General features: G+C 35.0%; 426 protein-coding genes, 47 pseudogenes, 1 riboswitch and 6 other annotated features (1 of these 480 only partly in view). Of the genes and pseudogenes, 128 read left to right on the forward strand and 345 right to left on the reverse strand.

The window, feature by feature from the left end:
* Positions 1–1,429 carry the 5' portion of an aminoacyl-histidine dipeptidase gene (locus MHH45_RS04070; RefSeq protein WP_088094652.1) on the reverse strand. The gene continues 38 nt to the left of window position 1, outside the view, so only the first 1,429 of its 1,467 coding nucleotides appear in the window; its start codon is at positions 1,427–1,429; the stop codon falls past the left edge of the window.
* A 304-nt stretch (positions 1,430–1,733) separates the two neighbouring features.
* On the opposite strand from MHH45_RS04070, the gene MHH45_RS04075 reads away from it, so the two are divergent.
* Entirely contained in the window at positions 1,734–2,024 is a 291-nt protein-coding gene (locus MHH45_RS04075) for a GNAT family N-acetyltransferase (protein WP_016114883.1), read from the forward strand.
* Positions 2,025–2,038: 14 nt separating this feature from the next.
* Here the strand turns inward: MHH45_RS04075 and spoIISB are convergent, their stop codons facing one another.
* The 11 genes and pseudogenes from spoIISB to MHH45_RS04130 all read right to left on the reverse strand — a co-directional run bounded on the left by spoIISB (position 2,039) and on the right by MHH45_RS04130 (position 9,315).
* On the reverse strand, positions 2,039–2,215 hold the full coding sequence (gene spoIISB, locus MHH45_RS04080; protein WP_016114882.1) for a stage II sporulation protein SB: 177 nt from the start codon (positions 2,213–2,215) through the stop codon (positions 2,039–2,041).
* A 78-nt stretch (positions 2,216–2,293) separates the two neighbouring features.
* On the reverse strand, positions 2,294–2,422 hold the full coding sequence (locus tag MHH45_RS04085; RefSeq protein ID WP_033671175.1) for a hypothetical protein: 129 nt from the start codon (positions 2,420–2,422) through the stop codon (positions 2,294–2,296).
* Between the two features lie 123 nt (positions 2,423–2,545).
* Entirely contained in the window at positions 2,546–3,286 is a 741-nt protein-coding gene (locus MHH45_RS04090) for a type II toxin-antitoxin system SpoIISA family toxin (RefSeq protein WP_016114880.1), read from the reverse strand.
* Positions 3,287–3,483: 197 nt separating this feature from the next.
* Entirely contained in the window at positions 3,484–4,218 is a 735-nt protein-coding gene (gene gpmA / locus MHH45_RS04095; RefSeq protein WP_088094651.1) for a 2,3-diphosphoglycerate-dependent phosphoglycerate mutase, read from the reverse strand.
* Positions 4,219–4,397: 179 nt separating this feature from the next.
* The gene (locus MHH45_RS04100) at positions 4,398–4,874 is read right to left on the reverse strand and encodes a MarR family winged helix-turn-helix transcriptional regulator (protein ID WP_016114878.1); all 477 of its coding nucleotides are present in this window, start codon (positions 4,872–4,874) and stop codon (positions 4,398–4,400) included.
* Between the two features lie 230 nt (positions 4,875–5,104).
* A complete protein-coding gene (locus MHH45_RS04105; RefSeq protein WP_016114877.1) occupies positions 5,105–6,211 on the reverse strand; it encodes an RNA-guided endonuclease TnpB family protein in 1,107 nt (368 codons plus the stop codon).
* Positions 6,212–6,222: 11 nt separating this feature from the next.
* Positions 6,223–6,621, reverse strand: a complete 399-nt coding sequence (tnpA, locus tag MHH45_RS04110) for an IS200/IS605 family transposase (protein ID WP_016114876.1) — start codon at positions 6,619–6,621, stop codon at positions 6,223–6,225.
* A gap of 245 nt (positions 6,622–6,866) precedes the next feature.
* The gene (locus MHH45_RS04115) at positions 6,867–7,277 is read right to left on the reverse strand and encodes a VOC family protein (protein ID WP_016114875.1); all 411 of its coding nucleotides are present in this window, start codon (positions 7,275–7,277) and stop codon (positions 6,867–6,869) included.
* A gap of 146 nt (positions 7,278–7,423) precedes the next feature.
* Positions 7,424–7,570 (reverse strand): annotated as a pseudogene (locus tag MHH45_RS04120) (MFS transporter); the annotation flags it as partial.
* 90 nt (positions 7,571–7,660) lie between these two features.
* On the reverse strand, positions 7,661–8,971 hold the full coding sequence (locus tag MHH45_RS04125) for a DEAD/DEAH box helicase (protein ID WP_016114874.1): 1,311 nt from the start codon (positions 8,969–8,971) through the stop codon (positions 7,661–7,663).
* A gap of 74 nt (positions 8,972–9,045) precedes the next feature.
* Positions 9,046–9,315, reverse strand: a pseudogene (locus tag MHH45_RS04130) (hypothetical protein).
* A 191-nt stretch (positions 9,316–9,506) separates the two neighbouring features.
* On the opposite strand from MHH45_RS04130, the gene MHH45_RS04135 reads away from it, so the two are divergent.
* Complete coding sequence (locus MHH45_RS04135) at positions 9,507–9,836, forward strand: YkvA family protein (RefSeq protein WP_016114873.1); 330 nt, start codon at positions 9,507–9,509, stop codon at positions 9,834–9,836.
* A gap of 44 nt (positions 9,837–9,880) precedes the next feature.
* Here MHH45_RS04135 and MHH45_RS04140 read toward each other — a convergent pair.
* A pseudogene (locus MHH45_RS04140) lies at positions 9,881–11,458 on the reverse strand (aminotransferase class V-fold PLP-dependent enzyme).
* A 13-nt stretch (positions 11,459–11,471) separates the two neighbouring features.
* Positions 11,472–11,684 (reverse strand): annotated as a pseudogene (locus tag MHH45_RS04145) (glycerol-3-phosphate 1-O-acyltransferase PlsY); the annotation flags it as partial.
* Positions 11,685–11,778: 94 nt separating this feature from the next.
* Between MHH45_RS04145 and MHH45_RS04150 the strand changes: the two are divergent.
* Entirely contained in the window at positions 11,779–13,215 is a 1,437-nt protein-coding gene (locus tag MHH45_RS04150) for an IS4 family transposase (RefSeq protein WP_088093672.1), read from the forward strand.
* Between the two features lie 130 nt (positions 13,216–13,345).
* On the opposite strand, the pseudogene MHH45_RS04155 reads toward MHH45_RS04150, so the two are convergent.
* From MHH45_RS04155 to MHH45_RS04170, 5 genes and pseudogenes are all read right to left on the reverse strand, one after another.
* Positions 13,346–13,651, reverse strand: a pseudogene (locus tag MHH45_RS04155) (glycerol-3-phosphate acyltransferase); the annotation flags it as partial.
* Between the two features lie 610 nt (positions 13,652–14,261).
* On the reverse strand, positions 14,262–14,528 hold the full coding sequence (locus MHH45_RS04160) for a hypothetical protein (RefSeq protein ID WP_016114868.1): 267 nt from the start codon (positions 14,526–14,528) through the stop codon (positions 14,262–14,264).
* Positions 14,529–14,757: 229 nt separating this feature from the next.
* Positions 14,758–14,928 carry a CPBP family glutamic-type intramembrane protease gene (locus MHH45_RS28000; protein WP_353778769.1) on the reverse strand — a complete coding sequence of 57 codons (171 nt, stop codon included), beginning with the start codon at positions 14,926–14,928 and terminating at the stop codon, positions 14,758–14,760.
* A gap of 119 nt (positions 14,929–15,047) precedes the next feature.
* Complete coding sequence (locus MHH45_RS04165) at positions 15,048–16,337, reverse strand: PTS sugar transporter subunit IIC (RefSeq protein WP_016114867.1); 1,290 nt, start codon at positions 16,335–16,337, stop codon at positions 15,048–15,050.
* Positions 16,338–16,350: 13 nt separating this feature from the next.
* Positions 16,351–16,656, reverse strand: coding sequence for a PTS sugar transporter subunit IIB (locus tag MHH45_RS04170; RefSeq protein ID WP_016114866.1), 306 nt, complete (start codon positions 16,654–16,656; stop codon positions 16,351–16,353).
* Between the two features lie 252 nt (positions 16,657–16,908).
* On the opposite strand from MHH45_RS04170, the gene MHH45_RS04175 reads away from it, so the two are divergent.
* Positions 16,909–18,468 carry a glycoside hydrolase family 10 protein gene (locus MHH45_RS04175; RefSeq protein ID WP_088094668.1) on the forward strand — a complete coding sequence of 520 codons (1,560 nt, stop codon included), beginning with the start codon at positions 16,909–16,911 and terminating at the stop codon, positions 18,466–18,468.
* A gap of 879 nt (positions 18,469–19,347) precedes the next feature.
* Here the strand turns inward: MHH45_RS04175 and MHH45_RS04180 are convergent.
* The 3 genes from MHH45_RS04180 to MHH45_RS04190 all read right to left on the reverse strand — a co-directional run bounded on the left by MHH45_RS04180 (position 19,348) and on the right by MHH45_RS04190 (position 22,592).
* Entirely contained in the window at positions 19,348–20,181 is an 834-nt protein-coding gene (locus MHH45_RS04180; RefSeq protein ID WP_016114864.1) for a DUF3974 domain-containing protein, read from the reverse strand.
* A gap of 24 nt (positions 20,182–20,205) precedes the next feature.
* On the reverse strand, positions 20,206–21,315 hold the full coding sequence (locus MHH45_RS04185) for a toxic anion resistance protein (protein WP_016114863.1): 1,110 nt from the start codon (positions 21,313–21,315) through the stop codon (positions 20,206–20,208).
* 686 nt (positions 21,316–22,001) lie between these two features.
* Positions 22,002–22,592: an O-methyltransferase gene (locus tag MHH45_RS04190; protein ID WP_029426826.1), complete on the reverse strand. Its 591-nt coding sequence runs from the start codon at positions 22,590–22,592 to the stop codon at positions 22,002–22,004.
* Between the two features lie 305 nt (positions 22,593–22,897).
* Between MHH45_RS04190 and MHH45_RS04195 the strand changes: the two genes are divergently transcribed.
* Positions 22,898–23,056: a hypothetical protein gene (locus tag MHH45_RS04195; RefSeq protein WP_016114861.1), complete on the forward strand. Its 159-nt coding sequence runs from the start codon at positions 22,898–22,900 to the stop codon at positions 23,054–23,056.
* Positions 23,057–23,110: 54 nt separating this feature from the next.
* Here the strand turns inward: MHH45_RS04195 and MHH45_RS04200 are convergent, their stop codons facing one another.
* The 4 genes from MHH45_RS04200 to MHH45_RS04215 form a co-directional block, all read right to left on the reverse strand.
* Positions 23,111–23,980: a sigma-70 family RNA polymerase sigma factor gene (locus MHH45_RS04200; RefSeq protein ID WP_088094669.1), complete on the reverse strand. Its 870-nt coding sequence runs from the start codon at positions 23,978–23,980 to the stop codon at positions 23,111–23,113.
* Between the two features lie 17 nt (positions 23,981–23,997).
* Positions 23,998–25,281, reverse strand: a complete 1,284-nt coding sequence (locus tag MHH45_RS04205; RefSeq protein WP_016114859.1) for a phytoene desaturase family protein — start codon at positions 25,279–25,281, stop codon at positions 23,998–24,000.
* 139 nt (positions 25,282–25,420) lie between these two features.
* Positions 25,421–27,061, reverse strand: coding sequence for a beta-amylase (spoII, locus tag MHH45_RS04210; RefSeq protein WP_016131409.1), 1,641 nt, complete (start codon positions 27,059–27,061; stop codon positions 25,421–25,423).
* Positions 27,062–27,509: 448 nt separating this feature from the next.
* On the reverse strand, positions 27,510–27,830 hold the full coding sequence (locus MHH45_RS04215; RefSeq protein ID WP_140386133.1) for a luciferase domain-containing protein: 321 nt from the start codon (positions 27,828–27,830) through the stop codon (positions 27,510–27,512).
* A 301-nt stretch (positions 27,831–28,131) separates the two neighbouring features.
* Here MHH45_RS04215 and MHH45_RS04220 point away from each other — a divergent pair.
* Together MHH45_RS04220 and MHH45_RS04225 are read left to right on the forward strand one after the other, a co-directional pair.
* A pseudogene (locus MHH45_RS04220) lies at positions 28,132–28,377 on the forward strand (cupin domain-containing protein); the annotation flags it as partial.
* 350 nt (positions 28,378–28,727) lie between these two features.
* The gene (locus MHH45_RS04225; protein ID WP_016114857.1) at positions 28,728–28,880 is read left to right on the forward strand and encodes a hypothetical protein; all 153 of its coding nucleotides are present in this window, start codon (positions 28,728–28,730) and stop codon (positions 28,878–28,880) included.
* Positions 28,881–29,332: 452 nt separating this feature from the next.
* Here MHH45_RS04225 and MHH45_RS04230 read toward each other — a convergent pair whose 3' ends face one another.
* A complete protein-coding gene (locus MHH45_RS04230) occupies positions 29,333–30,103 on the reverse strand; it encodes a PH domain-containing protein (protein WP_088094745.1) in 771 nt (256 codons plus the stop codon).
* A gap of 245 nt (positions 30,104–30,348) precedes the next feature.
* On the opposite strand from MHH45_RS04230, the gene MHH45_RS04235 reads away from it, so the two are divergent.
* A protein-coding gene (locus MHH45_RS04235) for an IS3 family transposase (RefSeq protein WP_088093830.1) occupies positions 30,349–31,478 on the forward strand; the annotation gives its coding sequence in 2 pieces (ribosomal slippage) (positions 30,349–30,604 and positions 30,604–31,478; 1,131 coding nt in all).
* Between the two features lie 19 nt (positions 31,479–31,497).
* On the opposite strand, the pseudogene MHH45_RS28005 reads toward MHH45_RS04235, so the two are convergent.
* A pseudogene (locus MHH45_RS28005) lies at positions 31,498–31,684 on the reverse strand (hypothetical protein); the annotation flags it as partial.
* Positions 31,685–32,511: 827 nt separating this feature from the next.
* Positions 32,512–33,396 carry a GNAT family N-acetyltransferase gene (locus tag MHH45_RS04240; RefSeq protein ID WP_016114855.1) on the reverse strand — a complete coding sequence of 295 codons (885 nt, stop codon included), beginning with the start codon at positions 33,394–33,396 and terminating at the stop codon, positions 32,512–32,514.
* A 513-nt stretch (positions 33,397–33,909) separates the two neighbouring features.
* Between MHH45_RS04240 and zwf the strand changes: the two genes are divergently transcribed.
* Together zwf and MHH45_RS04250 are read left to right on the forward strand one after the other, a co-directional pair.
* A complete protein-coding gene (gene zwf / locus MHH45_RS04245; protein WP_016114854.1) occupies positions 33,910–35,430 on the forward strand; it encodes a glucose-6-phosphate dehydrogenase in 1,521 nt (506 codons plus the stop codon).
* Positions 35,417–36,031 (forward strand): cyclase family protein, encoded by a 615-nt coding sequence (locus tag MHH45_RS04250; protein ID WP_016114853.1) that lies wholly within the window; start codon positions 35,417–35,419, stop codon positions 36,029–36,031. Before zwf ends, MHH45_RS04250 begins: the two co-directional genes overlap by 14 nt.
* A 79-nt stretch (positions 36,032–36,110) precedes the next feature.
* On the opposite strand, the gene gnd is transcribed toward MHH45_RS04250, so the two are convergent.
* The 3 genes and pseudogenes from gnd to MHH45_RS04265 form a co-directional block, all read right to left on the reverse strand.
* A complete protein-coding gene (gene gnd, locus MHH45_RS04255; RefSeq protein ID WP_016114852.1) occupies positions 36,111–37,013 on the reverse strand; it encodes a phosphogluconate dehydrogenase (NAD(+)-dependent, decarboxylating) in 903 nt (300 codons plus the stop codon).
* Positions 37,014–37,211: 198 nt separating this feature from the next.
* Positions 37,212–37,901: an MOSC domain-containing protein gene (locus MHH45_RS04260; RefSeq protein WP_016114851.1), complete on the reverse strand. Its 690-nt coding sequence runs from the start codon at positions 37,899–37,901 to the stop codon at positions 37,212–37,214.
* A pseudogene (locus MHH45_RS04265) lies at positions 37,901–38,155 on the reverse strand (aminotransferase class III-fold pyridoxal phosphate-dependent enzyme); the annotation flags it as partial. The pseudogene MHH45_RS04265 and the gene MHH45_RS04260, both read right to left, overlap by 1 nt.
* Positions 38,156–38,459: 304 nt before the next feature.
* Between MHH45_RS04265 and MHH45_RS04270 the strand changes: the two are divergent.
* The gene (locus MHH45_RS04270; protein ID WP_016114849.1) at positions 38,460–39,371 is read left to right on the forward strand and encodes a LysR family transcriptional regulator; all 912 of its coding nucleotides are present in this window, start codon (positions 38,460–38,462) and stop codon (positions 39,369–39,371) included.
* Positions 39,372–39,650: 279 nt separating this feature from the next.
* Here MHH45_RS04270 and MHH45_RS04275 read toward each other — a convergent pair whose 3' ends face one another.
* From MHH45_RS04275 to MHH45_RS04285, 3 genes are all read right to left on the reverse strand, one after another.
* Positions 39,651–40,847: an MFS transporter gene (locus MHH45_RS04275; RefSeq protein ID WP_016114848.1), complete on the reverse strand. Its 1,197-nt coding sequence runs from the start codon at positions 40,845–40,847 to the stop codon at positions 39,651–39,653.
* A gap of 152 nt (positions 40,848–40,999) precedes the next feature.
* Complete coding sequence (locus MHH45_RS04280) at positions 41,000–41,422, reverse strand: MarR family winged helix-turn-helix transcriptional regulator (RefSeq protein WP_016114847.1); 423 nt, start codon at positions 41,420–41,422, stop codon at positions 41,000–41,002.
* A gap of 133 nt (positions 41,423–41,555) precedes the next feature.
* Positions 41,556–42,161: a PRK06770 family protein gene (locus MHH45_RS04285; protein ID WP_016114846.1), complete on the reverse strand. Its 606-nt coding sequence runs from the start codon at positions 42,159–42,161 to the stop codon at positions 41,556–41,558.
* 393 nt (positions 42,162–42,554) lie between these two features.
* On the opposite strand from MHH45_RS04285, the pseudogene MHH45_RS04290 reads away from it, so the two are divergent.
* Positions 42,555–42,735 (forward strand): annotated as a pseudogene (locus tag MHH45_RS04290) (arginase family protein); the annotation flags it as partial.
* A gap of 112 nt (positions 42,736–42,847) precedes the next feature.
* Here MHH45_RS04290 and MHH45_RS04295 read toward each other — a convergent pair.
* Positions 42,848–43,768: a CPBP family intramembrane glutamic endopeptidase gene (locus MHH45_RS04295; protein WP_416076131.1), complete on the reverse strand. Its 921-nt coding sequence runs from the start codon at positions 43,766–43,768 to the stop codon at positions 42,848–42,850.
* 479 nt (positions 43,769–44,247) lie between these two features.
* Here MHH45_RS04295 and cspD point away from each other — a divergent pair, with 479 nt between their 5' ends.
* Both cspD and MHH45_RS04305 read left to right on the forward strand, forming a co-directional pair.
* Complete coding sequence (cspD, locus tag MHH45_RS04300) at positions 44,248–44,451, forward strand: cold-shock protein CspD (RefSeq protein ID WP_003203959.1); 204 nt, start codon at positions 44,248–44,250, stop codon at positions 44,449–44,451.
* 87 nt (positions 44,452–44,538) lie between these two features.
* Entirely contained in the window at positions 44,539–44,724 is a 186-nt protein-coding gene (locus tag MHH45_RS04305) for a cold-shock protein (RefSeq protein WP_000286203.1), read from the forward strand.
* Positions 44,725–44,808: 84 nt separating this feature from the next.
* On the opposite strand, the gene MHH45_RS04310 is transcribed toward MHH45_RS04305, so the two are convergent.
* The gene (locus tag MHH45_RS04310; protein WP_016132811.1) at positions 44,809–45,363 is read right to left on the reverse strand and encodes a GNAT family N-acetyltransferase; all 555 of its coding nucleotides are present in this window, start codon (positions 45,361–45,363) and stop codon (positions 44,809–44,811) included.
* An 812-nt stretch (positions 45,364–46,175) separates the two neighbouring features.
* Between MHH45_RS04310 and MHH45_RS04315 the strand changes: the two genes are divergently transcribed.
* Positions 46,176–46,496, forward strand: coding sequence for a hypothetical protein (locus MHH45_RS04315; protein ID WP_340861985.1), 321 nt, complete (start codon positions 46,176–46,178; stop codon positions 46,494–46,496).
* 319 nt (positions 46,497–46,815) lie between these two features.
* Positions 46,816–47,284: pseudogene (locus MHH45_RS04320) on the forward strand (hypothetical protein).
* 85 nt (positions 47,285–47,369) lie between these two features.
* Here the strand turns inward: MHH45_RS04320 and MHH45_RS04325 are convergent.
* From MHH45_RS04325 to MHH45_RS04335, 3 genes are all read right to left on the reverse strand, one after another.
* Positions 47,370–48,770: a protoporphyrinogen oxidase gene (locus MHH45_RS04325; protein WP_088094344.1), complete on the reverse strand. Its 1,401-nt coding sequence runs from the start codon at positions 48,768–48,770 to the stop codon at positions 47,370–47,372.
* Between the two features lie 750 nt (positions 48,771–49,520).
* Positions 49,521–49,670, reverse strand: a complete 150-nt coding sequence (locus tag MHH45_RS04330) for an aspartyl-phosphate phosphatase Spo0E family protein (protein ID WP_003203953.1) — start codon at positions 49,668–49,670, stop codon at positions 49,521–49,523.
* A 169-nt stretch (positions 49,671–49,839) separates the two neighbouring features.
* The gene (locus MHH45_RS04335; protein ID WP_016114842.1) at positions 49,840–50,349 is read right to left on the reverse strand and encodes a GNAT family N-acetyltransferase; all 510 of its coding nucleotides are present in this window, start codon (positions 50,347–50,349) and stop codon (positions 49,840–49,842) included.
* Between the two features lie 222 nt (positions 50,350–50,571).
* Between MHH45_RS04335 and MHH45_RS04340 the strand changes: the two genes are divergently transcribed.
* The gene (locus MHH45_RS04340; RefSeq protein ID WP_016114841.1) at positions 50,572–51,147 is read left to right on the forward strand and encodes a histidine phosphatase family protein; all 576 of its coding nucleotides are present in this window, start codon (positions 50,572–50,574) and stop codon (positions 51,145–51,147) included.
* Between the two features lies 1 nt (position 51,148).
* Here MHH45_RS04340 and MHH45_RS04345 read toward each other — a convergent pair.
* Positions 51,149–51,370, reverse strand: a pseudogene (locus MHH45_RS04345) (EamA family transporter); the annotation flags it as partial.
* A 217-nt stretch (positions 51,371–51,587) separates the two neighbouring features.
* On the opposite strand from MHH45_RS04345, the gene MHH45_RS04350 reads away from it, so the two are divergent.
* Positions 51,588–52,325, forward strand: a complete 738-nt coding sequence (locus MHH45_RS04350; RefSeq protein WP_016114840.1) for a ZIP family metal transporter — start codon at positions 51,588–51,590, stop codon at positions 52,323–52,325.
* A gap of 78 nt (positions 52,326–52,403) precedes the next feature.
* The gene (locus MHH45_RS04355) at positions 52,404–54,104 is read left to right on the forward strand and encodes a pyruvate oxidase (protein WP_016114839.1); all 1,701 of its coding nucleotides are present in this window, start codon (positions 52,404–52,406) and stop codon (positions 54,102–54,104) included.
* Positions 54,105–54,149: 45 nt separating this feature from the next.
* Here MHH45_RS04355 and MHH45_RS04360 read toward each other — a convergent pair whose 3' ends face one another.
* The 9 genes from MHH45_RS04360 to MHH45_RS04400 form a co-directional block, all read right to left on the reverse strand.
* Positions 54,150–55,151: an ABC transporter permease subunit gene (locus MHH45_RS04360; protein ID WP_016114838.1), complete on the reverse strand. Its 1,002-nt coding sequence runs from the start codon at positions 55,149–55,151 to the stop codon at positions 54,150–54,152.
* 1 nt (position 55,152) lies between these two features.
* Positions 55,153–56,019, reverse strand: coding sequence for an ABC transporter permease subunit (locus MHH45_RS04365; RefSeq protein ID WP_016114837.1), 867 nt, complete (start codon positions 56,017–56,019; stop codon positions 55,153–55,155).
* A gap of 386 nt (positions 56,020–56,405) precedes the next feature.
* Positions 56,406–56,987, reverse strand: coding sequence for a hypothetical protein (locus MHH45_RS04370; protein ID WP_016114836.1), 582 nt, complete (start codon positions 56,985–56,987; stop codon positions 56,406–56,408).
* A 210-nt stretch (positions 56,988–57,197) separates the two neighbouring features.
* Complete coding sequence (locus MHH45_RS04375) at positions 57,198–59,078, reverse strand: ABC transporter permease (RefSeq protein WP_016114835.1); 1,881 nt, start codon at positions 59,076–59,078, stop codon at positions 57,198–57,200.
* Positions 59,079–59,089: 11 nt separating this feature from the next.
* On the reverse strand, positions 59,090–59,857 hold the full coding sequence (locus tag MHH45_RS04380) for an ABC transporter ATP-binding protein (protein WP_016132809.1): 768 nt from the start codon (positions 59,855–59,857) through the stop codon (positions 59,090–59,092).
* Between the two features lie 402 nt (positions 59,858–60,259).
* On the reverse strand, positions 60,260–62,185 hold the full coding sequence (gene thrS, locus MHH45_RS04385) for a threonine--tRNA ligase (protein WP_088094345.1): 1,926 nt from the start codon (positions 62,183–62,185) through the stop codon (positions 60,260–60,262).
* A 46-nt stretch (positions 62,186–62,231) separates the two neighbouring features.
* Positions 62,232–62,459: a binding site (T-box leader), on the reverse strand.
* Between the two features lie 36 nt (positions 62,460–62,495).
* Positions 62,496–62,724 (reverse strand) — a binding site (T-box leader).
* A gap of 300 nt (positions 62,725–63,024) precedes the next feature.
* Complete coding sequence (rluF, locus tag MHH45_RS04390; RefSeq protein WP_016114832.1) at positions 63,025–63,732, reverse strand: 23S rRNA pseudouridine(2604) synthase RluF; 708 nt, start codon at positions 63,730–63,732, stop codon at positions 63,025–63,027.
* Between the two features lie 276 nt (positions 63,733–64,008).
* Entirely contained in the window at positions 64,009–64,635 is a 627-nt protein-coding gene (locus MHH45_RS04395; RefSeq protein ID WP_016114831.1) for a DUF4937 domain-containing protein, read from the reverse strand.
* A 67-nt stretch (positions 64,636–64,702) separates the two neighbouring features.
* Complete coding sequence (locus MHH45_RS04400) at positions 64,703–65,518, reverse strand: hypothetical protein (protein ID WP_016114830.1); 816 nt, start codon at positions 65,516–65,518, stop codon at positions 64,703–64,705.
* Between the two features lie 142 nt (positions 65,519–65,660).
* Between MHH45_RS04400 and MHH45_RS04405 the strand changes: the two genes are divergently transcribed.
* Complete coding sequence (locus MHH45_RS04405) at positions 65,661–65,933, forward strand: hypothetical protein (protein WP_242227119.1); 273 nt, start codon at positions 65,661–65,663, stop codon at positions 65,931–65,933.
* A complete protein-coding gene (locus MHH45_RS04410) occupies positions 65,899–66,444 on the forward strand; it encodes a hypothetical protein (protein ID WP_242227120.1) in 546 nt (181 codons plus the stop codon). Before MHH45_RS04405 ends, MHH45_RS04410 begins: the two co-directional genes overlap by 35 nt.
* 64 nt (positions 66,445–66,508) lie before the next feature.
* Here MHH45_RS04410 and MHH45_RS04415 read toward each other — a convergent pair.
* Positions 66,509–66,817: pseudogene (locus MHH45_RS04415) on the reverse strand (hypothetical protein).
* Between the two features lie 193 nt (positions 66,818–67,010).
* Here MHH45_RS04415 and MHH45_RS04420 point away from each other — a divergent pair.
* A complete protein-coding gene (locus tag MHH45_RS04420; RefSeq protein WP_016114827.1) occupies positions 67,011–67,595 on the forward strand; it encodes a hypothetical protein in 585 nt (194 codons plus the stop codon).
* Between the two features lie 270 nt (positions 67,596–67,865).
* A riboswitch (glycine riboswitch) is annotated at positions 67,866–67,987 on the forward strand.
* A gap of 106 nt (positions 67,988–68,093) precedes the next feature.
* Positions 68,094–69,461 carry an alanine/glycine:cation symporter family protein gene (locus tag MHH45_RS04425; RefSeq protein WP_088094346.1) on the forward strand — a complete coding sequence of 456 codons (1,368 nt, stop codon included), beginning with the start codon at positions 68,094–68,096 and terminating at the stop codon, positions 69,459–69,461.
* Between the two features lie 55 nt (positions 69,462–69,516).
* Here the strand turns inward: MHH45_RS04425 and MHH45_RS04430 are convergent, their stop codons facing one another.
* Entirely contained in the window at positions 69,517–70,464 is a 948-nt protein-coding gene (locus tag MHH45_RS04430; RefSeq protein ID WP_016114825.1) for an MBL fold metallo-hydrolase, read from the reverse strand.
* A 306-nt stretch (positions 70,465–70,770) separates the two neighbouring features.
* Between MHH45_RS04430 and MHH45_RS04435 the strand changes: the two genes are divergently transcribed.
* Complete coding sequence (locus tag MHH45_RS04435; RefSeq protein WP_016114824.1) at positions 70,771–71,043, forward strand: HU family DNA-binding protein; 273 nt, start codon at positions 70,771–70,773, stop codon at positions 71,041–71,043.
* 39 nt (positions 71,044–71,082) lie between these two features.
* Here MHH45_RS04435 and MHH45_RS04440 read toward each other — a convergent pair whose 3' ends face one another.
* The 13 genes from MHH45_RS04440 to MHH45_RS04500 form a co-directional block, all read right to left on the reverse strand.
* Entirely contained in the window at positions 71,083–71,631 is a 549-nt protein-coding gene (locus MHH45_RS04440; RefSeq protein ID WP_016114823.1) for a hypothetical protein, read from the reverse strand.
* 113 nt (positions 71,632–71,744) lie between these two features.
* Positions 71,745–72,509, reverse strand: a complete 765-nt coding sequence (locus tag MHH45_RS04445) for a 4'-phosphopantetheinyl transferase family protein (RefSeq protein ID WP_033671190.1) — start codon at positions 72,507–72,509, stop codon at positions 71,745–71,747.
* 172 nt (positions 72,510–72,681) lie between these two features.
* On the reverse strand, positions 72,682–74,136 hold the full coding sequence (locus tag MHH45_RS04450) for an MDR family MFS transporter (protein ID WP_016114821.1): 1,455 nt from the start codon (positions 74,134–74,136) through the stop codon (positions 72,682–72,684).
* Between the two features lie 2 nt (positions 74,137–74,138).
* Positions 74,139–74,360 carry an MbtH family protein gene (locus MHH45_RS04455; protein WP_016114820.1) on the reverse strand — a complete coding sequence of 74 codons (222 nt, stop codon included), beginning with the start codon at positions 74,358–74,360 and terminating at the stop codon, positions 74,139–74,141.
* Entirely contained in the window at positions 74,357–81,514 is a 7,158-nt protein-coding gene (locus MHH45_RS04460; protein ID WP_016114819.1) for an amino acid adenylation domain-containing protein, read from the reverse strand. Before MHH45_RS04460 ends, MHH45_RS04455 begins: the two co-directional genes overlap by 4 nt.
* A 14-nt stretch (positions 81,515–81,528) precedes the next feature.
* Positions 81,529–82,449 carry an isochorismatase gene (locus MHH45_RS04465; RefSeq protein WP_016114818.1) on the reverse strand — a complete coding sequence of 307 codons (921 nt, stop codon included), beginning with the start codon at positions 82,447–82,449 and terminating at the stop codon, positions 81,529–81,531.
* Positions 82,450–82,495: 46 nt separating this feature from the next.
* Positions 82,496–84,112, reverse strand: coding sequence for a (2,3-dihydroxybenzoyl)adenylate synthase (locus MHH45_RS04470; protein ID WP_016132805.1), 1,617 nt, complete (start codon positions 84,110–84,112; stop codon positions 82,496–82,498).
* Between the two features lie 18 nt (positions 84,113–84,130).
* Positions 84,131–85,348, reverse strand: a complete 1,218-nt coding sequence (dhbC, locus tag MHH45_RS04475; RefSeq protein ID WP_016114816.1) for an isochorismate synthase DhbC — start codon at positions 85,346–85,348, stop codon at positions 84,131–84,133.
* 24 nt (positions 85,349–85,372) lie between these two features.
* Positions 85,373–86,158, reverse strand: a complete 786-nt coding sequence (locus MHH45_RS04480) for a 2,3-dihydro-2,3-dihydroxybenzoate dehydrogenase (RefSeq protein ID WP_003197614.1) — start codon at positions 86,156–86,158, stop codon at positions 85,373–85,375.
* A 730-nt stretch (positions 86,159–86,888) separates the two neighbouring features.
* The gene (locus MHH45_RS04485) at positions 86,889–89,978 is read right to left on the reverse strand and encodes an AAA family ATPase (protein ID WP_088094519.1); all 3,090 of its coding nucleotides are present in this window, start codon (positions 89,976–89,978) and stop codon (positions 86,889–86,891) included.
* Positions 89,975–91,132, reverse strand: a complete 1,158-nt coding sequence (locus tag MHH45_RS04490) for an exonuclease SbcCD subunit D (protein ID WP_003197609.1) — start codon at positions 91,130–91,132, stop codon at positions 89,975–89,977. Before MHH45_RS04490 ends, MHH45_RS04485 begins: the two co-directional genes overlap by 4 nt.
* Positions 91,133–91,153: 21 nt before the next feature.
* Complete coding sequence (locus tag MHH45_RS04495) at positions 91,154–91,393, reverse strand: DUF2584 family protein (RefSeq protein ID WP_016114814.1); 240 nt, start codon at positions 91,391–91,393, stop codon at positions 91,154–91,156.
* A gap of 475 nt (positions 91,394–91,868) precedes the next feature.
* Positions 91,869–92,126: a hypothetical protein gene (locus MHH45_RS04500; protein WP_003197605.1), complete on the reverse strand. Its 258-nt coding sequence runs from the start codon at positions 92,124–92,126 to the stop codon at positions 91,869–91,871.
* Between the two features lie 458 nt (positions 92,127–92,584).
* Here MHH45_RS04500 and MHH45_RS04505 point away from each other — a divergent pair, with 458 nt between their 5' ends.
* Positions 92,585–93,637 (forward strand): enoyl-CoA hydratase/isomerase family protein, encoded by a 1,053-nt coding sequence (locus tag MHH45_RS04505; RefSeq protein WP_088094518.1) that lies wholly within the window; start codon positions 92,585–92,587, stop codon positions 93,635–93,637.
* Positions 93,638–93,720: 83 nt separating this feature from the next.
* Here the strand turns inward: MHH45_RS04505 and MHH45_RS04510 are convergent, their stop codons facing one another.
* Entirely contained in the window at positions 93,721–94,266 is a 546-nt protein-coding gene (locus MHH45_RS04510) for a helix-turn-helix domain-containing protein (protein ID WP_003197601.1), read from the reverse strand.
* Positions 94,267–94,397: 131 nt separating this feature from the next.
* On the opposite strand from MHH45_RS04510, the gene MHH45_RS04515 reads away from it, so the two are divergent.
* Complete coding sequence (locus tag MHH45_RS04515) at positions 94,398–95,030, forward strand: LysE family translocator (protein ID WP_033671189.1); 633 nt, start codon at positions 94,398–94,400, stop codon at positions 95,028–95,030.
* Between the two features lie 82 nt (positions 95,031–95,112).
* Here MHH45_RS04515 and MHH45_RS04520 read toward each other — a convergent pair whose 3' ends face one another.
* From MHH45_RS04520 to MHH45_RS04555, 8 genes and pseudogenes are all read right to left on the reverse strand, one after another.
* A complete protein-coding gene (locus MHH45_RS04520; RefSeq protein WP_016114811.1) occupies positions 95,113–96,573 on the reverse strand; it encodes a CoA-acylating methylmalonate-semialdehyde dehydrogenase in 1,461 nt (486 codons plus the stop codon).
* A gap of 75 nt (positions 96,574–96,648) precedes the next feature.
* Positions 96,649–97,539, reverse strand: coding sequence for an NAD(P)-dependent oxidoreductase (locus tag MHH45_RS04525; protein WP_003207149.1), 891 nt, complete (start codon positions 97,537–97,539; stop codon positions 96,649–96,651).
* 16 nt (positions 97,540–97,555) lie between these two features.
* Positions 97,556–99,271, reverse strand: a complete 1,716-nt coding sequence (locus MHH45_RS04530) for an acyl-CoA dehydrogenase family protein (RefSeq protein WP_088094517.1) — start codon at positions 99,269–99,271, stop codon at positions 97,556–97,558.
* 140 nt (positions 99,272–99,411) lie between these two features.
* A complete protein-coding gene (locus tag MHH45_RS04535) occupies positions 99,412–101,172 on the reverse strand; it encodes a sigma 54-interacting transcriptional regulator (protein ID WP_088094516.1) in 1,761 nt (586 codons plus the stop codon).
* A 112-nt stretch (positions 101,173–101,284) separates the two neighbouring features.
* A complete protein-coding gene (gene prpB / locus MHH45_RS04540) occupies positions 101,285–102,193 on the reverse strand; it encodes a methylisocitrate lyase (RefSeq protein ID WP_006094816.1) in 909 nt (302 codons plus the stop codon).
* A 17-nt stretch (positions 102,194–102,210) separates the two neighbouring features.
* On the reverse strand, positions 102,211–103,647 hold the full coding sequence (gene prpD / locus MHH45_RS04545) for a 2-methylcitrate dehydratase (RefSeq protein WP_016114807.1): 1,437 nt from the start codon (positions 103,645–103,647) through the stop codon (positions 102,211–102,213).
* A gap of 98 nt (positions 103,648–103,745) precedes the next feature.
* The gene (mmgD, locus tag MHH45_RS04550) at positions 103,746–104,864 is read right to left on the reverse strand and encodes a citrate synthase (protein WP_016114806.1); all 1,119 of its coding nucleotides are present in this window, start codon (positions 104,862–104,864) and stop codon (positions 103,746–103,748) included.
* Positions 104,865–105,284: 420 nt separating this feature from the next.
* Positions 105,285–105,486: pseudogene (locus MHH45_RS04555) on the reverse strand (HesB/YadR/YfhF family protein); the annotation flags it as partial.
* A 324-nt stretch (positions 105,487–105,810) separates the two neighbouring features.
* On the opposite strand from MHH45_RS04555, the gene MHH45_RS04560 reads away from it, so the two are divergent.
* Both MHH45_RS04560 and MHH45_RS04565 read left to right on the forward strand, forming a co-directional pair.
* Positions 105,811–106,248 (forward strand): hypothetical protein, encoded by a 438-nt coding sequence (locus MHH45_RS04560; RefSeq protein WP_033671187.1) that lies wholly within the window; start codon positions 105,811–105,813, stop codon positions 106,246–106,248.
* 165 nt (positions 106,249–106,413) lie between these two features.
* The gene (locus MHH45_RS04565) at positions 106,414–106,704 is read left to right on the forward strand and encodes a hypothetical protein (RefSeq protein ID WP_003197573.1); all 291 of its coding nucleotides are present in this window, start codon (positions 106,414–106,416) and stop codon (positions 106,702–106,704) included.
* 142 nt (positions 106,705–106,846) lie between these two features.
* On the opposite strand, the gene MHH45_RS04570 is transcribed toward MHH45_RS04565, so the two are convergent.
* Positions 106,847–109,336 (reverse strand): PBP1A family penicillin-binding protein, encoded by a 2,490-nt coding sequence (locus MHH45_RS04570; protein WP_016114804.1) that lies wholly within the window; start codon positions 109,334–109,336, stop codon positions 106,847–106,849.
* Positions 109,337–109,989: 653 nt separating this feature from the next.
* Between MHH45_RS04570 and MHH45_RS04575 the strand changes: the two genes are divergently transcribed.
* On the forward strand, positions 109,990–110,196 hold the full coding sequence (locus tag MHH45_RS04575) for a KTSC domain-containing protein (RefSeq protein WP_088094515.1): 207 nt from the start codon (positions 109,990–109,992) through the stop codon (positions 110,194–110,196).
* 199 nt (positions 110,197–110,395) lie between these two features.
* On the opposite strand, the gene MHH45_RS04580 is transcribed toward MHH45_RS04575, so the two are convergent.
* The 3 genes and pseudogenes from MHH45_RS04580 to MHH45_RS04590 form a co-directional block, all read right to left on the reverse strand.
* Complete coding sequence (locus tag MHH45_RS04580) at positions 110,396–111,400, reverse strand: GH25 family lysozyme (protein ID WP_016114802.1); 1,005 nt, start codon at positions 111,398–111,400, stop codon at positions 110,396–110,398.
* Between the two features lie 756 nt (positions 111,401–112,156).
* Positions 112,157–112,771, reverse strand: a complete 615-nt coding sequence (locus MHH45_RS04585) for a DedA family protein (RefSeq protein ID WP_016114801.1) — start codon at positions 112,769–112,771, stop codon at positions 112,157–112,159.
* A gap of 247 nt (positions 112,772–113,018) precedes the next feature.
* A pseudogene (locus tag MHH45_RS04590) lies at positions 113,019–113,105 on the reverse strand (GNAT family acetyltransferase); the annotation flags it as partial.
* Between the two features lie 102 nt (positions 113,106–113,207).
* Here MHH45_RS04590 and MHH45_RS04595 point away from each other — a divergent pair.
* Positions 113,208–113,321, forward strand: a pseudogene (locus MHH45_RS04595) (MerR family DNA-binding transcriptional regulator); the annotation flags it as partial.
* 376 nt (positions 113,322–113,697) lie between these two features.
* Here the strand turns inward: MHH45_RS04595 and MHH45_RS04600 are convergent.
* From MHH45_RS04600 to MHH45_RS04640, 10 genes and pseudogenes are all read right to left on the reverse strand, one after another.
* Complete coding sequence (locus MHH45_RS04600) at positions 113,698–114,423, reverse strand: thioesterase II family protein (RefSeq protein ID WP_016114799.1); 726 nt, start codon at positions 114,421–114,423, stop codon at positions 113,698–113,700.
* A gap of 15 nt (positions 114,424–114,438) precedes the next feature.
* Complete coding sequence (locus MHH45_RS04605; protein WP_368494266.1) at positions 114,439–115,122, reverse strand: 4'-phosphopantetheinyl transferase family protein; 684 nt, start codon at positions 115,120–115,122, stop codon at positions 114,439–114,441.
* A 220-nt stretch (positions 115,123–115,342) separates the two neighbouring features.
* Entirely contained in the window at positions 115,343–115,414 is a 72-nt protein-coding gene (locus MHH45_RS28010; protein WP_139350065.1) for a helix-turn-helix domain-containing protein, read from the reverse strand.
* Between the two features lie 93 nt (positions 115,415–115,507).
* Positions 115,508–130,375 carry a non-ribosomal peptide synthetase gene (locus tag MHH45_RS04610; protein WP_340862006.1) on the reverse strand — a complete coding sequence of 4,956 codons (14,868 nt, stop codon included), beginning with the start codon at positions 130,373–130,375 and terminating at the stop codon, positions 115,508–115,510.
* Positions 130,372–136,842 (reverse strand): non-ribosomal peptide synthetase, encoded by a 6,471-nt coding sequence (locus MHH45_RS04615; protein WP_077295544.1) that lies wholly within the window; start codon positions 136,840–136,842, stop codon positions 130,372–130,374. The genes MHH45_RS04610 and MHH45_RS04615 overlap by 4 nt, the downstream gene beginning before the upstream one ends.
* Before the next feature lie 2 nt (positions 136,843–136,844).
* Positions 136,845–141,404 (reverse strand): non-ribosomal peptide synthetase, encoded by a 4,560-nt coding sequence (locus tag MHH45_RS04620; protein ID WP_088094486.1) that lies wholly within the window; start codon positions 141,402–141,404, stop codon positions 136,845–136,847.
* 14 nt (positions 141,405–141,418) lie between these two features.
* Complete coding sequence (locus tag MHH45_RS04625; protein ID WP_088094487.1) at positions 141,419–142,681, reverse strand: MFS transporter; 1,263 nt, start codon at positions 142,679–142,681, stop codon at positions 141,419–141,421.
* 116 nt (positions 142,682–142,797) lie between these two features.
* Positions 142,798–142,956, reverse strand: a complete 159-nt coding sequence (locus tag MHH45_RS04630; protein ID WP_016114793.1) for a hypothetical protein — start codon at positions 142,954–142,956, stop codon at positions 142,798–142,800.
* A 985-nt stretch (positions 142,957–143,941) separates the two neighbouring features.
* Positions 143,942–144,245: pseudogene (locus tag MHH45_RS04635) on the reverse strand (hypothetical protein).
* Between the two features lie 51 nt (positions 144,246–144,296).
* The gene (locus MHH45_RS04640; protein WP_016114791.1) at positions 144,297–144,602 is read right to left on the reverse strand and encodes a monooxygenase; all 306 of its coding nucleotides are present in this window, start codon (positions 144,600–144,602) and stop codon (positions 144,297–144,299) included.
* 482 nt (positions 144,603–145,084) lie between these two features.
* Between MHH45_RS04640 and MHH45_RS04645 the strand changes: the two genes are divergently transcribed.
* The gene (locus MHH45_RS04645) at positions 145,085–145,381 is read left to right on the forward strand and encodes a hypothetical protein (RefSeq protein WP_016114790.1); all 297 of its coding nucleotides are present in this window, start codon (positions 145,085–145,087) and stop codon (positions 145,379–145,381) included.
* 172 nt (positions 145,382–145,553) lie between these two features.
* Here MHH45_RS04645 and MHH45_RS04650 read toward each other — a convergent pair whose 3' ends face one another.
* From MHH45_RS04650 to MHH45_RS04670, 5 genes and pseudogenes are all read right to left on the reverse strand, one after another.
* Positions 145,554–145,835: a hypothetical protein gene (locus MHH45_RS04650; protein WP_016114789.1), complete on the reverse strand. Its 282-nt coding sequence runs from the start codon at positions 145,833–145,835 to the stop codon at positions 145,554–145,556.
* Positions 145,836–146,134: 299 nt separating this feature from the next.
* Positions 146,135–146,524, reverse strand: a complete 390-nt coding sequence (locus MHH45_RS04655; protein WP_016114788.1) for a (deoxy)nucleoside triphosphate pyrophosphohydrolase — start codon at positions 146,522–146,524, stop codon at positions 146,135–146,137.
* 43 nt (positions 146,525–146,567) lie between these two features.
* Positions 146,568–146,690, reverse strand: a pseudogene (locus tag MHH45_RS04660) (HNH endonuclease); the annotation flags it as partial.
* A 54-nt stretch (positions 146,691–146,744) separates the two neighbouring features.
* A complete protein-coding gene (locus MHH45_RS04665; protein ID WP_016131402.1) occupies positions 146,745–147,089 on the reverse strand; it encodes a hypothetical protein in 345 nt (114 codons plus the stop codon).
* Between the two features lie 99 nt (positions 147,090–147,188).
* Positions 147,189–147,311, reverse strand: a complete 123-nt coding sequence (locus tag MHH45_RS04670; RefSeq protein ID WP_016114787.1) for a hypothetical protein — start codon at positions 147,309–147,311, stop codon at positions 147,189–147,191.
* A 271-nt stretch (positions 147,312–147,582) separates the two neighbouring features.
* On the opposite strand from MHH45_RS04670, the gene MHH45_RS04675 reads away from it, so the two are divergent.
* Both MHH45_RS04675 and MHH45_RS04680 read left to right on the forward strand, forming a co-directional pair.
* Positions 147,583–148,677: a response regulator aspartate phosphatase gene (locus MHH45_RS04675; protein ID WP_016114786.1), complete on the forward strand. Its 1,095-nt coding sequence runs from the start codon at positions 147,583–147,585 to the stop codon at positions 148,675–148,677.
* Positions 148,674–148,796 (forward strand): hypothetical protein, encoded by a 123-nt coding sequence (locus tag MHH45_RS04680; protein WP_016114785.1) that lies wholly within the window; start codon positions 148,674–148,676, stop codon positions 148,794–148,796. The genes MHH45_RS04675 and MHH45_RS04680 overlap by 4 nt, the downstream gene beginning before the upstream one ends.
* Before the next feature lie 89 nt (positions 148,797–148,885).
* Here MHH45_RS04680 and MHH45_RS04685 read toward each other — a convergent pair whose 3' ends face one another.
* Positions 148,886–150,121, reverse strand: a complete 1,236-nt coding sequence (locus MHH45_RS04685; protein ID WP_016114784.1) for a glycoside hydrolase family 5 protein — start codon at positions 150,119–150,121, stop codon at positions 148,886–148,888.
* A gap of 283 nt (positions 150,122–150,404) precedes the next feature.
* Between MHH45_RS04685 and MHH45_RS04690 the strand changes: the two genes are divergently transcribed.
* Entirely contained in the window at positions 150,405–151,751 is a 1,347-nt protein-coding gene (locus tag MHH45_RS04690) for an NAD(FAD)-utilizing dehydrogenase (RefSeq protein WP_016114783.1), read from the forward strand.
* A 271-nt stretch (positions 151,752–152,022) separates the two neighbouring features.
* On the opposite strand, the pseudogene MHH45_RS04695 reads toward MHH45_RS04690, so the two are convergent.
* From MHH45_RS04695 to MHH45_RS04720, 6 genes and pseudogenes are all read right to left on the reverse strand, one after another.
* Positions 152,023–152,376: pseudogene (locus tag MHH45_RS04695) on the reverse strand (ATP-binding cassette domain-containing protein); the annotation flags it as partial.
* Positions 152,372–152,680, reverse strand: a pseudogene (locus MHH45_RS04700) (transposase); the annotation flags it as partial. The pseudogenes MHH45_RS04700 and MHH45_RS04695, both read right to left, overlap by 5 nt.
* Before the next feature lie 32 nt (positions 152,681–152,712).
* Positions 152,713–153,030, reverse strand: a complete 318-nt coding sequence (locus MHH45_RS04705) for a hypothetical protein (protein ID WP_016114780.1) — start codon at positions 153,028–153,030, stop codon at positions 152,713–152,715.
* A 207-nt stretch (positions 153,031–153,237) separates the two neighbouring features.
* Complete coding sequence (locus MHH45_RS04710; RefSeq protein WP_016114779.1) at positions 153,238–153,891, reverse strand: DUF6944 family repetitive protein; 654 nt, start codon at positions 153,889–153,891, stop codon at positions 153,238–153,240.
* Between the two features lie 333 nt (positions 153,892–154,224).
* Positions 154,225–154,305 (reverse strand): annotated as a pseudogene (locus MHH45_RS04715) (cell division protein FtsK); the annotation flags it as partial.
* A gap of 257 nt (positions 154,306–154,562) precedes the next feature.
* The gene (locus MHH45_RS04720) at positions 154,563–154,751 is read right to left on the reverse strand and encodes a hypothetical protein (RefSeq protein WP_088094488.1); all 189 of its coding nucleotides are present in this window, start codon (positions 154,749–154,751) and stop codon (positions 154,563–154,565) included.
* 717 nt (positions 154,752–155,468) lie between these two features.
* Here MHH45_RS04720 and MHH45_RS04725 point away from each other — a divergent pair.
* Positions 155,469–155,654, forward strand: coding sequence for a hypothetical protein (locus MHH45_RS04725; protein WP_016114776.1), 186 nt, complete (start codon positions 155,469–155,471; stop codon positions 155,652–155,654).
* A gap of 333 nt (positions 155,655–155,987) precedes the next feature.
* Here MHH45_RS04725 and dut read toward each other — a convergent pair.
* Positions 155,988–156,335 (reverse strand): annotated as a pseudogene (gene dut / locus MHH45_RS04730) (dUTP diphosphatase); the annotation flags it as partial.
* Between the two features lie 153 nt (positions 156,336–156,488).
* The gene (locus MHH45_RS04735; protein ID WP_016114774.1) at positions 156,489–156,731 is read right to left on the reverse strand and encodes a DUF3947 family protein; all 243 of its coding nucleotides are present in this window, start codon (positions 156,729–156,731) and stop codon (positions 156,489–156,491) included.
* A 1,139-nt stretch (positions 156,732–157,870) separates the two neighbouring features.
* On the opposite strand from MHH45_RS04735, the pseudogene MHH45_RS28015 reads away from it, so the two are divergent.
* From MHH45_RS28015 to MHH45_RS04765, 7 genes and pseudogenes are all read left to right on the forward strand, one after another.
* Positions 157,871–158,089, forward strand: a pseudogene (locus MHH45_RS28015) (hypothetical protein); the annotation flags it as partial.
* Between the two features lie 129 nt (positions 158,090–158,218).
* Positions 158,219–158,329, forward strand: a pseudogene (locus tag MHH45_RS28020) (hypothetical protein); the annotation flags it as partial.
* A 29-nt stretch (positions 158,330–158,358) separates the two neighbouring features.
* Positions 158,359–158,937, forward strand: coding sequence for a suppressor of fused domain protein (locus MHH45_RS04745; RefSeq protein ID WP_088094489.1), 579 nt, complete (start codon positions 158,359–158,361; stop codon positions 158,935–158,937).
* 106 nt (positions 158,938–159,043) lie between these two features.
* Positions 159,044–159,133, forward strand: a pseudogene (locus MHH45_RS04750) (SMI1/KNR4 family protein); the annotation flags it as partial.
* Positions 159,134–159,317: 184 nt separating this feature from the next.
* A complete protein-coding gene (locus tag MHH45_RS04755) occupies positions 159,318–159,827 on the forward strand; it encodes a site-specific integrase (protein WP_016114772.1) in 510 nt (169 codons plus the stop codon).
* Between the two features lie 16 nt (positions 159,828–159,843).
* A pseudogene (locus MHH45_RS04760) lies at positions 159,844–160,005 on the forward strand (thioredoxin); the annotation flags it as partial.
* 510 nt (positions 160,006–160,515) lie between these two features.
* Positions 160,516–161,946, forward strand: coding sequence for an IS4 family transposase (locus MHH45_RS04765; protein WP_051124587.1), 1,431 nt, complete (start codon positions 160,516–160,518; stop codon positions 161,944–161,946).
* 296 nt (positions 161,947–162,242) lie between these two features.
* Here MHH45_RS04765 and MHH45_RS04770 read toward each other — a convergent pair whose 3' ends face one another.
* Positions 162,243–162,638: a hypothetical protein gene (locus MHH45_RS04770; protein WP_016114770.1), complete on the reverse strand. Its 396-nt coding sequence runs from the start codon at positions 162,636–162,638 to the stop codon at positions 162,243–162,245.
* Between the two features lie 450 nt (positions 162,639–163,088).
* Between MHH45_RS04770 and MHH45_RS04775 the strand changes: the two genes are divergently transcribed.
* A complete protein-coding gene (locus MHH45_RS04775; protein ID WP_016114769.1) occupies positions 163,089–163,703 on the forward strand; it encodes a hypothetical protein in 615 nt (204 codons plus the stop codon).
* Positions 163,704–163,754: 51 nt separating this feature from the next.
* Here the strand turns inward: MHH45_RS04775 and MHH45_RS04780 are convergent.
* Positions 163,755–164,324, reverse strand: a pseudogene (locus MHH45_RS04780) (FtsK/SpoIIIE domain-containing protein); the annotation flags it as partial.
* 186 nt (positions 164,325–164,510) lie between these two features.
* Here MHH45_RS04780 and MHH45_RS04785 point away from each other — a divergent pair.
* Complete coding sequence (locus tag MHH45_RS04785; RefSeq protein ID WP_016114767.1) at positions 164,511–164,795, forward strand: hypothetical protein; 285 nt, start codon at positions 164,511–164,513, stop codon at positions 164,793–164,795.
* 15 nt (positions 164,796–164,810) lie between these two features.
* On the forward strand, positions 164,811–165,119 hold the full coding sequence (locus MHH45_RS04790; protein WP_016114766.1) for a hypothetical protein: 309 nt from the start codon (positions 164,811–164,813) through the stop codon (positions 165,117–165,119).
* An 88-nt stretch (positions 165,120–165,207) separates the two neighbouring features.
* Here the strand turns inward: MHH45_RS04790 and MHH45_RS04795 are convergent.
* Positions 165,208–165,324, reverse strand: a pseudogene (locus tag MHH45_RS04795) (N-acetylmuramoyl-L-alanine amidase); the annotation flags it as partial.
* A 288-nt stretch (positions 165,325–165,612) separates the two neighbouring features.
* On the opposite strand from MHH45_RS04795, the gene MHH45_RS04800 reads away from it, so the two are divergent.
* The 7 genes and pseudogenes from MHH45_RS04800 to MHH45_RS04830 all read left to right on the forward strand — a co-directional run bounded on the left by MHH45_RS04800 (position 165,613) and on the right by MHH45_RS04830 (position 169,507).
* Positions 165,613–165,888, forward strand: a complete 276-nt coding sequence (locus MHH45_RS04800) for a TIGR04197 family type VII secretion effector (protein WP_077294315.1) — start codon at positions 165,613–165,615, stop codon at positions 165,886–165,888.
* A 166-nt stretch (positions 165,889–166,054) separates the two neighbouring features.
* Positions 166,055–166,534, forward strand: a complete 480-nt coding sequence (locus MHH45_RS04805; RefSeq protein ID WP_016114764.1) for a DUF2247 family protein — start codon at positions 166,055–166,057, stop codon at positions 166,532–166,534.
* Positions 166,535–166,672: 138 nt separating this feature from the next.
* Positions 166,673–166,729: pseudogene (locus MHH45_RS04810) on the forward strand (hypothetical protein); the annotation flags it as partial.
* Positions 166,730–166,753: 24 nt separating this feature from the next.
* Entirely contained in the window at positions 166,754–167,071 is a 318-nt protein-coding gene (locus tag MHH45_RS04815) for an N-terminal phage integrase SAM-like domain-containing protein (RefSeq protein WP_016114763.1), read from the forward strand.
* A gap of 75 nt (positions 167,072–167,146) precedes the next feature.
* Positions 167,147–167,627: pseudogene (locus MHH45_RS04820) on the forward strand (site-specific integrase).
* Positions 167,628–167,711: 84 nt separating this feature from the next.
* Complete coding sequence (locus tag MHH45_RS04825) at positions 167,712–168,026, forward strand: thioredoxin family protein (RefSeq protein WP_016114761.1); 315 nt, start codon at positions 167,712–167,714, stop codon at positions 168,024–168,026.
* 599 nt (positions 168,027–168,625) lie between these two features.
* Positions 168,626–169,507, forward strand: a complete 882-nt coding sequence (locus tag MHH45_RS04830; protein ID WP_016114759.1) for a cation diffusion facilitator family transporter — start codon at positions 168,626–168,628, stop codon at positions 169,505–169,507.
* Here MHH45_RS04830 and MHH45_RS04835 read toward each other — a convergent pair.
* The 5 genes from MHH45_RS04835 to MHH45_RS04855 form a co-directional block, all read right to left on the reverse strand.
* Positions 169,494–170,129 carry a phosphatase PAP2 family protein gene (locus tag MHH45_RS04835; protein ID WP_016114758.1) on the reverse strand — a complete coding sequence of 212 codons (636 nt, stop codon included), beginning with the start codon at positions 170,127–170,129 and terminating at the stop codon, positions 169,494–169,496. The genes MHH45_RS04830 and MHH45_RS04835 overlap by 14 nt on opposite strands.
* Positions 170,130–170,211: 82 nt before the next feature.
* The gene (locus tag MHH45_RS04840) at positions 170,212–170,967 is read right to left on the reverse strand and encodes a sporulation protein (protein ID WP_016114757.1); all 756 of its coding nucleotides are present in this window, start codon (positions 170,965–170,967) and stop codon (positions 170,212–170,214) included.
* Positions 170,949–171,770 carry a serine/threonine protein kinase gene (locus MHH45_RS04845; RefSeq protein ID WP_016132764.1) on the reverse strand — a complete coding sequence of 274 codons (822 nt, stop codon included), beginning with the start codon at positions 171,768–171,770 and terminating at the stop codon, positions 170,949–170,951. Before MHH45_RS04845 ends, MHH45_RS04840 begins: the two co-directional genes overlap by 19 nt.
* On the reverse strand, positions 171,770–171,961 hold the full coding sequence (locus MHH45_RS04850) for a hypothetical protein (RefSeq protein WP_016114755.1): 192 nt from the start codon (positions 171,959–171,961) through the stop codon (positions 171,770–171,772). Before MHH45_RS04850 ends, MHH45_RS04845 begins: the two co-directional genes overlap by 1 nt.
* A 124-nt stretch (positions 171,962–172,085) precedes the next feature.
* Entirely contained in the window at positions 172,086–172,265 is a 180-nt protein-coding gene (locus tag MHH45_RS04855) for a YozD family protein (protein ID WP_003197525.1), read from the reverse strand.
* A gap of 158 nt (positions 172,266–172,423) precedes the next feature.
* Between MHH45_RS04855 and MHH45_RS04860 the strand changes: the two genes are divergently transcribed.
* Positions 172,424–172,579 carry a DUF3930 family protein gene (locus tag MHH45_RS04860; RefSeq protein ID WP_016114754.1) on the forward strand — a complete coding sequence of 52 codons (156 nt, stop codon included), beginning with the start codon at positions 172,424–172,426 and terminating at the stop codon, positions 172,577–172,579.
* Here the strand turns inward: MHH45_RS04860 and MHH45_RS04865 are convergent, their stop codons facing one another.
* From MHH45_RS04865 to MHH45_RS04915, 11 genes and pseudogenes are all read right to left on the reverse strand, one after another.
* Positions 172,580–173,242: a hypothetical protein gene (locus tag MHH45_RS04865; protein ID WP_016114753.1), complete on the reverse strand. Its 663-nt coding sequence runs from the start codon at positions 173,240–173,242 to the stop codon at positions 172,580–172,582.
* Between the two features lie 164 nt (positions 173,243–173,406).
* Positions 173,407–173,622, reverse strand: a complete 216-nt coding sequence (locus MHH45_RS04870; protein ID WP_016114752.1) for a YozE family protein — start codon at positions 173,620–173,622, stop codon at positions 173,407–173,409.
* Positions 173,623–173,694: 72 nt separating this feature from the next.
* Complete coding sequence (locus tag MHH45_RS04875) at positions 173,695–173,967, reverse strand: YokU family protein (protein WP_016114751.1); 273 nt, start codon at positions 173,965–173,967, stop codon at positions 173,695–173,697.
* Positions 173,964–175,382, reverse strand: a complete 1,419-nt coding sequence (gene ablA, locus MHH45_RS04880; RefSeq protein WP_016114750.1) for a lysine 2,3-aminomutase — start codon at positions 175,380–175,382, stop codon at positions 173,964–173,966. The genes MHH45_RS04875 and ablA overlap by 4 nt, the downstream gene beginning before the upstream one ends.
* Positions 175,383–175,591: 209 nt before the next feature.
* Positions 175,592–176,983 carry a sigma-54 interaction domain-containing protein gene (locus tag MHH45_RS04885; RefSeq protein WP_016114748.1) on the reverse strand — a complete coding sequence of 464 codons (1,392 nt, stop codon included), beginning with the start codon at positions 176,981–176,983 and terminating at the stop codon, positions 175,592–175,594.
* Between the two features lie 220 nt (positions 176,984–177,203).
* The gene (gene ablB / locus MHH45_RS04890) at positions 177,204–178,058 is read right to left on the reverse strand and encodes a putative beta-lysine N-acetyltransferase (protein WP_077294324.1); all 855 of its coding nucleotides are present in this window, start codon (positions 178,056–178,058) and stop codon (positions 177,204–177,206) included.
* Complete coding sequence (locus tag MHH45_RS04895) at positions 178,055–179,323, reverse strand: peptidase (RefSeq protein ID WP_016114746.1); 1,269 nt, start codon at positions 179,321–179,323, stop codon at positions 178,055–178,057. Before MHH45_RS04895 ends, ablB begins: the two co-directional genes overlap by 4 nt.
* Positions 179,324–179,338: 15 nt before the next feature.
* Positions 179,339–180,001, reverse strand: a complete 663-nt coding sequence (locus MHH45_RS04900) for a CoA transferase subunit B (RefSeq protein ID WP_016114745.1) — start codon at positions 179,999–180,001, stop codon at positions 179,339–179,341.
* Positions 179,986–180,684, reverse strand: coding sequence for an acetate CoA-transferase subunit alpha (gene atoD / locus MHH45_RS04905; RefSeq protein ID WP_016114744.1), 699 nt, complete (start codon positions 180,682–180,684; stop codon positions 179,986–179,988). Before atoD ends, MHH45_RS04900 begins: the two co-directional genes overlap by 16 nt.
* The gene (locus tag MHH45_RS04910) at positions 180,681–181,991 is read right to left on the reverse strand and encodes an aspartate aminotransferase family protein (protein WP_016114743.1); all 1,311 of its coding nucleotides are present in this window, start codon (positions 181,989–181,991) and stop codon (positions 180,681–180,683) included. Before MHH45_RS04910 ends, atoD begins: the two co-directional genes overlap by 4 nt.
* Positions 181,992–182,562: 571 nt before the next feature.
* Positions 182,563–182,981, reverse strand: a pseudogene (locus tag MHH45_RS04915) (ROK family protein); the annotation flags it as partial.
* 417 nt (positions 182,982–183,398) lie between these two features.
* On the opposite strand from MHH45_RS04915, the gene MHH45_RS04920 reads away from it, so the two are divergent.
* Positions 183,399–184,262: a PucR family transcriptional regulator gene (locus MHH45_RS04920; RefSeq protein WP_016114742.1), complete on the forward strand. Its 864-nt coding sequence runs from the start codon at positions 183,399–183,401 to the stop codon at positions 184,260–184,262.
* Positions 184,263–184,365: 103 nt separating this feature from the next.
* The gene (locus tag MHH45_RS04925; protein WP_088094295.1) at positions 184,366–185,469 is read left to right on the forward strand and encodes an ABC transporter ATP-binding protein; all 1,104 of its coding nucleotides are present in this window, start codon (positions 184,366–184,368) and stop codon (positions 185,467–185,469) included.
* A 180-nt stretch (positions 185,470–185,649) separates the two neighbouring features.
* Here MHH45_RS04925 and MHH45_RS04930 read toward each other — a convergent pair whose 3' ends face one another.
* Positions 185,650–185,787, reverse strand: a complete 138-nt coding sequence (locus MHH45_RS04930; RefSeq protein WP_016114740.1) for a YjcZ family sporulation protein — start codon at positions 185,785–185,787, stop codon at positions 185,650–185,652.
* 434 nt (positions 185,788–186,221) lie between these two features.
* Here MHH45_RS04930 and MHH45_RS04935 point away from each other — a divergent pair, with 434 nt between their 5' ends.
* Positions 186,222–186,971 carry a DUF4397 domain-containing protein gene (locus MHH45_RS04935; protein ID WP_016114739.1) on the forward strand — a complete coding sequence of 250 codons (750 nt, stop codon included), beginning with the start codon at positions 186,222–186,224 and terminating at the stop codon, positions 186,969–186,971.
* A 39-nt stretch (positions 186,972–187,010) separates the two neighbouring features.
* On the opposite strand, the gene MHH45_RS04940 is transcribed toward MHH45_RS04935, so the two are convergent.
* Positions 187,011–188,144: a BA2291 family sporulation histidine kinase gene (locus MHH45_RS04940; protein WP_088094296.1), complete on the reverse strand. Its 1,134-nt coding sequence runs from the start codon at positions 188,142–188,144 to the stop codon at positions 187,011–187,013.
* A 178-nt stretch (positions 188,145–188,322) separates the two neighbouring features.
* Here MHH45_RS04940 and MHH45_RS04945 point away from each other — a divergent pair, with 178 nt between their 5' ends.
* On the forward strand, positions 188,323–188,715 hold the full coding sequence (locus MHH45_RS04945; protein WP_016132763.1) for a YueI family protein: 393 nt from the start codon (positions 188,323–188,325) through the stop codon (positions 188,713–188,715).
* Between the two features lie 152 nt (positions 188,716–188,867).
* On the opposite strand, the pseudogene MHH45_RS04950 reads toward MHH45_RS04945, so the two are convergent.
* Both MHH45_RS04950 and MHH45_RS04955 read right to left on the reverse strand, forming a co-directional pair.
* A pseudogene (locus MHH45_RS04950) lies at positions 188,868–189,016 on the reverse strand (aldehyde dehydrogenase family protein); the annotation flags it as partial.
* A gap of 372 nt (positions 189,017–189,388) precedes the next feature.
* Positions 189,389–190,723 carry a hemolysin family protein gene (locus tag MHH45_RS04955; protein WP_033671141.1) on the reverse strand — a complete coding sequence of 445 codons (1,335 nt, stop codon included), beginning with the start codon at positions 190,721–190,723 and terminating at the stop codon, positions 189,389–189,391.
* 385 nt (positions 190,724–191,108) lie between these two features.
* Between MHH45_RS04955 and MHH45_RS04960 the strand changes: the two genes are divergently transcribed.
* Both MHH45_RS04960 and MHH45_RS04965 read left to right on the forward strand, forming a co-directional pair.
* On the forward strand, positions 191,109–191,597 hold the full coding sequence (locus tag MHH45_RS04960; RefSeq protein ID WP_016114735.1) for a polar chromosome segregation protein: 489 nt from the start codon (positions 191,109–191,111) through the stop codon (positions 191,595–191,597).
* A gap of 190 nt (positions 191,598–191,787) precedes the next feature.
* A protein-coding gene (locus MHH45_RS04965) for an IS3 family transposase (RefSeq protein WP_340862021.1) occupies positions 191,788–193,121 on the forward strand; the annotation gives its coding sequence in 2 pieces (ribosomal slippage) (positions 191,788–192,172 and positions 192,172–193,121; 1,335 coding nt in all).
* 56 nt (positions 193,122–193,177) lie between these two features.
* Here MHH45_RS04965 and hcp read toward each other — a convergent pair.
* The 9 genes from hcp to MHH45_RS05010 form a co-directional block, all read right to left on the reverse strand.
* On the reverse strand, positions 193,178–194,464 hold the full coding sequence (gene hcp, locus MHH45_RS04970; protein WP_088093905.1) for a hydroxylamine reductase: 1,287 nt from the start codon (positions 194,462–194,464) through the stop codon (positions 193,178–193,180).
* A 105-nt stretch (positions 194,465–194,569) separates the two neighbouring features.
* Entirely contained in the window at positions 194,570–195,166 is a 597-nt protein-coding gene (locus MHH45_RS04975) for a hypothetical protein (protein ID WP_016114733.1), read from the reverse strand.
* A gap of 316 nt (positions 195,167–195,482) precedes the next feature.
* On the reverse strand, positions 195,483–197,333 hold the full coding sequence (locus MHH45_RS04980; RefSeq protein WP_077294330.1) for a hypothetical protein: 1,851 nt from the start codon (positions 197,331–197,333) through the stop codon (positions 195,483–195,485).
* Positions 197,323–199,134 (reverse strand): AAA family ATPase, encoded by a 1,812-nt coding sequence (locus MHH45_RS04985; RefSeq protein WP_077294333.1) that lies wholly within the window; start codon positions 199,132–199,134, stop codon positions 197,323–197,325. The genes MHH45_RS04980 and MHH45_RS04985 overlap by 11 nt, the downstream gene beginning before the upstream one ends.
* 109 nt (positions 199,135–199,243) lie before the next feature.
* The gene (locus MHH45_RS04990; protein WP_016114730.1) at positions 199,244–199,504 is read right to left on the reverse strand and encodes a hypothetical protein; all 261 of its coding nucleotides are present in this window, start codon (positions 199,502–199,504) and stop codon (positions 199,244–199,246) included.
* 94 nt (positions 199,505–199,598) lie between these two features.
* On the reverse strand, positions 199,599–201,026 hold the full coding sequence (gene arcD / locus MHH45_RS04995; protein WP_033671139.1) for an arginine-ornithine antiporter: 1,428 nt from the start codon (positions 201,024–201,026) through the stop codon (positions 199,599–199,601).
* Between the two features lie 219 nt (positions 201,027–201,245).
* Positions 201,246–202,757 carry an ABC transporter permease/substrate-binding protein gene (locus MHH45_RS05000; protein WP_016114728.1) on the reverse strand — a complete coding sequence of 504 codons (1,512 nt, stop codon included), beginning with the start codon at positions 202,755–202,757 and terminating at the stop codon, positions 201,246–201,248.
* A 3-nt stretch (positions 202,758–202,760) separates the two neighbouring features.
* Positions 202,761–203,714, reverse strand: a complete 954-nt coding sequence (locus MHH45_RS05005) for an ABC transporter ATP-binding protein (RefSeq protein WP_016114727.1) — start codon at positions 203,712–203,714, stop codon at positions 202,761–202,763.
* Between the two features lie 103 nt (positions 203,715–203,817).
* The gene (locus MHH45_RS05010; RefSeq protein WP_016114726.1) at positions 203,818–204,375 is read right to left on the reverse strand and encodes a YdcF family protein; all 558 of its coding nucleotides are present in this window, start codon (positions 204,373–204,375) and stop codon (positions 203,818–203,820) included.
* A 595-nt stretch (positions 204,376–204,970) separates the two neighbouring features.
* Between MHH45_RS05010 and MHH45_RS05015 the strand changes: the two genes are divergently transcribed.
* Both MHH45_RS05015 and MHH45_RS05020 read left to right on the forward strand, forming a co-directional pair.
* The gene (locus MHH45_RS05015) at positions 204,971–205,183 is read left to right on the forward strand and encodes a hypothetical protein (protein ID WP_016114725.1); all 213 of its coding nucleotides are present in this window, start codon (positions 204,971–204,973) and stop codon (positions 205,181–205,183) included.
* Positions 205,184–205,383: 200 nt separating this feature from the next.
* The gene (locus tag MHH45_RS05020; protein WP_016114724.1) at positions 205,384–205,806 is read left to right on the forward strand and encodes a DUF1801 domain-containing protein; all 423 of its coding nucleotides are present in this window, start codon (positions 205,384–205,386) and stop codon (positions 205,804–205,806) included.
* A gap of 152 nt (positions 205,807–205,958) precedes the next feature.
* Here the strand turns inward: MHH45_RS05020 and MHH45_RS05025 are convergent, their stop codons facing one another.
* The 5 genes from MHH45_RS05025 to MHH45_RS05045 form a co-directional block, all read right to left on the reverse strand.
* On the reverse strand, positions 205,959–206,753 hold the full coding sequence (locus MHH45_RS05025) for a VOC family protein (RefSeq protein ID WP_016114723.1): 795 nt from the start codon (positions 206,751–206,753) through the stop codon (positions 205,959–205,961).
* Between the two features lie 153 nt (positions 206,754–206,906).
* A complete protein-coding gene (locus MHH45_RS05030) occupies positions 206,907–207,443 on the reverse strand; it encodes an NADPH-dependent FMN reductase (RefSeq protein WP_016114722.1) in 537 nt (178 codons plus the stop codon).
* A 356-nt stretch (positions 207,444–207,799) separates the two neighbouring features.
* Positions 207,800–208,435 (reverse strand): response regulator, encoded by a 636-nt coding sequence (locus tag MHH45_RS05035; RefSeq protein ID WP_088093904.1) that lies wholly within the window; start codon positions 208,433–208,435, stop codon positions 207,800–207,802.
* 14 nt (positions 208,436–208,449) lie between these two features.
* Entirely contained in the window at positions 208,450–209,568 is a 1,119-nt protein-coding gene (locus tag MHH45_RS05040; protein WP_016131398.1) for a GAF domain-containing sensor histidine kinase, read from the reverse strand.
* A gap of 82 nt (positions 209,569–209,650) precedes the next feature.
* Positions 209,651–209,815 (reverse strand): Hsp20 family protein, encoded by a 165-nt coding sequence (locus MHH45_RS05045; RefSeq protein WP_077294336.1) that lies wholly within the window; start codon positions 209,813–209,815, stop codon positions 209,651–209,653.
* 125 nt (positions 209,816–209,940) lie between these two features.
* On the opposite strand from MHH45_RS05045, the gene MHH45_RS05050 reads away from it, so the two are divergent.
* A complete protein-coding gene (locus MHH45_RS05050) occupies positions 209,941–210,390 on the forward strand; it encodes an NUDIX hydrolase (protein WP_088093903.1) in 450 nt (149 codons plus the stop codon).
* A 373-nt stretch (positions 210,391–210,763) separates the two neighbouring features.
* On the opposite strand, the gene MHH45_RS05055 is transcribed toward MHH45_RS05050, so the two are convergent.
* The 9 genes from MHH45_RS05055 to asnB all read right to left on the reverse strand — a co-directional run bounded on the left by MHH45_RS05055 (position 210,764) and on the right by asnB (position 219,330).
* Positions 210,764–211,312, reverse strand: a complete 549-nt coding sequence (locus MHH45_RS05055; protein WP_088093911.1) for a cysteine hydrolase family protein — start codon at positions 211,310–211,312, stop codon at positions 210,764–210,766.
* A gap of 110 nt (positions 211,313–211,422) precedes the next feature.
* Positions 211,423–212,292 (reverse strand): AraC family transcriptional regulator, encoded by an 870-nt coding sequence (locus MHH45_RS05060; RefSeq protein ID WP_016114717.1) that lies wholly within the window; start codon positions 212,290–212,292, stop codon positions 211,423–211,425.
* 207 nt (positions 212,293–212,499) lie between these two features.
* Positions 212,500–212,988, reverse strand: coding sequence for a hypothetical protein (locus MHH45_RS05065; RefSeq protein WP_016131397.1), 489 nt, complete (start codon positions 212,986–212,988; stop codon positions 212,500–212,502).
* Positions 212,989–213,516: 528 nt separating this feature from the next.
* Positions 213,517–214,164 carry a nitroreductase family protein gene (locus MHH45_RS05070; RefSeq protein WP_033671151.1) on the reverse strand — a complete coding sequence of 216 codons (648 nt, stop codon included), beginning with the start codon at positions 214,162–214,164 and terminating at the stop codon, positions 213,517–213,519.
* Positions 214,165–214,266: 102 nt separating this feature from the next.
* Positions 214,267–215,145, reverse strand: a complete 879-nt coding sequence (gene dat / locus MHH45_RS05075; RefSeq protein ID WP_016131395.1) for a D-amino-acid transaminase — start codon at positions 215,143–215,145, stop codon at positions 214,267–214,269.
* Between the two features lie 298 nt (positions 215,146–215,443).
* Positions 215,444–216,439 (reverse strand): N-acetylmuramoyl-L-alanine amidase, encoded by a 996-nt coding sequence (locus MHH45_RS05080; protein ID WP_088093902.1) that lies wholly within the window; start codon positions 216,437–216,439, stop codon positions 215,444–215,446.
* A 100-nt stretch (positions 216,440–216,539) separates the two neighbouring features.
* A complete protein-coding gene (locus MHH45_RS05085) occupies positions 216,540–216,869 on the reverse strand; it encodes a hypothetical protein (RefSeq protein ID WP_016114711.1) in 330 nt (109 codons plus the stop codon).
* A gap of 56 nt (positions 216,870–216,925) precedes the next feature.
* A complete protein-coding gene (locus MHH45_RS05090) occupies positions 216,926–217,285 on the reverse strand; it encodes a GNAT family N-acetyltransferase (protein WP_016131393.1) in 360 nt (119 codons plus the stop codon).
* 143 nt (positions 217,286–217,428) lie between these two features.
* Positions 217,429–219,330: an asparagine synthase (glutamine-hydrolyzing) gene (gene asnB, locus MHH45_RS05095; RefSeq protein ID WP_003197399.1), complete on the reverse strand. Its 1,902-nt coding sequence runs from the start codon at positions 219,328–219,330 to the stop codon at positions 217,429–217,431.
* A gap of 217 nt (positions 219,331–219,547) precedes the next feature.
* Here asnB and MHH45_RS05100 point away from each other — a divergent pair, with 217 nt between their 5' ends.
* On the forward strand, positions 219,548–220,015 hold the full coding sequence (locus MHH45_RS05100; RefSeq protein WP_016114708.1) for an Hsp20/alpha crystallin family protein: 468 nt from the start codon (positions 219,548–219,550) through the stop codon (positions 220,013–220,015).
* 54 nt (positions 220,016–220,069) lie between these two features.
* Here MHH45_RS05100 and MHH45_RS05105 read toward each other — a convergent pair whose 3' ends face one another.
* Entirely contained in the window at positions 220,070–220,654 is a 585-nt protein-coding gene (locus tag MHH45_RS05105; RefSeq protein WP_016131392.1) for an SCO family protein, read from the reverse strand.
* Between the two features lie 344 nt (positions 220,655–220,998).
* On the opposite strand from MHH45_RS05105, the gene MHH45_RS05110 reads away from it, so the two are divergent.
* Positions 220,999–221,970, forward strand: coding sequence for an MBL fold metallo-hydrolase (locus tag MHH45_RS05110; protein WP_016131391.1), 972 nt, complete (start codon positions 220,999–221,001; stop codon positions 221,968–221,970).
* Between the two features lie 288 nt (positions 221,971–222,258).
* On the opposite strand, the gene MHH45_RS05115 is transcribed toward MHH45_RS05110, so the two are convergent.
* The 4 genes from MHH45_RS05115 to tatA form a co-directional block, all read right to left on the reverse strand.
* On the reverse strand, positions 222,259–223,101 hold the full coding sequence (locus MHH45_RS05115) for a DegV family protein (RefSeq protein WP_016131390.1): 843 nt from the start codon (positions 223,099–223,101) through the stop codon (positions 222,259–222,261).
* A 153-nt stretch (positions 223,102–223,254) separates the two neighbouring features.
* Positions 223,255–223,506: a DUF2535 family protein gene (locus tag MHH45_RS05120; protein WP_000605583.1), complete on the reverse strand. Its 252-nt coding sequence runs from the start codon at positions 223,504–223,506 to the stop codon at positions 223,255–223,257.
* A 154-nt stretch (positions 223,507–223,660) separates the two neighbouring features.
* Positions 223,661–224,389, reverse strand: a complete 729-nt coding sequence (tatC, locus tag MHH45_RS05125; protein WP_016114704.1) for a twin-arginine translocase subunit TatC — start codon at positions 224,387–224,389, stop codon at positions 223,661–223,663.
* Positions 224,390–224,463: 74 nt separating this feature from the next.
* Positions 224,464–224,628 carry a twin-arginine translocase TatA/TatE family subunit gene (tatA, locus tag MHH45_RS05130; protein ID WP_001132888.1) on the reverse strand — a complete coding sequence of 55 codons (165 nt, stop codon included), beginning with the start codon at positions 224,626–224,628 and terminating at the stop codon, positions 224,464–224,466.
* A gap of 192 nt (positions 224,629–224,820) precedes the next feature.
* Between tatA and trhA the strand changes: the two genes are divergently transcribed.
* On the forward strand, positions 224,821–225,477 hold the full coding sequence (gene trhA / locus MHH45_RS05135) for a PAQR family membrane homeostasis protein TrhA (RefSeq protein ID WP_016114703.1): 657 nt from the start codon (positions 224,821–224,823) through the stop codon (positions 225,475–225,477).
* A gap of 36 nt (positions 225,478–225,513) precedes the next feature.
* Here the strand turns inward: trhA and MHH45_RS05140 are convergent, their stop codons facing one another.
* From MHH45_RS05140 to MHH45_RS05160, 5 genes are all read right to left on the reverse strand, one after another.
* A complete protein-coding gene (locus tag MHH45_RS05140) occupies positions 225,514–226,233 on the reverse strand; it encodes a lysophospholipid acyltransferase family protein (RefSeq protein ID WP_016131388.1) in 720 nt (239 codons plus the stop codon).
* A 111-nt stretch (positions 226,234–226,344) separates the two neighbouring features.
* Positions 226,345–226,980 carry an FMN-dependent NADH-azoreductase gene (locus MHH45_RS05145; protein ID WP_016131387.1) on the reverse strand — a complete coding sequence of 212 codons (636 nt, stop codon included), beginning with the start codon at positions 226,978–226,980 and terminating at the stop codon, positions 226,345–226,347.
* Positions 226,981–227,217: 237 nt separating this feature from the next.
* Positions 227,218–229,203 (reverse strand): penicillin-binding transpeptidase domain-containing protein, encoded by a 1,986-nt coding sequence (locus tag MHH45_RS05150; RefSeq protein WP_016114700.1) that lies wholly within the window; start codon positions 229,201–229,203, stop codon positions 227,218–227,220.
* A gap of 185 nt (positions 229,204–229,388) precedes the next feature.
* The gene (locus tag MHH45_RS05155; protein ID WP_003197378.1) at positions 229,389–229,877 is read right to left on the reverse strand and encodes a dihydrofolate reductase; all 489 of its coding nucleotides are present in this window, start codon (positions 229,875–229,877) and stop codon (positions 229,389–229,391) included.
* A gap of 20 nt (positions 229,878–229,897) precedes the next feature.
* The gene (locus MHH45_RS05160; protein ID WP_016131386.1) at positions 229,898–230,854 is read right to left on the reverse strand and encodes a thymidylate synthase; all 957 of its coding nucleotides are present in this window, start codon (positions 230,852–230,854) and stop codon (positions 229,898–229,900) included.
* A 258-nt stretch (positions 230,855–231,112) separates the two neighbouring features.
* On the opposite strand from MHH45_RS05160, the gene MHH45_RS05165 reads away from it, so the two are divergent.
* The gene (locus MHH45_RS05165; RefSeq protein ID WP_016131385.1) at positions 231,113–232,570 is read left to right on the forward strand and encodes a serine hydrolase; all 1,458 of its coding nucleotides are present in this window, start codon (positions 231,113–231,115) and stop codon (positions 232,568–232,570) included.
* A 74-nt stretch (positions 232,571–232,644) separates the two neighbouring features.
* On the opposite strand, the pseudogene MHH45_RS05170 reads toward MHH45_RS05165, so the two are convergent.
* From MHH45_RS05170 to MHH45_RS05190, 5 genes and pseudogenes are all read right to left on the reverse strand, one after another.
* Positions 232,645–233,015, reverse strand: a pseudogene (locus MHH45_RS05170) (VOC family protein).
* 230 nt (positions 233,016–233,245) lie between these two features.
* The gene (locus tag MHH45_RS05175; RefSeq protein WP_088093901.1) at positions 233,246–233,878 is read right to left on the reverse strand and encodes an HAD family hydrolase; all 633 of its coding nucleotides are present in this window, start codon (positions 233,876–233,878) and stop codon (positions 233,246–233,248) included.
* Between the two features lie 132 nt (positions 233,879–234,010).
* Positions 234,011–234,589, reverse strand: coding sequence for a YpjP family protein (locus MHH45_RS05180; protein WP_003207109.1), 579 nt, complete (start codon positions 234,587–234,589; stop codon positions 234,011–234,013).
* Positions 234,590–234,869: 280 nt separating this feature from the next.
* A complete protein-coding gene (locus tag MHH45_RS05185) occupies positions 234,870–236,066 on the reverse strand; it encodes an ABC transporter permease (protein ID WP_044880807.1) in 1,197 nt (398 codons plus the stop codon).
* Positions 236,044–236,769: an ABC transporter ATP-binding protein gene (locus tag MHH45_RS05190; RefSeq protein WP_016114694.1), complete on the reverse strand. Its 726-nt coding sequence runs from the start codon at positions 236,767–236,769 to the stop codon at positions 236,044–236,046. Before MHH45_RS05190 ends, MHH45_RS05185 begins: the two co-directional genes overlap by 23 nt.
* A gap of 182 nt (positions 236,770–236,951) precedes the next feature.
* On the opposite strand from MHH45_RS05190, the gene MHH45_RS05195 reads away from it, so the two are divergent.
* The gene (locus tag MHH45_RS05195; protein WP_016131380.1) at positions 236,952–237,383 is read left to right on the forward strand and encodes a GNAT family N-acetyltransferase; all 432 of its coding nucleotides are present in this window, start codon (positions 236,952–236,954) and stop codon (positions 237,381–237,383) included.
* A gap of 26 nt (positions 237,384–237,409) precedes the next feature.
* Positions 237,410–237,949: an HAD-IIIA family hydrolase gene (locus tag MHH45_RS05200; RefSeq protein ID WP_088093900.1), complete on the forward strand. Its 540-nt coding sequence runs from the start codon at positions 237,410–237,412 to the stop codon at positions 237,947–237,949.
* Between the two features lie 189 nt (positions 237,950–238,138).
* Here MHH45_RS05200 and MHH45_RS05205 read toward each other — a convergent pair whose 3' ends face one another.
* The 8 genes from MHH45_RS05205 to MHH45_RS05240 all read right to left on the reverse strand — a co-directional run bounded on the left by MHH45_RS05205 (position 238,139) and on the right by MHH45_RS05240 (position 245,773).
* Positions 238,139–238,579, reverse strand: coding sequence for a GNAT family N-acetyltransferase (locus tag MHH45_RS05205; protein WP_016114691.1), 441 nt, complete (start codon positions 238,577–238,579; stop codon positions 238,139–238,141).
* Entirely contained in the window at positions 238,576–239,049 is a 474-nt protein-coding gene (locus tag MHH45_RS05210) for an SAM-dependent methyltransferase (protein ID WP_016131378.1), read from the reverse strand. The genes MHH45_RS05205 and MHH45_RS05210 overlap by 4 nt, the downstream gene beginning before the upstream one ends.
* A gap of 105 nt (positions 239,050–239,154) precedes the next feature.
* Positions 239,155–239,844, reverse strand: coding sequence for an aspartate/glutamate racemase family protein (locus MHH45_RS05215; RefSeq protein WP_016114689.1), 690 nt, complete (start codon positions 239,842–239,844; stop codon positions 239,155–239,157).
* 125 nt (positions 239,845–239,969) lie between these two features.
* A complete protein-coding gene (locus tag MHH45_RS05220; RefSeq protein ID WP_016131377.1) occupies positions 239,970–241,409 on the reverse strand; it encodes a GntP family permease in 1,440 nt (479 codons plus the stop codon).
* Positions 241,410–241,453: 44 nt separating this feature from the next.
* The gene (locus MHH45_RS05225; protein WP_016131376.1) at positions 241,454–242,668 is read right to left on the reverse strand and encodes an iron-containing alcohol dehydrogenase; all 1,215 of its coding nucleotides are present in this window, start codon (positions 242,666–242,668) and stop codon (positions 241,454–241,456) included.
* 110 nt (positions 242,669–242,778) lie between these two features.
* Entirely contained in the window at positions 242,779–244,218 is a 1,440-nt protein-coding gene (locus tag MHH45_RS05230) for a GntP family permease (RefSeq protein ID WP_016131375.1), read from the reverse strand.
* Between the two features lie 233 nt (positions 244,219–244,451).
* Positions 244,452–245,117, reverse strand: coding sequence for an HAD family hydrolase (locus MHH45_RS05235; RefSeq protein ID WP_016131374.1), 666 nt, complete (start codon positions 245,115–245,117; stop codon positions 244,452–244,454).
* Between the two features lie 14 nt (positions 245,118–245,131).
* Complete coding sequence (locus MHH45_RS05240; protein WP_016131373.1) at positions 245,132–245,773, reverse strand: class I SAM-dependent methyltransferase; 642 nt, start codon at positions 245,771–245,773, stop codon at positions 245,132–245,134.
* Between the two features lie 178 nt (positions 245,774–245,951).
* Between MHH45_RS05240 and MHH45_RS05245 the strand changes: the two genes are divergently transcribed.
* The gene (locus tag MHH45_RS05245) at positions 245,952–246,749 is read left to right on the forward strand and encodes a lipid II flippase Amj family protein (protein ID WP_088093899.1); all 798 of its coding nucleotides are present in this window, start codon (positions 245,952–245,954) and stop codon (positions 246,747–246,749) included.
* Positions 246,750–246,963: 214 nt separating this feature from the next.
* Positions 246,964–247,485, forward strand: coding sequence for a nucleotidyltransferase family protein (locus MHH45_RS05250; protein WP_229161609.1), 522 nt, complete (start codon positions 246,964–246,966; stop codon positions 247,483–247,485).
* Between the two features lie 50 nt (positions 247,486–247,535).
* Here the strand turns inward: MHH45_RS05250 and MHH45_RS05255 are convergent, their stop codons facing one another.
* A complete protein-coding gene (locus tag MHH45_RS05255; protein WP_088093898.1) occupies positions 247,536–248,450 on the reverse strand; it encodes an alpha/beta fold hydrolase in 915 nt (304 codons plus the stop codon).
* A gap of 144 nt (positions 248,451–248,594) precedes the next feature.
* On the reverse strand, positions 248,595–250,373 hold the full coding sequence (locus tag MHH45_RS05260) for a helix-turn-helix transcriptional regulator (protein ID WP_088093897.1): 1,779 nt from the start codon (positions 250,371–250,373) through the stop codon (positions 248,595–248,597).
* A gap of 172 nt (positions 250,374–250,545) precedes the next feature.
* Here MHH45_RS05260 and MHH45_RS05265 point away from each other — a divergent pair, with 172 nt between their 5' ends.
* Genes MHH45_RS05265 through MHH45_RS05275 form a run of 3 tightly spaced genes read left to right on the forward strand, consistent with a single transcriptional unit; the run spans position 250,546 to position 253,120 of the window.
* Positions 250,546–251,463: an ABC transporter ATP-binding protein gene (locus MHH45_RS05265; RefSeq protein WP_088093896.1), complete on the forward strand. Its 918-nt coding sequence runs from the start codon at positions 250,546–250,548 to the stop codon at positions 251,461–251,463.
* Complete coding sequence (locus tag MHH45_RS05270) at positions 251,456–252,388, forward strand: ABC transporter permease (protein WP_088093895.1); 933 nt, start codon at positions 251,456–251,458, stop codon at positions 252,386–252,388. Before MHH45_RS05265 ends, MHH45_RS05270 begins: the two co-directional genes overlap by 8 nt.
* 30 nt (positions 252,389–252,418) lie before the next feature.
* Entirely contained in the window at positions 252,419–253,120 is a 702-nt protein-coding gene (locus MHH45_RS05275; protein WP_016131365.1) for a DUF4097 family beta strand repeat-containing protein, read from the forward strand.
* A 105-nt stretch (positions 253,121–253,225) separates the two neighbouring features.
* Here MHH45_RS05275 and MHH45_RS05280 read toward each other — a convergent pair whose 3' ends face one another.
* Both MHH45_RS05280 and aspS read right to left on the reverse strand, forming a co-directional pair.
* Positions 253,226–254,566: a sodium-dependent transporter gene (locus MHH45_RS05280; protein ID WP_016131364.1), complete on the reverse strand. Its 1,341-nt coding sequence runs from the start codon at positions 254,564–254,566 to the stop codon at positions 253,226–253,228.
* 117 nt (positions 254,567–254,683) lie between these two features.
* Positions 254,684–254,933: a binding site (T-box leader), on the reverse strand.
* 474 nt (positions 254,934–255,407) lie between these two features.
* On the reverse strand, positions 255,408–256,706 hold the full coding sequence (gene aspS, locus MHH45_RS05285) for an aspartate--tRNA(Asn) ligase (RefSeq protein WP_016131363.1): 1,299 nt from the start codon (positions 256,704–256,706) through the stop codon (positions 255,408–255,410).
* Positions 256,707–256,811: 105 nt separating this feature from the next.
* Positions 256,812–257,023, reverse strand: a binding site (T-box leader).
* Positions 257,024–257,293: 270 nt separating this feature from the next.
* Between aspS and MHH45_RS05290 the strand changes: the two genes are divergently transcribed.
* Positions 257,294–257,773 (forward strand): hypothetical protein, encoded by a 480-nt coding sequence (locus tag MHH45_RS05290; RefSeq protein WP_016114678.1) that lies wholly within the window; start codon positions 257,294–257,296, stop codon positions 257,771–257,773.
* A 317-nt stretch (positions 257,774–258,090) separates the two neighbouring features.
* On the forward strand, positions 258,091–259,584 hold the full coding sequence (locus tag MHH45_RS05295; RefSeq protein ID WP_016114677.1) for an NAD(P)/FAD-dependent oxidoreductase: 1,494 nt from the start codon (positions 258,091–258,093) through the stop codon (positions 259,582–259,584).
* Positions 259,585–259,704: 120 nt separating this feature from the next.
* Here MHH45_RS05295 and MHH45_RS05300 read toward each other — a convergent pair whose 3' ends face one another.
* Positions 259,705–261,216 carry a M36 family metallopeptidase gene (locus MHH45_RS05300; RefSeq protein WP_016114676.1) on the reverse strand — a complete coding sequence of 504 codons (1,512 nt, stop codon included), beginning with the start codon at positions 261,214–261,216 and terminating at the stop codon, positions 259,705–259,707.
* Between the two features lie 389 nt (positions 261,217–261,605).
* Here MHH45_RS05300 and MHH45_RS05305 point away from each other — a divergent pair, with 389 nt between their 5' ends.
* Entirely contained in the window at positions 261,606–262,211 is a 606-nt protein-coding gene (locus MHH45_RS05305) for a TetR/AcrR family transcriptional regulator (RefSeq protein WP_016114675.1), read from the forward strand.
* Positions 262,187–262,717: pseudogene (locus MHH45_RS05310) on the forward strand (DUF418 domain-containing protein); the annotation flags it as partial. The gene MHH45_RS05305 and the pseudogene MHH45_RS05310, both read left to right, overlap by 25 nt.
* Before the next feature lie 22 nt (positions 262,718–262,739).
* Here MHH45_RS05310 and MHH45_RS05315 read toward each other — a convergent pair.
* From MHH45_RS05315 to MHH45_RS05330, 4 genes and pseudogenes are all read right to left on the reverse strand, one after another.
* A pseudogene (locus MHH45_RS05315) lies at positions 262,740–262,988 on the reverse strand (sensor histidine kinase); the annotation flags it as partial.
* Between the two features lie 177 nt (positions 262,989–263,165).
* On the reverse strand, positions 263,166–263,396 hold the full coding sequence (locus MHH45_RS05320; RefSeq protein ID WP_016114674.1) for a hypothetical protein: 231 nt from the start codon (positions 263,394–263,396) through the stop codon (positions 263,166–263,168).
* Between the two features lie 493 nt (positions 263,397–263,889).
* Entirely contained in the window at positions 263,890–266,991 is a 3,102-nt protein-coding gene (gene ileS, locus MHH45_RS05325) for an isoleucine--tRNA ligase (protein WP_016114673.1), read from the reverse strand.
* Between the two features lie 54 nt (positions 266,992–267,045).
* Positions 267,046–267,285 (reverse strand) — a binding site (T-box leader).
* A gap of 115 nt (positions 267,286–267,400) precedes the next feature.
* Positions 267,401–270,124, reverse strand: a pseudogene (locus tag MHH45_RS05330) (tetratricopeptide repeat protein); the annotation flags it as partial.
* 150 nt (positions 270,125–270,274) lie between these two features.
* Here MHH45_RS05330 and MHH45_RS05335 point away from each other — a divergent pair.
* Positions 270,275–271,192, forward strand: a complete 918-nt coding sequence (locus MHH45_RS05335) for an MFS transporter (protein WP_255255001.1) — start codon at positions 270,275–270,277, stop codon at positions 271,190–271,192.
* A gap of 93 nt (positions 271,193–271,285) precedes the next feature.
* On the opposite strand, the gene MHH45_RS05340 is transcribed toward MHH45_RS05335, so the two are convergent.
* The 11 genes from MHH45_RS05340 to MHH45_RS05390 form a co-directional block, all read right to left on the reverse strand.
* Positions 271,286–272,146 (reverse strand): MBL fold metallo-hydrolase, encoded by an 861-nt coding sequence (locus tag MHH45_RS05340; protein ID WP_088093893.1) that lies wholly within the window; start codon positions 272,144–272,146, stop codon positions 271,286–271,288.
* A gap of 250 nt (positions 272,147–272,396) precedes the next feature.
* The gene (locus MHH45_RS05345; RefSeq protein ID WP_016114668.1) at positions 272,397–273,224 is read right to left on the reverse strand and encodes a DegV family protein; all 828 of its coding nucleotides are present in this window, start codon (positions 273,222–273,224) and stop codon (positions 272,397–272,399) included.
* Positions 273,225–273,504: 280 nt separating this feature from the next.
* Entirely contained in the window at positions 273,505–274,386 is an 882-nt protein-coding gene (locus MHH45_RS05350) for a methyltransferase domain-containing protein (protein WP_016114667.1), read from the reverse strand.
* Positions 274,387–274,561: 175 nt separating this feature from the next.
* Positions 274,562–275,191 carry a Type 1 glutamine amidotransferase-like domain-containing protein gene (locus MHH45_RS05355; RefSeq protein ID WP_016114666.1) on the reverse strand — a complete coding sequence of 210 codons (630 nt, stop codon included), beginning with the start codon at positions 275,189–275,191 and terminating at the stop codon, positions 274,562–274,564.
* A gap of 287 nt (positions 275,192–275,478) precedes the next feature.
* Positions 275,479–277,167, reverse strand: coding sequence for an arginine--tRNA ligase (gene argS, locus MHH45_RS05360; protein WP_088093892.1), 1,689 nt, complete (start codon positions 277,165–277,167; stop codon positions 275,479–275,481).
* 45 nt (positions 277,168–277,212) lie between these two features.
* Positions 277,213–277,427 (reverse strand) — a binding site (T-box leader).
* A 40-nt stretch (positions 277,428–277,467) separates the two neighbouring features.
* Positions 277,468–278,244 (reverse strand): class I SAM-dependent methyltransferase, encoded by a 777-nt coding sequence (locus MHH45_RS05365; protein WP_016114664.1) that lies wholly within the window; start codon positions 278,242–278,244, stop codon positions 277,468–277,470.
* Between the two features lie 48 nt (positions 278,245–278,292).
* The gene (locus tag MHH45_RS05370) at positions 278,293–278,727 is read right to left on the reverse strand and encodes a BrxA/BrxB family bacilliredoxin (protein ID WP_016114663.1); all 435 of its coding nucleotides are present in this window, start codon (positions 278,725–278,727) and stop codon (positions 278,293–278,295) included.
* Positions 278,728–278,810: 83 nt separating this feature from the next.
* A complete protein-coding gene (locus MHH45_RS05375; RefSeq protein WP_016114662.1) occupies positions 278,811–279,194 on the reverse strand; it encodes a thiol-disulfide oxidoreductase DCC family protein in 384 nt (127 codons plus the stop codon).
* Positions 279,195–279,198: 4 nt separating this feature from the next.
* Positions 279,199–280,326: a conserved virulence factor C family protein gene (locus MHH45_RS05380; RefSeq protein WP_016114661.1), complete on the reverse strand. Its 1,128-nt coding sequence runs from the start codon at positions 280,324–280,326 to the stop codon at positions 279,199–279,201.
* A gap of 354 nt (positions 280,327–280,680) precedes the next feature.
* Positions 280,681–281,331: a PspA/IM30 family protein gene (locus tag MHH45_RS05385; protein ID WP_088093891.1), complete on the reverse strand. Its 651-nt coding sequence runs from the start codon at positions 281,329–281,331 to the stop codon at positions 280,681–280,683.
* A gap of 44 nt (positions 281,332–281,375) precedes the next feature.
* Positions 281,376–281,732 carry a lmo0954 family membrane protein gene (locus MHH45_RS05390; protein WP_003197275.1) on the reverse strand — a complete coding sequence of 119 codons (357 nt, stop codon included), beginning with the start codon at positions 281,730–281,732 and terminating at the stop codon, positions 281,376–281,378.
* A gap of 423 nt (positions 281,733–282,155) precedes the next feature.
* Between MHH45_RS05390 and MHH45_RS05395 the strand changes: the two genes are divergently transcribed.
* Positions 282,156–282,521, forward strand: coding sequence for a TetR/AcrR family transcriptional regulator (locus tag MHH45_RS05395; RefSeq protein ID WP_077294348.1), 366 nt, complete (start codon positions 282,156–282,158; stop codon positions 282,519–282,521).
* 200 nt (positions 282,522–282,721) lie between these two features.
* On the opposite strand, the gene MHH45_RS05400 is transcribed toward MHH45_RS05395, so the two are convergent.
* The 4 genes from MHH45_RS05400 to MHH45_RS05415 form a co-directional block, all read right to left on the reverse strand.
* Positions 282,722–283,060, reverse strand: a complete 339-nt coding sequence (locus MHH45_RS05400; RefSeq protein ID WP_016114658.1) for a single-stranded DNA-binding protein — start codon at positions 283,058–283,060, stop codon at positions 282,722–282,724.
* Between the two features lie 157 nt (positions 283,061–283,217).
* Positions 283,218–283,949 (reverse strand): Bax inhibitor-1/YccA family protein, encoded by a 732-nt coding sequence (locus MHH45_RS05405; RefSeq protein WP_016114657.1) that lies wholly within the window; start codon positions 283,947–283,949, stop codon positions 283,218–283,220.
* Between the two features lie 75 nt (positions 283,950–284,024).
* Positions 284,025–285,917, reverse strand: a complete 1,893-nt coding sequence (locus MHH45_RS05410; protein WP_016114656.1) for an ABC-F family ATP-binding cassette domain-containing protein — start codon at positions 285,915–285,917, stop codon at positions 284,025–284,027.
* Positions 285,914–286,561 carry an HD domain-containing protein gene (locus MHH45_RS05415; protein ID WP_016114655.1) on the reverse strand — a complete coding sequence of 216 codons (648 nt, stop codon included), beginning with the start codon at positions 286,559–286,561 and terminating at the stop codon, positions 285,914–285,916. Before MHH45_RS05415 ends, MHH45_RS05410 begins: the two co-directional genes overlap by 4 nt.
* 109 nt (positions 286,562–286,670) lie before the next feature.
* On the opposite strand from MHH45_RS05415, the gene MHH45_RS05420 reads away from it, so the two are divergent.
* Positions 286,671–287,315 (forward strand): hypothetical protein, encoded by a 645-nt coding sequence (locus tag MHH45_RS05420; protein ID WP_016114654.1) that lies wholly within the window; start codon positions 286,671–286,673, stop codon positions 287,313–287,315.
* 244 nt (positions 287,316–287,559) lie between these two features.
* On the opposite strand, the gene MHH45_RS05425 is transcribed toward MHH45_RS05420, so the two are convergent.
* Positions 287,560–287,931: a hypothetical protein gene (locus MHH45_RS05425; protein ID WP_088093890.1), complete on the reverse strand. Its 372-nt coding sequence runs from the start codon at positions 287,929–287,931 to the stop codon at positions 287,560–287,562.
* A 182-nt stretch (positions 287,932–288,113) separates the two neighbouring features.
* Here MHH45_RS05425 and MHH45_RS05430 point away from each other — a divergent pair, with 182 nt between their 5' ends.
* Together MHH45_RS05430 and MHH45_RS05435 are read left to right on the forward strand one after the other, a co-directional pair.
* A complete protein-coding gene (locus MHH45_RS05430) occupies positions 288,114–288,443 on the forward strand; it encodes a hypothetical protein (RefSeq protein WP_088093889.1) in 330 nt (109 codons plus the stop codon).
* Between the two features lie 14 nt (positions 288,444–288,457).
* Positions 288,458–288,988 carry an SMI1/KNR4 family protein gene (locus MHH45_RS05435; RefSeq protein ID WP_088093888.1) on the forward strand — a complete coding sequence of 177 codons (531 nt, stop codon included), beginning with the start codon at positions 288,458–288,460 and terminating at the stop codon, positions 288,986–288,988.
* A gap of 248 nt (positions 288,989–289,236) precedes the next feature.
* Here MHH45_RS05435 and MHH45_RS05440 read toward each other — a convergent pair whose 3' ends face one another.
* From MHH45_RS05440 to MHH45_RS05635, 40 genes are all read right to left on the reverse strand, one after another.
* Entirely contained in the window at positions 289,237–290,298 is a 1,062-nt protein-coding gene (locus tag MHH45_RS05440) for an N-acetylmuramoyl-L-alanine amidase (protein ID WP_088093887.1), read from the reverse strand.
* On the reverse strand, positions 290,295–290,534 hold the full coding sequence (locus MHH45_RS05445) for a holin (RefSeq protein ID WP_088093886.1): 240 nt from the start codon (positions 290,532–290,534) through the stop codon (positions 290,295–290,297). The genes MHH45_RS05440 and MHH45_RS05445 overlap by 4 nt, the downstream gene beginning before the upstream one ends.
* Positions 290,534–290,770, reverse strand: coding sequence for a hemolysin XhlA family protein (locus MHH45_RS05450; RefSeq protein WP_088093885.1), 237 nt, complete (start codon positions 290,768–290,770; stop codon positions 290,534–290,536). The genes MHH45_RS05445 and MHH45_RS05450 overlap by 1 nt, the downstream gene beginning before the upstream one ends.
* A gap of 93 nt (positions 290,771–290,863) precedes the next feature.
* Entirely contained in the window at positions 290,864–291,352 is a 489-nt protein-coding gene (locus MHH45_RS05455) for a hypothetical protein (protein WP_088093884.1), read from the reverse strand.
* A 124-nt stretch (positions 291,353–291,476) separates the two neighbouring features.
* Complete coding sequence (locus MHH45_RS05460) at positions 291,477–291,827, reverse strand: hypothetical protein (protein WP_249922700.1); 351 nt, start codon at positions 291,825–291,827, stop codon at positions 291,477–291,479.
* Between the two features lie 23 nt (positions 291,828–291,850).
* Positions 291,851–295,432, reverse strand: a complete 3,582-nt coding sequence (locus tag MHH45_RS05465; RefSeq protein ID WP_088093883.1) for a phage tail spike protein — start codon at positions 295,430–295,432, stop codon at positions 291,851–291,853.
* Positions 295,429–296,892: a distal tail protein Dit gene (locus MHH45_RS05470; RefSeq protein WP_088093882.1), complete on the reverse strand. Its 1,464-nt coding sequence runs from the start codon at positions 296,890–296,892 to the stop codon at positions 295,429–295,431. Before MHH45_RS05470 ends, MHH45_RS05465 begins: the two co-directional genes overlap by 4 nt.
* Positions 296,893–296,933: 41 nt before the next feature.
* On the reverse strand, positions 296,934–300,299 hold the full coding sequence (locus tag MHH45_RS05475) for a DUF2207 domain-containing protein (RefSeq protein WP_088093881.1): 3,366 nt from the start codon (positions 300,297–300,299) through the stop codon (positions 296,934–296,936).
* A 16-nt stretch (positions 300,300–300,315) separates the two neighbouring features.
* Positions 300,316–300,504: a hypothetical protein gene (locus MHH45_RS05480; protein ID WP_249922703.1), complete on the reverse strand. Its 189-nt coding sequence runs from the start codon at positions 300,502–300,504 to the stop codon at positions 300,316–300,318.
* Positions 300,505–300,530: 26 nt separating this feature from the next.
* On the reverse strand, positions 300,531–300,893 hold the full coding sequence (locus MHH45_RS05485) for a hypothetical protein (RefSeq protein WP_088093880.1): 363 nt from the start codon (positions 300,891–300,893) through the stop codon (positions 300,531–300,533).
* A 4-nt stretch (positions 300,894–300,897) separates the two neighbouring features.
* Positions 300,898–301,482: a major tail protein gene (locus tag MHH45_RS05490; RefSeq protein WP_088093879.1), complete on the reverse strand. Its 585-nt coding sequence runs from the start codon at positions 301,480–301,482 to the stop codon at positions 300,898–300,900.
* Positions 301,483–301,812, reverse strand: coding sequence for a hypothetical protein (locus tag MHH45_RS05495; protein ID WP_088093878.1), 330 nt, complete (start codon positions 301,810–301,812; stop codon positions 301,483–301,485).
* Complete coding sequence (locus MHH45_RS05500; protein WP_088093877.1) at positions 301,809–302,165, reverse strand: HK97 gp10 family phage protein; 357 nt, start codon at positions 302,163–302,165, stop codon at positions 301,809–301,811. Before MHH45_RS05500 ends, MHH45_RS05495 begins: the two co-directional genes overlap by 4 nt.
* Entirely contained in the window at positions 302,158–302,457 is a 300-nt protein-coding gene (locus tag MHH45_RS05505; RefSeq protein WP_088093876.1) for a phage head closure protein, read from the reverse strand. Before MHH45_RS05505 ends, MHH45_RS05500 begins: the two co-directional genes overlap by 8 nt.
* Positions 302,454–302,723, reverse strand: a complete 270-nt coding sequence (locus MHH45_RS05510; protein WP_088093875.1) for a head-tail connector protein — start codon at positions 302,721–302,723, stop codon at positions 302,454–302,456. The genes MHH45_RS05505 and MHH45_RS05510 overlap by 4 nt, the downstream gene beginning before the upstream one ends.
* Entirely contained in the window at positions 302,716–302,874 is a 159-nt protein-coding gene (locus MHH45_RS05515) for a hypothetical protein (protein WP_170927932.1), read from the reverse strand. Before MHH45_RS05515 ends, MHH45_RS05510 begins: the two co-directional genes overlap by 8 nt.
* Positions 302,875–302,888: 14 nt before the next feature.
* Positions 302,889–304,067 (reverse strand): phage major capsid protein, encoded by a 1,179-nt coding sequence (locus tag MHH45_RS05520; RefSeq protein ID WP_088093874.1) that lies wholly within the window; start codon positions 304,065–304,067, stop codon positions 302,889–302,891.
* A gap of 14 nt (positions 304,068–304,081) precedes the next feature.
* On the reverse strand, positions 304,082–304,666 hold the full coding sequence (locus MHH45_RS05525) for an HK97 family phage prohead protease (RefSeq protein ID WP_140385992.1): 585 nt from the start codon (positions 304,664–304,666) through the stop codon (positions 304,082–304,084).
* Positions 304,623–305,846 (reverse strand): phage portal protein, encoded by a 1,224-nt coding sequence (locus MHH45_RS05530; RefSeq protein WP_088093872.1) that lies wholly within the window; start codon positions 305,844–305,846, stop codon positions 304,623–304,625. Before MHH45_RS05530 ends, MHH45_RS05525 begins: the two co-directional genes overlap by 44 nt.
* Before the next feature lie 13 nt (positions 305,847–305,859).
* On the reverse strand, positions 305,860–307,560 hold the full coding sequence (locus MHH45_RS05535; RefSeq protein ID WP_088093871.1) for a terminase large subunit: 1,701 nt from the start codon (positions 307,558–307,560) through the stop codon (positions 305,860–305,862).
* Complete coding sequence (locus MHH45_RS05540; protein WP_088093870.1) at positions 307,557–307,919, reverse strand: hypothetical protein; 363 nt, start codon at positions 307,917–307,919, stop codon at positions 307,557–307,559. The genes MHH45_RS05535 and MHH45_RS05540 overlap by 4 nt, the downstream gene beginning before the upstream one ends.
* A gap of 99 nt (positions 307,920–308,018) precedes the next feature.
* Positions 308,019–308,249: a hypothetical protein gene (locus tag MHH45_RS05545; RefSeq protein WP_140385989.1), complete on the reverse strand. Its 231-nt coding sequence runs from the start codon at positions 308,247–308,249 to the stop codon at positions 308,019–308,021.
* Positions 308,250–308,254: 5 nt separating this feature from the next.
* Positions 308,255–308,557, reverse strand: coding sequence for an HNH endonuclease signature motif containing protein (locus MHH45_RS05550; RefSeq protein ID WP_088093868.1), 303 nt, complete (start codon positions 308,555–308,557; stop codon positions 308,255–308,257).
* 4 nt (positions 308,558–308,561) lie between these two features.
* Positions 308,562–308,717, reverse strand: a complete 156-nt coding sequence (locus MHH45_RS05555) for a hypothetical protein (RefSeq protein ID WP_170927929.1) — start codon at positions 308,715–308,717, stop codon at positions 308,562–308,564.
* Positions 308,710–308,877: a hypothetical protein gene (locus MHH45_RS05560; protein WP_088093867.1), complete on the reverse strand. Its 168-nt coding sequence runs from the start codon at positions 308,875–308,877 to the stop codon at positions 308,710–308,712. Before MHH45_RS05560 ends, MHH45_RS05555 begins: the two co-directional genes overlap by 8 nt.
* 151 nt (positions 308,878–309,028) lie before the next feature.
* Entirely contained in the window at positions 309,029–309,787 is a 759-nt protein-coding gene (locus MHH45_RS05565; protein ID WP_088093866.1) for a hypothetical protein, read from the reverse strand.
* Between the two features lie 552 nt (positions 309,788–310,339).
* The gene (locus tag MHH45_RS05570; protein ID WP_088093865.1) at positions 310,340–311,008 is read right to left on the reverse strand and encodes a hypothetical protein; all 669 of its coding nucleotides are present in this window, start codon (positions 311,006–311,008) and stop codon (positions 310,340–310,342) included.
* 199 nt (positions 311,009–311,207) lie between these two features.
* Positions 311,208–311,759, reverse strand: coding sequence for a site-specific integrase (locus tag MHH45_RS05575; RefSeq protein ID WP_088093864.1), 552 nt, complete (start codon positions 311,757–311,759; stop codon positions 311,208–311,210).
* On the reverse strand, positions 311,759–312,241 hold the full coding sequence (locus MHH45_RS05580; RefSeq protein WP_088093863.1) for an ArpU family phage packaging/lysis transcriptional regulator: 483 nt from the start codon (positions 312,239–312,241) through the stop codon (positions 311,759–311,761). Before MHH45_RS05580 ends, MHH45_RS05575 begins: the two co-directional genes overlap by 1 nt.
* 88 nt (positions 312,242–312,329) lie before the next feature.
* The gene (locus tag MHH45_RS05585; RefSeq protein ID WP_088093862.1) at positions 312,330–313,487 is read right to left on the reverse strand and encodes an XRE family transcriptional regulator; all 1,158 of its coding nucleotides are present in this window, start codon (positions 313,485–313,487) and stop codon (positions 312,330–312,332) included.
* Positions 313,465–314,130 (reverse strand): hypothetical protein, encoded by a 666-nt coding sequence (locus MHH45_RS05590; protein ID WP_088093861.1) that lies wholly within the window; start codon positions 314,128–314,130, stop codon positions 313,465–313,467. The genes MHH45_RS05585 and MHH45_RS05590 overlap by 23 nt, the downstream gene beginning before the upstream one ends.
* A gap of 65 nt (positions 314,131–314,195) precedes the next feature.
* Positions 314,196–314,399 (reverse strand): XtrA/YqaO family protein, encoded by a 204-nt coding sequence (locus MHH45_RS05595; protein ID WP_416076115.1) that lies wholly within the window; start codon positions 314,397–314,399, stop codon positions 314,196–314,198.
* A gap of 83 nt (positions 314,400–314,482) precedes the next feature.
* A complete protein-coding gene (locus MHH45_RS05600; RefSeq protein ID WP_088093860.1) occupies positions 314,483–314,845 on the reverse strand; it encodes a cell division protein SepF in 363 nt (120 codons plus the stop codon).
* Positions 314,845–315,057, reverse strand: a complete 213-nt coding sequence (locus MHH45_RS05605; RefSeq protein ID WP_088093859.1) for a hypothetical protein — start codon at positions 315,055–315,057, stop codon at positions 314,845–314,847. Before MHH45_RS05605 ends, MHH45_RS05600 begins: the two co-directional genes overlap by 1 nt.
* A gap of 5 nt (positions 315,058–315,062) precedes the next feature.
* Positions 315,063–316,070, reverse strand: a complete 1,008-nt coding sequence (locus MHH45_RS05610; RefSeq protein WP_088093858.1) for a DnaD domain-containing protein — start codon at positions 316,068–316,070, stop codon at positions 315,063–315,065.
* A 117-nt stretch (positions 316,071–316,187) separates the two neighbouring features.
* The gene (locus MHH45_RS05615) at positions 316,188–316,472 is read right to left on the reverse strand and encodes a hypothetical protein (RefSeq protein WP_088093857.1); all 285 of its coding nucleotides are present in this window, start codon (positions 316,470–316,472) and stop codon (positions 316,188–316,190) included.
* Between the two features lie 177 nt (positions 316,473–316,649).
* Positions 316,650–316,871, reverse strand: coding sequence for an RNA polymerase subunit sigma (locus MHH45_RS05620; RefSeq protein WP_088093856.1), 222 nt, complete (start codon positions 316,869–316,871; stop codon positions 316,650–316,652).
* Between the two features lie 28 nt (positions 316,872–316,899).
* Entirely contained in the window at positions 316,900–317,415 is a 516-nt protein-coding gene (locus MHH45_RS05625) for a helix-turn-helix transcriptional regulator (protein WP_088093855.1), read from the reverse strand.
* Between the two features lie 67 nt (positions 317,416–317,482).
* Positions 317,483–317,782, reverse strand: a complete 300-nt coding sequence (locus tag MHH45_RS05630) for a helix-turn-helix domain-containing protein (RefSeq protein WP_088093854.1) — start codon at positions 317,780–317,782, stop codon at positions 317,483–317,485.
* A gap of 40 nt (positions 317,783–317,822) precedes the next feature.
* Positions 317,823–318,008 (reverse strand): helix-turn-helix transcriptional regulator, encoded by a 186-nt coding sequence (locus MHH45_RS05635; protein ID WP_088093853.1) that lies wholly within the window; start codon positions 318,006–318,008, stop codon positions 317,823–317,825.
* Positions 318,009–318,169: 161 nt separating this feature from the next.
* Between MHH45_RS05635 and MHH45_RS05640 the strand changes: the two genes are divergently transcribed.
* Positions 318,170–318,538, forward strand: coding sequence for a helix-turn-helix domain-containing protein (locus MHH45_RS05640; protein ID WP_088093852.1), 369 nt, complete (start codon positions 318,170–318,172; stop codon positions 318,536–318,538).
* A 487-nt stretch (positions 318,539–319,025) separates the two neighbouring features.
* Here the strand turns inward: MHH45_RS05640 and MHH45_RS05645 are convergent, their stop codons facing one another.
* The 3 genes from MHH45_RS05645 to MHH45_RS05655 all read right to left on the reverse strand — a co-directional run bounded on the left by MHH45_RS05645 (position 319,026) and on the right by MHH45_RS05655 (position 321,643).
* Positions 319,026–320,120 (reverse strand): MAE_28990/MAE_18760 family HEPN-like nuclease, encoded by a 1,095-nt coding sequence (locus MHH45_RS05645; RefSeq protein WP_088093851.1) that lies wholly within the window; start codon positions 320,118–320,120, stop codon positions 319,026–319,028.
* On the reverse strand, positions 320,117–321,316 hold the full coding sequence (locus MHH45_RS05650; protein ID WP_249922699.1) for a DUF262 domain-containing protein: 1,200 nt from the start codon (positions 321,314–321,316) through the stop codon (positions 320,117–320,119). The genes MHH45_RS05645 and MHH45_RS05650 overlap by 4 nt, the downstream gene beginning before the upstream one ends.
* 195 nt (positions 321,317–321,511) lie before the next feature.
* Positions 321,512–321,643 carry a hypothetical protein gene (locus MHH45_RS05655; RefSeq protein WP_283936154.1) on the reverse strand — a complete coding sequence of 44 codons (132 nt, stop codon included), beginning with the start codon at positions 321,641–321,643 and terminating at the stop codon, positions 321,512–321,514.
* 794 nt (positions 321,644–322,437) lie between these two features.
* On the opposite strand from MHH45_RS05655, the gene MHH45_RS05660 reads away from it, so the two are divergent.
* From MHH45_RS05660 to MHH45_RS05670, 3 genes are all read left to right on the forward strand, one after another.
* Positions 322,438–322,950 carry an ImmA/IrrE family metallo-endopeptidase gene (locus MHH45_RS05660; RefSeq protein ID WP_088093850.1) on the forward strand — a complete coding sequence of 171 codons (513 nt, stop codon included), beginning with the start codon at positions 322,438–322,440 and terminating at the stop codon, positions 322,948–322,950.
* Positions 322,951–322,976: 26 nt separating this feature from the next.
* A complete protein-coding gene (locus MHH45_RS05665) occupies positions 322,977–324,116 on the forward strand; it encodes a site-specific integrase (protein WP_088093849.1) in 1,140 nt (379 codons plus the stop codon).
* Between the two features lie 589 nt (positions 324,117–324,705).
* Positions 324,706–325,710 carry a sunset domain-containing protein gene (locus tag MHH45_RS05670; RefSeq protein WP_016114653.1) on the forward strand — a complete coding sequence of 335 codons (1,005 nt, stop codon included), beginning with the start codon at positions 324,706–324,708 and terminating at the stop codon, positions 325,708–325,710.
* Positions 325,711–325,810: 100 nt separating this feature from the next.
* On the opposite strand, the gene MHH45_RS05675 is transcribed toward MHH45_RS05670, so the two are convergent.
* Positions 325,811–326,287, reverse strand: a complete 477-nt coding sequence (locus tag MHH45_RS05675; protein WP_016114652.1) for a glutathione peroxidase — start codon at positions 326,285–326,287, stop codon at positions 325,811–325,813.
* 224 nt (positions 326,288–326,511) lie between these two features.
* Between MHH45_RS05675 and MHH45_RS05680 the strand changes: the two genes are divergently transcribed.
* From MHH45_RS05680 to MHH45_RS05690, 3 genes and pseudogenes are all read left to right on the forward strand, one after another.
* Positions 326,512–326,721, forward strand: a complete 210-nt coding sequence (locus MHH45_RS05680) for a DUF3925 family protein (protein WP_006094670.1) — start codon at positions 326,512–326,514, stop codon at positions 326,719–326,721.
* A gap of 88 nt (positions 326,722–326,809) precedes the next feature.
* A complete protein-coding gene (locus MHH45_RS05685) occupies positions 326,810–327,781 on the forward strand; it encodes an MBL fold metallo-hydrolase (protein WP_016114651.1) in 972 nt (323 codons plus the stop codon).
* Positions 327,782–327,884: 103 nt separating this feature from the next.
* Positions 327,885–328,306, forward strand: a pseudogene (locus tag MHH45_RS05690) (hypothetical protein).
* 423 nt (positions 328,307–328,729) lie between these two features.
* On the opposite strand, the pseudogene MHH45_RS05695 reads toward MHH45_RS05690, so the two are convergent.
* A pseudogene (locus tag MHH45_RS05695) lies at positions 328,730–328,945 on the reverse strand (DUF3600 domain-containing protein); the annotation flags it as partial.
* A 197-nt stretch (positions 328,946–329,142) separates the two neighbouring features.
* On the opposite strand from MHH45_RS05695, the gene MHH45_RS05700 reads away from it, so the two are divergent.
* Together MHH45_RS05700 and MHH45_RS05705 are read left to right on the forward strand one after the other, a co-directional pair.
* Positions 329,143–330,120, forward strand: a complete 978-nt coding sequence (locus MHH45_RS05700) for a quinone oxidoreductase family protein (RefSeq protein ID WP_016114648.1) — start codon at positions 329,143–329,145, stop codon at positions 330,118–330,120.
* A gap of 11 nt (positions 330,121–330,131) precedes the next feature.
* A complete protein-coding gene (locus tag MHH45_RS05705; protein WP_016114647.1) occupies positions 330,132–330,743 on the forward strand; it encodes a zinc dependent phospholipase C family protein in 612 nt (203 codons plus the stop codon).
* A 102-nt stretch (positions 330,744–330,845) separates the two neighbouring features.
* Here the strand turns inward: MHH45_RS05705 and MHH45_RS05710 are convergent, their stop codons facing one another.
* The 4 genes from MHH45_RS05710 to MHH45_RS05725 all read right to left on the reverse strand — a co-directional run bounded on the left by MHH45_RS05710 (position 330,846) and on the right by MHH45_RS05725 (position 335,118).
* A complete protein-coding gene (locus tag MHH45_RS05710; protein ID WP_016114646.1) occupies positions 330,846–332,015 on the reverse strand; it encodes a DEAD/DEAH box helicase in 1,170 nt (389 codons plus the stop codon).
* A gap of 19 nt (positions 332,016–332,034) precedes the next feature.
* The gene (locus MHH45_RS05715; protein WP_016114645.1) at positions 332,035–332,562 is read right to left on the reverse strand and encodes a hypothetical protein; all 528 of its coding nucleotides are present in this window, start codon (positions 332,560–332,562) and stop codon (positions 332,035–332,037) included.
* A 90-nt stretch (positions 332,563–332,652) separates the two neighbouring features.
* Positions 332,653–334,341, reverse strand: coding sequence for a formate--tetrahydrofolate ligase (locus MHH45_RS05720; RefSeq protein WP_033671148.1), 1,689 nt, complete (start codon positions 334,339–334,341; stop codon positions 332,653–332,655).
* A 99-nt stretch (positions 334,342–334,440) separates the two neighbouring features.
* Entirely contained in the window at positions 334,441–335,118 is a 678-nt protein-coding gene (locus MHH45_RS05725; protein WP_016114643.1) for a class I SAM-dependent methyltransferase, read from the reverse strand.
* A gap of 205 nt (positions 335,119–335,323) precedes the next feature.
* Here MHH45_RS05725 and MHH45_RS05730 point away from each other — a divergent pair, with 205 nt between their 5' ends.
* Positions 335,324–335,662: a hypothetical protein gene (locus MHH45_RS05730; RefSeq protein ID WP_016114642.1), complete on the forward strand. Its 339-nt coding sequence runs from the start codon at positions 335,324–335,326 to the stop codon at positions 335,660–335,662.
* Between the two features lie 27 nt (positions 335,663–335,689).
* Here MHH45_RS05730 and MHH45_RS05735 read toward each other — a convergent pair whose 3' ends face one another.
* The 4 genes from MHH45_RS05735 to ytfJ all read right to left on the reverse strand — a co-directional run bounded on the left by MHH45_RS05735 (position 335,690) and on the right by ytfJ (position 337,706).
* Complete coding sequence (locus MHH45_RS05735) at positions 335,690–335,902, reverse strand: hypothetical protein (RefSeq protein WP_016114641.1); 213 nt, start codon at positions 335,900–335,902, stop codon at positions 335,690–335,692.
* A 69-nt stretch (positions 335,903–335,971) separates the two neighbouring features.
* Positions 335,972–336,292, reverse strand: coding sequence for a hypothetical protein (locus MHH45_RS05740; protein WP_016114640.1), 321 nt, complete (start codon positions 336,290–336,292; stop codon positions 335,972–335,974).
* A gap of 51 nt (positions 336,293–336,343) precedes the next feature.
* On the reverse strand, positions 336,344–337,120 hold the full coding sequence (locus tag MHH45_RS05745) for a hypothetical protein (protein ID WP_016114639.1): 777 nt from the start codon (positions 337,118–337,120) through the stop codon (positions 336,344–336,346).
* Positions 337,121–337,280: 160 nt separating this feature from the next.
* The gene (ytfJ, locus tag MHH45_RS05750) at positions 337,281–337,706 is read right to left on the reverse strand and encodes a GerW family sporulation protein (RefSeq protein WP_000349994.1); all 426 of its coding nucleotides are present in this window, start codon (positions 337,704–337,706) and stop codon (positions 337,281–337,283) included.
* A 132-nt stretch (positions 337,707–337,838) separates the two neighbouring features.
* On the opposite strand from ytfJ, the gene MHH45_RS05755 reads away from it, so the two are divergent.
* Complete coding sequence (locus MHH45_RS05755; protein WP_016114638.1) at positions 337,839–337,961, forward strand: hypothetical protein; 123 nt, start codon at positions 337,839–337,841, stop codon at positions 337,959–337,961.
* A gap of 62 nt (positions 337,962–338,023) precedes the next feature.
* Positions 338,024–338,536 (forward strand): annotated as a pseudogene (locus MHH45_RS05760) (GNAT family N-acetyltransferase); the annotation flags it as partial.
* Positions 338,537–338,643: 107 nt separating this feature from the next.
* Here MHH45_RS05760 and MHH45_RS05765 read toward each other — a convergent pair.
* Together MHH45_RS05765 and MHH45_RS05770 are read right to left on the reverse strand one after the other, a co-directional pair.
* A complete protein-coding gene (locus MHH45_RS05765) occupies positions 338,644–338,934 on the reverse strand; it encodes a YolD-like family protein (RefSeq protein ID WP_249922698.1) in 291 nt (96 codons plus the stop codon).
* A gap of 185 nt (positions 338,935–339,119) precedes the next feature.
* Positions 339,120–340,049 carry a hypothetical protein gene (locus MHH45_RS05770; protein WP_088093848.1) on the reverse strand — a complete coding sequence of 310 codons (930 nt, stop codon included), beginning with the start codon at positions 340,047–340,049 and terminating at the stop codon, positions 339,120–339,122.
* A 582-nt stretch (positions 340,050–340,631) separates the two neighbouring features.
* Here MHH45_RS05770 and MHH45_RS05775 point away from each other — a divergent pair.
* Entirely contained in the window at positions 340,632–342,080 is a 1,449-nt protein-coding gene (locus tag MHH45_RS05775) for a serine hydrolase domain-containing protein (protein WP_088093847.1), read from the forward strand.
* Positions 342,081–342,466: 386 nt separating this feature from the next.
* Here MHH45_RS05775 and MHH45_RS05780 read toward each other — a convergent pair whose 3' ends face one another.
* The 16 genes from MHH45_RS05780 to MHH45_RS05855 all read right to left on the reverse strand — a co-directional run bounded on the left by MHH45_RS05780 (position 342,467) and on the right by MHH45_RS05855 (position 360,065).
* Positions 342,467–344,167: a TniQ family protein gene (locus MHH45_RS05780; RefSeq protein ID WP_088093846.1), complete on the reverse strand. Its 1,701-nt coding sequence runs from the start codon at positions 344,165–344,167 to the stop codon at positions 342,467–342,469.
* A 4-nt stretch (positions 344,168–344,171) separates the two neighbouring features.
* Complete coding sequence (locus MHH45_RS05785) at positions 344,172–345,299, reverse strand: ATP-binding protein (RefSeq protein WP_088093845.1); 1,128 nt, start codon at positions 345,297–345,299, stop codon at positions 344,172–344,174.
* The gene (locus MHH45_RS05790; RefSeq protein WP_088093844.1) at positions 345,299–347,986 is read right to left on the reverse strand and encodes a TnsA endonuclease N-terminal domain-containing protein; all 2,688 of its coding nucleotides are present in this window, start codon (positions 347,984–347,986) and stop codon (positions 345,299–345,301) included. Before MHH45_RS05790 ends, MHH45_RS05785 begins: the two co-directional genes overlap by 1 nt.
* 781 nt (positions 347,987–348,767) lie before the next feature.
* Positions 348,768–349,190, reverse strand: coding sequence for a protein-tyrosine phosphatase family protein (locus tag MHH45_RS05795; protein WP_088093843.1), 423 nt, complete (start codon positions 349,188–349,190; stop codon positions 348,768–348,770).
* A gap of 26 nt (positions 349,191–349,216) precedes the next feature.
* Positions 349,217–349,498, reverse strand: coding sequence for a HesB/IscA family protein (locus MHH45_RS05800; protein WP_088093842.1), 282 nt, complete (start codon positions 349,496–349,498; stop codon positions 349,217–349,219).
* A gap of 38 nt (positions 349,499–349,536) precedes the next feature.
* Complete coding sequence (gene arsA / locus MHH45_RS05805) at positions 349,537–351,297, reverse strand: arsenical pump-driving ATPase (protein WP_088093841.1); 1,761 nt, start codon at positions 351,295–351,297, stop codon at positions 349,537–349,539.
* A gap of 18 nt (positions 351,298–351,315) precedes the next feature.
* The gene (gene arsD / locus MHH45_RS05810; RefSeq protein WP_088093840.1) at positions 351,316–351,675 is read right to left on the reverse strand and encodes an arsenite efflux transporter metallochaperone ArsD; all 360 of its coding nucleotides are present in this window, start codon (positions 351,673–351,675) and stop codon (positions 351,316–351,318) included.
* A 64-nt stretch (positions 351,676–351,739) separates the two neighbouring features.
* Positions 351,740–352,144: an arsenate reductase (thioredoxin) gene (arsC, locus tag MHH45_RS05815; RefSeq protein WP_088093839.1), complete on the reverse strand. Its 405-nt coding sequence runs from the start codon at positions 352,142–352,144 to the stop codon at positions 351,740–351,742.
* Between the two features lie 32 nt (positions 352,145–352,176).
* Positions 352,177–353,226, reverse strand: a complete 1,050-nt coding sequence (gene arsB, locus MHH45_RS05820) for an ACR3 family arsenite efflux transporter (protein ID WP_088093838.1) — start codon at positions 353,224–353,226, stop codon at positions 352,177–352,179.
* Between the two features lie 28 nt (positions 353,227–353,254).
* On the reverse strand, positions 353,255–353,602 hold the full coding sequence (locus tag MHH45_RS05825) for an ArsR/SmtB family transcription factor (RefSeq protein WP_088093837.1): 348 nt from the start codon (positions 353,600–353,602) through the stop codon (positions 353,255–353,257).
* 617 nt (positions 353,603–354,219) lie between these two features.
* Positions 354,220–354,714: an arsinothricin resistance N-acetyltransferase ArsN1 family A gene (locus MHH45_RS05830; protein ID WP_088093835.1), complete on the reverse strand. Its 495-nt coding sequence runs from the start codon at positions 354,712–354,714 to the stop codon at positions 354,220–354,222.
* Between the two features lie 59 nt (positions 354,715–354,773).
* Positions 354,774–354,977, reverse strand: a complete 204-nt coding sequence (locus MHH45_RS05835; protein ID WP_088093834.1) for a hypothetical protein — start codon at positions 354,975–354,977, stop codon at positions 354,774–354,776.
* A 79-nt stretch (positions 354,978–355,056) separates the two neighbouring features.
* Complete coding sequence (locus tag MHH45_RS05840) at positions 355,057–356,442, reverse strand: FAD-dependent oxidoreductase (RefSeq protein WP_088093833.1); 1,386 nt, start codon at positions 356,440–356,442, stop codon at positions 355,057–355,059.
* Between the two features lie 185 nt (positions 356,443–356,627).
* Positions 356,628–356,948: an ArsR/SmtB family transcription factor gene (locus tag MHH45_RS05845; RefSeq protein WP_088093832.1), complete on the reverse strand. Its 321-nt coding sequence runs from the start codon at positions 356,946–356,948 to the stop codon at positions 356,628–356,630.
* Between the two features lie 676 nt (positions 356,949–357,624).
* Positions 357,625–359,568: a UvrD-helicase domain-containing protein gene (locus tag MHH45_RS05850; protein ID WP_249922697.1), complete on the reverse strand. Its 1,944-nt coding sequence runs from the start codon at positions 359,566–359,568 to the stop codon at positions 357,625–357,627.
* On the reverse strand, positions 359,565–360,065 hold the full coding sequence (locus MHH45_RS05855) for a hypothetical protein (protein ID WP_088093831.1): 501 nt from the start codon (positions 360,063–360,065) through the stop codon (positions 359,565–359,567). The genes MHH45_RS05850 and MHH45_RS05855 overlap by 4 nt, the downstream gene beginning before the upstream one ends.
* A 267-nt stretch (positions 360,066–360,332) precedes the next feature.
* Here MHH45_RS05855 and MHH45_RS05860 point away from each other — a divergent pair.
* A protein-coding gene (locus MHH45_RS05860) for an IS3 family transposase (RefSeq protein WP_088093830.1) occupies positions 360,333–361,462 on the forward strand; the annotation gives its coding sequence in 2 pieces (ribosomal slippage) (positions 360,333–360,588 and positions 360,588–361,462; 1,131 coding nt in all).
* A gap of 171 nt (positions 361,463–361,633) precedes the next feature.
* Here the strand turns inward: MHH45_RS05860 and MHH45_RS05865 are convergent.
* From MHH45_RS05865 to MHH45_RS05885, 5 genes and pseudogenes are all read right to left on the reverse strand, one after another.
* The gene (locus tag MHH45_RS05865) at positions 361,634–362,140 is read right to left on the reverse strand and encodes a TIR domain-containing protein (RefSeq protein WP_088094737.1); all 507 of its coding nucleotides are present in this window, start codon (positions 362,138–362,140) and stop codon (positions 361,634–361,636) included.
* A gap of 13 nt (positions 362,141–362,153) precedes the next feature.
* On the reverse strand, positions 362,154–362,822 hold the full coding sequence (locus tag MHH45_RS05870) for a hypothetical protein (RefSeq protein WP_088094736.1): 669 nt from the start codon (positions 362,820–362,822) through the stop codon (positions 362,154–362,156).
* 302 nt (positions 362,823–363,124) lie between these two features.
* Positions 363,125–363,338: pseudogene (locus tag MHH45_RS05875) on the reverse strand (ArsR/SmtB family transcription factor); the annotation flags it as partial.
* A 143-nt stretch (positions 363,339–363,481) separates the two neighbouring features.
* Positions 363,482–363,574: pseudogene (locus MHH45_RS05880) on the reverse strand (YolD-like family protein); the annotation flags it as partial.
* A gap of 171 nt (positions 363,575–363,745) precedes the next feature.
* Positions 363,746–363,922: pseudogene (locus MHH45_RS05885) on the reverse strand (DNA repair protein); the annotation flags it as partial.
* A 280-nt stretch (positions 363,923–364,202) separates the two neighbouring features.
* Here MHH45_RS05885 and MHH45_RS05890 point away from each other — a divergent pair.
* Positions 364,203–364,841, forward strand: coding sequence for a hypothetical protein (locus tag MHH45_RS05890; protein ID WP_016114635.1), 639 nt, complete (start codon positions 364,203–364,205; stop codon positions 364,839–364,841).
* A gap of 488 nt (positions 364,842–365,329) precedes the next feature.
* On the opposite strand, the gene MHH45_RS05895 is transcribed toward MHH45_RS05890, so the two are convergent.
* The 5 genes from MHH45_RS05895 to MHH45_RS05915 are packed head-to-tail and all read right to left on the reverse strand — an operon-like array spanning position 365,330 to position 367,779.
* Positions 365,330–365,767 carry a GNAT family N-acetyltransferase gene (locus MHH45_RS05895; protein WP_016114634.1) on the reverse strand — a complete coding sequence of 146 codons (438 nt, stop codon included), beginning with the start codon at positions 365,765–365,767 and terminating at the stop codon, positions 365,330–365,332.
* A 4-nt stretch (positions 365,768–365,771) separates the two neighbouring features.
* Positions 365,772–366,152 (reverse strand): hypothetical protein, encoded by a 381-nt coding sequence (locus MHH45_RS05900; protein WP_016114633.1) that lies wholly within the window; start codon positions 366,150–366,152, stop codon positions 365,772–365,774.
* Positions 366,153–366,175: 23 nt separating this feature from the next.
* The gene (locus MHH45_RS05905; RefSeq protein ID WP_016114632.1) at positions 366,176–366,661 is read right to left on the reverse strand and encodes a GNAT family N-acetyltransferase; all 486 of its coding nucleotides are present in this window, start codon (positions 366,659–366,661) and stop codon (positions 366,176–366,178) included.
* The gene (locus MHH45_RS05910; protein ID WP_016114631.1) at positions 366,658–367,206 is read right to left on the reverse strand and encodes a 2'-5' RNA ligase family protein; all 549 of its coding nucleotides are present in this window, start codon (positions 367,204–367,206) and stop codon (positions 366,658–366,660) included. The genes MHH45_RS05905 and MHH45_RS05910 overlap by 4 nt, the downstream gene beginning before the upstream one ends.
* A gap of 6 nt (positions 367,207–367,212) precedes the next feature.
* Entirely contained in the window at positions 367,213–367,779 is a 567-nt protein-coding gene (locus MHH45_RS05915; protein WP_016114630.1) for a GNAT family N-acetyltransferase, read from the reverse strand.
* A 139-nt stretch (positions 367,780–367,918) separates the two neighbouring features.
* Here MHH45_RS05915 and MHH45_RS05920 point away from each other — a divergent pair, with 139 nt between their 5' ends.
* Positions 367,919–368,821 carry an ABC transporter permease subunit gene (locus MHH45_RS05920; RefSeq protein ID WP_016114629.1) on the forward strand — a complete coding sequence of 301 codons (903 nt, stop codon included), beginning with the start codon at positions 367,919–367,921 and terminating at the stop codon, positions 368,819–368,821.
* On the forward strand, positions 368,818–369,858 hold the full coding sequence (locus MHH45_RS05925) for an ABC transporter permease (protein ID WP_016114628.1): 1,041 nt from the start codon (positions 368,818–368,820) through the stop codon (positions 369,856–369,858). Before MHH45_RS05920 ends, MHH45_RS05925 begins: the two co-directional genes overlap by 4 nt.
* A gap of 657 nt (positions 369,859–370,515) precedes the next feature.
* On the opposite strand, the pseudogene MHH45_RS05930 reads toward MHH45_RS05925, so the two are convergent.
* The 3 genes and pseudogenes from MHH45_RS05930 to MHH45_RS05940 all read right to left on the reverse strand — a co-directional run.
* Positions 370,516–370,623 (reverse strand): annotated as a pseudogene (locus MHH45_RS05930) (GNAT family N-acetyltransferase); the annotation flags it as partial.
* Positions 370,610–371,739 (reverse strand): IS3 family transposase gene (locus tag MHH45_RS05935; protein ID WP_088093830.1). Its coding sequence is split into 2 segments (ribosomal slippage): positions 370,610–371,484 and positions 371,484–371,739, totalling 1,131 coding nucleotides; the frame shifts between segments, so codons are not numbered across the junction. The pseudogene MHH45_RS05930 and the gene MHH45_RS05935, both read right to left, overlap by 14 nt.
* A 79-nt stretch (positions 371,740–371,818) precedes the next feature.
* Positions 371,819–372,169, reverse strand: a pseudogene (locus tag MHH45_RS05940) (GNAT family N-acetyltransferase); the annotation flags it as partial.
* 130 nt (positions 372,170–372,299) lie between these two features.
* Here MHH45_RS05940 and pdxR point away from each other — a divergent pair.
* A complete protein-coding gene (gene pdxR, locus MHH45_RS05945; protein WP_016114626.1) occupies positions 372,300–373,721 on the forward strand; it encodes a MocR-like pyridoxine biosynthesis transcription factor PdxR in 1,422 nt (473 codons plus the stop codon).
* A gap of 26 nt (positions 373,722–373,747) precedes the next feature.
* Here the strand turns inward: pdxR and MHH45_RS05950 are convergent, their stop codons facing one another.
* Positions 373,748–374,605 carry a YitT family protein gene (locus MHH45_RS05950; protein ID WP_003197206.1) on the reverse strand — a complete coding sequence of 286 codons (858 nt, stop codon included), beginning with the start codon at positions 374,603–374,605 and terminating at the stop codon, positions 373,748–373,750.
* Between the two features lie 177 nt (positions 374,606–374,782).
* Here MHH45_RS05950 and MHH45_RS05955 point away from each other — a divergent pair, with 177 nt between their 5' ends.
* Together MHH45_RS05955 and MHH45_RS05960 are read left to right on the forward strand one after the other, a co-directional pair.
* Positions 374,783–374,968, forward strand: coding sequence for a hypothetical protein (locus tag MHH45_RS05955; protein WP_016114625.1), 186 nt, complete (start codon positions 374,783–374,785; stop codon positions 374,966–374,968).
* Between the two features lie 55 nt (positions 374,969–375,023).
* Positions 375,024–375,893 carry a GNAT family N-acetyltransferase gene (locus MHH45_RS05960; RefSeq protein WP_016114624.1) on the forward strand — a complete coding sequence of 290 codons (870 nt, stop codon included), beginning with the start codon at positions 375,024–375,026 and terminating at the stop codon, positions 375,891–375,893.
* A gap of 38 nt (positions 375,894–375,931) precedes the next feature.
* Here MHH45_RS05960 and alr read toward each other — a convergent pair whose 3' ends face one another.
* The gene (gene alr / locus MHH45_RS05965) at positions 375,932–377,107 is read right to left on the reverse strand and encodes an alanine racemase (RefSeq protein ID WP_016114623.1); all 1,176 of its coding nucleotides are present in this window, start codon (positions 377,105–377,107) and stop codon (positions 375,932–375,934) included.
* 472 nt (positions 377,108–377,579) lie between these two features.
* Between alr and MHH45_RS05970 the strand changes: the two genes are divergently transcribed.
* Positions 377,580–379,042 (forward strand): IS1182 family transposase gene (locus MHH45_RS05970; protein ID WP_340862107.1). Its coding sequence is split into 2 segments (ribosomal slippage): positions 377,580–378,147 and positions 378,147–379,042, totalling 1,464 coding nucleotides; the frame shifts between segments, so codons are not numbered across the junction.
* Between the two features lie 47 nt (positions 379,043–379,089).
* Here the strand turns inward: MHH45_RS05970 and MHH45_RS05975 are convergent.
* The 15 genes from MHH45_RS05975 to MHH45_RS06045 all read right to left on the reverse strand — a co-directional run bounded on the left by MHH45_RS05975 (position 379,090) and on the right by MHH45_RS06045 (position 392,419).
* Positions 379,090–379,290 carry a 4-oxalocrotonate tautomerase gene (locus MHH45_RS05975; RefSeq protein WP_255255003.1) on the reverse strand — a complete coding sequence of 67 codons (201 nt, stop codon included), beginning with the start codon at positions 379,288–379,290 and terminating at the stop codon, positions 379,090–379,092.
* Between the two features lie 15 nt (positions 379,291–379,305).
* Entirely contained in the window at positions 379,306–380,094 is a 789-nt protein-coding gene (locus tag MHH45_RS05980; RefSeq protein WP_016114619.1) for a 2-keto-4-pentenoate hydratase, read from the reverse strand.
* A gap of 3 nt (positions 380,095–380,097) precedes the next feature.
* Positions 380,098–381,123 carry a 4-hydroxy-2-oxovalerate aldolase gene (dmpG, locus tag MHH45_RS05985; RefSeq protein WP_016114618.1) on the reverse strand — a complete coding sequence of 342 codons (1,026 nt, stop codon included), beginning with the start codon at positions 381,121–381,123 and terminating at the stop codon, positions 380,098–380,100.
* Entirely contained in the window at positions 381,110–382,009 is a 900-nt protein-coding gene (locus tag MHH45_RS05990) for an acetaldehyde dehydrogenase (acetylating) (RefSeq protein ID WP_016114617.1), read from the reverse strand. Before MHH45_RS05990 ends, dmpG begins: the two co-directional genes overlap by 14 nt.
* A 32-nt stretch (positions 382,010–382,041) precedes the next feature.
* A complete protein-coding gene (locus tag MHH45_RS05995; RefSeq protein WP_016114616.1) occupies positions 382,042–382,821 on the reverse strand; it encodes a 2-keto-4-pentenoate hydratase in 780 nt (259 codons plus the stop codon).
* A 76-nt stretch (positions 382,822–382,897) separates the two neighbouring features.
* Positions 382,898–384,367: an aldehyde dehydrogenase gene (locus MHH45_RS06000; RefSeq protein WP_077294363.1), complete on the reverse strand. Its 1,470-nt coding sequence runs from the start codon at positions 384,365–384,367 to the stop codon at positions 382,898–382,900.
* Between the two features lie 12 nt (positions 384,368–384,379).
* Complete coding sequence (locus MHH45_RS06005; RefSeq protein ID WP_077294366.1) at positions 384,380–384,838, reverse strand: RidA family protein; 459 nt, start codon at positions 384,836–384,838, stop codon at positions 384,380–384,382.
* A complete protein-coding gene (locus MHH45_RS06010) occupies positions 384,810–385,853 on the reverse strand; it encodes an amidohydrolase family protein (RefSeq protein WP_077294369.1) in 1,044 nt (347 codons plus the stop codon). The genes MHH45_RS06005 and MHH45_RS06010 overlap by 29 nt, the downstream gene beginning before the upstream one ends.
* Positions 385,838–386,377 (reverse strand): 3-hydroxyanthranilate 3,4-dioxygenase, encoded by a 540-nt coding sequence (gene nbaC, locus MHH45_RS06015; protein ID WP_006094629.1) that lies wholly within the window; start codon positions 386,375–386,377, stop codon positions 385,838–385,840. The genes MHH45_RS06010 and nbaC overlap by 16 nt, the downstream gene beginning before the upstream one ends.
* Positions 386,378–386,404: 27 nt before the next feature.
* Complete coding sequence (locus tag MHH45_RS06020; protein WP_088094329.1) at positions 386,405–386,953, reverse strand: FAD synthetase family protein; 549 nt, start codon at positions 386,951–386,953, stop codon at positions 386,405–386,407.
* Between the two features lie 19 nt (positions 386,954–386,972).
* Positions 386,973–387,719 carry an IclR family transcriptional regulator gene (locus tag MHH45_RS06025; protein ID WP_016114611.1) on the reverse strand — a complete coding sequence of 249 codons (747 nt, stop codon included), beginning with the start codon at positions 387,717–387,719 and terminating at the stop codon, positions 386,973–386,975.
* A 153-nt stretch (positions 387,720–387,872) separates the two neighbouring features.
* Positions 387,873–389,345, reverse strand: coding sequence for a 4-hydroxyphenylacetate 3-hydroxylase family protein (locus MHH45_RS06030; RefSeq protein ID WP_088094328.1), 1,473 nt, complete (start codon positions 389,343–389,345; stop codon positions 387,873–387,875).
* A gap of 200 nt (positions 389,346–389,545) precedes the next feature.
* On the reverse strand, positions 389,546–390,676 hold the full coding sequence (gene spoIIP, locus MHH45_RS06035) for a stage II sporulation protein P (RefSeq protein WP_088094327.1): 1,131 nt from the start codon (positions 390,674–390,676) through the stop codon (positions 389,546–389,548).
* Positions 390,677–391,019: 343 nt separating this feature from the next.
* On the reverse strand, positions 391,020–391,988 hold the full coding sequence (locus MHH45_RS06040) for an SPFH domain-containing protein (protein ID WP_088094326.1): 969 nt from the start codon (positions 391,986–391,988) through the stop codon (positions 391,020–391,022).
* A gap of 2 nt (positions 391,989–391,990) precedes the next feature.
* Positions 391,991–392,419, reverse strand: a complete 429-nt coding sequence (locus tag MHH45_RS06045; RefSeq protein ID WP_088094325.1) for an NfeD family protein — start codon at positions 392,417–392,419, stop codon at positions 391,991–391,993.
* Between the two features lie 317 nt (positions 392,420–392,736).
* Here MHH45_RS06045 and MHH45_RS06050 point away from each other — a divergent pair.
* Positions 392,737–393,480: pseudogene (locus MHH45_RS06050) on the forward strand (MFS transporter); the annotation flags it as partial.
* A gap of 71 nt (positions 393,481–393,551) precedes the next feature.
* On the opposite strand, the gene MHH45_RS06055 reads toward MHH45_RS06050, so the two are convergent.
* From MHH45_RS06055 to spoIIP (MHH45_RS06070), 4 genes are all read right to left on the reverse strand, one after another.
* Complete coding sequence (locus MHH45_RS06055) at positions 393,552–393,998, reverse strand: NUDIX hydrolase (protein ID WP_077294375.1); 447 nt, start codon at positions 393,996–393,998, stop codon at positions 393,552–393,554.
* Between the two features lie 23 nt (positions 393,999–394,021).
* Positions 394,022–394,762, reverse strand: a complete 741-nt coding sequence (locus MHH45_RS06060; protein WP_077294378.1) for a M15 family metallopeptidase — start codon at positions 394,760–394,762, stop codon at positions 394,022–394,024.
* An 11-nt stretch (positions 394,763–394,773) separates the two neighbouring features.
* On the reverse strand, positions 394,774–395,271 hold the full coding sequence (locus MHH45_RS06065; protein WP_077294381.1) for a GNAT family N-acetyltransferase: 498 nt from the start codon (positions 395,269–395,271) through the stop codon (positions 394,774–394,776).
* A 315-nt stretch (positions 395,272–395,586) separates the two neighbouring features.
* Positions 395,587–396,741: a stage II sporulation protein P gene (gene spoIIP / locus MHH45_RS06070; RefSeq protein ID WP_077294384.1), complete on the reverse strand. Its 1,155-nt coding sequence runs from the start codon at positions 396,739–396,741 to the stop codon at positions 395,587–395,589.
* Positions 396,742–396,830: 89 nt separating this feature from the next.
* Between spoIIP (MHH45_RS06070) and MHH45_RS06075 the strand changes: the two genes are divergently transcribed.
* Positions 396,831–397,124 carry a hypothetical protein gene (locus MHH45_RS06075; RefSeq protein WP_088094324.1) on the forward strand — a complete coding sequence of 98 codons (294 nt, stop codon included), beginning with the start codon at positions 396,831–396,833 and terminating at the stop codon, positions 397,122–397,124.
* A gap of 26 nt (positions 397,125–397,150) precedes the next feature.
* Positions 397,151–397,447 carry a permease gene (locus tag MHH45_RS06080; RefSeq protein ID WP_242227070.1) on the forward strand — a complete coding sequence of 99 codons (297 nt, stop codon included), beginning with the start codon at positions 397,151–397,153 and terminating at the stop codon, positions 397,445–397,447.
* On the opposite strand, the gene MHH45_RS06085 is transcribed toward MHH45_RS06080, so the two are convergent.
* The 4 genes and pseudogenes from MHH45_RS06085 to cbpA form a co-directional block, all read right to left on the reverse strand.
* Positions 397,438–397,953, reverse strand: coding sequence for a DUF1572 domain-containing protein (locus tag MHH45_RS06085; RefSeq protein ID WP_077294387.1), 516 nt, complete (start codon positions 397,951–397,953; stop codon positions 397,438–397,440). The genes MHH45_RS06080 and MHH45_RS06085 overlap by 10 nt on opposite strands.
* Before the next feature lie 18 nt (positions 397,954–397,971).
* A pseudogene (gene csaA / locus MHH45_RS06090) lies at positions 397,972–398,300 on the reverse strand (chaperone CsaA).
* Positions 398,301–398,367: 67 nt separating this feature from the next.
* Positions 398,368–399,705, reverse strand: coding sequence for a branched-chain amino acid transport system II carrier protein BrnQ4 (gene brnQ4, locus MHH45_RS06095; protein ID WP_077294390.1), 1,338 nt, complete (start codon positions 399,703–399,705; stop codon positions 398,368–398,370).
* Positions 399,706–400,164: 459 nt separating this feature from the next.
* Complete coding sequence (gene cbpA, locus MHH45_RS06100) at positions 400,165–400,812, reverse strand: cyclic di-AMP binding protein CbpA (protein WP_003197146.1); 648 nt, start codon at positions 400,810–400,812, stop codon at positions 400,165–400,167.
* A 348-nt stretch (positions 400,813–401,160) separates the two neighbouring features.
* On the opposite strand from cbpA, the gene MHH45_RS06105 reads away from it, so the two are divergent.
* The 3 genes from MHH45_RS06105 to MHH45_RS06115 all read left to right on the forward strand — a co-directional run bounded on the left by MHH45_RS06105 (position 401,161) and on the right by MHH45_RS06115 (position 404,052).
* Positions 401,161–402,048 (forward strand): hypothetical protein, encoded by an 888-nt coding sequence (locus MHH45_RS06105; protein ID WP_016114603.1) that lies wholly within the window; start codon positions 401,161–401,163, stop codon positions 402,046–402,048.
* A 212-nt stretch (positions 402,049–402,260) separates the two neighbouring features.
* Positions 402,261–403,568, forward strand: coding sequence for a hemolysin family protein (locus MHH45_RS06110; RefSeq protein WP_016114602.1), 1,308 nt, complete (start codon positions 402,261–402,263; stop codon positions 403,566–403,568).
* 1 nt (position 403,569) lies between these two features.
* Positions 403,570–404,052 carry a DUF456 domain-containing protein gene (locus MHH45_RS06115; RefSeq protein ID WP_003197140.1) on the forward strand — a complete coding sequence of 161 codons (483 nt, stop codon included), beginning with the start codon at positions 403,570–403,572 and terminating at the stop codon, positions 404,050–404,052.
* A gap of 25 nt (positions 404,053–404,077) precedes the next feature.
* Here MHH45_RS06115 and MHH45_RS06120 read toward each other — a convergent pair whose 3' ends face one another.
* Entirely contained in the window at positions 404,078–404,698 is a 621-nt protein-coding gene (locus MHH45_RS06120) for an NAD(P)-dependent oxidoreductase (RefSeq protein WP_016114601.1), read from the reverse strand.
* Between the two features lie 299 nt (positions 404,699–404,997).
* The gene (locus tag MHH45_RS06125) at positions 404,998–405,177 is read right to left on the reverse strand and encodes a hypothetical protein (protein ID WP_016114600.1); all 180 of its coding nucleotides are present in this window, start codon (positions 405,175–405,177) and stop codon (positions 404,998–405,000) included.
* Between the two features lie 187 nt (positions 405,178–405,364).
* Between MHH45_RS06125 and MHH45_RS06130 the strand changes: the two genes are divergently transcribed.
* Positions 405,365–406,150, forward strand: coding sequence for an SDR family oxidoreductase (locus tag MHH45_RS06130; protein WP_003197135.1), 786 nt, complete (start codon positions 405,365–405,367; stop codon positions 406,148–406,150).
* 49 nt (positions 406,151–406,199) lie between these two features.
* Here the strand turns inward: MHH45_RS06130 and MHH45_RS06135 are convergent, their stop codons facing one another.
* Together MHH45_RS06135 and cls are read right to left on the reverse strand one after the other, a co-directional pair.
* Positions 406,200–406,658, reverse strand: a complete 459-nt coding sequence (locus MHH45_RS06135) for a spore coat protein (RefSeq protein ID WP_016114599.1) — start codon at positions 406,656–406,658, stop codon at positions 406,200–406,202.
* A gap of 32 nt (positions 406,659–406,690) precedes the next feature.
* Complete coding sequence (gene cls / locus MHH45_RS06140; protein WP_098116879.1) at positions 406,691–407,875, reverse strand: cardiolipin synthase; 1,185 nt, start codon at positions 407,873–407,875, stop codon at positions 406,691–406,693.
* 160 nt (positions 407,876–408,035) lie between these two features.
* Between cls and MHH45_RS06145 the strand changes: the two genes are divergently transcribed.
* Positions 408,036–408,122 (forward strand): YjcZ family sporulation protein, encoded by an 87-nt coding sequence (locus tag MHH45_RS06145; RefSeq protein ID WP_000505094.1) that lies wholly within the window; start codon positions 408,036–408,038, stop codon positions 408,120–408,122.
* An 85-nt stretch (positions 408,123–408,207) separates the two neighbouring features.
* On the opposite strand, the gene MHH45_RS06150 is transcribed toward MHH45_RS06145, so the two are convergent.
* The 8 genes from MHH45_RS06150 to cotH all read right to left on the reverse strand — a co-directional run bounded on the left by MHH45_RS06150 (position 408,208) and on the right by cotH (position 416,956).
* A complete protein-coding gene (locus MHH45_RS06150) occupies positions 408,208–408,714 on the reverse strand; it encodes an acyl-CoA thioesterase (RefSeq protein ID WP_016114597.1) in 507 nt (168 codons plus the stop codon).
* A 233-nt stretch (positions 408,715–408,947) separates the two neighbouring features.
* Complete coding sequence (locus MHH45_RS06155) at positions 408,948–409,817, reverse strand: TIGR03943 family putative permease subunit (RefSeq protein WP_016114596.1); 870 nt, start codon at positions 409,815–409,817, stop codon at positions 408,948–408,950.
* A 3-nt stretch (positions 409,818–409,820) separates the two neighbouring features.
* On the reverse strand, positions 409,821–410,717 hold the full coding sequence (locus tag MHH45_RS06160) for a permease (protein ID WP_016114595.1): 897 nt from the start codon (positions 410,715–410,717) through the stop codon (positions 409,821–409,823).
* Between the two features lie 200 nt (positions 410,718–410,917).
* Positions 410,918–411,859 (reverse strand): magnesium transporter CorA family protein, encoded by a 942-nt coding sequence (locus MHH45_RS06165; RefSeq protein WP_016114594.1) that lies wholly within the window; start codon positions 411,857–411,859, stop codon positions 410,918–410,920.
* Positions 411,860–412,043: 184 nt separating this feature from the next.
* Positions 412,044–413,423 carry a putative polysaccharide biosynthesis protein gene (locus MHH45_RS06170; RefSeq protein WP_016114593.1) on the reverse strand — a complete coding sequence of 460 codons (1,380 nt, stop codon included), beginning with the start codon at positions 413,421–413,423 and terminating at the stop codon, positions 412,044–412,046.
* A 96-nt stretch (positions 413,424–413,519) separates the two neighbouring features.
* Positions 413,520–414,122 carry a DedA family protein gene (locus MHH45_RS06175; RefSeq protein WP_016114592.1) on the reverse strand — a complete coding sequence of 201 codons (603 nt, stop codon included), beginning with the start codon at positions 414,120–414,122 and terminating at the stop codon, positions 413,520–413,522.
* 251 nt (positions 414,123–414,373) lie between these two features.
* On the reverse strand, positions 414,374–414,991 hold the full coding sequence (locus MHH45_RS06180; protein WP_016114591.1) for an NUDIX hydrolase: 618 nt from the start codon (positions 414,989–414,991) through the stop codon (positions 414,374–414,376).
* 888 nt (positions 414,992–415,879) lie between these two features.
* Positions 415,880–416,956: a spore coat protein CotH gene (gene cotH, locus MHH45_RS06185; RefSeq protein WP_016114589.1), complete on the reverse strand. Its 1,077-nt coding sequence runs from the start codon at positions 416,954–416,956 to the stop codon at positions 415,880–415,882.
* 190 nt (positions 416,957–417,146) lie between these two features.
* On the opposite strand from cotH, the gene MHH45_RS06190 reads away from it, so the two are divergent.
* A complete protein-coding gene (locus tag MHH45_RS06190; protein ID WP_016131336.1) occupies positions 417,147–417,776 on the forward strand; it encodes a CotG/ExsB N-terminal domain-containing protein in 630 nt (209 codons plus the stop codon).
* Between the two features lie 57 nt (positions 417,777–417,833).
* Here MHH45_RS06190 and MHH45_RS06195 read toward each other — a convergent pair whose 3' ends face one another.
* The 6 genes from MHH45_RS06195 to MHH45_RS06220 form a co-directional block, all read right to left on the reverse strand.
* Positions 417,834–418,451, reverse strand: coding sequence for a phosphoserine phosphatase 1 (locus MHH45_RS06195; RefSeq protein WP_088094323.1), 618 nt, complete (start codon positions 418,449–418,451; stop codon positions 417,834–417,836).
* A 17-nt stretch (positions 418,452–418,468) separates the two neighbouring features.
* Positions 418,469–419,011 carry a short-chain dehydrogenase gene (locus MHH45_RS06200; RefSeq protein WP_016114586.1) on the reverse strand — a complete coding sequence of 181 codons (543 nt, stop codon included), beginning with the start codon at positions 419,009–419,011 and terminating at the stop codon, positions 418,469–418,471.
* A 25-nt stretch (positions 419,012–419,036) separates the two neighbouring features.
* The gene (gene fosB / locus MHH45_RS06205) at positions 419,037–419,453 is read right to left on the reverse strand and encodes a metallothiol transferase FosB (RefSeq protein WP_033671126.1); all 417 of its coding nucleotides are present in this window, start codon (positions 419,451–419,453) and stop codon (positions 419,037–419,039) included.
* 57 nt (positions 419,454–419,510) lie between these two features.
* Positions 419,511–421,172: a peptide ABC transporter substrate-binding protein gene (locus tag MHH45_RS06210; RefSeq protein WP_016114584.1), complete on the reverse strand. Its 1,662-nt coding sequence runs from the start codon at positions 421,170–421,172 to the stop codon at positions 419,511–419,513.
* A 147-nt stretch (positions 421,173–421,319) separates the two neighbouring features.
* Positions 421,320–422,264, reverse strand: a complete 945-nt coding sequence (locus MHH45_RS06215) for a DUF2628 domain-containing protein (protein ID WP_016131334.1) — start codon at positions 422,262–422,264, stop codon at positions 421,320–421,322.
* Positions 422,265–422,483: 219 nt separating this feature from the next.
* Complete coding sequence (locus tag MHH45_RS06220) at positions 422,484–422,936, reverse strand: methylated-DNA--[protein]-cysteine S-methyltransferase (protein ID WP_016114582.1); 453 nt, start codon at positions 422,934–422,936, stop codon at positions 422,484–422,486.
* Between the two features lie 133 nt (positions 422,937–423,069).
* On the opposite strand from MHH45_RS06220, the gene namA reads away from it, so the two are divergent.
* Complete coding sequence (namA, locus tag MHH45_RS06225; RefSeq protein WP_016114581.1) at positions 423,070–424,110, forward strand: NADPH dehydrogenase NamA; 1,041 nt, start codon at positions 423,070–423,072, stop codon at positions 424,108–424,110.
* Positions 424,111–424,153: 43 nt separating this feature from the next.
* Here namA and MHH45_RS06230 read toward each other — a convergent pair whose 3' ends face one another.
* Positions 424,154–424,813: an oxidoreductase gene (locus MHH45_RS06230; RefSeq protein ID WP_016114580.1), complete on the reverse strand. Its 660-nt coding sequence runs from the start codon at positions 424,811–424,813 to the stop codon at positions 424,154–424,156.
* Positions 424,814–425,359: 546 nt separating this feature from the next.
* Here MHH45_RS06230 and MHH45_RS06235 point away from each other — a divergent pair.
* The 3 genes from MHH45_RS06235 (at position 425,360) to MHH45_RS06245 (ending at position 428,049) form a co-directional block, all read left to right on the forward strand.
* Entirely contained in the window at positions 425,360–426,310 is a 951-nt protein-coding gene (locus tag MHH45_RS06235) for a metal ABC transporter substrate-binding protein (protein ID WP_016114578.1), read from the forward strand.
* 140 nt (positions 426,311–426,450) lie between these two features.
* The gene (locus tag MHH45_RS06240) at positions 426,451–426,921 is read left to right on the forward strand and encodes a GNAT family N-acetyltransferase (RefSeq protein WP_016114577.1); all 471 of its coding nucleotides are present in this window, start codon (positions 426,451–426,453) and stop codon (positions 426,919–426,921) included.
* A 273-nt stretch (positions 426,922–427,194) separates the two neighbouring features.
* On the forward strand, positions 427,195–428,049 hold the full coding sequence (locus MHH45_RS06245) for an alpha/beta hydrolase (RefSeq protein WP_016114576.1): 855 nt from the start codon (positions 427,195–427,197) through the stop codon (positions 428,047–428,049).
* A 31-nt stretch (positions 428,050–428,080) separates the two neighbouring features.
* On the opposite strand, the gene MHH45_RS06250 is transcribed toward MHH45_RS06245, so the two are convergent.
* Entirely contained in the window at positions 428,081–429,031 is a 951-nt protein-coding gene (locus tag MHH45_RS06250) for a CobW family GTP-binding protein (protein ID WP_088094330.1), read from the reverse strand.
* 320 nt (positions 429,032–429,351) lie between these two features.
* Here MHH45_RS06250 and MHH45_RS06255 point away from each other — a divergent pair, with 320 nt between their 5' ends.
* Positions 429,352–430,254 (forward strand): aldo/keto reductase, encoded by a 903-nt coding sequence (locus tag MHH45_RS06255; protein ID WP_016114574.1) that lies wholly within the window; start codon positions 429,352–429,354, stop codon positions 430,252–430,254.
* Between the two features lie 33 nt (positions 430,255–430,287).
* Here the strand turns inward: MHH45_RS06255 and MHH45_RS06260 are convergent, their stop codons facing one another.
* Both MHH45_RS06260 and MHH45_RS06265 read right to left on the reverse strand, forming a co-directional pair.
* Positions 430,288–430,872, reverse strand: coding sequence for a GNAT family N-acetyltransferase (locus tag MHH45_RS06260; protein WP_016114573.1), 585 nt, complete (start codon positions 430,870–430,872; stop codon positions 430,288–430,290).
* Between the two features lie 321 nt (positions 430,873–431,193).
* Positions 431,194–432,666: a flavin monoamine oxidase family protein gene (locus MHH45_RS06265; protein WP_033671834.1), complete on the reverse strand. Its 1,473-nt coding sequence runs from the start codon at positions 432,664–432,666 to the stop codon at positions 431,194–431,196.
* Positions 432,667–432,849: 183 nt separating this feature from the next.
* Here MHH45_RS06265 and MHH45_RS06270 point away from each other — a divergent pair, with 183 nt between their 5' ends.
* Both MHH45_RS06270 and MHH45_RS06275 read left to right on the forward strand, forming a co-directional pair.
* The gene (locus tag MHH45_RS06270) at positions 432,850–433,053 is read left to right on the forward strand and encodes a DUF3896 family protein (RefSeq protein ID WP_003197079.1); all 204 of its coding nucleotides are present in this window, start codon (positions 432,850–432,852) and stop codon (positions 433,051–433,053) included.
* A 92-nt stretch (positions 433,054–433,145) separates the two neighbouring features.
* Complete coding sequence (locus MHH45_RS06275) at positions 433,146–434,147, forward strand: LLM class flavin-dependent oxidoreductase (protein ID WP_088094322.1); 1,002 nt, start codon at positions 433,146–433,148, stop codon at positions 434,145–434,147.
* Positions 434,148–434,201: 54 nt separating this feature from the next.
* Here MHH45_RS06275 and MHH45_RS06280 read toward each other — a convergent pair whose 3' ends face one another.
* From MHH45_RS06280 to MHH45_RS06290, 3 genes are all read right to left on the reverse strand, one after another.
* Complete coding sequence (locus MHH45_RS06280; protein WP_016114569.1) at positions 434,202–435,152, reverse strand: alpha/beta hydrolase; 951 nt, start codon at positions 435,150–435,152, stop codon at positions 434,202–434,204.
* A gap of 302 nt (positions 435,153–435,454) precedes the next feature.
* Positions 435,455–435,910 carry a DUF3939 domain-containing protein gene (locus MHH45_RS06285; RefSeq protein ID WP_016114568.1) on the reverse strand — a complete coding sequence of 152 codons (456 nt, stop codon included), beginning with the start codon at positions 435,908–435,910 and terminating at the stop codon, positions 435,455–435,457.
* 95 nt (positions 435,911–436,005) lie between these two features.
* Positions 436,006–436,449, reverse strand: a complete 444-nt coding sequence (locus MHH45_RS06290) for a Dps family protein (RefSeq protein ID WP_016114567.1) — start codon at positions 436,447–436,449, stop codon at positions 436,006–436,008.
* Between the two features lie 240 nt (positions 436,450–436,689).
* On the opposite strand from MHH45_RS06290, the gene MHH45_RS06295 reads away from it, so the two are divergent.
* The gene (locus MHH45_RS06295; protein WP_016114566.1) at positions 436,690–437,730 is read left to right on the forward strand and encodes a YkvI family membrane protein; all 1,041 of its coding nucleotides are present in this window, start codon (positions 436,690–436,692) and stop codon (positions 437,728–437,730) included.
* Between the two features lie 116 nt (positions 437,731–437,846).
* Positions 437,847–439,180 (forward strand): IS3 family transposase gene (locus tag MHH45_RS06300; RefSeq protein ID WP_340862129.1). Its coding sequence is split into 2 segments (ribosomal slippage): positions 437,847–438,234 and positions 438,234–439,180, totalling 1,335 coding nucleotides; the frame shifts between segments, so codons are not numbered across the junction.
* 54 nt (positions 439,181–439,234) lie between these two features.
* Here MHH45_RS06300 and MHH45_RS06305 read toward each other — a convergent pair.
* From MHH45_RS06305 to MHH45_RS06320, 4 genes and pseudogenes are all read right to left on the reverse strand, one after another.
* Positions 439,235–439,603: a DUF3979 family protein gene (locus tag MHH45_RS06305; protein WP_016114565.1), complete on the reverse strand. Its 369-nt coding sequence runs from the start codon at positions 439,601–439,603 to the stop codon at positions 439,235–439,237.
* Between the two features lie 332 nt (positions 439,604–439,935).
* On the reverse strand, positions 439,936–440,250 hold the full coding sequence (locus tag MHH45_RS06310) for a hypothetical protein (RefSeq protein ID WP_016114564.1): 315 nt from the start codon (positions 440,248–440,250) through the stop codon (positions 439,936–439,938).
* A gap of 149 nt (positions 440,251–440,399) precedes the next feature.
* Complete coding sequence (gene rsgA / locus MHH45_RS06315; RefSeq protein WP_016114563.1) at positions 440,400–441,449, reverse strand: ribosome small subunit-dependent GTPase A; 1,050 nt, start codon at positions 441,447–441,449, stop codon at positions 440,400–440,402.
* A gap of 179 nt (positions 441,450–441,628) precedes the next feature.
* Positions 441,629–442,155: pseudogene (locus tag MHH45_RS06320) on the reverse strand (DinB family protein).
* A gap of 199 nt (positions 442,156–442,354) precedes the next feature.
* Between MHH45_RS06320 and MHH45_RS06325 the strand changes: the two are divergent.
* Both MHH45_RS06325 and MHH45_RS06330 read left to right on the forward strand, forming a co-directional pair.
* Positions 442,355–442,702: a DUF4257 domain-containing protein gene (locus MHH45_RS06325; protein WP_016114561.1), complete on the forward strand. Its 348-nt coding sequence runs from the start codon at positions 442,355–442,357 to the stop codon at positions 442,700–442,702.
* A gap of 85 nt (positions 442,703–442,787) precedes the next feature.
* On the forward strand, positions 442,788–443,012 hold the full coding sequence (locus MHH45_RS06330; protein ID WP_016114560.1) for a hypothetical protein: 225 nt from the start codon (positions 442,788–442,790) through the stop codon (positions 443,010–443,012).
* A 61-nt stretch (positions 443,013–443,073) separates the two neighbouring features.
* Here the strand turns inward: MHH45_RS06330 and MHH45_RS06335 are convergent.
* A pseudogene (locus tag MHH45_RS06335) lies at positions 443,074–443,358 on the reverse strand (MFS transporter); the annotation flags it as partial.
* A 578-nt stretch (positions 443,359–443,936) separates the two neighbouring features.
* On the opposite strand from MHH45_RS06335, the gene MHH45_RS06340 reads away from it, so the two are divergent.
* On the forward strand, positions 443,937–445,415 hold the full coding sequence (locus MHH45_RS06340; protein ID WP_016114558.1) for an Lsa family ABC-F type ribosomal protection protein: 1,479 nt from the start codon (positions 443,937–443,939) through the stop codon (positions 445,413–445,415).
* A gap of 564 nt (positions 445,416–445,979) precedes the next feature.
* On the opposite strand, the gene MHH45_RS06345 is transcribed toward MHH45_RS06340, so the two are convergent.
* From MHH45_RS06345 to MHH45_RS06355, 3 genes are all read right to left on the reverse strand, one after another.
* Positions 445,980–446,930, reverse strand: coding sequence for a S8 family peptidase (locus tag MHH45_RS06345; protein WP_033671119.1), 951 nt, complete (start codon positions 446,928–446,930; stop codon positions 445,980–445,982).
* A gap of 165 nt (positions 446,931–447,095) precedes the next feature.
* The gene (locus MHH45_RS06350) at positions 447,096–449,237 is read right to left on the reverse strand and encodes an MMPL family transporter (RefSeq protein ID WP_088094497.1); all 2,142 of its coding nucleotides are present in this window, start codon (positions 449,235–449,237) and stop codon (positions 447,096–447,098) included.
* A 265-nt stretch (positions 449,238–449,502) separates the two neighbouring features.
* The gene (locus MHH45_RS06355) at positions 449,503–451,383 is read right to left on the reverse strand and encodes an FtsX-like permease family protein (protein ID WP_016114555.1); all 1,881 of its coding nucleotides are present in this window, start codon (positions 451,381–451,383) and stop codon (positions 449,503–449,505) included.
* A 269-nt stretch (positions 451,384–451,652) separates the two neighbouring features.
* Here MHH45_RS06355 and nadE point away from each other — a divergent pair, with 269 nt between their 5' ends.
* Positions 451,653–452,471, forward strand: coding sequence for an ammonia-dependent NAD(+) synthetase (nadE, locus tag MHH45_RS06360; RefSeq protein ID WP_016114554.1), 819 nt, complete (start codon positions 451,653–451,655; stop codon positions 452,469–452,471).
* Positions 452,472–452,541: 70 nt separating this feature from the next.
* Here the strand turns inward: nadE and MHH45_RS06365 are convergent, their stop codons facing one another.
* The 4 genes from MHH45_RS06365 to MHH45_RS06380 all read right to left on the reverse strand — a co-directional run bounded on the left by MHH45_RS06365 (position 452,542) and on the right by MHH45_RS06380 (position 455,661).
* Entirely contained in the window at positions 452,542–453,003 is a 462-nt protein-coding gene (locus tag MHH45_RS06365; RefSeq protein WP_016114553.1) for an NUDIX hydrolase, read from the reverse strand.
* A 40-nt stretch (positions 453,004–453,043) separates the two neighbouring features.
* Positions 453,044–453,241 (reverse strand): DUF4083 domain-containing protein, encoded by a 198-nt coding sequence (locus MHH45_RS06370; protein WP_077294406.1) that lies wholly within the window; start codon positions 453,239–453,241, stop codon positions 453,044–453,046.
* Positions 453,242–453,556: 315 nt separating this feature from the next.
* Positions 453,557–454,717 (reverse strand): transglutaminase domain-containing protein, encoded by a 1,161-nt coding sequence (locus tag MHH45_RS06375; RefSeq protein ID WP_016114552.1) that lies wholly within the window; start codon positions 454,715–454,717, stop codon positions 453,557–453,559.
* Positions 454,718–454,923: 206 nt separating this feature from the next.
* The gene (locus MHH45_RS06380; protein ID WP_016114551.1) at positions 454,924–455,661 is read right to left on the reverse strand and encodes a YwqG family protein; all 738 of its coding nucleotides are present in this window, start codon (positions 455,659–455,661) and stop codon (positions 454,924–454,926) included.
* Positions 455,662–455,900: 239 nt separating this feature from the next.
* Between MHH45_RS06380 and MHH45_RS06385 the strand changes: the two genes are divergently transcribed.
* Both MHH45_RS06385 and MHH45_RS06390 read left to right on the forward strand, forming a co-directional pair.
* Positions 455,901–456,110 (forward strand): YjcZ family sporulation protein, encoded by a 210-nt coding sequence (locus tag MHH45_RS06385; RefSeq protein WP_088094498.1) that lies wholly within the window; start codon positions 455,901–455,903, stop codon positions 456,108–456,110.
* 88 nt (positions 456,111–456,198) lie between these two features.
* Positions 456,199–457,128: a patatin-like phospholipase family protein gene (locus tag MHH45_RS06390; RefSeq protein WP_016114549.1), complete on the forward strand. Its 930-nt coding sequence runs from the start codon at positions 456,199–456,201 to the stop codon at positions 457,126–457,128.
* Positions 457,129–457,552: 424 nt separating this feature from the next.
* Here MHH45_RS06390 and MHH45_RS06395 read toward each other — a convergent pair whose 3' ends face one another.
* Positions 457,553–458,386, reverse strand: coding sequence for a VanW family protein (locus MHH45_RS06395; protein ID WP_016114548.1), 834 nt, complete (start codon positions 458,384–458,386; stop codon positions 457,553–457,555).
* Between the two features lie 226 nt (positions 458,387–458,612).
* A complete protein-coding gene (locus MHH45_RS06400; protein ID WP_003197025.1) occupies positions 458,613–458,780 on the reverse strand; it encodes a DUF3933 family protein in 168 nt (55 codons plus the stop codon).
* A 305-nt stretch (positions 458,781–459,085) separates the two neighbouring features.
* Between MHH45_RS06400 and MHH45_RS06405 the strand changes: the two genes are divergently transcribed.
* Entirely contained in the window at positions 459,086–459,697 is a 612-nt protein-coding gene (locus tag MHH45_RS06405) for a LysE/ArgO family amino acid transporter (RefSeq protein ID WP_016114547.1), read from the forward strand.
* Positions 459,698–459,996: 299 nt separating this feature from the next.
* On the opposite strand, the gene MHH45_RS06410 is transcribed toward MHH45_RS06405, so the two are convergent.
* Positions 459,997–461,226, reverse strand: coding sequence for an MFS transporter (locus tag MHH45_RS06410; protein WP_016114546.1), 1,230 nt, complete (start codon positions 461,224–461,226; stop codon positions 459,997–459,999).
* Positions 461,227–461,373 lie beyond the last annotated feature (147 nt).

A 461,373-nucleotide genomic window follows, 5' to 3' on the forward strand; every position in this document is an offset into this window, starting at 1 on the left:
AGTATCCCCAGTTATTTATAACTGATGAAATACTAATATGTTCATCTGGCGTATGAACATTGAAAATATCTGGTCCGAATGAGATGGCATCCAATTCAGGCATTTTTTGAACAAATACACTACATTCGATACCAGCGTGTACTGCAAAGATTTCAGCATCTTTGTTATATTTTTCTTTATGCACTTTTTCAAACAAATCACGAATTGGTGAATTCGGGTTGTACGGCCATTCTGGATACTCAGATTCCTTTTCAAATTGTGCTCCAACTAATTCTGCAATATGCTTAATTTCATTCGTAATATGCTGTTTTAAACTACTTACAGAACTTCTCACTTCGTTTCGCAATTTAATTTCATTATGTAATGTTTCAATAACACCTAAATTTGTTGAGCTTTCTACAAGTCCTTTAATATCCATGCTCATGCTTTGAATGCCGTTTGGAATCAAGAATAAAGAAGAAATAAGTTGTTTCTGTGTTTCTGTTGCAAATACTTTTTCTACTTTTTCTTCTAATTTTGTAAGAGAAACATGTACATCAGGATCTACAGCACGTAGCTCGTCTTGGAAAATACGTGTCCATTCTGCTACTTTCTCTTCTACCTTTTGCACGTCGTTTACAGATAATAAAATTGTTGCTACGCTTTCACGCGGAATTGCATTTGTTTTTAACCCACCATGAATTCCACTCATGTTAAATGAAATTTCATTCGATAAATCATGGAGAACGCGTCCTAAAACTTTATTGGCATTTCCTCTTTGTTTATCAATCTCCATACCAGAGTGGCCACCTTTTAAGCCTCCAACATATAAACGGTATGCTTCTAGTTCAGCAGGTACTTCTTCCCAAACAACAGGAATCGTTTCAACTGCCTTTGCTCCGCCTGCACTGCTCACTAGTAATTTATGATCTTCTTCAGAGTCGATATTAATAAATATTTTCCCATCAAAGTGCTTCGCATCAACCGCAAAGGCTCCACCCATTGTTGTCTCTTCTTCTGTTGTAATCACAACCTCCAGAGCTGGATGTGGAATATCAGTTGAATCTAATAGTGCTAATGCATATGCAACCGCAATACCATTATCAGCACCTAAAGTCGTTTGATTTGCATACAGCATGTCCCCAACGATTCGTAATTGAATTGGATCCTTTTTAAAATCATGAACGGTTGCTTGGTTCTTCTCGCAAACCATGTCCATATGGCCCTGAATAATAATTGCAGGAACATTTTCATAACCATCCGTTGCTGTCTTTTTAATGACTACATTTAATGCTTCATCTTGTACAACATCTAAATTACGATCTTTTGCAAATTCAACTAAATAATCACTAATTTCTTTTTCATTTCCAGATCCTCTTGGAATCTTTGAAATTTCTGCAAAATGATAAAATACAGGGTGCTTTGCTAATTGTTCTAAATTAGAATACATTTTGAAGCTCCTCTCTTAAATAAAACTGATTAGATAAATCTTTGAATTTCAAATTATTCTTTTCTTTACCATTATACCATGCTTCATCATTTTACTTTTTATTAAAGATGTAGATCTATCACTTCTATTTATCAAAAACTATCCCATATCCATTTCACAGAATATTAGTATGATTTTATACTACATTTAAAAAATTAAGGAGAATGCATATGTATTTTACAGAAACCTTCCTTGTCCTGAACATATTTTCGATTTATACGATTCCGTCGGTTGGAATGATTATTTAAAGCTTTTAAAAGAGCAAATGCATAATACCCTCACTCAAAGTACTTTTATTATAAGCGCTTATGACAACGGTCAATTAATTGCAACAGGGCGTATCATTTCAGATGGGGTAATTAACGCTTATCTATGTGGATTGGTCGTTCATCCATCATTTCAAAATCGAGGGATTGGAAAGGAAATCGTTCAAAAATTAATAGTGAAATGTCAAAAACAGAACCTACACCTACGATTACTTTGTACAAAGGAAAATATCCCATTCTATGAGAAATTAAATTTTGAGGAGTTTGGGGTGGGAATGAAGAAGAAATAAAAAAGAAAATGCTTCTATGCATTTTCTTTCAATTTTTTCCCTTGCATATATTTTGATGCATCACCATTCATAAGCTTTTCTAGTCTATTAATATTTTCCGTTAATGCACCTTTTACAAGAGAGAAATCTGTATTTGATGCTTCTTTTTCTTTCTTAAAAAAAGCAAGTTTTTGTTGTTTCATTTCTTGCATTTTCTCCTCCCCCTTTTGTAAAAAAGATACAATCTTTGTCTATCTTTATTATATATGAAATATGGACAGGTTGCACTTCTATCCTTTTCTTTTTAATTCTTCTTCTAACTCTTCTACTTGCTGCATTGTATCTCCTTTTATTAAAGAAAAATCTGTTGTATCCTCAGTCTCTTCTTTAAAAAATTCATTACTATATTCTTTTTCCACTACAATCACCTCTACCTGCTAGTGTAGGGATGATTGTCCAATTTTATTCATTTTTTGTCCGATTTCCTCAGAATTTGTTCTAAATTATGTATAGGAGAAAAGGACAGAATTGATATTCTGTCCTTACTTATTAAAATAACTATGATGAATCGTTAAATTATATACATTTTCAAAGTCACGATCTTGAAGATTGTTCTTTTGACCATCAATAACAATGCAAACATCTTTTACGATTTTCGCTGGTATGATGCCGACATTTTCAACTTGCACCGCCTTTTGTTCATTTAACTGCTCTATATACTCTAAAGGTACTGTAATACTAAATTGAGAGCGGATGCCACGGAAATTTGTATTTAATTCATCTTCTGTCACAAATACCACAATCTTCGCCCCAATTTTTTCTGCATACGTATCAAGAAATACATTTAAACTTTGTGCATATTCTGTTTCAGTTTGCCACTCCATCGTACCAAATGCTGCTGGGTTTACATTTTGAATAATTGTTGTGTAGATCTCACCTCGTGCTTTCGAAGCAATTAATGATCGTTTAATAGATTGAACGGTCTTTCCGATATCACTAAATTTTGCACCCCATATTTCAGAAATGTTTGGAGTTAAAATAAATGCAATATCAACAAATACCACCATTGCAACGAACATCAAAATATTTTTCCAGAGGGTTAAATCAATACCTTTCATCATGAAATAAATTGTGACTGATGTAATAAACACACCATACCATGTTTTTCGAATAAATTGCTTTTTCTCTTCGTACAATTCTTCATTTCTCCAGTAAAAGAAAATAAGAAATAAAAAGACTAGTACGAGAAAAAACAAACCAATTCGAATGTTAGAGACTGTCAATCACATCACCCTCCATTCAAAAACTTCTCACGATATCATTACATGCTCAACTTTCTCTCATTATGACAAAAGACATGGACAACCTTCTAAAGTTAGCTGCATTGCATATACATGAGAAGGAAGCCACATCTTTTATAATGAATCTACATTTTATATGTAGACAAGCATACATTTCAAATTTTCACAAATATTTTTTATCAGGATATATGTTTCGGAATCACACCTTCCAGAACTTCACCATCCATACTTAAATAGTAATGACGAATTGGGCGTAAATTTTCATCTAGTTCATATACGAGTGGTATACTCGTCGGAATATTTAATGATACAACACCATCATCCGATAGATTATCTAAATATTTTACAAGAGAGCGAATCGTATTTCCATGCGATGAGATAATTACCTTTTGTCCAGATTGTAACATCGGTGCAATTTCATTATGCCAAAAGTCCAATACTCTTTGTTCCGTATCCTCTAAGCACTCAGTAAGTGGAAACTCCCCTTTTTTCAACAACTTATATCTTGGATCATCAGCTTCATACCTTGGATCATCTTCAGTAAGTGCTGGCGGTCTTACATCAGTACTTCTTCTCCATATATGAACTTGCTCATCACCATATTTCTTTGCTGTCTCATCCTTATTTAATCCTTGCAATGCTCCATAATGTCTTTCATTTAACTTCCATGATTTATGTACAGGAACCCATGCAAGATCCATTTCATGTAGAATAATCCACAACGTTCGAATTGCCCGTTTTAAAACAGACGTATACGCAAAATCAAACGTATATCCATTGTTTTTTAAAATTGCACCTGCTTCTCTTGCTTCATTTAATCCATTTTTTGATAAGTCTACATCTGTCCATCCTGTAAATCTGTTTTCAAGATTCCATAAACTTTGTCCGTGACGAATGAGTACAAGTTTTATCATAATAATCCCCTTCCGGAAATGAAAATTTAAATTTTGCAATGCGTACACGTAATAAAGTATCTGGTAATGTTAATTTTTTATCCATTTATTCTATGATTTATCCATAGTTGCCAAAATACATGGATAAAATCGGTTCTTTTTCAAACTCTAAAAACAGACGAATGATTTATTTACTCATTTTAATCAACTGGTTCTTCACGCTTAGATAACCATGCATCAAAACCTAAACGGCTATTTGCTAGTTCGGTCATCACTTGATGCCAGTTTTCTTCACATGTTTCACCAAATGTTGAAAAAATACTTCCCATTTGTTTTCTTTGCACATCGCTTAACTTTCTCTCTAGTTCTGCTCCTTCTTTTGTTAGGACAAGCTGTTTCACACGACGATCGTGTTCTGCTTCATTGCTTTCAATAAGCCCTTTTTCAAGAAGCTGACGGAGTGGTCCGTGAAGAGCTTGTTTACTTATTTCTAACAGAGATAACAATTCATTTATACTAAGCCCTGGAAAACGAGCAATAAAAAATAAGATTCGATGATGCACTCGCTGTATACCATACTCTTTTATAATTTCATCTGGTTTTTCTGTAAATGTTTTATATGCAAAATAAAACAATGCAAGTGCTTGGTTCATTTGTTCTTCTTTATGTTGTGTCATCTACTTTCCCCCTATATGTAAATTATACCACAATTTATATCTAGAATATGAAATCAACCGCTTTGACTTAATAAAGGAGACCTTACGTGAACTACCCGCCACTTAACGCTCTTACGAGCTGTTTGAAGTGGGGGCTTCTCGGTTAGTCGTTACTTTTATTAGCTAACGAATTAGTCGTAAGACCACGAGCTATCTCCCATGTTCCATAGGTTCTTTGATATGATTTATGATCATGCTAACAAGCGTATCGCTTCATTTTTGATGTTGATTGCAGCATTATAATCTCTATCTATTGACGTACCACAATCACAAACATACTCTCGTTCAGATAGTGCTAAATCCTTTACGTTTCCACAACTACTGCATGTTTTTGTAGAAGGAAACCATTTATCAATCTTCACAAGTTGTTTGCCTTGTTCTTGTAACTTATAGGCTAAAAAAGTCGTGAACATCCCCCACCCATTATCAGCAACACTTTTACCAAAGTTAAGTGCTCGTGACATCCCTTTCATGTTCAAGTCTTCAATTGCTACAACATCAAAGTTATCGACTAATTCTTTTGACTTATGATGAAGGAAGTTCTTACGTTGGTTTGCTACTTTTTCATGCAACTTAGCTACCCGAATACGTTGCTTATTCCAACGCTCTGAACCTTTTGTGCGTCTTGATAATACTCGTTGGGCCTTTGCTAATCTTTCTAATACTTGACGATAGAAGTGAGGATAATTGGCTTTCTCATTCTCACTACTAACATATAATTCAGACATAGCAAAGTCTAATCCAACAACAGTTTCCACTTCTTTTTGCACGATTTCTTTTTCATACTCAGTCAAGATAGACACATAGTATTTCCCAGTCGGTGTCATGGAAATCGTACATGACTTAATCACATGGTCTTGGGGTATTTCTCTATGTTGTTTGATCTTTACAAGCTTCAATTTCGGTAATTTAATATGACCATTCAGCAACATAATATTTCCGTTGACCATATTCATTGTATAAGATTTTCTATCCTTTTTGCTTTTGAACGTCGGGAAGTCATTTTGACCACTAAAGAAATTTTTATACGCAGTTTGCAAGTTTAATTGAGCATTCGCTAATGCTAATGAATCCACTTCTTTTAACCATTCAAACTCTGTCTTGTACTTTGCAGGAGTAGGAAATTCTTGTTTCTTTAGTTCTTCCTTATTCCCTCTGTGTTTCTCATACACTTCTTTTCGTTCAGCCAACATCTTATTGTATACAAATCGCACACACCCAAAAGTTTTACGTATAAGATGGGCTTGTTGTTCTTTTGGATACAAACGAAATTTGTACGCTTTATTATGTATTGTCATATCATTTCACCTCACTTTTCACCTTGACTTTCGATATACTTTTTTACTATTTCTATTGGTGAACCACCAGTAGTGAGTAAGCAAAAACTTTTTGACCAAAACATCTCTTTCCAAAGTTTCTTTTTCACTTGTGGAAAGTCTCTCTTGATGAGTCGGGAACTGGCACTTTTATACGCATTGATGAACTTTGTTATTTCTGTATTCGGATGTGCTTTGAATAAAATATGAACATGGTCATTGTCATGATTCCACTCAACTAAAGTTATGTTATAGCTTTCTGAAATCCTTATAAACATATCTTTTGCATAGTCAGACATATCATCATCAAATACATTTCTTCTGTATTTCACAACTAATATAAGATGATAATAAAGCGAGAATACTGAATGATTATTACTATCTAAATTCATTGATATACCAACCTTTATACTTTATAAGACTGATTATATCAAAGCTAAAATAAAAATAATAGCAAGTACTTTTTGGCTAACGTCAAACCGAAATTCATCTCCCACCTACCGTTGGGCTATCGCCCTGCACACGCTTGAGGAAGGAGAATTCTTTCGGATAAAGCGTTAAACTTACTAGTAAAGTTGCGAATAAAAAACGTATTGCTCATTAGATTGAGAATACGCTTTTATTCACTAATATAGGCCTAGTTTCCAGAAAGAGTTAGCTGCCACGAAACACCAAACTTATCTTTTAACCAACCGAACTTCTTACTGAATGGATAAGCTGCTAGTGGCATTAAAACTTCCCCTTCTTCTGCTAGCTTATGAAAAACTTCATCAATTTCCGCTTCTGTATCGCAATTTACATATAGCGACATTGAAGGAGTAAATGTAAAGTCATGCTTCACATTACTATCAATACACATAAACTGTTGGCCATTTAATGTGAATGTTGCATGCATGACAGTTCCTTCTTTGCCTGGTCCATTTGCATCATAACGAGAAATAGCTATAATTTCCGATTGATCAAATAAGGAGGTATATAAAGTCATCGCTTCCTCAGCATTACCATCAAACATTAAGAAAGTAGTGATTTTTTGTTTTGAATTATCCAATTAGAAACATCTCCTTTATATAGATACACATGAATTTGTTGGCTTCCCACAAACAAGAACATAAGTTCTTATGATTTTATTTTCCTCAAAAGAGATTGAATTGTCAACCTATAATAAGTTCTAAGTTTTGAAAGAAGAACAAATTGAAATATAATACAACTTATCACAACAAGGGTTTTTAAGCCTACAATACTATATAGCATTCCGCCCAAAACAGGAGCTGCTACATTTGACAATGCTTGAACACCATTCACAATACCATTTGCTTGCTCCAGTTTCTTTTCCGTAATTACATTATCCTGCCACTTTAAAGCACAAAGATAAAAAAGTCGTTTTCCTTCTAGAAAGGAAAACGACTTTTCATTCTTAACACATACTCAGCATTAACGCCCTCGTCTTTGCTGTCCTTGCTTTGTACTGCTTTTCTTTTTACTTGGTTTATGAAATGATTGCTGCTTGCCATTTTGGGATCCTTCGCGATTATCTCTTTGACGATATTGACCTGTTTTCTTTGGTTTCTTTGCGTGCTCTTTTTTCTTTTGTTCATCTTTTTCAGTTGCTTGATGTGCAGGTAGTTCCAACTCTTGTCTCTGCAATGTTGCACCAATACCTTTTTCAATCTCTTTTAAATACATTTCATCTTTTGGAGCAACAAATGTAATCGCAAGGCCTGATCCACCAGCGCGTCCAGTTCGGCCAATTCGGTGAATGTAACTTTCTACATCTTCTGGAATGTCATAGTTAAATACATGCGTTACACCTTCTACATCCAATCCACGAGCTGCCACATCTGTCGCAATTAAATATTGAATTTTCGCATCACGGAAACTCTTCATTACTCGTTCACGTTTCCCTTGTGATAAATCACCATGAAGTTCATCACAATTATAGCCATACCCTTTTAAATCATCATATAACTTACTGGCTCTCCGCTTTGTACGACAAAAAATAACTGCTAAAAACGGCTGATCACGGTCCATCACATGACGCAACGCATCTTGCTTTGCACGGTCTGTCGTTTCAATCACACGTTGCTTAATATTATTCACCGTTACTTCCGCACTTTGAATTTGAATCATCTCAGGTTCTTTCATGTAACGCTTCGCAAGTTTTTTAATATCTTTTGGCATTGTCGCTGAAAATAACATCGTCTGTTTACTCTCAGGTGTTTCTTCTAAAATGTCTTCTATATCATATAAAAAGCCGAAATGAAGCATTTGATCTGCTTCATCTAATACAAGCATAGAAACATTGGATAATACAATCGTTTCGCGGCGTAAATGGTCTAATAAACGTCCTGGTGTTGCCACAACAATGTGCGTATTTCCTTTTAACTTTCTCATTTGCTGCGCAACATCTTGACCACCATATATCGCAAGAACATTGATATTTTCTTGATGAACAAGCATTTTTTCAATTTCAGTTGTAATTTGTAGTGCTAATTCTCTAGTTGGTGCAACAATTAAAGCTTGTACATCACTTGAAGTAGGATCAACTTTTTCTAAAATTGGTAAGACAAATGCAAGTGTCTTACCTGTACCAGTTTTGGCTTGCCCAATTATATCTTTTCCAGCCATAACAACTGGAATTGCTTGCTCTTGAATTGGCGTCGCTTCAGCAATCCCGTTCTCACGTAATGTATGATTAAATGTTTCACTAATTCCTAACTCTAAAAAGTTTTTCAAACAGATCACTTCTTTTCCTTATTTTTCACATTAAGCTCTCATTGTACCATTTGTTACGCTAAATATAAAAAATAAGATAATTCTTATCTCCTTTTTTCATACTCACTATGAATGATTGGGATTAGTTCTTTCTGTTTCTCTTTTGATTTTGTTAGCAATTTCATATTTGAAGGTGACAAAATCAGCCTCTTGATTTTCCGATTATTCCAAATGAGCCATGTATACCTTGTATCTTCATGTACATCTCAGAACCATTCTTGTTCACTTAGCTGCGCAATATGATATTTTAATTTCGCGTCAGTCCTCGGATAGAACAGAATAATATCGGCTATTACATCAAACAAAAGCCATATGTTTTCTCCCCCCCAATATTCTTGTTGTTCATACTCATATGAGTATGAACAACAAGAAAGAAATGATAAAAAGGGTTATTTTGTCGATTGTTTGTCTATCCTTTTAAAAAATCTATATTTTCAAGCGCATTTACATAATGTTAAATATACTTTTACAAAATTAATGAAAAAACGAAATAAGGAGTGATTATATGGAGAAACAGAAACTATGGAAAAAATTAAATGAAGGTGCAACAAAATTAGGAAAATCCGGTGTGTATGAGAGCATTATTTTATATTACACTTTAAAAAAGAACGGACTGCCTACTAAAGCCAAGATAATTATATTAGCTGCGCTTTCCTATTATGTATGGTCAATCGATTTCATCCCAGATTTAGCAGCTATTATTGGAATCGGCCTGTTAGATGATGCTATCGCAATTGCTTGGGCACATAGATATATCATGGTACATACAAATGCAGAAATTCGAGAAAAAGGAAAAGTAAAGATGGAATCCTTATTTGGAGCGACACATGCATAATGCATCAAACAAGAAAGACGGTCTTCATAACCGTCTTTTCTGAACTATACATGTACTTGTTCTATCTGCATTTGTAAGCAATCCAACATTTTTTTCATTTCACGTTCTTTATAATGATTTAAGCAAGCCATTTGAATCCAGTTATTTTGTTGTAAATAGGTTGATTCATAATGGGTAATAAACCCTTGCAATGCTAATGAATCTCCTACTTTCTTAGAAGAAAGTTTTTTATCTAATACAATTGTAAGAATGATAAATGAAGCATGCTCTTTTGGAGATACGAGTTGTAATCCCATATCGGTAACAGCTTCTTCCATAAAAGCATATGTTTGATATATCTTCTTATACTCATCTTCATCTTCAAATTTCTTTAGCGCTTCTTGTAATGCATATATTAAATTCCAAGATTGTGAATACGATACACTTCCATTCTCCTCATACATTCCTATGTCCATGTAGGTAGGTAATGTTTCGTTTGCAGTCACAATATGATTGTAAAATACAAAAGAAAGTCCAGTGTATGCCCCAATCGCTTTTCCACTAACCCCGCTGGCAAAATATATATCTTCTAGAGATAATGGTATTGCTCCAATAGAACTAATACAATCTACACATAATTTAACATCGTACCTTTTGCTTATTCTAATTAACTCGTCTAAATTATTTAGCATACCCGTAGATGTTTCATGATGAACAAACCATAGCGATTCCTATTTTTGATTTTTCACTAATTCCTCTATTTCATTGTATAAAAATGGTCTTCCTGTTTCTCTTTCATATGTATCAAACGATAAGTTTGCTCGAATCGCCTGCTTGACTAAACGATTTCCAAACTCACCATTTGTTAGAACTAATCCACATCCCTTTAATAACTTTAGCTGTAAAGCGATTGAATCATTTGCTAATGTACCCATCCCAAGCATAATTTGCACTTGCTTAGCTTTTGTCATTTGCAATAGTCGTTTTTTCACGTTCTCCATTGCAGTTTTAAATTGATTGGAACGATGTGAAATTGGATTAGAAGCAAATGCTTGCTGAACGTTTTCCCCAATCTCAACAGGGCCTGGTAAAAATGTGTATTCTTTTGTTATCACATTTATAATACTAGATTGTTCAAACATTTTTGGAGTAATATACATTGGCTGGAATGCTGCTTGCTTTGTCCCAACTAATGTATAAAAAGGGCGAAAACCTATTTGTTCATAAAGTGCTAACTCACGCGTTGTTGCTGAAATGAGCGCTAAATCATACCCATTTAGAAGTAAATAGCGATGCAAAAGTCGAATCAATCCGAGTAAAGCTCTTCCGTTTCGATATTCTCTCTCCACAGCTAATAAACGAATTTCATATACACGATCACCACATTTTGGTAACCACTCATCTAAATGAGGTATTTTTTTATCTAAAGAGAATGGCCGCTTTCTTCGCACCGCAACCATTCCTACTAATTTTTGACCATCTAAACATATTAAATACGTATTTTCTTCATGAAACGAATCTATACGTTTGCGCTCTTCTGTTTGTTCATGTTGCGGAATCTCCTCTACGAATGTTTTATAGTTTAGTTTATGAATACTTTCAAATTCCCAAGTTTGATCAGCAATTTTATACATTAACCCCATGTTTTAATCCCCTTTATTTTCTATGTGCATACAAAATCAATATAACCATGCAAACACTTAATACAATCGCTCCCATAGAATAAGAGTATGCAATCATACAAAGTGGTAAGCAAGCGATTGTAATTAAACCAGCCTTTGTGAAACTCTTAAAAATGGAATAACACAAAATAAATACAATCACCAGAGTAAGTGCTATCAAATAATTGAACACAACCATTCCGCCAACATGCCCATCAACTTAAGAGATTTTAATACCCCTAATTACAAAAAAAACGTTATTCTTTCTAAACAAGCTAGATTAGAAAGGATGACGTTTTTTTATGAATCTTTTGATTAAAGATGAACTACAATCATTTGTGGAAGAATTACAGCGATATGTTACACCTGTATTTTTAGAAGAACTGGCAAGAGAAATTGGCTTTATAAAGCGAAAACGCAAGTTTTCTGGTTCAGACTTAGCTACCATTTGTATTTGGATCAGTCAAAGAGTGGCAAGCGATCCTTTAGTCCGATTATGCAGTAGACTTCATGCAACCGCAGGCACTTTACTCAGCCCTGAGGGCTTAAACAAACGGCTAAATCGAAAAGCAGTTTTGTTTTTACAGCATATTTTCTCTTTACTGTTACAACAAAAAATATGTGAACAAACACAAATCTCTAACCAACTTTTCTCGTATTTTGAGCGAATTCGTATCCTAGATGCCACTGTATTTCAAGTACCAAATGTTTTAGAGAATGTATATCCAGGCTCTGGAGGCTGCGCCCAAAAAGCTGGAATCAAAATTCAATTAGAATATGATTTACATAGTGGGCAATTTCTTAATTTCCAAGTGGGACCCGGAAAAAATAATGATAAAACATTTGGTACGGAGTGTTTAGATACCTTACGACCAGGAGATTTATGTATTCGTGATTTGGGTTATTTTTCATTGGAGGACTTAGATCAAATGGATCAACGAGGTACATACTATATTTCTCGTTTAAAACTAAATACGAATGTATATGTGAAAAATCCAAACCCCGAATACTTTAAAAACGGTGCAATAAAGAAACAATCGGAATACATACAAATCGATGTGAAACAGATTTTGAAACAACTACAGCCTGGAGAAACATTTGAATTAAAACATGTGTATATTGGCGATAAACAACAACTGTTTGCACGCGTTATTTTTAATCGATTAACAGATAGGCAACTTCAAAAACGACGAGCGAAGATCGCGGAAAAAGAAAAATCTAAAAATAGAACGTACTCAGAGAAAAGTAAAATGATAGCGGGATTAAACGTGTACGTGACGAATATACCTTGGGAATGGGTTCCGATGGAACAGGTACATGAGTTATATACTTTACGTTGGCAAATAGAGATTGTCTTTAAAACATGGAAATCACTCTTCAAAATAGACCATTATCGTAATGTAAAACAAGAGCGATTAGAGTGCCAACTATATGGAAAGCTAATCGCTATTTTCCTATGTTCCTCTACAATGTTTAAAATGCGTCAACTTCTTTTACAAAAGAAGAAAAAAGAGTTAAGTGAATATAAAGCGATTGGTATGATTCAGGATCATCTATCTCTTTTGTATCAAGCCATACAGAGAAACACCCACGAAATAACAAAGGTCCTAATCCGCCTGTTCCACCTCCTACAGAAGAATGGGCGCAAATCTCACAGATATGAGAAGAAGACTGTCTTTGATATCATGGGTGTTGTCTATGAGTATAATGAATTGAAAAAACAAAAGAAAGTTGCATAATTTAAAAAATGAAGCCCGTTAGGGTTTATTTGTGATGCGTATTTTTAAGAGTATGCTTTTATTTTAGGAATGTTTTGATCCGATGAGCCGAAAGCTCAGGTTGTGCTCACTCTTAAGTTGATGGGCATGCCATTCCGCCAATAAATGTCGAAATTCCCTTTCCACCTTTATATTTAAAGAAAATTGGATATATATGCCCTACCACAATTGCTAGTAACGAGAGTAATAGAAGTATAGAATCCCCAAATAAGATTCTTGCTATATAAACAATAATTGCCCCTTTTAGCGCATCTCCCAAAAATGTTGCAATAAAATATCCTTTCCCATATAAACGCCCCATATTCCGTGCACCAGGATTCCCACTACCAACCTCTCGAATATCCATCCCGTATTTCCATTTTATAATCATATATGCTGTTAATATGTTCCCAACCATATAAGCACCTATTACATACAAAAATTGGCTGATATGAATCATATAATCATTCACTTTCTATTTACTATTTTCAATACACTCTTCAAGCATAAGTGGCATAGAAGTAAGCCATACAATAAAATATGAAACTTGCTACCGTTGTAATTCCTATCAATTCCCATGCAATAACACGTACGGATTTAATATATTGTAAAATATATCCTATTGACCAGACTATAAACAAACTTACAAGTATTATAACTTGCGGCTTATGCACCGGAACCTTATCGATTCCTATAATGGCTATACTATTCATACATACGATAAGCAAGAAGATCGGAAATGAAATTCTAAATAAAAAAATCCATATCTTAATCCCAAAATCCATATAACACCTCCTTTTTTTTGTAAATAATACCAAATATTCATTTTTAAAACGAGACTGCTATATTGAAAACTGTATTTAAAATAAAGTAGGGTTTTTTGTAGTTAAAAAACAAGTTCCTTTGCTGATGAAATTTCACTTTGAACAAAATTTATTTTATTCATATACTTTTCGCAACATCTATCCCATCTAAAGATGTACCAGACATTAAGCCAACAATATACATAGTATCACCTCTACATTTCTTTAAAAGACAATCATATACGTAAGCAACGTACACCCAACTAGAAAAGATACAAATCTAACAATTAGTTGTACTTTTGATGAATACGTACCATCTATAAAAGATACAACAATTGTCAGCATCATACTTGCCGAAATACTCGTCACAATCCATATACTATGCATTTGTGATATATCTAACATTCTTAAAAGAGGCGCAAACAGAAGGTTTGAACAAACCACTACAAATAGAAGTATAAACACACCTTTATAACTGAATTTTATCCGCATTTCATTTCACCCTCTTCTATTGATAAAATGAATTATTAAACCATCAACACGTAAAAAATTTTTTATAAAGTGAAACTTTAATCAGTTGGCGGTCTTACTACCTATTAAGGCGGGATAAAGAAATCTCATCCCTTCTTTTCCAAAAATAAAACGCTATAATTATATAAACGATAGCTACCCCTATACCAAATTCCGTTGTAAATAATTTCGTATATTGTTTGTTACTCGTTCAAGGATCAAATAAAAGTTGAAGAAAGCAGTTATGTGCCGCATGAATCATAACGCCAGTCCATAAACTTCCTGATTTCATCCTTAACCAGGTTGTAATCAAACATACGGAAAATATACTTACTGTAAAAAAGAAAGGATAGGAATATCGAAACGCCACTATTATAATCACTAAAAAACAGTAGCGGATAATGATATAACCCTCAAACAACCCCAATCATGAAAGAAGTGATAGACTAGTTGCCTATCACTCAAATCCATATCTGTATGATTTCTTCGTATTTCTCATTCTTACGCATTCACAGAATCTTGCTCGCCATCACCGCTCTTTTCAACCTCAATCATATTTTTATCGTACATTTTAAAGAATGGTAGATAAATAAGGAATGAGATTGCTATATTAATGAAGACTAATACAACAGCTCTCCAGTCCCCACCCGTAGCTAAATACGCACCAATTGGGGCTGGCAATGTCCACGGCGGCATAATATAAGTCGCAGTCACAAGTCCCATTGCAGTTGCAGTATAAGCAATGGTTGCAGTCACTAGCGGTGTAATGATAAAAGGAATAATTAAGATCGGATTTAATACAATCGGAAGTCCAAATATAACTGGCTCGTTAATATTAAAAATACCAGGTACAATACACGTTCTTGAAAGCGCTTTAGAATATTTCGATCTACCGAAGACGATCATAGCTAATACGAGCCCTAGTGTAGCTCCGGAACCGCCAATCCATATAAACCATTGGTATAATGGTTCTGGTGCAATAAATGGTATACTGTTCGCTCCATCTGCAACTGCAGCAGAGTTTTTACCAAGATAAACCTCCCATAAAGGACGGGCAACTGTACCAACAACGGAAACACCGTGAATTCCAAAAGACCAAAAAAATGTAATTAGAAATACTGGTAAAATAACTCCAAAATAACTATCACCAGCTTTTACTAATGGTGCAGCTAGCTTATCAACTAAATGATGTAAATCAATGCTAAAAACAACAGTAATAATACTCATAATAATAATAACGAAAGCAGCAGGTATAAGTGCTTCAAAAGAACGAGATACAGACGGTGGTACTTGCTCTGGCATCTTAATCATTACATTTTTCGTCTTACAGAATCTCAAAATCTCAACCGATAAAATAGAAACAATCATTGTAACAAATAACCCATGTCCCCCAAGGTTTGTCATTGGGAGCATAAATCCTTTCTTATCAATTAATTCAGGGGTCAATGTAAGGAGCAAGGAACAAACTGCAAGCTGCGCTCCTGATAAGGCATCTAATTTGTAACTTTTCGCCAAATTATATCCAATACCAAAGGCGATATAGAGCGACATAATAAACATCGTTAACCGATACGGTATTAAAATACTCGTTTGATGCTTAGCCGCCCATAGTGAAATAAAACTATCCTTTGGAAGAGGTGGAAATGCTACTATTAGAAAGAAACTTCCTACAATAATAAACGGTAACGCTGAAATAACACCATCACGAATTGCTTGTAAATGTCTTTGCTCAGAAAGCCTTGCCATCGGACTAGATAAGTTATTCTCAAGAAATGAGATAAACTTATTCATACTACTCTCCCTCCTAATGAATGAGTTCTTGCACTACTTTTAATAACGTCGGACCACCAAGTGGTGTATAAGCCTGCGGCGGAATCACACCACAAGGAACAGACTGCTCATCTGCTATTTTTTTCACTGCATCAAATCTATGCCTTATTTGCGGAGCAACCATTACTACGTCCCAACCATTTTTCACCTCTTCTTCCACTTCACTTGTTCCAATTGCGTGTACATCCATACTAATTCCTTTTTTCTCCGCTTCTTTTTTTAAAGCGTTTACAACAATTGAACTGGACATTCCTCCAGAACATACAAATAGAACCTTCATTTCATAATCCTCCTATATGCTTTAAGTAATTTTCATCCTTTTCCAAGGACTGTCAAACCATCAATGAAAGGAAGCTTCACGTTATTAAAAATCATATGAGGTATGTAGACAAATTAGTTCTGACGAAATGAAATTTCAGTAAAAATATTTTTTATTTTAAATAAAAGTTTCAGCTCTCTATTTTCTCAATTGTGAATCTTACATTCACATGATATAGTAGTCTCAATAATAGAATATGTAAGGAGGCGTACGATGATTTTTAGAAAATTATTGATGAGTTGTTGTAGCGTCATCTTGATTATTCTCTTCCTGTTCATAAGCTCTAAGTCCACACAAGCTGAAGTACCTACTACGTATCAAAAACATGAATTACGTGCCGCATGGATTGCATCTGTACTCAACATTGATTGGCCCTCTAAGCCAGAATTACCTATCGAAAAGCAGAAACAAGAATTTATCAAACTACTAGATGATATAAAAAATCTAGGCATGAACGCAGTTGTTGTTCAAATTAAACCAACCGCAGACGCTTTTTACCCTTCCCGATACGGTCCTTGGTCCGAATATCTTACAGGCGTACAAGGTAAAGACCCTGGCTATGATCCGCTTGCATTTATGGTTGAAGAAGCCCATAAAAAAAACCTTGAATTTCACGCATGGTTTAATCCTTATCGAATAACCATGAACCACACAAATTTAAATCAATTAATAGAAAATCACGCCGCTAAGCAACATCCCGATTGGGTTGTATCTTATGGAGGAAAACTATACTATAATCCCGGTATTCCAGAAGTGAAAAACTTTATAATCGAAGGAATATTAGAAGTCGTACAAAATTACGACATTGATGCCGTTCATATGGATGATTATTTTTATCCCTATAAGGTAGCTGGGGAGGAATTCCCAGACCAGGATACCTATGAAGTTTACAATAATGGAAAATTCACTAACATTGGAGACTGGCGTCGCGATAATGTCAACCAACTTGTAAGTGGTTTAAATACCGCTATTAAACAAGAAAAATCTTATGTCAAATTTGGAATTAGTCCATTTGGTGTATGGCGGAATATAGCTGACGATCCAACCGGTTCTAATACAACTGCTGGACAAAGAAATTATGATGACCTATATGCTGACACACGAGAATGGATCCAAAAAGGGTATATTGACTATATTACACCGCAAATCTATTGGAATATCGGTTTTGCACCTGCAGCATATGACGTTTTACTAGATTGGTGGGTAAAAGAAACAGAAAACAAACCAATTCACTTATACATTGGACAAGCTGCATACAAAATTAATAATAACTCAGTCCCCGCTTGGTCAAACCCTGAAGAATATCCAAGACAAATTGCATTAAATCATCAATTTTCACAAATAAAAGGTAGCATGCATTTCAGCTTAAAAGATATTAATAGTAATCCATTAGGAATAAAAAATCGACTACAAAAAGACATTTATAAACACCCTGCATTAATCCCGCCAATGCCTTGGCTAGATCATGATCCACCTAAACACCCCACTTTAAAAGGTGCTATTGTAAGAGATGAAGGTATCGTTTTAGGCATTATTGATGATAGAAACAACGACTCTGCCTATTACGCCATCTACCGAGTAAACGGAAAGAATGAAGTCGATATTCAAAATCCTGAGAATTTACTTACTACTGTACGAAAAACAAAACCTGGAGAAATTTATGTAGATAAGACGGCAGTGTCTGGTAAGACGTATACGTATGTGGTGACTGCTTTGGATCGGTTGCATAACGAGAGTATCCCTTCTAGCAAAACTACTATACAAGCGAAGTAATCATAAAATCCCTCACTCTATATATGAGGGATTTTACCTTACGCATATTCAAAAAACAAACTCCCCAGGCTTAGGAAGGGTATGCATTAACTATATTTGATCTGTTCATCCATTTTTTCATGTTATATGGTTCTAATAGGGTTAAAGGTAGTATCCGGCGATATTGCTATCATGTACCTTTAAACGTTTTTTCATTAACATATGAATCTTTCAGCCTGTGGATTCCACTCTCTTGCGCAAAAAAACATATGTACTAGTTCCCTTCAACGATTTTAATTTTAATTTTTTATATTATGCAATACAGTAGATTTTTATGTCAAGAGATGTTTTGAAAAACAAAGAAGACTGCATATTTAATTTTTATTGATAAATGGAAATTATCGGGGTTTATTAAAATACAACACCATTCTTGGAAAATTGCACGCTAAGGACTAGAAAACGTTGATATAGTTTTCTGAACAAATATCTCTTAACGTACAACAAAAGATGTATTTTGTGTTAAAACGTATAATTTTCTCGAAAGAATATAGTACTTCATAAGTACTCTGTATATCAAACTGCTTTTTTCAAATATTTTAAGTAGCAATCCTTTCAATTTCCCCTTATCATTATGCTACTGATAATGATATGTTATATTCTCCAAAAGTATTTAAGATGTTATAGAGTGAAATATAATAAAAATTTTAAACTATAGAAAATGTGCTTGTTTAGTACACAATAAAAGTGATTTCTATGCATATTTGGTACTGCAAAATTTAATAATCTATCAGATTTGCATGATTTTTTTATATCTATATGCTGCAATTCCAACTAAGGGTAGAATGAATATATGTTAAAACAACAAAAACCTCTTGAGTACATGACTCAAGAGGCTTTCTTTTACTTATTCTTAAACTTCTCCTTCGCCGCTCTCATCTTCACATTCAAATCATGATCAATGGAGTCACGAATATCACGCTCTACTACTTCCATTTCTTTTTGGAAGTTTTGTAAGTAAACTTGTAATTCTTCTTCTTTTTCAGGACGTTGTGATGGTGGCAACTGTGCTACAAGTGATAACATATCAATTAAGTCTTTCATCAAGAACGTTTCCAGTTTATGTTGTTGTTCAAACATGCGTTGTTCTTGGTAGTACGGAAGTGCATTTAATACGGAAATTGTAATGTCATCAACTGTTCTTTGTAGTGACGGATTAATTGAACGTTTATATGCCTGAATGGTATTCAATGCATCAGGATAACGATCATAAAAATACAGTTTATAAAACGATAGATCTGTTGGCTTGGATGATTGCTGTGATTCTTGCCTTAAGAAATCTTTTACTTTCATCACTGCTACATCAATATCTTCATTTGTCACTTTTTTCGTTGTTTTTGCCATCACATGCACTTTCTTTTGTTTATCTTTCGGTAACATAGAGAAAACTTGTTCTCTTGTACGCTGACCTGAAACGCAGAAAAGGGTATTCAATGCTTTTTGTTCCTTTTTCCCTTCTGTACGAATCCAGCGATAAAAAAGTGGATGTTGCGTAAACTCTTGTAAAAACGGCGTTGATTTATTTGATAGCTTTTCAACCGATTCATGCGCTCGTTTATACGGCTTCGCCCATGACAAGTAAAATTTCCGACCGAAGTAAACAAGTAAAACAACAACTGTAAACCCTAATAAAAGCAAAATCCCACCAATCATTAAAACAAATTCGAAGAAACCCATTTTTTCACCTCCTCTAATGCCTCTTTATTTCTTCGGGCGCTGAATGAGCTTCTGCTTCATTTCATTATTAAATGTGTCAAGTTCAATAACAAACTTCTTACTAGATTCAATAATGCGCTCCGATGATTTCTCAGATGCTTCAATAGCCGCAAATACATTTTGAAATGATTCGCGCAATTTATCCATGCTGATTGCTGGATTTTCAAGCAGCTTCGTCGTTTCTTCTGTGTTTTGCTTTAAAGCCTGTGAATTACTTAATACCATCGATTCAATTGCTTCATTCGTTGCGTTAACTGCATCAATCGTTTTCCGTTGATTTGTTAATGCGAGTTGAATTGCTGCGGAAACCGTAATAACGTTTTGTGTCATTGTAATCGCATTACGAATTGCTTCTGTTAACTTTTCATTATTTTTCTTAATGATGTCTACAGATGCGATAGATTGCAGTAATACGCTCTTTGCTTGCTGCATATTGCGTGTACGCACAAGAATTTTTTCTAATGCATCATTAATTAATGGAATATCCTTTTGACGATCTGGATTTTGCTTTTCAGCCTCAAGCATCCCGGCAAGCTTACGCCCTAGATACACTTGTTTATCAAGGGCATGGATTTTATCATGTGATTGCTCTTTTAACATTTCTAAACCAACTGTATCCTCTTGTAAATTGTCACGTCCAATAAGCAGCGCTCTTATTATTTCTTCAATTTGTTTATCTATGGATTGATATTTATGCACATATGTTTCAAGTGGATTTTTCTTAAAAACTTTAAACATAAATTTCTTCATACCTGATGCTTTCAATGAATTAGGGTCGAGTTCTGATACCACTTTACGCAATTCTAATAACGTATTTGGAATTTCTTCATTCTTTCCATTCATCATTGCAGTTACAGGACGTTTTAGTGCTGATAATGTTTGCCCTGCTGCTTGCTGTTCTTTATCCCCTAAATCTCCAAGCTGTGATAATACTTTCGAAAGATCTGTATTTTGTTCACTATTTAACTTCTGTACATATAAATCAGCTTCTTTATTCAATTCAACAAGTTCTTCATCTTTAATAACTGTATCAACAACTACTTGCATATTGTCTTTCACTACTGATACAGGTTCTTTTTTCTCTAATTCAGTCAACAAAATCGCTCCTTTATTTATATGTGCGAATTTATTTGCACTATATTTCATCTAAGATATCGTGTTCAACATGTATGGTACTGGTTTGAAATCGATTTTCAATAAACTCCTGCTTATGCAGTCATTCCCTGTTTCTTATCATAAGTATACCTGTTCTCTACATTATTTTCCTCAGACTTAAGACCTAGAAGGTCAGGTGCTGAAGGCGGATTCTTCACGTGTTACACGGTTTATTGTTTAGTAATTCCGCTTTCAATTTCATTTTGTCTACCTTCCCATTCAGTTTCTTCGGTAATTGTGATAATACAGTCCAATGACTTTTATCAAAGCCTTTCAGTGTACCTGTTGAACCTGAATTATAACCAAAGAAATATATAAATCATCAGGTCTACTCACATATCTAAAAGGAAAATCAATATTGTTCTGCTCAATCGTTTGACATACAGTCTCTTTAGATGTGATAATCCAATTAAGCTCCGTTCTATTTATAATCGCTTCCATTCAACTCCTGTAACTTCTGGATGAACTGGCATTATAATTCCACCAATTTCTGAAACTGCAAGCGCATCTCGAATCCATTCCATACAATTTTCTAATTTCATAATAAAAACACGCCCTGGTATCGCTCCATCTTGTGTAAAAGCTGATGCACGTGTAGAGACACAATTCGTTATGGCTATATCCCTTCATTTTTTTCGTGCTACAAACGCTCCTTTTTGAAAGGCTAGTAATACAGTTTCAAACGTATCATCTTCTTCAATCATCTGAATAAATTCTGCTAACTCTTCTGCATGCGAAGTCGCATTATCAATGACAAGAAATCCTTGTGGTTCTAATATGCGTTTTATATTTTCCCACCACCACATATATTGCGTACGCTCTGAATCTAGAAAAATAAAATCAAATGAACGATTTACTTGTACATCTAGAAACGCTCCTGCTTCTTGATTATGAATATCAATCCGATATCTAAGATTTGCCTTTTCAAAATTCATAAGTGCCTCTGCGACCCTTTCTGAAGAAAGCTCAACAGTTGTAACATTTCCTTTTGTTTCTTCAGCCGCATTTGCCAGCCATAATGTTGAATATCCATTTGAAGTACCAATTTCTAAAATTTTTTGTGCACTACACCCTTTTATTAAAATAGATAAAAATTGTCCCATCTCACGAGAAACATTTCTTAACTTTTCTTCTCGCTTTTCTTTTTTGCTATCATGCTCTTCCCCGTACTTTTCAAGTTCTAACAACAATAATTCTAATGAATTCATGCTATTCATCGCCTTTCTAACAAATTTAATGATTAAAAATTGATGAGAAAGTTAATTATGTTTGTCTATTTTTCATTATATGCGAAACGAAAATCTTTTTCCTGTTATAAGACAAAGAATTGAATTTTTTTGTAGCGTATTGTTTCATTTTTTGGTAAAGTTAATTTCTACGTGTAATTATTCCATTCACATTATTTTACAATCAAAATGCAATTATAAAATCATTTTTAATCGGTATTTCACATTAAAGAAGCGCCCTTTTCGGACGCATTTTCTTTTGTTTATAACTGTATGTAAGAAAGGATGCTTTGAACATGAACGTGATTAATTTAGAGGCTGCTAGAAAACGTAAGCAGCACAAAAAGCGAATGATAACTATACCGATTATTAAGCGTATTTACGAAGAGGACGGAGAAATTAAGTGCGAGGTATTAGGCGAAAAAGATGTTCCTCTTGAAATGTTAGAGAAGTAATTTACATGATTTTAAATCGAAGACGCATCTCTGTTGAGATGCGTCTTTTTCATTCTATGCATTCTCATTTAAATGCATAAGCTTTTCTGGATTCATCATCATATAAATAGATGCTATTTTCTCTTCTTGAAATTCAAACGAAAGCACATACGTAGCGCGATTATTTATATTTACAATAATACCTGGTGTACCATTTACCATTCTAAATGTAATGGAATATTCTTCTGGTAACTTTTTGGTAATCCCTAAGAATAAACGAACAATCCTTTCAGATGTGTAAATTGGTTTAAGAGCCGTTGTAACCTTCCCTCCACCATCTGATTTGAATATCGCATCTGTTTTTAAAATTTCTAGCATTGCCTGTACGTCTCCTCGCTGCAAAGATGCGACAAATTGTTCCACATATGCAGCCATCTGCTTTGTACTTAATTTTGAAGCTTTCGGTTTATCCACAATACTCTTTCTAGCACGATGAAAGATTTGCCGACAATTCGCACTGTTTTTATCAACAATTGATGCAATTTCATCATAATCGTAACCAAAAACTTCTCGTAATATAAACACTGCCCGTTCAACTTCAGATAACTGTTGTAAAAGCAAAAGATACGCTGTAGAAATAGACTCCTTCATTATATATGTCATTGAGGGATCATCATTTTCTTCAACAAGTGGTTCAGGTAACCACATGCCAATATAAACATTTCGTTTATGAGCTGCTGAACGTAATTTATCGATTGTACGATTCGTAACCATCTTACATAAATACGCTTTTACATTATCAACAGACTCTAGCTCTTCTATTTGATTTAATGAAAGAAATGTATCATGAACAATATCTTCAGCGTCCATAACACTCCCGAGCATACGATAGGCTAAAGAAAACAATAATGGTTTATACGCTTGATACAATTGTTCCATTTCCACACTCACATGACCCTCTTTCAATTTGTGACTTTACTTTGTTCTAAAATTTGTAGTGCTGCTCGTTTACCGCTAGAAACCGCAGCATCAGCTAATAATTCATCATGTCCAGCCCAATCTCCTGCAACATATATCCCTGGCATTTCAGGAACAGTAGGCCCTGGATTTTCAGTACGCCCAATATGAGGAAAATCATAGACAACTGTTATTTTAGGTAAATATTGCTTTTCAACTAACTCCTGTTGCCACTTCGGGTGTAGTAAATCCATTGTATGTTCTAACAAAATTTTATCATCATTAAAGTTACTAGATTGTAATGTAGGATTATGATATTTTATCAATCCCACTACTACCGTTCCATCTGCGCTCAGCTTAGCAGCTCTCGATTGATTCGTAAAAAATACAGGTTGATCTAACCCTAAAGCAAATTGATGTAATGAATTAGGCAATCTTCTCAAGCCAAGATCTAATGAAGCAACTGTTACTGGCACTGATTGGTCTTCCCATATATGCAGCGTGGTGTCTTTTGCTCCCTTTACAATTTTACAAGCTTCTTTTGGTGGTATAGTAACAACAACCGTAGGAACTTCAAAAAATTCGTCACCAGAACAACGAATTCTTTGAATATGACCACAGTGCTCAATTTCAACTACGTTTTTACTCGCTATAAAATGAACTCCAGCATTTGTAGCTTCGTCTCTTAGCTTTGTTATAATTGTCTCCCAACCACCATCTACATAAAAAACTCCTTCTTTCATTGATCGTTGTATTTGTTTTAGTACAGAGGATGCTAACTGTAATGTAGGAGCATATGTGTAAGTTGATGTTCGGCATAGTGCATAAAACATATTTCTTACCATCGGATCTTTAATTTCTTTTTCTGCCCATACACTCAAACTCATTTTAGGAAGTGTATTTAAATCTAATTTTCCGAGCTTTAACATCAAATGAGAGAATTGTATTTTAGCAGGCCATGAAAGTAATAGTGTAGATAAGATTGACCGAAAATCTGTCGGTATTGTATACACATCATTTTTCCATATACCATGTGCGCTAGTTGAAGGTATGTCTCCTGGAATGTTGATTCCAAGTTCCTCAAAAGTTGATAGTGCTTCTCCCCCGCGATATAAAGCGTGCGTCCCAAGATTCATAAGGATGCCGTTTTTATTCGTTGTTATTGCTCTTCCACCAAAGCGACTTGATTTCTCTAATACAACAACTTTTTTACCTTCCCTAGCTAAATAAATCGAAGCTGTTAATCCAGCAAGTCCCCCGCCTATAATTGCCACATTAAAATTCTCCATATATATTCCCTCCTTATTGTTCTACACACAAGACGGATGAAGAAAGAAGAATGTGACATCTTTTAAGATTTATTTTTCCTTCAAAAACAAAAAGATCCTTTATCACATACTAAAGGATCTTTTTGTTTACATAATATAATTACCACCAACTTGTATGAGAGGTAGTCTTTAGTGGCACTGGATTCCAACTTTGTTGTATTGTTTGCCATGATTTAACCGTTCCATCTTTACTTTTAATAAATGCTTTAAATTCTATATTTCTTTCAGCTGGCAACACAACATTTCCTCTCCAATCATTACTATGAGAATCATAATATAATTGAATTGGATACTGTTTTGTGTCCCAACTTCCTAATTCCGCACGATTCCCAGTAATATAAACAGTATCTCCTATTGTTGTAGGAACATTTTTTACTACAATCGTTTGCATAACAGGGGTTACACCTAATAAATCTTTAAATTTCCCCATTAATGAATTGTTATACATTACATCTTGATAACGAAGTAACGTAAATCCAGCAAAATTATAATTGAAAGCCATTTCTGCAACTCGTTTATACTCTTCTTCATTTCCGATACTTAAAGCATTTTCACCGTTTAATACAATTCCCTTTTCATTGGCTAATGTTGCAATATTTTGTACCAATGTTTTTGGCATTGAATATTCCGGATAACTACCTTTATCTGTCATTTCTAAACAAGTAAATGTTACATCTAGCTTTGCACTTTTGAAAGCATCAAGTAAATGGCTATAATCATTATACCCTGCAGGCTTTTCAGCTCCATGAGGTATTGTTGGGTTATTATATTGCCAATGTACGCCTGCAATTTTTGCACCAATTGGTACTTGGAAAGTTGTGTCAAATGCATTATGTGCTAATTCACCAATTAATTTTGTATGATTTTCCAAGATGCCCTGATACCATTCTAAATAGTCTTTTCCATACATAGAAAGATATCCATTCATTAAAAATTGTTCCCCATCGCTTGGTGGTAAAATTGCTAACTCTGAAATCAGTTTCGTGCCCCATGCTTTATTCACTTCATTTAGAGAACCATATTTATTTAATACCCATAAACGAAATTTAGATTTTGCAAACTCTGTATACGCTTGAAACTTTCCACGTGAGGGATATCCTGTCCCATCGGAAGTTGTATATGAAGGATATCTTAGTTCACCAGCTGGTCCTCCAGATAAATATATTTTTGCGATTACATCTTTATATGGTTTCATAGCTGCTGCGAATGCTGTATAGAGTTCACCATATTCCTTTCGAATTACATCTGAAGCAAGTGGATTTAATGTTTCTTTATTGACAGTTCCTGTTTCAGACTTAAAATAAAGGCTATCATCGGATTTTTGATTCCAAACCCATGGAGGAATTGGTACATTGCAATCATCTCCAACATTTCCACCGCACTGATGTGTGGAAATAATAGGAATCATTTTCATACCTGCGTTTTTTACCGATTGAGCAAAGCGCTGTGCGTATGAAAAATCAAATTGCTGATCTCCGTTCTTTTCCATATCCCCCCACCAAAAATCAACTGTAATAGCATAAAAACCATTTTGTTTTGCCCATCGTAAATCATTTTCAAATGTCTCCCAATTTGTTACTTCCGGTATCTTTTTTAATGGCGCCATTAAATATGCTTTGTAATCTGGATTCATTCCTTTTCCATTTACAGCTGCAGAACTCGCTTGTGGAATTAATAATGATACAAATAACATCACTACAGACAAAATGACAATACAACAATATTGAAACTGATTTTTCATTGCTTCTCTCCTCTTTAATTTACAAATTTAATGTATCCGCTTTCATTATAAACGGAAAGACGCAATCGTTTGCATGCAATAATGCATAATATTAAAATAAACAAGCTAGATTAATCAGCTTGTTTATTTTAAACTCCAATTTCATACTATCTACTTTCACATACAAATATCATTTCTTATTTTACTGGACTTGTTACACTACTTTTATCAAATTTATTAACATATCACGAAACCCTTTTGTATAAATCTAATATTTTTATCCTTTTATAACTTTCAAAAACATTATTAATTTACTACCTTATTTTTATATTAATAATATTTTATCCAGAATATTAGGTATGTACGGGTCATATTTATTTTCCAAAGAATTAATCAAAATCCCTCTGTAATTTACAAAATAACTAGGTATAAATACCTAGTTATTTTGTGTTTAAATGAAATACCAACTTTATCTTTTCTCTAATTTTTTTGTAAATCTATCATATTGCATCCGAAAAAATTCAATGACAATCGGAAGATCCTCTTCGCTTTTTATATGATAACTAATCCATCCTGATTCAGGTAATACATGATGGGGCTGCGCTAACCCTTGGTTAACCAATTCATCCCGTTTTAATTTTGGAAATGGAAGATCAGCTAATGTATCTCCGTGAAGGTGACCCAATTCTTTCTTTTTATAATTTAATTCAATACCACCAAATCGATTTGGTTTTTCAGAAACCCCTTCCCAGATCAGCACTTCTTTTCTAATCATTTCACTATATGACATGGCCATTCACTCCTTTATCATTCTGAATGGAAGAATACGATACCTTTTTTCTTTAAAGGTTACATCACTCAAAGGTATCAATGTATTTACGAAAATAGTTTGATATTTGCAAGGTAAATGAAGCCCATGCTTTTTCAAAAAAACCATCATTTATTCGCTCTAATTCTATTTTATATTTGATTCAAAAATACATTCATTGTATACGAATAGGTACAATCAATACTTCATACTAAAATAACTAGACTCATATCCTAATTCGTATACTTAATCCCATTCCAAAACAGAAAGGCAGGAAGAATAAATGACTTCTTATATAGATTACACCTCTCCCTCTGTCCGTTTCACTCATGATCTAAGTACGAGTAATTTTTTTAAAAAAGATGAGCAAAATTATATAAATGTACTGGGAATTAAACAATTAAATACATTAGACAATACATCGTTATTAGATATTTTTTTAAGCACTGGTAACGTCGTTGAACCTCATGTACATCAAAATGCAGCTGAACTTGTTTACTGTATTTCTGGAGCAGCCACCTTCATACTACCAACAACAGTTTCCATTTCATCCATATTGGGGGTATTAATAGGAGGAGTTATCATTAAATTTTATAAATATATGAAAATCCCAAAGCTATTCTTTATCCAGTAAATTAGAGTTTAAGTATCTTTCACTTAAGACCCTATAGAAATTACATTGAATTTTACTTGAGTTAATAAGTTGAAAAATGGGTTCTAAAAAGATGTTTACTTACTCTGTAAACATCTTTTTAGAACTGTAAAAATCTTGTATGTACGAATCATATTTTCATCTTGTTTCATTACCTTAAACTACCGTAACGATTACTAGAGTTTTCACATATACTATTTATATATCAAACTGGAGGTGATGGTATCATGAATAAAGAGTACGATTCTAACAAAGATTCTTCTAACAATAAAGATATCCGCACTTCATCTTCACAATCTTCCAATTACCAATCATCACAAAACCTATATCGCCAAGGATATGTAAAGAAAAAAGGATGTAATTGCGGTAAAAACAAATAGAATTTTCACTTTGTTTAGAATTGAATTTACTGTGTAATATATACACATCAAAAAAGAGCATCCATAACAGATGCTCTTTCTCTTATAAAATAAGTAAATGATTATTCATTTTGAAAGAACACTTATATAGAAGACTCTTGCTCAAAACAAGGTTACTCTATTAAACGATATTCTTATGTGAATGGAAAATCCCTTCAGTTCTTCTGAAGAGATTTTTAAAGGTTTTGCGATACTTTGATTTTATGTTAACAAAAGGTGCTTTCATGTACAGAAAACACCTTTTCAGTCTACAACTATTTTTTAACATTCTAATACTTTTTTCTATAGTCTAAAACATTTTTCTAATAGGACAGGTCTTTTTGTATATCCTATTCCAATACTTTTATTGGCACTTAACCGTTCAAAACGGATTACTACTGCTTATAAGACATTAGCAATTAACTAAATTTTGTTTATATATTTAGCAACTGTTTCTTCTTAGCGTTAAATTCATCTTCTGTAATTACACCCATATCACATAGTTCTTTAAATTTCATCAACTCATCTGCCGCCGAGGTAGCAGCAGTTATTGATATCGGTTGCGTTTCAATATTGTTACTCTTTAATGTATCCAGTACCTGATGGATACTATTATTAATAGATGTTGCTGAAGCTTTATCTAAAGCTACTTTAAATTTTTCTTGTGGTGTATCGATCGTTAAAACACCAAATACAATTCCTGTTTCAAATGTAATATCATTTATTTTTTCATGAGCTACTGCTTTAAATTTTTCACCACTTAAAGTTTTTTGTCCAAATAAGATGCGTTTATTGGTAATCACATAGGCAAAATTACTATCGTGTTTTGTCGCTGATTTGTAATTATGTATTCCAATAAAGGTCATAAGAACTGTTTCACCTTGCATTAAATTCTTTTCGAGTATGCCAAAGTGTTTTAAGCCCCATTTTTTATTAAACCCTGAACCGAATTTATTATCTAGGCAGTACTGATACATTCCTTCAGCACTTGACATTGGATCATCACTCAGTTTGTTTGCCTTTGCATCGATTGTAGCTTTAATTTCTTCAATCGTAATTTTATGTACAGGCACAACACCAACACCACCAGCCTCTTTCAAACAATCTGGGCAAACCCAGGCGTTAGATTTTTTCACTTTGTACCTATGTAATCCAACTTCACTTTCACAAACACCACATACCTCTTTCCGACTAAAAAATCCCATGATTAACCCCCATTTCGATTTCGTTCATTTTTTTCTACAAATGAATTAACGTAACCTTAGAAATCCTATTCCCCTTAAATTAAATAACAATTTAATAAATAGTTACATTAATATATTAACTATAATACTATTAATCTCCTATAACTTGTTCTAAGAAATTTATTTTATTGGATAGGCTACACTGAACTAGACAAAAAAATTAAGGTTAAGTAGACTACAACTAATATATTTGAGGAGAATCTACTATGACGAACAATAAAAGAGAAAGAAGAACCTTTACAGCGGAATTTAAGCACCAAATGGTTCAACTGTATCAGAATGGTAAACCAAGGAAAGACATCATTAAGGAATATGGATTAACACCATCATCATTGGATCGATGGATCAATCAAAATCATACGTCTGGCTCGTTTAAAGAGAAAGATAATAAGACCGCTGAACAACTAGAGTTGGAAGCGTTGAGAAAACAAAACAAACAACTTCTTATGGAAAATGATATTTTAAAGCAAGCAGCGCTGATACTAGGACGAAAGTAAAAGTAGTGAAGAATAACCTACATAAATACTCAATATCAGCAATGTGCAATGTCCTACAATTATCAAGAGCAACGTATTATTATGAAGCCAAACAAGCACAAGATACAGTAGATGAATTGTCACCACTCGTGAAAGAAATCTTCCGAGAGAGCCGTCAGAACTATGGAACACGAAAGATAAAAGTAGAACTAAAAAAGGTAGGATATGTGATTTCACGTCGCCGTATTGGGCGAATCATGCAGAACCAAGGTTTAGTATCGAACTATACGATTGCACAATTTAAGCCGAAGAGAGTTAGCTGTAACGAAGAAAACATTTCAAACGAACTCAATCGTCAGTTCAACCAACAAGAAGAGCTGGCTGTAGTCGTAAGTGATTTAACATACGTCCGTGTGAACAAAAAGTGGAATTACGTATGTTTATTAGTCGATCTCTTTAATCGAGAAATCATAGGCCATAGCGCAGGCCAAAAGAAAGATGCCGAGCTTGTTTCACAAGCTTTCGCAACGGTGAAAACAAACTTAAATCGGATTACCTTATTTCATACAGATCGAGGAAATGAGTTCAAAAACAAGCTGATCCATGACACGTTAGAGACCTTCAAAATCCAGCGTTCATTAAGTGCGAAAGGCTGTCCATATGATAATGCGGTAGCGGAAGCAACCTACAAAATCTTTAAAACAGAGTTCGTTCGCGATCGTCATTTCACAAGTTTAGAAGAATTGATTTTAGAATTGAACGACTACGTAAACTGGTTTAACAATGTTAGAATCCATGGCACATTAGGCTATTTGAGCCCTGTTCAGTACAGGCAGGAACACCTTAAAAAAATTGTCTAGTCTCGTGTTGACATACCATATTTATCTTTTGTAAAAACACATCTACTGTTTCATTATCTAACACTCTTATTCCACTTCGTTCATCATCTTCATAATTCCCTTCAATGGTTACACCTATATTTCTATACGCATTATCTAATTTATTATAATCTAAAAAACCATAATTCTTTATCTGTTACATACCATCTAAACTGTTTGTTATATAAATTAAATTCCTTTTAAAATGCCTTGTTAAAATAATATAAATTCCATATTCTATGTGCCTCATCAATAATAAATTAATACCAAATATCCTATTTATAATTTATCTAATGATTTTTATAGTTTTCAAGAAAAAAGCACTTCTGGATTTGTTCAGAAGTGCTTTTACTATTACTCTTCTTCAATAACTCCCTTTTTATTTTCAGCCAATTTCTTCAAGTAATCAACGAATTTATTAATTATTTCCACTGCCATCATCCTTTCAATTCAAATGTCCATTTTGTTCAATAAAATAGAGTACCCGCCATTAGGTACTCTTTTGCGAAAGGAGTATGGAGCACCAAGTATCATCTCAATTATGATAACTCGTCCCACACTTCATAATATGCTTGTCTCATCAAGTTGTTTACTAGTCCATTGTGTAATTTCTATATAACAAAGAAAATAAGGTATAATCATTCTCTATCTCCAGCATAGCTTCATACATTGGTTTATCATATCCAACGCCTTTAGCATAAACTAAAGATTTAATAAATGCCTTAATGATCCTCTTACTCTCAGGAGATAAGACTTTTATCACAAAACTTTATGGACGCTTATTTAACTCTATTTCAAGACAATAACAAAAAGCCGCATTCCTTCATAATAGAATGCGGATAATTTTAATTATGTATACTCAATTGTAAAATCCAAAAATTCTGTTTCAAATCCATTATCTTTTGATGGACTACAGGTATAATTTCTTAAACATTCCATAATTCACTTATCTATCATTTCCTATAATCCATTCAAAAAGTATCTGTTAATAGTTACTTCTAGATTAAGATTCTATTTAAAATTCAGTCAAAACTGGAAATTTATATCCTTTAAAATCAATCTTTTTACCACCGCGAATCATCAAATATGTTTCAGATTGAAACTCTTTGCACGCTACCTCTTCAAGCCCTAACTCATCAGGGTAAAAGTAAAATTCAATCTCTGTAAATGGCTCAGATATTTCAGCACATATATCATCTAAAATCGGAAATATTTGTGCGAAAATACCAAATAGTTTCAGTACTTGATTTTTCACTTCAAATACAATAAGCGCATCTAGTTTCTTTGAATAATATAGTTTTTCATTCCATTTCGCATCGTACATATTAAAATAGAAAGAAGACCGATAGTTTAATGTTGAAAATTCCATTGAAAGCTGTTGAGCGTTTTCTATTATTTCCTTTATAAGTTCCATATCTTTTTCATCATAAAAGTTTAATTTTCGAAGTGAAGACGAACGAGGTAGAATATTTTCATACGACAATGTCATCAGATATTCTTGTACGACTCGAAAACCAAATGGTTCGTATAATTCCGGTTTCTCTGTAAATAATATTGCACATTCATACTTTGTATCTATTTCTTGTAATACTTTACATAACAGCTGCTTCATCAAGCCTTTTCTCCGATATTCTGGATGTGTCATGACAGATTGAATACCAGCTGCATAAATCCGCTCTCCATTTACAAACATTGGTAGCGAAAACATAGACACATTTGCTATTACTTGACCTTCTTGTAAATATGAAAAAGGTTTGTATGTAGTGTCCCAAAATCCATTGGCCTCAAAATTTTGTAACGTTTGAACAGGAATACGAAACACTTCTTCAAATAATTGAAATAACGGTTCCTTTTTCGATTCCTCCACAAAAAAGTTTTCAAAAAGAATAAGATTCCCCATATTGTCCTCCATAAGTTCATTCTTATCAATGTAATCGTTTTCTATTGTGTTTAAATCAAGTAAGTCTTCTTACAACTCAACGCATCATCACAAAATATACCAAAATAAGTTAAGATTTTCAAGATAACTCCGAATACTAATCCACCTGTTTTTTTTCCTTTATGATTCAGACAAGTTCTTTTCAGCAAAACTCTAAGGAATTATTTTTTTAGTATTACAACACTTTTATAATTTTTATATTTAACAGCTAACCGATATATGTCAGATAAAGTGAAACTTTAATCAGTGTGGGTTTTCTTCATCCCCCACTGATTACTAGCCCTCACCAATCGGGCTTTTACGGGCAGTTTATCTCCGACTCAATTCCTGTACTTTCGCTGAATTTTGAGGTGGGGGTCTTACTGCTCACGAATAGCGGAATAAAAATTATTTTATCTTACGCTTACATGTATTGTTCAATAATCAACATACTAAGTGAGAGCTAATTTCGTAAAAAGTGAGGGCTATTTAACTATGGAAAATTATACTCCCCCTAAATGTATTATCGTTATTTTTGGTGCGACAGGTGATTTAGCAAAGCGCAAATTATTCCCGTCTCTTTTCAGGCTCTTTCGACAAGGGAAAATCTCCGAAAACTTTGCCGTTATTGGTGTGGCAAGACGACCATTATCTAATGAAAAGTTCCGTGAAAATGTTAAACAATCTATTCACAATTTACAAGAAGAAAACATGACTCATGATACATTCGCTTCCCATTTTTATTATCATCCTTTTGATGTAACGAATTTATCTTCTTATCAGGAGCTAAAAAGTTTATTAATCACTCTAGATGGAAGGTATTTTACCGAAGGGAATCGTATGTTTTATTTAGCAATGGCCCCTGATTTTTTCGGCACAATTGCCACGAATTTAAAATCAGAAGGATTAACTTCAACAGAAGGTTGGATTCGTTTAGTAATTGAAAAACCATTTGGACATGATTATGAATCAGCACAAGCATTAAATGATCAAATTCGCCACGCCTTCACAGAAGATGAAATTTATCGTATTGACCACTATTTAGGTAAAGAAATGGTTCAAAACATTAAAGTCATTCGATTTGCGAATGCAATTTTCGAACCCCTTTGGAATAATCAATATATAGCTAACATCCAAATTACTTCAAGTGAAACTTTAGGAGTAGAAGAGCGAGGCCGCTATTACGAAGATTCAGGTGCACTACGTGATATGGTCCAAAATCATATATTACAAATGGTGGCACTCCTTGCAATGGAACCACCAATAAAGCTAACCGCAAATGAAATCCGAAGTGAAAAAGTCAAAGTACTACGTGCTTTACAGCCACTTTCAGAAGAAACAGTAGAACATAGTTTTGTACGAGGACAGTATGGACCAGGTATGATAGACGAGCAAAAAGTAATTAGCTACCGTGAAGAGAACGCGGTAGATTCAGAATCGAACACAGAAACATTCGTTTCTGGTAAATTAATGATTGAAGATTTTAGGTGGTCAGGAGTTCCTTTCTATATTCGAACTGGGAAACGTATGCAAGAAAAATCAACTGAAATTGTCATACAATTTAAAGACTTACCAATGAATCTATATTTTAATAAAGAAAAAAAAGTTCATCCTAATTTATTGGTCATTCATATTCAACCGGAAGAAGGAATTACCCTCCATTTAAATGCGCAAAAAACCGATAGCGGTACTACTTCGACACCCATCCATTTAAGTTATTGTAATAACTGTATGGACAAAATGAATACACCTGAAGCATATCAAGTTCTTCTATACGATTGTATGCGTGGTGATTCAACTAACTTTACACATTGGGACGAAGTATGTCTTTCTTGGAAATTCGTTGATACAATCTCGAGTGTTTGGCGTAATAAACCGGCTAAACATTTTCCTAACTATGAGTCTGGGTCAATGGGCCCTAAAGAATCTGATGCTTTATTAGAAAGAGATTGCTTCCATTGGTGGCCAACGATAACCTCTCATTTGAAAGGAGAAAGTTACAATGAAAATATATGATATTACAGCACCTATATTTGAAGGGATGACTGTTTACAAAAATAAGCCTGAAAAACAACCACAATTTTCAAGAACAACAAATGCGCATGTCACGGAGTCACGTATTACATTAGACGTCCATACAGGTACGCATATTGATGCACCATTACATATGATTAACGAAGGAGCAACCTTTGAAAGTATTCCATTAGAAAAATTAGTGGGACCTGTTAAAGTTTTTGATTTAACAACTGTTGAAGATGGAATTACAAAAACTGATTTACAACACCTCGATATTCAAGAGAATGACTTTATCTTATTTAAAACTCGTAATTCTTTTGAAGACGAGTTTAATTATGAATTTATTTTTTTAAAAGAAGACGGTGCCCATTATCTAGCGGAGCGAAACATTAGAGGAGTTGGTATTGATGCTCTCGGGGTGGAACGTAGCCAACCAGGACACCCAACTCATAAGGCATTATTCGATGCAAATATTATCGTCATTGAAGGATTACGTTTAAAAAACGTGCCGGCAGATCAGTATTTTATGGTAGCTGCACCATTAAAACTAGTTGGAACTGATGCCTCTCCAGCACGTGTTCTTCTTTTTAAAGATATATAAATAATAAACAACCCCGTTTTTTTAAGAACGAGGTTGTTTTTATGTAGAAAACGTTTTTCAATTACATTAAGATAACGACTCATTTTTTGTCACTTTTTTCTACCGCATGTCCACCAAATTCGTTACGGAGCGCTGCAACAACTTTACCTGTAAATGTATCATTTTCTAATGAACGATACCTCATTAATAAGGACAGGGCAATAACAGGTGTCGCTGTTTGTAAATCAAGAGCCGTTTCAACTGTCCATTTTCCTTCTCCTGAAGAATGCATGATTCCTTTAATGTCATCTAACTTTGCATCCTTTGAAAATGCGCGTTCCGTTAAATCCATGAGCCATGAACGAATAACTGAACCATTATTCCATACTCTTGCTACTTTTTCATAGTTATAATCAAACTCACTTTTCTCTAACACTTCAAATCCCTCACCAACAGCAGCCATCATACCATATTCAATCCCATTATGAACCATTTTTAAAAAATGACCACTTCCTGCTTTTCCTGCATATAAATATCCATTTTCTACAGCCGTATCTCGAAATACAGTCTCAACAGTTTCCCACGCTTCCGGGTCTCCTCCAATCATATAACAAGCACCATTACGAGCACCTTCTGTTCCACCAGACGTTCCTGCATCCATAAAATGTACACCAGCTTTTTTAAACTCATCATAACGACGAATGGATTCCTTATAATAGGAATTACCCGCTTCAATCACAATATCTCCTTGACTTAAAAGCGGTGTAATTTCATTAATAACAGTATCAACAACAGCATGTGGCACCATAATCCACAGAATTCTTGGTTTTTCGAGAGATTGAATAAGTTCAGATAGACTAGATGTACCCATAGCTCCATATTCTTTTATTTCTTTTATAGCATCTGTATTTACATCATACGCCACTACTTCATGATTCTTATCAATTAAATTTTGACCTAAATTTAATCCCATTTTCCCTAGACCGATTAACCCTATTTTCATCTTTAACTCCTCCTAAAAATACCTAAGTGAGATTCGCTAATCCTTTGTTTATCTTTCTTCATTTGAACAATCAATATTTATCCAAATTTTTTCACTACGGATATATTTTGCACGAATCAGCTCTGGTAGATGCATAGGAGTCACTTAATATTTATACTTTAACATTACAGTATAAAAAACATTCCAGTTCCTATCCCGTTATTCACTAATCCCTTCTAATCTCTCCTTCGTACTTCCTTCTTCTCCTTTCAAACGTTTTTCAAATGTTTTTCTCCAACTTGCTGAAAGGGCCTCTACTCCTAAAATCCTTCGTACTCCCTCAAAGTTACGTTTTTCTTTATGCATTATATGGTTTGCAAAAGCGATTGAAATACCTTTACGATCAGACTCAAGTTGCTTAAGAGAATCTGTTGGTGATACCCCCCCCTCTTTTAGAACACGAAAATAAAATCCCGTATACCCTGTGTTTTGGAAGTAAAGTGGTAATTGCGGTATATCATACTTTTTTGCTAATTTAAAACAAGGTTGCCTTGGTTGACTTACTTGTACCACCGCTTCGCCAATTTGAAATATATCACCTATACAAACATCTTCCTCAAGCATGTCTTGCACTGTCATATTCTCTCCAAAAGCACCGTATACAAGCTTTCGATTCAATTCCTTTTCCCAATATGGATAATGGTTATAGGAATAAACACAAACTGCTTTATCTATTCCTCCGTGATGGACTAAATCAGCTTGCCCATCTCCATTAAATTTTAGTGATGATAAAAAAACAGGCTCACTTACCCGTGATTTATTAATACCCGTTTGAATTAATTTCCCACCATATGACACTTCTTTTGGCATACCTACATTAAGAGACCTCAAGTCATACGACCTTGGCATCATTCCCCACTCCTTTTACTATTTTGACAAAGCGCTTCAAAAGCTTGATTTATTATCTCAAACCCCTTATCAATTTCTTCATTCGAAATTACAAGTGGTGGTAAAAATCGAAGAACATTATCATGTATACCCGCCCCAAGGCTTATAAGCCCATTTTTCCAAAACTCCTTAATTAACTGCGCTGTTAATTCTTTTGCGGGTTCTTTCGTTACACGATCGGTCACTAGCTCCATTGCCACCATTGCACCAATTCCACCCGCAAAATCAATAAAGTTATTTCCATCTACATCTGTTATCATTGCTCCTTTTGCCGATTGTACGTACAAAGGTGGTGAATTATATACCCCTATTGGTACAGCTTGTTGATATCGCTTATGAAGTTTTTGAGAATAATTACCTGGTAATGTGTTAGATTTTAATGCTTGTATCATTTCATCACCTCATCTATTTTTTACAATGATTACTTTGCTGTTCTACTAATGTGAGTATAATTTCAAGATGATCATTGTTCAATTCAATTATTTATATGATAATGATAGGTAAAACCTATCATTAGAGGTGATTCCCATCGAGTTAAGACAATTAGAATACTTTGTAGCTGTTTCAAACGAATTACATTTTACAAAAGCAGCTGAAAAATTAAACATTTCACAACCTTCACTGAGTCAACAGATTCGTGCACTTGAACATGAAATTGGTATGCCTCTTTTTGATCGAATTGGCAAAAAAATCTCTTTAACAGAAGCGGGAAGAATTTTGCTTTCACATAGTAAAAAAGTCTTTCACGAAGTAGAACAAGCGCATGCTGCAATTCAAGATTTAAACGGGCTTCAGCAAGGAAAGTTAACCATTGGTGCTCTATTGACGACCGTAAACTACTTATTACCACCAGCCATTTTGAATTTTAATGAGTTATATCCCAATATTGAACTTTCCGTATTAGGTCTTCGTACTGGGGAAATTCGTGAAAAATTGTTACAAAATGAATTAGATATTGGCATTACATTTCTTCCTGTTCAAGACAAAGAAATCATATCTATTCCGCTTTATCAAAATGAACTTACTTTAGTAGTGCCAACTAATCACGAATTAACACAACACACTACTGTAACGATGGGAGTGTTACAGAAATATCCTATTATCCTTCTTCCCAAAAATTTCTTTTTAACACAGCTTATTCGTTCGCATTGTCAAAACTTTAACTTTACACCAAAACCAATTTTAGAAATAAGTACAATGGAATCATTAATTCACATGGTGTCAAAAGGAATGGGAATTACAGTGTTGCCCAAACCATATATAGACTTTCTACAGAGTAACTCTATTCAAGCTATTAAAATCAAAAATCCTACTGCAACAATAGAAATTGGAATTATTTATAGAAAGGATAAATATATGTGTGCCACTACACGAATGTTTATTGAGCAGTTACAAAAGATTGTAGCTTCTTTTCAAAAAATAGAAATTTAAATATAAAAAGAGAGTTATCGTTTATAGATTCATTTCATTTGAAACAGAAAAAATCGTAATAAACGCCATTCTTTCTGTATTGGAGTGAACCCTAAGAATGAATGGATATCTCCCGTACTACAATCTTTCCTTATTCTATTGGGAGAACACATAGGTGAAACAACAAAGGTAAAGTAAACAAAGAAAAAGAGTTGATTGTCTCTGCTGAAGGACACCAACTCTTTTTGGAGTTTCATTCATTTCTCACCTATAACGTATACCTTCTTTTCCCTTCCCATTTTATATACCAATTTGTTTTTTCTTAGTTGTAGCCTTCTCTTGAACAAGAAAATATATGCTCGGAAGGACGAGTAAACTAGCAATTGCACAAATTATTCCTAAGACAAAGAACGGTAAACCTTTACTCAAAGCAAACGATGCAACACTTGAAGCAATCGTCATTCCGATATACATTGCAGAACTATTTAATGCCATAACTGTCCCTCGTATAGCTGGATTTAATTCTGAGATCAAGGCAGTGAGTGAAGCCTGACCAAACCCAATACATATACTCCAGATCATATGTGCGGTAATCGCGTATTTTACATTTCCAATATATACAGAAAATAAAATCACACTTATAGAAGCAAATATACTTGCGATTGAAACCACTACTTTCTTACCTATTTTATCCGCCAATTTCCCACCAGCTACATTACCAATTACACTTCCTAAACCAGCAAAGAAAATAACAATTCCAATCTGTCCAATTGTAAACCCAAAATTTCTTCCATAATACACACCTATGTATGAGAACATACCATGTAGTCCTACAGTCCATAAAAACGTTGCTAATAACGCAAAGAAAACAGAGAAATTTGTAAATACGATTTTACAAGATCTAATCATTGCTCTGGGTGCAGAAATTGATAACTGGTTTTTCGGAATCTCTTTTTGTAACAATCGACTTGTAATTAACGTAACAAGCAAAGCCAGTAATCCAATAATATAAAATGTCCATTGCCAGTTTCCTACCTCAGATAAAAACGCACCGATAGGGACACCTAATACCGTCGATCCAACCATGGCTCCCATAATCATCCCCATCGCTTTTCCTCGTGACTGGTACGGTACTTTATCTCCTACTAATGCAAATACACTTGGCATGATCAGAGCTCCGGATAAACCAGTCAGTCCACGAAACAATAAGAGTATTTCAAAATGATTCGTAAGCCCGGTACAAAATGTAGCGGCTGAAAAAATGATAAGACCTGTGACAATCATTTGCTTTCTCCCCACCTTATCAGACAACGGTCCAAAAAATGGAGCTGTTATCCCATAGCATAGTGCGTATGCTGTAATTAAAAGCCCTCCCTTTTCAGCAGGCATTCCTGTTGTCTGTGAAATCGCAGGCAATAATGGTGAAACAATTAAAGAATCTAAACCGATAAAAAACGCGATAACTGCTAAAATACGTAACTTTGATTTTACTTGCAACTTGTATTCCCCTTTTTTACTTCATATATGAAATAATTATTTAAATTCCTCCTCACACCTCCGATTTTATATACGTTATTTTATTTCATATATGAATCATTTATATAAAGAAAAATGTAACAGAATGTTACACTTTTTCTTATATATCACAATTAAACTATGCGATGCTTCCATTTTAATAATAGTTCTTGTAGCCTCTGTTCTTCTTCATCAGTAAAACAACTACAATTTTCTTCTAAAAAACCTGCATATTTTACATCGACTTTTTCCCTAGCTATTTCTCCCTTTTCAGTTAAATACACAAGTGTTTCACGTTGATCATTTGGATTTTTCTCTGTCGCAACGTAACCATCTCGTTTCATCCTTTGGATCATCGTTGTCATATTACTTGGAACACACCCCATATTTTCAATTAGCTTAGACATAGAAACCTTTCCAGACTTCGCAAGTACTTGTATCACACCAAATTGAACATAACTTATATCGTGCTCTTCTATCGCTTTATCCAAATTTCTTTGCAGTTGATGATAGACATCTCGAATATTTCCATATAATTCTCTTTTTTTCATATCCATTCGAAAAAGCCTTCCTTTTTTATTTCATATATGAATCTTATTCCCATTTATTTCATATGTCAAATAAAGCGAATACGCAGCGGAACTTTTATATTTCGCTGCGTATTTATCCTTATCTATCAAATTTTCAAAACTATTTTTTAATTTGTTCACCACCTGCTATTAACATGCTTCCTGAGAATGTCTCCTTTTGCATGAAGACTTTATTAACCAACTCTTTCTGCTCATTTTGTGACATTACACCCTTACCTTCACCAAGATTACCGCTTTGTAATTTCCAAATCGTATTATGATCCGCATCAACTTTCTCGTATTTCCCTTGTTTCCATCTTTCTAAAATATCTATATATGTATTTTTATGATTCATATCACTACTCTTAACAATCCCCAATAAACTTTCAATTCGTTCTTGCGTTATAAAAATATAACCCCACTTTTGATCCGCTTTTACTTTTTGATGTGCCATTTCATGTAATGCGATTTGTAATTTTTCATCAGTCCACTTAAAGCCTTTATTAAAGTCACTATTTGGCAATGAATAATTACCATTATCTAACAGCTTTGCGTTCTCTGCTTTTACTTTACTATCGGCTAACACTTCCACTGCCGGAGCCGCAGTTGGTGTTTTTTTAGCGGTTGGTTTACTATGATTGAGATAATATAAAATTCCGTAAGTAAGTGCCACACCGATTACTACCATTCCAGCAATTATCCCTAGTATTTTTAATAGTGTTTTCATTGTACATATTTCCTCCCCCCAACATTCCATCACTCATTTTCTTCCTACCTATTTCGTTTTTCAAAAATAACTCGTTATAAATTATTCTTTAAAAATGCTTTTTCTTAAAAATTCTCCATCCATTCTCTCCCCCAAAATAACATTTGATCAAAATCTTTCATAGGTTTCCTTTTATTGTATTTCTATTCAGTTTCATATTGCAAGATTATTCTGTAAAAGGATTATGATTTTCTAAAATTCATATAAGAATTTTTCCATACACCATCTCTGCTCGGCAAAATACGGTTAGCTTTATCCAGACTATACCCTTTGAAATCAGTTGAATTAAGAAAGCATTTTATTTTTAAGTCATTTAAATTTGTGCTAGATTAGTATGTAAAGAAGATGACTGAAATGAGTTTATTACATAAAGGTATAACATTCCTTCATTTTGACGAAACGTATGAATTACAAAATAAACTTCATTCTTATCCACATGAAGATATTGATTTTAGACATCTAGAACACTCAAATTTATATTGTAAAAAATGCCCTGTATCATATCAAAGAACAGTTGCATAATAAAAAAATCAAATATGCTAATCTTAGAAACCTTCTATCAAACATCTAAACGTTATAGTCATACTCATTACTTTTCACATTATGCACGATGTTGTTCTAATCACAATCTAACTATCCCCCATAAATTACCCAATATTATGTTGTTTCAATTTTCTTCCCCACAATTGTCTCCATAATACAATGCAGGCAACAGCAAGCATAATTGTTGTGATTACACTTCCTTCAATCCCAAAAGTTCCTCCATGTAACGATTTCGGGCCGCTTGTTGTTGATTTAAACAGAGGTGTAGAGTATATTGTTGTACCACTTACCGCAAAACCATATATATTATATTGAGCCCAGTTCCATATAGAATGCCAAGCACATATACCCCAAAGACTATTTTCCTTTAATACATAAAACGCTGCGAATACACCAACTAATATGATATTTGATATAGAAAGAACTGTAATGCCTGGATTCAGTAGATGGAGAAATCCAAATAGTAATGAAGTAACAGCAACTCCAATCCATACCCGACTTCTAACTGAAATAACTGGAAATAACCAACCACGTACAACGATTTCTTCTGTGGCACCTTGTACTAAAAATGCTATTAAAGAACCTACCATTCCCAATATGACTGTACTTGAAATCCGTTGTATATGTAAGGTAACAGAACCACTTAAAACTAAAATTAAAACGGGTATTGTTATAAATATAAGCCCAATGAATGCTCCGCGTAAGTATTTTTTTAAAGCTTTATCTTTCCAAAAACCAATTGATGAAAATGGACGTTTTTCCACAAAACGAACCCATAAAAATACAAATAAAATTGCTCCGCCAAATGTTAATAACATCCTTAAGTTATCATAAATCCCTTTCATCAATGTCGTTTCTGTTTTTGGTAAAAACAACATAAATAGCATGAATAACTCACCAAGTGTTAAAAATACAATCGATAATATTACTGCTAAAATTGGATGTACTTTTTTTCGACCTTCCTTTGCTGCTTCAATTGTTTTAAATCGACTATTATTCAAAACTACTCCTCCCTTTCCTTTCATCACTTACAAATACTTCCTATTTTACACTGAATTTATTATTTTTTATACTTTTATATCCTCATTTAAAATTCATATCCATAAATAAAAAAATATAACAAGGGATGCCACTCGTAATCATCTGGAGTATTTTCACATATTTTCGAGCCAGGAATAATACATAAAAGTGAATATCTTTTATCTTGTTAATAAAAAAATTAGCTACATGAAATACGATCAACTCCCTATACCAATAGCATTATTGAAGCGCTCGCCCTTGAAAATATCCCATTTCCTTACAACACTTGCTATTTCTCACCATTTGTTGTAAGATAGGTCTTAAGGCCAAATTTATAAAAGCTTAACTTTACATATTATCAAGCATCTATTAAGAATAATAAGTATTCCTAATGGTTTTTTGATAATATGTGAATTTTTATTTTCGTTGAAATAAGACGGATCATATTGTAATTTATTTTTCTTATTTTTAGGAGGCATTTACCATGACATTAACAGGTAAAGTAAAATGGTTTAACAGCGAAAAAGGTTTCGGTTTCATCGAAGTTGAAGACGGTAGCGATGTATTCGTTCACTTCTCAGCTATCACTGGCGAAGGTTTCAAATCTCTTGACGAAGGTCAAGAAGTTAGCTTCGAAGTTGAAGAAGGCAACCGCGGACCTCAAGCTAAAAACGTTGTAAAGCTATAATTTAAACAATAAAAAGGTTGTTACCATCGCACGGTTAACAACCTTTTTAATATATAATTAAAATTTTTACATAAAAGGAGTGGTCACATGTATCGCAATCGAAAGAACGATGTAGCAGAAGTACCACCAGAACAAACCCCTGTTTGGGAATGTGAATCAGAGGATTGTTTAGGATGGATGAGAAAGAACTTTTCATTTGAAGAAGAGCCAAAATGCCCTTTATGTAAAAGTAGCATGAAAAGCGGAGAACGTTTATTACCTAAATTAGGTTGATTGCTTCATTCCCCTCTTATCTTTTGATAAGAGGGGTTCGTTATTTTTCATTACTATCTAATTATAATAGAAAAACCATGCGTACTATATCTCATGGTTCTTTTCTAAATCTGTTCGTATAATAGAATATATATATACATCTCGTTGTTGATCTCCTTGATGAATATACCCTCTTAATAGTCCTTCTTTCTGAAATCCTATTTTGGACAACATCTTACAAGATGCTACATTTTCAGGATATGTAATTGCACCGATTCTGAATATCCCTAGCTCCTGAAAACTATAAGTAATGATTTTTTGCACAACTTCCGTTGCATAGCCTTTTCTCCAGTAAGAAGGATGTAAATCATAACCAATCTCAGAACGTTTACTCCAAAGTTGTAAATTATTTAATCCAATTGTACCAATTAAAATACCTGTTTCCTTCAATACAATTCCCCATCGAATTGCACGTTTTTCAAAAAAATTTTTTGAAAAAGATTCAATCATACGCGAAGCCTGACCAAATTCTGTAAAGGAATTCATTCCATAATAACGCGTTACTTCTTCAAGCGAAAAGATTTCATATATTTTTTGACAATAAGATTGATCAATTTCAACTAAACGTAACCGTTCTGTTTCTAAAACAGGAAATGCCATTGAAATCCTCCTTTTCTTTTTACTGATTTATTATATCAGAAAAAGCTTCTCCAATCGGAAGTTTCATCATAAATAAAAGCCTGTTTTCTAAATAGATGAAACAGGCTTCCCCCATGGTTTTCTTAATTTATTCGGTTTATACACAATATTTAATTCGTTTTAAATCTAACAGAATTAATACTCTAAATTATTATCTTTCAGGTATTTTAACATATGTGAATTTTCTTTACAAACAAAAAATACTATATAAATATTTTATATCCTTTTCCCCTTTTTGATGATTTTTCCAGCTCCATGCTATAATCAATATAAGTGGGCATAGCCAAATAAATCGTGACTTCCATTAGTAAAATTTATTCAACCTTCACGAATCAGGATTTGACGATTAGAAAAAAATTACGTCATATAAATAAGTATTTTCATTAATACATACGCCAAAATACCAAATTTCTATGCCGGACTCTTCCCATTTTTCAGTGCCATCATTTGTATTATTTATTCTATTTACCGTACTACTTTTTGTTATGAAAGCTACTCGTGAAACAAATTTTCAAATTCTCATTGTACTTTTACTTAGTAGTATCCTTACTACAGTAGCGGTTCTCGCTTTAATGATTACAAAATTAAAGTTTCGTCTTCAATTACCAAAGTACATTTACTTTTTTTCATTCACACAAGGAATGACTGTTAGTTTCTACTTACTTTAAGGAACCTTTTTTGCGTTATCTCAAAACAGTAGTACTTTCATGATTTACGGTATTTATCTACCGTATGGAATAGGTGTCATTTTATCCTTATTTATAGGGAACAGCATGATTAATCGTTTCAGTCGTTATCACCCATTAACTGTAATCAATATGGGCTCTGTTTTAGGGCTATTATTTACTACAACACCATGGACAATTACGATTAGTGGCTTGTTAGTAGGCTTTTTCTCATCAATTCAAGCTAGAAAATTAAATCGCCTTGCTTATGATGCCACTGAATCATTTAAAGATTCTAGCCTCCTATTACGTAATCGTTGTTCTAAACTAGGCAGTATTATCAGCCAAATTTGTTTAGTTCTATTCATTTTATTAAGTAGTTTTATCAATCACATACCAATGAATCAAGTATTCCTAACACTTACCTGAAAAGAAATTCAAAACCAAAATCTGATGTTTACTGATTTAATAGTAACTGCAATCATTATGATTACCATAATCGGATTCCTACTATTATTTGGAACACGGAAAATGGAATTAACAAATAAAAATAAAAACTAATGTTTCTTCATTTAAAGAGGTGATTAATATAACAAGCATCTCTTTAAAAATGAACTATATACATTTGTTTCTCGAAAGCTTCCCTATATCCAATATTAATTGGATATTTATGTTAAAATATTAGTGAACAATACATCACGTTATTATTCGGAGATAAGAGTTGTATTAACGGAGGTGATTGAAAATCATGTATATTTTTATAGGCATTGTCCTCTTATTCATTTCACTTGTTTTTTTATTCGCACAGCGATTCGCACCAAACTCGGCGATGATGACAAGTTTCAAAGGAAACAGCTTGAAAAAATTTATAATTGGGCTTGTAATCGCCTCGGTATTATCACTTACATATGGATTTTATCACGCAGCCACTTATCAACCTTCCTTGCTAGACATTAAAATAAACAATACACAATATATCGTTTCAGGTGATATTGGTGAATTTGGTTATTTCTCAGAACAAATAATCAAAAAAGAAAAAGAAACCGAATATTTCCCTAATAAAAAATACATCCACAAAAGAAATAAAAGAAAAATATAACATAAAAGAGATTTATCAACTCTCCCCTTATTCATTTAAAGAAGCTGGTAACGTCACATTAACAATTACAGAAAATAAAACGAAACGTGCAGAAACTCTAATCAAAATTAAAAAGTAAACGATAGATACAATTTTTAGTAAAAAACAGACGAAATCCCACTCTTATACTAGAGAGGGATTTCGTCAAAAATATAAAGACTACATTATTCAAAGTGATTATTCAATGTTTTTATAATCTTCTCTGCCGTTTTCTTTCCATTTCCTATACAAGCTCCAATACCTACACCATAATATGAAGCCCCAGCTAGATACATATTTGGAAAAACAGCTAATAATTTCTCATTTAAAGATTGAACTGCATGGTTATGTTCTAAATGATAATTTGGCATTAAATCTTTCCAGTCCGTAACTTCAACAATTTGCGGTTCTCCCTGAATTCTAAGGCTTTTCTCAATATCAGATAAGGCAACTTGAATCAATTCTTCCTTACTTTTATGTTTCATTTTTTCATAAGCAGGATTCGAACTTTTATAAAACAATCTCACCAATAAATTTTGTTTATCTGATGTATGCTTCCATTTCCTGCTTGTCCACGTGCATGCATCACAAAGTAAATCACTATTTTCTGAAACAATGAAACCAGTTCCATCTACCGGTAATTGTTCATCAGCTATTTCAAACCCTAAATAAATGCTAATTAGCGAAGAATTTTTTAGTTTATTGAAATCATCATCTAATTCATTAGAACTTAATAATGTTTGTGCAACATCATGTGGAGTAGCTATAACAACGTAATCAGCTTTTATTGTCTCTTGATTTGAAAAAGAAACTTCATATTCATCATCAACTCTATTTACCTTCGTCGTTGTTACTCCTTTTCGTATATCTGTCTCAGCTAATTCCTCTTCTAAACGATTAATAATCGTAGAAAGTCCATTTTTAAATGATAAAAACTTCTTATTCCCAGCAGCCTGAAATTGTTTTTTATTTACTTCAAAACCTTTTATAATACTGCCATATGTATTTTTGTAATCAAGTAAATATGGTAGTGTAGAAGCCATTGTAAGCTCATTCAATTTACCAGAATACACTCCTGAAAGAACGGGGGAAATCTGTTTTTCAACCAACTCTTTTCCTAAAAAACTTTCTAAAAATACAGCGAGTGATGTATCTTTCGTAAAATCTTTATTCTTTGTAATAAAGTCTTTCAGTGCAATGATTTTCCCTTTCGTTGAAACTAACGTACTACTAAATAACGACTCTACACTCATCGGTATACCAAATACTGTTTCAGCAGGAATCGGATGTAACGTATCATTTGAGTAAATATAAGAAATACCTGTTTCGTTATATACCATTTCATCTTCTAAATTCAGTTCTTTTACAAATGGCATAACATTTTCATTTCGTGCAACGATTGAATCGGCTCCTGTTTCCAGGATGAAATCTTTTTCTTTCACACTGTGAATTTTCCCGCCCAAATATTCATTCTGTTCTACAAGGATTAATTCCAAATCTATATCGTAATCCTTTTTTAATCTTTCTAAATAATACATAGTAGAAAGTCCTGTAATACCTCCACCTATGACAACAACTGTTTTCATACCTGCTACGCTCCTAACCGATACTATAAATAAATTCCTTTATTATTATACCCAAAAATCAGCTTTTTCGACTAGCAACTTTCAAAGTTCTTGAAAAGGTATACAATGTATGTGAATACATTTCAGATTGATCATTATGCACTAAATGATTAAGCAAAAGGAAACATAGCAATATGAATCTCAGAATTTAGTTGTTTAAAAGATATAGCAGCTGAAGACTCATCCTCCGAACTCCCTCCAGCAATACATAATGCAGGCACTTAAAGATTAAAAACATCACTAGTTCCACAAAAAGGATAACGATTCGTTTCATTTCATAATTGAATGAAAGTTCTCCAAGCACTATTCTCATGAATTCCATTCATATACGAAACTACTTCTTCATTTTCAAACATTTTTTATGATGCACAGATTCTTGTTGTAAGGTTTCTTCTCAATTCTATGGTTGAACTGGAAAAACATCAACAAAAGTTAATGATTTCATTTTACTTGGTGGTCTTTTCATAAACAAAAATATCGCTAATCTATTTACTTTCTTTCATTAAAATATTTAAATAAAACATACTTCATATTACAGTAGTGTTTATAACATGATGAGATTCTAAAATGAGGTTCGTAACGCTTAATGATGTTAGAAGATATATTTAAATAAGGAAATAATTATACTTTTTAATATTTACAGCTAATAAACTAACAATTAAAATAACCAACTATCACTTAATCATTATTTCTGTATAAAGTGACCGCTCTTTATTTTAATAACATAAAATAATTTATTAACTTGTCTAATTCCTGGCTCATTTCAAGAACTTTTTGGTGTTGAAATCCATAATTTGAAACAAGTGCAAAAAGTTCTTCTTTTTTCACTTCAATGATATGTTCTAATTTTCTCAGCTCCATGTTTTATTTACTCGCTCCAATTTAAAAATATATGTACTCTAGTATAGACTACTTACATAATAAGTAAAAGTGTTATGTTTATGTAAATCTTACATCTTTAAGAAAAAGCTACTCCCCATTACAAGAAAAAGAATGCTTTACAAAAAAAGCATTCTTTTTCTTGTAATTTTTAATTATGTACAATTAAACCATTGGGCCGAAGACGACTCATCATAATTTCATCAATGAACTTACCATGAGCTTTTAGATTCCCCTTTTTTATACCTTCTTCCCTAAATCCAAATTTTTCATATAGTACTTTTGCACCAGGATTTATTTCCAAAACACCAAGTTCTACTCTCTCTAGCATTAACCAATTATCTGTAAGATCCAGCATTTTCGTCATCAAAGCTTTCCCAATGCCTTTATTATGATATTCACTATCTACACCGATAAATAAATCTCCCGAATGTGACCTTCGTCCTTGCCCTTGCGTTAAACCAATAAACCCAACGACTTTTCCATCATACTCAGCAACAAATTCAAATTGATTCGGCGCTAGATTTCGAATCCTATTTTCCATCGCATCCACTCGCATACTAGGCAAGAAAACCATATATGGTAAAACATCATTTTGTATGCATATACGATGAATTGCTCTAGCATCTTGTATCTCCACTGCACGAATCGTAACTTCCATTACATTACCTCCTTTTCAACTAATACAATATAGATTCTTTATACTACGCAAAACTCCTACTTGCATTTATCTTTAAATCTCCTAATTCATCTGTTTGCATAACAATATTTTTAAAACTTTTATATAGAAAATATAAAGTTTCCTTTTCTTATTTCCTGAATTATCATATAATAACGGAATGATTTTTTATTTTTCTAAAAACTATAGTTTGGAGGTTTTCATATGACTACACTCGGTATTATCCGCCATGGCAGCACACATTGGAATAAAGAAGGTAGAGCACAAGGAAATTCAAATATTCCACTTGATCAAGCTGGATTATCTGAAGCTTATAAACTTGCAGAACGTTTAGCTACAGAAAATTGGGATTTAATCTATTCTAGCGATTTATTAAGAGCGAAACAAACTGCTGAGGCAATAGAAAAAAACATTGAAAATATAGAAATCTATTTAGACCCTAGACTTCGCGAAGTAAGCGGTGGACAAATTGAAGGAACAACCGAAGATGAACGAATTTCGAAGTGGGGAGATAATTGGAGAGCACTTGATTTAGGAATAGAAAGTAGTGACAGTGTTAAAGCAAGAGCTATACCTTTTATTGAAGAAATTACATATAAATACCCTAACAAAAACATCTTAATCGTTAGTCATGGCTCATTCATTAAGCACCTTCTCAAAGAACTAGTACCTCATTTGAGCATGATAGAATCTCCTAAAAATACATCAATAACTAAAATTATAAAAATAGAGCACGGATGGGATTCAGAATTATATAATTGCACGGTACATTTAGATTAGATGTTTGTGCGGAATAATTGAAGAAGGATGCTTTCTGACTGAAAGCAAACATTCCTAAAAATAATGTACTGCTCCCATAACTAATAACTGAATATGGAACTAGAGAGAGCTTTTTACGAACATGCTGACCGAAAAAGAAATAAGCCGTTATGATACCAGCTGCAATAAAGGCTAATATATCGCCAAACAACGCCTGACCACTAATTTGAAAATCTTGCCATCCATTATCTTATATTTTTATTTTCATATCCTGATAAATTCCACTTCGCCTGCTAATCAATACCTCTTTTCTTTTTATCTCATAATATTAATATATGAATTAAAACAAATTAACAGACACCTTTTTACTTTCTCTACAATTACTTCAAAATAATTTGGACTAATCTCCCCTTTCACACAGTAAGCTGAAAATGAAGGCTATAAAAATGGAGTGTGATTCTATGGAACGATTATGGATTCCGATGATCGTTACGTTTTTTTCGTTTGGTGGATTACTATTAGGTGGTGCTGTCGGGCTGGCAACGCGGCAACTTATTGAAGAAAAAATGCACCGTTTATACGCATTATGTGGTGGCATTTTATTTGGATTATTATCACTAGAAATCATTCCAGAAACTTTTTCAAGCTATGAAATTATTGGTCCTCTGCTTGGAATTTCCATTGGTATATTAATTATGAGTTTACTAGATAATTATTGCCATCACCCTATCATACATAAAAAAGACCAGCAAGCATGGCAAACTTTTTTATTTCTCTCCTTCGCTATTTTTATGCACAATATGCCGAGCGGATTTGCATTGGGTACTGCCTTTACAAGTCATAACGAAACTGCAATTCCGTTCTTATTTGCGATTGTCATACACCATATTCCAGAAGGGTTAGCCTTAATCATTCCTTTTCTATTTACACAGCATAAATATATTTCATTTCTATTAACAATTTTGTTATTATCAATTATCCTCGGCACTGGTACACTCTTTGGGATTATGATGAACGGGAAAGCAATTCACTTACAAGGACTCATAATGGGGAGTGCAATCGGTTCTTTAGGTTATGTCACAATACATGAGATGTTATGGAAAGCTAAAAAACACCTTTCTCTTTTCCCCTTCCTTTCTTGGTCTATTAGTGGATTTTTACTCATAACCGTTTTTACTCTTTTCGCTGACCATCATTAAAATAAGGATTCGTTTTTTGTATATTTTACCTATTTATCCAAAACATAATAGTATCTCAATGCACAAGGAGGATCTATTATGTTTCGTAAAACAGCGGGTGAAGCGCTTGTTGATTTGCTTATCGAATGGGGCGTTGATCACATTTACGGTATGCCTGGGGATTCAATCAACTCAATTATTGAGCCACTTCGAAAAAAACAAGACCAAATTAAATTCATTCAAGTTCGCCATGAAGAAGCCGGTGCATTAGCGGCTGCATCTTATGCAAAATTAACAGGAAAACTCGGCGTTTGTATGGCGATTTCTGGTCCTGGAGCTATTCATTTATTAAATGGATTATATGATGCGAAACTAGATCAAGCACCGGTACTCGCAATTACAGGGCAAGTTGAATCAGACTTACTTGGAACTGGATTCTTCCAAGAAGTAAACTTAGAAAGAATGTTTGATGATGTAGCTGTTTATAATCAACGAATTATGTCAGCTGAACAACTCCCTGCGGTTGTAAATCAAGCGATTCGTATGGCATATACAAAGAAAGGTGTATCTGTTCTTACCATACCAGATGATGTTCCGAAATTTGAAGTGGAAGCTGGTGCACGTATAACAAGTTCTTCTTTTACATTACCCGAACTCTTTCCGCAAGAGGACGATCTAAAGTTAGCAAAACTAGCATTAAATGACGCAAAAAAACCTGTTATTTTAGCTGGAAAAGGAGCAAAACATGCGAAGGAATCTTTACTTGCATTTGCAGAACATATTGGTGCCCCAATCGTTTTAACACTTCCAGCAAAAGGGATTATTCCTGATGAACATCCTCTTTGTATAGGTGGATTAGGGTTAATTGGGACAAAACCGTCTTACGAAGCAATGAAGAATGCGGATACATTAATTATGGTTGGTACTTCTTATCCTTTCACTGGCTTTTTACCTGAAAAAGCCAAAACGCTTCACATTGATACGGACCCTGCGCAAATTGGAAAACGTTATGCGACAGATATCGGATTAGCTGGTGACGCAGATAAAACATTGAAATGGTTTTTAGAAAATGTGAAGAAGCATACGGATCATTCATTCCTAGAATATCATCAAGAACTGATGAAGAAATGGGAAGAAAAATTGCATAATCAAGAAGAGGACTCTTCTACTCCAATTAAACCACAAAGAGTGATGCATGCCTTACAACATGTTGCTCATGATGATGCAATTTTATCAGTAGACGTTGGAAATGTCACAGTATGGGCTGCTCGTCATTTTCGGATGACGAATCAGCAGTTTATCATCTCTAGTTGGCTCGCTACACTTGGATGTGGTCTACCTGGCGCAATTGCTGGCAAAATTGCTTATCCAGATAAACAAGTCTTTGCAATTTGTGGTGATGGTGGATTTGGAATGACGATGAATGATTTTGTCACTGCCGTTAAGTATAAATTACCAATTATTGTTGTTGTATTAAATAACCATAAAATCGCTATGATTAAATTTGAGCAAGAAGTAATGGGAAATATTGAGTTTGGTACAGATTTAACAAACCCTAATTTTGCAAAATATGCAGAAATATGTGGCGGAGTTGGATACCGAGTAGAACATATTGATGAATTGCTTCCTGCTTTTGAAAATGCTGTTAAGCAAAATAAGCCTTGTATTATTGATGTAGTAGTAGACGTAAATGAAGCACCAATGCCTGCAAAAATTACATTTGGGCAAGCGGCTGGATATACGAAGCATATGCTAAAAGAGTTATTCGAAGAAGGAAAAATCGATTTACCTCCCTTGTAAAATGAAAAAAAGATAGATGAGAACAGTTTGCCCTCATCTATCTTTTTATTTAGACACTTCTTGGTGAAAAGAAAAATCTTTTCTTTCACTTTTCATCTGTTTTTCAACTTTTTCTTCTTTCTTTTCTACTTTCTTTCTTCTCAGATTTCCTATTCCAATCGCCCCTTGTAGACTATTACTTATAAGATTTCCTGCCAAAATTGTCAGGCTATAGAAAAAGACCGGTACAAGAACGATCCAAGTATGTGTGGTCAAATGACGGAAATTTTGTCCAATCAGTCCTGTCCACTCCTTCGTCACACTATCTGCATCACCGCTATATGATATAGTTCCTCCAAAAAACAAATGGAGTAAACCAAGATGTAAAAATAGTAATAACATACTAACAAATTGCTGCACAACCAGTAAGAAAAAAGATGGCAAAAGATGCGGCCAGACATGCCGACATAATTGATGCCATTTACTTCCACCAAGAACTGTTGCTGCCATCATAAACTCTTCCCCTTTTACACGTTGCACCTCTTGCGCCGTATACAGCATGACAGTCGGCACAGCCAAGCATGTGAGAATACTAATTTGAAATAGAACTCGCATTGTGAAAGGAACTGGAATAGTACCATTTTCAAAGAATAAAACCTCTCTTAACATAAAATACGAAATCATGATCATTGGAACTATACTAAATGGATCAAAAAATGAGGAAATAACCGGAAAAGAACGTTTACTATACATACCAAGAAGTAAACCTAACCCTCCTCCAATGATAACTCGCAGAATTGCAACAAGTAAACTTGCACCAATTGTCCATTTTGCACCTTCTATTATTAACTGGAATAAATCACGCCCTTTACTATCACTCCCAAACCAAAACTGAGATGATGGAGGAAAAGGCGCTGCTTCTACTTGTCCTTTTTCGTTGTACAACATCGTTATTTCTCGAATTTCTCCATCGAAAAATAGAGTATTTCCGATACTGACAAGCATAAGCCCGCTTAAAAAAATAACACCAACCCAAAATCTCATGTCATGTTTTAACGTTTGCCACATATTACACACGCTCCTTTATCACATTTTGCATGAGCGTATGTAACAAGCGAAATAAGAAGAAAATTGGGACATATAATAAAACTAAGCACACTGTAAACACTTCTATTTTCGAATTTTCTTTTACGAATACAAACATGCCATATGTATTAAAGAGCCATTCAATGATATAAAGATTTGATAACATGAATAAAATATTCGTTTTTGCATAGTAAACCGTAGTAAGTAACACATTTCTTGAAATATGATGTGTTAATATATACCGTAAACTTAATCCCTTACTTTTCGCAAATAAACTATAGTCTTTTTCTAACTCCTCTCTAAAGCGAAGTAATAATAATTTAATAAATAATAACGTCGTGGGCAATGTAAGGCATAAAATCGGTAAAAGACGCACCCTTTCTCCCGAAATCCCTGCAAACTTCACTGGCATCCATCCTGTTTTTTGAAACACCACCACTACCAAAAGTTGTGATAATAAAATGAGTAAAATATCCGGAATACTTTCAAGTATAAGGAAAATCCCGCTCCATATGCGTTGCCTAGTATGGGACCGCTGCAGTACCCATACAACAAGAAGATATGCTATTAATAAAGAGAGTAGAAACGACGAAACAAATACTAGCATCGTCTCCATATAATGCATCCAAATTTGCGGAAATAACATTCGTGAGTCACGAAACCCATACGTAATCTCCCTTGGATGAAGCAATTTATCACCAAGATATACAATTGCTTTTCCATATCCAACAAGATCTATTTGTAATCCTTTAAATAAACGCGGGAGTGCCCCTAAACAAAGAATACATCCCAGTGCAGCAAATAGTTGCAAAAAAGTAATCCCCCACCACTTTCCAACTCGAAGTAACATCACATTCTTCCTCTCTAAATCATAATACCATTTTACAAAAAATTCAAAAAATGTAAAATATATTTTTTGAGATTGAAATTGTAGTTTAGTCAAAGATTGTTTAACAAATATAGAAAGCGCTTTGTAACTTACGTTATAAAAACTATTTAAAAGACAGTTTATCCTTCTAGGAGCTAACAGACGCATAAGAATGGTGGCGGTGTTCCTCAACTATATATCAATCGTTATACAAGCAAAGGTTGCGAATATCTATACATTTTTTGAAAACATATATATACAGCTATCCCTATATGACACACTATTCTTGAGAGAACCCTCTAATATATAGGTGGTTTTCCAATCTAAAAAATACACCTATAAAGGTGTATTTTTTATGTTTTCTATTACTAACGACTGAGTTGATTTACAGCGTTTGCTGCTTCCTGTGACGCACTTGCCGCATCTCTTGATGCACTTGCTGCTTCTTTTGTCACACGTATCTGTTTTTTCAAAAGAATATTTTGCTCTTCTAACAAAGTTCGCTGTGCTTCACTCGTTTCAGTAACTTGCCATACCGCTAAAGCTTCTTTTAAATCATCTGCTGCTCCGCTCTCTAGTGCGGCAATACATCCATCAATTTTTTTGACTGTAAAATACTTAATTGGAATCGGTACACTCCTTTGAAATTTTTGATCATATTCCTGAATCTGAGGATCATATTTAGAGGCTGTAACTTTCCTAAATATACTTATCATAGATGGCCACACAGCAACGAGTACAATCAGGGAAGCCCACATTATAAACATACTACTTGTATCATTATACCTAAATAGCCACCCTGGCAAGATGATTAATAATACGAATGCAACCAGTACCCCAGGTATGCGACTAGGACGCTTGTGTATCTTGTTCATAATACTTTCATAAGAAGATACATAATAACGCCCTTCTCTTAATCTTTGAATCCATTCTTCCTTTTGCATACACATGACACCCTCCTTTTGTCAATTCTATTACTACCTAATTATATAATTTAAAACAAAATATAAATAGAAAATTCAGAATAAAAAACATAATATTTTCTAAGATATTCCATATTATATTTTCCGCTGTGTATCGTCAAAAGTAAAAATAAAAAAAACGCACTTATCCTTCATAAGCGCGTTTTTCATTCTGCCAGCAAATTACCTCATTCGGTATTACTTTGCAACTTGTTCTTTTGGAAGAACCATACTCTTATACAATTGAACTGTAATCCAGTAATATACAACATAAATAATAAGAAAGATTCCAATCGGCATCCAAACTTTTACAAACGGATCAACTAAGAAGAGACGGAATAAGTTAAGTCCTACTAAAATATGTGAAATACCAATGATAGCCGGGAAGATAAAGAGATATGAAATTTCTTTATAGATACTACGCGACAACATACTACGGCGCACTCCAATTTTTCGAAGCATTTCATAGCGACGTACATCACGAGAAGCTCCTGTTAAAATTTTAAACATAAGAGAGCTCGCCATCATAGCTAAGAATGCAATTCCAAGGAAGAATCCCATAAACATCGTACCGCTCATGAAACTATTCATAAATTGATAAGTTGTCATTTTTGTATATAATTCTACTTTTCCGCCTTTTGCTTTTTCTACTAACTCTTTTTGTCGTTGATCAATATCTATTAACAACGGTTTATATTTTTGTAAGTCATCCACTTGCACTAGCGTGACACTATGTTCCGTTCCTTGAATGTTTTTATAATGGTCCTTATCTGCAATTCGAACAGGTTTCCCGTTGAATTGATTGTGTGTAACTTGAACTTCCCTTATGATTGCATCATTCCAATCACTTGGCATATGTGGAAGTTTACTTGCTGCCTCAGGTGCTTCCATAGATGTATAAAGAGGTTCCGTTAATGGTTCTTTTACACGTTTACGTACAGGCTCTTTGACATTCTTTGTATCTTGATGATCAGAAATGAGTGGTGGCTTTGCAGTTAAATCTTCTCGTAAATAATAGACTGCTTCCCCGTCCACTTTATATTTATAAGTTCGTTGCTCTACAATTTTCATTTGTTTTAATGCCGCTATATCTTTTTCATTCGGATCATGAATTGTCGCATCATAGACTCGAGAAAAATCCGTCATAATACCAACATTTTTTTGAAAAGCCATTCCAGCTGTCATCGCCCCTGCACCAAGCGCAATTAGCATCGCGACAGTCCCAAGTACCCGAGATAAACTATTTATTCGAAAACGAAGCTGAGCATATGTAAAACTATTTAAACCTGTTTCATTTCGTTTTTTGTTGCTTTTTAACTTTGTTACAAACAATGGTAACAATGAACTAAAAATAAAATATGTCCCTATCGTTGTAGCACCCGTTGCTAGTATAAATCCTATTTCACGTAACTTGTCTATATGCAGTATAGAATAGTATCCTGTCCCTAACAGTAACACTCCCATTACAGTAAAAATGATAACATGACGTTTACTCTTTTCTATTGCATCTTGTGTTTCATCTTCACGAAGTAGCTCAAGTTCAGTTTTACGCAATAACCGTATACTATTGATAAATCCAGTAATAATAAATAAGATCAAGAAGAAACCACATGTAACAAGAACTGCAGGTAAATAAAATGGTGCATAGCCTTTCGCCGAAATTTCTAAGCCATTCATTAAAAAATTCCCCGCTGCACTTGCTAGTAATATTCCTACAATAATCCCAATAATAATGCTGATAATTCCCATACCGAATGTTTCGATAAATAATAACTGAGCTACTTTTTTCTTCTTTGCACCGAGCATCATATACATACCAAGCTCTTTCCTGCGCAATGTAAGTAAAAAGGAATTCGCATATACGATATAAAAGACCGTAATGAAGGAAAGTAAGACAGCACCAACCCAAAATACAAGGCGAATACTGTTAATCATACTATTATCTTTTGTAAATTGACTGTTAATCGCCATCGTTTGAAACATATAGAAGATACTTATACTAATGACGAGACCAACAAGCAAAACAAGATAGTCCTTTAACATTTTTTTCATACTATGACGTGATAATTTCAATAACATGATCTCGCCCCCTATTTGGATTCAGTCGCTGAGCCCATATGAGCAAGCACACCTAAAATATCTTGATAGAAATCCTCTCGTGTCCCTTGGCGTTTCAATTCTTTATAAAGTAGCCCATCTTGAATAAATAGAATCCGCTCACAATAACTCGCACTAAATGCATCATGCGTTACCATTAATATACTTACTCCATGATTTTCATGTAAGTCTTGCATCGCTTCTAGTAAACTCTTCGCATTTTTGCTATCAAGTGCACCTGTTGGTTCATCTGCTAATACAATAGCAGGATTATGTACTAAAGCCCGCGCTGCAGCTGTTCTCTGTTTTTGTCCACCAGAAACAGCTGATGGATATTTCGTTAAAATTTCTACAATATCTAATTTCTGTGCAACCTCATTTACTTTCCCGCTTATCTCACTTGAAGGCACTCCTTGTAGTGAAAGTGGCAAAGCAATATTCTCATAGATCGAGAGATTTTCAAGCAAATTAAAATCTTGGAAAATAAACCCCAGTTTTTGAGAACGGAAATCTGATAAAGCGTTCCCCTTCATTGAAGTAATATCTGTGCCTGCTATCGTCACACTTCCTCCTGTCGCATGATCAAGTGTACTAATTACATTTAGTAGTGTCGTTTTTCCAGATCCAGAAGGTCCCATAATCCCAACGAATTCCCCTTCTTGTATCGTAAGCGATACCCCTCTTAATGCTTTTGACTGGCTTTCATTTCTTTTGCCATATGTTTTCTCTACACTTTCTACTGTCACTACATTTGTTGCCATTCCCATCACTCCATCCCATTTTGTATATCATTACTTTGCCATACGTTTCTTAGATTTCTCCTACATAAATTCTTAAGATTTTTTTAATTTCACATCTTTTATAACGAATTTGATAAGAAAAATCTTATATCCCTAACTTCCTTTCTTAATATTCTCATTTTTACCTACAATCTTCCTGCGATTTATCTTACATTCACCTTACATTTTTGTAAGGTACAAAAATAGCAAATTGAAATCCCCCACCTACACTTCGTTTAGAGGAGGGAGTCTTCTCGGTTAAAATGATAAACAGGTTAAAAATGATTTTTAACGACGAATAACTTCGAATAATTTCTTTATGATAGTAAAAAACACACTACTTACTTAAAGTAGTGTGTTTCAACCTGATTGATTTATGATTTATTACTTAGATCCTTTATTATAAACTTCCTTCCGTATACTTTCCATAAATGCAGATAGCAAAACCACTTCAGATTTTTCTTCACCATATTTACGCACATTTACAGATCCATTCTCCATTTCTTTATCCCCAATAACAAGAATGTATGGTATCTTTTGGAGCTGTGCCTCTCGTATTTTATACCCTAATTTTTCACTACGAGCATCTCGTTCGGCGCGAAGGCCAACGCTCTTTAACTTTTCTTCAATTTCTTTTGTATATTGTTCATGTACTAGAGTAGAAACAGGAATTACTTTTACTTGAACTGGAGCTAACCATGTTGGGAATGCCCCTCCGAAATGTTCAATTAGTATTCCTAGGAAACGATCAAAAGAGCCTAATACAGCACGGTGAATAACAACCGGTCTTCTTTTCTCATTTCTTTCATCAATATAATTCAAATCAAATTTCTCTGGCATTTGAAAATCAAGTTGAACTGTTCCGCATTGATGACTTCTTTGTAAAGCATCTTTAATATGAAAATCAATTTTTGGTCCGTAAAATGCCCCATCTCCTTCGTTCACTCTATATTTATAATTTAATGATTTCAGTACATTTTCAAGGGCCTCTTCTGCTTGCTTCCATAGCTCATCATCACCCATTGAATCTTCAGGCCTTGTTGAAAGCTCCACTTCATATTCAAAACCGAATGTTCTATAGACATAGTCAATTTGTTTTAACACTGACTTTATTTCACTTTCTATTTGCTCAGGTGTCACAAATAAATGTGCATCATCCTGACAAAATGTACGAACTCTTAATAATCCATTTAATGCACCGCTGAATTCGTGGCGATGTACTTGACCAAATTCACACATCCGAATTGGTAAATCACGGTATGAGCGTAGTTTATGTTTAAATATAAGCATATGTCCGGGACAATTCATCGGCTTTAATGCAAAGCTTTTATTGTCTACTTCTGAAAAATACATATTATCTTTATAATGATCCCAGTGCCCTGATTCTTCCCATAGGCCTTGATTCATCATAATAGGAGTACGAACTTCTTGATAATCATATTTTTGTTGTATTTCTCTTAAAAAGGACTCTAATTCATTACGAACGATTTGTCCTTTTGGTAAATAAAAGGGCATTCCTGGTGATTCTTCTGAAAACATAAATAATTCAAGTTCGCTTCCTAACTTACGATGATTTCTCTTTGCTGCTTCTTCTAAAAACTGCAAATAATTTTCTAATTCTTTTTGAGAAGAAAATGCAACGCCATATATACGCTGAAGCACTTGATTGTTACTATCTCCTCGCCAATATGCACCGGAAACATGAGTTAATTGAAATGCTTTCAAGTAACCAGTTGACGGTAAATGCGGACCACGGCATAAATCAACAAATTCTCCTTGTTTATAAATTGTTACAAGTTCATTTTCAGGGATTGCTTCTAAAAGCTCTAACTTTAAGTGATCATTTATATCTTGAAAAAGTTTTTTCGCTTCCTCCCTAGTAATTTCAACTCGTTCCATCTTCAAGTTTTCATTTATAATATTTTGCATTTCATTTTCAATTTTAGGTAAGTCTTCTACAGCTATACTATTAGCAAGATCCATATCGTAATAAAATCCATTTTCAATAACAGGTCCTACACCCAGTTTTACATCGCCATATATTCTTTTGACAGCCTGCGCTAATATATGTGCAGCAGTATGTCTCGCAACTTCTACTCCTTCATCTGAATCCATAGTTATAATTTGAATTTTGGCATCTTGTTCGATATTTCGATGTAAATCAAATAATCGGTCATTCACCTTTCCTGCGACTGCTTTCTTTTTTAAACTCGGACTAATTGATGCTGCAATCTCTTCTAGAGTAATTCCTTTTACATATTCTTTGGCACTACCATCTGGAAAAATAATGTTAATCATCTGTTCTCTCATTTTAATCGCTCCATTTCATAAATAAAAAAGCACACTCATCCCTAATAATAGGGACGAGCGTGCTTTTACCCGTGGTTCCACCCAGATTCCCATCATACTAAACATACAATGGCTTCTTTTACGGTAACGTCGCTTACACGGCACTAGATACTCTAATTTCCCCAGTGCAGCTCTAAGGTGGTAAGTTATTCTACTTGCGTTAGGAAGTTCTCAGCACTCCTTCCCTCTCTGTACAACCGTTAAAAATAACTCGTGTCCTTTTCTTCGCTTATTATGAAATTAAAAATAAAAAAGCATACTCATCCCTAATAATAGGGACGAATATGCTTATATTCGTGGTTCCACCCAGATTCCCATCATATTAAACATACAATGGCTTCTTTTGCGGTAACGTCGCTTACACGGCACTAGATACTTTTATTTTCCCTAGTGCAGCTCTAAGGTGGTAAGTTATTCTACTTGCGTTAGGAAGTTCTCAGCGTTCCTTCCTTCTCTGTACAACCGTTAAAAATAACTCGTGTCCTTTTCTTTGCTTTTAAAACAACATCCATTAATTGTTATTTAATATATCCTATTCCATTTATTTTGGCAAGTGTTTTAAAAATAAAAATAAAAAAAGATTTCCAAACATAAAGTGAAACTTTAATCAGTGGGGGCTTTTCTCATCCCCACTGATTATCATCCCTCACCAATCGGGCTTTTACGAGCAGTTGATTTCCCAACTATCTTCCTCGTTTTTCTCTGAATCTTGAGGTGGGGGTCTTACTGCCCATTAATGCGGGATAAAAAAAGAGAGAATAAACCAAAACAATTCACTGTTTCGGGTTACCCTCTCTTTTTTACCAATCTTGTGGTTCGTAGTTTAAGTCTGCAAATAATCTTTTTTTCTCTTTCTTCGTTAAATCTCTCCACTGTCCAACTGGTAAATTATTCAACTCGATATTCATAATTCGCGTACGTTTTAATGTGTATACTTGATAACCTAAAGCTTCACACATACGACGAATTTGGCGATTCAATCCTTGTGTTAAAATAATTTGGAATTCATATTTTGATAACTGTGTTATTTCACAAGGAAGTGTTTTTGTTCCTAAAATTTTAACACCCGCTGCCATTTGTTTTAAAAATTCAGGCGTAATCGGTTTATCTACTGAAACAATATATTCTTTTTCATGTTTATTTTCAGCACGTAAAATTTCATTAATAATATCGCCATCATTCGTTAACAAAATTAAACCGTCTGAATCTTTATCAAGACGTCCAACGTGATTAATTCGTAAAGGATGATTCACTAAATCGATAATGTTACCTTTAACTGCCTTTTCACTTGTACATGTAATACCTACTGGTTTATTTAAAGCGATATACACATGGTCTCGAGCAATTCGAAGCTGCTCTCCATTTACTCGCACGTCATCACCTGGTTGTACTTGGTCACCTATTTTTGCAACCTTTCCGTTAATAATTACTCTTCTTTCATTAATTAACTTATCTGCTCCGCGTCTCGATGCTTTTCCAGATTCACTAATAAATTTATTTATACGCAAGTTAGGCACATCCTTTTCTTTAAAAATTTCAAGCTCACACTGCTTCTACCGTACAATACAAAAGGGTAAGCCTCCTATTATAACTTAAATATATTAACATGAAAGGGTATATGACGTCTTCTATAATTTTCATGTTTAAAAGAAAAGAATTCGTCTCATTGAACGACATACCAATTATACATTCACTGCACACCTTCTACTTTTGAACTAACCCTTCATACAACTATAACTACTAAAAGCATTTACCCTAGATATAACATCATTTATTCACTTTTTTCACAATTCATATACAGACCATTCTTTTATACACGCAACTTGCTTCCCATTTATATTTTCAACATCCTCCGTTACATGAGCTAATTCATATAATCCAGGAAAAATTTCTTTCACATAACGCCGATGTGACATTTCATTTTCCCAAAAAGAAATGACTACATAACGATGGGAGTTTTTAAGAGTCCTTCCCACAACGCCGCCTAACATTCCTTCTGATTTTTCCATTCCTTTATTCCAAATTGTTTCTTGTATATGCAAAAAGTGCTCTTCCCTTCCTCTTTTCACATCACAAACTGCAGCGCTGACAAATAGATTTTTTGCAAGTACATTCGTAAACGGAGTAGCTTTCATTTCAAATAACGTTTGAAATAACTCTATTTCACAAGATACATACGTATCCTTTTGATTACTATTATGAAAAATTGGATCATGCATTTCATTCATAAATGTTTGATATGTATTCATGTTTTCCCAAACAGTAAATACACAGGCCTCATCTTCATCCCAGCCCCCGAACTGTCCATGAAATCCCTCTAAGTTTTGTAAATCTCTCCATTTCTCTTGCGCCTCTGAAAACAAACCCTTTTTCTCTTTTTCTACCTGACAAAATATCGTTTTTAATAACATGCTGCTCCCCCTTACTATAACTAAAAAAATGGCACTATTTGTTTACATAATAAAATTATGTTTTGCTTCATTCACTATTATTTAAATAATAATTCGCTTCTTTTATCATCCAACTCCCAAAGTTATCTAAATATGCTGTAATTTCCATTATGTCGTCTATAGGATTAACTGCATATTGCAGCGCTTTCCTCATATTTTGTTCTTGCTCTGGAAAATGCTTACTAAACAACTCATACGCTGGATAAAGGTCTCTAGAATAAAGTCCTTCTTTATCAATTGTTAATGCTAATCCTGCTCTAACTATGATTTTCATAATCCAGCGGCAACAATCTAATATATCTTCCCTACCTTTATTATGAATTAATTCTTTACATGCTTGTTCAATTTGTGGCTGTAAATGTATAAGATGTTCACGTGCTAATTCTCGACTTACTTTGTATTTAGGTAGCTGTGATCTTATATCTTCACCGAGTATACATACTCCATGTGTTTGAATCATAAAGCTTATAAACGAAAAACGACTGGAATGTAACACTTCTTCAACATCATAAAAACTTAATTCCACCCCAGATATACAACCAAATTTTTGAAGCAATTGTTGCTCTATACTTTCGATCCATTCCAGGTCTATTGCCTTCGGATCTTTTCGAACTAATATAATTGTGTCTATATCTGCAATTCCCTCTATTCCAATTCCTCTTGGAACAGATCCTCTTATATAAATGCTATGAAGGTCATCCTGTAGCAAATGAAAACATATATCCTTTACTTCTTGTATAACCTTCAAAAAGACTGGTTGAATGTTATTGATATGTGAATCATTAATAATGTATCCTGTGTCATCTACGGGACAAAAACGACCTATTTTCTTAATAATTGACAATCAATCAGCTCATTTCTATATAAAGTGTTATATGCAAATTAATTATAAGACAAAAGATTCAGAATAAAAACAAAAAGAAACTTTATCATGGTATGCTTATAATATATTTACTAAATAATCCAATAAAAGGAGTATGTTTACAATGAAACTCGCATTCTCAGTAACCGATTCAACTCATATTCAAGAGATTGAAGCAGAAGGTTTGAAACTACTAAACGAATTACAAAGCTTCATACCTTTATTGCAAGAAAAGGTTACAATCCTCTCACCACCAAAAGGAATCGTATTTCACGATTTAGAATCTGCAACACAAGTTTATTCAAATATTCCTATGCCAGCTTATACTTCACGTGATTTGATTCATATTACACCACTTATTGATGTATGGAAAAAATATCTACTTATCTGTAACTGACGGAAAAGAACTTAAAAAAGCTCAGCAATATTATAAGCAACTTAATATACTCGACATCGCAACTATTGCTGCACATGAATTTGTACATCACGCTAAAGAATTCCATAGTGATTTTGATGAAATTGATGAAGAATCGATGTGGTTTGAAGAAGGCATATGCTTTTATTTACCAAGAAAACTAATGATGTCACATGAACAATTTAAAACAATTATGCAGGTAGAAGATGAATTAATTAGCATATATCAAGCTGAATTTAGTAATTACCCTTTAAATGAGTTCGGCAAGTCTGCGGAAAGTGGATCATATGCGGGAGCTTTTTATGATTATTGGCGAAGTACGAAATTGATTCGTATACTAGTAGAACAATATTTTAATAATGATATTCAAACATTATTTTCCTGTTATCACGAATGGGTTAAAATCAAAGAACAAATCTCACTTCATGCATTCTTCGTTCAGAAATTAAGTCTTTCTCCACTAGATGCAAAGGAACTCGGATTGTTATCTTAAATAATAAATAGGACATAGACAAAGTAATCATCCTGTTTATGTCCTATTCCACTGATATCTTAAACTATTCTTCAAACAAATAATAAGTATTTTCTCCTGGATAGCGTAATACAATCACCTTCCTATCTCCTTTTTGAAATACTACAGTATGCCCATCTTCTCCAAGGTTCTCCCATCCCTTTACTTTTGAAATAGGCATTAGACTTATATATTGGTAATCTGCTTAATTGTCATCTTCAATATGAATAGCTAACATAGGAACTGGAAAACCTTTAATCTTTGATTCTTTCGTCATGAATATTAGCACTAATAGTCCACCTAAAACTACTACCATAATTATATTTGAGTATATTTTCCGTCTCTTTTTCTCCATCGAAAACCTCATCCTTATATGTTATTAAAAGTAATATCATTTAATATTTTACTAATTCTTACTGTATAATCCCATTATTATTTATTTCTTCAATCCCTTCCTTTTTTCGACAAAATACAACAACTTCTAACTATGTAACTTGTTATTATAGATTAATACAGCTTATGTTTTGCATATTAGGAGGAAATACCAAATGAAAAAATCGTTCTATAAAAAATGGTGGTTTTGGCTTTTTAGCATAATGATTATTATGAGCATGGGAGTGATTATTTTGTCACACTACGCTAATGAGTCAACAATAAAAACTTCTAAGGAACCTGTCGATAAAAAAATCTATCAACAAGAATTAAAATCCCGAATTGATTTACTTACTACAAACTACGATAATATCGTGGAACAAGATTGGTTACCAACATGGACTAAACTAAATTCAAATCCAGATAACATAAATACAGTTGAACTATTAGATAAAATGAGTCATATAGCAAACCAATTCAACGAGATTTCTAAAAACACGGAGATATTTAAAGCTGAAGAAAAAATGAAAGACCCCGCACTGAAGCAGAAAATCAGTCATTTTAAAACCACGTTTATAGCCGCTTCAAATTGTATGGAAAATGCCGCATTATCTGTTACGCAAGGATTAAATAATGAGAAACCCTTAAAAGATAGTTTAGAAAATGCTGCGCAATCTTTAGGTCTTGCTGATCAAAATATTGTCATAGCCTTATCTACGTTAGCTGAACTAGAAGGTATATTAGGAATAACCAAAAAATAAATTCACTCTATAATCTCCTCCCATTTCAGGAGATAAAATTTTTGTTAAAAAGTATCTTCCAATAAAAAATGATTGCAATTCATTTATAAGGAACCTATAATGTTGTTTATTGATTATGTATAAACCATTTCATATCAATATAATTAAGTTTTTAATCACATAATTCGGATGAACCATTCAGGAGAAGATCAATTGATCTACCGACGGGGCAAAAAGTTGATGACTCAACTTTGAAACTCTCAGGTCTTGGTTACAAGTAGAACTGCATGGGGACGAATCTCTGGAGAGACTCCCTCTCGCCTATCATATAGTGCAGAGGAAACAGAGCACCGAAGGAGCAAATCCGCTGTATTAGTGGATAATCTCTCAGGTAAAAGGACAGAGACAAGAGAAAGAAAACGCCGATTTGTATCGGTTTATTTTTCTATTCCTTGTTTCTCCAGAGACCATTTCATTTATGTGAAGTGGTTTTTTATTTTTTCTAAAAGGAGAATAAAGATGGAGACAGTAAGTAAAGTATTAGAACAAATCAATCACTACGTATGGGGATTACCAACCTTATTCCTTCTAGTCGGGACTGGAATCATTCTCACAGTTCGTCTAAAAGGTTTGCAGTTTAGTAAACTTTTATACGCTCACCAACTAGCATTTCGAAAATCAGAAGATACATCTTCTTCGGGGGATATTAGTCATTTCCAAGCACTCATGACAGCAATGGCCGCGACCATCGGGATGGGAAATATAGCTGGTGTCGCAACAGCTGTTACAATCGGTGGGCCAGGGGCAATATTTTGGATGTGGATTACTGCCTTGTTCGGTATGGCCACGAAATATGCAGAAGCAATCCTCGCGGTAAAATATCGTATTAGTAATGAAAACGGCGAATATTCCGGTGGTCCAATGTATTACTTAGAACGTGGTTTAGGGAAAAAATGGCTTGCAATTTTATTTGCCATTTTCGGAACAACCGCTTCTTTTGGAATCGGAAATATGGTGCAATCGAATTCCGTTGCAGAAGCTATGAGAATAAACTTTTCGTTTCCCCCTGCTTTAACTGGTATATTAATGGCTTTCTTAATTGCGATTGTTATTTTAGGTGGCGTAAAAAAAATCGGGAAAGTCACTGGATTTTTCGTTCCACTTAAAGCTTTCTTTTATGTAATTTCTGGTCTCATTATTATTTTTTATCATTTTGATCAAGTTCCAGAAGCATTTTCACTTATTTTTTCTGGTGCATTTCAAGGTACTGCAGCGGCTGGTGGTTTTATCGGTGCAACAATTGCTTCCGCTATTCAAATTGGGATGGCACGCGGAGTATTTGCCAATGAAGCAGGCTTAGGAAGCGCTCCAATTGCTGCTGCTGCTGCAAAAACAGATTCACCTGCTAAACAAGCGCTTGTGTCAATGACAGGAACTTTCCTTGATACATTTATTGTTTGTACAATTACTGGTTTAGTGTTAATTACAACAGGCGCCTGGAAATCTGGAAAAACTGGTGTTGAAGCAACAACACTCGCTTTCCAATCTGTATTTGGCGATACTGGTAGTATGATACTTGGTATTGCAATCATATTATTTGCCTACTCCACTATTTTAGGATGGTCTTATTATGGTGAAAAATGTGTAGCTTATTTATTCGGACAAGGTGCTGTGAAATACTATAAAGCCATCTTCATTGTAATGATTGCAATTGGTGCCAACTTAAAACTCGGAATCGTTTGGACGTTCGCTGATATCGCAAACGGACTTATGGCTATTCCAAACTTAATCGGTCTAATTGGATTAAGTGGTGTTGTGGTAGCAGAAACAAATCGTTTCTTACAAGCTGAAAAACTCAAACCATCAAATAAAAAAATAGCAAGTTAATCAACATTTAATGCCAAGGGTATCCCATATAGAAATGGGATACCCTTTATTTGTATTATTTCATAACATTACTTTGCAAAATTGATAATTTCATTACCTTCTTTAAATACTTTAAATTTGATGTAAAAACCTCAGGAGCATGCCAATTTTTATAAGCACTCGGACATTTGACCTCATCAATACTTGTATTCTCTCTAACTAAAACTGTTAATTCTTCAATGTATTCTATTACTTTTCTCAAGTCTGTTTTTACACCTACAGGGCCATGTCCTGGTACTGCTTTATCAATTTCAAATTCCTCAATCATTTCTAACATACGCTTCCATTCTTGAAGATTAGATTCTTCAAAAAAAGTAGGATGTGATTTCACAAATAACAAATCACCCATAAAACAAACCTTCTCTTTAGGTAAGTAAAGAATCGTATCACAAACGGAATGGCCCCCGCCTAACGTAATCAATTTTGCAGTTCTCTTTGAACCATGTATAGTAAATTCATTTTGGAAAGAATATTGAGGTAATACAAGTTGCAGTGTAGGTAATGAAACCGCTAACTGATTTAAGAATGAAATCTGTTTTCGTAAGCCTTCATCATTTGTTTGAGTGAATTGATCTTGTAGGGATTGTATATATGTATGTAAACCTTCTATGTCTTGTTTCTGTTTATCAATTCTGAAAGGATGAATTTCTGCCATTTGCTCGTATGTTTTATGACTAGATATGATATTACAATTTTCAAAAACTTGATTTCCACGAATATGGTCTCCGTGCCAATGACTATTAATAACCCATGATATAGAATGACCTGTTATTTCTTCTGCTATCTCTTTTAAATCTGCAGCTGCTTGTTGTGTGTTAAACGTATCAAAAATAATCGTTTGATCTCCTATATCAACAAAACCGGCATTGGCTAAGGAGCCTCCTCCTTCCTTTGCAATCGCAGCATAAATACCGTCTTCTATATTCTCAACATCAAAATGTTCACTAAAATATTCTTTCTGCATATACCTATTCCCTCCTCATATAGCTTTACCTATTCATACAAATATTCAGCTTCGATTTCCTCTGTTGAAATGCCTTTTTTAATAAATACTTTCATGCGAGTTATGTTTTTTTATTATTTTCTATACAAATCCTTCTTTCTAAAGAGGTGAAAAAAATAAATTCATCAATACTTTGCAGGGATTCCGCTTCTTTCACCGAACTTAAGATAACAATGTGATTCTATCAATCTTTTCAACAATATCTCTACATTCTATCACTCATTACAAAAACAAACCTAGACAAAAAAATTAATATGAGGTGAAAAAATGAACAAAACTGAATTAATTAAAAATGTGGCCCAAACAGCCGATATCTCACAAAAAGAAGCTTCAGCAGCTGTCCAATCTGTATTTGACACAATTACGGATGCTTTACAAACTGGCGACAAAGTACAACTTATTGGTTTCGGAACATTTGAGGTACGCGAAAGAGCTGCGCGTACAGGTCGCAACCCGCAAACAGGTGAAGAAATTCAAATTGCAGCGGGGAAAGTTCCAGCCTTTAAGGCAGGAAAAGAATTAAAAGAAGCTGTAAAATAAAAATAACCCAGCCTAGGCTGGGTTATTTTATACTGTGATTTATCTCATTACTTCATATATATTATCCGCATGATATACTTCACAAATATAAAATAAGCATCTACAGTTACTTACGATTTGATATTTTCTCGTAGGGTATATACTAGATTGTAATAAGCAGCCATCAAACAGTTCAATAATATTTCCAGAAGGCTGATATCCTTGATATAGTATGTTTTTTCTTACTTCCATTTGCTCAACTAGGTTTTCAATAGGAACGTTTCCACCTTCTAACTCTTTCACAATTTCACTTGGTAATAGTGAGGTATCAGTAAAAATCAGATTTTCAGATAACACCTTTCCTTTGTAACTAATGGATGAAACTCGGTAAAGAAATGTTCCATTTTTATCAAAAAAGCTTTTTACTTCTTTTGGAATATATTCCCTATCTAACATTTCTTGTTCCACAACATTGAGCTGAACTATATCTTTCACCATATTTTCTAAAGACGTAATAGATGACGTCTCTTTAGAAAACAATAAATCTTTAACCATTTTAAATACTGTAGCATCAGCCAATTCTCTTTTTCTATTTTCCACTACTAACATGACTAACACCTCCTCTATATTTATATAATCTAGCAACCACTCAAGCGAACATTTTCACTCTAGGTATCTGTATTATTCGTACACACCTTCGTCAATTAAAGTATTACTATTCATTAATGAGGGAGAAGTCTACTACTCTGCAAAAGCTTTCCGGCATCAAACTGCCTCATTTCTGTTACATCTTTGTTTAATAAAGCTATTGAAGCAACATAGCCTGAGCCAGGTTGCAAATTCATCAAAGTTGTAGTCTCAACAAGCTGTGACTTATCCTGAAAAACAAGGAGTTCCGGTAAATGATCTGGAGTTGATACAGTAAGATTAGAAGGTGACATCATTAACCCTTCGCCAGTAGCCTTAAGTATCGCTTCCTTCCGCGTCCAATATGTTAAAAACCCTTCAATTCGCCTTTCAACTGGCAGTTGCATTAACTGAGCAATTTCTATATCTGTTAATACTCCTACTGCCATCTTAAGTACATCAATATTAGAATTTATTTGTTCTACATCTATACCAATAGGTGTAGATGTTGTAAACGCAACAGCAACTCGTTCTCCTGAATGTGACACAGATAGCTGCGGCATGCCTACAGGTAATTGCGGACGTCCATGCGCTAGCTTACAAACTGAACAGGTTCGATCGATTGGTACTTGAAGCGGAGACATTGCGAGTTGTTTTCCTAGTACCAATCGACTAATTGCACATCCAATCATAAATCTTGCTCGGTCCTCAGAATGACGGAACAAATTTGCTTTTTCACGCTCCGTTTCACTTAATAAACTATAGTGCCAAGATTGCAAGTCTGAAATTCGCGCCCACCATACTTGACAGTGATGACTTCTTAACTCTGGTACTGAATCTACAATCTCCCAATCTTTCATAAAAATTCTCCCCTTTTTATATCCAATATTCATACTAAGAAAAGTATGGAACCTATTCCATCCTTCAGCAAATATCCCCACTAGCATTTCCCCTTCTCACTTTTCATCATTGCTATTGTAATAGAGAAACCTACCCAGATTTATTATTACACCTGGGCAGATCCTTCCTCCTTTATTCACCTGCAACTGCTTTTGAATGAGCTTCATTTGATTGGACTGACGTTTTTTTCTTTGATGTATCTATTACTTCCGCATCACGAATACGTAATACAAATAATAATGCTATGAATAGGAATACAGCTGCACCAAGCAGGGCCATTTGATACGCTACAATACTAGCACTCTCATTTCCTGCTTCACTTACATTATGATTTCCAAAAGCTGCTAAAAGACTTGCAAGAATTGCAACACCGATGGCGGAACCTAATCGATTTTGCACATTAAAAATAGTTGTCGCCCTCCCCATTGAAGACGGATGAATATTATTAAAAGCTGAAAATTGTACAGCTCCTACAGAATGACCTAGGAAAAATCCTATGCAAAACAATAGAATACGGACCAGCCAAGGGTTTGTTTCCTGATTCACGAAGCTTAAAACAACAAATATAATCGCTGCACATAGCAAACCGGTAGAAATCAACTTACGTGGCCCAAGTCTTTTGTAAGACAAAGGCACAATTTGCGAAGCAATCATTAACCCGATTGCTTCTGGAAATGTTGTAAGACCTGTTTCTAGTGCCGACGCATGTAATACATTTTGATACATAAGCGGGAATATAAATAACATGCCCAGTAATCCAGCAGCCGAAAATAACGAAATGAGACTCATATTCCGAAATAAACGATCTTGCAGCAAACATAAGTCTAGCATCGGCTGCTTCACACGAAGTTCAACAAATACAAAGAGAATAATAAGCAAAAGTCCACCTAATCCTGTCCCTATTATTTCTGAGGAACCCCATCCTTTTGATGGCCCTTGACTCATTGCATATATCAACATTGCAAATCCTGGTGCGGAAAGAATAAAACCAGGTAAATCTAACCGCCCAGCAGTTTTTTCAATATGCTCTACTAAAAATAACGCACCAATTAGTAAAGCTACTATTCCAAACGGTAAATTAATATAAAATGCCCAGCGCCAAGACATATGATCCACAAAGAACCCGCTAACAATTGGTCCTATTGCAGGGGCAACAGCAATAGGCAAGACGATGAACCTAGAAATCTTCGGTCTTTCTTGTGGTGAAAATGTTCGAAATAACATTGCCATTCCTACTGGCGTCAATAATCCTCCGCCAGCACCTTGTATGATACGGAATATATTTAAGGCAGTAATATTATCAGCAATTCCGCATAACGCGGAAGCAGCTGTAAATACAGAAAGAGCAATTAGGAATACTCGCTTTGTACCAAACCGATCTCCAAGCCACCCAGAAATAGGTAAAAACACAGCCAAACTTACTAAATATCCAACATTGACTGTCCCCATTGCTGAAGGTGGAACTTGTAGTTCATGACTAATCGTTTGCAGAGCTACATTTACAATCGTTGCATCCATAGCAGCCATAAACATAGCCGTTACATATACAACACTAACAACAATTTTCGGATTCAGCTTCAAATTCATTACTACTCCCCTACTGAAACGCATTCAAGTGAGTGAAGACTCTTTGGCTGCATATCACTCCAGTGTAATTCGATATACGCAAGACAAGCTTGTCTACTATCTTGTTCATGAACAACATCCCACCCGGCTGGTACATCGAGAAAGGCTGGCCAGACAGAATGCTGGCCTTCCTTATTTACTAACACTTTATACATAAAGTTATCGTTTTCAAATGGATTCGTCATACTTTATTTACCCCTTTCATCGCTTGCAGCCTACTAGCTAATACTTGTCCGATTTCTGTAAGTGGTCCTGGCTGACATAAATCTTTATGTCGGCAATCAATATCATATTGTTCAATTTCCCCATCTATATAACTAAGCCATGTATCTGGAGAAATCGGATCAAACCATTCTGGTATGATTGTTGATCTAAAGAATACAAGGTTTCCATGAAATTGTTTTGGAACATACTTTCCTAAAAGACCAACAGAATTTACGTATGTTTCTTTCAAGTTCAAAATTGTTTCCTCTTCCAGACTCGCTAATGCACTGCCGTCCCTGCGAAGTATATCAATAGCGTTTGCCATATCAAGTGGTTTTCCATCCATGTTATCTGGGTCGTATCCTCCTAATGCAAGTAGGGCAATAAGCGCTTCTTCCTCACTAGGCGCTTCTGTATTTGGTAAAAAGTGACCGGGATAAGAATCCAACATAACAAGCAGTTCAACTTCTTCTCCTTGATTTTGCAAATGAGTTGCCATTGCATGAACAACGTTTCCTCCGAGAGACCAACCTAACAACCTGTACGGCCCATGTGGCTGTATCTCACGAATGTGCTCAAGATAGTCAGCAGCCATTTCGTCTAATGATTTTGGAAGTTCTTCACTTTTTGCAATGCCGCGTGCCTGTACACCATAAATTGGATGATTGCTTCCTAAAGACTTCATTAATCCTGCATAACACCAGCTAAGTCCACCTGCTGGATGTACACAGAACATAGGTAACTCTTCACCGCTTGTTCTTAATGGTAAGATTACATCTAGCGCACTTTGGCTCGTCCCCATCTCAAATATTTCAGCAAGCCCTGCGACTGTCGGTGCCGCAAATAAGCTACCGATACTTAACTCTACTCCTAGCGCTTCCCTGATCCGGCTCATTAACTGCACAGCAAGTAAGGAATGACCGCCAAGATCAAAGAAACCATCATCAATGCCAATTCGAGGTAAATTCAAAACTTCTGTAAATAAATCACATAAAATTTCCTCTTTTGGTGTTCTTGGTCCTCGGCTTATCGTAGATACCATGAATTCAGGTGCTGGTAATGCTTTACGATCTAACTTACCATTTGGAGTTAAAGGTAATTCACTTATCATAACGAAAGCATATGGTACCATATAATCAGGTAGACTAAGTCCTACATATTGGCGCATTTCAGCTGTATCAATGTTTACATGTTCTGACGGAACAATATAGGAAACTAATCGCTTATCACCAGGCTGATCTTCACGTACAATGACAGCTACTTGTTCAACATGAGAGTGCTGCATAATAACGGCTTCAATTTCGCCAAGTTCAATTCGGAAACCTCGAATCTTAATTTGATGGTCTACACGACCGATATAGTCTAATGTGCCATCTTGACACCAACGCGCCAAATCTCCTGTACGATACATTCGAGTACCAGGTTTCCCGTATGGATCTGCTATAAATCGTTCCGCAGTTAACCCTGCACGACCTAAATACCCACGAGCAAGCCCTGCTCCTGCAACATACATTTCTCCTACCACTCCTGGTGGTACAGGTTGTAAGTAATTATCTAATACATATACTTTAAGATCTGGTATACTACATCCAATTAAGCTGTTTGCTCGTAAAGATACAATATTTTGATCCAGCTCGATATAGCTCACATGTACAGTTGTTTCTGTAATACCATACATATTAATAAGCTTAGGTGAATTTTCTGGATGACGACTATACCAATCTTCTAGACGACTTAATTCCAGTGCTTCTCCACCAAAAACGACATATCGTAAGGAAAGCTTCTGCCCTAATTCAACATTTTCGCGATCTGCTTGCATAAGTTGATAAAATGCTGATGGTGTCTGATTTAAAACTGTTACCTTTTCCTGGACAAGCAGATTTAAAAATTCTCTAGGTGAACGACTCACAGTGTGTGGTACGACAACAAGACGGCCCCCATACAATAGCGGCCCCCAAATTTCCCAAACTGAAAAATCAAAAGCATAAGAATGGAACATTGTCCAAACATCTTCCGAATCAAATTGGAACCAATGATCAGTTGCCCCAAGCAGCCTTATAACATTCTGATGAGGAATCATTACACCTTTTGATCTTCCTGTTGAACCTGATGTATAAATTACATAAGCGATGTGTAAAGGTGATAGTGGCTGTATTCGTTCCACATTTTCTATATTCTCTTCACCATATTTGTTTAATGTCTCCATTATTTTGAAATCGTCTACTACAATCGTTACGGTCTCTTCACTCTCTATTGTCACTTGTGTGTTCGTAATCATACAGACAGGCTTAGCATCACTTAGCATGAATGAAATTCGATCCGATGGATAATCAGGATCTAGCGGTAAATATCCTGCCCCCGCTTTCAAAACTGCTAACAAACTCACAACCATATCAAGAGATCTTGGTATCGCTAAAGCAACCATTTGCTCTGGACCTACCCCTTTTTCAATTAACAGACGTGCAAGTTTATTCGATCTCTTATTTAACTCTTCATAAGTTAGCGTAGTGTCCTCAAATACGACAGCGGTTGCATCTGGCGTTAAGCGAACTTGTTTCTCAAATAATTCCGGTAAGGTCATTTCAGGCGCAATTTGAAAGCCGCCATTCCATTTTTCAAGTACTGTTTGACGCTCTTCTTCGTCCAAAATTTCCAAACGCCCAATAGGTTGTTCTGGATCTTCTACTGCGTCTTCTAATAAATGAATGAAACGACTCACAAGTTTCTGAGCTGTCTCACGCTTAAATAAATCTGTACTAAATTCAAGTAAACCATGTAATCCATTTGGCTGACCTTCAGACGTACTACGTTCACTTATTTCTATCGTCATATCAAACTTCGAAGAACCAACACTCTTAATCTCAAGATGCGTTTCTAGATTCGGTATATCAAGTGTAGCCTCTGGTGTATTTTGAAAAGCTAACATAATTTGGAATAGTGGATGACTATTTCTCGAACGCACAGGGTTCAACACTTCAACAAGTCTTTCAAATGGAACATCTTGATGTTCATATGCTGAAAGGTTAACTTTACGCACCCTGCTTAACAGTTGACTAAAGCTAGGATCTCCAGACGTATCTGTACGTAAAACGAGTGTATTTACGAACAATCCGACAATATCTCCAAGCGCATCATCACTACGCCCAGCAATTGGACTACCTATTGGAATATCCGTTCCAGCCCCTAATCGTGTAAGTAATGCAGCAAGTCCGGATTGTAGGATCATAAACAAACTAACACCATTTTTACGAGCAAGCTCTAATAATCGTTCATGTAACTCTGGATTTACATGAAAATCTATCGTTTCTCCGCAATAGCTCGTTTCCACAGGACGTTGATAATCTGTAGGTAACTCAAGTTGGGCTGGTAACCCCTTCAATTCTTCTTTCCAAAAATCAATTTGTTGTGAAATGAGACTATCTTGTGCACTCTCATTTCCTAATAGTTCTTGTTGCCAAAGGGCATAATCGGCATACTGTACTGGCAGTGACTTCCACTGAACTGATTCACCTTTACAATGTGCTTGATACGCAGTTGCTATGTCTCTTGACAATGGGTTTAATGACCATCCATCCCCTACAATATGATGCAATAATACAAGTAACACATGTTCATCCGGATTTATTTCAAAAAGCTCCATACGGATAGCTGGCTCTTCTGCAAGATTAAAGCTATATCTTACAGATTCAGCAAGTACTTTAGGTAATTCTGAATCAGTAGTCTGCGTAACAATTAAAGTAGGATTTACCTCATTTGTCTCCAAAATTTGCTGATGTGACGTACCAAGCGTGTTAGGAAAAATAGTTCGAAGTGTCTCATGTCGATCGACGATATCATAAAATGCAGCTTGTAAAGCTTCTCGATTTAATTCACCAGACATTCGAATGACTACTGGAATATTGTAAGTTGGGCTTGGACCTTCTAAACAATTCAAGAACCATAAACGACGCTGTGCAAAAGAAAGAGGAACTTCTCTTGGACGCTCTACTTTCTGAATAGCTGGCCTTGCACTCTGTGTGCTATCTAATTGTTTAGCAAGTTCAGCGACTGTAGGTGATTCAAATAGTTTTCCAATGCCTAATTCCACACCTAATGTTTCACGAATACGTCCCATTAACCGGGAAGCTAACAGAGAATGTCCGCCTATTTCAAAGAAGTTATCATCGATTCCAATCCGCGCTATGCTAAGCACTTCCGCAAATAAATCACATAAAATTTCTTCTTGTGGATTTCTAGCTACGCGTTCACTAACAAGTAAATTGAAGTCAGGTGCTGGTAACACTTTCCGATTAATCTTTCCGTTCGGTGTCAATGGCAATTCAGACATCGTCATAATTGCTGACGGTATCATATAACCTGGTAGGCTCCCTCCTGCATATGTTCGAATTTCTGCAAGGTCAAGATTTCCATCAGCATCAGGTACAATGTAAGCAACCAAACGTTTATCGCCAGGTCGATCTTCTCGAACGATTACAACGACTTGCTCAACATGAGGGTGCTGAGATAATACAGTTTCCACTTCAGATAACTCGATACGGAATCCATGAATCTTAATTTGATGATCTGCACGACTCACATAATCTAACGAACCATCCTTACGCCATTTAACAAGATCGCCCGTACGGTACATTCGTGTACCAAGTTTCCCAAATGGATTAGCAACAAATCGTTCAGCTGTTAATTCTGGTCTTCCTAAATATCCATTGGCAAGCCCCGTACCAGCAATATATAATTCTCCCACCACTCTAGGTGGTACAGGTTGTAAACCTGCATCTAGTACATATACTTCTGTATTCCAAATTGGTCTTCCAATAGAAGGTGTACCACTCTCTTCTTCATTCATATCCATGAAAGTTGACCAAATTGTTGTTTCAGTTGGTCCATAAAGATTTGTAACATGGCAATTTAATTCTTTTAACCGAGACGCTAGATTCGATGGAAGTGCCTCACCACCAACAAGAACTTTAAGTCCTATTAATCTTTCTGGATAATCTGTTACAAGCGCATGCCAAAGTGTTGGTGTAGCTTGCATAATTGTGATGTTTTCCTTTTGAATGATTTCTGTTAATGCTGAAGAATCTTGAACTGCTTCTTTTTGGGCAATTTGAACGCTTGCTCCACTAATAAGTGGTAAATAAAGTTCTAAAGCTGAAATATCAAACGCAAAGGTTGTAACAGCCAACAAACGATCATTTACATGTAATGAGAATTGATCTTGCATCGCCAATAAAAAGTTTCTTAAGCTTTGCATCGGCACAACGACACCTTTTGGCTTACCTGTTGACCCCGAAGTATAAATTGTATACGCAGGATTTAAGGGTGCTGCTCCATCAAATGAATCTAGGTTATTTTTCTGGTATCCTCTTAACTCTTCTTTTGTATCCTGATTATCAAGCACAACTCTTGTTATATGATCCTCATTCGGTAAATCACCTAAAACAGAAGAATGTGTTAGGATACAAGCAGGCTGAGCATCGCTTAATATATACGTAATTCGATCCTCTGGATATTCTGGGTCAATTGGTAAATATGCTGCTCCCGTCTTAAGAACTGCTAACATCCCGATAACCATTTCTACAGATCTTGGAAATGCTAACGCTACAAATTGTTTAGATTGAACGCCCCGTTCTAACAAGAAATGAGCAAGTTGATTTGCCTGTTCATTTAATTCTTTATAAGTAAGTTCTAGTCCATCACATACGACAGCAATAGCATCAGGAGATTTACTTACTTGTTTTTCAATGAGAGCAGGTACACTTACGAATGAACTTTCTTTCATAGTTTGATTCCATTCGGCTAAAACTAGCTTGCGTTCCTCATGAAGTAAGAGCTCTAGATTTCCAATCGGTGAATTTACTTGAAGATTCGAGACTTCTTCCAGAAAATTCATAAATCTCTTCTTGTGAGTTAGTAGCTCTTCTAAGTTATACACCTCAGGATTTGCGTCAAAATGAATCCTTAAGCCGTTTTCACCAAACTCGTTTGACACATTTATTGAAAGATCATCAACCGGTCCTGCCGAAAGATTATGTTTAACCCCATGATTTCCTGCAAAACTCAAGGCATAGTCAAATGGCATCACATTAGTCATTGGACCAAATAACCTTTGATTTTCTCCCAATAATTTAAGATCTCGGCGTAATTCTTCATGACGATACTTATGATGAAAACGTATATCAAGAACCTCATTAGAAACCTGCCCGACAATCTCAGCAAAACTCATATTAGAGCCTATAGACAAGCGAAGCGGGACTACATTCATGACCATACCAGGGATATTGATCGATGCTGATCCTAAACGCCCCATCATCGGTAAACCTAAAATTACATCCTCTGCACTTGTTAACTTGTGTATATAGATAGCAGTTGCAGCAATGATAAGATCCGGCCAATTCGCATTACAATCATGTGCAACCTTCCGCAAAGATTCTGTACTTAAACGAGACAAATGTGCTGGTTGGCGTAGAAATGTCTTCGATGTTCTAGGAGCACGTTCCGCTAAACTTACTACTTCTGGTTGATCTTGGAACCGTTCTAACCAAAAGCTACGATCTTTCTCAAATTGCTCCGATGCACGATACGCAGCATCCTCCTCTAAAATGGTATATAAAGAACCAAATGATCTCTCATCATACGATTGATTATTCATGAATGCCGTATATACTCTTGCTACTCTTTGCGCAAGTAAAGAAAATCCGTATCCATCCATCACAATGTGATGGATGCGCTGATACCAGAAGAAACGATTGGAAGCGACTTTAAAAAGCGCCTCCGTATACAGCTTGTCCTTTTTCAGATTCACTGGCGTAGATAAATCCACTTTCATCCACGCTTCAGCGGCTTTTTGGGGATTTTCTTCAGTACTAACATCAATAATATGCATATGAAATTCAGGTGAATCATCGATAACTTGCCATGGCCCTTTCTCATCTTCTTCAAAGTGAACATGTAAAGATTCAGCTTCCATTACAACTTTACGCACAGCTAATTCAAATGTTTTCACATCAACTGAACCATGTATTTCTATGTATTCACCCGTATTATAAATTGGATTTTTCGGATCAAGTTGCTGCGCAAACCACATACCCGTTTGCGCACCTGACAATGAATGACGAACCTTTTGACAATGAGACATTCGTATTTACCCCTTTATCTATCTGTATTTGATAGCACCTTTTCCTCTTGGGAGGACACCAAATTAAACCAGTCATAAATTGTTGGACGCTCAGCCAAATCTGCGAATGTAACTTCTACACCTATTTGGCGCCATTTCTCTACTAAACTCATAATTCTAACTGAGTCAAGCCCCCTATTTAATAAATCTTCGTTATCTCCAATATCTGCTGGTGATTCACGAAGCAATTCAGCAACTTGTTCACGTACCGATTGTAATGTGAATCCTGTATTTTCTTCTGCTGCAGACGTTTCTTTTAAACTTTGTAAATCTTTTAATAATAAATTCGTTATTATAGTTACTGCACATCGCTCAGATGCGTACTGCAAAGCTTGTTTATGATGTTCTTGTGAAAAATCAGCAACCGCATCAGCGACGAAGAATGGTTGTATCCCATCCATAAATGCTTCGCATGCCGTTAAAAGACATCCAATATGTGCATAAACCCCACAAATAATAAGCTGATCACGCCCTTGTTCATGTAAAATCTCTAGAAGATTTGTTTTCTTAAAAGCACTATATCTCCATTTTGTAAGGAAAATATCATTCTCATCAGGAGTGAGCTCATCTACAATTTTCTTCTTGTGAGGCCCATCAGGAATACCCGCCCCCCAAAAATCTTGCAATAATCCTCTTTGCTCTGGCGTTTGTCCACCTGGTTGTGCAGTATAAACGACAGGAACACCAATTTCCTTACATGTTTTTCTGATAGATTGAATATTTGAAATCAGTTCTACTCTTGGTGATTCCTCTGCATGATATGCATCAAGAAAATACTCTTGCATGTCATGAATAAGAAGAACAGCACGTTTCGGATCTGGCTTCCACGTTACTTTATTATTTGGTAAATCTGACTCTAATGGCATTGGGTATACTGAGATAGCTGGAATAGCCATCTAATCACTTCCTTTCGAATTGTTAAGAATATTTATTTGTCATTTATTACTTTATGGTAGATTTAAGTTTTTCAGCAATTGCCTTCCGTAATTCTTTCTTACTCACTTTTCCGACACCAGTCTGTGGAAACGAGTCTATAAATTCAATTCGATCTGGAATTTTATATGCCGCAATTCCTCGATCTCTTAAAAACATTTTCAAATGCCCTACAGTCGGTGTTTCCCCGCGAGCTATAACGAAAGCACAAGTACGTTCACCTAAATAATCGTCTGGCATAGATACTATTGCAACATCGTGTACCGCTGCATGAGCTAACAGATGATTTTCAACTTCTTCAGCCGCAACTTTCTCTCCACCACGATTAATCTGATCCTTATCGCGTCCTTCAACCACTAAATAACCTTGCTCATTTATTTTGACAAGATCGCCCGTGCGGTAAAAACCATCCGAAGTAAAGGATTTAGCGTTATGTTCTTCAGCTTTATAGTATCCACGGATTGTATATGGTCCACGAGTTAATAAACTCCCCACTTGACCTGTCTCTACGTCATTATCATATTCATCAACTACACGAACTTCATCAAACTCTGACATTGGTCTTCCTTGCGTATGAATAATGATATCTTCTGCATCATCAAGTCTCGTATAATTCACTAACCCTTCGGCCATACCAAAAACTTGTTGCAATGTACAACCGAATGCCGGGCGTATACGCTTGGCCACTTCCGCGCTAAACTTTGCACCGCCTACCTGTAAAACTTGCAGACTAGATAGATCATTATTGCGTGAAGCTATTGCGTCAAGCCATACCATTGCAAGGGGGGGCACAAGTGCTGTAATTGTGACACGTTCCTTCTCAATAAGAGAGAACGCTTCATCTGGACTTCCCCCAGAAGCTAGAACAATCCGCCCTCCGGCATATAACGTCCCAAGAGTCCCCGGCGAACTAAGCGGATAGTTATGCGCAACCGGAAGTACAGCAAGATACACACTCTGTTGATCCAATTTACAAATTTCAGCACTTACTCGTAAACTATAAATATAGTCATCATGTGTTCTTGGAATTAATTTAGACAATCCCGTTGTCCCGCCTGATAGTTGCAAGAAAGCTACATCGCTAGATTTCACTTCTGGCAGATTGACCGGATTCATATGAAGATCACGAATTCCTACAAATTCCTCCGCCTCTCCTACAACGATTACATGTTGCAGCGTTGGAACTTTTTCTTTTATTTCTCTTGCAAGTTTTCGATAGTCGAATCCAAACTGTTTATCAGAAATAATATAAGCAGTCGCTTCAGCAAATTCACAAAAATAGCTTATTTCACTACTTCGGTGTGACGGCAAAGCAAAGACTGGAACTGCACCAATGCGAAAAAGCGCAAAGCAGACTTCGAAAAACTCCGTAATATTTGGTAAATGAAGAACCACTCGATCCGTTTGTTTAATTCCTAAATTTAGAAATCCTGCAGCTAATTGATCTACTCTTTTGTCCAGTTCACTATAGCTTAAGTGTTTTTCGCCACTTGTCACTGCAATCTGGTCACCATGTTTCATCGCACGTTCTCGCAGCATCTCTCCAAAGGTCTCTCCGCGCCAGCACCCCTCTTCTTTATATCGATCTGCAAATTCCTTTGGCCACTCCTGGCATCCTGTTAACATCATTTATCCCCCTAACTTCTATTTCAAAGATTCATCATTTAATCCCATAGCCCGAAGCATTGTACGAAACTTAGCTGATGTTTCAGCTAGCTCATCTTCAGGTTTTGACTCCGCAACAATACCAGCTCCTGCGAATAAACGAAGGGAATTCTCTTCAACTTCCGCACAACGAATCGTAACAATCCATTCACCGTCACCATTCAGATCACTCCAACCAAGCATTCCCGTGAAAAATTCTCGATCAAACGGTTCAATTTCGTTAATAGCCTCTCGAGCTTTTTCTGTCGGAGTTCCACAAACTGCTGGTGTAGGATGAAGCGCAAGTGCTAATTCTAATGCAGACACTGATGCGTCTAGTAATTCTCCTTTTACTTCAGTAGATAAATGCCACATTGCTTCACTATTTATTAATGATGGTTTTTTGGGAACATGCAATGTACGACAGTACGGACGAAGCGCCGCAGCTACCGCTTCAACAACAACAGCATGTTCATGTAAATCTTTAGCTGAAGAAAGCAACTCATCTGCTCGTCTCTTATCTTCTTCAGGGTCTTTACTTCGAGGTCTAGAGCCTGCAAGCGGATTAGAAATGACCTGCATTCCACTCCGTGAGACAAGTAACTCTGGACTCGCTCCTATGAGTGTATGACTACGCTTTGGTGAAGCCTCACAATTCCCTATTTCTTCACTCTTCGGTAAATCTACCGCAAACGTATACCCCTGTTTATTGTGCTGCGCTAAATCACAAAGCAGTTTTTGAATGTCAACCTTTTCTGGAGATTTCAAATCCAACGATCTAGATAGAACGATTTTCTTTATGTGACCGCTCTTTATTTTAGCTACTCCTTGCTCTACACCACGCATATATTCTGAAGGTGACGGAATAGGATTCATTTCATATGTAAGTGCAGGTGATTGCTGGATTCGATCTGTAAAATCAAATTGCAGACGATCTGCTAGCCTGCTCTCCTGAGGTACAACGAGCTGTACCGCTTTTCTACGATCAAAAGGAAGCGCTCCTACAACAATGGGATTATGGTGCCCAGCTTGCTTCGCATTATTTAGTACAGCATGAACCAGCTCAGGAAAATTTTCTACCTGACTATGTTTCACCGTTGCAAATGTTCCTTCGGCAAGTATTGTACGGTACGGTGAAGCAAAAAAGAATGAAGATCCAGCTTTATAGTCATCTAGTAATTTTGTGGCTAACTCCTTTAAAGCAGTTGTATGATTCATTATTTTAAACCTCCTATATTTAATTTAGATTCCTAAAGTAGCGCCGCCATCAATGCACAGATTATGCATCGTAATATGGCTTGCTTTATCTGACGCTAAAAATAGAACTGCTTCAGCAATCTCTGAAGGCGTTGCTATTTTTTTTAATGGAATTCCTAATCTATATGTATCTTGTGAGCCTGCAATAATTTTTTCAGCCCCATTTTCATCTATCCAAAGTAATCGCTGCATCTCTGTCTCAGTTGAACCAGGAGAAACTAAATTACAGCGAATATTATATTCCGCAAGCTCAAGACCAAGACATTTTGTAAACATCGTTGCAGCAGCTTTCGATGCTACATACGCAGCCATTTCCATTCTAGGTACACTGGCAGCATTTGACCCTACAGTTACAATCGCACCAGATTTACGTGATCTCATACGTTTACTTACTGATCTAGATACATAAAACACCCCTGTAGCATTTACAGAAAAAGTCTTGTCCCAATCTTCATCACTTAAAGAGTGAATTGCATTCATCTTCAAAACACCAGCAACATTAACTAAAATATCAATTTGCCCCATTGTATCCTCAATCTGATTTACTGTATTTTCCACTGCGGAACTATCACTCACATCTAAAGCGAATACTTTCAAAGAGCTGCCTCTTGTTGCATGATAATCTGAAAGCTTATTGAGTTCTAAAATATTCTTATCAACCGCTGCAACTTTTGCCCCTCTTTCCGCAAGCATGTTCGCTACAGTCTCTCCAATTCCTTGTGCTGCACCAGTAACTAATGCAATCTTCCCATCAAATTCCCCGAAATCCATATTCTCAATTCCTTTCCTTACAACGAATCGATCTAGTTTATCTTGTATATTCTCAATTGCAGATTAATAAAGTTAACCTAATTAATCTGTGCAAAGAAAATATTTAAACAAACATCACCAACTAATAACGATATTGATAATCATTATCATTATATTTACGAAAATCATACACATATTAAACTTATCAGTCAAGTGCAATTTAATCTTAATTTCAGTCACAATAAACTAGGTAATACTCACTTAGTATTAATTGATAATGATTTTCATTTTCTTTTGTACACCGAAATGATAATGTTTCTCAACAGTCTTGTCAATCTTTTTTTATTTTTCAGATAAAATATTTTATTATGTCCCCATACTTATCTGCATAAAAATCTCTGCTTTTATTGTAAATATAGACTTTTTTCATCCTATTTTCTGTGAAAATAATAGATTTAAAAAATTAAATTGAAACTTTCAAATTTCCTAATTAATAATCATTAATTACATAAAAATTTTTATTTTATAATAAAAACCATCATATTGAACATTTAATTTCTCAATAAATTTCTGAAAAAATTTTATTAAGAAATTTATTTAAAAATAACTATTTACATCTTTTTCTCTAAACAACGCTTCCTTCAAACATAAATCATACCGATATAACTATATGAAAAAAGGACATATGCCCACTATTAAGCATACGTCCTCTCATAATTAAAATTTACTATTAACCTTTTTATTAGTTTTATTATTTCACCACAAACCGAGTCTCACTACAACCATTCTTCTGCTTCGTTACCTCTAAAACTGCTGGCATTGCGTTTTTCAACTCTTGAACGTGTGAAATAACGCCAATAAATCGTCCTGATTTTTGTAAATCAATCAATGCATCGATCGCTTTTGTTAATGACTCTTCATCTAGCGAGCCAAATCCTTCATCGATAAACATGGTTTCGATAGAAATACCGCCTTCATATGCCTGGATCACATCTGCCATACCAAGTGCTAGACAAAGCGATGCATTAAATTTTTCCCCGCCAGACAATGTTTTTACGTCACGTGTTTGACCTGTATATGCGTCATATACATCTAATCCTAGTCCACTTTGACGATTTCGTTTTTCAACTCTTTCACTTCGTTTTAAATAGAACTGGCCGTTTGATAGTTTACGAAGTCTTTCGTTAGCAATTTGAACAATTTGTTCTAAATACTCAATTAAAATGTAACGTTCAAACGAAATACGACTTTCGTTATCCCCTTTCATGACTTCATATAAATCAACAAGTTCTTGGAAAGCTTTTTCTTCTTCATGAATTTGTTCATCAATTCGTCTAATGTTTTCATGCAAATCGGTAATGTATGCAACTGCACTTTGGGCACGCTGGCGCTTTTCTTTTGTAATATCAAGCTGAATTCCTAACTCTTTCATTTGTTCTTCTAGAGCTGTAATGTCCGTCCATTCTTTCCCGCTTAATTCATTTACTAGTTCCTCAATTTGTTTAGCCAATACTTCTAAGGATGAATAGTACTCTTGAATTTGCTCATGCAAATGCTTCATTTCTACATCTGTTAATTTTGCTTCTTTATAAGCTTGTTGGTCGATAAATCCACCTTGTTCAAGCTCTGTCGTAAAGCGAAGTAAAGTCTCTTCTTGCTTTTCTTTTGCATGACTTACTTGCTTTAGAGCACCATCATACTCAGCTTGTATGCGTATATTTTCATTTTGCCAATGTTGATAAGCTTCTTGTACTTTCTTCCACTCCTCTTCCATAAAGCGAAGTGTGCTAACAGCTTGATCAAATTGTTTTTTCCAAGCTTCTAACGTTTGTAAGTCCTCATGGGTTTTTTGCTGATCATGTTCATAGGACGTACGAAGTTGCATGCACTCCATTTCAGTACGGTGCTGCATCACCTCAGCTTCGCGTTTTTGCTTCTGTAATTCTTCTACTTTTTCTTCTAATCCTTTTACACTTAACGCTAGCTGTTTACGTTTTTCTTCACTTTCCTTTAATGTGTTTACCTCAGCTGCTAGTTGTTTTCCGTTTTGCACTAGCGTACGGTATGTTTCAACTAACTCTTCTGAACGGTATCCTCGTTTTACGACTTCATCTATTACTTGCTCATATTGTAATCTGTAGAAATTCCATTTCTCTTCTACTTGAACATGTAATTTTTCAGCAACTGTTTTCTTTTCGCGCAGTTCATTTAGCTGTTTTTCATCAATGGAATCTCCACGTTCTGTAGCTTTCTTTGGATGATCTATGCTACCACATACAGGACAAGATTCACCTTCATGAAGATGAAGAGCTAACATTCCTGCTTGTTCATTTAACCAACGATGCTCCATCTCTTCATATGCTTTAACTGCAACTTCCATCTTTTGATTTGCAACTTCTTTTTCTTGTTCATATTTTTGCTTTTCTTGCCAAACGTCATATGCTTGCTTTAGTACTTTTGCATCTTCCCGCATATTTGTTAGCTCTTCTACTTTTGCTACATATTGCTCAAGTGCAACCTCTAGCTGTTGTAATTCTCCGGCAATTTGTTGTTTTTGAGAAATCTGTCCTTCTAGCTGTTTCTCAAACTTCTGAATACCTTCCTTCAATTTCCCACTTTGAAGTTCTGCCTGTTGCAATTTTGATTTTTTCTCTGCTAATGAAGCAATAATTGGCTGTAACTCTTCTAATCTTTGTACAGTTTTCTTACCTTCTTCACGAACAGACTCTTTACCCTTTAATTCTTCATATTTCTCATAAGCAAGTTCAAACGCCTTAACCGTCTTTTCTTTTTTTACAGATATTTGTTTCAATAATTGTTCAGCATTTTGTTCACTCTGTACCGCTTCTTCATACCATTGTTCAAATGGTAATAATCGTTTCGCTTGTTCAGCAAGTTTAAAACGTTGTTCTTCTGTTTCTATTTGTTCTCGATTTGCTTGTAAAACTGCTTGTTTCTCTTGTTTTTGCTGTAAATCTTTGAACTTTTCATTAATAGACTTAGCTGTATGAAAACGATCTTCGGTTTTTTTTAATTGCTGCGTTTGCAATGTTTGCTGCGCTTGTAATTGTTCAACTTCCGCCTCATAGCAATTTTTTTCTTGTTCAAGCGCTTCGACTACTTGGTGCGTATTTACATGTTCCTGTTGAACTAATGTCTCTAATAATGAATCATCTCGAACCGGTAATTTAAAAACATTACGGAAGTACAGTTCTCTTTCTTTTTGCTTTTCTTGTAAGACGTCTTTCCACTGTTTACGTTTTTGATCTAACAATTCACGCATTAATTTATAACGATCTGTTTTAAAAATACGACGTAAAATTTCTTCTTTATTTTCTGTTTCAGACGTTAATAGTTTTCGGAATTCTCCTTGCGGAAGCATAACAATTTGACTAAATTGATGTTTGCTAAGTCCGATTAAATCTTCAACCTTTTTGTTCACATCTGTCACATGAAAACGATCCACACATGGAACCTTCTCATCACCTATTACTTCATATAGCTCAACAGCATACCCTGTAACTGTTTTATTCCCTTGTTTTTTATGACCGAGCTGTCTTTTTATTTCGTATTGCTTTCCTTTCAACTGGAAGGTTAATTCTACACTTGTGTATATATTATCATCAGCAAATTGGCTACGTAGCATACTCGTATCACTACGTTCTTCTCCGCTCGCTTCCCCATATAATACATAACAAATCGCATCAAATATCGTTGTTTTCCCAGCTCCCGTATTTCCTGAAATAGCAAAAATACGGTGATCGCCAAGATCGCTGAAATCGATAACTTCTCGCTGTTTATACGGACCAAATGCGGTCATAATAAGCTGAAGTGGTCTCATCCTCGTTCACCTTCCCGTTCCTGCACTGTTTGTAATACGTCTAAGAAAAGACGTTCTTTCTCTTCTGATAAATCTGAGCCCTTCATTTCTCTATAAAAAGCTTTCAAAAGGGATAGATCATCTGTTTTATGTCTAGAAACAGTAACTTCATTGGTTTCTGTAAATTCTCGTCTTTGCATAGAACGTTCAACATGCATAGCATTTGGATATACAGAACGAATTTTTTCCATTGGCTGCAGTACAGGATTTTCATCTAATAACTTTACGAAGACATAATCTTCACTTGTTGGATACTTTAATAAATCATCTATTTTCGCTTCTACTGTTCGCATTTGGCGACGAGGTGTAAATAAACGCTTTTCTATTTCCACTTGACCTGTTTCGTCTAATTCCACAATATAATACCCTTTTTTATGCCGCTCTTCAGAAATAGAATACGCAAGTGGTGAACCAGAATAACGAATCGTTTCATTACGTACAAAGTGCGCTTGGTGCAAATGCCCAAGTGCTGTGTAATGAAACTTATCAAAATAATGACTATTTACGTATTCAGCACCGCCGATGGAAAGCGGACGCTCTGCATCACTCGTATTTTCTTCTGCTTCACCTGAAGAAGTGACAAATGCATGGCCTACAAATACGTGTCTTGCTTCTTGATTCATCGTTTCTGAAAGTTCATTCATGAAAATGCGCATCGCATCATCATGCGACCGAATATCTTCATTTTTCATCACATGTCTTACAATACTTGGATCCGCATATGGGATTAAATGAAAATGCACTTCCCCATACTTATCATGTAAAACAACTGGTTCATACGGAAATTGAAATTGGCCAACAATATGTAACCCTTGTTTTTTCATTAAACTGCTGCCAAAATGAATACGGTCTGGACTATCATGATTCCCTGCTACTGCAATTACTGGCGTTTGTAAATCAATCACTATCTTTTTTAATACATCATTTAGTAAATCTACTGCTTCTGTTGGAGGAATCGCTCGGTCATACAAATCACCTGCAATAATTACGGCATCTGGTTTTTCTTCTTCCACAGCTTGAACGAACTGATCTAATACAATTCGTTGATCTTCGGTCATATACACACCGTGAACAAGTTTTCCTAAATGCCAATCCGCTGTATGAAAAAACTTCATCTTTTCCTTCCTTTCTCTCTTTTAATTTACTGATTGTAATGAAACCAGTTGGTAGTTAAGTGTTGTCTTCCCATCTTCCCACTCTAACTTTTGAACGATTGCACTACCGATTCTTTCTTGATCAGATTTATATAAAGGTAACATTTCATCCACAGCAAATAAATGATAACCGTCTAATATTAATTGAAATATATTTTCTTCTATATGTAATCTCATTTCTTTTTCATTTGAAATAATCTTTGTATGCATCTCAAATTTCATATAAATACAACCCCTTTTCCAGTTCTCTATACTTTAATAGTATAGCGGCTATTCACGATTGACAAGTGAATACATGATGAAGAATTCACTTTCACACTCATTTTATTTTTTTATGTTATATGTATTTTTTAAATTATAATGCGGTATGTGAAATTAATAATGTTTCATGTGGATTTGAAATTAAGTCACGATGTTTAAAATAGAATCGCTGATGTCGCGTGACCGTTTGGAAAAGAAGAATGAGCTGAATGTTCTACAAGTTGAATGATTTTATATGATACAAAAAACAGTCCCAATAAAAATATGATTCAATAAGTTTATTAATATCCTAAAGTCAAAGCAATAATAGCTTAAAAAACAAGTATACAGAAAGCAATTTTAGAAAAGCAGGTAAACAGTAATATGAATTCACATCTTCAAATTCCGGTATAAATTGTTTAATTTCATAAAAATAAAAATGCCCTTTCAGGCATCTTTATTTTTGCAAATACTCTTTCATTATATAGTACAATACAGTTATTAAAACAATTGCTATAAAAAATGAGAATGATGCCACGATATACCCATCTTTATTTAACACATAACACAGTGAGATAGATAATATAAAAACCGGAAATACGAGACGTACTTTATCTTTAATTTCTTCTGTCGTATCTGTACGATGAAAATACTGTGTAATTCCTACCATGAGAGAAGACAAAATAATAACCGATAATAGCAAAGGCCCTGGCATTCCGATCTCCCCTTTCTCTACTCCTATTATATACAAACTCTCACTTCGTTAAAAGCAAGACAATTCAGTAAATACAACAAAGTGAAGTTGCTATCCATATTGAATTCATTCCAATTACTCATTTTCTTTCAAATTAAATATGGTATATAGTATTCCCTTCATTTTCAAGTTACAAACAATACCCCTACATTTTAAATGACTGATGTTGTAATATTCATTTTCATATGTTGAAATCCTGCAAATATAACTCGTCAAAATATGCACCATTCTAAAAAGTATCTAGTCCGACGTCTAAATGTCCATTTGTTTAGACAGTTAGACACTTTATTACTGGCATTTCTTCTTAATTAAGGACATTAAAACTGGCACGCTACTTGCAATATCAAATAAATTATAAAGGACATTTTAGCTTTTATCGAGAAATAAGAATGAGAAGATATATAAGAGGAGGATTCAAAATGACTGAAAATGTTTTATTTTCCATTCACAAAAATGGCGTCGCGTCAATCACTTTAAATCGCCCAAAAGCACTTAACTCTTTATCTTATGATATGTTACATCCGATTGGTCAAAAACTAAAAGAATGGGAAAAAGATGATCGTATTGCCGTAGTAATCTTGAAAGGTGCTGGCACGAAAGGATTTTGCGCTGGTGGTGATATAAAAACATTATACGAAGCACGTTCAAATGAAGTTGCGTTACAGCATGCTGAACATTTTTTTGAAGAAGAATACGAAATAGATACTTATATATATCATTATCCAAAACCAATTATTGCTTGTTTAGATGGAATTGTAATGGGTGGTGGCGTCGGTCTTACGAATGGGGCAAAATATAGAATTGTAACAGATCGTACAAAATGGGCCATGCCTGAGATGAACATTGGTTTTTTCCCAGACGTTGGAGCTGCTTATTTCTTAAACAAGGCTCCTGGGCAGACTGGTCGGTATGTTGCGTTAACAGCATCTGTTTTAAAAGCTGCTGATGTATTATATATAAATGCTGCTGATCATTATATGCCATCGGAAACTTTACCTACTTTCCTAGATGCAATCGAAAAGGTAAATTGGCATGATCAAAATGTACATATCACTTTAAAAGAACTCATTAATAAATATGAAACAGCTCCTAGTGTAGAAAGTGAACTTGTTTCCTTATTAGAAGAAATTGATCAACATTTTTCATTCCATACAGTTGAAGATATCATCCATTCATTAGATAATGCTGACGGATCCTTCGCTTCAAAAACGAAAGAAACATTACTATCAAAATCTCCGTTCTCATTAAAAATAACATTAAAACAACTTATTGACGGAAAGGAAAAATCGATAGAAGAATGCTTTGCAACAGATCTCGTGCTCGCTAAAAATTTCATGAGGCACGAAGATTTCTTTGAAGGAGTACGTTCAGTCGTTGTCGACAAAGATCAAAATCCAAAGTATAAATATAAACAATTAAGTGATGTTTCAGATGAAGATGTCAATCGCTTCTTCAATCTGCTTAATGCCTAATCAAAAAGCTAGATGAAAGCAACCTATTTGCTGCTTCATCTAGCTTTTTTCTTTCTAGACATATGTATTATGTATCTTCATTATCAGAACGATGGAGGCGTTACAGCGAATAAAATAACGGCATCTTGATCAAATAGATTCTCCCATTTATGTTTCATATAAGAAGGGATTTTCACACTATCCCCGGGGTATAAAGTGTATATATCTTGCTGTAAATACAAGATAATCTGTCCTTCTAAAACATGGGCAATTTCCTCTCCTTTATGCTCTAAAAGTTTTTCGGAGGAAACAGAATTAGGTGGCAAAGTCATTAAAGATACTGCCAAAGCACCCGTTAAATCTGGTGATAATAATTCATAGGATAAATTTCCTACGATCATTTTTTTACGTGCATTCGCTCTTATAACTAGATCATCCGTGTTCGTATCTTCAATGAGAAAACTAAAAGTTGGAACTTCTAAAGCCTTGGCTAGCAATTTCAATGTTTGAATCGAAGGATTAGCTAATCCTCGTTCAATTTGACTTAACATAGAAGGTGTTATTTCTGCCATTTTAGCTAACTCTCGCATACTCAGCTCCTTATATTCCCGAAGCTCTTTCACCTTTTTTCCGATATTTATATTTTCCATACCTCATGCTCCTTCAAACAATATGATAGATATATTTTAACATACTTAAATTTTATTTATCATATCACTTAAATTGTGTTAAACTATTTTTAATTAAATTTTCTGAAAGATAAACACAGAAAGGTGGAGTGATTGTGGAGAACTATCTTCTTTTTATTATCATGTCTATTTGTCTTATTATTTTACCCGGGCCCGATACTGCAATGGCTACAAAAAACACTCTTACTTCAGGAAAAATAGGAGGTGTAAAAACGGTTTTCGGCACATGTATCGCCCTTTTAATTCATACTTTAGCTGCTGTAATTGGGCTTTCCGCTATTATTGTTAAATCTGCTTTCTTATTTTCTATTTTTAAATATGTTGGTGCCATTTATCTAGTCTATTTAGGAATAAAAGCACTTCTATCTTTAAAAAGCAAAAACAGCATAGATACAAATGAGTTACCTATGAAACATGCAGATGAAAACAGCTCTTGTTTTCGCCAAGGGTTTCTTACTAATCTTTTAAATCCTAAAGTCGCTGTATTCTTTTTGACCTTTTTACCACAATTTTTAAATCCTAACCATAATACATTCATTCAATTTCTAACCATGGGTCTTACCTATCTCGTTTTAACCGCGATATGGTTTGCCTTTTATATCTTCTTAATTGATAAAATCAGTGTTTTCATGAAAAAACCAGCTACCCAAAGATACATCCAAGGACTTACTGGTATTGTATTAATTGGATTTGGTATCAAATTAGCTTTTGAAAAGAATAGTTAACGATGAAAAGTACACCCCTCTCTAATGAGAGGGGTGTACTTTTTGTACATGTAACAAGTTACATGCATATGCTATTCATCTATTAAAACCAGCGCTCTGTCACAACTTTTTTACGTGTATAGAATTGAACACCGTCTGTTCCATTTGTTCCAAGATCACCATAGAAGGATGCTTTATTTCCAGCAAATGCGAAGAATGCCATCGGTGCTGGAACGTTAACGTTTACGCCAATCATTCCTGCATCGATATTATCACGGAATGTTTGCGCATGTTTACCGCTTGATGTATAAATAACTGCACCATTTGCAAATTTGGATTGATTTGTAAGTTTAATGCCTTCTTCTAAATCTTTTACTCTCACAATACTTAAAACTGGAGCAAAAATTTCATCTTGCCAAATTTTCATATCTTGATTCACACCATCAAAGATTGTTGCTCCAACAAAATATCCTTCACGGGCTTCTTCATTAATTTTACGACCATCTACTAATAAAGCAGCCCCATCTGCTACACCACTATTAATATAGCCTAGTACACGCTCTTTATGAGATTCACGAATTAATGGACCTACATAATTATCTTCATGGAAACCATCGCCAACTTTTAATTTACGTGTTTCCGCTACTAGTACATCAATAAACTCATCAGCAATTTCATCCACAACAGCTACAACAGAACATGCCATGCAGCGCTCTCCACTGCTCGCAAATGCAGAACCAATAACACCTTGTACTGTTTTTTCAAGATTGCAATCTGGCATAACAATCGCATGATTCTTCGCTCCTGCGAGCGCTTGTACTCGTTTTCCATATTTTGTTCCTGTTTCGTATACATAGCGTGCAACTGGCTCAGATCCAACAAATGAAACCGCTTGAATGTCCTTATTTTCTAGAATGCTATTTACAACGTCTTTTCCGCCTTGCACTAAATTTAAAACTCCTTTTGGGAAACCTGCTTCATAGAATAACTCTACCAGTCTCTCAGCTAAAAGCGGTGTTCTTTCAGACGTTTTTAATACGAATGTGTTACCGCAAGCAATTGCTAATGGGAACATCCATAATGGAATCATCATCGGGAAGTTAAACGGTGTAATACCAGCAACAACTCCAATTGGGTAACGCCAAATCGAACCATCAATTCCACCTGCAATGTTCGGGAGTGCTTGCCCCATCATTAAATTTGGTGTTGATGTTGCCAATTCTACAGCCTCAATACCACGCTGTACTTCACCACTCGCATCCTTTAATGTTTTTCCATTTTCTAATGTGATAATTTTCGCAAGCTCATCTTTATTTTCTTGTAAAAGTTGTAAATATTTGTATAGCTGTCTTGAACGATTTGGAACCGGCACTTTAGACCATGTTTCATAAGCTGCTTTTGCAGCTTCAACAGCACGCTCCACATCTTCTTTTGGAGAAAGCGGAACATAAGCGATTATTTTCCCAGTTGCAGGATTTGGAACAGCTTCAACTTCCGTACCAGTAGATTCTACCCATTCACCATTAATATGATTTTTCACTCGTTTAATTTCTGTTGTAATCATTGTATTCGCTCCTTTTTTATTGTTATAAGTTCGAATTGTTTCTCACAATTTATAATTCGACGCTATAACCATTCATTATTCATGACTAGAGATTACTTGTTCACTTATCTTCTTATATAAAGCAGCCATGTCTTTTTCACCATACCCCGCTTTACCCGCTTCATCATACAAGTTCAACAGCATTTCACTTACTGGTAAGTGAAGTTCACTTTCTTTTGCTAAATCAACCGCAAATCCTAAATCTTTCTTTAATAGATTTACAGTAAAACCTGGCTCATAGTTTTCTGGTGCAATAAAGCTTTTATAGTTGCGCTCATAAATTCTACTTTGTCCGTAACTCACATTTAAAATATCAAACATTTTCTCTAAATCCATATTGTTTTTCTTCGCTAAAGTCAAAGCTTCACTTACACCCGCTGTGTAGAAACCTATCAATAAGTTATTAATAAGCTTTACAGTCGTGCCACTATCAATTTGTTCACTTACATGAAACACATTTGCCCCTAATACTTCCATCACTGGTAAACCTTTTTCATATACTTCTTTTGATCCACCGACCATAAAAGTTAATGTGCGATTTTCTGCTCCAATCACCCCACCACTAACCGGTGCTGCTAAGAAATCTACTTTTTTATCATTAGCAGCTTCTGCTAATCTTTTATTCAATTGCGGTGCTACTGTACTGGTATCAATTAGAACAACATTCGGATGACTATTCTCAATTAAACCCTCTTCTCCAAAATAAACCGCTTCCACAGCTCGCGGAGATGGTAAACTTGTAAAAATCAAATCACATGTTTCTGCCAAGTTTGCAATTGATAAGCCGATGATTCCTCCATCTTTCTCAAAAGAAGCCTCAGCATCTTTATTTAAATCGACGCCATATACAGTGTAATTTGATTTAACTAAATTTTTAGACATTGGAAGGCCCATATTACCTAAACCAATAAAACCAATCTTTTTCATATTGTTCTCCTCCTATTTAAACAATATATTTTCCGCGATTTATAATGGCTTTTGCAATTTCTCTCTTTTTCATAAATATGTTCGTATATAGAGGTATTGACAGTTGACGAATTTCATCTAGAATAGCGTTTCTATTTTGCTCTTCTTGTACTGCTGCAGAAAGAAGAACCATTGCCGCTGATTCTACTTTACGATACCCTTCCTCACAAAGAACATCTGTTACGAACTGTTTTGTACGTTCTTTTTCTTCACCATTTTTACTCACTGCTTTCTTCGTACGTAAAAATGCTGATTCCATTACATACACATCTTTCAACATGTCTGCTAATACGCGTGAATATTCTTGTTCTTGCTCGATTTTCAATTTAGGAGTTTGAGATAGCGTTTTCAAAGATTGCTTCAATAACTGTTTCGATAATAAAATATAACGATGGTTTCGTTCTATATTTTCAAATGTGCCTTCGTCTACTTGATCTCCTATTTGCTTCGTTTGTTTCATTAACATTTTCGCAACTGTTAAGCGGTTAATTTCATTCGTTCCTTCAAATATACGGCTAATTCTAGCATCACGATATAATCGTTCTACTTCATATTCTTGCATATAACCGTAGCCACCATGAATTTGTACAGCTTCATCCACAATATTTCCTAGTGTTTCCGAAGCATTCACTTTATTAATGGCACACTCCATTGCAAATTGAGACATTTTCTGCATGATGCTGCCATCCCCATTTGTCTCATGAATTGCCTCGTCAATTACGCCTGCTGTTCGATAAGCTGCACTCTCTGCACCGTATGTAGCGATAATCATATTTGCAATTTTCTCTTGAATCATCGTGAAATCAACTAATTCTGTTTGAAACTGTTTTCGTTCTTTTCCGTATTGAACAGATAAACCAATTGCTTGTTTTGCTGTTCCAATATTTCCAAAAGCGAGTTTCAATCTAGCGAAATTGAGGATATTAAGGGCTACGTGATGACCCTTTCCAACTTCCCCTAATACATTTTCAACTGGAATTACAACATCCTCTAAAATGAGTGTCGCAGTCGAAGATCCTTTAATGCCCATTTTCTTTTCTTCTAAGCCAATTGAAACACCTTCACATGTTCTTTCGACAATAAATGCTGTCATTCCTTTATTTGTCTTTGCAAAAACAACATATACATCAGCCATATGAGCATTTGTAATCCACTGCTTTTCCCCATTTAATTTCCAAGTTGTTCCTTCTTCATTTAATACAGCGCTTGTTTTTGCACTTAATGCATCTGATCCAGCATTAGGTTCTGTTAATGCATACGCTCCAATCCATTCGCCTGATGCAATTTTAGGTAAGTATTTTTCCTTCTGCTCGTTTGTGCCATAGTATATATATGGCAATGTTCCTACACCAGCATGAATATTAAAGGAAACACTAAATGCTCCTGCATATCCCATCTTTTCTGCTACAAGGCCAGAAACTGCCTTTCCTAATTCGAACCCACCATATTCTTCTGGTACCTCTATACTTAACAACCCAAGTTCTCCGGCCTTTTCAAACAACCCGCGAGAAACTTGATAATTGTGCTGCTCGATATTTTCAATTTGAGGAACAATTTCCTGTTTAACAAACTGTTCTGTTGTTTTTGCGATTAAATCTTCATCACCTGATAAATCTTCCGGTGTAAAAAAAGTTGTATTAAGATTCTTATTCAGCGAAAAAAATTCGTCCCATTGCAACTTTGTTTTCTCCATCTGTATCCCCCTATCATTTCGGTCTTCATTTTCTTTATATGCAAAATCTATGCCAAACTAAAAACTTGATAGAACCTGGGCTAAATAAATAGAAAACGTAAAACTGTTTAGACAGTTTTACACTGTTTATAACAATTTGTCTAGATTTTGAATCGTGATAATTTGTTATAAAGAGTCGCCCTAGAAATCCCTAACAATGCTGCTGCCTTTGACTTATTCCCTTTTGCTTCTTTTAAAACGCGTTCAATTAATCCTCGCTCTTCCTCTTCACGTACCACTTTCATCGCTTCTTGCTTTGCTGGTAAAGACTGAATCATAGGTACTAATTTCTTCTGTTCCATATCCCGATAATAGAATTCTTCTGGTAAATCCTTAGCTCGTATATGTACATCATCCGATAGTGCAAATAGTCTTTCCAACACATTGATTAATTCCCGAACATTTCCTGGCCAATTGTAATGGAACATAAGGCGTAATACTTCTTTATCAAGTGTCTTTTCTTTAGCACCATACATTTGACATAACTTTTGTAAATGTTCTTCGACAATGAGTGGGATGTCTTGCTTTCGAAAACGAAGTGGTGGAATATGAATCGGAATAACATGAAGACGATGATATAAATCTTCTCTAAATGTACCTTCTCTAACCATTTGTTTTAAATCTTTATTTGTCGCTGCAATTAGCCTAAAATCAACTGGAATTGGATGCGTACCACCAATTCTTTCTATCTCCCTTTCTTGTAAAACACGTAAAATTTTCACCTGTGTTAATAGAGACATATCACCGATTTCGTCTAAAAATAACGTGCCATGATTCGCAAGTTCAAACTTCCCTGCTTTCCCGTTCTTTTTCGCACCTGTAAAAGCACCTTCTGCATAACCAAACAGTTCGGATTCTAGTAAATTATCAGGAATAGCAGCACAGTTCACACTGATAAATGGACCGTTTTTTGTTATACCTGTATCATGTATAGCTCTTGCAAATTGCTCTTTACCAACACCACTTTCTCCAGTAATTAACACAGACGCTTTCGACCCAGCTGCTTTTCGAGCCATTTTTTTCGTTTTAGAAATCGTCTGACTTTCTCCAAGAATATCTTCGAATCGAATTTGCTTCTTCTTCGGTTTAGAAAATAACGGTTTGACAGCACTATCTTTTTGATCAAACCTCTCTAGTATTTTATAAATATCTGAAATCCCTTCATGAATAAGCATGCCTACAGCACCTATCACTCTTCCTTGCTTCCAAATCGGCATCCGATGCACAACTAAATTTTGTCCTTGCAAACGATGCACTTGATTTCTTTCTGGTACCCCTGTTTTTAATACAACTGGAAGCCTCGTATTCTCAATTACATTTTCGGCCAGTTGTCCAATTGCTTCTTCTTTTGATACTCCAACAAAGCGGCTATACGTATCATTAAACATTTGAATGACGCCGTTTTCATCCACAATCGCAATGCCTTCATACGCAGTGTCGAAAGACAAACGAAACCATTCAATTAATTGTTGTGATTCTTTTAATTGCTGTTTTAGAAACTTTTGAAAAGCGAAAAGTTCAGGCTTGTCTATGATTCCTACAAGTACTCCATCTTGTTCAGTTGTCACATAAAATGGTGTATCCTGTAATTCGTTCATAGTTGTTTTCATACTACCCTTATTAATAGAATTAGTGACAATCATATGAACTAACATACTTTTATCACTTTTTTGTTGTATCCACTGAATACAATCTGTCAGTTTTACAATGCCAATCATTTGCTTTCCATCTAGCACAGGAAGTTCATCCTTTGATATTTTAATAAGAAGTTTAACTGTTTCAGTAATCGTATCGTTACTTCTCACAAACTGGAAATCTTGCTGCATCCATTTTTCTACAGAGAAATCTTTTGTAGAACTCATATCTTCTCACCTCTTGTATACAACAATTCAAATCATATAAAAAGGCGATGAATTCTCACATCAAGCAGTTGTTCTTGCCCAAGATGTCCCATCATCGCCTTTCTTCTCTGTTCTATTGATCTTCAGATAAAACTGTTTTTGCAATTCCGTTATCTAATTCCTCAAAATCATGATACGAAATTGTTTCATACAATTCACTTCTCGTTTGCATGTTAGATAGCCCTTCTTTTTGTGAGCCTGTTTCTTTAATTAGCATAAACACACGCTCATATGCTTTTGCTGCAACGCGAAGTGATGTAACCGGATAAATCACCATTTGGAAGCCCATATTTGCAAATTCTTCTGCACTATAATATGGAGTTTTCCCAAATTCAGTCATGTTCGCAAGCAACGGAACATTTACTTTACTGTTGAACAAACGGAATTCTTCTTCGGATTGAAGTGCTTCCGGGAAAACAGCATCTGCACCTGCTTTTACATAAGCAATCGCTCTTTCAATTGCTGCATCTAATCCTTCTACACCGCGAGCATCTGTACGTGCTACAACAACAAGTGTTGGTGCTACTTCTTTAATCGCTTTAATCTTCTGTACTAATTCCTCAGTGGAAACAAGTTTTTTTCCATTTAAGTGTCCACATTTTTTCGGTAATTGTTGATCTTCAATTTGGACAGCGGCTACATTTGCTTCCACCATCTCTACAGCCGTTCTTGCTACATTTAACACTCCACCAAATCCTGTATCAATATCGACAAGAAGAGGTAAGTCCGTTGCTCTAACAAGATCTCTTGCTCTGTCAGCTACTTCAGTAGACGTTACAATACCTAAATCTGGCAAACCCTTACTTGCTGTATAAGCAGCTCCCGATAAATAAAGAGCTGAAAATCCAGTGTTTTTTGCAACAAGAGCAGCCATTGCATCATGAGCACCAGGGATTTGTAAAATTTCAGGTGCCTCTACTAAAGCTCGGAATCGATTAGCAAGCTCTTCTTGTGTTGACGGTTTATTCACAACCCAAGCCATTCTTATTCCCCCTATACTTAAATTAAGAAAAGATCTACAAATTCATTTACATTCATATTTTCTAACTTTTCTTCATTCAAACAAGCTTCATGAATTTTTTCTTGTTGTTTATTAGAATAATGAACAGCCATATTTGCAGAAAACTTTTGAACAACCTTTGGAATCGCTTCGTCTCTACGGAAACGGTGACCTAATGGGTATTCACACTCTACGTTTTCTGTTACTGTTCCATCTTTAAAATGAACTTGAACAGCGTTGGCGATTGAGCGCTTGTTCGGATCAAGGTAATCCAAACTATACTGTTTATTTTCTACAACAACCATCTTATTTCGTAATTCATCTACACGAGGGTCAAATGCAACTTCATCCTCATAGTCATCTGCAACGATATCGCCTTTTAATAGACCAATTGCAGTAATGTATTGTAAGCAATGATCGCGGTCAGCTGGGTTATTTAATGGACCTTCTTTATCAATAATACGAACCGCCGATTCATGTGTTGTAATTGTAATACGGTCAATTTCCTCTAATCGCTCTTTCACTTCTGGATGTAATTTCACTGCGCATTCTGCAGCTGTTTGAGCATGGAATTCTGCTGGATATGATACTTTAAACAATACATTTTCCATTACATAAGAATCTAAAGGTCTTGCTAATTTTAGTTCCTGCTTATTAAATAATACATCTTGGAATCCCCATCCTGGTGCAGATAATGCCGTTGGATAACCCATTTCACCTTTTAATGCAGTAAGTGCAAGGTAAACACCACGGCTTGTTGCATCCCCAGCTGCCCATGACTTACGTGAACCTGTATTTGGGGCATGACGATATGTACGAAGACTAGAGTTATCAATCCATGCATGAGACAATGCGTTAAAGATTTCTTCACGCGTGCCACCAAGCATTTTTGTAACAACTGCTGTTGTCGCTACTTTTACATATAATACATGGTCAAGACCAACGCGGTTTAAACTATTTTCTAATGCAAGTACACCTTGGATTTCATGGGCTTTAATCATCATTTCAAGTACATCGCGTACTTTTAATGGTTCTTTTCCTTCTGAAATACGAACGCGGCTCACATAATCCGCAACAGCTAAAATTCCACCTAAATTATCAGACGGGTGTCCCCATTCTGCAGCAAGCCATGTATCGTTATAATCCAGCCAACGAATCATACATCCAATATTAAAAGCACCGCGTACTGGATCAAGTACAAATGATGTTCCTGGTACACGTGTACCATTTGGCACAACTGTTCCTGGTACAACTGGTCCAAGGAGTTTCGTACATTCAGGATATTGCAGCGCTAAAATTCCGCATCCAAGCGTATCAAGTAACACATAGCGTGCTGTGCTAAATGCTTCTGAGCTCGTCACCTCTTTATTTAATACATAATCCGTAATCTCTTCTAAAATTGCATCTTTTTGTTTAATTTCATTTGTTTTAATCATGCTATCCTTCCCTTTCTGTCGAAAATTCGTTATTATTGAGGATGGGTGTCAGTCAAACACCCACCTGGCGGGCGGCCTTAACAACTCCCCAGTTGTTTTTATTTGCTAAGCACATGTCGCTCGCCGATATAATTTACACGTGGGCGGAACAAGCGATTGTTTGTATGCTGTTCAATAACATGCGCACATAAGCCTACTGTTCTAGAACTGAAAAAGATTGGCGTGTACAGTTGAATTGGAATACCTAACATCCAATATACTGGAGCTGCATAATAATCTAGATTCGGATAGATTCCTTTTTCCTTCTCCATAATTTTCTCTCCAGCTTCACACATTTCATATAATGTATAATCACCTTTTACATCACATAACTGTTTTAAAGCTTCTTTCATCATGAGTGCTCTTGGATCCATCTTCTTCATGTAGACGCGATGTCCAAATCCCATGATTTTTTCTTTGTTATATAATTTCTTTTGCAGTAACTCTTCAAATTTCTCAACATTTCCAGCTTCTAACAGCATGTACATAACTGCTTCATTTGCACCGCCATGTAGGCTTCCTTTTAAGGATGCGACTGCTCCTGTTAAAGCACCATATAAGTCTGATTGCGTAGATGCGATAACGCGAGCTGTGAATGTAGAGTTTGGCATTTCATGTTCACTATATAAAACTAAAGAGCGGTCGAAGATTTTCTCTTCAAGCTCAGTCGGTTTTTTACCAGTTAACATATAGAAGAAATTCGCACTATACGATAACTCCTGAAGCGGCCCGATCGGCTCTTCATTGTTTAAAATATGATAACTGTTCGCAACAATATTTGGCACTTTGCTTAACAATTTATAACCACGACTTTTGTTTACTTCTAGCGAACGGTTTTCAATATCGTTATCATAACCAGCTAATGCTGATACACCTGTACGTAACCCATCCATCGGGTGCGTTTCTTTTGGCAATGCTTTTAAAACATTGAATACACCTTCTGGTACTTCATATTCTTCCTTCAATTTCTTTTCAAGTTTTTCCTTTTCATCCTCATTTGGTAGATGTTCTTCTAATAAAAGGTGCACAATGTCTAAATAACCTTTTGTCTTTGATAGTTCAATTAAGTCATATCCTTGAATAACAATTTCACCTTTTACCGTATCGAGAAACGAAATTTTCGTCTCCGCTGCGACTACACCATCTAATCCCGGGGAAAATTTTTCTTCAGCTTTCATTATCATTTCCTCCAATCCTAATAGATCTTCGTGCACATAACTGTAAGCCTTTACAACATTGTGAACTACATTTCTATTTCAATGTATCAGAGTTTTTAGAAGATTTCAATTTATTTTACAATGATAAGTTTCCTATACTTTTCCTGCTGTAATAAAATTGTTTTTTAAGAATAACGTCTAAGTTTTTTATCAAAAAGCCCGTTGTCCCTTCTCTTTCTTTTAAACCGAAATATATTGATTTTCAATAAAATTCCATATAAAGCTTATACAACAAACAATTTACTCCGTATATTTATTATCTTTTTTCAGCACACAAAAAAGCGAGTTGTACATATACACAACTCGTTCACACTTATTTTATATATCGATATTAATTAAATACAATTTTTATATAAAATATTTTCATTTTTAATAAAATTATTATTTTACATAGTTAAATTCAATTTCGTCCATTTTCTTATGATAACTTACTACTAAATCATAGTCCCGAAAATACCAAATATCGTCGGAATCGACAAAAAAATTGAATGCCATCCTGTTCAACAGATGCGGCTATATCTTCTGACACCTCAAAAGCCACTCCTAAAGAATAACTAGGCTGAATGGTGCTATTATCTCCATATAAAAACTCATAAAAGGTATTATTTATTACAATCATATTGTATCTTTTTATACAGGAACTTCCTTCCATAAATAGATGTGTTTTTATAAAAAAAGTCCACCATCTATAGTTGGAGTTAGTCTTTCGACTATTGAACTATTAAATAAATTTATATTTTTTTTGAATATAATTATTGAAAGCGGCTCTTCATTTTAACTTCATGCCCCCAATACGCTTTTTTAATAAATTTTTCTGTAGAGCTTAATACCTTTTTAGTAAGAATGTCCAAGCTATTCTCTAAGAGTCTTCATATTATAAGGTATCAAACAATAGGTGGTGAGAATTATAACGCATATTATTGATTTTCAAGCTATTCAGCCACGTAGTAAAACAAATGCAAGACAACCAATTCCAATTGACCATTCTCCAAAAAGAAATACAGTTGCTCAGTTACGAGTAAATATTCCACGTAGAGACTCCCGTGACAACACAGTAGAATTAATCACAACAGTTGGAGTTGAAGGAGTTACAAACATCGCTCAAATCGTATTTCGTATTTTCCGCGATAATACTGAGATTTTCAACACTCAAGTTGGGATAGAATCCACTGATTCAGAACAATTTTACGCTGTAACCTTCCAAGCAATTGACAAAGATCTAAGATCCGGAACTCATGTTTACACGCTTACTGCTGAAAATATGACTGCTGGTGCCGAAGCTGCAATAGTAGGTCCGGTTTCTTTTAGCGCGTTAGCTATTGGCAACGACCACGATTGCCGTTAATGAAACTACTACAATATCTAAATGTCTTTCAACAAGAAAGAACTCATTTTTGTTCTTTCTTGTTCTTTTTTATATACATTCTATACTCTGTAAAAATTTGCGTGCACATTTGCAGCTCGTGCAAGAATATACTGCTATATAATACGATTTAGGGGTGATTCTTTTATGTATTTATTTCCAACAAGAATTGCCGTTGTAGCCCCAGTTGCCTCTCCTTCTGTCCATTCTGTTCCCGTTCATACAGCAACTTCTGATGTTGGCATTGAACTCCCAGCAACTTGGCAGCAATATCAATTATCAGGTGGAGCAACACCTTCATTTTGGCATCACGGCACACCTCCTAGTGGCACTACCTATTATGGTCATCCTCCCCATTCTCCGTATCCACCTCTCCAGATTTTCTATCATTTCCCATCAATTTATTTTCAAAATTTTTATGGGACCTTCAACATTTGAACATATATATTCTTCAATTTCATATAAAGTATTTTTATACATGATAGCATACAAAAAAACACCTAAGTTACCGATCAATCTCCGGTATCCTAGGTGTTTTTCATACACTTTTATATGATTGAAACTTTAAAAAACATTATATTTATTGACCACCATTTGGAGTTGCCTCTCCTTGACCATTTCCATTGCTCGGTTGTGTTGCATTTTCTTGGCCGTTTCCACCGCTTGACGGAGTTGTGTTCCCCTGGCCATTTCCGCTGCCTGGCGGGGTTGTATTCCCTTGGCCATTTCCACTGCCTGGTGGAGTTGTATTTCCTTGGCCGTTTTCACTGCCTGGTGGAGTTGTATTTCCTTGGCCGTTTCCATTGCTCGGCGGAGTTGTATTCCCTTGACCATTTCCATTGCTCGGCGGGGTTGTATTCCCTTGATCATTTCCACCTTGATTATTTGTTGCATTGTCTTCATTTTGTTTATTTTGATCATTATTTTGCTTATTTTCTTCACTTTGTTTTTGCTCTTGTTGTTTTTTATCTCCATCTGTTTGTTGCTGCTGTTCTTGCTGTTTATTTTGACCATCATTTTTCTGCTGTTCACTTGAGTTTGAATTTGACGTGCTCGGATTTGGAGAAGAATCTCGTTTTGCACCTTTCACACGTAATTCATCACCCTCTTGAACAACACTACTTGGCGCCTTAAAGCGTGACGTATTTGTTCCAAATTTACTCATCATTTCTTTAAAAATCTGTTGTGCAATTTTCGTATTTTTGCTGCTTATATAATCTTCAGGACTATCTTTCATATATCCAGTCCAAACTGCCATTGTATACTGCGGTGTATAACCCGCAAACCAACTATCACGCGATGCACTAGATGGTATACCATATTTCGATATTTGTTCAGATGAATAGTTTGTTGTTCCTGTTTTACCTGCCACATCTAAAGAACTTACATTAGCTGCTGTACCAGTACCAGAACTCACAACAGAACGTAGCATATCTGTAATCATATACGCTGTATAATCTTCCATAACACGTTTCGATTTTGGTTCAAAACTTTGTGACTTTCCATCAGGATAAACCACTTTTTTAACAAAGTGTGGTTTTGTATATTTACCATCATTACCAAATGTAGCATATGCTCCTGCGATTTCAGTTGGCGATACTTCATTTGTACCAATTGCTGTTGACTCAACTGCATCTTTTTTAAATGGAATACCTAAGCTTTCTGCAAAGCTTTGTGCTTTACTTAATCCTACCTCTTTTGCTGTTTTAATTGCTGGTATGTTACGAGACCATTTAAGAGACTCACGCATTGTTATCATACCTTTATACGTTTTATCAGCATTTTGAACCTGTTGTCCTGTCGAATATTTATATGCTGAATCATCGAGTTGATGATAAGTTGGCCATTTTAAATATTCAATTGCTGGACCATAGTCAAAAATTGGCTTCATTGTTGAACCTGCTGAACGATCTAGTTCAATTGCCATATTATGCCCTTTGAATGTCGCTTTATTTTCACCACGTCCACTACCTATAGCGCGAATTTCTCCAGTTTTTGTATCCATAAATGTAAAAGCACCTTGGAATTTATCATTTGGATAACTAATAATATTTTTGTTTAAAAGATCATCAGCATATTTCTGCGCTTCTGGGTCTAAAGTTGTGTAAATAGATAACCCATCAGATCCAACGTTTGCATCTGGTAACTCTTTCTCTACTTCCTTCACAACAGCGTCTATAAATGCTGGATATGGCATTTCTGTAACTTCTTTAGGAGGAAGTAGTCCGTCGGTTACAGGGACCTTCGATGCTTCTTCCATTTGTTTTTTCGAAATATATCCATGTCGATTCATTAAATGTAAGACAACATTTCTACGCTCTGTTGCCCGCTCTACATTTTGCGGTTTTGTTGGATCATAAATACTAGGGCCTTTTGGTAGTCCTGCAAGCATCGCAGCCTGTGGTAAAGTTAAGTCCTTTAATTCTTTTCCATAATAGTTTTCAGCTGCTGTTGCAATACCATATGAGCGGTTCCCTAAATTAATCTTATTTAAATACATCTCTAATATTTCATGTTTTGAATATTGCTGTTCTAACTTATAAGCTAAAAATATTTCTTGTGCCTTACGCTTAGGGGTTTTATCCATAGACAAGAAATAGTTTTTAATAACCTGTTGGGTAATTGTACTTCCGCCTTGTGAGCCATAATTCCCAGTAAGGCTGACTAAAACAGCACGTGCAGTCCCTTTGAAGTCAACACCACTATGATCATAAAAACGTGCATCCTCTGTAGCTAAAAATGCATTTTCTATTAATTTAGGTACTTGATCATACGTAATATTTGTTCGTTTCTCTTTCCCATATTCATATACCAGCTTTTTATCTTTATCATAAATTTTTGCTGATAATGGATTGACAAGCTTTTCTTTTTCAAGTTTCGGAGCATCTTTTATCATAATGAAAAAAGTAGTTACTCCTCCTACGAGCGCCACGATTCCAAGTATTAAACATCCAATTAAAAATTTACGAAAAAACGATGTTTTACCTTTCGTTTTTTCTACATTAGCACTTGGTTGCTTTTTCTTTTGTACTTGTCTTCGCTCTTCTCGAGAACGATAATTTTCTGACATCTTGCTTTCTCCTGCCTTTCAATTCTCCCGTTGATTTACACGAAAATGAAACCAACATCTTGATTTCACCTCAACAAATAAGCCTATATACTTTGGACAACTATTTTCCCTCTATCTTTCTAATAATACTTACATGTAACACATATAATATAAGAGGTTGGCTTTCATTTTTCTTTTGGCATAAGTTAATTCGAAAATTTTAAACAGCAAAGTATAAAAAACATATAACCTCGTATAAATAATATACTTTTTTTTCATTTGGTCAAACTTTTTTATTTGAAAAACTATTACTAGTAAATCAATAGTGAAATAAAAATATCACACCAATATGAATTTCGTGTGAACTCACAATAAACTACGCAATCACAAAAACAGTACTATATAAATACAAATTGAAAAACCGACATAAAACCTTTCTTTTTTAGATAAAAGAGAGCATCCGGCCATGCATAGAAGCGATCAGACCCTCTTCCTACCCCATAGAAAATGAGTGCAGGCCACCCTTTGTTCTTCATAGCAGCGACTTATATGTTTGAAAATCAAAATGGATATATAATATGCAATGTATAGCATCTAAGTATTATAATTCTATAAATTAGCAGGATTTTCCTTTCTTAACATCTAAACATATTAAAGAAGGGAGATGAACTAACATGACTTTGTATCCAGTAATTTCCAAAAAATTAGTCGCTGTAGGTTATAATCCATCATCTATGATTTTACGAATTGAATTCAGAATTGGCACATATGATTTTTACGATGTACCAGAAAGTATATACACAGGATTACGAAACGCGCAATCCAAAAGCTATTATTATAACACCTATATTAGAAATTCCTATCGTCACACCAAAATTTAATCAGTAAGGTTCCTCATTCTCCTAACTTCTTTTCTTGCACTGACTTTCGAAGTAGTAATATTACTGTCTGCAAATAGCATGATAAATAGGAAGCAATTTATATCATTGTATAAATGATTATCTTATGTAAAACAAAAATGGTATTACATTGTTTATCGAATGTAATACCATTTTTTAAATTTAAATATAGCTTCCAATACTACTTGATCACTACTTGCTCCTCTTTAATCCAGCTGCTTTGTCCAATATCAATAGCACCATCTTTTCTTGCCCAAACACGATAAGAACTTGAACCATCAATCACACCTTTAAAATTTATACATTCAGGTTCTGCATAATAATTAATCCCATATCCAACGGGGGAGTTTGAATATGCATAGAACCACTCTATATCAAAGTGCTCTAATTTCGTCCACTGTTGCTCGTTTCCTAATTTAATCATATCCTTATCTCCACCACCCCAATATCCTTCAAAAATTAGATACGGAATTTTATTTGTGATATGTCCAGTAAATATAGGCTCTTCAGGATTCTTATATAGATTAATTCCGTAACCTTCAGGGTATTTCGAAATAGCAATTCCAATACCTACTGGTTGTCCTAAATTGTCCTGCACCTGACTTGTACCATCTATAAACCATGAAAGTGACTTATCGCTAACTAAATAATTCAAATCAACTTTTCCTATCCCGTCAATATTTCCTGTTTCAGTATATTGCCATATATCACATGGATATGCTGGTTTATTACCACCATAGCGCGGAATCCAAAGGAAATCCGCTCTCACCCCACTTAAACCATACTTATTATACATGTGATGACCTACGTACAATCCAACTTTCCAACCCGCAGCTTTACAAGTATCAATAAACGCTTGGGATGCTTCAGCTAACTGATCAGGACCACAACTTTTTAACGTATCATCTTCAACATCAAGAACAAGAAATTTAGCGTCAGCACTCGCTCTTGCCATAAAATCTTTCGCTTCTACAATTGCATCTTTAACAGAAACATAACAACCATAAGCATATGCTGCATGTGGAATACCACGTTGTTCCAGATTCGTTACATAGCTTGTATACCGCTCATCAACTGTTCTCGAACCATACTGTACACGGCATATTGCAAGATCAATCTGAAGTGCTACCACATCCCAATCGATATTAACATTCCACTTAGAAATATCAATAATATGTTTGTCCATTATTCATCTCCTCCTTTTGTAATATCACATTTAAATACTTAGAGAAATACTTCAATCTCCCCTCCAACTTGTCCATATACTTGATCGATTCCGACAATATGAATATAGTAGGAATCGATTAAAATAGGTGTGCGTTTTACCAGTTCGATTTAATACTTTATCGAACGATAAAGTGAAACTTTAATCAGTGGGGAGCTTACTACCCGCGAATAGAGGGATAAATTAAATATTCAATCAAGATATAAAATGTTATATAACGCCCTATCATGACTCAGTTATATACCTTCTATAAAAACAATTTTCATCGTACACTTTTTAAGAAACAATCCTAACAATTACTTACCACTATACTTATAGTAGTAAATATCTATACTAAACATTGGTAATATTCAATACAAACATTATCAATTAACTATATGAATCAACTATGTTACATTAATACCACGGTTACTATTACCGTTAAATCCTTGCTCCCTTCAAGGATTTAACATACTCTCCTAATCCAATATGTATAAAAGAAAAAAGAATCTGTAACAGATTCTTTTTTCTTGCTACAACTTAAAAGAGTTTAACAAGAACATATAAAGCATGACTCCCCAGCATTTTTTCTCTTTGTCGAATCCCAAGAATTGATAACCGTTTTTCAGTAAATCTTTATCTTTTGGTAAATCCACACTTATATTTTCAACTGCTATACTTTACCTCCAAATACTCGGTGAATGACTCTGTTTGATTTTGAACAGAATGAATTTCGTATTAACTTATACTTTTTACAAATACACTCTTTAATTTTTTTCGAAAATGAATACCTAACGTAATGGCTACAATGATTATCGCTCCGAAGATAATTTTCCCCATGTGCTGTCCAAGCACTTCAAATATATCATGTAAGTTTCCTCCTAACCAATAGCCACCGATTAAAAAGAAAGATACCCAGAATAGAGCACCAGAGTAGATCGTTATGGCAAAACGACGGAGGGGTAAATTAATAATCCCTGCAAAGTAACCAGTAAAATGACGTACGCCTGGGACGAAAAATCCAATAAAGATAAGGAAATATCCATATTTATCAAACCACATTCTCGTTAAATCAATTTTTCTTTGTGTTAAAAATACATATTTTCCATATTTCTGTACAAAAGGCATACCAAGTTTATTGCCTAAAAAGTACTGAATTGTCATCCCAACGCTTGTACCAATAAATGATAAAATAATTAAAAGTAGTAATTCTAAATCTCCTTTATGTGCCAAATAACCCGCATACACTAACGTCGGCTCCCCTGGAAACGGAAATGCAATATATTCTAACAATGTTCCAACAAGTACTACATAGTAGCCATATTGCTGAAATAATTCATAAACCCATTCCATGTTGTTTTCTCCTTTTTTTCTACAGCATTAATTACGTACAATAACTAGTGATTACACTGGCGTTCGTAGGAATCTCGGCATTTCAATGCTGAGTAGTTCCAAGCCTTTACTGAGAGCGATAATTAAGAAAATAGAAGTTCACCCTAACCATAAAGGTATAAAGCGGAAAACCGTATCACAAATAAGGGATACGGTTTTTACTATTATTTAAAAATCATAACAGTATTAAAATATATTAAGTTTTGCCTTCATTGAAGCCAAATGCTTCGCCAATCAATTTTTTAATAGACTCATAATCTTCTTTAACTAGACTTCTGTATATTACTTTATCCATCTTTGTAAACTCCCTTTTATATAAGTGAATTTTCATTTCGTATGTAAATATCTTATAATAAATAATAATAATGTCTCCTCTAAGAGGAGAGTCAACGGTAATATTAGAAAAAATATAAAGGAAGTGATTAGGGTGAAAAACTTATTTTCTATTGGAGAAGTTGCTAAAATAAAGGACATTACCATAAAAGCGTTAAGATATTATCATAAAATGGGATAACATTAATGCAAAAAAACGATATTCTTTTTGTAGGAATTTACAGAAAGAATATCGTTAGACCCAAACTGCTCTTAGATTACTAACAACAAAAGACAAGCCTATATGCTAAGTGGTTTTTGACTACAGTATTCAAAAACGCATAGGCTCACGCCTAAGAACATTCATCTCTCACCTAAAATTGTTGTTTCACACCTTCACATTTTTGAAGAAGGAGTCTTCTGTCGAAACATGATAGATTGTTTTGAATTACATCATAATCTGTCATTGAACTGTCCATGTAGATCTCTATGTCTCTATCAAATGATTTTTGTATTAGAACCTGAATTTTTTACCTTTGATATTTTTTCCAGTCTTAAAACCGATTTAGAAAATTCTAAAAATACATTGAGGATCTTTGAGAAACTAACTTTCTTATAATTATGCTTGCTATTTCCTCGATGTTTTCATGTAGAAAGAAATGCTTACCTTCAAAAGAGTGGAATGTACACATTTTATTTGTGTATTGCTCCCATTTTTTTACCTCTTCATATGAAGTTAATTCATCATTTTTTCCATTTAAGATCAGAAAATCAATGTCACATACTTGTATATTATTATTATTATGTATATATGTCTCTACGATTTTAAAATCCGCTCTTAGAATGGGGAGAAAAATTTCCATTAATTCTTCTGATTGAAACACCTCGGATGGTGTACCACCCATAGCAATAACTTCATTTTTAAATTGTTCATTAGGTAGATTGTGTCGGATATCTTTTATTTTGCTATTTGGATGATTTCTACCAGACAAAACAAGAAACTCAGGTAATACGTCATTGGAAATTTGTATTTTCTTGGCTAATTCATAGGCGATCAAACTTCCCATGCTATGTCCATATAGAATATATGGTGAATTATTTAGCTGCTTAATAATAATTTTATAGACATCATTTACAGCCTCTTCAATACTATGATAAAGGCTTTCTTCAATTCTATATCCCCTACCGGCTAACTCTATAGGGATTACTTCAATAAATGGATTAAAGTATTTTTTCCATTTTGAGTAATTAAACGCAGATCCCCCAGCATGTGGCAAACAAAAAAGTTTAATCTTCGTCATTACTGTCTCCCTCGATTAAAATTTGTTTATATTCTGGCAAATTGTATAAATATCTTTAATTATTATCTCCTTTGGTAACTCATCTAGTGTTGCACAAGCAGACATCTTATAATTAGGCTCAATATTATATTGTCTAAAGTGAAAATTTTGAGGTATGTTCTTGTATGAAATTGAATTTTGAGCTTCTTTTTTTATGGAGAATGAATTTAACGGGATATAAAGCCCCTTCCCAATAGTTTTTATATAACTTTCTTTTAACGTCCAAAGATCAAAAAAATAACTAATTTGTTCATCAGAATTTATATTAGATAAATCATAAAATTCTTCCTCTGAGAAGAATTCTTGTGCTAATTTAAGAGCGTCTATTTCTGAAATTTTTTCTATATCAATACCAACATTTGAATTAGCAGTAATACAAATCACCCATTCTCCTGAGTGCGAAATATTAAAATGAAAATCAGAAAAATTTTTAACAAAAGGTTTTCTGTGCTTATTATATACAAATTTAATTTCATCATTATTAATTTTATATTTTTCGCAGATTAAAGAACGGACTAACAAATCTCCTATCAAAATCCTATTAACATCGTCCAATTTTATTAAACGCTTTATTCGTTCTCTTTTCTCATTTGAAATCAAATTACTAAACTGATTAAATAAATCATTATCAATATGCTTTGGTATTTTTACAGCGTGAATTCGTATTATAAATCACTTCCTTTTTAGAGGTGTAAAATCTTATGTATTACGTAACACCCTCGAAATACATATAAAGCAAAAAAATTGTATATTTACATATTAATGTAAATATACAATTTTCACCTAGAAATATAATTAAAATACTCGGTTCTGGTGCAGAAACTTCAAGGTAATTGCATCATAATCTGTCATTGAACTGTCCATGTATGTTTCTATGTCTCTATTGCACCAGAACCTTATACAGTGCTGCTCTTGATATATTCGTAATGTCACAAATTTGATGTACAGTCATTAAGCGGCTTTTTTTGCATTCACATCACTATTCACAAATAATACCTTTGATAGTGAAAATTTATGTTCATAAAGTTGTATCTTTCTAGACACTCTACTTTGTGGTTAACGAAAGGTCCGCTCCCTCTATCCCTTCTAATTCATTTACGAGACATTTGGTTATCTTTTCCACTGCTGGGGAGAAGACAATCTCTTCGTGCGACCCAGGCACCGAATACTTATTCACTTTCCCCTGTAATAACGGCTTCCAATCCGTGAACAACTCTCTACCTTCTTCAGCACTGAAATAGATGACCTCCCCAAAATATGGCGTTAAAACATGTTCTGCCATTAAATTTAGACCCTTCCTGTGGGCATTAATAATCTGCTTTAGACTCGTAAGATCCGCATCAGGCAGGAGCACTCCTTCCACGATCAACTGATCAACAAGCATGTCCTGTTGATGAACGAGTTCTTCTCCCTGCTCTACTAGATCTAAATGGATGAAATGCTTCAATATATAAGAAAGCATATCATCCTCTGTCTTGTGATCCTGTTCTGAAGGTACCTTGGTATCCATGAGTACCAACATCTCAACTTCTTCTCCCTGGTTCCGTAGTATAGTTGCGATTTCATAGGCGATGGCACCGCCCAGAGACCATCCTCCCAGACGATACGGCCCCTCTGGCTGAACTCGCTTCATTTCCTCGATGTAGAGTTGAACTACTTCCGACAAAGTCAACCCATCCATTCCTTCTTTCTCTACGAGAGGATTCTGTAGACCATAAAATGAGCAGTGATCCTTGAGTAACCTTGCTAGCTGCATGTAACAGAATACATTACCCATAAACGGATGAACACAGAAGAAAGGCCTTTTCTCTGACTCTTGTAATGGAACCAGAACCGATAACGATTTTTCCATACCATGATTGTCACGGATGAGACAAGCGATTCCTTCCACTGTCGGGTTCTCAATCAGTGCGGACACCTTAATCTCTTTTCCAAATTTCTCTCTGATCTTTGAAATCAATTTGATTACCAGGAGAGAGTGACCCCCTCTATCGAAGAAATCATCGTTTACATGGACATCTTCTATCTGTAGCACATCCTGCCAGATTCTAATCAGCTGATACTCGATTTCATCCCGTGGGATAATTGGTGTAGAAAAGGTACTTTCTTTTTGAATCGTTAAGCTGTTCAGTGCCTTTCGATCAATCTTCCCATTTGTTGTAAGCGGAATCGCGTCTACCTCAATAAAGTGTGCAGGAACCATATAATTCGGTAAATGTGTTTTCAGATGCTCCCGCCATTCATGAACACTTCCTTCACCAACTACATAAGCTACCAATCGTTTGTCTCCTGGATGATCCTCTCTTACCAGTACAACAGCTTCTTTTACGGACAAATGCGCCTGCAAAGTTGCTTCAACTTCTCCCAGTTCAATCCGGAAACCACGAATCTTTACTTGGTCATCCATACGACCATGGAACTGGAGATCACCGTCAGGCAGATAACTTGCTTTGTCCCCGGTGTAATAGAGACGTTCCCCTGACTTAAACGGATGCAGAATAAATTTTTCCTCTGTGAGTTCCGGACGATTAGCATAGCCACGAGCAAGGCTCTTTCCTCCGATATAGAGATCTCCAATCACACCCACTGGCACCGGCTGAAGGTGAGAATCTAACACATATACTTCTGTATTCGCAATCGGTCGACCAATCGACGGAGTACCTGTTGTCATTCCTACAGGCACATAACAATCAGTGGTAACGACGGTATTTTCCGATGGACCATACTGATTAATCACCGCAAAAGGTATTTGTTTAGATGGATACTGTGTTAACTGATCTCCTCCCGTAATGATAAAACGGAGATCCGTCTTCTCTGGCCAAGATAATTTCAAGAGTCTTTCCAGAATAGGTGTAGGCGCAAAGCTAGCCGTAATCCGTGAATCAATGAGCCAATCTCGTAGAGCCTCTGGATTGATTCGCAACTCTTCTGTCGACAGGTATAGTGCTGCACCAGCGGTGAGATAAGGCCAAATCTCCTGGACGGCTGAGTCAAAGGCAATCCCCGCAATTTGAGTCGCACGATCCTGTTCTGTAATTTGGTATACCGCTTGATGCCAAGAGACCATATTCATCAATGACCGATATTCGACCATGACACCCTTTGGCTTTCCTGTGGAACCAGAGGTGTAGACGATATAAGCTAAGTGCTCTGGTTTCACTTGCCGCTTCGGTGCGATCACGCTTTCATCTATTATTTCTTCTAATCTCACCGTTTCGACCTGTTCGGAAAGGCTTTCTTGCGCTGCTGTCGTCACTACGATTTGGATCCCTGCATCTTCAATCATGTATTGTAACCGTGATTTCGGATACAACGGATCTAGAACGACATAGGCCCCGCCAGCTTTTAATATGCCAAGTAAACTTGACATGAGCTCAGCCGATCTCGGGAGGTAGACACCCACAACTGATTCAGGACCAACCCCTTTTCTCTGCAAAACATGTGCCAACTGATTTGCCCGCGTATCCAGTTCACCATAGGTCCACTCTCTCATTTGATCGACCACTGCAATCGCATCGGGACGTCGTGCTACTTTGTCCTCAAATCTGTCGCAAATAAGACCCTCTTGGGACATTTCCATTGCGGTGTCATTCCATTCTTCCAGTAGTTGCTTCTGTTCTGTCTTCGTAACATACACCAGCTCCGACAGGGTTTGATCAACGTTCTCGATCATTTGCTTTAACGCCTGGCGTAAATGGCCCAGCATCCGTTCAATAGTTATTCCATTAAACTTGCTACGATCATACATCAGCTTTAACGACAACTGACTTCCTGGAACAACAGCCAGTCCTAATGGATAGTGGGTTTGCTCTACTCCTTCCAAGCCACCAATTTCCAGATCTCCTGAAGACTCCTCTTTCACCGGGTAGTTTTCAAACACATACAAGCTATGGAACAGCGGGGTCCCTCTTGGAACTTCACTCCATCCTTGAATCTCTGTCAAAGAAGCATATTCATACTGTCTTCTTTCTATCTCTTCCTCTTGTATCTTCTGTAACCAATCCCTTACTTTCAGGTCATCTTTCAACTGGATCCGCGTCGGTGATGTGGTAATAAAGGGACCTACGATGTGCTCGACATCAACAATCTCCGTAGGGCGTCCCGAGCTAGTTACACCAAAGACAATCTCGTTCTCGCCACTATATCGGCTCATGAGATATGCCCACGCGCCTTGAATCACCGTACTCAAGGTGAGCTTATTGCGCTTCGCCCAGCTTTGTAACGCTTGGGTCTGCTCTTCCGACAAATGAGCAACCTTCTCTGTATAACCTTTTTCTTGCTCCTTACTTTCTAAGCCAAGCGGGGTTGGCGCTGTAAAGCCTCTGAGTTTCTCTCTCCAGAATTGTTCCGCTTGCTCCTGATCCTGCTCTTTCAGCCATTGAATATATTTCTTGTATGGCGGTGACTTAGGTAAATTCACAGCCTCTCCGTTCATCCTCTTCTGATACACTGTAAGCAATTCGTTAAAGATCAGTGATAGACTCCATCCATCCAATAAAATATGGTGATGCGTCCAAACAACCCGATATTCTTCCTTTGCTTCTTGAATGACAGTCACCCGCATCAATGGCGCTTCATCAAAAAGAAAGGCTTGTTTTCGGTCCGATGCCAAAAGGGCTTTTCGCTTCTCCTCTTTTTCTTCAACAGACAGCGCACGCCAATCCACTTCATTCAGCTTAAATGGGATATGATCATACACCACTTGTAAGGGCTCTTCAATCTCATCCCACACAAATGCCGAACGAAAGATCTCACGCCGCTGAATCACCGATTTCCACGCCTGCTCGAAAGTAAGGATATCCAATTTCCCTCTAAACAGGAAACTTAATTGCACCATATACGGCGCGGAATGTTCATCCCCTTGATCATGCAGCGTATGAAAGAGCATGCCTTCCTGCAAAGGTGATAGTGGATACAGGTCGGTAATCGGATGATTCTTTCCACGATTCATCTTAGATAGTACTTTGGTCAAATCTGCTGGGGTGAGATTTGCAATCGCAAAATCCGAAACGGTCAGCGCAGATTCTCCACTCGAAGAATGAATCAATCCTCTCAGTTGATGGAGCATATTCTCTGCAACACTTTGAATGGTCGACTTCGCAAACTGTCCAACATTGTACACCCAAGTGAAATGAAGTTTTCCATCGGTTACAATCCCGATCACATCGATCAAATGTGACCGCTTGGAACCAGGAGCATGGTCTAAGCACGTAAACCCGGTCTCCGGAGCAAACATCGCATCGTCAGAGAACATTTGGTCAAACTGTCCAAGATAGTTAAAACTAATGGACGGAGTGGGTTGAGACTCCAATCGCTCACGCATCGCTGGATTCAAGTACCGCAAAACCCCATAGTCAACGCCCTTATTAGGAATTTGACGCACTTGTTCTTTGACTGCTTTTAATGCTGCAATTGGCGTGTTGGCACCTGTAGTATTTAAGTGAACAGGATAAATACTTGTAAACCATCCTACGGTTCTCGATAGGTCAATGTCTTCAATAATCTCTTCTCGACCATGACCCTCCAGATCCACGGTCAGCGTCGAATGACCTGTCCATGCCGCCGTAGCCTGTACCAATGCTGTCAATAGTACTTCATTGATTTGGACACGATGGGTGCTTGAAATCTCTTGCAATAACGCACGGGTCTCTTTCTCATCCAGCACCACGGTAATCTCCTCAGTTGCTGTGTTTGCTGGATCTTCGAGGGTGGCATCCACTGGTAGCATAGCCACTTCTTGTTCGAACTGCCGCTCCCAGTAATCACGCACTTCTTGCGCAATCCCAGCTTCAGCGTAATGATGCAATTTCTCCGACCACGCTTTAAAGGATGTACTCTTCGTAGATAATTGGATCTTCTGATCCTGGCTCGCTTGATTATAGGCCGTTTGCAGATCCTCCAGTAAAATCCGCCAAGAAACACCATCCACTGCTAAGTGATGAATCACCCAGAATAATCTGCCGGCTCTTTTCTCACCTTCATCAAAATACACCATTCTCATTAGCGGTCCTGCGTGTAAGTGTAAGCTTGCTTGTGCAGCGTCAATCTCCGTTTGAATCACTTGATGCCATTCTGCTTGCGGCACTTCGTCTAATGAAATCACGGTCAGCGTCGATTGTTCTTCGATCCCTTCGTTCCGCTGTTTCCAAGCTCCATCCGGTAAACGTTCATATCTTAAACGCAAGGCATCATGATGGATTAGAAGGGTACGCACAGCTTTCTCCAGTAATACTATATCCAGTCGCTCTTTTGTTCTAAAAAACATGGATTGATTCCAATGGTGTGGGTTAGGATGATCTTGTGCAAAAAACCATTGCTGGATTGGTGTAAGGATCAGTTCTCCAGTTACAACTCCCTGCTCTGCTTGTACACCCTGTTCTTCTTTGACTACTTGCGCCAACTCGGCAATCGTTTGGTGTTCAAACATTTGCTTTGGTGTCAAATGCAAACCTGCTTGCTTCGCACGAGAGACAATCTGAATGCTGAGAATCGAGTCTCCACCAATTTCAAAGAAGTTATCATGGATTCCCACCTTTTTAATCCCTAATACTTGCTTCCAAATGGTAGCCAGTGTTTCTTCTTTACCATTCCGGGGTGCAACACATTCACTTTCAATTTCCCTCTCCTCCGGTACAGGCAAGGCCTCACGATCAACTTTACCGTTAGCAGTTAGTGGAATAGCTTCCATCATCACAAATCCTGAAGGAACCATATGGCTTGGTAGTTCCGCCTTGAGATAATCTCTCCACTCACCTACATTCCCATCACCCACGACATATGCCACCAATCGTTTATCACCCGGCTGATCCTCTCGAACAATTACAACAGCCTCTTTTACGGATGCATGTGCGTTTAAAGCAGATGCAATTTCCCCGATCTCAATTCGGAAACCACGGATTTTCACCTGGTGATCAATCCGCCCAAGATAATCTAGATTTCCATCCGGCAAGTATCTCGCTAAGTCTCCTGTCCGATATAATCGTGCTCCCGGGTCACTACTGAATGGATGAGGAATGAAACGTTCTGCAGTCAATTCAGGTCTGTTTAAATACCCACGTGCGAGTCCCGCTCCACCAATATATAGTTCACCCGATACACCAATAGGCACAGGCTGTTGACAAGCGTCTAGCACATACACTTCTAAATCTGGAATCCGCTTTCCGATATTACTTCTTGAAGAATGCTTTACATCATCTTGAGTAATTGGATAATACGTAACATGAACGGTAGTTTCTGTAATTCCATACATATTAATTAACTGTGTGTTCTGCTCTCCATACCTTTGAAACCATGGTAGCAAACTGGTAGGATCGAGTGCTTCCCCACCAAATATGACATAGCGCAGATGCAAGTTTTTATTCTCATCTTCTTGTTCACACACTTGTATTAATTGTCGAAATGCGGATGGTGTCTGATTAAGAACCGTAACCTTTTCCTTTACTAACAGTTGATAGAAATCCTTGGGAGATCGACTAATCCAGTAAGGAACAACAATCAATCTTCCGCCATAGAGTAATGCCCCCCAAATCTCCCATACCGAGAAGTCAAACGCATAAGAATGGAAAAGCGTCCAAGTATCTTTTTCATCAAACTGATACCAACATTCCGTTGATTTAAATAAACGAATCACATTGTGATGCTCTACCATCACTCCCTTCGGATTCCCTGTTGATCCCGAAGTATAGATTACATACGCCAAGTTTTCTCCTGTCACTTTACATATTGGTGAAAGGGTGCTTTCTCGCGCGATCATCGCTTGATCCCGATCCAAACAAACTGCTTCGATTTCTTCAGGTATCCAATCTACTAATGCTTCGTTCGTGACCAATACTTGAATCCCTGTGTCCTCCAGAATATATCGTAGGCGACTTTCTGGATACGATGGATCCAATGGAACATAGGCTGCCCCAGCTTTCAAGATCCCCATGAGACCGACAATCATCTCAACTGAACGCTGGAAGCAGAGACCGACCAATGACTCGGTCCCAATCCCACATTTCTGGAGATAATGGGCCAATTGGTTTGCTTTCTCATTCAGCTCTCGATACGTCAACTGCTGATTTTCATCCACCACCGCCACCGTGTCAGGTGTACGATTCACTTGATCTTCAAACAGTTTATAGATCACACTCTCACGTGGATACGCTACAGCATTATCATTCCACTCTTCCATCAATTGCTTCTCTAATTCCGATAGCATCGTCAACTTCGTCAGTAATTTATTGGGATGTTCCACGATTTCCTTCAACCAGTTTTCAAAATGCTCAGCCATACGTCTGATCGTTACAACATCAAATAAATCATTCTTATAGTTAAAACAAAGGAATAAACCCTCTTCCACCTCTGCGGCGCTTAAACTCAAATCAAACTTGGCGATCGAAGCATGACTTTCCATCGCTTCTAAACTTCTTCCATGAAGCTCTGGAAGCTCTTGTTGCGTGTTTTGCAAGGTAAACATGGTTTGGAAGATCGGAGAATGACTTGTACTTCGCTCGGGTTGTATGACATCTACAATCTTTTCAAACGGAACATCTTGGTATTCATACGCCTTCAATGCTTTTGTCCGTACTTGAGACAACAACTCTTGGAATGTCGGTGCGCCACTCAGATCAGCCCGATAAACCAACGTGTTGACGAAGAAACCAATCAACCCTTCAATCTCACGATAATTCCGGTTTGCAATCGGGCTTCCGACAAGAATATCCGATTGTCCTGTATAACGAGCGAGGAAGCTTTGATACGATGCCAGTAAGGTCATGAAGAGCGTCGATTCTTCTTGACGACTAAGTTCGTTCAGTTTGTCGCGTAACGAGCGTGACAACAACACAGTGTGTGTCGATCCACGATGGGTTTGCACCGCAGAACGAGGACGATCCATCGGCAACATTAAGACTGGTAACTCGCCAGACAGCTCTTCCTTCCAATATGCAAGCTGCTGATCAAGTACTTCTTCTTTCATCCATTCCCTTTGCCATTGGGCAAAGTCGGCATATTGAACCGGTAATGGTGCGAGTTCTGCTGGTTTTCCACCAACCGCTTCTTCATAGAATGCCATCCATTCTTGGAGCAAGATTTCCATCGACCAGCCATCCGAGATAATATGATGCATGGTACAAAGAAGAATCCATTCTTCTTCTGCGATTTGCACGATTTGCCCACGGATCAACGGACCTTTTCCTAAGTCAAATGGCGCTTCGGCTTCGTTTTGGATCCATTTTTCCATTACGCTTTCTCTCTCTTCGGAGGAAAGCGTAGTTAGATCTATTTGGGGAAGGAACCGGAAAGCATATGGTTGAATCTGCTGCACAGGATGACCATCCATTTCATGGAACACCGTTCGCAAAGATTCATGACGCTCTATCAGCTGATTCCATCCCGTCTCCAATGCTTTGGGTACCCAATTCCCTGTAAGACGGCATACCATCGGTATATTATAAAGTGCACTATTAGGCGTGAATTGGTCAATGAACCACAGGCGCTGTTGGGCATAAGAGAGCGAAATGGCTTCTCCCCGTTCCATCGGCATAAGCGGTGGAATCTCTCGTATTTTGTCTCCTTTACGCAATTGATCCAGTCGCTTCGCCAACGCCTCTACTGTTGAATACTCAAACAGTTCACGTACTAACAGTTCGATTTGTAATGCCTCTTTTAACCGAGATACAACTTGGGTAGCGAGCAACGAGTGGCCGCCTCGATCGAAGAAGGAATCCTGGACACCAATATTTTCTATGCCTAGCACTTGACTCCATACCGATGCAACGAGCTCTTCCATCGGAGTTCGTGGGTATACAGTATTTTCAGTAGATGGTTCATCAGGTACAGGCAATGCTTTTAAATCGAGTTTTCCATTCGGTGTGAGTGGTAAAAATGCCATCTCGACAAAGTGTGCCGGAACCATATAATTCGGTAAATGTGTTTTCAGATGCTCCCGCCATTCATGAACACTTCCTTCACCAACTACATAAGCTACCAATCGTTTGTCTCCTGGATGATCCTCTCTTACCAGTACAACAGCTTCTTTTACGGACAAATGCGCCTGCAAAGTTGCTTCAACTTCTCCCAGTTCAATCCGGAAACCACGAATCTTTACTTGGTCATCCATACGACCATGGAACTGGAGATCACCGTCAGGCAGATAACTTGCTTTGTCCCCGGTGTAATAGAGACGTTCCCCTGACTTAAACGGATGCAGAATAAATTTTTCCTCTGTGAGTTCCGGACGATTAGCATAGCCACGAGCAAGGCTCTTTCCTCCGATATAGAGATCTCCAATCACACCCACTGGCACCGGCTGAAGGTGAGAATCTAACACATATACTTCTGTATTCGCAATCGGTCGACCAATCGACGGAGTACCTGTTGTCATTCCTACAGGCACATAACAATCAGTGGTAACGACGGTATTTTCCGATGGACCATACTGATTAATCACCGCAAAAGGTATTTGTTTAGATGGATACTGTGTTAACTGATCTCCTCCCGTAATGATAAAACGGAGATCCGTCTTCTCTGGCCAAGATAATTTCAAGAGTCTTTCCAGAATAGGTGTAGGCGCAAAGCTAGCCGTAATCCGTGAATCAATGAGCCAATCTCGTAGAGCCTCTGGATTGATTCGCAACTCTTCTGTCGACAGGTATAGTGCTGCACCAGCGGTGAGATAAGGCCAAATCTCCTGGACGGCTGAGTCAAAGGCAATCCCCGCAATTTGAGTCGCACGATCCTGTTCTGTAATTTGGTATACCGCTTGATGCCAAGAGACCATATTCATCAATGACCGATATTCGACCATGACACCCTTTGGCTTTCCTGTGGAACCAGAGGTGTAGACGATATAAGCTAAGTGCTCTGGTTTCACTTGCCGCTTCGGTGCGATCACGCTTTCATCTATTATTTCTTCTAATCTCACCGTTTCGACCTGTTCGGAAAGGCTTTCTTGCGCTGCTGTCGTCACTACGATTTGGATCCCTGCATCTTCAATCATGTATTGTAACCGTGATTTCGGATACAACGGATCTAGAACGACATAGGCCCCGCCAGCTTTTAATATGCCAAGTAAACTTGACATGAGCTCAGCCGATCTCGGGAGGTAGACACCCACAACTGATTCAGGACCAACCCCTTTTCTCTGCAAAACATGTGCCAACTGATTTGCCCGCGTATCCAGTTCACCATAGGTCCACTCTCTCATTTGATCGACCACTGCAATCGCATCGGGACGTCGTGCTACTTTATCCTCAAATCTGTCGCAAATAAGACCCTCTTGGGACATTTCCATTGCAGTGTCATTCCATGTCTCTAATAACAAATCACGCTCAAATTCGGAGAGCATACTCAAACTATTCAACGGTTTTTGTGGATGATGAGAAACTTCATGTAGCCAGTTCTCAAAATGTCCTGCCATTCGTTCGATGGTTGTAACATCAAATAAATCCTTATTGTATTCAAAAGAGAAAATTAATCCTTCTTCCGCCTCGGCTGCCATTACACTTAAATCAAATTTTGCGATCGAATTATGGCTTTCTATCATTTCGATTCTTCTACCAGACAACACTGGAAGCTCTTGTTTCATATTTTGTAAGATGAACATCGTCTGGAAGATCGGAGAATGACTTGTACTCCGCTCAGGTTGCACAACTTCCACAATTTTTTCAAATGGAATATCTTGATATTCATATGCTTTCAGTGCCTTTTGACGCACCTGAGACAACAACTCTTGGAATGTCGGTGCGCCACTCAGATCAGCCCGATAAACCAACGTGTTGACGAAGAAACCGATTAATCCTTCAATCTCTCTGTAATTACGATTCGCAATTGGACTTCCGACGAGAATATCTTCTTGTCCCGTATAACGAGAAAGGAAGCTTTGATACGCAGCCAACAGAGTCATAAAGAGCGTCGACCCTTCTTGACGACTGAGTTCGTTCAGTTTGTCGCGTAACGAACGTGACAGCAACACAGTGTGTGTCGATCCGCGATGAGTTTGCACTGCAGGACGCGGGTGATCCATCGGCAGTTGTAGCACAGGAAGCTCACCAAACAATTCTTCCTGCCAATAGTTGAGTTGCTGTTCAAGCACTTCTTCCTTCAACCATCCCTTTTGCCACTGAGCAAAGTCCGCATATTGAACCGGTAATGGTTCAAGCTCTGCTACCTTCTCATCCGTTTCTTCCTCATAGAAAGCTATCCATTCTTCGAGTAGCACTCCCATCGACCATCCATCCGAAACGATATGATGCAGAGTGCAGAGGAGGATCCATTCCTCTTCTCCCACTCGCAAGACGATTGTCCGAATCAGTGGGCCCTCTCCTAAGTCAAATGGTACTTCTGTTTCTTGCTGAATTAAACGTTTAACTTCTGCGTCTCGCTCTTCCGGAGAAAGCATAGTTAAATCCATTTGGGAAAGGGACCGGAAAGCATACGGTTGAATCTGCTGCACAGGATAACCATCCACTTCATGAAACACAGTCCGTAAAGATTCATGACGCTCTATCAGCTGATTCCATCCTGTCTCCAATGCTTCGGGTACCCAATTCCCTGTAAGACGGCATACCATCGGCATATTATAAAGTGCACTATTAGGCGTGAATTGGTCAATGAACCACAGACGCTGTTGGGCATAAGAGAGCGGAATGGCTTCTCCCCGTTCCATCGGCATAAGCGGTGGAATCTCTCGTTTTTTGTCTCCTTTACGCAACTGATCCAGTCGCTTCGCCAGTGTCTCCACCGTTGTAAACTCAAAAAGTTCACGCACCGGTAGTTCGATTTGGAAAACTTCTTGTAAACGTGAGACAACTTGGGTAGCGAGTAGCGAGTGGCCACCAAGCTCGAAGAAGGAATCCTGAACACCAATATTTTCTATGCCTAACACTTTACTCCATACCGATGCGATAAGCTCTTCCACTGGTGTTCGTGGTGAGACAATATTTACGCTCATAGGCTGTCCATCCAACGCCAGTAAGGCTTTGCGATCAATCTTGCCATTCGGAGTGAGTGGCATCACTTCCATCTCGACAAAGTATGCCGGAACCATGTAATTCGGTAATTGCGTCTTGAGGTGCTCACGCCATTCTCCAGTATCTCCTTCACCCACCACATATGCTACTAACCGCTTGTCTCCAGGATGATCTTCCTTCACCAACACGACAGCCTCTTTCACAGATGAATGATCGTGTAGGACCGCTTCAATCTCTCCCAGCTCAATCCGGAAACCTCTGATTTTCACTTGGTTATCTATTCTTCCGATATACTCCACGTTGCGATCATTCAGATACCTCACCAGGTCCCCCGTCCGATAGAGCCGTTCCCCTTCCTTAAATGGATGCGGAATAAAACGTTCAGCAGTTAACTCTGGACGATTGAAGTAACCACGTGCCAAGCCTACACCACCAAGGTAAAGTTCCCCAGCCACACCTATCGGTACCACCTGTTGGCTTTGATCTAGCACATACAATTCGGTATTATCAATCGGACGACCAATCGGAATAAGCAACGGTTCTTTTTCTAAATCACAATCATAGTAAGTGACATCTACAGTCGCTTCTGTAGGACCATACAAGTTGCTTAACTTCGTTTGCTGAGAATCATAAAACACACCCTTAAACCGGCGAACTTGTTCGGTATTTAACGCTTCTCCACTGGTAAAAACCTGACACAAAGACGATACGTCCTTTTTCGCTTTGAATTGTTCCATATAATCCAAGAAAGTAGATAACATCGACGGAACAAAGTGCATCGTGGTCACGCGATATCGCTCAATACACTCCTCAATCATTGCAGGATCCTTCTCGCCACCCGGTGGAAGTAAACAAACACGTGCTCCTACAAATGACCACCAAAATAATTCCCAGACAGAGACATCAAACGAAAACGGCGTTTTTTGAAGAATCGTATCCTGTTCAGATAATGGATAGTTTTTTTGCATCCACTGTAATCGGTTGATAACCGAGTGGTGTTCAATCATCACTCCCTTAGGATTCCCTGTCGAACCCGAAGTGTAAATGATATACGCCAAGTTGTTTGCTGTCACTCCGCTCACTGGTGCCAAGCTACTCTCTTTAGAAATCGCTGCTTGATCTCGATCCAAACAAATCGCTTGGATGCCTTCAGGCAACCAACCCTGTAACGCTTCCTTTGTTAAAAGCACTTGGATCTGCGAGTTCTCTAAAATGTATCTCAGGCGATTTTCAGGATAACTCGGATCCAGTGGGACATAAGCCCCACCTGCTTTGAGAATCCCTAAGAGACCAATAATCATTTCGGGTGAACGCTCGACACATATACCGACCAATGACTCAGGTCCTATATCCCGTTTCTGTAAATAATGTGCCAATTGGTTCGCTTTCTCGTTGAGTTCTTGATACGTCAGCTGTCCACCTTCATACACTACCGCCACCGCTCCAGGTGTACGCGCAACCTGCTGCTCAAACAGTTCGTGAATCATGCTCTCATGTGAATAAACTACGTCAGTGTCATTCCATTCTTCCAAGAGCTGCTTCTGTTCTGTGTCCGCTAGCATCGACAGCTTTGTAAATGATTCATCTGGATGATGAACAATTTCGTTCAACCAGTTTTCAAAATGCCCTGCCATACGTGCAATGGTTCTACTGTCAAATAAATCGGTATTGTATTCAAAAGAGACAAATAGACCTTCTTCCACCTCATAAGCGGTTAAACTCAAATCAAATTTCGCGATGGAAATATTACTTTCTATCATTTCCAAACTTCTCCCAGACAGCTCTATTCGTTCTTGTTTTATATTCTGTAGCGTAAACATGGTCTGGAAGATGGGCGAATGACTCGTACTCCGTTCAGATTGTACAGCTTCTACCACTTTTTCAAATGGAATATCTTGATATTCATACGCTTTCAACGCCTTTTTCTTTATCTGAGACAAAATCTCCCGGAACGTCGGATTTCCACTGAGATCCGCCCGATAGACTAACGTATTAACAAAGAAGCCGATTAATCCCTCTACTCCTTTATGGTTCCGATTCGCAATCGGACTTCCGACAAGAATATCTTCTTGCCCCGTATAGCGAGCAAGAAAGCTCTGATATGCAGCCATTAAGGTCATGAATAAGGTAGATCCTTCTCGTCGACTTAAATCCTTCAATGAACTGAGTAATGTGTGAGGAAGAATCACATGATACGTGTCCCCAGCGTACGTTTGCGTAACCGGTCGAGGGCGATCCACTGGCAGTTGTAGTATGGGAAGCTCACCGGACAATTCTTCCTGCCAATACGTAAGTTGTCGATCTAGCACTTCACCCTGCAACCACTGCCTTTGCCATTTCGCAAAGTCTGCATATTGAATCGATAGCGAACTTAGTCCAGCAGGCTCCCCACTCATTTCTTCCTCATAGAAGGCCAGCAATTCATTGATCAATATGCCGATGGACCACGCATCAGAAATAATATGATGCATGGTACATAGCAATAACCATTCCTCTTTCCCTAATTGAACCAGTTGATTACGAATCAAAGGGCCATTCATTAAATCAAACGGATCCTGCGCTTCTCTAGCAATCAAACTTTCTATCTCTTTTTCCTTTACTTCCAGAGGAAGGTGAGAATAATCCTCTACAGGTAGTTTTCTAGGAAGGAATTCCACAATATGTTGCATAGGTTGGTCTCCTACTTCCTTAAAAACGGTGCGTAATGATTCATGACGTTCAATGAGTCGATTCAATCCCTTTTCCAATGCTTCAGGTATCCAATTTCCTTTTAGACGCCATACTGTCGGAATATTATATACTGAACTGTTTGGGTTAAATCGGTCCATAAACCACAAACGTTGTTGTGCATAGGACAACGGAAGCGCTTCTTTATTCTCCTTTTTCTGCATCTGTTTCTGAAGCCACGCTCTCTTCTCAGGAGAAAGCGAATTCAACTTTGCAAGTAAATCATTTCTCATTTTTTCACACCTTCCTCAACCAAGTTTCTCTCGAATATACCTTGCGCTTCTTCCTCTGATAACTCTTCCAATTGCTTAAGAAGTTCAAGTAACTCTTCATCATTACTCGCTGCTGCTTCATTTTGAATATAGTCTTGAAAACTTACATTCTCCTTACTATCATTCTGCGCTTGCTCATTTCCACTGCAGCGCAACTGATTAACCCGTTCTGCCAATTCCTGCACGGTAGTATACGTAAATAAATCATGCAGTGGTAACTCAATTCCAAAGGTTTCATTCAGATTAGAAACAGCTTGTGTAGCGAGTAATGAATGGCCACCTAGTTCAAAAAATGAATCATGAATCCCGATATTTTCAGTGCCTAAAATTTGATGCCATATCGAAACAATCGCTTCTTCTGTAGGGGTACGAGGGGCAACATAACCACCCTCTGCTTCCTTGCGCTCTGGTGCAGGTAAGGCTTTCCGATCGATTTTCCCATTTGGGGTGAGTGGGAATACTGTCAATTCGACAAAGTGTGCCGGAACCATGTAATTTGGTAACTGGGTCTTGAGATAATCACGCCACGCATGAGCATTTCCTTCTCCCACTACATAGGCAACTAAACGCTGATCACCCGGATGATCTTCGCATACCATCACAACGACTTCGTTAACTGATGAATGACTTTGTAACGTCGCTTCAATCTCCCCTAGCTCAATCCGGAATCCACGGATCTTCACTTGATGATCGATCCGACCGAGATAATCCAAATTCCCGTCCGGTAGATATCTCACAAGATCTCCCGTCCGGTATACTCGCTCCCCTTCTTTAAATGGATGCGGGATAAAACGCTCGTTTGTTAAGTCAGGGCGATTTAAGTAGCCACGCGCCAAGCCTGATCCCCCAATGTAAAGCTCACCCACTACACCAATCGGGACCATTTGCTGGTTTGCACTGAGTACATATACTTCTGTGTTAGAGATGGGTCTACCAATCGGTGGTACCTTGTGCATAACACCCTTTTCTAGCTTCATATACGTAGAGTAGGTAGTATCTTCGGATGGACCGTATAGGTTGTACACCTTTTCAATCGGACTTCTCTCATACAAGTGCTGGACCAGTGACTGCGGCAACGGTTCTCCAGCCAAATTCATCACTTTTACCGAAGAAGGGATTAACTTTGCTCGAACCAGTTCCTTCGCTGCTGATGGCACAGTATTGACCAAGGTCACATCCTTCGTAGACAACTTGTCCAGATGAAGGGCACTTTCAGCGACAATTACCTTGCCACCCCTCGTCAAAGGAACAAATACTTCAAAAACCGATAGATCAAAGGATAGTGAAGTTGATGCCAGCACTCCCGCTAATTCCTGTCGGGAATAGGTTTGATGTGCCCAATGGATCATCGCCAACGTACTCCGATGCTCAATCATCACTCCCTTAGGATTGCCAGTGGATCCTGAGGTATAGATGATATAAGCTAAGTTATCGCTTGTCACTTCACTCGTACATGCCGTCGTTACTTCCTGTTCGATCGCTGCTCGATCACGATCGATACAAATCATGTTAACCGATTCAGGTAACGTCATTTTTTGCTGCAACTTGTCCTGTGTCACCAGTACCTCGATTTGAGCATCCGCTAAAATATACCGTATCCGACTCTCCGGATACGCAGGATCAATCGGAACATACGCTCCTCCTGCTTTCATGATTCCTAGGAGACCGACAATCATCTCGGATGAACGTGTAACGCTGATCCCAACCAATGATTCGCATCCCACACCCCTCTTTTGAAGATAATGGGCCAACTGATTGGAGCGTTCGTTCAGTTCTTGATACGTTAGCTCCTCATCTTCGCACACTACCGCGATCGCTTCTGGCGTTTTCTCCACTTGTTCCTCAAACAATGTATGAATCGTGCTTTCACGTATGGCCACAACACCTGTGTCATTCCATTCCTCTAGTAACCTCTTATATTCTGCTTTCGATAGCATATTCAGCTTTGATAGTGAATCTTTTGGATGAGATACAATTTCATATAACCAATGTTCAAAATGACCTGCCATTCGTTCAATAGTTGCAACATTAAACAAATCGGTATTATATTCAAAAGTTAGCAATAACCCTTCTTCCGTCTCCGATGCAAATAAACTCAAATCAAATTTGGCAACCGAAGTATGACTTTCCATCAGCTCCATGTTTCTTTCTGATAGCTGAGGTAACTCTTGTTTCGTATTCTGTAAGGTAAACATGGTTTGGAAAATCGGCGAATGACTGGTATTCCGTTCAGGTTTTACGGCTTCTACCACTTTCTCAAACGGAATGTCCTGATACTCGTATGCTTTTAGTGCCTTTTTTCGTATCTGCGACAGAAGTTCTTGGAACGTCGGATTTCCACTGAAATCAGCTCGATAAACCAACGTATTTGCAAAGAAACCTATTAATCCTTCAATCTCTTTAACATTCCGGTTCGCAATCGGGCTTCCAACCAAGATGTCATCTTGTCCCGTATAACGAGAAAGGAAGCTTTGATACGCCGCCATCAAGGTCATAAATAAGGTGGAGCCTTCTTGCAGACTTAATTCCTTGAGCTTTTCCCGTAAGGAATTCGCCACCATCAGAGATTGACTTGCACCACGGTGGGTTTGAACAGCAGGTCGAGGACGATCCATCGGTAATTGCAAGACCGGTAACTCACCAGCCAATTCTTCCTTCCAATATTGAAGGTGCTGATCAAGATTCTCTTCTTTTTGCCATTCTTTTTGCCACATGGCAAAGTCCGCATATTGAACAGGTAACTCCCTCAGTTCCACTGGTTTTCCACTAATGGCTCCTTCATAAAAAGCCATCCATTCTTCGAGTAAGATTCCCATTGACCACCCATCCGAAACAATATGATGCATCGTACAAAGAAGTACCCATTCCTCTTTGTCCACTTTCAAAATTCGTGTTCGGATCAAAGGACCTTGTCCCAAATGAAATGGTTCCTCCGCCTCGTTTTGAACGAGCCGCTTCAACTCTCTTTCTCTGTCTTCCAGAGGGAGAGTTGTTAGATCCATTTGAGGAAGGGGTTTGAAAACATGCGACTGAACCTGTTGAACGGGTTCACCCTCTCGCTCTTGAATTACCGTCCGCAATGATTCATGACGTTCAATCAACTGATTCCATCCCGTCTCCAATGCTTCAAGTGACCATTTTCCTGTCAGTCGACATGCTGCATGAATATTGTATATCGCACTATTTGGCATTAATTGATCAATGAACCATAGGCGTTTCTGTGCGTAGGAAAGCGGAATAGATTCTTCCCGCGACATAGGTACAAGTGGTGGAATCTCTCGTTTTTTGTCTCCTTTACACAACTGATCCAGTCGCTTCGTCAATGCCTCCACCGTATCGTACTTGAATAGTTCACGTAGCGGGATTTTGATCCGGAATGCTTCTTGTAATCTAGAGACGACTTGGGTAACGAGTAATGAGTGCCCACCCCGTTCAAAGAAAGAGTCCTGAATTCCGATATTTTCTATTCCTAACACTTGACTCCAAACCGAGGCGATGAGCTCTTCCGATGGTGTTCTTGGTAGGACGTTAAACTCTCCCATAGGTTGTCCTTCCGGTGCTGGTAAGGCTTTTCGGTCGATTTTTCCATTCGGAGTAAGTGGGAAATATTCCAACTCTACAAGGTGTGCTGGAACCATGTAATTCGGTAATTGGTCCTGGAGATACGCTCGCCAATTTTGGATATTTCCATCGCTTATCACATACGCTACCAATCGCTGATCACCAGGGCGATCTTCTCTCACTAGCACGACAGCCTCTTTAATAGACGAATGCCTTTCTAAAGTCGCTTCAATTTCTCCAAGCTCAATCCGAAAGCCACGCACTTTCACTTGATGGTCCATTCTGCCTATAAATTCTAAATTCCCATCAGTTAGATATCTTACTGAATCTCCGGTTCGATATAGCCGTTCTCCTAATTGAAACGGATGCGGAACGAATCTTTCAGCAGTGAGATCAGGTCGGTTTAAGTAACCACGTGCTAAACCTGCACCACCAATATACAACTCACCCTCTATCCCTATCGATTGCAAACGCTGATTCTGATCTAATACATACAGCTGGATATTTTGTATCGGATTACCAATAGAAACAAATTCTTGATGGGGCTGACAGTCAAATGCATTCACGTAAATGGTTGCTTCTGTTGGTCCATAAAAGTTGGTCAATTTAACTTGTCCGCTCTGATCCCAGTGCTGTTGAAATCGTCTAACCACCCCTGGACTAAGCTCTTCCCCACCGGAAAACACATGACGCACGGATGAACATTTCAGTTTCAAATCAATATGATCGAAATGATCTAAGAAAACAGATAGCATCGAAGGAACAAATTGGACAACAGTAATCTGATGCTTCTCTATCACTTCAGCTATTATAGAAGGATCCTTTTCTCCACCTGGAGGCAGGAAGGATACACATGCTCCTACACTAATACCCCAAAATAACTCCCATACAGATACATCAAATGAGAATGGTGTTTTCTGCAATACCACATCCTTTTCAGAGAGTGGATATTGATGTTGCATCCATTCAAGATAATTGATCACCGAATGATGCTCAATCATCACTCCCTTTGGATTACCTGTAGATCCTGAAGTATACATAACGTATGCTAAATTTTTTCCTGCTACACTGCTTGTACATACGATCGGTTCTTCCTGTTCAATCGCAATGCGATCTTGATCCATACAAATTATTTCAATTTGTTCGGATATACCTATTTTTTCTAACTTTTCTTGCGTCACTAGTACTTCGATTCTAGCATCTTCTAATATATAGCGTAGCCGATTCTCGGGATACGTAGGATCAAGTGGAACATAAGCTCCTCCTGACTTTAGAACCCCTAGCAACGCTATCATCATTTTTGGCGATCTTTCCATATATACACCGACTAAAGACTCTGGACCCACACTACGCTTCTGTAAATAGTGAGCTAGCTGATTAGCACGCTCATTCAGCTCTCTATAGGTAAGTTTCTCATTTTCATAAATAACCGCGATCGCTTCTGGCGTTTTCTCCACTTGCTGCTCAAATAACGTATGAATCATGCTTTCAGATGAATATTCTACTTGGGTATCATTCCATTTCTCTAGCAGTTGTACCTGCTCTTCCATTGTTAAATGGGTAATTTCGGATAGCTTTGAATCTGAGCTTTTCGTCATCTGAATTAATGTTTGCGATAGATGATCCTGAATCCGATGAATGGTCTCTTCATCAAAATGATGGCGGTCATACATCAACTTCAAAGTAAATTCCTTACCCGGCATTGCAATGAGCGTCAAAGGATAATTTGTTTGTTCTGCACTTTGGACCTCTAGTAATCTTAAATCAGCATTGCGCTCTCCTTGGATCGGGTAATTTTCGAACACATACAAGGTATGAAATAAAGTACTGCTCCTTGGAACTTCACTCCACCCTTGAATATCGACCAACGAATTATACTCGTATTGTCTCCGTTCCATTTCTTTTATCTGTATCTTACGGAGCCAGTCTACTACTGATGTATCATTCTTTACATGAATTCGGGTAGGCAATGTGTTAATGAATAGACCAACCATTTTCTCTGCCCCTGCTAATTCAGTAGGACGTCCAGAACTAGTCACACCAAATACGATGTCGCTTTCACCGCTATACCGGCTCATCAAGTAAGCCCAGGCTCCTTGTATTAACGTATTTAATGTTAGCTGACTATTTCGTACCCACTCTTGTAAAGTTTCAGTCAGTTCCTCAGATAGCTGATAAACGCTCTCTCCATAACCCTTCTCCTGCCCCTGGTCACTTCTTTCCATCGCTAATGGCGTAGGTGCATGAAATCCTTTTAATTCTTCTGTCCAGAATTTCTCAGCTTTACTTCGATCTTGTTTATTAATCCACTGGATATATTTTTTATAGGGAAGAGACTTTGGAAGATCGAATGCTTCTCCCTTTATCATCTTGAGATAAACTCCCATCACTTCACCGAAGATCAGGGACACACTCCACCCATCCAACAAAATATGATGATGCGTCCAAATGATTCTCGTTTCTTCTTCTGTTTCTTTAATCGCAGTGATTCTCATCAACGGTGCTTCATCTAACGAAAACCCTTTTCTCCGATCATCATTTAAAAACTGGTGTAATTTCTTTTCCCTCTCTCCGCATGAAAGAGCGCTCCAGTCTTCTCGACGAATAGTAAAAGGAAGACGTTGATAAACAGCTTGCAATGGCTTTTCTACTTCCTCCCACACAAAAACAGAACGTAGAATCTCATGTCGGTGAATGACGTATTCCCAGGCCTTTTCGAAAGTAGCAACATCCAATCGACCACCGAGTAAGAAACCTACCTGTACAATGTAGGAAAAAGAATGCTCATCATCTTGATCATATAAAGTATGAAACAGTATCCCTTTTTGCAAAGGTGATAATCCGTATATATCGATAACTTCCCCCATCGTTACACCCTCTTCTTTGTTAATTTAAGTAATACTTTACTCAAGCTTTCTTCCGTAAGTGCCTCTGCATCAGCAAAGTCAGATACCATAAAAGCAGACTCTGTCGTTGGTGGATTTATCAGTAGACGAAGTTGATTCAACATGACATCTGCTATCGCTTTAACCGTCAATCTAGAAAACTGTTCTCTACTATACATCCAAACAAAATGTAACTTTCCATCTTTCACCATACCAACAACATCAATCGAGTGAGATGGTTTCGATTCTGGAGCATGATCTAAGCGTGTAAATCCTGTATCCTGCATAAACAAAGATTCTTTGGAAAACACTTGATCAAATTGTCCCAAATAGTTAAAGCTTATTGATGGTTTTTGCTGTTGATAGAACGGAAGCAATTCTCTGCTCAAGTAGCGTAAAATGCCATAATCAATGCCCTGATTCGGAATTCGACGCAATTGCTCTTTCACAGCCTTTAATCCCTCAATAGGTGTTGTTGATCCCTGAAGATCAAGGTGAACGGGATAAATACTCGTGAACCAACCCACTGTCCGCGATAGATCAACGCCTTCAATCACCTCTTCTCTCCCATGTCCTTCCAAGTGAACAGAAACCTTATGATGATTTGTACAGTCAGCTATAGCTTGTACTAATGCCGTCAATAGTACCTCGTTAATCCTTGTCTTATGAGTCATCGGAACTTCTTGTAACAACGCGTGGGTCTCTTCTGCTCCCAACGTCATCGTCACTTGATCAATCGATGCTTCTGTCGTTTCCTGTATAGGGTAGTCCATCGGAATCGTCATCACTTGTTTTTCTACCTGTTCGTGCCAATAATCTTTTACTTCTTTTGAAAGGTCTGACTCACTGTATGCCTGTAGTCGTTCCGACCATTCTTTAAAGGATGTACTTTTCGCAGGTAACTGAACATTCTGACCTTGTTTCATCTGGTTGTATACCGCCTGTAAATCTTCCAATAGAATTCGCCATGATACCCCATCTACTACTAAATGATGAATCGTCCAGAATAATCGATCGTTCCCATTCGAACCGTCATCAAAGTACACGACTCTCATCAACGGCCCTGTAAGTAAATTGAAACTGGCTTGAGTAATATCCATCTCTTCTTGTATCACTTGATTCCACGCTTGTTGATCAGCATCGTTCCGCTTTACCACACGAAGTACAGACTGTTCATCGATTCCCTCATTCCTCTGCTTCCAGGTTGCATTTGGCAACTGTTCATACCGGAAACGTAAGGCATCATGATGTTTGAGTAAGTTTAATAGGGCTTCCTCTAGTAACTCCACATCCAATCTCTCTCTTACTCTTAAAAGCATCGATTGATTCCAATGTTGTGGACGCGGATGTTCTTGCTCGAAGAACCAATACTGAATTGGAGTAGGCGGTACCTCTCCCGTCACAACCCCTTGCTCCGCTTGTACTCCCTGATCTTCTTTGACCACTTGCGCCAACTCGGCAATCGTTGGGAATTCAAACATTTGCCTGGGTGTAAGTTTTAAACCCAATTGACTCGCTTGTGATATGATCTGAATGCTGAGAATCGAGTCTCCACCAATTTCAAAGAAGTTATCATGGATTCCCACCTTTTTAATCCCTAATACTCGCTTCCAAATGGTAGCCAGCTTTTCTTCTTTACCATTTCGTGGGGCAACACATTCACTTTCGATTTTCTTCTCCTCTGGTACAGGTAAGGCCTCACGATCAACTTTACCGTTAGCAGTTAGTGGAATGGCGTCCATCATTACAAATCCTGAAGGAACCATATAGCTTGGTAGTTCCGCCTTGAGATAATCTCTCCACGCACCTACATTCCCATCACCCACGACATATGCCACCAATCGTTTATCACCCGGCTGATCTTCTCGAACAATTACAACAGCCTCTTTTATGGATGCATGCGCGTTTAAAGCAGATTCAATTTCCCCGAGCTCAATTCGGAAACCACGGATTTTCACCTGATGATCAATCCGCCCAAGATAATCCAGATTTCCATTCGGCAAGTATCTCGCTAAGTCTCCTGTCCGATATAATCGCGCTCCCGGATCACTACTAAATGGATGAGGAATGAAACGTTCTGCAGTCAATTCAGGTCTGTTTAAATACCCACGTGCGAGTCCCGCTCCACCAATATATAGTTCACCAGATACGCCAATGGGCACAGGCTGTTGACAAGCGTCTAGCACATACACTTCTAAATCTGGAATCCGCTTTCCTATATTACTTCTTGAAGAATGCTGCACATCATCTTGAGTAATTGGATAATACGTAACATGAACGGTAGTTTCTGTAATTCCATACATATTGATTAACTGCGGGTTCTGCTCTCCATACCTTTGAAACCACGGTAGCAAGCTGGCAGGATCGAGTGCTTCCCCACCAAATATGACATAGCGCAGATGCAAGTTTTTATTCTCATCTTCTTGTTCACACACCTGTATTAATTGTCGAAATGCGGAAGGTGTCTGATTAAGAACCGTAACCTCTTCCTCTACTAACAGTTGATAGAAATCCTTGGGCGATCGACTGATCCAGTAAGGAACAACAACCAATTTCCCACCATAGAGCATTGCTCCCCAAATTTCCCAAACTGAGAAATCAAATGCATAAGAATGGAAAAGCGTCCAAGTATCTTTTTCACCAAACTGATACCAGCATTCCGTTGATTTAAATAAACGAATCACATTGTGATGCTCTACCATCACTCCCTTCGGATTCCCTGTTGATCCTGAAGTATAGATTACATAAGCGAGATGTTGAGGACTTACATCAGAAATCGGTAAAGCAGTACTTTCTTTCTCAATCTCAACTTGATCTCGATCAAGGCAAATCGATTTGATATTCTCTGGTAACCATTTCGATCCTTTTAAACTCTCTTGCGTTACGACTAACTGAATGCTAGCATCCTCTAAAATATACTGAAGTCGCTGTTCTGGATATGTTGGATCAAGTGGAACATAAGCTCCACCAGCCTTCAAAATCCCCAAAATACCTACAATCATTTCAAGAGAACGTTCAACACAAAGTCCAACCAATGAATCAGGTCCTACTCCTTTTTTCTGTAGATAGTGAGCTAACTGATTCGCACGTTCATTAAGCTCCCTATAGGTAAGCCTCTCCTTTTCATAAATAACTGCAATGGCATTGGGATGAATCGTCGCTTGCTGCTCAAACAACTCATGGATGGTTGCTTGAGGTGGAAAGTCAAGCTTAGGATCGTTGAACTCTACTAAACTTTTTCTTTTATCTTCTTCTGAAATGATTTCGATCTCAGCAACCTTCTGCTTCGGATTTTTAAATATGTTTTCCATTAATGCTAGCATGGTGTTAAAAAAGCGAATTATCTCTTCTTTGGAAAATAGCTCTTCACGATAATCAACATGTACTTGTAAAGAGTCTATATCAGTCAAATTTTCGATATGTACTGCAAAATCTTGTACCTCTTCACGATTTGGAATCCAAAGAGAGTCACCACTTTCAGCACGATCTCTATAATCAATTGTAGTTCCAAAAAGTCGAACATTACTGTTATTCTCTTTATTAATCTGCTTTAATAACAAATCAAATGGATATTTCTGATGTCGTAATGATTTACTTTGTTTTCTGGACACTCGACCAATAAATGAGAGTACTTCTTCTTCAGGATCGATATCCATTCTTAGAGGAACTGTACTCACCATCATTCCAATTAATTCCCGCTCCATTTTAGTCATACGATTGCCATAAGCCATTCCTAGGGCAATATCAAGCGATGAGGTCCATCGATACATCGACAACGAAAGCGCAGCAACAAAAAGAGTATATATACTATATTTGTATCCTTCAGAAAATTCTTCTATGCTTTTCTTGAAATATTCAGATAATACAAACATCTCGCGTGATGCTCTCGTACTAACTTGGTAAGCATTACAGGGTTTCAATCCCGTCACGGATGGAAGTGTTTTGAATTCCTCTAACCAAAAGTTTTGATCCTTTTGAAAACGACTGCTGTTCAAGTATGTCTGTTCATTGACTAGAAACTGAACATATGAGTTCCTAGGTATGCTCACATCTGTCTCACTATGAAACTCATGATAATATTTAGCAATCTGACTAGTAAAAATTTGGATTGATAAACCATCCATGATAATGTGATGGACATTGCCAAAGACGGCACACTCATTATCGCTTAATTTTATTAAAGCGAAATAGTATAAATCAGAATCAAATAACGTAAACGTCTCTTGCGCCTTCTGCTCAATCCATTTTTCCAGCAAATCTGAATCTCTCTCGGAACTGAAATCAAAGAAGTCAAATTCTCGTTCTTGATGTTTAACAAAATATTGCTCAGGTTCCTGATGTCCATGTTCTTTCAGCCTGATACACAAACCATCGTTTTCACTAATAACACGATTCATGGCTCGATTTAATAATGAATAATCCATTTTTCGATGGATCTTGAACAAGAATTTTAGATTACATATACCTTTACCTGAATAAATAACTTCTGTATACCATATTCTTCTCTGTGGATGACTTAAAAGATAACGCTCCTCATTGGACATAAAGAAATCTCCCTTCAAAGATTAGTTACTTTTATGTGTTCGTTTTCATGTTTAACCCAAAAATATTTTTGTAATGAAACCCCAATTACTCCAATGATGATGAGCCCAATACCTACATAAAGATAGAGTTGAATTACTCCGAAAAGATGAACCAGTGGTCCGCTCATAGCTGGAGAAATGATGAGGACTGCATTTGCTAAACTGCTTTGAATTCCAAACACTCTTCCGACCTGTTCTTGATGAGATTCTATTTGCAGAATGACTTGATTGGATACAAGCATAAGTCCACTTCCAATACCAGCGATAAAACTAATCAGATAGCCAAAAATAAGGGATGCACCGGGACTTGTCAGACTTATCAGACTAATTCCACCAAAGCCAATTCCCATTAATGCAATGCCTCCACATACTACCCAACCGTATTGAAAATGTTTTATTTTTTGTGTTAAGAATGCACCAAGTATTCCCCCAATACCAATAATAGAAATGATATATCCCATTTTACTCTTATCATTTGGGAACAAACTCTTAAATAAAGTAGGGAACTGCGAGTCTACTAATTGTAATACTGCCATACCTATTGTAAAGAAAATCATGGTTGATAATATCATCCGATTGGATAATACATAACTCCAACCTTGTAACCAAGCAGTCCAAGTACTTTGCTGTTGCTTTTCTATATGTTCTCTTGACAGAGATTCCTTAAACCTTATTGTGGGCAATAAAACCAAAACAGCTAGTAAACAACATATTGCCCTTATTACAAGACAAAACTCTGGCTGAAACCAGCTCAATAACACTCCTCCTATAAGCGGACCCACTATCTTGGTTCCTTGCTCAACTATACCGTTGATACTTACCGCTTTGGTAAGCAAATCAGGGGATACAATTTGTCGTGTTAGTGTTTGCTGTGCAGGATAATAGAAAACGGTAAAAATGGATCGAATCATTAATGCTAACAATAGCCAATGAATATTTTGGACAAATAAAAGAACAATTGTTAATAGACCAACCATAAGATTACTAAACATCATAATTGGAATTTTTCTAAAGCGATCAGCAATCACACCTGCCCATGAACTAAATAAAATTCCAGGAAGTGCATACGCAACGGGAATCAATCCAATCATGGTGGGGTCTACATTCCATTCAAAACCAACAATGGTCATAATGGCTAACATGTCAATAAATACTCCGAGCATAATCAGTGAATACGCAGAGAAAACTTGTAAATAAATTGTATTTCCCCATAGACTTTTTGAGTCGGTAGTTTTCATAAAAACGATCTCCTTAAGTTTACTAAAACGGATGTTTTTGCGTACATGGGACCCCTTTATTGGACATAATTAATCACTCTAAATATTTTTATTTAAACTTTAATACAATTCAAACTTCAACTAATCATAAAGTTCATTATCTTTTTTCGCTCTACTAAATCAAATACATTTATCTCTTCATCTCTTGTTTTTTCAAGTTCTTTCATTTTCTGTTCTTGCTCTGAAATAATCTCCCTTACAAATAAACTAAAGCGAATTAGAAAATCTCTATTCATGTTGTCATTTCCTGCAACATTAAACAACGGGAATAGTTCATTAATCAATTCATGTTCATATAATTCTCTTTAATTTTCCTCTTCTACAAGATTCACCTTCACTCGATGAAAATAATGATTTAATAGTTCTGTAACTTTATTTTTCACAGTAGTTTGAACATCCAATCCACATCCCCTTTTCAGAATTTTCTATACTTTATACCACACATACTATCACACAAAATTCCCTCCTACTATCATCATAAAGTTGAAATAATCAAATTAGAAAATTCAGATAAAAACACATCGATAGACCCATTTTATTTACTATCATTATTAAAATAGCCTACTTATCAATAAGGATACTAGGTTATTTTTATATAATGATTGATAGATTTTTATTAAATAAAAAATTCAAATAAGTTTACACTATGCCCAACTTCTGTCATTTGAATCGATTTAAGTTCCCTCCTATTCACATTGTATTTTTTGTTACTTGTTTACTTCTTTAGAATACCTAAATAATGTAAATATCGGATTAATCCAATGTTAAGCATTCGTAAATATAAACAATATAATATTATGCCATCGAGATGTTATTTTGAATATTCCGTAAAAAACACCTAATATGTGGCAAAATCAACCAACCAATCATCATACATACCCTCACCTTAAGAGATTTTAATACCCTTAAATACAAAAAGGCGTCATCCTTTCTAATAACCTTGTTTAGAAAGAATAACGTTTTTGTACAATTGAGGGTAGTTGATATTCTTAAGTTGATGGGCATATGACGGTACCCCAAATGATTTCAAATTTCCATTATTTGCGCAATCCGTCACTCCGCAATCTGGCCAAATACATAAAGATAGAGTAACAAAACAAAAGCCAAAGTTAGACACATTACTTTTTTAAGCTATTGTTTTAGAATAAAGTTTGTTCAAATTAATGCAAATAACCTTGAAAAACGAACAAAAAGAAAGAGCCTGTTTTAAAAAAAGATTGATCAAAACACGCTCTTAAAATATTCCAATAAATAATAATTTCTATCCTCTGGTAGATGCAAAATAATTATTTTTCTATTACCTTTTTGAAATTCTATAGTATGACCATTTTCACCAAGATATTCCCATCCCTTAGCTTTGTTTATAGGAATAATACTATATATCCTCTTTAATATAAATGGCTGACATCGGTACAGGAAAATCGTCAATCTTAGAATCTTTATTAGATGTAAAAAGAAATATTAAGCCACCTAACACCGATAGACATACTAAGATAATTATATTTTTTCTTTTAACCCCTTTCATAATAATCACTCCCTTACTTCAACTGTCGAGAATGCCGTGCCGTATTCCTTATTATTTAACATAACCATAATTAAGTTTGGTTAGCTTTTCATTGATGTCAAAAATTCTTACCCTAATATCTTTAACACCAAACGATTGAAGTCTGTTTCTATGCATTTCAGCATATTTTTCAGCATCTTGTTTTTCTTCAAATACATAGATACCTCCAGCTTCTTTTGTGTCTTGATTCTCTGTCCATATTTTCCAATGGAACCCTTCTTCTTCGTTAATACTATTTGCTAAATCCCAAAATGCTTTTGCCATCTCTTCACCAAAAGGACCTTCAAACGGAAAATCAACTTGTAATAGATATGCCATTTTCAATCACTCCCATTTTCAATATTTCTCAATGTAAAGTTCACCAAGAATTTCTTTAATTTGTTAGCTACCAGATAAAAGTTCCCTTTGTACAAAGGATTTTAATCCATTTTTCGGTGATGGATACATTTCTTCAATTTCTTTTGAGAACCGTCACGCTCCTTTTTCGAGAAACGTTGCTAGTGTAGAGGCTGGGTGCTCTTGGATATTTTTCACATTTAGTAAAACTTGTTTTAATCCTATAATATAATTTTCTAACGATACAGCATTTTTAAGACCTAAAGTTATTTTTTGATACACGGATTTTTCAGGTGCCTAGCAAAATAAAATTTCGAAAGTCTTCTCGGCCTTCAAAATCAATAGTAGTATCATATTATTCTCAACATAATCGCAACAAATTCGCAACATTTTTCATGGACAACAGCACACTTTCTCAACGCATTTAATATCATAATATTAAATATCAAAGCGAGGTGCTCAAAATGACTTGGTTTATCATCTTAGGGTTCATTCTATTATTAAATATAAGTGGTATAAAATCTTATGGTATTCATGTTATTTTTAAAGTAAATTCAGATACAAAAGCTAAGCCAGGTTGGTCTTTTTCAAATAAGATAGATTTTCAAACGTTAAAAGGTTTATTAAAAAAGAAAAATTTAAATAATCTCAAAAACATTACACTGGGTGAACTCTTTATTCCTGTAGATTTACTTAATAGATTATTAGGTAAAACACTAATTTTCCTCATTTTATTTTTTTACTCACAGTATTTTGGTTAAATACATTATCAGTTAGTTTCATATATCATTAGATACATGAAACTAACGAAACAAAAAACCGCCTATATAGGCGGTTCTCTTTTACGCTTCCAATTTTGCTACCATTTCATCTAATACATTTTCCTTCAGGTACAAAAACGCTGATTCCTCTTCACTCGTCATTCCTCGATGATTATGTATACCGTCCAGTAAATAACCACTCCGCATCCCCTACGATGTTTCTATAACGCATCTTGTCTTCCTCGTAAACTAACATCATCAGCATCTCTTCGGTACTAGCTATCGTCAGTTGTCTTTCGAACTGATCTACATAAAACACCGAAATGGTATCACTCACTCGATAGATTTCGAATTCGTATGTATGCTTACCTTGTTTGACCTCCACGTTATACCACATTAACTCCTGTCCGCCTGACATTGATATTTCGTATAAGTTCGAATGTGTTTGCACCATTATTAAGCCCTCCCTCCTTTTACGTTTGTTTTTCGCCTTACATGTAAAATTTCAACAGATGGATATTAACCGAGTGTAAAGTGGGTGTGAAGTCTCGATTAAACAAAAAACACCTCCCTTTACGAGGTACTCTATCGCACATAGCATGTACGGTAGGTAAATATACAAGCGCTATGTAATAAATAAAACCGACTCCGATTACTGAACTGCACCCCAATTGTTAGACACAATTAACTATTGGGGTGCAGTTCAGTACAAATCCGGTTTCTTTTTCGTTATAATAGACCCAGCATTTTAAATTATAAACACAAGACCTCTACAGTCGGAATATCCGCTTGGGCCCACTTTAGCTCTAATAAATTATTAACATTAACCCATTTGAGTTCTGCATGTTCAAGTGCTTTAGGCACACCGGACTCTATGTATGCTTTATATGTAGTTAGATGAACAATAATATTCTCATACTCATGCTCAACTTCTTCTATTTTTTCACCTACAGTAATAAAACAACCTAGCTCTTCTTTAATCTCACGTAATAGTGCTTCTTCCGGCGCTTCTCCTTCATCAATTTTCCCACCAGGAAATTCCCAATAGTTAGGTAATGACATTGTAGAAGAACGTAATGCACATAGTATTTCATTTTGTTCATTGAATATTACTGCTCCAACAACCGATACTTTTTTCTTCATCGCTAATCACTTCCTTGATATCGTTTCATTCTTTTGCGTTATCTCATCTTCCCGTTTTATTCTGCTCTAGCTTTTTCTTTAATTTCGCAACATCTTCATTTTTATTTAACACATGTAACTTGCGATGACAATTTGCACATACTCCAACAGTGTTATAAATCGAGTCTTCCCCACCATCCGATAGCCATTTTACATGATGAGCTTCTAAATATGGATTCCCTTATTTATCTTTGAAAGGAGCATGCCGTTCGCACAATTCACATATACCCTGTGCACGCCTCTTAGCCAACTCAGCTACATATTCATTACGCTGATATGTTTTCGTTTTTGTAAATCGTTTGTTACTAATAGATATTACCTTTGTAGCACGGTCCTTTAGTTCTTCATAATTTAATCCTCTTGCTTTTTTCATTTCTTGCTCTTGTCGAATCTGAACAATATTCTGAGGAAGTACTACATTTCTAGCCAATAACTGGATTGGAAAAACCCATACTTTTCTATTGATTCCTTGCGTATCCTCCTGAATCTCTTGAAAAGGTTGCTCTATAAGCTTTACTTGCCCCATAAAGATATGTTTATCTGTTTCAAACGCTTCAAATAAATAAACGCCTACTCCATTTTCATTAGAATCATGTAGAGTCTTGTTTTGATTTCCTTCTAGAACTTAATCCCCTTCTTTCCCCATTCCCCTGTAATATAGTATATCTTCATTCCAACGATCATCGTAAATACCTTTTGTATGATCAGAAAATAATACTAATGTATTTGCCCTTTTAGATTTCCTCATTCCCCCCATATTCCCACATTTGAATCTCTTAGAAATTTCGTTATTATTCTAGATTTAACCGATTACAGATGTTCCGAACGAGAAAGTTCACTACGGTGCGACAGCGCTCCCACTTTTAGGGGGGCGTGTCAATAAACATAACTTTTGGTTATTTGTTGCTTTAAAAATAAAACTGTTAGACAAATGTTGAGAAATATAGAAACTTAATTTCTATTACACTTTATTCCTGCTATCATTATTTATAAGAATATTCGAAAAAGGAGGGGTTTTCATGAATGTCAAAGTTAAGGGGAATGAACAAATTAAAGAACTATTAAATAATTGGTATCAAGAAATACGTTCACGTAATATAAATAATTCTCATCGTTTAAAAGAAGAAATTGATACTCTTATTCCCAATAAAAAGGCAGACTCAAGCTTATTACTCTACTATTACCTGCTAGATTTCGGATATAACTATTTAGTAGATAATTTGAGTATTTCAAAAAATAGTTTTGATAAAATTGAATCCTTTGATATGCCAACTGATAATTCCCTAGCTTACTACTATCATTTTTATAAAGCTATTCATTCTAACGCAATCGGTAATTATAATCTTGCTAAAGAGCACTATGATAAAGCTGAAGTATTACTTAATCACATCTCTGATGAACTTGAACAAGCTGAATTTTACTATAATTTAGCAACATATCATTATCATATTTACCAAGCACTCTTAGCCATAAAGTATGGGACGAAAGCTAGAGATATATTTTCTGAACACACTGGTTATGAACTCAAAACAGCTTATTGCGATAATTTATTAGGTTTAGCTTGTACACATTTAAGAGAATTTGAACTTGCTGAAGAATATTTTATTACGGCAATGGGGACATTCCAAAAGCAAGAAAATGAAAAAGCAATCTTATTAGTTCGTCATAATTTGGGTTTAATGTATGCCAGTCAAAATATTTCTAGTTCAGCAATTCGATATTTATCAGAAGTTGTTGAGAAGAAGCCTCATCATTACAAAGCAATTTTTGTTAAAGCAAAAGAACATGTCAAACTAAAAGAAGAAGAAATTGCATCCCAACTCATCGAAAAAGGGTTAACCATCTGCAATGACTTAGGTAACAAAGAGTATCAATATCGCTTTACAATCCTAAGAGAAATGAACAAAAAATCTCCTGCTGAAAAACTAGAAAAAGGAGTACTAGCAGGAATGGACTACTTTAAAACAGAAAGATTATGGGAGTACGTTCAAGAATATACCGAGGCATTAGCAGTTCAGTTTCATAACGAAGGAAATTTTGAACAAGGAAGCAAATATTTCTATTTAAGTTATGAAGCTAAAAAAGAAATTTTTAAAAAGGAGGCGTTAAAGTGAAAAAAGTATTATTAGGAATGCTGTTGATTACATTTCTAACAGTAAGCACACATACTTCAGTTGGAACTCAAACAGTTACTACTCTTATACAAAGTTTAGCCGACGGTGATACAGGTTGAATTATTAACAAAAAAGAACGCAATCCCAAAAGTGGGAAAGCGTTCTTTTTTATAATCTGGTGCCACCCATTTTTACTCTGATGACATTTTTACTTCTTGTGAGATTGTAAATCATTTTTCAATACATCCCAAAGTGGATTCTCTTGACGTATTGGCCTACCTTCTTCGTCCCATTTTATCTTTCCTGTTCCGAGTTCATAATTCATTCCTGTCCAAGTATCTTCACGAAATGCGTAGAACGATTGATGCCAACCTTTTTGATTGAATATAGAAATAAGGTCTTTCATATATTGAGTGGCTCCTGGAACAGTACGATTAATTCCAAATTCCTCAGCAATAATTCGATTAGATGGTACATGATTTTTCTTAGACCACTGGTGAATAGGATGTAAAAATTTTTCTAACCCCTTTTTATTCCACATAACAGGCTTCTCTAAATCTCCTACTTTTACAATTCCAGGATATTGATACTCTTTATTTTGATTTTCTCGTTGACTTGTTAATTCATATGGCTCATACATATGAAATGCATAAAGTGTTTTATTATCCTTGACGGGTTTCAGATATTTAAAAGCCCAAGGAGTGGCGTATAGACCTGAATCTAATATAATTGGTGTTTCTTTGTCTACTTCACGAATGGAGGTAACGACCTTTTGATAGAATTTATTTAAATCTGCTGTAGTGCCTTCCATTTTTGCATACCATTTCTTATAATCTTCTGTCCAAAAATCATTATATCTATTACTTTTAGCCGTTTCTGGGTGTGGCTCATTGATAATATTGTAACCAACTACAGCTGGATGATCTTTTAATTCTATAGCAAGATCCTTCCAAAATTGGCTTGCTTGTTCTTGATACTTTTCTTCTTCCCAGATTCGATCATCATTTTGATTATGATTAAATTGACGCCAGCGATCACCAGGTAAGGAAAGCATGGTAAGCACAACTTTCATTCCTTGTGCTTGTGCAGCATCTAAATCTGCTTTTAATTTTGCTACATCTTCTTTCACTAGTCCTTGATAGTTATCTGCATTCCCTATGAGAAAATCTTTCCCAGAAGTATCTGGTTTATCTTCAAATAAGAAATCTTTATCTTTCGCCCATTTATCTGGTGCTAAACGAACATATTCAATATTAGCTTCCTTTGCACTTTTGTAGTTTTCAGGTAAGGACATACTATTCATGAAATTCGTACCTCTTCTTTTAGAATTCCAAAAGTCCATTTTAGAATCTACACTTTTGTAAGTTTCCGCTTTCACATGTATTTCTTGCGCTCCAAAGCTCATCATGCCTATTAATGCAACTATGGGTAAGACTTTTTTCATAACTTTTCCTTCTTTCTAATGTTTTTCGTTATACGAATAACATACTTTGTCTTTGTTACAGGAATATGGCATTTTATACTATTAGCAATCTACTCTATTGATTTTATGGGAATATATCTTTCATAGGACTTTAAAGTATTTTATATTACAAACGGTGATTCTTCTGGAAATTAAGATAAAAAACATTCACCTCTCTAATCAATGTGAGCTATTTCCAAACGTTGAAAATTTGTTATACACTAGGAAAATAGCAAGCAAACTATTCAATAGCAGGTGAAAAAATATGTATGATGTTACAATCATCGGTGCTGGAGTAAGCGCTGTTTTTATGGCTTATGCATTAGCCCAAAGCAACAAAAATATCTTAATTCTTGATAAAGGCAAGCCATTAGAATATCGAAATTGTCCTTTAGAACAAGGGGAATTATGTAACTGTAATGCATGTGACAAATATTTTGGTTTTGGTGGTCTAGGAAAATCTGAAGGGAAATTTAATTACACAAACGGGTTTGGAGGGGAACTGGAGAAAAAAATAGGTAAAGAAGTTTTTATGAAACTAATGGATGAAGTAGATAATATCCTATGTCGTTTTGGTGGAAATTCAGTTCTAAAATACTCCACATACAATCCAAACATTACCAAAAGAGCCGAGGCATGTGGTTTACAAATGCTAACAACACAAGTAAGGCATCTAGGCACTACACTTTCGACCGACATTTTTCAGCAACTCTACAAATTTTTACGTGACAAGATAGATATCCAATTTCGTATAAACGTACAACATATTGTTAAACAGAAACAATATTTTAAAATTACTACAAATCAAGGGGTATTTCATTCTAGGCAATTAGTATTTGCAACTGGACGCTCCGGGGCGGATTGGTTAAAAGAAATGTGCTCTTCCCTTGAAATTGCACAGGAGCAGACCCGTGTAGACCTAGGTATTCGAGTAGAGATGAAAGAACATCAATTACGCTCAATATTAAAAGACACATTTGAAACAAAACTCTCTTATCAAGATGACAATTTCACAGCAACTACCTATTGTATGAACCCCAAAGGGCGTATTGTTCGTAAGTATGAAGAAGGTTTAGTTATGCCTGATGGACAAAATTTTCGAGAACAAAGAACCGGAACTTCTAACTTAAATTTCACGTTATTCATCCCACGTTATTTCCCTACTCTGACAGAAGCAAATTTATACGCGAGTACAATTATAAAAGGAATTAACCAAGGACGAGATCGAATTGTTGTACAGCGTTTGGAGGATTTATTGAAGGGACAACCTACCTTGGAAAAGATGATGAAATATAATCATATACAACCTACACTACAGGGGGATTATGGAGATCTTAATAAAGAAATCCCTCCATTATACATTGAAGGACTCAAAGAATTTTTGCTACGTTTAGAACAATTTATCGGAGAACCTATCGATAAGGATACTTTACTATATGGAATTGATGGGAAATTTTATGCTTCTACGATTAAAATCAATGAAAGGTTTGAAACAACTATTACTGGATTGTATTTAATTGGAGATTGTTCAGGTATTACTCATTCATTATCTCAAGCAGCAGCAAGTGGCCTATATGTAGGAAAGTGTTTATCTAATAGCTCTGCACTATAATTATAAAGAATAGTTAATTCTTCATATACAACAAATAACATCATTACTTGACACTCCCACCCCTAAAGGGAATAGTAGGAAAACCTGATGGTCTTATATCATATTCCCGTTTATGATTGTATTCTGTTAATATGTATCCTACTTTTCCTATTAAAAAACCTAATTTCTCAATTGATTGTAGAGAAATTAGGCTTTTTTCATCACTCCATTAAAGTGCCTTATAGTTTAAGGACTTGATTTACTGATTATATCTTTAATCATTCACTTTGAACTACATAGGTATAATTTTTGTTGCAACTGTTTGTTGAAATGCCTTATCATGCTCAACAATAACCATTGTGGGATTAAATTGTTGAATAAGCTCTTCAATCTGCATACGCGAATAAATATCAATAAAATTTAATGGTTCATCCCATATATATATATGAGCTTTTTCACATAAACTTTTAGCGATAAGCAGCTTTTTCTTTTGTCCACCAGAATAATAAGATATATCTTTCTCAAATTGAATTCGGTCAAAATCCATCTTACGTAGGATGGATTTAAATAACGTCTCATCAATCTCGTGCTCTTCAATAAAGTCCGATAACGATCCCTTCAAATGAGAAGTATCTTGTCGGACATAGCGCAATTAACTGTCCATATAAATGGCACTGGAATCGCTCGAGTTTTATCTTTTTTACCGCATGAATACCAAAAATAGATTTCCATGTTTTAAATAAAATTTTAACTTGCCAACGAAGAGAATAGAATTGATAAATTTTATTCGCCATCATGTCAGTTTCATTTATATTTGTAATAAACAAGTTGATACCACTCGCATATTTAGGCATTCATCGTTTTTCTTTTTTATGCCGTTCTAATCGTTTTGTATGTTCAGATTCTGTTAATTTATAGATGATTAGACGCGTTGGTTGTTTTTGTTGAAAATTATACATAGTCTTAACTTGATGGCTATGTCCTATTGGACGCTTTTTATTTCATAACCATTTAACTTTCCAATACCAAATAAATCAATTTCTGTATCAATTAATTTCGGGATAAATTTCACTATTTTTGTCCTACCTTGAAGAACTTCACCTTCAGTAGTAATAAATTCAAATACTGGTTGCTCATTTTTCTTCATTATTTCAATAAAAATTGTATCTTTATCAGTAGTTCCACGTATAATGACTTCCCAGTCTAAATAGTCATTAATCCTTACATAAGCTATTCGAAAATCTATTTCTTCTTTTCTCTCTCCTAAATAAGTGATTTTTCCAACTTCAAACTGTGCCATTTTACTACCTCCCTTTTATTACATCTTCGACAGGAAAGAAGAAAAACCTACACCATAAAACATCTTTTATTCTTTTAAATTACCAAAAATTGAGCTATAGAAAATAATCCTCCCTAAAGTCCTTGTCCGACCTTAAAAGAGAATGAAATATTTCCTTCCATTCATATGAATCTTCATACTAATTTCTCGATAGCTAAAGTTTCAAACTCAATCCTCTATCATTTGTGTAATTCCAATTGCTGAAACTGCTGTACCAATTGCTTGTATCCAAATACCAATTAGTCCAACGAATCTCTCATCTTCTTTTTCTCTATCATTTTTCTCAATCATTTGGTTTTCCTTGGATATGTTGTGTATGCCTTGAAATGCTTGCAATCCAGCTCCTAGCGTTTGTAGTGAATTACCCACTACAATCAACCATGGAATTTCAGGCTCCTCATTCAGTGCCACCTCTACCCCTACAAATGCACCAATAGACTGTAGACTATTTCCTGTGATAATGAGATAATCATTCTCTTCCATTTCTTTTTGTATATTAAAAAACGTTCCTATTACATTTGAAACATTCCCTAAAGCTAATAATTCAATCCCTGTTTTCTCCAAAGATTTATTTCTTTGTTTCATTTGTTCCTCTTTACTCAGTGCAGTTTCTTCTACTTTCATCCCTTGTTTTTCAAAGGAATCTTTTAACGCTATCAATTGCAGTATATATCCAAGAGCTTGTAATGATCCACCTACAATTACAAGTGGTTCTTCAACATTTTCTTCTCCTATAAACCCTCTTGTAGTTCCAATGGCAGCTATCGTATTTCCACCTACTTGAAACCATGCTCCCGTAACCGTTAAATTTCTTGGATTCATATTATTCATCCACCTATATTAGAATCATCTTATTTATCATGGATTCACGGACATCAATACCCACTTGTAAAATAATAATATTTATGTCTTCCCTACATTTTCCCATTATATTTTCACACATTTCATTTTGTGCATGAAATGACTTCTCCAAGCTTTTTCACCTATGTATATATTCCAAATTAAAAAGAGCACTCGACAGTGCTCTTTCGTGATAAGGAGTTTTCAATGAGTATGAAAAAAGCGATTTACGCTTGTCCCATACTTCAATATATGCTTGCCTAGTTCAAAAGGTGTGCAATTTATAAATATTTTTTCAATTTACTAAATTCTTCATCCAATTGCCATGTGTGATGTTTCATCAAAATCATGATAAATGATTTTTTCTAGACTTTGACCAATAGGAACAAACCATTTTCTCTGCTGTATTAAATTGGTAATCCCACTCCCATATGCAGTTGCATCTTTACTCTCACCATTCATTTGCATAGTAAATACTTTAGAATCCATAATTCCCCTCCTCTATTTTTGTTCGTTGTGTTCGTTTGTTTTGTTAGCCCTTAAATTGAATTACAACTACATTCTTTCTATTAAATAACTACTATCAATAAAGAATTCAGAAAATCCATAAACAAAAAAGAGTGCTTTGAAGAAAAGCACTCTTTCAAGAAATTTTACCACTCTCGACGCTCATCGCAATCGCAATCACAATCATGTTTACGTCTACGACGACAATCATCGCAATCACAGTCGCGTCTACAACGACGATCATCACAATCTCTATGTCTGCATCTACAGAACATTAAGTTATCCCAAAATCTATCACAATCTCGAAAGCGATTAAAATGACAATTACATCTCATAGATATGATTACCTCCTCTTTATAATAGGATTCATCATATTCTATGATTAAAAATAAAAAACAGCTTGTTTATTAGTCTATATTCTGTATTTTAGAGTAATAATATTCATATCTAATATGGCTAATAACAAAGATTTTGGTGTGACTTCCCTAATAAACATTTCCTTTTGAATAAAACTCAATATTCCGTCAATACTGTAGATACAATAATCTTTCTCCAGTCTCCCATTGGAGCCGAGCAGTTAGTTTTTGCTAGCTGCTCTTTTATTTTTATTAACTTGTCACTATTTGATAGGGTAAGCATATATTATGGATATAAGACATGCTTACTCATATGCCCTCACATTGAAAGATGGCATTTTTATTACATACAAAATAGCGTTTTTGTTGATTTTTTTCACCTTTAACTGAGACAAGCATATATTATTTTATGTAGACCCTTTCTCATAAAAAATCTACCTTTCTGAGAGCACATTCATATGTGTTCTCTCTTTTTATTTGCTATAAAATAAAGCTTTTATTTTGTTTGATTTTCATCTCTCTTCCCATCCAGCATAATATTTTAAATCTATCTTATACTATTGTTACAACGGCATTTATTACTAAAAGATTTTTCAATACATTTTATTCATAATCAGTGCAATACTAAAAAACACTTTAGTAATTTTCAACAATTATGTCGCTTGTATACCTACATGTAATCAGGAGGGATGTAAAATGGAGAAAGCGAATGAAAATATATCTACATCAAGCCATCAACATCAAGCAAAAGAGGACGAAATTGCTACAGAGGCAGGTGTACTCCTAAAATTAAAAACACTTCAACCAGCAAGTGAAGAATCTGTATTAGCTCCAACCAATCAACTTCCATCTAGTGTTATGAAACCTCTTGAAGATAAATAAAGCTTTTTATAAAAAAAGTTCAGTCGCAAATATCGGCTGTCCTTTTTATTTTTCTTAAAAATCCTTAAAACCACTTTCTTCCTTATGAAGGGCTCGGCCGAGATAATTGTAAAATAACGCCTGTATATGAAACCCGTACACATTTTTGACACATCCACTATCACAATTCCCTAAAAATTCGTGATAATATTAATTTGTTGAATATGCCAAATTTCGACATTGCACGACAACAATATCTCCCTTATCGAATCCCTGTCCCCCAGGGATTTTTCCTTTTATTCATTACTTTTTGTTTCACTAAATTTTCACCCTGAACAAAATTCAAATTTGGTATTACTTAGTTCCTGTTGATCCGAATCCGTTTTTACCTCTTTGGCTTTCCGATAGCTCGTCCACTTCCACAAAATGTGCTGTTTCCACTGGCGCTATAACGCCTTGAGCAATGCGCGTCCCTCTTTCAATAACATGAGCCTGCATATTCGCTCCCAATACTCGTTCGTTGTTATCAACAATGACATCAACTTCTCCCCTAAAACCACTATCAACCGTACCTAATATCACTCGTAGCTTCGTGTCACGCGTCATACCGCTACGTGGTCGTACTTGTAATTCGTATCCTGGTGGAATCTCAAAAGCTAATCCTGTTGGCACAACCTTCATTTCTCCTCGCCAGATAAAAGAGTAAGGTAAGAGTTATTCTTTTCCATTTTAAGAGAGAGTCTGCTATTCGTGGCAGATCCTCTTTTGTTAAGCTGAAACTTAATTAAAAAGCGTTTTGTTAAATTATTTATGAATAAGTGTCCATCGAACAGCAATGTCTCCTGTTATTATTTGCTATAAACCATATACAGTTTCATGCGGAATCCCTGAAAAAAGCATTCCATCCTGTGTAATATACATCGGGTAATAATATTGCGATGAATAGTAAGGTTGTATACTTTGGTGCATTTGTTGTGCTTGTAACGCTTGTTGCTGTGCTTGCATAGCCTGGTGAACAGCTTGAATTGTACTTTGTGCAGGACCCTGCCCTCCTAAAGGACGCATTCGCATTTCATTGTAAAAATAATTGGGAAACATTCGTTTCCCCCCCTCCTCGTAAATACTCTCACCTTCCATCTTTCATACTATGCATATTGATTTAAAGTTGATAATTTGTGAAACTTCTCAGCCTTTGTACAGATTTGATCCCAGTTTCTCTCTTCAGCCATATTCTCCGTTCTCCCTTCGATTAAGCTGTCGCCTAGCTTTTTAAGGTTTCTCCCAATTTGACAGTTTTCTATACCTCATTAAAGATATGCTCCATTTCCCTTGTCTGATGAATATCTATTTATTTCTTCATTTGGACGTAACAGATTACATTTTTCACATAAATTCATATTTCTTAGCCCACACTATCCTTAAGCCGTCCGAACTAGCGGCTTCACTCTTCTTGTAATGAGAACGCAATTTATTGCAATTCGCTAACTCATTCAACCCACCGGCAGGCAACCAAAAGCGTTGTCTGCCCTTTTTTTGTATAAACTTTTTTAATTCACACAAACTACCCATAAGTGAGTTGCTGTATTACTGTTTTTTGAGAAAACATAATTTTCAACGTAAGCAGATAGCATAAAGAGCTATCTGCTTTTCGTATAATCTTTTTCATTTCACATATACTATCAACGAATCTATTTACCAATACGAGTCATTTTGGTGTTTTGAATTTCTCCTAAATTACCCTTCTTGGGATAAGCATTTTTTGCTTATCCCATTTTGTTGTATATATATTTAAATTTACGTTAACACTATTTACGAGCGTGTTTTCTGATTATTCGTGGTTTTTATCCAGGGTAATCTTTCTCCTAATGAGGACGGCAGGTACGACTGCTTGTCCTTATTTTTTTACTCCTACCAAATTCATTCACTTCTTCATAAAAAACAACTTCTGAATCCATGCATTTTGAGCACTTATACTCGCTTAATAAAGCTTGGCATGTTCCGCTCTCTGCTCGCATTTTCTTCCTCATAATTTCTGCTCGTTGCATTACCACTGCCATAGCGTTTCCGACGTGTTGCCGCTTTTACACCACCTCTTCGGTTTTTATAATTTTCATCGAGCTTGATTACATCTGCAATTGTTTTGACATTCTTCTTTTGCCAATCGAATAGAATGCCACTGATCTATTTCCAACGCTTTGCATTTTGGTCAATCGCTCTGTCTACAGCTTCCATAATGTTTAGGTGGTTCTGCCCTTGTAACAGGGTCTAATGTTGGAACTGTATTTTTAGAAGGAGTAACTGTTGGGGCAGCATCACCAAGAGTTCTTCCCGCTAATGCAGCTCTTACAGCAGCTGGAGTGGGTGTTGTTACACATGGTGGATTTGTATAGTATAATACAATTCAAAATAGTATTGATACTCTTCAAAAATTCCAGTCTTCTTCGTCTTCTGGTGGTAGTAGTTCTAACCCATTGACATGGAATGAATTTCGAACTGCCAACAAAGGTAAATATAGTAAGGATGAAATGAGTAAGACTTGGGATAAGTATAAAAAAGAAAATGGTATTGAAAGTGACTCAGGCGATAAAACTTACACCAGACCTTCAGGATATAGAAAGGGCGTAAGAGATGATGTCTGGGATAATGCTAAAGGTGAAGATTTAACGGATGATTATTTTGGAGACTGGAATTATTAAGAAGTATTGGCGAAAGATAGGAGAGTATAATGGGGATATCAAATGAAAGTAAAATAATTGCTAAATCAGCTTTAAAAGTGTTTGGAGGTAATCCTGTTGTTTCTAAATATTGGGATGATAATAGTATAAGTAATATAGATATTTTATCAACAGGAGATAAACCTTGTGAGGGGGTTACATCGTATTCTACTATTGGCTTGTATATGCATTCAATAGGACGATCTATAGATGGAAAGTCTTTACGAGTAGAAATTGTTGGTGCGAGCGCAACAACTTATAATAATTATGCAAATGTACTAGCAACATGTGCTTTTTGTGTAATCAATTCAAAAATGCCAATCTATCCAGGTCAAATATTTTTGGATGTGTTGAAGTTTTATTATCCTAACAGTGAAATGAAACATATGTTTTTTGTGCCACCATTTCTGTGGGAAGATCAGTTGCAAACAATTGATTTCCCAGACAAAAAAGTCGCATGGTTGCTTGCCGTCCCAATATCAGAAAAAGAATATTTATTTGCTCAACAAAATGGTTCAAATAAGCTTGAAGATTTATTTGAGCAAAATGAGATAGACATTTTCGATATTGAACGAGAGTCTGTACTGTAATGTCATGCTGAATACTTTAAGTATAAGAGAACATTGTTTTTACAAATTATAATTCTCATTAAATAGCAAGTTTTAAATAAATCAGACAAGTAGAAAGGCACCTTTGGCTACCTTTTGGTCAGCAAAGAGGCTGCCTAAATATAATGTTAACTTTTGGAGTTATGTAGATGAATGGATTGTTATTGGTTTTGAATAAAAAGCACTTAATAATTTATACAAAATGTATTTAATATGGAAAGCAGAAAATCTAAAGTATGATAAAAACTCCAACTCATAAAAGTCGGATTTTCACTTCACATATACATAGGCTTCATTTGCAGTAACATAATATATTTTACCTTTGCTATTATGTTGCATATTTACTGGCTATTACCTGCGGCATGCGTAAAGGAGAAATTCTTGGATTACAATGGAAAGACATTGATTTTGAAAGAAGAACCCTTTCTCGTATTACTAAAGAATTTCATGAACCAAAAACCTCTACAGGGAAACATCTAATCGTACTTCCTGAAATCACATTACACGCCCTGGAAGAACATCATGAACAAATAAATGTAGAAAAAGAACGGCATGGAAGTGAATATAACGACCATGATTTAGTCTGCCCTACCATTAACGGAAATCCTTGCAATTTCAGAAGTTTGACACAGCTCTGGAAAAAGCTTATAAAGAAAAGTGAGGTTCCTGATATTCGGTTCCAAGATCTAAGGCATATTCATGCAACTCTAATGTTGAAACAAGGTATTCATCCGAAGATTGTAAGTGAACGTTTAGAACATAAAAGAGTAGGCATCACATTAAACACCTACTCACATGTCGTACCAGGACTTCAAGAAACTGCGGTGGACCAATTTGCAAACGAATTGTTCGGAAATAAAACCGTTCGTTAGAAGTTTCGATTTTTCAATGAAATTACCACCTGAAAAAATACAAAATAAAACAATTGTAAAGGGAGCGAAAAACATGAAAGAAATCAAGTCTGAAAAGGAATTGAAAGACATTATCGCAAGCGAGGAGCCAGTAGTAGTTAAGTTCTTCACTACATGGTTCCCAGATTGTGTACGGGTGAAGTAGTCAGTTTTATGCATGAGTATACATCGTTAACAAACGTTATAATATAAGGGTTTAGAGGACATATCAGCGACCATTTACCTCTTACCATTACTAAGAAGTATTCGTTTAGTTTGCATTTTTGTTTGCAATCCTGTTTGCAAACTTGTTAGCACTTTTTTATATTTCTTCTACTAAAAACCTCCATTGTATTTCTTCTATTACTCATCACTCTCACTGCCATTATGACGCAAATCATCAATTAAATTATGGGATTTTAAAAATTTCATAATATAATATCCTTATTTGGAGTATTTTATCTGAACTCCCTAATAAATAAAAACATTATTACCTATGTTTATGGCTACGTAATAAATTCTTTTTTCGTTTTGGAGATACTTCAAAATCTTAACTTGATGGTGATGTGGCGCTGCCCCACATCCATCAACTTAAGGATTTAGACTATTCTTGAAGTTAAAAGCACGTTACTATTCTCTTATGTTAATGAGAAAGGGTGACGTGCTTTTTATGAATATGCATCAAAAACAAGAGTTGTCTTTATTTGCCGAAGAGTTATATCGCTATATGTCTCCTGCTACACTTAATCAATTAGCTATAGAAGCAGGCGGAATGAAACGAAAACGTAAGTGCCATGGGCACCATTTTTTATCTTTGTGTGTATGGTTAAATCAACAAATCGCTACTACCTCTCTTACTCAACTTTGTAGTCAATTAGAAACTTCAACAGGAATTTTATTAAGTCCTGAGGGACTTAATCGGCGATTTAACTCGGCTTCTGTAGCCTTCTTTCGAACTGTATTTACTACACTTCTACAAGCTAAAATTGGGGGATTATCTAAGATTTCTCATGCTCTTTCTACTTACTTTGAGCGTATTCTTATCCTTGATTCTACAACATTTCAAGTGCCGGATCGATTTGCATCTACTTATCCTGGTGCCGGAGGATGTAGTCATAAAGCTGGTGTAAAAATTCAACTGGAGTATGACTTGTTGAGTGGAGAATTTTCTGATGTGAAAATTGAACCAGGAAAACGAAGTGATCAAGCGTATGGTGCGACTCGAACAGGTATGGCACAAAAGAATGAACTATATATTCGTGACTTAGGATATTTTCGTTTACAAGACTTTAAGTCTATTCAAGATAAGCAAGGATATTATTTATCACGTCTTAAGTTACCAACTAAGATATATAGAAAGGAATTCGAAACAGTCATATTTAAAACAAAACCCGCTCAACTGAGGCCGGTATATATACAAATTCATTTGGAAGACATTATGAACCAATTACAACCTGGCCAAGTGTATGAATTACATGATGTATATGTAGGGAGCAAAGACAAACTACCTACTCGCATTGTGGTTTATAAATGTACGGAGGAGCAAAAACAAAAACGCCTACGTGATCGAGCTATTCGTGAAAAGAAAAAAGGAATTACATATACAGAGCGTACGAAACTTTTACAAGGAATTACGGTATATATGACAAACATTCCTACGGAATGGGTACCAAAAGAGAAAATCTATGATTTATATTCACTACGTTGGCAAATTGAACTGTTATTTAAAATATGGAAATCCTGGTTTCAAATTCATCGTTGTAAATCTATTAAACAAGAGCGATTAGAATGTCATCTTTATGGACAACTCATTAGTATCCTATTATGTTCTTCTACAATGTTTAAGATGAGAGAACTCCTATTACGTAAGAAACAGAAAGAGCTAAGTGAATATAAAGCGATGTACATAATTAAAGATTATTTTTCACTTTTTCACCAAGCATTACACAAAAACACCCAAGAGCTATCAAAGGTTCTCCTTCGTCTGTTTAACCTCCTACAGCGCAACGGACGAAAATCTCATCGATACGAGAAAAAGACAGTCTTTGACATTTTGGGTGTTGTGTATGAGTATACCACTTCTACTCATCAGGTAGCATAGTAAAAAAATTCAAACCCGTCAGGGTTTATTTGATATGCCTACTTTTATAACATCTATAAACGATAATAAAATATTACGTGAAAAGACCCCATTTTGTATAAAAATATACCTTAAGTTGATGGATGTGTGGCGCTGCCCCAAGAAGGGACTCGCTTTTCGCGATCCCCTTCCACTGTGCTTTATAAGCTCAAAGTCGAGCATATCTTTTTAGAAGTCCAATTTATCCAATAAAAAAAGCACTCATTAAAGAGTACTTTTAAACGCATTATCAATAAAATGATATCTAAAATAAATAATTACTTTAATGAATAAGTACAAGAATTACCATTATTCACAAGGCGTAACCTATTATTATCTCTTATCATTTTAACAGTAGTTTTTTCTTCTTCACTGCTTTCTGTTGTTTTTCCATTAATCTTAAGATCAGTAAGTTTTACTTGGAATTCATCCTCAAATATTCTTGTATATTGTAACTCCGCAGTTTTCTTATCTCCTTCTTTAGTGAGTCCTTTCCATACCATCTTATCTTTCCCTGAAAACACGATTGTAGGTGGACATTTTGTATTAGCCTTGTCTATCAATTCCCAGGTACCATTAAACCTATACCCATTTTTACTAGATTCATTATTATTTCCACATGCACTTAAGATTAAAATATAACCAACTGATATAGCAATTAGTTTCTTTTTCATAATACGCCTCCAAATATAAATTTGTACCAATTATGAAAATAACTATTCACTTAAGAACATATTATTATATTTATTCTTCCATTTATCTATTTATTCCCCTATATAGTTTGTCCATAGTGGACAACGTCCTATAAGAAACTCTATTTATTTTTAACGAAACTAACAGAAATATGATCAAAAATTAGTTTCCAAACCCATTACTTAAAAACAAAGTACTATAACAAGCATTAGATACTGTCTATATAACATCCTTAACGTACGAAATTGTTCACTGTTTATTCAAACTACAGTGAACAAAAAAATGAACCTAAACAATCTTATTCTTCAAGACTTTAGGACAACTTATTTTCGAAAAGGTACAATACCACATTTTAAAACAAAAAATAGTTATATATTGGAATTCCCATCATATATCTGTCTTATGCTCTATATAGGAGGGACTGTTGAAAAATGGGGAATAATCACTTTCATAATGTGTTTACTGTGAAACAAGAACATTTGGGACAAGTTCTTAAATTAAAGAAATTCTTTGAAGAATTGGATATGGATTTTAATGATTTCACTGATCCTCGCACTCTAGTCAACGTGCTAGAATCAAATCGTGATATAAACTTTTTGAAGTCGTCACAGGAAGCAATCATCGGAGGAGAAGCACTTCAAATTTCAGAATTGATTGAGAAAATTAGTAATCTGATTATTAAAGATATTTTAGCATTTCCTACTTATCATTGGGGAGAAAGTATAAACCAAGATATTGTAAGTCAGGTGACCGATGCTATTACTAACATGTTTATTAATTTAAATAAGCAAGATGCTGAACCATGGATCTTCTGGTATAACACTGGAAGTGTTTTTCCAAGATATACTTATAATATTTTAATCGCTATAGATACTCAGGACAAAGACTATCTTACAGACGTTTTAGCCATTAGTTTTGATGTTTTGGTTGTAAAAAAAACTAAACAGGAAGTTTGTTCTTTCACAGTTAATGATAGTGCACAATGCCTTATAATGATGAAACATATGCTTGTTGGGATTAAATTTGAAGATGTTTATCCCTCGTAACCCCCACCCCTCTACTTATAAATAGAGGGGCGGTTTTTTTTTGCTACACTCTTATATATTTTGAATCACATAGACCTTCATATATATAGCTCTTCCTGGAATGGATGGTAAATGCTCTAATCCGGACTGATCAATTACAACTTCTGACGCTGTAGGTGTAGGCAAACGGAATCCCAACTTAGCATTGGCCATTTGTTTTACAACTCTCGGTAATGTATCACCAGTTGGATATTGTGTACAAAAGACGATGCGGAAACCAAGTGCTCCCCCAACTCGTGCGATATGACTGAGCATATATTGACATTTCTCTAACATTTGGTTTTGTCCTCTTGGTAACCCTTTTGAAGGCGCAAGTACTGCTCCTTCGTCTACTACAATGAAATACCGGTCTTTTTCTTTTGTATGGACAATGTTCTTGATTCCTCGTTCTTTCATATATTTACCATGCTCACTCATCTTCTCCATAACTTTTATCAGCATAGCATGAGCTTGTTCAGGTGTTTCCGCAATGGATTCGACTTGTTGTAATTTCTTGTATTCGCTAAATTCTAGCCCTTCTTCCTTCAAATCGATGAGATAGAAATGAGCATGATTCGGATTCGCTGATGATAAGGAAGCAAAAGTTGTTGAGGATGCAAAATTACTTGAGTCTGGGGCAAGAAGTTATATAACCCAATATGATGACGGACTTGTGCATGTAGAAAAAATGTATAATGAAATTAGAGCTTCAACTTCTGATGTTTCAGGAATTGTTAAAAATACCGGTTGGAAAGAAGCAAGAATCAATCGTATTAAAGAACATCTTTTATGAAAGAACATGATCTTGATCGAGGATTAGATAGGTTTGACCCTGATTTTGGAATTGCAAGAGCTTGGCAACGGTTAGAAAAAGGTATTCATCATGAAAATGACATAGAATTACCTAAACATGAATACTTTGAATCTCGATTTGAAGGAATTTTTAAAACTAATTATAGAACAGCGCATGATAGAACAGTTGATTCTGGAAGACCATGGGAGTCCCCAGAAACTGAACCTATGGTACCTTTTGATGAGCATTTAAAAATTCCTCTTGATAAAGCATTTGATTAAGGAGTGTTAAAAACAATGGGAAGATATCCAACAATTGTAGTAACTAAAGAAAATGAAGATAAAGAAAGTGTAATTTATAGTTTTGGCCCACATATTGAATCTTGTAAGAATTATCCAGATCGTTATAGCAGATGGAATTTTAAAGTTTTAAAGAATGAAACTAACCCCGATGAAGCATTTGTTTTACTAGATGATATACCGGAGAAACATATTTCTCTGTTGTATAAATGTGTTCATAAAGTATATACTCATGTACTAGAAAATGGTGGTATAGAAAATATGAATAACATTGACTTTCCGGAAAATTTTGAGTTTATCGTGTAATATTTATAATCATTAAACATTTGGCATAATAATTCTAAGAAACCGACTCTTTAATAGGAATCGGTTTCTTTTTCATGCCGTTGCTAGGTTAATAGACGTTTACATAGGCTTCGTTTGCAGTAACATAGTATGTTTTGCCCTTACTGTTGTGTACTTTGTATTGTGGTGAACCATTAATAGTTACCTTTGCATCGATTATAAATACTATACCCACCTCTACTATTTAAGCCATATCTAATCTCTTTATCTATCATTTCATTCCTGGCAAAGCCCTTTCTCTCATTATGAACTCTCCCCCACCGACTGAAGACTGTAAAAACACACATGTTATAAAAAGGAATTTCCCAAGGAAAACATAGCCAATTATTGCTATAATTAAATTCGCAATATTTTCCCAGGAGTGTTCCTATGAAGAACATTAGGATAATAGACATACATACTAGGCACTCCCCTTCCTTAATACGTTCATAGAAATATAGAAAGGGTTTATGCGATGGGACAATTTCAAAGTAATTTTCAAGCGGCACAACAAATCGCTACGCAGATGAGAGCAGCTTCGAATACGATCCAAAGTGCGATAAATCGTTCTATAACAAAGGCGACGCGTACTACGCTATCTGTTAATTCCAAAGCACAAGAAGCGAACCAACAAGCTTTAGATTTAACGAAACATTTTTGTGCCGCCTTTCAACAAGCGGTCGATAATATTCATTCGGTAGCCAAAGAGTTCGAGAGAATGGATAACGAACTTCACAACACTTTTCGCTAATGTGACAACCTACGTAAAGGTAAAACGGTAGGAGGAAAAAAATGAGTCAAGATATCGAAAAACAAATCAATCAATTAAATCAAAAGTAAGTCATAGAAGATTTATTGAAAATGGAATTGTTACAGGGAAACCAAATCAAGTTCCAAAAAAGTAAAAGGAGAATTATATGGATTTAATAGATTTTAAGGACAAAGGTCTTAAGTATGATTGGAAAACTATTTATACTGGTGTAAATAAAAAATATTTTGAACCGAATGTCATTTCTGTTTATGCGGTGGAACTAATGGAAGCTGGTGATGATGATGCTTTTGTTAATGAACTAGCTTGGGGAATAGATTCTAATGATTTAGATAAAATTTTGTTTGAAATTAAAGATTCCTATTTTCCTAATTTAGAAGAAAATAGTGAAGAATTACAGAATGAGAATAGGAAACCAAGATTTGTTTACTTATCTAAGTTAAAAGAAAAGATTACTGATGAAGATGAACTATTAAATAGAATTGCAGAGTTTTATGATAGACATGATTATCCTGAAGATATGACAAGTTTTATTACTTATATGCCCCAAGATACCCCAACTACGAAGAAAGATTTACTAAATAGGTTTTATAAATTTTTAGATTCAGAGAAAAAATTTATTGACTAACTATTTTGCTAGATTCTGAGGGCAAGAAAAGAACTTTTTGAAGAACAAGTCTTCTTTAGGATTGGATATTTCAATGAACCATGTTACCTGGCTTGGAGTAAGTGAAGAGAAAGTTACAAATGGACAATAATAGTAGACATTGGTCCCGATCCTGAAACGGGCAAAAGACGCCAGAAATGGTTTTCAGGATATAAAACGAAAAAAGAAGCACAAACCGATATGGCTAAAAGAATCGTAGAAATAGAAGAAGGCTCGTATATCGAGCCCACAAAAATGAGAGTACGTGAATTCTTTATTCAATATCTTGAAGCTAGGAAGATAAATCTTAGAGAAACCACGTACTATAACTCTAGTAAACATATTAATAATCGTAATATACCAAAACTCAGTAACATTCCAATGCAAAAATTAAAGGGTATAGATCTTGAAAAATTTTATAGTGATCTATCAGAAAGTATGAAGCCCACTACGGTACGAAGTATACATCAGATTATTCGTACTGCCCTTTCTTATGCAATGAGACATAAAATTGTTTAAAAAAATGTTGCGGATGTTGTAAGTCCACCTAAAGGGGTAGAAAAAACAGTAAACACTTGGTCTGAGGAAGATGTACTGCGTTTTTTAAAAAATGCTCAGGATAGTCGTTATTATGTAGCTTATCTTCTTGCAATCACTTGTGGAATGCGTAAAGGTGAAATACTAGGTCTACAATGGAAAGACATTGATTTTGAAAGAAGAACATCATGAACGAATAAATGTAGAAAAAGAACGGCACGGAAGTGAATATAACGACTATGATTTAGTCTGCCCTACCATTAACGGAAATCCTTGCAATTTCAGAAGTTTGACACAGCTCTGGAAAAAGCTTATAAAGAAAAGTGAGGTTCCTGATATTCGGTTCCATGATCTAAGGCATACTCATGCAACTCTAATGTTGAAACAAGGTATTCATCCGAAGATTGTAAGTGAACGTTTAGGACATAAAAGAGTAGGCATCACATTAGACACCTACTCACATGTCGTACCAGGACTTCAAGAAACTGCGGTGGACCAATTTGCAAACGAATTGTTCGGAAATAAAACCGTTCGTTAGAAATTCGTTAGAAGTTTCGATTTTTTAATGAAATTACCACCTAAAAAAATACAAAATAAAACAATTGTAAAGGGAGCGAAAAACATGAAAGAAATCAAGTCTGAAAAGGAATTCAAGGACATTATCGCAAGCGAGGAGCCGGTAGTAGTTAAGTTCTTCACTACATGGTGCCCAGATTGTGTACGTATGGACAACTTTATCGGAGATGTAATGGAAGAGTTCCAGAAATTCGAATGGTATTCTATTAATAAAGATGAGTTCCCAAGTATTGCAGAAGAGTATCAAGTAATGGGAATTCCTAGCTTATTAGTGTATCAAAATGGTGAAAAACTTGGTCATTTACATAGTGCGAACGCAAAAACAGAAGAGCAAGTTACTGAGTTTTTAGAAGCATACTAAAATAGAAGAAGTGCCTCTGAAATATATTCTTTCAGAGGCACTTTTTCTATTTTAATGATTTTCTTTCGTAATTACTTAGTCATTTCTTCAGAAGTGTAATAGGTTATTTCCTCCTGACCAATATACATTAGGGTACTTCTTTCTCCTTCATCTCCAAGATACATCTCCATTTTTATATGTAATTAACAAATCATATAGCAGATTACTAATCCCCTTTAATTTTTGTTCATCTTCATTCAATATTCATACAATAATCTTCATTTAAACCGCCAAATCCTTTCGAAATAGATATCGATAGCATAGAAATATCTTGCTTCCTCATTGGACGACTTACACCCTGTGATACTAAGGATCGTAAAAAGCAGATAATATTTTTCGCATCTCCCCCCTTCCTTATATCGTAAAGGAAATCCGATGAAATTTTCACCTTTTCTCCCTTTGCACTTTGCACTTTGCAACATATTTTTCCTTTACGAAACTTTGTTATCCCCTACTTAAAAAGCTATAAAGCGTCAACAATGTTTGTATAGACCCACACGAGTTTCGTTTGATACTCTATTAATAGAAAGAATTTCCTAACAGAAAGGTGAGTGATCGTTATGAATTCACTTTCTAATAAAGAAGCTGATAAAGGAGCTATTGTCAGCATTATCGCCTACATATTTTTATCATCACTGAAAATCGTAATTAGCTACATCGCCCTTTCCAGTGCATTACGGGCGGATGGTTTAAATAACTTAACAGATATTGGTGCTTCTTTAGCTGTATTAATTGGTCTTAAAATTTCTCGTAAGCCCCGTGATCCAGATCATCCATATGGACATTCACGTGCAGAACAAATCGCTTCACTTGTTGCCTCTTTTATTATGGCAACGGTTGGTTTAGAAGTTATCGTAAGTGCAATTCAATCGTTTTTCAATCCGCAAAAAACCGCACCAAATGTACTTGCAGCATGGGTTGCCTTATTTTGTGCTGTCGTCATGTACGTCGTGTACAAATATAATAATAAAATTGCGCAGCGAACAAAAAGTAAAGCATTAGAAGCCGCTGCAAAAGATAATTTATCAGATGCTCTCGTGAGTATAGGTACAGTTGTCGGCATTGTAGCATCACAGTTCCACCTGTCTATCCTCGATCCAATTGCGGCGTTAATCGTTGGCCTTATTATTTGCAAAACTGCGTGGGACATCTTTACAGAAGCTTCTCATATGTTAACTGACGGCATTGATCCGGATAAAATGGAGGAATATTCACAAGCTGTCAGACTCGTTTCTGGTGTTGAACATATTGTTGATATTCGCGCACGTATGTATGGAAACCAAACCTATGTGGATATTACGATTGAAGTAGATGCCCATATGGACGTGAGTAAAAGCCATCATATTACCGATACAATTGAAGAAATGTTAGAACGAAAATTTGGAATTTTACACACTCATATTCATGTTGAACCTATGCAAAAAGAACCTATGATGACATAGGTTCTTTTTTGATGAATGCTTGATGAAACATAATACATAAAACAAGCCAACTTCCACCCGCTGCCCAACCCGCTAATATATCGGATGGATAATGGACACCGAGATATACACGGCTAACAGAAATAGAAAATATAACAAAACATGTAATAAAAATAAGCAACAACTTTTTATGCAGTGTAATACGATGTTCTGTGATTGTTACATAGGCGATAAACCCTAAAAATGCTGTAGCATTCATCGTATGGCCGCTCGGAAAACTATACCCTGTAGCTGTAACAAGCTGCGTGACATCCGGTCTTGGGCGTTCGTACCATAATTTTAAGAGGCTGTTAAGATAACGGGATCCATAATAATTAACGATTAAAAATAACGCACTTAACAACTTTTTTCGAATGAGAAAGTACATTACAACTATGATTAATAATGGAAAATATATTTTTTTTGAACCAATATAAGACATCCAGGTAAAATAAGCTGTCAAATAATCGTTCCGAAAACCTTGAATAAATTTGGAAATAACATCATCAAATCTCTCAACACAAGCGGTATGATACGAAAGTGATAATCCGACAAAACAAATGAGTAACGTACTTAACAAGTATACATGTCGATATCGTTTCACATACATAACCTCACTATATAAAAATAAGAAATGGAGCGGTTGTTTTAGTTTTCCTCTCCATTTCTTTTTTATGCATCATTTATTAAGAAATATAACTGTTAATTTTTTGCTGCATCGTTGGAATGTCTTCACGTGTTACAGTAAAACGAACAACTCTTTCATCTAAGTCTAATGCTTCTGAAAATAAACCTGCTAACCCACGTGCTTTTCTATCAACTTCCATAACAATATCCAGTCGATCATAAGCACTTGGTAAAATTAATAATTCCAATTCATCCAATTTGCCATAATATTGTCCGGAAACTGGAATGAACTCAAACTCTTGCGCAAATGGAATATTGGCACGTAAATGACGTGGTAATTCTTCACACTCCGCTTGACGAAGCCTAAATCCTAATTGTTTTACGCTATCTAAAACACTGTTTAATAACACATTCGGTAGCACCTGAATGTAATCACGATTACTCGGGTCAATACTGTGCTTAATATCAAGACCTGTATGAACCCAAACCGTTTTCATTCCAAATGTAAGTGGCGCTTCAATTGGCATTGAGAATGAAAATGGAATTTCTACTTTTTCATTTGGAGATATCGCAATAGGTTCGGTTAAACGTACTCGTTCTAGATCGAATGTAGCACTTACTTTTTTATCATCTACCTCTCGTATATACGATGTCGATAGTGTTAAATAAATGCTTTCAATTTGTTGATTGACTGATCCACCCGTAATATGAACCACACCTACAATTTCTTCTCCTACTAGATATTCATCTTTCTCAAGAACTGTATCCACTTTTGCATTTCCTATTCCAACGCTTGCTAAAAACTTTTGAAACATGTATCCCCCATCCTTTCTAATACATGGCGTACATCTTCTCTAACTTCTTGTATATTTTCATAATAAGGAGGCTTCATCCGTAGCATTCGCATAATAATCTCACAGTTTTCTTTCATTAGCTGTAACTCTTCATACCATGGCCTTTCTTCTTTTGCAGTAGATTCATAGCCAGAGTATAATAAAAATAATGTAAAGTGGCCTAGCGCATAAAAATCACTACGATAGTGAATTTCTCGCATATAGGCTTGTTCTCCTTCATAGGTAGATGCTCGTTCATCGATTTCTTCTATAAATCTGGCTAATCCAAAATCGATAATACTAATCTGCCCCTCTTTTATTAAAATGTTAGGAATTCGTAAGTCTCGGTGAATAATACCTTTACTATGAAAATAAGAAACTGGCTCAAGTACTTTATATAAAATCTGAAAAACCTCACGCTCTTCATATACATGTCCATCTTTGAAAATGAAGTCTTCAAAATTCTTACCTGGCATGTACTCCATTACAAAAAACGGCTGTTTTTTCCATATAAAGCCGTCATATAAGCGCGGTATTGCCGGATGATTTAACTGCTCTAAAATCGCTTGCTCCTGTGCGAATGACCTTCTACCTGACATATATTTTTGCTTACTTTGTCTTAACTGTTTCAAAACCCTTTTTTCTTTCGTTTGCAAATCATAAACGATATATGTAAAGCCATAGCTGCCCATTCCAATTACTGATTCAATTTTATAGCGCTGCGAGACAATTGTATCCATACGCAGCGGTCTATCAAACCAAGCGAGTATATCACGCCATTTCATCAACTACTTGAAAAAAAGCTGCGGCTTTTACGCTTTCTTTTATAATGCTGATGTCCATAGCCATGAGAATTTCTCCTCTTGTTATAATCACTACTTGAATACGAACGACCTCTATGACGATAATCACTACTTGAGTAGGAACGATATTTATTCTTCTTTCCTAGTAAAGAATCAATAATTTTTTTGAACATCCCTTCACCTCTTGTTTAAAATTTTCTTTTTATTATATCAATAATTACGTTTTATGTTTGTGACAAGTTTGTAAAGAAAGAATTTTGAAATGTAAAAAACGACGAGTAGATCCCGTCGTTACTTTCACCCTTCATCCTCATCAAACACTTCATCAATCATACATTTTTCTAGTAAATACTCAAATGTAATATCAGCGAGATCTTCAATCTCTTCTCGCTTTGGTACATACCCTCTCTCAATTAGTTGCTCATAAAAAAACTCCGCAATTTCTTCCGTATCAATTACGACTTCAATTTCCTTCATGAGCATCACCCCTTTATTTCTGTTTTATGAAGAAATTTCAAAATTATGTATACGAGATTAGAAAAATAGATTTTCTTTTCCATATCATACTTGTCTGTCATATCCTTTCACCTTGCAACATACGATGTAGTACAAGCTATTTGAAGGGGGAAATACGAATGGAATACCAATATGAAGTAGAGCAAAGAAAAGAAGAGTTCATGCATGAAGATAAATGGGCAGACTCTATCATTAAAGGGCTTATTATTTTTTTAACTATTGTAGGTATACCGTACACAATATATATTTTTGTTCAATTTCTTCTTGCTTTCTAACTATTTTTTCTCTGTTAATTTAACTAAATAATTATGGACGACATCCATAACAATTTTATATTCTTCATCTTGAAATGTTTCGTATAATAATTGATAGTCATTGTAAATATCTAATAATCCATCAATAATTTCTTGTCTACTCGTTTTAATACTCACCTTTTTTGAGTTGTTTATTGACTTCAATTTTCCTAAATCTAATTTATTCATTCCGGCTTTATCTTGTTTCATTTTTTTCAAGATTGCATTAGCAGTTTGTGCATTCGCAAGCAAAGTTAAATCTGATTCATCAGCCTCTAACCACTCACCATCTGTAATTCTTGATAATTCATATATTGTATCTTCCCAGGCATCATTTTTATACCGCCACACCTCTGTGCGAAACCCAACGATACGAAAAACATCTTTATCATATCCCGTAACTTGCACAAGATCACCGAACGTAAAATGATAGTGTAATTCAATCCATTCTGTTTCACCTTTTTTCATTTCTTGTTCCGTGACATGTTGAAGTGTTTGTTCCACGTAATATCCATCATGATTATTAACTTCATATACATAAACACCATCTAATATTTTCATATTTGTAATTTTACCAACGGTTCCATATAGCGTAATCACGACTATATCTCCTACATTATATTTAGGTTGTTTTTTTCTTGCCATTTATATCTCTCCTTTTTAAAGTCGTGATTTTGATACCAGTATATGCAAACGGCAGAAAAACGCTTATCATATCAGCTTATATTCAAAAAAATTTTCAATAAAAAAATACATCACTTTTTATAGAGTGATGTACCAATACAGATATATTTGTATATGTTTAATCGTTATCTTTCTTGTATGTATAGCTCCCACGCCTCATCAAAAATAGACATACTGCCTAGTAATCCACTTAATTCTAAATACGAACTAATTTCATCGTAATCTTCTGATTGCTTCGGAAAACTTAAATCATCGTACATAGCTTCAGCTAAATCTGATATTTCATTTCTGATTAAAGACGCACGATGCTTCATCATATAGTGATAAAATGACTTTTTCAAAAATATTCCCTACCTTTCTAACTTGGATACATTATACAAGGGTAAAAAGAAAAAAACCAGCATAATCGCTGGTTAAAAGTCGAAATAATTTCTCTTTAGGAGACGTGGACGTTCCATTAATTCTTCATATGTCAATTGTTTTGGTAAATCTTTTGTATAAATTAAAAACAACTGATCTTCTATTTCTTTTACAACATGATCAGGCTGATAGTCCATTCCACATGATGAACAAGAAATACATGGTGTCTTTTGAATTTCAATGGCTTTTGTACCATCTGGCAATTCCCAATATACAGTATTCAGACTATCTCTTGCTTCTGTACTGTCACACCACATACAATTCATACTGCGTCACCCTCAGCTTTTTCGCCATCTTCTAACTTCGACATTTGAGCTTGATACTTTTTATCTTTTAACTGATCACGCTTATCTCGTTTATCTTTTAAAGAAGAATGTGTTTCATTTGTTTCATAATCTTTCCGACGATTCATACGTTGTAAATCATCCGGAACAAGATTAAATTTCTTATCACTCATCAATCCTGCTACACCAATATCCGAACGTTTCTCTTCATATGTTGGATAAATCTCTTTAAAGTAACCTTCCGCTCTTCCTGGTACATAGTTTTCTGGTTCTGGATATGTTGTAATAACACCTTCAAAGTTACGAAGAACAACTTTATCTGCGCTTTGTGAAATTAAATAATTTGGCTGAAGCGCAATTTTCCCGCCGCCTCCTGGTGCATCTACAACGAACGTTGGGACCGCATAACCAGACGTATGTCCACGTAACCCTTCAATAATTTCTAATCCTTTTGAAACCGGAGCGCGGAAATGACCGATACCTTCTGATAAATCACATTGATAAATGTAATACGGACGAACACGAATTTTTACTAAATCGTGCATCAGTTTTTTCATAATCGGAACGCTATCATTAATACCTGCTAAAATAACCGCTTGGTTTCCAATTGGAACACCTGCATTTGCAAGCATTTCACATGCTAGTTTAGACTCTTCCGTGATTTCAATGGAAGTGTTAAAGTGTGTATTTAACCACACTGGATGATATTTTTTAATAATATTACATAGATTTTCTGTAATACGTTGCGGGAATACAACTGGCGCTCTCGTTCCGATACGAATAATTTCCACATGCGGAATTGCGCGTAAATTCTTTAATACGTATTCTAAGATTTTATCATTAATAAGAAGACCATCCCCACCAGAAATTAAAACGTCTCGTACTTGTGGCGTTTCACGAATATAAGCAATTGCATCATCTAATTGTTTTTTCGGAACACCCATTCCAATTTGTCCACTAAAACGACGACGTGTACAATAACGACAGTACATAGAACATTGATTTGTTACTAGAAATAAAACGCGGTCTGGATAACGATGTGTTAAACCTGGAACTGGTGAATCCTCATCTTCATGAAGCGGATCTTCTAAATCATACTTTGTTTTATATAATTCTTCCGAAATCGGTACAGATTGCATCCGAATCGGACAGCGTGGATCATCAGGATTCATAAGAGAAGCATAGTACGGTGTAATATTTAACGGAATCGTTTTCGTTGAAATTTTAACACCTTCTTCTTCATCTGGTGTTAAATTAATTACTTTCTTTAAATCATCTAACGTTTTAATCGTATTCGTTAATTGCCAAACCCAATCATTCCATTGCTCTTCTGTAACATCTTTCCATAATTCGATATCTTTCCAGTGACGATTTGGTTTGTATACATCATGTAACATTGCTATTCCCCCTTTTTTTACGCTCACCATTTATATAAGCAATAATTATGCCAACTCTACATTTTCAATAAGTGATGACGAAAAATACCCTATTATATAAGGAAAAATATTTTCTCTTATTTTAAATGGCTCCCTATTCAATACAATATTCATTACTTTCTGTATATGTAAACGCTCTTTTATTGGTGCAAACACACAAAAACCGCCGATTATTCGGCGGTTTTGTCATACTTATTTAATTTATATTGCAATGTTTGCCTTGGAATACCTAGTAATTTAGCAGCTTGCAAAATATTCCCATCTGTTTCCATTAGCGCTTGATCAATTAATTCTTTTTCTGTTTGATGAAGTGCTTCACGTAGCGGAAGGATGCTTTTCTTCTGTTTCTTTGAATCTACTTCTTTTCGAAATGTTCGTGGTAAACAACTAACCGTTAATGAACTTCCTTCTGCAATAATTACAGCATGTTCCACCGTATGTTTTAGCTCTCTTACATTTCCGGGCCAATGATATGCTAACAACCTTTCTTTCGTCTCACCATCTATATGAAGCACCTGTTTTTTATATTCTTTATTATAGTCTCTTAAAAAGTAGGATGCTAACAATAATACATCTTCTTTTCGTTCACGAAGCGGTGGAATATATAAAGAAAATACATTTAAACGATAATATAAATCGGTACGAATTTTATTTTCACGTAAACATACTTCTGGAGGTTGATTCATCGCCGTAATCACGCGAACATCTACTTTTCTCGTCTTACTATCACCGATGCGACGAATTACTCCATCTTCTAATGCACGTAGCATTTTCGCCTGCAGATCAAGAGGCATCGAATTTAATTCATCTAAAAATAATGTCCCTCCATCTGCAAGTTCAAATAGCCCCGCACGTTCAATAGCTCCAGTATAACTCCCTTTAGTTGTCCCAAATAATAGACTTTCTAGTAAGGACTCTGGAAGAGCTGCACAATTCTGGGCAATAAACGGTTTGTTTTTACGGTTTGAAGCCTCATGAATCGCTTGTACAAATAGTTCCTTTCCTGTTCCTGTTTCCCCGTATATTAAAACGTTCGCATTTGTTGGAGCTACCTTTTGCGCCAAATCTTTTGTTTGTTTAAAGCGGGAATCATTCGTCACGATTGTATTAAAAGCAACGTGTTTTTTTGTTATCTTCTTCCTAGAGGATCGTTTCATTTTCGATTGTAAATCAACAATTGTATCCGTTAATTTTTGAATCGTCGAGTAATCTTTTGCGATTTCAACAGCACCTGCAATTTCACCTTCTATAAAAATAGGTAATGTGGTATTTACAGTACAAACATCTTCACCATTTAAATTTTGATAACGCTGCACTTGATGTAAAATCGGCTTTTTTGTATTTAAAACTTTCATAAGTGTACTCGTTTCCCTTGATAAAGATGGGAATGCTTCTAATAAATGCTTACCCAATACATTCTCAATCTTTGATCCGTCATGTTTTGCAGCAACAGTATTATAAAAAATTGTAATACCATTCTCATCCACAGCATGAATCGCTTCATCAATACTGCCCAAAATCGCTTCAATGACTTCTTGTGTCGAAACTGCCAGCAATGTCATTCCCCCCTCTTGCTAAAAATCCAGCAATTTATATGCCGAATTTCCGGCACCCCTGTGCGCGATTATAAGCATTGCGATTCCGTTCTACTTTTCTATTTATCTCATATCATTACTTTCCCGCCAACAAGTAATAAAGTGCAACTCTAATCAGCGGGGGCTTCATCCCCCACTGATGATTAGCCCGCAACAATCCGGTATTCTAAACTTTCAAGTAAAGATCTTACTCCCCATTCATGCGGGATAAATCTTTTACCCATACATTCATATCTTCTAATTTATCAAAAATATAACAATTATTTGCTAGCCTTCCTGTGTATGTATATCCTAGCTGATGAAAAGCTGCATTCATGCCAAACGAAAGCGAACGTGCGATTGTGTAAGAACAAAAGATTGCTCTCTCTTGTAGTTCTTCTTCTAACTTAATGAGTAAACTTTTCATAAATCCATGCTTTCGATATTCAGGTAAAGTTGCACAATTCGTTAATTCTGCGTTACCTTCTTTCACATTCATTTCTGCTGAAGCAGTACTAATAATACGCCCCTCTGATTCATACACATAATAAATCGTATCTTCTTTCATCGTCTGAACAATATAGTCTGCTTCATTTAACGGTGTCGGATAAATTTCAAACACTTTTCCAAATACACTTGCCAATTCTTCTGCGTCTGCCTCTGTCGCTTTTCGTAGTACAAATTTCTCTGGAACTTGTTTCTCCTTTACTTCCTTTTCTCTCACACCATCTATAATGCGGTCCTCATCAATCCACTGGATACTATTTCGTCTTTCATCATCACGATATTTTACGAAAAAGTACGCATCATGTCCTTGAAAATAATGTGGAATCGTCGCTTCTAATAAAAAGCCAAAAGAGAGCCACGTCGAAACATGCTCTCCCTTTCCTTTTATAATGCATTTGGTGAAAGAATGCTTCTCTGCTAACTCTTCTATTTTTCGTATAAGACTTTCTACATTTCCTGTATAATGATCTACCCGAATACGTTTATTAAAATAATCTAGCACTCCTTCTATAGTATAGTAGTTTGTCTGTTCTCTGAATGATTCATAATAGTTCATTTTTTCACCTCACACCAGTCTAGTAATGTACATGCAATAATTTTTGCTGCGGCAATCATTTTATCCACTTCAATGTATTCATTTGGATAGTGGGCTACCTTTGTCTCTCCTGGTCCGAATATAATAGTTGGGATTTCTGCGATTTGTGTAAATAAACCACCATCTGTGCCCCATGGTGATGCTTCTATAATTGGACTTCCCCCTTCAATTTGAGCAAAATTATCTTGAAGCGTTGTAATGAGCGCATGCTCCTCATCTAATTCACCTGGGACCCACCTTGCCCCAAACCATTCTACCTCTACTGGATATTCTTCGAACCATGGATCTACATTCTTTAATTGCCCTATCCAATTTTCAAATTCTTCTTTTACCGCCTCCATAGTCTCATTCGGTGCAACTCCACATCTTCCTTCTAAAATCAACGAATCTGGTACGGAGCTTGGCCAGCTACCACCTTCAATTTTCCCAACATTGATTGGAACAGGGATTGGAATTTCTTTATATAACGGGTCTGTAATCCGTTCATTTCTTTCCTGTTCTAATTGTCTCAAATGTTCAACAACAAACACGCTCTTTTCAATTGCACTTACTCCTTCATAACGAGTCCCGCCATGTGCTGCTTTTCCTTTCACATGCAAGCGAAACCACATTGAACCTTGTTGTTTCGGGAAAAACTTCATATTTGTTGGTTCTGGAATGATAACCCCATCTGCCTTATACCCTCGTAAAATTGCTGCTAAAGTACCTGCTCCACCGCTCTCCTCTTCTATTACACTTTGAAAATAAATATCTCCTTTTAATTCAATACCCAGTTCTACAATCGCTTCGATTGCCAGCATAAGCGCCACATTGCCGCCCTTCATATCGGTTGTTCCACGACCATATATGCGATTCCCTACTTTTTCACCACTATATGGATGGTGTTCCCACTGATTCACATCACCTTCTGGTACAACATCGATATGTCCATTTAAAATCATTGATTTTCCATCGCCGCTTCCTTTTAACGTCGCAACAATATTTGGGCTATCTGAAAAATTCGTTCTTGGAGATACAAAATAAGGATGATCTTTCATTTTTGTAAAAGAAGGCTCCCAAATATCGAGATCTAAACCTAATTCACGTAGTTTTTCAATGACAATTGCTTGCGCGCCGCTCTCATCTCCAGATACACTTTTTTCTTGAATTAATCGTTTTAAGAGCTTTACACTTTCTCCTTCATGACTTTCAATATAATCACACACTTGTTTTTTTAATTGCTCCATATTTGTTAGCTCCTCTCATTCAATCACAAGTAAATTAGAACTCACATGAAAAGATGCCTCCGTATTTCGTTTTACATCCTCTACTGTATAAGGGCTCATTAACTCTTGGAGTATTAAACCTTCAGAAGTAACTTCCATTACAGCCATATCTGTAATAATTAAATCCACGCACCTTTTCGACGTTAATGGAAGCGTACATTCTGAAACAATTTTTGCATTTCCATACTTATCAACGTGATTCATCACAACAACGACCCGCTTTGCTTTTTGCGCTAAATCCATCGCTCCGCCAATACCAGGAACACGCTTCCCGGGAACAATCCAATTTGCTAAATCACCTTTTTCACTTACTTGCAGTGAACCAAGTATTGTTACATCAAGCAACCCTTTTCGAATCATTCCAAATGCCGTGCAACTGTCAAAATAACTTGCTCCTGTAATGAGTGACGTCGGCAATCCGGCCGCATTACACAAGTTTTCATCTTCATTTCCTTTACTTGGCGTTGGGCCCATTCCAACGATACCGTTTTCCGCCTGGAACATAACATCTATATCTTCAGGCAAATGGTTAGGTACAAGAGAAGGGATACCAATCCCTAAATTTACAATCATTCCATTTTGAATTTCTTTCGCAGCACGCCTTGCTATCTTATCTCGTATTTCTACTCCCATACCCATTTCCAATTCACTCCTTCCGACGGCACAATATAATTTACAAAAACACCTGGAACAACAATTTCCTCAGGATCTAAACTTCCAAGCGGTACGATTTCTTCTGCCTCAACAATTGTAATATCTCCAGCCATCGCAACGTGTGGATTCATATTGCGAGCACTTTTATCAAACACAAGATTGCCAAACGGATCCGCCTTCTTCGCATATACAATCGATACCTCTGCAGTTAAAGCCGTTTCCACTAAATATGTTTTCCCGTTCATTTCGACTGTTCGTTTTCCTTCCTCTACAATCGTATCCATACCAACATCGACAAGAATTCCGCCTAATCCCATTCCACCTGCACGAATTCGCTCTGCTAGCGTTCCCTGAGGCGAAAACTCAATCCGTAATCGTCCTTCATTTAACTGTCTTCCTGCATTTGGATTTGAACCAATATGAGAAGTAATTAATGATTTCACTCGCTCATTTGTTACCAGGCGGCCAATTCCTACATCTGGAAATCCCGTATCATTTCCGATTAAATGTAAATTTTTAATTCCTTTTTGTGCAATAGCCTGTATTAATGATGGAGGGGATCCAATTCCGCCAAACCCTCCAAACATTAACGTCATATCATCATGAAACAACGACATAATCTCTTCAATTTCTTTTAATTTACCAAATGTATTTGTAATGGTTGTCATACGATACTGTGCCCTCCTTTTTGCATCATCTCTTCCACACTTTTCGCAAAAATCTCAAGTAACTCATCTAATTCAGAATATGTAGTTGTCATCGGCGGTGCAACAAGCAGCGCACTATCCTCTTTTCCTGCCTGCCCTGATACAGCTTGATATAAAAGAAGTCCGTTTTTCGCCGCGACTGAAATGAGCTCAGACGCTTTTGTAAACGATTGCAATTCTACTCCGATCAGGAGTCCTTTTCCGCGCACATCGGCAATAATTGTCGATTGCTGCTGAACTTTCTGCAATCCTTTTATTAAATATTCTCCTTTTTCAGCTGTTTTTTCAGGTAAGTTATGTTTCTCCATATATTCAATAACCGCTAAAGCTGTCGCGGCTGATAACGGGTTAGCACTTAGCGTATGCCCACTCATAACTGATCGCGATCCTCGTAAAATCGGTTCCATCACACGGTCACTCACAACCGTCGCGGCCATCGGTGTATAACCAGCACCTAGTCCCTTTCCTAACGTCATGATGTCCGGCTCCACGCCCCAGTGTTCCATCGCAAACCATGCCCCTGTACGCCCAAGGCCTGTCATCACCTCATCGGCAATAAATAAAATATCATAATGGCTGCAAATATCTTTAATTACCTTATAATATTCTTTCGGTGGTACAACCGCACCGCCTGCCGCACCAATAATCGGTTCAGCTATAAAAGCCGCAATATGTTCTGCACCAATTCGATCAATTGCTCGTTCTAACTCAGTCGCACAAGAAAGCTGACATGTCGGATATACCTTCTGCACCGGACAACGGAAACAATACGGTGCAGGTACAGTTGGATAATCTTCTAAAATAGACACAAATCGCTGACGACGAAGTGGATGCCCTGACATTGATAAAGCTCCCATCGTAATACCGTGATAACTCATCCAGCGTGACAAAATTTTATGTTTCCCTTGAATACCGCGCTCTTGAAAATGTTGAATCGCAATTTTCATAGCCGTTTCATTCGCTTCTGTACCACTATTCACGAAAAAACTCCAGTTCAAATCTCCTACACTTAAATCACTTAACTTCTTTGCTAACTTCTCAGCTGGCTCACTCGTAAATTGTGAGCGATACACAAAAGCAATCTCCTCTGCCTGCTTTTTAATCACTTCCGCAATCTCCGTTACGCCATGTCCGATACCTGCCGTAATCGCTCCTGACGAACCATCAAAATATTTATTACCATTTTGATCATACAAATACACACCTTTTCCATGTGAAATCATCGGATACGGCTGACCAACAAGTGGCTTAATTAAGTAATCGCGCATAGCGCTCCCCCATTTCTCCAATTTGTATATATATATGAAGAAAATTGACGTTTCTTTCATAAAAAAGAATCCTCTGCAAACGCAGTGAATTTATCAAAAAACTATTATAAAATATACAAATGAGTGCTAAAAATCAAAATGAAAATAAAAATTTAGAAATATAATAAAAGACCAAACCCTTTACCCCTCTTAAAAAAATCCTCCCTCCTATAAAAAATAAGCCTAAAAAACATACTACCTAATTATTTTTTCACCATACCATCAGCTTCGCTCAATTGCTGACATTGTGTAAACTTCGACGAAACTCCCGTCAATTTCCTTCCTATTTATTTTGTTTATCTGTCATATTTTTCAACAAATTTAGACAAATCCTTCAAAAAGAAACCTCCTATGATTACTCAATCATAGGGGGTTTCTTTCATATAATTTATTTTTTAAATTTTCGACATCTACTTATTCCTATTAAAAAACATACTTTTATTGCATTTTACAAAATATTTTTTACTGAGAAAAAACAAATGTGCTAATCCTCTGTACGAGGTTTCTCCTCTTACGTAGCACCTTAATCTATCTAACTCTCCCAGCGATTCAACCCTAAATAACAAGCTCCATACACACCAGCATCATTGTGTAACGCTGCTAGAACAATATTCGTTTTTTTTGATAGCTGTTCATCACCGCGTGTTGAAACCTTTCTTGAATTTGTTTCAAAAATGATTCACCTTGTTCAGCGATCCCACCCCCAATAATAATTAATTCAGGATTAAACATATGTGTAATATTCACTAATCCAGTAATGACATACTGTAAAAACTGTTCATATACATCTTTAGCTAATTGCTCTCCGCTATTTATGCGTTCTATAATTTCTTCCCCTGTTATTGTGTCTATATCTATTCCTTGTAATTGAGATGCTTCTTTATATTGGCGAATAAGTGCAGAAGTCGATGCATATCGTTCGTAACATCCTTTTCCACCGCAACTACATTCTTTTTCATGATATATTGATTATATAAATAATAAGTTAAATCATGATATCATGTTGTCATTACCAGTTGTTATGAAGTATACCATTACAACTTTTTCTTTCGTAATACATTTTCTGAATTTTTTATAAAATTTTCCAAACATTTTTATTCATAGCTTAACAATATAATTCTATTTATTGCGCAATAAAAACCATGAATGGAATTACCTGCAAGAGAAAGATTATTTTTATCAAATTGATTCTTCCCGTAAAAATCTGATCGATGAAGGTTAATTACTAATAAAATTCTCCCTACCTTAAAGTCCGTACAAATGAGAAAGATAGGCATGTGGGATAATTGCCCACAAAAAAATCAATTGGTCTGGCTAAATGAAAGTTTCACTTTATCTCAGAAAAAGGAAAGGAAAAGGAGTGTTCCTATGATTCAACAATTAAAAACATATTACGGTAAAGATATAACGGTTAATGAAACAGTATTGTCTGAGGAGTATAGCTGGTTTTTAGTTGAAGGAAACAAAGTAGGGATTCGCAAATCTCGCTTACACCAAAGGGAACGTCAATTACTTTCATCAATCTTAACGCCCATTCATACTGATACATTTTATGCAACAGAAAAAGAAAAGTCTTGGTATGAAGCGTTATATCAAAATAAAGATATTCCTATCGCATCCGTTCGTTTTTTACATTTTTTCACAAATCACTCTATAGTAGAAAGAGAAGAATTTCAAGATGCTTTACAGTCCATGTTTTCTTTCGCCACTACAACGATATGGGAGACTTCTCAAGCCGGCGTTCTCATCTTAGAAGAAGATATATCGGAATCTATATTACAAACAGCCCTTGATACATTAGAAACAGATTTTTTTATATCTCTATCCTTTTTTATTGGCAGACACTATACCGAAACAAATGGAATTTCTCGTTTGTATCAATGGGAACGAGCATTATTTTCTTTTCTTTCTCCCTATTTATCAAAAAAGATTATACACATTGAACACCTACTCCCTTACCAATTAATGATCTCATTACCAAAAGAAGAAAGAGAAAAATATACAAATCAATTGTTAGCACACATTTCAAATGACAAAGAACTAATCGATAGTGTTAGAGTATTCTTCCAATGTAATTTAAATGTATCACTTGCAGCGAAACAATTATATTTGCATCGCAATACCTTGCAGTATCGAATTGATAGATTCATTGAAAAAACAGGAATTAATATCAAAACATTTGAAGGCGCTGTAGCAGTTTACATGGCATTTCTTTCTTTAGATATCTCGTAAACTTGCATAAAAACCTCTCATTTTTTTGTGCAATCTGCCAATTTACCTATCTTCTAAAAAATCTTATAATTCTATTAATTCAAAGAATAAGGAGTGAGTAATTGTGGCAGAACTCGTATTAGATCATATTTTTAAAGTTTATGATAATAAAACGACTGCTGTTTCTGATTTTAATTTACATATTGAAGATAAAGAGTTTATCGTATTTGTCGGTCCTTCTGGATGTGGAAAATCAACAACTCTACGTATGATTGCGGGTCTAGAAGACATTTCTGATGGTTCATTTTATATTGATGGAGAACGTATGAATGATGTCGCTCCAAAAGATCGCGACATTGCGATGGTATTTCAAAATTACGCACTATACCCACATATGTCTGTTTATGATAATATGGCGTTTGGCTTGAAACTACGCAAATTTCCAAAAGATGAAATTAATCGCCGCGTAACAGAGGCTGCGAAAATCTTAGGACTTGAAGATTACTTAAAACGAAAACCAAAGGCATTATCAGGTGGACAACGCCAACGTGTTGCGCTAGGAAGAGCTATCGTTCGCGACGCAAAAGTGTTTTTAATGGACGAGCCTCTATCCAATTTAGACGCAAAATTACGCGTAAGTATGCGCTCTGAAATCTCTAAACTTCATCGCCGTTTAAACACGACCACTATATATGTGACACATGATCAAACAGAAGCAATGACAATGGCATCACGCCTTGTTGTTATGAAAGATGGTGTCATCCAGCAAGTTGGTACGCCAAAAGAAGTATACGATGCTCCTAAAAACATTTTTGTTGGCGGATTCATTGGTTCTCCAGCTATGAATTTCTTTACCGGAACATTACAAGATAACTATTTTCATATAGAAAATATTCGTTTCAAAGTACCAGATGGCCAACTAAAAGCATTAAAGAAAAAAGAATATAATGGAAAAGAAATCATACTCGGTATTCGTCCTGAAGACATTCATGATGAACCAATTGTTCTTCAATCTTCTCCTGAATCAACTGTCGAAATTACAGTTGATGTCGCTGAATTATTAGGTGCTGAAACGATGATTCATGGAAAACTTGCGAGCCAAAACTTTGTTGCACGAATCAACGCTCGTTCAGAAATTAAAGCTACCGATAAACTTCCGTTAGCTTTTAGTTTAACTAAAGCGCACTTTTTCGATATTGATACAGAACAACGTATACGTAATGAATAGACATACTTGAGTGAATGCCCCCTCTTTAACACTCTTACGAGTCGTTTGAAGAAGGGGCTTCCTGTTTCATAGAGTGTTGCTGCTTGAGGAAGGGGGCTTCTGTTGGAGTACTGTTAAAATAAAAAAGAAAGAACCGATTAACTATATTAACCAGTTCAGCATGACGCTCTTTATCAGTTATTAACGAACCAAACATGCCCCGATGATAATTAGTAAAATAAACAATACAACGATCAACGCAAATCCAGAACCTGTACCGCACCCTCCGCCGCCATAACCATATCCGCAATAACTACTAGGATATCCGTAACCCCACATGATTTGCTCCACTCCCTCCGCTACTTAAAAATTAATTTTCCTTAATAAATTATGTGGGACAACTCCCACTTTGTATGTGCGTTTGCCTATAAATTAAAAAATCCATAACTCCGCTAACGATTTTATAGTTTGCACCAGATCGAGCAACTTGTATATGTATAAAATTTGTGGCATTAAATACAGTTAAACTTTAATCAGTGCGGGTTCCTTCATCCCCCACTGATTATTAGCCCTCACCAATCGGGCTTTTACAGGCAGTTGATCCCCTACCTACCTTCCTTGTTTCTCCCTGAATCTTGAGGTGGGAGTCTTACTGCCCGCCCGTTAATGCGGGATAAACTATCTATTATCCTTTTTATATTTTGAAGCATTTTTTGCATAAGCCCTTTTCCGAGATGCATATAGTTATAGTGATGACAAAGGAGGAATTTTACATGGCTCAATCTGAAATTGAAAAATATGGACAAGAAGCAGCCCTGTATGAACAACTTGCCCGTTACTATCAATATACAAATCCCAAAAAATATATGGAATTATATATGAAATATCATAGTGCGATTACCAAACTTGTACATGTGTATGAAAAACGCGGCTCTCAAGAAGCAACATTGCCATCCTATATGAGAATATTCCACGCATCCCCTCATACACCAGTTATTGATTTTTTAGTTAACGGACAAAAGGTAATTAAAAACATTTCTTTTAAGCAACACAGTCCTTATTTATCCTTAACTCAAGGGCAGTACCGGGTTGATATCGTTCCAGTCGGTAATGAAACACCTATTTTTTCAGCACTTGTTCCCATGATGGGTAACCACTCTTATACACTTGCAGCAATTGGTACCGATACACATATACAATTACAACCAATGCTTGATAATACTCCTTTGCAATCTGGTCAAGCAAAAATAAGATTTTTACATTTTTCCTCTGATACCCCTGCTGTTCATGTATCCATAAAAGGTGGCGACTATTTATTCGAAAATGTCTTATTTAAACAAGTAACAGATTATTTACAGGTAAGCCCTGGAACAGCTGATATTGAAATTTCTCTTGCCGATACAAAAAATATACTTGTAACCATCCCTAATGTAAAAGTAGAACCAAATACAATTTACACATTTGCATTAGTAGGCTATTCTAATCAATCCCCAAAATTAGAAGCCGTGGTTCTTACAAATTAAAAAATCTACACCATTCTCTTGGTGTAGATTTTTTTCTCTTTATTTTTGAAATAAAATATGAAATTCTGTCCATTCTGAATCAGAGCGACACGTAATCGATCCATTATGCTTTTCAACAATTTGTTTACATACAAACAAACCGATGCCAGTTCCTAATTTCTTAGTCGTGACAAATGGTTCAAAAATCGTTTCAATACTTTCTGCCGGAATCATCGGTCCATTATTTTTAATAACAATATGAATCCTTTCTTCCTCTTCACATGTATCGATAATAATTTTACGATCTTCTTTAATCACTTCGAGAGCATCGATTGAGTTCATTAAAATATTTAAAAAAACTTGTCTCACTTCACTACGGTATCCTACAAATGAGATAGGATACGGTAAAATCTTTTCAATTGAAACATTTGCATTAACTAGACTTGGATATAAGAAATGAATAATATCATGAAACAAATCATTTAGCCAAAATCGTTCAGACTCATTCCACATTTCTTTTTTTGAAACAAGTAAAAATTGCGAAATACGAAAGTTTAATTGGTCCAATTCATGTAAAATAATATCTAAATATGATAAATTCGGATGATCTAATTTCAATAATTTCACAAACCCCATAATGGAGGTTAATGGATTTCGAAACTCGTGAACAAAACTAGCTGACATTTGTCCTAAAATCGTCAATCTTTCTTTATGTGTTTCATTTATATATTGCTGTTTTTCTTCTAAATTTCTCGATATAATTTCCGAATATTTTAAAACCGTATAATAAATTAATTTGTCAAAACAAGTATGTATTTTTGTTATAATTGGTTTTAATTCACGAGCTTTAACATCTAATTCGCACATTGCTTCAAATAGTTCATTTCTTCCTACATTCGCGTTATAGACAAAATCTCCAATATTAGCGTCCGCTCCTGCTCGCTCAATTGCAATTTTTTCACATAACGGCTGTAGAGGAGCTACATCCTTATTTTCCATAATAAGTTCAATGATTAACTCTAATAGATCCTCTCCATTCTGAGCTACTTCTTGCTTAAATGGATCTTTCTCGGAAATTATCATTTTGTTTTTCCAGTTCTCTACGAATTGGTGCCCGTTGTTTTGCAAGTGCGAACAAAATACTTCTTTAATATCCTTATCGATTGGAAAAACCCCCATTCCCTCCATTTCCATGCGACGAATACCCTATATATTTTGAATATTAACACAAAAAATACGTTTCGTTAAGAGATTGTTGTCACATTTTGTTAATTTCTGTTGATAAAATTAATTTGAATATGGTATTTGAAATGACTTTTTTTGCATCCTTTTCATTTCTTGCGTACAATAAGATATGAAAGGTGTGAAAAATATGGTAAATAAAAATGTGGAAGATTATCTCCAAGAAGGCATTCATGGCCAAAAGCAAAACAAACCAGAAGAACGCAATATGTACTTAGGCACATTGCGTGAGCGTGTGGAAATCGCTTTAACAATCGGTCAAGTGATGCAAAGCAATGTTTACACAGAAGTAGCTAATAGCATGCGCACTTCTCAATCATTACAACTATATGTAAACGGCAGCATCTCTTACCCACATTTATCAAAATACATTAAATTAGCAAACGAAAAAAATGTACCTTTTACAATCGTTCAAAATAAAGGTACACAAACACCAATTGGTTTAGTTCTTGCGCATAACACAGCGGTAGATAAAGAACAAGTTTATGTTGAAGATACGATTTTTAAACAAGAGATGAAATAATACACGATAATGTGACACCTCCATCACCAATCGGGCTTTTACAGGCAGTTCCTTGCTCCTCTCTGAATCTTGAGATGGGCGTCTTACTGCACGCAAATAGCGAGATAAATAAAAGGTACAGATTAGATAATAAATGTACCTTTTATTTGTATTTATTTTTTTATAAAGATTAGTTTCATCTCTGTCATTTCTTCAATCGCATATTTAATTCCTTCACGACCTGTACCACTTTCTTTGACACCGCATATAGCATGTGATCTACTCGAAAAGTTGAAATGTCTTTAATCATGAAACTGCCCATATAAATCCATTTTGATTTTTCGACATATAAGCCGCGGCTATGAATAACAAAATGGGGGGGCTGCACTCGTTTTCTCTCTTTGTTTTCACTCGGCATGGGGCAGAAAAAGGGTCTAACCGCTTCTATGCATGGCCGGATGCTCTCTCCCACCTAAAAATTAAGTTTTATGTCGGTCTTTTAATTTGTATTTATCTAATTCTAGTTCATCAATTCCACGCATTGCTTTCGTTAAACGTCTAACTTATTTTATCATTTTAACCGAGAAGACCGCCTCCTCTAAACGAAGTGAAGGTGAGGGTAGTTCAATGTAGCATTGTCCCATTACATAAAAAATATTTTCCCTACTAAAAAAAACTCTGCTAAATGCAGAGTTTACGAGCTTACTTGTTCTTGTAATGTTATTGGTTTTTCAGTTTCTGAAATTAAAATGGGAGCTGCTCGCTTTGTTACTTCTATCTGCTTGATATAGTGGCCATCCAATTCCTTAACGCAAAAATTATAATCTTCAATTTCAACAATATCACCTTCTGTAATTTCTAGGTGCTTTGTTAAAATCCATCCACCAATTGTATCAATATCATCATCATCAATAGATAAACCTAACAATACATTTACTTCGCTAACAAGTACTTTTCCTTCTAAAATTGTCTTTGTTTCACTTATGTGTTGGATTTCCGGTTTCTCATCTATATCAAATTCATCTTGAATATCGCCAACAATTTCTTCTAATATATCTTCAACTGTTACAAGACCTGCTGTTCCACCATATTCATCAATTAATATAGCGATATGTGTACGCTCTCGTTGCATTTTTAAAAACAAATCATGAATTGCAATCGATTCAATGACAAGTATAATGGGACGAATATACTGCTGCACCGTTTCTTTGCTAAAGGCACCATGTTTCACAAAATCTGTGAAAATATCTTTAAAGTTTACAAAACCGATAACATGATCCTTATCCCCATCAACAACTGGGTATCTTGTATATTTCTCATTGGACATTTTTTGCAATGCTTCTTTAACAGAAGTATCTTTATCTAAAATGTTCATCTCTGTCCGTGGGACCATAATTTCTTTTGCAATACGATCATCAAATTCAAAGATTTTATTTACATATTTAAATTCAGATTGATTAATTTCACCATTTTTATAACTTTCTGACACTAACAACCGTAATTCTTCTTCCGAATGGACTTCCTCGTGCTCTTTCGCAGTTTGTAAACCAAACATTCTTGTTACATATCGAGCAGATCCATTTAAAAGCCATATAAACGGAAAAGTAATTCGATAAAAGAAAATAAGCGGTTTAGCAACGAGTAAACTCACTTGTTCTGCCTTTTGAATCGCCAATGTTTTTGGTGCTAATTCTCCCACAACAACATGGAAAAAAGTAATGAACATAAACACTAGAATCACAGCCAAAATATCAGCAACCTGGGGAGACACTTCCCATCTTGCGAAAAGCGAATCAAACATGTGCTTTATCGCTGGCTTTCCTAACCATCCGAGTCCAAGAGCTGTAACTGTAATTCCTAATTGACAAGCTGATAAATACTCGTCTAAGTTTGTAATGACTGTTTTCACAGGAATTGCACGTTTATTTCCCTCTGCAATTAAAAAATCGATGCGTGAACTTCTTACTTTCACAATTGCAAACTCGGCCGCAACGAAAAATGCAGTTAAGGCAATTAAAACAATCACCATACTTATACTATATATGTCCAAATACGTTTCCTTACTTACGCTGTAAGCAAGGAAGCCACCTCCTAATTAATTTATTCAAGCGAAAAAGACTTTTCTTATCATCTTACAAGTTTCTACATTCGCCATCACCTTTTTATACATTATATGCATACATAAAGAGGATATTTATATTTATGATAATCTAAATATCTTCTTTCAGTCAAACTAGAATAATTGAAAAAAATAGACATTTTCCTCTCTTTTTAGAAGAATCTATATGCTCAAAAACTAATTCTCGTGAAAAAACACTTTCTTTGCCGATTCCTCACTTCTTTTGTCACCCATGCAGGGAAGAAGCTTAATACCTCGAAATAATTCAACAGGATATATATAGGAGGGATTTACCTTGGAATATAAAACACCCATTATTGCGAAAAAGTTAGGTGTTAGCCCAAAGGCAGTAGTTCGGATTGCACAACAATTGAATCTCAATATAGAAAAAAACAAATACGGTCATTTCATTTTCACTCAAGACGACTTAGATAAAATGTTAGAATATCATCGTTCTCATATAGAACAAACCTTATCTCCAGCTATAATTTCACAAGTAGAACCATCAACTGATTTTGAACAATTTGTTACACAATTAAATACAATTACACACCGTTTAAATCGTATAGAGGAAAAAATGCAAGATAAAGCAGATGATGTCGTCAATTACCAATTGCTACAACATCGCAGAGAAATGGAAGAAATGATGGATAGAATTCAAAAATTAGAAGCTGCTCTTGAGAAAAAAGAACCAATTTACATCACACCTGATATCACGCCAACATATGAACGAGAAGAAAAACCGAAACGTCGTAAAATGATTTTAAGTATATTCGGATTTTAGTTCTTTTCCAATCGTTTGTTCGCGTATGATAATTGACTCCCCCCTAGTCAATTATCATACGCTTTTTTATTTATATAAAAAGGATGTCTCATTATAAAATGTACCCTATGGAATAGACACTTAAAAAAAGTCTATTCCATAGGGTATTTCTTGTATAATAAGAAAAAAATAGAATCGGAGAAAATTCAAAATGACAAAAAAGTTATTTACAGAAAAAGAAATGCAAGTTCTATCAAGTAACCCATATGTGAAATCTGTAAGTGAGAAAGGGCTCACCTATACAGATGAATTTAAACGTATTTTTATTGAGGAAGATGAAAAAGGAAAACTACCCCGAGTTATTTTTGAAGAATGTGGGTTTGATATAGATGTGATTGGAATACAGCGTGTTGTGTCATCAGGAAATAGATGGCGTGCCTCGTATAAAGAAAATGGCGTATTTGGTTTAAGGGATACACGTAAAGAAAACTCTGGAAGAAAGTTAGAAAGAGAACTTACATTAGAAGAAAAGTATGCACGCTTGGAAGCTGAACGAAACTTACTAAAGGCCGAAAATGAGCTGTTAAAAAAGATCAAACTTATGGAAGGGAGGATGGGAAAGAAATAACGTTACCACCTAGTCAGAAATATATCTTGATTCGTTCTGTCATCATAAAATACAACTTAAGAAATATGGTGAGTCACTTGTGTAAAGTAACTGGTGTATCCCGTTCGGGATACTATAATTATTTTTCCGTTTCATCTCAAGAACAGCGGAAACAAAAGAGCGATCAAGATGAAATCGTGAAAGAAATCATACTGAAAGCACTTCGATTTAGAAATCGAAAGAAAGGGTCTCGTCAAATAAAGATGACATTGGCGGGTCATTTTCAAGTTGTCTACAATTTAAAGCGTATCCGTAGAATCATGAAGAAATATGAGATTGTCTGTCCGATTCGTAAAGCGAACCCTTATAAAAGAATGCTGAAAAAGACAAAAGAACATCGAGTAGTACCAAATCGATTAAATCGAGAATTCAAACAAAATATCCCAGGAAAAACGCTTCTTACAGATATCACTTATTTAGTCTACGGTAAGAATAAAAGGGCTTATTTGTCTACAATTTTAGATGGCTCAACCAATGAGATTTTAGCTTACCATGTTTCAGAACAGATGACATTAGACCTCGTAACGACAACTCTTCATAAACTAAAAAGGAATAAGAGGATTCGATTGACTGAAGGTGCATATATTCATTCAGATCAAGGAGCCCACTATACAAGCCCTACCTATCAAAAATTAGTCAAAAAGCTAAAGCTCGGACAATCCATGTCAAGAAGAGGAAACTGTTGGGATAACGCCCCACAAGAATCGTTTTTTGGTCATCTGAAAGATGAGGCACATATAGAAACTCGCGAGTCTTTTACTGAGTTGGAACAAGAGATTAAGAAATATATGACGTACTATAATCACTATAGATATCAATGGAATTTAAAAAAGATGACTCCTGTTGAATACAGAAATCATCTTCTTGATGTTGCCTAACTTTTTTTAAAATGTCCTTTACAAAGGGTACAGATTATTACAAGACATCCTTTTTGTTACGATAACATCATATTCATATCTTCTGCTGCAGTTGTAATAAGTTTTAAACCAAATGTTTCTTGTAATACATCAAGCACACCAGGTGAAATAAATTCAGGGGCCTTTGGACCGATACGAATATCTTGAATCCCAAGACTAAATAGCCCAAGTAAAATGGCAACCGCTTTTTGTTCAAACCAAGATAGGACAATACTAACTGGCAATTCGTTCACTTCACATTGAAAAGCATCTGCTAAAGCTGCCGCTATTTTTATTGTAGAAATTGAATTATTACATTGCCCTAAGTCAATGTAACGTGGAATTTCCGTACCGGGTACAACACCATAATTCACATCATTAAAGCGGAATTTCCCACAAGAAGTTGTTAAAATAACCGTTTCTTGCGGAAGTGACGTTGCTAATTCACGATAGTATTCTCCGCCTTTTCCTGGGGCATCACAACCTGCGATGACAAAGAAGCGCTTAATTTCCCCTCCCTTTACTGCCTCAATAATTTCTGGAGCTAATGATAATACTGTGTTATGATGAAAACCTGTTACTAACTGTTCATCCGACTCCATATGTACCTCGGGAAGTTCTAGCGCTTTTTTAATCAATGGTGCAAAATCATCATTTTCAATTTTCCGTACACCCTCCAGGCCGGCAATATCATATGAAAAGAAGCGATCAGAGTATGATCCTTTAATTGGCATAACACAGTTCGTTGTAGCCAATATCGCACCGGTAAACTTTTCAAAAAGACGTCGTTGATCATACCATGCCTTACCAATGTTTCCTTTTAAATGTTTATATTTTTTCAGCTGTGGATATCCGTGCGCTGGTAGCATTTCAGAATGCGTATAAATATTAATTTCTTTGCCTTCTGTTTGCTTTAATAATTCCTCTAATGCAAATAAATTATGACCAGTAACAACAATTGCCTTACCTTCTACATGATTTTGTGTAATTTGAACAGGCTCTGGAACACCAAAATGATTCGTATGTGCCTCATCTAACAACTCCATCACCCGTAAAGCTGATTTCCCAACTTTCATAGCCATATCAATATGTTCTTGTTCATTAAAGTTAGAATTTGTTAATGTCATATATAACGCTTCTTGAGTTGTAGCATCTACAAATGGATCTGTATACCCATGCTGCGCAGCATGGGTACGATAAGCAGCAATTCCTTTTAACCCAAACACAATCGTATCTTGTAAACTTGCAATTGTTTCATTCTTACCGCAAACACCCATTACTTTACATCCGCCTGTTGGCGTTTGTTCACATTGATAGCAAAACATATCATCACACCCTTTCCCAATCATTCATTACAAACTAAGCGTAATATACATTGAGAAAAAGGGATGTGATATCAATCACAATAATTTATAAAAATTTGTGACACTTCATCTTGTTAACATAATATTTTTACTGTTCTCTTTGATTAGTGCCTGCGCATGAGCATTTCCTTGAATAATATCCCGAAATTCTTTTAAGGAATACAAATGTGTTAATCCTTTCCGAGCATGAATGCGAACAGGTACCCCTTGCAATGTATCATGAAAATAAAACGGATCATCAATTGGTTCAATTGGAAAACCAAGTGTAAGTAAATACATATACATTCTTTTTGTAACAACAGCAATATACCACTCAGCTTTCATTTCTAAAGCATGAATAAATAAAATAGCTGTTAACCTTTTGAAATGTCCTCTCCCGCGCGATGTTTTCGTAATACTTAACTTTCCTATTTCATAAACATTCTTTAAACCTTTCACTAACTCATTTTCAGAAAACGGATAGAAAAACTCAGAATTAGATTGTTCAGGTGTCGTATATCGAATACACTCTACTGTACCAATAGAATGTCCTCCTTCTATTAATAAAAATCGTGATGGATTTAAATTACGCTCTACAAACATTAAATCTCTCTCTTCACAAAAATCTCCCCACAGTTGCTCGAACCAAAAATGTTCTTCCTTTGTTTGAACACGCTGGAACATATTTCCCCGCCTTTCCCATCGCCGTCCTATATTTTGATAACGCTTTCACCATCTATCATATAAGAACAAATCTCCGCATGCAACTAAAAGGTATTTACTACATTATACATTCTATAAAAATTAACCATTTCCTATTCATTTTTTATATTTATATAAGGTGACAATTCCATTGTATATAATTAGAAATTACCTTTATTGTTTTATCACCTCTATGGGTATTTGATTCTACAGTACCATAAATTCACAATTATACTCCCTTCAACAATTCAATTTACTTACACAAAAAGAAACCTTTTCCATAAAGAAAGGTTTCTTTTCATGTTACAATATTTTTTAACCATTTCTCGAAAATCTGTACAAGACCATGCTTTCCAGCTAACTTTTCTTCTCCCTGCTTCGTTTTATATGGATATAATTGCAAAAAGACTCCGCAACCTGCTTCTATTTTCTTCCCATGCATATGACTGCCTGGGTATACACAAATCACTTCATGAATCGCCCTTCGGTGAAAAATACGTTTTCCATCTTGTTCTTCTACATATTTAATGGACCAATATTTGTACATTTGCTCTGTTGCTTTTGTATTTCCAACAGACTGAAAAATATTAAACATAGGACTATATTTCACCTCAACAATAATAGACGACTGGTACTCATAACGTTCCCCTTGCTTCACATAACAATCTAAACGAATGTCTGGCTTTTTCGTATCTTCTCCATTATAGAAATGACTTCCTTTACTAAGTGCAATGAGTGGGTGCGTTTCAATAAGGTCATTAAACACTACATGGATTTGAATATTTTCACGTTTTAAAACAATTGTCGTACCATCCTGTAAACCATCTAAGTAAAAATAAGTTTGAATTTGTTCGCGTAATGGAATTTCATCTTTAAATTCTAACTGTTGCAATATAGAAATAATGATAAAAAATGTATAATACTCATACACTAAAAACGTTGGTTTATACACAAATAATAAAGCTGGAGATTGTTGATTATAACGTGGTAGAAACTCTAAATGATATAATAGTTGCCGATGAGTAACAGGTAAAGCATGTATAGTTATATTTGTCTTTTCAGAAATCCCTCTCCAGAATGGAGAATTTAACAAATTTTGAAAGTACAGTATAACTTGGTGGACAATATGATTTAAAATTTTATACTCTTGTATTTTCATAGATGCTTTCCGCAAGTCTGCTTCTTTTAACAAATGAATATTTCGATATTTTTGCTTCTCCCTATCTGTTACAGACCCGTTTCTTTCAATGGTTTGCATAATTGTTTTTACTGCTTGTTGTTCCTCTTTTTTTGTATGTGTTGCTCTTTCTAATATTTCGATTGTCTTTTGTAAGAAAGCCTGTGCTTCAAGTAAATATTGATAAAATTGTTTCGTTGTAAATTTTAGAAAAGCATTCTCCAAACTATCTGTTTGTTCTATAAATCTGCGATTATAATACTTAGCGTGAGGATTTTTCTCGTTCATTATCACACTTTTCATCGTCGCTTTTCGTTCCCGTATTTCCCACTCATATCTATCGATATATCTTGTGTTCTCTTCAACTTTTTTATAAAGCTGCTTTATTTTTTTCATTTTTTGTGGCAGCATTCGAAGTAGCATTAAATAGGAAGAATCTTCAATGTCAATTAGCGTTGAGAATGTCTTTTTATAATAACCACGATCTAGCATAATTTCATTCAAAATTGATTTTACATAATTTCGAATCGTTTCAAATTGATCATCAAAAAAATTTTTAGGAACAATTTGAAATGCCCCATAGTATACCTCTTCTTCCACTTGCACCTCGAAATGATACAAACCACAACGCCAAGGATAAAAAAAATCAGTTTTTCCATGTTCATATAATAATACCTTTTGTCTTTTTTCATGCAATTCATATTGCCATTCTTTCTTATCTTTTTGCCCTTCATACACTTTATTCCACATAAAAGTAACACGGATTGGCTTTTCACAATGTAAAGTCAAACGTAATGCTTTTAATTCTTGTACTTTATAAACGCAATGAGCCATTGTGGTAGTGTGTTTACAAAGACGATTCAAAAATATAAAATCTCCTTTTCCTTCTGTTCCAATAATTAATTTTAATACGAACGGGAGCTTATCTTTTGTATCTACAATTTCCGTCTCGTGCTGCTCCTCATTTCGCATACCCATACAACTCCAATTCACGCCGTTTTTGTCTAATATAAGCTAGAGAATGTTCGAATGCGGAGACACAATTCGCAAGTGGAGATTGTAATAATGATACTAGCGATAGCCCTTTCTTTTCATCCTCACGAAGAAGTGGACCAATTGTCATTTCCGTACCACGTAATTTTGTTAAAATACGCTGTTTTACTTGTAAATCAAAGCCCTCTTCTCGGCTAATCATATAAGATTGATTATCTTTTGGAGGGATATTTTGCAAATAAGTCGCAATCGCAGCAGCGCATCGAAAAGAAACGCCTTTCGATGCGTCATGTGATGATAATACGCCATGTAATTTATCTAATAATTCTAATTCCTCTTCAAAAAACACATCAATTATCTCTTTATTTCGTAACCAATTCATACGAAACTCTCCTGTTGTTACTTGTAGGGGCGGGATTTGTATCCCTTTATTTTGCTGCATATTGATTTCACAAAATGGAATCTTTTGAAGTGTAATAAGATTTGTTCGATCCAATAAGCGATCAGATAATTCTTTCGTTGTTTCATCAAAATTCACAGTTCCGATAAAAATAATATTTTCACCAATTTCAATTTCAGGTGGAATTATATTTTCTATTTCATTTCCTTCCTCATATAAAGAAAGAATACGATTTTTCTTTTCTAATTGAAGAATAGATAAAAATGGTGTAAACCAATGTTCAATATGTGACATATTCATTTCATCAAATACAATCATATAAAGCTGATTCGGATTTTCATATGCTTTTAATAATGTCCGAATTAACTTCGTTTCACTTTCGATATATGTTCCATTTGGATGAAGGTAACCTATTATATCGTGTGGTTCTTGATAAGATGGAGAAATTGGAATCCATAACAATTCTTCTCCATACGTTAACCCTAACGCTTCTGCATATACTTGCACAAAACGTGATTTCCCGATTCCTGGGATACCAGCAAGAATCGTTAACATATTTGTTTTTACACTAATATGAAAGTTAAAAATATCCGTTGCATCTAAATACAAACCTTTATTATTGATTAAGTCCTGTACATACTGTATAAATGTAGATTCACGCTCATTCCATTCTTGGTCTTCTTTTTTCCCTTTTATGTCTACTACTTCCACCCGTTTTCCCTCTTCTGCGATTTGCTTTAGAAGTTGATCATACATATTTTCTCGTACAAAATACAAATGATCATCCGCTTTCACTTCTATATACTTGGTCCAATTATCAATTTCGATATATTTGCATTCCTTTTTTTGTTCGCAATATGCAATTGAACTAATGGATGATTTTAATGATAAATTTCCATATAATCTACCTTCATACCATAACAACTGTGGTACTTCGAAATCGTGTGGGAATTTAGGAATAAGAAAAGATAAGTACCCATTACCTAGCTTTCGCTCTAAAGATTCTCTCTTTTTATATCCTACTAATCTTGGCGAAGGGATAATCTTATATGCATCCGCGATTTCCCGTTGTTCTGTACATATTAATTCAACATACAAGTTCCCTCTTTCATAATAAAGGCGAAACAATACCAATTGTTTTTCTAACTTTTTTTTCTTTAAATCCGCAAATATTCTCTCATTTTTTTTGTTAGTATATAGTCCTTCAAACAAATATACTTCACCTTCAAATTGCGATTTCAAAATAGAAGGAATTTGTGAAAGACATTGTACAGAAAAAGTATTCTTTTTTTCCTCCTCACCTCCAACGAACTTTCCAAGAAATCTCATGTGATACATCCGCTTTATAAAACTTGGATGGAGAGCTTTATGTAGCTTCAATATACTCACCTTCTTTTTTTCATACTGTTCTTATTATATGAACTGTAAAAGAAAACTAGAAACAAAAAAACCTGACGTATACCGTCAGGTTACAAAAGTAAAACTTATATTAGTGAGAAGGGAAAGCTTTTTTCTCTTGCATAATCGCATTGTGAGCAATTTTCATTTTAGCAAGTACGTATCGTAGTTTATCCTCGGCATTTTCATCTTTATTATGTTGCAGGCCTGCTAAAGTCTCCACAGAACCAGCTAAATTCTCAATCGCTCCACGTAGTTCGGGATGATGATTAAAAAATAATTCTTGTACTAATACTTTTCGTAAATCACTTGCCAATTCCATAATTCTTAAGAGTTGTTCTTTTTCTTCCATTCTCATCCCCCCTAAACATCTTATATATTAGATATTCTGTAAATAAAATAAAATTCCTTGTATGCAAAGAAAAAAGTCCTTCAGGAGGACTTTTTTACATTTTTATATTACCTGTTACAAGCATATAAAGCGATATTACTGCTGCAACCACGATTACAACCATGACATATCTCTCCATGCCAGAAAAACAGCGATTTCCTTTTTCTTTTCGAGCAAACATATAAACAACAAGTCCAATACCATATACGATTGAAACAAGTAATAAGTTTTTTAAGCCTGCTGCATAAATCAACCATACGGAATACAATGAGGCAATTAAAGCAAGCATTCCATTTTTTAGCCTCGCACGTTTCAGTTCCTTCGTTACAACTAATTTCAACTGATAAAGTGCTGATAATAAGTACGGAAGTAAAATAGATGTAGACGCGATAAAATACATCATTTGATACGTTGATTCCGAAAACAAAACGATAATAAACAACGTTTGTGCGACACCATTTGAAATCCATAATGCAATATGTGGTGTCTGCTTTTTATTTGTCTTCGTAAAGGCTTTCGGAAATACGCCATCTTTCCCTGCTACGTGAGAAATTTCAGAAACGAGTAAGAACCATCCAATTAATGTCCCAATAAGTGAAGCAACCAATCCAATATTAATGGCAAATGCTCCCCATGGTCCAACAACATGCTCTAATACATGGCCCATTGACGGCGTTTCTAACAGAGAAAGCTCTTGTCTTGTCATAGCCCCCATAGAAAGGACTGAGATTAAAATATAGATGGACATAACTAAAATTAATCCAACAACCGTTGCTTTTCCAACATCACGGCTGTTTTTTGCTCTTCCAGATAATACAACTGCTCCTTCCACACCGATAAATACCCAAAGTGTAACAAGCATTGTATTTTTCACTTGACCAAGGACAGAAGAAATAGAAACGGTTCCCTCACCCCAAAAATCATGTGTAAATGTATCCCAGCGAAACGCTGTAACCATAACTGCAATAAATAATAAAATCGGAACTAGTTTTCCAATTGTTGCAACAAAGTTCATAATAGACGCTTCACGAATTCCAATTAAAATAAGGAAGTGCAGCGTCCATAATAAAAGAGATGCACCAACGATGGAGGCAACGTTGTTTCCTCCTTTAAAAATAGGGAAAAAATATCCAAGTGTACTAAACAATAACATAATCGTAGCTACGTTTCCTAAAATCCCTGCAAGCCAATATCCCCATGCACTGTTAAAACCAACATATTCACCAAATCCTGTGCGCGCGTAACTATAAATTCCGCCTTCAAGCTCTGGTTTTTGTCTTGCTAACGTTTGGTATACAAGTGCAAGTGGAATCATTCCCATTGCTGTAATACACCATCCGATTATCGTTGCGCCACTATTTGCGCCTACTGCTAAATCATGCGGTAAACTAAAAACACCACCGCCAACCATTGTTCCTACTACTAATGCGATTAATGGAAAAAATCCTAATTTCTTTTCTATCGGTACCACCCCATCTGTCATTCTAGGTGTTATGTTTATCCGTTCAACTATTAAAGTCACCTTTTTCTCTAATAGATGTTTCTATTATATTTTTTCAGGAAAACATTACTTATTCTAAAAGAAAATGAGCAAAAAGGGAATACTTTTTTGAAAAAATGTATAAGTATGCACAAAAAAACCGTTCATTTTATTATGAACGGTCGATTTCCAGTCATTAAATTGTATATTTTTTTGCAAATATTAATGAATCAATCCCTCTTTTTCTAAAAATTGTTTCGCTACTCTTTCTGCACTTTTACCATTTACATTTACTTCATAATTCATTTTTCTCATATCTTCATCTGATATTTTCCCAGCAAGTTTATTTAATGTCTTTTCAAGTTCAGGATATTTATCAAGCGTTTCTTTTCTTAATAAAGGAGCTCCTTGGTAAGGTGGGAATAACCCTTTATCATCTTCTAGTACTTGGAGGCCATATTGTTCAAGTTCGCTGTCAGTAGAATAAGCATCAATAACAGTAACCTCCCCCGACTCAATTGCACCATATCGTAACTTCGGCTCCATTGTTGTTACGTTTGCAATCTGGAAATTATACAATTTTTGCATCCCTTTATAGCCGTCTTCCCGATCTGCAAACTCTAACGTAAATCCAGCCTTAACATTTGCTGCAACATTTCGTAAATCTGAGATTGTTTTCACATTATACTGCTCTGCAACTTTTCTTGGCATTGCAAGTGCATATGTATTGTTATATTCCATCGGCTTTAGCATCACCATATGATATTTCTTTTCCATCCCTAGGCGTGCTTGTTCATATACTTCTTTACGATTTGTACTTTTTGGGTCTTCTTTTACAAAAGTAGATAAAGCAGTACCTGAAAATTCAGGATACATATCAATTTCCCCTGATTTTAAAGCTTCAAAAACAAATGCTGTTTTCCCAAGTCCTGGTTTCAATTCTACATCTAAATCAGTATCTTGCTCGATCAGCTGCTTATACATTTGAATTAAAATTTCTGGTTCAGCTCCAAGCTTTCCAGCAATCACAATATCTTTCTTTTGCGTATTCCATAGAAATGGTGCAGCTATAACAACTACAATGATACATATTGCCGATATAATTCGCTTAGGAGAGCGTCCAGTGCTTTCAAACATCCGAAGTACTCCGTCAAAGAATAAAGCTAACAATGCGGCTGGTACAGCCCCTAATACGATAAGAGCATGGTCATTTCGATCTATACCGAGTAAAATAAGTTTTCCTAGCCCTCCAGCTCCTATTAAAGCAGCTAACGTAGCTGTTCCGACAATCAATACCATTGCCGTACGAATTCCAGCCATTATAATTGGCAATGCAAGAGGAAGTTCTACTCTCCATAATCTTCTAAAGCTATTCATTCCCATCGCTCTTGCTGCTTCAATAAGCGATGCATCTAACTTATGGATTCCCGTATATGTATTTCGTAAAATTGGCAATAACGCATACACAACTAGCGCGATAATTGCTGGCACCTTTCCAATACCAACAAGCGGAATTAAAAGCCCTAGTAAAGCCAATGAAGGAATTGTTTGCATAACAGCAGATGTGCCTATAATAAACTCAGCAATTCGCTCTCTTCTCGTTAACAAAATACCGAGTGGAACTGCAATCATCACCGCAAAGAATAAAGAAATAAGTGAAATTTGTAAGTGCTCAATCAGCGCACTAAGTAATTCTAATTTTCGTTCTTGAAACGTTTGTAATAATGCAGACACAGTTTACCCCCTCTCCTTCATTTGTCCAGCCAAATATGCCACAATATGACGGCTCGTTAATGTCCCCACGTATTGCCCCTCTCTTTCAATTGGGATTGCCTCTTCTGCTTCCAAACGAATCAACGCCTCTTGTAGTGAAGCATGCAGAGATAGAGATAAAACATCATTGTCTACTTTTCTATCACTCGCAAGTGACAACACATCTTCAATGCTCTTCCCTTCATACCAAGGGCGAACACGATTTCCAATAAATTCTTCTACAAAATCATTTACTGGGTTATGTATGATTCCTTCCGGTGTATCTAATTGAACGATTTTCCCTTTTCTCATCACACAAATACGATCACCAAGTGTTAACGCTTCTTGCATATCATGTGTCACGAACACAATTGTTTTTTGAATTTTTTTCTGTAATTCTACAATATCCTTTTGCAACTGTTCTCGGCTTAATGGATCTAGCGCACTAAATGGTTCATCCATAAGAACGATTTTCGGATTAGCAGCCAGTGCCCTTACCACTCCCACACGTTGCTTCTGTCCACCAGATAATTCATCAGGCATACGATTTCGATATACATCTGGATCTAATCCAACCATATCAAGTAACTCATCCACACGCTCTCGAACTTTTTCTTTACTCCATTTTCTCATTTCAGGTACAATCGCAATATTTTCAGCAATTGTCATATGAGGAAACAATGCAATTTGTTGCAAAACGTACCCGATATCCCAACGCAGTTCATGAATATTGTAATCTTGGATGTCTTTTCCATCGATAGAGATGGAACCTTCTGTCGTTTCAATTAAACGATTAATCATTTTCATCGTTGTTGTTTTTCCGCAACCACTCGGACCGATAAGGACAAAAAACTCTCCTTTTTTAATTTCTAAATGTAATGAATCTACTGCTTTTGTACCATCTTCATATGCTTTTGACACATGATTAAATCGAATCACAAATACAACTCCCTTATTATTGTTTCTTTCATTCTGATAGAATCTTTCCTTCTTTTCAAATGATACGCTTTTTATTCACGAAAAAAGAGCCCTTACTTGAGCTCTAATGATCGAATAATACCGTTTTAATAATTGCTGCATATTCACGTATATATGCTTTCTTCTCTGAACGCCTTGGTGTTGGTGCCGCGAGTGACTCCATCTGCATTCCTAAACGCTTAGCAATAATTTTTGTTCGATATAGATGATATGTATTACTCACAACTACCGCGTGCATTACATGATATAAATCCATGCTAAACTTTAGATTTTCATAAGTACTTGTCGAACGATCCTCAATGAAAATACGATTCTCTTCAATTCCATGTTTTATTAAATAATTTCGCATGCTATGGGCTTCAGGGATGTCCTCATCTTCACCTTGTCCTCCAGATACAATTACTTTTGTTTCCGGATGAGAATTTAAATACATTAAGGCTACATCCAGTCGATTTTGAAGAGATAAAGAAGGTTTATCCCCAAATAATTTTGCACCTAAAATTAATACATATGGAGCGTTATCACTTAACTTTTCATAAGCAACTTTTTTCATTCGATATGTCATATACATTATGCATAATGGTGGAAATAATAAGATAACAAGTAGTATCCATTTGTTCATATATAAGCTTACACTCCCTTTCTTTATATTATATAGAAAAAGAAAGGGAGACAGAAGTATTTTTTAATGACTACGTTGTCCTGCGTTTTGAGCATTACGCCCTTTTTTAGAAGATGTATGACACTGAGTTTGATTTCCTTTATGTTTCGCTGATCCTAACGCTTTCGTTTTTCCCATTTTGTTTCACACCCTCTTTTTATATGGTTCCTTTATAGATTTTGTATTTTCTCTCTCGTCATACAATGGATTTATTGGAAGTTTCTCCTTATTTCAAGAGTATTTTTTATTTTTGGGATATCAAGATAAAGTGAAACTTTAATCAGTGGGGTTTTCTTTCCCACACTGATTATTAGCCCTCACTAATCGGACTTTTACGGGCAGCTAATCTCCCACCTAACTTCCTTGTTTCTCTCTGAATCTTGAGGTGGGGGTCTCACTGCCCTAAAATAGCGGATAAAGTTAATAATTATGGAGATCTGAATGTAAATTAATAATAAAAGGTTACATTTAGTGTATTTATTACATGCGTATAATTTAATATATATATATTAAATGTATTAAGAATATTGTAGTATAGTTAAAAGGAGATGATTTTATGTTGAAAATAGAACAAAACAAAGTACGTTTAATTTCAGGAATTAGCTTATTAATATTGGTTTTGACTAATTCTTTTATAAAAAGTGATTCTTGGGTCATTTGTATAGATGTCATTTTAGTTTTGGTTAACTTATTTTTATTTATAATCTCTAGAGATATAACAAAAACCAATTTACTTAGAAAAAAAGATAAGCTAGATGAAATAAAATAATTTTGTATTATTTATAAGGATGCAAGACGATTAATGTGAAATCGTCTTTTATTTTTTGATGAAAAAAGAAAGTAAACTTTTATTCAAAAGTTTTTATTTCTTTTAAGCATACATGAGATTCTGTAACTTTGATTCAAACTATGTATTATAATGAAATATGTGATAAAACTTATATCTAAAAAAGTGGGGACAATTCTATTATGTATAAACTCAAAACAACAGAAACCAACAATAGTGTAATCGAGTTTATTGAAAATGTTGACAGCCTAAAAAAACGAGAAGACGCATATCAGTTATTAGATATCTTTACTGAAACAACAGGTTATCCAGCAAAGATGTGGGGACCTAGCATTATTGGATTTGGTACATACCACTATAAATATACATCTGGTCATGAAGGAGATGCTCCATTAGTAGGCTTTTCCCCTCGCAAGGCCAAAATTAGTTTATATTTTGCAACTGGTGATCCTAAGCGAGAAGAACTATTAAAAGACTTTGGAAAACACACATCTGGAAAGGCGTGTATATACATTAATAAATTAGCAGATATTGATATTAATGTTCTAAAAGCGCTAATTAAACAATCTGTCAGTTTTTTGCAAGAAATGTATCCAAATCATTAACGTGTATATGACAATCAAATGAAGTAAGTAACAGGTGTTTTGAACACACGTCAAAATACCTGTTTTTAGAATACTTCCTTTTAAATATATGTCATGATTTTCTAACTATTTATTAAAATCACATCCAATAATAACAACTCAAAAAATATTACTTAAATAGAAAGTGGTAAGTTCAACTTTTTGGGAATATCAGCTTTAAAATGCGGAGTATGTTGTATAGAAAAAGAATATCCTTCTTGAACGAACGATATTTCATTATTATGAAAATGAAATGGTACATCGTTTTGTCTTATATGTTTCTGAACCCTTTGAATGAACTCAAGACTCGACGTCCCAAATGAAATATGCATTTTCGGCGGCAAAGCTTTCATTGCAATCGGAATCCAAGGCCTTCTCTTCCAGCTTGCAACAACATGAGCCGTTCCACCAACTACAAAGTTAAAAATTTCACCAACTCCAAATGTTTTCATGTATAAATTGGATTTTAACCACTCTCTAAATGTAGGTACACTTTCAACTGGGCAACCTACTTCCCTTATATATAGAATATTTAAAGGTGTATACGGAACTAAAATACCTTCATCAATATATTTATGTGCAATAATTTCAAGAAGATTTCCATCTCCATCACGAAAATATAAATTTAACCGACTATCCTCTTCATCAATTTCATGACCATCTTCCCACCTTACAACAAGCAAACCCGATTCTTGAATCCATTTTGCTGTTTCGTAGAACTTTGAGAATGGTACTTGAAAAGCAAAATGAGCAGGCGAAATTGGTTCATATGCTTCTTCAAAAACTAATGTAACATATGGAGTTAATTTAAAGCTTATTTGTTTATTCGTTTTTGATAAAATTGGAATCCCAAGACGCTTTGCATACACTTGTTCTACCCCTTGAATAGATACTGTTTGTAATTTCAACTCTGAAAAATGTGTAATCAACCTTATTCACCACCTTAATTTCCGTACATATAATCATTTTTATTAAAATCACTCCTATTTACATTACTATTCTACGAACTACTATTGTTCGAAAGCGTTTTCGTAAAGGTGCTAGAGGCAATGAATAATAGAACATTGCCCTCTAAAAAATTATCACTCAACCCCTAATTGCTTCTTCACTTCTTTATAGACACCCATATATGCTTTTAACTCTTTGAAAAGATCATGAATTAATGGTTTTGCATCCTCACTAAGCTCACCATCTTGCACGTATAACCCGTCTAATACAACTTGTTTTGGGATTGTATTCGCATATACGCCTCGCGCGACAATACGCATGCTATTAAGCGCGTTTATACCGCCTTTTCCGCCGCCTGCAACCGCCAATAGTGCAACTGGTTTATGGACAAATTCACTGCTGCTTAAGAAATCTAATGCGTTTTTGAGCGCACCGCTCATTGCATTATGATATTCAGGTGTGCAAAGGACAACACCATCAGCTTCTTTCACTAATGTTTTTAATTTTGTTACCGCTTCTAATTCACGTTGTGATTCTTCTCCGTTATATAAAGGCAATTGTTCTGTTGCTAAATCATATAACTCTCCTTCAAATTGTTCAGCAATATATTTTGCAATGACACGTGTTCTACCAAATTTACGTGGTGTTCCGTTAATTACAACTAATTTCATGTTTATTTCGCCCCTTTGTTTTAAGTTCTACCTCTATACTATCAGAAAATTCTATACAAAAAACAATAAAAAGAGGGAAAAGCTTTGAGAAAATAGTATGAGAAATACAAAAAGAACTCATACTTTCGTATGAGTTCCTGATATATCAATTAATTATTCTTTACAACAGCGTGTCCGCCGAACTGATTTCGAAGTGCTGAAACCACTTTTCCAATGTGAAATTTGCCATACCAAATGCATCACTTAGTAACACTTCATCATTTCTTGCAACAAGTATAGCTCCATTGGAATAACCAGATTTCGACAGTTTTGACCTATACTATTGTAATTTAACTTTGTCCCCCATAACCCGTTTCCTACACAACATTATTTTTCACAGCATACAAAGCCGCTTGCGTCCGATCATCTACTTCTAATTTAGCAAGTACATTTGAAACATGTGTTTTAACTGTCTGTTCTGTAATATGAAGCTCTGCTGCTATTTCTTTATTACTTCTTCCTTTCGCAATTTCACGCAGTACTTCTTTTTCCCTTTTTGTCAGCATAGAAAAACTATCTTTTTTCTCCTCTTTCACTGCCGGTCGTCCTAACAAAGCAGGCGTTACTTTCGGATGGAAATTTGCATTGCCTTGATATACAGCAATAATAGAAGCAACAAGTTGATCTGGCTGTACTTCTTTTAGTTGATAACCATCCGCACCAGCTTCCAGCGCTGGAAGAACGTAATCTTGCTCTGAAAAACTGCTTAACATAAGGATTTTAATTGTCGCATCATATTGCTTCAATCTTTTCGTCGCTTCAATTCCATCCATTTTCGGCATTGATAAATCCATTAATACTACATCTGGTCTTTCTTTTCGAACAAATTCTAACGCTTCTTCTCCATTCTCTGCTTCCCCTATAATTTCAAACTCCTCTTTCGTTTTTAAGAAAAATACGAGTCCCCTCCGCACAATATGATGATCCTCTACAAGTAATAGTTTAATTTTCAATGTGTTACTCCCTTTCAAACTGGTAATTGAATCTCAATCTTTGTTCCTTGTCCCGGTTTCGTTCTTATTCGAAATGTTCCTTTCATCAATTCAATTCGTTCTTTCATACTTTTCAAACCAAGTGCTGAATCTCTTACTGTTTCTCTAACGAACCCAATGCCGTCATCTTCAATTTGAAAGTGCAACTTATTATTTTCTATTTTCAAGCTAACAGATACCCTCTCACATGAAGCATGTTTTTTACAATTATGTAACGCTTCCTGGCTCACACGCCACAGCACTTCTTCTATTTCATCACCAATTGAAATAACCCCATCAATTCGAATTGTTACTTGAATACCTAACAGCTTTCCATAATTCTGCACTGCTTCTGCAAGCCCTTTTTCTAATCCTTCTGGCCGTAATTGCCAAATTAATAATGTCATCTCTTGCAGTGCTTCTTGTGATAATTCTCCTATATAACTTAGCATCTCTTGCAGTTCTTTGTTCTTTGTCATGTCAAGAGTACCTCTAGCGGTTAACATAATTGAAAATAGTAATTGTTTTACAGAATCATGTAAATCACGAGCGAGTCGATTCCTTTCCGCTACAACTACATATTTGCGTTCTTTCTCAACTAGCTTAATTCGTTGTATTGTTGTTCCAATTTGAAATGCAATTGCTTCTAATAATGCTAGTTCTTCCTCTAAAAAATGCGTTTTATGAGGTGAAGCAACATTTAATAAACCAAACTTCTCTGCCCCAGCCCGAAGAGGAATCGTCGCATGGTGTGTAATCTCTTCCGTCTCTCCCCAATTATATTCAATAGCATCTTCAATTCGTTTACACTCAATGATATTTGTCGCCTTTTCTAAACGTCCATTTACGAATCGATTCACGCACCAACAATCTCCTTCACACATCGGTTTCTTTTCCCGCCATGTGAGTGCTGGTGGCAAATTCCTATCAACAAGCATACGATGTGTTCCTTTTTCATCAATAAAAAAGATCCAGCCTGTTTGTAAATTCATAACTTGCAATAATGTATGTAATACTTTTTCTAACATTTCCTGTAAATCAGTTACCTCATTTAACAACTCTGCAATTTCTTTTAACGCCTCTAACCGTCGCATTTGCTTTTCATCATAGTTCATGTTCATCACCAACTACCATTATAACATTGAGAAATTTCTAAAAACTATAAATTTAAAAAAGAAGCTGAATGTATCAGCTTCTTTACTCTATATCAATCACTTTTCGATTTATGTTTTCTTCTTCTAGTTTAGGCAATGTGACAGTAAGAACACCGTCTTTAAATGCTGCCACAACGTTTTCTTGATCCACATTATTTAATGTGAAACAGTGAATGAATGAAAGATTCTCTCTTTCTGTCTTTATTATATCAAATAGTCAGTGAAATTTTCATTTCTGCAATATTAATATCCAATAAAAAACAAGGAGAATATCTATACAGGATGGAATACATAATTTGGAATATAAAACTCTTATTACTTTTGGAGGTTACTATGGGATATATTGAAGATTTACGAAAAATCATCGGTCCACGACCACTTAATTTAGCAGGTGTTGCAGTAGCCGTTTTAAATGATCAGGGACAAATTTTACTTCAAAAAAGACGAAATGGTATTTGGGGAGTTCCTGGCGGATGTATTGAATTAGGTGAATCAACAGAAGATGCAGGAAGACGAGAAGTCCTCGAAGAAACAGGCATTGAAATTGGAAAGCTTAACTTAGTAGGTGTTTTTTCCGGAAAAGAATTTTTTGTAAAATTACCGAACGGGGATGAGTTTTATCCCATCACAATCGCTTATATGTGTAAAGAGATAAAAGGCGGAACTTTACAAGCTGATGGCACTGAATCTTTAGAAGTAAAATTCTTCAACTTGAATCAATTACCAGAAAGTATTAGTCCTTTCATTAAGAAACTAATTCAGCAACAAGTTGTATCCATATAAAATGAAACTTTAATCAGTGGGGGTTTTCTTCATCCCCCACTGATTATTAGCCCTCACCAAACGGGCTTTTACGGACAGTTGATCCCCCGCCTATCTTCCTCGTTTCTCTCTGAATCTTGAGGTGGGGGTCTTACTGCCCGTTAATGCGGGATAAAGTACCAGAACATATAAAAAAAGACCTTTTATTTTAAGAAGGCACTGAAAAAGTGTTTGCTTTGAAAAAATAACACGCATTTTATCAATATGTTGAAAAAAAGGAGTCCATCACCTGTATATAGTAGGTGATGGACTCCTTTTTCTTATGAAGTGGACTTTTTCAGTGGCCTCTATTTTAAAGGTCTCTTTTTACATCACTCTCATTTTTTGTTTCTCTTCACTGCACTTCAGCATGTAAACAAGACTTAAAGTGTCCAATCGCAAACTCATGTCCTTGTTCATTAAAAGAGGCCACTGCTTTTTCATGTACAACTATATGAAATCCTTTATTATAAGCATCCACGGCTGTATGGAGAACACAAATATCCGTACATACGCCAACAAGATGAACCTCTTGTACGCCACGTTCTCTTAGTTTCATTTCTAAGTCCGTTCCAGCAAAAGCACTATAACGTGTTTTGTCCATATAGTATACATTCTCATTATCTTGATATTTTTCATACACCTTTTGTAACTCTCCGTATAAATCTCTTCCTTTTGTTCCCGCTATATTATGTGGCGGAAATAATTGTGTCTCAGGATGATAGGAATCATTTTTTTCATGTTTATCAATGGCAAACACAACATAATCTCCGTTTTCAATATACTGCTTCGTAATCGCTACAAGATGCTGTTCAATATCTTGTCCCGGCTTTCCACACGTTAAAGCACCATCTTCGGCTACAAAATCATATGTATAATCAATATTTATAAGAGCACGTTTCATCACTCATTCTCCTCCCCACTCGTTTCACGCTAAACAATAGAAAACGTGTTTTTACGACGCAATATATTTTATTCGACATTTTCAAACAAATCCCTACGAAACATTTATATTTAAAGTATAGGTATATATATTATCACTTTCATTTGATTTGGATATATTGATTGCAATACATCGGTAATTTCAAAATCTGGTCCTTCTCTTCTTTCATAATTCGAGTTTGGTAACCATGTGCCATAAATATATCTTCTCGTATTTTGAACTAAATCAGCCGAGCCATTTATTTTAAATTCAGCATATTTACCTTCCGGAATTTCAAAATTGACAAATCCATTGTCTAATTCCGCAGCACTCCCCTGTACCTCTTCTCCAATAATGAATGAAAAGTTACCATCATCATGAAAATTACATGCGATACCATATGACATATTAGGTGCAATTTTCTCTGGAATTCTTAAATAATATTCATTACTTCCAAAATCAAAATAAAATTTTGGAATTTCCTCAAAGTATTTTTCATTGTTTAGATTGGTTTTATATTCAACACCGATAATATTCCTTTTATTTAATTGTACAATAGTAGGTTTATTCATAATCAAGTCTCCCTTCCTCTCCTTTTTATGGTCAAACAAATTCAGTTTAGCTTGTAAATGTAAAGCGATTTCTGACTTTCGATATTTAGCAGGAGTCATTCCAAAATAATTTACAAATGCACGTGTAAATGCCTCTTGGGAGTTATATTGAAAATTAATCGCAATTTCTAATATATTCTTTTTTGTTTCCCTCAATAAAATAGCAGCTTCAGATAACCTTCTGTTTCTTATATATTCTTGTACAGAAAAACCTGTGATTGCTTGAAAAAGCCTTTGAAAATGAAATGGAGAAAAACAAGATTGCGAAGAAACTTTAACAACATTAAGTCTGTCCTGTAGGTTGCCTTCAATAAATTCAATAGAATTTTGTATTCTTTCAAAGTAATCCATTTCCACTTCCCCTCCCTTATAAGAATATTTTATACATTCACCAATAATTTTTTTGATAATTCGTGCTAATTCTTCTTTCTATTATAATTCAGTAGAGCCTTTTCGCCTGACAATCAATTCATTTATTTCATGAAAAACATACAAAACAAAAAAGTACATTACTTTTTCAGTAATGTACTTTTTGTTACATATAACGTGTTAGCTATTTTAAGATGCAGGTTTATTTTCAAATTTAGCCTGTACAAAGTTAATAACTTTTCCCGCTGGATCATTATTTTGAAATTGAATTGCAGTTATTGTATGATACCCTGTCTCTAACGTTTTTTGTTTTAATTCTACTGTTGTCTGCGTCATGCTAGTAACATGATGTTTATCTTCAAATATACGATCTACGAATACGAATGTTTCTTTATCATTTTGAAAATCGACAAGTTCTAATTCAACTTGCTGAATTAGAGTGTCCTTCTTTACAAATACAGTTGGTATCTTACCATTTTCAGAAGTACCATCTGGTGTGATTACCTTTACTTTCCCTTCACCAATTGGAGTTGCCCCTTCAGGAAAAGGAGTTACACTCTCATCACTTGCATTAACAACTTGTTCTTCTTGTTGAGACTCTATTTCTTCTTTTGCTTTTGGTACACTACACCCTACTAATAACAAAGCAGACAATCCAGCGATTATGAATTTCTTCAAAATTCATCCCCCCTGTACATTTATTCTTTATTTATTATACAGAAATAACTATCTGTTCTAAGCTCAGTTTTTTTAAACTTCCGTGAACAAACATTCTGCTCATCATTACTGTACCATACTTTCTTTTTTAACATCATTAATTTTTTCAAGAGATAATTAGAAATTTCTTCTTATTCTCCATTTTAACCCATTATCACTAAAAATTATTCCAGTCTAGAAAAAATTCTTGTCACAGAAGAAAATCTTAAATTGTAGTGAATCTAGTACAAAGGTTCTTTTCATAACAAATCATATTGTGAGAAGGTTCATGTTGAATAATTATAGATGTTTCATACTGTGTATTAGATTCTAATCTGTTGAAAGGTTTAATCGATAGCAAGAAACAAATCGTGTATGGTTTAAAAGATTACAATCAGTATAAAATCAAATTTGATTATTTTGTTGAACAATAAAAGCCTAAAAATTAATTAACAAATCTACTTCATAAAAAAGACATCGGTACATCCGATGTCTTTTTTACATAGCATCCTACAAAATAAACTTTGTAATATCTTTTACTTCTTTTCGAGCAAGTTTCTTCGGTTTATCTTTTGGATACCCTAGCGAAATTACCATATTAATTTGTTTCTCAGGCTCAATTTGTAAATATTGTCGCAGTTCATTTTGAGCTAATAACACCGGCCCTGTCATCGGGCAAGTCCCAAGACCTCTTGCATATGCTGCTAACATTAAATTTTGCGCAGCTAAACAACTACTCTTAATCCCCTCTTCTTCCCATACTGAATCTGGAACGAAGTCAATTGGATCAAATATTTTTTCACGAAACTTTGACTCATATGGTGTAGCTAAACATACGATTAAAACCGGTGCATCAGAAAAAGCAGTTGCATACGGTCCAAACGAACGCGTAAGTAATTTTCCTGCTTTTTCTTCTCCTTTTCCCGTTGCTTTTTCAGCCAATTTATGTAAAGCATCCCATGTCATTTGCTCAATTTCTTTAATTTTATCCCGATTCATAATAACAATAAATTCCCACGTTTGCGAGTTCGTATCGCTTGGAGCATAACGAGCACAATCAATAATTTCCTCTATGTCACCAACAGATACTTCTTGTTCTGTAAACTTCCGAACACTGCGTCGTCCGTGAATTACTTCTTTAAATGCTTCATAATTCATATACATAAAATCCCCTTTTATAGCGTTTTCAAAAATTGTCCTATGCTTGATTATATCACGAAAAAAAGCTGGAGGAATACCAGCTTCATTTTTCTTGCGCATTCAATTTATTACTTTAAAGGTAGCGATGCTTTCTTCATAAGCTTCTTGTAACTTCCTTGTGACAGGTCCCCGTTCACCATTACCGAATGATCCGTCTCCAATTTGAATGACAGGGAGTATTTCAAGGGGCGTTGCTGTAAAGAAGCACTCATCTGCCTCGTAAACTTCTTGTAATGAAAACTCTCGCTCTTCTACTTCAATATGTAGAGCTGTTGCTAATGAAATGACATGATGACGAGTAATTCCATGTAAAATAAGTTGATCCGCTGGGTGCGTAATCACTTTATTATTTTTTATAATAAAGAAATTCGAATGGCATCCTTCTGTTACAATTCCATCTCGAACTAATATCGCTTCTTGATACCCTTCTTCATTAATTTTATTCTTAATCATAATATTAGGAAGAAGATTTAAAGATTTGATATGGCAAAACTTCCAGCGAATATCCTCTTCCACTGTTACTTTTATTCCCTTTTCCAATAGAGATAGCGGTCTCGGGAATGAAACAATGTTTGCAAAATAAGTTGGCTCTAGATTTGATTCATATACATGATTTCGTGGCTGCATGCCTCTTGAAATTTGAATATACACATTCCCATCTTCTTGAAATTGATTTTTCTCAATTAATTGCTGAAGTTGTTCAATTAATTCTTCTTTTGTAAAAGGTGGAACAAGATGAATTTCCTTCATAGATTTAAAGAATCTTTCTAAGTGTAAATCTAGTAGGTGAGGTTTCCCATTATATAAACGAAACACTTCATATATACCATCACCAAATTGTAAACCTCGCTCTTCTAATGCAACCATTGGCTGTTCTTTCTTCGTATTCACAATTCTTCCATTAAACAAAATCCAATCTTTATGAACACCTGTTGCCATATTACCACTCCTTTCCTAATAATTATTTTCATTTTACAACTTATTCGCATTAAATATAAAGAATTTTCTGTTTTAACAAAAGTAATTGTCACTTCAATCAATACATAATGTGCATAACACATGTTTTGACTTGCCCTTTTCAACACGAATTGCATAGCTATTACAATGATAAGTCCAATTAGCACGTCTATAATTTTAATATATTATTTTCTCACAAAAAGCCCTCCCTCTAAGTTCTTCTGTTTGCAAGACATTCAAGGCAGGGTGTCATTCAATTCTATTGATAATCTTTTATATTTTAATATTGATCATATTTGATATAAGATGAATCATTATATATCCACTGATTTCCTCCTAGATTTAGCCAACCGTTTTGATTTGCGTATACTAAATAGGATTCTGGAGAATTTAACTTTCTAATAACTGAAGACGATGTTGATGGACCGCTTCTTAAATTCACATTCGTCCCTCGAATATTCGCCACTCCAATCGGACTTCCATCACTATTTCCGTATTTCACATAATCAATATACGATGGATCATTATATATCCATTGGCCTGTCCCTAAATCTAGCCAACCGTTACTTTCCTGATAAACTACATACGATTCTGGAGAATTCAACTGACGAATCACTGAGGATGATGTTGATGGGCCGCTTCTTAAATTCACGTTCTTTCCTCGAATATAGGCTATTCCTATCGTTTGAGGAGCTGGACTTGGCGGTTCTGGATTTGGTGGGTTTGGATTTGCCGTTAATCCTAAGATTACAGCAATTCCTCTTGCATATGCTTGGCATAAATCTTCTATAAACTGCGGATTTTTTAATAAATTTGCATCAAATGTTGTATCAATAAAAGCTGTTTCTGTTAATAAAGCATCCATAGCTGTTTCCCTTAGTACTGCATAATTGGCCTTTTTTGCACCACGATCACGCAAACCGTATTTCGTTAAAACAGGATTAACTGCTGCATGCATCTTTTGTTGCTTGGCTGCTGCAGAACTGCTATCTGATAGTCCATTATAAATATAACTTTCAAAACCTGTTCCACCGCCACTATTAATATGAAATGAGATGAAAAAATCTGCTCCGAAAGAATTAGCAATATTTGCACGTTCTGATAATGAGATAAAGACATCACTATCGCGCGTCATCTTAATATTAATTGCATAATTTGCAAGTAAAATATCTCGAACACGCTTAGCAATTTGAAGTGTTAGATTTTTTTCAACCAAACCGTTTCCAACAGCACCGGAATCGTATCCACCATGACCTGCATCTATAACTAGCTTCATATACCATTTCCTTTCTATATTTAATAGAGCTTATATTTATGCTCGTCCTATTTTATGTACAACATAAAAATTTGGTTACAAAACAAACAAAAAAACCACCTTATGTAAGGCGGTTTCCATCATCTCGATTGAGCCAATTTAAAATAAATATGTACGACTGATAATGAACATGCCGTATACAAAACAAACAAAATAGAATAGCCATTCCACTGCCACTATATATTAAGCCAAACTTCAAAAAAATGTTCAATATCGGTGGAAAGTGGATTGCATTTTGCAATACATACAAAGTAAAAAACAGAATAAAAAATACCGGAATGTATTGCCATTCATACGGTTTACGCTTTTTACGCATCATTTTCCGGATGAAAATTTGGCATAGTTCTGCTCCTATAAAACAACTCCCTATTAGTAAAAAACCAGACGTCATCGTCATACATCCACCTGCCTTATATTCATTTCTTTCCTTAGTTAACTTCTTTCCTTTTAGAAGCGTTTTATGTACATTTCACCGTTCCATATAAAGCCGAGTCCCTCTATAAAAGATTTAGCTTGTTTAGTTAGATCCCCTTGTAACACCTTGATATCTTTCATATCTCTACTCTTCATCATTTCTTCAAATGTAAAATAAGTGTTCGTTCCATATCCGTAACCTTGATAATCAAAATGAATTATTAAATTAGATAATATAGCACGCTCACCTTGAACGGTATAATCAATTACACCAATATATGTATCATCAATTTTTATACAATATTGAACTTCCTTTATATTCAAACCATGAGAAGCAAACATTTCTTCAACAACTTTTTTTGTTTCTGTACTCACTTTTTCAAACGTAATCATATTTTGTCCATCCTTTTATTATTATTGTATCAACTACAATACGTATTTATGAAAAAAACCTTAAGATCGTATGCAATCTTAAGGTTTTCTTATTTATCCCACTATTGGTGGGCTAATAATCAGTGGCGGATGCCAGTTTCACTTTATACTAAGCTATACGCACGCTTTGTTTCTTCATGAAACTCATTTGTATCATATTTATGCTCAACATAAATTTGGTGCCATACCATAAATGCAAGTACTGTCCAAATTTTACGGCTATAATCGCCTTTATCTGCACAATGTGCTTCCAGTAAGTTTAATACATACTGTTTGTCGATTAAATGCTCTGTTTTGCTTTCTTTAATAATATTAACAGCCCAGTCATGCATTTCATCTTTTAACCAATGACGAATTGGTACAGGGAATCCAAGCTTTTTACGATCTAACACGTGATCTGGAACGATTCCGCGCACTGCTTCACGTAAAATTGCTTTTGTTGTTCCATTTGCGATTTTTAATTCTGTTGGAATTTTAGACGCAACGTCAAACACTTCTTTATCTAAGAATGGCACACGAAGTTCTAATGAATTTGCCATCGTCATTTTATCAGCTTTTAATAAAATGTCTCCGCGTAGCCATGTGAACATATCGATGTATTGCATTTTGCTTACATCATCATAATCTTTAATTTCATTATACAATGGCTTCGTGATATCCATATAGTTAACACTTTCATTGTAATACTTCATTAACTCAGCTTTTTCTTCTTCACGGAAGATTTTCGCATTACCATAGTAGCGTTCTTCAATTGGTGTACATCCACGTTCTAAGAAGCTTTTCCCTTTAAATCCTTCTTTTAATGCTCCACTTAATGCTTTTAAGACACTTTTTCCTGGAGTAGGAATATAAGAGAACATTTTTAACGAGTTTGGTTCACGATAAATATTATATCCACCAAATAGCTCGTCCGCACCTTCACCAGAAAGAACTACTGTTACATGCTTACGCGCTTCTTTTGCTACAAAGTACAACGGTACAGCAGCTGGATCAGCTAAAGGATCATCCATATGCCAAATAATTTTTGGGAATTCGTTCATGAATTCTTTCGCTGTAATGAAGACACTATGGTTTGTAACGCCTAACTTTTCTGCCGTTTCTTTTGCTACATCAACTTCACTAAAGCCGCGGCGTTCGAAACCAACAGAGAATGTTAGAAGATTTGGATTCATTTCTCTTGCGATAGACGCAATGATAGATGAATCGATACCACCAGATAAGAATGAACCTACTGGTACATCACTACGCATATGAACTTTTACAGAATCATACAATACGTCGCGAATCGCTTGAATGTGCTCCTCTTTTGTCGCACTTGAAGCATTGAAATATGGTTTCCAGTAGCGATGAATTTCCATCTCTTTACCGATTTCTTTTACGAAATAATGACCAGGTTCGATTTTATTAATATCAACAGTTAATGTTTCTGGTTCTGGTCCATATTGATACGTAAAGTAATGTTGCAGAGAAGTTGGATTTACCCCTTTATCTTGCATAACATGCATGATACTTTTCTTTTCAGATGCAAAGAATGTTGTATCACCTTGCTGCGCGATATATAGCGGCTTAATACCGAAGTGGTCACGTGCACCGAAAAGTTTCTTTTCTTCACGATCCCAAATCATAAATGCAAACATACCACGTAGGTAATCTACACATTTCTCTTTCATGTGTGCATACAATGCGATAATAACTTCTGTATCAGATTGCGTTGCAAATGTTGCACCTTTTTCAAGTAGCATTTCACGTAATTCTACATAGTTGTAAATTTCACCATTAAAAATAATTACATATCGATCATTTTCATAAGTTAGCGGCTGATGTCCTGCCTCTAAGTCAATGATACTTAAACGGCGGAAGCCAAATTGTACATGTTCATCACGAAAATATCCCTCGTCATCTGGACCACGGTGGAAAATAATCGTATTCATATTTTCAAATTGATGTTTTTCTGTTTCTGAAAACTCTCTAGGGTTTTCACATAAACATCCTACAAAACCACACATACTTCTTACCCTCTTTCAGTTTTCATTCTGTTTCTATACTACTATATCAACCCTATTTATACTAGCATAATCAACTCGATATGGCGATAAAAACTATAAAAAAATCACTCTATTTCACATTTTACCCAATTTTTTTGTGTAAACATGAAAAATAGGCACTCACATTTGCGCACATTTGTCATATGATATTGCAAATTGATTTCTAGGAGGCAAAAACATGAGTGATGAAAAAAAAGAATCTTCGTCTCGTCCACCAATTCGTAGTTACTTAAAACAAATTGATGATTTTTTTGAACAAACGCCATTACGTGATGTAATTGCGGATATGAATCACTTTTTTCAAAAAGGAAACCGCTTATTAACATTCCCTGTCGACCTATATGAAACTGGAGAAGAACTGGTCATAAAAGCAGAACTCCCGGGCGTTCAAAAGGAACAAATCCAAATAGAAATTCAAAGTGAATACTTAAAAATCTCTGTTACTGAAGAAATCATGGAAGAAACAAAAGATGAAGTTTCACATAATTACTATCGCCGTGAGCGATCCATGTCAGGAGCTTCTCGCATGATTAAGCTTCCATATTTAATTAAGAAAAAAAGTACAAAAGCTTCCTATCAAAATGGCATTTTAGAAATCCGCGCTCCAAAACTTCCACAACAGCACGATATTTTATCCATAGATTAACCATTATATATATATTTTCCATATACAAAAAGAAGGATGCTGGGCATCCTTCTTTTATTTCAAGAGTCGCTCCATATCACGTAAAATGTCCTCATACGGTGTTTTGCTAATTCCATTATACTTTTTCATTACCTTGCCTTCTTGATCGACTAAGTAAAACGATGTTCCGTGGATAACTTGCCCATTCTCTGGTTTATCTACAAGCGATTGGAAATTATCCTTTGAAAATTTCGTGATATCCTCCAATGAGTAACCAGTTAACAAGTTCCAATTACTTGTATCCTCTGTGAACTTTTGTATAAATGCTTTCAAATTCTCTGGCTTATCAAGTTCAGGATCTACACTAAACGAAACGAATTGAACATCTAACTTTTTCTCTTTTGCCATCTTCTGCAACTTTGCCATATTCGCAGTCATCGGAGGACAAACCGTTTGACAATTGGTAAACATAAAATCAGCTACCCATACTTTCCCTTTTAAATCTTTTGTACCAAACTTCTTACCATCTTGATTTATGTATTGAAAAGTTTCTAAATCCCAATTTAATGGTTTACGGAGTTTTGATCCTGAGCCGCATCCTGCAAGTATAAAGAAGCAAAAAACAACTATGAGACCAATCAGCTTTTGATAACGCTTCATTTTCAAACCTCTCTTCTCTTTCCTAAATTTATGTATGACATGTTTATCATAACAAAAGTAAACACTATGCGAAAATTGTTTAGCCCATTTGTTCACGAAATCGTACGAATTTAGGTATGTTACTTCCTATTTTCGAGCGAATTACTAGACAACTGTTTCATTGTTTACTAAAATTATCTCCTTCCTGTCTCTTTACACAATAATTTTCAATAAGTCACTCGCTTTGTAAAGATATCCACACTATTTTTTACAATTTTTTAATCGTTAATCAATTTCCCTCACTTTTTTCCTTTACAACATTTCGATACAATACAACTACAAAGATTTTAAATGAGGTGATGTTCATGGCAAACCGCTATGAAAACATGGATAATGTTAGTACAAAAAAACCACTTCGTTCTTTTTTACGTTGGCGTAAAGAACGAAAACAAAACAAAAAAGATTTTTCTTATCTAGTAGAACAATCACCTGTAAAGAGTAGCCAGTTTTTACGAACGAACACTGAAAAAACAACAATTACATGGATAGGTCACTCAACATTCCTTATACAAACAAACGGGCTCAACATTTTAACAGATCCAGTATGGTCAAAGAAAATAAAGCTTGTACCGAGGCTAACGAATCCTGGCCTTACATTACAGGAATTACCTAAGATTGATATTGTCCTCATTTCACACGGTCATTATGACCATTTGGACTTTTCCACACTTCGTCAATTGAATTCAGATGTTCTATACTTAGTACCTACTGGATTAAAAAAGTTATTTACAAGAAAAAAGTTTATGCGAGTAGAAGAATATAATTGGTGGGAATTCACAAAAATTAATGATGTAGCATTTCACTTCGTACCGGCGCAGCACTGGACAAGAAGATCATTGTTTGATATGAATACTTCCCACTGGGGTGGATGGGTTATCGATAATAGTACAACAGATGAAACAATTTATTTTTGTGGTGATAGTGGCTATTTCCGAGGATTTAAAGAAATTGGCAACCGATTTTCTATTGATATCGCCTTAATGCCTATTGGTGCATATGAACCAGAATGGTTTATGAAAATATCACATGTTTCCCCCGAGGAAGCAGTGCAAGCCTTTTTAGACGTAAAAGCAACGCATTTCATTCCAATGCATTACGGTACATTTGCACTTGCTGATGAGACACCTAGAGAAGCGATTACCCGACTTCGTAACAACTGGAATTTACGTATGTTATCTTGGGAACAACTTCACGTATTATTTCTTGGTCAAACGTATTTTCCAGAAAAAATGCCCTCTGAGGAAAAAGAATCTATAAAGGAACACGCAAAATTATAAATCCCTTTCCCCTTTTATGCATATTATAAACTAAGGCTTTAATGAACTACTGATTTTCTGTTCATATAAGAACCGATAAAAGGAGAAAGGAATATTATATGAGGGAGTATTTACAACGACGCTTTATGATTTCAATAAGCGCCATTATCACGATTATCATTGTCTATTACAATCAGTTATAACATCTCAGTTAATAGAACTTCTTCCTCACTCCTAAATAGTCTCATTCATTTAAAATGTTGCTGTAGATGAAAAGATAAAAAGAGCTACCCTCAAGTAGCTCTTTTTCTATTCAGCAAAATATGAAAATCCGATTGCCCCTACACCAGTGTGTGTGCTAATTATAGGCGTTGTGTAAAAAATGTCCGTTTGTGTAAATCCACTAATTTTTTCAACTGCTTCTTTCATTTTTTGCGCTAACGGTAATGCTTTCGCATGTGGTACAGCTACCGCCTTTACTGTTTTACCAGCTATATCTTCCTCAAATATTTTTATCAATGTTTTCACAATTTGACCTTGGCTGCGTACCTTCGCGACAGGATTATATACACCGTCATCAATACTTGCAATTGGCTTAATGTTTAATAAAGATCCGATCATAGCTGTTCCTTTTCCAATCCGACCGCCTTTTACAAGGTTTTCTAACGTATCAACAACTACAAATAGACGAGTATTTTTACGAACTTCTTCAACACGCTTTAAAATATCCTCTAAAGAACGTTCTTCCTTCGCCATTTTTGCTGCTTCAATTACTTGATATGATAAAGCATGCGTAATAAACAATGAGTCTACCACTGTAACTTTCGTATCTGTCATCGTTGCTGCAGTATTAGCTGTTGCAACTGACCCACTTAAACCATGCGTTAAGTGAATGGAAAGAACTTGGCTACCGTCCTCCCCTAAACGATCATACATTTCAACAAACGATCCGACTGCTGGCTGTGATGTTTTTGGTAATTCTTCTGATTTTTGCATTTCTTCAATAAATTCATCCGGCTGTAAATCTACACGATCTAAGTATGTTTTTCCATTTACAGAAATGGACAATGGAATAACATGAATATCATATTTTTGAATCACATCTTGTGATAAATCCACCGTTGAGTCTGTAACAATTTTAATTTTTTGCATATTTTACTTCTTCCCTTTCCAATACGCTCTCCTTGTTATTATACTAGTATTCACAATGCTTTCAACAGTTTGAAGTAATTTCTGACAAATTTCTTTGATTTTTATGTCTAAAAAGAAAATGACAGAGCTTATTTGCTCTGCCTCTATTTTAGACTATGCATTTTTTTCAAGCGAGTTTGTTTGATATACATTTGAATAATCATTCCACTTTAAGCAACTTTGTAAATATTCGCGAAAAGAGTATGAGAATCTCGGTTGTTTTTGTTTTTGAATTTTAGCAATAAATAGTTGAAGACGTGACTGAATTAGAAATGCTAATGGGTGTTGTGCTTGTAGGACAGGGATTTCAAATATTTTGATACAATTCCCTGTTGAATGAGTGAAATAAAAACTTTTCATAATCACGATATCAATCCTCTTTTTTATTGGATTTATAACTTCAGTATAAACTTACAATAGTGAAAAGTTTGTCTAAATTTCGGAGATTCTATAATTTTTTTCTTCTTTATATTGTATACAGTTATAAGTATAGTATAACAAATAAATAAAAAAAGTGCCTTTATAATGAGGCACTTTTTGATTCTGTATTCATTTCTCTTTTTATTTTCCTCTTATACACAAACTTTGATGCTGTAATACTTAATTCATAAATTACAAGAAGTGGTATCGCTACTGAAAAATCAGAAATAAAGTCTGGTGGTGTAATACAAACAGCAATTACAATTAAAATAAAATACGCATATCTTCTCACCTTTTGTAGTGCTATTGGATTAAGAACACCTATGCTAGTTAAAAACATCGTAACGACAGGAAGTTCAAATATCACAGCAAATGGTACTGTCATATTCATCACAAACGAAAAGTACTTATCCGTCGTAAACATTGTCTGAAACATATCATCACCAAGACTCATTAAAAATTGCAAAATAAATGGTAAAATCAGAAAATAGCCGAAGCAAAGCCCTCCAATAAATAATAGAAATAATGCCGGTATATACAGAATTGTCATTTTACGCTCATGTTCATGTAGGGCTGGTTTTACAAATAACCAAATTTGTAAAGCTGCAACTGGTATTGTACATACAATTGAAAAGACAGCTGCAATCACAAAATAAATCCATAAAATATCACTTGGACCTAAAACAGTTAATTTCATATTTAAATCTTTTACGATAAAATTATATATTTCTTTCGTAAACGAAAAGCCAATGACAATAAAAATCAGAAACGTCAGCGCTGTTATAATGAGTCGCTTTCTTAACTCTCCAAGATGCTCTATGACACTCATCTCTTGATTGTCCACTCTTATCACCACATTCCCCACTCGCTATATAGCATAGAAACAAAATAACCTAGTGAAATTTATTTCTTTTCTTCCGTATCATCATGCAAACCCTTTGCAGACTTTTTAAACTCTTTTAATGTTTCCCCAAAAGCTCGTCCAATTTCAGGTAACTTTTTTGGACCGAAAATAATTAAAGCGAGTACTAAAATTAATATTAAACCCGGAACCCCAATATTTGGCATATGACTTCCTCCTTAATCTCACTTAATTTTATTTTGTCAAAAAAGTTTGTAAACGTCAATGCATCCATTAGCTTTTGTCAAAAAAATTTGAAAATATAATCACTTAAACAATTTTCATTTTCTATTTCTTATGTATATGATATGGTAAAGGAAATTACACCTTACTTCATCAAACATGAAAGGAATCAAATTATGACTCAAAAAATAACACGAATGACGCAATTCGTAAAAGAGGAAATTGCCAATGCGATTACCCATGGCATCGGTGCCATTTTAAGCATTCCTGCATTAATAATACTAATTATGCATGCATCAAAGCATGGTACTGTATCTGCTATTGTTGGATTTACAGTTTACGGCGTGAGCATGTTTCTACTATATTTGTTTTCTACGCTATTACATAGCATCCACCACCCGAAAGTAGAAAAATTATTTACGATTTTAGATCACTCGGCCATCTATCTCTTAATTGCCGGCACGTATACACCATTCTTACTAATTACTCTAAGAGGGCCACTCGGCTGGACATTACTTGCAATTATTTGGACGCTGGCCATCGGTGGAATTATTTTCAAAATTTTCTTTGTACGCCGTTTTATTAAAATGTCAACACTGTGCTATATCATTATGGGCTGGCTCATTATCGTCGCTATTAAACCACTTTATGAAAATTTAACCGGGCATGGATTTTCACTATTGTTAATCGGTGGGATTCTATATTCAGTAGGGGCTATATTTTTCCTTTGGGAAAAGCTGCCCTTCAACCATGCAATTTGGCACCTTTTTGTATTAGGTGGTAGTGCAATGATGTTCTTCTGCGTCTTGTTTTATGTATTGCCTGTTGCATAAAAAAAGTCTCAGCTTTTTCAAGCTGAGACTTTTTTATTACTTATGTAATTGAGCTGCAATAATATCGTTCGTATACTGTGTTAATTCTTTTATATCCATACTTGCATATTGCTCAGGTGTAATTGGTTTAGAAATGGTTACTGTTGCATGAGCAGGCTTCATGCGATTTCCATTCGCCTCAAACATCTTATATGTTCCGTCTACAGTTACTGGTAAAATAGCTACTCCGGCTTTTACAGCAAGATGAAAACTTCCTGCTTTAAACTCCCCCATTTCGCGGCCCTTACTGCGCGTTCCTTCTGGGAAAATTACGATAGAATGTCCATTCTTTAAAAGTTCAATTCCATCTTTAATAGCTTGGAGCGACTGCCGACGATTACTACGATCCATAAACACACAATTCATCAATTCCATCCAAGTTGGTACAATCGGAAATTTTTTAATTTCTGCTTTTGAAACAAATCCAATTGGTTTATTCAAGTACCCAAGTAAGACTGGAATATCCATATCACTTTGATGATTACTTACAACAAGGACCGGTTTATCTTTCGGCACATTTTCAATTCCATTTACTTGTACAGTCGACCCAGCTACACGAACCATTTTCTTACCAAACCAGTTTGTCGTTTTATACACGAGACGATCTTTTTCTTGTGGCGACATTGTCTGTGCTTTTCGTTTTATACGCCATAATCTCGGTGTAATACCAATTACAATTACAATTAAATAAAAGATTTTAAAAAACGTTTGAATCATATAGAACCCCCACTTATTCTCATTCCGTCCTTCATTATACTAGACAAACGAAGGAAAAAGAAGAAAAAATGTCCAAACGACAAGCGTTTGGACATTTTTGAGTTTTCTATATTAGAAACGTTTTGCTAATTCACGAGCATTTGCAATTGCCGCTTCTTTAATTTCTGGTGCTTTTTCAGGGTTTGCATTCATACCTTCAACCGCAAGGTAGTCTACATCAGATATACCCATAAATCCTAATACTGCATTTAAATGCTTGCGGCCAAAGTCCATTGCTGCGTATGGTCCTTCAGAGTAAACGCCACCTGTAGCTTGAATGTGAAGTACTTTTTTCCCTTCTAGTAAACCAACTGGTCCGTTTTCAGTATATTTAAAAGTTTTACCTGCGATAGATAAGTTATCTAAGTATGCTTTTACTACTGGTGGATAACTGAAGTTCCACATTGGCGTTACAAACACATAACGATCTGCATTCATAAATGTTTCTAAGTTTGTATTCATTGCTGCAATTTTTTGTTGTTGGCTCTCGCTTAACGTTTCAAAGCCTTCACCTGCTGCGAATTTACCCCAAGCTGCAAATACTTCTGCATCAATTGCTGGTACAGTTGTGTTAAATAGATCAATTGTTACCACTTCATCTTGTGGATGTTCATTTTTATATGCTTCGATGAATGATTCCCCTACTGCCATACCGAAAGATGCTTCCGCTGAATTTGGATTTGCTGTAATAAATAGTACTTTTGTCATTTTTATTCTCTCCCTTAATAATTATCTTTAATTTGAGATTTTTAATAAAAAGTAAATAACTTACCTTATGTAAGTATAATACAAAAACATTCTTTTTCTGTCAATAAAAAATAGCTACTTTTTTTTCGTAAGTAGATAATTCTCCTATCTCCATTTCATTGAATATTCACATTTTATTATTCAATCTTCACGAAAAAAGCTATCTCCTTTTTTAAGGAGATAGCTTTTTCTTAAGTATTACTTTTGAAAAACATGCTTCACTTTTTCACCAGGTACGTTACTTCCACCCCGGCCTTTTACATCTTCAATCATCATCGTAACAATCATATTCGGTGAATTTACATCAAAAGCAGCGAACCATCCAAGTTCTTTTCCCTCTGCTTCCTTCGACTCTTTTAACTCAGCTGTTCCCGTTTTTCCAGCGAGAGTCATACCGTCAACCTTAGCAATTTTCCCTGTACCATCTTCATCATTAATTACTTTTGTTAACGCATTTTTTAATATATCTTGGTTCCCTTTAGAAATTACATTTTCTTTCCAAGGTTTAACTTGTTTATCATCTTTAATAAGATGTGGAGACGGTATATTCCCTTCATTTACAATCGGTGCATACGTTAATGCCAAATGAAGAGGCGTCATTAATACTTGGCCTTGTCCATACCCTGTATCAGCCATTTGAATATCATTTTTAATACCATCTTTTGCAATTTTTGAAACCGGGAATGGATATTCGATTGGTAACTTTTCATCGAATCCAAATTTCTTTGCTTCACTCATAAATTTATCTTTCCCAATTTTTATTGCTTGTTGTGCAAAGTAAATGTTATCAGAAAACTTCATGGCTTTATCAAAATCAATTGGACTTGCATCTTTTACACGTGTTACATAATAATTCCCCCATGAAGAATCTTTTGTCCATTGTAATCCTTCAATTTTCAATTCCTCTTTTGGATCAATTGTTTTCGTTTCAAGACCAATTGCACCTGTAATTGCTTTAAATACAGAACCTGGTGCCGATGCTTGTGTAAAGCGATTTGTCATTGGCTTTTTCGGATCATTATTCCATGCTTCACGTTGTGCTTTTGATGCACCTCTTACTATTACATTCGGGTTGTACGCAGGGCTACTCACAAGTGCAATTGTTTCACCAGTCTGCGGATTTATCGCTGCACTTGAACCAGCTTCTCCCTTCATTTCGTTAAAGATTTTTTCCTGAACTGTACTATCAATTGTTAACGTAACATTTTCTCCATCTTTTGCTTCAATTTTAGCTAATTCTTTTTTCTCTTTTCCTTGTGCATCCTCCATGAAGACACGGCCACCTTTTTTACCACGTAGCTTCTCTTCAAATACTTGTTCCAAACCAGCTTTTCCAACTGGGTCATCTGCCTGATATCCTTTTTTCTGTAAATCCTTTAAATCTTCTGCATTCACTTTCCCCATATATCCTGTTAAATGAGCAGCAGCCTCTCCCAATGGATATGTACGAACATTAACTTGTCGAGTCGTTACACCGTCTAAAGAAATATAATCATTTTGCGTTGCACCTTCTTGTAAAATCCCAATTGGTACAAATGAATCCGGTTTAATCCATTTTGCCGCAAGCTTTTGATCTATCTCTTCTACAGACATATTCAGTAACTTTCCAATTGTTTCCTTTGTCTGTGGTGCAGCCTCTCCTAGTTTACCTGGAATGATGCCAATTTCATTTGCTCTTCCATTCGTTGCAAGTCCTTTTCCATTACGATCATATATCTCCCCACGCTTCGCTTGAAACGTTTGCATACGTACTTTACTGTCTTTTGTCATGCCTGGAAAAATAAAATCTGGAGTCCAGTCTATTTTCCAAGATTCTTTATCTCCATCTTTCTCTTTCACAAGCTTTGCTTCGTGCGAAAAGGAAATCTTCCCACCAACTGTATCCATACTCACATTAAAAGGAACTGGCCCTTTATCTTCTTTATCCTCTTTTACTTTTCCTGTTTCTATCTTTAGATTTTTAACTTCAATACCCGCATAAATCTTTTCGTACTTCTCTGTAAAATCTTTTTTTGAAATAGATTTTTTTGCATCTTCTGATAATTGATCATACATATCTGCAAATTTTTGCTTATTCCACGCTTTTGCATATGTATCAAATGCTTGTGCTGGCTTTTCTTCTTTACCACATCCTACTAGCATGAGTGTGAAGCAAAGAAAAAGCAATCCCCATAGTTTTTTCAACCGATTCTCCTCCTTTAGTTAAGCAAAGAAATAATAAATATAAATCTGTCTTTTATGGATTTTTCCTAAGCTACTAAAACTTACAACCTCTACCATTATATCATCAAAAAAGTTCATTCATAAAGTTTTATCTTATTATCTAAATAAAAAGATTGATGTGAACATACACATCAATCTTTTTATGATTATTTTTGTTTTTCATATATGTGATAATAATATGTGTACGGATTCTTTTCATCCGTAACACCTTTTTCCACAAAAACTTCTTTCCACTCTTTCATATTCATTTCTGGGAAGAATGTATCTCCTTCAAATGAATGGTGAATCTTTGTTATATAAAGCTTGTTCACATATGGTAAGAACAATTCGTAAATTTGCGCTCCACCAAAAATAAAAATTTCTTCTTCATTTTTACATAACTCAAATACTTCTTCTACTGACTGCGCAATTTCACAGCCTTCTACATGATAATTCATATTGCGCGTTACGATAATATTTCGTCTTCCTGGAAGTGGTCTTCCAATCGCTTCATAGTTTTTTCTCCCCATAATAAGTGGGTGACCCATTGTTGTCTTCTTAACATATTGCAATTCACTTGGTAAATGCCACGGTAATTTATTATCCTTACCGATGACTTTATTTTCATCCATTGCGACCATAAATGAAATAATCATATTTTCATCTCCTTTTGCGTTTACACTGCGACAGGCGCTTTAATTGTAGGATGTGGATCATAACCTTCTAATGTTAAATCATCCATTTCAAAATCAAAAACAGACTTTACATCTGGATTTAATTTTAGCGTTGGAAACGGGCGTGGTTCACGCGCTAACTGCTTTTCCACTTGTTCAAAATGATTTGTGTAAATATGTGCGTCTCCAATCGTATGAACGAACTCTCCTGCTTCTAAACCACATTCATGCGCAATTAAATGTGTTAACAATGAGTAGCTTGCAATATTAAATGGAATGCCAAGGAAAATATCACCGCTTCGTTGATATAACTGACACGAAAGCTTTCCGTCTGCTACGTAAAATTGAAATAGCGTATGACAAGGCGGAAGTGCCATACTTGGCACATCTTCAGGATTCCAAGCAGAAACAAGTAAGCGACGAGAATCTGGTGTTTTCTTAATCATTTCGATTACATCTTTTAACTGATCAATCGTCTCACCTGCTGTCGTTTTCCAAGCACGCCATTGTTTTCCATATACATCTCCTAAATAGCCATACTGATTTGCAAAATCATCATCTTCCAGTACATTCTTTTTAAACAAATCCATTTGCTCATCATATTGTTTCTTAAACTCTTCATCCTGCTGAGAGCGAAGTCCAAAGTCCGTCATATCTGGCCCTTCATACGCATCGCTTTCTACCCAGCTTTTAAACGCCCATTCATTCCAAATATTATTGTTATTTTGTAGTAAATAACGAATATTTGTATCGCCTTTCATGAACCAAAGAAGTTCACTAGCTACTAAGCGGAATGGCACACGCTTTGTCGTTAACAAAGGGAATCCCTTGCTAAGATCAAAACGCATTTGATATCCAAATACAGATACAGTCCCTGTTCCTGTACGATCTTCTTTTTTTGTACCATGCTCCATCACATGGCGACACAGATTTAAGTATTCATATTCAGCATGTTTCATATGTAAGAAAAACCCTCTTTCGCATCTATTTCCTATATGGAGTTTATCATACAAAAAACCTTGATGCATAACAAAATTAATAAAAGCTGTTATTAAAAAACATTTCTATATTATAAGTATTAACAGAAATCTAATACGGAGTATCAATTTTAATGAATCTTACAAAATTCTTAATTTTTCACCTTTTGAGAGGTATTTAACTTCTAATCAAAGAAAATATAGTGCGGAAGTATAAAATAATATTTGGAGGTTAGAAGCATGAGTAAAATCGAAATCCCTGTTGTTAGCACATTACAAACAACGATTGAGAAAATGATGAAAGATTTAAACGTGCCAGGGGCTGCTGTTGCAGTTATAAAAGATGGAGAAGTCATTGTTTCAGAAGGATTTGGCTATCGTGATTCAAAACAGAAAAAACCGGTTACGCCTCAAACACGCTTTGCAATTGGATCTGCGACCAAGGCATTTGGCACCCTATCTTTAAGCCTATTAGCACAACAAAAAAAGTTTGATTGGGATACTCCTGTTCAATCTTATATCCCTACCTTCGCTTTATCAGATATGCTTGCAAGCTCCCAAATTACAGCACGTGATTTAGCTTCCCACCGCTCTGGCGTTAGTCGTCATGATGCTCTTTGGTACAACTCTTCCTTAACTCGAAAAGACATCGTTGAAAAAATAAAGCATTTATCACTTGATGCACCATTTCGCACAGCTTTCTTATATAACAACTTAATGTATGCAACAATTAGCTATATTGTAGAAAACATTACAAATCAGACATGGGAGCAATACGCCAAAGAACATATTTTAGCACCACTTCAAATGGAGCAAACAAACTTCTCTGTCACAGACTCACAAAATACGAATGACTGCGCATTGCCTTACGTTGAGAAAGATGGAGAAATAAAAGAGATACCATTCCGTAATATTGATACAGTAGGAGCTGCTGGATGCATCAATTCAACAATTGCAGATATGGCAAATTGGGTGCTTTTCCATCTTAATCAAGGAAAAACAGGAGATCACGAATTACTATCTTCTGAATTATTACAACAAATGTATGCGCCGCACAATACAATTCCTGATCAGCCACTTTTATCGCCCCCTGAATCACCAGTAAATAGTTATGGTCTTGGTTGGTTTATTAGTTCTTACCGTGGCTATAAAGTAATTCATCATAGCGGAGGTATCGATGGATTTTCTGCACTTGTCTCATTTATTCCGAAAGAAAATATAGGCCTTGTCATATTAACGAACGCCGGAAGCACCTTACTTCCTAGTTATCTTGCAAATCAAATCTATGACGAACTCCTCGGATTGGAAACAATTGATTGGCATAAGCGTGCTATAGAAGACACCGCTCAATTGAAAGAAATGATGAAAGAAGTAAACCAATCACTTCCAGAACAAGTAAAAGAGACCGTACCTTCTCATGCATTAGAAGACTATATTGGAACATTCGAACACCCTGCTTACGGAACACTAGAAGTGTATAAACAAAATGAAGAGTTATATTTACAGTTCACAGAACTAAAAGTTCGGTTACATCACCATCATTATGATATGTTTTATGCAACATTAGACTTATTCCAAATAGAAATGAATGTGTTGCTTGCTTATGAGATGGATATAAAAGGGGAATTCCAAACAATCCAATTACATGTACCAGTTATGTTAAGTACACAGCCTCTTACTTTTACGAAGATTAAATAAAAATACAACAATCTAAACTTATAATAGAGGGAAGCTATACTTTCCTCTATTATTTATCCCAATAAGATCTCTCCTCACATTTCCACATTAGGCGTATAAGCCACTTCTACAACAAACCCATTCGGATCATAAAAATCCACAGTATAATATCCATCTGAGTAATGATTCATCTCAATCGGCCCACGAATAATCTCCACTTGTACATTTTGTAAGAAATTAGTGACCTCATCAACTACAGTTCTACTAACAGCCTGATAACAAATATGCCTCGGCCCTAACGTTCTTACAATCTTTTCATCTACTTCCTTGAAATATATTTCAATCTTCCCTGTACTAAATGCACTCTCATTCAACTGTTTCCAGCCAATGGTAGAGAACATATGGATTCCTCTAAATTTGCTACCCAAAATTCAATATGATGAATACCAGGTTCAAACTGCTGCATCCCCTTCTCTTCCTTTCTGTCATTTTAACAGTACTCCAACAGAAAAGGGTTAGAACAATTACTTGTGAGAACGACTGAAGACTGAAACTGTAGGGCAAGGTTGTGTCCAAACAGTATAAACGACGCCTGTGGAGAGTATGTAAGACTGCTTGAATTCTCAAGCAGCAACACTCTATGAAACAGGAAGCCCCTTCTTCAAACGACTCGTAAGAGTGTTAAGGAGGGGTCATTCACTGAACAGACTCAACTATATGTAAAATTTCATTTGGTGTATCTACCATATAATTTGGAGAATCTTCTTTGACCGTTTCCATCACATCATATCCCCATCCAACCCATATGACATTTACGCCAACTTTTTTACATGCAACAATATCTCGTTGCTCATCACCAACATACAACATATCAGCTTCTGTTAACTTTTTTTCTTTTAAAAATTTCTTGATAATTTTATCTTTCCCAAACAAATTTTTTGAACAAAAAACTTCTTGAATATTTTTTATTTGATTGTTATGTAGAAATGCTCTAATATGCTCTTCTGAATTAGAGGATATTACTGCTATTTCATAACCCTTTCTATGTAATTCATCTAGCACTTCCTTCATACCATTAAATAAGACTAGATCTTTAATAGCTGGCTGGTATAGTTTATAAAACTCTAGCGCTAATATAGGCAATTTATAAAGTGGTACATGCAGCTGTTTACACCTTTCAGGAATAGATAATTTTCTTAAAGGTTCAATTTCTTCTTCACTTACCGTTTTATACCCATGCTTCTCAGCAAGTTGATTATAAATAGGAACAAATATATCTTGTGAATCTACTAATGTACCGTCAAAATCAAATACAACATATTTCAACATAATGAATACTCCCTTAGCCTCTTTTTTGAACAAATCTAAACATATTCTATTCGCTGTTAAGATCCGTTTCACCTTTAATTTTCACATTTATAAAAAACAAAAAAGAACAAGGACATCTCCTCGTTCTTTTTATCACGACAGCCATTTCGGCGGCATATTCGTATTCCAATAAATATCTCCTAACTCATGATGCGCTGTATATCCATCATCAAAGCGATGGTAGTGGAAATTAAAATAATATCCATCTTGTGGCGGATGATCCCGCCTTACATGGAAACGTAGTAAATCATTTCCTGTTTTCGTGTCATATACATGAAAAATCTTTTCGTTATTGCCGCCTGCTGGTTTCTGTGAAATTGCTAATGATTGTAAAGACTCTTCCGGTACATCTGTTGTAAGCTCTGCAATTGCTTCTTCTATTTTAGGTAAAATAATATCTTTAAATTCATCTTCAATGACAGGTCCAATTTTAGAACCAAACTTTTGCATAGATTGTTTCTCAGCCTCTTGCATTGCATAGGTCACAAAGGTCTCTGCGGTTAACCTCTCTCGATTTTCTTCATATGTATAGGACGTCTGCTCCAAATTTTGTTGCCTTGTTGTAGGCTTGTCCGCTTTTGCATTATCAAGCAAAATAGAAGGAGGCGTCACTAAACCAAATGTAAATACAGTAATTAATGCGACTAACGTCTTTCTAAACCAATTTGGCATTTTTTATTCCCTCCCCTTTCACTACTTATATTTGTATAACGGTTGTTTCTTCCATTATACAAAATGATGCTAATTTTTGCACTTTACAAATTTATTAACTTTCATATTTTTTTCATTTGAATATGTAATAGCCAGATTTCATATAATATAAGTACAACAATAGTGAGGAGGATTTTTAATGACTCTAGATGTCATGTACTCCGTCGTGAGCATTTTTGTTCTCTTATATTTTATTTACCAGTCAATTACAGACTAAAAAAGAGCCATTTGGCTCTTTTTTCTATGGTATGAATACAATCCAGCCTATTAATATTAATAGTAGGATTCCTACGATAATAGCTGGTAATAAATAAAACTGGCCAAGTATAACTATGCCGTAAATCAAAACAGCCGGAACAAACAAGCACATTCCCGCTCTTCCTTTTAACAATAATAACTTCCCCTGATCACAATATAATTGGAGAAACATTTTTTTAACAAATTCATTCCATTGATCCCCTGAATAACGTGCAATTGCAACACAGGCAAATACAATAATAATAAGCGCAATCCACCATGGTGTTACTTTTATCGATGCTGCACTCATAAAGATAATTTTAATATAAAAACTTAAAGAAGCACCTGATCGAAAATACTCCTTAAAAAATGATTCAATAATACGCGAATCAGATTTTTTCCCTAGTATATGCTTCGAACGTGGAAACAACCATGGTCTCGAGTTATTACTTGGCTTCGTTATTTGACCACTAAAGTGCATGATTTCCCTTGTCCAGCGCATACCCTCTTCCTTTTCTTTTTCAACTTCCTTAAAAAAGAAACGTTGATAGTTCATTTTTTGTTTTATCAATATCAAACTAATTCCAATCAATACAATGATAAATAGCATTGCATATACTGGATGTTTAAAACCTAAAAACATACCACTTCCCAAACAAATAAAACTCATAAAAAATACGATAATCTTTACAATCCATAATACCCAGCGCTTCCCTCCACGCACATCTATATATCTTACCAATAGTGATAACATACACCGAAAAACGGTAAAGGACAGCCAAAATAATACGACTTGTAAAAGAGAAGCTCCCATACTCTTAACCAATATAGGTAACATAATGAGCGTTACAATGATATTTGTTATACTTATTCGAATACATGTGTATACCATGCCATATTTCATTAATTTTCTTATGTGAACTGGATGCTGAATTAAAAACAGGCTATCTGCTTGCTCAAAAAACGAACGCATTCCTCTTGAATATGTAACAAAGAAAAATACAAACAAGCTCAATAAAAAATAAGCCGGTTCTTCTGCAGATAATTCTCTTGTCCATAACGAACGATAATAAATCCCGCTAAATACAAGTACTGGAACGATAAAATATAATGCGACTGTCCAATCAGTTACAGACCGAATGGATTTCCATTTTCTTTTCAGTTCATGACGCAACCTTTTATAAAATTGTTGTTTCATCATGTTGTTCCCGCCTTACGATTGCATCAAAACAATCTAATAATGGACTCTCTGGCATTTCTGCTAGGGATTGAATTGTTTGTAGATTACCGTTTGCTAATAACGTTCCTTGTGAAATAAGTAAAAATCGTTCACAGATTCTTTCCGCTGTATCTAGCACATGAGTACACAGTAAAATCCCTACTCCCCGCTCTTTTTCTTTATATAAGAAATTTAAAAATTCTCGTGTTGCTACTGGATCTAATCCAATAAACGGTTCATCAATAATATAAAAGTCTGGTTCCGTTAAAAAAGCCAAAATCAACATTGATTTTTGTTTCATACCTTTTGAAAACTTTGATAAGTATTCATGCTTATGCTTTTCCATTCGAAATGTATGTAATAACTCCTGTGCACGTTCCTCCCAGCTCCCTATTTCACACCCACGTGCAGCCATTAACAATTCAATGTGCTCCCATAATGTTAAATAATCATAATACGTTGGGTGTTCTGGCACATATGCATACGGATTCTCTTTTTCACCAAACGAAATTTCACCCTCCATATTTGCAAGTAAGCCAAGCATTGATTTAATTGTCGTACTTTTCCCAGCTCCATTTGCACCAATAAGAGCAACTAGTTCACCTTTTTCAATTGAAAATGCTATATCATGGATTGTTTTTTCTCCTGCTTCATAACCCGCTGATCGAATATTGACCTGTAACAAATTACTTCCCCTCTTCCCACTTACAATAAACCCCAGGAAAATCATAACATATTTCTTCTTAAAATATCATTCTATATATCTAATATATTAAATATTCGTATTACTAGCAGGAAAAAACACTTTTTAACAGAATCTTTAACATTTGGAGTTATTAATTTATATTTACAGATGGAGTTGAGAGTATGAAATCTCACATTCGAAAAGCAACTGTGAACGATATAGAAGCACTTTGTTCACTAACAAAAGAATTAAAAGGTTCTGATATTTCTTATGTAGACATGCAAAACCGCTTACAATTTGTTGAAATGAGCCCATTTGACTCCTTATATGTTTACGAAGAAGATGATCATATATTTGGATTCCTTGGATTTCGTATACGTGAGAACTTAGAAGATGTGACACGATACGGGGAAATATCCATTATTAGTGTTGACTCCACAGCACGAAGAAAAGGAATTGGACAAATTTTAATGGAGTATGCTGAACAGTTAGCTAGAGAGCATAACTGTATTGGAACATGGCTTGTAAGTGGTACGCAAAGAAAAGATGCTCATCCATTCTATAAAAAATTAGGATACGAAATAAACGGATATCGATTTGTAAAATACTTTTAATTTACTAGTTGAAGGGAACTACTATTATGACAAACATTCAAGCAATATTTATCGATCGTGATGGAACCATCGGAGGAGATACTATCGTACATTATCCTGGTGAATTTACCTTATTTCCATTTACACAAGACGCCTTACGTGCATTAAAAGAACAAAATATAAAATTATTTTCCTTTACAAACCAGCCTGGCATTGCTGATGGAAAAGCAACCGTGAAAGATTTTACCCAAGAACTAGAAGCCTTTGGTTTTGATGACGTCTATCTTTGTCCTCACAGACATGGAGATGGATGCGAATGTCGAAAGCCAAGTACAGGTATGCTTCTACAAGCAGCAAAGAAACATGAACTGGATTTAACAAAATGTATCGTCATTGGTGATCGCTTGACTGATATCGTTGCAGGTGCAAATGTTCATGCAACAACGATATTAGTTCAAACGGGTGCCGGGCATGACGCATTACATACATATCGCGATAACTGGGCTCATATTGAACCGAGTTATATTGCAGAAAACTTTCAAGATGCTGTCATTTGGATTCTGAAACGAATTACAACACAAATTTAAGAAGCACCTTATTAAAAAAACCCTAACATATTAATCAAAAGTAATATGTTAGGGTTCTTATTTTTCATATACAAATCTACAAGCAATCGCAAATAATATTGTACGTTGTATTCACAGGTACTGGCACAATAGTAATATACGTTGAATGATAGAGTTCGGTTTGTATTTTCGCCTGTATTAATATTGAATTTAGAAAGTTAATTCATAATGGAAATAACGATTATCTCTCAAATATCCATTCTCGGCATATAATCGCTGTGCTGATATGTTATCTATTTCTGTTTGCAATTTTAATCCTTTTGCACCGTTCTCTAGTGCGAAAATTCTAGCCGCTTCTAATAATTTTTTTCCAATACCTGCGCCGCGTTTACCTTCTTGTACAAATAGGTCATTTAAAATCCATAGTTCTTTCATCGAAACTGATGAAAAAGAAGGATATAATTGTGTGAATCCAAGGTACTCCCCATCTTCAACAGCTACAAAAATTACAGATTCTTTTCGCTCTATGCGATTACGCAAAAATACTCTTGCTTCTTCCACATTCGACTCTTGTTTATAAAAGGTACGATAATTATTAAATACTGATGCTACTCCATCTAAATCTTCAATTGTCGCTTCATATATTTTCACTTTACTTCGCTTCCTTTCCAATACTCCTTCATAAGGTCCGTTACCCATTCAGGTTGTAAAATATCTTCATTCGGTAAAAATTCTCTCATAACAGGCTTTATATCCAATATAGGTGTACCGTCAATTGCATCTAATCCTTCAACTACAATTGATTTCCCTTCTCGCCTTACAACTTTTGCAATTGTCGCCCCCAATCGATTTGGACGATTTTTTCCCCGCTGTGCAAAAATACCTATTTTCGGATATTCCTTATTATTTCGTGGATGTCTAGCCGAAGATTGAATCTGTTCATCTTTCACTTTATGAAAATAAAAGATTACTTCAATATGTGAAAAATCTTCAATTCCTTGTATACTCTCTTCTGCATATGAATCCGTTAATGTAATAAGAGATTGTACATCTCCCCATTCATCATCCATTATCATTTTTCTTTCATTATGTACAAAAGCAATTGGCCTAAGTGAAAGCATCCATACTCCCCCTTTTTTGTAACCACTTACATTATAAAGTATTTTCTGAATGTTTTCCATCTATAATACCGAATATTTGTTTACATAATAAAATTATAATCACCATTAATCTAAAGCTGTATTTACAGCTGCAACCGCATGTATGATAGCCGTATCGAATACTGGAACTTGAGAATCTTCTTGTTTTATTAATAGCCCTATTTCCGTACACCCTAATATAATTCCTTCTGCCCCATTTTGTACGAAACGATTTATTATTTCTTTATAGACATCTCTTGATGTTTGATTAACCTTTCCCAAACATAACTCGTTATATATGATTCTATTTACTATTTCCCTATCAGTTTCATTTGGAACAATTACTTTTATTCCATTCTCCTCTATACGTGATTTGTAAAAATCTTGTTCCATGGTATATGTTGTTCCAAGCAAACCAATTGTTTGAATCTCTTGTTTTTTTATTTCCATAGCTGTTGCATCCGCAATATGTAAAATAGGGATACTCACCTTATCTTGAATATTACTAATCACTTTATGCATTGTATTCGTACAAATAACAATGAAGTCTGCGCCAGCTTTCTCAAGAGAATATGCAGCTTCTCCTAATACGCTTCCCGCTTTTTCCCAATTACCTTCAGATTGGCATTGTTCAATCTCTTCAAAGTCAACACTATACAAAAGACATTTCGCTGAATGTAATCCTCCTAATCTCTTTTTTACTTCTTCATTAATAATGCGATAATATTCAGAAGAAGACTCCCAGCTCATTCCACCAATAAGACCAATCATTTTCATAATTTCCATCCTCCTTGTTTAGAATAACAGATTATCTTTCTGTTATTATTATACATTTTTCACATAATAAAACACGACTTTTACTTAAATGTTAAAGTCGTGTTTTACCAATTATCACAAATATATTATACAATTCCCGTTAAGCTATAAACACCAATCACCACAAAAACAGCCAATGTTTTAATAATCGTAAGTGCAAAAATATCGCGATATGATTGTTTATGCGTTAATCCAGTTACTGCCAATAATGTGATAACGGCACCATTATGTGGTAATGTGTCCATTCCTCCTGATGCCATTGAAATAACTCTATGCATAACCTCAAATGGGATATTATATTGCTCTGCTGCTGCAATATATTTCTCCGACATCGCACTTAAAGCAATACCCATGCCTCCTGATGCTGATCCAGTAATTCCCGCAAGGACGTTTGTAGTAACTGCACCATTAACAAGCGGATTGGTAAACGTTGTAGAAATGCTATCTCGAATGACACCAAAACCAGGCAATGCCGCTATAACCCCTCCAAAACCATATTCTGCTCCCGTATTCATAGCAGCAAGCAATGCACCACCAATACTTGCATTTAAGCCGGCTTGAAATCCTGTGACTAAGCGTTTCCAATTTAAAATTATCGTTGTAATAATTCCGATTAATAGTGCTAGTTCAACAGACCATACACCTAGCACACCGGAAAGTTCTACTTTACCAAACGCCTTTAATCCAATCGATGAAAAATCAAAACCCTTTGGATACCATGTTGGAATCAATACTGTAAACACTTTATTCATTACCCCTACTAAAATAAGTGGTACAAAAGCAAGTACTTGACGAAGCGGTGTAATTTCAGAAGCATGAATAGCTGGCTTTATATTTTGTTCTGTTTCTGTTGTTGCGGCCATTTCAGGATTTTCTTTTTCAAACCCATAATACCCTTCACCACTTTCTTCGGCTTTTTTTCGTCTTCTTTCTAAATACAACATACCAACAAGAAATACAAAGATTGCCCCAATAATTCCAAGAAATGGAGCTGCATAAATGTCTGTTTTAAAAAACGTGGTTGGAATAACATTTTGAATTTGTGGTGTCCCCGGAAGCGCATCCATTGTAAACGTAATCGCTCCAAGAGCAATTGTTCCTGGTATTAATCGTTTTGGAATATTAGCCTCTCGAAATAAATTAGCTGCAAATGGATATACCGCAAAAGCAACTACAAACAAACTAACGCCACTATAAGTTAATATAGCCCCCATTAGAACTATTGCTAGTATGGAACGTTTGACACCAACTAGCTGAATAATAGTTTTTGCAATAGACTCCGCAATCCCTGACATTTCTACTACCTTACCGAAAATTGCTCCGAGTAAGAATACTGGAAAATATAATTTAATAAACCCGACCATTTTTTCCATAAAAATATTAGAGAAAAAAGGTAATACGTGACTTGGTTCTGTTAATAAAACCGCAAATAGCGCGCAAATTGGGGCAAATAATATAACCGAAAAACCACGATAGGCAACAAACATCAGCATGCAAAGAGCCAATAAAATAATTACTAATTCCATCTCCTGCACCCCTTTTCATTTCCGTGGAAATATTTTAATAATATTCAGAATTCTATTGAGGTACTTATAGAATTTTCATATTGATAGTCAAAACATATACGATACAATTTTTTCACCTCATGATAAGAAGGGATGCGTGGGTTATTACTCGGACTCCCACTGGCCAATGCATCTTTCGCCATTTTTAAAAGAGCATTTTCAAATTCAACCTGATCAATTCCGTACTCCCTAAGATTAGGAATACGTAGATCCAAACAGAGTTTCTTTATTTCAAAAATAGCATGGTTAGCAAGCTCTTCATCAGATAATGAATGTAATTCCGGATTTATAATCCGCCCAACATCTGCAAGGCGTTTGACTGAGCAAATTTTTGTAAAATCTAAAACTGCTGGTAGTAACATCGCATTTGATATACCATGGGGTACATGAAATAGCGCTCCAATTGGACGTGACATTCCATGAACTAAAGTGACCGATGCATTTGAAAAAGCAATGCCAGCTTGTAAGGAAGCAATCATCATTGCTTCTCGTGCTTCTATATTTGTCCCATTTCCATAGGCAATCCGCAAGTGTTTCATAATCGCTCCAATTGCCGCAAGTGCTAGTACATCTGTAAGCGGTTGCGAAAATCTAGAAAGATATGCTTCAATTGCATGACATAGTGCGTCAATACCTGTTGCTGCAGTAATATTCGGTGGAACAGAACGTGTCAATAAGGGATCGATAATCGCGATTTGTGGCGTGAAATTTGGGTGCTTAATCATCATTTTGACATCTGTTTTTGTATTTGTAATAACAGCAACACTGGTCACTTCCGATCCAGTACCAGATGTTGTCGGAATTGCAATAAGTGGTAATGGTTGCTTTTCTATTTCCACATGATTTTGAGCATACTCTTCAATCTCTCCACCATTTGTAGAAAGCACTGCTACAGCTTTTGCCGCATCAATACAACTTCCTCCACCAAGCCCAATGATAAAATCACATTTCGACTCTGCACAAATCGTTAACGCTTCCAAAATATGAATGTTTGTTGGTTCCGCATTTACATTTTCATAAGTAATAACATCTATTTTTTTCGCTTTTAGTAGTTTCACGCACGCATCGATATAGCCAAGCTTTTTCATAATAGAATCACTGATAATAAAAGCTTTTTTTCCTAATTTAATTGCTTGTTCCCCTAATTTATCAAGTGAATTTCTCCCATACAAAACGTTCTTTGGCATACGAAATTCAGCGATTTCTTGCAAATACTCCACCCCTTCTTTCCCTACTAAATATTTTATAATGTGAAATTTCCATTGTATAAATTATCAAATGTAATATTCCACTTCGATTAATTATTTCCTTCCCCAGACTAATAAATTTATTAGTAGATTCCTGTAAATGTATAAAAGGCAATTACTAAAAATACAGCGACCGTTTTCAATATTGTCACAGCAAATATATCACGATACGATTGTTTATGCGTTAACCCTGTAACAGTAAGGATTGTAATAATTGCTCCGTTATGTGGCAGTGTATCCATTCCCCCCGATGCCATTGAGACAATACGGTGCATAACTTCAAGCGGAATATGATATTGTTCTGCCGCTGCAATAAATTTATCACCCATAGCGCTTAAAACAATTCCCATTCCACCTGAAGCCGAACCTGTAATACCAGCAAGAATATTCGTTGTCACAGCTCCATTTACGAGTGGATTGGTAAATGTTGCAGAAATGCTATCTCGCATAATCGCAAACCCTGGAAGTGCTGCAATTACGCCACCAAAACCGAATTCTGCTCCTGTATTCATTGTTGCAAGCAATGCTCCTCCAATACTTGTATTCAATCCTGCTTGAAATCCTGTTACAACACGCTTCCAATATAATAAAAGCGTTGTTATAATCCCAATGATGAGTGCTAATTCTACCGACCAAATACCAAGTACTGCGCTTAACTCTACCTTACCAAACGATTTCATTCCAATTGAGGAAAAATCAAAACCATTTGGATACCATTTTGGTATTGTTATTGTAAAAAACTTATTCATAACTCCTACTAAAATAAGTGGTACAAAAGCAACGACTTGCTGTACTCTTGAAATCTCAATACTTTGAAGAGAAGTATGATTCTTTTGCTCTAACTCCAGTGATGCTGCCATTTCAGAATTCCCATCTTCAAAACCAAAATATCCTTCTCCAGCTGCTTTCGCCTTCTTACGTCGACTCTCTAAATAGATCAATCCTAACGTTAAGACAAAAATAGCACCAATAATACCAAGTATAGGTGCTGCATAAATATCTGTTTTAAAAAATGTTGTCGGGATTACATTTTGAATTTGCGGTGATCCTGGGAGTGCATCCATCGTAAACGTGACAGCTCCAAGAACGATTGTTCCAGGTATTAAGCGCTTCGGAATATTCGCTTGACGAAACAACTTTGCAGCAAATGGATATACTGCAAACACAACAACATAAACACTGACACCGCTATAAGTTAAAACAGCACCCATTAAAACGATAGCCAAAATGGTCCGTTTTTCACCTACTATTTCAATAATTGTCTTAGCAATGGAATCTGCAATTCCAGACATTTCTACTACTTTACCGAAAATAGCACCTAGTAAGAAAACTGGAAAATACAACTTAATAAAGCCTACCATTTTCTCCATAAAAATATTCGAAAAGAAAGGCAGTACAAAACTAGGTTCTGTTAAAAATACTGCAAATAGAGCAAAAATCGGTGCAAATAAAATAACAGAAAATCCTCTATAGGCAACAAACATAAGTAAACTAAGTGCTAATAAAATAATAACTAGCTCCAATTCTCTCACCTCCCTTTGATTGAAAATTCAATCTTTTTAATCCGGATTTTTTCTATGTATCCCTACAAAATATCGCTTTTATAACGATTCAAATACTGACATTCCTCCTCCTTTTCTAACAAAATTTTTATAATTAAAACAGCATATTTATTACTATTCTATTACATATGAAAAATCCCTTTAAACGAAAACATTTAACTATTACTCGTTATAAAGGGATTTGCTTTTTTGTTTTATATTTTAAAACTTCTGTCTTTTGCACAAAAGCTTCGCAACTCTTCGACATGTTTCACAATATGTGTCGCTCCTGCTTCTTTTAATTCTTCTTCACTCCCATATCCATACAATACACCGATAGAGTCAATCCCATTACAATTAGCTCCTATCATGTCATGCTTTCTATCCCCAATCATCACTACCTCTTCTCTTTGCAACTCTGGATTTGTATGCAAAATACATTCAATAATTTCATCTTTCTTTATTCGGGTTCCATCTAAATTACTACCAACAATTTCTTCAAAAAAATGAATCAAGTTAAAGTGTTCTAAAACTTGTTTTGCAAATACAGTGGGTTTTGAAGTTGCAACAAATAATCGTTTCTCTTCATCTTTTAACTCTTGTAAAATATAGGGAATCATCTCATATGCACTATTCTCAAGTAGGCCGCTTCGCTTTAGATATTCACGAAAATATGTAACAGCTTGCTCTACTTGTTTTTCGTCCATTCCGTATCTATCTACAAACGAATGCTGAATTGGTGGACCAATAAAAGAATCTAGCTCTTTCTGATTCGGTTCATCTATTCCCATTTTTCGCAATGCATATAAAACCGAATTTACAATTCCTTCTTTCGGATCTGTTAATGTTCCATCTAAATCAAATAAAAATGTTGTATACATCCATTCTCCCCCATTTACTTTACTGTGTATGTAATCCACCAAAAACATTCACCCATATGAACTTCTAAATCTATTGCAAAAAGTTCAAAGGTAGCTATCAGTTCTTCTTTCGTATAATAGTTCTTTATAATTTCATAATGTTCTCCACTAGCAAGTGAACGAACTTTATACGTATTTTCATCTCCATCTTTATATAAAAGCTGTCCACCAATTCCTTCATTATACATATTATCTGCGAAGCAAATCATTGCTCCTTTTTCTAACACTTTATGAAATTGTTCTAGAAAATTAGTGACTTCTTCTTTTGCAATGTGCGAGAACCAAAAGTTTGCATATGCTCCTTGAAATGTTTTCTGGAATCTTCCCAACTCAAATGCGTCTCCTTTATGAAAAGAAACTCTTTCTTTTGGAAGTTCCTTTGCTTTTTCTACATCTAGTACTTCTTCAGAGTAATCTATTGCTGTAATATACGCAGCGACTTCCACTACATATTGCGTCCAATATCCTGTACCACAAGCGACTTCTAGAATTTCCTTCTCACGAAATAACTCTTTCAGTTTTTGTTGTAATATGAATTGTTCCGCTTGTCTCACTGCATCGTCTCTATCATATACCGTTTCATACTCTTTGGCACGATTACTATAATATGTATACATAACACATCACCCCTAATTGACAAATCTCCACCCTTTCTATCATTATCAAAATATTCGTTCGCTTTGGAATTTTATCGTTTTTCTGCACACATCATTTGTTTCTCTTCAAATCGATCCAAAAATAGATATAATCCAATTGTATGATAAATATAATTTCATAGAAAAATGGTGATCAAAAATGACGATAACATTAATTTTCATAATGGCTTTTACAATTATCATCCATGCAGTCGAAACGAGTTCTTATAGTATTCGACTTGCAGGCGTTCGTTTAAAGAAAATTGCCGTTGCATTATCCGTTGTTGGGATGGTATTACTCATTTCGCGAACATCCAACTTACTACAAGCTTTTTTACTTGGTGGGATTATTGATCGGGCGAAGAGTGGTGCTTCTGTTAATTTAGAAAGTACGATGCGTCTTGTTTTATTATCCGCTTCTATCGGCACACTTCTCGCAATTATTTTATATCCGACTTTAACGAAGCTATTTGGATATGTCATTCAAAACTTTGAGATAGATGGTTCATTCATTCGAATGATGAAAACAAACAATGTGCAAAAATTGAAGTATACAAAAAAATATGTTCGTTTTCCAAAATTCGAAATGATCCACCGTATGCGAATTGGCGGTATTCCAAAACGAATTATGCTCATTAATATGTTTGCAACCGCAATTTATACCGCAGGGGTCCTTTCCGCCTTATATGCTTCTTATTTGAGCCCGAAATTTGCAACGAAAGCAATCACGGCTTCTGGCCTTATTAATGGATTTGCTACAATCTTATTGACTGTACTGTTAGATCCGCGTATTGCCCTTTTAACAGAGCGTGCGCTTCAATCAGAAAACGGCGCTGATACAATGGGGAAAATGTTCGGTTTGCTTATGATTTCAAGGTTTCTCGGTACATTATTAGCTCAGCTCATATTTGTACCTGGCGCATATTGGATTTTATGGATTATTAAACTCATGCATTAAATGACCACTACATCATCCTTGATGGTGGGGATCAGTGAATGATACTCATTATGACAGCTCGATTAACAGAAGCAATACTTGATGAAGAGAAAGATATACTATATTCAAAAATTCTTAAATTACTTAAATGAAAAGTTACATTTAATAAGGAGGGAAATGTATGTATATTAAAACAGAACAAGATATTATTAAACTCATACAAAACGATACTTGAATGATGGAAATATTACAGACAGCAAAATCCCTACAACTACCTGATTGGTGGATTTGTGCTGGATTTGTTCGTTCTAAGATTTGGGATGTTCTTCATGGATACGAAGTAAGAACTCTAACGCCAGATATAGATATCATCTATTTTGACCCATTACATATAAGTGTATCCACCGAAGAAAAATTAGAAAATAAGCTTAAAAGTATAGATTCTACTATTCCATGGTCAGTGAAAAATCAGGCTCGCATGCATGTAGTCAATAACATGCCACCTTATTCATCTTCAGTCGATGCAATTTCTAAATTCCCAGAAACAGCGACTGCTCTTGGAGTTACATTAGATAAACAAGATAATGTTGTATTAACCGCCCCTCACGGAATAGAAGATGTTCTCACGTTACAAGTGAAGCCAACACCTCATTTCCTCGAAATGAAAGAGCGCACTAATATGTATAAAAAAAGATTACAAAAAAAGAACTGGCAAAGTAAATGGCCTAACATTACAATCTTCCATCCTGAAATTTAAACATGAAGAAAAAAGGCGCTTCTCATTTTTATGAAGCACCTTTTCTTAATTTACTTCAAAAAATCAATTACCGTTTCTGCAAATTGATTCGCTGCTTCATAATGCGGTGTATGACCACTCTCTTCAAAGACAATAATTTTACCATTTTGAACATCTCTTTTAAATGTTTCGATTTGTTTTTTACAGGTTACCACATCGTGTTTTCCCATGATGAGCAACATCGGATTCTCCACATCTTTTAATTTTGATAATAATGATTGATGAATTTTCCCTTCCTCTTTCAGTCTTGTAAAATGAATATCGGAACGATCATAAAACTTTCCCCATTCTTCCTCACTATACAAACTATAATCTGTTTCATCCTCAACGTTATTATAGATTTCTATTCTGTGTTCTTCTAATTCATCACTCAATCTTAAATATGCTTCTAGTAATTCCTCTGAACTAGCATTACTCTCTGAAATAGCTATACATTTTTTCCCCTGCTGTTCTTTTCCATACTTCTTTAACAGGGCTCCTGTCTTTTTTAATAAAGCTCTACTTGTTAAGGAAAAATCAAAAGTGGGTCCTTCAAAAATGATTTTTCGAATAGATTGTGGATACATTACTGCATATAACAATGCTAAAAATCCTCCAAAAGAATGCCCAATAACAGACCATTTCTCAGTGTTTAACATCTCCCTTAACTCTTCGCAGTCTTCAATAAGATCTCGTAGTCCAAACCGCTCTTGCTGTCCAATTTCCTCTGAACGCCCTACCCCGCGTTGATCCATGGCAATGAGACAAAAAAAATCTTGTAATCTATGTGCTTGATGATAGGAAAAATCAAAACACATCTCACCAGGACCTCCATGAAGATACAATACAGGATGATTCTCTAGTGATCCATGCATCTCCACATACAGCTTTTTCCCGCGCACTTCCACCATTTTACCTTGTAATGGTACTTCTTTTTCTTGTTTCATCTCTTTCTCCTCCTATTTTTATATTTCGACACCATATACAAATAGGAGGACCACGAATCCGTACATGTTATGTATCTGTAATACAACAATACATCTTTCTATCCTCCGTTTGAAAATACTACATTCAATTTTAATTTTACGTTTTTATAAAAAAGCTTCATCCAATGCTTTTTTTACAGCTTCTCCCCTTCCTGATACTTGAAGCTTCATATAAATAGAAGAAGCGTAATTTCTTACAGTTCCTTCCGATAAGAATAGCTTTGCTGCAATTTCTTTATAGCGAAGCCCTTCTTTGAGACAACCTAATACATCCATTTCACGGGGAGTCAATTCATAAGGAAGCTTTTTCGGTATTGGACTATATTCTTTAAATAAACGATTCGCTATGTCATGGGACAACATCGTCCCTCCTGAGTTCACTAACTGAATAGCAGCTACTAACTCTTTTGGTTGAACGGATTTAAGAACATACCCCTCAACTCCCGCTTCAATTGCTTCAGAGGCACTAGAAGTTTCTTCAAAAGTTGTCACCATGATTACTTTGGTACCTGGCCATCTATGTTTGATTTCCTTCGTTGTTGTAATCCCATTCATCTCAGGCATTTGTATATCCATAAGAACAACATGTGGTTGCTTTTCTTCACATTGTTTTAAAGCCTGTACTCCACTATTCGCAACAGATACGCGAAAACCGTATTCCCTCAATAAAAGCTCTAAGCTATCCGAAATGATAGGTTGATCATCTACTATTAATATGCGAATCTCATCTTGCACAAATGATTCCTCTTTATGTAAACCAGGAATGATACAGGTTATAATTGTTCCTGCATTCTTAGTAGAATCAATACTCAAGCTCCCTTGATATTCACTTAGCCGTTCTCTCATTCCCGATAGACCAAATCCCTCTTGTATGACTTCCATTCCGATACCATCGTCTTGTATTTGAAGCATTACATGATTTTTATGATATTGTAAAAGTACTTGTATCGTTTCTGCTCCCCCATGTCTTGTTGCGTTTGTCATTGCCTCTTGTAAACAACGACAGAAAATCCTCTTCAACTTTTTAGCAATTGGATAATATCCTCCAACTGTACGAAATACTACCTGAACATTTGTAGTACTTTTAAACTCTTCTATTAAGTTCAATAAAGACACATCTAGATTTGATTCTTCTTGAGGATCCATTTCATGAACCTGTCTTCGAATATTATCTAATGCAGATCGTGATATATCTAATATTTCTTGTAACTTTTCTTTTCCCTCTTGCGTTGTTAGATGTGGTCGTAATGTTTCCATACTCAATATAACCGAAGTAAATTTATAACCTATCGTGTCATATAATTCTCTTGCCATCCTATCTCTTTCTTCAAGCAAAGTTATTCTTTCTACTTGGGACGAGTATTGTTCTAAAATCGCATTCTTATCTTTAATCAAATTCAATTTTTGCTTAATAGCATCCATAGAATAAACAGCTCTTTGTAGTAAATGCCCTACACCATATATAAAAAGAACATCAAATATACTTAGAAGCAGCTTATTGCGATTAAACCCAAAATTAAAGAAAACTCCCAATACATAGATAATTATCATTGCAGGTAATGCATAGAAGTTTACTTTTCCACGGCAAAAAAATGCAAGCGTTAAAATTGCAGGAGATAAAAATTGAGCCAAATGATACGTATATGCAAAATAAAGTGAAAGTCCCCCCACTAAAATAATTTCTGTTACTACATATAACTCACTTTGTAATTTATATAATATGACAGGTATGACATAAGACAAAAATGTACTTATAAAAACAATCTCAAGTGGAAAGTTTGGATTATCTTGATATGTCAAAGTAACAATTGCAACAATCCAAGTAATCCGAATGAGTATTATTCCCCATTCCTGCCAAAGTAACTTATTTTTTATGTCGTTCAACTTTCATATGCCCCCCTATCCAAATGAACATTATATATATATTCCCTGTTTTTCCTATATTTTCATTTTCATCATAGCAAGGTTATGACACTTTGTCACTGCCTTATATTACATTCTTTTTGCTATGTTAGTAGCCGAAAGGTATCACTAATATTAAGGGAGTGAACAAAATATGTGTATTTTAAAAGTACAGAACTTAACTAAGAAAATTGGAAAGTGCACACTTGTTAATCGAATATCATTTGATGCTCAAAAAGGAGAAATTCTTGGTCTTCTAGGCCCAAATGGCGCTGGAAAAACAACTACAATTAAAATGATTGTTGGCTTGATCTCTAAAACCAGTGGAACAGTCACAATTAACAAAAAAGACACAAGCAAAGACTTTAAAGAAGCTATGAAACATGTTGGAGTGATTGTTGAGAATCCTGATTTATACAACTTTTTATCTGGCTATGATAACCTCCTTCACTTCTCTAGAATGACACCGAATGTTCCTAAAGAACGTTTAGATGTAGTTATTTCTTTAGTTGGGTTAGAAAAAAGTATTCATAATAAAGTTTCCACTTTTTCTCTCGGGATGAAACAACGGCTTGCTCTTGCAATCGCTTTAGTTCACAAACCTTCCCTTCTCATTTTAGATGAACCTACTAATGGGCTGGACCCTCAAGGCATTCGTGATTTAAGACTTCATTTAAAGCAACTAGCCGCAGACGAAAATGTAGCAATTGTTGTTTCAAGCCATCTAATGGCCGAAATGGAAATGATGTGTGATCGCATCGCTATTTTAGACAAAGGAAATCTAATTGGTATACATGATATAAAGGATATTACAAAAGAACAGATACAATCTGTACAATTTGAAGTAGATCGGACAGACTTAGCAATCCCACTCTTACAAAAATTAGTAATAGGTGAAGAAATCATAACAAATCAAAATGTCCTTACGATCAAAATAAGTAAAGAACATATACCTGCAATTTGCGATACATTAGCCAAAAATGGAGTGAATGTTTATGGTGTTCAAACCATTAAAACAACTTTAGAAGACAAATTTATTGAAATGACTGGAGATGGAGTGCACAATGATTAATCTAATAAAAAATGAAAATATGAAAATTTTCAAACGAAAAAGAACTTGGATTATGGTAGGTGTTATAGTTGTATTTATTTTCATTCAATTCCTAAACGTAAAGCTTTCCAGCCAAGTTAATTATGGGGATGACTGGAAGATATCTCTTATTGAAGAAAATGCATTACTTCAAGTTGAAAAAGAATCTCTAAAATTACCTATTGAAAAAATAGAAAATGAAAAAAAACTTTTACTAAATAATTATTACATTGACAGTAATATAAAGCCAACAAACAATGCATGGTTCTTTACGATTGGACAAAGTACAAATTTTTTAATAGCTCTCTCCATTCTTACACTCATAATAGCTGGTGAAATTGTTGCAAGTGAATTTCAATCCGGTACAATTAAATTTTTATTAACACGAACCGCTACTCGCACACAAATATACTTTTCTAAATATATTTCTACTTTATTATTTGGATTTTTCTTAATCGTAATAACGTTCCTTCTTTCCATTCTATTTAGTGGCATTCTTTTAGGCTTTGATGGAATAAATGGTGAATACTTATTTGTCAAAGATCATGCCGTTCAAAAAACAAGCGTCCTTCAGGCACTAATTGGTAGCTTATTATTTAAGATGCCTTACTTAATTATTGTTGCAACTTTAGCATTTATGATTTCAGCGACGTTTAAAAGCACTACATTCTCTATCGTATTTTCTCTTTTAGTAGCAATTGCGGGTTTTGTCATGAGTATCTCATTAAAAGGTTTCAGCTGGACAAAATATTTCATCTTCTCTCATACGGATTTATCAAGTTTCGTATATGAGAATCCCCCTGTAGAAGGCATGACTTTCAGTTTTTCTATACTATTTATCTTAATTCATATATTCATCATGCATGGAATTGCATACCCCATATTCGTAAAAAAAGATGTCGCTTAAATTTTTTATTAAAGACTGGAGGAAAATACATTGAAAAAAAGATGGATTAAATTCTGTATATTAATAACTCTTATACTTACTGGTTGTTCAAATTCCGAAGGTGAAACAATGGAACAACAACTAGAGCTACCCACTACTGATGTTAAAACTTTAAAACTAGATAACCGTAACGGTAATATCCATATTTCAACAAACCTTAAATCAGATAAAATAGAAGCTTCTATTACTGCAAAGGCTAAAGGTATCAGCATGGATAAATTAAAACTAGATCTTTCAGCCAAAAATGGAATTGCAACTTTAAACACTTCTTTTGATGGACAATTTTTTAGCAATAGCGAAACTTGGGTTGATGTCAAACTATCATTACCTAAAAACATAAAAGTTGAATTTAAAAAAACTCATAGAGACGGCGATATCAGAGTCTCTAACCTCGATTCAGATATAAATATACTTAATGTCAACGGTAATATTGACATTTCCAACGTTAATGGAACTGTCAGTGTAACAAATAGAGATGGAAATGTAGATATTGTGCATACAAAGTCTGACATTAATCTTGATAATAACAACGGCAAAGTCGCTATTAAAGATATAAAAGGATCTATAAGAGCCAAAATTGGTGATGGTTCAGCCGATATCAATAATATCGAAAAGAATGTTACCATCTTAGGTGCAAAAAGCGATAAAATAAAAGTACATAATGTTACAGGGAAAATAACTTTTAATAAATAAAATTGATTTACTTATACAGGATAAAAACCAACCGCATTTTTTAATAATTCGGTTGGTTTTTTCTTAAATACGTTAGATAATTTCTAAATATTCAATCATCTATATTTAAATAATCCCAATCACATTCAAAAAGACAATGACAATTGCGATCGGCGCAACATATCGAAGCAAGAATGCCCAGCAAGTGAATAATGCTTTCCCGTAATTACCGCCAACAAAAAATTCTGCTTCTAATACCTTTTTCTCCATTTTAAATGAGACGAAAATACTAATAAACAAAGCTCCAAGTGGCATTAAAATATTACTAGATAAAAAGTCTACCGCATCAAAAATATTTTTACCGAAGATTGTAATATCATTCCATACACCAAATGAAAGTGCAGATGGGATACCAACTAAGAAAATTAAAAATCCAATGATCCATGACAATTTCTTTCTTCTTTCTTGCTGTCCATTCGCTAGTGCTGAAACAACCGTTTCAAGTAGTGAAAACGCAGATGTTAATGTTGCAAATGTGAATAGTGCAAGAAATACTGTTAAGAAAAAGCTACCAAATGGAATTTGACTAAAAACTGAAGGTAACACAATAAATAGTAACCCTGGTCCTTCTGTCGGTTTCATTCCTAGTGAAAATACTGCTGGGAAAATAGCTAGACCAGCGAATAAAGAAACAAATAAGTTTAGTCCAACAATTGTTACCGCTGAACGTGGCAAACTTTCTTTTTTATTTAAATAAGAACTATACGTGACCATGATGGATATCCCAATGCTAATAGCAAAGAATGATTGCCCCATTGCAAACAAAATACTTTCTGATGTGATTTTTGAGAAATCCGGCTGTAAGAAGAATTTGACTCCTTTCATCGCATCATCAAGTGTTAAAGAGCGTACAATAAGAGCAACAAATAAAATGAACAATGCTGGTAACATATATTTACTCGCTTTTTCGATTCCGTTTTGTACCCCTTTTGATACAACCCAAATCGTAATAAACATAAAAGCAAAATGGCCAACAATTGCCCAAACTGGATCCCCAATTGTTTCTGTAAATAGTGAACTATAATTTTGCTGCGGTATAATCAGTTGCCCAGTTATCCCTCTGAATAAATAGATTAATACCCAACCACCAACAACACTATAAAATGATAACAAAATAAAACAGGTTCCAACGCCAAGACGTCCAATCCAATGCCAGCCTGTATTTGGTGCGATACTTTTAAATGCTCCAATTGCTTGCTTTTGTGTACTGCGCCCTATCATAAATTCAGCTATCAATAACGGAAGACCTATTAATACCGTAAACAATATAAAGATTAAAAAGAATGCTCCTCCCCCGCTCTTTCCAGCAATATAAGGAAACTTCCATATTGCCCCAAGTCCAATTGCCGATCCTGCTGCAGCCATTATAAAACCTAATTTCGAAGTCCACTGCTCCGTCTGTTTCATCCTATTTTCCTCCTAATTACATCTTTTTATATTAATAAATAAATATTATTGACCAATCCAAATAAAACCTCCATTTCTTCCTATATATAATAAAAAATGGCCCAGCATCTCTTTATATAAAGAGACGCTAAGCCATTTACTTAACGCGGTACCACCCTTATTGATTCCATTATGAATCCACCTTAGCAGTAATCGTTTGATTACAAACCTGTTATCGAAGGTTAACCGTTAAGATTTACTAAGAATTAGACTTCTGTTCCACCTTACTGCTCCTAGGCGAGTTCAGGATGTCATTTGACTATGTCACACCAACCCATAGCTCTCTTTACAAACACATGACCTTACTACTCCTATTCAACGCACTCTAATATTCTGAATATAATTTCTTTTGAAATTACTACGAATTATATCGGTTATATTTATGACTGTCAAGTAAGTTATTTATTTTTTTGTCGAAAAAGAGGTTTTTTAAAAAAATATGTTTCTTTATCATTCGATCTATTTTCATTATCATTGGCATTATTTCTATTTGTGGCTTACCAAAATTATTTTTAGGAGTATCTCAAAAACCATTAACTATACAAGGAATGGAGCCCCCGCCATTATTACAATTTAATATGAGTCAATACGTAGACTCAATACTAAACGTCATCTCTTCTTTATTTAATCCCACTAAAATAACTTACAAAGTTAGTTCTAACTTTCAATCACCTGACCTTGACTTATTTCCATATTTACTTGATTCTTATCTACATACATTACCAATTATGATCGGCGCTTTCCTAGTCGCCTCTATCACTAAAAAAGAATCTTCGCAACAAGCGCGAAGATTCTTTTCACTTTATGGTATGAGACGCGTACAATCTCTTGGAAATGCACCTGCTTCCCGAACATTCGATAATTCTAGAAACTTATATACAAGTCTTTCAAGTCCAATTCCAAATCCCCCATGCGGCGGACAACCATACCGGAATGTATCGATATATGACTGGAATTTTTCATAATGTAATCTTTTTTCTTTAAAAGAAGTAAGTAACATATCGTACTCATGAATTCGCTGCGCACCTGATGTAATCTCTAATCCTTTATACAATAAGTCAAAAGAGTCCGTAACAGCTTGATTTTCTTTATTCGGCATCGTATACATCGGCCTTGCTTCTTTCGGATAATGTGTGATAAAGACAAAATCACTACCGTATGTTTCCTTCACATATTTTCCAAGTAACTTTTCACCTTCTGTATCTAAATCCCCTACCGGTGATCCTTTTCGATACTTTGTTTTCAAAATACGCTGCGCCTCTGCCAGTGTAACCTTTGGAATTTCCGTAATGATAGGAACCGTAACTTGCAATAGCTGTAATTCTTTTTCACACTTTTGTTCTACCTTTTCAAACATATAATGTAGAACATCCTTTTCTAATTCCATCACTTCATAAAAATCTTCAATAAAACCGATTTCTACATCGAGTGATATATATTCATTCAAATGACGGGAAGAGTTATGATGTTCAGCACGATAAACAGGGGCAATTTCAAAAACACGTTCCAATCCACCTGCGACCATCATTTGTTTATAAAACTGTGGAGATTGAGCTAAATACGCTTCTTTTTGGAAATATGGAAGCTTAAAAACATTTGCTCCCCCTTCTGCTCCTTGCGAAACAATTTCCGGTGTAAATACACGTGTGAAATCGTTCTCTATTAAAAAATCACTAAATGCCTGTACGAGCGTAGATTGAATCGTAAAAATGGCTTGTATCCGTTCATGCCGAAGCGATATGACGCGCTCATTTAACATTTGATCTAAACCAACTTGTAACTTTCTTTTATTCACTTCAAAAGGAAGTGGCTCAGAAGTATTTAACACTTTTACTTCTTCTACAAGCAGTTCCACACCTAATTCTGTTTTTGTGGTTTCCACAATTTCACCAATAATTTGAACAACACTTTCTACGTCTACTTTATATCCCGCTAATTCTTTTTCTAACACGCATTGAATAACACCTGTTCGGTCACGTAATAATAAAAAACTGATATTCCCCAAATGACGAATTTTTTTCACCCAACCTTGTAGTAAGACCACCTTTTTACTAGCTGTTTTACATTCACAAACGAGTGACCGCTTCATTGTTTGGTCCATTATTTTTCCCTCCCATGTTCTCATATTTATTTGCATGATTGTTGTCATCATCATCATCCACGGCCACTCACCTCCTTTCAAAGAATACAAAAATCCGCCCCTATAAATAGGGACGGATTTTTCCGCGGTACCACCCAAATTGTCATACTGACCATCTTAAACCTGATAACGGTAGGTACCGTTTGCTTTTACTAATCTTCACGTTCAAAGCAACGCTCACAGGTGTCTTTCCATCATGCGGTATCGCAATCTTTTCAGCAGTCGATTGCTCTCTGTAGACCCTTACATGATGTACTTTTCCTATTCATCACTTTTTATATTTACAGAGTATTCTATTCCTTTAAGAGAGAAAATGCAAGATGTTTTTTCTTTATTTTCTGATTTCAATCTCAAGTCCATTCTGAAACAATTTCTTCTAATGTCATTCCTCGCGAACCTTTCACTAAAACAACATCAGTTTAGTTTGCCAATTCTTCAAGTTCTTTTGCATCATGACTTCCCCTCCCACTCAGAAAGAAACTATTTCATTACATAGCAATTTGTTTTCCTAGGCATATTATTAGTAAATTTCTTCTGGAGGTCTATACATGAGAAAAATTATAAGTTTCTTACTCTTACTATTATGCACGATAATGACAAATCAAGCATACGCTTATTCCCCACAATCATTACCCATCTCACAGAATTCAAAACAATGGAAAGTCAATATTGACGAAGTAAAGAAAACAGACAAAAACATGTTACCACCTAAAAAAGGTGTTTTTCACACGTATCACTTCTCAGTACAAAATATCGGAAAAGATGAAGTATATAACGTCCAAGTAGAAGTATTCCGAAATGAATCAAACACGGAAACAAAATATGAACTATTTTCTTTAAAAGAAGCTCGATTAGCAAGTGGGAAAACAGGGTTTGAACATGCGAATTTTCCTGTTTCCGTAAAAACAAGCGAAGTAGATGTCATGATTACATGGCAAGAACATCCTTTCCGTGCAATGCGAAATGGTCAAAAAGTTGAGGGAAGAAAGTTTAAAGAACATTTTGTTTTTAAGGGATCTCAAAAATAAAATTCTTCTACTAGATTAGAAAAGATTCCTTGCAATAATCATATCTGTATCTTCAAACTCATAAAACAAATATATTAAATGTAAAATTGCGTTGTTCTTTCTAAAAAATATTAGGAAAGAATGACGCTTTTTTGTATCATTCTTTTTTCCTTTAAAACTCTAACTACCTTTCAACTTCTCAGCATGGCTCCATCAAATGACCTTAATGCATAGTATTCGATTTAGCATGCAGGAAAAATCAAAGTCAATCACTAATAACCAGTATGTAATGAAAAAATACTGATTAAAATTCATCTTATAAGTGGAGGTTTACGATTATGACTCATACCAATTATGCACTAACAACAGGAAAAACAGAGCTAGTGGTTATCATTGGGGGCGGTATTGGAGGATTACTAACTGCAAGAGTACTTTCTACCTACTATAAAGAAGTGCTTATAGTCGATAAAGATGCTTTTCCAGAAAGACCTAACAATCGCTCTGGCACTCCACAAGCCTTCCATCCACATCGTTTTACCCAGCGTGGTAAGTTAATTACAGAACGACTCTTTCCAGGCTATGAAAATGATTTAGTAGCACAAGGTGCACCCTCAGTACTAAACAAAACCATCCATAACATGAATCAATACGGTACGATAGAAATGCAATATCCACGGAATGATGTCAAATTCAGTAGAGCTTTGCTTGAATGGACACTTCGTAAACAAGTACAAAAAATTTCTAATATTAGTTTTCTCACAAATCATAACGTAATTGGTTTATTAATGACGATTGATCAAACAACTGTTACAGGCGTCCAAGTCTCAGAACGCGGAAAATCTGAACAAGTACGAACACTAAATGCTGATTTGATAGTTGATGTTAGTGGTCGTTCCTCTAAACTCGTAAATTGGCTTCAAGATCAGGGTTATGATGTGCCAGATTCAGATCGCTTGAAAGTCTCCCTTGGATATAGTACTCGCCGCTATAAGGTTCCCTCCCACCTACTACATCTCACAGAAAAATGGGACACAATCAATATTGCAGGGCAGCCCACTAACGGAACTTTTACAGGCGTCTTTTCCTTTATTGAAAATAATATTGCCGAGGTATTACTCTATAGTCCAGGTGGACATTATCCTCCTACAAATTCTGAAGAGTTTGAACAGGCTATTTCCCAGCTCCCAAGTCCGATAATTGGCGAAATTTTGCACGAATTTGAACCGATATCCTCTCCCCGGAGTTATCGTGTCCCAGAACTGTTTCGTCATCACTTTGAACAAATGAATCGATGGCCCTCGGGATTGTTAGTTTTGGGAGACGCATTCTGTATTTACGATCCAATTTTCGGTCAAGGAATGACCGTTGCTGCAATTGAAGTAGAAGTACTCGAGTCCTGCTTGCAAGAACAACAAAATAATCCTACTCCTTTTTTTGAACAAAGAGTTCTCAAAAAAATGCAGGATGTAATCGAACCAGCTTGGTGGCTCAATTGCGCTACCGATTTGCAGTGGAAAGGTATAGAATATGTGAGTTCACAACAATTAAAAGGGATTTCTTTTGGCCAAAAATATATGGATTTATTTCTTAAATATGCCACAACCGAACGTGATTTCAAATTATACGGAATGTATTGGGCAGTAAACTCATTAGCAATCTCACCACATACTATATTTGATCCACAACTAGTAAAGACCATTCTCACTTCATCTAATGAAGGGCAGCACTTCCTCGATGAACTTTTACTAACCTATAATCAATCATTAGAAGAAGTATTAAATCAAATTGTACCTAATTTCTCTCAAACAGCCTTTGCGTCAGTAAATCAATAAACCTGTAAAGCTCCTAAATTAATAGAAAGTTAAATTTACATTTTTGATAGTAGGTACAAATAAAAAATGAAAACCCGACATATCATCAATTATGTCGGGTTTTCATTCTTATTCATATTCTTAATTTGTACTGATTCCTCTTGCCGCCCAAATCCGATCAATTTCCGCTGCATGTTGCCCACCATATAGAAGAGCATCTGCTTGTTTAATCGCTTTTGCCCCATCACGGAATTTAGCATTTGGCGTTAATGACCAGTGCGATTGTAAAATGATTTTTGTGGCTACATCACGGCCAAAGGATTGTGCCATTTCATACTCTCCTTGGGACCAAATTTCTCCGTCTGCATGTACTTCATTTTGCACATCTCTTGGGTACACCTTATTATTATCTAATCGACGCAAACATGTTGGGTTTGAACTTGAATAAGAAGTCGCATCCCATTCTCCTACACATGCTTTTCCATATCCTGTAGTTGATGTAGCATCTTCATAAGTTGCACCTAAGAAATCTCCAAATCCTTCTCCCATCGCCCCACCTTCTGGAGAACTACCAAAACCCGGAACTTGATTATCTTGAATCGAATGCCCATATTCATGTGCGATGATTCCCGCATCCTCAGCATCATCTACTCCACCAGTTCCGAATGTTAAATCTTTCGTTGACGGAGAGTAGAAAGAATTATCATCTCTCGTTCCGTTCACATTTACTTTAATAGAACGATTGTTAATGTTCTTAAATCCTATTTGTTGAATGTAACGTTGTAAAGTATCAATATGATAATATGCCATTACATCTTCAAAACTATCATTTGAACGTGTGTAATTAAATTGAAGAGTTGAAGATTTTGTTTTTGCCTTTGAAGAAATTGTGACATAATCTCCAACTAAAAAGCCCGTTCCATTTAAACCTTTTAAAGTAACTGTTTTTAATTGATTATTTAATGCCGCTGAATCTGCATCATTATTATCCTTTAACCCTGTTACACTGCCGCTTGTTACGACAGGATTAGGCAAGAATACTTTGCCTGTTCCCTCCGCTTTACGGTTTATATCTACCTTTTTTAGTAGCTTTCCATTTTCAGCGTCAATGAATGTTTCCCATGCACCAAATGGTTGATTAGAGTGAACTACAACTCGGTATACAGGAATGGCAACTCCCTCTTCAATCATATAGCCAAATTCTTTCATCGTTGGAGCCCATAAATTTTGTTCACTTTCTCCACCAACATATGCCTTTGATTTTTGCTCTGCATCTTTTTCACTAATTTTTTGCTTTATTTCTTTCACATTTTGAACAGGTTGATAATCAGAAACGGCAAGCATTCCTTGTCCAGTTCCATTTAGTGTAACGGTTACCTGTCTTGAAAATACGGGGGAACCATTTACTACTTGTTGAAATCTAACATATGATGCTACCTGTGTATCAGTAGTTGAAATATACTGTAGGTCTGATAGATCTGGCTTTAATGAATATTGCGCGGCATTCGCTTTTAAATATTCGACTGCTTTTCCTTGAGGAGAATACCGGTCTATCTTTACTTGTTTCTCTTCTACCGCTGAAGCAGTAGTAGATATTGTGCCTAACACTAATGGTATTGCTGTAGCGATTGCCACTACTCTTTTTTTGAACATTAGAACCACTCTCCACTCTCTTAATAAATTTTGAATGTACGAGTAATTCTATAAGGCTTATTATATTACCTTTCTCTTTTTTAAATTAATAGATAACGTAATATTTTCTCAATATTTGTGTATCAAAATGATAAATACTTTCGAAAGATATAACTCACTATTAGTAGAAGGTTATAATATTTAATTATTAATCATACGTAATCCAACGGTCTTTTACGGGTAGTTGATCCCACGCCTAACTTCTTTGCTTTTGCTGAATTTTGAGGTGAGGATCTTACTGCTCGTTAAGCGGGATTAAAAAACGGGCTATTTTTTACCTAACGATAGGTTGAAAAACATTTTAATGAATGCTATTCTGAATATAATCTTACATGTTAGGAGGCTCAATTATGAGTAAAAGTGAGGAAACCCTTTCTGCAATAATCGAGGCAAGTTATCGTTTATTTGCGGAGTATGGAATCGCTAAGACCACATACACAATGATTGCCGAGGAAGTCGGAATCGCAAAACCATCTATTTATTATTACTTTAAATCTAAAGATGCATTAATTGAAGGTTTATTTGATGAACTATGTCAAGCAGTTCCATTTTCAACCTTCTTTAAGACTGATGAATTTACAAAGAGCAATTTCATTGAAAAATGTATTGAAATTGGTGTAAACATAATCGATGAACAAGATAAAGATCCTTATTTTAACCGTGTCCTACAAGAATACTTGTTACTTGCATCTAGAAATAACAATTACAATGAACGGCTCCTTTCCATACAAAGAGAATATTTAAAGGGATTTGAAGCACTTCTTACTAAAGCAAATTCATTGCAGCTTATTGAGGATGATAATCTGACAGCCAAAGCTCATATGCTTGCATTGGTACTTGATAATATAGGGAATTTCATGATGTTTGATACGAATATGGACTATAAACAAATATGGGTTGAAGCTGTGCACAGCATATTTAAAGGACGTGTTTCCCATGGTTCTCGTTCTTCTTAGTTGGTATGTTGATTGGACGAATGGATCTTCATGATCATAAAATTAGAAAAAAACTATTAATATTCAGTCTAACCATTACATTAACTGCTGAATTCTTATCAAAAGCATTGACTTACTTTTTTATCCCCCATATCGGAAAAGAAGCTTCTACCTTTTTATTTAATACAGGACCTATTTTACCAAACATTTTATACATCTTATCTGCCACCGGATCTTCTTTAATAATCTTGATCCTTTGCTTATTTATTATTGAAAGGCATGAAACAAATTGGTTTATTGGGACCATCGTTAAAACCGGACAATTAACTTTAACTCATTATGTAAGTCACGTCATTTTAGGCATCGGAACATTGATCCTTTTAAACAGACTTGAAAATCAATCTTTATCTTTCGTATTAATATTCGCTATCTGTTTCTTCATTTTTAGTATATTATTTAGTGGTTTATGGAGAAATAAATTTTCTAGAGGACCTATAGAGTGGGTTATGAGAAAGATCACTGGATAAGTTATTAATTTATCACCCTTTTTCCACATATAAGGAAATGACGAATAACATTATGTAATAAATTACTGATAACACGTACTATTTTTCACATGGCATAATCCAAAGTTGAGGTAATGTATCGGAGACTTGCACTTTTAATTCGATACGTTTGTTCGCTAATAAGACCGAATGAGCTTCTAATACCTCTTAACAGAAATCTGTCCACATGTGTTAAACTTGGATGAAAATCTCCTTGTCCACTTTCTAACTTTGAATGATCAAATAAATCGTTATATTTCTTTTAAATAATAATAGTTAATTCATGCTTGATTTGAATAAGCATCTCAATAGTAATGAGATGCTTTTTTTTGTCTGAGGAAATCATCAGTTTCTTTATTCATAACATTCCTAAAATCGTTTCTGTATGATTGACTGACAGATGTTCCATGATGTTAAGTCACGATATTAATTAATATTGTTTAACGTCATTTGCTCGATTACAATGCATCTTTTTCTTCTCAGCTTCTTCTATATTCCATTCATCTCCCCAAAAAAGTGTAACTGTATCTTCAGCTTGCAAATTTTGATAAGCGTCTACTCTCTCTGTAACCCCATTATCAATTATATTTAACTCATCATTTAAGTTAATTATTGAAGGTTCAAATTCCTTTTCTGAATCATTTCGCTTATTAGTAGTCATACAACATCTCTCCTGTATAATGAAATGCTTACCATACACAACGATAGTATTTCTATTTTATGTAAGCTTATACCTTTACGAACACTTGATTACGTATCTGTATGAATTATTTAAGGGCTTCTATAATTCCTCCATATACTTTTGTTTCGGTGAACATCATTCTATACTCCATATCTATTCTCCCTTTCTACTCAAATGAAGTTTTGATTTAGTATGTTTCATTTATACCCCTCGGTTCTGATTAAAATAGCCTTTTTGTTTAAATTTATACACAGTTTATATACAATTCAGACACATTTAACATGATGAGTTTCTGAAAATTGGTGGTAATATTAACTTGTTGAAAACGACATGTTTCGACAAATACAAATAGCCCTCTTTACCCCTGAATCCCTGCTCGACATTCCGCAGGGATTCTTGTAGTTTTTTACGATCCATTCTCAAGTTACTTTTGTAAAAAATCCGAACTTTCCATCTATATCCTATTTTTTATTTAGCTAGCTGGACTCAGTTTAATACGAACCTTTTTCTCACCTAACGAAATTTCATCATCTTCTTGTGACAATGCTTTAAACGTAAATTGTTTTACTAATAAATTTTCTTCTAATAAATCTTTATGCTTTGTTAGAGTGTTTTGTAATTCATCCTCTGTATCCAAAATAACATCTACTCGTAAATTAACTGGTAAATTCAATTGTTTTCGATACTCTTGAACAGCTCGAATAAATTCTCGCGCCACTCCTTCTTGTAATAGTTCATCTGTCACATTCGTATCTAACATTACCGTATATTGTCCATTTGTAGTATTAGAAAACCCTACTTTGGGTACTTGTTCTACTAATACATCTTCAAGCGTTACAACAACTTCTTCCCCAGATACAAGCTTACACAATGCTTTTTCAGTCGAAACAAAGTTTTGTACTTCTTCTTGCGATAATTGTTTTAGCCATTGATTTACAGCGTTAACGTTCTTCCCGAACTTCGGTCCTGCAGTCTTAAAATCGAGCTTTAATTGGTACGATGTATACTGTGTTTCATCTAATTCTACATGAAATGCTTTTACATTCAGTTCATCCATAACAATATCACGATAGGATTCCCAGTCCACTTTCTGCTCATGGTGCTCAAGTAATACAAGCTCTGCTAATGGTTGCTTCACTTTTAATCCATGCTGATTTCGGTTGCTACGTCCCAGCTCAACAACTTGTAAAACGGCATTCATTTCTTGCTCTAACTTGGTTTGAATAAGCTTTTCATCCGCTGTTGGATAATCTGTTAAATGAACACTATTTCCTTCTAAGTTAAGATGAATATCTTCCGCGACAAATGGAGTAAACGGAGCAAGTAATTTACTAAGCGTAACAAGCACTTCATGAAGCGTTTCATATGCAGCTGCCTTTTCAGGATTCATGCCAGACTCCCAAAAACGATTGCGCGAACGTCTTACATACCAGTTACTAACCTCATCTACAAGAACCGCAATTTCACGCGCTGCATTTGTAAATTGATACTCGTCTAATGCATTTCTTACTTGTTTCACTGTACTATGAAGACGTGATAATACCCACTCATCTAATTTCGTCCGCTTGACCTCATACTTTTCTTTTGGGTTGTATTTATCTAAGTTTGTATATAAAACATAGAAGCTATATACATTCACAAGTGTATCTACAAGTTTTGACTTCGCCTCTTGCACAGTTCTTTCAGAAAAACGCTTTGCATTCCAAGGTGCACTATCAACAAGAAGTGCCCATCTTAATGCATCTGCACCAAATTTCTCGACTAATTCTACTGGATCTAATGCATTCCCTTTACTTTTAGACATTTTCTGTCCTTGTTCATCTAACACATGCCCAAGAGATAATACACGTTTGTATGGTACTTTTCCGGTATATAAAGCCGCTACTGCTAATAAACTATAAAACCAACCACGCGTTTGATCGACACCTTCAGCGATTACATCAGCTGGAAATTGTTCCTCAAAAAGCTCTTTATTTTCAAACGGATAATGATACTGTGCAAATGGCATCGAACCGCTATCAAACCAAACATCGATTACTTCTGGCGTACGAGTCATCGAACTACCGCATTTTTCACAGCATACCTTCACTTCATCTACATACGGTTTATGCAGTTCCAAATTTTCTGCTGTATGCCCTACGCTATGTTTTCTCAATTCATCGATGCTCTTCGGTGCAAATTGATGATCACAGTTTTTGCATTCCCATACGTTTAACGGTGTTCCCCAGTATCGTTTTCGGCTAATATTCCAGTCCACCATATTCTCTAAAAACTTTCCAAATCGCCCATGTTTCATATGATCTGGATACCATGTGACTGTATTATTATTCTTTAAGAAAGTCTCTTTGATCTCAGTTGTCCGAATGAGCCAGCTTTCTCCAGCATAATACAAGAGTGGTGAATCACAGCGCCAGCAATGCGGATAACTATGTTCATATTTTTCTTTAGAGTATAGCAAGCCTTCCTGCGCTAAATAACGAACAATATCAACATCACATTCTTTCACAAACTTCCCTTGTAAAAATGGAACAGCTTCCGTATACTTACCTTGTTCATCCACAACATGAAGGAATGATAATCCTTGATTCTGTACAACTTTATAATCATCTTCTCCATACGCTGGCGCGATATGAACAAGCCCCGTACCACTATCTCCCGTAACAAAGTCTGCCGAAATAACACGATAGCCATTCGTAACTTCATTCATAGGAAATGGTGCTGCATATGAAGTACCTACTAATTCTTCTCCTTTATGGATAGACAATACTTGATAATCTTCTTTTAATACATTGCTTGCTCGCTCTTTTGCAACAACATAAACGGCCCCGTCTTTCTCTGCTTTCACATATTCCATATTCGGATGTACAGCAAGTGCTACATTGGCTGGAAGAGTCCATGGCGTTGTTGTCCATCCAAGAAAGTATTCATTTTGACTATTCAATACTTTAAACTTTACCGTTGCACTTAAATCTTTTACTGTTTTATATCCTTGCGCTACTTCATGTGAACTAAGTGATGTTTGACAACTTGGACAGTATGGTGAAACTCGGTGTCCTTTATATAGCAGCCCTTTTTCATGAATCGTTCCAAGAATATGCCATACACTTTCGATATAAGGATTCTCCAACGTTACGTACGGGTCATCCATATCGACCCAATATCCGATGCTCTCAGTAAATTCACGCCACTGCTTCTCATACGTAAATACACTTTCCTTACATTTTTGAATAAATGGTTCAATTCCGTATTCTTCAATCTCATGTTTACCAGAGATACCAAGCTGTTTTTCAACTCCTAATTCTACGGGTAATCCGTGTGTATCCCAGCCAGCTTTTCGAAGTACTTTATATCCAGTCATTGTTTTATATCTCGCTACTAAATCTTTAATCGTCCGTCCGAGCGCATGCCCCACGTGCGGCAGTCCATTTGCAGTTGGTGGCCCCTCATAAAAAACGAAAGATTGTGCGCCTTCACGATTTCGAATGGATTGTTCAAAGATATTCTGCTTATTCCACTGCTTGCGAATTCGTGTTTCTCTCCCTACAGCTGATTCTTTTACATTTACCTTCTCCATTTACAATCACTCCTTTGAAAATTTGTAAAAGCACACAAAAAACCCGTCCCTATAAATAGGGACGGGTTTACCCGCGTTACCACCCTAATTCTATTAGCATCTTAACTAATAGCACTTAGCAACGTACTAACATACGCGTTCTTTGTAACGGTAGACATCCGTCCGAGCTTACTTTATTCAGCCACGGCTCCTCGGAGATGATTTTCAAATAAAGTCTGTACACCGGCTTTCAGCATGGCACCGGCTCTCTGGGGAACAGTACAATATTTTACTCTTTCTCGTCTTCAGATTTGTATACTTTTATTAACAGTTATTTTATTCCATGAAACAGATAATTGTCAAACAATTAGAAAATATATTTTTATTTTCGGCCCGTTTTTCGAATTTTATACATCGCAAAAGTTTGCTATTGCTTTATTGCTTGATTGCTTGATTGCTTGATTGCTTGATCGTATTGTCCAAGAGATTCATATAAAATACCAGCATAACAGCCATACTCGGTAATATCCGCTCTTTCTTTTTCTAGTTTTCTTAAAAATGCTATCCCGCGTTGTATAAATAGTGTTCCTTCAATTCTATTTACATACTCTTCTAAAATATTTGCTATATTATTTTTCAAGCAGCGAATACCATCTTCCAACTTCGACAACGCTATCTTTAATTGTTCTTCATTAGCCCCTAATTCAATTTCAGCATCCCATAATACCATCCCTGCATTCATTAGAAACTCATCATTTTGTTCAAATTTCTTTTCCATACTGAAAATATAATGCTTTGCATCATTATACTGTCCTTTTGCCATATAAATTTGAACTAAACCAAAATGAGAATAAACGTCCCTATTATTCTCTTCTAAAGCACGTTTATATATTTTTTCAGCTTCTTCAAATTCATCATGTTGAAAATGCAAATCCCCTAATCGAGTATATAATGATGATGATTCTTCACAATTTTCGATGCCCTGCGATAAAATTTCTTCTGCACTCTTCTTATCTTCTAGATCTGATTCATATATTTCCGAGAGTTTCACATATGAATATGGTACCGTTTTGTCTAATTGAATTGCGATGCGAAGTCCTTTGATTGCTAAATGCAATTTCTCCATTTGATGCGCACATTTGGCTCTTTCATACCATATATGTGCTTCATACTTATATTCTTTCAATAAATCATTAAACACCTCATACGCTTCCTCATAACGCCCTAAATCCATTAAAATCAAACCATGATTTACAAGAACAAACCTGTCAGGATGACGTTGCAATGCAATTTTTGACATTTTTAATCCCTGTTCAGACTGATCTATATACATATATGATAATGCTAGAAAACTCCATGCGATTGGCTGATCGGCATCTAATTGTAGCGATGAATGGAAACTAGAAATTGCTTCTTTATACTCTTCTTCCTCTAAACAATAACGCCCATGTATAAAATGATACAATGATTGATTATTCTTTTTCTTGACACTTCGCAAGATATCACTAGCCCGCTCCATATCTTGAATACGGATAAAGCATTGTGCACTATGCAACTTAACAAAGTCTGAACCTGGATATCTTTCTATTAACCTTTCCGCACAAAAAAGAATAAATTCCTGATTTACTTCAACATCCATATGTTTGATTGTGTATAACCACGTGTAAGGATTTTCACTTGTCTCTTGCAAAAATGATACGAGTTTTTCAATCCCTTTTTTATCCTGTTCTTCTAAATGATCTGTCAGAGAGAATAGCTTTCGGAAGTATACATCTTCCTCTTCTACTAAAAATGACAATTGTTCCTTTTTCTCCTTAGGAACAAATACGATAGATAAACCATCGGTGTAGCGATATCTTTCCTGTAACTTCTCATATTCAACAAAAAGCGGTTCCAAGAAATTAGGATCTTGAACAAAAAAAGATTGTAACTGATCATCATATCCAGAAAGAACTTGAACATGGGATGCATGTTCAATATCTATACTTAATAAAACCGGAATATTTTGATCGAGTAATGATTTATAGTTCTTTTCGTTCCCCTTGAAATAACGACAAACATAGCCCAATTCTTCTAAATAAGTAACCGTATCTGAAAATTTCGATCCTGTTACATCAAATATATGATTTGCGACTTCATCTTGTGTACGACTTTCTCCCCATAAGCGAAGCATCATTTCCAAGCTCGCTGGAACACAATAATTATCTTTTTGTACGATTGGTACTAATGGTAATCTTACTTTTTTCCCATTCGGGTATTTTTCTATATTATGATATAGTGACTCCTTTAAACATACTTCCGTTTTTAATAGAGCAAGTAACTCCTCGTTCTTATTCATTTTATACAATGCTTCTGCACGTAAATATGTAAAATAGGCTTTATACGAATGGTACGGTAATATCTGATCGATTTTATCTATTACAGTTAACATTTCCTCATAACACTGTAAATCTAGTAAATGTTTCACCTTTTCGAAATAAAAATACGGTACTTGCGGAAACTGATCTATCGCATCATTAATCAATTGCAATGCTCGTTTCTGTTCACCTTTATATGCATATAGCTGTGATAATAAATAAACCGCTAGTTCTTCATTTTCCTTATGTTCCATCCCAGCTAAAAGTGAGTGCTCCGCTTCCTTCCATTCTCCTATTTGTATATAAAAATAGCCCCATTTACCAAAGACTGGACGTGTACTATAACTCTCAGCTTTTTTCATATATTGGAATGCTTCTTCATTTCGTTTCATTTCTAAAAGGCATCTTACTAATGTAAAGTAGGCTTTTGATAAAATATCAGAATCTATTTGTTCTGCCTTTATATCGTCCAAAGCATCTTTTAATAACTTTTCAGCATCAAGTACTTTTCGGTCATCAATTAGCTCATCACAATATAAAGAGAGCGTTCTCATATTTGGAAATTTTTTATATGAATAGCGAATTAGGAAGGCACTATATTGATGCATAAGCCCTTCATCTGTAAGACGGATTAGCGTATCAAATTCTTCATGCCCTGAAATCGAAGAAAGCCACGCCTTCACATAGGAGAACGTATTGGTTTCTTTTATATGTGCAATTTCGTTATTTACATCCTGTAATCCATCTACAAATCGTTTCTCCTTCAAACACATCTCTAATCGCCTAAATTCTAACATGTATTCACCTCAAGTAATTATTTTTAATTCTATCGGTAAGTAGTATTCTTATCTACTTGCTTAGATTCTACACAGCTTATATCATGTATTCAATAAAAATCTTATATAAATCTTGAAAATAGGCAATATTATTTAAATTATTGTTTAAAAATAAGAAAAGCGACTCTATTATTCGGACTTGCAAATAGTTTCTGGTTGCTCGTACTCGCAAGAATGCTACAAGGTATATCTGCAGCGGCAACATGGACAGCTGGATTAGCACTTCTAGCAGATGTGTTCCCTCTGCAAGAACGCGGAAAGGCCATGGGTCTCGCTTTATCGGGACAAGCAGCTGGGATGCTCCTTGGTCCAACAATCGGCGGGGCACTTTATCAATGGGGAGGGTATCATCTTCCCTTTATTATAGCTGCCAGTATTGCACTCATTGATGGTATATTACGAATAACATTACTTCATAATGAACCAACATCCAGCTCAAACCAACGAATTAGCTATCGATCTATCTTGAATATGCGTTCCCTATTTATTATGATCGGTATTATTATTCTAGGATCGGCCTTACCTAGCGCTTTAGAGCCAACTCTTCCTCTCTACTTACAAGACACCTTACACCTTAGCCCTGGGACAATCGGACTCCTATTTGCCGTTCCAACTCTCGCATATGGATTTACCGCACCAATCATTGGCACACTTTCAACTAAAATTGGCAGAAAACAAACGATGGCAGTAGGCATAGCTTTGGCTGCTTTATGTTTCCCATTTACAGTGATTGTTTCTCATACCGCCCTTGAAATATTTGTACTTGCTATCCTTGGAATTAGTTTTAGCCTTTTACTCGCACCTGCTTTACCAGAACTTACATATCTCGCAGACAAAAATGGAGTTCATGCATATGGAATACTTTTTACAATCTATAATACAGCCTACTCAATTGGTATGTTTTTCGGACCGATGCTTAGCGGAAGTTTATCCGATTTATTTGGATTAACAAATACTTTCTACATATTCAGTGTTCTTCTTTTATGTTATCTGTGCTTGTTTTTGTGGAAAATGAAAAAACAAAATTAGGTTATAGCCATGAAAAGATACAACACTTTAATAAACAAGTAAAGAAACAAAGCCCAGAAACAAAAATTCCTGGGCTTTTTAACATGCTTTCTATTAAAATCTTTCTATACAGTATCCATTAACAAAAAAATTGATAGTTTCAATTTCTTCAGCATTTAATTTTCTTTGCAGCCCCTTTGCAAGCTCTTTAATAATGGCTTTTTCATTCCCCTTATATTTTCCCGTCAGAAATGCTGTATCTTTTAAAAAATTAATTTTCAATTGGAATTCCTCTTTATAAACGGGCTTATCGTGATGAGATAAGAAAAAAATGTCTGCGTCATATTTTTCAAGCTGCTTAACTAGCTGCAAGGTATTTTTAATGGTATAACTCCATTTTTTTGAGTAGAGATTTGCGTACATGCAATCCCCTAGAAAAAGAACTTTTTCTTCAGGAATATAAATAACAGTACAATCATCAGCGTGATCGCCACCCACATGTTCAATTACAACAGTTACTTCTCCTAAATTAATAGACATTTGTTTATCAAATGTAATATCAGGTATTGGAAGAAACACCTCTCTCTGATGACCCAACTCTTTCTTTATTGCTTCCGCACAAAATGGAATTTCTATTCCTTCTTTAACGCGCTGATCCAAGTATTTATCTTCCCATGATAAATTCTGAAGCCTTTTAATTTTTTCGTGAGTTTTATAATGAGCAATCATTGGTATATCTATTGCGCTCATCCCGAATACATGATCCCAATCTGAGTGAGTGAGAACAAGAAAGTCGCCTTTAATATGTACTTCTTCTAATTGTTTAAGAAATAAATTAGCATGTTTAGGTGAGTTTCCAGCATCAATTAATAATGTCTTTTTTGCTCCTGTAACTGCTGCTAAAATTGGTCGATCCGTTTCTTGATACGGTGGTAAGTATAAAATCCGATTTGATATTCTTTCGATTTTTTGCAAGTTCCTATTCTCCTTTATATGGTGACATATGTTGCTCTAATTCTTTAGAAAATAATTGTAGCTTATCAGAATTTAATAGATTTATAAAAACACCATCTTTTCTGTATACTTCTATAAAAAGAATAGCGTGTTTTTCGTTATATGAATACAAATTCATCCTATACTTATTACTAAAACATTTCATCTCTTATTCTCTGAATTATTTCCATTTACATAAAACTAAAAACGAAAGCATCAAAAAAACCGTGAATTATTCACGGTTTTTTCCTTTCGAAAAGCTAATCGCAATTGTTCCAGCACCTGCATGAACAGCAAAAGATATAGGAAGTGGGTAAATTAAAAACTTCATTTCAGGAAATACTGCTCTGAAATCAGCAATCCATTCTTCTGCCCCTTCTTCATCATTCGCATGGAAAACATGGACTACTTTCGGTATTTCTTTTTCAAGTTCGCTTCGCATATATTCTTTACATTTTTGTATTTTACGAACTTTCTTCTCCAACACAAGTTCGCCATGTTTTACTTCTAGAATTAGGTTTACACTTAGTAGACTGCCTAGTATAAATTGTACACCTTTCACACGTCCACTTGCATATAGACCTTTCAAATCCTTTGGAAATACATAATAAGGACTACGTTCCACATGTTGTATTGTCTTTTGTATATCTTGTAAAGTCATACCCTTACGGTATAACGTTTGCGCTTTTGTTAAAATTTCATCCATTGGATAACTCGTTGTTTCACTATCTATTACAACTAGAGGAAATCCTGCCATTTCTGCTGCAAGTATCATATTTTGATAAGTGCCACTTACTTTTCCACTAATTGTGATTGCAAATCCCTCTTCATATTCTTCTTTACATTTAGAGAAGAGTGCAACCATATCTCCAAAATTAGGTTGTGACGTAGTTACAGTTATACCCTGTTTTAATGCATCGTAGACACGTTCACGAACACCTTCTTCACAGTCTTTGTAAGCCGTTCCATTAATAACAATTTCAATCGGTATAACAAAATTATCTGTACTTGTTGTAAAGTTTGCAGTTGTACTATCAGTAAACCAAGCAACACGCTTCATGTTGTTCCTCCCTTGTGCGTGTCCTTTTCTCTAACTTTTCCCGCAATTCTATCTATTCGAGTTATAAAAAAGGACTATGCTTGTTATCATAACAAGACTATCTCTGTTTTTCCATAGGAGATGGGTGATTTAAGCAAGGTTTTCAAAATTAATTTCGAATCTATTTTCATTCGTACACGATTTTGACATATTTTCTTTTAGAAAATACTATCAAACTAAAAAAATAAGACTTCTAACATGTATACAGCGTTAGAAGTCCTAACTCATTTCTTTATTTACATTACTTGCTTTTCACTATGCCAAAAGTAATTTTCATACTTGGAGCATATACTAAAGAAGAATCTATAGTGAATTCTTTAGAGAGTTGTAATTCTGCTTCGTATTGCGCCATCGCTTCATTATATGCCAATCCTCGGTTTACTAAACGTTCAATGAATTCTTCTTTTTCAGCAGGAGTATTACCGATTCCCTCTTCCTTGAGTGATTGATACAATTGCTGTTTATCTCTTTGATCCTCATTAACATTAAGAAAATTAATCTTATCACTAACTCTACACTCAATATTTTCTACCCCTAGCTCACTTAGATATGTTGGTAATTTAATACCGATGTTTCCATCTTTACCATTTCGCTTTGCATCTTTTTCAAATAATTTTTGAAGAACACCAATCTGAACAATTTCTGATTGCTCTAGATTGTTAAGACTATACGAAGACATATTCGAAATCCAATGTGGTTCAAAGCATATGATATTACCTTCATCAACGACCGAGTCTATCATTTTTTGTAACATTGTCTTTGGATCGTTCATATGTATTAAAAAAGCATGACATACTGCTATATCATACTTACTTTCTAATTCAATTTCAGTAACATCTGCCTCAAGAAAGTCTGCTTCATATGGAAGAATTCGGAATAACTCTCTTGCTTTATTAATTAGTTTCTTCCCCTTATCAATTCCTGTATATCTAGACCCTATTGGTAACAGAGGTAATAGTTTCAGACCTAAATAACCATATCCACAACCATAGTCAACAATATGAACTGGTTTAGAGATTTTCCAAACTGAATTCACCAAAAAACTTAGATAATCATCGTTATAATATAGATCCCTTGTATTTCTCAAATACTCCAACTTATTATCCCAATCATACTCTTTCAATTGAGCTACCTCCTTCTGTTTATATTGAAAGTGCTGATTTCGTTCCCTTCTTTGAGCAAATGATAAAAATATTTTCTAGATATAAAAACATTTTTTCATGTCCATAAGTTCTTAATGTATCTAGAAATTTGTTCAGCTTATTTAGACAAAATGTATTTGATAAATTGAAACCAAATTAGATTTTTATAACATTTCCAATCAATTTAATATCTTCTCCATCAATAACTATCCCATCACCATCTTTACAAGCATAAATTGTCCTATTTTCCAGCTTAGAATAATCCTTTAATAATCCTAAATATTTTTCACTTTGCTCCTCACTCCAATGAGGCATAAAATCAAAATCTACAAAACCTAAAGAGCTTCTATCCTCTAGTCCTATACTATCCTGGTCTACAAATTGAGCTGTATCAATACTTTTAGTAGATATTATACTACCTGCACTAACACCAATTAAAACCCCACCATTTTCCACATAAGATTTTAATGAATGCAATAAATTTCTTTTTCTTAGGGAATTTAAAAAGCGAAATGTATTTCCACCTGAAAGATGTATTGCATCATAATTAAATATGTTATTAACCTTTCTTTCATCGTATTCTTTATCTAAATCAAAATATTCTACTTTACTAATTCCTAAATCTCTATAATATTTAACTACATTATTAAAATACTTTCCTGTTTCATCTGAAGATGATCGAAGATATGCTATTGAAGGATTTTCTTTATTTAATAACCTTAAAAGCTCATAATCCAATTTTCTATCTTCTTGTACTTGATCGCTATATAATATCATTTTTCTCATTAAAGTCCCCCTATTTTCCAGTTTGTAATTTCTTAATTTTCAGTTTCCTAAGCTTCTTTTTGACCTTTTTCACTTGTAAAGCTTAATACTAATTTTACAATATATCTCTATCTTTTTTAGATATATTGTAAATAATATAAAGTGAAGGTTAATAATCAGTGAAGGTTTCCTTCATTCCCTCCGATTATTAGCCTTCATCAATTTGGCTTTTACGGGTAGTTTATCTCCCACCTCTTATTTCTTCGGAGTTTTACTGTCCACAAATAGCACGATAAAATTGTACTCATTTACATCTCTTTCGGAGCACCCATTCCAAGTAAACGCAATCCTTCTTTTAACACAATCGTTACTGCATAAACAAGTGCAAGTCTACTTTCCTTTTCTTTATCCTCTTCTAAAATACGAACATTTCCATAATATTTATTAAATGCTTGTGCTACATCTAACAAATACTTCGCAATATGTGACGGTTCATTTTTAAAGAAGGCTGTTTCAACGACTTGTGGAAATCTATTTAATAATTTTATCGTACTCCAACTATGATCATCGTTTAATTGAAACGCTTCTGTTTCAAATTCAGCATTTTCTTTTCGTAAGATGGAGCAAGCGCGTGCATGTGTATATTGAACATATGGTCCTGTTTCCCCTTCGAACTTCAGCATTTTTTCTAAAGAGAATTCAATATTATGCATACGTTCATTTTTCAAATCATGGAAAATGACTGCCCCGACACCAACTTGCTTAGCAACTTCCTCTTTTTGCTTTAAGTCCGGATTTTTCTCTTCAATATTTTGCTCTGCAAGCGTAATCGCTTCTTCTAATACTTCCTCAAGTAATACTACTTCCCCCTTACGTGTGGACATTTTTTTACCATCTTTTAAAATGAGTCCAAATGGTACATGAGCCATACCATCTACCCAGTTATAACCAAGTTTCTTTAATACAGTGAAAAATTGTGTGAAGTGTAAGCTTTGTTCTGCTCCCACTACATACAGCGCTTTATCAAATTCATATGTGTTTTGACGATATAGTGCCGCTGTTAAATCGCGCGTTGCATAAAGTGTAGCTCCATCTGATTTTTTAATTAAACATGGCGGCATATCTTCTTTTTCTAAATTAACAACTTGCGCTCCATCCGATTCTTCTAATAACCCTTTTCCTTCTAAAATTTCAACAAAACCGTCCATTTTATCATTATAGAAAGCCTCTCCTTGGAAGTTTGTAAATTCAACACCAAGAAGTTCATAAATACGAGAGAATTCTTTTAAAGATTCATGACGGAACCAATTCCATAAAAAAACTGCTTCTTCATCACCGTCTTCTAATTTCTTAAACCATGCACGACCTTCTTCTTCTAGCTCTAGATGCTCTTTCACTTCTTCGTGGAAATGAACATATAATTTGAATAGTTCGCGAATCGGATCTTCTTTTACAAGCTCTTCATTTCCCCATTTTTTATATGCAGTAATTAATTTCCCAAACTGCGTTCCCCAATCACCAATATAATTGATTCCTACAACCTCATATCCACACTTTTCAGCAATATGTTTTAAAGAATTCCCAATCATCGTTGAACGTAAATGCCCCATGGAGAACGGTTTCGCCATATTTGGTGAAGAGTAATCGATTACCACTGTTTTTTCTCGCCCAAAATGCCCCTGTCCATATTCTTCTTTTTCAGCTAAAATCGTTTTTAATACTTCATCGCTTACTATGTCACGGTTGAAAAATACATTCACATACGGTCCAACTGCCTTCGCTTTCGTAAAGAATGGATTATCTAATTTCTCCGTGATTTCCTTTGCGATAACTGCTGGTGCTTTTTTATATTGCTTTGCAAGCATAAAGCATGGAAAAGCTGCATCTCCAAATTCATCTTGCTTCGGAGTTTCAATTAAACCTGTAATTTGTTCCAATGATAATTCTGATTTTAATATTTCAAATAAACTTTTTGCTAATTGAATTTTATATTCCATGTTACTCCCTCCTTATTTTTTTAAACACAAAAAACCCGTCTCTAAAAAAGAGACGAGTTATCACCCGTGGTACCACCCTTGTTGTTCCGAAGAACCACTTTCCCGTTTATAACGAGGACAGGGGGCCCCAGCTTACTCTACTATTCATTTCAAGCAGCGTCTCCGAAGTGCGCTTCATCCTCTTCTCCGTACTAGGCTCTCACCATCCCTAGCTCGCTTTCCTTCTGAAGAAGGACTACTCTCTTCATCTACGACATCATATATAATTGATTATTGCTTATTATACATCTTTTCAAATAATTAGCAAGGTTCAATTACACCAAAATGGAATTTCGCACTTTTTCGCTTATATACTAAGAAGTTATGTCGCTCAAATCGTGTACTACGGAAATGATCTTTTAAGACAACACGTTTTCTAGCAACACGCTTTGCTTCTGCAATTGTTTCATCTGTGACATCATTATATAAAGCAAAGTGTTTTAAGCCACGAATCCCATCTGATTCAATTACCGTTTCTTCAAACATTGGATCCAGATAAACAACGTCATAACTGTTGTCTTCGCAGCGCTTTAAGAAATCAAAATGCTCGGTTTTCTTCACTCTAATTCTACGCATCGCTTCATCGATTTCTGAAATACCCGCACACCACTGCTTTAAACCTTTATTCATTATATAAACCATGTAACAATTTCCCTCAAGCCCCGTTATAGCTCCTTCTTCTCCAACAACATAGCTTGCAACAACACTATCTGATGCCATACCAAGCGTACAATCTAACACCGTCATTCCTTTTTCTAATTTTGCAGCTTGTACAAATGGATCATGTTCTCCCCGCATTAATCTTTTCACACGAAACATTGCAGAATTAGGATGAAAAAAGAACGATTCTTCTGTACCTTTTGGATAAATTGCTAATCGATTCTTTCCTACAACGAGTACATCTTGTTCAAACCGCTCATGTAGCTTGTATACCGATATATCATTCCGTACTACAAAAGAGCATTGTAATTCTTCCGCTACCTCTTTTGCATATGTTGTCATTTCCTTATTCGTTCGTCCTGCTGTTGTCACAATCATCTTTTCACCTCAATATATAAAGAAAAAAGGAAGAATCACTCCCCCTTTTTAGCAATGCTTTTCAAAAGCTTGTTCTAAGTTATTAATAATCTCTTCCATTGTTGCTCCTTCAATTTCATGACGATGAATGAAGTGAACAACTTCGTTTCCTTTTAGTAACGCCATAGATGGTGAAGATGGAGGAATATCTCCGAAGTACTCACGCATTGTAGCTGTTGCGTCTTTATCTTGTCCTGCAAATACAGTTACAAGATGGTCTGGTTGTTTTTCGGAACGTACAACCGCTTGACCAGCTGATGGACGCGCTAAACCAGCTGCACATCCGCAAACAGAGTTTACGACAACTAATGTTGTACCTTTCGCATTTTCCATATATTCTTTTACAGTTTCTTCTGTAGTTAATTCTTCAAATCCAGCACGCACTAACTCTTGACGCATTGGAATTACCATTTGACGCATATATTCTTCGTATGCATTTGACATCTTGTAATCTCTCCTTCAACTTTCATTCCAAATTCATCATATCACGCTCTTATAATAGGTGCAAAAGAAAGATAGCGTTACCATCATTTTTTTGATGGAATTTCACAAATCCCCCCGCGACAGTGACCAACTGGTACAAGTTTTCTTCTATTTGCAATATAATCATACACTTTATTTCCAAATCCAAGTAAAATAGATAACTTGATAAAAGGAACCACAAACCAGTATGACGGCACAGCTTTTGCTAAAACATATACGCTACCAATCCCGTCATACCATTTGTTATTTTTTAAAATGTAAAGCCTTTGTTCCATCTTCTCTTGTAACTCTGTAGAAAGTTGATACTCCTCTACAACATCTTTATCACGAAAAGAGGCAAACTTCATCGTATCTTTTTTATCAAGCTTCTTTGTACGCTCTGCGACTGCCGTGCACATCGGACACCTACTATCATAGAAAACGATCATATGATTATTCTCCTTTGCGAGACTCCGTCATTTGTTTCCAAACAGATCCTTTCGCTTCTTCTCCGCCTTCAATACGTTCTAATGCTAGACGAGATTGCATTGCTACTTCGAACTCTGGATCATCTTGCGCTACGCGTAGTGCTGGAATTGCACTTTCATCACCAAGTTCAAATAAGAACATCGCCGCACGCCAACGCACCAATTTACTTGGATCTTTAAGTGCTTTAATCATAACAAACATCGCTGCTGGATCTCCTACATCTGATAAGCAATCACCCGCAGTGCGGCGTACACTTACAGAACGATCTAGTAAAGCTTTATACAGTAATGGTAATACTTCATCACCTTTTACCATACCTAAGTACGCTGTTGCTAAACGACGGATAGATACTTTCTCATCTTCTAGCGCTTTCTTCAATACAGGAATATCTTCTTCTGTTGGATCCATTTGCTCAAGCGCTGCATAACGATTTTTCCAATCAGGATCCACCATCATTTCCTCCGTTACTTTATATGGTTCACGCTTTGCAATCGTTACTTCTTTAGCGCCCGCTTGATCTAATAATTCTTTTACAGTTTTTTCAACGCGTTCCTCTGGATAAGCAGCTACAATTTCTTCCACAACTTCTTTTCCGATTTCTTCAAAATTGCCATAACGTGTACTTTGTTCCACCCATTTACGCTCTTTGACAACGTTAGGTGCAGACATTTGTACTTTCATAATCGCTTCTTTAAAATGGTCTGGTAATCCCACTCGTTCTTCCGTTATTCCATCTGTTAATTTCACCTGCATTGGAATTGTAAAGAACATTTGAATGAATACTTTCACTTCACCAAAATGCGAAAGTTGTTCCCTCTCATCTTCTTCAGTAACTTCTTCTCCAAATACAGCGCGAACTTGTTGCAAAAGTACTTTCCAGTCATACTTCGCATTTCGCTCTACCGCTAAAAAGTCCGCAACATGGTATACACCTTTAATACCTTCGATTTTTAAAATGTGTTGCACTTGCTCTGGTGCTTGTTCTGCATTTTCGTTTGTATAATTATTACGTGCTCCTGATGGTAACACTTCATTTAAGATAACTTTCATCGTATTTGGACTTGGCGTCGGTTCAATTGCTTTAATCTTCACGTAAATAAACTCTCCTTTATTGCTTGTTCTTAGCTGTATTGTAACATGTTCTATCGCTATACTCCTACTGAGACGCTTGCTTTTTCTAATCACAATTATAGTCTTAATAGAATTGGTGAATATCATGTAACAACTGCCCCTATTGATATACCCCTTTTTAGTATCATGTTCCTTCTCTCTTCCGCTCAAAAAAGGTAGATTGATAATAACTTTAATCAGCCCCTACCTTTCTTGCTTTCGCTGAATTTTAGGATGAGGGTCTTACTGCCCGTTAATACGGGATAAATAAAAAAAGGTATTGCTTTGCAACACCTTTTTTCTACCACCATAAACTCATTTTATGATGTACTACAATTATTTTGTTAAAGATACTTCATCCTTTTCTTTCATGTCGCGCTCAAGTTTTGCAATTTTCATATCAAATGTATCACGTTCATGATCTTCATTCATGCGAAGCTCTAAATCACGAATGTGATCTTCAATTTCTTCAAATCGTAAGAACGGATTATTCTCATCCATTTTATGAAGAGCCGTATTCATACGACGGTTCACATGGGCCATATTTTCACGTGCCATCAATTCCATACGCTTTGCATTCATTTCTTTTAGCTTATTTTTCATTTCAGAAAGACGGCGTTCTAACTCATCAATTTGCTCCACTACACCTGCATACATCTCTTCTAAACGTGATACTTGCCCTTCATAGTATGCTACTTCTTCTAATGCACGTTCATGCAATTGCATTTCTCCTGCTTCTTGTGCAATGATCGCCTGCTTTGATCGCTTATTTACGAAATAACGAGCCTGCTCAAGTTCACGAGCAAAGTTAGATTTTAATGTTTTATGACGCTCGATTAATTTCTCAATTTTTGTTACTTCACGCTCGCTATCGCGTAAATATTGGTTTAACATAGCGATTGGATTTTTTCTTCCCTTCTCATCTAATACATTATGAAAATCTGCTAAAATTGCATCGCGTACACGTCCGAATAAAGATTGTTTCATTCTAATCTTCCTCTCTTCTACTTTATGATTTCAGTTATTTTATATTAGTTTTTCATTAACTTGTTCCACTCATCTTCAAAGTTGCTATATCGTTTAGAACTTTCTGAAGCAGAATCAACTACTACATCTTTTTCTTTTTTCCACTCACGGTATCCGTAGTATAGTACTACTACTGCTACAATACCGATCAATGCTGGGGAATGAGAAAGGGCGATTGACAAGCCGATTAAACCGAAAATACCCCAAGCTAACTTTCCAAAAAATGATTGTGCTCGCACAAATGATTTATAGCTCCAGTACGCAATCCCTGCTCCAATTGCGAATCCTACAATACCAGCAAGACTACCAAGAGCAATTAAAGCCAAAATACCGGCTGCGATAAACGTTAGAAATTGTTTCATCTTGTGCTTGCCTCCCTTCGATTTGATACTCTTATCTTAACTATTTTTTTAGTTTTCCATAACGAGCTTAAGAACCGTTTTCAAATCAGACTTAAGACCTATTCCAGGTTAGACCCACATTACGATGTATATAAAACGAAGTGAAGAGCTAAAATTTTAATGCAATATTGTTTCTTCTTAGAATGCACTCTTTTTATATTTAAGAAACCGTACCCTTCGACACCATATAAATAACAACAATACGGGCAGATGCCATTCGCCTCCTAACATCCTTTCCCCTTCTTTTAAAGTTTTTCCTAATTAGATTGAATATAAATCTTTAAAATTATTTGTTTAGATATCAAAATAGAATTTCCGCTTACATACATTTATTTAATTCGCTAACATAACTGACGAATGTCCGTAAAATTTGAGGTGATTTTATTGAACAGTAATAAAATTAAGGGTGCAGCTCTAAAATATTTCACAATTCATGGTTATGAAGGAACACCCCTTTCTTTAATAGCTGAAAAAGCCGGCATGAAAAAGCAATCCATTTACACACATTTTAAAGGAAAAGATGACCTTTTTCTTCATGTGTTACGTGATACAAAAGAAACTGAACTAGCTTCAAAACTTCAATACTTAAGTAAAATTGATTCACAAAATCCTGAAAAAGATTTATACAGGCTACTACAATTGAAATTCGATTTTTTTCAAAAAAATGAACAATTAAAGTTTTGGCTACGTATGTCATTTTTTCCGCCAGTACATCTTGCAAAAGCAATCGAAAAGTTATACTTTCTTTAAACAAAAACCCCCTTGTCCATATTGAACAAGGGGGTTAGATTTTCTCTACTAGGAATCATCTCATATGCCCACTAATCTCAGGTTTTGAAGCATCCCAAAAACGATATTTTTATCTCTCGACAGTTACTTATAGGAAGGGATTAATGAAAAATAATAGTTATCTGGTAATTACACCAAGTTTTTGTTTATACCTCCTTTCTCTACCGTGAAGCTTCCTCTTTCTTCCGCTCCAAAAACGTAATTCTTTCAATCACAACTTCTGTTTTATACACTCTCTTCCCCTGTTCATTATCGTAATTACTCGTGTGAATACGGCCTGTAATCCCAACTAGCGATCCCTTTTGACAATAATCTGATACATTCTCAGCCGATTTTCTCCAGACGACGCAGTAAATGTAATCTGCTTGCTGCTCTCCTAGGCTATTTCGAAACCCTCTATTTACCGCAACGCATATACGTGCATAAGCAATCCCTTGCTTTGTGTAGTATAGTTCTGGATCTTTTGTCAATCTTCCGATTAATACAACTCGATTCATCATATTTATACCACCTCACATTTTTTCTTTATTGTAGAAAAAAATAGAAGATAGGTAAAAAATGCAAAATAATATATTTCTAAAAAGAAATCATCACTTTAAATCTAAAAAAATACAAAAAGAAATCCTGCATGTTTCAATCATGCAGGATTTCTTTCAATTAGTCATTTTTCGCAAAGTAAGAAACGAAACGAAGAATTTCTAAGTACAACCATACTAATGTCATCATTAGACCCATCGCACTGTACCACTCCATATATTTTGGAGCTCCACTACGTGCGCCATTTTCGATTAAATCGAAGTCTAGTAATAGATTTAATGCAGCAACGATAATCACAACTGCACTAATGATGATGCCAATTGTTCCACCTTGGTGAATATACGGAACAGTAACACCAAACATGTTTAATAGAAAAACGATCAAGTACATAACCAAAATCCCAAGCGTTGCGGCCATTATGCCTGTACGGAACTTATCCGTTACCTTTACAACACGAGTTGCGTATAAAACTAACATTGCAAATAAAATTGAAATTGTTAGTAATACAGCATTTAAAATAATAGAGTTGTCAAAACGAATCGCATATACCGCTGAAATGCTTCCCAAGACAATCCCTTCAACAGCTGCATAAATAGGTGCTGTAATAGGTGCCATTTTCGGGAAGAAGATAGCCGCAAATGCGATAATTGCAGCCACAATTAATGCTCCAATTAAAACTGGCATTTGCATTTTTCCCGTATACATCTGTATGTATGAATAGACAGACGTTGCAAGAAGCAAGACAAGCATAATAAATGTTTTGCCTACAGCTCCGCCAATTGTCATCGCAGACGTACTTGCTCCTTGTTTACGAAAGTTTTCTTTTTTCAACATTGGATTAGATGTTCTCATTTTTTCCCTCCTAAAATATGTTCTACCAATAGTGTAAAGTTTTTCTCTTTACATTTCAATATATGCAGCTTGTTTTTATTTTAAACCTTCAACGATGTCAGACAGTTCGCTCCAGCGTTCCATTGCTTTTTCCAGTTCTTCTTCTGTTTGCTGCTGCGCTTCAGAAAGCTCCTGTGCTTTTGTAAAATCAGAACCTACATTCGCAAGTTCTTCTCCAATCGTTTCAAGCTTCTCTTCAAGCCCTGCAATCGTATCTTCAATGGTTTCCCATTCACGTTGTTCGTGATAGGAAAGTTTACGTTTACGTTGTTGCTTTGGAGCTTCTTCCACTTTCTTTTCTTTCTGTACTTCTACTTTTTCTAATAGTTCTTGCGCCTTTTGTATATCTAGGTAATCACTATAGCTTCCTAGGAATTCACGAACTTCTCCGCCACCAGTAAAGATAAATAATTCATCTACTACTTTATCTAAGAAGTAGCGATCATGCGATACCGTAAGAACGACACCTGGGAAATCTTCTAAATAGTCTTCTAGTACTGTTAACGTTTGTGTATCTAAATCGTTGGTCGGCTCATCTAATAGAAGTACATTCGGCTCTCCCATTAAAAGACGTAATAAATACAGACGTCTTCTTTCACCACCAGATAGTTTACCAAGTGGTGTTCCATGTGAATGCGGTTGGAATAAGAAACGCTCAAGCATTTGGGATACTCCAATGACTTTACCATCTGTTGTATGAATGACTTCTGCAATTTCTTTAATATATTCAATCATACGTTGATTTAAATTCATCTCTTCATTTTCTTGCGTATAATAAGCAACTTTCACAGTTTGTCCAACTTCAATTTCACCACTGTCAGGTGATAATTTGCCTGCAAGCATATTTAATAAAGATGATTTCCCGCTACCATTAGCCCCAATAATACCAATTCGATCGCCTGGTTTCACAATATGATTAAAATTATGTAATACCGTTTTTTCACCAAATTTCTTCGTTACATCTTTTAACTCAAGCACTTTCTTTCCTAAGCGACTCCCGCTGAGTGAAATATCAACAGATTGCTTCGCTGCTGGACCTTCTTGTTCTTTCAACTCTTCGAACCGCTGAATACGTGCTTTTTGTTTTGTAGAACGAGCTTTCGCACCGCGGCGAATCCAAGCAAGTTCACGGCGATATAGATTTTGGCGCTTTGATTCTTGTGCTAACTCTTGTTCCTCACGAAGTGCCTTCGCTTCTAAAAATGTACTATAGTTTCCTTCATAGCTATACAAATTACCATTATCTAGCTCAAAAATACGATTTGTAACACGGTCTAAAAAATAACGATCATGTGTTACAAGTAAAACTGCTCCAGTATACCGTGCTAAATATTCTTCTAACCATTCGACTGTTTCATGATCAAGATGGTTTGTTGGCTCATCTAAAATTAATAAATCAGGTGTTTCAATAAAGCACTGTGCCATTGCAATACGTTTTTTTTGTCCACCAGATAAGTTCCCCACAGTTGCAGTGAAATCTGTAATTCCGAGTTTCGTTAAAAGCGACTTCGCATTCGCATTTGCTTCCCATGCATTCATCGCATCCATACGTTGCTGCACTGCAAATAATTGTTCTTGCACTTTTTCATTACTCGGGTCTTTTTCTATGTTTAATAACGCTTGTTCGTATTCACGAAGAAGGCGAATTAGCGGCGTATCACCGTGGAATATTTGCTCAAGCACTGTTAAATTTTCATTAAAATCCGGTTGCTGTGATAAATAGCTAATTGTATACCCACGCGTATGCGTCATATCACCTGTATCAGGAATCTCTATCCCCGCAATAATTTTTAATAATGTAGATTTCCCTGTACCGTTTACACCAATAATCCCTGCACGTTGTCCCTCTGCAATACTAAATGATAATCCATCAAATAATGGTTTATCCCCATATGATTTTGATACGTTTTCTACTGTTAGCATTTTCATATTTGTGCATTCCACTCTTTCATAAATTGTTCGATAAACTCTTCCATATAGCGATGACGAACTTCAGCCTCTTTTTTTGCAGCCTCTGTATTCATCAAATCTTTCAACTTCAAAAGCTTTTCATAGAAATGATTTAACGATGGATCATTATTTTTTCGATACTCTTCTTTCGTCATTACTTCACGGGGTGGAATATTTGGGTCATACATTAAACGACCTTTTGCACCGCCGTAAGCAAACGTACGAGCAATACCAATTGCACCAAGTGCATCTAATCGATCCGCATCTTGAACAACCTTTCCTTCCAAAGTTTCTATATTACCACCATGTCCACCTTTATATGACATATTCGTAATAATATGAAGGATATGTTCATTTTCTTCTTCAGTAACATTCAATCCTTCTAGCCAATCAGAAACTTTTTTCATACCAGCTTCTTCACTTTCATTTAACTTCTCATCCGCTACATCATGAAGTAAAGCTGCCATCTCAATTACAAAACGATCCCCACCTTCTTTTTCAGACAAAGAAATCGCCAATTTATGTACACGTTCAATATGATACCAATCATGTCCACTAGCATCTGTTTCTAAAATATTCCTTACAAAAGCAACTGTTTTTTGTATTTTTTCTTGTTTTTTCATTTATCTTCACCCAATTTCTTATTGTAACACGCTCTCATTTTTTCATCACATATTTTCTTGTCCGCCCATAGACTGTTTTGTACGTACGATCATGAAGGAGGAAATAAAAATGTTCTACAATAATAAATACTCTTATCCAGAGCAACCATACTATCCTCAAAATCAAGAACAACGATATCAAGAGCAGCATTTTGAAGAACAAGAACCACAACAACAAGAATTTCAATATCAACAGAATTCATACTTAGCACAACAAACTCAAGAAGCTCAATACCATCAAAATCCATATACAGCTCAGCAACCTCATGAAACTCAACACCATCAAAATCCATACGTAACACAACCAGGTCAGGAAACTCAGTACCAACAGAATCCTTACGTAGCTCCACAAGCTCCATATCAGCAACCACAAATGTATCAACCATACCAGGATACACGCGTTTCACCACCAACACCAACATTAGATCCAACCCAACCACAAATCTTGCCACCAGCTCCTACTACAGCTATTCCTACTGAGCCAACACAACAACAAATCCAACAAGTTGTCGGTACACAATTTTTATCTTTAAAGAAACCTGTGTTAGACTTCGTAAAACCATGGGTAGAGTATGGAATGAATGAGGCGAAACATACATCAGCAAAACATGCTATGACAGAGGTTGCTGCAATTATGTTCTTAGTTGGAAAAGGATTTAATCCGACAATTGCTCATTATATTGTGGAATCTTGGGAGAAGAATGAACAGTTTTAAACTTGTTCATTTTGTATAATATAAAAACTATAAAACTGCCATGAATGCCTGTTATACAAGCATTTATGGCAGTTTTTATTTGTTATATTTTATTTTATTTTAAAAGTGAATTTCATATTTTTTCACGTGTTTTTATATCATTTGTGAGCAAAATGTGAGCAAAATGTAGCTTTTTTATAGTTAATGTTGCACACAAAAAAAGAATCGACTCATAAGAGCTGGCTTTTCACTAAACTTATATTTATTATACTTCTAATCCCTCTACCATCTCATCCAGCACATTCGCCTTCAAATAAAAAAACGCTAATTCTTCTTCCTTCGTCATCCCCCTTTGTGAAGCCATCCCGTCCAACAACACCCACTCCGAATCCCCAACGATATTTCGATAATATTTCTTATCTTCCTCGTAAACTAACATCGATATCATTTCCTTCGTACTGGCTATCGTCAGTTGCCTTCCGGATTGATCTACGTAAAACACCGAAATCGTATCACTCGCTCGGTAGATTTCGAATTCATATGTATGCTTCCCTCGTTTTATTTCTACGTTATACCACATTAACTCCTGCGAACCATTTACTGATATTTCGTATAAATTCGACTGTGTCTGTGCCATTATCTCGTCCCCTTTTTCGTCAATTTATCGTTTTACCATGTGTAAAATTTTAACAATTAAATGTTAACGCAGTGTAAATACAGTATAAATTTCCCATTAATATTAAAAGATGATGATGGGCTATTTTTATAATTGAATTACCTTTCGCACTCTAAAAAACATCCTACCAACAAAGGTTCTCTATTTCTGTCAATGCATGGAAACAAGAGAAAGAATTGGTTCAAAAAACTGGAAGAGGAACAAGAGATTGGACCCCTGAAGAAAAACTAGAGTTATTACAAACAGGAAAAGTGAAAGGTTACGAGGGACAGCATATGAAATCTGCTAACGAATATCCTGACTTTGCTGGTGAACCAGATAATATTCAGTTTTTAAAGGGACGGAATATGGATGTAAATGAACATCTTGACGCCCATAGTGGAAGTTATCACAATCCTACAAATGGTTACTATACTCCTAAGAATGATAGTATGATTGACTTTGGAGATGCAGTGCCTTGGAAAAATAAATAGAGGGAGGTAGTTTTATGCTAAGAAAATATTATTCTAAAAATGAACATTTACAACCATTTTTTGAGGAAGTTAATAAATATGTAAATGGTGTTCACAACCTAAATAATGGAGTTGATTTGGAAAATATACAAAGCCTTCAAAATGAACTTAATATCCAAATCCCTAACATATATAAGGAATTTCTTCAGGTATGTAATGGTGGAGAATTATTTATACCTGGAACAGTCCTATCAGAAATTTATATTGCTGTTTCGGGCCCAAAACAGCGTGGTGGCTCCTATCTAAATGATTCATTTAACAAGGAACGCAGACCGACAGGGATGTCAGACACGTATTTAATTATTGCAGATTTAAACTACGGTGACACTATTTGTATTGATTTAGAATCAAGCAATGGATACGATGCACCAGTAATACAATGGGATAGGGAGACTCACAGCGTTTCTAGATCATGGAGTGGTTTGGTAGAATGGTTAATGGATACGTTAGATGAAGGATCAATGTTAGTAGATTATGATGGTAATGAAAAAGATTTAGACTTTTAGCATTAATAGTAAAGATGAAACCACAGAGGTTAGTCCTCTTGTAGTTTTTATATAGGAGATAGCGTTAGAAAAATGTGGATTTACAACGTTAAGCATAGTCTTCTAACAAATCCCCTATGAATAAAAAAAGAAAAATGATTACTTAAACTATACATCCAATCTATTTTTAACTTTAAAAATAAAAAAGCCGTCCTTAATTGAAGTGCACCCCAATTGGGATGCACTTCAATTAAGGACGGCTTTTGCTTTTACTTCACATATACATAGGCTTCGTTTGCTGTTACATAGTATGTTTTACCTTTACTATTGTGTACTTTATATTGTGATGAACCACTTACAGTTACTTTCGCATCGATTGTAAAACCTAATCCTGCATCTAAAGTGCCAGCGACATCTTTATCTGCCCAGGAAGCAGAGTCATAGAAACGCAGGTTGTCCACTTTAGCAACAACACGCTTCCCTACAATCGGATTAACTAGCTCTTTCTTCTCAAATTTGATGTAAGAAGGGTTGTTATATACCCACTGATTCCCACCAAGGTTTAGCCATCCATCTTTCTCGCCCCAAACTTGGTATGCTTCCGGTTTGTTTAGTTGACGAATGACAGAATAGCTTGCGCCTGGGCCTGTGCGTAGATTTATATTATTACCTTGAATGTATGCAACTCCTTCAACGTTTGCAGTTGGTTTCTCTGCTGGCTTAGATGATTTCTCTGGAACAGAAGTATCAACATTAGAGTTATTATAAGCACGTTGTACATCAGCACGGAATTGCGCTTCTGATACACCATAACTACGTAAGTAATCAAGCGGATCTTCGTGGTCAGTACCACCCAAATACTTCGTCACATCATAGTGAGTCCATAATCCTTTTTCAACTGAAAGTTTGTTATCTTTTAAGATTTTAGCCAGCAACTTCACGTATTTATCATAGCTACGTTTAAATTTCTCATAGTCTCTTGTTTCGCAAAGTTCTATGTGTACAAATCGTTTATTTGCACCTGGTCCAGCACCATAAGCAATGTACTTTGTATCAGCAATTTGGATTGTTTCATTCCAATCTACTGCATAATGCACGAATGCCGAACGCCATGTGCGAGTTTCATACTTTTGGATATTAATAGCTGGTGCTTCAGGAGTTGCTGTACTATGTGCTACAACGCCCTCATATGCTCCTACACCATAACGATATGGTTGTTTTGGTAAATCTGGAATAATAAGAGTTCTGTCAGCAAAAGCACTTGTTGCAATTGATAATACTAAAACAATGGCCAATAAAACCGAAGAGAATCCTTTTAATGTTTGTTTCATTTTGCATCAGCGTCCTTTATTAAAATTTTTGTGTGGTCAAATAATCCACTCGCTGACAGTCCAATGATGATTCCTTGAAATACATTCATTTTCAAGTCTTGTGGCAAAAATAAAACGCCTAGCACAATGCCAAGCGTTAAATTTAATAACGGAATGTATTTTGTTTGTAATCCAATTGTTTTTGCAACCTGTGAAAGACCTACTACAACGGCAATCATTACGCTTATTTCAATCATTACATACCACCTCCTTTTATTAGCAGTCCAATTAATCCAGTTGCAATTGCTCCGATAATGATGCGAAGAATCCAGGTTGTATTTACACTAATTTTATCTAGCTGTTTATTAATGTTGATAATGTCTTTTTCGTTGCCTAAAGTACGATTTTCTAAATGCCGGATATCTTCTTTCATATCCTTTTGCTCTGCTTTAATTTGTTGGATCTCTTGCTTTAAATTGTTTAGTTCCTCCAATGCCATCATCCCCTTTTTGGCAATAAAAAAGAAGCATCATTTATGCCCCATTTTCATTGCTATTTAACTGACAATCCCCTTTACTACTTACCGTTACTTAATTGGATATGATAACGAAAATGATACATAGCGAGTTTGTGCCTCTGGAAGATAAGTAGAGACTCTTCCATCTTTATGAACTACTACAGTAGCTGCAACCGGATGGTTTGGATTATTATCTAAAAACGCTGTAGCAGCAAAATAAGAATCTTGGTGTGGTGCAATATCTGGTGTGATTCTTGTGAATACTTGTTGGTTTTTAACCAATCTAATAGCACCTGTCGTGTGAACCCAGTTTCCGTGTCTGCGTAACATTGGAGGTGTATCAGTGTCGGCTACTGCATTTGTAATAACTAATTCCTCCCAAGCTACATCATCCATATAAAAAAGTCCTTCACCATCCATCCAAACACTACTTTCATAATTGCCTTTATTTAAGAAAATAGCGCCTGCTTCCTTATCCTCACTGAAAAATCCTGGAATTAATCCAAATTGTTGTTGAATCTCTTTAATTACCTCTTGTTTTAATTCATTGTTAGTCATTATTGAACATCTCCTTCGAATTTTTGTTTGATTTCTTTGTACCTAACTTTTTTGTTTTTAATTCATTTTTATCCTTTTCTACATCAGTACCACCCCTTTTAGGCAAAATAAAAAAGACCAGCTATCACTGCTCTGTAGGCTCCGTTTTTGGTATTTGAGGGTATGCCCCTGTAAGTTTATAATAATCTTCTGCACAGACATTCCTAACATTGCTACCAATTGCTAGAGGGAACGTTTTTGCTCCTCGTCTACATACATCACATTTCGTAGCAATTCGAAATGAAATCTTGCCATCCAGTTCCTGCCAAACTTCAACACTAGTAGTATCTTTTATACCAGCGTACTCCAACATGTCAATTGGAATTATGATAGATAATCCGTTATCGTTTGGTGTACACTGAACGACTCTTCCTCCAAATTGAGGACCTTCACCATCTAAAAAAGGTTGCATAAAATTATTTGCGTTTGGTTCCAAATCAATCATTCCTTTCTTTATTATTAACCATGTCCAATCCTAGCGAAACTAACGTATCTCCAATAGTCTTCGTAAAAATAGAAGCCCCAGCCTTTTTGTCCATTCATATAACGTATCGATCCTGCTCCTTCAAATTGTCCGTTCCCAACGTTGATTCCGCTCGTTTCCAAGTAGTGATAAAACCAGACCGGGGTATCCGTATGAACCCTAAATCTTGTATCATTCCGTTCACCGTAGCCCATCCATGCCTTTCGTTGTCCATTTACATAATAACTATTAAAAGCGTGATCAGCACCTTCAAGCGACAACATTTCTCCGTTGTTTTTGATAGTTTGTTTTCCTGAAAATGCTGTCCATCCCGAACCGTGATTATAAGTAACAGTATTATTAACATTACCAATTGATAAACCCGAAAAAGGCATTAAACCACTCGTGAGTTTTGATTGAGTATAATCCCACTGGTACATACTTGCTAGTTTCCCTTCTACCAATTGAGCTCCCGAAACCGCTACAGACTCATTTGAACCAAGATTTCCCGACGCCCAAATGTCGAATGTCAAATAGTTAGTGTGTGGATCATAATTATCAGGAACTCGAAAAGTAACACAATGACGTCTCAATCCACCTTCGAACTTGTTTGGTTGTGGAAAGGTTTCTTCCCATTTGTTGATTTCAACTTGTTTTTCCCCTTCCCATTTCCCTATAACAACACGAATAGTTGGTGTAGCCGTCACACGATATCCATTTATTTGCGTCGCGCGGAATGTTGCGGAAAATGTATACGTCATACCAGGACGCACATTTTCAATGACGTTATATCTAATCCAATCGGTATTATTAATTCGCATTGCATTGACCATGAACTCCATGTTATTCCGTGGTGAATATGGGTTTTCTATAACTGGACTACCATATATTTTCCACTCTGGACTATATAAGATTCTATGAAAATGTGCATCAATTGGCTGTAATGACATATGGGAAAAACTATGGTCTGTAATTAAATTAGATCGAGGAATCACACTATATTGTTTGCCCCAACTATCCTCAACTAGGAATTCTGCGAATTTTACACTAACACCATTTTTATCAATTCTTACTTTATCACCTGTGATATTAATAACATCAGCATTGATACCTTTCGCTGTAAGCCATTTCACTACTGTATCTGCATTGATTTCTAATTTAGCGACATCAATAGTAATCTTTTCGGCTGTTTGGTTAATAGCTGAGATAATATCGCCTTTACGAACTGTACTAGTAATCTCTTTTTCTGTTACCTGTAAACGACCTTCCATACTTTTTACATAAGCGTCTTTTGCGAATGTCCCGTCTGTTTCAGTTTTTGTGTATACCTCTGTTTTTTTAGCCCGTAGATCTAAACCTTCTTGGGTAATAGTGAATTTATTATCAACCTCTGTCATCTTCTTGTTATAATCCTGCGTTGCTACCTTATCCGCTAAATCGTCCATGATCTTATCTTTATCAACGATATCATTTGGATTTTCAAGATATGAGCTTGCTTTATTACTTTTTTGCAGCATAGGATGAGCCATCCAGAAGGTTCCGTTTTGAAGAACGTATGCTCTTAAACCTACATGAGCCGCTTCATCTGGAGCTTTTAATGTATGTGATTGTCTAACCCACATATCATTAGGAATAGTAAAATCATTAACAGCTGCTTTTAACTGTGTACCATCCGATTTCCAAAAGATAGGGACCATCCTGATTTTTTTATTGTAGTGTTCGTCTGTGTTTTTAGTCATAAAATATGCTGAAATTACTACATCTTCTCCTGGTTGAACAGGAATTCTGTTAGAAGTGAAGCTACTATAAACAAGACTCGTTTGACCATAGCAAGATAATTTACAGCTAAAATCTCCTGAAAACGTTGTGTTTTTATCTATAACCATTGGAGAGTTATCAGCCGTCCAATATCCCCAATACTTTGTTTCTTGAGTAAATCTAGAGTTTCTGATTAGATTTATATTTCCAATTCCACCGACATAATCCTCGACTTGTTTAATATCAACTTTAGCTTCAATCTTTTGTGATGTCTGTTCAATTTTAGTGTTAGCTTCAAGTATTTGCTTTCCCTGCTCTGTTGTTGCAAGAGAAAGTTGATCAACTGTGCTTGTTAAACCTTTTACATCACTTTTAATTTCAGCAGTTCGTTCATCAAGTTCTTTTATATCTTTTCCGATATCCGGGATAAGTGGTTCCCATTCTGTGCCACTCCATTTTTTCAAAATACCAGGCTTACCCTTACTAATGTCATTCCACAATGTTATGCCTGGTTTCAAGTTTTCAATTGGCGGATTTGCGCTCTCTTGTATTGCTGTTTGGTAGTTATCTAAGTTCTCTATTACCATTTCAGCTAATGTCTTTGCAGCTTGTGATTCCTCTTTAGCTTGATTTGCTTTCTTTTCTGCTTCTTTGATAAGCTCGTCTAGTTTGTCAGTAAGCTCTTTCGAAGCTTTGTTGTTTAATTGAGCAAGTATTCGTTCATACATGCGTCGCAACGCTTCTTGAGGATCAGTAAGCTCAACAAAATCACCAAATAGATATTTTATTTTGTTTGGTTCTGTTCTTGAATGATCTCCTGCTAGAACACGAGCTTCCAGTATTAAAGTAGGTGTATAACCGTGGTCTTTGATGTAAATTGTGTCACCTTCTGCAATCTTCTCATGATCCATACCAAATACCATTTCAACTGATTGTGCTTCAACTTCATAAGTTACTGATGCCTTAATACGTTTTTTTAATTCTGTCCTAGCTAAAGATAAAAGTCGCTGTGGTGACATATCTTCATCACTTAATTGTGGTTCGTAAAATCCGAACTTATGCTTCCCACGTACACTCCATCGTTGGAATGATGCGGCATCGACGATATAAGGAAACCAATAATTCACTGTTTCTATCGTCAGTAATGTTCCATCTCCTTTTTTAACAAACGGAACTAATGCTGTACATATATTTTGAGTGTTTTCAATACGGCGAACGCCAATTAGGTCTTTTCCTAAAACAATTTCTTTTCCTGTATAACGACCTCGTTTTTTCATCATGTTTACACTGCGAACTATTTGACTTCCACGACCAATTCTAGCGCGATACTCCACTTCTAATTCATACAGTTTACACATCTCTTTTATCATTTCGAGTGGACTGATAAATTTTTCGATTTTCATACCATGAAGACCATTAAATTCTGCGTTCCCGGCTATCCAATCTGTTTCTTGCAGGCAAATTTGAAGCATCTCATACGTACTCATTTGTGGAAGTTCTTGTGGTTTTATAATTGCGTCTTTCCCAAGACGAATCCATTCTGCCGCTGTATATACTGTTAATTCTTTTTTATGTGAATTGACCTCTGTTTCAGTAATCATATATGGTATAAAACGACCTTGAGACACTTCTTTTAAAATGATATTTTGTTGCTGCATAAGTGGCATGTATTCAGATAATGTGGAAATTTTGAATTCAAATGTATCTATGTTATTTTGTAACTCCCAATGCCGAAGGTCGCCCCAATAATGTTCCCCATTAATGACACCAACGACTTTCTCAGATTGGAAGTCGATAATATGAAGTTGATCTTGAATCATCTGTATCTCTCCCTGTACTTAATCTTCTTTTTACCAACCCAAGATGGATGAACTTCAATATGATTTTTCCCACGGGAAAGCTTTAAAAATTCACTGAATATCTCTTTTTGATCAATGCAGCTTTTACCATTAACGGATACAAGATTACGAGATGAATCGATAAGGATTTTGTCTCCGACGTCAAAAAGATTAGATTCCGCAGGATCTACTTCTCTATTAATACGATAAAATTTCATTAAATCGACTTCCATCACTTTAACTGGTGGTGCAGTACTCCACATTTGCATTCCAATTTGTATTTGTGAGACAGGATTCATGTGCCACCCTTCTGTGTCGTACCATTCAAAATATCGCGCGGCTCCATCTTGTGCATACGCTGCTCCTGGACGATCATCAAATTTTGCAATATAAGCCATCCACATATTACTTACTCGTGCTACATATAAACGACCGTAAAAATCATTCCACGTATCGCGATAATCACCGGTTTCGTGTATTAAATCTACCCACTTTGGATGTGTATAATGTCCAAGCGCTACCCTGCCCCAATTCGCACGTTCAGAGTAACTTTTTTCTTCAATTGATGTCCTACAAACAACTTTTGAATTATTATCCAACAACTGAATTTCAATTTTGCCTATTTCTTCCACTGTATCTGCACCAAACGAGACATATGTTTCAAGCACAAAATCTTGTACCGGTCCCCCAGGAATAGAACGTCGAATAGATGGGCCGTGGTATTTATCTGTTATAGCACCAAAACTTTCTGGAACTAAGTATTCATTAGCTATCTTCATACTTCCGCTAACATCGGAATTATCAGAGCTAACGGCTGGTTGCCACCCTAACATATCTGCAAAATCAGTACCATATATTTTCGTTTGCCGTTCTTTAGGTACACTTGTTACTGGCAAAGGGTTTCCAATGCGGAAATAATCCTTATCATTTTTCCATACGTCAAGGTAAGTGGAAGGTTTATCCACTTCAATCTCAATACGCATGTCCGAATCTACAGTACCTTTATTTGTGATATCTATGCCTAACTGAGTATTATTCAGTTCCACTTGTTTTTCTGCACCTAGTTTGTAGGGCATTGGACAGATAAATTTAAGCGTCCCTGTCCCAAGGTCTACAAATTCATCTGGATCAAAACTTTCGTCCACAACCGCCATATAAGTTCTATCTTTTTCTACATCAAATATTAATTCACACGGTTGATCCGTAATAAGCCAATCTGCTATTTCTTCCTTTATTTTTTCTAAATTACCACCTTTAGGAACAATAATTCCTACTGGAATAGAAAGAACACGAATATCAGTCTCTGTATTTATTAATCTAGCCCCAGGATAATTAGGTACTTGCAACAAATTTCTTTTCAATGGCGCCCATGTTGGTCTTTTCCACCCTTTACCGATTGTAATAAAACTTTTTCTTTTATTGTTAAATGTAAAAGAACTCATTTTGACACCTCTTTTCTTTATAAAACAAAAGAAACCCTAACCTAAAAGGATGAGTTTCTTTCATCTTCTCTTCTTTGATATTCTGTTGTATGTCTGTAAGTCCCACGCGCAACCTCTCTGCCGTCTAATGTGACAGGTACTTCAATTACAACATCACCTTGTGGGAATGCTCCTGCCATCGCTCCTGCTTGTACAGATTCATAATTACCATTACCTAAATTGACCATTGAGTTTGTAACGTTACTAACCATTGATTGTCTATTACTTGCCATACTTCCATAAACATCACTCATCACACTTTTTAAGCTGGATAGTTGGTTCATAGAACTAGCTAATTGACTCATAGTATCAGCAATGCCCGAAAATTGTTCATTTGTCGAACCTAGTTGCATAGTTGCTGCAATTCCTGCCCCAATGTCACCAAGTGTTTTTTTATTCAGCGGAAGTACAGCTTCTCGTCCCGCTTCTCCAGCAGCTTTTAAGTTTCCGCCGCCCATACCAAAGATAGTTGGTTTAGTAAAAATACCACCTTTTGCATACCAATCGATATTCAATCCACTTGGATAAGTAATATCTTTCCCTAAAATATTTGTGGAACTAGTTTTCAAAGAGAAATGAGGTAATTTAGGCATTTCTGGTGTTGGGATTTTTAGTTTAAGACCCTCAAAGAATCCCTTGATTTTATCAATCCAACCTTTCACAGTTTCAACAGCATCTTTTATCGGATCAACTATATAACTTTTAGCAGCATCAAATTTTTCTTTAGCTGCATTCTTCACTGAGTCAAACCTATCCTTGGCAGTATTGTACAAATCTGAAACTGTATCTTTTACACTGTTGTACGCTGAAGCAATTGGATCAATAATATATTGCTTCACTAAATTCCAGGCTGAAAGTGTATAGGACTTAATAGTCTCCCATTTTCCTGATATCCAATCTGCTAAATCCCCAAGTTTTTCTTTCGCCCAACTCAATGCTTCTGAAACTGGATCAACGATATACTGTTTAAATAAAGACCAAGCTGCTAGTGTATAAGATTTTATAGTTTCCCATTTTTCGAGTATCCAATTACCTAAATCACCTAATTTTTCCTTACACCAGTTATAGGCATCTGTTATTGGATCAATAATGTATTTACTAATAGCAGCCCAGGCAATTTGTGTAGCAGCTGAAATAAGTAGCCATCCTGCCTGCAGAACCGTTGAAATTAACGAAATAATAGGATCTAGGAATGTAAGTATGGAATTCCAGGTTTCCTCCCAAGATTGCTTCAGTTGACCGAAAAATTGAGATGTGGTTTCGACAAGAGAAGACCACCAAGAAGATGCCGTTTCCACTAAAGAAGATAGCCATCCTGATGTGGTTTCCAGAAGGGAAGACCACCAACCGCTTACCGTTTCAACAAGCGTTGAAAGCCAACTAGATGCAGTTTCGACAATTCCACTCCACAATCCGGATAAATATTCTCCAATAGAATTAAAAATATCCATTGTCCAAGTCTTAATAGATTCCCAGTTTTGATAGATCGCTACACCCAGAGCGACTATAGCGGCTATGATAATAGGCACAATGAGTACAATTGAGGTAGCAACTCCTGCTGTAACTCCTATCAAACTCATTACAGTCATAATGATAGGAGCAAGTGCCATAATTGCACCTGAAATTATACCAATAGCGGTCGCTACTGCTGCAATTGTTGCTGCCAATTTTGGATTATTAGAAATCCATTCAGCAAATTTAGAAATAAGATCAGCGACAACTAATAAAGCTGGTTCAAGAGCCATCTTTAAATCGCCCATTGCTTTTTGCATTTTAACTGCTGGGTTAGCATCCATCTTTTTAATAGAATCATTCAATTGATCTTGATTCTTCTTAAAATCGACTACTTTACTTTGTGCTCCAAGCAATGCGTATGTTATGTTCTCCCCTTGATCTTCGTACATGGTACCGAAGAGCTTGACACCTATCTCATTTCGTTTTGTTTGATCTTCAATATTGGTTAACGCTGCTGCAATTTCTGTCATAGCAGCAGAACCTTCTTTACCACCTTTAGCGACAGATTGCCCCCATTTTTGCAACTGTTCAGCTGAAATGTTTGTACCTTTCAGTGCTTCAGTCATAGCTTTATCGACACCTTGACCGAATTCAACCGCTTTAATACGACCTTCCTTCAATCCGTCTAAGAGATTGTCGATATTCCAAGTACCAGTTTCAATCCCAGCTTCCATAATAGCTTGTACTTCTTCAGCACCGTAGCCAGCTCGCGTTAGCTGTCCACCATACTCAGCAATAACGTCAAGTTGTTCTGGTGGAAAACCAATTTTTAAAAGAGAATTCGTTAAACCAAGAGCTTCTTCATTGGTAATCCCCAATTCATTTGCTATTTCATTTGTTTCTTGAATTAATTCATTAAAATCTATTCCTTCATAAGATGCTGCAATTGCCGCTGCTCCCTTAACGATAGCTGCATTTGATTCATCACTAACATTTTTATTTAATGCCCATTGTCGCCTTACGCCTTCAAGTGCTTCTTCCACATCTAATCCATAAGCTGAAATACCCCTTACTGCTTCCTCAACCGACTTTTTGGAAGACGCCGGGACATCAAAAGTTATATCAATTTTTGTTTTTAATTTAGATGTATCAAGTGCCTGTTCAATAGCTGCAGCTATTCCACCACCCGCTACTAATGCACCTGCTAAACTTTCCATCCCTGATCCGAAATCATCTACCGCTCGCTCTGCTTGACGTGCTTCATCTGCAATTTCATCTAGTTCTCTACTTATTTGTTCTAAGTCCGCACCATCATTAACACTGCGTAAAGCCGCTCTGAAACGTTCTAAATCAGCGTCAGCACCTAACGCTTTTCGACCTATGCGATCCATCGCTTCGCCAAGTTGTTCGGATGTGGCTGTTCCATTTCGAATTGCTGCTGTTAATCGTCCGCCTAATATCTCTGCAAAATCATCTACACCTGTACCAGTCGCATCAAAAAGAGTATTCAATTCACGTGTTGAACGTGCAGCTCTTTCTTGCTCATCTTTCATGCCTTTTAATTGGTTTTGTAATCCACCTAAAGAACCTTCTGTAAATTCAATTTCACGTCTAAACGCTCTATATTGTTCTTCGCCAATATCACCGCGTTCAAATTGCGCTTGAACCTGTTGTTCAGCTGCTTTCAATTTATCAAGCTTTTCAGTAGTCGCTGCAATTCGTTGTGTTAACAGTTCTTGTTTTTGTGCTAAAGCTTCCACATTACCAGGATTAAACTTTAATAACCGCTCAACATCTCTTAACTCTTGTGCCAAATCGTTGCTACGTTTATTTACATCTTTTAAGGCATTTTGAAGTCCAGTGGTTTCACCACCAATTTCGACAGTAATTCCTTTGATTCTGCTTCCTGCCATCATTTCACCTCATTTCTTAGAAAGCATTAAAGTCTTTTTGATTCGCTTTTCTTACTTTGTCTTTCTTCGGATTTTCCATTTCAGCAAATTCGGAAATATAATCAAAACAATCGCCCACAGTCATAATTTCTAAATCAGCATGTGTTAATTTCGCTTTATAACAAAGAGCAAGGAATGTATCAGTGGTTAATTCTTCATCACCGATAGCTCCTTGCTCTTCATTATTGCCTGTTATTTTTTTTTTGCTCCCATCGTACTTTGAATCATATCCATAATTTCTGGAAGGATATCGTAAATAGGAAATTCATCAAAACCATCTAACCATGTAATGGGATCAGGAATACTAGAGTCAGCAGTTCTAGCATACAGCCAAACTAAATCATAAATAACTTCAAAATCTATTTTACTTAAATCAACATTAGATAGATCAATAGCATGTTGCGAACCATCTTGAGTGGTAAATGCACTGATTGCGCCTAATCCCATCATATCCGCAAATAAATCGCGTCTAAATTGCGCTTTATAACGTTTAACCGTTGCCGCTGTGCTTTTTAATCGAACTTGTTTGCCGTCTATTGTAATTGTCTTTTCCATCTAATTATGCCCCCTGTGGTGCTGTTGATTTTACATACACTTTTTTATACCAATTGTCATAAATTGCTTGTGTTGTTTTAGAAGTAGTTTTTGTTTTAACCATACGCTTCCCACTAATATCAATAGGGCTAGAGACGAATTTTAATTCGTTTGCATTCGGTTCAGCAGAACTTGTTTTTGTTTTTGATGCAAGCGTAGGACGACTTGCGGAGCAGTTGAACATAACATGTCTAGTTGCTTTGATATCACCATCAAATTCGAATAATAATGCAAATGATTTCCCTTTTGCATCTGCTAATTCGTTTAGCACGCCATCTGTTTCATCTAATTGCTCACCTAACGCATCTATCGCGAACAGCTCTGGAATATATGCGATAGATAATGTCCCATCATAGCCTTGGTTATTTGATGCAGCATAATAGAGCATGTCATCTGCGTAAAATTCAATTAAATCACCACGCGGTTCGAATGTTAATTCAACCGCACCAGGCAATTGAATTGGTGCTCCGAATGTAACTACCCCATCTTTTGTTTCGTATGTTGCATAATGAACATTTTTCAATCCGAAACTCACTTTGTTTTCTGGCATTTAAATCAACCTCACTTCGTATGTTTTTTGAAATAATTTCTCAGAATCTATAAAAGTCTCAAATGATTCATAAGGTATCTCGTGATCATCTAAGACTTTTTCAAGTTTGGCTTCTGCAACCAAGTCTTTTTTAGTTGTATAAAGCTCAATATTTACATCATTTATTTTTTGATAAACCTTGTTATCGGCAATCATGTTAGATGAGCCATCCACAAGATAACAAATATAAGGCGGCATAGGTACTGGATTATCTGGTGTTGCTGTCCATTGAGAATAAGTGACAGGCAAACCAGTTAAATCAAGTATCTTTTTCAATTCAGTTAATATCATTGGCTTATCGCCCTTTCCACACGCTCTATGAAATCATTTACCGCATGTTCTTCAGCTGGTGCGATATGAACTTTAGCCGGAACACGACCGCCACCTTTTTTTGCATGACCTTTCTCTAACAAATGAGTTAATTGATATCTTGTAGCATTATGAACAATAATCTTATTCCCTTGTTTTGTGGAACGCCACCCTTTACGATAACTCCCTGTTAACTTAGGACTTTTTTGTTTCAATTCGCCTACAAGACTGTCTGCAACTTCTACTTTTGCTACTTCAATATCTTCTTCAATAACGTTTGAATATCGTTGTAGCTCCCTTGCAATTTCATTTGCTAAACTATCGATACTAGCCACCAGCTTTCACCTCACAATACAGTTCAACCTTTTCATCATCTCTTTCGTATGTGCGGTAAATACTATATGTTTTCTCACCATATTTCACCTTAGTTTCTTCTTGATAGTCCAACAAATGAACAATCAATGCACAACTAGCTTTAATTCCACTTTGCCCAGCTTGGAAAAATTCTGATTGTGGAACAGACTTTTTCTTACAAAACACTTGCCTACTAAATGTTTCGATTTCCTCTTTTTGTCCTAGTTCATCTTCAATAGTTGTAACAACTGGAAATAATAAAATATCGTTCATTTATAATCACCCGCTAAAGTTAGGTGGTTTCTAAGCATGTTATAAGATAATTGGAAGCGTTCCGCTTCTTTTTCATCTGGAATAAAATTAGCTTTTACATAGGTAATGATTGCACGTTTAATTAACGGATCTGCATCATCATTTGTCTTTGAAACAGAAACGCCAGACAATGATAAGTCACGTCTGGCCGCTTCAATTAAATCTGAAATTTCATCATCAAGAGCATTATGAGAAATACGCAATGATTTCTTTACAACATCAAGCATCTTCTTTCACCGTTTTCTTAGATGAGCCACTTAAATATCCTTCTTTAACTATAAAGGTAATACATTTAGAATCCGCTGATTCGTACATATCACCTGCTGAATATCCTATTTGTGTATCTTTATCAATAAACGGCTTTACTACGCTTTTCATTTATTATCAGCTCCTTAAACTGCAGCTGCCTTTTTAAGAACCACAAGTGAATTAACATTAACAGCTTTGCCATCGACAACCATAATTGCTTTTGTAACCATGTCGTCAGTTTCGTTATCTTCATATTTTTTAACACCCATTTGGTAATTAGTGTTAAGAAGGTAATCACTGAAATTGAATAAGAAAGCAAACGGTTTTCCAGTTGCTGTAGTAGTGAAACTATCAATATAGTTGCAAAGTACAACTTGGCGTCCTAACAAAACTCGTTCTGGTTTGCCATTAATACCAAAATTCGTTCTTGCGATAGGTTCTCCGCTTGTATCTACCATCCCAGTAAACGACATAAACGTTTTCTTTGTCATGCACCAAACGGCACCATCTTCATATTCAAGTGGTAATGCCGCTTCTGCGTCAGTCAATGTTTTATACTCGACTTTAGCAACATCTAATGCTTGTCCTACAGCAGGTGTTTCAGTCAAAATACCTTTTGGTTGACCGGAACCTGTTCCGCTAATAATTGATTGTTCAATCGCTTTTGTCATTGCTTCTACAACGTTATTGATTAAAGTAGATTCGAATACAGGTAAGGCCATAGTATCAACTTCTAAAGATACCGCAACTGCACAACGAAGTTTATTGTAGTTAAATGTAATGCTACCTGTTGTTTTCTTTTGCTTATCACTTCCTGCACTTTCAGCTACCCATGAAGCTACTGGTTTAACAGAAGAAATCGGAACGCTTACGCCACCTTTAATCGCTGTACGAGTAACAAGTGGAAGAATCATACCAACTGCTTCAATTTTTTCGATAATTTGATTCAATACAGTTTGTGGAATAACTGAACCTACATCACCAGTTTTAGTAACTGCATTGGCACGAAGTTCAGCAGGGATTGCTTCGCCACGCAATACATAATTCATGAAAGCATTACGATATTCTAATGAATCTGTCCCTAATTCACGCTCTTCCATTTGTTGAGTGTTAAACGTTTGAATTGTACGAGTTTCAGTTGCTCCGCCTTCATTGATAGCACTAGCTTCTTGCAATAAACGTTGACGTGTTTCAATTCCATTTTGTTCTTCACTTAGTTCACGTAATTCAGTTTCAAATGCCGCTAAATCAACTTCTCCAGTACCTTCTAATGCTGTGCGGATTTCCGCTTTACGTTGTAAAATTTCTTGTAAACGATTCATATTATCATTCTCCTCTATAAATAAGTTTTTAAGATTAGTATTTTGCGTAATTCATCTTGCTCACGATTTTCTACAAATCTTTTGTAAGGATCATACCCTCTTGCGCTAACCTCGGAATCTGGATACGCTGGAAAAGCAACTGCGCTAACTTCTAATAATTTAGCCTTGGTTACAGTCCGTAACATAAGATCATCGTCAGGTTCTTCAATTTCTTCACTTATCATGTTAAACCCAAACGAAACGCCATCGACATCGCCACGTTTAATTGATTCGTAAGTGTCATTACCTAAGGTTGTATTGGGTAAATCTAATTCAAAGCGTAAGCCCACAGCATCCTCACTTAGACGTAACGTAGTATTTTTCGTTCTACCTAATACTTTCGATGTATCGTGTGACCATAAAAAACGCTGATCATCACTTCGTAATGATTCTGTGAATGCTCCATTTTTAAATTGCTCACGAAATTTACGATAATAGCCCATAACTAGAGATTTCTTTTCCCACTTTACTGCATATCCAGTAAGTGTTCTATTACCGTTATCGTCTTCCCTAATTTCAATCTTCTGTGTTACTATTTCCCTCATTTCCGTTTTGTCCATTATTTCCACCTCCTTCACCAGTAGCGTTTCCGTCTTTAACCAAGGCTGTATCTAATCGTCTTATCGGCTTGTCTCCACCTTCTATTGGGCCAAGAGAAAGAATTGAACGCCATTCATTCGGTGTCATTGACCCTCTATCAACCATCTGAACTAAATTCATTTTGGTAGACATAGAAGCATATTGAAGACTTGCTGCTTCAAAAATTATCTTGTTACCGAATCCTCTTTCACGACGTGAAAAAAGCTTCCTGGTAAATTCTCCAGCAAGCTGCATCGCCAATGGTTCAATTTCAGATTCGTAATATGCATTCCATTCATCTTCTGTATACTTACTTTGTATAATTTTTTCGTTTGTATTGAAAAAGTTATATATTCTTTGAGTTGTTTCTTGCATTTGTTTAGAATCTGGAACGAACGCTTCTGGTTTAACCTGTTCTAAATCATAGCGCGGATCAGATGAAGCGGCTCCACCATTCACATTATCGATCTTTAAATAGTTGTTAACAAAGTTTTTTACCTGTGTATCAACGTCTTCTTGCTTTAAAACAGATTTGAATTTCAATATCCATTTCACTACCGCACTATTTTTAATTGCCTTCACAATTCCTTGGTCGGTAGTTGTAACAATATCCATTAATGAAGATAATGCTGTTCCTGGATGTTCTCCAAAAAAGTCATCTTCATTGAAATCTTTTCTGAGATGAATTATATCTACATACGGAACAGTCATTCTCTTTCCATTTTTAAAATAAAAAGTTAAAAAGATATCACCTTGTACTCCTTCCACAACCTCTACAGTTATACAAGGAATAGGATAAATTTCAGTTACAAAACCAAGTTCATCTCGTTTAATGTAAGCAAACGCATTATGATTCATTTCTAATTGTACTGTCATTTTTTCTTGAAACATTTGACCTGTCATTAATGGATTGGGCTCTTCTAAAATAAATCTCATATACGGATCAGGATTCACTTTAAATTCGTTTGCATTATCCCTAATATGCTTAGCCACTAATTTACCAACAGCCTTTGCCTTTGGACGTATACAAGATCTAATAATATCACTCTGATAAATGCTTCCATTCCACGAGAAAAACCCTCCTCCATTGTCGTTTATCATTTCAAAACGAGTTGTAGTAGGTGGTTGTTTCTTGCCAAATATCTTGTTAAATAACCCCAATTTCTCACCTCCCTTAAATCATATTCAAATAATCATTACGTTTTTCTTGAAGAACTACATAAGCATTTAAAAGTGCTGCTGTGCCATCAATACGACGTCGTTGATTATTTGTTTTGTTCGGCTGTATATTAAGGTTTTTATCAACATCAATAGCTGTATTCGATAAACACCATTTATCAATAGGATTGTTATTATAATTTACTAATTTCGATTCTAAATCTGCTCCTAGTAGTTTCATTGGACTGGAAAGAGTTTGTTTACCTTGTGCAATTGGAACCATCGCCTCTTTGCCAAAGTACCCTTCCATTTCTTCGACCCAATATTTTGCGGACCATCTATCATAGCCAATCCACGGAAGGTAAATTCCGTACTCATCTCTCATTTCTAAAAACCATTCAGTAACAAATTTATAATGAACTGAATTTCCTGGCGTGGTCCTTAATAATCCCTGTTCACACCATAAATCATAAGGTATTTTATCCTCTTTGCTTCTTTGTTCAAGCAAATCCTCTGGAAGCCAATACATTCCTTTAACATATATATGTGGGTCATCAGGAACCATAAAAATAACCTTCGCTGAGGTAAGGTCGGTTGTAGCAGATAAATCACAACCACCAATACCATAAGAAGGTTTTAATTTTGCTATATCAAAGATAGCTTTATTATTCAATTGTTCAAACGTTAACCATGCTTCTGTGCTTGTCTCACGTATATTAAAATCCTTCGTTAATAAGTTTTTAACAAGCAACGGATTAGCTTTTGCTTTATTTACCTTGGTTTCTAATTGGTCAACCTTTTTAATGGTACCAAGACCCGGATTAGCTTTCTTCCAAGTCTTTTCATCTGTCCACTCTTCTCGCTTGTCTAATTCATAAATGATAGGTAAAAACCTATCGTCTTTATAGCCTTCTGGATCATCAAAACCATTCAAAAGCATTTCAGCTTCTTCATATTTCATATCATAAACAGACTCACGAATGGTTCCGGCTGTGGAAATCATAAAAATCATTGGCTGTTCCCTTGCGGAAGTACCATCTACTATAACATCGTATAAGTTTTTATCTTTCCAAGCATGTATTTCATCCATCATGGCTCCATGAACGTTAAGACCATCAAGAGTTTCTGAATCGCTCCCTAGTGGTTTAAATGTACTATCATTAAAATCTGCGTTTAACTCACGAACAAGTGGCTTAATTCTTTTTAATAGAACTGGTGATTTTTTAACCATTCTTTTTGCATCTAACCACACTAATTTTGCTTGGTCTAATTTAGTAGCTACAGCATATATCTCAGCACCTGGTTCTCCATCAGCAACTTGTAAATACAAACCAATTCCAGACGCGATTGTTGATTTTCCATTTTTACGTGCCACGATTAACAATACTTCTCTATACTTTCTTGTACCGTCAATCTTATGAACAAAACCAAATGATGCTGCTAAAAATGCTTTTTGCCATAACTCTAATTCAATCGGCTTACCGCCCCATTTACCTTTCGAATGTTTACAAAAATTCTCGATGAATTCAATAACATGGTTAGCTTTTTTAGGATCGTATTCATATACCGAAGAAGTATCATAAATATCATCAACAAGCTTCTTATATATCCGCCTAACCTTATTAGATACAACTTCTTCATCAATTTCGATTTTATTGTAATAGTCGATGATAGGGTTATAAGTTAACGGATATTGTTTCCTTACTCGTTTACTCATTTATCAGCCACAAACTCGTCAAAACCGTCATCGTCATCTTTAGGTGGATCTTTGGGAAGTAAATCTATCAATTGTTTCATGACTTGGGCATGGTTTTTCGTCATATTGTTATGTACTTCTACATCGGATGACTTTTTAGTGCCAAATTGATTGGCTCCATTTTGATAATGCTCTGTGGTACCATTCTTATTAATTTTCTCTTGTAAATCTTCTAAAGTGACAGCCATAAAAGCAGCATTCTTGATGAGTGAGGAAACCGCTCTTTTTTTCTTTGGCTCTAAATTTTTCAACAAACTGTTTAATCTCGTCATTTCTCGCTTAATTCTTTTTTCTTTTTCTAAGTCTTGCTTATCACTCATAATTAACCACTCCTTTCATGACCACACCCCCCACGCGTGCGACCCATTTGTTACATGAAGCTCCCCCCTCGGTCCCTATCAGATTTGAAATTTTATTTTTTAAAGGGGGGGATTAGGATCCATTTCTACAATTACTGTAATCATTAGTGTACCGTTACAAGCAGGACAAGGTTCATCTAATATTTCTCTTCCGCTTTTCGTTCGTTCTTTTAAAGGGAAGAAGGAAGTCATAGGTTTTCTATATTCAACAACTGGTGGATCAAAATGATTCAATTCTTTCCCTGTTCCTTCACAATACGGACAGCCCATTGAGTGTGTTCGTCTAGCCATAACAATCATAACCCCCTAATCAAATCACCATTCGCATCAAACATTACATCTTCTCTAATCAATACTGATTTACCAAACGTCTTTGTATTATGACAAGGTAAGCATAAGTATTGTAGGTTATCATGGTTCAATGTTATATCTGGATTGTTTATAGTATCAGGTGTGATCTCCACGATATGGTCAACAATATAACCAGGTTCTTCTTTACAATGCTCACACATACCGTCGAGTGTTGTAGCTATATATGATGCTCTACACTTCTTCCAGGCTAATGACTTATAGAAATGTTTTGCATATTCTTTTGCCAATCCCTCACTCCTCACCAATACGATAACCAAAGTAGATTACCAGTAAAGTAACAAGGGTTCCTAAGAAGTATCCTGTAAGTCCTCCTAACCAAAACATCCCATCACTTCCTTCTCTAAAATAAAAAGCACCCGAATGGATGCTTAGATTAAACTTATTCATTATTACTTTCTCTACTTTCATCATTATCTGATTTCGGCTCTAACAAGTTTCCTATATCAGGCGGCAAAGTTAACTCTATACCAGCTACTGGTTGATTATCCTCATTAAAATAATACTTCTTCACCTTATTCAATTCTTCATTTTTCTTATTTTCACTCATATTACCCCGCCTTTTATGTATGATATTAAACACTTTACTTAATATGTACATTGAGAAAGATAATATACTTTTTCAACTCTCACACGACTTATATAATTTTTGCATAATAAAAAGCACTCCCTAAGGAATGCTTGTAACTGATAATCATATATTATCTTTCAATTATTTTTATTAATTTATATAATTCATTCCCGACCTTATTCCTTTCAAAAGTTACACTATCCATAGCAAAAGTAACCGGTCCTACACTTATAATTTGAAAACTACTAATTCGCATTAGAGAAGACTTAAGCGTTTTAAATTCCTCATTATTCATAATACTTTCTTGTATCGAATGATCTTTTGTTTCCACTGAATTATTTATTATTTGTTTATATTCTTCCATAGATATATTTTGAATCAAACATGTAGTGCTTACTTCCCCATCTTCTGGATGTTCCTCAAAATACGAGTATATTTTTTTGAAATTCTCAATATCCCAATTATTCATGTTTTTTAAACCATTAATAAGAATCCAATCATCATAAGTAAACGTTCGTTGCCCTTCTATTACTTGACCAGCTATAATTCCTAATAGTTTTGAAGAGATATCGGATACAGTTTTTGTTGCTTCTTCTAGAATATCTATAATTAAAAGCATATTTACATTTTTCTTTAATAACTCATCTAATTTTTGTAAATCATCAGAATTAAGCTCTTCTCTTAAAAGTACCTTCATTGCTAATCCTTGAAGGAATTGTTTACACTTATATTCTCTTCTTTTATTCATCCAATTATTCGCTAAACGAACATAAGGACTATATTCAGAAAGTGTATCTACTATTTCATGTCCTTTCCCCAAAAGATCCCCGGCTGTTTCAAATACCTCTTCTGGTGTATTTATTAACTCTAGTTTATCTTTAATACTCACCTTATTCACTCCTATATTAGAAATTACTTCCAATGTAATATTACATCATTTCTATACAGGAATAAATTACAAAAAGAGCAACCATGCATCAGTTGCTCTTTTCTCAAAACCTATAAATACGGTAAATGAAGTTTTACTTTTTAAAAGTAGAAAACTGCTATTCACTAGAATAACAGCTTTCCAAAATAGACAAGTCATGTTTGTATATCACATATTTCATTTAGTTTGGTTAAGGTGTTTTCACACCTCTTTCAACTAACAACCATGACAGACACTCTCGATTGACTTATCAGGCCACCCTCATTCTATCTACCTATGATGCCATTAGCTGAAAGAAGAGCAAAAGCTCTCCTATATTAACGGTATCATTCAATCAGTACCATTATGCTGGTTACGGATTTTTTAATCATGCCGCCAATATGAAACCGTTTAGAATTATAAAGTTATCCTTGTGAAAAATGTTTTCCGCCACTTCTCACAATACAAATATAACACGCTAATTCCAAAACAAACGGCACATTTACTGCCAAAATGCGGTCACGACTCTGCCAGTTATTTTTTTAATGGATTAAATGATTTTAAATACTCTCTTATCAAAATTCTAATATTATGTACATCTTCTTCTACTTGTTCAATACCGCAACCTGATTCATACATTCTGTCATGAATTTTATTAGAAAGAGCAAAAGGTAAACCTTCAAGGTTGGTGAATTGGTGTCTAAATAATTTTTCTCTATATGCACTAATTTCTTCAAGAGTAATTATACTCATATTGTCTCGTCGAAAAGTTAATTTTTCTACTGCGCGGTTTGCTATTTCATCTGGAAGAAACGGATCTGATTTAATATTATCTATTAAGTTTGTTAACTTTTCGTCCATTGAAGTAACAGGTACTCCTATTCTATATTTTTCTCCAGGCTCAAGTGACATATTTTTTTCTTTGAAATTTTTATAGTGCTCTAAATCTTCCAGTACAATGCTTACCACTGTAACTTTTCCTGTAGTATTCAACCAGTATTCTTCAGAGTCTTGATAGAACTCGCTATATAATGTATTAGATAGAGTTTCTAACCTATCCATCACCCTCTTTTGATATTCAGTGTTCACTGTATTTAACAAACTTTTTTTTGCACTTTTATAAGTTAGTATCGCAACTGTTGAACCAATTATATAAAAGGCTATTTGAACTAAACTGGCTATTTCGCTAATTGTTATCTTCATAATCTCCTAATCTCCTTTATTTTTATAATTGAATTATATCATCATTCTTTTCTATCCAATTACCCATATCTTATATTTTGTGTAACTGACCCAATCGCTGAACCCCTTGATGTTCTTGACTTTATAAGACCTTCTCTTTTGAGTTACACAACACGATAAAAATGATTAACTGTAAATAATCAAAAAGAAAAGGATAAAGCTAGATTTTAAATTTCCTCATAGCTTTATCCATTACATCTTGATTCACACCGATATATCTTAATGTAACTCTTTCTGATGAATGATTAAATATCTCCATCAGCAATGCAATATTCTTTGTTTGCTTGTACATATGATACCCAAAAGTCTTACGCAATGTATGAGTACCTATTTCATCTAATCCAAACTCTGCCGCTGTACCTCTAAGTATTTTATATGCCATACTTCTACCAATTGGTTTATTCTTCCCTTCCCTACTTCTAATCAGATACTCACTATCTTCTCTATCTTCTCTTTCTTCAATATACCAGCGCAACTCTCTTCTTAGTGTAGATGTAATTTCAATCCGCTTTTGCTTACCTGTTTTCATTTCGCGCATTGAGATATGGCTGCCTTTCAAGTCTCCAACCTTCAACTTTAAAATATCGCTTATACGTAAACCTGTGTTGATTCCCATTACAAATAGAATATAATTACGCTCATTCTTTTCTTTTAAATAATCTTTTATCTGTTGTATTTGCTCTGGATCACGTATTGGCTGAACAAAGTTCATTATTCATCGCCTCCAGATTGTTCTACCTCATATACTTCTAATCTAAGAGCAAATGCTAACTTGTAAAAAGCTCTAGATTTAATACGGCGATAGGTGCGCTCGCTCATCCCCATTTCGTTATAAATCATATAGTCACATACGTCTTCATCTTCTAAATAACGTTGAGTAATAATATCTCTTTGATTCTTTCCAGCAATACTATTCCCAAATCTACTTAATGCCTGATCAATTCGTAAAGACATCTTCTCTAACCATTCTTCTCGTTCGCTCTGTTGGACGTTGAATAGAGCAACATCCTCCATAGGCTTTCGAACATCATTTGTAGGACCATGATACCTTACTTCATAAGAAGGAGTGACTTTCATTTCTTTACGAATCATTCCAAACTGTCTATAAATACGTACACTTTCAAGGACACTTTCTAAACGTACCTGTGTTGTATTGCGATCAATTTTTGACAAGAAAGATAATTGGATTTTCATATTAAACTCCTCCTTTATATTATTGAAAAATAAAGAAAGGACACTAAAATTACAACAAATGTTGTGATTTTAGTGTCCTCAGGATTTCCTATCTTGGACCATCTATTACCATTAAATTAGGCCTCGAATCCATTTTGTTTTGTACCCCTTCTATACCAGTACAAAAATCTTCAATTTCTTCAACCTTTAAACCTGTTACAAAAGAAAGTTGTGTTAAAAAAAAGTTCTTTTCTTTCTCTAGATATTTAATCGCATATAATAACAACTTAGGTTGTTCAAAAGGAATGTCTTCATCTAATGGTTCTCTAGTTCGCCATTTTTTCCTACTAATTTGCTGTCTTAAATACAAAGCATACTCAGGTGTAAATATTTCTAGTTGTTCAGCCCGGTAAATTATCGCCTGTAAAGAGACTTTCCAATGTCGTTTCAAAGTTATTAAATAGTCTAATCCAAGAGCAGTTAAATCCCCTACTATTCCTTTTTCTGGCATTAATAAGGCACTGGCGAATCGATTTGCTTCATATTCCATTCTTTTGGAATGAATTTTTTTATTTATCACTTTATTGATATATCTAGAATGCAATAAAATATGTCCTAGTTCATGAGCAATATTAAATCTAATTCTAACAGCAGATTCTCTATCCTTATTTAAAATAATATATGGGCGGTTTTCTAAAAGTACAGAACAGCCATCAATCCCTTGATGATTAAGGTTAATATATGTGATAATAATACCCATCTTTTCACATAAAGCTGTTAAATTGCTTATTGGACCATCCCCAAGATTAAATTTCCTTCTGATTCTCGTAGCTAATTCCTCAATATCATTATCTGAAGTTGGCGAGAACTCTTCTTCAGATTGATGAACTAGACTCAAGTCAAATTTGGGAAGTGAAACCTTATATTCAATATTCTCAACTAAATGTTGCATTAAAAGTATTAACTCTTTAGTTTGATCTGTATATTTTTTTGCTATACCCGATTTACTTCTAAAGATAAAAGGTTTCTCATAAAAAGTATTATTTACATTATCTAAATAAAAAAAGGAAGGCTCAAAATTTAGGATTTTTGATATCTTCATTATATCTTCTGATGAAGGTACGGCTTTTCCGTTTTCATATTTAGAAATAGCTTGATGACTCTTCTCTAGATGATCAGCGAGTTCTTGCAATGTAATATTTCTTATAGTTCTCGCTTGCTTTAACCTATTTCCATTAAAAGATTTATGAATTTTTAATTGATTCATTTATCCCCTCTCCTTCAGCAAACCGCTGAAAGTCTTCAAAATTAATTTCATCTACTGTTTCAATTTTTGATTTTGGATAGTGACCTTCAAATACTGAAAATTCTTCCAAGAGGTAGATGCTTGCGTCAAACTTTCCTTGTTTATTTGGAATACCTAATGTAATAAACGACGGTTTTTCTGTTTGATATCCATGATTGATTTGAAAATAACGTTCATCCTCGTATTTAATATCTCCCTCTTCAAAATCAATATAACTCTTAATTGGTTGAAGAAGTCGATCCCGACAAAATGCTTTACGAGCTCCACTATTTTTTGTTCTAACTTGATTAAAATGGATAAGTATGGATTCATTGAACAGCTCGATAAATGGGTGAGAACGATTAGCATTATAACCTATCCGATATGTAAAAGGAAGTTCTTTATTTTTCACAGCTTGCATTACAAAAAATTCTACAGCAACATTTTTGAGTTCTGGTAATAATCTTTTTGTACCTCGAATTGTTTTTAAAGCAGCTGTATTATTTATTAATAAATCTGACCATTGGTATGCATCTATTATAATTTTACTTAATCTTTTTCGACTTTCTAATGGAATGTACTGATTAATAACCTCTCTTGGTTCATCTAAAATTTGAATCTTCACTCAATCACCTCTGTATGCTTTTGCAACTATTCTACAAAAAATACATGGTTTTTGCAACCTAGAATCTAAATCAACTCACTTTCTTCAAACTTAATTCTTTTAGCTTGCCCTTTTACTGTTTCAACTATAGTAAATCCATGCTCCACTGCTTCACAAACTTTTACTTTCCCTTGATTCCCATCTAAAATTAACACCAGTACTTTACCTGGCTCTATATTATGCTCAATCTTCAATCCATTTAAATTAACTTCTATATCTTTTGTTCTCACATAGATCACTCCCATATGGTATAATTAACTTTGTCGAAAAATTAAGTCGAGAGTAATCTCGTCTTTTTTTATTTTGTTTAATATCACAAATATTGAATAACGTGTTCTGGAATAAATGATTGCTCCAATGATAAATATAGCCTTATCGAAATTGGTTCTTTTTTGTCACGAGCCTGCTTGCATAGCTCCTCAGCTTCTTCCCAATCAAACTTTTTGTCCTTTACACGATTAAAACGCCAAATACCCATTACATACTCTTCAAAAAGTTCATATCGATTATCTGATGCTGTTGTAGGCCTTAACTCATCAATAGCCTTAATTTTCTTGGGTATTTGAACTACAATATCTGTAAAATTCATTTGAGAATTTAAGCGATAAACCTTTGCTTTATTAAAATCAAATACTACTACTGGTTCCACATCAAATATTGTTAATTGTTTAGGCATTACAATCCCTCCAAGCCACTACTTCTTGGAGATACTTTTCGTTTTTCAGCTTGATCATAGACTAATAAAACCACTTCTTGAGGTTTTCGTTTAAATACTTTCGCAATGTTTTCTACAGAAATACCAGCTTTCCACATCTCTCGAAAATCATTAATCTGCTGATTACTCCAACCATGATTAAATTGTTCTAGCATAATATAATCTGCTTCCATATGACTTAAGCCTCTTTTCGATATTTAGCTAATTCTCGCTCTAAACGTTTACGTTCAGCTTCTAATTCTATTTCACTATGCTCTGCAGGCTGAGAATGTGTTTCTGTATCTTGAGTATGTAGCCAATCAGGAACAATTTCTTTTCTAGCATTATTTCTTCCACCACGTGACTGATATTTCTTACGGAATTGAGCTTGTGCAGCTTCAACATCATTAATGCTCTTATATCCTTTAGCATGCCAATCTCTTAAAATACCTTGAACATAAGACATATTCGGTGCATTTTTTTCTAAGGCGATTTTCATTGCTTTAATTACAAGTTGTGCATTTAGATCATCAATCCAAGCATTAATGCCTTCAGCTACAAATGGCTTAAGAACTCCAAAATTTTGTTCATAAAATGCTATTGGATTTTCTTCTGCTACTTTTTGCACTTCAGAGCAGCTTGCTGCTTCTTGTTTTGTTTCTGTTTTTGTTTCTTCTTTTTCTTTTGTTTCTGTTTTTGTTTCTTCTTTTTCTTTTGTTTCTGTTTTTGTTTCTTCCTTCATAGGGTCATCGAAGCCCCTTGCAAGCCACTCAAAACGAGCTTGCAAGTACTCCTTAATTCGAGGGATTTTAAAATCCTGCTGCTTCTCTAGCTCTAAACAAGTTTCATAAAAATTAATTAAAAACTCCTCATCTTTAATGCTCTGTATTTCTTTCAACACACACTTCTCAATGTTCATATTTGTAATAGCATTAAATTTAAGCCAATTAAGCAGCATAATTTCTTTTGTCTTCTTGTTGTAATTAATTTTTCCGTAATCACTAAAGCGCTCTAATAACTTCTCAACTGTTTCACGGTTATATCCTGTATCCATTTCTATAACACGTAATGGAAGCTCATAAATTCCACTCTGAGAAGTTTTACTATTAGTCATTAAATACAAATAGAAGTATTTTTCCTCTGGTGTAAGATCTAAAACAAAAGCATCTTGCCAATATGAAACTTGAACAGGTCTATAAACAGCCATATTATTCATCCTCCATTGTTTTACTTGATTTACTTTGATATACTTAACCTACTTTTATTTTTAGAAAGACTCACTATAAGAGTCTAAAATCTATCACTCTGCCAAGTGATAGATTTTTTATTTTCTACGCCTAACTACTGATGCCTTAATCCCCTTCCCTTGAAGACTTTTAACAACTACACGATAACTCTTTGATACATCGTGTTCCTCTTTTGCATTACAAAGACTCTTGAATTCTTTTGCGCATCTATTTAATTCCCTCTCCCAACGATTTGCTTCATCTAATGAACCGGCATTGAACATGTTATGAATACATGTCACCATGCAGTTATGTAATTCATTTGCAAAAGCAAAGTCTCCTGGTAGAACTAAATCAAACAGACGATTACATTCTACTTTCATGTTTCATTCCTCACTTCAAATAGTTTGATACTGTACGTATCGTTATGACCAGAAAATACAATCTTGTAAACTATAAGGGGAACAAATCTTTCTGGCCATAACGACAAGCACAGTTGCTTGTCGTATTAAATCGTAATATGTTATAATTCGTTTGTTGGTATTATTGGTTATCGCGGGCTATGCGGTAGCCATTTCTTTTTTCGTTTTATTTTTCAAAACAAATGCAGCTTCTATAATTCGAATTCTTATCTCCATTAATTTCTTCTCTTGCTTTAATTTTTTGGCTTTTATATAATCTCCACAAACTGATGCAGTTCGAATATCACCATATAAATTTGCTTCTTTTCTTATCAGTTCTTTATATTGCTTTAATGTTGGACTCATATAATCAATTGTCATAACTTAAACCTCCCCAGTAATAATCAAATTAGCCATCTGTATATTTCCTTGCTCGTAGTGACACTTTCCAATACTTAAATATATCTGTCATCGAAAAACCATACTGATCACATAAGACCGCTACAAGACTCATCATCGAACCCGTAGCATCTAAGATTTCATGCATGACCTTTTTCATAGCTTCTTTTTCACTTTCAGACCATGCCTGTGAAGGCTTAAACCAACATACTGTATCAAGTTGTTTTAAAGCTTCATTTGTTTCTTGTTGAACCATGTATCTCATACTTGTAGGATGAAGGTCTATATATTCTCCATTAAAAAATGGAATACTTACATGACCTGTTGCTTCATTCCACATTTTAAAAAACAGCTGCGGATCATCAATTCCTTCGGTAATACATTTTCGTAAGTCTTCCGGTAACCGTCGTTTTTCAGTTTCATATTTTGCTAGTGACTCACGACTTACAGGGATTTCTAAGGAAAGTTGTTCTTGGGTGATTCCCTTTCGTTTACGTGCCATGGCAACTTCTTTTCCTATAGACATCGTCTACTTCCCCCATTCGTACCTAACGTATTATTTATTTGTGACAACCCGCCGTGGTAATTTAGTATTAGACGGATTCTTTAAATGGATTGTAATACTCTGTATTGTTTTCTACCCATTCAGTATGATTTTCCATCCACTTAAAAAGAAGATGTGTAGGAATAAGAACTCCAGCTTCACGACATACTGGAAAATCAGAACGATTTAATAACTCAGATGCTTTGGTACGTTTGATATGTAATAATTTCATTAATTCCGTAACAGTTAAAAATGGTGGTAGTTCGTTCATTGGTTGAAGATGCTCAGTTGCTTTTTGTACTTCTTCTCGGATGATTTTCCGAAATGATTCGATGTCAAAGTTAATCAAAAATATCACCTCTTTTATTTTTACACGAATCGTGACATTTTTATTCAAAAAAAAGAGTCCACTCAACACTAAGTATAGCAGCAATATTTTTAGCAACGGTAACACTCGGATCCCTTTTACCATTTTCAACCATAGCATACATACTTCTAGATATTCTAGCCTCATTGGCTATATCTTCTTGAGTTTTATTCATATTTTTACGGGTTTTTATTAACCAAATTCTCACTTTCGTCACTCCTTTCGTCACATTTTGTGTATTTATAATATACATATTATGTCACGAAACGTGTAAAGTCAATACTTTTTACACGTTTCGTGTATATTATTTAATGTTACAAATTGTAAAGTTATAATTAAGGTGTGAAATATTTAGAAAGAGGGTAAATCATGTTTGGAAATCAACTACATTTTCTTAGAAAACAACGAAAATTAAGGCAAGAGGATATGGCCAAACACTTAGGAATTGCTCGTACAACATATGCGATGTATGAACAGGGGAATCGCGAGCCTGATTATGACACACTTCAAAAATTAGCGGATTTTTTCGACGTATCATTAGATTATCTACTTGGTAGAACTAATAAAATAAATTCAAAGAAAGTCAATTTTGAAGAATTTGTACAAGATCGAGAACTAGGTCTCTGGTTTAAAGATATTAAGGAAGCCTCACCTGAAAAACGTGAGGAATTAAAAGATTTTTGGGAATTTATCAATATGAGAGAAAAAAAACGTGGATCTCAAGGTGAAAATAAATAAACACACGCTATAGTCGTGTGTTTTTATTTATTTAAACCAATATGGTTAAAAATAGTATTAAGTGGAATTCAAAATGATGAAATTGCAGATATAATAAAGCAGTATCTTTATAAGTGCACATTGCCTTGATGTAATAAATAATAATATAAAACAAGATGAAGCGATTTAAGAGGTCTCTTTTCAAACGAAATCAAATAAATGTTGATTATACCGTATTATTACTAGCTATTTAGACAACTTAACCAAAACAGATAATGTATTAAATTATGCACATAACCTATTTATCACCTGAAAACTAATTGATTCTTGTGAGTGCATATATTGTTATCGAAAATTGAACTTAATAGTTACTTTATTAAATTCTTTTTAATACACCTCTATAAAACTTTGCTTTTTGCCCCACAACAAAGAATAAAGGTTTATTTCGCGGGGCAAAATTATCTACTTGCAAAATCTTTAAACATTCTTAATCAAATATTTAAATAACCTAAACAGGCTGCTGAATTTCTTTATGATCACTTTTCTGTTCTAAATAAAATGTGTAACTATCTCTTACTTTAAAATTCACCTTTAAACCTACCTGTATACTTTCAACTGCTATAAGCTCTTGACATTGCTCATCATTGAACTGTATAGACTCAATGGCACCATACCTTACTGGTTCGGATTGATTATTGGTTCTTGCATATATGTTATCCCCTACACAAACTTTTGTGTCTTCCACATTAAACCATACAATATCCCTTCCATATGTTGCTATAGGAAGATCTAACAGCCTAATATTCAGGCTGTTCTCCATCCTGAATTGAATAATTTCTATCATTAAAACTTCATACAACGTTTTGCCGTATAGTTCGAAAAAATTAATGTAATCTAATAAGATTTCTAGACTTAATAATTCATTCTGACCACCGTGTGCCACTTGGTTTCTTCTTTCAGCCAAATCATCAATTCTTCCAAATGCTATAGCCTTACTTATCTCATTTTCTACTAAATACTTTTCAAACCCAGGATGACGTAAAATTAAAGAAGATACCTGATTAATCCCTATCTTATAAAAAAATTCATCTATACTACCCTGCCTAAAATTTGATGTATGGTATGTATAAGCATCTAAATTAATTGAATAATTTCCATTTCCAACCACACATGAATGTGCATTAATAATTATTTTATCAGCAGTTGTGATATTTTGATATTTAGGTAAAGTTAAATTCTGTATTAATATTGCTGATAGTGCAGAATGGTTTTCTTGAATCTTTAAAGGCATCTTTTTAAAATCACTAACGGTTTCACTAAGATTTGAAATATACGCCTTGATAAGCTCTTCAATAAATGCTTCAAAATAGCCATACATTGAGATTATTATCGTATTATACTCAAATATTTGCTTATTTGAGAATGATTGATAATGTTCTATGAAAAGCTTGAATTGCTCTCCTAATTCAGGTGGTGTTATATGCACCCCTGCCTCTTTAGATTTCTTAAAAGTTGTAAACATCTTTTTCTGAAATTGGCTATTTTCAATAAATTTCTTTAACTCACTTAAACCCTTTTGAAATTCCATCAGTACAGATTTCATTCTGCAGCCTCAAGGTATCTCTTAATAAAAGTATTCATTTTTTCAATTCTTAAGATTACATGTGTTTTCCCAGTATTTCTCCCTCCAAAATCGTTATAATTATCCATATAAAACTTTTTTAAATCTCTTTGTATTTCTTCTTTTTTACTTATAAGTATATCCTTATTTTCTAGATTTTGAGAAAAAACATGCATTATTGGATCAAATACAACTTTTGTTGGTCTATCATACCATTTCCAATCTTCATTTCTAACTCGATATAGACAAAATGCATTTTCTCCCAATACTTCATATACAAATTGAATTGTTTCCTTAAATAATTTTTCATATTGCTTTATTACATTTTCATCAAATAGATTACCTTTTTTTAAAAAATAATCTAAAAATCTCTCTAACGTCATTTTTTCCCATTTATCTAAATGTCTAAAAGCAAAAAACCTTAAGATTAATTCAACATCTGACATTTTCTTATACAATGGATTTTCAATTAATTCTTTATCTAACTCCTGCTCATCTTCTTCATTTATTTGCTCTGGAATTCCCCACATTCGGCAGAAATATTTATCTCTTGCTATTTTAATGCACAACTGATTTAATTCACCATTATATAATGCATTTCTAGTTTCTTGAGGCTCTAACTTCTCCCCACCACTATTTATTCTCTCAAAAACCATCTGTTTTAATCTTTGTGCTTCTTTATCAGTTTTAGCGGTCTCCTTTAAAAGAATAATAGAAGATAAATACCTTCTGTCTATACCCTTTTTTACTTGAATAGGTAGCTGAGAATATACTAATCCATTAAGCTCTCCCCACTCTTCCAAGCCCACTAACGAAAACCTATCTGTATAAAAATCATAAATAGCAGTTAACCTTTGTAATCCATCCATTACTTCATATACTGAATAATCTTTTTCATATAAAAAAATGGGAGGAACAGGGACATTCATAATAAAAGATTCTATTAACTTAGACTTCCTTTCATTATTCCACCTATGCCGTCTTTGGTACTCTGGATTAAGAATGTAATCTTCTCCCTCTACTATGTTCTCAATAGTAGTAAGCTGAAATCGCCCTTGTTCAGTAACTATTCTAACTTCGCCTTTGATATACTTTTCATTTATCTCTTCATCAGTATGAATTATCATACCCATATCTTCAATCTCATTTTCTAGTTCTTCACCCGGAAAAAAATTCAATTAAATCCCTCCAATATATAATTTCATACAACACTATTATCCTGAATAATATATTTTAAATTCTGTTCTATTATTGAACTTCCATGTACCTGTTTGTTAAATACATATTCACGATATGTTGTATCACCATTTTCGTACGTATTACTTAATCAATAAATATTTTTCACATTGCTAAACCTTCCAAAAAAGCTCATTTTAAAGTTCTCTTAAATTTTCTGCTTTTACTAGAAATCTCTCAGCGACAATACAAGCAATTTTATTTTTATTAGTATCATCTAACCTTGTCACATATTTTACAAGTTGTACTATTTCTTTATTTGCAGTCATACCTAACTTCACTTGAATATGCAGTTTTTCTGACGCACTTTCGACTATAATGTCAATTATATGATTTTGATCATAACTATGAGATGCTTACTTCACTTCATAATTCAAACTCTTAAAAAATTCTATGGCTATTCCTTCAACAAGTTGCCTTTTAGCAATTTGATATGTATTTAAAACTTTAGATACATCCTTTTGTTTAGTTGTTACGCTATCAGGATGAGGGCTATTAATAATAAACCTTCAAATCTACCTATGAATATATTAATTATAAAAAATTTTCAGGGTTACTTATAATTGTATTAATGATTTCTTCAATTAAATCTTCTTTTTTAAGCTTTAAAGACTATATTACTCCGATTCTCAGGAATACTCAAAAATCTATACAAATCCCCCATCTTCTAAAAAAATCAATTCTAATCTTAATATTTTTTAACTTTATACCTAGTCTTCTTGCTTATCTCAAAATGATTAAGCTCCGTTACAGCTACTTCAGATAAAATGAAGTCAATTGTCTTTTTAATCACACTCTCACTCCTACGGTAAAAAACGAAAAGTAATGAATAATTTACCATATATATTTTACCTTATTTTCTAAAACATAAACAGATATTATTGTATATATTCATCAACATTTCACTACTAAATCTAAGATACTAATCTCTCATTTTAGATTTGGTAGCAATCAGATCTCTTAATTTATCTACCTATTTTCTCTTCTTGAATACTCTTCCCAGTTTTTTATTTTTGTTATATTATAAGAACGTACGTTCTTATAATACGAATGGAGTGAAAATATGTTTCAATCACAACCCTACTATACAACACAACTTGAAGACTATATCCAGAACTTGTACCAATCCTTATCTATTATTGTTCCCGAGCAAATTGATATGATAGAGATTGCGAAAAAGCTAAACATTTGGTTGTACTTTGCTCCGTTTGGAAGTCATGCAATGGAAAAAAATCAAATAGCTAACTTAATTATTGATAATCGTATCTCTCAACAAGAACAATGGGAGGACTTTGGCCATGAGACCTGCCACATCCTATTTCATTCTGGTAATCAATTATTAATGCATCAAATGTTTCTAGATTATCAAGAAGCAAAGGCTAAAAACTTCGCACAACAATTTTGTGTACCTACTTTTATGTTACGAAAGCTTCCTCCCCTACAATTAAAAGCATATATAATCTCAGAAAAATTCAATGTAACAACACAATTTGCTGAAAAAAGGCTTTTACATTATGAAAATCAATTATTAGCAAGTAAATTACAGAACCAAATATCACAATACTGCAATTTTTAAAACTAACGATAATGGAGGTATTGAATATGAAAGGAAGTTTTCGTAAACGTGGAAATACGTGGTCTTTTACAATAGATATCGGTATAGATCCGACCACAGGAAAACGACAGCAAAAAAGTAAAAGTGGATTTAGAACAAAGAAAGAAGCCCAAAATGCTGCTGCAACAATGATTACAGAGATAGAGAAAGGAATATATTTTGATGACAAACAATTAACTGTTTTAGATATATGGGAAAAGTTAAAGCCTCTTCGTAAAGCTGAATTAAAAATTACATCTTATGAAAAAGACATGAGTTTAGTTAGGCTCTATATCCTTCCCCCATTTAGTTATAAAAAAATTAAAAGTATTAAACCCGTGATGGTTCAAAGCTACTATGCTGAACTTAAGGAAAAAGGACTATCAAATGGTACAATCAGTAATATCCACCGCTGCTTAAGATGTATTTTCAAACACGCTGTAGAATGGGAGATTATACATGATAATATAATGAATAAGGTTAAAAAACCACGCGAAGAGCAAGGTGAGATGAAAACATGGTCTAGCGAAGAATGTAATCGATTTCTCCAGTATCTAAAAGAAAAAAATACTAAGTACCATATGTTCTTCTTACTTGCAATCTATACAGGTATGAGACGCGGAGAATTACTTGCACTAACATGGAAAGATATTGACTTTGATAATAAACGTGTCCTGGTTAATAAATCGCTTGTAAAAACAGAAAAAGGACTATTTAAAGCTGCTACAAAAACTAAGTCTTCAAATAGAAACATTAGTATCTCTTCTTTTGTTATAGGGCAGTTACAATCCTACTATTCCTATAAAAAGAAAGAATTTTTCCGCTGGGGTATACACTTGAATGAAGAGGCCTTTATTTTCACCGGCAATACGATACATTCGCCCTTACATATAGATGCTCCTCATCGCTTTTTGAATGATCACTATAAAAAAGCTGGTGTTCCTCGAATTCGTATACACGACTTACGACATACTCACGCTACACTCATGCTTCAAGCTGGAGAGCACCCTAAAATCGTTCAGGATCGCTTAGGTCATTCTTCCATTCAAATGACTTTAGACAAGTACAGCCATATCACACAAAACATGCAGCAACAAGCTGCCGAAAGTTTTGAGAACATTATAAAACCTTATGAAAATATCAAATAAAAAACTGAAAAATTCTAATGTGAGCAAAATGTGAGCATTGAGTAAAAACAGGGCTCAGAAACCTTGATATAACAAGGTTTCTGAGCCTATATCGTTGAATCTTGGGAGAAGAATGAACAGTTTTAAAGGTGTTTGATAAAACATACAAAAGTGCCACCCTTTATCAAGTACGAGGTGGCACTTTTTATTTCTCTATATGAAACAATATCCTTATACTAACTTTTCTCTTTTCTACATTTGGTATATCTGCTGGGGCCCACGGAAATTCTTCTAGGTTGTAAAATACTCTAATTTTATCAAATTTATCACTCACCTGCATATTAGTTACATATTTGATTACCGAATATTCTAACTCATTATTATAAATGAGTTAGAAAGACCGATACTAAATCCTTTAGTGTCTATTATTAAATGACTTTATTATCACCTTACAATTGTAATTTCATTTATCCTCCCTTTAGATAATCTACGAATTTACTACACATCCCTGGAAATTAATTTAATTTTCTTATTTTAAATGAAAATCATATAATTTCTACTAAGTTCCTATATAATCAATAAAGAAAATCTTACAAACGGAGGGATAAAAATGACATTTTGGAGTAATATCGGTACAATTTTATTTTTAATAGCTCTTATTCTACTGACCTTATGCATTATTTCATTCTTTAAGAAAGATGGTAAAGCAATGACATATGGTAGACCTGCGGTTATTTGTTTTATTATTTCATTTTTAGTCATGATAACAAGCACTGAAAAAACAGATCATCCTATTATTAACTTTTTCGCTAATGTATGTTTAATCCTATTTATTTTCTTTCTTGTCTTAGCAATCTTATCTATCATTAAGAAAACTGGTATGGCGAAGAAACAGTTTTTAATTACAGCTGTTTTATTTATAGCTTTTGGGGTATTTACAAGTATCGCAACTCCTTCTGCTGAGAAAGTAACAGCAAAAGATAAAAAAATTGCAACTGAAAAAGAAGATAAAAAAGATGCAGAAAAGAAAGAAGCAGACGAGAAGACTCGTAAGCAAGAAGGTGAAAAGCGTCAAGCTGAGGAACAAGCTCAAAAGCAACAGGAAGAACAAAAGCGTCAAGCTGAAGAACAAGCTCTAAAACAACAAGAAGAGCAAAAGCGCCAAGCTGAGGAACAAGCTCAAAAGCAACAAGAAGAGCAAAAGCGCCAAGCTGAGGAACAAGCTCAAAAGCAACAGGAAGAACAAAAGCGTCAAGCTGAGGAACAAGCTCAAAAGCAACAGGAAGAGCAAAAGCGTCAAGCTGAGGAACAAGCTCGTAAACAGCAGGAAGAGCAACAACGTCAAGCTGCTGAGCAAGCTTCACAAAAGAAAAGTACTGTAGCGTCCTCAGCTACTAGCAATCATGGTGGATCTAATGGTCAACCTTTCCAAAACAATCCTAGTGATGATAAAGAAACAAACACTTCTTGTAAAGGTCAAATTAAAGGAAATGCTAATTCTAAAAAATATCATGTTCCTGGAGGTCAATATTATGATTCTACAAAAGATAATATCGTTTGGTTCTGTTCAGAAGCTGATGCTCAAGCAGCTGGTTATGTAAAATCAAAAAAGTAAACGTTTTTCTTTATTTCAAATACTTTTTCTAGGAAGGTGAAAAAACAAAACATGCTATTTTCGAACAAACTCCTTCCCACTCTTTATAGAAAATAGTAACTTATAATACCTTTTCAATCTCCTTCTCTAACTCTTCCGGCTTCGTCTGCGGCGCAAAACGATCAATTACTTTCCCATCACGCCCTATTAAAAATTTCGTAAAGTTCCACTTTACTGCCTTCATACCAAGTATGCCCGGTGCCTGCTCCGTCATATATGTATATAGTGGATGCGTGTTATCACCTTTTACATCAACTTTAGTGAACATCGGAAAGGATACACCGTAATTTAATTCACAAAAACTTGTAATCTCCTCTTCTGTACCTGGTTCTTGTCCTCCAAATTGGTTACATGGGAAACCTAAGATTTCGAATCCTTGCTCTTTATACTTTTCATAAATGGCTTGTAACCCTTTATATTGCGGTGTAAATCCACATTTACTTGCAACATTTACAATGAGAAGAACTTTACCTTCATACTCTCGTAACGATTTTTCTTCCCCTGTAATTGTTTTTGCAGAAAAATCATAAACTTTCATATATATCTGCCCCTCTCTATTATTTCATACTTATTCTCATCATATATGTATTTAACTTCCTCGTCTAATGAGAGCGCTTTATTTTTGTTCAAAAATTCGACACAAACTACTAGACAAATAGCTTGGAAAGTTTTACAATTAAATTGTGAACAAAATGTGACAGTTTATCTTCTAAATTGTGACATTTTCAATTCCATTATAATGAATAAAGGATGGTGTTGATAATGAAAACTGCACAACGTGAAATGATTTCAAATCGCGAGTTTTACTTCGTATTATACATGATGTTACTATTTGTTGCTGGTTGGTTTATGGATGTAAATGGACTATTTTTAAGCAAGTACTTTACACTTGCAGGAATGATTTCTCTTCCACTAGTTGGTGGTCTTGTCGGATTCTTTATTATGTCAATTAGTAAAGAACAAACAAAATAATAACATTACATAAAGGCAGAAAACGATTTTTCGTTTTCTGCCTTTTCTTTTATAATAAAAGAATATAAGACTACAAGGAGTGATTAGTATGAAAAAGGTAGAACAATTATCCTCTCAGTTATATATCATTGATGATTACGATTTACAACATGAAGAGCGAACTGGTACATATGTCTTACTTGGTGATGAAATTACTTTAATTGAAACTTGCGCTGCTCCTTCCCTTCCACATCTTCTAAATGGCTTACAACAATTACGGATTAACTTAGCAGATGTTAAAAATATCATTGTTACACATGTTCATCTTGATCACGCTGGCGGTGCTGGTTTAATGATGGAAAAATGTCCAAATGCAACTTTATTCGTCCATTCGCGTGGTGCTCGTCATATGATTAATCCTACGAAATTAATTCAAGGTGCCAAAGCTGTATATGGTGATTCTTTTGATGAACTCTTCAATCCAATTCTTCCTATTCCAGAGAAACAAGTCCATATCGTACAAGATGGTGAGACATTGCAAATCTCAGAAAAGCGGGTACTAACATTTTACGATACACCAGGGCACGCCAAACATCATATAAGTATCCATGACTCCTTAACAAATGGCATTTTCACGGGTGACACAATTGGTATTTATTATCGAGAACTAGCTGAACTTGGTGTTGAACTATATTTACCGACCACATCTCCTTCACAGTTTCAACCAAATGCGATGATTGCTGCAAAAGACCGCATTCGAAATATGAATGTTGACTCAATCTACTTTGGACATTATGGTGCATCTTCCCATGTTTCTGAAGTATATAAACAGCTTGAATATTGGCTCCCTATCTTTGTTGAAGCTGGAAAACAAGTATTTGAAAAAAATCAAGATTTTGAAACATCAAGTCATGAATTGTATAGTTTATTATTGGAAACAGTATCCTCACATCTTACAAAACAAGGTGTAACACCGACCCATTCTATTTACGATGTTATCAAACTCGATATGGAGATCAGTGCGATGGGAATTATTGATTATCTTACAAAGCAAGAAAAGGCGGAAGCAACTACTAACTAAATAGAAAGACAATTCGAGGATATTATGCTACATTTCAAGCATATATCCTCTTTTTTTGAATATGTTTTTTCAATAATAAACATACAAAAAAAGGAGTGATACAATGAAAAAGGTTAGCAAATACTTATGTTTCACTTTATTCATTGTTATATTGCTATTTACAGGAGGGAAAATTCAATTTTATTTAGATCAACAAGCTGAACTATCCTTTCATATGTATCCTCGAATATTTTCCTTTGTATTTTCCCCTTTTTCATTGGTGGCGTACTGCGCTTCTGTCAACTTATCAATAACAAGAAAAATCAACATGTATGGAAATTTCAACTAGAGAAATTTATAGGCATTGCGTTACCTTCAGCATTGATTGGCTTTTCACCTATTCTATTATTCTCACCTATCGGACAATTTTTTCCTTACTTAGCTTACTTAGCTATCCTAACTCTTTTAAATACAACATTTCCCGTAATAATAAATATAATAGCTGGTTACTCATTATTAGATAGTTTCATACGAAAAGAAAACTAACATGATACGAACCTCACACCAATAAAAACCCCTATCGGTATACCTCTACTCCTGTGACTTTAAACATATAAAGGAAACTTGACGATTTAAGTTCAAAATTAGAGAACGGTGAACTATCCCTAAAAGTCGGATTTTTCTCAGATCCAACAAATGCTTCTTTTGTCACCACATTTATCTCTCAACTCCTTATCGCTCTTATAGGAACAGCATTTGGCGGTATTTCAATTGATGTCTTATATTTAGCAAACAATGCAAAAGAACCAAACGATCAATTTTTAAGCGTAGTTGGTTACGGTGGCTTATTTATTAGTGCAATTCTCCTTGTGAGAGTGGCTATACATGCGGTAAGAAAATTCAAATAATAACTTGCATACACTACAAAGAAGAGCCTTTTTATAAACATCGGCTCTTCTTTTCATATATTTAATTTATTTGTTGTACTTTTCCATTTACATACTCCATAAACCGATCCGCTTGTACAAATTCTTCTTTATACGCTTCGGGGACTTCTTCTACCGTTACATGTCCGCTTGATTTAATGTTCACCAGCACTTTCTCATATGTCATTAATGCTTCTATATACTGCTCGTACTCTTTAGATGTTAATACTTCTTTACTAGATTTATCCCCATTCAATTGTCTTACACTATATATTGGCAAGTTAAAAACATTTCGTTCGTTTTTTAAAATTATTTTCGATATAAATTAATATAATGATTTAAAACTTATAACTTTATAACATTAACTTATAATCCGCTATAACAATTATATAATTTTCCATTTTATGATAGGTGTTTAAAATAATATATATAATATATTTTTAGGAGGACATCTAAATGAAAGCAATTGTTGTAACTGCATTTGGCGGACCTGAAACAATGAAGTATACAGAAGTCGATATGCCAACTTTTAATGAGAAACAAGTGTTAATTCGCGTTATCGCGACAAGCGTCAATTTTGCCGATATTAAATCGCGCTATGGCAAAAAAGGGAATGGAAAACTCCCATTTATTCCAGGTATAGATGCGGCAGGAATTGTAGAACAAGTAGGTTCAGATGTGAGAAATATTCGCGCTGGACAGCGTGTAATCGCCTTTCCTCTTACTGGTTCGTATGCTGAATATGTTGTCGCAAATGAAAACCTTACCTTTGTATTACCTGATGAAATTGACTTCACAACTGCAGCCGCTTGTCCTATCGTATCTTTTACGAGTTATAACTTGCTTGCAAATGTCGCAAGATTACAACAAGGTGAAACCGTTCTTATTCATGCTGCGGCTGGTGGTATCGGAACAACATCGATTCAATTAGCAAAAATATTAGGGGCTGGAAAAATTATTGGAACAGTCGGAAATAAAGCGAAAAAGAAAGTTGCTTTAGAAGCTGGGGCTGATCATGTTATTTGTTATCAAGATGAGGATTTTAGTAAAAAGGCAAATGAACTTACGGGTGGTAAAGGTGCCGATGTTATTTTGGATTCCATTTCCGGAGCAGTGTCAGAAAAAAGCTTGGAGTGTTTGGCTTACTATGGTCGCCTTGTCCATTTTGGTAATGCTAGCGGGGAAATTGGAACATTTCGGACAAAGGATTTACATGCAAGCTGTCGTTCTATTCTTGGCTTTAGCTTTGGAACGACTCGTAAGAAACGTCCTTACTTACTTCGTCATACCGCTAACCAAGTTTTTCAGTATTTACGTGATGGAAGCCTACAAATTGCAATTGGTAAACGTTTTACACTTCAAGATGCAGGGAAAGCGCATGAATGGATCGAAAGTAGACAGAGTACAGGAAAAATCATTCTGACTGTTAAATAGAGGTGTCATTCATGGGGTCACGAGTTATGCATTTGATTATCGCAAATGGTATTGCAGAGAAATTATCCATCCCTGATAAAACATCTTTCTTGCTTGGGGGAGTAGCTCCTGATGCAGTTCGTTCAAAAGAGGAAAAAAACGTATCACATTTTTATGCTGGTACAACAAAGAACTATACCAGAAGAATTGATTACGGTACATTTCTTCAAAAATATAAAAAGCACATAGATTCCTCTTTCATTTTAGGGTATTATACACACCTTATTGCTGATGATAATTGGCTCAACGGTTTTTTTCTTCCTTGGCTCAAAAATAGAATCGAGCATGATCAAACAATTTTATCTATGTATCATAACGATTTTAAATTATTGAATGCAAAACTATTACATCATTACGATAAAGAGCAGGAATTCCTTTCTATTCTTAATCAAGAAGCAAACATACCAAATGTTGAGGAAGTAACAGAAGAAAACGTTCTAGCTTTTAAAAAGCTTATTTTTAATGATATGGTATTTCCACAGCAAGATCTGCATGCTGAATTACAAGTGTTTACGTTTAACCAAATTGTCGGTTATGTAGAAACTGCTATTGAGAAAGGTGTTTTCTTTTTAGAAAGGCTCTAACATAGTTATTTAACCTTTTAAACACTAAAAAGGCGTGACTACTTTATACATGTAGACACGCCTTCTCACTTTCATTATTCTCCCATTAAGGGAAGTCTCCTATTATCTAGGCTTCTTCTTCCCAGTAAATGCAGGTTTCGTTTTCTTTGGTGCTTTCGGTTTAGACTCTACAAATGTTCCTTTAAACATCTCGTGTTTCTTGAACTGAATGCCTAACTTTTTCGCAAATTGAAGTAGTTTACGCTCTTCTTGCGGAGTAACAAGGGAAACAACTGTCCCCTCTTTCCCCATACGTCCTGTACGGCCTGAACGGTGAATGTATTGATCTAATGTATCTGGTAACTCTAGGTGAATTACATGTGTTAAATCATCGATATCTAACCCACGCGCAGCGATATCTGTCGCTAATAAGATTTCTAAATTCCCATGACGGAATGCGCGCATCGTTGCTTCACGTTCTTGCTTATTCGCTTCCGCATGAAGAGCTGCTGCTTTCATTTTACGGAATTTCAGTTTCTCAGTAATTTCATCTAAGCGGAAGGGATCATTTAAAAAGGCAACTGCTTTTACATTCCCCATATGCATAATTCTTCTAATATAATCATTTTTTTCACGGCGTTCACAAACGATATACGTATGCTCAACTAAACTCTTTGTTTCTGTACGTGTGATGCGAACTAATTGTGGATCAACTGCAAAATCGCGTGCTACTTCTTCTGCAGCTTTTGTCATTGTTGCCGAGAAGAATACTAATTGACGATCACGCATTGTTGATTTAATTACATCAAACACAGCTTCCATCATCTTTTGTTTTACAATTTGATCAAATTCATCAAATACAATTGTCTTCACTTCATGCATTTTTAACTTTTTCATACGAATTAATTCTAAAATACGTCCTGGTGAACCAACAATGACTCTTGGATGCTTCTTTAACTTTTCGACTTGGCGCTTAATATCCGCACCACCAATTAAAGATGCACCTGAAATGTCAGTTCCGATTGTAAACTTTTGAACTTCTTCATGAATTTGCATAACAAGTTCACGCGTTGGCGCTAGAATTACAACTTGTGGTTGTTTCACTTCAGGATTAATTTTATGTAAAAGTGGTAATAAGTACGCTAATGTTTTCCCTGTCCCAGTTGGTGATTCAGCTATAACGTCTTGTCCTTCTAAAATGGTTGGAATCGCTTGTTTTTGAACTTCAGTAAACTCTTTAAAACCAGCCTTCTCCCAAGCTTGTTGCAAAAATGGTTGCATATCTTTTATCATTTGTTTTTCTCCTTTATCTCTATTTTTGAAGAAAATGTTGTATTGTTCGCACTGTTTCTATCATGTGAGAAATAACAGTTATTAAATCATCAACATGGTCTTCTGTAATCGCTTTTTGAAATAGAACCTCTACCTTATTATGATATGAAATCGCTTGCTTATTATATTCGTATGAAATTTCCTGCGTAATCATTCGCTCTTTTCCCCAAATAGATTGTACTAACGATTCGATCTCTTGACAATCTGTTTCTGGGTGCTGTAACGGAAATGCAAATTGCAGTTTCAGTTCACAACCTGGTATAAACTGCGGCACTTCTAAAATCTCACCTGATAAATTTTTCGCATCTACTGACAGTGAGAATGTCGCTTCTACTAACGGTTTAAACTGTTCAGTTAATTGAAATGAAATATGATATATACGGCTTAGCGATGCAAGGTCCATCATATCTTTTCGATCCGTTACAAGAATATCACCATGTAAATCAAAATCATAGACAGCTCCTTCAACGATTACTTTTAAATTTTCAAAAGCAGTTGGATCAAACATAATTTCCTCCAAAAAACAGGCGCCTTTCGATGGAAAGGCGCCACTTGATGTATATATAGTTTACAGATAAACGTGATGAATTACAACCTTTTAGAATAAACCTACTGCTTTTCCATCTGCATTTACGTCCATTTGAAGTGCCGCAGGCTGTTTTGGAAGACCTGGCATTGTTAACATTGTTCCTGTTAACGCTACAATAAACCCTGCACCAATCGATGGTTTCAATTCACGAATTGTAACAATAAAGTCAGATGGTCGACCTAATTTTGTTGCATCATCAGAAAGAGAATATTGTGTTTTCGCCATACATACTGGCAGGTTGCTCCAACCTTCTCCTGCAAATTGAGCCAATTGCTTACGAGCTTTTGGAGCAAATTCGATATCTTTTGCACCGTATACTTTTTGAGCAATTGTACGGATTTTTTCTTCTAATGGCAATTCTAATTCGTAAAGTGGTGCGTATTTGTTGTCACCTTTTTCAATTACTTTTAATACTTTCTCAGCAAGGTCTACACCACCTTGGCCGCCTTTTTCCCAAACTTCTGTTAAGGATACTTCGTAGCCACGCTCATTGCACCATTCTTGTAAGTATGCAACTTCCGCATCTGTATCTGTAATGAATTTATTAATTGCGATTACGAATGGAACACCGAACGCTTGAATTGTTTCAACATGTTTTTGTAAGTTTTCCATTCCTTTTGCTAGCGCATCTATATTTTCTTCTTTCAGCTGATCTCTCGCCACACCGCCGTGCATTTTAAGCGCACGAATTGTCGCAACGATAACGACTGCTTCTGGTTTAATACCAGCTGCACGCGCTTTAATATCTAAGAATTTTTCAGCACCTAAGTCCGCACCGAAACCAGCTTCCGTGATTACATAATCGCCTAATTTTGCTGCCATTGTTGTAGCGATAACACTGTTACAACCGTGAGCGATATTAGCGAATGGTCCGCCATGAATGATTGCTGGTGTATTTTCTAATGTTTGTACTAAGTTTGGTTTTAACGCATCTTTTAATAGAAGTGTTAACGCTCCTTCTACGCCTAAATCTTTAACTGTTACAGGCTCGTTGTCCATATTATAAGCAACGACAATGCGAGATAAACGTGCTTTTAAATCTTGAATATCTGTCGCAAGGCAGAATACAGCCATAATTTCAGATGCTACTGTAATATCAAAACCGTCTTCACGCGGTACACCTTGAACCGGCCCACCAAGACCAATTACTACATTACGCAGTGCACGGTCATTTAAATCGACACAACGCTTCCATACGATTTTTCGCGTATCAATCTTAAGTGTATTTCCTTGTTGAATATGGTTATCGATAAACGCTGCTAATGCGTTATTTGCAGTTGTAATGGCATGAATATCACCAGTAAAGTGAAGATTGATATCTTCCATTGGTACAACTTGTGAATAACCTCCACCTGCTGCACCACCCTTTAGTCCCATTGTTGGTCCAAGTGATGGTTCACGAAGTGCAATTACTGCTTTTTTACCAATTTTATTAAAAGCTTGACCTAGACCAACTGTTACTGTTGATTTACCTTCTCCTGCTGGAGTCGGGTTAATCGCTGTTACTAAAACAACTTTTCCGTCTTTCTCAGTTTGTAAGCGCTTAAAAATATCAAGAGATAATTTTCCTTTATAATGACCATAAGGCTCTAGTTCTTCTTCTAAAATGTTTAACTCCGCTGCAATCTCTTGAATTTTCTTCATACTTGCTTCTTGTGCAATTTCAATATCGGATTTAACTGTTGTAGTAGTTGTCATATACCCTAGTCCCCCTTTAATTGGTTCTGCCCATATTGTATCAGTTTTTTGTATTTTCTGCACTTATTTACCTCCTAAATTTGCGCATTTCGTTGTACTTTATTTTTTCAACATAAATACCCATAAAAATGTTAGTGCTTGCTGCAGTTCTACCGATAATTGTCCAAGCATCTTTTCATTTACTCCTCGTTTATATACGCCTATACCATTCACTACTTGGAACCCTTGCTCCTCTGCAAGCTTTTCAAATTCCCAAGGCATCATCGTATTACAAACGACATCTTTTCCATATAAACGAGGATAGCTATTTTCACGCGGTTTTGCTGTCGGTCCTAAAATAGCAATACACGCATATCCATCTGGTTTCAAAACACGCTTTATCTCGTTTAACGCCTGTAGTGGCTGTTCTGTCCATTCTAACGAGTTCACTGCTAATATGGCTGGAAATTGCTCATTTTCAAAGGGCAATGAAGAAAGATCTCCCTTTACAAATGACAAATTAGGCCCTTCTCCGCGTTCCTTTCCCTTTTGAATCATTTGTTCGGATAAATCTATACCACACGCCTTATATCCTGCGAGACTTAATTTATATGTACCATATCCATCACCACATCCGACATCTAAAACTGCCACACCATTTTCTACATACTTTTCAAAAAACGGGATGATTGTACTCCGACTCCCATGATCCCACATTTCTTGACTATTTTGATTCCAAGATTCCGCATTGTTGTCCCACTTTTTTTCTGCTGATTTATGCCAATTAAACTTTGTCATGTTTCCCCCTACTTTCACTTGTTTTCATTCATTTCATTCTACATCATTTTCCTATATTCCTGTTTATTCTCATGGAGAGATGGATAAGATAGCAACAGACTCATGCATTCTCCAAATTTTGCTTAACTTGGATATAACTCATACTCATATTCTCTTCTTTATGAAAAATAATAAAGATACACCCAATTGAAAGAGAGGGATGTACATGCCTAAAAAGCGAACACATCATTTTAAGAGTGGTGAAAAAAACGAAGAATATGCAGCTGAAATCTCGCCAGGGCGTCTTCCAATTAGACATAGACGGAAAGAAATTGCACATGAAATAGAAGGTACAAACACTGGTACACTTATCGGTTATGTAGCACTGTTTCTTTCTTTATTCTCGATTGCCTTTTATCCAGTTACCCTTGGTTCCCTTTCCATTTTAATTGGCTTATTGGCTGTTAATTTTGGAGCAAAAACACTCGGATATACAGCCATTGGGTTTGGTAGTTTTTCTGTTTTATTTACATTATTGTATCCACTTGCTTTATCAGCATTATAAAAACACACCAAGTATTACTTGGTGTGTTCACTCATGATACAACATAATATGTCCACATCCGCAGCAATGTTTTGCTGTAATTTCTTGAAACACTGGATAATTCTCTTCATTCCGATGTTCAATAAATACCTTTTCAAAACGATACATGTTAGGTGCATATGCCCAGTCTTGTTTCGTACGTGCATATAATGTAGATGAAAAAAATTCTTCTCCACCACAAACTACACATATTTTTTTCATTCTCATCCCTCCTATGCTTGTCTTACTTCATCTATATGAACATATGCATAAAAAAAAGACCTTCTATAATTAGAAAGTCTTTTCCGTAACAAAAAGAAATGTACCAAATATGCCTATTCCGCTATACTCTTTCTGTTTACCATTTTCCATTTCAAAAGTTTGTTTCACTGTTATAAAAAATACACCGTTTCGTGTATTCGTACTTACAAACTTCATCTTTTGTTCTTTCTCATCTACATTTTGTGTACATTCAAAGCTATCTTGATTACAAATCAATGCATACTTATCCTCTAAGTAAGACCTGAAATCAGATTCTTTCGGACAAGTTAAAAGTAGTACTGCAACAAGGATAATGCTGACAATACCTACCGCTATATAATATTTCTTCATTTTTTCTCCTTTCAAAAAACAAGAAAACTTGACCTAAATCGTCAAGTTCTCTTAGTCCACAACCCATTGCCACTCTTGTTCTTTCTTATCAAAAATAAGCCAGCCAGTTTCGGTTGCACCTTCTTTTAATTCCTCTATGTTATCTAGTACTTCATCCGTACTTTCATACGAACCAACTACATATACAGGAATCTCTAAACCTCTTCTTGACTCAATTTTCCCCGCTAAATCAATATACAGCCCGTCTTCCATTAATGGAACAAGCCCAAGAATAACTTCTTTTGAAATTGCTGGGAATATTTTCGATTTTTGAAAGAAAGAAAATCGTTTTTTTCCAAATGAACCTAGTTTGTACGGAATTACTTTGCTAAGCATTCCTACAAAATCAGCGATTCTACGGTAATACACTTTGTTGTACCAACCGTCATCATGTGAAAAATAGACAAATCTATTTTTCAAAAGTGGGAAAAACGCTCTCCCAAGTGGTTCTTTTTTGTGAGCCAAATATAACAATTCTGCAATTTCCTTTGGCTCCAATTCATCTAAATCGCTTGCGTCATCAAAATCCACCCAACAAAACTCATCAAATTCATCAATCTCTGCTTTAATTAATTTATGTATGTTTTCTTCTTCGACATATTCAAATAAAGTATGATAGTGAAAATCAGTCCACTCAAAATTATGTTTCAAAAGCAACACTTGATGAAGCGGTGATGGGATATTACTTGCAAACTCTTCAAATGTAATTCCAGATGTAATAAAACAATGACCCCGACGATTACCATTAATATATATCATATTTTTTACTTGGTCAGATCCTCCAGACAAAGCACCTAGCCACCTTCGTTTTATATGTTTCAATTCTATAGCATATTTTAACATGAAAAATTTTAGAAACATAGAAAAAACTTCAAAAACTATTTACAATTTCATGAGTTTTATTACATACTGATTACAAGAAAAAAAGCCTGTTGAAAAACAGGCTTTTTTACGCGATTTCGTCTGGATTTTGCGGATGATGATTTTCAGTATGCTTTTCGTTTTTTTGAAAAATGGATTGAATCTTATCAATTGTTTGTGGCGCTAACTCAATCATTTTTTCAGCTAGGTGTGTGGCATTTTGTAAGTGAAGAATATTTACTCCATCTTTATTCACTACAAGAAAGGCTACTGGAGTAATGGAAACACCACCTGCGCTCCCTCCGCCAAATGCCGGATTACCTTGTGCTCTTTGACCATCATTTGTTTGAAAATCCGATCCACCTGCTCCAAATCCAAACGCTACTTTGGAAACAGTTAACACTACACCGCCGTCAGCCGTCTGAACAGGCTCTCCAACAATCGTATTAACATCGACCATTTCCTTTAAATTTTCCATTGCTGCTTTCATTAATCCTTGAATTGGATGATCCACCGTTCATAACCTCCTTTGTCATATCTTTCCTAGTTTTTCCGAAACCTTGTGAACTAAACATAAAATTTTATATTGATTTCAAAAATGATAAGTAATAATATTTAGAAAAAACAAACTAAAGAGGGGATTATAATGATACGGAAGCTAACAAAGAGTGATCATGAACAAGTACTGGCCTTTTTAACGCTTTATCCGAAAGAATTCTCCTTCCTCAAGCGTGTGCAGGGCGATAGCTCAACGGTAGGTGGGAGATGACTTTCGGTTTGGCGTTAGCCAAAAAGTACTTGCTATTATTTTTATTTTCGCTCTGATATAATCAGTCTTATATTGTAGAAAAATTTGAAGACATACAAGACATACAACTTGGCACAAAAAATAAAATGTACTTTTGTGAATGTAAAGATGATACTGCACTACCTAAAACAATGCTTCATACTGCAATCACACTAGCAACCATAGATGATGTTGAGCAAATTATGAAGCTCCGAAGCAACATTGAAGAATTCCCTCAAACAGGACAATCAGAAAAGATTTTGCGGCAATCACTCGAAGCAAATACAGGACGCACTTACTACATTGAAAAGAAAGGAGAAATCATCTCTTCCGCTTCCACATCAGCTGAAAATTCCTTATCTGCAATGGTCGTTGGAGTATGTACTCATTCAAATTATCGTGTCAAGGGATATGCTTCACTCATATTACAAAAAATGATTCAGGATTTTATTAAAGAAGGAAGAACTCTTTGCTTATTTTATAACAACCCAGCTGCTGGATGGATTTATAAGCGGTTAGGTTTTAAGGATATTGGAATGTGGACGATGTATCGGTAAATTTGGATATTTATTAATAAAGTGAAACTTTAATCAGTGGGATCCCCCACTGATTATTAGCTCTCACCAATTGGACTACATAATGAAATTTATCCTGTTATTCCATTCTATTCAACAGCAATTATATCGATAAAATTAAAAGTGCTCTTGTGATAAAATGCATCCGTACATATTACATTCTTTCTTTTAGGATCGATATCAATAACCGTCATATAACTAGTAAGGACATAACCATCTTCATAATATGTAATTAATATTTCCTCTTCGGATAACAACGAGAATAATAACTTATTCTCGTTCATTTCTTTCGCATCTTGAGTCAGTATTGGTCGTGGTACTTTCGTTTTTTCTTCAATAATCTTTCGTATACTGTGATTTGAATCATAAGTCCGCCACAATTTGAATCATAATATTGCCAGAAAGCATTATTTTTAGAGAACATTCTTGTAATTTTTGAAGCATAACATTGCCATAAATCTTTTTTTAACTCATAAACTTGCCTCAAAAAATAGTAGTAGTCCATCTCCAACATTTAAAATCGAATATTTTTTCATTGGAAATACCTTATACAATTGAAAGTTTTTTATCTTTTTCTTAGACAGAGAATCATTCTATTTGTTATTTCATTTATCATTTGCTTATCATAGTGTGCTAAATCAAAATATTCTATTTCACCATATCGAGCTTTATAAAATGCTACTTTTTTTATCTCCAAACCTTTATAAGTATCTGGCCAATCACTACTATTTAAAGTTACTGAAATTTCATTTAAAAAATAATACCCAATCAATTGTGCTACTTCTTTCCAAGAGTATCCTAATGCTTTTCCGCTTTTGAAGTCATACAAAACTCCATCAATAATTATATCGCCATCTGCTCCCCCCACCATTAAAGAAGCAATACCGAAGGTTGGGTTATATATTACATTGCTTTTTTGCGAGATAATTTTAGTAATAAGAAACTTTTCTTGGAACACTCTGCACATATATTCTAATTCTTTTTTTATTTCTTCTGCTGGATCATAAAAGAGACTTTTTTTAGCATCCATTGGTGGCAATCCACTCCGAAAAATTTGTTCCAATTTAGCTAAATAGCATGCTGCAGTAACTAATGAGCCAATCTCGTTCTTTCCTTTAACAAATGATTTAAATTGCTTAATGGATTTCTTATATTTATAATTCAACCTAAATGAGTTATAAACAGACTTTTTAAAGAAACCTTTCATTATGTTTAAACCATTTTCTGCATTTATTTTTTTAAAGAAATCTTCTGAATTACTAATAACTATTTGGGCAATCATTGCTCTAGCTAAGTAATCAAATGCAGTTCCTACCAATGAAGCTTGATATGGATTGGTCAAATTATATGGAACTACCATCTCATATTCTTTAGTAAAAGCAGATTTACCAGACAACGTGTAAAACTCGTTCTTCTTAGGAATTATTTCTCTCAATATAGATTGAAATTCTTTATCACGTTCTTTAGAACTTTTAAGAATGCTTGTTAACGACATTAAATCACCTTTTTCATTATTATTACGATATATAATTATAGATAAATTTATTTTTGTTATTTAATCTCTTTCCCCTTATTTATCAAGTTATTAATCGTCCATATTAGTACAACACAATAGATTTAGCTTTAGTTCGAAATTAAGTTTGATTGCAACTCACTTAAAATTCTTTATTTAAAAGAGGATAAATATGAGAATTCTCTTACAAATATTGTGACTTTATTCTAAATTAATATATACAACAAATTACATTTTTTCAATTAATATCTCTATACATTGAGTTGTATAGTGATAATAAAGTTATTGAATTTTGATTAAAAAAGATAAGAGCCTTACTACATTCTATATGCAGCAAGGCTCTTTAAAGTTGTTTCAAATTATATCCATCTGCTTATGTAATGCTTAAAAAATGAATAATAAAGTCGTTTACTTCTTATTGAACTAACGCCCCCGTTAGTTTAAGTGTAACTCTTCACAATCATTTGATATTATATAGGTAAATAGAAAGATAAATTAGAATTTAGTTTATAGTTATAAAAATAAGTTATTCCCCCCCTTATAATTCTTCAAAAAGGAGAGTATATGAAAAAAACTATTGTTTTTGTATTAACGATATTTATATTATTCTCAGGATTCGCAACACAAGGTTATGCGTTGTCAGATTCGAAATCTGTGGCAATACAAGCATTGCTAGATGATGCCTGTCGTACGTCAGGTGTGCCTGGAATGTCAATCTCAATACTTGCTGATGGTGAAGTGTTCTACTTTTCTTCTGGGTATGCAGATCTTGAAAAGGGCCAGTCTGCAAGTGAAAATACACTCTATGAGTTGGCCTCGGTGAGTAAAGCTTTTACTGGTATGGGGATTTTGCTATTGGAAGAGCAAGGGCTGCTATCAATGACTGACCCTATCCAAAAATATTTACCTTGGTTTACGTTAAAGTATCAAGGTAAACCTGTTGATATGCAAAACCTTACACTAAATAACTTTCTTCACCATACCAGCGGCCTAACAAATATTAGACATATTCAAAATATTCCACAAGGTAATACGCCTGATATGTTGCAAAAGACTGTGGAAACGCTGGTAGATGCAGAATTGGCGTTCTCTCCTGGTGAACAATATAACTATGGAACCGTTAATTATGACGTATTGGGTTTGGTTATTGAGATTGTATCACGACAAAGCTATGAAGACTTTATGAAGGAACAGGTATTTCTACCCTTAGGTCTTCACCAGACGTATGTTTATAAAGAAGATGCTCAAGCCACTGGACAGTTAGCACAGGGTTACCGTTCTTCCTTTTTTATAACAACTCCATTTAACGCTCCGGATTATGCTGGGAATAAACCTGCCGGCTATATCATTTCTAATACAAAAGATATGGCGCGTTGGATGGGCATACAGATGGGTATCGTGCAGGACATACCCGAAATATTTCACAGGGCCATCGAAAAATCACATAGGGGTGATATGTCTGTTTCGGCTGTCAATGATATGTATTATGCGGCAGGTTGGTCGGTAAACGCCGAACAAACGTTTATAGAACACACTGGGGGTAATCCAAATTTTAGTACCGAAGTAGCCATACTGCCAAATGAAAGAACAGCCATCTGCTTACTGAGCAACGGCGCAAATACCAATATAAACCTGGTACTAAAAGTTAAAAATATATTAAACGGCAATCTAACTCAGTCATATGAGATAAGCGGCACACAGCTTTTGGATATCATTTTGTCGTCTACCACAATTATTCTTTGCCTATTAGCCGTTCTGTTATTTTTCTTAGGGTTAAGAAAAAGGAAAACGAATGAGCAGCAGCCAATGACAAAAAAGAGAACAATCGTAACAATTATTTTCCTAATCGCTACGATTGCCCAGTGTATAATGTTTTTTGCCTTCGATTGGTCAACGATACTTATTTGGCAAACATATAGTGTTCTTACAGCTTTAATTTCGTCAACATTATTAACAGCAAGCATTACTTGGTTTGTATATACTCACCGATTAGATGCCTCGGTCCGAAAATAAGTATAATGTTAAGTAAATAAATCTTAATTTATCGATATCCTTAATTTAAAAAACAGAAGACACCTCGGTGTCTTCTTTAATGTCATCGACACTTCTCCTAGTTAAACCCACTTGCTATTTCTTCCACTAACCTGCCTCGTTAGTAGAAAAAGGATTTTTAAACAACTATATTATTTTTTAAATGACTTTATTGTAAATTAAACAACTTTATTATCTCTGTACATGAGTAATAATAAAGTCGTTTTGTAAAAGTATTTTTTAAATAGAAAACATAAGTTTATCTGAAGTACAAATATATTAGTACTCCAACAAATCTTTAAAACAAAAAAATCAAATTCTGATAAAGAATTTGATTTTTTCATCTAATTAACCAAGATTACCAAATTTTATTTAGGTCGTATATATCCTAGTTCTTTTAAAATCTTTTTATGAAATAACTTTGGCCCCTCCTTTAAAAAAAGGTATTCATCGTTCATAGCTTTAGCAATTTTAGTAGTAGATGGATACTGATTTTCATTATGTAATTGAACAGCTAATTCTTGTATTTTTAAAAAAGTCTGTTGCACCCTTTTTCTCCTTTGTTCCTTTCGAAATTCTGTATGACGCTTAGCTATTTTTTTACACAATTCTGAGCACCTTTTATATAGACGTGTATAAGTATATCCATACTTATCTGCTATTTCCTTTAAACTTAGTTCTACATGTAATTTTTCATCTATTATTTTAGTCAGCGTTGTTCTTATTTCCTCTTGTCTATTTACTATTTTTTGTTCTCGGCTATGAATTTTCATTTTAACTAAATCAGGGAAATTATTATGTAAATATTTAGATTGACTACTCTTTCCCTCACAGATTTGATAAAAAGTTTTTCCTTCCTCCATTAGTTGTTTCGCATATATTTCTTTTCTTTTACCTATAACATATTGAGTTAATTTTATATGTTCTTGAAAAATTTCAGGAAAATATTTTTTTATTGTTTTTCTATTAATTCTATATTTCTTTTGTATCTGCATTAAATTCAAAGGAGTTTCTTGATTAAGGTTATATACTAGCATTTCCTTTAATACCTCTAAATTTACCGCTTTTTTCGAACCTGTAATTCTTATATTAAATACTTTTTCTTCAGTACTCTTTATTTCGTCTACTTTATCCAATGAACTCTTAAAATCATATATAGAAGAGTAATCTTGTTTAATAAAGATTTTGTAAATTGAGGAATTTGTTTTACAAGCAAATTCAAGGTATTTATCAATCTTAGGATGTCCTTTTCCATTAAGCCAGCCCCCCAAAATTTTAGGGTTAACATTAAACAATTTAGCCATTTCAATATTATTAAAACTTAATGTATCTTTAATCTGATTAAGAATAAAAATTCCCTTTTCTCGATTAAAAATAGTTTCATCCTCATGCATCTTTTCTAATAACTCAAAATAATTATCTACGACAACTCTAGAACTATCATCAATACTAACAATCTCCCTATTTTCATTCCCTAACCAACTCCAACAATGTGAACAAAAACCATTTTGCATTCTACTATTAAAAACCTGTAATTTCTTTTTGCACTTAAAACATTCATCTTGTAATATACACTGATGAGACGGACAATATGTTATAGAGTCTATTTTCCATAATAATGGCTCATAGATTATTTCATCTCGACTTTTCCACTCATTCAAGCAGCATGGACACCATTTCCTCCTCCCTCCAATAACATTCCGGCCATTAAATAGATTTTTTAAAGGGTTTAATGTTAAAAAAATCATATCACTTCTCATCGTTATTTTTTCTAAGGCTTGTACAATATCCATGCTTATGCTATTAATCCCACAAAACTTCGCTGTATGACAAGAAATAAAACCTTGTTGATATTTTTCTTTCAGATAGTCTTTTTGCAACATTTCGGCAAGTATATGTTTAATAATCATCCCAGGTAATATTGAATGTTCGTAGGCAAGTCTAGCTATGTAACTTATTAAGCTTTCTACATATGGCGTACCTATACCTATAGGTTCTATTGAATAGAGAGAGCTAATATTTACTTGGTATTCATTTTGCATCTCTTGAACTATACCTTGAATCCCCATTAATTCACTTCCCTATCGCATCACGTTTCGCATTTCTAACACCTACATTTTTCTTTAATTTACCTCGCGAATTATTTACTGAGTCCACTTTAAATTTATCTAGTCCCATTTTCACTCGCAATTCACTGATTTTATCTTTATCTTCATTAAATTTGTCTTCACCTATTTTAATTTCTTCCATCATTACTTCTATTTTACTGATAGATAAAGCGCATTTTTTCAAAGACTGTAAGCTGATTGTAACCTCACCATTATTTAAAGTGCTAATTAAGCACCTACTGAGCCAATCCTTCAAAATGCCTACACACCCCAGTGTACGCTCATATATGAAATCATAATGATTTATTAGATCTGGTTCCTTTTCTAAAGGAAGTTGTTTTTGTAAATTTGCTATAACATTTACAAAATGTTTCAATTCATCAATATTAGTAGCATTATATCTTGCAAAGTGAATGTCCGTAACCCTTCTACTTAATTGTCCACTTAAATTAATAAAGTCTGCTAACTCATAATGACCAACAAGAATGTGTAATACACCTGATATATTCGCTAAAGATTTTATTACATCTAACTGTAAGTGCAATGTCTTCCCATTTGCAATATTAGAAAAATGTTGTGCTTCATCGATTAGAAAAGCTAGTGGCCTTCTATAATAAAATGCTTTTTCTAAAGAGCGCCTTAATTCTGGAGATGTTCTTTTATCATAAGGGCTGATTCTTGTCCTACTATCATCCTTTTTCAAGCTATCATAATCTACTTTAAAATCAATTAAGGGTTCATTCAAAGCTTCTAATGCCCTTTTATAATAAGCTTTCCAATTAAATCTTCCTAATTCTGGAGATGGCAACTCCAATCCTGTAATAGGTATCCTATTATTCATGTCTTTTTGTTCAAGAGCCCATTGATAAATTTTACGTACAACTAGCTCCTGTACTGTAGTTTTTCCCACCCCTGTTGGACCAACTACCATAATCAAATTACTTCCTGCTGGATTTTTAATACGCTCCACTAAATCTTCCACTATGTTTTCCATAATAGGATGTTCCACTTTTGCATATTGTTCAAACCATGCTGCCCTTTTTTCAACTGACTCTAATAAAATCTCTTTTGGAAAATTTATCTCTAAAGACATTATCTTCCTCCTTCATCAAAGCGTTTTAATGGTTTAAATTCAAAGTTCAATACATTAATCTTCTCTCGATTAAGAAACGATTCTTGGTTTTCTTGTTGCTCCATACTAAATAAACTTTTATCAGTTTTGTCTCTAGCAATTAATTTCATTTCTCGATCTTTAATTGCTTGTTCAAACACTCTTTCATTTTTTTCGTTTTTATCAATAAAATCGGCTATCATTTTTGCAGAAATATTAAATGATTTATTATGATCCCTAAACTTTTTTTTGAGCTCAGCCGTAATATGCTTTAATTCTCTCTCTGTACGATTCCTAAAAATTGAATAATACTCGGATATACATCTAACCCATTTATTATTTACATATGCATAAGCAATACCGATATCATAAGGGTCATATCTAATAGCCACATTCGTATTTTCAATCTTCGGGTTACTAAATTCACTACACCAGTAATATTTATATTCAATCTTTACACCACGACCTATATGTACCTTTCCCACTCCCTTGGATGTTGAAGGAAGTGTGAGAATTTTAAACTCATCATCATAGCGAATTAATTTAGATTTCCTCAGTCCACTAATCATAAGGCTCTGTTCGAAACACTCTAAAGGAGTTTGCCCTAACGCTGGATGAGGAAGTTTATGATATACCTCTTCAAACCAATCATTTAAACCATCATTTAAATCTTTAATTGTCCAAATCGCGTGTTGCTTTGGATTTACACTTTTCGTAACAAGTCGAACCTCTTTCATAATTAACGTATTCCCCTTTAAATTATGAACAAACATTGTATTGGTTGTCCCAAACATTCTTTCAATTACAGAACCGAATCTAGATTTAGCAGGTGGTCTAGATTTCTTAGTTATTTCAAAATATGCTAATAAAGTTTCAAAATATATGCTACCAAATTCTTTCCCATTATCCACAACAACTGTTTGAGGTAATCTAGAATGTTTTCTAACACATTCTCTCATCACCATCATTACAGAACGATAACTAGGCGGATCAAACGTTAAGAAAAAAGATAAGACTTTTCTTGAATAAGCATCTGTCATAAGAGTAAGCCATGGTCTTCCTAACGATTTTTTTGTTTTCGAATCAATAAGTTCAATATCTAATTCAGTATGATCAATATGACATATATGAAAAGCTCTCTCTCCATGTCTAGGCGATTTCATATCCAATTCCCAATAAAATTGAGTATGATTGTATGTCGCTCGATTGCCTTTCCTTTTCTCTACTTTGATAGCTTGTGGTCGGAATTTAATATAGTTCGTAAATGTTTTATAGCTTGGAGCAATAATCCCTTTTTCTTCACAAGCATTTATTAATGATCCAAAAACAACTCTCATTGATTTTTGTTTGTTGGTTTCATAATCTCTTTCAATGTATTCATTCATAAGGTCAATAGATTCCTGTGGCAATCTATTTCTTCGATTGCCCTTCTTTCTATTTTTGGGAATTAAACCCAAAAAACCATTTCCATATAAAATTTGTGCTTCTTTAAATTTTTTAGTCCATTCTCTAATCGTTCTTGCAGGTACATTGTTATTTTCATTTAATTCTCCATTTAGTTTTCTCTTTACTATCTCATATCTTCTATTTGCAATTTCATAATCAGCCTGTTGCGCCTGTATAAGTATTTCATTTTGTGTTTTTTCCTGTTCACAATTCACCTTACTATTTCCCTTAATGCTTCCCTCTTTAAATAAATTTACAAACACATTTTGTGGAATTTTAACAACTTGTTCTTCTGGGGACAGTAAAGTTATCTGATCGTTACCATTATTAATAATTAAATACAGATTACCATCCCACATTATATTAGTGCCTATATCAGGTGTAACAATTTTAGGATTATACTCTTCCTCTGGTCGATCATTAACAAAACTATTTACAAAAGAGCGATACTGTTCAATGCTTATATACACAGGATTTCTATCCGGTTCACTAAGTAAATAATTATCTAAATCAACATAAATTTCATTACATATTATTAAGTTGTATATATGATCAGCCGAATATGAATCTGAATACTCGATTAGTTTTTGGAGGGATATTCCTGGAGAAGTTTTAATTACACTGAAAATAACATTTTTAATATCATTTGACACCTTTTGTCGCTCAGCTCTCAAATAATCATCTAAAAACTGAAAGTTGCGAGACAATACCCAATTAATTTCACTATCCGATCTAACTCTAAAATTCAAGCCACAATCTGTTGCCCACTTTTCAGCCGGTGGTGAACACCATTGACCCGCTTCATTTCTCTTATATCTAACTGGTTCTCTTTCAAATAATTTTATAATTTCTTTTTCAGTTTTCCATTCTTCAAAATATATTGCATCTTTTGTAATAACTAAAAAGTCTGGGGTATAAATAGGAGCCACCTTTTTGCCATTTGACTTTTGATACTGGAGTTTAATTTTAGTTGGTTGATCATAATACTCTATTACATTCGGATTATTTTCCATCATAAAAATAGCCGGCAACTCAACCTTAGAAGATTCATATTGAATTGTACAACCCATTTTTTTGCTAGGATATGTTCCACAAACATTATGCCGCCCACCTCCAACGCGACGTACAGGGTTAGAAACACGTATATTATTTATGAGTTCTTGGGTTTTCTTAGGTATACGTAACTTTAAACATAGCTGTTCAAATTCAAAATTACTTAACATAACTACACTCCTCTCATTTTTTTAACTATGCCTCATATATTTTTCATGTAGACGATCTAGCTTAACTAAGCTGTTTAACTTCTTCTACGACTAGAATGCACTTCAGTTTGATAGAACTGATTGAATCCTTCCTCCATGATTCTAATTATTTCAAAACATCTATTACCTTATTGCTGAATTCAATATTTTCAATGTTACTTTACAATAAATCTACATATGTCTCGGACGTTAAATATTAAGACTTTACTATCATCCCCTAGTATTTTTATGACGTTTGATAGGGACAGGTCTAACCTTTTTAAAAGAAAACCTTTCAATTCCATATGTGTTCTCCCGACAAACTCATAATATAAGTTGTTAAACTCTCACACATATTTGTTTCGATACCTTTGAAAGAAACAGGATAAAATAGACTAAGATTACTTTGAAAAAACTTCATATTCTTTCACAGCCTTTTTTCGTTAAAAGAAATTAGCCCTACTATTCTAGACTGTTTTTTATAAAATAAAACTATTCTTTTGTTATTTTTCAGAATTTTATAACCTCCAATTATAAATCTAACTTATATATCGTTTTATACTCTTCCTACTTTTCCCTCAATATAAAGAACCTTCTTTTGAGAAAAGTTTTATTAATGCTTTTTATCAGTCCTTCCGAAAAATCGGCACATATTTTCCTCATTTCTTTAATAAGAACATCTACTAAAAAATTCTCTATTTATCCGTCCTAACTATATAAAAAAGCCTCAAAAAACTTTGTTTTTTGAGGCTTTGATAATTATTTAGTATAGGCGTTTCAATACTTGTTTCATTTCTGGTTTAATATTAATACAGGAACGAATTTCTTTTGCTTTTTGTTCAGCCTCTTCTACTGTAGAAACGTGACCTAGTTCCAATAATAGCCCTGTCGCAACTGTACCTGTACGATTACGCCCACCAGAACAATGGAAAAATACTTTTTTATCTTGTTCAACAGCTTCTTTGACCGCTGCAATTGCATTTCTTACTGATTCATCTTGTCCTTCTACACCTTCTACGATAGGATAAGCATGACGTTTAGTTCCAGACGGAAATCCTTCTGGTTCTTCTCCTCCAGCACGTAAGTCAAACACCTCTGTAATCCCATGCTTTTTTACTGCCTCTTGTATTGCGTCCACTCCACCAATATATACTTTTCCTTTTACGAGTTCGTGATAGTTAGTCATGTTTGTTAGTCTCCTTCAATTATTATTTAGCAGCAGTTAGATCCGCCACTGATAACAAGGCCTGCACCTTGTTGGTCTTCTACATAGTCTAGTGTCAATGTATTTACTAATTCAACAACCTTTGGATCCATAGCAACTAGAATTCCGTTTACTGTTTCTGTGACATCATTTTCTTGTGCTTCGCCTAAATTAATACCGTAGCTAGGACCACAGCATCCGGCACCATCAAATGTAAAACGTAATGTTGTAACACCATTTTCTTTCATAGCAATTTCAATAAACTCTTTTGCTTTATCTGTAATATTCATTTTTATTTCTCCCCTTCACAGTAACTAATTAAAATGTTTTATTTTACTAACTCTTTAAGCTTCTCATATCCTACAATATCTTCCGATTGCCAAGGGATGATAACACAATTATTTTGTGATTCCTTTTGTACGTCTTGAATCCACTGTATTTCGGACTGTGCTCTTCCTCTTAACACGAAATCACTTGTATGTGTTGCGTAAAAACTTTGATTGATAACCCACCATTTCGGAGTAATATCCGCACGTTTTAAGTCTTCTTGTAGACGGCTTGCTTCATGAACTGGTGTTGCTTCTGCAAGTGTTACAATTACAACGCTTGTTTCTTCTGGATTACGCAAACGTGGTAATAAGTTTTTCACAGACTGTGGTACTTCACCCGTAGAACGTGCAATTTCCTTATGATACGTTTGTGCTGCATCTAGTAACAATAATGTATGACCTGTTGGTGCTGTATCAATTACTACAATTTCATCATTAGCTCTTTCAACAATATCGGCCAAAGCACGAAAGACTGCAATCTCTTCCGTACAAGGAGAACGTAAGTCCTCTTCAAGATACGCTAAACCTTCTTCATCAACTGTACCTTTTGCTTGCTCTATGATTTCCTTACGATAGTTTTCAACTTCTACTTTTGGATCAATTCGACTTATCGTAATATTCCCTTGTTCTCCATGCATGACATAATCAATATGTGCTGCGGGATCAGTTGTAGTGAGGTGTACATGGTGTCCTTTTTCCGCCAGACCTACTGCAATTGCTGAAGCTACCGTAGTCTTTCCGACACCACCTTTTCCCATTGTAAAAATAACTCTTTTTCCTGATTCTGAAAGATTAGTAATCAATGTCTGAAGTGAAGGAATAGAGACGGTATTTGTTTCTTCATCCGAAATCGAGAGATTTCCCATTGGTTGAACCAGTTTTCTCATATTCTCTATCCCAGTAACATTAAACGGTACTAATGGAATTTCATAAGTAGGAAGATTTTTTAATTCTTCTGCCATGTTTTCTAACGCGCGTGATTGTCTCTTAAACAGTGCATTTGAGACATTATCATTTTGCATATAGTCTTTCAAAATCCCATTTACAAGTAGAAATTGATTACTAACACCAATTTCTTTTAATTCATGAGCTGCTCGTTCTGCTTCTTGTAATGGAGAACTATCTGGTCGTGTGACAAGCAATAACATCGTTTGATTCGGATTAGATAGTGCCTGAACCGTTTGACTATATAACTCTTTTTTATCACCAAGTCCTGCTAATGGTCCTAAACAAGAAGCTCCATGAGTACTTTCTTCCAGGAAACCACTCCAAGCCGTAGGAAGTTGAAGAAGACGTAACGTATGACCTGTTGGTGCTGTATCAAATATAATGTGATCGAATTTCGATGTTAACTCTTTATTTGTAAGTAACGTAGAGAATTCATCAAATGCGGCCATTTCTACTGTGCAAGCTCCAGATAATTGCTCTTCCATCGTTGCAATAACAGCATCAGGGAGCTTTCCACGGTATGGACCAACAACACGTTCTTTATATTCATGTGCTGCTGTTTCAGGATCTAAGTTTGCTACTTGTAGATTTGGAACACTTGGAATTTCTTTCGGTATATTCGTAAGTTCTATTTCGAACACATCTTGTAAATTAGAAGCTGGGTCAGTACTTATTAATAAAACTTTTTTCCCCATATCAGCTAACGTAATAGCTGTTGCACATGCAGTAGATGTTTTTCCTACTCCGCCTTTACCAGTAAAGAACAAAAATGGTGTGAATGCTATTGTGTTTGGGTTATATAAGTTTGTCATTGCCTTTCACTTCTTTCTCTATTTTTTCACGTTTAACTTTAAACGTACGACTGGCTTTTGACTCAACTCTTCTACTGTTATATCTATTAATTGTGTAAGTTCTTCATTTGTCAGGTGACTTGTTTCTTTTACTACTTTTCCATCTACCAAAGTTACAGGCAACACGTCTGGTCCTTTATCTGTTAATAGTTGACTGATTACAACATTATTGGCAAATGCATCTGGTTCACTTGCCAAATTATAACGAGTCACATCAATTCCTTTATTCTTCAAGTTGTTAACAGCAACTGAAATACGGATTAACTCTGGATCAACACTTGGACCACAAACTCCAGTAGAACAACACATTGCAGGATCAAAAATTTCAATCTTTTTCATCTCTGATTTCTCCCCTTCTTTATAAAAAAGCCGCGAAAGAATTCTCGGCCTATTTTGTTTTCAATTATTCTCCTGTTTCAGCATACTTTTTAACGCGTGCGCCAATTTCATCACGAACTCTTTGGAATACAGCCCATTCATGACCCGCTGGATCATCAAATCCCCAGTGAACTCGTTTTACATGAGGTGGTGTTGTTGGACATACGTCATTTGCATGACCACAAAGTGTTACAACTAGATCTGCTTTATCTAAAATTTCACGGTCAATAATATCAGATGTTTGATCCGAAATATCAATGTCTACTTCTTTCATTGCTTTAATTGCATTCGGATTTACTCCGTGTGCCTCAATGCCAGCAGAAAGTACATTCCATTTGTCACCTAAATATTTTTTACCCCAAGCTTCTGCCATTTGGCTACGACATGAGTTACCTGTGCATAAAAAGTAAATTGTTTTCTTGTTTTCCATGATGATTCCACCTTTATTATGAATGTTTATTTTTATTGTGTTTGAAAGTATTTACGCTGGAACCAAAGTGCTACATTTACAAGTGCTATCATAACTGGAACTTCGACTAAAGGCCCGATAACTGCTGCAAACGCTGCACCTGACTGAATTCCAAATACACCTACAGCTACTGCAATCGCTAATTCAAAGTTATTACTTCCAGCTGTAAACGCTAATGTTGTTGATACTCCATAACTTGCACCGATCTTTTTGCCCATAAAGAAAGAGACAAAGAACATGATTACAAAATAAATGAGTAATGGAATTGCAATACGTACAACATCAAATGGTACGCTAACAATCACTTCTCCTTTTAGAGAGAACATCACAATGATTGTAAATAGTAATGCAATTAAAGTAATTGGACTAATCTTTGGAATGAATACTTTTTCATACCATTCTCGTCCTTTCGTTTTTACAAAAATCAAGCGTGTTAGCATCCCTGCGATGAATGGAATTCCTAGATATATAAACACTGATTTTGCAACCTCTGCCATTGTTATATCTACAACAGCACCTTCAATTCCTAACCATTCTGGAATGACTGTTACAAACACATAAGCGTATACTGAGAAAAATAACATTTGGAATACAGAGTTAAATGCTACTAATCCTGCCGCATATTCTGTATCACCTTTCGCTAAGTCATTCCATACGATAACCATCGCAATACAACGAGCTAAACCTATCATGATTAAGCCCACCATATATTCCGGCTTATCTGGTAAGAATATAACAGCCAAAGCAAACATCAAAACAGGACCAATAATCCAGTTTTGTACCAATGACAATATTAATACTTTTACATCTTTAAAAACGCGCCCCATTTCTTCGTAGCGAACTTTTGCAAGCGGTGGGTACATCATTAAAATTAGGCCAATCGCAAGTGGAATAGACGTTGTTCCTACCTGTAAACTATTCATTCCATCAACGAATCCAGGTGATAGATATCCAACTCCAATTCCTACTGCCATCGCAAGAAAAATCCATAGGGTTAGATATCGATCTAGGAAAGACAGACGTTTTTTCCCCGTGTTGCTCATCCTTCTCACTTCCCTTTCTAACTATTTATTAACAACCACACCGGAGTGTAGGATTGCTCTTCTCAATTTGTTTAATTTTCTCTGTTTGGTCAGATACATGCGCTAAAATATCCTCTAAAAGTGCATATAAATCACTTGCTTGATTTAAAGAGTAATAAATCCACTGACCTCTACGCTCTTCCTGTACTAAACCTAAATCCTTTAACTTTCGAAGATGCTGACTGATAGAAGGTTGGCTCATATCAAATACTTCAAGAAGTTCACATACACAGCATTCACGTTGTTTAAGGATTGATACAATTGTTAATCTTGTTTTATCTCCTAATAGTTTCAATAATTGGGATGCTCTTGTTAATTCTATAACTGTTTTTTCCATATCTACACCTACCTCATTATAATTACATAAGCATATGCTTATATGTTGTGTAAAAATAAAACGTATTATTCCTTCAAATTAACTTATTCTCACTTTCAAAATAAGTATATAACTATTTGCTTATATATTCAACTGAAAACTCTCACCTTTACAGAATCTTTACATTCAATTTCCTTATTTAATATTTGTACTTTTTTTCTTATCCCAAAAAATATAAACGATAAATCCTATAGGTCCTGTTAAAAAAATAAATATCAACCATATTAGAAAGTGCTGCTTACTCATTTTATTTTTCTTATATTCAAGCGTAACATATGAACACATGTAAATTATCAAAAGATATATACCTACAATTAGCAATTCATCTAACAATCCTATCCCCCCATTTTTTAATACATAATTCTTAAGTGTTTTTTAAAATCATATCATAAGTAAATAATTATATGTCTATATAAAGGGTGATAAAGTTTATTAATCCCCTACTAATATACGGATTTAATTATTTGAACTATACTTAAGGATTCGATGTATATGTAAATAATTGCGTTATAAAGGTATTTACATACTCATCTAATGTGTAAATACCTTTACCATTTAAATTTCAGATACAGTTTTATTTATTCTGCAGATAACAATTTTTCCATGATCATCACATCTACATGCTCGCCGTCCATTATTCCCTGCTTTTCAAACACTCCTACTTCACGATACCCCATTTTACGATATAGCCCTTGCCCTAGATTATTAAAAGAAAAAGTAAATAAAATAAATTTATAAAATTCATTTTGCAGTCCGGTCTTTTCTAAAGCTAAAAGTAAATTCTGTCCCAAACCTTTTCCACGATACTCTCTCTTTATGTATATAGATAGCTCCCCTACACCCCGATAAGCGCATCGATGACTATATGGATTAATAGAAGCCCAACCTACAATTTTAGAATTCTCTTCTATGACAATTACCGAATATCTTTTTTCTCGTTGAAATAGCCATTCCATCACATATGTATCTGTTTTTATTTCTGTCTCTAAAGTTGCAATACGATCCTCGATACCCTCATTATAAATAGTCATAATTTCGTGTACATCTTGTTCGGCTGCTCTCCTAATCTCCATACATATCTCCCCCTAATATCTCTTATTTATCTCATAATTTTCTTATAAAATTTATTAATTTAATTAGGTTGTTTCAATTCTTGATAAGCTTCAAGGAAACTCTGATAAGTTTTCTTTCCTAAACTGTTTGTTTCGAGTTTGAACATATTTTGAAAAATATAATCTTTTGCATTTTCAACATTACATTGGTGGGCGTTCATTATTAATCTTATATAGGATACAAAATAGTCTTTTTTTAAATTACCCGCATGATTAATAACCATTTCATTTTGTTCTCCTCTCCAACTTAATTATTCTGTAAGGAGGCGTAATATAAATTACGCCTCCTTACAGTTATTCTCCTTAACAACAAGATTCTGTACCACAACATGAATCATCAACTTTATTAGAATTTAAATTCACACTACAAACACCAGTCTCTGGCAAATCAAGTTCTACTTTTTCAGCTGCCTCATAATCCCCAGTAAGGTAAGCAACTATAGATCTAACTTGTTCATATCCTGTCGCCATAAGGAATGTAGGCGCTCGTCCATAACTTTTTGAACCTACAATATAGAAATCTTTCTCTGGGTGTCGAAGCTCTTTTTCACCATGAGGGCGAACAGTACCACAACTATGAAGGTTAGGATCGATTAGTGGCGCTAACGCCTCTACACTTTCAGTAGCAGTATCAATTGAAGTACGTATTTCACTTATCATAGATAAGTTAGGACGATTCCCTGTATTTACAATCATCTCATGGATATCAGTAATTTTTATTTCTTGTTCATCTTGATGACCTACAATGTCCATTCCATTTTTTGTTCTAGCTACGTATTGAATTTTATATGGTGTCATTACTTCTACGTTTCCTTCATCAACCAATTGATGAATGCGGCTACCTAAAGTACCACGTGCTTCAAGAGCATCTTTTTCCTCTCCCCCGTATGCTTCTTCCACACGTTGCTTTCTCATAATCCATACAATCTTAGTTCCTGGATAAGATTCCTTTAATTTTGCCAACTCTAATAAAGCATTGATTGCAGAATGACCACTTCCAACGACAGCTACATGCTTATTGGCATATCGCTTTTGTTCGTTTCCTAATATATCTGGAATACCATAAAAAATATGCTCATTAAGGGATTGCTCTTCTTTCAACCAAATACCATTAGAATTTGCCGGATTTGGATTCCCCCACGTACCTGAAGAATCTATCACTGCTCTAGCTTCATAAACTTGAAGTACACCTTCTTTTTCTGTATAGATCATGAATGGCATTTTTTCACGATTTGCTGTTTTCATTTTATCCGTATCTTTCCTACCTATAGATAACACCTTTGTATTCAAGTGGATAAATGGTTTAATTTCTGGCAGGTTCGCAATTGGCTGTAAGTATTGTTCTACAATTTCTTTTCCTGTTGGTAATGTTTTTTTGTCTGGTGATTCCCAGCCATGTTGTTCAAGAAGAGCTAGAGCTGCTTTATCTATGTTATATCGCCAAGGTGAGAATAACCGCACATGGCCCCATGTAAGGATGTTTGAACCTATATTTTCCCCAGCTTCTAATAAGATAAATGATTCACCATGTTTTGCTAAATGTGCAGCTGCAGCTAAACCTACAGGACCTCCCCCAATAATGGCAACTGGTAACTGTTTTAATCCCTGCATATCAGTATTGTTTTGTAATGTTTGATTTTCCGTACCGCAGCACTCTTGTACTTTGAATGAAAGTTGAATAGGTTTCATAAAAAAAATCCTCCTTATGTTATCTAAATTTGTAAGTATAGTTCTTTAATCAGATTCTCTAAATCAAAAAAAATTGATTTAAAAACCATAATGAATACCCAATTTAATCGCTTATCGAAAATGTAATATTAATCAAAAAAAGTTGATTTAAGATATATTAAAATGCTATTTCGTCCCAACCAAAATTATGACATAGGACGAAATATACAGCATAATTGCTCAGATAATAGTGCGTCTACTTCTTTTTTATTAATATTATAGTAACTCCATGTTCCTTTTGTTTCTTTTGTAATAAGATTTGCATCAAGTAACAGCTTTAAATGATACGAAAGTTTTGATTGTGGTAATTCAAGAACACCCGTTAAATCACATACGCAAGTCTCTCCACGTTGGCACAATTCGTACAAAATGTGTAACCTTTTTTGATCTGCTAATGCTTTAAACTTCTTTTCATATATTTCAAAAGTTTGTGTAGCTGATTGATTATACAATTTTATTTCTTTCATGGTAATTTCCTTTCATCAATTTTTTTTGATATATCCAATATATACATTTCCATTTCTTTTTGCAACTGATATATCAAAAAAATCGATTTATCATATCCAAATAATACATACCTATGTAAACGAACATTACCTTAAAATTATACAATTTCTATCAGTGGTACGATCATAAATTCCCGAATATTCCCTCGATTCAACCTACCTTATTAAATTGATAAATATTTTGTAGTGTTATTTCCTAAATTTTCTTCTCTTTAATTAGTTGTTACTCATCATGACTGAAAAAACTAAGTTATTTAATATATTGATATTCCTGTTTTAACTATACCCGAAGGTCCATATAACAGTAATAACTATAAGCTTTGTGAATTGATAAAAAACGATTAGAAAGAGCATGCTTTGAAAGAATATTAATCAAAATATTATTATTGAATATACTGAAAAAACTTCTTTGTGAAACAACATTCTATTTCTCAACAGTAAAGGGAAAAATATTGATTATAATACATCAATCCAGCCTTTATCCACCCTTTTTATTATACAAGAGATGATAAAATTCAAAATCACCTTCAATAATACTCCATATGCAAGAAGAAAAGTTTTCTTTATGAAAACTTTTCAATTCGGCTTTTATAGACAATTTAACTGTGTTTAAAAGCAACAGCAGTACGTAGTAATTTTAGCTCAACTCTATAACTTCCCATCCAGCTTGCATAGCTAATTGTTTTTTTTCATCTAAACTCTTTCCAAAGTTCTGCTTGTTAATAGCTACTGCCGCCAGATGTGTCGGTCTACTTAAGGCAACATAAGCCGTTTTTAATCCATCTCTGATTACTTCATATAATTTCCGATCAGACTTTGTATAATCCCAATACTCACCAATTAAAAACTCGAAAATCTCAGTACAATCATAGAATAATTCAGGATTATTATAATCTCCTTTTGGTACTTCGGACTCTAAAAGAAGAGTCGCTTTATGTGTTTCCCCTTTCACTGCATGGACTGTTCCAAAATAGATTTCTTGCTCTTTTTGTTCAATCTGCTCAGATATAGATTGCTCTTGATTCCTTTGATAGCTAATATAAATTCTTTCAGTATGATCACAGACATAATTAATAGCTCTGTTTAACAAATCATCTCTCTTAAATATTATTCCTTCCAATTCAACAATTTCTTTATACATTTCAATAATTTTCTCTTTTATACGCTCGCTTACTATTCCTTTATTTAAATAAACCTCTTTTATATATACTGCCATATGAGCTTTTATACTTAAGTACTCTGGTTTTCTTAATACATCATAAAAATATTTACTCGAATACGCTGCTTTTTCTTTGGGTGCATGTTCCTTTATATACATTAACATCCCTTTTATCATTAATTCATAAAAGCTTTTAATTATTGTTTCAGTTTTAGGTTTTACATCGCTATTTTTTTTATATTTTTTATGATAACTTTTAACTTCATCGTGGTATAAACCGACTACTCCTATTTTTTTATTACTATCTCTAAATTCTACTTGTTTTTCTGATAAACTATTTACTATATTTAGAAATTCCTCTATTACATTTTCCTTCGATTTATACAACAATAAATACGGTTTAAAGGATTTTATATTGGGATTACCTTTTAAAGCAGTATATTCTTCTATACATGCTGTTTTCAGCACATTTGAAATACTATTCCCAAATCTTGTACTATAGGATAACTCGATTGGATCCACTTCTTTTTCTTGTGATGGTATCCACGCATCTTTTTTATTACTAAACATTGTATAAAGTGATTGATAAGGATCTCCAAATTTCTGCAATATTGTTGATTCGTTGTTAAATATTCTTTTTAACAAATCATATTGAATATTACTCGTATCTTGTGCTTCATCAATAAATGCCCATGAAAATCGGTTTGCAAATGCATTTTTCACTTGTTTTTCATACTTTTTTATATACCATCTTGAAAAAGATAATATATCATTATGTCTAAAAATCCCCTTTTCTAACATGTTTTTAAATGTATCAATTAATGCGTCCTTATAACCATCACCACAGTAACCTAATATATCAATTTTACTTTTATCATAAAATTCTAAATAAGTTTCTTTTATCCTACTTGTTGGCGGAGCATATGTATAAGTTAAAGGTTTATATTCTTCAAAAATCTCTATAAATTGCTTTTTATACATATCTTCATCGTACACTATTCCCTTTTTATTTGGATAAAGTTCTTGATAAGCTTTATGAGCAAAAAAGTAATTAAAAAATTCATGTATAGTACCTATAAAATTCGGATATTCAAGATCTGATATTCCAATTTTTCTTAACTGGTTTTTAATTTCATCTACAGCTACATTTGTATGTGTAATAATACATATTCCTTTTTCTTTCTTGCTATCTTTTATTCGTTTAATAACTAATGCGATTTTAGCTATTAAAACTGTTGTTTTTCCACTACCTGGTCCCGCAATAATATTTGCATTCTTCTCTGCCAAGATTACAGATCTTTGTTCACTTGAAAATTCACAATTGACAGGGAGTATAATTTTTTCAATATTTCTTAACTCTTTTATTAAATCTTCTTCTAACAATTTTGTCTCCACGTGTTCCACATCTAATAGCGTCATCATACTTCTCCCCCTTTTGGTGGTTCTGTAACATGATAAATTGCTTTTATTAAGTAATTTAAATAGGGGTCTTCTAACACTTTCCCTTTAAGTACCTTTTGATTTTCTTCTATTCTTTTTGCAAGTTGTTGAGCTACTATAGCTTTAGAAATATATTTATCATTCAAAGGTTTATATACCTTATAAGCAGCTTCTTCTCTCGTATCATCATTTTTTAATTCTGTAATAATTTCATTTAATTTTTGTTGATTTGCTTCACTATTTGGTTGTTTATAGCGAATTGAATGAATTACTTCCGCAAGTGTTACACCTAAAGAACTTAGAGCCAACTCATATTCCAGCGTCCAATGAGGGGCAACAAAAACACTTACATTAGCTTCTAGTTCTTCAAAGTCCGACTCGATATGCGATTTTTTATTTTCTCTTAGTTTCATTACTATATCTTGATTAATATTTTTTGAAAGGGATTCTTTTAACATAGTTTCTTGTTCCTTACCCAACGTTATAGAATACCTCTCCATTTCACCTTTAAATTTAGTCATTGACGTGAATGTTTGACCTATTAATTCATTATAATCATTACTATCAATTTTCTCCCCGACTATTTTCCTTAAATCAAACTCATCTACAATAATCAGAACCTTTTTATCACTTTTTATGTTTTTGCTCTTTTCCTTATCTTTGTAAAATTGGATAGGCTACACTGAACTAGACAAAAAAATTAAGGTCAAGTAGACTACAACTAATATATTTGAGGAGAATCTACTATGACGAACAATAAAAGAGAAAGAAGAACCTTTACAGCGGAATTTAAGCACCAAATGGTTCAACTGTATCAGAATGGTAAACCAAGGAAAGACATCATTAAGGAATATGGATTAACACCATCATCATTGGATCGATGGATCAATCAAAATCATACGTCTGGCTCGTTTAAAGAGAAAGATAATAAGACCGCTGAACAACTAGAGTTGGAAGCGTTGAGAAAACAAAACAAACAACTTCTTATGGAAAATGATATTTTAAAGCAAGCAGCGCTGATACTAGGACGAAAGTAAAAGTAGTGAAGAATAACCTACATAAATACTCAATATCAGCAATGTGCAATGTCCTACAATTATCAAGAGCAACGTATTATTATGAAGCCAAACAAGCACAAGATACAGTAGATGAATTGTCACCACTCGTGAAAGAAATCTTCCGAGAGAGCCGTCAGAACTATGGAACACGAAAGATAAAAGTAGAACTAAAAAAGGTAGGATATGTGATTTCACGTCGCCGTATTGGGCGAATCATGCAGAACCAAGGTTTAGTATCGAACTATACGATTGCACAATTTAAGCCGAAGAGAGTTAGCTGTAACGAAGAAAACATTTCAAACGAACTCAATCGTCAGTTCAACCAACAAGAAGAGCTGGCTGTAGTCGTAAGTGATTTAACATACGTCCGTGTGAACAAAAAGTGGAATTACGTATGTTTATTAGTCGATCTCTTTAATCGAGAAATCATAGGCCATAGCGCAGGCCAAAAGAAAGATGCCGAGCTTGTTTCACAAGCTTTCGCAACGGTGAAAACAAACTTAAATCGGATTACCTTATTTCATACAGATCGAGGAAATGAGTTCAAAAACAAGCTGATCCATGACACGTTAGAGACCTTCAAAATCCAGCGTTCATTAAGTGCGAAAGGCTGTCCATATGATAATGCGGTAGCGGAAGCAACCTACAAAATCTTTAAAACAGAGTTCGTTCGCGATCGTCATTTCACAAGTTTAGAAGAATTGATTTTAGAATTGAACGACTACGTAAACTGGTTTAACAATGTTAGAATCCATGGCACATTAGGCTATTTGAGCCCTGTTCAGTACAGGCAGGAGCACCTTAAAAAAATTGTCTAGTTTCGTGTTGACACACCAATACTTCACTATACTTAAAATATAACAATAAAGTCTTTTAAATTCTAAATATTATTTTGTTATGATTTGATTATTTATATAGTGTGAGGAGAATTTAAATAATAATTAATTTATTAATTAAACTTCCTAGCAATCAAAATAAAAAATTATAAATTAATTTTCTTGTGCAAATTCCTCATAATAATAGGGCCCTGTTTTCCCTTCTCTTTTTAAACGCTGATGGGCACTAGGCCACTCATCAATTCCTTTTACAATGGCCTTTCTCACGTATGGTATATGTATGGCTAGTGTTTCTCTAATTATAGGAGGGCATAAATCACGATCTATACCATTCTTTTTATTTAAGTTAACCACTACTATAGGAATGTCTAATTCTAATGCCACTTGAATTTCCCAACGCACATATTTATATAGGTTTCTTGTTTTTTGTCCAACAAGTATGATAAAACACTTAGTATTTAGAAGCCTTTCGCGAAGTTTTCTTTTTATATATATTTCATCATTAATATCTAATTTCCTATTTTGCATTGGAAAAAGGTCATGAGCATTATGAAATTGAAATTCTTTACCATCCTTTGCCTTCCAAGCTCTCATCAATTGATAATAAATCATATCTTCGTCAGCATCAAAACATATATAAGTTTTATTACGATAAGCCATTACAGATCCCCCTCTATTTATTTGCTTTTGGAATGGATTGAGTTAATATAATTGTAATAAATAAAAATGATAGTAAAATTTGAGACACTTTAATATAGTTTCCAATTTCAGTAACAGCCTTCACACTGTCATAACTTAATGGAATGGTATTTGACAAGCTCAATAATAATGATTTTGAAAACGTTGCCTCTGAACCATCCCACTTAAATTCTCCTTTAAAAGGGATCTGAAAAAGATATCCGTATGATAAAACCATAAAGAAAACTGACTGAAACAAGCTAATAAACTTTCTTCTGACACGATGAAGAGTTGCAAACTCTCCCCTGATTGCTCCTTCTTCCCAAATATGATAATAAAAATAAACAAACGAATTCATAAATAAGAGATAAATTATAATTGGGGTAAGAAAAATATTGTCAATTTTTCCACACCAAATTATTCCGATAAACAAAAATTTCAAAACAATAAAGATATCAATAGCAATATTACGTGCTCTTCTTATTTTCCTTTCAACATATTTAGAATCGGATGAGCCTTTGTTAATAAGTAATGTAAAGCGTATTGTTATCCATTTAATAAGTTCTACTATATTTATATAGTAGATAAAAGATATTATTTTGTTAACGATAGGATATATAAAACCATTATCTGTGGCTTTTTCTCTATGTCTACCTTCATACATAATCTCCCCTCCTATTTTTAGATCATCTAGATATTCGGATTTCATTCATTTTATAAATATATACAATTCTAATTATACACAATTTTTTTTCAAGAAATAATTATCAGAATTTTAATATTTCAAAAAGAGGATTATATTATCACTCCTTTTCCTCACCTATTATTTTCCAAAGAGTGATTAATGAATAGATTATGATTATATATTCATTTCTCTCATTCATTTCACCTTGAGTAAAGCTAATTCCTTATTAATGACACACCAGTAAACATTTTTTTATTCAGTAAAGAACTTTTTTATTTATTGACATTTGCATCAAGTAAAAGTTTTAAATGATATGAAAGTTTTGATTGTGGTAATTCAAGAACACCAGTTAAATCACATACACAAGTTTCTTCACGCTGACACAATTCATACAAAATGTGTAACCTTTTTTTGATCTGCCAATGCTTTAAACTTCTTTTCATACGTTTCAAAGTTCTGGGTAGTTGATTGAGTGTACAACTTAATTTCTTTCATGGTAATTTCCTTTCATCAATTTTTTTTGATTTATTAGTTGTAAAAGTATACAATAACGGCCAATTATATAATCTTTTTTAGAACAATAAATTTGCCACGAATAAAAAGAACCATAACTTTGCCAAAGCGGCAAGGTTATGGTCTAAATCACATATACCAGCAAATTGTTCCGGCATAGATACAAATGGTGTCCACTTTACCATCCCTCTTCCTTTTGACATGTTTGCGTTATTCATGATTTATGTCCCCCTATAATAAAGTATTTCTATATCTTGCTGTCGCGATACTTGTATAAGATACGTCACGCAAAATACTATTTTTACCGAAACGATTGCGTATTTCATCCATCACTTTTGTTAGTTTCATTTCTTTTTCGCGCTATATTACATTATCAAAAAGAGAAATTTCTTAAGTAGTGGCGTCGCTGCCAGAACAATTGAACCATTACGATTTACGTCCTCTACTACCGCTAGCTTCGTACGCAAAGGGTCCAGACCCATTTTGATACATGATACACCTGCATAAAAACTACGAAGATCTACACACAAAATAATTCGATTAGGTAAAAGAGAATAATCATACAAGATAATCGTCCTTAATAAAAGAACGTTTGTTCTTATTATATAAGAACAAACGTTCTTTTAGAAGTCTTTTTTAAGAAAATATTGGTTAAAACAAAAAAGCGCTGACTCTCAATTGATGATTTTCATCTGAGTCAAACTTCATTTTATATTCAAAAATTCGAATGTAAAGCTTATCAATCCCCTCTAAACGTATGAAAAAAAATGATTTGGACATGAGCACATAGTAATAGATGTTCTCATACCGTGATATATATGTGTTCAAAAAAGGAGTGTATTCATTATGTACCCTTATTGGCAATCCTATTATTTCACACACGATGCCCCTTATTTAAATTGGAATCCAACAGCTACATTTTCACCCGTACGGAATTACCGTGTCAGTAAAAATGAAGTTGATTTAAAAAGTTATATGCGTTCACTATGGGAACAACATGTTGCTTGGACCAGATTGGCTATCATTAGCATTATTTTCAATTTACCTGATGTTAACTTTACGATTACACGCCTCCTTCAAAACGCTCCAGATATGGGAAATTCTCTTAAACCTTTCTACGGTGACAATGCAGCAAAAAAATACAGTGATTTGATAAAAGATCACTTAGTGATTGCTGCCGATCTTGTCAAAGTAGCAAAAACTGGTAATCAAAACGCCGCATCAATTGCAGAGAAAAAATGGTACGCCAATGCAGACGACATTGTTGAATTTTTAAGTAGTGTAAATCCGCATATACCTAAAGAAGAATTTAGGAAAATGTTTTATGAACACCTAGCATTGACTAAAGCGGAAGCAGTAGCCATTCTAAGTAAAGATTATCAAGCAGGTGTTCAATTGTATGACAAAATTGAGAAAGAAGCTTTAGAAATGGCGGATGCACTTACTGAAGGAATAATAAAGCAATTTCCTCAACTATTTCAATAAAGTGAAACTTTAATCAGCGGGAATTTTCTTCTTTCCCCATCTTACTTCTTTTTTTGCTGAATTTTGAAGTGGGTGTCTTACTACCCTCGAATAGCTAAATAAAAAAGGGACCGATTCTTTCAAAAGAATGGTATTATCCCCTTTAGGTAGACAGTGTAAAAAAGACCATGTGCACACATGGATGTTACACTATTACTTGGAGGGGATTTTTCATGACTAAAAAAGGCTCAACTTTTAATACATATTCAGAAGAATTAAAGTTATCAGCTGTTCAAAGTTATTTAAACGGAGAAGGAAGAGTGTATTGAACTCTCGTATTCTCTCTAACAACTGCGTTTCTATACGGAGCTTTCCAACCTCTTTACCATATTTTCATTTACGATTAATACATCATTATTCTGACCAATTTCATTCAAATAATCGGATTGGAACTGTAATTCAGAATATACTTCTTATAAACAACATATTCCTTTTCTTCCCCCTTCAAGCTACTTTTCTTGCTTCAAGGTCATAACTACTTGCCTCTCAACAAATCCAAATTCTTTATACATCTCTTTGGCGAAATTCCCAGCGAATACATTTAAACGTATTTCTTTATACTTTTCTTGCAATCTATCAATTCCTACTTTCATTAGTTTTCGGGATAATCCTTTTTCTCTATACGTTGGAAAAATATATAATTCATAAATGAATCCCATTTTTTCTCCTGAAAAATAATCTGTATTCTCTCCAATTAAAATCCATCCTGCTAGCACATTCTCTTGTTTTACAACTAAATAATACGCTCCTTTTTCTAATAGAGGCTGTGTAATCTCAATCGCTTTTTCTTGGCTTAACTGGCACGTTTCTTTTGTTCCTTCAAAGAGTGATTGTGCTGCAAAATTTAATATTTGCTGAACTTCCTCTTCATTCGCCTTTTGAATCATCCCTTCATCCTCCTATTCCTTCGTCTTCTCTTTCTACAATCGGCATTCGGATATTACTTTCTAGATTCTCTGACTCAATTACAATTGCCATAAGTCCAGTTTCAGTAGTTGTTTCATGGAATTCCCCTCTACTCCAGAAAACAGCTTGACCAGGTTGCACTTTCTTTTTCTTTTTATCTGCGCCACAAACAAAACCATCCCCTTGCACAATAAGAAGCAACTGAGAAACAACTGCTTCATGATACCCGATTATTCCTTTTGGTTGTAAATGCATACAACCAATATGTATATCTTCTTGATGTTTTACTATTTTTGACATAATAAAGTTAGAATGAACCACTGATATGTGATTCCCTACCTTTTCACTGAAATCGAATATTTTCATCTTTTCTCCTCCTAAAACATTCCCTACACATGTAACACCATTCTTACCGTTTGCATCATGCACCCCTCAAAGTCTTCTTCAAACTGTTCTAAAACGGCAAAACCTTTCGCTTTATAAAACGTTTTTCCTTTTTCGTTTGCCGCTTCTACACAAATATAAATCTTCTTAACACCATCTAAAATTGCGATACCTCTTTGCAATAAAGCTGTCCCAATTCCTTTTCCTTGATGCTCCGGTAATAAATAAATAGCCCCTAATTCTGCTTCGTTTTGATGTTTTACAGGTGAAAAATTAGCAAATCCAACAATTTGGTCTTCTACTTCTGCTACGAGTAAGTATGAATGTTCTAAACGTCGTTTCATCATTTCATTTGAATATGCTTGCTTTAAAAATTTATCTTGAATTTCCTGTGGAATGATTCCTTTATATGTATCATGCCAAGCTATTTTTGCCACTTCTTGTACAGCTGTAATGTCCTCTACATTCATTTCTCTAACTACATACGTCATATCGATGTCTCCACTCCTTTTAAATTGTATTCTGCTACTATGCTACAAGAAGCTGAATTCCGATTTTCATAGTTCACTTTAATTAACTTTAAACTTTCTACAACTGCCGTTTGTGCACGAAAACCTTTATATACAAAATCCATTACACGAACAAATTGCTCCTGCTCTAAACGATTGGTAATTGTACAATGTGGTACCCACTTCTCAGGTACATAATACGACTGTGGCTGATCATGAAAATCCGTAAAATGATTATGAAACGATTGATGCAACTCTAGTAATCTTCTTGTTATTGTTGGTGCCAAAAAGATTGTTCCATTTGTAGGGAAGGTACCAACAGAAGAGAATTCAACTAGAAAACACTCTACACTCTCTGTAAACTTTTTAAATTCATGTCTATATGTTTCCAAATCCAAAGTATGATAATCAGCTAATGTAATATGAAGCTCTAAGCCCTCATTATGTACAATGTCCGTTAGTCCTTCCCGAATCTCTTTCACGTGCTTTGAAAACTTCTTATCAAATGTAGCAATAACGGCGTACATCTTTCTTCACTCCTTCGCTTCTCTTAATGTTTCCCACTCTTCACGAATCATTCCCATTCGAATAGAATCATAATATGTCCCATTATAGTAACGACAGTTTCGCATTCTACCTTCTAACTTCATCCCAATTTTTTCTGCAACTTTCATCATTCGTTCATTTCCAGACCAAGTCGTTAATCCAACCCTACCAATCTCCATATTTTCGAATAATAAATCTCTATATAGTTGCAAAGCTTCTGTTCCATAACCGCCATTCCAATATGCTGGGTCATAAATGGTGATCCCTATTTCTAACCAGCGTGACGCCTTATATTCCCAATAGAAACCAACTGTTCCAATTATTTCGCCATCAACCTCAATAATAAGTTGAGACAAGGGTTCCTCTCTTAACTTAGATTGTAAATTCTCCTTGTACACCGGGTATTCCTGAATAGAAAATGGAAAGTATGGTGCATCCCACCTTTTCCACTCAGGATTTTCTTCCTTATATATTTGTGAATATAAAGAATGTATATCTTTCTCTTCTATTTTTCTTCCTATCACTTTTTTACCTTGTAAATATATCTGTTCCATATTGCCTCCTATGCTATCAAGTAGAATATTAGAATTTAATGTATCACTAATAATAAAAATAATATACATTCTTCTGAAAAATCAAACAATAAATCCCACTTTGTTGTATAATATTGTAAAAAGATGACGGAGGGATTTGATGTTACACAAAACATCTCAATTTATGATAAAACTTTCATCAATTGTTTTATCACTTTTACTACTATTAAATCTACCTTATTTATTTATCACTCAAGGTGGATTCACCTTTCAACCAATTCAATTTTTCAAACAGATCTTTACTATGTTAAAACAGGTTTTCTCTCCCGAGTCTCTTGTAGTTCTATCATCAGAAGCGAAGTTCGGTAATTTCAAAAAAACACCATTATTTCCAACCGTATTAGAACCTTACATATATTCATTTACTGTTTTGTTTGTAGCTTTCGTTCTTGCACTCTTTATTTCATCTAGCATGGCGTTTTTCTATTTTTTAGCAAAGGATTCTATCAAAAAGTGGATTAACAGATTTATTTTTGTATTAGAAGCTATCCCTGATATGATGATGATGATTTGTTTACAAATGTTTTTCATTTGGTTCCTTCAGAAATTCGGGGAATCTCCTGTCACAATTATTTCTTTTAATGAAAATCGAGCTTATTTACTCCCTATTTTATCTTTAGCAGTCTTACCTACATTACAAATGTTTCGCATGATGATTTTATATATAAAAGAAGAACATGGAAAACAATATGTAGAGGTTGCTTACGGAAAGGGCCTTTCATCAAGTTATATACTATGTATCCATTTATTCAAAAATATATCCATTCACTTCTTCCACCATTTAAAAACAATTTTTGTTTTCTTACTTTCTAACTTGTTCATTTTAGAATTTATTTTTAATATGCAAGGTATCATTCAATTTTTATTTAAGAAGGCTTTTATTTCACCTCCCTCTACATTTATCATACTTATCATGATTATCTTACCGTTTTATATTATTTTTCAAATCACTTCTTTTATGATAAATAGGTGGCAAAAACAAATGAAAGGAGAAACTCTATGAGGTCTATTTGGAAATCAAAACGCTTTTTAATCGGATTCATTTATCTTTTTGTACTACTTACAGCTAGCTTTATTTATAGTTGGTTCTTTAAAGATAGCATACCAGAAGCACCTCTATTGCTTTACAATGACAAGAATGAATTAATTGGCAAGGCACCCTTTTCACCATCTTTAATGCCACCTTTTGGCTCTGACCGTTTTGGAGAATCTATTTTCTTACAAATTTTAGACGGGGCAAAATTCACAATTTTATTTGCTGTCGGAATTAGCTTATTACGTATTTTATTTGGAACATGTGTAGGTATCCTATTAAGTTTATACGCTGCAAAATGCAAAAGATTTTTCCAAGCATGTTCAGAAGTATTTTATTATATTCCCACTTTATTTATCGCATTTATACTCATCACACCGGCTAATATTGTAATCACATCAAATGCGGATCGGCTAAGTCCAAATATTCCATTTACACTTTATCAAGCTATCATACTCATTTTCATTGCTCTACCTACAATTTCTTTATATATTTCATCAGAAGTTGATGAGTTTATGAAGCAAGATTATATAATGAGCTCACAATTAATGGGGGCAAGCCGTTTTCATATTATAAAGAAACATTTGCGTGTCTTATTATTAGACCGAGCATTTGTTTTATTTATGGAGCATATTGTCCAAACACTTATACTTATGATCCATCTAGCATTACTTAACATTATAATCGGTGGAATACAACTGAAAGAAATGGATCTAGGTGAGTTCAAACCTGTTTCACTCTCAAATGATTGGGCAGGCCTTATTGGATTAAATCGTTATGAAATGAATCTTTCATTATGGATTATCTTTTATACACTCGTCACATTCTTTATTACTATACTTTTCATTAAACTCATGACTATTGGAATTCAAGATGCCCTAAAAACAAGAAGTTCACAAGCAGTAATGGTGCAACCTGTTCAAGACCAAAAAATATATGTAAAAAAGAAGGATTCTTTTTCATTTGCTTCTTTAGAGGAAAGAAAACGTTCTTCGTTACATTTGTAAAAAATGATTGAACTTATACAAGAGAAAAACTATTTGTTAATCTATGCCTTTTATATTAATGCATCAATAGTTCCAAGAAGAAATAGGCTGGAGTCGTAACGATAAGAGAGACGTATTTCAAGCAAGCTAATAATGTCTCTTATACACCCATCTATTATTGACAACAGATGTAGCGAATGTGATCAAGGAATTTCCCACGCTTTTTTCTAAAACTGAACGGCTAAAAAAGACAAGGTTCCTAAATTTGAAGCCTACCTTCAAGCAAAAACAGAAATACGCGAAAATCTCGGTAAAGAGTTTGCAGATTGTTTAGCTTATCTATGCAAACTAGCTAATTTTTTTGAGTTCAACTTAAAAGATGAGCTTCACAAATAATTAACCGAAATACAAATTCGCTCTCAAAGCCTACAACATAAAGTGAAACTTTAATCAGTGGGGGTTTTCTTCATCCCCCACTGATTATTAGTTGAACGAATCGGGCTTTTACGGGCAGTTTATCCCCCACCTAACTTCTTTGCTTTTTCTGAATTTTGAGGTGGGGGTATTACTGCTCGTTAATGCGGGATAAAAAATAGGGGGATAAGTTCCCCCTATTTTCTTTCATTAGCTAAATGTCTTAATCTTCTTATCACATTTAGAATCTACTATTTTTCTTCTCTATTGTAACTCTTTACGAAAAGAATAACTTACCTTATCATATCCTTCTCTTTCATAAAATCTATGTGCATCACTTTGGTGTGTCAACACGAAACTAGACAATTTTTTTAAGGTGCTCCTGCCTGTACTGAACAGGGCTCAAATAGCCTAATGTGCCATGGATTCTAACATTGTTAAACCAGTTTACGTAGTCGTTCAATTCTAAAATCAATTCTTCTAAACTTGTGAAATGACGATCGCGAACGAACTCTGTTTTAAAGATTTTGTAGGTTGCTTCCGCTACCGCATTATCATATGGACAGCCTTTCGCACTTAATGAACGCTGGATTTTGAAGGTCTCTAACGTGTCATGGATCAGCTTGTTTTTGAACTCATTTCCTCGATCTGTATGAAATAAGGTAATCCGATTTAAGTTTGTTTTCACCGTTGCGAAAGCTTGTGAAACAAGCTCGGCATCTTTCTTTTGGCCTGCGCTATGGCCTATGATTTCTCGATTAAAGAGATCGACTAATAAACATACGTAATTCCACTTTTTGTTCACACGGACGTATGTTAAATCACTTACGACTACAGCCAGCTCTTCTTGTTGGTTGAACTGACGATTGAGTTCGTTTGAAATGTTTTCTTCGTTACAGCTAACTCTCTTCGGCTTAAATTGTGCAATCGTATAGTTCGATACTAAACCTTGGTTCTGCATGATTCGCCCAATACGGCGACGTGAAATCACATATCCTACCTTTTTTAGTTCTACTTTTATCTTTCGTGTTCCATAGTTCTGACGGCTCTCTCGGAAGATTTCTTTCACGAGTGGTGACAATTCATCTACTGTATCTTGTGCTTGTTTGGCTTCATAATAATACGTTGCTCTTGATAATTGTAGGACATTGCACATTGCTGATATTGAGTATTTATGTAGGTTATTCTTCACTACTTTTACTTTCGTCCTAGTATCAGCGCTGCTTGCTTTAAAATATCATTTTCCATAAGAAGTTGTTTGTTTTGTTTTCTCAACGCTTCCAACTCTAGTTGTTCAGCGGTCTTATTATCTTTCTCTTTAAACGAGCCAGACGTATGATTTTGATTGATCCATCGATCCAATGATGATGGTGTTAATCCATATTCCTTAATGATGTCTTTCCTTGGTTTACCATTCTGATACAGTTGAACCATTTGGTGCTTAAATTCCGCTGTAAAGGTTCTTCTTTCTCTTTTATTGTTCGTCATAGTAGATTCTCCTCAAATATATTAGTTGTAGTCTACTTGACCTTAATTTTTTTGTCTAGTTCAGTGTAGCCTATCCACTTCTTGGAAACGCTGATGTAAGAACGATAGAACTGCAGCCCTTTTCTATCCCCCATTCCTCTATATACGACAGAAGAACCTTTCCATATCCTTCTGATCGATGAACCTCTGCCGTTACAAGATCATATACAAAAACATGTTTCTTATTATAGAAATTCGTACATACCGCTACCCCTGCAAGGCTTACCACCTCATTCTCTTCATTATACAAAGAAAATAATTGATAACGTTCCTCTTTCATCTGATGAAATAAAGACTGTGCTTCCTCTTTTGTAAGTGCAGTTCGTAATTGGTGTAAAACGGGTAATACCTCATCTAATTGCTCTTCTGTTTTTATTTCCTTAACATTCATCACGAATCTCCCCTAACTATTTATAAAATTTTCTAAATGTTATATTATTAGTATAAATAGAGACTGCCCTTTCCTTAAGTGGCAGTTCATTTCTTTTTTATAAGGTCAGCTTTAAAGGAGAGCGCATGCAATGGATTTAACCATTCCTTTACAATTAGAAAGTAAAACACCCATCTATATACAAATTTACGACTACATAAAACAAGAAATCTTAAAGGGAACGCTCCCTGCCAGAACACGTCTCCCTTCTCACCGAAATTTAGCATTACAACTTGGTGTTAGCCGCATTACAGTCGAATCAGCTTATCAGCAATTATCCGCGGAAGGCTATGTGGACAGTAAACCGAAGCGTGGCATATTTGTTACGGAAGTAGATGTAGATGTTATACCAAATAAACAACATGCTCCATCTTACCAATTTGAAAAAAAACAAACAGAACCGCTCTTTTTTGATTGTAGTCAAGGAAACATCGATCAAACAGCCTTTCCACTCTCAAATTGGAAAAGAGCACTACAAGAATGTTTACTCCAATATGAAAACGAATTATTTACAAAAGAAGATCCACAAGGAGAATATATACTTCGTACTCACATTGCAAAATATTTGTATCATGCTCGCGGGGTTCATTGCACACCTAACCAAATTATTATTGGAGCTGGTACACAGCCGCTTCTTTGGTTACTTGTTCAATTACTTGGGAAGCAAAAATCATACGCAATCGAAAATCCTGGATTTCACCGCGTAAAAGCTATTATTCAAAGCTGCGGCATTCCTTTTCATCCTGTTCCATTAGATGAGCAAGGAATGAACATTTCATCTCTCAATAATTGCAATGCGGACGTTGCTTATGTTACACCTTCTCATCAATTTCCATATGGCATGATTATGCCTTTATCAAGGCGGCTTGAGTTATTAAAATGGGCTAATGATCGCTCTGGTTATATTATTGAAGACGATTATGACGGGGAATTTCGCTACGTTGGAAAACCTATTCCCTCACTGCAAGGGCTTGATACAAATGAACGTGTTATTTACATGGGAACTTTTTCAAAATCATTTTTACCTTCCTTAAGAATGGGTTATATTGTTCTTCCAAATCATCTTTTGGATGCTTATAAAAACTTAGGTGGTATCTTCAAACAAACTGTTTCTAAAATACAACAGCTTGCTCTTGCTAACTTCATCCAAAAAGGAGATTGGGATCGGCACTTAAACCGCGTTCGTACATTATATAAGAAAAAACATCATAAACTAGTCAAATCACTTGTGAATCAAATGGGCACTGGTGTTAATATACTTGGGGATCAATCTGGACTTCACATTGTACTACATGTTCATAACGGCATGAATGAACAAGAACTCATTCAATCAGCTGCTGAAAAACATGTAAAACTTTACCCGTTATCCATATACGATTCAGTAAATAACTTACAAAAAGAAGCTCATGTATTATTAGGTTTCGGAGGGATACCGATTGATGCAATCGAAACTGTTGTAACATTATTAAAAGAAGCTTGGTTTACAAAAAAAAGCTGTTCCCTGCAAAAATAATTGCAAGGAACAGCTTTTTCACATACCTAATCATTTGATGTTTGCCCTGAACGTGATGAGATACCTGGGCGTTTTACGCCAGTTGTTTCCGTTGAATAAGAAGCTTCAATGATGGCACTTGAATCTACAGAGAGAACGAGATCTTTCATCTTCGGATAAATAAAACGGTTTGTAATACAGTAGATAATTCTCTGGTGCTCTCCTAAAAAACCACCTTCTCCATGTAGATACGTAACTGAAAGTTGTAACTCCTTCATAAGAAGTTCACCAATTTCTTTATTCTTACTCGAAATAATCATGACACTCTTGCCTTGATTAATGCCATCTAATATGAAATCAATCATCTTCGTAACAATATAGAAAATTGCAAGTGAGAACATCGCTTGCTCGATTGAAAACAAAATAGCGACAAATACAAAAATAACAGCATTTACAGCAAGTAAAAATGTACTAATCGGCACTTTAAAATGTTTGTTCATCCAGACCGCTAACATTTCTGACCCGTCAATTGCACCGCCCATCTTCACAACAATTCCAACACCAATTCCAAATAATACTCCACCATACAATACAATTAGTAATTCAGACGTTGTGATAGCCGGAAATGGCTTCAAATAAATTAAACCGAGAGTTGTTACAACATTTGCATAGGACGTACGAATAAAGAACTTTTTCCCCATTACTTTTGCAGTAAATAATAAGATAGGAATGTTAAGTCCTAAAAACACACCATAAAGCGGTAATCCAGCAACTTTATTCGCCATAATAGAAATGGCTGTTACCCCACCATCTACCAGTCCATTTGGTGCCAAAATCAACTCCAATGAGCCAGCTACAATAATCGATCCAATTGTTAATAAAACATATTCAAATATTTTTTTCATTGATTACCCCCAAAACAGATATATTTTCTTAGTATTATCATACCGAAAATTCTCTATTTTTTCAAAGAAATGGCTTTATTTACACAAATTCGACACTAATTTGGAAATTTTTATATATTCTATGTCTAAATAATATATAATGATTTTATTGAATTTTTAGAGAAAAGGAGTTTTCTTATGTTACAAGCCCTATTTACCTCCCCTATCCTATCTATAGACACATTACACCCAGGTTATGAAGATCATGCTTTCCGAAAAGGTTACGAAACAATTATGCCTCTTCCTAATTTAGAACAATGTAGGGCACCGTACCGATATTTAATTTATATCGATTATTATCCGTTCAAGGAAATGTGGATTTAGAGGAATGGCTACAACACCCCGCCTTTTTCTAAAATACTCTTAAGGAGATTACAATATGCAGATTCGAAAAAAGAAACGGTTATCAATGACTGAAATTCAGCACATTATAGATTTAGCTCATATTTGTAAACGAAAAGATGGCGTCGATTATCCATCAGACTTGCACGTCAATATTCTTAAGAATCGAAAAGAAAACCAGCTAAACGATTTTCTTTTTTATAACAATGAACAATTAATCGGTGTGTTAAGTATGTATGAATTTGAAAGACCGACGAAACTTGAATTAACAGGATTTGTCCACCCTCATTTCAGAAAACATAAAGTAGGAACTACTCTTTTGCAAACGGCCATGGAAGAAATACAACAACGAGATGTTGATGAAGTCTTACTCATTATAAACGGGGCATCAACCTCTGGAAAAGATTTTGCCAAACAGGCCCACTTACCATACTTATACAGCGAGTACGGTATGGAGTTTCAGTTAGACACACAACAAACAACTATACAAAAAAATACGATTGAGCTTATCCCAGCATCTACTGAACTATTTCCTACTCTTTTAGAAATCTCTAGCAGAGCTTTTGGTGATTCATTGACAAACACATCCTCCTGGTTACAAAAAATAATGTCTTCACCTACTCACCAAGTATATATTTCTCTCATTCATAAACAGCCAATCGGGACCATTACAGTAAATAAACAAAACGGATTTACTTCCTTATCCGGATTTGCTGTTCATCCTTCTTATCAAGGAAAAGGATATGGAAAAAGCATTTTGCAGTACATCATACATCAGCTATTAACTGAGGGAAGAACGAAGATTGAATTAGAAGTTGAAACTAAAAACGATAGTGCTCTAAAACTTTATAAACAGTGTGGTTTTGAGATTACAACAAGGTATGATTATTATAATTTACTAAAATAGAAAAGGACTGAATCTTAGCGATTCAGTCCTTTTCTATTTCATTTGTTTCTTAATATATTCACAACAGTAGTCGTTTCATCATTTTCTTTATATACACGTGGGATTCTTCGATCTAGCATACAAGTCACTTCATAATTAATGGTACCTAATATATCCGCGATTTCTTCTACAGAAATTTCTTCCTCACCTTGTCTACCGTAGAAAACAACTTCATCTCCTACTTGTACAGGCATTGCTTTTGTAACATCTAACATTAACTGGTCCATACAAACGCGCCCAAGAACTGGTACACGAATTCCATTAATTAACGCATGCCCCTTATTCGACAGCTGACGGTTATACCCATCTGCATAACCAATTGGAACAGTCGCAATCCATTCTTCTCCTGTTGTTACATACGTATTCCCATAACTTACACCACGATTTTTTTTCGCGTGCTTAATATGAGCCACTTTCGACTTCAATGATAGTGCTGGCTGTAAAGAAACAACTGTATGATCTACTTCTTTCGAAGGATACATACCATAAATCCCGATTCCAACACGAACCATATTTTGAAATGTATTGCTTAGCTCCATTGATCCAGCACTGTTTGAACTATGGATATACGGAAGATGAATACCCATTTCCTTCGCTGTATTTACAGCTTTCTCAAATAAACTGGTTTGCATATTTGTGTATGTTTTATTAATTTCATCAGCTGTAGAGTAATGTGTAAACATACCTTCTACTTCTATATATTTCATATTTTTTAGTTCTTCTAAAAATGGCGCAACCTCTTCTTCTTGTAAACCAATGCGACTCATTCCTGTATCTATTTTCACTTGAATATGCGCTTTCTTTTCAAGTTGCTTAGCAATTTCATTGATACCTTTTAGATCCTCTATTCTATATACCGTCATCATAATATCATACCCAATAGCATCTTTAGCAGCTTCCACTGGTGTATAACCTAAAACTAAAATCGGCACCGTAACTCCTGCTTCGCGTAGTTCGATTCCTTCATCTACAAAAGCAACTGCAAGTTGATTCACTCCTGCCTCAATTGCCGCTTTTGCAACTTCAACCGCCCCGTGTCCATACCCATTTGCTTTTACCGCTGCCATCATTGCAATATTTTTATCATTCACACGTTTTTTAAATTCTCTTACATTATGTTTTACAGCATCTAAGTTAATTTCAACAATTGTATCTCTTCCATATCTCGAACTCATGGGTCTAAACTCCTAACTCAATAATTGCTTTCCATTCTATTTCTCGTTTAATTATGACCTTTTACAATATAATACTTTTCATTTTCCTAGTCAAACTACTAGAATTTTCGGAATTTTGAATATGATTTAATACTCCTAAGACACTATTATATACGGAGATGAGGAGAATTACAATGTTTGCTCAAGCTACATTAATCGACTTTAAGCCTCATCAAAAATAGATTCATTGTTAATGAAAAGAGAAGAAATCAGTCCTACAAAGAGTATTAAGCCTATTAAAATAAAAGTTAGATGGAGCGTATCACCATCTAACTCTCTTACTTTCGCTCTACAAACAAAAAAGTAATTCTTATTTTTAATAAGAATTACTTTTACAGGCTGTGGAGAAAGTCTTCTCCACGGCCTTTTTTTGTGTCTGAGCCTCTTTTAATCTGTCAACACTGATAAAAAGAGGAAAAGGAGCGATTTTATTATGATGGGTGCATTGAAAAATCATCGCAATGAGTGCGTATCAGTTTCTGTTGAAGAGTTAGTTCCTCAAGATCATTTTCTTCGTGCAATTGAGGCAACAATTAATTTTGATTTTATTGAGGAAAAGTTACGTCCCTATTATTGTGAAAATAATGGACGTCCTTCTATTCATCCTATCGTTTTATTCAAAATGATGTTTATTGGCTATTTTTACGGTATTCGTTCTGAGCGTCAATTAGAAAAAGAGATTAAGATGAATATTGCATACCGGTGGTTTTTAGGGTTTTCTTTATCAGATCCTGTTCCTGATCATTCAACAATTAGCTGGAATCGTCGTACTCGTTTTCTTCATACAAATATTTTTGAAGAAATCTTCGAGGGAATTGTACGTCAAGCGATGGAACATCGCATGGTAGGAGGACGTGCGTTGATGACAGATTCCACACACGTAAAAGCAAACGCAAATAAAAACAAATTTGTAAAAAAAGTAAAAGAAGAACGCCCGAAAGCTTATATAGAAGAGTTAGAAGCAGCAATAACGGAAGATCGAGAAAAACATGGAAAAAAGGATTAAAACCTAGAAAGGAACGTGATACCCCAATCAAAGAAACACGTGTAAGTACAACGGATCCTGATAGTGGCTTTTTAATGAGAGATGGAAAACCAAATGGTTTTCATTTCTTAGACCATAGAACAACTGACGCAAAATATAATATTATTACAGACACTTTTATTACGGCTGGAAATGTAGTGGATTCCGAGCCGTATTTAGCACGCCTGCAAGTGCAAATTGATAAATTTGGATTTGCAGTAGAAGCGGTAGCGCTTGATGCAGGATATTTTACAAGCTACATTTGTAAAAAATTATCGGAACAGAATATATTTATGGTGATGGGGTATCGCCGATTTGGAAAACGAAATAAAGACGTACCAAAAAGCCAGTTTAAATATGAAAAAGAAACAGATGTATTTGCCTGTCCAATGGGATGTATTTTAGAATATGCGACAACTGATCGAGAAGGATATCGCCAATATAAGTCTAATCCAACAGACTGTGTAGTTTGTCCGTTGCGTGACAAATGTTGTTCAGTGAAACAAAAGCAGAAAGTTCTTACTCATCATATTTGGGAAGAGTATAAAGATATCGCCAGAAAAAATAAGTTAACCCGTACAGGAAAAAAATTATATAAAGTACGGTGTTCTACGATTGGACGAAGCTTTGCGGATGCCAAAGAATTACATGGCTATCGATACGCTCGGTTCAGGGGGCTAAAGTCTGTCCAAATGCAGGCTTATCTCACTGCAGCCTGCCAAAATATGAAAAAAATAGCCCTTCATCTGACCAAAAAGGGTCAGGTGAAGGGCTATTTTTTGTATTTCTATCATTTTTTACTGTTTTCGTTCACTAAAATACTAAAAAACTTCAGAGTGTCGGAAACCCTAAAGGGTTTCCCAACACTCTGAAAAAAGTAATTCTTATTTTTAATAAGAATTACTTTTACTCAACAACACTATTTTTCTTCTACATTACCTTTTACCTTTCCTCCGACACCCCAATGCGAACCCGGAATCTCATTTACTAGTACACGTACACGTTCAGTCTCCACGTCCAAACTTTTTGCAACTGCATCTGTAACATTTGAAATGAGATTTTGAATCTGCTCCTGTTTTCGACCCTCAATAACTTGAATTTGTACAATTGGCATACCCATCTCTCGCTTTACTCTTTATTCACAAAACATCAATACACTACCCAACCCTTCAAACTGCGCAATAATAGCGTCACCAGTTTTGAAAGCAACCGCTTCAGATAATGCCCCACTTAGCACAATATCACCTTTTTTCAACCCTTCATTTTGTAATCCAAGTTTATTTACCGCCCAAGCAATTGCCGTTGCCGGATGTCCAAGTACAGCTGCCCCTGTGCCAGTTGTCGCCGTTTTACCGTTTTTCGACATAACCATTCCAACATTAGCTAAGTCTATTTCCTGAGCGTTAATCCATTTGCTTCCTAATAGAAATTTTGAGGATGAACAATTATCTGCAATTACATCAGGCAATGTAAATTTAAAATTCAAATAACGACTATCAATAATTTCCAAAGCTGGCGTAACATATTTTGTTGCCTTTAATACATCATCCGCTGTAACGCTAGTACCCTGTAAATCATCTCCCATTAAAAAGGCAATCTCTGGTTCTACTTTTGGATGAATCAACGTTTCATACTGCACAGGTTCCCATTCAAACGCTAACATATCATGTAATAAATAACCGTAAATTGCTTCCTCAATCCCCATCATTTGTTGTTTCGCTTTACTCGTTAACCCAAGCTTTACACCAACTCGTTTGGATCCTTCTTTCATCTTTTGTTCAACTAATTGTTTTTGCAATATGTAAGCATCTTCTACTGTTAAATCCGGATGCTGATCTGTTACCTTTACTACTTCTTTTCGTTCCCTCTCCGCCTGAAGTAAATATTCAATAATCTCTGAATCCGCTCCTTTAACTAAAGCCATATTTTACACCCCCGTTTTTATCTTTGCTAATTCAGCTGCTACATCTAAAATCATATCTTCTTGCCCACCAACTACTTTTCTCTTGCCAAGTTCTATTAAAATATCACGAGCATCTACACCAAATCTATGAGCAGCTCTCTCAGCATGTAGTAAAAAGCTTGAATATACACCAGCGTATCCCATGACAAGACTACCTTTTTGAATTTCTTGTGGTCCTGGTAACAGCGGTGCAACAATATCCTCTGCCAAATCCATCATTTTATACAAATCTACATCTAGCGTATATCCCATCCGATCCAATACAGCTAACAATACCTCTGTTTGCGCGTTCCCAGCTCCAGCTCCAAGGCAGCGGACACTTCCATCAATACGGGTTGCTCCTTCTTCAATTGCAGTAATCGTATTCGCTACTGCAACAGAAAGGTTATTGTGGCCATGAAAGCCGATTTCAATATTTAGGGATTGACGTAATGCCTGGATACGTTCACGTACTTCATGAGGCAATAAAGCTCCAGCTGAATCTGTTACATAGACAGCTTGTGCCCCGTAACTTTCCATAAGTTTTGCTTGTTCTACCAATTTCTGTATCGGTGCCGAATGTGCCATCATTAAAAAACCACACACTTCCATACCCAATTCTCGTGCAAAATGAATATGTTGAGCGGAAACATCCGCTTCCGTTACGTGGGTTGCTATACGAACAAGTCTTGCTCCAATGCTTTCTGCTTGTTTTAATTCATGGACAGTGCCAATACCAGGAATAAGTAACACAGCTACCTTTGACTGTCTACATTCTTCCACTGCCGCTTCAATGAGTTTCATTTCATCTACTAACGATTTTCCATATTGCAAAGTGGAACCACCTAATCCATCCCCATGACTAACTTCAACATAATGCATACCAGCCTCATCTAACGACCTAGTTACAGACCGAACTTGTTCCTCTGTAAATTGATGCCTCATTACATGACTTCCATCACGCAAACAAACCTCAGTTATTTTGATTGGCATATCACTATTTCTTTTCACTCATCATACCTCGCTTCTGCTCTCCAATTATTCGAGATGCAAATCCTTCACCAACTTTTAATGCCGCTGCTGTCATAATATCTAAATTCCCAGCGTAAGGAGGAAAGTAATCCCCGGCTCCTTCTACCTCTAAAAATACAGTCACACGGTTTCCATCAAACATTGGCTCTTGTTTTAAAGAATATCCTGGAACGTATGACCTAACTACTTCAACCATCTTACAAATTGCTTGCCCAATAATGAATTCATCCATATGCTTAACTTCGCAATATACTGTATCTCTCATTAAAATAGGAGGATCCGCAGGATTTAATATAATAAGTGCTTTCCCGCAATCTGCTCCACCAAGCTCTTCAATCCCACGTCTTGTCGTAATCGTAAACTCATCAATATTTGCCCGTGTACCTGGACCTGCACTTAAACTAGAAATCGTAGCAACTATCTCCGCATACGTAACGTCCGCTACTTCATTGATTGCATGAACAATTGGAATTGTTGCCTGCCCACCACATGTAATCATATTGACATTTCGCATTTCTACATGAGTACCATCTTGTATAGCTGGACAAACAAATGGGCCACATGCTGCAGGAGTCAAGTCAATCACTAGCTTCCCAAACTCTCTTAAGACTTCCGCGTGACGAATATGAGCTTTGGCTGAAGTTGCATCAAATACAATATCTGCTATGCTAGGATTCTCAATAATTGCTTGTATACCATTATCAAAAATCTCATATCCTTCTTCCTTCGCTCGCTTTAATCCGTCTGATTCAGAATCTATCCCTATCATAGCAGTCATTTCAATTACTTCACTTCTTCTTAATTTATACATTAAATCCGTACCAATATTTCCGGAACCTATAATAGCCGCCTTCACTTTCCCCACATATATCCCCTCCTTTTCACACAACTATAAAACTATACAAATTTAATAGAAACCGAACCAAGAGATCCGAAATCAGCTTGAATTACATCATTACATTGAACTGAAACAGCGCCCGATAATGCACCTGGCAAAATTAATTCCCCTGCCTTCAATGAAATATGAAATCCACTAAGTTTATTCGCTAGCCAAGCAATCGCTTGTGCAGGATGTCCTAATGCCGCTGCTCCTGCTCCAGTAGCAATTAAACTATTATTTTTATAGAGCGCCATTCCAGCCGTACGCAAATCTACTTCAGATACATTGGACATCTTTTCACCAACAACTACTTTTGCAGAAGAGCCATTATCTGCTACTGTATCGACAAGCTTAATCTTCCAGTCTGCAATACGACTATCAATAATTTCAAGTGTAGGTACAATATATTTCGTTGCCATTAGCACATCTACATATGTAATATTAGGTCCATTCAAATCCTCAGCTAAAACAAATCCGATTTCCGCTTCTACTTTTGGAGATACAAACGAATCTATCGAGATTACACTTCCACTTTCTACTTTCATATCATCTAGTAAATGTCCGTAATCTGGTTCATCTACCCCAAGCATTTGTTGCATTGCACTACTCGTAAGTCCAACTTTCTTCCCAATCACTTTGCGGCCTTGTCTTAACTTTCGTCCCACTACTTCGAGCTGAATGTTATACGAATCTAAAACTGATAGATTTGAATACCTTTCCGTGAAAGGCGAAATTGGCCTACACGTTTGTTCTGCCTGTATAAGTTCATCTGCTAATTCCTTTATTAACACTTGCATTTATCTCACCTCATTTTTAAAATCTATATTTAGAACACATCAGTGGAAATACCATTCCACTGATGTAAGTTTCACTTTATAATTTCATCGTAACTGTCTTTGCTTCTGTATAAAATTCAAAACTATGGCGTCCACCTTCTCGGCCAATACCACTTGCCTTAGAACCACCAAATGGGGTACGTAAATCTCGCACATACCAACAATTAATCCATAATAATCCCGAATCAATTTGCGAAACAACTCGTTGTGCTCTTCTAAGGTCATTTGTCCAAACAACTCCCGCTAAACCATAAATAGAATCATTTGCGATACGAATTGCATCTTCTTCTGTTTTAAATGGTATAACAACTAAAACTGGACCAAAAATCTCTTCTTGAGCTACACGCATACGATTATCGACATCATATAATATAGTCGGTTCATAAAAGTTTCCTTGTGCTAAACTCTCGATTCTTTTTCCGCCGTGGGCTAATTTTGCTCCTTCTGACAGACCTATTTCCACGTACTGATCAACTGTTTCTAGATGTGATTTTGAAACAAGCGCTCCCATATCTGTATCTTCATCAAGTGGATCTCCCACTTTTATCTTTTTCACCGCTGTTACAAATTTCTCTAGAAACTGTTCATATATGCTTTCCTGTACAAGTAATCTTGAACCAGCTAAACAAATTTCTCCTTGATTCCGATAAATTGCTTCAATTGATCCTTGTACCGCTTCATCTAAGTCAGCATCTTCAAATACAATGTTTGCTGATTTCCCGCCTAATTCTAACGAAACTGGTATTAAGTTTTCTGCGGCATTCCGCATAATTGTTTTCCCTGTATTACTTTCCCCCACAAATGAAATACGTCTTACAGACGGGTGCATCGTCATTTTCGTTCCTACCGTACTTCCTGGTCCTGTAATAATATTAAGTACACCTGGAGGTAACCCAGCCTCGTTCGCAATTTCACCGAGCATGACTGCACTTAGCGGCGTGTAAGAAGCTGGTTTCACAACCACTGTATTACCAGCGGCTAGTGCAGCAGACGCCTTCCACGTCATCTGCATAAATGGTAGATTCCAAGGAATAATTAAACTTGTTACTCCTGCAGGTGCATATTTTGCATATGACATAAAGTTATGCTTATCATAATGTTCATGCACCATATACTTTGCCATTTCAGCAAAGAAACGAAAATTATGTGCCGAACGCGGAATATCAAAGTCACGACTCTCTTTGATAGGTTTTCCAACATCAAGTGTTTCTACATATGCTAACTCATCTACCTTCTCCATAATCAAATCTGACATTTTGCATAAAATAGCTGAGCGCTCTTCCACAGGCATTTTACTCCAGATACCACTTGTGAATGTACGCCCCGCCACGTCTATTGCTCGCTTAGTATCCTCTTCATTTGCTTGTGCAACAGAGGCAAGTTTTCTATTTGTCGATGGATTGAACGTATCGAACGTTTCGCCGGACATCGCATCGACATATTGACCATCAATAAATAACTTCGCATCTTTTACTTTCATTTTTTCAGCTAATAGTTCTTTATTCACACTCTTTACCTCCTACTCTACAATTTCTAAAACCATCTCGATTTCAATTGTTGTATTATTCGGTAGTTGAGCCATTCCAACAGCGGAACGAGCATGCTTTCCCTTTTCACCAAAAACATCTACTAATAAATCGGATGCACCGTTCATCACTTTTGGCTGATCAATAAAATCTTCTGTACTATTTACAAATCCAAGTAACTTCACAACTCGTTTCACCTTATTTAAATCACCGAGTTCATTCTTTACAACGCTTAATAAGTTCAACATAGATTGCCTAGCTGCCTTATATCCATCTTCTATTGATACATCTTTACCTAATTTCCCATGGCACTGGTCAACACCTTGTCCAGCAGTAAACAATAAGTTTCCGACCCTTACACAACTTACATAATTACCTACCGCTGGACGAATAGCTGGTAGTATGAGTCCCATTTCATTTAATTTACTCTCTGGTGTTTGTACTTTCTGCATATACTACACCTCTTTTTTTCATATCAATATTTAAGAAACTCGCTGCATTTCCGCCAAGCATAGCTTCCTTTTGCTCCTCTGATAAATCAAGTGTCTCGTCAATTACTTTACCTGGCTGAATTTCTCGTAGTAAAAACGGATAATCCGACCCCATAAAAATCTTTTCATGTCCAAATCGCTCTATCATATATTTAAGGTTGATAGGATCATAGTTTAAAGAATCGAAGTAAAATTTCTTTGCGTAATGGCTCGGAGGATATGTAGTTAATCTCAGATGTGGCCATACTTGCCACCCTTGATCTAATCGCGGCAAAATATATGGAAAAGAACCTCCACCATGAGCAAAGCAAATTTTCAACCTAGGAAACTTCTCCATTATCCCGCTCCATATAAGTGTGGCTGCGGCAAGAGCCGTTTCACTTGGCATTCCAACTGTATACATAAAATTATGATGTGGCATTCTATCACGCCCTAATGTTTCCCATGGATGAATAAAAATTGGGACTTGCCACTTTTCAGCCATTCGGAAGAATTCAATAAATGATGGATCATCTAAATTTTTCCCATTGACATTCGTGCCAATTTCAATTCCATGTAAGTTTAATTCTGTTATGCATCGCTCCATCTCACGAACTGCCGTTTCTCCATCTTGCATCGGTACTGTCCCTAACCCAACAAAACGATCTGGATATGCCAATACTGTTTCTGCAATAAAATCGTTTTGAATACGCGCCATTGCTTCAGCTTCTTCTGGTTTTGCCCAATAGGAAAATGTAACAGGAATTGGTGATAATACTTGTATATCAACACCTTCACGGTTCATATCTTCAATTCTTTTCTCCGGACACCATACTTGATCTGTCACATCGCGAAAGTTTTTCCCACCAACCATAATCGCAGCACCACATGTACAAGTGCGATTTAATATCGGCCAACGTCCACCACCAAACTTCTCCTCAAAATCCGGAAATGTTTCAGGAATAATATGTGTATGAAAATCTATTCGCACTTCCATTCCTCCACTTCTTCTGGCATAATATGTCCGCAGTTTTTACACGCACGAATTTCTTTATTTGAATTAAAACTATGAATTGCTTCTTTCACTTGTTTTTCAATATCGGTTAATTGAACCCGTACGCGATGCATTTCATGATTACACTCATCACAGAACCAAACAAAATCTTCAAGTTCTCCTTGGTTACGTTTCCTTTCAATTACTAATCCATATGTGTTTGCAACGCGGTGCGGTGAATGTGGCACCATGGCTGGTAACATAAACACATCTCCTTCTTTCACTGTAACAACTTCACGTTTCCCTTCTTCCGTAATACATTCCACATAACATTCGCCTTTTATTTGATAAAAGAATTCATCTGAAGGATCAACATGAAAATCACGTCTTCTATTTGGCCCTCCTAAAATCATGGCAATAAACTCTGAGTCTTGCCAAATTACCTTGTTATTTACCGGTGGTTTCAATAACTCTTTATTTTCATCAATCCATTTTAGTAAATTAAAAGATTGTAATGTTTTTGACATGTTTTTTCCTCCTTATAATTCATTCGCTTATATTGTTTTAAGAGGCCATCCTAATAAGGATTGAGACCTTTGTAATTCTCCTTGAAATAAGTGATTCCGTATCCTCGTTGATGAAATTCGTTCACCTTCTTCGCAGCAAACCTCTTCGACGATAGAAACATCAAAGTATTTCATCAGTAGCTCTATATCACCCTCGCGATTTTTTCCAAATCGAAAATCTTCTCCGACATAAATTTCAATTGGGCATAATCTTTGTAATTCTTGAATAAAGTAACTAGCCCTTCTCGTTACATACGACTCATCAAAACGAATAACAATTACATGTTCAACACCGAGCTCCTGAAATCGATTTAACTTCTCATTAATTGGCGTTAGCACTTGTGCTCCCTGAAAATAAGAACGTGGTGGTGGATCAAATGTATACACGACATTTGGAATCTGTAGTTCTTTCCCTTTTTCCACCGCGTTTCTAATAACGGTCTGATGTCCTTTATGCACACCATCAAACGCACCAATAGAAACAATCGATTTTTCCAATTCAGGTACACTATAATCATGTATATAAATGATTCTCACCTCTCTTTTACAGTTATGATTAAATGTCTAAATAACCAAATTCCTTTGAAATTAAATTTGCAGTATTCATCACACTTCGAATCATGACTTGACGATTACTTCCTTGCATATACGTTTTCGGACCAACAATATTAAGAGCCGCAATGGTTCTCCCGGTGTAAGAACGAATAGGAGCCGCAATGCCATATAATCCATGTTCATTTTCGTTATCACTTATGGAATAACCTTGCTTACGAATTGTCTGTAACTCTTCTTGAAATCTCTTCATACAAGTAATTGTATTTGGCGCTCGAGGCAACAGCCCATTTTCTGAAGTATACTCTAAAGAAGAAGGATTAAATGAAAGAAGGACTTTTCCTGTACTTGTGCAGTATGCAGGTTTTCTTGATCCGACATGAGTTGATATTTGAACAGAATCCTTTGATGAAATTTTCAAAATAAATACAACATCTCCACGGTCAAACATACCGATATGCACCGTCCCATTAAATTTCCTTACAAGTTCTTCAACGATTGGAATCGCCCCGCTATAAATCTCTTGTTGAAACATCACTTGATTGCCCCACTCCAACAATTTCCATCCCAGTCGATATTTTCTCTGCTCATCTCGAATTAACATTCCTTCTTCACACAATGTACGGACAAGATGGTGAACTGTACTCGGGTTCATATTTAATTTTGCAGCAATTTCAGAATTTCCTAACACTGGCTCGCCACTCGTAAAACAATTTAGAATTTTACAAATCTTACTGATAGATGCTATCACAATAACTTACCTCCTCTATTCCAGTTACATATTTTCCGGTTCATATATAGCTAAAACATGTAAGAAGATTTACATCCTAACAGTAAAATTCTTGTTATCTATTTGCGGCTCCTTCCTCTTTTATTTTAAAATGTAAGCGTGATCATTTTATTGTCACCTTAATGAATTTCCAGATAATTCTGTTCGCAAGGCACTGTCCACAAGTGACAGCGATTGTTGTTTTTTGTACGCATTATAAAACATACCCATTTTTCTCACTGGATCGCCAGAATAATAACGCTCATATTGTAATAGGCGTTGTCCAAACGCTTCACCGCATAAGTCCCAAGCTAATTTAAATAATCGAACGCGTTCCTCAGAAGATACTCCTTCACGCCCGATATAATATTTATACATATCCTCTTGAATCTCTGGATTCATAAAGTCGGCACCTGTTGGTAACATTAGTAGGCCACCAGCCCCAATGGTTTGAATAATTTCAATAGCACGTGGATACATTTTAGGTAATAAGCTACGTATTGTATCCAGCGGTAATCTCGCAGGAACAGCTTCACCATATGCATTCGTTTCATACTCATATTCTGCTACTTGCAAGAGTGCACGGATTGTTTCTACATCTTGGATTAATTCTGCTAACTGATTTTGTACATTTAAAAAGCCGTCTACTCCAATTGAATCTGCTAGTTTTATAGCCACTTCTGCTGCAAAAGAAAGTTTCACTAATCCTCTTACTCCTGATTGATGTGCTGGTTGATGACCAATTCCTGTTTTTGGATACAGCTGATTTCCAGCCTCTACACTTTGATAGATAAACACTTTATCCCACGGAATAAACACATTATGAAATACAAGTAGTGCATCCATTTCTTCAAACCTTGATGCAAGTGGATGATCAAACAAGGATCGTTTTCCATCTTGCATTGGCTCGCGACAGAGGATCCTTAAACCCGGTGCATCAATAGGAACTGCAAAAGAAATTGCATGACGTTCATCACCCGGCTTAAAACTTGGATAAGAATAAATGATTACCTCATCTGTAATTGGTGCAAGTGTCGCTAACATCTTAGCTCCGCTTACATACATTCCCTCTTCTGTTTCGTTCACTACACCTAAATGCATCGTTGCATCTTCTTGCTGATGTGAAGCTTTACTTCGATCATTTTGTGGATTGATAATCGCATGTGTTAAAAACAAATCTTGATCACGTATATGTTTATAATAATTTTTTATATTGGTCCCCCATGAGGAATCAAATTTTTCAAAAAAACATGCATTGCTCGCCATTGAAGTAACTGTAACATTTAAAAAATCTGGTGTTCTACCCATTAAACCAAATGTAGCTTTTGCCCATACTTCAAACAATTTGCGGCGTGCTTTTAAGTCCTCATAATTTTTTGGCACTAAAAATGCATTCGAAACCCGCTCTCCTGTCTCTTCGCATATATGGGTAATCTTGTCCTGATACTCTGGATCGTGCTGCATATCATATAATTTAGCAATTTGTAAAATCGGTTCCCGAAAAACATCTTCATTCACAACATCGGTTATTCTTCTTCCACCAATCCAAATTTCAGGATTTCTTGCCTTTAATCCTTCAATATACTGAGCCCCTGTTCGAATCGCCATTTTTACCCCTCCAATATATACATTTTGAAGTTTACTATACAAATAAGTTTAGAAATTCTGTCACTTTTTCAAATTGACAGAATTTTAAATTATTATAAAACAATCTCAACTCAAAACTACTGCCTTATTTCACATTATGAAATTCTAGTAAAATTTTTAAGGGACATGTAAAAAAGGAACAGTTCCCTGTTCCTTTCATATCATCCATTCACCTTCTCCGCATCCCAATAATATTTACTAAATGCTTCAGTTAACACATCAATTGTGTTATATAGCTCTTCTAAAGTATTATCAACGCCACCAACTTCGATAAGCATTGCATTTTTAGATAAATCCTGATTATAAACTCCATTTCCGTCCTTTTTGTATTTCGGAAAAATCCCTCTACTTAACCCATAATAGTTTTCATCTAAATACGAATTTATCGCTCTTGCAATTTTTTCATTATGGGAGCGTCCTTCATTTTCCATCCCTATTATAAAATATAACCTCGCATAGGATTTGCCATTAATCACTTTTGTCGTAACATTCTTCCGCTGATCGTCTCTGTGAATATCAATTGGAAACATAATTTTATCATTTTGTGCCAAGGCTTCTTTCACATATCCATGAGATGCGGTATATGCTTGATACCATTTCCATTTCTTATTCGCCAATAAATCACCCATGTTTGTTTTGTCATGAAGAACCGGTATTCCCTGCCCTTCCAACTGTTCTTTTAGACGCTCTCCCAAAAGTGAGACATTTACATCCGGACTTGATGGACTCTTCGCCCCAGGTAACAATGGATAGAAGGACTCCCAACTATGCGTGTGATAAATATATATAGCTTTTTCACCTTTTACATCGTTTTTATTTTTTTGTACAGGATTCTTTTTGTCTGCTTCTGTGACTTTATCCTTCGCTACTTCCCGTTCTTTCGTTACCTCTTCAATCGGTACACTAGATTCATTCGGAATATTCGTATAGTCCGTTCCCTCTCCAGCTACGATAATATTAGAGTAATACTTTGACATCCCCGGTACTTCTTTGCCAACGAACGTTCGTAAATCATGTATTTTCAGATCTGTTGTGATAGAAAACAATAAATTCCCAACAGACTCTCGTTTATTTGTTTTAAAATAATCCGATGCAAAATAGCGATTTTCGCTCTCAAACATTTGAATAAATCCTTGCATTGATATTTTTCCAAACCACTGACTCGCATAATAAGATTTCATAGTATGTAAAAGTGAGGTCACAATAGACGCCGCTACTATCACTACAAATACATATGATAAGATTAAAAATAGAAATTTCTTTCCATGTATACGAGTTGCATACTTTTTCAATGTATCACCTTCTTTATCATTTTAGGTGAGAAGCCCCCACCTCAAGGAACGTGAAGGGCACAGACCAATGAGTAAGTGGTGGTAGTTCAAACATGGATATGTACAAGCTTTATGTAATATATATTTACTAGACTTTTAAATTAGACCTTACATACTAGAATTCCATTTTCAATTTGTGTTGCACCCGAGTTTAAGTGTAAGTTAAAAATAATGTCTTTTCTTACCTTGCCTCACTCAGAACAAATATAAATGATATACAAATCTTCAAAATATCTACAGCCTGTTTTGTACAATCCCCCCTAAATAAAAAAAGAGAAATGGCAGCCCATTTCTCTCTCGTTAGTTATTGTTCTTTCGGTGTATCCGACGAAGGTGATTTCTTCGCTTGTTTTTCTTTAAAAATTTCACCGATTGCACCAAGTGTGCCAAGGGTTTCAATTGCATTAGATGGGATGAAGACCTTATTTGCTGGTCCTTTTGCTACTTCAGCTAACGATTCAAATGATTTATAAGCAAGAACGCGTTCATCTAAGTCCGCTGCACGTATTAATTCGATTCGGTTTTGTTCTGCTTTCGCAATCGTTTCAATTGCTCTTGCTTCCCCTTGCGATTCTAATTCTTTCGCTTCTCGTATACCTTCTGCTTCGCGAATACGCGCTTCTTTATCCCCTTCAGCCATCAAGATTTTACTTTGTTTTTCCCCTTCAGCACGAAGAACTTTATCTTGTTTAGCCGCTTCTGCTTCTAGAATAATCGCACGCTTATTACGCTCTGCTTTCATTTGTTTTTCCATGGATACTTGCACATCTTTTGGTGGATTAATATCAACAACTTCCACACGTTCAATACGAACGCCCCACTTCTCTGTTGCTTCGTCAAGAGCTAGACGAATTTCTGTTGAAATCTTTTCACGCCCTGATAATGTTTCATCCAGTTCCATCTTACCAATGATTTGACGCATTGTTGCAGATGTAATATTACGAACACCATATTCATAGTTAGAAATACCATATGTCGCAAGTTCCGGTTCAACGATTTGATAGAAAATTATTGTATCAATTTCTACTTGTACGTTATCTTTCGTAATTACCTTTTGTGGTGGCACATTTGTTTGTTGAATACGTAAATCATGGTATACACGTATACGATCTACAATTGGGATTATTAGATTTAACCCTGGCTGCATGATGCGTTGAAATTTACCAAATCTTTCAACCACACCTACCTTTTGTTGGGGCATGATTTTAATTGTTAACGCGATAAATACAATGACAATTAATGCAAAAATAATCGTTAATGTTAATGCTACCATTTTTATTCACTCTCCCTTTTCACATGTAAAACAGTGCTGCTCCTCTTTATAACAATGACTCTTTCCCCAGTAGAAATGGGAACATCTGAAATAGCAGTCCAAGTATCGCCATCCACTTTCACAATCCCATTCTCTTCACTTGTAACCGCTTGCATGATAATTCCTTTTTTACCAGCAAGTTTATCGACAGTATCGGTAAATCCTTTTGCCTCGCGAAAATTTTTGGAGATTCGTTTCGTAAAGAAAGTCAATGTTAAACTCACAATTGCCCCGACAACAACTTGTAAGAATAGCGCTTCTGGGGCAAACAGTGCAATAAGACCTCCGACAACAGCTCCAATTCCAAGCCATAACATGTAAAAGGTAATCGATAACATTTCTGCTATAAATAAAATACCGGCTATAATAAACCAAACTACCCATCCAGCCATATGCAACCCTCACTTTCTTTTTTATTTTCTATATGTATATGAAAAAAAGAATTGTTTATCACGTCCTCCTAATTAAGGCGAGACGTTTCATCGGAAGCTACTATACATATTCACTGTTATAATGAGTATTATTAAAATAATATATTAATATATTCTTTATTATACATGAAAATTCCTGTATAAAAGTTACAAAAAATAAAATTCTTTCAAAAATTTATTCCGCGGATTATGATTACTATAAAGAAATATGTATTATTCTTTGAGTGGAGGTACCAATATTGCACCAACAATCGATATTCTTTTATTGGTTTTCTAAAATGTGCATCACTCTTGCTGAAGTTGTTTACATAATGATTCTTACTACTCATATTTATATAACAACTAAATCAGCTACTATCACAGCTCTTTTTCCATTATTACGAGTGATTACAAGTTTTATTGCGAGTACATCCTCACCACTTCTACTGAATCGTTTTCCATCTTATTCATTGCTCTTTACATTACAAGGGGTCAAGACTTTCCTTTTGATTCTTTTAACTGCACTATTTCCCTTACTATCATCTAACACCATTGCCCTTCTTGCTTTTATTATTCTCATTTCATTATGCGAAGGTTGGAGTTCTCCTTTATTATATGATGTTATTCCACGTCTAACATCACAAGAAAAATTAGTAAAAGTAAATAGTGTCTTTTCCTTCTCAACACAAATTGTTCAAGCAGCTGCTTATTCATTCACAAGTGTAGTGGTCTTATTAATTGGTGCTACTTCTACACTTATGATAAACAATGTATTAATGATTTTTGGATGTATTGCATTATATGTTTCATTGCACGCTATACAAACTGAACAAATAATAGAGAAGTCGTCTTCCAAATCAGCTATATTAATAGAAGGATGGAAACTTTTATTTCAGCACCCCTCCCTCCGTACCGTTACATATATGGACTTAATTGAAACTTTTGCTGGAACGATATGGATTGGTAGTATTACAATGGCTTACGTAACGACCGTTCTTCATAAAGGAGAAGAATGGTGGGGTTATATTAACACAAGCTATTATAAAAGAAAATAAAAAACGTTTTAGACGAACAAAATCTGTCTAAAACGTTTTTTATTATATGAACAAACTTTCTACTTCACATACATCTCTTCTAATAAATGAATAAATTCACCTTGATTTCCTGCTAATACAGGGCACTTTGCAATATCAACCCATTCGTAACAAAATACTAAGTCTCGATCTTCCTCTCCCGCACTTACTGTATGTTCCCATGAATCCTTTACATCTGTTAGCAACGACATATGAAAAAAGTGACGTTTTTGATATTCCTGTTTTTCTTTCACATGGATGATATAATCATCAATGAAACGTTCTATACATAAATGATGTAAACCCGATTCTTCTAACACTTCACGTAGTACTGCTTCTTCTAAATTTTCTCCTTCGTCAACTGTGCCACCTGGGACCTGTATACCTGCTTCTGGTATATCACGATGAGTAAAAACAAGCAACTGCATAACTCCTGCTTTCTCCCTTATAATGTATGCATATACTTTTTTCTTATATAACATCGTCATCTAATCCGTCTCCCCTCAATTCATTACTTCATCGCTTCCTCTAAGGTGAGTTGATTTTCATATAGATATGTCGCTTGTGGATTCCCTACATAACGTACGTGCCACGGTTCATACCGATAACCCGTAATGGACTCCTTCTCTTTTGTATACCGAATGACAAAACCAAATCGATGCGCATTTTGAGATAGCCATTTCCCTTCTTTTGTATCTCCAAAAACAGACTCTAATTGGAATTTAGCTGATTGTGATGTAATATCCATTGCGAGTCCCGTTTGATGTTCACTCGTTCCTGGAACAGCACTAGACATTGCTGTTTTTGCTTCTCCATCTTGAATCTTATACATTGTATTTAATGCTTTTTGCCGATCAAAAGACCGGTATCCAGAAACTGCAAAAAGAAAAATCCGCTCCTGATCTCCTTGCGCAAACATTTTTTCAAGTGCCTGCGCTGCTTCTTTCCTCATCTTCTTTTTCTCTTGATCACCTTCACTCGAATAACGCACTTTTGGAATAACTAAATCTTGTGGCTTATAGCGATCTGGTAGCCGTCTGCTTTTATTTACAAGTACAAGTACGGAATCAGGATTATTGATAACCGCAAGATCTCCTTCCATTTTAGCAATAGTTTCTTGTGCTTTTGGAAATACAACGCTACTATTCACCTCTTGTGCCTGTTTATCTTTATACATTTTATAATTAATGCTTGCCACTCCAATAATAATTACAACTACTACGACACCCAGTAGTGTCCATCTTTTTTTCATACAACGACCTCTTATTTTAATAATTTGGCCATATAATACTCATCGACACGCTCACCCTCGACAATAAGAGAAGCTTTTTTGACACCTTCTTGTTCAAATCCTGCTTTTTTATATAGTGCCTGCGCTCTTGTATTGTGGGCCATTACTGTTAATTCCAAACGCCATACATCATGTAATCTTGCCCACTTTTCTACTTCTTTAAACAATGTCGTCCCAATTCCTTTTCCGCCATATTCTTGTAAGATTCCAATTACAATTGCTGCTGCATGCTTTTTTCTCTGAACATTACCGCCATTAGCTAAAATAAATCCAACTAATTGTTCTCCATCTACTGCTACAAATATAGTAGAATTATGATCTTCTACAAAACGTTGAATCATTTGTGTTTGCTGCTCTACTGTTGTATTCCGTTCACCTGGTTCTAATAGCATAAAAGTAGTTTCTTCATCCAATTGTTTTCCTAATTGCAAAAATGCTGCTGCGTCCTCTACTCGAATTTCTCGAATCATTTCTATCACCCTACCAAGTTTATAATATAAAAATTTTCTTTATAAAGAGATTTTCGCTATTTTTTTATGAAATTCCTTTCTATTTTCCCCAGGAGAAATAGACAATTTTCGATATTAATATAATGAAGAGGGAATTGTGACAATAAATTGAAAATTTAATCATCGGGAGTTTTCTTCTTACCTCACTTACATTTTTTACATTTGCTAAATTTTAAAGTTGGGGCTTACTACCCGCGGATAGCGGGATAAAAGCTTGTTGGCTTCCATCTTTTTATTTTTTGAACACACAAAAAAACGTAAGTATCTCACTTACGTTCATCCATTTACCTTTTCTGCTTGCCAAAAATATTCACTAAACGCTTTCGCCAATACATCAATGGAACGGTTTAATTCTTCAGATGTATTATCTACACCTCCCACTTCAATTAAAATCGCTTGTCCTGATAAGTCCTGATTATAAACGCCGTTCCCTGTTTGAAATCCCTTTTGAATAACACCGCGGCTTACTCCAGGATATTTCTTATTAATCGCTTCATGTAGCGCAGTTGCTAATTGTAAGTTTTTCGTATAATTTTTATTTCCTTTTCCAATGACAAAAGCAAGCTTCGCATATGATTTATCTCCAATCGCTTTTGTTGTGACACTTTTACGAGCGCTATCTCGGTGCAAATCAAAGAAGTATTGCAATTCTCTATTACTAGCCATTGCTTCCTGTACAATTTCACGAGACATTTTATAAGAACTTGTATCATTTAGACCTTTACTAATCAACCTCTCCCCAACATTTGTTTTATCATTAACTGCCCCTATCCCTTCATTTTCTAATTGCTCACGGAATCTGTCTCCCAAAATAGAAATATTCGTCACAGAGCTTGTCGCTTTATTGGGATTTGGATTATTTGTCAAATTTAATAACGGCAAATAAGACTCCCAGCTATGCGTATGATAAATAAAGGCCACTTGTCTTTTCCCAGTTGTTTGAGCTGGTTGTTTCTTGTCTTTATTTGTATCCGTTTTCGGAACTTGTCCTGTTTCTCCAGTCCGCTCTTTCACTACTTCCTCAAGTGGAACACTCGATTCTATTGGTAAGTTAGAATAATCTGTTCCTTCACCAGCAATGACGATTTCCGTATCGTATTTTCCAAAACCCGGAAGCTCCTTTCCAACAAAGCTACGTACATCATCAAATCGAATATTCGTTACAGTTGAAAAAAGAAAAGATGAAATCGAAAAATCTTGATTTAAATTCCGATATTCTTGTGTAAAATAGTGATTTTCCTTTCCAACCACATACATATAACCATTTATTGACAACTCATTCAACCAATTATATAAATATGCTGACTTTGTTTCTTTCAATGAAGTCACCATCATACTAATAAGAAAAAAAGTTGCTAACATCATAATGACAACAAATAAAATGAGCTTTCGTACACTCGTTAATTTTACATAAAAAAAGCCTCGATTCATAACATCACCCTCTCTGTTCCAACTTATGTACAAGCTATAGAGAATAGACCGCCTAAATTTCGGCTATATTGTCATAGAGGTGAAGTGAATTGAAGCTAATTATAGGTATAATTCCTATTGTTTTATCATGTTTTTTTTTATTATTTGCAGCACACCCTAAAATCCGTGCTTTCTTAGATATTTGCGCGTACCTTTCATTATATATACTTGGTATACTAATTGCTTTTAACATATATGATGTTGTACTGCACGGCTTAGTATTTATGACAACCATTCACAGTATTTTATTGAATCCATTATTTCTCCTTACCGGGGCTTATGTAGGAGTGTATTCTTTATATCTCCTTATTTATAAACTAGTAACAAATGTAAGAAAAACTTAATACTTACCTTTAAATGGAGTGTAAAAATGAGAACAACTTTTATATGTCATAAATGCCAGAAAAAAATTGTCAGAAAACAAGATCTTATCACCACAATATTTTACATACGTGTCTACTTATTTCACAATACTTGTTTTAGCCAACAATTTTTCTTTTCTAGTTTCATTCCTATTAACACGTTATTTGGAGCATATTTCATTTGGTACACTCTCGCTATAGGGAGTGTTTTAACCATAACTGAACCCTCAATTATTTGGATCTTTTTTTTACTACCAGCTCTATATCGCTTCATTTCTTATTATTATATCGAACGTCACTTTTGAAGATAGCGATTAGACTGTCCTTTAGGAATACTTAAACACTCCCAATCTTTTTCTTTTAACATTTTGCCAACATAGATGATTTGTCCAATATGTGATGCATAATGAGCAATCTGCCTTTCAATCGCTTGCATAACACTATGTGCTTCACCCCGAATATGAATTATCTTTAAAAGGTCTTGCGGAGTTAATGATTGCAGCGCTTGAAAAACATACCCCCATCCTTCCCCCCATGCTACTAGCACTTCTTCTTTTGAAGCATAACCGCCTTCAAATTCACCATCACGATTCCGATCTAGCTTTTCACCGTCTGTCGTTAAGAAATCTGTCCATCTTGAGCGCATATTCCCATGCAAATGTTTAATTATAATCGCAACACTGTTTGCTTCTTCATGAGGTGTCCAGCATAGTTGTTCATATGATAACTGTGAAAGCGATTGTTCTCCTTGCTTTTGAATCGCCTTAAAGTTTGAAAAAACACATTCTAAATAAGCTTTTCTAACTTCCATTTCCAGCCCTCTCCCATATTAACTAATTGGCGTTCCATTTGGGACTTCTATATCAGGTTGCAATAAGATTACATCACCATGTTCTGGGACTCCTCCTAACACAAGCACCTCTGACTTAAAGCCTGCAACACGTTTTGGTGGAAAATTCACTACGGCAACAACTTGTTTTCCAACTAACGCTTCTGGTGTATACCGCTTCGTAATTTGAGCACTGGATTGCTTCATACCAAGTTCACCAAAGTCAATTTCCAGCTTAATTGCAGGTACACGCGCTTCTTTAAACTCTTCTGCTTTTTTATCGTTCCAATACGTAAATCTAACTGTAAAAAGTCTTCAAAATTAGCCATTTTATTCTCCCTTCCAAATTATCATTTAGACAAAACATGCAAATTCCCTCTAAAAAAAGAAAGATGCCTAAGCACCTTTCTTTTGTAACTCCCTTGATTCATTTGGTCTATATAGGAAGTAACCGATAACTCCACCAACACATGAAGGCAATAACCATCCAATTCCTTCCTTATATAAAGGAAGCATTTGCAACACATTTATTATAGCATCAAACTTAATATTTGCACTTTCTAAACCGTTAAATAGACTAATAACTAGTGCCCCTAAAATCGCACCGATATATATTGTATTTCGCTGCCCAATCCATTTATGGAAATAAGACAGAACAATTAGTACAATCGCAACAGGATAAATAATCATTAACACAGGCAATGTTACAGCAATAAGCTGTGTTAACCCTAAGTTTGATACAAATAAACTAAACGCACATACCAATGTGACAATCATTTTATGTGATAATCTTGGGAATAAGTTTGTAAAGAATCCCGCGCACGCCGATGTAAGTCCAACTGAAGTTGTTAAACATGCAAGTGTAATAACAAGGCCTAACAATACTTTTCCACTTGTTCCATATAGCTCATTTACAACTTTCGTTAAAATAAGACCTCCATTATCAGAAACGCCAAGTGATGTACTTGTCGAACCAAGATAAGCAAGTGATAAATAAATTAATGTTAAGCCTATCACAGCAATAATTCCTGATATAATTGTTGTTTTTGCAATTTGTCCACTATCTTTTATCCCTTTTGAACGAATAACTTGTACAACAACGATCCCAAATACAAGTGCACTAATAGCATCCATCGTTAAATATCCTTGAATAAATCCGCCAAAAAATGCATTTTCTTTGTATGCATCTAATGGTGCAGCAGGCGCCCCAATTGGATCTATAATCGCTTTTCCAACAATTACAGCAACAATTAATACTAATAATGGGGTAAGGAACTTTCCAAACCAATCAATTAGTTTTGATGGATTTAATGATAAATACCAAGTAACCCCAAAGAAAACTACTGTATATAGAAACAGCATATACCACTCTGACACAAACGCTTCTGATAGAAACGGCTTCATTCCCATTTCAAATGAAACTGCCCCTGTACGCGGGATTGCAAAGAATGGTCCAATCGCTAAATAACTAATTAGTGGGAAAATAAACGCAAATATAGGATGTACTCTAGAGGATAACGCTTTCAAGTCCCCTTCTACAAAAGCGACAGCAGTTACAGCTAATAGAGGAAGTCCGACTCCTGTTACAAGGAATCCAATTGTGGCAATCCAAACATTTTCTCCAGCTTGTTGTCCTAATACTGGTGGGAAAATTAAATTTCCTGCTCCTAAAAATAATGCAAACAACATTAAACCGATCGCTATCGTATCTCCCGGCCTTAATCGTCCCTTCATCTCTCTTTTGCATAGCATGTCTCTATTGTTTTTGTCTCTTTCACAATATGCTATGCATCCTCCTCTCTACTCATGTTGATTATATATGCCCCTTAAAAAGCAATGTCTTTCTCCATAATTTCTCCACTTCTCCTTTTTATTACTCTAATTTATAAATTTTGATTTTTTTGAATATTTGAATCATTAGAGTGTTAAACCATGGAGTAAACTTGTCAGACTTCTTTGCTTTTGTCACACATATAGTAACATATTTAGTTGAAAAATAAAAACATATTTTTTATATGGAATTTTTTGAAAAACAAAATAATAAGTTCTCCTTCCTCGTCTATTATTCTTTTAGGAAAATATTTTAGAAACAAATAAGCAATGATTCATTTTGTTATCTCGAAATAACATTACTATTTCTTTTTTTATGTATAACGAAAAGCCATCTAAATTATACAGATGGCTTTGTATCTTCTATTCTATTGTCTCCACTTCACGTGGATTATTCATTTCTTCTACATATACAACGCGAAATCCATGGTCTTCTAAATCTTTAAGCAATGAATCTAATTCTTCTGGTTTAAATTCTTCGCCTAGTGTAAACATAATTCTGCGTACTAATAACGCATCATTATCAAATGTCATTAAACTTTGGATGCCACTATATTTTTTCAAAACTGTAGATAGTTTTTGAATCGCTCCATTATAATCTTGGGTTCCCACCATAACAGAATACCTGCTAGAATGAACACCCCATGCATCCTCTAATAACTCAAATACCTTTTTATGAGTTAAGATTCCAAGAAATGTCCCTTTCTCATCGATAACGGACAAATATGGTAACTTCTTAATTGTAAAGAACACTTTAAAGAAAGAAGAGTCTTCTCTCACATAGCCCTCTTTATCATTTAATAATTCTGATAAATCATCTTCTAATGAACCTTTATATTCTAAAATATCTACTTTATATACATTCCCTAAAAATTTCTCTTTCTTTTCATCTAAAACTGGCACACAACGATAACCCGTTTTATTTAAATGATCCAATGCTTCACCTATTGTAAATGAAATGGAGCAATATAAAACTTCTCTTTTTGGCACATAATTTCCTTTAATCCTCATAAAAAGCCTCCTTATGTTAAAATACTTTCTGTGCCATAACTATATTATATTTTCAGAAAAAAATAAATGATTTATTTTATTTTTCTGAAAGCTTTTCATATTATTGTCATTATTTGTTCATGAATGATTCATTTTTGAGAAATTTAGTAGATTATCATTCTGTACAACAAATAATATAAGCAACTTATCATACTTAAGCTAGTTACTGACTATGGCTGAAAATAAAGACAATCACTTATAATCCTAGCTTATACCCATATGTAAAGAAAAAGATATTGTAACTTTCACAAAAAAGCGCTAAAATAAGAATAAGAATTTTCTGAATTTTCAAAGAGCAGGTGAGCCTTTATGTCTTCTTTATTTCGTTCTTACACATATCGCTTTTTTGTAGGATTCCTTGTTATTCTTATCATAAGCCCTATTCCTTCTTTATTATTAACTCATGAGTCTTCTTATTTGAAAGGTTTACTTGGGATTTTTCATAATCTCGCTCATTTTCCATCCATTTTCATCCCGATGATTGATTGGATGCATGAATCCATTCTTTTTTCATCACAACCTATTATAAATTCAACCACAACTGTACATGCTCCAGGACAATCTACACTTCTATTCCCTTATATGTGGGAAGTATACTTTTTATCAATCGTGCGTTTTACATTCACACTCGCAATTGGTTTTTCAATTAGCTTAACAATGGGACGTTTATTCTTAAAGGTACCAAAACAACTAAAAAAATACACTTCAATATTGCACTGGATTCCATACTCATTCAGTACTGCTTTATTACAATGTTCTATTGTTTTAATTTCTTTATACATCGCAAAGTACATAACAATTCCATTCCTCTCCTCTCTCATCATCATAGGTAGTACATCAATGATTATTGTTATACAGGCAATTAAAAAATGGATTCCGTTTTTAAATAAAACTGCAGAACATGATTTACGTGATTCATCTTTTCTCATTAATACATTATTTATGGCAATTGTTTCAAATCATAAATCTATTTTAAGCTCCATTATTCTGTCATTTTTTTATATGGAATGTATTTTTCATACGAAAGGATTACTACAATTTATTATTCAATTTGGAGGAAGTTCCCCAACCGTTGTCACAATTGGACTGCTACTCATTTATATTCCATACATCATTCTTTCCTTTCTTCAATCCGTGTGGACAACAAACCAGTCTAAACATCAAACTTACACTATCACAAAAACACTGATAAAGTAATTAAGCTTCATGCTATCTCCCTCCTTTTAAAAATGGAGGGTTATTCCCCTTTCATTCAGGGTAAAATACCAACAAATTCATGTATGGTTAGAAAAACATTCCAATATTTACTCATTTCCTTTGACTATTATTTTCATTTCGATTTATTATAAAAGTATAACATACTTGCAGGAGGTGACATCTTTATTCCAACTTCGGAGTAGAGAACACACTTGGACATATTAAATATTTTTCTCATTTTTGTACTTATTCTCATTTCTGGCTTTTTCGTCGCATCTGAATTTGCGGTTGTAAAAGTACGAAAAAGCCGAATTGATCAGCTTGCAAATGAAGGAAATAAGCAAGCACTAGCTGCCAGAAGCGTTGTTTCTAACTTAGATGTATACTTATCAGCCTGTCAGCTTGGTATTACTATCACGTCTTTAGGGCTTGGTTGGCTTGGTGAACCAACTGTTGAACACTTACTACGACCACTATTTGAAAAAATAAATATTACTGGAGCAATGGCTAATACGCTATCGTTTATCATTGCATTTAGTGTCATCACTTTTTTCCATGTTGTATTGGGGGAACTTGTTCCAAAATCTTTTGCAATTCAAAAAGCCGAGGCTATTACATTAAAATTTGCCAAACCACTCATTTGGTTTGATAAAATCATGTATCCTTTCATTTGGTTACTTAATAGTACAGCCGTATTCTTTACAAAACTATTCGGCTTAGAACCAGCAAAAGAAAATGAACTTGCTCACTCAGAAGAAGAATTACGACTTATTTTAGGTGAAAGCTTTAAAAGTGGTGAAATTAATCAGACTGAATACAAATATGTAAACAATATTTTCGAATTTGATGATCGTGTTGCCAAAGAAATTATGGTACCTCGCACAGAAATGGTCTGTTTATCTACCGAAAATACATTAGAAGAAAATATGGATATCGTGGCATCTGAAAAATATACACGTTATCCGATTATTGAAAAAGATAAAGATGATATTATCGGGATGCTAAACACAAAAGAAATTTTTCACGATCAAACGAAGGGGATTCAAAAACCTTTAGAAGCATATATACATCCGGTCTTAACTGTATTTGAAACAGTACCAATCCGTAAAACATTAATTCATCTTCAAAAGAATCATGTGCAAATGGCGATTGTAATGGATGAATACGGTGGGACAGCTGGCCTATTAACAATGGAAGATATTATTGAAGAAATTATTGGTGAAATTCAAGATGAATTTGATGCAGATGAATCGCCAATGATTGAAAAACGCACACCAAAACTCACTGTACTGGATGGAAAAGTACTCATTTCAGAAGTAAATGATATATTTGGTTTACATATCGATGATAGTGATTTAGATACAATTGGGGGCTGGCTTCTATCTCAGGCAATTGATTTAAATATTGAAGTTGGCTATTCAATTGAATATGCTGGTTTCCAATTCAAAGCATTAGAACTTGACGGGCATCAAATTAAGAAAGTTGCTGTACATAAACTAGATAGTAAAAAGGAGATATAAAGTGACCGTTTTATTAACACTTTGTATAATTGCTTGTTTTATCGTATCGTTTATTGCGTTTATCTATCCGATTATCCCTGGCATACTCGCACTGTGGGCTGGATATCTCATTTATCATTTTGGCATAAATGGTGGGGAGCTAACAATAAGTTTTTGGATCCTTCAAATCATTTTTACCATCATTATTTTCGTTGCTGATTTTATCGCAAATGGATACTTCTTAAAGAAATATGGAAGTACCAAATGGGGTGAACGTGTGGGAATGGTTTCTATTATTATCGGCTCCTTTTTCTTCCCACCATTTGGTCTCATTATCATTCCATTTCTGTCTGTTTTCGTGACAGAAATAATGCATAAAAAGACACCACAAGAAGCGTTTATGGTCGGAATTGCTACAGTCGTCGGCTTCTTAAGCAGTACAGTAGCAAAAGCAATTTTACAAATTATTATGATTATCATTTTTGTATGTTACATTCTTTTTTAACCATCCCTTTTCAGGGATGGTTTTTTTAATAAGCAATGCCTACACGGCTATTTTCATATACTTTTTCATTTATTAGCGACCACGTAAAACGAGCTGTATCTCCTACCGTAATTTTTGATCCATCCAGTGGTAACATATCCGTCTCCGTCCGGTATATACCCGTTTCTTCACCATCAATTAAATGTGTAGGGCAAACAATTGTCCAGCATAGCTCACTATTTTTTAAAGCTACATAAGCAGCTAAATGATCTTCTGCAGCCGTTGTGGTTTTTCTTTTTGATTCTTCCGATTGAAATCGATATATCTTCTGATTTGTTCGCGCCTGTAAAATGCCTGCTGTTCCTATCGTAATAATCCTTTTTACTCCCTCTTTCCCCATATGTTTTATAATGCTAGGTATACTATTCGATAATGTTCTATTTCCATCTGTTCCAAGAGCGCTTAAAACGAGCTCAGCGCCCTTTAAAGCTTTCTTCACATCATTTCCCTGTAATACATCCCCTTCTACGATATGTAGCTTATTATGTCTCATCATAAGCTTATTTTGATCACGAACTAATACTGTGATATCATGTGAATCTTGTAATGCTAGTTTCATTAACTGTGACCCAACTCTTCCAGTTGCACCAAATATACATATTTTCATCTTCGTACTCCTTACTTACTATTTCTCTCTATTCTTTCTCAAAAACGATAAATATGCAACTATATAAATACAAATTGAAAAACCGACATAAAATCTATTTTTTAGGCGGAAGAGAGCATCCGACCACGCCATAAAAGCGGTTAGACCCTCTTCCTGTCCCATGCCAAGTGAAAACAAAGAGAAAAAACGAGTGCAGGTCACCTTTTGTTCTTCCTAGCAGCGACTTATATGTTGGAAAAGCAAAATGGATATATATAAAAGCTTCCTCAACACTTGAGGAAGCCCTACCATTCAAAATATTATTTTTTTTCCTTTGAATCTGAAGAATTACTATCCTTGCTCGTTTCTTGATCTTTCTTTTCATCTTGCTGCGATGTTTTGTCCTCATCCTTCTTTTTGTCCTCACCTTTACTACAACCTACCATAAATAAAGAGCTCGCAAGTGCCATAGCAGTTAAAGATTTAACCCATTTATTCATTTGCTTATCCCCCTTTTGATAGAATATGTACAATCTCATATTACTTCTCTTTTTTGAAGGTAATATAAGAAAAGAGTAAAGATACGGTAAATTTCTGTAAATTTTCTGATAAGAGAGCCAGTTGTTTTTTATTTTGAATCGTTTTCACTTATAATAAAAATAATATAACAAAGAAAGGTTGATATATATGGAACTTGGATTAGCTGGAAAAACTGCTCTAGTTGTTGCTTCTAGTCAAGGTTTAGGAAAAGCAATTGCTACGGAACTTGTAAAAGAAGGAACAAATGTTATGCTACTTAGTCGTAATGAAGAAAAGCTAGCATCTTTACAAAAAGAATTGATCGCTCTTAATAAAGGTACTGCCATGTATACAGTTTGTGATGTTACAAACAAAGAAAACATGAAACAAGCGGTAGAATATACTGTACAAACCTTTGGCACAATTGATATTTTAGTAAACAATGCCGGCGGCCCTAAGCCTGGTACATTTGAACAATTAACAGACGAAGATTGGTACAATTCATTTGAGCTCAATTTATTAAGTTACGTTCGTATGATTCGTGAAGTACTTCCATATATGAAAGAGCAAGGCGGCAAAATTATTAACATTGCTTCGTCTTCTATTAAAGAGCCCATTCCCGGATTACTATTATCGAATACATTCCGCGTCGGCATTACAGGCTTAGCAAAAACGTTAGCATCTGAGCTTGCTCCATATAACATTTTGATTAATACGATTGCTCCTGGACGTATTGCTACGGACCGCATCGCTTCTCTCGATGAAACAGCTGCCGAAAAGCGCGGAATTGCAGTAGAAGACGTTCAAAAACAATATGAAGCAATTATCCCACTTGGAAGATATGGTCGTCCTAGTGAATTCGCTAAATTTGCTACATTCCTTGCATCCGATGCAAATACTTATATGACTGGGCAATCATTCCTTGTTGATGGTGGAATGGTAAAAAGCTTATAATTCTTTTCAAAAAAACAAGACAGCTCATATGCCGTCTTGTTTTTTTATTCTATGCAAATCTTTCGTCTTCATATATATTCTCTATTGTATATTCTTTTTTCACAACATATTGCCATACACTATATGCATAACGATTCATTTTAACAAAGCAGTTTTCTAAAAATGATCGGAATTCCGGATTTGCAACTTCTACAGCAACTTGGGCGAATCTGAGTGCTAATCTTTTTAAATTCGAAATATAGGAAATAGCAAGTTCAATGTCACCCTGACTTGTATTCTTCATCGGTATATCATTTTGTATAAGGGGGGACTTCAGTTGTTCACAAATCATATGCTGTACATTTTCACCTTCTTGAAAGTTCACTTGTTCATTGTAAGCTTGTAAAATATAGGGCAAATGTTGTTTTAATATATCCTTTAACTCTTCACCTTCCACCCTATTCATATACTCACCAATCATATGAATCATTTCATAACTACACTTCATTAATTCTTCCATACATCTCATATCATAGCTCCCCCTTCCCTCTAAATATATGCCTATAAATAGGATGCCAGAACATTTGCTACCTTTGCTAGAAACCAATCCCAGCTATTTATTTTGTCAAAATCTTTATCAGTTAAGCGTTTAGAATTATGAAAATCCTCTTGTAGTCGTTTCCATACCTCAGCTACAACTGCTTTATCATATATAAAACAGTCCGACTCTGTATTTATGTAAAAACTACGATTATCAAAATTAGCTGTTCCTACATCCACACTTATATCATCAATTATTGTCACCTTTCCATGAAAAAAACCATTCCGGTATTGATAGACTTCCGCACCGGCATCCAGCATCTTTTTTAAATGCGGATAAGCAGCTTGTTTTAGTAACAGAGCATCACTTTTAAAAGGAACAAGAATCTTTACCGTCACGCCACGCCGCAATGCTTCTTGTAAACCATCCATCATTTCCTTACTTGGTACAAAATACGGCGTTGCAATGATTAATGATTTTTTAGCCCCTTTTAATAATGCACCGTATTCCTGCCATAACCCTTTCCCATCTGAAAATACATATTGATACTTTGCATTTCCTTGCTGAGATGGTCCTTTGTACAAAGAAAGTTTTTCACCAGTATCCGCATGCCAATCTTCTGCAAATTTCTGTTCCATATCAGTCGCTCCATCTCCTGCAATACGCAACTGATAATCACGCCATTTTCCAAATTTAGGATCCTTACCGAGATACTCCTTTCCAATATTAAAACCACCAATGTAAGATATCTTTCCATCTATCACCGCAATACGCCGGTGGTTACGTTGATGCAATGAATAAAACAAATTCTTTAATTTAGGCTTTTTACTAAAAGTAAACTTAACACCCTTTTCTTTTAACTGCTGAATCACTTGTTTCTTCATTTTATAGCCACCTATACGGTCTACTGATAATTTCACATCCACACCGCTCGATGCTTTCTTCTCTAATAGTTGTAAAAAATTACGACTCACTTCATCTTTACCAACAATATAAAAATGAATATAGACATACTTTTCTGAACGATTTATATCATCAAACAAATTTTGATACAAACCTGTTCCATTTGTATATAATTGGAAATTTCCATATCGAATTTGTGATATTTCAAGCCCACTAGTCATTTTCTTCCCCATCTCTAAATCGATGTTCATCCATATGAATATCCCTATGATCCATAACAAAATGGATACACATTTTTTCATGGATAAAATCCTTTCTTCAAAAACAGTTATTCCTATATCTTTCCTTTTTTTCACGTTAACATACAAGAAAAATCTATATTTTCGTGATATATGTCCCTGTCAAACAAGAGTGAATTTGCATATTGTATGTTGTATCTTAAAATAAAAGGAGGAAATAACAATGGGCTTCGCACATGGAAATGGATTTGCGTTACTTGTCGTACTATTTATCCTCTTAATTATCGTCGGTGCTGCTTGCTTTTGCTAGTTAGCTCTCCCAAGGCGATATGCAGATGAAAAAACTATAAAAGCGGACACCTAAATTTAGGTGTCCGCTTTTCATTTCAGGTCACTTATAAAGTTAATAACGTTGCAATTTTCTTACTTTCTGCTTTTCGAATATGACGTTGCTGCGCACGTAAAACAGCAATCTCATGTAATTTTTTCTCTCCTTCTGTTTCCGCAATCACACGTGGAACAGGAACTGGATTATTTTCTTTTCCAAGGGCCACAAATGTAACAAAAGATGTTGCTGCAATTCGTTTTTTACCAGAAATTAAATCTTCCGCTACTACCTTTACAAACACTTCCATCGACGTTCTCCCTGTCCAAATGACAAACGATTCATAGCTCACACAATCAGTTGAACGAACTGGATGTAAAAAATCTACCCAGTCCATCGATGCCGTTACACATTCCATTCGTGAATGTCTCGTTGCTGAGATAGATGCAATCATATCCATTTCAGCTAATATTTTACCTCCAAATAATGTGTTATGATCATTTAAATCTGTTGGAAAGACACGACTTGTTTTAAAAACTCTTGATTCATTAACTGTTTTCCCATTTGTTTCTTCCATTTCCTTCACCTCTTTAATTCATTCATAAACCTTTCATAACATGAAAACGAAATAAATACTCCCTAAATTCTCCTAGTCCCATACATCCTATATATTAATTAATATGAGAACATTGGAACTACCCTATGCTTTTTTGTTCATCTTCTATATAAAAATTACACTAGGTGAACTATATATTATATATTAGCAATTTTCATAAATTTATGTCTATAAAAAAGAACCGATTTTTTCAATCAATCGGCTCCTCTAAATACATATTGTTCTTTCGGCTGTTCAACTTTATTCCATTTTGTTACTTCCAAAACAGGAATATTTGCATGGAATGGTTGATAAAATTCAGTTGAAATTGTTCCTTCTACTTGAATCCAATCATCATTTTTCCACTCTACTCCCTCTGGTTTTTTCACTAACATACCATATACACCTGAATCGGCTACGCAATGAATAATACCAAATCGGAATAAGAAATATTGTTCTTTCTTTGAAGAATCATCGCGGAAAACAAACCCTTTAAACGAAAGTGTCTTACCTGTAAATTCACCAGGATAATTATAAATTGTTTCCATACCTTTTAAGAAGTCTTCATCCTTCAAGGCAATATTATCTTTTGTGACGTATTCTTTTTTCCCTTTTTCCATTACACCACGATAGCCTTCTTTCCCGTAATAAATACTCGTATCGGGTCTTAGAAACTGCCTTGTCATAAATGGATCTGTGCTTTCTGCCTGCGCAACAGGAAAATGAAAACCTTTTGTTTTAACAATATCCGAATCTAATGTTGCAATTGGAAAGAATAGTCCTGAAATAATAGGGAAACAAAATAATGTATACGCAAAAGTTCGTTTCCACCATGTGTTTTCATCTTTTGAATGATCATGTCCACAATGACTATGATCACAACCACAACTGTGCTGATCTTTTTCCTTTTTGTGTTCCTTTTGGAAAACAACAATGATTTGAATAAGTGTTAAAAACCCTAAAATAATTGCAGCTGTTTTTGATAAATATGCGTACTTCATATTTATATACTTTGTTATATTACCTGAAATATGAAGCTGCGCAATTAAGATTGTAAACCCGAGTAAAATATATGCTCGAAACATAACCTACCACCCCATCGCATAAATGAGTAGTGAGCTTGCATAAACCACAAGTGTAACTGCAGCTATCACAACAATTACAAATTTTGTTTTAAATGTCGCAAGCATCATAAACATATTTTTAATATCCACCATCGGTCCATAAACAAGGAACGCGACAAGTGATGCTGTTGAAAATGTACTTTGGAACGAAGATGCAATAAAAGCATCCGCTTCTGAACATAGTGATAAAATATACGCAAGTCCCATCATAACAGCTGATGAAGAGAACGGTCCTTGGCCTATAGAAAGTAGTGTTGAAGTTTGTACAAATGTTTGAACTGCAGCAGCAATTAATGCTCCCATTACTAAGTATTTCCCCATTGAGAAAAACTCTTCAACCGCATGTGTACATACGTCCCACATCTTTTTGCGCAAAGGACGCTTATGATCCACCTCTGGGAAATGTTCATCACGTAGTTGATGATCTTTAAACATAAACGATAATATAAGTCCAACGATAATAGCTACAATAATGGCTACAATGGAACGATACCACACCATATGCATACTACTTCCAAATGCAACATACGTTGCAAATAATACAACCGGGTTAATAATTGGCCCCGTTAACATAAATGCAATTCCAGCATACGGCGGGACACCTTTCCCAATTAAACGTCTTACAATTGGAACGATGCCACATTCACAACCTGGAAACATCATGCCAAGAAAAGTAGCTAATAATACAGACAGAAATCGATTTTTCGGCATCCATTTCGCCACCATATCTTCTGTCACAAACATTTGAATGAATCCTGAAATAAATACACCAATTAGCACAAATGGTAGTGCTTCAATTAAAATTGAGATAAAGATTGTATTCATTTGCAGGAATGCTTTCGGTAACTGAAACAATTCCATGATGTATTTCCTCCATTTTTTCATTAACAATATGTAATTTTAACCTCAATTTATTATTTGAACAAGCCCTTTTCAAATCTGCAAATCATGGAAAAAAGTTTTTCATCAATACACATATCGTATATAAGAAACGTTTTATTACGACAAAAAAGCTGCTCTAGCGCAGTTTGATAACTATGCTAGAACAGCTTTCATATAATTTAAAAATAACGTTTCTTCCAAAAAATAAAGGCCATTACGCAAGATAATATTGCGGATATAATCATAGCCATTAAAAAACCATGCGGATTTTCACTTAAAGGAACTGGAACATTCATTCCAAAAAAACTGGAAACCATTGTTGGCACTGATAATATGATTGTCATAGAAGTTAAAAACTTCATAACACTGTTTAAATTATTAGAAATAACCGAACTAAACGTATTCATCATACCACTTAAAATATGACTATATATTTCAGCCATTTCAATGGCCTGTTTATTTTCAATTAATACATCTTCTAGTAAATCTTGATCATCTTCATACATTTTAATAAACGTATTATTGCGCATTAACTTTTGAATAACAATTTTGTTTGCTTTTAAAGATGTTGTAAAATACACTAAACTCTTTTCAAGACCTAATAATGTAAAGATTTCTTTATTTTTCATCGACTTATTTAACTCGTGCTCTAAGTCGATTGTTTTTCGGTTAATTTGTTTTAAGTATCGTAAATAATAAGTAGAAATCGTATATAAGAGCTGCAATGCAAAACGAGTCTTTTTAAAAGTATAAAATTCTTTAATACGCTGATTAATAAATCGCTCGAAAATCGGATTTTCTTCTAAACAGATTGTAACGAAACATTCCGGCATTACAATCATACCAATTGGAATCGTGTCGTATATTGAATTTCCTTCTTCATCATGCCTTACTGTTGGAATATCAACGATAATTAATGCATTGTCATCTTCTTTTTCAATCCGGGATCGTTCTTCATCATCCAAAGGGTCTTTAATAAAATCCAATTCTACATTCAATGTTTGCACTAGAAATTGAATTTCTTCCTCTGTTGGATGAAGTACATTAATCCAACAACCTTTTTGAATTTCCTCTATTTCTTGTAGTTTTCCGTTTCGGTCTGTTAAATAAATATTTAACATACTATCACCCCGATTCTTTTTACATGTGGGAATCTACCTCACTTAAACAACAGTTTTTGAACCGCTATTTTCAGCATATGAAACAAACGTTTAAATTTCAATAGAAAATTATTTTGAAAACGCTTTTCTTCATAATTTCTTTCAAAATAGAAAAAGACAGAGATTGCTCTGTCTTTTCAAAAGCTCATGTTGCCTTTATAACATATTTAGACAGCATCCACAAGTTAAATGAAACTGAAACTGTGTAGCCTGCATATGTTGAGATAATAAAACTGGTGTAGTCAAAGTACGGCAATAATATAATATTTAGTACGACCTTTATTATAATTCCTAAGGTTAAACCTAAAACTGTTTTTTGTTGCTGATCAATCCCTTGTAACATCGCAGCAGTAACTGTAAACAGTGAAAATAATATACACGCTGGTGCATAGTACCGTAAAATAACACTTCCTAAACTTGGATCATTTCCTACTCCAAATAAAAGAGTGTATATAGGTTGGGCTAATATAATCATTCCAATTGCTGCGGGAATTGTAATCCCTACAACAAGTAAATTGGTTTTCGTGAAATGCCTATATAATAATTGTTCATTTCCAGCTGTATAAGCTTTCGTCATTTCAGGAACGAGAGACATACTAAAAGCTGTTGCAACGGATACAGGAATAAGTACAACCATTTGGACAAGCCCAATTATTGCATTTATTTTTTCTGCTTCACCTTGTACGTAACCTATCTCTATTAAAAGTTTATTGATTGTAAATGTATCAATTGTTTGATACAACGGAATCGCTAACCCAACAGCAACAAATGGAATTGAATACGTAAATAGCTCTTTGTATAAAGCAAAAAAGGGCTTCGTTGTCTGCGGGATACTGGCAATCTCTTTCCGTTTTAAATATTTCCGCCTTCTCATATAAAACCCTATCAAAACAGTCAATCCTGCCGCCGCCCCCATAAATGCACCAAAAGTTGAAACTCCAACCGCTAACGAAACAGACGCTTTCAAAATATGCAAAACAACAAAGCTTCCTATTAAGATTGTTAAGACACGAAAAAACTGTTCCACAACTACACTAGATGCTGACGGTCCCATAGATTGAAATCCTTGAAAAAAACCGCGCAATAAACTCATTACTGGTACAATTAATAATGCAAAACTAACAATTTGAATATTATACGTCACAGCAGTCATACTATTACCAGTTTGATCACTTCCGACGATCACTAGCTTTGCAAGATATGGAGCTAACATATAAAGAACTAGAAATGAAACAATTCCCATAAAAACCATAAAAAACAGTCCACTTTTTAGCACTCGTTTTACTGTATGATAATCATTTAACTCGTCGTATTTTGAAACCATTTTAGAAACAGCAAGTGGCAATCCCATCGTTGCAATGCTCAGCATAATTGTATATGGCCGATATGCATATGTATATAATACGTATCCACTAGTACCAACCATCGCTGTAAATGGGATAACATATATAAATCCAAGCATTTTAGATATCATCGTTGCCATCGTTAAAAATAATGTTCCACGTAAAAACGGTGATCCTTTCATTTCATTCCCCCGCTACGCTTTATTACTACACATTATGGACAACTTCTTTATTTTAGAACTGAAACGTATAAAAAAAAGCCAATGAAATCATTGGCTTTAACGAACTGTTTTTCTTTTTTTCAATACCTTTAAACCGAAATAAAGAGCAATAAAGAGCACTGCCCCAATAATTATGTAATGCGTATAATCAGCTGCATATTCTTTAATATGGCGCCAATTCCCACCTAGTTTTTCTCCTAAATAAATAAAGAGAATTGACCACGGGATAATCGCAACTACTGTATATAGTGTAAAAAGTTTTAAAGGCATTTTCGCTAATCCTGCTGGTATTGAAATTGCATGACGTACAATCGGGATGAAACGGGCAGAGAAGATTACCCCCGCACCATAACGTTTAAACCAACTTTCGGCTACATCTAAATGATGCTTGTTAATCAATAAATATTTACCATATTTTTCAACTACTGGACGCCCTCCGTAATATCCTAACCAGTATAAAAAGATTTGTGCTAATGTACCGCCAATTGTACCGGCGACTACTGCCCCAATAAAACTTATTTTATCTTGCGCAACTAAAAAACCCGCATAAGAAAGGACAATCTCACTCGGAATAATTTCAATCATTAGCCCTAAAGCAACTCCAAAGTATCCTAAACTTGCAAAAAATTGCAATAACTGCTCTATTAAATTCGCTAACATTTGCTTTTCTATCTCCTTTTCTGCTTACATACCTTCTTATTATCCCACAAAGATTTATGCATGCCAATATATTCCTCATTCTTTACCCAAAATATGTACAATTCATTATAAATATACCAGGCACGAATAGAAAGAAAAAGAGATTTATACGCTGTGAATGATCCCTGGACTATGACCTGCATGTGCTTGAGGAAGGGAACTTCTGTTGGAGTACTGTTAAAATATCTTTATTCTTATCTTTACATATTTTCTTAATCAAGTAAGGAGCTTTTATTCCTATCTTTCATACAGGCAAACATCTCTCTAATTTGCCACTCTGTATTTCTAGCAGTCGATAACTCTGGGATTTCCTTTTCACCAAAAAAGGTCACTTCTTCCGTTTCAATACTTGTTTGTTTTTCGCCCCCAACAATTTCACAACCAATAAATATTTTATATACATGCATTGCTGATGGTGATGGATAATGTTTTTCTTTATCAAATACTGCTAATAATCGAAAATGATCAACTTTATAACCCGTTTCCTCCCACACTTCTTTTGCTGCCACTTCTGTTGGCGTATAGCCAACATCTGCCCAACCACCTGGAAGAGCCCATTTCCCGTCACTTTTTTCTTTCACAAATAATAATTTTTCATCCTGATACACGACAGCCCGAATATCTACTTTTGGTGTTTGATAACCCATGTCATTGGCAAATAATCTCTCTACCACTTCCCAATCTGTCTTCGTATAATGAGACATCATCGTAACTGAAAGATCACGTAATTGTTGAAAACGTTCCATATCATACACATCTTTTGAATACGTTAAACCAGCCTGAGCAATGGCTTGTATTTGTTTTACCCAATCGATCCATTTCGCTTCCATATTCTCACCATCCTAGGAAAGATATTCTCTACTCACATTGAACAATACGTAATTTCACTGCAAACGAAAAAATAGACTACTTGTTCACTTAAAACTAAACTATACTTAGCAAAAATAACAGAATATACACCATTCCTTAAAAATCTTACTATAACCTCTGTTAATTCATATTGTTGATTAAGAAATAAAAAATATAAAAAGTTCACCTTCATTTGTATAAACGAATTAAATAGTTATAAATTTTTGGATAGCTGTTACAAAAGATTCCTTCTCTTCAACAAAAGGAAAATGATTACTATTTTCAAAAATTACTAATTTTGAATCTGAAATCAAGCTATGTATTTCCTTTGAATACAAAACTGGGCATTGAACATCATGTTGACCACACAAAATGAGAGTAGGGAAATGAATATATCTTAATTTCTCTCGAATATCATACGTTTTAAGATCTTTATTATAGGCACGCATTCTTTTTCTAATTATTTTATTAAAAGGCCGTTTATTAAAATATTCATTATATTTCTAATGAACCAAATCTCCCTGTCCCATCCGTTTACATTTTACCATATATAACCATTCTTTTGTTAGATCATTACTCTAATTGCACTCTTTTTTGAGCAATGAAAGACTAATCTCCATATACACTTAAAGAATGGTGCGCTCCCTAGAAATTACCAATCCCCTACAATCATTTTACTAATAGACGCATTATTACTTTGATGTTCCACAACGTCGAGCAATTGAAACCTACTCAAATAAGATGAATCTTTAATCTTTCGTTTCTTGCTCCCTCCTTCACCTAATATAAATTTTAATATAGTAATCTTACTACTCGCCAATAGCGGGATAACAAAAAAGAGATTGATAACGAATCAATCCCTTTTCACATTATGTTAATTCATGGAGGTGTTCTTCAATATATTGCCGACGATTATTGATATATTGAAAAATCATTTCTGCTTCTTTATCAAAAATGTCTATTTTATCTTTCATATAAGGATCTTGAATAAGATACGGACGAATCGCTTCGCACATTCCCTCTACTTGTGGCCTTATAAAAGAAACCGTAAATTTTCCCTCCAAAATTTCTTCAAGGATATTGCGGTAACGTTTTCGAAATACTGGTATATCAAGAATTCTGGCACTCAATGTATTATACCCTTGAATTCGAATGTATTCATGATTAAGTGGCCTTCCCTCTACATCACGCCCCCATGTAGCATCATAATCCCATGGTATCACTTCAAACAAATGCGTTTCATCATTATGATACAATGCATAGTTATGAACAAATCCATCAAAGTTTTGAGTCAAAATAACACCTGCTAACCATCGCAAATATTTTTCAACATCAAGATAATTCACTATTTCTTTTTCATATTTTTCTCGTGATAGTGCATTTGCCTGATAAACGAATTCACTAAGCTGTTCTTCACTATGTTCATTCGCACATTTAAACTCATAGCCTGCAGATAGGTTTGTTTTAACATCTTGATCACGCTCACTTATTAAAGAAAAATTCGCATCATCATCAATCGCATAATAAATTGACCCACTCGGTAATTTACGGATTTTCAAAAAATGCTCATCAACAGATTCTAATTGCAAATATACCCCTTGAATTTGACCATTAATTTTAATAAAAACATGCTGGGATTTTGGCGAAAGTACACCAATATCACTAAAGAAGTCAAGCGATAATTTATTTCTTATAATTGACGGATCCTTAAACTCAGAATTCAAATGAAACTCTTTCACCCCTTGAAATTGTTTCGGTTTATAGAACATAACATGATATGATTTTTTATCAAATTCTCGAATATGTGCTCCCCGGTATACAATGTCAATATCATACTTTCTTTTCCCATATGTTAATTTAGCAGGCACTGGACTATCAGACCAAATGTCCTTCTTTAATTCAACAAGATACATCGGATGAATAAAAAAATCATAAGAAGGCAACATGTTCTCCCATCCCTTCTTTTTTTCTCCATTTAATGTATGCTCATTGCTTTGTCCATGTCCATATATCCGCTATATGTCTATTTTTATTGAAATCTAAGCTCTTATCTCATACAGAAGAAATTCTCTCCTCATACCCTGATTAATGTAAAAGGACACTTTTTCATTTTAATTAGCGATAAGGAGGGTTTCTATGAAACGTGATATTCAAAAAGCCGTTGAGGAAATCAAAAGCGCAGGGATGGAAGAATTTTTACATCAAGACCCAAGTAAGTTTGATTGTGACGATAATAAATTTTCTGGTCATAAATGTACAACAAGCTGTAAATGTCCTCGAACAAAATGTACACGTGCGAAAAAATGTACGTTCGTTACAAAATGTACGCGGGTGAAAAAATGTACGTTCGTTACAAAATGTACGCGGGTGAAAAAATGTACGTTTGTTACGAAGCGTACTCGTGTACGTGTACAAAAGTGGACATTCGTTACAAAAGTTACACGCGTTAAAAAATGCACATTTGTTACAAAACGGACACGTGTGAAAAAGTGCACTTGTGTTACAAAATGTACGCGGGTGAAGAAATGTACGTTCGTTACAAAACGGACACGTGTGAAAAAATCCTCTTGTGTTACAAAACGGACACGTGTGAAAAAATGTTTCTGTAAAAAATGTGTTTTCATCCGTAATCATGATAAAAAATCTTGCGATCACTCATGGGATGATGACTGTCATTCAAGCTGCCATGATTGCAATCGTCACAAACATTCATCTTGCAAACGGAAAAAATGCGATCACTTCTGGTTTAGAAAACGTAATTGCTAATTCTTTATCCCTTATCGTTAACAGTAAACGTAAAAAGACCGCTCTATTGCGGTCTTTTTATACTTGCTGAAAATGACTTATATTGGCAAACTGTTTAACACTAGCCTCTTTCCCTTCAAATTCAATGATACTTAAGCTCGCACTATGCATAAATGGATCATCCCACACTCTTTCAACAGAAAGACCAGCAAATTGCCCCACAAGCAATTTTGCAGCTGCTGCGTGTGATACAATTAAAATGCTTTCTCCTTTATGTTTTTCTAAGAGAAGGTTTACTCCTTCCATCACCCGGTTATATACATCATAAAAACTTTCGCCTGATGTCGAACAAAAACGGTGCGGCTCATTCCAAAACACATGTACCTCCTCTGGGTACTGCGCTTCCAAATCAACAAGCGTTTGCCCCTCCCAGATCCCCATATTAATCTCATAAAAGTGGTCATCTGCTATAATAGGAATATTTCGCTCCCCTTTTATTAACTCTGCTGTATGCATTGTTCTCCCACTTGGACTACTATATATCGCATGAAGTGGTATATCCTTTATACGTTCACCTAGCAGTTTTGCTTGTAACATTCCTTTATCAGTTAAATTTGAGTTCTTTCTTCCTTGCATACGCTTTGCTATATTCCATTCTGTTTCTCCATGACGCGTTACATATAATGTCGTTTTCATTTGTTTCCTTCCTCCCATTAAATCGGTCGTAATTCCCATGGTTCTAATGTTCCTACAATATAATCACTTTGTTTACTCTGAATTCCTGCTATAACCCCTTCAGCAATCTCTTCATGAGTCAACCAACTTGAATGTTCACCTTGTAAAATAAATCCTAATAAAATTCTATGATAATTACAGAAAGCACTTCCTATTTTTTGACGTTCCAATCGAGATGCACTACTCCCTAATATATGAAACAAACTATAGGATTTAGAATGTAATTCCATTTCTTCACAAATTACTTGAAGCGCCTTTTTAGCGGTTGTATGTACCCAAGCTACGACTAATGTGATAGGTCCATTTTGTTTAATCGTATCTTTAATAGATTGTTTTAAAATGTCGCTATCGTGGTAATCAAGAGAAATACATGTAACATTTTTTGGAGCATTACACGTATTCTTCACACCTTCTAACCTATCTTTATCTCGTCCAATAACAGAAACATAAAGCCCTTGATTACAAAGCCAAACGGACACTTTCTTCAGCATCCCTGTTCCTCCAATAACGAGCGCATGCATGCTCTTCCCATCCTCCTTTATTTCATCAATAAAATTTCATATGTGATTTTGCTTCCTTATAATACTTTAAGCGATCCTGCAGTGTACCTGAATGAAACTCAAACTTATGTCCATCTGGATCAATAAAATAAATAGACTGACAATCTCTTACATCACGTTCTCTTCCTTGTAAAATATGAACTTTATTCTCCTCTAATCGCTTTAATAGTCGACCAAAATCCTCTTGTTTAACAGAAAATGCAAGATGTGTATATGACTGATGAATTTCATTTCGTGCAATACCCGCTTCTTCATTGAGTGCCACCCACACTCCACATATATCAAAATATGCGAGTTTTCTTCCTTTTACTAATAACTTTCCCTCTAATACTGTTTCATAAAATTGAATAGATCTTTCTAAATCTGAAACCGAAAAACAAAGATGATTAAAGCCATTTATCAACATAAGTCCTCCTTACAAAAAAAGAGATGAGCAAAAATTCGCACATCTCTTATTATACTATTTTTTTGTAATATACGCCCATTTATAACTAAAATCGCCGCCGAATGTATGATTTGCAATTCCTTTTACATATGTTTTTTCTAAATATGCTGTACTTTGCTGATAAGTAGGTGAAATCGCTGCATCTTCTCCAATTAAGATTTTTTCAGCTTCTGCAAGTGCTTTCCAGCGCGCTGCATCATCTTTTAACAACTCACCTTTCGATTTAGCAACTAAGTCATCATATTTCGGATTTGAATACGCCATTTCATTAAATGTACTTCCTGTAATAAACATATCAATATACGTCATTGGATCTGGATAATCTGGGCCCCATGCTGATAGTGAAAACTCATATTGTAATTTCTTCTCTAAATCTAATTTCTGTTTATACGGTTGTTGTTTCAAATTCACTTTAATTCCAGGTAAATTTTTCTCAAGCTCTTCTTTAATAAAGTCGCCAACTTTTTTCCGGCTACCATTATCATCGTTTAGTAATTCTACCGTAATTGTATCTTGACCCAGCTCTTTTTTCGCTTCTTCCCATAACTTTTTCGCTTTTTCCGCATTGTCTTTACTATCACGGAAGTTTTTATTTACAGTACGAAAATCTTTTCCATCCGGACCTGTTGTAAATTTCTCTGGTACTAAGAAATATGCTGGTAATGAGCCATCATTTAAAATGACATTTGCAATACCTTTTTTATCATAAGCTAAATCAATTGCTTCACGTACTTTTTGATTTTTAAATGTTGCATTTTGTTGATTAAAACGTAAGAAATACATACGCGGATCTAGTTTCGTTTTGAATTCATCTGGCTTATTCTTTTTATATTTATCAACAAACTCTGAAGTTAAAATTACACGGTCCGCTTGATCACTATCATATAGGTTTACACCTGTGCTCGTTTCTTTTACGACACCGACATTAATTTCTTCTAGTTTTACAGTATCTTTATCCCAATAATTTGGATTTTTCTTTAATTGATAGCTTTGCTCATGCTTCCATTCACTTAACGTAAACGGTCCATTGTATAAAATTTTATCAGCTTCTAATGCATACTTATCACCTTGTTCTTTTACAAACTTCTCATTTAAAGGGAAGAATGTTGGAAATGATGTAAGGTCAAGAAAATATGGAGTTGGTTGTTCTAGTTCTACCACTAGTGTCTTATCATCCTTTGCTTTTACACCTAGCTGATCAAGTGGTAGCTCCCCCTTATTAACTTTTTGAGCATTTTTTACATCAAATAAAATAAATGCGTATTCAGCTGCTGTTGCTTTATCAAGCGCACGTTGCCAGCCGTATACAAAATCTTGTGCACGAACTGGCTCACCATTCGACCACTTTGCATCTCGTAATTCAAAAGTATATGTTTTCTTATCCTCACTAATCTTCACATCTTTTGCCATACCTGGAGTTCGCTTATTATCTTTATCTAATCGATATAAACCCTCCATTGCATTTACAAATACTCGGAATGATACGGAATCTGTTGATTTTGATGTATCCATCGAAGGAATTTCTGCTGTTTCTAGTAAGTTTAGCACTTGTTTATCGGCCATCCCCTTACCTGTTTCTTTCTTCGTTGTCGATGCTTTCTCCCCATTTCCGCAACCTGCAACGAACATACTTGTTGATAATGCAAGTGCAGCAAGCGTTGAAACTTTTTTCTTCATTATTCCTTCCCCCAATCTGTATGTATACAATAAAGCATGTATGATAGTATTATACAAAAAATTCTGATTATTTTAAATATTTTTCTTTCCTAAAATAAAAAAAGAAATGAATGTAAAAGCTGCTCCATCTGCTTTTACATTCATTTCTTATAACATTTCTTTTTTTTCATCTTTTTGTAATCCGTCATCCAACTCAAAAAGATCTTGCGTACGAAACACATCTTCCATCATTTTTAAAAACTCTTTTTCACCTTGGGGCTCACCGTTAACTGTAAGAGAATATGGTTCAATTTCATGCAACCTGTAATCGACAACAAATTGAATGATAATTTTTTGTCTTGTCATACCATGATTGTATCCATGAAATTCTACTAATTCCAATCCATCTCCCCCGCGGTAATAAACCCAGGTTGGTTGCTTAAAATGCTGTTCAAAAGATTCCCCAATAGAAAAAAAAGGATACTCATAAAGGGAACTTGCTCGTACTTTTTGAATCACATCTTGATCTGTAGGAAAGAAAAAGTGACTCATGAATATACTAGCAGCTGTCAAAATTGTAACAATAGCCGCTCCCATTTTACTTGTTCCTCCACTATCACGGATGAGATAACGCTCAACATCTCCATTCTTTATCCCTCTTGCTTTTATCCGGTATATTTTCCGCTCAGCAAATCGATAATATAACCCATTTGCAAAAATTCCGACCCCTATCATCATTAAAATGAGCAATAAAAAGGTAAGGGGAACCATGTTAATAATGGGGAGTGCTACATTGAATCCCATATAGTATGAAAATGCATCACAAGCTACTAATAAAATTACAAATAAACAAGCAGGTAAGTAATATTTTCGGTAACCAAACCATCCGACATTGAAAATAGTAGCCCACCCATTCCAGCTCCACCTTGCTATTCGTTTCGTTTCTTTGTCCCATTTTCTTTTATAATATGGATAATGTGCTCCCACATATTGTTCCATATCTTTTTCGATTGGTGAGGTCTCCTCTTTTGTTCCATTATGTAAAGTTTGCTGACAATCTTCACAATTAAATTGACCGTCAGGACAAGGATTCCCACAATTTATACAATGCAAAATAATCCCTCTTTCCTTGATTTATCCCCTACTTATACTTCTGTTGTCCAGCATACTAAAAAATTTAGCTATTTAAAAATACGCTTTAACAAGATGGCTCCTCCCCGCAAATAACAGGTTAAACCATTCGTATGAAACTCAGAAATACTTACTTTCTACTAGACTTTGTTATCCTCTAAGCGATGAAAACTACTATCTCCATTTGAAAAGAGTTTTATCTTATTGCAAAATCTCCTCATGTTTCAATAACCATTCTTTTCGCCATAGGCCACCTGCATAGCCAACTAACTTTCCACTTTTTCCAATTACACGATGACACGGAACAATAATAGAAATCGGATTGCGGCTATTTGCACCGCCTATCGCACGCACCGCCTTTGTGTTACCAACCTTTTCTGCAATATCCAGATAGGAAGCACTCACTCCATATGGAATCGTATAAAGTGCATCCCAAACACTCTTTTGAAATGACGTTCCAACTGCTGACAATGGTACTGTAAATTCAGTTCTCTTTCGATTAAAATATTCATCTAATTCAGCGAGGCACTGTTCTACAATTTTATTTTTATTCTCTTCTTTCCGTTCCTCCACAAAAATAACAGAAGTAATTCCTTCATCATTTGCAGTAATTTCAAGCAAACCTATTTCACTTTCATAATAAGCTCGGTACATGCCCCTATCCCCCAATTTAATTTATTTCAATAATTGTAACATATATGTACAAAATTTCGAGAATAAGCGTTTCATTATGGAAACAAAAACGATGATGATACAATAAAGAAAACTGCAATGAGGGGGAATAAATATGGACTATCATCTTTTTTCATCTTATACGATTAAAGATATTACATTAAAAAATCGTATTGTTATGTCACCAATGTGTATGTACTCTTCAGAAAACGAAGATGGAAAAGTTACACATTTCCATCATATCCATTATGCGTCTCGAGCAACTGGTCAAGTAGGCCTTGTTATGCTTGAAGCTACAGCTGTTGTACCTGAGGGACGTATTTCTAATAAAGATTTAGGTATATGGAATAATGATCATATTCAAGGGTTGCAAAAAACTGTGTCCCTCATCCACGAAAATGGGGCAAAAGCAGCAATTCAGTTAGCACATGCTGGACGAAAAGCTGAATTACCCACAGACCCTGTAGCACCCTCAGCTATTGCATTTAATGATACAATGAAAACCCCAATAGAAATGAATAAACAGCTAATCAAAAAAACAATTTCTGCTTTTCAAGATGCCGCATGCCGTTCCAAACAAGCAGGATTCGATATTATTGAACTCCACGCGGCTCACGGCTATCTCATTAATGAATTTCTTTCTCCATTATCAAACAAACGAACTGATGAATATGGCGGATCACCTGAAAACCGTTACCGTTGCTTAAAAGAAATCATTGATGCTGTAAATGAAGTTTGGAGTGGTCCTTTATTCGTTCGTATTTCTGCAAATGACTATCATCCTGAAGGATTAACAGTCCATGACTATGTTCAATTTGCAAAATGGATGAAAGAACAAGGTGTAGATGTAATTGATTGTAGTTCTGGTGCAGTTATACCTGCACAAATCGACGTTTACCCTGGCTATCAAGTAGAGTATGCAAATCATATAAAAGGACAAGCACACATTGCGACAGGCGCAGTAGGATTGATTACAAGTGGGATACAAGCAGAAGAAATTTTAGCAAATAATGAAGCGGACTTAATCTTTATCGGTCGCGAGTTACTTCGCAATCCATATTTCCCAAGAACAGCTGCTAATGAACTTGGATTTGAATTACAAGAGCCCCACCAATATCAACGTGCTCGTGGTAAAATAGCCCCGACTCGCCGCTAATACACAATAATGAAAACGAGAAGGGCTCCCCTTCTCGTTTTCATTATTCCATCATTGTAATCTCTGTAGAATTATAAATATGGACACCAGATTCTTCACGTAGTGCCGCTAAGTACATCCCTTTTGCAACCTGCTCGGCTGTAATCGGCTTATACTTTTTTAAAGTACCATTAAATACAAATGGCAAAATACCAGATATCTTCTCAGCCATTCTTTCTCCAAAACGAAATTCTTCTCGATCTCCTAGCAATAGTGATGGTCTAAATATATGAATCCCGCCAATTACCAACTTTTGAAGCTCTTCCTCCATCTTCCCTTTTACTTGTGAATAAAAGAAAAGTGATTTTGGATTAGCACCCATAGAAGAAATTACAAGAAAATTTTGTACTCCTTGTTTTTCCGCTAAACAAGCTGCTCGTAATGTATATTCATAATCTACTTTTTTAAAATTCGCTTTCGTTTTTGCTTTCTTAATTGTTGTCCCAAGACAGCTAAAAACATCATCAACAGCAAAAAATTCTTTATACTCTTCTAATATAGAAAAGTCGATTTGTTTCTGCTGTAACTTTTCATGTTCCCATTGCAGTGGCTTTCTTACAAAAACCATAACCGAATCATAGTAATCTGAGTCAAGTAATAGCTGCGTCACTTCTTGTCCAACTAAACCACTCGCACCGAGTACTAAGGCTGTTCTTTTATTCATTTATCTTTATACCTCTTTATCTAATTTTATACCGTCCAAACAGGCAGTACAAATCCTATTTCTAGGAGTTTCCTTTTTCTTATTCTATCATAAGTAAAGCACTATGCGTGATGCAAGTGCTTTACTTACTCTTCTCTCCTTTTTTCTCTGTTGGTAACTTGGTTATTATCCTAGAGTCACCTAGATTACTTATTAATGTCTTGAGGAAAATCAAAACACATGTTAATGGCAAAACTACTGCTAGTATCAATAAGATTGCTTCCATTATGTAATCCAATTACTCATCCCCTTTTCATACCCTCTACCTCAATATATGAAAGGAGTGTTGTCACATATGCGACATTCATAAAAATTAATACTGTTCTTTTTGACAACTTTATAACAAAATCAAATCGGAATGATTATTATTTATTGCAACTTTCGTAAAGATGTATTATACTAAGTTCGCAACTTAAAACGTAATTATTCCGTTTTATAACAAAAAGATATTTTTTCTCTTATTTTGGAGAAAATAAAATTGGAAAAGAAAGAAAAGAGGAGAATTACATGAAGAAAAGGTTAATGGTATTTTCTTTTATACTTATTTTCACTTTAATTTTTGCTGGGTGTGCCAGCAAAAAAGACGAAGCTGCAAAAAAAGATGGAAAACTTTCTGTATATACAACTATTTTTCCACTTGCTGACTTCGCTAAAAAAATCGGTGGTGACTATGTAAATGTTGAAACAATTTATCCACCTGGCGCTGACTCTCATACATATGAGCCAAGTCAAAAACAAACGGTACAAGTTGCGAAGGCAGACCTATTCGTATATAACGGTGCGGAATTAGAGCCGTTTGCAGAAAAAATGGAAAAAGCATTAAAAAAAGAGAACGTAAAAGTTGTTAATGCATCTAAAGGTTTCGATCTTATCGCTTCATCAGAAGAAGAACATGAGCACGAGGAAAGTCATAAAGAAGAAGAAAATCACCATCATGACAAAGACCCACACGTATGGCTTGATCCTACACTTGCGATGAAGCAGGCTGAAAAAATTAAAGATGCACTCGTAGAATTGCAACCAGATCATAAAAAAGAATTTGAGAAAAACTTCGCTGCCCTACAAACAAAGTTCACTGACTTAGATGATCACTTTAAATCTGTTGTTTCAGATGCAAAAACGAAAGATATTTTAGTTTCTCACGCTGCATATGGATATTGGGAAAAACGCTATGGCTTAAAACAAATACCAGTTGCTGGCATCTCCGCTTCCGATGAACCATCACAAAAAGAACTTGCTAACATTACAAAAACAGCAAAAGAGCATGGTTTGAAATATATTTTATTTGAAACATTCTCTACTCCAAAAGTAGCAGAAGTTATTCAAAAAGAAACAGGAACGAAAATTTTACGTTTAAACCACCTTGCTACTATTTCTGAAGATGATGCAAAGAAAAATAAAGATTACTTCACATTAATGGAAGAAAACGTGAACACTTTAAAAGAAGCTACAAACTAAATTTATATTTCCTTTCAGACAGTTGAAACATATTCAACTGTCTTTTTTCATATTCAGCAGCTTGACTTCAACAAAATAACAAGTAAAATTATCCATATTAGTTTTAAAGATATACTATGTTATGAAAGCGAGTTGGAACTATGAATCTTCACATTTGTGAAGTAACAGCAAATAATTGGCGTTCAGTCGCTGCTTTAGACGTAGCAACAGAGCAGCAGCAATTTATTGAAAGTAATGCATTTTCTTTAGCGGAATCCCTATATGAAGAAAACGGAACGTCAGTAGGCTTATATGATGGAGAAACACTTGTTGGCTACGCAATGTATGGTTGGTATTCAAAAAAAGATGATCGCATATGGCTAGATCGTTTTATGATTGATTACCATTTTCAAGGAAATGGCTATGCAAAACGTTTTCTCCATCTGCTTATCCAGTATTTACAACAAAAATTTCAATGCAAAAAGATTTATTTAAGTCTTCATCCAGAAAACAAACTAGCAATGAAACTATATGAGTCTTTCGGTTTTCACTTAACTGGTGATATAGACGATGAAGGACCGGTTGTTGGGGTTGTAATGGAATTACTTATAGATGAAAGTATAAGCCTGTGAAAACAGGCTTTTTATTATTTTCTACTAATCTTTGTTTATTAATAGAAGAACAAGATGGTCATGTTTCATATTCTACCTCCGCATCAAAAATATAATTGTTTCACTTTTTTTCATTAACTAAAGATGTAATGCTAATAACGTACAATAATGTCCTTTTTTCTACAAAGTAAACACTACTACTTTTAATAACTATACTCCAAAAGAATAAAAACAATCTTTCAGCGAAAATATATGTACATATATGCAAAATCAGTAGTAAATGGAGGGTTTGTTTTGAAAGTATTCAAGTTCTTATTCGTAAGCCTTTCTGCTATTTTAATCATGCTTAGCAGTAATAGCTTCCATATCCCAGTAGAAGCAAAAATAGAGGCAGATATTGATGTAGTACGTCAAAAACCAATTACGTTTGTACTCGTTCACGGTGCTTGGGGAGATTCTAGCTATTGGGATAAAACAGCTAATGAGTTGAAACAAATGGGACATAAAGTATATACTCCTACCTTACCTGGGCATGGAAAAGATACGAATAAAGCTGTAAAACACACTGATTATGTCAAATCAGTAGTCAACTATGTGAAGGAAAGAAACATAACGGATTTTGTTCTTGTTGGTCATAGTTTTGGTGGTACTGTTATTTCAAAAGTTGCCGAACAAATTCCAGATCGAATCCACAGACTTGTCTTTATGAATGCATTTGTTCTAGCAAATGGAGAAAGTGCAGCTGATGAAATCCCAGCCGAAGGAAAAACGCTTTGGACCGAGCTTGCAAAAAAATCGAAAAATAGTGCTATCCAATTGCCTTTTCCTATTTGGCGAGAAACCTTTATGAATAATGCTAATCTCGACTTAGCGAAAAAAATTCACGAAACTGTTACACCAGAACCAGCTGGACCACTTTTTGAAAAGCTGGACCTTACGAAATTTTATCAATTAAATATTCCAAAAAGTTATTTCTATTTAACTGAAGATATGGCAGTTCCACAAGGTAAAGATTCAGGATGGCACCCTCACATGTCAAATCGCCTTGGATTATTTCGTTTAGTAACTACACAAGGTGATCACATGACTATGTTTCATGCTAAACCAGCAATTGTCGCGAAGAAATTAGTTGAAGCCGGCAGAGATTAATAACAAAAATAAGTCTGCTAAATTAGCAGGCTTATTTTACGCATTCTTTAAAATGTTCTTGGAACCATTCTTTATTAATATCTTTCCCGATAAAGACCACTTCACTCACGCGCTCTTCTCCCTCTTGCCACTCTCTATCGTAAGAAGCAGCAAATAGTGTATGAACACCTTGAAAAACAATACGGCGATCTACTCCATCGATCGATAGAATTCCTTTATATCGATATAAATACTCTCCTAATTCTTGAACTACAGCTGACATCCATTCGTTTAACTTTTGCAAATCTAACGGCCGCTCTTCACGTAATACAAATGATTTTACACCTTCTAAATGATGATGCTCTTTATGTGGATAAATCTCTAATGTATCACCCGTTTTAAACGTTTGAATTTCTAGTAAGGCCTGGATATCTACTTCACAATTTGTCGTTGAGATTAATTTTGCTGTTGGATTAATCCCTTGTAATTCAGTAAGGAGTTCTTTCTCTTCTTCCTCTCCAACTAAATCTAATTTATTTACTAAAACGATATCTGCAAAAGCAATTTGTTCTTTCGCTTCTAGCCCTTTTTCAAAATGTTTATGTATATGATAACTATCTACCACTGTCACAACACCATTAATTTTGTATGCTGATTGAATAACTGGATCTAAAAAGAACGTTTGGATAATCGGCCCTGGGTTTGCAAGACCTGTCGTTTCAATCACTAGACCATCAAAATCCATTTTCCCTTCTGCTTTTACATCCAATAATTGTTTTAGAGCAACAAGTAGGTCTTCACGCACTGTACAGCATAAACAGCCATTTGTCATTTCCATAATTTCTTCTTCTACATTCATAATTAATTGATTATCGATGCCAATTTGCCCTATTTCATTTACAATAACCGCTAATTTCTTTCCATGTTCTTCCGATAAAATACGATTTAATAATGTTGTTTTCCCCGATCCAAGAAAACCAGTTAAAATTGTTACTGGAATCATTTCGTACATCTCCTTATACCTACATCTTCGTACATTATACCATACAGATAAAGTGAAACTTCCATCAGTAGGTTTTTTCTTCATCCCCCACTGATGGTTAGTTGAACGAATCGGGCTTTTAGGGGCAGTTATCCCTCACCTATCTTCCTCGTTTCTCTCTTACTCTTGAGGTGAGGGCTTACTGCCCGTTAATGCGGGGTAAAATCGTTTTTTACAGCAAAGACATATTCATTGTAAGTACAGTCCAATAACTATATAATAGTACCGAACAAGAAAGCCTTTTCAAAAATATCATCATTCATCAAGGGGGTCTACTCAAAATGGAACGAATTCAAATGGCTAATAACCTTGAATTCTCTCGTATCATTCAAGGATTTTGGCGTTTAGCAGAATGGAATATGCCAAAACAAGAATTACTTTCTTTTATCGAAAATTGTATGGAGATGGGGATTACAACTTTTGACCACGCCGATATTTATGGAGGATATACGTGTGAATCATTATTCGGGGAAGCATTACAATTACAGCCTTCTTTACGTGATAACATGCAAATTGTCACAAAATGTGGAATCGCTCCCCCATCTCCAAAGTTTCCAAAGCGATATGTCGCTCACTATAATACAAGTACGAAACATATTGTAAAAAGCGTGGAACAGTCACTACAAAACTTACATACTGATTATATTGATTTGTTACTGATTCATCGACCTGATCCATTTATGGACCCAAGTGAAGCGGCAGAAGCTTTCACACGTTTAAAACAAGAAGGAAAAGTTCGTCATTTCGGTGTATCTAACTTTTTACCGTCTCAATTCAATATGCTTAGCTCATATTTAGATTTTCCGCTCATTACAAATCAAATTGAAGTATCTGCGATGCAGCTTGAGCATTTTGAAAAAGGTACAATTAACTTATGCCAAGAAAAAAGAATCAGTCCTATGATTTGGTCTCCTCTTGCTGGTGGAGAAATCTTTACAAGTCAAAATGAACGTGCTGTACGCTTACGAGAAACTTTACAAAAGATTGCGAATGAACTAAATGTTGATGGCATCGATATTGTCATGTACGCATGGCTACTTGCTCATCCAGCAAAAATGATGCCAATCGTTGGCTCTGGTAAATTAGATCGCGTGAAGTCAGCTATCGCTGCAACAAAACTTACATTAGATCGTCAGCAATGGTTTACCATCTTTGAAAGTTCGAATGGACATCCCGTACCATAATTCGCTAAAAAATCATAAAAAGGAGCTAATACTTTATAGCTCTTTTTTTTCATACCTGTTTCTTGTCATCGCAAACACACATGTATCCCTGAGTCCCTTACCATCTACTGCTACACTACTGCTTTCTAAAATCCCTTCTAATTTAAAACCTAGCTTCTCAGGTATCGCTCTACTTTTTACATTTCGCGAATCACAACGAATCTCTATCCGGTTTGCTTTCAACTCAGAAAAAGCATAATCCATAATACCTTGCGCAGCTTCTGTCATATAGCCTTTTCCGCCAAAACGCGAATCTATCCAATATCCAATTTCAAATCTTGGTATTTCCCAATCAATACGATGCAATCCAGAAGAAGCTACAAATTCACCTGTTTCTTTTAAAAATACTAGTAACCTTAAATCTTCCCTTTGTAAAAATTGAATATGTGACCTTCTTATACTCGCTTCGATTTCTTCTTCTGTTTGCTCTTTTTGAGCGAAAACCATCCACGGCTTCAGTTCTTCTATCGATGCATTGATAGCTTCATATACTACTTTTCCATCTCCTGGTTTCGGCATGCGAATAAGAAGCCTGTCTGTGTAAAATTCAGAAGGAAAATCAAGTAATAATGGATCCATTGCAAACACTCCCTATTATTCTTTTATATATAATAACATTTAACACTATATATAAATACAAATTTTAAAAACGGCATAAAATCTTTCTTTTTCAGATGGAAGAGAGCATCCGACCATGCATAGAAGCGGTCAGATCCTTTTCCTGCCCCATGCCCAGTGAAAACAAAGAGAGAAAACGAGTGCAAGTCACTTTTTTCTCCGTAGCAGCGACTTATGTAATAAATAACTTTTCTGAACTTCACTTATTTTCAAACCAAATTCATACATACCTATCTCTAGTTATATTCGTCACGACACTTTCCTTCCCCTTACTATTAATACTCATACAATCAATTGATTCACCTCTACCGCTGTACGTATTCCAGACTCAATCGCTCCTTGTATCCATCCATGATTAAGTGTTGTATGATCCCCAGCAAAATAAATTTTCCCTTCAGGTTTTACAATTTCCGGTTGCAATTCTGCTTCTTGACCAGCTTGAAAAATAGCAAACCCTCCTAACGCATACGGATCTAATGTCCAACTTTTGGATACTCCTGACACAAATTCATCATACACTTGACCACCTAATATAGTCGCCAAGTTATGTAATGTATAATAAATACGATCACCTTTCGATAATCCATCCCATAATAATGCATCATAAGACCATGTATAACTTCCAAGCATAATAGCAGGTCCCTTTGAACCAATACCATGACTCGGATAATATGCATAACGGATTGGTAAATCCGTTATAATCCTTCCTCCTAATTGACCCTGTTCTTCCCAAAAGCGACTTTTAAACTGAATTCCTATTTTAGTAGCAGCCATATAATGTAATTCGCGAATAGCTCTCCATTTTTCATGTGATACAGAATCGAAAGGATCAATTTCCACAAAGCGCATTGTGGAAAATGGAATTGTAATAATAACTAAATCACCTGTTATGCTGCTATATTCAAAGGTCTCTTCATGTCTGCAATATGCTGTCACACCTTTATCATATTGATGAATCTTCATTAATTTTTGATTATAAATAATATCTCTCTCTAACTGAGGCAAAAAAGATTTTGGTAATTTATCATTGCCCCCACTAATTTCACAAAAACCACTTTCTTGCTGCAAAATATATATAAAACGTAACGTTTCAACAAATGATCTTTCTAAAAATCCTTCTAAATCTAAAAGTACACCAATCATTTCAATTGCTACTGGTGAAAAATACGTATTATATTGATAAGGATGATATTTTAAAAACTGCGCTGTTGAATACTTCCCAAAGTCTTTTTCAACAATCCCCCAATTTTTATCTGGATTTCTTTTAATGAAATCAATAATTGGCTGCACTGCTAACAATAATAATTCTTCAGATGTTTTTCCTTCTTCATTCATCACTACTGGATATCTTAAAATACTTGGATTTTTCTCGTATTGTTGTAATGTCGTTTTTCTACCATTCACATAAATAATATCCGTCTCATTTCGATTAATAAAGGGGGTCACTTGTAGCCCAAACTTTCTTATATAAGCCATCGTTAATGTATGTATATATGGAATGCGCATTGCTCCAACATCTAAATATAATCCTGTGTCTTCCATTCTAATAGTCTCAATTCGGCCTCCTATACGGTTATTCGCTTCTAAAATTTTCACATGATGTCCTGCGCTTTTAAGTAAGGATGCTGATACTAAACCAGCCATTCCAGCACCAATTACAATGATTTGTTTTGGCTCTACTGTTTTCGGTAATCCCTTATCAATAATTCCCACCATTTCATCAGTTGTGACATGGGATTGTGTATGCACTCGCATCATTCCACCCCTTACTTTGAAAATACAAAACAGTGATTCTCTGAATTGTATTCATGAGTATAGTAGAACAACACATTTTTTTCTGAATATTCACTAATAATTCACAGAGATTTGCTCTCATCATCCCTTTCTTATCATATAATGAGGATATAGATAGGAAATGTAAGGAAGGGATTGATAAATATGAAACGTACTTACGACTATCCTGAAACAAAAAAACATTTAGAATTGAAAAAACAACTACTATGCAAAAAATTATTGGATGTAAATTTAAGTGAAGATGATCGTAATCAAATTAAGATGGAAATCGATAACTACGAATATATTTTAACATTAGTGGAAATGAATCATTATGAACGTGGAATTTCTCATAACAAGCGGATGTGAAAGCATTCACTTGTTCATGTGAGCATTTCTTTACGCATTTTTCGTAAGTAAATATATAATAGAATGTACATTAAGATAGAGAGGTATATTCTATGATTAAACTAAGTGTATTAGATCAATCCCCTATTTCCGATGGCAGTACAGCAACTGCAGCTTTTTCCAATACAGTAACACTTGCTCAAGAAGTGGAAAAACTAGGATTTACTCGCTTTTGGGTGTCTGAACATCATAATTCTGTCAGTTTAGCTGGTTCAAGTCCTGAAGTGCTCATATCTCATATTGCAGCGAAAACAAATCGCATCCGTGTGGGGTCCGGTGGCGTTATGCTTCCACACTATAGCTCATATAAAGTCGCTGAAAATTTCCGTGTATTAGAAGCGCTTTATCCAAATCGAATCGATCTTGGAGTTGGTAGAGCACCAGGTGGTATGCCCATCGCAACTCGCGCGCTGCAAGAAGGAAAAATGATTTCACTCGACCAATATCCAGAACAAATTCAGGATGTAGCCATGTACTTACATGACAACGCACCTGAAAATCATCAATATGCAAACCTAAAAGCTTCGCCTGTCATTCCTACTGCACCTGAAATATGGATGCTTGGATCCAGTGGAGAAAGTGCCATGATTGCAGCAAAACAAGGGGCTTCTTTTGTCTTTGCTCAGTTTATCAACGGCTATGGTGGTCCTGAAGTGATGAAAGCTTATCAAGAACAATTCCAGCCATCTTTCTTAGGAGACAAACCAAAATCAATTGTTTCTATTTTTGTTGTTTGTGGAGAAACGACTGAAGGAGCTGAGAAAATTGCGTCTAGTCTAGATTTATCAATTCTATTATTAGAACAAGGAAAACGCACAACTGGTACTCCTTCCATTGAAACAGCACAAAACTATCCTTATAGTGCCTATGATTTGTTCCGCATTAAAGAAAATCGGCAACGTATGATTGTAGGTGATCAACGTTACGTCAAAGAACAAATCTTAAACTTGAGTAAGGCTTACAATACTGAGGAATTTATGCTTGTAACCATCACCCATCAATTTGAGGATAAATTAAAATCGTATCGTTTATTAGCAGAAGCTTTTCATTTATAATATACAAAAAAAGTGCGTCACATAAAGTGATGCACTTTTTTTGGCCTAAGTTTTTTATAAATCTGTACCCTCAATATATTTAACTGCTTCTTGTAAGATTTCTTCAAAATTCTCAGGGTAATCGTGATTTAAGTTAGAAATAACCTTATACTCATGATTTATATTTTTTGTTTCCAATCGTTTCACAAACTTCTGTGTACATGCAAAGCAATCTTCATCCTGATCTCCACAAATAATATATCCCTTAATACCTTTATCTTTCAATTTATCCAGCAAGTCTTCCCACTCTTCAATCTCAGGAATCCATGGCGCTACAAAAACAAAGCCTTTTACAATAATATGTTCGTTTAAGATTGCATGTAACGCAACTCTTGCTCCAGCGGAAAACCCTCCAATAATTACATGCTCTACCTCACCATGATTACTAGCTACAATACTTTCATAGTGCTCCTTTAACTCACGAGATCCCTTTTCTATATCATCCCATACGTATCCTTCTGAAAATTGAATTTGAGAAGACTGCGGTAATGCTAATAAATACCCTTGAGACACAACCGATTGCCAATATGGTTCTGCTATCTTTATATTTTCTTGATCACCATGCAATGCAATAAGTAGATTGTTATGAATACCGCTATTTCCTTGTACAACTTTCAAATCAAATTGTTCAGATTTCTTTGCTACTTCTTCTCTTTCTTTACATAACTGAATCATCTGATGAAATTCTTCATATCTATGAAGAGGGTTCAAATCGGCATCTGTAATTAAATACTCATACCCATACCAAAACTCATTTTCTACAATCGCTTCTTTCATTATATGTAAAGCTTCTTTCTCAAGCCCAGATGCGCTTGCTAATGCATATTTAAAATTATATATTTGAGCTTTATTACCAGTTATCTTATCAGCATTTTTGGTAATATAATGGTATGCTTCTAAACTACCATCCTTTGCATAACATTCTAATGTCTCATTTAACAAACCAATATAAGTAATCTTACTCATCCACACTTACCTCCCGTAACCTTTTTAGGAATATATACTTCTCTAACACGGTTTCAGTCATCCTAAGGTTCCGGTAAACATACTGTCAAATTTTGAATATCAGATTAACAGTAACTCCTCCTACTCTTAGGATGACGTTTGCTAACTGACTTACAATTTTTCATAATACATCACTCCTTTCTATCTCTTACATACAATTAAATGCTAAATTGACAGAAAAGTCAATCTATAAATTGAACTATACTATACTTTCACATTTCTTTTCACCAAAAAAACAACAATATATAATTGTTGTTTTCATGTTAAACAATACTTTTTTTACTTTTATCTGGCTGGCTTGAAACTAAATAATGCTTCTCTGAAATATATAATTTTCGCTTTAATATACGATCTAAATACGGCGCTAGTTTCATTCCACATATAAGACGATCCTCATCATCTTCTACAATAGGAAACATTTCTTTTTCTGTAACATATTGGTCTACTGCTCTTTGCACAAGATCAATCTCTTTTACGAGTTTTAGATTTTCTTCTGTATGTTCAAATACCTCGAGCGTTTCCTTCGTTATAATGAACGTATTTGTAGGAAATGCTGGTAAATACGGTTTTAACAAGTCATAATTCACTGTATAATCCTCATTGACTAATACTGTATAAACAATATTTGCATTTGTTTCCAGAAATTTAGCCATTGCTTGCTCTAATTCGTCTTTCGTAATTGACCTCTCCTCTTTTCCACTTTTGAAAAAGCGAAACATTGCATCGCCTCCTTTTTACTATATTATACCATAGAAAGAAAGCTGAAAAATCATAAAAAAACCTATTGAAAGAATTTTCAATAGGTTTTGATGTCTTATTTTAAGAAGGCACTCAACATCCAAACATGTTGTTCTAATGTTGTATGAATAGCTAATAGCATATCTGCTGATGTTTCATCTTCAGCCTCATCCGCTACTTCCATACCTTCTTTTAATTCTTGAATGATTGCTGAGAAATCATTTACTAATGTTTTCACCATTTCTTCAGCTGATTCTTTACTTGTTCCTTCATGTACAGTAGATGTTTCTAAATACTCTTTCATTGTTGCTAGTGGTTTTCCTTCTAACGCTAAAATACGTTCTGCTAATTCATCAATATATGTTGCTGCTTCATTATAAAATTCTTCAAATTTTTCATGTAATGTAAAGAAGTGTGGGCCTGTCACATACCAGTGATAGTTATGAATTTTTACATATAACACATTCCAGTTTGCTACCTGCTTGTTTAATACTTCAACAACATTTGTTTTCGTACTCATTCAATCCACTCCTCTTTCTTTTTATAATTATTCTCTTTTAATAATACATTCTTATTGTACCATAAATTCCCTACTCGTCCAAATCATCCGCTTATATGTAACAAAGTTTTAACAACTTTAATCATTCCTAAATGTCGAGAAATCCATGTACCCTTTCTTGCACTTCATATGTCTAATTGTCCAAGCTCACACATATACATAATAATAGGTCAAGCTCATCATAGTAGAAAGAGGGATTACATGGATAATCAGCAATGGCAAGTAGCTAAAAAAGTTGCTGCTACTTATATTGGGACTGTCGTCGGAGCTGGATTTGCAACTGGGCGAGAGATTGTTGAGTTTTTTACGATTAACGGATTATACGGAACAATTGGAATATGCGTAAGTGGATTTTTTTTCATTTGGTTAGGAACGAAAATGATGTTGCTTTCTTCACAAATCGGTGCATTTTCCGCTCAGGAATTTAACAGATATTTATTTGGTGATGTATTTGGAAATGTGGTAAACACTTTGTTATTACTCGTACTTTTTGGTGTGACAAGTGTTATGCTATCAGGCGCTGGTGCTGTATTCGAAGAACAACTTCGGCTACCACGACAACTCGGTATTTTCATTACAGTTATCGCATGTATCATTATTGGTAGTCGTGGATTACAAGGTGTATTTGAAGTAAATACACTTGTAGTACCAATTATGATGATTTTCATTATCGGACTTGCTATTACAACTTTTATTCATGGCACAATACCTATCTTTAACACTATTCCTATAGAAAGTTGGAACATGAAATGGATAACAAGTCCACTTACATATGTCGCCTTAAATCTTTCTCTCGCCCAAAGTGTTCTAGTACCGTTAGCAAGTGAAGTAAAAGATCGAAAAGCGATTCTATGGGGCGGAATTTTAGGAGGAGCTGGACTATGCTTTATTCTATTATGTAGTCATTTAGCCATTTTATCTGTTGACCAATTTTATCAATATAATATTCCTATGGCTGAAGTAGTAAGAAGATTTAATGCTACTTTCCATTTCTTCTTTGTCCTGATTATTTTTGGAGAAGTGTTTACAACATTAGTTGGAAATGTATTTGGGATGACAAAACAAATGCAATCTATCACTGGCTGGAAAAACAACAATATTATTTATTTTATTTTACTAATTAGTTATTGTTTTAGCTATATTGGTTACAGTGAACTTCTTCACATCTTGTATCCAATAATCGGATGGGTTAGCATCATCCTTCTTCCAATTATCGCATATAAACAGCTAGAGAAAACATAGTAAAAAAGCATCCGTTATGTAAAATGTACCCTATAGAATAGACACTTAAAAAAAGTCTATTCTATAGGGTATTTCTTGTATAATAGGAGAAAAATTAGAATCGGAGAAATTTCACAATGACGAAAAAGCTATTTACAGAAAAAGAGGTTCAAACGCTATCAAAGAATCCATACGTAAAATCTATGAGTGAGAAAGGAATTACTTATACAGACGACTTTAAGCGCATATTTATTGAAGAAAATAGAAAAGGAAAGTTACCACGAGACATTTTTGAAAAATATGGTTTTGATATAGATATGATCGGAATGAAGCGTGTTACGTCGTCAAGAGATAGATGGTGTGCCGCTTATAGAAAAAATGGTGTATTAGGATTACGTGATACACGTAAAGAAAACCTAGGGAGATCTTTAGAGAGAGAACTTACTTTAGAGGAAAAGTATGCGCGTTTAGAAGCTGAACGGAACTTACTAAAAGCTGAAAATGAGCTGTTAAAAAAGATCAAACTTATGGAAGGGAGGATGAAAAGGAAATAACGTTACTACCTAGTAAAAAATATATCTTGATTCGTTCTGTTATCGTAAAATATAACCTAAGAAATATGGTGAGTCACTTATGTAAGATAGCTGGCGTTTCACGTTCTGGATATTATAACTATTTCTCTTTGAAAGCTAGAGAACAACGAAAACAAATGGATAAAAAAGACGAGAAAGTGAAGAGAATCATATTAAAAGCTTTTCATTTTAAAGGACGTCAAAAAGGAGCCCGTCAAATAAAAATGACATTGGAGGGGCAATTTCATATTGTTTACAATTTGAAGCGTATACGAAGAATTATGAAAAAATACAAGATTGTTTGCCAGATTCGGAAAGCGAATCCTTATAAAAAAATGATGAAAGCGACGCAAGAACATAGAGTGGTCCCAAACTTATTAAAGCGAGAATTCAAACAAAACATCCCGGGAAAAGTATTACTTACCGATATCACTTATTTATTTTACGGAAAAGGAAAGAAAGCGTATTTATCGACTATTAAGGATGGATCAACCAATGAAATTTTGGCTTACCACGTTTCTAGTCGAATTACGTTAGATTTAGCCATAGATACACTTGTAAAGCTAAAGAAGAATAGAAAGGTAAAGTTAGCCGAAGGAGCATTTATTCATTCTGATCAAGGCTCTCACTATACAAGTCCTATTTATCAAAAGTTGGTCAAGAAATATAGATTAGGACAATCCATGTCAAGAAGAGGAAACTGTTGGGATAACGCCCCACAAGAATCATTTTTTGGTCATTTTAAAGATGAAGCATATATAAAACCTTGTGAGTCTTTTGCACAATTAAAAAATGAAATTAAGAACTACATGACGTATTACAATCATTATAGATATCAATGGAATTTAAAAAAGATGACTCCTGTTGAATACAGAAATCATCTTTTTGATGTTGCATAACTTTTTTTAAAAATGTCCTTTACAAAGGGTACAGATTAATGTACGGATGCTTTTTTACTCACAATCTTCACAAACTTCCCAATACAAAGCCATTTCTACTGCGAGGAATGGCTTTAATTGTAACCGAATCATTCGGCTTGGCATACGCTCTAAAACAAACTGAATACCTTCTCCATCCTCTTCTAACTCGGTTTTTAAGATTACTATTCGTTGTATAGTTGTAATCGGCTGACCCTCTTTATATAAAGTAATTCGCAACTCATCATATTCATTAAAAAACAATTCTACACTCATATGTTCTGTTGATACACTATTAACAATTGAGTACTTACCATCTTCTTCTTGGATTACATATTTCCAGCCATTTTTTCCATCTTCCATTGGAGCAGCTTGAAATAATGACATTAAATCCTCGTATAGCATAAGATAACCCCTCTCTTACTAAAAAACGATGAGTATTTTATATACCCTTTTTCTCTATCACTATCAAGCTTATTGTACCATACATCAATTGACTTGCTATATTCTTCTGCCTATTATACTACACTACTTTTATCCCGCTATTTGCTGGCAGTAACACTCCCACCTCAAAATTCAGCGAAAGCTAAGAAATTAGGTTGAGGATGAACTACCAGTAAAAGCCCGATTGGTGAAGGCTGATAATCAGTGGGGAGAAGAAAAACCTCACTGATTAAAGTTTTACTGTATATAAATCATGAAAAAACAGGAATGACATTTATCATTCCTGTTTTTCATCAAAATACTTTCCCTATAGCAACTAAAGCTAATACCACTATCAAGCTGGCGAATAGTACCGATACAATAAAGCTAAAAATCGGTAATGTTTTCTTTTCATTCTTTTTAAACAATAGTCTTAAACTAATCACGATATTTAATGGTACAAATATGAAATAAAAATATTTAATAATTTGCATTGCACCACTCGAACTATTTAAAAGTGTTTTAAGTACAAACACCTCAATCAAAAAGATAAGAAAAAATGAAATACTTAACCAAAATGAGGCATAGCTAAGCCAAGAATGTCTTTTCGTTCCCCAATACACTCCCATACTCTTCTCCTTTATAAATAGTCTACTTTTCAATAATTATACATACTTATAACAAATTCCTTTATTTTTCGACTATAACTGTCTATTTTTATAGAATAAATGACAAAAAACCAAAAGCATTCTATTAGCTTTTGGCTTCTCATTCTATTCTACTTTCTCCGATTCTGCTTCGCTATTTTTTTCCACTTCTCCCGCTCAGCACGAGCAAGCGCTAGATCTTGTTTTCTCATTGCGTATGCAATTTCCCTTTGCAATTTTTTATAATTCTGCAAACGGTTTGCTTCTAAAACCCCCTCATCAATAGCGGTGCGAACTGCACACCCAGGCTCATTTTCATGCTGGCAATCACGAAAACGGCACTTTTCTGCAAATTTTTCAATATCAGAAAACGTCGCATGAATCGCTTCGCTTCCCTCCCATAGTTGAAGTTCTCGCATTCCTGGCGTATCAATTACTAAACCACCACTTGGTAATTGAAACAACTCACGATGTGTCGTAGTATGTCGTCCTTTACTATCCTCTTCGCGAATACCACCTGTTTTTGCAACTTCACTTCCCATTAATGCATTTAGCAAAGTAGATTTCCCGGCGCCTGAAGAACCAACAAGAGCAATCGTTTTGCCAGAAGCGACAAATTGTTGTAAGGACTCAATTCCCGCTTGCTGTAAACTATCCACTGCAAAGATTGGAACACCAATAGCTATTGCCTCTGTTTCCAATATCTTTTGCTCCACATCTTCACACAAGTCACATTTCGTCAAAACAATAACAGGCATTGATCCACTTTCATAAGCTAATAATAAATAACGTTCAATTCTTCTTACATTAAAATCATGATTAAGCGCATTTACTAAAAATAGATAATCAACATTTGCTGCCACAATCTGCTCAACCGTTCTTTCGCCAGCTGCTTGCCTAGAAAAGGAACTTTTTCTTTGAAAAACACTATGAATAATTGCCTTGCTTTCTTCTTTTATTTTCTTTATATGCACCCAATCACCAACTGCTGGATAATCACCTTTATCTAATGCTTCATGACGAAACTTTCCAGATAACTCTGCCATATATTCGCCATCATCACAAATAATACGGTACATGTGCTTATGTTCAAGTAAAATTCGACCTATTTCATACTTTTCTAAAGATTGATCCTCAAAAAAAGAATCCCATCCGAATGTTTCTAAACAATTTTGCTTCAAATCTATATCCTCCCTATTTTGAGATCAGTGGAAGGATGACGCGATTCTTTACAAAGTCTCGCTCTTTCCGTCCACCTTTGTATTTACTTTAACATCCATATAAATCATCGCCATAATACATCACTCCGTTCTTAGTTTAGTTAATCTCATTATATGTAATATTATTTTGAAAAGCTACTTTATTTAACCGAATTTTCAGATATACACTTTTTTATCGTCCTTATTTGTCCGCGATGGCTGATTTCATCTTCTAGTACATGGAACCACAAATAGTACTGATTATATATGCCCCCGTTATCCCATCGACCTTCTGACATTAACCAAGCATCATCTTTTTCTTTTAAATATCGCAGCGATTCTTCTCGAACTTTATTAAAAAGTTGTACGTAGTATTGCACCTCATGCCCACGAATTCTTCTCCCGCTTCTCCTAAAAAAAGAGCGTCATTCCATCCCTTCAACTCCTCTTTTGTAAAATCTCGGTTCTGGAAAGAAATGAGCTGATGAACTTTTTCTATTGCGGCAATATGTTTTAGCAATGCGCCGATAGAATTTCCACCATCGACCAAGATAAAATCTAAATTTTCTACTGTTAAATCTTTTATCTCATACAATGTAACCGCTCTCGCATGCTCAAGCATACTAACAAGTTGTCCTACATTTGGCGTATAATTCTCCATACTTCGTATTCGGTAATCTATTTTCATTTTTCCGCCCTCCTTTTCTAGATTTTATGATAATGAAAAAGAACGTCACATAATAGACTGAAATATACCAGAATTTTCTGTTATAATAAAAATGAACGAGCATGTAGCCAAACCAAATTTTCTCAATATACTTATATAAAATTTAAAAAGGAATACGGATGTAAAAAACGAATCTTATTCACTAAAAGGAGTGGATTTGATGGAGATGTATCAATGGCTAACTGCTGTTCTCATTGGTGGCATGACTGGTTTCGTTTCCCATCTTATCAATAACCAAGGCAAGTTATTGCTTCCACGCCGTTTAAAAACATTTTTTCATCTTGGGTTTTTCACTGATATTTTGACTGGTAGTCTTGCTGCACTTCTGGGACTCGTCTTATTTGATGTGATTACTATAAAAGAAATTATTAAAGTGTCCATTGTCACTGCCATTTCAGGGCAAACATTCTTACTTCATCAAGCCCTCGGCGGTGAACAGGCCAAAAACACACAGATTAGTAAAGTCGATGAAAAAATTCAAGAAATTGACAAATTATTACGGCGTTAATCTATACTTCATTTAAAAATTACTGTTATAATGAGGAATAAATATTTCTGAATTGCGTCGTCTGTCAGAAGAAAGGGTGTTTCGTATGCCAAAAAAGAAAATAGAAGATTTCTTAACAGACTCTGAAAAAGAGGAACTGATAGAAAACTATAAATGTTTACGAGCAGCCCGCACAAAGCGCGAAGCTAACTATTTTGGTGAGGCAGTCAATCACCTATTGGATAAAGCCCAAAAACGAATTATTGAAGAAGCAGGAATCGAAGATGAAAATGCTGCAACTGTTCAATCTAAACGAAAAGCACTGTTTTAGTAATGTGCCTAAAACAGTGCTTTTCACCCTTTTGTTCACATAATATTTTTATGGTTTCTCTTTAAGAAACAGCCCTCTGTTTTTCTCCTACTTCTTTCTTTATGTATCGATCACTTTTTCTAAACACTAGTAATGAAAAAACATATAAAGCAGCCGTAAAATAGCCAATTGATATAAAATTATGGAACGATGCAAATAGCATTCCCCCTACTGCCGCTCCAATTGTTTGTCCAATATACATAGAAGAGTTTGCTAACGCTGCCCCTGTTCCTCTAGCTGTGCTAGATATCTTTTGCAAATGACTCATCATTAGTACAAATAAAATTCCTGTGATAAAAAATAAAATCTGTTTATCTAAGGGGAGGATTTTTTTATGGAGGGGAAGTATAAAGAAAGAAGGAATATACATTGTTGATTCTAAAGAAGTAGTTAACAGTAATTTGAGGTAAAGATGATTGTGATATTGCATTCCATAAAAAAGAATGTTACTCTAAAAATAGAATTATGAGAGGACTGATGGATGAATAATGATTAACTAATCGATATTTTAATTTGAAATTAATAACTTCAAACTACAAAATATAGGGTTAGTCTATCCATTTTTCACAAATCAGTTCATACTTTATTTGTCATGATTCCAATGATTAATAAGGACTTATTAAGTATAAGTGAACTACTAATCCTTCCGATTACAAATTGGGAGGATTTTTTTATTCTCTTATAGGTAAGTTGATATTTATTAATCCGTAACTGTAACCTTACAAATAAAGGAGAGAAAAAAATGAGTAATTCAGACACTATTGTTACACATGTAATGCTCTATATAAGTCGTTAATATCCATCAAACTTATATGGAGGAATTAAAAAATTGATGGATATTCCGACTTTATATGAAAAGTGTTGATATATAAAGGAGGAATTATTATGTCAATGATAAAAGTTCAAGACTTAACTTTTTCATACCCAGGTAGCTTTGATAATATTTTTGAAGGTGTAAACTTTCAAATAGATACGGATTGGAAACTAGGGTTTATTGGTAGAAACGGACGAGGTAAAACGACATTCTTTAATTTATTATTAGGTAATTATGAGTATAGTGGGAAAATCACTTCTTCGGTAGAATTTAATTATTTCCCTTACCCAGTTTCGGATAAGAACAAGTTCACTCATGAAATCCTTGAAGAAATTTGTCCCCAAGCAGAAGATTGGGAATTTCTGCGTGAAATATCCTATTTAAATGTTGATGCCGAGGCCATGTATCGACCATTTAAAACATTATCAAATGGAGAACAAACAAAGGTGTTGCTTGCTGCACTGTTTTTGAATGAGGGTCAATTTCTATTAATTGATGAGCCAACAAATCATCTAGACACTGATGCACGAAAGATGGTCTCTAATTATCTAAGGAAGAAAAAAGGGTTTATTTTGATTTCACATGACAGAATCTTTTTAGATGGATGCGTTGACCATATCTTATCTATAAATAGAGCAAATATTGAAGTTCAAAGTGGTAACTATTCTTCTTGGAAGTTAAATTTTGATAGACAGCAGGAACACGAAGAGGCTACAAATGAGCGTCTTCAAAAAGACATAGGGAGATTAAAACAGTCTTCAAAGCGTTCAGCAGGTTGGTCTCATCAAGTGGAAGCTTCCAAAAATGGAACAAGGAATTCAGGATCTAAGTTAGATAAGGGTTTTGTAGGACATAAAGCGGCCAAGATGATGAAGAGAGCGAAGAGCCTTGAATCAAGGCAACAAAAAGCAATTGAAGAAAAGTCAAAATTACTAAAAAATGTGGAGAAAACTGAGTCGTTAAAATTAGAACAATTGAAATTTCAGTCAAATGAATTGGTTGTTTTGACTGATGTGTCTGTTAAGTATGATGACCAAATAGTAAATGAACCAATTAGCTTCATAGTTGAACAAGGGGACCGATTTGTACTTGATGGAAAGAATGGAAGCGGGAAAAGTAGTATCCTAAAACTACTTCTAGGACATCCAATACAGCATACAGGCTCAGTTAATTTAGGTTCAGGACTCATCATTTCCTATGTCCAACAAGATACTTCTCATTTGAAGGGATCGTTATCGGACTTTATTGAAGAACACGAGATTGATGAGACGTTATTTAAATCCATCCTACGTAAGATGGATTTTGACCGAATTCAATTTGAGAAAGATATATCTTATTATTCTGGTGGACAAAAGAAAAAGCTGCTTATTGCTAAAAGTTTATGTGAAAAAGCTCATTTATATATATGGGATGAACCATTAAATTTTATTGATATTTATTCGCGTATGCAGATTGAAGAGCTTATTCAACAATTTAATTCCACAATGGTTATTGTTGAGCATGATAAGGCATTTCAACAAACAGTTGCAACAAAAACTATATCTATATAGTTCAAAGTGAATGATTGAAGATATAATCAGTAAATCAAGTCATTAAACTATAGGGCGCTTTAATGGAGTGATGAAAAAAGCCTAATTTCTCTACAATAAATTGAGAAATTAGGCTTTTTAATAGGAAAAGTAGGATACATATTAACAGAATGCACTCATAAATGGGAATATGATATAAGACCATAAGGTTTTCCTACTATTAAAGAAGATGTTTAGGTTTGAATGATACAGGATTAGTTGTGTAATATTACCAATTGTGAATATAAAATAAAGTCACTACTTGGTTTATCTAGAGGTTAATCAATTAACAGGTATTGTAGTTGAACAAGCAATACAATAAATGATTAAACTTATTTATAAAAAAATAATTCGTTAGAATATTTTAAGAGCAAGTTTTGATCAATCTTTTTTCAAAACATCGCGACTTTATTTAAAATCAACATTCAAACCAACAAAAAAGACCGTACATATTATACATATCATATATGTGCAGTCCTTTTATTTTGATTTACTAAAACGTTATGACTCTAAGATAAGTCTAAATGAGATGTTTTTTAATAGCAATTATTCTTTTAATAAATCTATTAAACCATTTCCTTCAGATGTTCGCTCATATCCTAATGGTACAGTACGTTTAATGAGTTGTGCATAGATTTCTGGTTCTGATAACTTTCTTCCATATTCTCTTTCACATTGTTTGATCAGAAGGGCTAATGCTCCCGCAATATGCGGCGTTGCCATTGACGTCCCACTTAATACCGCATACTTTCCTTCAGGATAAGTAGAAAGTATTTCTTCTCCTGGAGCGACTAAATCAATTTCCTGATTTGAATTACTAAAACAAGCAAGTTTCCTTTCTAAATTAACAGCACCTACTTCAATTACTTCTGAATAAGCACCTGGAAAGTCTAATTCCTCTGTTTCATCACTGCAATCTCCATTATTTCCTGCTGCACATACAACGAGTACGTCCTGTTTCACCGCATGTTGAATGACTTCATGTAACTCTGGAACATCTTGTGGCCCGCCGAGTGACATAGAAATGATTCGTACCCGTTCTTGATTAGGCCCTCTCCAGCGCACTGCATAATCAATAGCCTCAATAATTTGTTGATAGCTTCCTGAACCATCTCCTGATAATACTTTTAACACTAATAACTTTGCAAGTGGAGCAACGCCCAGTACCCCTACCCCATTTTCTGCTGCTGCAATTGTTCCTGCAACATGCGTACCGTGACCATTATTATCAAGATAGATTTTCGGGTCCCCTTCATAATCTTCAGTAAAATTTCTCCCGCCAATAATTCGATCTTTTAAATCAACATGATTTATATCACAACCTGTATCTAAAACAGCAACGACAATGTCTTTTCCTTTTGCACTCTTTTCCCAAGCACCAGGAGCATGAATCAGTTGTACACCTGGTGGGATTTCGTTCACTTGCTCTATTACTTTATCGACCGTAAACGGAATTAATTGAATACCTTTTTGTTTATTCGCTGTACTACTGTTCACTATAACCCCTCCTAAAAATATATTATCCTCTCCACTGAATGCGCTTACATTTATAAATAACATTCGTTTTCTCACTTCCATTTTCCTGCTTCAAGATTTTTCTCAATACAAAAACGTCTTTCCCCTCAAATATTCTGACGAAAAAGACGTTTTTGAAATCCTATATTACTTCATTTTTTGCGGCCACAAACTCCATTTCTTTAATAAAAACATAATTGCTGGAACAAGTAATGTCCGTACAAAAAATGTATCGATAATAACCCCTAGTGCAACTACAAATCCAAACATAAACAGCTCTAATAAGGGCTGAGTAGTTAATACAGCAAATGTAGCCGCTAATATGATACCAGCAGAAGAAATGACGCCTCCTGTCGCTGTTAACCCATTTTCAATGGCTGTTCGTAGTGAATGGTGTGTAGCTTCTTCCCTAATGCGTGAAACAAGCATAATATTGTAATCAACCCCAAGTGCAACAAGGAATACAAATGTATATAATGGAATGCGATAACTCATGTCAGTATATCCAAACAAATGCTGGAATAAGAACATACTAAGCCCTAATGCCGCACAATATGATAACAATATCGTTCCAATCATATAAATTGGTGCAATGAGTGATTTTGTTTGAATACCTAATAAAATAAAAATTAAGATAGAGATTAACACAACGATTAATGTTGTATCATGATTATTAATGTCATGCAGATCCGCTTGCTTTGCTGTTTCACCTGCGAAATAAACATGACCATCCTTTACAAATTCACTTTCTTTACTTTGAAGCGATTGAATCGTGTCCATTGCTTGTAATGAGTATGGTTGATCTTTTAAAATTAATTGTACTTTTGCCGCTTTTCCATCCTCAGACAATAATTGACTTGTGTTCTTTTTAATCGTTTCAATAGAAGGATTCAACCCTTCTACACCTTTTTGTTTGTCTAGCTTTTCTACAAACTGTACGATTTCTTCATTTGATAATTTTCCCTCTTTATTTACTACAACTGTAATTGGTGCCAATTGACCAGGAGAGTATTTCTTTTCAATTAATTCATATCCTTGTCTGGATTCTAAATTGTCCGGGAAAGACTTTAATAGATTGAATGAATACTTAATTTGAAAAATATTCATTGAGCATACAATTAGAAATACAGCAACCGCTCCTCCAATAATATATGGTCTACTTACTACGGCATGACTCACCTTTTTCCATATCACGTGTTTTTCTTTTTGCTGCCCAACCTTTGGAATAAACGGCCAGAATGCTTTTCTACCAAACAACGTAAAGAGGGCAGGTAGTAATGTAATTCCACCTAGAATAATGACAACAAGCGCAATAGAAAATAGCGGGGCGAAGTTTCGATAACCATTATATACTGCGAAAAACAGCATTAACATCGAAGCAAGCACAGTACTCCCACTAAAGAAAATCGGTTCGCCTACCCTTCTCATCGCTTGCTTCATACTTTCATATTTATCTTCACGCTTTTGCAACTCTTCCTTGTACCTTGCAAAAATAAATAAAGCATAATCCGTTAACGCCGCAAATAATAAGATTGACATAATCGACAAGGATTGTGATTTTATTTCGAGGCCAAATTCACCAAATAAACCAAGGGTTCGGTCGATTACTTGGTACACAATAATTGCCGCTATGAGTGGAATAACTGCTAATAGTGGCGAACGATAAATCATAATTAATAATACAAAAATCAACCCAATTGTTGATAATAGAAGTACTACATCAGCATTTTTAAAAATTTCTAACGTATCCGCAGCAATCCCTGCTGGACCAGTTATTTTTGCCTCCATATTAGAAGGTAATTCCTGTTTTAATTCCTTTTTCATTTGCTTTACCGTATTATGAATCTCTTCTACTTCTAAATTACTTGTCATTGTTACAGGTAAAATAAAACTTGTTTTATCTTCAGATAAAAAGCCCTTTAACATTTGGACTGGCATTTCACTGATTGGAACAATTTTCTCAACATGTTTGATTTTCTTACCTTCTAGTTTCTCAGCCATTCCTTGAATACTATGTAACTGTTCTTCCTTCATTTCCTCTTTTTGATCAAATACAATAATAGCCGGTAATCCTTCATCATTTGGAAAATACTTTTCTACTTGTTTTTCAGCTTGCAAGGATGCTGCGCTTTCCGGAATGCCATCACCACTTACATTATTTGCGTATTTCTTTGCTGGTTTGGAGACTCCTGTTAGTACAAGCATAATAATAATCCAAGATACAACAATGATTTTCGCACCTTTTTTACTACTCGCAAAGTCTGTTGTGCTCTGTAACCATTTCAACATACAAACCCTCCTTACACATTATTAACATTTAATAAAATTAATTAATAACTTTACACTATATGTATATTGCCTTCTTACAAACAAATAAAGTGTAGGACAAATATATGTGAAAAACAAGACTGTTCACAAAAACTACAAATCATTATTTGTATATGCAATTATTAAAAAATTACATGTAAACTCTTAAAAATATCCAAGTTTTTATTTATATAATAAAAACTCCCCTAACCTCATGTGTTAGGGGAATTTTATGAACTACTATATGTTAACTCATCCGCAATCTTTCCTTCAATTGCTTTAAATAACGAGATCGTATCAAAATGAAATATACAATTTGAATTCCTACAAATATACTTAATACAATTGCATTCTCTTTTAACAGCGAATACTCAAACATTTGTCCCAAAGTTGTTAATGCAACTGCACCGTGTAACGTTGCAACACCAATCGGAACAAAGAATAATAACGCTAATCGAATGGTTACTACTTTTGCTAACTCACCACTTGTTAATCCTACTTTTCGAATAGAATCAAATAAACGATAATCATCTTCTAAGTCAGAGAATAGGCGGAAGTATAGAAAGCTACCTGCACAAACAAAGAATACAATTCCGATAAAGAATCCTACAAATAAAACAGGTCCAGCAAATTGTAAAGCCTGATTTTGATCATATTCTGCCGCACTAAACCTTGAATGTTCTTGATAAGGTTTTATTTGGTTTGTGAGTTCTTTTCCAGCTTCAATTTCATTTTTTGTTTCCTTTGTTTTATACATGTAATCTTTTACTTCTTTGAATCCATCTTGTAGTAGATTATATTGAGTTTCTGAAACTACATAGATATTTCCAGTAAGTACTTTACCAAGAGAAGATGTGTTAACTTTTTTTACCTGCAACGATTTGTTATCATTCGGTAATTCAATTGTTGTTCTCTCTTTTTTCGGTGGACCTGGTATTTCTATCGATAGAAATAGTACTGCATTTTCAGTTAATAAATCAACTGGCTCCCCCGTTAACTTTGCATACTTTTTATAATCAGATTCTCTTACAAATGTCGCATCTCTTAGTGGTTTATTTTCAGTTTTCTTTGATACAATATCTATTTTTTCAGCAGATATCTTATGTTTCTTCAATGTTTGCCCAATGGCTTGTACATGCTGTAATTCGTTTCCATTCTCCTGTGCAGAGTGATAATGAAATGCAATCGGTTGATCCATCACTCCTTTTGTCATGGAAGCAAAACCAACTAACGTACCTATAGCTGAAAAAGCAACGGTCGAAATAATCGTTACAATAAAGAACATCCTTGCATTATCCCTCATTCGATACGCTAAATCTGAAAGAGTAATAATATTCGTTCTCGTCCAATACAACCGTTTACTCTTTTTACATGCTCGAATAATAAATACACTGAGCTGCTTATACAGTAAATATGTACCAATAATGACAACTGTCGTTACGGGAATCAACATAATAAAAACCATTACACCATGCGAAGTTAAAGCACCTATATATCCCACTCCAAGCAATACTATAGCTAAGAACGAAGAAATAATTGAAGCTTTTGGTTCAGGCTTTGCTTTTACTGAGCCTCTAAACAATTTCATGATTTGATTTTTACGAATCATCCCTGCACTAAAGAAAGAAATGATAATAAATAATATGAAAAACATAATGCTTGTTACACCGATTGCTGTTGTTGGTACATAGTATGATAAAGATAGATCTAACTTTAATAATAATGGCGCTACCAAAATCAATATACCCGAAAACAGCATGCCACAAATGATACCTGTAATAATTGCAGCGATACCGATCATAACATTTTCAAAAAAGATAAGACGCTTTAATTGAAATTTCGTCATACCTAGCATCATTAAAATCCCTAATTCACGCTTTCTTGTTTTTAAAAACATTCCCATTGAATACAAAATAAAGAAAAACGTAAAAAGATAAATAATGGCCTGTGCAACAGACATACTTACAAATACATATTGACCTAATTGGCCTGCGCTTAATGCAGGATGAAAAGCAAAAAATGAGTAAACAAAAAAGGCCATAATTGCAAATGTACTACTCAAAAAATAAGCTGAATACGTTCGTCTATTTCGCGTTACATTACGAAACGCTAATTCTCTAATATTCATATTGTACCTCCGCTCTTTCAATAACTATATCGCTATCATAATAAAGCGAAGAAATATCTTCCATCGATTCAAATGACAAAAACCTTACATTTTTGAAAGGTTACAGAAAAATTGATTAAACGAAACAGTTTCATTATAATAACTACATTCATATTCATACGTTCAACCTATTGTATATTCGCTAATTTTGCGAAATAATAAGGGTGGAGATATATGAATCAGTACATATAAACGTATTGCTTGTTCTATATGAATAGGAGGAAAACATAATGACATTACAAGAACAAATTATGGAAGCGCTGCATGTTCAACCTATAATTGATCCGAAAGCAGAAATTCGTAAACGAATTGATTTCTTAAAGGACTATTTAAGAAAAACAGGTGCAAAAGGATTTGTGCTTGGAATTAGTGGTGGGCAAGATTCTACACTAGCAGGTCGCTTAGCACAACTTGCAGTTGAAGAAGTTCGCAATGAAGGAGGCAACGTAACATTTATTGCTGTACGTCTTCCATATCACGTACAAAAAGATGAAGATGATGCACAGTTAGCACTACAATTTATTAAACCTGAACAATCTGTTGCTTTCGATATTGCAACAACAGTTGATGCATTTTCAAACCAATATAAAGACTTATTAGGAGAGTCATTAACAGACTTCAATAAAGGAAACGTCAAAGCTCGCATTCGTATGGTCACACAATATGCAATTGGCGGACAACAAGGTTTACTTGTTATCGGAACAGATCACGCTGCTGAGGCTGTAACAGGATTCTTCACAAAATTTGGAGATGGCGGTGCTGACCTTCTACCACTTACAGGCCTAACAAAACGTCAAGGAAGAGCTTTATTACAAGAATTAGGTGCTGAAGAACGTCTTTACTTAAAAATGCCAACAGCTGATTTATTAGACGAAAAGCCAGGTCAAGCTGACGAAACAGAATTAGGCATTACATACGATCAACTAGATGATTACTTAGAAGGAAAAGCAGTTCCTGAAGGCGTTGCCGAAAAAATCGAAAAACGTTATACAGTAAGTGAACATAAAAGACAAACACCGGCATCAATGTTTGATGATTGGTGGAAATAAACATATAAAGAAAAAAGAAGTCAATTTATATTGGCTTCTTTTTTGCAGACTTTGTTAAAATATTATTTTATTAACGATATACAGCTGTTTTCCCTTTCAGAATATCTTGCAAACAATCCTTATGCTGTTCATTAAATAGTACAGGCATTTGATCTAACGGGAAAAACTGTAAATCTAAAGTTTCTTCCCCATCTATCTTTTTACTTCCACCAATTATAGAGCATTTAAAGAACAATCCAATCGTCTGTACTTGATCCCCATTCGGATATGTATGAAAATATTTTGTATATACGCCTATAAACTCATCTACTTGCACCATATACCCAGTCTCTTCCCTTATTTCTCGAATTGCAGTTTCTTCAGCCGATTCTCCAATCTCCATTGCTCCTCCTGGAAATCCCCATCCTCCGTTATCTCCCCTTTTTTGAAGAAGTACTTCACCTGCTTCGTTAAAAACACAGCCACCAGAAAAATTTAATATCACACATTCATGCCCTACTTTTGTTCGTAGCTTTCTAATGTAATCAGCCATCTTAACTCCCCCAATACACCGTTCGTCTATTTCTATTTAATTATTTTTTATCTTTTTCAAGTAATTCAATAATTTTATCGAGTTTTTTCTCTATCTGGTCGGAATGAACATTTTTTGTAGAAGAATTTATTAGTAATCTCCGAATGAAAAGAGTGAAAGATACGACAAATAACACAATAAGGCCTATCATGACGCACAAGTAAATCATTGCAAATATATCATTTTCAAATAAAGACACATCATTCAACCCATTTCTATTTTTTATAATTTTAACATAACTTAACAATAAATAGAGTTTTAATCATGTGTTATCCATTCTAAAAATAATAGTTTTATCCCGCTATTTGCGGGCAGTAAGATCCCCACCTCAAAATTCAGCAGAAGCAAAGAGGAGCAACTGCCCGTAAAAGCCAGATTGGTGAGGGCTAATAATCAGTGGGGAATGGAGAAAGCCCCACTGATTAAAGTTTCATTTTATATGACTTAGTTATTTTAGCTTCCCTTGCTACTAACAACTAAGAAAAAAGAGTATCTACGGAAGATACTCTTTTCATTAATACTTAAACGTAATCGTCGCCAATGAATAGTCAGCTTGCGCACTATATGGAGCTACTTGATAAGAAACTCGTTTCACTCCGTTTGGCCAAGAAATTTCATTTAATACTTTTTTAACATCTTGCATCGTTCCATCCATAGACTGCTTATAGCGCACTTCTACTTTTTTAGGTTGTCCTGCAAATTGCTTCTGTAATTTTTTCTTTAATTCATTGTAGTTATCCGCTCCATATTTAGCAGATAAATATACAAGATTTGTATCCTTTAACATTTGCTGATATACCAGTGTTTTTGGACTTCCTACTTTGATTTTACTTGTTAATTCATTATAATAATTTGTTGTTGCTGCCGGATATTTACTCCGATCCCAGCTATGATCTTTACTTAATTGTTCATCAGACATATTAAAATATGAATAGGTTACACGTCCCTCTTTATCTGGAACCGGATCATCAAACGTAGTATCGAGATGATACCATTTCCCATCGATATTCACTAGATTCCAGGCATGCGCTTGCCCATCCCCCATCCCAGTTACGATATGGGATTGAATACCTGCTTCTTTTAATAATTGATAGGTTAATAATGTATATCCTTGACAAACCGCTGAACGATTCACCAACGCTTCATACGCCGTATAAGCTTTATAGGAAGTATCGTATGAAACATGTTTCACAACATAATCATGAATTGCTTTCACTTTTTCATGCTCATCCATGCCAACCTTCAAAATAGAACTTATAATTGATTTTGCTTGCGCCTTTACATGTTGCGTTTGTTCTTTTGATTCACGATATGTAATTTTTAATGTAAAAGTATAATTTCCTGGTATACCATGAATTGAATATTTTGTACTTGCTACATTGTATTTTAAGTACTCATCTGCATCTACTATCTTAGTATACTCTTTATAGAGCGTATCCATCACTTCTCTACCATTCTTAGCTTTTGTTTTATATGCGATTGTAATATTTTCTTCACGATTATCAATATGTTTTTTTAATTCTTTTTGGAAACTTTTTAATAATTTGGTATCCGGTTTTATATCGTCTACTTTTTCATTTGTAGCTGCATAAGATACTGCAGGAACTTGTAAACCACCAATCATAATCGTTGAACAAAGTGCGACAGCTGTTAAGTACTTGTTTGATTTCTTCATCTCATCTTGTCACGCCCTTCTACTTAAAATCATAAACAATGTTCATATATTTTTAAAGTATACAATACTTTTTCAAAAAGAAAATATGGGATTGTGCATATTTATTAATCATTATTTTATCATCACTAAATATCGAATTTTTAAAAAATATATCATAAAAGAAAAGCAGTAAACTCCTCAATAAGAATTAACTACTGCTTTTCCTTCTAACAAGACTGCAATACACAGCATGTATTTTCAAAACGACGTTGCTTTAAATCTTCATTTCCAATGCAGAAATACAGCATCCCTAAATCTCCCCACATCATATTACAATTTGTATAGTCAGAGTCAACTTGGAATAACAATGTCATATCCTGATCATTAATACCAGCATATTCTCCAGCCTCCTCAAATACTTCTCTTTGCACTGAGAACGGTTCACCAAATACTTGATGATTATCATAATGATCTGGCATTAATTCCTCTAATAGTTGTAGAAAACGATCCGAATCAGCTTCATCTTCAATAAATAGCTCAGGGAGTTTATATGTTAGCTTAAATGATAATGCACATTGTGTATATTTTGATGGTTGACCACTTATCCTCTGTAATTGTTCTAGCGAAACGTTATAATATAGAACACGCCAAGTACCTTCATATTGATAATTGCCATTATAGAAGAAATACAACATACCTGTTTTAGGTAAGTCATGCTCTATGTTCACGCCTTGTAGGTCAGCTAGATTGAATTGTGCAATAAAATCTAATGCCTTCCCTTCATAAGTTGGGTATTCAAATGTAGATGGAACATCAGGCATTCCCCCCATCTTTGAACAGCCAATTGAAAGTGACTCCTCTTGTCTCGGAATAACTTTTACACATGGAAATATAGTAACTAATAGTTCTGGTTTCATATGTGTTAAATCATATTTATCAATTAATAAATCAATCTGGTTTCTCATAACTTCTCCTTACGTAAATGTGCTTATCCGTATCATAACACACATACAGTACATCCTTCATCCTAAAAAATCGAAATAAGCTATTCAAAAAAACGGGCTTATCCCTAGGACGCGAATAAGTTTAAAACAGCATAGTATACAGTGTTCCTACAAACACGATCTTTCATAATTCCTTATAGCAGATCCTCTAATTGTTCATTTTTCTTTATTCCAACTCTTATTATAAGGAGGCATTCCATATGGGTTACGGTTACGGCGGTTTTGGTGGCAGTTGCGGTGGCGGCGGTTACGGCGGTTTTGGTGGTAGTTGCGGTTACGGCGGTTACGGCGGTTTTGGTGGTAGTTGCGGTGGCGGTTGTGGTTACGGCGGTTTCGCTTTATTAATCGTTTTATTCATCCTTTTAATCATCATTGGAGCTAGCTGCTGGGGTGGCTTCATCGGTTGCTAAGTAGCTTTAAAAACTATTGTAAAAAAGCACGTGAATCACGTGCTTTTTTGCTATACGGCAAATCCAATCTTTGAAAGGAATTATTTCTATGAACATCGATGGTGTCTTTGAAGGTGGCGGCGTTCGAGGAATTGCACATGTTGGTGCAATTTGTGCATTAGCAAAGCAAGGCTATGAATGTGAACGTGTAGCGGGAACATCAGCTGGAGCTATTATTGCAGCCCTTCTGGCAGCAGGTTACTCTTGTGAAGAATTAAAAATAATTATTAGTAACGTTAATTATCATCAATTTATAAAAAAAACTTTACTTGAGAAAATTCCTTTTGTAGGAAAGGGATTAAATGCATGGGCTAAATTAGGGATTTATTCAAATGATTTTTTAGAAACATGGTTAGAAGACTTACTACACAAAAAAGGGATTCATAATTTTAGCGACTTATCTAATCCACAAAACTTAAAAATCATTGCCTCAGATATTAGTAATGGAAAGATGGTTATTTTCCCTGATGATTTACCAAACTATGGATTTACAAATCAAGATTTCTCTATCGCAAAAGCTGTTAGAATGAGCAGTACTATCCCTTTCTATTTCGAACCAGTAAAATGGAAAACACCTAAATGGAAACAACCTTGTTATATGGTTGATGGAGGTCTTCTTAGTAATTATCCAATTTGGATTTTTGACTCACCTAATATACCCCGTTGGCCAACTTTTGGCTTTCATTTTGTAAAAAATGAAATACAAGCTGAACCTGTCCCTTATGAAGATCCCATCTCGATGTTTAAAGGCTTATTCAAAACGATGATGCAAGCACATGACTTACGCCATCTAGATAAAGAATCGAAAGCAAGAACCATTGCAATTCCAACTGGAACAATTACAAGTACAAAATTCCAATTAACTACTGAGGAAAAAGAATGGCTTTATCAGTCTGGTTTTAACGCTACCGAAAAATTTTTACAGTCTTGGAATTTCAAAACATATATTAATCGATTTAGAAACGGGAATCGAATTTGAAAAAGAAATTAGCATCGCTATCCATAGAATCCTTAGAAAAATACCTCTTACTGTATTCATTTACTTTTTTCATTATTTTCACATGGATATTGTAAGACCACTAAATCATAAAGTGAAACTTTAATCAGTGGGGGTTTTCTTCATCCCCCACTGATTATTAGTTGAACGAATCGGGCTTTTACGGACAGTTCATCTCCCACCTAACTTCTTTGCTTTCGCTGAATTTTGAGGTGGGAGTGTTACTGTCCGTTAATGCGGGATAAAAAAGAAATAAGCCTAATAAACTAAATGTTTTATCCTACTACTTACGAACAATAATACCTCCAACTCAAAGTCCGACGAAAGTAAAGATGTTAGATGTTAGAGGTAAGATTAACTACCCGTAAAATTAAAGTTTCATTTTATTAGGCTTCTTCATAAAGTACTACTCCTCACTTTTACCACTACTATAAGCCAGAAGTGGCTCATACATCATTATTGCGTGATTTCCCGTTACATATTGATCCTCAACAAACTGTTTTTGTTGATTAAACGCTCTACGATGTATGACATTACATCGGATATAGCCACCCCAATACGCTGGCTTAATTGCATGTTCTTTTTCATATACTTCATATTGGTAAAGCTGAGGATAGGCTGTTCTCCATTCCCCTACTAAGTGTTCATCTGTCACGTAAAGATGAAGTTGATAAGCTTGATCTGTTTCATTTTTTATTTGTAAATCAAGATAGTTATAGGAGCAAGTCGCACCACTTCCAAACGGCTGTGTACGCTTTGAATCAGGAAATACATCATAGCTATGACGATATCGCTCTGTTACGGTTAGTGTTGTATGTAATGTCATCCAGTATATTAAATTTGAAAGTTGACAAAGCCCACCTCCAACTCCTGGTTTAAAAATACCATAATGCAATACCATTCCTTCTACATATCCTTTTCTCTTTGTAGTCTTACCTATCAAACGCCAATAAGAAAATGTTTCTCCCGGCTTAATTACAACACCATTTAACTGTTTAATAGCGATTTTCAAATTAATAATTTTATTCTCTTGATACCACATATCTACATCTTTAAGTTTACGAAGCAGTATCGTTCGATGCTGTATAACAGTACAAGGTAACTTTTCTTGTTGAAAAGTTTTAGCATACTTTTTCCCATCCGTTAACCATTGAATATTCCTTTTTACAGAGTAATACCACGTTCCTAACATAATACGATACTTAGACCTTTTTTTAGGCCGTATGTTTACTTCATTCATTTTATTCTCTCCTCTATCATCTATGTATTTTCTATGGTTAAAATAATACTTATAAGCTCATACAGCATTCTTATTACTGTTTTCAAATAAAATATTATAATATACAGAAATAAGTATAGTATTATCTTAGAAACAAAGAAATGATATTTGAAGTTAATTTTATACAAATATGAAAAAAGAGCGAATCTTAGATTCACTCTTTCTCTCTATTTTAGTAGCTTAACAATTAGGGATACTGTAATCCCTCCGCTTCTTCAGCAGTAACAACAACGTAGCGGCTTCCCGTCCTTAACCCTAATAATTCTGCTTTTTCAATCGCTTCTTGTTTTGTTTCTGCATAGGCAGCTAAATACTTTGTTCCATCGATAACCTGACAAATGACATATTGTTTCATATTTCTTCTCCTTTTTCAATTACTGGTATTTATGATATCATTTTTCACTTCTAAAAATTGTGATTATTATACTGAGAGATTCTTTATCAATCTCGCAACCATTTCAATCCCGTTCTCTATATCATGCATTGAGGCATATGAATAAGAAAGACGTAAATATTGGCTTCCAGTCAAATCGTTCCATATTATCACTCCACTGATTTTTGGTTGGTTTGTTATCCAACCATATGGATGGATACAATTTCGATTTTCTTTTATACAATATACACTATCATATTTCAGTAATTTATATGGGAGGAAATAAAATGATTGAAGCAATTCTTCACGGAATGGTTCTTGCGTTTGGACTCATTATTCCATTAGGTGTACAAAACGTCTTTGTCTTTAACCAAGGTGCTAGTCAGCCAAATATTTTACGGGCTACACCAGTTGTCCTAACCGCATCAATCTGCGATACAATTTTAATTTTGATTGCAGTACAAGGGGTATCACTTATGCTTCTGACCTTTTCATGGCTAACAACAACACTTTATGTAATTGGATTTTTCTTTCTGATTTATATGGGATGGATGATTTGGAAAAGTGATTCTACAAAAGAGACGATTGAAGCAAAAACGATGACTATCAAAAAGCAAATTATCTTTGCCGCTTCTGTTTCCTTATTGAATCCACATGCAATTTTAGATACAATTGGCGTCATTGGCACAAACTCTATTCAATATGTAGGCAGCGAAAAATGGGCCTTTACTTTTACAACAATTATAGTTTCTTGGCTTTGGTTTATTGGCTTAGCATTTGCAGGGCGCGTGCTTGGAAAATTACATTCATCAGGAAACACAATTGCAATTCTAAATAAAATTTCAGGGGTTATTATTTGGGGAGTTGCTCTTTACATGCTAAAACAACTCATTTTTTAGAAAAGAAAGTATAACGGTTCAGTATATTTATAGGTAATTGTTAAACAATAATTAAAGTTGTATTTCTTGTATAATGTTCATAAAAGGAGCAGTTACTTATATGGAATTCCGATATCCGATAAGTCATTAACAGCGGGCCTGAATAAACTTATTGAAAATTCCGATTAACTAACAATACCCGATTATGGTCGCTATGTTGATCATACGAAAGAGAACTAACAAGTTGAAATGAGATATTAAAAAATCCATTTGCAATCATTTGCGGATGGATTTTTTAATATCTCTTATAAAATTTCGAATTAAGATTTAGGTTCCGGAACTGAATTTAAAGGTTTATTATTCTTTTTAGGCTTAATCCACACAATTGTAATAATTGCTCCAACAACTGCAAATATACAGGTTACGTAAAATACTTCATGATCTGTACCCTTCATAAAGTAAGAATACAGAGGTGGTCCCGCTGCTACACCAATAAAACGCATTGAACTATAAAAAGAGGTAACAGTTCCTCTTTGTTCTTTTTCAATTCCTTGTGTAATAAGAGCATCTAAACACGGTAAAGCAATCCCGATTCCGCTTCCCATAACAACAAGACAAAGAATTAACAAGTAAATGCCTTTTAAAAATAATGGAAGTATAACAGACGCGGCTGCTAATATAAACCCGATATATATACATTTTTTCATAACATCTTGGTCATCACCAATTTTCTTTCCTGCCATGTATGAACTTATTGATAATACAAGCAACGGAATCGCAAGTATACATCCTTTCCAAATTCCATGAATGTTATATTTCTCTTCCAATATCGTAGACAAATAAAAAAGAATTCCAAATAATATGAGCATAATGATAGCACCTAATGCAAAAATTGCGACTAACCATCTTCCCTTTTCTTGGAAAGTCGAACCAATTGATTGAATGAATTCTTTGAGAGGTGGTGCTTGATTTTCTTGTTTCTTTGCTTTTACTAACAGTAATAATAAGATGATAGCAACTGCACATAAAACTGGAATGGACCAAAATGGTAAAAACCATACTACTGCTGCGAGAGCAGAACCTAATATTGGACTTAGAACTTTCCCAAATGTATTTGACGTTTCAATAATCCCTAATCCCGTACTTACTTGTTTTTCATCTTTATATAAATCGCCAACACATGGGATTACAACTGGCATCGCTCCAGCAGCACCTATCCCTTGAATCGCTCTTCCAATTAGAATCCAAACATATGGATTTTCCACTTTCCATGATACCCAACCCGTTATTGCACCACCGATAGCTGCAATTAACAAACTTGGAACCATTACCATTTTACGTCCCCAGCGATCCGATAAATACCCAGCAATCGGAATCAATACAATAGCAACGATAGAATATAATGTAATAATCATGGATACTTGAAAAGAAGAGATATGGAGTTTTTTTTCAAGTGTCGGAAGGATTGGAATTAGCATCGAATTTCCTAATGTCATAACAAGTGGAACAGATGCAAGTGCAATTAAACAACAGTTTTCTTTTTTTAGCATGTTGATTTCGAGACCCTTCCTCACGTATTTCTTTCCATATAGTAACCCTGATGAAATTCATTTTTAAATTTCATCAGGGCTATCACATTTTGTCTGCTTTTCAACTTATATAACAAAAGAAATTGGAGTATATCATAGCATTACTTC

Origin of the sequence: Bacillus sp. FSL K6-0042 (assembly GCF_038006685.1) — a bacterium.
Lineage (GTDB): Bacteria > Bacillota > Bacilli > Bacillales > Bacillaceae_G > Bacillus_A > Bacillus_A pseudomycoides.

Bases quoted from the DNA above. Each gene is read 5' to 3' on its own strand.
- MHH45_RS05710 (WP_016114646.1), bottom strand. From the start codon at position 332,015: ATGATAAAAGATATGCAACCATTTTTGCAACAAGCTTGGGAGAAGGCT.
- MHH45_RS04725 (WP_016114776.1), top strand. From the start codon at position 155,469: ATGGAGAAAGCGAATGAAAATATATCTACATCAAGCCATCAACATCAA.
- gpmA (WP_088094651.1), bottom strand. From the start codon at position 4,218: ATGATAAAACTTGTACTCATTCGTCACGGACAAAGTTTATGGAATCTT.
- MHH45_RS06365 (WP_016114553.1), bottom strand. From the start codon at position 453,003: ATGGCTGATTACATTAGAAAGCTACGAACAAAAGTAGGGCATGAATGT.
- MHH45_RS05090 (WP_016131393.1), bottom strand. From the start codon at position 217,285: ATGATTACGTTTGAAAAAGTGAGTACAGAAACAAAAAAAGTTGTTGAA.
- MHH45_RS04175 (WP_088094668.1), top strand. From the start codon at position 16,909: ATGATTTTTAGAAAATTATTGATGAGTTGTTGTAGCGTCATCTTGATT.
- MHH45_RS04355 (WP_016114839.1), top strand. From the start codon at position 52,404: ATGTTTCGTAAAACAGCGGGTGAAGCGCTTGTTGATTTGCTTATCGAA.
- spoII (WP_016131409.1), bottom strand. From the start codon at position 27,061: ATGAAAAATCAGTTTCAATATTGTTGTATTGTCATTTTGTCTGTAGTG.
- MHH45_RS05015 (WP_016114725.1), top strand. From the start codon at position 204,971: ATGTTGAAAATAGAACAAAACAAAGTACGTTTAATTTCAGGAATTAGC.
- MHH45_RS06160 (WP_016114595.1), bottom strand. From the start codon at position 410,717: ATGGAATTGTTTCAGTTACCGAAAGCATTCCTGCAAATGAATACAATC.
- MHH45_RS04105 (WP_016114877.1), bottom strand. From the start codon at position 6,211: ATGACAATACATAATAAAGCGTACAAATTTCGTTTGTATCCAAAAGAA.
- MHH45_RS04625 (WP_088094487.1), bottom strand. From the start codon at position 142,681: ATGAAAACTACCGACTCAAAAAGTCTATGGGGAAATACAATTTATTTA.
- MHH45_RS05915 (WP_016114630.1), bottom strand. From the start codon at position 367,779: ATGGAACAGATATATTTACAAGGTAAAAAAGTGATAGGAAGAAAAATA.
- MHH45_RS04670 (WP_016114787.1), bottom strand. From the start codon at position 147,311: ATGAGGAAATCTAAAAGGGCAAATACATTAGTATTATTTTCTGATCAT.
- MHH45_RS06395 (WP_016114548.1), bottom strand. From the start codon at position 458,386: ATGAATGAAGTAAACATACGGCCTAAAAAAAGGTCTAAGTATCGTATT.
- MHH45_RS06030 (WP_088094328.1), bottom strand. From the start codon at position 389,345: ATGGCGATTCGAACAGGGGCTCAGTATATTGAAGGATTAAAGGCAAGA.
- MHH45_RS05570 (WP_088093865.1), bottom strand. From the start codon at position 311,008: ATGAAGATAACAATTAGCGAAATAGCCAGTTTAGTTCAAATAGCCTTT.
- MHH45_RS04940 (WP_088094296.1), bottom strand. From the start codon at position 188,144: ATGGAAATGGAGGGAATGGGGGTTTTTCCAATCGATAAGGATATTAAA.
- MHH45_RS04990 (WP_016114730.1), bottom strand. From the start codon at position 199,504: ATGGAAGAAAAAGAACAACTCTTAAGAATTATGGAATTGGCAAGTGAT.
- MHH45_RS04620 (WP_088094486.1), bottom strand. From the start codon at position 141,404: ATGTCCAATGAGGAGCGTTATCTTTTAAGTCATCCACAGAGAAGAATA.
- MHH45_RS04425 (WP_088094346.1), top strand. From the start codon at position 68,094: ATGGAGACAGTAAGTAAAGTATTAGAACAAATCAATCACTACGTATGG.
- MHH45_RS04180 (WP_016114864.1), bottom strand. From the start codon at position 20,181: ATGGGTTTCTTCGAATTTGTTTTAATGATTGGTGGGATTTTGCTTTTA.
- MHH45_RS05265 (WP_088093896.1), top strand. From the start codon at position 250,546: ATGTGTATTTTAAAAGTACAGAACTTAACTAAGAAAATTGGAAAGTGC.
- gnd (WP_016114852.1), bottom strand. From the start codon at position 37,013: ATGAAAATAGGGTTAATCGGTCTAGGGAAAATGGGATTAAATTTAGGT.
- dat (WP_016131395.1), bottom strand. From the start codon at position 215,145: ATGGCAACAGGTGTTCATAAAGATTGGATTTTGTTTAATGGAAGAATT.
- MHH45_RS05545 (WP_140385989.1), bottom strand. From the start codon at position 308,249: ATGGCTAGACGAACACACTCAATGGGCTGTCCGTATTGTGAAGGAACA.
- MHH45_RS05610 (WP_088093858.1), bottom strand. From the start codon at position 316,070: ATGGCTGTTTATAGACCTGTTCAAGTTTCATATTGGCAAGATGCTTTT.
- MHH45_RS04360 (WP_016114838.1), bottom strand. From the start codon at position 55,151: ATGTGGCAAACGTTAAAACATGACATGAGATTTTGGGTTGGTGTTATT.
- MHH45_RS05295 (WP_016114677.1), top strand. From the start codon at position 258,091: ATGACTCATACCAATTATGCACTAACAACAGGAAAAACAGAGCTAGTG.
- MHH45_RS05410 (WP_016114656.1), bottom strand. From the start codon at position 285,917: ATGAAAATGCTAACAGTAGAAAACGTATCAAAATCATATGGGGATAAA.
- MHH45_RS04770 (WP_016114770.1), bottom strand. From the start codon at position 162,638: ATGAAAAAGAAACTAATTGCTATATCAGTTGGTTATATTTTAATCTTA.
- MHH45_RS04215 (WP_140386133.1), bottom strand. From the start codon at position 27,830: ATGTCATATAGTGAAATGATTAGAAAAGAAGTGCTGATCTGGGAAGGG.
- cbpA (WP_003197146.1), bottom strand. From the start codon at position 400,812: ATGAGGATTAAAGGAAATTATGTGCCAAAAAGAGAAGTTTTATATTGC.
- MHH45_RS06355 (WP_016114555.1), bottom strand. From the start codon at position 451,383: ATGAATATTAGAGAATTAGCGTTTCGTAATGTAACGCGAAATAGACGA.
- MHH45_RS05080 (WP_088093902.1), bottom strand. From the start codon at position 216,439: ATGAAGCTAGTTATAGATGCAGGTCATGGTGGATACGATTCCGGTGCT.
- MHH45_RS04310 (WP_016132811.1), bottom strand. From the start codon at position 45,363: ATGGCATTTCCTGTTTTAGAAACAGAACGGTTACGTTTAGTTGAAATT.
- MHH45_RS05160 (WP_016131386.1), bottom strand. From the start codon at position 230,854: ATGAAACATGCTGAATATGAATACTTAAATCTGTGTCGCCATGTGATG.
- MHH45_RS06380 (WP_016114551.1), bottom strand. From the start codon at position 455,661: ATGAGAAACCAGATTGATTTATTAATTGATAAATATGATTTAACACAT.
- MHH45_RS06230 (WP_016114580.1), bottom strand. From the start codon at position 424,813: ATGAATAAAAGAACAGCCTTAGTACTCGGTGCGAGTGGTTTAGTTGGA.
- MHH45_RS04895 (WP_016114746.1), bottom strand. From the start codon at position 179,323: ATGGAGCAATTAAAAAAACAAGTGTGTGATTATATTGAAAGTCATGAA.
- MHH45_RS06235 (WP_016114578.1), top strand. From the start codon at position 425,360: ATGAAGAAAAGGTTAATGGTATTTTCTTTTATACTTATTTTCACTTTA.
- MHH45_RS06150 (WP_016114597.1), bottom strand. From the start codon at position 408,714: ATGGAAGAAACAAATGGGAAAACAGTTAATGAATCAAGAGTTTTTAAA.
- MHH45_RS05960 (WP_016114624.1), top strand. From the start codon at position 375,024: ATGCAGATTCGAAAAAAGAAACGGTTATCAATGACTGAAATTCAGCAC.
- MHH45_RS06330 (WP_016114560.1), top strand. From the start codon at position 442,788: ATGCCAAAAAAGAAAATAGAAGATTTCTTAACAGACTCTGAAAAAGAG.
- MHH45_RS04585 (WP_016114801.1), bottom strand. From the start codon at position 112,771: ATGGAATGGGTTTATGAATTATTTCAGCAATATGGCTACTATGTAGTA.
- MHH45_RS04380 (WP_016132809.1), bottom strand. From the start codon at position 59,857: ATGGCAACAAATGTAGTGACAGTAGAAAGTGTAGAGAAAACATATGGC.
- MHH45_RS04510 (WP_003197601.1), bottom strand. From the start codon at position 94,266: ATGGAAAATATAAATATCGGAAAAAAGGTGAAAGAGCTTCGGGAATAT.
- MHH45_RS05020 (WP_016114724.1), top strand. From the start codon at position 205,384: ATGTATAAACTCAAAACAACAGAAACCAACAATAGTGTAATCGAGTTT.
- arsA (WP_088093841.1), bottom strand. From the start codon at position 351,297: ATGACAAACTTATATAACCCAAACACAATAGCATTCACACCATTTTTG.
- MHH45_RS04350 (WP_016114840.1), top strand. From the start codon at position 51,588: ATGGAACGATTATGGATTCCGATGATCGTTACGTTTTTTTCGTTTGGT.
- MHH45_RS04405 (WP_242227119.1), top strand. From the start codon at position 65,661: ATGAAACTCGCATTCTCAGTAACCGATTCAACTCATATTCAAGAGATT.
- MHH45_RS05515 (WP_170927932.1), bottom strand. From the start codon at position 302,874: ATGAAAAGCGTAGTAAAGCCGTTTATTGATAAAGATACACAAATAGGA.
- MHH45_RS05250 (WP_229161609.1), top strand. From the start codon at position 246,964: ATGATGGAAATATTACAGACAGCAAAATCCCTACAACTACCTGATTGG.
- MHH45_RS05670 (WP_016114653.1), top strand. From the start codon at position 324,706: ATGACATTTTGGAGTAATATCGGTACAATTTTATTTTTAATAGCTCTT.
- MHH45_RS06080 (WP_242227070.1), top strand. From the start codon at position 397,151: ATGAGAACAACTTTTATATGTCATAAATGCCAGAAAAAAATTGTCAGA.
- MHH45_RS04615 (WP_077295544.1), bottom strand. From the start codon at position 136,842: ATGGGGGAAGTTATCGATATATACGGATTATCACCTTTGCAAAAAGGG.
- MHH45_RS04160 (WP_016114868.1), bottom strand. From the start codon at position 14,528: ATGCGGATAAAATTCAGTTATAAAGGTGTGTTTATACTTCTATTTGTA.
- MHH45_RS04805 (WP_016114764.1), top strand. From the start codon at position 166,055: ATGGATTTAATAGATTTTAAGGACAAAGGTCTTAAGTATGATTGGAAA.
- MHH45_RS05865 (WP_088094737.1), bottom strand. From the start codon at position 362,140: ATGGCTTATCGTAATAAAACTTATATATGTTTTGATGCTGACGAAGAT.
- MHH45_RS05435 (WP_088093888.1), top strand. From the start codon at position 288,458: ATGCTAAGAAAATATTATTCTAAAAATGAACATTTACAACCATTTTTT.
- MHH45_RS05625 (WP_088093855.1), bottom strand. From the start codon at position 317,415: ATGTCTATAGGAAAAGAAGTTGCCATGGCACGTAAACGAAAGGGAATC.
- MHH45_RS06125 (WP_016114600.1), bottom strand. From the start codon at position 405,177: ATGAATAAATGGGTTAAATCTTTAACTGCTATGGCACTTGCGAGCTCT.
- MHH45_RS04190 (WP_029426826.1), bottom strand. From the start codon at position 22,592: ATGAATAGCATGAATTCATTAGAATTATTGTTGTTAGAACTTGAAAAG.
- MHH45_RS06145 (WP_000505094.1), top strand. From the start codon at position 408,036: ATGGGCTTCGCACATGGAAATGGATTTGCGTTACTTGTCGTACTATTT.
- MHH45_RS06260 (WP_016114573.1), bottom strand. From the start codon at position 430,872: ATGGATCCATTATTACTTGATTTTCCTTCTGAATTTTACACAGACAGG.
- prpB (WP_006094816.1), bottom strand. From the start codon at position 102,193: ATGGCTTGGGTTGTGAATAAACCGTCAACACAAGAAGAGCTTGCTAAT.
- namA (WP_016114581.1), top strand. From the start codon at position 423,070: ATGGACTATCATCTTTTTTCATCTTATACGATTAAAGATATTACATTA.
- MHH45_RS05105 (WP_016131392.1), bottom strand. From the start codon at position 220,654: ATGAAGCGTTATCAAAAGCTGATTGGTCTCATAGTTGTTTTTTGCTTC.
- MHH45_RS05475 (WP_088093881.1), bottom strand. From the start codon at position 300,299: ATGGCAGGAAGCAGAATCAAAGGAATTACTGTCGAAATTGGTGGTGAA.
- MHH45_RS05540 (WP_088093870.1), bottom strand. From the start codon at position 307,919: ATGAGTGATAAGCAAGACTTAGAAAAAGAAAAAAGAATTAAGCGAGAA.
- MHH45_RS05050 (WP_088093903.1), top strand. From the start codon at position 209,941: ATGGGATATATTGAAGATTTACGAAAAATCATCGGTCCACGACCACTT.
- zwf (WP_016114854.1), top strand. From the start codon at position 33,910: ATGGAAAATTATACTCCCCCTAAATGTATTATCGTTATTTTTGGTGCG.
- MHH45_RS04230 (WP_088094745.1), bottom strand. From the start codon at position 30,103: ATGGGATTTTTTAGTCGGAAAGAGGTATGTGGTGTTTGTGAAAGTGAA.
- MHH45_RS06200 (WP_016114586.1), bottom strand. From the start codon at position 419,011: ATGCATGCGCTCGTTATTGGAGGAACAGGGATGCTGAAGAAAGTGTCC.
- MHH45_RS05320 (WP_016114674.1), bottom strand. From the start codon at position 263,396: ATGACTACTAATAAGCGAAATGATTCAGAAAAGGAATTTGAACCTTCA.
- MHH45_RS05975 (WP_255255003.1), bottom strand. From the start codon at position 379,290: ATGGGTATGCCAATTGTACAAATTCAAGTTATTGAGGGTCGAAAACAG.
- MHH45_RS04370 (WP_016114836.1), bottom strand. From the start codon at position 56,987: ATGTGTATGCAAAAGGAAGAATGGATTCAAAGATTAAGAGAAGGGCGT.
- MHH45_RS05700 (WP_016114648.1), top strand. From the start codon at position 329,143: ATGAAAGCAATTGTTGTAACTGCATTTGGCGGACCTGAAACAATGAAG.
- MHH45_RS04280 (WP_016114847.1), bottom strand. From the start codon at position 41,422: ATGGATATGAAAAAAAGAGAATTATATGGAAATATTCGAGATGTCTAT.
- MHH45_RS06310 (WP_016114564.1), bottom strand. From the start codon at position 440,250: ATGGGAGTGTATTGGGGAACGAAAAGACATTCTTGGCTTAGCTATGCC.
- MHH45_RS05895 (WP_016114634.1), bottom strand. From the start codon at position 365,767: ATGATTCAAAAGGCGAATGAAGAGGAAGTTCAGCAAATATTAAATTTT.
- MHH45_RS05365 (WP_016114664.1), bottom strand. From the start codon at position 278,244: ATGATTGTGACAACAGCAGGACGAACGAATAAGGAAATGACAACATAT.
- MHH45_RS04975 (WP_016114733.1), bottom strand. From the start codon at position 195,166: ATGTTCCAGCGTGTTCAAACAAAGGAAGAACATTTTTGGTTCGAGCAA.
- MHH45_RS05425 (WP_088093890.1), bottom strand. From the start codon at position 287,931: ATGGCACAGACACAGTCGAATTTATACGAAATATCAGTAAATGGTTCG.
- argS (WP_088093892.1), bottom strand. From the start codon at position 277,167: ATGGAATATAAAATTCAATTAGCAAAAAGTTTATTTGAAATATTAAAA.
- arcD (WP_033671139.1), bottom strand. From the start codon at position 201,026: ATGACAGATGGGGTGGTACCGATAGAAAAGAAATTAGGATTTTTTCCA.
- MHH45_RS05375 (WP_016114662.1), bottom strand. From the start codon at position 279,194: ATGATCGTTTTCTATGATAGTAGGTGTCCGATGTGCACGGCAGTCGCA.
- MHH45_RS04920 (WP_016114742.1), top strand. From the start codon at position 183,399: ATGATTCAACAATTAAAAACATATTACGGTAAAGATATAACGGTTAAT.
- ablA (WP_016114750.1), bottom strand. From the start codon at position 175,382: ATGTTACATGATGTATACAAACCAAATCGTCACTGGAAAGATATCGAA.
- MHH45_RS04685 (WP_016114784.1), bottom strand. From the start codon at position 150,121: ATGAAAAAAGTCTTACCCATAGTTGCATTAATAGGCATGATGAGCTTT.
- MHH45_RS04755 (WP_016114772.1), top strand. From the start codon at position 159,318: ATGCGTAAAGGAGAAATTCTTGGATTACAATGGAAAGACATTGATTTT.
- MHH45_RS04865 (WP_016114753.1), bottom strand. From the start codon at position 173,242: ATGGCAAGAAAAAAACAACCTAAATATAATGTAGGAGATATAGTCGTG.
- MHH45_RS04775 (WP_016114769.1), top strand. From the start codon at position 163,089: ATGGGGAATAATCACTTTCATAATGTGTTTACTGTGAAACAAGAACAT.
- MHH45_RS05505 (WP_088093876.1), bottom strand. From the start codon at position 302,457: ATGAACGATATTTTATTATTTCCAGTTGTTACAACTATTGAAGATGAA.
- MHH45_RS04565 (WP_003197573.1), top strand. From the start codon at position 106,414: ATGTATTTATTTCCAACAAGAATTGCCGTTGTAGCCCCAGTTGCCTCT.
- MHH45_RS06375 (WP_016114552.1), bottom strand. From the start codon at position 454,717: ATGAAGAAATCAAACAAGTACTTAACAGCTGTCGCACTTTGTTCAACG.
- MHH45_RS05835 (WP_088093834.1), bottom strand. From the start codon at position 354,977: ATGGTTATTAATCATGCGGGTAATTTAAAAAAAGACTATTTTGTATCC.
- MHH45_RS05910 (WP_016114631.1), bottom strand. From the start codon at position 367,206: ATGTACGCCGTTATTGCTACATTTGATAAGAAGTTTTCAAAGCACGTG.
- MHH45_RS06085 (WP_077294387.1), bottom strand. From the start codon at position 397,953: ATGGAAGTTAGAAAAGCTTATTTAGAATGTGTTTTTTCAAACTTTAAG.
- MHH45_RS04720 (WP_088094488.1), bottom strand. From the start codon at position 154,751: ATGAGATGTAATTGTCATTTTAATCGCTTTCGAGATTGTGATAGATTT.
- MHH45_RS04495 (WP_016114814.1), bottom strand. From the start codon at position 91,393: ATGAAATTTGAGATGCATACAAAGATTATTTCAAATGAAAAAGAAATG.
- MHH45_RS06010 (WP_077294369.1), bottom strand. From the start codon at position 385,853: ATGGAAGTGCGAATAGATTTTCATACACATATTATTCCTGAAACATTT.
- MHH45_RS04440 (WP_016114823.1), bottom strand. From the start codon at position 71,631: ATGTTAGTAGTGGAAAATAGAAAAAGAGAATTGGCTGATGCTACAGTA.
- MHH45_RS04955 (WP_033671141.1), bottom strand. From the start codon at position 190,723: ATGGTGATTGTTTTAATTGCCTTAACTGCATTTTTCGTTGCGGCCGAG.
- MHH45_RS04530 (WP_088094517.1), bottom strand. From the start codon at position 99,271: ATGGAGAAAACAAAGTTGCAATGGGACGAATTTTTTTCGCTGAATAAG.
- MHH45_RS04260 (WP_016114851.1), bottom strand. From the start codon at position 37,901: ATGCCAAGGTCGTATGACTTGAGGTCTCTTAATGTAGGTATGCCAAAA.
- MHH45_RS05490 (WP_088093879.1), bottom strand. From the start codon at position 301,482: ATGCCAGAAAACAAAGTGAGTTTCGGATTGAAAAATGTTCATTATGCA.
- hcp (WP_088093905.1), bottom strand. From the start codon at position 194,464: ATGTTTTGCTATCAATGTGAACAAACGCCAACAGGCGGATGTAAAGTA.
- MHH45_RS05520 (WP_088093874.1), bottom strand. From the start codon at position 304,067: ATGAATCGTTTACAAGAAATTTTACAACGTAAAGCGGAAATCCGCACA.
- MHH45_RS05620 (WP_088093856.1), bottom strand. From the start codon at position 316,871: ATGACAATTGATTATATGAGTCCAACATTAAAGCAATATAAAGAACTG.
- asnB (WP_003197399.1), bottom strand. From the start codon at position 219,330: ATGTGTGGTTTTGTAGGATGTTTATGTGAAAACCCTAGAGAGTTTTCA.
- MHH45_RS05645 (WP_088093851.1), bottom strand. From the start codon at position 320,120: ATGAAATCTGTACTGATGGAATTTCAAAAGGGTTTAAGTGAGTTAAAG.
- MHH45_RS06195 (WP_088094323.1), bottom strand. From the start codon at position 418,451: ATGAAAACGACATTATATGTAACGCGTCATGGAGAAACAGAATGGAAT.
- MHH45_RS04295 (WP_416076131.1), bottom strand. From the start codon at position 43,768: ATGAAAGGAAAGGGAGGAGTAGTTTTGAATAATAGTCGATTTAAAACA.
- MHH45_RS06190 (WP_016131336.1), top strand. From the start codon at position 417,147: ATGAAACGTGATATTCAAAAAGCCGTTGAGGAAATCAAAAGCGCAGGG.
- MHH45_RS06045 (WP_088094325.1), bottom strand. From the start codon at position 392,419: ATGGCTGGATGGGTAGTTTGGTTTATTATAGCCGGTATTTTATTTATA.
- MHH45_RS04525 (WP_003207149.1), bottom strand. From the start codon at position 97,539: ATGAAAAAGATTGGTTTTATTGGTTTAGGTAATATGGGCCTTCCAATG.
- MHH45_RS04395 (WP_016114831.1), bottom strand. From the start codon at position 64,635: ATGTTATTAAAAACGATATTTTGTCAGGTAGAAAAAGAGAAAAAGGGT.
- cotH (WP_016114589.1), bottom strand. From the start codon at position 416,956: ATGTTGCCTTCTTATGATTTTTTTATTCATCCGATGTATCTTGTTGAA.
- MHH45_RS06005 (WP_077294366.1), bottom strand. From the start codon at position 384,838: ATGCAGAAAGTACAAACACCAGAGAGTAAATTAAATGAAATGGGACTC.
- MHH45_RS05155 (WP_003197378.1), bottom strand. From the start codon at position 229,877: ATGATTATTTCATTTATGGTCGCAATGGATGAAAATAAAGTCATCGGT.
- MHH45_RS05785 (WP_088093845.1), bottom strand. From the start codon at position 345,299: ATGTCTTTAGAGATAAATTTTCCAAAAGAGATTTTATTAGAGTCAGTT.
- MHH45_RS06410 (WP_016114546.1), bottom strand. From the start codon at position 461,226: ATGCTAAAAAAAGAAAACTGTTGTTTAATTGCACTTGCATCTGTTCCA.
- MHH45_RS06305 (WP_016114565.1), bottom strand. From the start codon at position 439,603: ATGCTATACGAGGATTTAATGTCATTATTTCAAGCTGCTCCAATGGAA.
- MHH45_RS05665 (WP_088093849.1), top strand. From the start codon at position 322,977: ATGAAAGGAAGTTTTCGTAAACGTGGAAATACGTGGTCTTTTACAATA.
- MHH45_RS06250 (WP_088094330.1), bottom strand. From the start codon at position 429,031: ATGATTCCAGTAACAATTTTAACTGGTTTTCTTGGATCGGGGAAAACA.
- MHH45_RS04330 (WP_003203953.1), bottom strand. From the start codon at position 49,670: ATGGAGCTGAGAAAATTAGAACATATCATTGAAGTGAAAAAAGAAGAA.
- MHH45_RS05165 (WP_016131385.1), top strand. From the start codon at position 231,113: ATGAGTAAAATCGAAATCCCTGTTGTTAGCACATTACAAACAACGATT.
- MHH45_RS05640 (WP_088093852.1), top strand. From the start codon at position 318,170: ATGTTTGGAAATCAACTACATTTTCTTAGAAAACAACGAAAATTAAGG.
- MHH45_RS05580 (WP_088093863.1), bottom strand. From the start codon at position 312,241: ATGAAAATCCAATTATCTTTCTTGTCAAAAATTGATCGCAATACAACA.
- MHH45_RS04650 (WP_016114789.1), bottom strand. From the start codon at position 145,835: ATGGTGCAAACACATTCGAACTTATACGAAATATCAATGTCAGGCGGA.
- MHH45_RS05585 (WP_088093862.1), bottom strand. From the start codon at position 313,487: ATGAATCAATTAAAAATTCATAAATCTTTTAATGGAAATAGGTTAAAG.
- MHH45_RS05215 (WP_016114689.1), bottom strand. From the start codon at position 239,844: ATGAAAATGATTGGTCTTATTGGTGGAATGAGCTGGGAGTCTTCTTCT.
- MHH45_RS05235 (WP_016131374.1), bottom strand. From the start codon at position 245,117: ATGTATACAACATTTTTATTTGATTTAGATGGAACATTAACAGATCCG.
- MHH45_RS05555 (WP_170927929.1), bottom strand. From the start codon at position 308,717: ATGAATAAGTTTAATCTAAGCATCCATTCGGGTGCTTTTTATTTTAGA.
- MHH45_RS04860 (WP_016114754.1), top strand. From the start codon at position 172,424: ATGGAATACCAATATGAAGTAGAGCAAAGAAAAGAAGAGTTCATGCAT.
- MHH45_RS04450 (WP_016114821.1), bottom strand. From the start codon at position 74,136: ATGAATTTGAAGCTGAATCCGAAAATTGTTGTTAGTGTTGTATATGTA.
- MHH45_RS05210 (WP_016131378.1), bottom strand. From the start codon at position 239,049: ATGCTTTCACTTAGGCCAATTGCTTTTGTACATAATGAAAGAAAAATG.
- MHH45_RS04580 (WP_016114802.1), bottom strand. From the start codon at position 111,400: ATGGACAAACATATTATTGATATTTCTAAGTGGAATGTTAATATCGAT.
- MHH45_RS05305 (WP_016114675.1), top strand. From the start codon at position 261,606: ATGAGTAAAAGTGAGGAAACCCTTTCTGCAATAATCGAGGCAAGTTAT.
- MHH45_RS04445 (WP_033671190.1), bottom strand. From the start codon at position 72,509: ATGAAAGATTGGGAGATTGTAGATTCAGTACCAGAGTTAAGAAGTCAT.
- MHH45_RS05445 (WP_088093886.1), bottom strand. From the start codon at position 290,534: ATGATTGAAATAAGCGTAATGATTGCCGTTGTAGTAGGTCTTTCACAG.
- MHH45_RS05040 (WP_016131398.1), bottom strand. From the start codon at position 209,568: ATGAACTATGATGAAAAGCAAATGCGACGGTTAGAGGCGTTAAAAGAA.
- MHH45_RS04250 (WP_016114853.1), top strand. From the start codon at position 35,417: ATGAAAATATATGATATTACAGCACCTATATTTGAAGGGATGACTGTT.
- MHH45_RS05255 (WP_088093898.1), bottom strand. From the start codon at position 248,450: ATGAAACAAGAAAAAGAAGTACCATTACAAGGTAAAATGGTGGAAGTG.
- MHH45_RS04655 (WP_016114788.1), bottom strand. From the start codon at position 146,524: ATGAAGAAAAAAGTATCGGTTGTTGGAGCAGTAATATTCAATGAACAA.
- MHH45_RS05850 (WP_249922697.1), bottom strand. From the start codon at position 359,568: ATGATGACGCTATTAGATGTGGAACACGTGGAGACAAAATTGTTAGAA.
- MHH45_RS04340 (WP_016114841.1), top strand. From the start codon at position 50,572: ATGACTACACTCGGTATTATCCGCCATGGCAGCACACATTGGAATAAA.
- MHH45_RS06390 (WP_016114549.1), top strand. From the start codon at position 456,199: ATGAACATCGATGGTGTCTTTGAAGGTGGCGGCGTTCGAGGAATTGCA.
- MHH45_RS05345 (WP_016114668.1), bottom strand. From the start codon at position 273,224: ATGAAGCGTGTTGCTTGGTTTACTGATAGTACAACTGCAAACTTTACA.
- MHH45_RS06120 (WP_016114601.1), bottom strand. From the start codon at position 404,698: ATGAAAATATGTATATTTGGTGCAACTGGAAGAGTTGGGTCACAGTTA.
- MHH45_RS04435 (WP_016114824.1), top strand. From the start codon at position 70,771: ATGAACAAAACTGAATTAATTAAAAATGTGGCCCAAACAGCCGATATC.
- MHH45_RS05385 (WP_088093891.1), bottom strand. From the start codon at position 281,331: ATGAAACAATCTTTATTCGGACGTGTACGCGATGCAATTTTAGCAGAT.
- MHH45_RS05950 (WP_003197206.1), bottom strand. From the start codon at position 374,605: ATGAAAAAAATATTTGAATATGTTTTATTAACAATTGGATCGATTATT.
- MHH45_RS04420 (WP_016114827.1), top strand. From the start codon at position 67,011: ATGAAAAAATCGTTCTATAAAAAATGGTGGTTTTGGCTTTTTAGCATA.
- MHH45_RS04735 (WP_016114774.1), bottom strand. From the start codon at position 156,731: ATGTTTCCCAATTATTTTTACAATGAAATGCGAATGCGTCCTTTAGGA.
- MHH45_RS04665 (WP_016131402.1), bottom strand. From the start codon at position 147,089: ATGGGGCAAGTAAAGCTTATAGAGCAACCTTTTCAAGAGATTCAGGAG.
- spoIISB (WP_016114882.1), bottom strand. From the start codon at position 2,215: ATGCAAGAAATGAAACAACAAAAACTTGCTTTTTTTAAGAAAGAAAAA.
- MHH45_RS05575 (WP_088093864.1), bottom strand. From the start codon at position 311,759: ATGAACTTTGTTCAGCCAATACGTGATCCAGAGCAAATACAACAGATA.
- MHH45_RS04830 (WP_016114759.1), top strand. From the start codon at position 168,626: ATGAATTCACTTTCTAATAAAGAAGCTGATAAAGGAGCTATTGTCAGC.
- MHH45_RS04195 (WP_016114861.1), top strand. From the start codon at position 22,898: ATGAACGTGATTAATTTAGAGGCTGCTAGAAAACGTAAGCAGCACAAA.
- MHH45_RS05830 (WP_088093835.1), bottom strand. From the start codon at position 354,714: ATGGAGATTAGGAGAGCAGCCGAACAAGATGTACACGAAATTATGACT.
- MHH45_RS04930 (WP_016114740.1), bottom strand. From the start codon at position 185,787: ATGTGGGGTTACGGATATCCTAGTAGTTATTGCGGATATGGTTATGGC.
- atoD (WP_016114744.1), bottom strand. From the start codon at position 180,684: ATGACAACCATTACAAATACATTTGGTAAATTAAAAGAAATTGAAGAG.
- MHH45_RS04365 (WP_016114837.1), bottom strand. From the start codon at position 56,019: ATGTTACTTCGAGTTGGAAAGTGGTGGGGGATTACTTTTTTGCAACTA.
- MHH45_RS06175 (WP_016114592.1), bottom strand. From the start codon at position 414,122: ATGTTAGCGAATTTAATAGAGCAGTTATTGCAATTTTTTGCAAGTTTA.
- MHH45_RS05280 (WP_016131364.1), bottom strand. From the start codon at position 254,566: ATGAAACAGACGGAGCAGTGGACTTCGAAATTAGGTTTTATAATGGCT.
- MHH45_RS05100 (WP_016114708.1), top strand. From the start codon at position 219,548: ATGAGTGATGAAAAAAAAGAATCTTCGTCTCGTCCACCAATTCGTAGT.
- MHH45_RS05290 (WP_016114678.1), top strand. From the start codon at position 257,294: ATGAGAAAAATTATAAGTTTCTTACTCTTACTATTATGCACGATAATG.
- MHH45_RS06290 (WP_016114567.1), bottom strand. From the start codon at position 436,449: ATGAGTACGAAAACAAATGTTGTTGAAGTATTAAACAAGCAGGTAGCA.
- MHH45_RS04455 (WP_016114820.1), bottom strand. From the start codon at position 74,360: ATGACGAATCCATTTGAAAACGATAACTTTATGTATAAAGTGTTAGTA.
- cls (WP_098116879.1), bottom strand. From the start codon at position 407,875: ATGAAAAAATGTGTATCCATTTTGTTATGGATCATAGGGATATTCATA.
- MHH45_RS06295 (WP_016114566.1), top strand. From the start codon at position 436,690: ATGGATAATCAGCAATGGCAAGTAGCTAAAAAAGTTGCTGCTACTTAT.
- MHH45_RS04640 (WP_016114791.1), bottom strand. From the start codon at position 144,602: ATGGCATATCTATTACAAGTTGATTTTCCGTTTGAAGGTCCTTTTGGT.
- MHH45_RS04850 (WP_016114755.1), bottom strand. From the start codon at position 171,961: ATGTTCAAAAAAATTATTGATTCTTTACTAGGAAAGAAGAATAAATAT.
- MHH45_RS05470 (WP_088093882.1), bottom strand. From the start codon at position 296,892: ATGAGTTCTTTTACATTTAACAATAAAAGAAAAAGTTTTATTACAATC.
- MHH45_RS05615 (WP_088093857.1), bottom strand. From the start codon at position 316,472: ATGAAAGTAGAATGTAATCGTCTGTTTGATTTAGTTCTACCAGGAGAC.
- MHH45_RS04570 (WP_016114804.1), bottom strand. From the start codon at position 109,336: ATGTCAGAAAATTATCGTTCTCGAGAAGAGCGAAGACAAGTACAAAAG.
- MHH45_RS05200 (WP_088093900.1), top strand. From the start codon at position 237,410: ATGACAAACATTCAAGCAATATTTATCGATCGTGATGGAACCATCGGA.
- MHH45_RS06105 (WP_016114603.1), top strand. From the start codon at position 401,161: ATGTCTTCTTTATTTCGTTCTTACACATATCGCTTTTTTGTAGGATTC.
- MHH45_RS04520 (WP_016114811.1), bottom strand. From the start codon at position 96,573: ATGATTACAACAGAAATTAAACGAGTGAAAAATCATATTAATGGTGAA.
- MHH45_RS05755 (WP_016114638.1), top strand. From the start codon at position 337,839: ATGATACGGAAGCTAACAAAGAGTGATCATGAACAAGTACTGGCCTTT.
- cspD (WP_003203959.1), top strand. From the start codon at position 44,248: ATGACATTAACAGGTAAAGTAAAATGGTTTAACAGCGAAAAAGGTTTC.
- dhbC (WP_016114816.1), bottom strand. From the start codon at position 85,348: ATGAATCATACAACTGCTTTAAAGGAGTTAGCCACAAAATTACTAGAT.
- MHH45_RS06400 (WP_003197025.1), bottom strand. From the start codon at position 458,780: ATGAAACAATATGTCATTTGTCAGGTTATCGATGGAACAAAGTATTTA.
- MHH45_RS04840 (WP_016114757.1), bottom strand. From the start codon at position 170,967: ATGTTTCAAAAGTTTTTAGCAAGCGTTGGAATAGGAAATGCAAAAGTG.
- MHH45_RS04690 (WP_016114783.1), top strand. From the start codon at position 150,405: ATGTATGATGTTACAATCATCGGTGCTGGAGTAAGCGCTGTTTTTATG.
- MHH45_RS05715 (WP_016114645.1), bottom strand. From the start codon at position 332,562: ATGTTTGATCCAACTGCTTTTGAAAATTTAAAAGTAATCGTTGAAGGA.
- MHH45_RS05925 (WP_016114628.1), top strand. From the start codon at position 368,818: ATGAGGTCTATTTGGAAATCAAAACGCTTTTTAATCGGATTCATTTAT.
- tatC (WP_016114704.1), bottom strand. From the start codon at position 224,389: ATGAGTGTCATAGAGCATCTTGGAGAGTTAAGAAAGCGACTCATTATA.
- MHH45_RS05730 (WP_016114642.1), top strand. From the start codon at position 335,324: ATGCCTAAAAAGCGAACACATCATTTTAAGAGTGGTGAAAAAAACGAA.
- MHH45_RS04845 (WP_016132764.1), bottom strand. From the start codon at position 171,770: ATGAAATGGCGTGATATACTCGCTTGGTTTGATAGACCGCTGCGTATG.
- MHH45_RS05705 (WP_016114647.1), top strand. From the start codon at position 330,132: ATGGGGTCACGAGTTATGCATTTGATTATCGCAAATGGTATTGCAGAG.
- MHH45_RS06350 (WP_088094497.1), bottom strand. From the start codon at position 449,237: ATGTTGAAATGGTTACAGAGCACAACAGACTTTGCGAGTAGTAAAAAA.
- nbaC (WP_006094629.1), bottom strand. From the start codon at position 386,377: ATGTCAAAAACATTACAATCTTTTAATTTACTAAAATGGATTGATGAA.
- MHH45_RS04305 (WP_000286203.1), top strand. From the start codon at position 44,539: ATGTATCGCAATCGAAAGAACGATGTAGCAGAAGTACCACCAGAACAA.
- MHH45_RS06405 (WP_016114547.1), top strand. From the start codon at position 459,086: ATGATTGAAGCAATTCTTCACGGAATGGTTCTTGCGTTTGGACTCATT.
- MHH45_RS06385 (WP_088094498.1), top strand. From the start codon at position 455,901: ATGGGTTACGGTTACGGCGGTTTTGGTGGCAGTTGCGGTGGCGGCGGT.
- MHH45_RS04765 (WP_051124587.1), top strand. From the start codon at position 160,516: ATGAATATGCATCAAAAACAAGAGTTGTCTTTATTTGCCGAAGAGTTA.
- MHH45_RS05980 (WP_016114619.1), bottom strand. From the start codon at position 380,094: ATGGCTTTAGTTAAAGGAGCGGATTCAGAGATTATTGAATATTTACTT.
- MHH45_RS04610 (WP_340862006.1), bottom strand. From the start codon at position 130,375: ATGAGAAATGATTTACTTGCAAAGTTGAATTCGCTTTCTCCTGAGAAG.
- MHH45_RS04325 (WP_088094344.1), bottom strand. From the start codon at position 48,770: ATGAAAACAGTTGTTGTCATAGGTGGAGGTATTACAGGACTTTCTACT.
- MHH45_RS05355 (WP_016114666.1), bottom strand. From the start codon at position 275,191: ATGAGAAAAATGATATTATATAGCGATCAAGTACAAGAAGATAGAAAA.
- ablB (WP_077294324.1), bottom strand. From the start codon at position 178,058: ATGAACTATTATGAATCATTCAGAGAACAGACAAACTACTATACTATA.
- MHH45_RS04675 (WP_016114786.1), top strand. From the start codon at position 147,583: ATGAATGTCAAAGTTAAGGGGAATGAACAAATTAAAGAACTATTAAAT.
- MHH45_RS06275 (WP_088094322.1), top strand. From the start codon at position 433,146: ATGATTAAACTAAGTGTATTAGATCAATCCCCTATTTCCGATGGCAGT.
- MHH45_RS05800 (WP_088093842.1), bottom strand. From the start codon at position 349,498: ATGAATATTACAGATAAAGCAAAAGAGTTTATTGAAATTGCTATGAAA.
- MHH45_RS04500 (WP_003197605.1), bottom strand. From the start codon at position 92,126: ATGCCAGGGCCTTTGCTATTATCGGTTATTATTTTGTCTTCTCTCATG.
- MHH45_RS05840 (WP_088093833.1), bottom strand. From the start codon at position 356,442: ATGAAACCTATTCAACTTTCATTCAAAGTACAAGAGTGCTGCGGTACG.
- MHH45_RS05465 (WP_088093883.1), bottom strand. From the start codon at position 295,432: ATGATTCAAGATCAACTTCATATTATCGACTTCCAATCTGAGAAAGTC.
- MHH45_RS04100 (WP_016114878.1), bottom strand. From the start codon at position 4,874: ATGACACAACATAAAGAAGAACAAATGAACCAAGCACTTGCATTGTTT.
- trhA (WP_016114703.1), top strand. From the start codon at position 224,821: ATGACTCAAAAAATAACACGAATGACGCAATTCGTAAAAGAGGAAATT.
- MHH45_RS04470 (WP_016132805.1), bottom strand. From the start codon at position 84,112: ATGTTAACAGGATGCCAGGAGTGGCCAAAGGAATTTGCAGATCGATAT.
- aspS (WP_016131363.1), bottom strand. From the start codon at position 256,706: ATGGACCAAACAATGAAGCGGTCACTCGTTTGTGAATGTAAAACAGCT.
- MHH45_RS05110 (WP_016131391.1), top strand. From the start codon at position 220,999: ATGGCAAACCGCTATGAAAACATGGATAATGTTAGTACAAAAAAACCA.
- MHH45_RS06270 (WP_003197079.1), top strand. From the start codon at position 432,850: ATGAAACGTACTTACGACTATCCTGAAACAAAAAAACATTTAGAATTG.
- MHH45_RS05440 (WP_088093887.1), bottom strand. From the start codon at position 290,298: ATGAAACAAACATTAAAAGGATTCTCTTCGGTTTTATTGGCCATTGTT.
- prpD (WP_016114807.1), bottom strand. From the start codon at position 103,647: ATGATTAAAACAAATGAAATTAAACAAAAAGATGCAATTTTAGAAGAG.
- MHH45_RS05055 (WP_088093911.1), bottom strand. From the start codon at position 211,312: ATGAAACGTGCTCTTATAAATATTGATTATACATATGATTTTGTAGCC.
- brnQ4 (WP_077294390.1), bottom strand. From the start codon at position 399,705: ATGAAGGGACGATTAAGGCCGGGAGATACGATAGCGATCGGTTTAATG.
- alr (WP_016114623.1), bottom strand. From the start codon at position 377,107: ATGAGTTCGAGATATGGAAGAGATACAATTGTTGAAATTAACTTAGAT.
- MHH45_RS04910 (WP_016114743.1), bottom strand. From the start codon at position 181,991: ATGCGCGATTACTTAATTAAGCCACTTGTTGGTCAGCCGTATCCGATG.
- MHH45_RS04900 (WP_016114745.1), bottom strand. From the start codon at position 180,001: ATGGGTATGGGAGTAGAAATACGAGATAAGATAGCAAGGCGTGCTGCG.
- MHH45_RS06265 (WP_033671834.1), bottom strand. From the start codon at position 432,666: ATGCGAGTGCATACACAATCCCATGTCACAACTGATGAAATGGTGGGA.
- MHH45_RS04980 (WP_077294330.1), bottom strand. From the start codon at position 197,333: ATGCGAAATGAGGAGCAGCACGAGACGGAAATTGTAGATACAAAAGAT.
- MHH45_RS06130 (WP_003197135.1), top strand. From the start codon at position 405,365: ATGGAACTTGGATTAGCTGGAAAAACTGCTCTAGTTGTTGCTTCTAGT.
- MHH45_RS05300 (WP_016114676.1), bottom strand. From the start codon at position 261,216: ATGTTCAAAAAAAGAGTAGTGGCAATCGCTACAGCAATACCATTAGTG.
- MHH45_RS05845 (WP_088093832.1), bottom strand. From the start codon at position 356,948: ATGAAAGAAATAAAATTGTATAATCAATCAGCTACACAAACTTTTGAA.
- MHH45_RS04460 (WP_016114819.1), bottom strand. From the start codon at position 81,514: ATGTCTCATTGTCAAAAGGTTCGTCATTCATTGTCAGGTGCGCAAACG.
- MHH45_RS05955 (WP_016114625.1), top strand. From the start codon at position 374,783: ATGTTACAAGCCCTATTTACCTCCCCTATCCTATCTATAGACACATTA.
- MHH45_RS04135 (WP_016114873.1), top strand. From the start codon at position 9,507: ATGGAGAAACAGAAACTATGGAAAAAATTAAATGAAGGTGCAACAAAA.
- MHH45_RS04945 (WP_016132763.1), top strand. From the start codon at position 188,323: ATGGTAAATAAAAATGTGGAAGATTATCTCCAAGAAGGCATTCATGGC.
- tatA (WP_001132888.1), bottom strand. From the start codon at position 224,628: ATGCCAAATATTGGGGTTCCGGGTTTAATATTAATTTTAGTACTCGCT.
- MHH45_RS04480 (WP_003197614.1), bottom strand. From the start codon at position 86,158: ATGGATTTCGGGGAATTTGATGGGAAGATTGCATTAGTTACTGGTGCA.
- MHH45_RS06155 (WP_016114596.1), bottom strand. From the start codon at position 409,817: ATGTTTCGAGCATATATTTTACTCGGGTTTACAATCTTAATTGCGCAG.
- MHH45_RS04165 (WP_016114867.1), bottom strand. From the start codon at position 16,337: ATGAATAAGTTTATCTCATTTCTTGAGAATAACTTATCTAGTCCGATG.
- MHH45_RS05370 (WP_016114663.1), bottom strand. From the start codon at position 278,727: ATGTCAAATGCATACGAAGAATATATGCGTCAAATGGTAATTCCAATG.
- MHH45_RS05240 (WP_016131373.1), bottom strand. From the start codon at position 245,773: ATGTATACATATTATAGTAATCGTGCCAAAGAGTATGAAACGGTATAT.
- MHH45_RS04535 (WP_088094516.1), bottom strand. From the start codon at position 101,172: ATGAGTTCTACAAAAGATTTCTCTGTAGAAAAATGGATGCAGCAAGAT.
- MHH45_RS06170 (WP_016114593.1), bottom strand. From the start codon at position 413,423: ATGAAAGGATCACCGTTTTTACGTGGAACATTATTTTTAACGATGGCA.
- MHH45_RS04710 (WP_016114779.1), bottom strand. From the start codon at position 153,891: ATGAATCCAAGAAATTTAACGGTTACGGGAGCATGGTTTCAAGTAGGT.
- MHH45_RS05060 (WP_016114717.1), bottom strand. From the start codon at position 212,292: ATGGATTACTTTGAAAGAATACAAAATTCTATTGAATTTATTGAAGGC.
- MHH45_RS06240 (WP_016114577.1), top strand. From the start codon at position 426,451: ATGAATCTTCACATTTGTGAAGTAACAGCAAATAATTGGCGTTCAGTC.
- MHH45_RS04745 (WP_088094489.1), top strand. From the start codon at position 158,359: ATGGGGATATCAAATGAAAGTAAAATAATTGCTAAATCAGCTTTAAAA.
- MHH45_RS05920 (WP_016114629.1), top strand. From the start codon at position 367,919: ATGTTACACAAAACATCTCAATTTATGATAAAACTTTCATCAATTGTT.
- MHH45_RS04410 (WP_242227120.1), top strand. From the start codon at position 65,899: ATGTATGGAAAAAATATCTACTTATCTGTAACTGACGGAAAAGAACTT.
- arsC (WP_088093839.1), bottom strand. From the start codon at position 352,144: ATGGAAAACAAGAAAACAATTTACTTTTTATGCACAGGTAACTCATGT.
- tnpA (WP_016114876.1), bottom strand. From the start codon at position 6,621: ATGAATTTAGATAGTAATAATCATTCAGTATTCTCGCTTTATTATCAT.
- MHH45_RS04490 (WP_003197609.1), bottom strand. From the start codon at position 91,132: ATGAAGTTTTTTCATACAGCGGATTGGCATTTAGGAAAACTTGTTCAC.
- MHH45_RS06165 (WP_016114594.1), bottom strand. From the start codon at position 411,859: ATGTTAAATATTTATTTAACAGACCGAAACGGAAAACTACAAGAAATA.
- MHH45_RS04240 (WP_016114855.1), bottom strand. From the start codon at position 33,396: ATGGGGAATCTTATTCTTTTTGAAAACTTTTTTGTGGAGGAATCGAAA.
- MHH45_RS05270 (WP_088093895.1), top strand. From the start codon at position 251,456: ATGATTAATCTAATAAAAAATGAAAATATGAAAATTTTCAAACGAAAA.
- MHH45_RS04465 (WP_016114818.1), bottom strand. From the start codon at position 82,449: ATGGCTATTCCAGCTATCTCAGTATACCCAATGCCATTAGAGTCAGAT.
- MHH45_RS04150 (WP_088093672.1), top strand. From the start codon at position 11,779: ATGAATCTTTTGATTAAAGATGAACTACAATCATTTGTGGAAGAATTA.
- MHH45_RS05455 (WP_088093884.1), bottom strand. From the start codon at position 291,352: ATGACTAACAATGAATTAAAACAAGAGGTAATTAAAGAGATTCAACAA.
- MHH45_RS05220 (WP_016131377.1), bottom strand. From the start codon at position 241,409: ATGGAATTAGTAATTATTTTATTGGCTCTTTGCATGCTGATGTTTGTT.
- MHH45_RS05655 (WP_283936154.1), bottom strand. From the start codon at position 321,643: ATGACTGCAAATAAAGAAATAGTACAACTTGTAAAATATGTGACAAGG.
- MHH45_RS05890 (WP_016114635.1), top strand. From the start codon at position 364,203: ATGTACCCTTATTGGCAATCCTATTATTTCACACACGATGCCCCTTAT.
- MHH45_RS05790 (WP_088093844.1), bottom strand. From the start codon at position 347,986: ATGTTAAGTAATTTTGAATTTGAACAGCTATGTTTAAAGTTACGTATA.
- MHH45_RS05145 (WP_016131387.1), bottom strand. From the start codon at position 226,980: ATGACAAAAGTACTATTTATTACAGCAAATCCAAATTCAGCGGAAGCA.
- MHH45_RS05085 (WP_016114711.1), bottom strand. From the start codon at position 216,869: ATGACGTCTGGTTTTTTACTAATAGGGAGTTGTTTTATAGGAGCAGAA.
- thrS (WP_088094345.1), bottom strand. From the start codon at position 62,185: ATGAGAGAACAGATGATTAACATTATTTTTCCAGATGGTAGTGCCAAA.
- MHH45_RS05725 (WP_016114643.1), bottom strand. From the start codon at position 335,118: ATGACAAAGTTTAATTGGCATAAATCAGCAGAAAAAAAGTGGGACAAC.
- mmgD (WP_016114806.1), bottom strand. From the start codon at position 104,864: ATGAAAGCTGAAGAAAAATTTTCCCCGGGATTAGATGGTGTAGTCGCA.
- MHH45_RS05740 (WP_016114640.1), bottom strand. From the start codon at position 336,292: ATGAAGAAATATTATATAGCGGTAGGTATTGTCAGCATTATCCTTGTT.
- MHH45_RS06180 (WP_016114591.1), bottom strand. From the start codon at position 414,991: ATGGAAGCGAAATGGATCGATTGGGTAAAACAAATACAAGCCATTGCT.
- MHH45_RS04170 (WP_016114866.1), bottom strand. From the start codon at position 16,656: ATGAAGGTTCTATTTGTATGTTCTGGAGGAATGTCCAGTTCAATTGTT.
- MHH45_RS06255 (WP_016114574.1), top strand. From the start codon at position 429,352: ATGGAACGAATTCAAATGGCTAATAACCTTGAATTCTCTCGTATCATT.
- MHH45_RS05535 (WP_088093871.1), bottom strand. From the start codon at position 307,560: ATGAGTAAACGAGTAAGGAAACAATATCCGTTAACTTATAACCCTATC.
- spoIIP (WP_077294384.1), bottom strand. From the start codon at position 396,741: ATGAATCGAGGCTTTTTTTATGTAAAATTAACGAGTGTACGAAAGCTC.
- MHH45_RS05900 (WP_016114633.1), bottom strand. From the start codon at position 366,152: ATGAAAATATTCGATTTCAGTGAAAAGGTAGGGAATCACATATCAGTG.
- MHH45_RS05825 (WP_088093837.1), bottom strand. From the start codon at position 353,602: ATGGAAAAAACAGTTATAGAATTAACAAGAGCATCCCAATTATTGAAA.
- MHH45_RS05795 (WP_088093843.1), bottom strand. From the start codon at position 349,190: ATGACTAACTATCACGAACTCGTAAAAGGAAAAGTATATATTGGTGGA.
- MHH45_RS04375 (WP_016114835.1), bottom strand. From the start codon at position 59,078: ATGTTATTGAAATTATCACGTCATAGTATGAAAAAAATGTTAAAGGAC.
- MHH45_RS04505 (WP_088094518.1), top strand. From the start codon at position 92,585: ATGACTGAAAATGTTTTATTTTCCATTCACAAAAATGGCGTCGCGTCA.
- MHH45_RS04825 (WP_016114761.1), top strand. From the start codon at position 167,712: ATGAAAGAAATCAAGTCTGAAAAGGAATTCAAGGACATTATCGCAAGC.
- MHH45_RS04335 (WP_016114842.1), bottom strand. From the start codon at position 50,349: ATGGAAGTTACGATTCGTGCAGTGGAGATACAAGATGCTAGAGCAATT.
- MHH45_RS06220 (WP_016114582.1), bottom strand. From the start codon at position 422,936: ATGTACCGAGCTTATTATGAAAGTGAAATAGGTTTGCTTGAAATTACT.
- MHH45_RS04875 (WP_016114751.1), bottom strand. From the start codon at position 173,967: ATGAATTGTATGTGGTGTGACAGTACAGAAGCAAGAGATAGTCTGAAT.
- MHH45_RS06325 (WP_016114561.1), top strand. From the start codon at position 442,355: ATGGAGATGTATCAATGGCTAACTGCTGTTCTCATTGGTGGCATGACT.
- MHH45_RS06285 (WP_016114568.1), bottom strand. From the start codon at position 435,910: ATGTTTCGCTTTTTCAAAAGTGGAAAAGAGGAGAGGTCAATTACGAAA.
- MHH45_RS04225 (WP_016114857.1), top strand. From the start codon at position 28,728: ATGAATAAAGAGTACGATTCTAACAAAGATTCTTCTAACAATAAAGAT.
- MHH45_RS04075 (WP_016114883.1), top strand. From the start codon at position 1,734: ATGCATAATACCCTCACTCAAAGTACTTTTATTATAAGCGCTTATGAC.
- MHH45_RS05195 (WP_016131380.1), top strand. From the start codon at position 236,952: ATGAAATCTCACATTCGAAAAGCAACTGTGAACGATATAGAAGCACTT.
- MHH45_RS06210 (WP_016114584.1), bottom strand. From the start codon at position 421,172: ATGAAGAAAAAAGTTTCAACGCTTGCTGCACTTGCATTATCAACAAGT.
- MHH45_RS05495 (WP_088093878.1), bottom strand. From the start codon at position 301,812: ATGATATTAACTGAATTGAAAAAGATACTTGATTTAACTGGTTTGCCT.
- MHH45_RS06065 (WP_077294381.1), bottom strand. From the start codon at position 395,271: ATGATTCGAGAAATTCGAGTAGAGGACGCAGCAGCATTTTTGCAATTA.
- MHH45_RS06040 (WP_088094326.1), bottom strand. From the start codon at position 391,988: ATGGTAGCATTAACATTAACGATTATTTTTGCATTAATTGTCATTGTA.
- MHH45_RS04315 (WP_340861985.1), top strand. From the start codon at position 46,176: ATGATTAATCGTTTCAGTCGTTATCACCCATTAACTGTAATCAATATG.
- MHH45_RS05560 (WP_088093867.1), bottom strand. From the start codon at position 308,877: ATGAGTGAAAATAAGAAAAATGAAGAATTGAATAAGGTGAAGAAGTAT.
- MHH45_RS05115 (WP_016131390.1), bottom strand. From the start codon at position 223,101: ATGCAAAAAATTAAAATTGTTACAGACTCAACGGTGGATTTATCACAA.
- nadE (WP_016114554.1), top strand. From the start codon at position 451,653: ATGACATTACAAGAACAAATTATGGAAGCGCTGCATGTTCAACCTATA.
- arsB (WP_088093838.1), bottom strand. From the start codon at position 353,226: ATGAGCAACACGGGGAAAAAACGTCTGTCTTTCCTAGATCGATATCTA.
- MHH45_RS05525 (WP_140385992.1), bottom strand. From the start codon at position 304,666: ATGGACAAAACGGAAATGAGGGAAATAGTAACACAGAAGATTGAAATT.
- MHH45_RS05510 (WP_088093875.1), bottom strand. From the start codon at position 302,723: ATGCTTGATGTTGTAAAGAAATCATTGCGTATTTCTCATAATGCTCTT.
- MHH45_RS04205 (WP_016114859.1), bottom strand. From the start codon at position 25,281: ATGGAGAATTTTAATGTGGCAATTATAGGCGGGGGACTTGCTGGATTA.
- MHH45_RS04790 (WP_016114766.1), top strand. From the start codon at position 164,811: ATGGGAAGATATCCAACAATTGTAGTAACTAAAGAAAATGAAGATAAA.
- MHH45_RS06280 (WP_016114569.1), bottom strand. From the start codon at position 435,152: ATGAGTAAGATTACTTATATTGGTTTGTTAAATGAGACATTAGAATGT.
- MHH45_RS05770 (WP_088093848.1), bottom strand. From the start codon at position 340,049: ATGTCGTTAACAAGCATTCTTAAAAGTTCTAAAGAACGTGATAAAGAA.
- MHH45_RS04785 (WP_016114767.1), top strand. From the start codon at position 164,511: ATGAAAGAACATGATCTTGATCGAGGATTAGATAGGTTTGACCCTGAT.
- MHH45_RS04430 (WP_016114825.1), bottom strand. From the start codon at position 70,464: ATGCAGAAAGAATATTTTAGTGAACATTTTGATGTTGAGAATATAGAA.
- MHH45_RS04630 (WP_016114793.1), bottom strand. From the start codon at position 142,956: ATGAATAGAGATTTTCTAATTCGCTTTAGTTTATTTGTAAGGGAGATT.
- MHH45_RS05180 (WP_003207109.1), bottom strand. From the start codon at position 234,589: ATGCCAAATTGGTTTAGAAAGACGTTAGTCGCATTAATTACTGTATTT.
- MHH45_RS05030 (WP_016114722.1), bottom strand. From the start codon at position 207,443: ATGAAATTAGTTGTAATTAACGGAACACCACGTAAATTTGGTAGAACA.
- pdxR (WP_016114626.1), top strand. From the start codon at position 372,300: ATGGATTTAACCATTCCTTTACAATTAGAAAGTAAAACACCCATCTAT.
- ileS (WP_016114673.1), bottom strand. From the start codon at position 266,991: ATGGAGAAGGTAAATGTAAAAGAATCAGCTGTAGGGAGAGAAACACGA.
- MHH45_RS05415 (WP_016114655.1), bottom strand. From the start codon at position 286,561: ATGAAAAAACAAGAAAAAATACAAAAAACAGTTGCTTTTGTAAGGAAT.
- MHH45_RS05010 (WP_016114726.1), bottom strand. From the start codon at position 204,375: ATGAACAAATGGATACTACTTGTTATCTTATTATTTCCACCATTATGC.
- MHH45_RS04285 (WP_016114846.1), bottom strand. From the start codon at position 42,161: ATGAAAACACTATTAAAAATACTAGGGATAATTGCTGGAATGGTAGTA.
- MHH45_RS06340 (WP_016114558.1), top strand. From the start codon at position 443,937: ATGTCAATGATAAAAGTTCAAGACTTAACTTTTTCATACCCAGGTAGC.
- MHH45_RS05995 (WP_016114616.1), bottom strand. From the start codon at position 382,821: ATGCAAGTGTTAATAAAGGAATTAGCAGATGAACTTATACAGGCAGAA.
- MHH45_RS05390 (WP_003197275.1), bottom strand. From the start codon at position 281,732: ATGAAACAATTTCTAACGTTTATCGCAGCCGGTATTTTGGCTTTAATT.
- MHH45_RS05420 (WP_016114654.1), top strand. From the start codon at position 286,671: ATGTTCTACAATAATAAATACTCTTATCCAGAGCAACCATACTATCCT.
- MHH45_RS04600 (WP_016114799.1), bottom strand. From the start codon at position 114,423: ATGACGAAGATTAAACTTTTTTGTTTGCCACATGCTGGGGGATCTGCG.
- MHH45_RS05070 (WP_033671151.1), bottom strand. From the start codon at position 214,164: ATGAATTATGAAGCATTTAAAGAAGTAATTCACGGACGACGCAGTGTT.
- MHH45_RS04645 (WP_016114790.1), top strand. From the start codon at position 145,085: ATGACTTGGTTTATCATCTTAGGGTTCATTCTATTATTAAATATAAGT.
- MHH45_RS06055 (WP_077294375.1), bottom strand. From the start codon at position 393,998: ATGACGATGTTATATAAGAAAAAAGTATATGCATACATTATAAGGGAG.
- MHH45_RS05660 (WP_088093850.1), top strand. From the start codon at position 322,438: ATGTTTCAATCACAACCCTACTATACAACACAACTTGAAGACTATATC.
- MHH45_RS05140 (WP_016131388.1), bottom strand. From the start codon at position 226,233: ATGATTCAAACGTTTTTTAAAATCTTTTATTTAATTGTAATTGTAATT.
- MHH45_RS06135 (WP_016114599.1), bottom strand. From the start codon at position 406,658: ATGAGATGTATGGAAGAATTAATGAAGTGTAGTTATGAAATGATTCAT.
- MHH45_RS04855 (WP_003197525.1), bottom strand. From the start codon at position 172,265: ATGAAGGAAATTGAAGTCGTAATTGATACGGAAGAAATTGCGGAGTTT.
- MHH45_RS06060 (WP_077294378.1), bottom strand. From the start codon at position 394,762: ATGAAAAAAAGATGGACACTACTGGGTGTCGTAGTAGTTGTAATTATT.
- MHH45_RS04935 (WP_016114739.1), top strand. From the start codon at position 186,222: ATGGCTCAATCTGAAATTGAAAAATATGGACAAGAAGCAGCCCTGTAT.
- MHH45_RS04815 (WP_016114763.1), top strand. From the start codon at position 166,754: ATGGCTAAAAGAATCGTAGAAATAGAAGAAGGCTCGTATATCGAGCCC.
- MHH45_RS04575 (WP_088094515.1), top strand. From the start codon at position 109,990: ATGACTTTGTATCCAGTAATTTCCAAAAAATTAGTCGCTGTAGGTTAT.
- MHH45_RS05680 (WP_006094670.1), top strand. From the start codon at position 326,512: ATGAAAACTGCACAACGTGAAATGATTTCAAATCGCGAGTTTTACTTC.
- MHH45_RS05600 (WP_088093860.1), bottom strand. From the start codon at position 314,845: ATGCCTAAACAATTAACAATATTTGATGTGGAACCAGTAGTAGTATTT.
- MHH45_RS05405 (WP_016114657.1), bottom strand. From the start codon at position 283,949: ATGAGAACATCTAATCCAATGTTGAAAAAAGAAAACTTTCGTAAACAA.
- MHH45_RS05775 (WP_088093847.1), top strand. From the start codon at position 340,632: ATGAAAAAAACTATTGTTTTTGTATTAACGATATTTATATTATTCTCA.
- MHH45_RS04885 (WP_016114748.1), bottom strand. From the start codon at position 176,983: ATGACATTGCTGGCAGTTTCGACACAAGAAGTCATTGAAGCGATTTTG.
- MHH45_RS05905 (WP_016114632.1), bottom strand. From the start codon at position 366,661: ATGACGTATGTAGTTAGAGAAATGAATGTAGAGGACATTACAGCTGTA.
- MHH45_RS05175 (WP_088093901.1), bottom strand. From the start codon at position 233,878: ATGTTGAAATATGTTGTATTTGATTTTGACGGTACATTAGTAGATTCA.
- MHH45_RS05780 (WP_088093846.1), bottom strand. From the start codon at position 344,167: ATGGGGATTCAAGGTATAGTTCAAGAGATGCAAAATGAATACCAAGTA.
- MHH45_RS05720 (WP_033671148.1), bottom strand. From the start codon at position 334,341: ATGACAACTACTACAACAGTTAAATCCGATATTGAAATTGCACAAGAA.
- MHH45_RS05485 (WP_088093880.1), bottom strand. From the start codon at position 300,893: ATGGAAAAGACAATTACAATAGACGGCAAACAAGTTCGATTAAAAAGC.
- MHH45_RS05735 (WP_016114641.1), bottom strand. From the start codon at position 335,902: ATGAAAAAAATATGTGTAGTTTGTGGTGGAGAAGAATTTTTTTCATCT.
- MHH45_RS05675 (WP_016114652.1), bottom strand. From the start codon at position 326,287: ATGAAAGTTTATGATTTTTCTGCAAAAACAATTACAGGGGAAGAAAAA.
- MHH45_RS04705 (WP_016114780.1), bottom strand. From the start codon at position 153,030: ATGGCACAGTTTGAAGTTGGAAAAATCACTTATTTAGGAGAGAGAAAA.
- MHH45_RS05185 (WP_044880807.1), bottom strand. From the start codon at position 236,066: ATGATGAAACAACAATTTTATAAAAGGTTGCGTCATGAACTGAAAAGA.
- MHH45_RS04485 (WP_088094519.1), bottom strand. From the start codon at position 89,978: ATGAGACCACTTCAGCTTATTATGACCGCATTTGGTCCGTATAAACAG.
- MHH45_RS05245 (WP_088093899.1), top strand. From the start codon at position 245,952: ATGACGATAACATTAATTTTCATAATGGCTTTTACAATTATCATCCAT.
- MHH45_RS05870 (WP_088094736.1), bottom strand. From the start codon at position 362,822: ATGTATGAAGGTAGACATAGAGAAAAAGCCACAGATAATGGTTTTATA.
- MHH45_RS05400 (WP_016114658.1), bottom strand. From the start codon at position 283,060: ATGATGAATCGAGTTGTATTAATCGGAAGATTGACAAAAGATCCAGAA.
- MHH45_RS05685 (WP_016114651.1), top strand. From the start codon at position 326,810: ATGAAAAAGGTAGAACAATTATCCTCTCAGTTATATATCATTGATGAT.
- MHH45_RS05605 (WP_088093859.1), bottom strand. From the start codon at position 315,057: ATGGAAGCAGATTATATTATGCTAGAACAATTTAATCATGGTTGGAGT.
- MHH45_RS04800 (WP_077294315.1), top strand. From the start codon at position 165,613: ATGGGACAATTTCAAAGTAATTTTCAAGCGGCACAACAAATCGCTACG.
- arsD (WP_088093840.1), bottom strand. From the start codon at position 351,675: ATGAAAAAGATTGAAATTTTTGATCCTGCAATGTGTTGTTCTACTGGA.